The organism is Actinospongiicola halichondriae, from assembly GCF_049103745.1.
In the GTDB taxonomy this organism is placed as follows: Bacteria; Actinomycetota; Acidimicrobiia; order Acidimicrobiales; family Salinilacustritrichaceae; genus Salinilacustrithrix; species Salinilacustrithrix halichondriae.
Genome location: NZ_CP171622.1, coordinates 3,108,864 through 3,560,526 on the forward strand (window position 1 = coordinate 3,108,864; position 451,663 = coordinate 3,560,526).

General features: G+C 69.0%; 462 protein-coding genes, 8 tRNA genes and 8 pseudogenes (2 of these 478 only partly in view). 162 read left to right on the forward strand and 316 right to left on the reverse strand.

What is annotated here, in order from left to right; all coding sequences use genetic code 11:
* From AB8619_RS15310 to AB8619_RS15330, 5 genes are all read right to left on the reverse strand, one after another.
* Nucleotides 1-2,631, reverse strand: the 5' portion of a protein-coding gene (locus AB8619_RS15310; RefSeq protein WP_436793500.1) for a UPF0182 family membrane protein. The gene continues 387 nt to the left of window position 1, outside the view; the window shows 2,631 of its 3,018 coding nt (coding positions 1-2,631); its start codon is at nt 2,629-2,631; its stop codon lies off the left edge, out of view.
* 83 nt (nt 2,632-2,714) lie between these two features.
* Complete coding sequence (locus tag AB8619_RS15315; RefSeq protein ID WP_436793501.1) at nt 2,715-4,805, reverse strand: hypothetical protein; 2,091 nt, start codon at nt 4,803-4,805, stop codon at nt 2,715-2,717.
* 79 nt (nt 4,806-4,884) lie between these two features.
* Nucleotides 4,885-5,988 carry a hypothetical protein gene (locus tag AB8619_RS15320; RefSeq protein WP_436793502.1) on the reverse strand — a complete coding sequence of 368 codons (1,104 nt, stop codon included), beginning with the start codon at nt 5,986-5,988 and terminating at the stop codon, nt 4,885-4,887.
* A complete protein-coding gene (locus AB8619_RS15325; protein ID WP_436793503.1) occupies nt 5,985-8,615 on the reverse strand; it encodes an ATP-binding protein in 2,631 nt (876 codons plus the stop codon). Before AB8619_RS15325 ends, AB8619_RS15320 begins: the two co-directional genes overlap by 4 nt.
* A 28-nt stretch (nt 8,616-8,643) precedes the next feature.
* Nucleotides 8,644-9,750, reverse strand: a complete 1,107-nt coding sequence (locus AB8619_RS15330; protein ID WP_436793504.1) for a PDZ domain-containing protein — start codon at nt 9,748-9,750, stop codon at nt 8,644-8,646.
* On the opposite strand from AB8619_RS15330, the gene AB8619_RS15335 reads away from it, so the two are divergent.
* Nucleotides 9,743-10,159 (forward strand): hypothetical protein, encoded by a 417-nt coding sequence (locus AB8619_RS15335; RefSeq protein ID WP_436793505.1) that lies wholly within the window; start codon nt 9,743-9,745, stop codon nt 10,157-10,159. The two genes, AB8619_RS15330 and AB8619_RS15335, sit on opposite strands and share 8 nt — an antisense overlap.
* On the forward strand, nt 10,156-10,755 hold the full coding sequence (locus tag AB8619_RS15340) for a HEAT repeat domain-containing protein (RefSeq protein WP_436793506.1): 600 nt from the start codon (nt 10,156-10,158) through the stop codon (nt 10,753-10,755). Before AB8619_RS15335 ends, AB8619_RS15340 begins: the two co-directional genes overlap by 4 nt.
* An 83-nt stretch (nt 10,756-10,838) precedes the next feature.
* Here AB8619_RS15340 and AB8619_RS15345 read toward each other — a convergent pair whose 3' ends face one another.
* The 10 genes and pseudogenes from AB8619_RS15345 to AB8619_RS15390 form a co-directional block, all read right to left on the reverse strand.
* Nucleotides 10,839-12,119 (reverse strand): ABC transporter substrate-binding protein, encoded by a 1,281-nt coding sequence (locus tag AB8619_RS15345; protein ID WP_436793507.1) that lies wholly within the window; start codon nt 12,117-12,119, stop codon nt 10,839-10,841.
* Nucleotides 12,120-12,181: 62 nt separating this feature from the next.
* Entirely contained in the window at nt 12,182-13,351 is a 1,170-nt protein-coding gene (locus AB8619_RS15350; protein ID WP_436793508.1) for a branched-chain amino acid ABC transporter permease, read from the reverse strand.
* The gene (locus AB8619_RS15355) at nt 13,348-14,247 is read right to left on the reverse strand and encodes a branched-chain amino acid ABC transporter permease (RefSeq protein ID WP_436793509.1); all 900 of its coding nucleotides are present in this window, start codon (nt 14,245-14,247) and stop codon (nt 13,348-13,350) included. Before AB8619_RS15355 ends, AB8619_RS15350 begins: the two co-directional genes overlap by 4 nt.
* Nucleotides 14,247-16,085 (reverse strand): AMP-dependent synthetase/ligase, encoded by a 1,839-nt coding sequence (locus tag AB8619_RS15360; protein ID WP_436793510.1) that lies wholly within the window; start codon nt 16,083-16,085, stop codon nt 14,247-14,249. Before AB8619_RS15360 ends, AB8619_RS15355 begins: the two co-directional genes overlap by 1 nt.
* Nucleotides 16,082-16,879, reverse strand: a complete 798-nt coding sequence (locus tag AB8619_RS15365) for an ABC transporter ATP-binding protein (protein ID WP_436793511.1) — start codon at nt 16,877-16,879, stop codon at nt 16,082-16,084. Before AB8619_RS15365 ends, AB8619_RS15360 begins: the two co-directional genes overlap by 4 nt.
* The gene (locus AB8619_RS15370) at nt 16,879-17,661 is read right to left on the reverse strand and encodes an ABC transporter ATP-binding protein (protein WP_436793512.1); all 783 of its coding nucleotides are present in this window, start codon (nt 17,659-17,661) and stop codon (nt 16,879-16,881) included. The genes AB8619_RS15365 and AB8619_RS15370 overlap by 1 nt, the downstream gene beginning before the upstream one ends.
* Before the next feature lie 210 nt (nt 17,662-17,871).
* Nucleotides 17,872-18,877, reverse strand: a pseudogene (locus AB8619_RS15375) (rod shape-determining protein).
* A gap of 2 nt (nt 18,878-18,879) precedes the next feature.
* Complete coding sequence (locus tag AB8619_RS15380; RefSeq protein ID WP_436793513.1) at nt 18,880-19,011, reverse strand: hypothetical protein; 132 nt, start codon at nt 19,009-19,011, stop codon at nt 18,880-18,882.
* Nucleotides 19,008-19,205: a hypothetical protein gene (locus tag AB8619_RS15385; protein ID WP_436793514.1), complete on the reverse strand. Its 198-nt coding sequence runs from the start codon at nt 19,203-19,205 to the stop codon at nt 19,008-19,010. The genes AB8619_RS15380 and AB8619_RS15385 overlap by 4 nt, the downstream gene beginning before the upstream one ends.
* Complete coding sequence (locus AB8619_RS15390) at nt 19,205-19,702, reverse strand: molybdenum cofactor biosynthesis protein MoaE (protein ID WP_436793515.1); 498 nt, start codon at nt 19,700-19,702, stop codon at nt 19,205-19,207. The genes AB8619_RS15385 and AB8619_RS15390 overlap by 1 nt, the downstream gene beginning before the upstream one ends.
* A 122-nt stretch (nt 19,703-19,824) precedes the next feature.
* Between AB8619_RS15390 and AB8619_RS15395 the strand changes: the two genes are divergently transcribed.
* A complete protein-coding gene (locus AB8619_RS15395) occupies nt 19,825-21,048 on the forward strand; it encodes a S1C family serine protease (RefSeq protein WP_436793516.1) in 1,224 nt (407 codons plus the stop codon).
* Here AB8619_RS15395 and AB8619_RS15400 read toward each other — a convergent pair.
* Nucleotides 21,045-22,088, reverse strand: coding sequence for an NAD-dependent epimerase/dehydratase family protein (locus AB8619_RS15400; protein WP_436793517.1), 1,044 nt, complete (start codon nt 22,086-22,088; stop codon nt 21,045-21,047). The genes AB8619_RS15395 and AB8619_RS15400 overlap by 4 nt on opposite strands.
* Nucleotides 22,089-22,107: 19 nt before the next feature.
* Here AB8619_RS15400 and AB8619_RS15405 point away from each other — a divergent pair, with 19 nt between their 5' ends.
* Nucleotides 22,108-23,316 carry a zinc-dependent metalloprotease gene (locus AB8619_RS15405; RefSeq protein WP_436793518.1) on the forward strand — a complete coding sequence of 403 codons (1,209 nt, stop codon included), beginning with the start codon at nt 22,108-22,110 and terminating at the stop codon, nt 23,314-23,316.
* Here the strand turns inward: AB8619_RS15405 and AB8619_RS15410 are convergent, their stop codons facing one another.
* The 14 genes from AB8619_RS15410 to AB8619_RS15475 form a co-directional block, all read right to left on the reverse strand.
* Nucleotides 23,317-24,678, reverse strand: coding sequence for an MFS transporter (locus tag AB8619_RS15410; RefSeq protein ID WP_436793519.1), 1,362 nt, complete (start codon nt 24,676-24,678; stop codon nt 23,317-23,319).
* A 74-nt stretch (nt 24,679-24,752) separates the two neighbouring features.
* Nucleotides 24,753-25,472 carry a response regulator gene (locus AB8619_RS15415; protein WP_436793520.1) on the reverse strand — a complete coding sequence of 240 codons (720 nt, stop codon included), beginning with the start codon at nt 25,470-25,472 and terminating at the stop codon, nt 24,753-24,755.
* Between the two features lie 20 nt (nt 25,473-25,492).
* Nucleotides 25,493-26,749: a sensor histidine kinase gene (locus AB8619_RS15420; RefSeq protein WP_436793521.1), complete on the reverse strand. Its 1,257-nt coding sequence runs from the start codon at nt 26,747-26,749 to the stop codon at nt 25,493-25,495.
* Complete coding sequence (phoU, locus tag AB8619_RS15425; RefSeq protein ID WP_436793522.1) at nt 26,746-27,477, reverse strand: phosphate signaling complex protein PhoU; 732 nt, start codon at nt 27,475-27,477, stop codon at nt 26,746-26,748. The genes AB8619_RS15420 and phoU (AB8619_RS15425) overlap by 4 nt, the downstream gene beginning before the upstream one ends.
* Nucleotides 27,478-27,482: 5 nt before the next feature.
* The gene (phoU, locus tag AB8619_RS15430; protein ID WP_436793523.1) at nt 27,483-28,154 is read right to left on the reverse strand and encodes a phosphate signaling complex protein PhoU; all 672 of its coding nucleotides are present in this window, start codon (nt 28,152-28,154) and stop codon (nt 27,483-27,485) included.
* A gap of 16 nt (nt 28,155-28,170) precedes the next feature.
* Nucleotides 28,171-29,022 carry a phosphate ABC transporter ATP-binding protein PstB gene (pstB, locus tag AB8619_RS15435; protein ID WP_436793524.1) on the reverse strand — a complete coding sequence of 284 codons (852 nt, stop codon included), beginning with the start codon at nt 29,020-29,022 and terminating at the stop codon, nt 28,171-28,173.
* Between the two features lie 32 nt (nt 29,023-29,054).
* Complete coding sequence (gene pstA, locus AB8619_RS15440) at nt 29,055-30,110, reverse strand: phosphate ABC transporter permease PstA (RefSeq protein ID WP_436793525.1); 1,056 nt, start codon at nt 30,108-30,110, stop codon at nt 29,055-29,057.
* Nucleotides 30,107-31,099 carry a phosphate ABC transporter permease subunit PstC gene (pstC, locus tag AB8619_RS15445; RefSeq protein WP_436793526.1) on the reverse strand — a complete coding sequence of 331 codons (993 nt, stop codon included), beginning with the start codon at nt 31,097-31,099 and terminating at the stop codon, nt 30,107-30,109. Before pstC ends, pstA begins: the two co-directional genes overlap by 4 nt.
* 126 nt (nt 31,100-31,225) lie before the next feature.
* Nucleotides 31,226-32,332, reverse strand: a complete 1,107-nt coding sequence (locus AB8619_RS15450; protein WP_436793527.1) for a phosphate ABC transporter substrate-binding protein PstS — start codon at nt 32,330-32,332, stop codon at nt 31,226-31,228.
* Between the two features lie 157 nt (nt 32,333-32,489).
* The gene (locus tag AB8619_RS15455; RefSeq protein WP_436793528.1) at nt 32,490-32,894 is read right to left on the reverse strand and encodes an NUDIX hydrolase; all 405 of its coding nucleotides are present in this window, start codon (nt 32,892-32,894) and stop codon (nt 32,490-32,492) included.
* Nucleotides 32,887-35,244 (reverse strand): polyphosphate kinase 1, encoded by a 2,358-nt coding sequence (gene ppk1, locus AB8619_RS15460; RefSeq protein WP_436793529.1) that lies wholly within the window; start codon nt 35,242-35,244, stop codon nt 32,887-32,889. Before ppk1 ends, AB8619_RS15455 begins: the two co-directional genes overlap by 8 nt.
* Complete coding sequence (locus tag AB8619_RS15465; protein ID WP_436793530.1) at nt 35,241-36,194, reverse strand: ROK family protein; 954 nt, start codon at nt 36,192-36,194, stop codon at nt 35,241-35,243. The genes ppk1 and AB8619_RS15465 overlap by 4 nt, the downstream gene beginning before the upstream one ends.
* A 19-nt stretch (nt 36,195-36,213) precedes the next feature.
* Nucleotides 36,214-36,498, reverse strand: a complete 285-nt coding sequence (locus AB8619_RS15470; protein WP_436793531.1) for a hypothetical protein — start codon at nt 36,496-36,498, stop codon at nt 36,214-36,216.
* A gap of 81 nt (nt 36,499-36,579) precedes the next feature.
* Nucleotides 36,580-37,821, reverse strand: coding sequence for a S1C family serine protease (locus AB8619_RS15475; RefSeq protein ID WP_436793532.1), 1,242 nt, complete (start codon nt 37,819-37,821; stop codon nt 36,580-36,582).
* Between the two features lie 146 nt (nt 37,822-37,967).
* On the opposite strand from AB8619_RS15475, the gene AB8619_RS15480 reads away from it, so the two are divergent.
* Nucleotides 37,968-38,222 carry a WhiB family transcriptional regulator gene (locus AB8619_RS15480; RefSeq protein ID WP_436793533.1) on the forward strand — a complete coding sequence of 85 codons (255 nt, stop codon included), beginning with the start codon at nt 37,968-37,970 and terminating at the stop codon, nt 38,220-38,222.
* Nucleotides 38,223-38,233: 11 nt separating this feature from the next.
* Here AB8619_RS15480 and AB8619_RS15485 read toward each other — a convergent pair whose 3' ends face one another.
* The 5 genes from AB8619_RS15485 to AB8619_RS15505 form a co-directional block, all read right to left on the reverse strand.
* Nucleotides 38,234-39,034, reverse strand: a complete 801-nt coding sequence (locus AB8619_RS15485) for a zf-HC2 domain-containing protein (RefSeq protein ID WP_436793534.1) — start codon at nt 39,032-39,034, stop codon at nt 38,234-38,236.
* The gene (locus AB8619_RS15490; protein ID WP_436793535.1) at nt 39,031-39,567 is read right to left on the reverse strand and encodes a sigma-70 family RNA polymerase sigma factor; all 537 of its coding nucleotides are present in this window, start codon (nt 39,565-39,567) and stop codon (nt 39,031-39,033) included. The genes AB8619_RS15485 and AB8619_RS15490 overlap by 4 nt, the downstream gene beginning before the upstream one ends.
* A gap of 86 nt (nt 39,568-39,653) precedes the next feature.
* Nucleotides 39,654-39,938, reverse strand: coding sequence for a WhiB family transcriptional regulator (locus tag AB8619_RS15495; RefSeq protein ID WP_436793536.1), 285 nt, complete (start codon nt 39,936-39,938; stop codon nt 39,654-39,656).
* A 214-nt stretch (nt 39,939-40,152) separates the two neighbouring features.
* Nucleotides 40,153-42,180: a VWA domain-containing protein gene (locus AB8619_RS15500; protein WP_436793537.1), complete on the reverse strand. Its 2,028-nt coding sequence runs from the start codon at nt 42,178-42,180 to the stop codon at nt 40,153-40,155.
* Between the two features lie 98 nt (nt 42,181-42,278).
* The gene (locus AB8619_RS15505; protein ID WP_436793538.1) at nt 42,279-42,497 is read right to left on the reverse strand and encodes a DUF6458 family protein; all 219 of its coding nucleotides are present in this window, start codon (nt 42,495-42,497) and stop codon (nt 42,279-42,281) included.
* Between the two features lie 191 nt (nt 42,498-42,688).
* Between AB8619_RS15505 and AB8619_RS15510 the strand changes: the two genes are divergently transcribed.
* Entirely contained in the window at nt 42,689-42,871 is a 183-nt protein-coding gene (locus AB8619_RS15510) for a CsbD family protein (protein ID WP_436793539.1), read from the forward strand.
* Nucleotides 42,872-42,991: 120 nt separating this feature from the next.
* A complete protein-coding gene (locus tag AB8619_RS15515; protein ID WP_436793540.1) occupies nt 42,992-43,330 on the forward strand; it encodes an STAS domain-containing protein in 339 nt (112 codons plus the stop codon).
* Here the strand turns inward: AB8619_RS15515 and AB8619_RS15520 are convergent.
* Nucleotides 43,306-43,746, reverse strand: coding sequence for an ATP-binding protein (locus AB8619_RS15520; RefSeq protein WP_436793541.1), 441 nt, complete (start codon nt 43,744-43,746; stop codon nt 43,306-43,308). The two genes, AB8619_RS15515 and AB8619_RS15520, sit on opposite strands and share 25 nt — an antisense overlap.
* Here AB8619_RS15520 and AB8619_RS15525 point away from each other — a divergent pair.
* The gene (locus AB8619_RS15525) at nt 43,745-44,218 is read left to right on the forward strand and encodes a hypothetical protein (protein ID WP_436793542.1); all 474 of its coding nucleotides are present in this window, start codon (nt 43,745-43,747) and stop codon (nt 44,216-44,218) included. The two genes, AB8619_RS15520 and AB8619_RS15525, sit on opposite strands and share 2 nt — an antisense overlap.
* Nucleotides 44,208-44,951 (forward strand): sigma-70 family RNA polymerase sigma factor, encoded by a 744-nt coding sequence (locus AB8619_RS15530; RefSeq protein ID WP_436793543.1) that lies wholly within the window; start codon nt 44,208-44,210, stop codon nt 44,949-44,951. Before AB8619_RS15525 ends, AB8619_RS15530 begins: the two co-directional genes overlap by 11 nt.
* Nucleotides 44,952-45,002: 51 nt before the next feature.
* Here AB8619_RS15530 and AB8619_RS15535 read toward each other — a convergent pair whose 3' ends face one another.
* Nucleotides 45,003-45,284 carry an HU family DNA-binding protein gene (locus AB8619_RS15535; RefSeq protein WP_436793544.1) on the reverse strand — a complete coding sequence of 94 codons (282 nt, stop codon included), beginning with the start codon at nt 45,282-45,284 and terminating at the stop codon, nt 45,003-45,005.
* 89 nt (nt 45,285-45,373) lie between these two features.
* The gene (locus AB8619_RS15540) at nt 45,374-46,816 is read right to left on the reverse strand and encodes a sigma 54-interacting transcriptional regulator (RefSeq protein ID WP_436793545.1); all 1,443 of its coding nucleotides are present in this window, start codon (nt 46,814-46,816) and stop codon (nt 45,374-45,376) included.
* A 74-nt stretch (nt 46,817-46,890) separates the two neighbouring features.
* Between AB8619_RS15540 and AB8619_RS15545 the strand changes: the two genes are divergently transcribed.
* The 7 genes from AB8619_RS15545 (at nt 46,891) to AB8619_RS15575 (ending at nt 55,099) form a co-directional block, all read left to right on the forward strand.
* Nucleotides 46,891-47,649, forward strand: a complete 759-nt coding sequence (locus AB8619_RS15545) for a hypothetical protein (RefSeq protein WP_436793546.1) — start codon at nt 46,891-46,893, stop codon at nt 47,647-47,649.
* Between the two features lie 40 nt (nt 47,650-47,689).
* Complete coding sequence (locus AB8619_RS15550) at nt 47,690-49,840, forward strand: glycoside hydrolase family 2 protein (protein WP_436793547.1); 2,151 nt, start codon at nt 47,690-47,692, stop codon at nt 49,838-49,840.
* Nucleotides 49,841-49,951: 111 nt separating this feature from the next.
* Nucleotides 49,952-50,881: a succinate dehydrogenase cytochrome b subunit gene (locus tag AB8619_RS15555; RefSeq protein ID WP_436793548.1), complete on the forward strand. Its 930-nt coding sequence runs from the start codon at nt 49,952-49,954 to the stop codon at nt 50,879-50,881.
* A complete protein-coding gene (locus AB8619_RS15560) occupies nt 50,878-52,800 on the forward strand; it encodes a fumarate reductase/succinate dehydrogenase flavoprotein subunit (RefSeq protein WP_436793549.1) in 1,923 nt (640 codons plus the stop codon). Before AB8619_RS15555 ends, AB8619_RS15560 begins: the two co-directional genes overlap by 4 nt.
* Nucleotides 52,801-52,812: 12 nt before the next feature.
* The gene (locus tag AB8619_RS15565) at nt 52,813-53,574 is read left to right on the forward strand and encodes a succinate dehydrogenase/fumarate reductase iron-sulfur subunit (protein WP_436793550.1); all 762 of its coding nucleotides are present in this window, start codon (nt 52,813-52,815) and stop codon (nt 53,572-53,574) included.
* Between the two features lie 4 nt (nt 53,575-53,578).
* A complete protein-coding gene (locus AB8619_RS15570; RefSeq protein ID WP_436793551.1) occupies nt 53,579-54,421 on the forward strand; it encodes an SGNH/GDSL hydrolase family protein in 843 nt (280 codons plus the stop codon).
* Nucleotides 54,422-54,526: 105 nt separating this feature from the next.
* The gene (locus tag AB8619_RS15575) at nt 54,527-55,099 is read left to right on the forward strand and encodes a CHRD domain-containing protein (protein ID WP_436793552.1); all 573 of its coding nucleotides are present in this window, start codon (nt 54,527-54,529) and stop codon (nt 55,097-55,099) included.
* A gap of 73 nt (nt 55,100-55,172) precedes the next feature.
* On the opposite strand, the gene AB8619_RS15580 is transcribed toward AB8619_RS15575, so the two are convergent.
* Nucleotides 55,173-55,667 (reverse strand): PPOX class F420-dependent oxidoreductase, encoded by a 495-nt coding sequence (locus AB8619_RS15580; RefSeq protein WP_436793553.1) that lies wholly within the window; start codon nt 55,665-55,667, stop codon nt 55,173-55,175.
* 75 nt (nt 55,668-55,742) lie between these two features.
* On the opposite strand from AB8619_RS15580, the gene AB8619_RS15585 reads away from it, so the two are divergent.
* Genes AB8619_RS15585 through AB8619_RS15600 form a run of 4 tightly spaced genes read left to right on the forward strand, consistent with a single transcriptional unit; the run spans nt 55,743 to nt 58,882 of the window.
* A complete protein-coding gene (locus AB8619_RS15585) occupies nt 55,743-56,120 on the forward strand; it encodes a MerR family transcriptional regulator (protein WP_436796394.1) in 378 nt (125 codons plus the stop codon).
* Between the two features lie 10 nt (nt 56,121-56,130).
* The gene (locus tag AB8619_RS15590) at nt 56,131-57,237 is read left to right on the forward strand and encodes an ATP-binding cassette domain-containing protein (protein ID WP_436793554.1); all 1,107 of its coding nucleotides are present in this window, start codon (nt 56,131-56,133) and stop codon (nt 57,235-57,237) included.
* Nucleotides 57,234-58,052, forward strand: coding sequence for an ABC transporter permease (locus tag AB8619_RS15595; RefSeq protein ID WP_436793555.1), 819 nt, complete (start codon nt 57,234-57,236; stop codon nt 58,050-58,052). The genes AB8619_RS15590 and AB8619_RS15595 overlap by 4 nt, the downstream gene beginning before the upstream one ends.
* Nucleotides 58,049-58,882, forward strand: coding sequence for an ABC transporter permease (locus tag AB8619_RS15600; protein WP_436793556.1), 834 nt, complete (start codon nt 58,049-58,051; stop codon nt 58,880-58,882). Before AB8619_RS15595 ends, AB8619_RS15600 begins: the two co-directional genes overlap by 4 nt.
* A gap of 1 nt (nt 58,883) precedes the next feature.
* Here AB8619_RS15600 and AB8619_RS15605 read toward each other — a convergent pair whose 3' ends face one another.
* A complete protein-coding gene (locus AB8619_RS15605; protein WP_436793557.1) occupies nt 58,884-60,596 on the reverse strand; it encodes a class I adenylate-forming enzyme family protein in 1,713 nt (570 codons plus the stop codon).
* Nucleotides 60,597-60,687: 91 nt separating this feature from the next.
* Here AB8619_RS15605 and AB8619_RS15610 point away from each other — a divergent pair, with 91 nt between their 5' ends.
* Nucleotides 60,688-61,620, forward strand: coding sequence for a DUF368 domain-containing protein (locus AB8619_RS15610; protein ID WP_436793558.1), 933 nt, complete (start codon nt 60,688-60,690; stop codon nt 61,618-61,620).
* Between the two features lie 20 nt (nt 61,621-61,640).
* Here the strand turns inward: AB8619_RS15610 and AB8619_RS15615 are convergent, their stop codons facing one another.
* Nucleotides 61,641-62,519, reverse strand: a complete 879-nt coding sequence (locus tag AB8619_RS15615) for a DUF7064 domain-containing protein (RefSeq protein ID WP_436793559.1) — start codon at nt 62,517-62,519, stop codon at nt 61,641-61,643.
* Entirely contained in the window at nt 62,516-63,010 is a 495-nt protein-coding gene (locus tag AB8619_RS15620; protein WP_436793560.1) for an RDD family protein, read from the reverse strand. Before AB8619_RS15620 ends, AB8619_RS15615 begins: the two co-directional genes overlap by 4 nt.
* An 88-nt stretch (nt 63,011-63,098) precedes the next feature.
* On the opposite strand from AB8619_RS15620, the gene AB8619_RS15625 reads away from it, so the two are divergent.
* The 3 genes from AB8619_RS15625 to AB8619_RS15635 all read left to right on the forward strand — a co-directional run bounded on the left by AB8619_RS15625 (nt 63,099) and on the right by AB8619_RS15635 (nt 66,743).
* Nucleotides 63,099-63,488 carry an SCP2 sterol-binding domain-containing protein gene (locus tag AB8619_RS15625; RefSeq protein WP_436793561.1) on the forward strand — a complete coding sequence of 130 codons (390 nt, stop codon included), beginning with the start codon at nt 63,099-63,101 and terminating at the stop codon, nt 63,486-63,488.
* Between the two features lie 599 nt (nt 63,489-64,087).
* On the forward strand, nt 64,088-64,915 hold the full coding sequence (locus AB8619_RS15630; RefSeq protein ID WP_436796395.1) for a DNA-formamidopyrimidine glycosylase family protein: 828 nt from the start codon (nt 64,088-64,090) through the stop codon (nt 64,913-64,915).
* A 73-nt stretch (nt 64,916-64,988) separates the two neighbouring features.
* Nucleotides 64,989-66,743, forward strand: a complete 1,755-nt coding sequence (locus AB8619_RS15635; protein ID WP_436793562.1) for a putative bifunctional diguanylate cyclase/phosphodiesterase — start codon at nt 64,989-64,991, stop codon at nt 66,741-66,743.
* A 3-nt stretch (nt 66,744-66,746) separates the two neighbouring features.
* Here the strand turns inward: AB8619_RS15635 and AB8619_RS15640 are convergent, their stop codons facing one another.
* The 6 genes from AB8619_RS15640 to AB8619_RS15665 form a co-directional block, all read right to left on the reverse strand.
* Entirely contained in the window at nt 66,747-67,376 is a 630-nt protein-coding gene (locus AB8619_RS15640; RefSeq protein WP_436793563.1) for a PAS domain-containing protein, read from the reverse strand.
* Nucleotides 67,369-67,866, reverse strand: coding sequence for a hypothetical protein (locus AB8619_RS15645; RefSeq protein ID WP_436793564.1), 498 nt, complete (start codon nt 67,864-67,866; stop codon nt 67,369-67,371). Before AB8619_RS15645 ends, AB8619_RS15640 begins: the two co-directional genes overlap by 8 nt.
* Nucleotides 67,867-67,975: 109 nt before the next feature.
* Complete coding sequence (locus AB8619_RS15650) at nt 67,976-68,968, reverse strand: malate dehydrogenase (protein WP_436793565.1); 993 nt, start codon at nt 68,966-68,968, stop codon at nt 67,976-67,978.
* Complete coding sequence (locus AB8619_RS15655; protein ID WP_436796396.1) at nt 68,965-70,197, reverse strand: RNA polymerase sigma factor; 1,233 nt, start codon at nt 70,195-70,197, stop codon at nt 68,965-68,967. The genes AB8619_RS15650 and AB8619_RS15655 overlap by 4 nt, the downstream gene beginning before the upstream one ends.
* Nucleotide 70,198: 1 nt before the next feature.
* The gene (locus AB8619_RS15660) at nt 70,199-70,573 is read right to left on the reverse strand and encodes a YciI family protein (protein WP_436793566.1); all 375 of its coding nucleotides are present in this window, start codon (nt 70,571-70,573) and stop codon (nt 70,199-70,201) included.
* A gap of 229 nt (nt 70,574-70,802) precedes the next feature.
* A complete protein-coding gene (locus AB8619_RS15665) occupies nt 70,803-72,236 on the reverse strand; it encodes an aldehyde dehydrogenase family protein (protein WP_436793567.1) in 1,434 nt (477 codons plus the stop codon).
* Nucleotides 72,237-72,367: 131 nt separating this feature from the next.
* On the opposite strand from AB8619_RS15665, the gene AB8619_RS15670 reads away from it, so the two are divergent.
* From AB8619_RS15670 to AB8619_RS15685, 4 genes are all read left to right on the forward strand, one after another.
* Nucleotides 72,368-72,724, forward strand: coding sequence for a hypothetical protein (locus AB8619_RS15670; RefSeq protein ID WP_436793568.1), 357 nt, complete (start codon nt 72,368-72,370; stop codon nt 72,722-72,724).
* On the forward strand, nt 72,721-73,578 hold the full coding sequence (locus AB8619_RS15675) for an SMP-30/gluconolactonase/LRE family protein (RefSeq protein ID WP_436793569.1): 858 nt from the start codon (nt 72,721-72,723) through the stop codon (nt 73,576-73,578). Before AB8619_RS15670 ends, AB8619_RS15675 begins: the two co-directional genes overlap by 4 nt.
* A gap of 54 nt (nt 73,579-73,632) precedes the next feature.
* Nucleotides 73,633-75,861: an NADP-dependent isocitrate dehydrogenase gene (locus tag AB8619_RS15680; RefSeq protein ID WP_436793570.1), complete on the forward strand. Its 2,229-nt coding sequence runs from the start codon at nt 73,633-73,635 to the stop codon at nt 75,859-75,861.
* 168 nt (nt 75,862-76,029) lie between these two features.
* A complete protein-coding gene (locus tag AB8619_RS15685) occupies nt 76,030-77,196 on the forward strand; it encodes a hypothetical protein (protein WP_436793571.1) in 1,167 nt (388 codons plus the stop codon).
* Nucleotides 77,197-77,271: 75 nt separating this feature from the next.
* Here the strand turns inward: AB8619_RS15685 and AB8619_RS15690 are convergent, their stop codons facing one another.
* The 12 genes from AB8619_RS15690 to sucC all read right to left on the reverse strand — a co-directional run bounded on the left by AB8619_RS15690 (nt 77,272) and on the right by sucC (nt 90,102).
* Nucleotides 77,272-78,279, reverse strand: coding sequence for a hypothetical protein (locus tag AB8619_RS15690; RefSeq protein ID WP_436793572.1), 1,008 nt, complete (start codon nt 78,277-78,279; stop codon nt 77,272-77,274).
* 10 nt (nt 78,280-78,289) lie between these two features.
* Nucleotides 78,290-79,702 (reverse strand): DNA-methyltransferase, encoded by a 1,413-nt coding sequence (locus tag AB8619_RS15695; RefSeq protein WP_436793573.1) that lies wholly within the window; start codon nt 79,700-79,702, stop codon nt 78,290-78,292.
* A gap of 154 nt (nt 79,703-79,856) precedes the next feature.
* Entirely contained in the window at nt 79,857-80,717 is an 861-nt protein-coding gene (locus AB8619_RS15700; RefSeq protein WP_436793574.1) for a methylenetetrahydrofolate reductase, read from the reverse strand.
* On the reverse strand, nt 80,714-81,580 hold the full coding sequence (locus AB8619_RS15705) for a bifunctional 5,10-methylenetetrahydrofolate dehydrogenase/5,10-methenyltetrahydrofolate cyclohydrolase (RefSeq protein WP_436793575.1): 867 nt from the start codon (nt 81,578-81,580) through the stop codon (nt 80,714-80,716). The genes AB8619_RS15700 and AB8619_RS15705 overlap by 4 nt, the downstream gene beginning before the upstream one ends.
* Before the next feature lie 48 nt (nt 81,581-81,628).
* Entirely contained in the window at nt 81,629-82,864 is a 1,236-nt protein-coding gene (locus AB8619_RS15710) for a GNAT family N-acetyltransferase (protein WP_436793576.1), read from the reverse strand.
* A gap of 79 nt (nt 82,865-82,943) precedes the next feature.
* The gene (gene purH, locus AB8619_RS15715) at nt 82,944-84,500 is read right to left on the reverse strand and encodes a bifunctional phosphoribosylaminoimidazolecarboxamide formyltransferase/IMP cyclohydrolase (RefSeq protein WP_436793577.1); all 1,557 of its coding nucleotides are present in this window, start codon (nt 84,498-84,500) and stop codon (nt 82,944-82,946) included.
* A complete protein-coding gene (gene purN, locus AB8619_RS15720) occupies nt 84,497-85,138 on the reverse strand; it encodes a phosphoribosylglycinamide formyltransferase (RefSeq protein ID WP_436793578.1) in 642 nt (213 codons plus the stop codon). Before purN ends, purH begins: the two co-directional genes overlap by 4 nt.
* A gap of 46 nt (nt 85,139-85,184) precedes the next feature.
* Nucleotides 85,185-85,913, reverse strand: coding sequence for a hypothetical protein (locus AB8619_RS15725; protein ID WP_436793579.1), 729 nt, complete (start codon nt 85,911-85,913; stop codon nt 85,185-85,187).
* Between the two features lie 25 nt (nt 85,914-85,938).
* Nucleotides 85,939-86,970, reverse strand: coding sequence for an N-acetylmuramoyl-L-alanine amidase family protein (locus tag AB8619_RS15730; RefSeq protein ID WP_436793580.1), 1,032 nt, complete (start codon nt 86,968-86,970; stop codon nt 85,939-85,941).
* A gap of 17 nt (nt 86,971-86,987) precedes the next feature.
* Nucleotides 86,988-87,866 (reverse strand): N-acetylmuramoyl-L-alanine amidase family protein, encoded by an 879-nt coding sequence (locus AB8619_RS15735; protein WP_436793581.1) that lies wholly within the window; start codon nt 87,864-87,866, stop codon nt 86,988-86,990.
* A 110-nt stretch (nt 87,867-87,976) separates the two neighbouring features.
* A complete protein-coding gene (gene sucD / locus AB8619_RS15740) occupies nt 87,977-88,873 on the reverse strand; it encodes a succinate--CoA ligase subunit alpha (protein ID WP_436793582.1) in 897 nt (298 codons plus the stop codon).
* Nucleotides 88,874-88,947: 74 nt separating this feature from the next.
* Nucleotides 88,948-90,102 (reverse strand): ADP-forming succinate--CoA ligase subunit beta, encoded by a 1,155-nt coding sequence (gene sucC / locus AB8619_RS15745; RefSeq protein WP_436793583.1) that lies wholly within the window; start codon nt 90,100-90,102, stop codon nt 88,948-88,950.
* 117 nt (nt 90,103-90,219) lie between these two features.
* Here sucC and AB8619_RS15750 point away from each other — a divergent pair, with 117 nt between their 5' ends.
* The gene (locus AB8619_RS15750; protein WP_436793584.1) at nt 90,220-90,708 is read left to right on the forward strand and encodes a hypothetical protein; all 489 of its coding nucleotides are present in this window, start codon (nt 90,220-90,222) and stop codon (nt 90,706-90,708) included.
* Here AB8619_RS15750 and AB8619_RS15755 read toward each other — a convergent pair.
* Nucleotides 90,705-92,372 (reverse strand): sensor histidine kinase, encoded by a 1,668-nt coding sequence (locus AB8619_RS15755; protein ID WP_436793585.1) that lies wholly within the window; start codon nt 92,370-92,372, stop codon nt 90,705-90,707. The genes AB8619_RS15750 and AB8619_RS15755 overlap by 4 nt on opposite strands.
* Nucleotides 92,369-94,321 carry an ATP-binding protein gene (locus AB8619_RS15760; protein WP_436793586.1) on the reverse strand — a complete coding sequence of 651 codons (1,953 nt, stop codon included), beginning with the start codon at nt 94,319-94,321 and terminating at the stop codon, nt 92,369-92,371. The genes AB8619_RS15755 and AB8619_RS15760 overlap by 4 nt, the downstream gene beginning before the upstream one ends.
* Nucleotides 94,322-94,468: 147 nt before the next feature.
* On the opposite strand from AB8619_RS15760, the gene AB8619_RS15765 reads away from it, so the two are divergent.
* Nucleotides 94,469-94,840: a response regulator transcription factor gene (locus tag AB8619_RS15765; protein WP_436793587.1), complete on the forward strand. Its 372-nt coding sequence runs from the start codon at nt 94,469-94,471 to the stop codon at nt 94,838-94,840.
* A gap of 13 nt (nt 94,841-94,853) precedes the next feature.
* Here the strand turns inward: AB8619_RS15765 and AB8619_RS15770 are convergent, their stop codons facing one another.
* From AB8619_RS15770 to pcrA, 4 genes are all read right to left on the reverse strand, one after another.
* Nucleotides 94,854-95,228 carry a response regulator gene (locus tag AB8619_RS15770; protein WP_436793588.1) on the reverse strand — a complete coding sequence of 125 codons (375 nt, stop codon included), beginning with the start codon at nt 95,226-95,228 and terminating at the stop codon, nt 94,854-94,856.
* Nucleotides 95,228-96,727, reverse strand: coding sequence for a class I adenylate-forming enzyme family protein (locus AB8619_RS15775; RefSeq protein WP_436793589.1), 1,500 nt, complete (start codon nt 96,725-96,727; stop codon nt 95,228-95,230). Before AB8619_RS15775 ends, AB8619_RS15770 begins: the two co-directional genes overlap by 1 nt.
* Nucleotides 96,728-96,803: 76 nt before the next feature.
* Nucleotides 96,804-97,952, reverse strand: coding sequence for an adenylate/guanylate cyclase domain-containing protein (locus AB8619_RS15780; RefSeq protein ID WP_436793590.1), 1,149 nt, complete (start codon nt 97,950-97,952; stop codon nt 96,804-96,806).
* 52 nt (nt 97,953-98,004) lie between these two features.
* Nucleotides 98,005-100,338: a DNA helicase PcrA gene (gene pcrA, locus AB8619_RS15785; protein WP_436793591.1), complete on the reverse strand. Its 2,334-nt coding sequence runs from the start codon at nt 100,336-100,338 to the stop codon at nt 98,005-98,007.
* A gap of 67 nt (nt 100,339-100,405) precedes the next feature.
* Here pcrA and AB8619_RS15790 point away from each other — a divergent pair, with 67 nt between their 5' ends.
* The gene (locus tag AB8619_RS15790; protein WP_436793592.1) at nt 100,406-101,290 is read left to right on the forward strand and encodes a hypothetical protein; all 885 of its coding nucleotides are present in this window, start codon (nt 100,406-100,408) and stop codon (nt 101,288-101,290) included.
* A gap of 8 nt (nt 101,291-101,298) precedes the next feature.
* Here the strand turns inward: AB8619_RS15790 and AB8619_RS15795 are convergent, their stop codons facing one another.
* Nucleotides 101,299-101,925 carry a hypothetical protein gene (locus tag AB8619_RS15795; protein ID WP_436793593.1) on the reverse strand — a complete coding sequence of 209 codons (627 nt, stop codon included), beginning with the start codon at nt 101,923-101,925 and terminating at the stop codon, nt 101,299-101,301.
* Nucleotides 101,926-101,948: 23 nt separating this feature from the next.
* Here AB8619_RS15795 and AB8619_RS15800 point away from each other — a divergent pair, with 23 nt between their 5' ends.
* Nucleotides 101,949-102,500 (forward strand): PadR family transcriptional regulator, encoded by a 552-nt coding sequence (locus AB8619_RS15800; RefSeq protein ID WP_436793594.1) that lies wholly within the window; start codon nt 101,949-101,951, stop codon nt 102,498-102,500.
* On the opposite strand, the gene AB8619_RS15805 is transcribed toward AB8619_RS15800, so the two are convergent.
* The gene (locus AB8619_RS15805) at nt 102,497-102,910 is read right to left on the reverse strand and encodes a limonene-1,2-epoxide hydrolase family protein (protein WP_436793595.1); all 414 of its coding nucleotides are present in this window, start codon (nt 102,908-102,910) and stop codon (nt 102,497-102,499) included. The genes AB8619_RS15800 and AB8619_RS15805 overlap by 4 nt on opposite strands.
* A 29-nt stretch (nt 102,911-102,939) precedes the next feature.
* Between AB8619_RS15805 and AB8619_RS15810 the strand changes: the two genes are divergently transcribed.
* The 3 genes and pseudogenes from AB8619_RS15810 to AB8619_RS15820 all read left to right on the forward strand — a co-directional run.
* The gene (locus tag AB8619_RS15810; RefSeq protein WP_436793596.1) at nt 102,940-103,830 is read left to right on the forward strand and encodes an aldo/keto reductase; all 891 of its coding nucleotides are present in this window, start codon (nt 102,940-102,942) and stop codon (nt 103,828-103,830) included.
* 2 nt (nt 103,831-103,832) lie between these two features.
* Entirely contained in the window at nt 103,833-104,681 is an 849-nt protein-coding gene (locus tag AB8619_RS15815) for an ACT domain-containing protein (protein ID WP_436793597.1), read from the forward strand.
* A gap of 454 nt (nt 104,682-105,135) precedes the next feature.
* A pseudogene (locus AB8619_RS15820) lies at nt 105,136-105,520 on the forward strand (transposase); the annotation flags it as partial.
* Between the two features lie 96 nt (nt 105,521-105,616).
* On the opposite strand, the gene AB8619_RS15825 reads toward AB8619_RS15820, so the two are convergent.
* Entirely contained in the window at nt 105,617-106,387 is a 771-nt protein-coding gene (locus AB8619_RS15825) for a thrombospondin type 3 repeat-containing protein (protein ID WP_436793598.1), read from the reverse strand.
* A gap of 285 nt (nt 106,388-106,672) precedes the next feature.
* Between AB8619_RS15825 and AB8619_RS15830 the strand changes: the two genes are divergently transcribed.
* Entirely contained in the window at nt 106,673-108,040 is a 1,368-nt protein-coding gene (locus AB8619_RS15830) for an HNH endonuclease signature motif containing protein (RefSeq protein ID WP_436793599.1), read from the forward strand.
* Between the two features lie 69 nt (nt 108,041-108,109).
* Here the strand turns inward: AB8619_RS15830 and AB8619_RS15835 are convergent, their stop codons facing one another.
* The 4 genes from AB8619_RS15835 to AB8619_RS15850 all read right to left on the reverse strand — a co-directional run bounded on the left by AB8619_RS15835 (nt 108,110) and on the right by AB8619_RS15850 (nt 112,795).
* A complete protein-coding gene (locus tag AB8619_RS15835) occupies nt 108,110-108,565 on the reverse strand; it encodes an ABA4-like family protein (protein WP_436793600.1) in 456 nt (151 codons plus the stop codon).
* Between the two features lie 10 nt (nt 108,566-108,575).
* The gene (gene guaA / locus AB8619_RS15840; protein WP_436796397.1) at nt 108,576-110,120 is read right to left on the reverse strand and encodes a glutamine-hydrolyzing GMP synthase; all 1,545 of its coding nucleotides are present in this window, start codon (nt 110,118-110,120) and stop codon (nt 108,576-108,578) included.
* Between the two features lie 32 nt (nt 110,121-110,152).
* Nucleotides 110,153-111,310: a GuaB3 family IMP dehydrogenase-related protein gene (locus AB8619_RS15845; protein ID WP_436793601.1), complete on the reverse strand. Its 1,158-nt coding sequence runs from the start codon at nt 111,308-111,310 to the stop codon at nt 110,153-110,155.
* A gap of 69 nt (nt 111,311-111,379) precedes the next feature.
* Nucleotides 111,380-112,795 carry a pyridoxal-dependent decarboxylase gene (locus AB8619_RS15850; RefSeq protein WP_436793602.1) on the reverse strand — a complete coding sequence of 472 codons (1,416 nt, stop codon included), beginning with the start codon at nt 112,793-112,795 and terminating at the stop codon, nt 111,380-111,382.
* 24 nt (nt 112,796-112,819) lie between these two features.
* On the opposite strand from AB8619_RS15850, the gene guaB reads away from it, so the two are divergent.
* Nucleotides 112,820-114,352: an IMP dehydrogenase gene (gene guaB / locus AB8619_RS15855; RefSeq protein ID WP_436793603.1), complete on the forward strand. Its 1,533-nt coding sequence runs from the start codon at nt 112,820-112,822 to the stop codon at nt 114,350-114,352.
* A gap of 15 nt (nt 114,353-114,367) precedes the next feature.
* On the opposite strand, the gene AB8619_RS15860 is transcribed toward guaB, so the two are convergent.
* From AB8619_RS15860 to AB8619_RS15890, 7 genes are all read right to left on the reverse strand, one after another.
* Nucleotides 114,368-114,649, reverse strand: a complete 282-nt coding sequence (locus AB8619_RS15860; protein ID WP_436793604.1) for an Lrp/AsnC family transcriptional regulator — start codon at nt 114,647-114,649, stop codon at nt 114,368-114,370.
* A complete protein-coding gene (locus tag AB8619_RS15865) occupies nt 114,646-115,329 on the reverse strand; it encodes an NUDIX hydrolase (protein WP_436793605.1) in 684 nt (227 codons plus the stop codon). The genes AB8619_RS15860 and AB8619_RS15865 overlap by 4 nt, the downstream gene beginning before the upstream one ends.
* Nucleotides 115,326-115,514 carry a hypothetical protein gene (locus AB8619_RS15870; RefSeq protein WP_436793606.1) on the reverse strand — a complete coding sequence of 63 codons (189 nt, stop codon included), beginning with the start codon at nt 115,512-115,514 and terminating at the stop codon, nt 115,326-115,328. Before AB8619_RS15870 ends, AB8619_RS15865 begins: the two co-directional genes overlap by 4 nt.
* 138 nt (nt 115,515-115,652) lie before the next feature.
* A complete protein-coding gene (groL, locus tag AB8619_RS15875) occupies nt 115,653-117,311 on the reverse strand; it encodes a chaperonin GroEL (protein ID WP_436793607.1) in 1,659 nt (552 codons plus the stop codon).
* A 14-nt stretch (nt 117,312-117,325) separates the two neighbouring features.
* Nucleotides 117,326-117,616: a co-chaperone GroES gene (gene groES / locus AB8619_RS15880; RefSeq protein ID WP_436793608.1), complete on the reverse strand. Its 291-nt coding sequence runs from the start codon at nt 117,614-117,616 to the stop codon at nt 117,326-117,328.
* 134 nt (nt 117,617-117,750) lie between these two features.
* Complete coding sequence (locus AB8619_RS15885; protein WP_436793609.1) at nt 117,751-118,146, reverse strand: FHA domain-containing protein; 396 nt, start codon at nt 118,144-118,146, stop codon at nt 117,751-117,753.
* Nucleotides 118,143-118,598 (reverse strand): hypothetical protein, encoded by a 456-nt coding sequence (locus AB8619_RS15890; RefSeq protein ID WP_436793610.1) that lies wholly within the window; start codon nt 118,596-118,598, stop codon nt 118,143-118,145. The genes AB8619_RS15885 and AB8619_RS15890 overlap by 4 nt, the downstream gene beginning before the upstream one ends.
* A gap of 79 nt (nt 118,599-118,677) precedes the next feature.
* On the opposite strand from AB8619_RS15890, the gene AB8619_RS15895 reads away from it, so the two are divergent.
* Nucleotides 118,678-118,896, forward strand: coding sequence for an antitoxin (locus AB8619_RS15895; RefSeq protein ID WP_436793611.1), 219 nt, complete (start codon nt 118,678-118,680; stop codon nt 118,894-118,896).
* Between the two features lie 3 nt (nt 118,897-118,899).
* Here AB8619_RS15895 and tsaD read toward each other — a convergent pair whose 3' ends face one another.
* From tsaD to AB8619_RS15940, 9 genes are read right to left on the reverse strand one after another with little or no spacing between them, the layout of a single operon-like run.
* Nucleotides 118,900-119,910, reverse strand: a complete 1,011-nt coding sequence (tsaD, locus tag AB8619_RS15900) for a tRNA (adenosine(37)-N6)-threonylcarbamoyltransferase complex transferase subunit TsaD (protein ID WP_436793612.1) — start codon at nt 119,908-119,910, stop codon at nt 118,900-118,902.
* Nucleotides 119,910-120,512 carry a ribosomal protein S18-alanine N-acetyltransferase gene (gene rimI, locus AB8619_RS15905; RefSeq protein WP_436793613.1) on the reverse strand — a complete coding sequence of 201 codons (603 nt, stop codon included), beginning with the start codon at nt 120,510-120,512 and terminating at the stop codon, nt 119,910-119,912. Before rimI ends, tsaD begins: the two co-directional genes overlap by 1 nt.
* Nucleotides 120,513-120,517: 5 nt before the next feature.
* Nucleotides 120,518-121,219 carry a tRNA (adenosine(37)-N6)-threonylcarbamoyltransferase complex dimerization subunit type 1 TsaB gene (gene tsaB / locus AB8619_RS15910; protein WP_436793614.1) on the reverse strand — a complete coding sequence of 234 codons (702 nt, stop codon included), beginning with the start codon at nt 121,217-121,219 and terminating at the stop codon, nt 120,518-120,520.
* Complete coding sequence (tsaE, locus tag AB8619_RS15915; RefSeq protein ID WP_436793615.1) at nt 121,220-121,705, reverse strand: tRNA (adenosine(37)-N6)-threonylcarbamoyltransferase complex ATPase subunit type 1 TsaE; 486 nt, start codon at nt 121,703-121,705, stop codon at nt 121,220-121,222.
* 11 nt (nt 121,706-121,716) lie between these two features.
* Nucleotides 121,717-122,577 (reverse strand): P1 family peptidase, encoded by an 861-nt coding sequence (locus AB8619_RS15920; RefSeq protein ID WP_436793616.1) that lies wholly within the window; start codon nt 122,575-122,577, stop codon nt 121,717-121,719.
* Complete coding sequence (gene alr / locus AB8619_RS15925; protein WP_436793617.1) at nt 122,574-123,686, reverse strand: alanine racemase; 1,113 nt, start codon at nt 123,684-123,686, stop codon at nt 122,574-122,576. The genes AB8619_RS15920 and alr overlap by 4 nt, the downstream gene beginning before the upstream one ends.
* On the reverse strand, nt 123,683-125,041 hold the full coding sequence (locus AB8619_RS15930; protein ID WP_436793618.1) for an NAD(P)H-hydrate dehydratase: 1,359 nt from the start codon (nt 125,039-125,041) through the stop codon (nt 123,683-123,685). Before AB8619_RS15930 ends, alr begins: the two co-directional genes overlap by 4 nt.
* A complete protein-coding gene (locus AB8619_RS15935; protein WP_436793619.1) occupies nt 125,038-125,433 on the reverse strand; it encodes a holo-ACP synthase in 396 nt (131 codons plus the stop codon). The genes AB8619_RS15930 and AB8619_RS15935 overlap by 4 nt, the downstream gene beginning before the upstream one ends.
* Nucleotides 125,430-128,867 carry an SIS domain-containing protein gene (locus tag AB8619_RS15940; protein ID WP_436793620.1) on the reverse strand — a complete coding sequence of 1,146 codons (3,438 nt, stop codon included), beginning with the start codon at nt 128,865-128,867 and terminating at the stop codon, nt 125,430-125,432. The genes AB8619_RS15935 and AB8619_RS15940 overlap by 4 nt, the downstream gene beginning before the upstream one ends.
* A 133-nt stretch (nt 128,868-129,000) precedes the next feature.
* On the opposite strand from AB8619_RS15940, the gene AB8619_RS15945 reads away from it, so the two are divergent.
* On the forward strand, nt 129,001-131,445 hold the full coding sequence (locus AB8619_RS15945; RefSeq protein WP_436793621.1) for a penicillin acylase family protein: 2,445 nt from the start codon (nt 129,001-129,003) through the stop codon (nt 131,443-131,445).
* Nucleotides 131,446-131,448: 3 nt separating this feature from the next.
* Here the strand turns inward: AB8619_RS15945 and glmM are convergent, their stop codons facing one another.
* The 3 genes from glmM to rplM are packed head-to-tail and all read right to left on the reverse strand — an operon-like array spanning nt 131,449 to nt 133,677.
* A complete protein-coding gene (gene glmM / locus AB8619_RS15950) occupies nt 131,449-132,801 on the reverse strand; it encodes a phosphoglucosamine mutase (protein WP_436793622.1) in 1,353 nt (450 codons plus the stop codon).
* 13 nt (nt 132,802-132,814) lie between these two features.
* Nucleotides 132,815-133,210 carry a 30S ribosomal protein S9 gene (rpsI, locus tag AB8619_RS15955; RefSeq protein ID WP_436793623.1) on the reverse strand — a complete coding sequence of 132 codons (396 nt, stop codon included), beginning with the start codon at nt 133,208-133,210 and terminating at the stop codon, nt 132,815-132,817.
* A gap of 11 nt (nt 133,211-133,221) precedes the next feature.
* Complete coding sequence (rplM, locus tag AB8619_RS15960) at nt 133,222-133,677, reverse strand: 50S ribosomal protein L13 (RefSeq protein ID WP_436793624.1); 456 nt, start codon at nt 133,675-133,677, stop codon at nt 133,222-133,224.
* Nucleotides 133,678-133,813: 136 nt separating this feature from the next.
* On the opposite strand from rplM, the gene selD reads away from it, so the two are divergent.
* Nucleotides 133,814-134,866, forward strand: coding sequence for a selenide, water dikinase SelD (selD, locus tag AB8619_RS15965; RefSeq protein WP_436793625.1), 1,053 nt, complete (start codon nt 133,814-133,816; stop codon nt 134,864-134,866).
* A 105-nt stretch (nt 134,867-134,971) separates the two neighbouring features.
* Here the strand turns inward: selD and truA are convergent, their stop codons facing one another.
* The 11 genes from truA to AB8619_RS16020 form a co-directional block, all read right to left on the reverse strand.
* The gene (truA, locus tag AB8619_RS15970) at nt 134,972-135,712 is read right to left on the reverse strand and encodes a tRNA pseudouridine(38-40) synthase TruA (protein ID WP_436793626.1); all 741 of its coding nucleotides are present in this window, start codon (nt 135,710-135,712) and stop codon (nt 134,972-134,974) included.
* Nucleotides 135,713-135,858: 146 nt separating this feature from the next.
* A complete protein-coding gene (rplQ, locus tag AB8619_RS15975) occupies nt 135,859-136,212 on the reverse strand; it encodes a 50S ribosomal protein L17 (RefSeq protein WP_436793627.1) in 354 nt (117 codons plus the stop codon).
* 24 nt (nt 136,213-136,236) lie between these two features.
* Complete coding sequence (locus tag AB8619_RS15980) at nt 136,237-137,175, reverse strand: DNA-directed RNA polymerase subunit alpha (protein ID WP_436793628.1); 939 nt, start codon at nt 137,173-137,175, stop codon at nt 136,237-136,239.
* 51 nt (nt 137,176-137,226) lie between these two features.
* Nucleotides 137,227-137,844, reverse strand: a complete 618-nt coding sequence (rpsD, locus tag AB8619_RS15985) for a 30S ribosomal protein S4 (RefSeq protein WP_436793629.1) — start codon at nt 137,842-137,844, stop codon at nt 137,227-137,229.
* A gap of 10 nt (nt 137,845-137,854) precedes the next feature.
* Entirely contained in the window at nt 137,855-138,247 is a 393-nt protein-coding gene (gene rpsK, locus AB8619_RS15990) for a 30S ribosomal protein S11 (RefSeq protein ID WP_436793630.1), read from the reverse strand.
* Complete coding sequence (rpsM, locus tag AB8619_RS15995) at nt 138,247-138,624, reverse strand: 30S ribosomal protein S13 (protein ID WP_436793631.1); 378 nt, start codon at nt 138,622-138,624, stop codon at nt 138,247-138,249. Before rpsM ends, rpsK begins: the two co-directional genes overlap by 1 nt.
* Before the next feature lie 17 nt (nt 138,625-138,641).
* Entirely contained in the window at nt 138,642-138,755 is a 114-nt protein-coding gene (rpmJ, locus tag AB8619_RS16000; RefSeq protein ID WP_436793632.1) for a 50S ribosomal protein L36, read from the reverse strand.
* 49 nt (nt 138,756-138,804) lie between these two features.
* Nucleotides 138,805-139,029 carry a translation initiation factor IF-1 gene (infA, locus tag AB8619_RS16005; RefSeq protein WP_436796398.1) on the reverse strand — a complete coding sequence of 75 codons (225 nt, stop codon included), beginning with the start codon at nt 139,027-139,029 and terminating at the stop codon, nt 138,805-138,807.
* A 222-nt stretch (nt 139,030-139,251) separates the two neighbouring features.
* Complete coding sequence (locus AB8619_RS16010; RefSeq protein ID WP_436793633.1) at nt 139,252-139,590, reverse strand: DUF952 domain-containing protein; 339 nt, start codon at nt 139,588-139,590, stop codon at nt 139,252-139,254.
* On the reverse strand, nt 139,587-140,333 hold the full coding sequence (gene map, locus AB8619_RS16015) for a type I methionyl aminopeptidase (RefSeq protein WP_436793634.1): 747 nt from the start codon (nt 140,331-140,333) through the stop codon (nt 139,587-139,589). Before map ends, AB8619_RS16010 begins: the two co-directional genes overlap by 4 nt.
* Nucleotides 140,334-140,347: 14 nt before the next feature.
* On the reverse strand, nt 140,348-141,007 hold the full coding sequence (locus tag AB8619_RS16020) for an adenylate kinase (RefSeq protein ID WP_436793635.1): 660 nt from the start codon (nt 141,005-141,007) through the stop codon (nt 140,348-140,350).
* 175 nt (nt 141,008-141,182) lie between these two features.
* On the opposite strand from AB8619_RS16020, the gene AB8619_RS16025 reads away from it, so the two are divergent.
* Nucleotides 141,183-142,103 (forward strand): type IV toxin-antitoxin system AbiEi family antitoxin domain-containing protein, encoded by a 921-nt coding sequence (locus AB8619_RS16025; protein ID WP_436793636.1) that lies wholly within the window; start codon nt 141,183-141,185, stop codon nt 142,101-142,103.
* An 18-nt stretch (nt 142,104-142,121) separates the two neighbouring features.
* Here the strand turns inward: AB8619_RS16025 and secY are convergent, their stop codons facing one another.
* Genes secY through rplC form a run of 21 tightly spaced genes read right to left on the reverse strand, consistent with a single transcriptional unit; the run spans nt 142,122 to nt 152,842 of the window.
* On the reverse strand, nt 142,122-143,465 hold the full coding sequence (gene secY, locus AB8619_RS16030; protein ID WP_436793637.1) for a preprotein translocase subunit SecY: 1,344 nt from the start codon (nt 143,463-143,465) through the stop codon (nt 142,122-142,124).
* 22 nt (nt 143,466-143,487) lie between these two features.
* On the reverse strand, nt 143,488-143,979 hold the full coding sequence (gene rplO, locus AB8619_RS16035) for a 50S ribosomal protein L15 (protein ID WP_436793638.1): 492 nt from the start codon (nt 143,977-143,979) through the stop codon (nt 143,488-143,490).
* Nucleotides 143,979-144,173: a 50S ribosomal protein L30 gene (rpmD, locus tag AB8619_RS16040; RefSeq protein WP_436793639.1), complete on the reverse strand. Its 195-nt coding sequence runs from the start codon at nt 144,171-144,173 to the stop codon at nt 143,979-143,981. Before rpmD ends, rplO begins: the two co-directional genes overlap by 1 nt.
* Complete coding sequence (gene rpsE, locus AB8619_RS16045) at nt 144,170-144,796, reverse strand: 30S ribosomal protein S5 (RefSeq protein WP_436793640.1); 627 nt, start codon at nt 144,794-144,796, stop codon at nt 144,170-144,172. Before rpsE ends, rpmD begins: the two co-directional genes overlap by 4 nt.
* Nucleotides 144,797-144,808: 12 nt before the next feature.
* Nucleotides 144,809-145,168 carry a 50S ribosomal protein L18 gene (gene rplR, locus AB8619_RS16050; RefSeq protein WP_436793641.1) on the reverse strand — a complete coding sequence of 120 codons (360 nt, stop codon included), beginning with the start codon at nt 145,166-145,168 and terminating at the stop codon, nt 144,809-144,811.
* 5 nt (nt 145,169-145,173) lie between these two features.
* Complete coding sequence (rplF, locus tag AB8619_RS16055; protein ID WP_436793642.1) at nt 145,174-145,713, reverse strand: 50S ribosomal protein L6; 540 nt, start codon at nt 145,711-145,713, stop codon at nt 145,174-145,176.
* Between the two features lie 9 nt (nt 145,714-145,722).
* Nucleotides 145,723-146,127: a 30S ribosomal protein S8 gene (gene rpsH / locus AB8619_RS16060; RefSeq protein WP_436793643.1), complete on the reverse strand. Its 405-nt coding sequence runs from the start codon at nt 146,125-146,127 to the stop codon at nt 145,723-145,725.
* A 12-nt stretch (nt 146,128-146,139) separates the two neighbouring features.
* Nucleotides 146,140-146,325, reverse strand: coding sequence for a type Z 30S ribosomal protein S14 (locus AB8619_RS16065; protein WP_436793644.1), 186 nt, complete (start codon nt 146,323-146,325; stop codon nt 146,140-146,142).
* A gap of 4 nt (nt 146,326-146,329) precedes the next feature.
* On the reverse strand, nt 146,330-146,902 hold the full coding sequence (gene rplE, locus AB8619_RS16070) for a 50S ribosomal protein L5 (protein WP_436793645.1): 573 nt from the start codon (nt 146,900-146,902) through the stop codon (nt 146,330-146,332).
* Nucleotides 146,902-147,225, reverse strand: coding sequence for a 50S ribosomal protein L24 (rplX, locus tag AB8619_RS16075; RefSeq protein ID WP_436793646.1), 324 nt, complete (start codon nt 147,223-147,225; stop codon nt 146,902-146,904). The genes rplE and rplX overlap by 1 nt, the downstream gene beginning before the upstream one ends.
* A gap of 1 nt (nt 147,226) precedes the next feature.
* Nucleotides 147,227-147,595, reverse strand: a complete 369-nt coding sequence (rplN, locus tag AB8619_RS16080) for a 50S ribosomal protein L14 (RefSeq protein WP_436793647.1) — start codon at nt 147,593-147,595, stop codon at nt 147,227-147,229.
* An 8-nt stretch (nt 147,596-147,603) separates the two neighbouring features.
* Entirely contained in the window at nt 147,604-147,882 is a 279-nt protein-coding gene (rpsQ, locus tag AB8619_RS16085; protein WP_436793648.1) for a 30S ribosomal protein S17, read from the reverse strand.
* Nucleotides 147,879-148,097 (reverse strand): 50S ribosomal protein L29, encoded by a 219-nt coding sequence (gene rpmC, locus AB8619_RS16090; protein WP_436793649.1) that lies wholly within the window; start codon nt 148,095-148,097, stop codon nt 147,879-147,881. The genes rpsQ and rpmC overlap by 4 nt, the downstream gene beginning before the upstream one ends.
* Nucleotides 148,097-148,513: a 50S ribosomal protein L16 gene (gene rplP / locus AB8619_RS16095; RefSeq protein ID WP_436793650.1), complete on the reverse strand. Its 417-nt coding sequence runs from the start codon at nt 148,511-148,513 to the stop codon at nt 148,097-148,099. The genes rpmC and rplP overlap by 1 nt, the downstream gene beginning before the upstream one ends.
* 11 nt (nt 148,514-148,524) lie before the next feature.
* The gene (rpsC, locus tag AB8619_RS16100; RefSeq protein WP_436793651.1) at nt 148,525-149,460 is read right to left on the reverse strand and encodes a 30S ribosomal protein S3; all 936 of its coding nucleotides are present in this window, start codon (nt 149,458-149,460) and stop codon (nt 148,525-148,527) included.
* Nucleotides 149,460-150,122, reverse strand: a complete 663-nt coding sequence (gene rplV, locus AB8619_RS16105) for a 50S ribosomal protein L22 (RefSeq protein WP_436793652.1) — start codon at nt 150,120-150,122, stop codon at nt 149,460-149,462. Before rplV ends, rpsC begins: the two co-directional genes overlap by 1 nt.
* A 2-nt stretch (nt 150,123-150,124) precedes the next feature.
* The gene (rpsS, locus tag AB8619_RS16110; protein WP_436793653.1) at nt 150,125-150,403 is read right to left on the reverse strand and encodes a 30S ribosomal protein S19; all 279 of its coding nucleotides are present in this window, start codon (nt 150,401-150,403) and stop codon (nt 150,125-150,127) included.
* Between the two features lie 9 nt (nt 150,404-150,412).
* The gene (gene rplB / locus AB8619_RS16115; RefSeq protein WP_436793654.1) at nt 150,413-151,249 is read right to left on the reverse strand and encodes a 50S ribosomal protein L2; all 837 of its coding nucleotides are present in this window, start codon (nt 151,247-151,249) and stop codon (nt 150,413-150,415) included.
* Between the two features lie 2 nt (nt 151,250-151,251).
* On the reverse strand, nt 151,252-151,542 hold the full coding sequence (rplW, locus tag AB8619_RS16120; RefSeq protein WP_436793655.1) for a 50S ribosomal protein L23: 291 nt from the start codon (nt 151,540-151,542) through the stop codon (nt 151,252-151,254).
* Nucleotides 151,542-152,183, reverse strand: a complete 642-nt coding sequence (gene rplD, locus AB8619_RS16125; protein WP_436793656.1) for a 50S ribosomal protein L4 — start codon at nt 152,181-152,183, stop codon at nt 151,542-151,544. Before rplD ends, rplW begins: the two co-directional genes overlap by 1 nt.
* Complete coding sequence (rplC, locus tag AB8619_RS16130; protein WP_436793657.1) at nt 152,180-152,842, reverse strand: 50S ribosomal protein L3; 663 nt, start codon at nt 152,840-152,842, stop codon at nt 152,180-152,182. The genes rplD and rplC overlap by 4 nt, the downstream gene beginning before the upstream one ends.
* Nucleotides 152,843-153,145: 303 nt before the next feature.
* On the opposite strand from rplC, the gene AB8619_RS16135 reads away from it, so the two are divergent.
* The gene (locus AB8619_RS16135; protein ID WP_436793658.1) at nt 153,146-153,307 is read left to right on the forward strand and encodes a hypothetical protein; all 162 of its coding nucleotides are present in this window, start codon (nt 153,146-153,148) and stop codon (nt 153,305-153,307) included.
* A 100-nt stretch (nt 153,308-153,407) separates the two neighbouring features.
* Nucleotides 153,408-154,136, forward strand: a complete 729-nt coding sequence (locus tag AB8619_RS16140; RefSeq protein WP_436793659.1) for a 50S ribosomal protein L11 methyltransferase — start codon at nt 153,408-153,410, stop codon at nt 154,134-154,136.
* Here the strand turns inward: AB8619_RS16140 and AB8619_RS16145 are convergent.
* The 8 genes from AB8619_RS16145 to AB8619_RS16180 all read right to left on the reverse strand — a co-directional run bounded on the left by AB8619_RS16145 (nt 154,130) and on the right by AB8619_RS16180 (nt 161,839).
* Entirely contained in the window at nt 154,130-155,269 is a 1,140-nt protein-coding gene (locus AB8619_RS16145; protein ID WP_436793660.1) for an MFS transporter, read from the reverse strand. The two genes, AB8619_RS16140 and AB8619_RS16145, sit on opposite strands and share 7 nt — an antisense overlap.
* Before the next feature lie 100 nt (nt 155,270-155,369).
* Complete coding sequence (gene rpsJ / locus AB8619_RS16150) at nt 155,370-155,690, reverse strand: 30S ribosomal protein S10 (protein ID WP_436793661.1); 321 nt, start codon at nt 155,688-155,690, stop codon at nt 155,370-155,372.
* A 168-nt stretch (nt 155,691-155,858) separates the two neighbouring features.
* On the reverse strand, nt 155,859-157,046 hold the full coding sequence (tuf, locus tag AB8619_RS16155; RefSeq protein ID WP_436793662.1) for an elongation factor Tu: 1,188 nt from the start codon (nt 157,044-157,046) through the stop codon (nt 155,859-155,861).
* 79 nt (nt 157,047-157,125) lie between these two features.
* Nucleotides 157,126-159,216 (reverse strand): elongation factor G, encoded by a 2,091-nt coding sequence (fusA, locus tag AB8619_RS16160; protein WP_436793663.1) that lies wholly within the window; start codon nt 159,214-159,216, stop codon nt 157,126-157,128.
* A 111-nt stretch (nt 159,217-159,327) separates the two neighbouring features.
* Nucleotides 159,328-159,798 carry a 30S ribosomal protein S7 gene (rpsG, locus tag AB8619_RS16165; RefSeq protein WP_436793664.1) on the reverse strand — a complete coding sequence of 157 codons (471 nt, stop codon included), beginning with the start codon at nt 159,796-159,798 and terminating at the stop codon, nt 159,328-159,330.
* Complete coding sequence (gene rpsL, locus AB8619_RS16170; protein ID WP_436793665.1) at nt 159,798-160,169, reverse strand: 30S ribosomal protein S12; 372 nt, start codon at nt 160,167-160,169, stop codon at nt 159,798-159,800. Before rpsL ends, rpsG begins: the two co-directional genes overlap by 1 nt.
* Nucleotides 160,170-160,301: 132 nt before the next feature.
* Nucleotides 160,302-160,754, reverse strand: a complete 453-nt coding sequence (locus AB8619_RS16175; RefSeq protein ID WP_436793666.1) for a hypothetical protein — start codon at nt 160,752-160,754, stop codon at nt 160,302-160,304.
* 92 nt (nt 160,755-160,846) lie between these two features.
* On the reverse strand, nt 160,847-161,839 hold the full coding sequence (locus AB8619_RS16180) for an alpha/beta hydrolase (RefSeq protein WP_436793667.1): 993 nt from the start codon (nt 161,837-161,839) through the stop codon (nt 160,847-160,849).
* A 71-nt stretch (nt 161,840-161,910) separates the two neighbouring features.
* Here AB8619_RS16180 and AB8619_RS16185 point away from each other — a divergent pair, with 71 nt between their 5' ends.
* Together AB8619_RS16185 and AB8619_RS16190 are read left to right on the forward strand one after the other, a co-directional pair.
* Entirely contained in the window at nt 161,911-162,660 is a 750-nt protein-coding gene (locus AB8619_RS16185; RefSeq protein ID WP_436793668.1) for an enoyl-CoA hydratase/isomerase family protein, read from the forward strand.
* A gap of 44 nt (nt 162,661-162,704) precedes the next feature.
* Entirely contained in the window at nt 162,705-165,305 is a 2,601-nt protein-coding gene (locus AB8619_RS16190) for a LuxR C-terminal-related transcriptional regulator (protein WP_436793669.1), read from the forward strand.
* Nucleotides 165,306-165,316: 11 nt separating this feature from the next.
* On the opposite strand, the gene AB8619_RS16195 is transcribed toward AB8619_RS16190, so the two are convergent.
* The 19 genes and pseudogenes from AB8619_RS16195 to AB8619_RS16285 form a co-directional block, all read right to left on the reverse strand.
* Nucleotides 165,317-165,814, reverse strand: coding sequence for a hypothetical protein (locus tag AB8619_RS16195; RefSeq protein WP_436793670.1), 498 nt, complete (start codon nt 165,812-165,814; stop codon nt 165,317-165,319).
* A gap of 28 nt (nt 165,815-165,842) precedes the next feature.
* Nucleotides 165,843-166,415: a hypothetical protein gene (locus AB8619_RS16200; protein WP_436793671.1), complete on the reverse strand. Its 573-nt coding sequence runs from the start codon at nt 166,413-166,415 to the stop codon at nt 165,843-165,845.
* 138 nt (nt 166,416-166,553) lie between these two features.
* A complete protein-coding gene (rpoC, locus tag AB8619_RS16205) occupies nt 166,554-170,480 on the reverse strand; it encodes a DNA-directed RNA polymerase subunit beta' (protein WP_436793672.1) in 3,927 nt (1,308 codons plus the stop codon).
* A gap of 2 nt (nt 170,481-170,482) precedes the next feature.
* Nucleotides 170,483-174,058 (reverse strand): DNA-directed RNA polymerase subunit beta, encoded by a 3,576-nt coding sequence (gene rpoB, locus AB8619_RS16210; RefSeq protein ID WP_436793673.1) that lies wholly within the window; start codon nt 174,056-174,058, stop codon nt 170,483-170,485.
* Between the two features lie 295 nt (nt 174,059-174,353).
* On the reverse strand, nt 174,354-175,172 hold the full coding sequence (locus AB8619_RS16215) for a DUF6159 family protein (protein WP_436793674.1): 819 nt from the start codon (nt 175,170-175,172) through the stop codon (nt 174,354-174,356).
* Nucleotides 175,173-175,261: 89 nt separating this feature from the next.
* Complete coding sequence (gene rplL / locus AB8619_RS16220) at nt 175,262-175,639, reverse strand: 50S ribosomal protein L7/L12 (protein ID WP_436793675.1); 378 nt, start codon at nt 175,637-175,639, stop codon at nt 175,262-175,264.
* Between the two features lie 189 nt (nt 175,640-175,828).
* Nucleotides 175,829-176,455 (reverse strand): annotated as a pseudogene (gene rplJ / locus AB8619_RS16225) (50S ribosomal protein L10); the annotation flags it as partial.
* Nucleotides 176,456-176,678: 223 nt separating this feature from the next.
* Nucleotides 176,679-177,974, reverse strand: a complete 1,296-nt coding sequence (locus tag AB8619_RS16230; protein ID WP_436793676.1) for a M15 family metallopeptidase — start codon at nt 177,972-177,974, stop codon at nt 176,679-176,681.
* Between the two features lie 28 nt (nt 177,975-178,002).
* Nucleotides 178,003-178,707, reverse strand: coding sequence for a 50S ribosomal protein L1 (gene rplA, locus AB8619_RS16235; protein WP_436793677.1), 705 nt, complete (start codon nt 178,705-178,707; stop codon nt 178,003-178,005).
* Between the two features lie 130 nt (nt 178,708-178,837).
* Complete coding sequence (rplK, locus tag AB8619_RS16240) at nt 178,838-179,266, reverse strand: 50S ribosomal protein L11 (RefSeq protein ID WP_436793678.1); 429 nt, start codon at nt 179,264-179,266, stop codon at nt 178,838-178,840.
* A gap of 45 nt (nt 179,267-179,311) precedes the next feature.
* A complete protein-coding gene (nusG, locus tag AB8619_RS16245; protein ID WP_436793679.1) occupies nt 179,312-180,070 on the reverse strand; it encodes a transcription termination/antitermination protein NusG in 759 nt (252 codons plus the stop codon).
* Entirely contained in the window at nt 180,067-180,369 is a 303-nt protein-coding gene (gene secE / locus AB8619_RS16250; protein WP_436793680.1) for a preprotein translocase subunit SecE, read from the reverse strand. Before secE ends, nusG begins: the two co-directional genes overlap by 4 nt.
* 32 nt (nt 180,370-180,401) lie before the next feature.
* Nucleotides 180,402-180,474, reverse strand: a tRNA-Trp gene (locus AB8619_RS16255).
* 84 nt (nt 180,475-180,558) lie between these two features.
* Nucleotides 180,559-180,936, reverse strand: a complete 378-nt coding sequence (locus AB8619_RS16260; RefSeq protein ID WP_436793681.1) for a hypothetical protein — start codon at nt 180,934-180,936, stop codon at nt 180,559-180,561.
* On the reverse strand, nt 180,926-181,489 hold the full coding sequence (locus AB8619_RS16265; RefSeq protein ID WP_436793682.1) for an RNA polymerase sigma factor: 564 nt from the start codon (nt 181,487-181,489) through the stop codon (nt 180,926-180,928). The genes AB8619_RS16260 and AB8619_RS16265 overlap by 11 nt, the downstream gene beginning before the upstream one ends.
* A 143-nt stretch (nt 181,490-181,632) precedes the next feature.
* Nucleotides 181,633-182,820 (reverse strand): elongation factor Tu, encoded by a 1,188-nt coding sequence (tuf, locus tag AB8619_RS16270; protein WP_436793662.1) that lies wholly within the window; start codon nt 182,818-182,820, stop codon nt 181,633-181,635.
* 50 nt (nt 182,821-182,870) lie between these two features.
* A tRNA-Met gene (locus AB8619_RS16275) sits at nt 182,871-182,944 on the reverse strand.
* A gap of 62 nt (nt 182,945-183,006) precedes the next feature.
* Nucleotides 183,007-183,079, reverse strand: a tRNA-Thr gene (locus AB8619_RS16280).
* Nucleotides 183,070-183,711 (reverse strand): hypothetical protein, encoded by a 642-nt coding sequence (locus tag AB8619_RS16285; RefSeq protein ID WP_436793683.1) that lies wholly within the window; start codon nt 183,709-183,711, stop codon nt 183,070-183,072. Before AB8619_RS16285 ends, AB8619_RS16280 begins: the two co-directional genes overlap by 10 nt.
* Nucleotides 183,712-183,751: 40 nt before the next feature.
* Here AB8619_RS16285 and AB8619_RS16290 point away from each other — a divergent pair, with 40 nt between their 5' ends.
* Both AB8619_RS16290 and AB8619_RS16295 read left to right on the forward strand, forming a co-directional pair.
* Nucleotides 183,752-184,555: a hypothetical protein gene (locus AB8619_RS16290; RefSeq protein WP_436793684.1), complete on the forward strand. Its 804-nt coding sequence runs from the start codon at nt 183,752-183,754 to the stop codon at nt 184,553-184,555.
* An 80-nt stretch (nt 184,556-184,635) separates the two neighbouring features.
* A complete protein-coding gene (locus tag AB8619_RS16295; RefSeq protein WP_436793685.1) occupies nt 184,636-185,148 on the forward strand; it encodes an N-acetyltransferase family protein in 513 nt (170 codons plus the stop codon).
* A gap of 88 nt (nt 185,149-185,236) precedes the next feature.
* Here AB8619_RS16295 and AB8619_RS16300 read toward each other — a convergent pair.
* Nucleotides 185,237-185,319: transfer RNA gene (locus AB8619_RS16300), tRNA-Tyr, on the reverse strand.
* A 66-nt stretch (nt 185,320-185,385) separates the two neighbouring features.
* Here AB8619_RS16300 and AB8619_RS16305 point away from each other — a divergent pair.
* Entirely contained in the window at nt 185,386-185,877 is a 492-nt protein-coding gene (locus tag AB8619_RS16305) for a YajQ family cyclic di-GMP-binding protein (RefSeq protein WP_436793686.1), read from the forward strand.
* A gap of 34 nt (nt 185,878-185,911) precedes the next feature.
* Here the strand turns inward: AB8619_RS16305 and AB8619_RS16310 are convergent, their stop codons facing one another.
* On the reverse strand, nt 185,912-187,141 hold the full coding sequence (locus tag AB8619_RS16310; protein WP_436793687.1) for a M23 family metallopeptidase: 1,230 nt from the start codon (nt 187,139-187,141) through the stop codon (nt 185,912-185,914).
* A 60-nt stretch (nt 187,142-187,201) separates the two neighbouring features.
* The gene (locus AB8619_RS16315) at nt 187,202-188,050 is read right to left on the reverse strand and encodes a zinc metalloprotease HtpX (RefSeq protein WP_436793688.1); all 849 of its coding nucleotides are present in this window, start codon (nt 188,048-188,050) and stop codon (nt 187,202-187,204) included.
* A 112-nt stretch (nt 188,051-188,162) separates the two neighbouring features.
* Here AB8619_RS16315 and AB8619_RS16320 point away from each other — a divergent pair, with 112 nt between their 5' ends.
* On the forward strand, nt 188,163-188,552 hold the full coding sequence (locus AB8619_RS16320; protein ID WP_436793689.1) for a response regulator: 390 nt from the start codon (nt 188,163-188,165) through the stop codon (nt 188,550-188,552).
* Nucleotides 188,553-188,562: 10 nt separating this feature from the next.
* On the opposite strand, the gene AB8619_RS16325 is transcribed toward AB8619_RS16320, so the two are convergent.
* Genes AB8619_RS16325 through acs form a run of 3 tightly spaced genes read right to left on the reverse strand, consistent with a single transcriptional unit; the run spans nt 188,563 to nt 191,685 of the window.
* Nucleotides 188,563-189,063 carry a hypothetical protein gene (locus AB8619_RS16325; protein WP_436793690.1) on the reverse strand — a complete coding sequence of 167 codons (501 nt, stop codon included), beginning with the start codon at nt 189,061-189,063 and terminating at the stop codon, nt 188,563-188,565.
* On the reverse strand, nt 189,060-189,707 hold the full coding sequence (locus AB8619_RS16330) for a CHRD domain-containing protein (protein WP_436793691.1): 648 nt from the start codon (nt 189,705-189,707) through the stop codon (nt 189,060-189,062). Before AB8619_RS16330 ends, AB8619_RS16325 begins: the two co-directional genes overlap by 4 nt.
* Before the next feature lies 1 nt (nt 189,708).
* Nucleotides 189,709-191,685 (reverse strand): acetate--CoA ligase, encoded by a 1,977-nt coding sequence (gene acs / locus AB8619_RS16335; protein WP_436793692.1) that lies wholly within the window; start codon nt 191,683-191,685, stop codon nt 189,709-189,711.
* 108 nt (nt 191,686-191,793) lie between these two features.
* Here acs and AB8619_RS16340 point away from each other — a divergent pair, with 108 nt between their 5' ends.
* From AB8619_RS16340 to AB8619_RS16350, 3 genes are read left to right on the forward strand one after another with little or no spacing between them, the layout of a single operon-like run.
* Nucleotides 191,794-192,591 (forward strand): TetR/AcrR family transcriptional regulator, encoded by a 798-nt coding sequence (locus AB8619_RS16340; protein ID WP_436793693.1) that lies wholly within the window; start codon nt 191,794-191,796, stop codon nt 192,589-192,591.
* A complete protein-coding gene (locus tag AB8619_RS16345) occupies nt 192,588-193,247 on the forward strand; it encodes a sterol desaturase family protein (protein WP_436793694.1) in 660 nt (219 codons plus the stop codon). The genes AB8619_RS16340 and AB8619_RS16345 overlap by 4 nt, the downstream gene beginning before the upstream one ends.
* A 13-nt stretch (nt 193,248-193,260) precedes the next feature.
* The gene (locus tag AB8619_RS16350) at nt 193,261-193,893 is read left to right on the forward strand and encodes a sulfotransferase family protein (protein ID WP_436793695.1); all 633 of its coding nucleotides are present in this window, start codon (nt 193,261-193,263) and stop codon (nt 193,891-193,893) included.
* A gap of 95 nt (nt 193,894-193,988) precedes the next feature.
* Here the strand turns inward: AB8619_RS16350 and AB8619_RS16355 are convergent, their stop codons facing one another.
* The 15 genes from AB8619_RS16355 to AB8619_RS16425 are packed head-to-tail and all read right to left on the reverse strand — an operon-like array spanning nt 193,989 to nt 209,127.
* Nucleotides 193,989-195,212, reverse strand: coding sequence for an acyl-CoA dehydrogenase family protein (locus AB8619_RS16355; RefSeq protein WP_436793696.1), 1,224 nt, complete (start codon nt 195,210-195,212; stop codon nt 193,989-193,991).
* A complete protein-coding gene (locus AB8619_RS16360; RefSeq protein WP_436793697.1) occupies nt 195,212-196,342 on the reverse strand; it encodes a nitronate monooxygenase in 1,131 nt (376 codons plus the stop codon). Before AB8619_RS16360 ends, AB8619_RS16355 begins: the two co-directional genes overlap by 1 nt.
* A gap of 17 nt (nt 196,343-196,359) precedes the next feature.
* The gene (locus AB8619_RS16365) at nt 196,360-197,388 is read right to left on the reverse strand and encodes a hypothetical protein (RefSeq protein ID WP_436793698.1); all 1,029 of its coding nucleotides are present in this window, start codon (nt 197,386-197,388) and stop codon (nt 196,360-196,362) included.
* A gap of 55 nt (nt 197,389-197,443) precedes the next feature.
* On the reverse strand, nt 197,444-198,364 hold the full coding sequence (locus tag AB8619_RS16370) for an SAM-dependent methyltransferase (protein WP_436793699.1): 921 nt from the start codon (nt 198,362-198,364) through the stop codon (nt 197,444-197,446).
* Nucleotides 198,365-198,411: 47 nt separating this feature from the next.
* On the reverse strand, nt 198,412-199,908 hold the full coding sequence (locus AB8619_RS16375; protein WP_436793700.1) for an NADH-quinone oxidoreductase subunit N: 1,497 nt from the start codon (nt 199,906-199,908) through the stop codon (nt 198,412-198,414).
* A 4-nt stretch (nt 199,909-199,912) separates the two neighbouring features.
* On the reverse strand, nt 199,913-201,454 hold the full coding sequence (locus tag AB8619_RS16380) for a complex I subunit 4 family protein (protein ID WP_436793701.1): 1,542 nt from the start codon (nt 201,452-201,454) through the stop codon (nt 199,913-199,915).
* A gap of 18 nt (nt 201,455-201,472) precedes the next feature.
* Complete coding sequence (locus tag AB8619_RS16385) at nt 201,473-203,896, reverse strand: NADH-quinone oxidoreductase subunit 5 family protein (protein ID WP_436793702.1); 2,424 nt, start codon at nt 203,894-203,896, stop codon at nt 201,473-201,475.
* Between the two features lie 19 nt (nt 203,897-203,915).
* The gene (gene nuoK, locus AB8619_RS16390) at nt 203,916-204,224 is read right to left on the reverse strand and encodes an NADH-quinone oxidoreductase subunit NuoK (RefSeq protein ID WP_436793703.1); all 309 of its coding nucleotides are present in this window, start codon (nt 204,222-204,224) and stop codon (nt 203,916-203,918) included.
* A gap of 10 nt (nt 204,225-204,234) precedes the next feature.
* Entirely contained in the window at nt 204,235-204,759 is a 525-nt protein-coding gene (locus AB8619_RS16395; protein ID WP_436793704.1) for an NADH-quinone oxidoreductase subunit J family protein, read from the reverse strand.
* Nucleotides 204,759-205,253: a NuoI/complex I 23 kDa subunit family protein gene (locus AB8619_RS16400; protein WP_436793705.1), complete on the reverse strand. Its 495-nt coding sequence runs from the start codon at nt 205,251-205,253 to the stop codon at nt 204,759-204,761. The genes AB8619_RS16395 and AB8619_RS16400 overlap by 1 nt, the downstream gene beginning before the upstream one ends.
* Nucleotides 205,253-206,305, reverse strand: coding sequence for a complex I subunit 1/NuoH family protein (locus AB8619_RS16405; RefSeq protein WP_436793706.1), 1,053 nt, complete (start codon nt 206,303-206,305; stop codon nt 205,253-205,255). Before AB8619_RS16405 ends, AB8619_RS16400 begins: the two co-directional genes overlap by 1 nt.
* Nucleotides 206,302-207,498 (reverse strand): NADH-quinone oxidoreductase subunit D, encoded by a 1,197-nt coding sequence (locus AB8619_RS16410; protein WP_436793707.1) that lies wholly within the window; start codon nt 207,496-207,498, stop codon nt 206,302-206,304. Before AB8619_RS16410 ends, AB8619_RS16405 begins: the two co-directional genes overlap by 4 nt.
* On the reverse strand, nt 207,495-208,247 hold the full coding sequence (locus tag AB8619_RS16415; protein WP_436793708.1) for an NADH-quinone oxidoreductase subunit C: 753 nt from the start codon (nt 208,245-208,247) through the stop codon (nt 207,495-207,497). Before AB8619_RS16415 ends, AB8619_RS16410 begins: the two co-directional genes overlap by 4 nt.
* On the reverse strand, nt 208,234-208,734 hold the full coding sequence (locus AB8619_RS16420; RefSeq protein ID WP_436793709.1) for an NADH-quinone oxidoreductase subunit B: 501 nt from the start codon (nt 208,732-208,734) through the stop codon (nt 208,234-208,236). The genes AB8619_RS16415 and AB8619_RS16420 overlap by 14 nt, the downstream gene beginning before the upstream one ends.
* A 27-nt stretch (nt 208,735-208,761) precedes the next feature.
* Entirely contained in the window at nt 208,762-209,127 is a 366-nt protein-coding gene (locus AB8619_RS16425) for an NADH-quinone oxidoreductase subunit A (RefSeq protein ID WP_436793710.1), read from the reverse strand.
* 264 nt (nt 209,128-209,391) lie between these two features.
* Here AB8619_RS16425 and AB8619_RS16430 point away from each other — a divergent pair, with 264 nt between their 5' ends.
* From AB8619_RS16430 to AB8619_RS16450, 5 genes are read left to right on the forward strand one after another with little or no spacing between them, the layout of a single operon-like run.
* The gene (locus AB8619_RS16430) at nt 209,392-211,164 is read left to right on the forward strand and encodes a hypothetical protein (protein ID WP_436793711.1); all 1,773 of its coding nucleotides are present in this window, start codon (nt 209,392-209,394) and stop codon (nt 211,162-211,164) included.
* 7 nt (nt 211,165-211,171) lie between these two features.
* Nucleotides 211,172-213,322 carry a branched-chain amino acid ABC transporter permease gene (locus AB8619_RS16435; protein WP_436793712.1) on the forward strand — a complete coding sequence of 717 codons (2,151 nt, stop codon included), beginning with the start codon at nt 211,172-211,174 and terminating at the stop codon, nt 213,320-213,322.
* 47 nt (nt 213,323-213,369) lie between these two features.
* A complete protein-coding gene (locus AB8619_RS16440; protein WP_436793713.1) occupies nt 213,370-216,273 on the forward strand; it encodes an MFS transporter in 2,904 nt (967 codons plus the stop codon).
* Nucleotides 216,270-217,313, forward strand: coding sequence for a hypothetical protein (locus AB8619_RS16445; protein ID WP_436793714.1), 1,044 nt, complete (start codon nt 216,270-216,272; stop codon nt 217,311-217,313). Before AB8619_RS16440 ends, AB8619_RS16445 begins: the two co-directional genes overlap by 4 nt.
* Nucleotides 217,310-218,077: a hypothetical protein gene (locus AB8619_RS16450; protein ID WP_436793715.1), complete on the forward strand. Its 768-nt coding sequence runs from the start codon at nt 217,310-217,312 to the stop codon at nt 218,075-218,077. Before AB8619_RS16445 ends, AB8619_RS16450 begins: the two co-directional genes overlap by 4 nt.
* 18 nt (nt 218,078-218,095) lie before the next feature.
* Here the strand turns inward: AB8619_RS16450 and AB8619_RS16455 are convergent, their stop codons facing one another.
* Entirely contained in the window at nt 218,096-218,926 is an 831-nt protein-coding gene (locus AB8619_RS16455; RefSeq protein ID WP_436793716.1) for a L,D-transpeptidase family protein, read from the reverse strand.
* Nucleotides 218,927-219,053: 127 nt separating this feature from the next.
* On the opposite strand from AB8619_RS16455, the gene AB8619_RS16460 reads away from it, so the two are divergent.
* The gene (locus tag AB8619_RS16460; RefSeq protein ID WP_436793717.1) at nt 219,054-219,806 is read left to right on the forward strand and encodes a sulfite exporter TauE/SafE family protein; all 753 of its coding nucleotides are present in this window, start codon (nt 219,054-219,056) and stop codon (nt 219,804-219,806) included.
* Nucleotides 219,807-219,868: 62 nt separating this feature from the next.
* Here the strand turns inward: AB8619_RS16460 and AB8619_RS16465 are convergent, their stop codons facing one another.
* From AB8619_RS16465 to AB8619_RS16530, 14 genes are all read right to left on the reverse strand, one after another.
* On the reverse strand, nt 219,869-220,972 hold the full coding sequence (locus tag AB8619_RS16465) for a S1C family serine protease (protein WP_436793718.1): 1,104 nt from the start codon (nt 220,970-220,972) through the stop codon (nt 219,869-219,871).
* 102 nt (nt 220,973-221,074) lie between these two features.
* Nucleotides 221,075-221,743 (reverse strand): hypothetical protein, encoded by a 669-nt coding sequence (locus AB8619_RS16470; protein ID WP_436793719.1) that lies wholly within the window; start codon nt 221,741-221,743, stop codon nt 221,075-221,077.
* A gap of 215 nt (nt 221,744-221,958) precedes the next feature.
* Nucleotides 221,959-223,506: an NADH-quinone oxidoreductase subunit N gene (locus AB8619_RS16475; protein ID WP_436793720.1), complete on the reverse strand. Its 1,548-nt coding sequence runs from the start codon at nt 223,504-223,506 to the stop codon at nt 221,959-221,961.
* Entirely contained in the window at nt 223,506-225,383 is a 1,878-nt protein-coding gene (locus AB8619_RS16480) for a complex I subunit 4 family protein (protein ID WP_436793721.1), read from the reverse strand. The genes AB8619_RS16475 and AB8619_RS16480 overlap by 1 nt, the downstream gene beginning before the upstream one ends.
* Complete coding sequence (nuoL, locus tag AB8619_RS16485; protein WP_436793722.1) at nt 225,383-227,344, reverse strand: NADH-quinone oxidoreductase subunit L; 1,962 nt, start codon at nt 227,342-227,344, stop codon at nt 225,383-225,385. The genes AB8619_RS16480 and nuoL overlap by 1 nt, the downstream gene beginning before the upstream one ends.
* A gap of 6 nt (nt 227,345-227,350) precedes the next feature.
* Complete coding sequence (nuoK, locus tag AB8619_RS16490) at nt 227,351-227,662, reverse strand: NADH-quinone oxidoreductase subunit NuoK (protein ID WP_436793723.1); 312 nt, start codon at nt 227,660-227,662, stop codon at nt 227,351-227,353.
* Nucleotides 227,659-228,252: an NADH-quinone oxidoreductase subunit J family protein gene (locus AB8619_RS16495; RefSeq protein WP_436793724.1), complete on the reverse strand. Its 594-nt coding sequence runs from the start codon at nt 228,250-228,252 to the stop codon at nt 227,659-227,661. The genes nuoK (AB8619_RS16490) and AB8619_RS16495 overlap by 4 nt, the downstream gene beginning before the upstream one ends.
* Entirely contained in the window at nt 228,252-228,935 is a 684-nt protein-coding gene (locus AB8619_RS16500) for a NuoI/complex I 23 kDa subunit family protein (protein ID WP_436793725.1), read from the reverse strand. The genes AB8619_RS16495 and AB8619_RS16500 overlap by 1 nt, the downstream gene beginning before the upstream one ends.
* Nucleotides 228,935-230,152, reverse strand: a complete 1,218-nt coding sequence (nuoH, locus tag AB8619_RS16505) for an NADH-quinone oxidoreductase subunit NuoH (protein ID WP_436793726.1) — start codon at nt 230,150-230,152, stop codon at nt 228,935-228,937. Before nuoH ends, AB8619_RS16500 begins: the two co-directional genes overlap by 1 nt.
* Nucleotides 230,149-232,857 carry an NADH-quinone oxidoreductase subunit NuoG gene (gene nuoG / locus AB8619_RS16510; RefSeq protein WP_436793727.1) on the reverse strand — a complete coding sequence of 903 codons (2,709 nt, stop codon included), beginning with the start codon at nt 232,855-232,857 and terminating at the stop codon, nt 230,149-230,151. Before nuoG ends, nuoH begins: the two co-directional genes overlap by 4 nt.
* Complete coding sequence (gene nuoF / locus AB8619_RS16515) at nt 232,850-234,241, reverse strand: NADH-quinone oxidoreductase subunit NuoF (protein ID WP_436793728.1); 1,392 nt, start codon at nt 234,239-234,241, stop codon at nt 232,850-232,852. Before nuoF ends, nuoG begins: the two co-directional genes overlap by 8 nt.
* Nucleotides 234,238-234,861, reverse strand: coding sequence for an NADH-quinone oxidoreductase subunit NuoE family protein (locus AB8619_RS16520; RefSeq protein WP_436793729.1), 624 nt, complete (start codon nt 234,859-234,861; stop codon nt 234,238-234,240). The genes nuoF and AB8619_RS16520 overlap by 4 nt, the downstream gene beginning before the upstream one ends.
* Nucleotides 234,862-235,142: 281 nt before the next feature.
* The gene (locus tag AB8619_RS16525; RefSeq protein ID WP_436793730.1) at nt 235,143-237,005 is read right to left on the reverse strand and encodes an ABC transporter ATP-binding protein; all 1,863 of its coding nucleotides are present in this window, start codon (nt 237,003-237,005) and stop codon (nt 235,143-235,145) included.
* On the reverse strand, nt 237,002-238,858 hold the full coding sequence (locus AB8619_RS16530) for an ABC transporter ATP-binding protein (RefSeq protein ID WP_436793731.1): 1,857 nt from the start codon (nt 238,856-238,858) through the stop codon (nt 237,002-237,004). The genes AB8619_RS16525 and AB8619_RS16530 overlap by 4 nt, the downstream gene beginning before the upstream one ends.
* Nucleotides 238,859-238,976: 118 nt before the next feature.
* Between AB8619_RS16530 and AB8619_RS16535 the strand changes: the two genes are divergently transcribed.
* A complete protein-coding gene (locus tag AB8619_RS16535; RefSeq protein WP_436793732.1) occupies nt 238,977-239,366 on the forward strand; it encodes a hypothetical protein in 390 nt (129 codons plus the stop codon).
* Nucleotides 239,367-239,378: 12 nt separating this feature from the next.
* Here AB8619_RS16535 and AB8619_RS16540 read toward each other — a convergent pair whose 3' ends face one another.
* From AB8619_RS16540 to AB8619_RS16590, 11 genes and pseudogenes are all read right to left on the reverse strand, one after another.
* The gene (locus AB8619_RS16540; RefSeq protein WP_436796399.1) at nt 239,379-240,662 is read right to left on the reverse strand and encodes an NADH-quinone oxidoreductase subunit D; all 1,284 of its coding nucleotides are present in this window, start codon (nt 240,660-240,662) and stop codon (nt 239,379-239,381) included.
* A gap of 121 nt (nt 240,663-240,783) precedes the next feature.
* A complete protein-coding gene (locus AB8619_RS16545) occupies nt 240,784-241,326 on the reverse strand; it encodes an NADH-quinone oxidoreductase subunit C (protein WP_436793733.1) in 543 nt (180 codons plus the stop codon).
* 62 nt (nt 241,327-241,388) lie between these two features.
* Nucleotides 241,389-241,901: pseudogene (locus AB8619_RS16550) on the reverse strand (NADH-quinone oxidoreductase subunit B); the annotation flags it as partial.
* A gap of 8 nt (nt 241,902-241,909) precedes the next feature.
* The gene (locus tag AB8619_RS16555; protein ID WP_436793734.1) at nt 241,910-242,392 is read right to left on the reverse strand and encodes an NADH-quinone oxidoreductase subunit A; all 483 of its coding nucleotides are present in this window, start codon (nt 242,390-242,392) and stop codon (nt 241,910-241,912) included.
* Nucleotides 242,393-242,394: 2 nt separating this feature from the next.
* Nucleotides 242,395-243,303 carry a hypothetical protein gene (locus tag AB8619_RS16560; protein ID WP_436793735.1) on the reverse strand — a complete coding sequence of 303 codons (909 nt, stop codon included), beginning with the start codon at nt 243,301-243,303 and terminating at the stop codon, nt 242,395-242,397.
* A 2-nt stretch (nt 243,304-243,305) separates the two neighbouring features.
* Nucleotides 243,306-244,481: a c-type cytochrome gene (locus tag AB8619_RS16565; RefSeq protein WP_436793736.1), complete on the reverse strand. Its 1,176-nt coding sequence runs from the start codon at nt 244,479-244,481 to the stop codon at nt 243,306-243,308.
* A gap of 30 nt (nt 244,482-244,511) precedes the next feature.
* Nucleotides 244,512-245,387, reverse strand: a complete 876-nt coding sequence (locus tag AB8619_RS16570) for a ubiquinol-cytochrome c reductase iron-sulfur subunit (protein ID WP_436793737.1) — start codon at nt 245,385-245,387, stop codon at nt 244,512-244,514.
* 30 nt (nt 245,388-245,417) lie between these two features.
* Complete coding sequence (locus tag AB8619_RS16575) at nt 245,418-246,218, reverse strand: menaquinol-cytochrome c reductase cytochrome b subunit (RefSeq protein WP_436793738.1); 801 nt, start codon at nt 246,216-246,218, stop codon at nt 245,418-245,420.
* A 20-nt stretch (nt 246,219-246,238) separates the two neighbouring features.
* A complete protein-coding gene (extP, locus tag AB8619_RS16580) occupies nt 246,239-247,000 on the reverse strand; it encodes a selenite/tellurite reduction operon b-type cytochrome ExtP (protein WP_436796400.1) in 762 nt (253 codons plus the stop codon).
* A 54-nt stretch (nt 247,001-247,054) separates the two neighbouring features.
* Nucleotides 247,055-247,471: a 4Fe-4S binding protein gene (locus AB8619_RS16585; protein ID WP_436793739.1), complete on the reverse strand. Its 417-nt coding sequence runs from the start codon at nt 247,469-247,471 to the stop codon at nt 247,055-247,057.
* Nucleotide 247,472: 1 nt separating this feature from the next.
* On the reverse strand, nt 247,473-247,922 hold the full coding sequence (locus AB8619_RS16590; RefSeq protein WP_436793740.1) for a hypothetical protein: 450 nt from the start codon (nt 247,920-247,922) through the stop codon (nt 247,473-247,475).
* A gap of 211 nt (nt 247,923-248,133) precedes the next feature.
* On the opposite strand from AB8619_RS16590, the gene AB8619_RS16595 reads away from it, so the two are divergent.
* Nucleotides 248,134-248,913 carry a c-type cytochrome gene (locus AB8619_RS16595; RefSeq protein WP_436793741.1) on the forward strand — a complete coding sequence of 260 codons (780 nt, stop codon included), beginning with the start codon at nt 248,134-248,136 and terminating at the stop codon, nt 248,911-248,913.
* Between the two features lie 83 nt (nt 248,914-248,996).
* Here the strand turns inward: AB8619_RS16595 and AB8619_RS16600 are convergent, their stop codons facing one another.
* The 4 genes from AB8619_RS16600 to gnd are packed head-to-tail and all read right to left on the reverse strand — an operon-like array spanning nt 248,997 to nt 253,059.
* On the reverse strand, nt 248,997-249,968 hold the full coding sequence (locus AB8619_RS16600; protein WP_436793742.1) for a prolipoprotein diacylglyceryl transferase: 972 nt from the start codon (nt 249,966-249,968) through the stop codon (nt 248,997-248,999).
* Between the two features lie 48 nt (nt 249,969-250,016).
* Nucleotides 250,017-250,706 carry a phosphotransferase gene (locus AB8619_RS16605; RefSeq protein ID WP_436793743.1) on the reverse strand — a complete coding sequence of 230 codons (690 nt, stop codon included), beginning with the start codon at nt 250,704-250,706 and terminating at the stop codon, nt 250,017-250,019.
* A gap of 38 nt (nt 250,707-250,744) precedes the next feature.
* Nucleotides 250,745-252,130, reverse strand: coding sequence for a glucose-6-phosphate dehydrogenase (zwf, locus tag AB8619_RS16610; protein ID WP_436793744.1), 1,386 nt, complete (start codon nt 252,128-252,130; stop codon nt 250,745-250,747).
* Nucleotides 252,127-253,059: a phosphogluconate dehydrogenase (NAD(+)-dependent, decarboxylating) gene (gnd, locus tag AB8619_RS16615; RefSeq protein ID WP_436793745.1), complete on the reverse strand. Its 933-nt coding sequence runs from the start codon at nt 253,057-253,059 to the stop codon at nt 252,127-252,129. Before gnd ends, zwf begins: the two co-directional genes overlap by 4 nt.
* An 85-nt stretch (nt 253,060-253,144) precedes the next feature.
* Between gnd and AB8619_RS16620 the strand changes: the two genes are divergently transcribed.
* On the forward strand, nt 253,145-253,663 hold the full coding sequence (locus AB8619_RS16620) for a CarD family transcriptional regulator (protein ID WP_436793746.1): 519 nt from the start codon (nt 253,145-253,147) through the stop codon (nt 253,661-253,663).
* 31 nt (nt 253,664-253,694) lie between these two features.
* On the opposite strand, the gene AB8619_RS16625 is transcribed toward AB8619_RS16620, so the two are convergent.
* The 7 genes and pseudogenes from AB8619_RS16625 to AB8619_RS16655 all read right to left on the reverse strand — a co-directional run.
* Nucleotides 253,695-255,221: a lysyl oxidase family protein gene (locus AB8619_RS16625; protein ID WP_436793747.1), complete on the reverse strand. Its 1,527-nt coding sequence runs from the start codon at nt 255,219-255,221 to the stop codon at nt 253,695-253,697.
* Between the two features lie 218 nt (nt 255,222-255,439).
* The gene (locus AB8619_RS16630) at nt 255,440-256,702 is read right to left on the reverse strand and encodes a Calx-beta domain-containing protein (RefSeq protein ID WP_436793748.1); all 1,263 of its coding nucleotides are present in this window, start codon (nt 256,700-256,702) and stop codon (nt 255,440-255,442) included.
* A gap of 65 nt (nt 256,703-256,767) precedes the next feature.
* Entirely contained in the window at nt 256,768-258,027 is a 1,260-nt protein-coding gene (locus AB8619_RS16635) for a glutamate-1-semialdehyde 2,1-aminomutase (protein ID WP_436793749.1), read from the reverse strand.
* A gap of 12 nt (nt 258,028-258,039) precedes the next feature.
* Nucleotides 258,040-259,020, reverse strand: coding sequence for a porphobilinogen synthase (hemB, locus tag AB8619_RS16640; protein ID WP_436793750.1), 981 nt, complete (start codon nt 259,018-259,020; stop codon nt 258,040-258,042).
* A gap of 11 nt (nt 259,021-259,031) precedes the next feature.
* On the reverse strand, nt 259,032-259,703 hold the full coding sequence (locus AB8619_RS16645) for an HAD family hydrolase (RefSeq protein ID WP_436793751.1): 672 nt from the start codon (nt 259,701-259,703) through the stop codon (nt 259,032-259,034).
* Nucleotides 259,704-259,777: 74 nt separating this feature from the next.
* On the reverse strand, nt 259,778-260,758 hold the full coding sequence (locus AB8619_RS16650) for a uroporphyrinogen-III synthase (protein ID WP_436793752.1): 981 nt from the start codon (nt 260,756-260,758) through the stop codon (nt 259,778-259,780).
* Nucleotides 260,733-261,179: pseudogene (locus AB8619_RS16655) on the reverse strand (uroporphyrinogen-III C-methyltransferase); the annotation flags it as partial. The pseudogene AB8619_RS16655 and the gene AB8619_RS16650, both read right to left, overlap by 26 nt.
* Nucleotides 261,180-261,291: 112 nt before the next feature.
* Between AB8619_RS16655 and AB8619_RS16660 the strand changes: the two are divergent.
* From AB8619_RS16660 to AB8619_RS16675, 4 genes are all read left to right on the forward strand, one after another.
* Entirely contained in the window at nt 261,292-262,494 is a 1,203-nt protein-coding gene (locus tag AB8619_RS16660; protein WP_436793753.1) for a CaiB/BaiF CoA transferase family protein, read from the forward strand.
* A 44-nt stretch (nt 262,495-262,538) separates the two neighbouring features.
* Nucleotides 262,539-263,939: an OB-fold domain-containing protein gene (locus tag AB8619_RS16665; protein WP_436793754.1), complete on the forward strand. Its 1,401-nt coding sequence runs from the start codon at nt 262,539-262,541 to the stop codon at nt 263,937-263,939.
* Nucleotides 263,932-265,122, forward strand: coding sequence for an acetyl-CoA acetyltransferase (locus tag AB8619_RS16670; RefSeq protein WP_436793755.1), 1,191 nt, complete (start codon nt 263,932-263,934; stop codon nt 265,120-265,122). Before AB8619_RS16665 ends, AB8619_RS16670 begins: the two co-directional genes overlap by 8 nt.
* A 62-nt stretch (nt 265,123-265,184) precedes the next feature.
* Nucleotides 265,185-265,847: a hypothetical protein gene (locus AB8619_RS16675; RefSeq protein WP_436793756.1), complete on the forward strand. Its 663-nt coding sequence runs from the start codon at nt 265,185-265,187 to the stop codon at nt 265,845-265,847.
* 99 nt (nt 265,848-265,946) lie between these two features.
* Here the strand turns inward: AB8619_RS16675 and hemC are convergent, their stop codons facing one another.
* The 3 genes from hemC to AB8619_RS16690 are packed head-to-tail and all read right to left on the reverse strand — an operon-like array spanning nt 265,947 to nt 268,728.
* Entirely contained in the window at nt 265,947-266,843 is an 897-nt protein-coding gene (hemC, locus tag AB8619_RS16680) for a hydroxymethylbilane synthase (RefSeq protein ID WP_436793757.1), read from the reverse strand.
* Nucleotides 266,840-268,117: a glutamyl-tRNA reductase gene (gene hemA / locus AB8619_RS16685; RefSeq protein ID WP_436793758.1), complete on the reverse strand. Its 1,278-nt coding sequence runs from the start codon at nt 268,115-268,117 to the stop codon at nt 266,840-266,842. The genes hemC and hemA overlap by 4 nt, the downstream gene beginning before the upstream one ends.
* Complete coding sequence (locus AB8619_RS16690; RefSeq protein ID WP_436793759.1) at nt 268,093-268,728, reverse strand: precorrin-2 dehydrogenase/sirohydrochlorin ferrochelatase family protein; 636 nt, start codon at nt 268,726-268,728, stop codon at nt 268,093-268,095. The genes hemA and AB8619_RS16690 overlap by 25 nt, the downstream gene beginning before the upstream one ends.
* Nucleotides 268,729-268,784: 56 nt before the next feature.
* Here AB8619_RS16690 and AB8619_RS16695 point away from each other — a divergent pair, with 56 nt between their 5' ends.
* On the forward strand, nt 268,785-269,798 hold the full coding sequence (locus AB8619_RS16695; protein WP_436793760.1) for an alpha/beta fold hydrolase: 1,014 nt from the start codon (nt 268,785-268,787) through the stop codon (nt 269,796-269,798).
* Nucleotides 269,799-269,805: 7 nt separating this feature from the next.
* On the opposite strand, the pseudogene AB8619_RS16700 reads toward AB8619_RS16695, so the two are convergent.
* Together AB8619_RS16700 and AB8619_RS16705 are read right to left on the reverse strand one after the other, a co-directional pair.
* Nucleotides 269,806-270,453: pseudogene (locus tag AB8619_RS16700) on the reverse strand (redox-sensing transcriptional repressor Rex); the annotation flags it as partial.
* 68 nt (nt 270,454-270,521) lie between these two features.
* The gene (locus tag AB8619_RS16705) at nt 270,522-272,030 is read right to left on the reverse strand and encodes a long-chain-fatty-acid--CoA ligase (protein ID WP_436793761.1); all 1,509 of its coding nucleotides are present in this window, start codon (nt 272,028-272,030) and stop codon (nt 270,522-270,524) included.
* A gap of 163 nt (nt 272,031-272,193) precedes the next feature.
* On the opposite strand from AB8619_RS16705, the pseudogene AB8619_RS16710 reads away from it, so the two are divergent.
* Both AB8619_RS16710 and AB8619_RS16715 read left to right on the forward strand, forming a co-directional pair.
* Nucleotides 272,194-273,093, forward strand: a pseudogene (locus AB8619_RS16710) (ABC transporter ATP-binding protein); the annotation flags it as partial.
* Nucleotides 273,090-273,899 carry an ABC transporter permease subunit gene (locus tag AB8619_RS16715; RefSeq protein WP_436793762.1) on the forward strand — a complete coding sequence of 270 codons (810 nt, stop codon included), beginning with the start codon at nt 273,090-273,092 and terminating at the stop codon, nt 273,897-273,899. The pseudogene AB8619_RS16710 and the gene AB8619_RS16715, both read left to right, overlap by 4 nt.
* A 113-nt stretch (nt 273,900-274,012) precedes the next feature.
* Here the strand turns inward: AB8619_RS16715 and AB8619_RS16720 are convergent, their stop codons facing one another.
* The 11 genes from AB8619_RS16720 to AB8619_RS16770 all read right to left on the reverse strand — a co-directional run bounded on the left by AB8619_RS16720 (nt 274,013) and on the right by AB8619_RS16770 (nt 281,591).
* Complete coding sequence (locus AB8619_RS16720; RefSeq protein WP_436793763.1) at nt 274,013-274,906, reverse strand: SAM hydrolase/SAM-dependent halogenase family protein; 894 nt, start codon at nt 274,904-274,906, stop codon at nt 274,013-274,015.
* A gap of 20 nt (nt 274,907-274,926) precedes the next feature.
* A complete protein-coding gene (locus AB8619_RS16725) occupies nt 274,927-275,106 on the reverse strand; it encodes a helix-turn-helix domain-containing protein (protein ID WP_436793764.1) in 180 nt (59 codons plus the stop codon).
* 99 nt (nt 275,107-275,205) lie between these two features.
* Nucleotides 275,206-276,009 carry a pyrroline-5-carboxylate reductase gene (gene proC / locus AB8619_RS16730; RefSeq protein ID WP_436793765.1) on the reverse strand — a complete coding sequence of 268 codons (804 nt, stop codon included), beginning with the start codon at nt 276,007-276,009 and terminating at the stop codon, nt 275,206-275,208.
* A gap of 10 nt (nt 276,010-276,019) precedes the next feature.
* On the reverse strand, nt 276,020-277,198 hold the full coding sequence (locus AB8619_RS16735; RefSeq protein WP_436793766.1) for an MFS transporter: 1,179 nt from the start codon (nt 277,196-277,198) through the stop codon (nt 276,020-276,022).
* A 107-nt stretch (nt 277,199-277,305) separates the two neighbouring features.
* The gene (locus tag AB8619_RS16740; protein WP_436793767.1) at nt 277,306-277,773 is read right to left on the reverse strand and encodes a YbjN domain-containing protein; all 468 of its coding nucleotides are present in this window, start codon (nt 277,771-277,773) and stop codon (nt 277,306-277,308) included.
* A 21-nt stretch (nt 277,774-277,794) separates the two neighbouring features.
* The gene (locus AB8619_RS16745) at nt 277,795-279,015 is read right to left on the reverse strand and encodes a glycosyltransferase (protein WP_436793768.1); all 1,221 of its coding nucleotides are present in this window, start codon (nt 279,013-279,015) and stop codon (nt 277,795-277,797) included.
* A gap of 7 nt (nt 279,016-279,022) precedes the next feature.
* Complete coding sequence (locus AB8619_RS16750; protein WP_436793769.1) at nt 279,023-279,451, reverse strand: helix-turn-helix domain-containing protein; 429 nt, start codon at nt 279,449-279,451, stop codon at nt 279,023-279,025.
* Nucleotides 279,452-279,457: 6 nt separating this feature from the next.
* Complete coding sequence (locus tag AB8619_RS16755; protein WP_436793770.1) at nt 279,458-279,841, reverse strand: response regulator transcription factor; 384 nt, start codon at nt 279,839-279,841, stop codon at nt 279,458-279,460.
* Nucleotides 279,842-279,899: 58 nt separating this feature from the next.
* On the reverse strand, nt 279,900-280,433 hold the full coding sequence (locus tag AB8619_RS16760) for an RsiG family protein (RefSeq protein ID WP_436793771.1): 534 nt from the start codon (nt 280,431-280,433) through the stop codon (nt 279,900-279,902).
* A gap of 85 nt (nt 280,434-280,518) precedes the next feature.
* Nucleotides 280,519-281,349 carry a hypothetical protein gene (locus AB8619_RS16765; protein ID WP_436793772.1) on the reverse strand — a complete coding sequence of 277 codons (831 nt, stop codon included), beginning with the start codon at nt 281,347-281,349 and terminating at the stop codon, nt 280,519-280,521.
* Between the two features lie 2 nt (nt 281,350-281,351).
* The gene (locus tag AB8619_RS16770) at nt 281,352-281,591 is read right to left on the reverse strand and encodes a MoaD/ThiS family protein (protein ID WP_436793773.1); all 240 of its coding nucleotides are present in this window, start codon (nt 281,589-281,591) and stop codon (nt 281,352-281,354) included.
* Between the two features lie 72 nt (nt 281,592-281,663).
* Between AB8619_RS16770 and AB8619_RS16775 the strand changes: the two genes are divergently transcribed.
* Together AB8619_RS16775 and AB8619_RS16780 are read left to right on the forward strand one after the other, a co-directional pair.
* Nucleotides 281,664-282,263, forward strand: coding sequence for a histidine phosphatase family protein (locus AB8619_RS16775; RefSeq protein WP_436793774.1), 600 nt, complete (start codon nt 281,664-281,666; stop codon nt 282,261-282,263).
* A 38-nt stretch (nt 282,264-282,301) separates the two neighbouring features.
* Nucleotides 282,302-282,374: transfer RNA gene (locus tag AB8619_RS16780), tRNA-Lys, on the forward strand.
* Nucleotides 282,375-282,393: 19 nt separating this feature from the next.
* On the opposite strand, the gene AB8619_RS16785 is transcribed toward AB8619_RS16780, so the two are convergent.
* Complete coding sequence (locus tag AB8619_RS16785; RefSeq protein WP_436793775.1) at nt 282,394-282,933, reverse strand: acyltransferase; 540 nt, start codon at nt 282,931-282,933, stop codon at nt 282,394-282,396.
* Between the two features lie 100 nt (nt 282,934-283,033).
* Between AB8619_RS16785 and AB8619_RS16790 the strand changes: the two genes are divergently transcribed.
* A complete protein-coding gene (locus tag AB8619_RS16790; protein ID WP_436793776.1) occupies nt 283,034-285,973 on the forward strand; it encodes an AMP-binding protein in 2,940 nt (979 codons plus the stop codon).
* An 84-nt stretch (nt 285,974-286,057) separates the two neighbouring features.
* Here the strand turns inward: AB8619_RS16790 and AB8619_RS16795 are convergent, their stop codons facing one another.
* Together AB8619_RS16795 and AB8619_RS16800 are read right to left on the reverse strand one after the other, a co-directional pair.
* Nucleotides 286,058-288,376 (reverse strand): arylsulfatase, encoded by a 2,319-nt coding sequence (locus tag AB8619_RS16795; protein WP_436793777.1) that lies wholly within the window; start codon nt 288,374-288,376, stop codon nt 286,058-286,060.
* Nucleotides 288,377-288,536: 160 nt separating this feature from the next.
* Nucleotides 288,537-289,628, reverse strand: coding sequence for a class I SAM-dependent methyltransferase (locus AB8619_RS16800; protein ID WP_436793778.1), 1,092 nt, complete (start codon nt 289,626-289,628; stop codon nt 288,537-288,539).
* 114 nt (nt 289,629-289,742) lie between these two features.
* On the opposite strand from AB8619_RS16800, the gene AB8619_RS16805 reads away from it, so the two are divergent.
* On the forward strand, nt 289,743-290,792 hold the full coding sequence (locus tag AB8619_RS16805) for a Calx-beta domain-containing protein (RefSeq protein WP_436793779.1): 1,050 nt from the start codon (nt 289,743-289,745) through the stop codon (nt 290,790-290,792).
* 32 nt (nt 290,793-290,824) lie between these two features.
* Nucleotides 290,825-291,490 carry a DUF429 domain-containing protein gene (locus AB8619_RS16810; protein ID WP_436793780.1) on the forward strand — a complete coding sequence of 222 codons (666 nt, stop codon included), beginning with the start codon at nt 290,825-290,827 and terminating at the stop codon, nt 291,488-291,490.
* Here AB8619_RS16810 and AB8619_RS16815 read toward each other — a convergent pair.
* On the reverse strand, nt 291,459-292,109 hold the full coding sequence (locus AB8619_RS16815; protein WP_436793781.1) for an alpha/beta fold hydrolase: 651 nt from the start codon (nt 292,107-292,109) through the stop codon (nt 291,459-291,461). The two genes, AB8619_RS16810 and AB8619_RS16815, sit on opposite strands and share 32 nt — an antisense overlap.
* Nucleotides 292,106-293,032: an alpha/beta fold hydrolase gene (locus tag AB8619_RS16820; protein ID WP_436793782.1), complete on the reverse strand. Its 927-nt coding sequence runs from the start codon at nt 293,030-293,032 to the stop codon at nt 292,106-292,108. Before AB8619_RS16820 ends, AB8619_RS16815 begins: the two co-directional genes overlap by 4 nt.
* Nucleotides 293,033-293,085: 53 nt before the next feature.
* Between AB8619_RS16820 and AB8619_RS16825 the strand changes: the two genes are divergently transcribed.
* Nucleotides 293,086-293,976: an LLM class F420-dependent oxidoreductase gene (locus tag AB8619_RS16825; protein ID WP_436793783.1), complete on the forward strand. Its 891-nt coding sequence runs from the start codon at nt 293,086-293,088 to the stop codon at nt 293,974-293,976.
* A 44-nt stretch (nt 293,977-294,020) separates the two neighbouring features.
* On the opposite strand, the gene AB8619_RS16830 is transcribed toward AB8619_RS16825, so the two are convergent.
* Nucleotides 294,021-294,434, reverse strand: a complete 414-nt coding sequence (locus tag AB8619_RS16830; protein WP_436793784.1) for an Hsp20/alpha crystallin family protein — start codon at nt 294,432-294,434, stop codon at nt 294,021-294,023.
* A 103-nt stretch (nt 294,435-294,537) separates the two neighbouring features.
* Nucleotides 294,538-295,377, reverse strand: a complete 840-nt coding sequence (locus AB8619_RS16835; RefSeq protein ID WP_436793785.1) for an SDR family oxidoreductase — start codon at nt 295,375-295,377, stop codon at nt 294,538-294,540.
* Between the two features lie 23 nt (nt 295,378-295,400).
* Here AB8619_RS16835 and AB8619_RS16840 point away from each other — a divergent pair, with 23 nt between their 5' ends.
* Genes AB8619_RS16840 through AB8619_RS16850 form a run of 3 tightly spaced genes read left to right on the forward strand, consistent with a single transcriptional unit; the run spans nt 295,401 to nt 298,021 of the window.
* Nucleotides 295,401-296,648 carry a CaiB/BaiF CoA transferase family protein gene (locus AB8619_RS16840; protein ID WP_436793786.1) on the forward strand — a complete coding sequence of 416 codons (1,248 nt, stop codon included), beginning with the start codon at nt 295,401-295,403 and terminating at the stop codon, nt 296,646-296,648.
* 10 nt (nt 296,649-296,658) lie between these two features.
* Entirely contained in the window at nt 296,659-297,606 is a 948-nt protein-coding gene (gene ligD / locus AB8619_RS16845) for a non-homologous end-joining DNA ligase (protein WP_436793787.1), read from the forward strand.
* A 58-nt stretch (nt 297,607-297,664) separates the two neighbouring features.
* Nucleotides 297,665-298,021: a hypothetical protein gene (locus AB8619_RS16850; protein ID WP_436793788.1), complete on the forward strand. Its 357-nt coding sequence runs from the start codon at nt 297,665-297,667 to the stop codon at nt 298,019-298,021.
* A 1-nt stretch (nt 298,022) separates the two neighbouring features.
* On the opposite strand, the gene AB8619_RS16855 is transcribed toward AB8619_RS16850, so the two are convergent.
* Nucleotides 298,023-298,529: a PaaI family thioesterase gene (locus tag AB8619_RS16855; protein WP_436793789.1), complete on the reverse strand. Its 507-nt coding sequence runs from the start codon at nt 298,527-298,529 to the stop codon at nt 298,023-298,025.
* Entirely contained in the window at nt 298,519-298,974 is a 456-nt protein-coding gene (gene dut, locus AB8619_RS16860) for a dUTP diphosphatase (protein ID WP_436793790.1), read from the reverse strand. The genes AB8619_RS16855 and dut overlap by 11 nt, the downstream gene beginning before the upstream one ends.
* 36 nt (nt 298,975-299,010) lie before the next feature.
* Here dut and orn point away from each other — a divergent pair, with 36 nt between their 5' ends.
* Nucleotides 299,011-299,583, forward strand: coding sequence for an oligoribonuclease (orn, locus tag AB8619_RS16865; protein WP_436793791.1), 573 nt, complete (start codon nt 299,011-299,013; stop codon nt 299,581-299,583).
* Here the strand turns inward: orn and AB8619_RS16870 are convergent.
* A complete protein-coding gene (locus AB8619_RS16870; protein ID WP_436793792.1) occupies nt 299,534-300,637 on the reverse strand; it encodes a glycosyltransferase in 1,104 nt (367 codons plus the stop codon). The two genes, orn and AB8619_RS16870, sit on opposite strands and share 50 nt — an antisense overlap.
* Before the next feature lie 62 nt (nt 300,638-300,699).
* Here AB8619_RS16870 and AB8619_RS16875 point away from each other — a divergent pair, with 62 nt between their 5' ends.
* Nucleotides 300,700-301,827, forward strand: coding sequence for an MBL fold metallo-hydrolase (locus AB8619_RS16875; protein ID WP_436793793.1), 1,128 nt, complete (start codon nt 300,700-300,702; stop codon nt 301,825-301,827).
* Here AB8619_RS16875 and AB8619_RS16880 read toward each other — a convergent pair.
* On the reverse strand, nt 301,767-302,570 hold the full coding sequence (locus AB8619_RS16880) for an acyl-[acyl-carrier-protein] thioesterase (protein ID WP_436793794.1): 804 nt from the start codon (nt 302,568-302,570) through the stop codon (nt 301,767-301,769). The two genes, AB8619_RS16875 and AB8619_RS16880, sit on opposite strands and share 61 nt — an antisense overlap.
* A 141-nt stretch (nt 302,571-302,711) precedes the next feature.
* On the opposite strand from AB8619_RS16880, the gene AB8619_RS16885 reads away from it, so the two are divergent.
* The 6 genes from AB8619_RS16885 to AB8619_RS16910 all read left to right on the forward strand — a co-directional run bounded on the left by AB8619_RS16885 (nt 302,712) and on the right by AB8619_RS16910 (nt 306,596).
* Nucleotides 302,712-302,954, forward strand: coding sequence for a hypothetical protein (locus AB8619_RS16885; protein ID WP_436793795.1), 243 nt, complete (start codon nt 302,712-302,714; stop codon nt 302,952-302,954).
* Nucleotides 302,955-303,103: 149 nt separating this feature from the next.
* Entirely contained in the window at nt 303,104-303,520 is a 417-nt protein-coding gene (locus AB8619_RS16890) for a WhiB family transcriptional regulator (protein ID WP_436793796.1), read from the forward strand.
* A gap of 176 nt (nt 303,521-303,696) precedes the next feature.
* Nucleotides 303,697-304,290: a TlpA family protein disulfide reductase gene (locus AB8619_RS16895; RefSeq protein WP_436793797.1), complete on the forward strand. Its 594-nt coding sequence runs from the start codon at nt 303,697-303,699 to the stop codon at nt 304,288-304,290.
* The gene (locus AB8619_RS16900; RefSeq protein ID WP_436793798.1) at nt 304,287-305,171 is read left to right on the forward strand and encodes a cytochrome c biogenesis CcdA family protein; all 885 of its coding nucleotides are present in this window, start codon (nt 304,287-304,289) and stop codon (nt 305,169-305,171) included. Before AB8619_RS16895 ends, AB8619_RS16900 begins: the two co-directional genes overlap by 4 nt.
* A gap of 5 nt (nt 305,172-305,176) precedes the next feature.
* The gene (locus AB8619_RS16905; RefSeq protein ID WP_436796401.1) at nt 305,177-305,761 is read left to right on the forward strand and encodes a poly-gamma-glutamate hydrolase family protein; all 585 of its coding nucleotides are present in this window, start codon (nt 305,177-305,179) and stop codon (nt 305,759-305,761) included.
* Between the two features lie 10 nt (nt 305,762-305,771).
* The gene (locus AB8619_RS16910) at nt 305,772-306,596 is read left to right on the forward strand and encodes an enoyl-CoA hydratase/isomerase family protein (RefSeq protein WP_436793799.1); all 825 of its coding nucleotides are present in this window, start codon (nt 305,772-305,774) and stop codon (nt 306,594-306,596) included.
* An 18-nt stretch (nt 306,597-306,614) separates the two neighbouring features.
* Here AB8619_RS16910 and pdxH read toward each other — a convergent pair whose 3' ends face one another.
* The 3 genes from pdxH to serS form a co-directional block, all read right to left on the reverse strand.
* Nucleotides 306,615-307,256 (reverse strand): pyridoxamine 5'-phosphate oxidase, encoded by a 642-nt coding sequence (gene pdxH / locus AB8619_RS16915; RefSeq protein ID WP_436793800.1) that lies wholly within the window; start codon nt 307,254-307,256, stop codon nt 306,615-306,617.
* A gap of 143 nt (nt 307,257-307,399) precedes the next feature.
* On the reverse strand, nt 307,400-309,319 hold the full coding sequence (locus AB8619_RS16920; RefSeq protein WP_436793801.1) for an acetoacetate--CoA ligase: 1,920 nt from the start codon (nt 309,317-309,319) through the stop codon (nt 307,400-307,402).
* Nucleotides 309,316-310,620, reverse strand: coding sequence for a serine--tRNA ligase (serS, locus tag AB8619_RS16925; RefSeq protein ID WP_436793802.1), 1,305 nt, complete (start codon nt 310,618-310,620; stop codon nt 309,316-309,318). The genes AB8619_RS16920 and serS overlap by 4 nt, the downstream gene beginning before the upstream one ends.
* 178 nt (nt 310,621-310,798) lie before the next feature.
* On the opposite strand from serS, the gene AB8619_RS16930 reads away from it, so the two are divergent.
* Together AB8619_RS16930 and AB8619_RS16935 are read left to right on the forward strand one after the other, a co-directional pair.
* On the forward strand, nt 310,799-311,149 hold the full coding sequence (locus AB8619_RS16930) for a hypothetical protein (protein ID WP_436793803.1): 351 nt from the start codon (nt 310,799-310,801) through the stop codon (nt 311,147-311,149).
* A gap of 128 nt (nt 311,150-311,277) precedes the next feature.
* Entirely contained in the window at nt 311,278-311,649 is a 372-nt protein-coding gene (locus tag AB8619_RS16935) for a hypothetical protein (protein WP_436793804.1), read from the forward strand.
* On the opposite strand, the gene AB8619_RS16940 is transcribed toward AB8619_RS16935, so the two are convergent.
* From AB8619_RS16940 to AB8619_RS16955, 4 genes are read right to left on the reverse strand one after another with little or no spacing between them, the layout of a single operon-like run.
* Entirely contained in the window at nt 311,633-314,203 is a 2,571-nt protein-coding gene (locus tag AB8619_RS16940) for a LuxR C-terminal-related transcriptional regulator (RefSeq protein WP_436793805.1), read from the reverse strand. The two genes, AB8619_RS16935 and AB8619_RS16940, sit on opposite strands and share 17 nt — an antisense overlap.
* Nucleotides 314,204-314,225: 22 nt before the next feature.
* On the reverse strand, nt 314,226-315,803 hold the full coding sequence (locus AB8619_RS16945; RefSeq protein WP_436793806.1) for a long-chain-fatty-acid--CoA ligase: 1,578 nt from the start codon (nt 315,801-315,803) through the stop codon (nt 314,226-314,228).
* A 51-nt stretch (nt 315,804-315,854) separates the two neighbouring features.
* Nucleotides 315,855-318,143 (reverse strand): glycosyltransferase, encoded by a 2,289-nt coding sequence (locus tag AB8619_RS16950; protein WP_436793807.1) that lies wholly within the window; start codon nt 318,141-318,143, stop codon nt 315,855-315,857.
* Nucleotides 318,140-319,678, reverse strand: a complete 1,539-nt coding sequence (locus AB8619_RS16955) for a hypothetical protein (protein ID WP_436793808.1) — start codon at nt 319,676-319,678, stop codon at nt 318,140-318,142. Before AB8619_RS16955 ends, AB8619_RS16950 begins: the two co-directional genes overlap by 4 nt.
* Before the next feature lie 31 nt (nt 319,679-319,709).
* Between AB8619_RS16955 and AB8619_RS16960 the strand changes: the two genes are divergently transcribed.
* From AB8619_RS16960 to AB8619_RS16970, 3 genes are all read left to right on the forward strand, one after another.
* On the forward strand, nt 319,710-320,267 hold the full coding sequence (locus AB8619_RS16960) for a DinB family protein (RefSeq protein WP_436793809.1): 558 nt from the start codon (nt 319,710-319,712) through the stop codon (nt 320,265-320,267).
* Nucleotides 320,268-320,315: 48 nt separating this feature from the next.
* Nucleotides 320,316-320,696 (forward strand): Hsp20/alpha crystallin family protein, encoded by a 381-nt coding sequence (locus AB8619_RS16965; RefSeq protein WP_436793810.1) that lies wholly within the window; start codon nt 320,316-320,318, stop codon nt 320,694-320,696.
* Between the two features lie 107 nt (nt 320,697-320,803).
* Nucleotides 320,804-322,771: a TIGR03767 family metallophosphoesterase gene (locus tag AB8619_RS16970; protein ID WP_436793811.1), complete on the forward strand. Its 1,968-nt coding sequence runs from the start codon at nt 320,804-320,806 to the stop codon at nt 322,769-322,771.
* 6 nt (nt 322,772-322,777) lie between these two features.
* Here AB8619_RS16970 and AB8619_RS16975 read toward each other — a convergent pair whose 3' ends face one another.
* Nucleotides 322,778-324,385: an acyl-CoA synthetase gene (locus tag AB8619_RS16975; RefSeq protein WP_436793812.1), complete on the reverse strand. Its 1,608-nt coding sequence runs from the start codon at nt 324,383-324,385 to the stop codon at nt 322,778-322,780.
* A gap of 27 nt (nt 324,386-324,412) precedes the next feature.
* Here AB8619_RS16975 and AB8619_RS16980 point away from each other — a divergent pair, with 27 nt between their 5' ends.
* Nucleotides 324,413-324,946, forward strand: a complete 534-nt coding sequence (locus AB8619_RS16980; protein ID WP_436793813.1) for a hypothetical protein — start codon at nt 324,413-324,415, stop codon at nt 324,944-324,946.
* 76 nt (nt 324,947-325,022) lie between these two features.
* Nucleotides 325,023-325,823, forward strand: a complete 801-nt coding sequence (locus AB8619_RS16985; RefSeq protein WP_436793814.1) for a hypothetical protein — start codon at nt 325,023-325,025, stop codon at nt 325,821-325,823.
* 13 nt (nt 325,824-325,836) lie between these two features.
* Here AB8619_RS16985 and AB8619_RS16990 read toward each other — a convergent pair whose 3' ends face one another.
* Nucleotides 325,837-326,973 (reverse strand): phosphatidylinositol-specific phospholipase C1-like protein, encoded by a 1,137-nt coding sequence (locus AB8619_RS16990; protein WP_436793815.1) that lies wholly within the window; start codon nt 326,971-326,973, stop codon nt 325,837-325,839.
* Between the two features lie 131 nt (nt 326,974-327,104).
* Here AB8619_RS16990 and AB8619_RS16995 point away from each other — a divergent pair, with 131 nt between their 5' ends.
* From AB8619_RS16995 to AB8619_RS17010, 4 genes are read left to right on the forward strand one after another with little or no spacing between them, the layout of a single operon-like run.
* Nucleotides 327,105-327,392: a hypothetical protein gene (locus AB8619_RS16995; protein ID WP_436793816.1), complete on the forward strand. Its 288-nt coding sequence runs from the start codon at nt 327,105-327,107 to the stop codon at nt 327,390-327,392.
* A 19-nt stretch (nt 327,393-327,411) separates the two neighbouring features.
* Nucleotides 327,412-327,945, forward strand: a complete 534-nt coding sequence (locus AB8619_RS17000; protein ID WP_436793817.1) for a DinB family protein — start codon at nt 327,412-327,414, stop codon at nt 327,943-327,945.
* Between the two features lie 15 nt (nt 327,946-327,960).
* Nucleotides 327,961-328,620, forward strand: coding sequence for a class I SAM-dependent methyltransferase (locus AB8619_RS17005; protein ID WP_436793818.1), 660 nt, complete (start codon nt 327,961-327,963; stop codon nt 328,618-328,620).
* Nucleotides 328,621-328,649: 29 nt separating this feature from the next.
* The gene (locus tag AB8619_RS17010) at nt 328,650-329,039 is read left to right on the forward strand and encodes a hypothetical protein (RefSeq protein ID WP_436793819.1); all 390 of its coding nucleotides are present in this window, start codon (nt 328,650-328,652) and stop codon (nt 329,037-329,039) included.
* Here AB8619_RS17010 and AB8619_RS17015 read toward each other — a convergent pair.
* Nucleotides 329,014-329,349: a hypothetical protein gene (locus AB8619_RS17015; protein ID WP_436793820.1), complete on the reverse strand. Its 336-nt coding sequence runs from the start codon at nt 329,347-329,349 to the stop codon at nt 329,014-329,016. The genes AB8619_RS17010 and AB8619_RS17015 overlap by 26 nt on opposite strands.
* Before the next feature lie 63 nt (nt 329,350-329,412).
* On the opposite strand from AB8619_RS17015, the gene AB8619_RS17020 reads away from it, so the two are divergent.
* Entirely contained in the window at nt 329,413-329,844 is a 432-nt protein-coding gene (locus tag AB8619_RS17020; RefSeq protein ID WP_436793821.1) for an ester cyclase, read from the forward strand.
* 63 nt (nt 329,845-329,907) lie between these two features.
* Nucleotides 329,908-330,159: a hypothetical protein gene (locus AB8619_RS17025; RefSeq protein ID WP_436793822.1), complete on the forward strand. Its 252-nt coding sequence runs from the start codon at nt 329,908-329,910 to the stop codon at nt 330,157-330,159.
* 3 nt (nt 330,160-330,162) lie between these two features.
* Here the strand turns inward: AB8619_RS17025 and AB8619_RS17030 are convergent, their stop codons facing one another.
* From AB8619_RS17030 to AB8619_RS17040, 3 genes are all read right to left on the reverse strand, one after another.
* A complete protein-coding gene (locus tag AB8619_RS17030; RefSeq protein WP_436793823.1) occupies nt 330,163-330,738 on the reverse strand; it encodes a hypothetical protein in 576 nt (191 codons plus the stop codon).
* A gap of 19 nt (nt 330,739-330,757) precedes the next feature.
* Nucleotides 330,758-331,828, reverse strand: a complete 1,071-nt coding sequence (locus AB8619_RS17035; protein ID WP_436793824.1) for an HNH endonuclease family protein — start codon at nt 331,826-331,828, stop codon at nt 330,758-330,760.
* Nucleotides 331,829-331,906: 78 nt separating this feature from the next.
* Nucleotides 331,907-332,752, reverse strand: a complete 846-nt coding sequence (locus AB8619_RS17040) for an alpha/beta fold hydrolase (RefSeq protein WP_436793825.1) — start codon at nt 332,750-332,752, stop codon at nt 331,907-331,909.
* Between the two features lie 50 nt (nt 332,753-332,802).
* Here AB8619_RS17040 and AB8619_RS17045 point away from each other — a divergent pair, with 50 nt between their 5' ends.
* The gene (locus AB8619_RS17045) at nt 332,803-333,183 is read left to right on the forward strand and encodes a limonene-1,2-epoxide hydrolase family protein (protein ID WP_436793826.1); all 381 of its coding nucleotides are present in this window, start codon (nt 332,803-332,805) and stop codon (nt 333,181-333,183) included.
* Between the two features lie 13 nt (nt 333,184-333,196).
* The gene (locus AB8619_RS17050) at nt 333,197-334,261 is read left to right on the forward strand and encodes a serine hydrolase domain-containing protein (protein ID WP_436793827.1); all 1,065 of its coding nucleotides are present in this window, start codon (nt 333,197-333,199) and stop codon (nt 334,259-334,261) included.
* A gap of 54 nt (nt 334,262-334,315) precedes the next feature.
* Here the strand turns inward: AB8619_RS17050 and AB8619_RS17055 are convergent, their stop codons facing one another.
* A complete protein-coding gene (locus tag AB8619_RS17055) occupies nt 334,316-335,500 on the reverse strand; it encodes an Ig-like domain-containing protein (RefSeq protein WP_436793828.1) in 1,185 nt (394 codons plus the stop codon).
* A gap of 139 nt (nt 335,501-335,639) precedes the next feature.
* Between AB8619_RS17055 and AB8619_RS17060 the strand changes: the two genes are divergently transcribed.
* A complete protein-coding gene (locus AB8619_RS17060; protein WP_436793829.1) occupies nt 335,640-336,083 on the forward strand; it encodes an MOSC domain-containing protein in 444 nt (147 codons plus the stop codon).
* Nucleotides 336,084-336,090: 7 nt separating this feature from the next.
* Here the strand turns inward: AB8619_RS17060 and AB8619_RS17065 are convergent, their stop codons facing one another.
* The 4 genes from AB8619_RS17065 to AB8619_RS17080 form a co-directional block, all read right to left on the reverse strand.
* Entirely contained in the window at nt 336,091-336,429 is a 339-nt protein-coding gene (locus tag AB8619_RS17065; protein WP_436793830.1) for a toxin-antitoxin system YwqK family antitoxin, read from the reverse strand.
* 337 nt (nt 336,430-336,766) lie between these two features.
* On the reverse strand, nt 336,767-338,026 hold the full coding sequence (locus AB8619_RS17070; protein WP_436793831.1) for an RNA polymerase sigma factor: 1,260 nt from the start codon (nt 338,024-338,026) through the stop codon (nt 336,767-336,769).
* A 5-nt stretch (nt 338,027-338,031) separates the two neighbouring features.
* Nucleotides 338,032-338,385 carry a YciI family protein gene (locus tag AB8619_RS17075; protein ID WP_436793832.1) on the reverse strand — a complete coding sequence of 118 codons (354 nt, stop codon included), beginning with the start codon at nt 338,383-338,385 and terminating at the stop codon, nt 338,032-338,034.
* 32 nt (nt 338,386-338,417) lie between these two features.
* A complete protein-coding gene (locus tag AB8619_RS17080; protein ID WP_436793833.1) occupies nt 338,418-338,852 on the reverse strand; it encodes a DUF6069 family protein in 435 nt (144 codons plus the stop codon).
* A 174-nt stretch (nt 338,853-339,026) separates the two neighbouring features.
* Here AB8619_RS17080 and AB8619_RS17085 point away from each other — a divergent pair, with 174 nt between their 5' ends.
* Nucleotides 339,027-339,551: a hypothetical protein gene (locus AB8619_RS17085; protein WP_436793834.1), complete on the forward strand. Its 525-nt coding sequence runs from the start codon at nt 339,027-339,029 to the stop codon at nt 339,549-339,551.
* Between the two features lie 58 nt (nt 339,552-339,609).
* On the forward strand, nt 339,610-339,834 hold the full coding sequence (locus AB8619_RS17090) for an FmdB family zinc ribbon protein (protein WP_436793835.1): 225 nt from the start codon (nt 339,610-339,612) through the stop codon (nt 339,832-339,834).
* A 6-nt stretch (nt 339,835-339,840) separates the two neighbouring features.
* On the opposite strand, the gene AB8619_RS17095 is transcribed toward AB8619_RS17090, so the two are convergent.
* Both AB8619_RS17095 and AB8619_RS17100 read right to left on the reverse strand, forming a co-directional pair.
* Nucleotides 339,841-340,521 (reverse strand): EcsC family protein, encoded by a 681-nt coding sequence (locus AB8619_RS17095; protein WP_436793836.1) that lies wholly within the window; start codon nt 340,519-340,521, stop codon nt 339,841-339,843.
* Nucleotides 340,522-340,615: 94 nt separating this feature from the next.
* Nucleotides 340,616-341,866: a DUF222 domain-containing protein gene (locus AB8619_RS17100; protein WP_436793837.1), complete on the reverse strand. Its 1,251-nt coding sequence runs from the start codon at nt 341,864-341,866 to the stop codon at nt 340,616-340,618.
* A 54-nt stretch (nt 341,867-341,920) separates the two neighbouring features.
* Here AB8619_RS17100 and AB8619_RS17105 point away from each other — a divergent pair, with 54 nt between their 5' ends.
* Entirely contained in the window at nt 341,921-342,343 is a 423-nt protein-coding gene (locus AB8619_RS17105; protein WP_436793838.1) for a hypothetical protein, read from the forward strand.
* A 34-nt stretch (nt 342,344-342,377) separates the two neighbouring features.
* On the opposite strand, the gene AB8619_RS17110 is transcribed toward AB8619_RS17105, so the two are convergent.
* A complete protein-coding gene (locus AB8619_RS17110; RefSeq protein WP_436793839.1) occupies nt 342,378-342,917 on the reverse strand; it encodes a hypothetical protein in 540 nt (179 codons plus the stop codon).
* 160 nt (nt 342,918-343,077) lie between these two features.
* Between AB8619_RS17110 and AB8619_RS17115 the strand changes: the two genes are divergently transcribed.
* The gene (locus AB8619_RS17115) at nt 343,078-343,524 is read left to right on the forward strand and encodes an NYN domain-containing protein (protein WP_436793840.1); all 447 of its coding nucleotides are present in this window, start codon (nt 343,078-343,080) and stop codon (nt 343,522-343,524) included.
* Between the two features lie 147 nt (nt 343,525-343,671).
* Here the strand turns inward: AB8619_RS17115 and AB8619_RS17120 are convergent, their stop codons facing one another.
* Entirely contained in the window at nt 343,672-343,878 is a 207-nt protein-coding gene (locus AB8619_RS17120; protein ID WP_436793841.1) for a hypothetical protein, read from the reverse strand.
* A 254-nt stretch (nt 343,879-344,132) separates the two neighbouring features.
* Between AB8619_RS17120 and AB8619_RS17125 the strand changes: the two genes are divergently transcribed.
* Nucleotides 344,133-344,960: a nuclease-related domain-containing protein gene (locus AB8619_RS17125; RefSeq protein ID WP_436793842.1), complete on the forward strand. Its 828-nt coding sequence runs from the start codon at nt 344,133-344,135 to the stop codon at nt 344,958-344,960.
* Nucleotides 344,961-345,091: 131 nt separating this feature from the next.
* Entirely contained in the window at nt 345,092-345,457 is a 366-nt protein-coding gene (locus AB8619_RS17130) for a VOC family protein (RefSeq protein WP_436793843.1), read from the forward strand.
* Nucleotides 345,458-345,478: 21 nt separating this feature from the next.
* Here AB8619_RS17130 and AB8619_RS17135 read toward each other — a convergent pair whose 3' ends face one another.
* Entirely contained in the window at nt 345,479-345,754 is a 276-nt protein-coding gene (locus AB8619_RS17135) for a hypothetical protein (RefSeq protein WP_436793844.1), read from the reverse strand.
* Nucleotides 345,755-346,241: 487 nt separating this feature from the next.
* On the opposite strand from AB8619_RS17135, the gene AB8619_RS17140 reads away from it, so the two are divergent.
* The 6 genes from AB8619_RS17140 to AB8619_RS17165 all read left to right on the forward strand — a co-directional run bounded on the left by AB8619_RS17140 (nt 346,242) and on the right by AB8619_RS17165 (nt 355,086).
* The gene (locus tag AB8619_RS17140) at nt 346,242-349,823 is read left to right on the forward strand and encodes a DEAD/DEAH box helicase family protein (RefSeq protein ID WP_436793845.1); all 3,582 of its coding nucleotides are present in this window, start codon (nt 346,242-346,244) and stop codon (nt 349,821-349,823) included.
* An 87-nt stretch (nt 349,824-349,910) separates the two neighbouring features.
* Nucleotides 349,911-350,237, forward strand: coding sequence for a nucleotide pyrophosphohydrolase (locus AB8619_RS17145; RefSeq protein WP_436796402.1), 327 nt, complete (start codon nt 349,911-349,913; stop codon nt 350,235-350,237).
* Complete coding sequence (locus AB8619_RS17150; protein ID WP_436793846.1) at nt 350,218-351,948, forward strand: DNA/RNA helicase domain-containing protein; 1,731 nt, start codon at nt 350,218-350,220, stop codon at nt 351,946-351,948. Before AB8619_RS17145 ends, AB8619_RS17150 begins: the two co-directional genes overlap by 20 nt.
* 305 nt (nt 351,949-352,253) lie before the next feature.
* The gene (locus tag AB8619_RS17155; RefSeq protein WP_436793847.1) at nt 352,254-353,384 is read left to right on the forward strand and encodes a DNA cytosine methyltransferase; all 1,131 of its coding nucleotides are present in this window, start codon (nt 352,254-352,256) and stop codon (nt 353,382-353,384) included.
* On the forward strand, nt 353,385-354,275 hold the full coding sequence (locus AB8619_RS17160; RefSeq protein ID WP_436793848.1) for a NaeI family type II restriction endonuclease: 891 nt from the start codon (nt 353,385-353,387) through the stop codon (nt 354,273-354,275).
* A gap of 22 nt (nt 354,276-354,297) precedes the next feature.
* Nucleotides 354,298-355,086, forward strand: a complete 789-nt coding sequence (locus AB8619_RS17165) for a site-specific integrase (protein ID WP_436793849.1) — start codon at nt 354,298-354,300, stop codon at nt 355,084-355,086.
* Between the two features lie 76 nt (nt 355,087-355,162).
* Here AB8619_RS17165 and AB8619_RS17170 read toward each other — a convergent pair whose 3' ends face one another.
* The 4 genes from AB8619_RS17170 to AB8619_RS17185 form a co-directional block, all read right to left on the reverse strand.
* Nucleotides 355,163-355,993, reverse strand: a complete 831-nt coding sequence (locus AB8619_RS17170; protein ID WP_436793850.1) for a GGDEF domain-containing protein — start codon at nt 355,991-355,993, stop codon at nt 355,163-355,165.
* Nucleotides 355,994-356,009: 16 nt separating this feature from the next.
* On the reverse strand, nt 356,010-357,686 hold the full coding sequence (locus AB8619_RS17175; RefSeq protein ID WP_436793851.1) for a GmrSD restriction endonuclease domain-containing protein: 1,677 nt from the start codon (nt 357,684-357,686) through the stop codon (nt 356,010-356,012).
* A 340-nt stretch (nt 357,687-358,026) separates the two neighbouring features.
* A protein-coding gene (locus tag AB8619_RS17180; protein ID WP_436793852.1) for an IS3 family transposase occupies nt 358,027-359,192 on the reverse strand; the annotation gives its coding sequence in 2 pieces (ribosomal slippage) (nt 358,027-358,922 and nt 358,922-359,192; 1,167 coding nt in all).
* A gap of 156 nt (nt 359,193-359,348) precedes the next feature.
* Nucleotides 359,349-359,624 carry a hypothetical protein gene (locus AB8619_RS17185; protein ID WP_436793853.1) on the reverse strand — a complete coding sequence of 92 codons (276 nt, stop codon included), beginning with the start codon at nt 359,622-359,624 and terminating at the stop codon, nt 359,349-359,351.
* Nucleotides 359,625-359,632: 8 nt separating this feature from the next.
* On the opposite strand from AB8619_RS17185, the gene AB8619_RS17190 reads away from it, so the two are divergent.
* The 6 genes and pseudogenes from AB8619_RS17190 to AB8619_RS17215 all read left to right on the forward strand — a co-directional run bounded on the left by AB8619_RS17190 (nt 359,633) and on the right by AB8619_RS17215 (nt 362,269).
* The gene (locus tag AB8619_RS17190) at nt 359,633-359,899 is read left to right on the forward strand and encodes a hypothetical protein (protein ID WP_436793854.1); all 267 of its coding nucleotides are present in this window, start codon (nt 359,633-359,635) and stop codon (nt 359,897-359,899) included.
* A gap of 53 nt (nt 359,900-359,952) precedes the next feature.
* Nucleotides 359,953-360,003: pseudogene (locus AB8619_RS17195) on the forward strand (hypothetical protein); the annotation flags it as partial.
* 85 nt (nt 360,004-360,088) lie between these two features.
* Nucleotides 360,089-360,310, forward strand: a complete 222-nt coding sequence (locus AB8619_RS17200; protein WP_436793855.1) for a DUF1905 domain-containing protein — start codon at nt 360,089-360,091, stop codon at nt 360,308-360,310.
* A complete protein-coding gene (locus AB8619_RS17205; RefSeq protein ID WP_436793856.1) occupies nt 360,303-360,851 on the forward strand; it encodes a hypothetical protein in 549 nt (182 codons plus the stop codon). The genes AB8619_RS17200 and AB8619_RS17205 overlap by 8 nt, the downstream gene beginning before the upstream one ends.
* A 136-nt stretch (nt 360,852-360,987) precedes the next feature.
* Complete coding sequence (locus AB8619_RS17210) at nt 360,988-361,851, forward strand: hypothetical protein (protein WP_436793857.1); 864 nt, start codon at nt 360,988-360,990, stop codon at nt 361,849-361,851.
* Between the two features lie 40 nt (nt 361,852-361,891).
* Nucleotides 361,892-362,269 carry a hypothetical protein gene (locus AB8619_RS17215; RefSeq protein WP_436793858.1) on the forward strand — a complete coding sequence of 126 codons (378 nt, stop codon included), beginning with the start codon at nt 361,892-361,894 and terminating at the stop codon, nt 362,267-362,269.
* On the opposite strand, the gene AB8619_RS17220 is transcribed toward AB8619_RS17215, so the two are convergent.
* A complete protein-coding gene (locus AB8619_RS17220; protein ID WP_436793859.1) occupies nt 362,259-362,786 on the reverse strand; it encodes a hypothetical protein in 528 nt (175 codons plus the stop codon). The genes AB8619_RS17215 and AB8619_RS17220 overlap by 11 nt on opposite strands.
* 74 nt (nt 362,787-362,860) lie before the next feature.
* Between AB8619_RS17220 and AB8619_RS17225 the strand changes: the two genes are divergently transcribed.
* The 4 genes from AB8619_RS17225 (at nt 362,861) to AB8619_RS17240 (ending at nt 365,497) form a co-directional block, all read left to right on the forward strand.
* Complete coding sequence (locus AB8619_RS17225) at nt 362,861-363,343, forward strand: hypothetical protein (RefSeq protein ID WP_436793860.1); 483 nt, start codon at nt 362,861-362,863, stop codon at nt 363,341-363,343.
* A gap of 141 nt (nt 363,344-363,484) precedes the next feature.
* Nucleotides 363,485-364,819: an HNH endonuclease gene (locus tag AB8619_RS17230; protein ID WP_436793861.1), complete on the forward strand. Its 1,335-nt coding sequence runs from the start codon at nt 363,485-363,487 to the stop codon at nt 364,817-364,819.
* 90 nt (nt 364,820-364,909) lie between these two features.
* Nucleotides 364,910-365,203 (forward strand): DUF1905 domain-containing protein, encoded by a 294-nt coding sequence (locus AB8619_RS17235; RefSeq protein WP_436793862.1) that lies wholly within the window; start codon nt 364,910-364,912, stop codon nt 365,201-365,203.
* Between the two features lie 24 nt (nt 365,204-365,227).
* Nucleotides 365,228-365,497, forward strand: coding sequence for a hypothetical protein (locus tag AB8619_RS17240; RefSeq protein WP_436793863.1), 270 nt, complete (start codon nt 365,228-365,230; stop codon nt 365,495-365,497).
* A gap of 4 nt (nt 365,498-365,501) precedes the next feature.
* On the opposite strand, the gene AB8619_RS17245 is transcribed toward AB8619_RS17240, so the two are convergent.
* Nucleotides 365,502-366,800: a hypothetical protein gene (locus AB8619_RS17245; RefSeq protein ID WP_436793864.1), complete on the reverse strand. Its 1,299-nt coding sequence runs from the start codon at nt 366,798-366,800 to the stop codon at nt 365,502-365,504.
* The gene (locus AB8619_RS17250) at nt 366,793-367,464 is read right to left on the reverse strand and encodes a sigma factor (RefSeq protein ID WP_436796403.1); all 672 of its coding nucleotides are present in this window, start codon (nt 367,462-367,464) and stop codon (nt 366,793-366,795) included. Before AB8619_RS17250 ends, AB8619_RS17245 begins: the two co-directional genes overlap by 8 nt.
* An 86-nt stretch (nt 367,465-367,550) precedes the next feature.
* Here AB8619_RS17250 and AB8619_RS17255 point away from each other — a divergent pair, with 86 nt between their 5' ends.
* Nucleotides 367,551-368,255 (forward strand): vWA domain-containing protein, encoded by a 705-nt coding sequence (locus AB8619_RS17255; RefSeq protein ID WP_436793865.1) that lies wholly within the window; start codon nt 367,551-367,553, stop codon nt 368,253-368,255.
* Nucleotides 368,256-368,261: 6 nt separating this feature from the next.
* Here AB8619_RS17255 and AB8619_RS17260 read toward each other — a convergent pair whose 3' ends face one another.
* Complete coding sequence (locus tag AB8619_RS17260) at nt 368,262-369,173, reverse strand: ADP-ribosylglycohydrolase family protein (protein ID WP_436793866.1); 912 nt, start codon at nt 369,171-369,173, stop codon at nt 368,262-368,264.
* 136 nt (nt 369,174-369,309) lie between these two features.
* Between AB8619_RS17260 and AB8619_RS17265 the strand changes: the two genes are divergently transcribed.
* Nucleotides 369,310-369,768 (forward strand): hypothetical protein, encoded by a 459-nt coding sequence (locus AB8619_RS17265; RefSeq protein WP_436793867.1) that lies wholly within the window; start codon nt 369,310-369,312, stop codon nt 369,766-369,768.
* Nucleotides 369,769-370,065 carry a DUF1971 domain-containing protein gene (locus tag AB8619_RS17270; protein WP_436793868.1) on the forward strand — a complete coding sequence of 99 codons (297 nt, stop codon included), beginning with the start codon at nt 369,769-369,771 and terminating at the stop codon, nt 370,063-370,065.
* Between the two features lie 8 nt (nt 370,066-370,073).
* Here the strand turns inward: AB8619_RS17270 and AB8619_RS17275 are convergent, their stop codons facing one another.
* The 13 genes from AB8619_RS17275 to AB8619_RS17335 are packed head-to-tail and all read right to left on the reverse strand — an operon-like array spanning nt 370,074 to nt 385,535.
* Nucleotides 370,074-370,793, reverse strand: coding sequence for an MBL fold metallo-hydrolase (locus tag AB8619_RS17275; RefSeq protein WP_436796404.1), 720 nt, complete (start codon nt 370,791-370,793; stop codon nt 370,074-370,076).
* Nucleotides 370,794-370,816: 23 nt separating this feature from the next.
* The gene (locus AB8619_RS17280) at nt 370,817-371,686 is read right to left on the reverse strand and encodes a hypothetical protein (protein ID WP_436793869.1); all 870 of its coding nucleotides are present in this window, start codon (nt 371,684-371,686) and stop codon (nt 370,817-370,819) included.
* Nucleotides 371,649-372,767, reverse strand: coding sequence for a hypothetical protein (locus AB8619_RS17285; RefSeq protein WP_436793870.1), 1,119 nt, complete (start codon nt 372,765-372,767; stop codon nt 371,649-371,651). Before AB8619_RS17285 ends, AB8619_RS17280 begins: the two co-directional genes overlap by 38 nt.
* A gap of 40 nt (nt 372,768-372,807) precedes the next feature.
* Nucleotides 372,808-373,734 (reverse strand): aldo/keto reductase, encoded by a 927-nt coding sequence (locus AB8619_RS17290; RefSeq protein ID WP_436793871.1) that lies wholly within the window; start codon nt 373,732-373,734, stop codon nt 372,808-372,810.
* Nucleotides 373,731-374,591: a fumarylacetoacetate hydrolase family protein gene (locus AB8619_RS17295; RefSeq protein WP_436793872.1), complete on the reverse strand. Its 861-nt coding sequence runs from the start codon at nt 374,589-374,591 to the stop codon at nt 373,731-373,733. The genes AB8619_RS17290 and AB8619_RS17295 overlap by 4 nt, the downstream gene beginning before the upstream one ends.
* A complete protein-coding gene (locus AB8619_RS17300; protein ID WP_436793873.1) occupies nt 374,588-375,310 on the reverse strand; it encodes an SDR family NAD(P)-dependent oxidoreductase in 723 nt (240 codons plus the stop codon). The genes AB8619_RS17295 and AB8619_RS17300 overlap by 4 nt, the downstream gene beginning before the upstream one ends.
* Nucleotides 375,307-376,404: an extracellular solute-binding protein gene (locus AB8619_RS17305; protein ID WP_436793874.1), complete on the reverse strand. Its 1,098-nt coding sequence runs from the start codon at nt 376,402-376,404 to the stop codon at nt 375,307-375,309. The genes AB8619_RS17300 and AB8619_RS17305 overlap by 4 nt, the downstream gene beginning before the upstream one ends.
* Entirely contained in the window at nt 376,401-377,729 is a 1,329-nt protein-coding gene (locus AB8619_RS17310; RefSeq protein ID WP_436793875.1) for an enolase C-terminal domain-like protein, read from the reverse strand. The genes AB8619_RS17305 and AB8619_RS17310 overlap by 4 nt, the downstream gene beginning before the upstream one ends.
* Entirely contained in the window at nt 377,729-379,270 is a 1,542-nt protein-coding gene (locus AB8619_RS17315) for an ABC transporter substrate-binding protein (protein ID WP_436793876.1), read from the reverse strand. The genes AB8619_RS17310 and AB8619_RS17315 overlap by 1 nt, the downstream gene beginning before the upstream one ends.
* A 10-nt stretch (nt 379,271-379,280) precedes the next feature.
* The gene (locus AB8619_RS17320; protein ID WP_436793877.1) at nt 379,281-380,549 is read right to left on the reverse strand and encodes a hypothetical protein; all 1,269 of its coding nucleotides are present in this window, start codon (nt 380,547-380,549) and stop codon (nt 379,281-379,283) included.
* Complete coding sequence (locus AB8619_RS17325; RefSeq protein ID WP_436793878.1) at nt 380,546-383,377, reverse strand: ABC transporter permease subunit; 2,832 nt, start codon at nt 383,375-383,377, stop codon at nt 380,546-380,548. Before AB8619_RS17325 ends, AB8619_RS17320 begins: the two co-directional genes overlap by 4 nt.
* Entirely contained in the window at nt 383,374-384,099 is a 726-nt protein-coding gene (locus AB8619_RS17330) for an ABC transporter ATP-binding protein (RefSeq protein ID WP_436796405.1), read from the reverse strand. The genes AB8619_RS17325 and AB8619_RS17330 overlap by 4 nt, the downstream gene beginning before the upstream one ends.
* A 5-nt stretch (nt 384,100-384,104) precedes the next feature.
* Complete coding sequence (locus AB8619_RS17335) at nt 384,105-385,535, reverse strand: alpha-L-fucosidase (RefSeq protein WP_436793879.1); 1,431 nt, start codon at nt 385,533-385,535, stop codon at nt 384,105-384,107.
* A 29-nt stretch (nt 385,536-385,564) separates the two neighbouring features.
* Here AB8619_RS17335 and AB8619_RS17340 point away from each other — a divergent pair, with 29 nt between their 5' ends.
* A complete protein-coding gene (locus tag AB8619_RS17340; protein WP_436793880.1) occupies nt 385,565-386,263 on the forward strand; it encodes a GntR family transcriptional regulator in 699 nt (232 codons plus the stop codon).
* On the opposite strand, the gene AB8619_RS17345 is transcribed toward AB8619_RS17340, so the two are convergent.
* Nucleotides 386,250-386,813, reverse strand: coding sequence for a hypothetical protein (locus tag AB8619_RS17345; protein ID WP_436793881.1), 564 nt, complete (start codon nt 386,811-386,813; stop codon nt 386,250-386,252). The genes AB8619_RS17340 and AB8619_RS17345 overlap by 14 nt on opposite strands.
* A 58-nt stretch (nt 386,814-386,871) precedes the next feature.
* Here AB8619_RS17345 and AB8619_RS17350 point away from each other — a divergent pair, with 58 nt between their 5' ends.
* From AB8619_RS17350 to AB8619_RS17360, 3 genes are all read left to right on the forward strand, one after another.
* The gene (locus AB8619_RS17350; RefSeq protein WP_436793882.1) at nt 386,872-387,519 is read left to right on the forward strand and encodes a DUF2461 domain-containing protein; all 648 of its coding nucleotides are present in this window, start codon (nt 386,872-386,874) and stop codon (nt 387,517-387,519) included.
* 69 nt (nt 387,520-387,588) lie between these two features.
* On the forward strand, nt 387,589-388,167 hold the full coding sequence (locus tag AB8619_RS17355) for a hypothetical protein (protein WP_436793883.1): 579 nt from the start codon (nt 387,589-387,591) through the stop codon (nt 388,165-388,167).
* A 20-nt stretch (nt 388,168-388,187) separates the two neighbouring features.
* Nucleotides 388,188-388,958 (forward strand): hypothetical protein, encoded by a 771-nt coding sequence (locus AB8619_RS17360; RefSeq protein ID WP_436793884.1) that lies wholly within the window; start codon nt 388,188-388,190, stop codon nt 388,956-388,958.
* Between the two features lie 9 nt (nt 388,959-388,967).
* On the opposite strand, the gene AB8619_RS17365 is transcribed toward AB8619_RS17360, so the two are convergent.
* Both AB8619_RS17365 and AB8619_RS17370 read right to left on the reverse strand, forming a co-directional pair.
* Nucleotides 388,968-390,227, reverse strand: coding sequence for a cytochrome P450 (locus AB8619_RS17365; RefSeq protein ID WP_436793885.1), 1,260 nt, complete (start codon nt 390,225-390,227; stop codon nt 388,968-388,970).
* Nucleotides 390,228-390,274: 47 nt separating this feature from the next.
* The gene (locus AB8619_RS17370) at nt 390,275-391,882 is read right to left on the reverse strand and encodes an MFS transporter (protein WP_436793886.1); all 1,608 of its coding nucleotides are present in this window, start codon (nt 391,880-391,882) and stop codon (nt 390,275-390,277) included.
* A 143-nt stretch (nt 391,883-392,025) separates the two neighbouring features.
* Between AB8619_RS17370 and AB8619_RS17375 the strand changes: the two genes are divergently transcribed.
* Nucleotides 392,026-392,592: a TetR/AcrR family transcriptional regulator gene (locus AB8619_RS17375; RefSeq protein WP_436793887.1), complete on the forward strand. Its 567-nt coding sequence runs from the start codon at nt 392,026-392,028 to the stop codon at nt 392,590-392,592.
* On the opposite strand, the gene AB8619_RS17380 is transcribed toward AB8619_RS17375, so the two are convergent.
* Entirely contained in the window at nt 392,539-393,192 is a 654-nt protein-coding gene (locus AB8619_RS17380; RefSeq protein WP_436793888.1) for an HD domain-containing protein, read from the reverse strand. The genes AB8619_RS17375 and AB8619_RS17380 overlap by 54 nt on opposite strands.
* Nucleotides 393,193-393,401: 209 nt before the next feature.
* Between AB8619_RS17380 and AB8619_RS17385 the strand changes: the two genes are divergently transcribed.
* Together AB8619_RS17385 and AB8619_RS17390 are read left to right on the forward strand one after the other, a co-directional pair.
* Nucleotides 393,402-393,662 carry a CD225/dispanin family protein gene (locus tag AB8619_RS17385; RefSeq protein ID WP_436796406.1) on the forward strand — a complete coding sequence of 87 codons (261 nt, stop codon included), beginning with the start codon at nt 393,402-393,404 and terminating at the stop codon, nt 393,660-393,662.
* A complete protein-coding gene (locus tag AB8619_RS17390) occupies nt 393,662-394,066 on the forward strand; it encodes a DUF2752 domain-containing protein (RefSeq protein ID WP_436793889.1) in 405 nt (134 codons plus the stop codon). The genes AB8619_RS17385 and AB8619_RS17390 overlap by 1 nt, the downstream gene beginning before the upstream one ends.
* On the opposite strand, the gene AB8619_RS17395 is transcribed toward AB8619_RS17390, so the two are convergent.
* Nucleotides 394,063-395,028: an SDR family NAD(P)-dependent oxidoreductase gene (locus AB8619_RS17395; protein WP_436793890.1), complete on the reverse strand. Its 966-nt coding sequence runs from the start codon at nt 395,026-395,028 to the stop codon at nt 394,063-394,065. The genes AB8619_RS17390 and AB8619_RS17395 overlap by 4 nt on opposite strands.
* An 89-nt stretch (nt 395,029-395,117) precedes the next feature.
* On the opposite strand from AB8619_RS17395, the gene AB8619_RS17400 reads away from it, so the two are divergent.
* From AB8619_RS17400 to AB8619_RS17415, 4 genes are all read left to right on the forward strand, one after another.
* Nucleotides 395,118-396,392 carry a hypothetical protein gene (locus AB8619_RS17400; RefSeq protein WP_436793891.1) on the forward strand — a complete coding sequence of 425 codons (1,275 nt, stop codon included), beginning with the start codon at nt 395,118-395,120 and terminating at the stop codon, nt 396,390-396,392.
* 63 nt (nt 396,393-396,455) lie between these two features.
* The gene (locus AB8619_RS17405) at nt 396,456-397,802 is read left to right on the forward strand and encodes a glucosaminidase domain-containing protein (RefSeq protein WP_436793892.1); all 1,347 of its coding nucleotides are present in this window, start codon (nt 396,456-396,458) and stop codon (nt 397,800-397,802) included.
* A 14-nt stretch (nt 397,803-397,816) separates the two neighbouring features.
* Complete coding sequence (locus tag AB8619_RS17410; protein WP_436793893.1) at nt 397,817-398,731, forward strand: ABC transporter ATP-binding protein; 915 nt, start codon at nt 397,817-397,819, stop codon at nt 398,729-398,731.
* Nucleotides 398,728-399,471 carry an ABC transporter permease gene (locus AB8619_RS17415; protein WP_436793894.1) on the forward strand — a complete coding sequence of 248 codons (744 nt, stop codon included), beginning with the start codon at nt 398,728-398,730 and terminating at the stop codon, nt 399,469-399,471. Before AB8619_RS17410 ends, AB8619_RS17415 begins: the two co-directional genes overlap by 4 nt.
* A 7-nt stretch (nt 399,472-399,478) precedes the next feature.
* On the opposite strand, the gene AB8619_RS17420 is transcribed toward AB8619_RS17415, so the two are convergent.
* On the reverse strand, nt 399,479-400,576 hold the full coding sequence (locus tag AB8619_RS17420) for a cysteine--tRNA ligase (RefSeq protein ID WP_436793895.1): 1,098 nt from the start codon (nt 400,574-400,576) through the stop codon (nt 399,479-399,481).
* Nucleotides 400,577-400,599: 23 nt separating this feature from the next.
* On the reverse strand, nt 400,600-401,181 hold the full coding sequence (locus tag AB8619_RS17425) for a hypothetical protein (protein WP_436793896.1): 582 nt from the start codon (nt 401,179-401,181) through the stop codon (nt 400,600-400,602).
* Between the two features lie 109 nt (nt 401,182-401,290).
* On the opposite strand from AB8619_RS17425, the gene AB8619_RS17430 reads away from it, so the two are divergent.
* On the forward strand, nt 401,291-401,956 hold the full coding sequence (locus AB8619_RS17430; RefSeq protein WP_436793897.1) for a hypothetical protein: 666 nt from the start codon (nt 401,291-401,293) through the stop codon (nt 401,954-401,956).
* Here AB8619_RS17430 and AB8619_RS17435 read toward each other — a convergent pair.
* Nucleotides 401,949-402,833, reverse strand: a complete 885-nt coding sequence (locus tag AB8619_RS17435) for a cytochrome c oxidase assembly protein (protein WP_436793898.1) — start codon at nt 402,831-402,833, stop codon at nt 401,949-401,951. The two genes, AB8619_RS17430 and AB8619_RS17435, sit on opposite strands and share 8 nt — an antisense overlap.
* A gap of 74 nt (nt 402,834-402,907) precedes the next feature.
* Between AB8619_RS17435 and AB8619_RS17440 the strand changes: the two genes are divergently transcribed.
* From AB8619_RS17440 to AB8619_RS17450, 3 genes are all read left to right on the forward strand, one after another.
* Nucleotides 402,908-403,819, forward strand: coding sequence for a sulfotransferase domain-containing protein (locus AB8619_RS17440; RefSeq protein WP_436793899.1), 912 nt, complete (start codon nt 402,908-402,910; stop codon nt 403,817-403,819).
* The gene (locus tag AB8619_RS17445; RefSeq protein ID WP_436793900.1) at nt 403,816-404,634 is read left to right on the forward strand and encodes an MOSC domain-containing protein; all 819 of its coding nucleotides are present in this window, start codon (nt 403,816-403,818) and stop codon (nt 404,632-404,634) included. The genes AB8619_RS17440 and AB8619_RS17445 overlap by 4 nt, the downstream gene beginning before the upstream one ends.
* Nucleotides 404,635-404,848: 214 nt before the next feature.
* Nucleotides 404,849-405,859, forward strand: coding sequence for a hypothetical protein (locus tag AB8619_RS17450; RefSeq protein WP_436793901.1), 1,011 nt, complete (start codon nt 404,849-404,851; stop codon nt 405,857-405,859).
* A gap of 103 nt (nt 405,860-405,962) precedes the next feature.
* On the opposite strand, the gene AB8619_RS17455 is transcribed toward AB8619_RS17450, so the two are convergent.
* The 8 genes from AB8619_RS17455 to AB8619_RS17490 all read right to left on the reverse strand — a co-directional run bounded on the left by AB8619_RS17455 (nt 405,963) and on the right by AB8619_RS17490 (nt 414,333).
* Complete coding sequence (locus AB8619_RS17455) at nt 405,963-406,328, reverse strand: cytochrome C oxidase subunit IV family protein (protein WP_436793902.1); 366 nt, start codon at nt 406,326-406,328, stop codon at nt 405,963-405,965.
* Nucleotides 406,329-406,338: 10 nt separating this feature from the next.
* The gene (locus AB8619_RS17460) at nt 406,339-406,992 is read right to left on the reverse strand and encodes a cytochrome c oxidase subunit 3 (protein ID WP_436793903.1); all 654 of its coding nucleotides are present in this window, start codon (nt 406,990-406,992) and stop codon (nt 406,339-406,341) included.
* A complete protein-coding gene (gene ctaD, locus AB8619_RS17465; RefSeq protein ID WP_436793904.1) occupies nt 406,985-409,012 on the reverse strand; it encodes a cytochrome c oxidase subunit I in 2,028 nt (675 codons plus the stop codon). Before ctaD ends, AB8619_RS17460 begins: the two co-directional genes overlap by 8 nt.
* Before the next feature lie 6 nt (nt 409,013-409,018).
* Nucleotides 409,019-410,194 carry a cytochrome c oxidase subunit II gene (gene coxB, locus AB8619_RS17470; protein ID WP_436793905.1) on the reverse strand — a complete coding sequence of 392 codons (1,176 nt, stop codon included), beginning with the start codon at nt 410,192-410,194 and terminating at the stop codon, nt 409,019-409,021.
* Complete coding sequence (locus AB8619_RS17475; protein ID WP_436793906.1) at nt 410,194-411,030, reverse strand: hypothetical protein; 837 nt, start codon at nt 411,028-411,030, stop codon at nt 410,194-410,196. Before AB8619_RS17475 ends, coxB begins: the two co-directional genes overlap by 1 nt.
* Before the next feature lie 7 nt (nt 411,031-411,037).
* On the reverse strand, nt 411,038-411,673 hold the full coding sequence (locus tag AB8619_RS17480) for a hypothetical protein (RefSeq protein ID WP_436793907.1): 636 nt from the start codon (nt 411,671-411,673) through the stop codon (nt 411,038-411,040).
* Nucleotides 411,673-413,283: a cbb3-type cytochrome c oxidase subunit I gene (locus tag AB8619_RS17485; protein WP_436793908.1), complete on the reverse strand. Its 1,611-nt coding sequence runs from the start codon at nt 413,281-413,283 to the stop codon at nt 411,673-411,675. The genes AB8619_RS17480 and AB8619_RS17485 overlap by 1 nt, the downstream gene beginning before the upstream one ends.
* Before the next feature lie 147 nt (nt 413,284-413,430).
* Nucleotides 413,431-414,333, reverse strand: coding sequence for a heme o synthase (locus tag AB8619_RS17490; RefSeq protein ID WP_436793909.1), 903 nt, complete (start codon nt 414,331-414,333; stop codon nt 413,431-413,433).
* 97 nt (nt 414,334-414,430) lie between these two features.
* Here AB8619_RS17490 and AB8619_RS17495 point away from each other — a divergent pair, with 97 nt between their 5' ends.
* From AB8619_RS17495 to AB8619_RS17505, 3 genes are read left to right on the forward strand one after another with little or no spacing between them, the layout of a single operon-like run.
* Nucleotides 414,431-415,357, forward strand: a complete 927-nt coding sequence (locus AB8619_RS17495) for a COX15/CtaA family protein (protein WP_436793910.1) — start codon at nt 414,431-414,433, stop codon at nt 415,355-415,357.
* A complete protein-coding gene (gene clpS, locus AB8619_RS17500; RefSeq protein WP_436793911.1) occupies nt 415,354-415,647 on the forward strand; it encodes an ATP-dependent Clp protease adapter ClpS in 294 nt (97 codons plus the stop codon). The genes AB8619_RS17495 and clpS overlap by 4 nt, the downstream gene beginning before the upstream one ends.
* Nucleotides 415,648-416,142, forward strand: a complete 495-nt coding sequence (locus AB8619_RS17505; RefSeq protein WP_436793912.1) for a DUF2017 family protein — start codon at nt 415,648-415,650, stop codon at nt 416,140-416,142.
* A 10-nt stretch (nt 416,143-416,152) separates the two neighbouring features.
* Here AB8619_RS17505 and AB8619_RS17510 read toward each other — a convergent pair whose 3' ends face one another.
* Both AB8619_RS17510 and AB8619_RS17515 read right to left on the reverse strand, forming a co-directional pair.
* Nucleotides 416,153-416,995, reverse strand: coding sequence for a DegV family protein (locus AB8619_RS17510; protein ID WP_436793913.1), 843 nt, complete (start codon nt 416,993-416,995; stop codon nt 416,153-416,155).
* Complete coding sequence (locus AB8619_RS17515) at nt 416,992-417,633, reverse strand: glycerol-3-phosphate acyltransferase (protein ID WP_436793914.1); 642 nt, start codon at nt 417,631-417,633, stop codon at nt 416,992-416,994. Before AB8619_RS17515 ends, AB8619_RS17510 begins: the two co-directional genes overlap by 4 nt.
* A 37-nt stretch (nt 417,634-417,670) precedes the next feature.
* On the opposite strand from AB8619_RS17515, the gene AB8619_RS17520 reads away from it, so the two are divergent.
* The 5 genes from AB8619_RS17520 (at nt 417,671) to AB8619_RS17540 (ending at nt 420,163) form a co-directional block, all read left to right on the forward strand.
* Entirely contained in the window at nt 417,671-418,498 is an 828-nt protein-coding gene (locus tag AB8619_RS17520; RefSeq protein ID WP_436793915.1) for an alpha/beta fold hydrolase, read from the forward strand.
* Complete coding sequence (locus AB8619_RS17525) at nt 418,499-419,803, forward strand: CysS/YqeB C-terminal domain-containing protein (protein WP_436793916.1); 1,305 nt, start codon at nt 418,499-418,501, stop codon at nt 419,801-419,803.
* 78 nt (nt 419,804-419,881) lie between these two features.
* Nucleotides 419,882-419,957: transfer RNA gene (locus tag AB8619_RS17530), tRNA-Glu, on the forward strand.
* Nucleotides 419,958-419,970: 13 nt separating this feature from the next.
* A tRNA-Asp gene (locus tag AB8619_RS17535) sits at nt 419,971-420,048 on the forward strand.
* A 39-nt stretch (nt 420,049-420,087) separates the two neighbouring features.
* Nucleotides 420,088-420,163 (forward strand) — tRNA-Phe (locus tag AB8619_RS17540).
* A gap of 54 nt (nt 420,164-420,217) precedes the next feature.
* On the opposite strand, the gene AB8619_RS17545 is transcribed toward AB8619_RS17540, so the two are convergent.
* Nucleotides 420,218-421,261: a response regulator transcription factor gene (locus AB8619_RS17545; protein WP_436793917.1), complete on the reverse strand. Its 1,044-nt coding sequence runs from the start codon at nt 421,259-421,261 to the stop codon at nt 420,218-420,220.
* Nucleotides 421,262-421,332: 71 nt separating this feature from the next.
* Between AB8619_RS17545 and AB8619_RS17550 the strand changes: the two genes are divergently transcribed.
* Nucleotides 421,333-421,881 carry a hypothetical protein gene (locus AB8619_RS17550; protein ID WP_436793918.1) on the forward strand — a complete coding sequence of 183 codons (549 nt, stop codon included), beginning with the start codon at nt 421,333-421,335 and terminating at the stop codon, nt 421,879-421,881.
* Between the two features lie 16 nt (nt 421,882-421,897).
* On the opposite strand, the gene AB8619_RS17555 is transcribed toward AB8619_RS17550, so the two are convergent.
* On the reverse strand, nt 421,898-423,139 hold the full coding sequence (locus AB8619_RS17555) for a cytochrome P450 (protein WP_436793919.1): 1,242 nt from the start codon (nt 423,137-423,139) through the stop codon (nt 421,898-421,900).
* Between the two features lie 126 nt (nt 423,140-423,265).
* Between AB8619_RS17555 and AB8619_RS17560 the strand changes: the two genes are divergently transcribed.
* Both AB8619_RS17560 and AB8619_RS17565 read left to right on the forward strand, forming a co-directional pair.
* Entirely contained in the window at nt 423,266-423,673 is a 408-nt protein-coding gene (locus tag AB8619_RS17560; protein ID WP_436793920.1) for a hypothetical protein, read from the forward strand.
* A gap of 77 nt (nt 423,674-423,750) precedes the next feature.
* The gene (locus AB8619_RS17565; protein WP_436793921.1) at nt 423,751-424,524 is read left to right on the forward strand and encodes a CAP domain-containing protein; all 774 of its coding nucleotides are present in this window, start codon (nt 423,751-423,753) and stop codon (nt 424,522-424,524) included.
* On the opposite strand, the gene AB8619_RS17570 is transcribed toward AB8619_RS17565, so the two are convergent.
* From AB8619_RS17570 to AB8619_RS17580, 3 genes are all read right to left on the reverse strand, one after another.
* Entirely contained in the window at nt 424,502-425,599 is a 1,098-nt protein-coding gene (locus tag AB8619_RS17570; RefSeq protein ID WP_436793922.1) for a glycosyltransferase family 4 protein, read from the reverse strand. The genes AB8619_RS17565 and AB8619_RS17570 overlap by 23 nt on opposite strands.
* A 2-nt stretch (nt 425,600-425,601) precedes the next feature.
* Entirely contained in the window at nt 425,602-426,432 is an 831-nt protein-coding gene (locus tag AB8619_RS17575; RefSeq protein ID WP_436793923.1) for a sulfotransferase, read from the reverse strand.
* Between the two features lie 84 nt (nt 426,433-426,516).
* Nucleotides 426,517-427,443, reverse strand: coding sequence for an FkbM family methyltransferase (locus AB8619_RS17580; RefSeq protein ID WP_436793924.1), 927 nt, complete (start codon nt 427,441-427,443; stop codon nt 426,517-426,519).
* 141 nt (nt 427,444-427,584) lie between these two features.
* On the opposite strand from AB8619_RS17580, the gene AB8619_RS17585 reads away from it, so the two are divergent.
* Entirely contained in the window at nt 427,585-428,385 is an 801-nt protein-coding gene (locus AB8619_RS17585; RefSeq protein WP_436793925.1) for a glycosyltransferase family 2 protein, read from the forward strand.
* A 9-nt stretch (nt 428,386-428,394) separates the two neighbouring features.
* Here the strand turns inward: AB8619_RS17585 and AB8619_RS17590 are convergent, their stop codons facing one another.
* The 3 genes from AB8619_RS17590 to AB8619_RS17600 all read right to left on the reverse strand — a co-directional run bounded on the left by AB8619_RS17590 (nt 428,395) and on the right by AB8619_RS17600 (nt 432,431).
* Nucleotides 428,395-428,991, reverse strand: a complete 597-nt coding sequence (locus AB8619_RS17590) for a hypothetical protein (protein ID WP_436793926.1) — start codon at nt 428,989-428,991, stop codon at nt 428,395-428,397.
* Between the two features lie 71 nt (nt 428,992-429,062).
* Nucleotides 429,063-430,901, reverse strand: a complete 1,839-nt coding sequence (locus AB8619_RS17595; protein ID WP_436793927.1) for a DUF4012 domain-containing protein — start codon at nt 430,899-430,901, stop codon at nt 429,063-429,065.
* Nucleotides 430,902-430,955: 54 nt separating this feature from the next.
* A complete protein-coding gene (locus tag AB8619_RS17600; protein WP_436793928.1) occupies nt 430,956-432,431 on the reverse strand; it encodes a polysaccharide biosynthesis tyrosine autokinase in 1,476 nt (491 codons plus the stop codon).
* A 254-nt stretch (nt 432,432-432,685) separates the two neighbouring features.
* On the opposite strand from AB8619_RS17600, the gene AB8619_RS17605 reads away from it, so the two are divergent.
* Nucleotides 432,686-433,336, forward strand: a complete 651-nt coding sequence (locus AB8619_RS17605; RefSeq protein ID WP_436793929.1) for an acyltransferase — start codon at nt 432,686-432,688, stop codon at nt 433,334-433,336.
* The gene (locus AB8619_RS17610) at nt 433,333-434,289 is read left to right on the forward strand and encodes a glycosyltransferase family 2 protein (RefSeq protein WP_436793930.1); all 957 of its coding nucleotides are present in this window, start codon (nt 433,333-433,335) and stop codon (nt 434,287-434,289) included. The genes AB8619_RS17605 and AB8619_RS17610 overlap by 4 nt, the downstream gene beginning before the upstream one ends.
* Before the next feature lie 3 nt (nt 434,290-434,292).
* Here AB8619_RS17610 and AB8619_RS17615 read toward each other — a convergent pair whose 3' ends face one another.
* On the reverse strand, nt 434,293-436,083 hold the full coding sequence (locus AB8619_RS17615) for an ABC transporter ATP-binding protein (RefSeq protein ID WP_436793931.1): 1,791 nt from the start codon (nt 436,081-436,083) through the stop codon (nt 434,293-434,295).
* Between the two features lie 86 nt (nt 436,084-436,169).
* Between AB8619_RS17615 and AB8619_RS17620 the strand changes: the two genes are divergently transcribed.
* Together AB8619_RS17620 and AB8619_RS17625 are read left to right on the forward strand one after the other, a co-directional pair.
* On the forward strand, nt 436,170-436,877 hold the full coding sequence (locus AB8619_RS17620; protein ID WP_436793932.1) for a sugar phosphate nucleotidyltransferase: 708 nt from the start codon (nt 436,170-436,172) through the stop codon (nt 436,875-436,877).
* Nucleotides 436,847-437,821 carry an NAD-dependent epimerase/dehydratase family protein gene (locus tag AB8619_RS17625; RefSeq protein ID WP_436793933.1) on the forward strand — a complete coding sequence of 325 codons (975 nt, stop codon included), beginning with the start codon at nt 436,847-436,849 and terminating at the stop codon, nt 437,819-437,821. Before AB8619_RS17620 ends, AB8619_RS17625 begins: the two co-directional genes overlap by 31 nt.
* A gap of 7 nt (nt 437,822-437,828) precedes the next feature.
* Here AB8619_RS17625 and rfbG read toward each other — a convergent pair whose 3' ends face one another.
* The gene (gene rfbG, locus AB8619_RS17630; RefSeq protein ID WP_436793934.1) at nt 437,829-438,908 is read right to left on the reverse strand and encodes a CDP-glucose 4,6-dehydratase; all 1,080 of its coding nucleotides are present in this window, start codon (nt 438,906-438,908) and stop codon (nt 437,829-437,831) included.
* Between the two features lie 51 nt (nt 438,909-438,959).
* Nucleotides 438,960-439,913, reverse strand: coding sequence for a glycosyltransferase family 2 protein (locus AB8619_RS17635; RefSeq protein WP_436793935.1), 954 nt, complete (start codon nt 439,911-439,913; stop codon nt 438,960-438,962).
* A gap of 108 nt (nt 439,914-440,021) precedes the next feature.
* On the opposite strand from AB8619_RS17635, the gene AB8619_RS17640 reads away from it, so the two are divergent.
* Entirely contained in the window at nt 440,022-441,272 is a 1,251-nt protein-coding gene (locus tag AB8619_RS17640) for a sulfotransferase family protein (RefSeq protein WP_436793936.1), read from the forward strand.
* Here the strand turns inward: AB8619_RS17640 and AB8619_RS17645 are convergent.
* The 5 genes from AB8619_RS17645 to AB8619_RS17665 form a co-directional block, all read right to left on the reverse strand.
* Nucleotides 441,265-442,374 carry a glycosyltransferase family 4 protein gene (locus AB8619_RS17645; protein ID WP_436793937.1) on the reverse strand — a complete coding sequence of 370 codons (1,110 nt, stop codon included), beginning with the start codon at nt 442,372-442,374 and terminating at the stop codon, nt 441,265-441,267. The two genes, AB8619_RS17640 and AB8619_RS17645, sit on opposite strands and share 8 nt — an antisense overlap.
* A 3-nt stretch (nt 442,375-442,377) precedes the next feature.
* On the reverse strand, nt 442,378-443,193 hold the full coding sequence (locus AB8619_RS17650; RefSeq protein ID WP_436793938.1) for a class I SAM-dependent methyltransferase: 816 nt from the start codon (nt 443,191-443,193) through the stop codon (nt 442,378-442,380).
* The gene (locus AB8619_RS17655; protein ID WP_436793939.1) at nt 443,186-443,575 is read right to left on the reverse strand and encodes an adenylyltransferase/cytidyltransferase family protein; all 390 of its coding nucleotides are present in this window, start codon (nt 443,573-443,575) and stop codon (nt 443,186-443,188) included. Before AB8619_RS17655 ends, AB8619_RS17650 begins: the two co-directional genes overlap by 8 nt.
* A 28-nt stretch (nt 443,576-443,603) precedes the next feature.
* Nucleotides 443,604-444,818, reverse strand: a complete 1,215-nt coding sequence (locus tag AB8619_RS17660; RefSeq protein ID WP_436793940.1) for a CDP-glycerol glycerophosphotransferase family protein — start codon at nt 444,816-444,818, stop codon at nt 443,604-443,606.
* Nucleotides 444,819-444,924: 106 nt separating this feature from the next.
* Nucleotides 444,925-446,118, reverse strand: coding sequence for a glycosyltransferase family 4 protein (locus AB8619_RS17665; RefSeq protein WP_436793941.1), 1,194 nt, complete (start codon nt 446,116-446,118; stop codon nt 444,925-444,927).
* Between the two features lie 62 nt (nt 446,119-446,180).
* Here AB8619_RS17665 and AB8619_RS17670 point away from each other — a divergent pair, with 62 nt between their 5' ends.
* From AB8619_RS17670 to AB8619_RS17685, 4 genes are all read left to right on the forward strand, one after another.
* The gene (locus AB8619_RS17670; protein ID WP_436793942.1) at nt 446,181-447,341 is read left to right on the forward strand and encodes a glycosyltransferase; all 1,161 of its coding nucleotides are present in this window, start codon (nt 446,181-446,183) and stop codon (nt 447,339-447,341) included.
* 60 nt (nt 447,342-447,401) lie between these two features.
* Nucleotides 447,402-448,868, forward strand: a complete 1,467-nt coding sequence (locus AB8619_RS17675) for an O-antigen ligase family protein (protein ID WP_436793943.1) — start codon at nt 447,402-447,404, stop codon at nt 448,866-448,868.
* A 134-nt stretch (nt 448,869-449,002) separates the two neighbouring features.
* Nucleotides 449,003-449,662 (forward strand): sugar transferase, encoded by a 660-nt coding sequence (locus tag AB8619_RS17680; protein ID WP_436793944.1) that lies wholly within the window; start codon nt 449,003-449,005, stop codon nt 449,660-449,662.
* A 30-nt stretch (nt 449,663-449,692) separates the two neighbouring features.
* A complete protein-coding gene (locus tag AB8619_RS17685; RefSeq protein WP_436793945.1) occupies nt 449,693-450,661 on the forward strand; it encodes a sulfotransferase in 969 nt (322 codons plus the stop codon).
* Here the strand turns inward: AB8619_RS17685 and AB8619_RS17690 are convergent, their stop codons facing one another.
* Both AB8619_RS17690 and AB8619_RS17695 read right to left on the reverse strand, forming a co-directional pair.
* A complete protein-coding gene (locus AB8619_RS17690) occupies nt 450,662-451,024 on the reverse strand; it encodes a hypothetical protein (RefSeq protein WP_436793946.1) in 363 nt (120 codons plus the stop codon). It abuts the gene before it with no gap.
* Nucleotides 451,025-451,029: 5 nt separating this feature from the next.
* Nucleotides 451,030-451,663 carry the end of an NAD-dependent malic enzyme gene (locus AB8619_RS17695; protein WP_436793947.1) on the reverse strand. 773 nt of this gene lie beyond the right edge of the window, so the window shows 634 of its 1,407 coding nt (coding positions 774-1,407); its start codon lies beyond the right edge, outside the window — the gene reads right to left on this strand; it ends in the stop codon at nt 451,030-451,032.

Here is a 451,663-nt window from a genome sequence, read left to right on the forward strand (position 1 = left end):
GGAGATGGCGACCTTCGACTCGTAGAACGCCACCACCTTCTTCAGCTCGGGGATCCGCACCTGGTCGGACTCGACGTAGAACGGCCGCACGTACACGAGCGCGTTGTCGACCGGCACCAGGATCAGGTTGCCGAACTTGACCTCGGAACCGCTTCCACCGAGCAGCGTCTGCTGCTCGGAGACGGTCGGGTCGGACTGGATGGCGTCGGCGACGATGGCCGGACCGTCCGGTCGGTTCTGACGCGGCATCTCGTAGCTCACGAGTTCGCCGTAGTGGCCGGGGTCCGAACGAGCGACCATGAAGGCCGTCAACAACTGGTTCTGGTCGTTGCCCACGGGGACGAACGTGCGGAGCATGACGAACTCCGCCCGATCCTCACCCGGCAACTGCGTCAGCAGGTAGTACGGGTCGATGCGGGCACCGACCGACGGACCGACCGGCTGTCCGGCGGCGTTCGTCGTCTGCGTCGCCGGGCCGGCACCAGCGGTGCCGGGGTCGAGCGCCACGTTCCAGGCATCGTTGTTGTTGTAGAAGGTGCTGGCGTTGGTGACGTGGTAGTCGCCCCACATGTTCGTCTGGACCCGGAAGAGGTCTTCGGGGTATCGGAGGTTGTCGACGAGGTCCTCGGGCATCTCGTCGAAGTCGGTGAACAGTTCGGGGAAGGCGCTGCGCCATGCCTCGATGACCGGGTCCTCTTCGTCGATCACGTAGAAGTCGACGGTGCCGTCGTAGGCGTCGACCACGGCCTTGACCGAGTTGCGGACGTAGTTGAACCGCCCGTCGAGCCCGGTGGCGCCGGTGAGGCCGCTGTTGTCGGCACGTTGCGCGTACGGATACCGATCGCTCGTCGTGTAGGCGTCGAGGATCCACACGATCTCGCCGGCGTCGTTGATCACCGGGTAGGGGTCGGCGTCGAAGTCGAGGAACGGCGCCAGCGTCTCGGCGCGCTCACGCACGTCGCGGATGTAGTGGATCTTCGAGTCGCCGTCGATCAGGTTGGAGATCAGCGGGTTGTAGTCGCCGAAGCGCAACGAGAAGGCGACCTTGTCGAGGAATCCACCGATGTCGACCCCGTCGGGACCGTCGTAGACGGTGTTGGTCGTGTCGGCGCCGTCCTGGTAGTCGAGTTCCTCACGCGTGCCACCGGTGATCACGTAGCCGTCGAGGTTCTCGCCGAAGTAGATCTGGGGACGGTTCAGTTCGAGGTCGGTGTTCTCCTTCACCGGGACCTGCTGGAGCGCGAAGTCGGGGCGCCCCTGGGCGGTCTTCGTCGTCCCGGACGCGAGCACCATGCCGTAGCCGTGCGTGTAGATGATGTGCTCGGCCTCCCACGACGACTGCGGCAGTCCCGTGGTGTCGAGGTCACGAGCCGACAGCACGACCTGTCGCAGGGCGCCGTCGATCTCGTAGCGATCGACGTCGACGTCGTTGAGCGTGTAGTAGGGCAGCAGTTCCTCGAGGCGAGGGAACGTCTGACCGAGGACGACCGACGACGGATCCCACAGACGGATGTTCTGGACCGTCTCGATGTTGTCCGAGAGGTTCACGTCGGCTTCGTCGCGTGTCAGGTCGTAGCTGGTCGTGTCGACCTCGGCGAGGCCGAGGGCATCGCGGGTGGCCGCGATGTTGCGGTCGATGTACTCGGTCTCCTTCGACAGTTCGTTCGGCGAGACCTGGAACCGCTGGATCACCTCGGGGTAGATGCCGCCGGCGACCACGGCCACGAGCCCCCACAGCCCGACACCGAGGATCGGCAGCACCCAGCCACGACGCCAGATGTTGACGATGAAGAGTGCGAACGACGCAACCGAGATCAGGATCAGGAGGTTGAGCACCGGCAGCTGTGCGTTGACGTCGGTGAACCCGGCGCCGTCGACCACACCGCGGGTCGAGGTGGTGAGCTCGTAGCGCTCGAGCATGTAGCCCGCGGCCCGGATCAGCGCGAGCACGCCGAGGAGCACCGACACGTGGGCCTTCACCTGCGAGGTGACCTTGGGGCTGATCGTCCCCGGACCCGTCGGCTGGACGCGGATGCCGCCGTTCGCGAAGTGCGCAGCGATGGTCACCACGAGGATGATCAGCACCGAGGCGAACGCCCAGTCGGTGACCGACTTCAGGAACGGCAACTTGAACACGTAGAAGCCGATGTCGGTGGAGAACTGCGCATCCGACATGCCCCAGTCACCGCCGTTGGTGAAGAGCAGCCACTCACGCCATTCCTGGCTCATGCCGGTACCGATGAGCACGGCCAGGACGAAGGCGACCGCCAGGCGGAACAACCCGGTCCGGTTGCCGATGGCCTCGCGGAAGCGATCGAGCGCCTCCTGCTCGGGGCCGGCCGGCGGGAACTTCGGGGCCAGTCGATCGGCGATGTAGAGGTTCACCCAGCACACCGCGAAGAACGCCGCGACGAAGATCACCGCGAGCGAGATCTTGGCGCCGAGCACCCCGGACCACACGCCGTCGTAGCCGAGCGAGTCGAACCACAGGAAGTCGGTGTAGAAGCCGGCGATGCCGCGCAGCGACGTGATCAGGAAGAACAGCGCGATCGCGACGACGATCAGGATCGTGCGGCCGCGGTTCGAACCATCGCCGCTGGGGCGGGGCGCACGACGACGGGGCTGGGGCATGTCAGAAGGGGGACGCATGTGGCGTCTGAGCCTACCGAGGGGTGGTCAAGACCCTTGCGCGAGGCATCCCGGCCCCGCGGAGATCAGGTCTCGACGGCGAGCATGCACCGGCAGCCCGGATGGGCCTGCGGGCAGGCGTCACCGGTCGGGAAGGTCTCGCCCTTGACCACCGTTCCCGCCAGCGCGTTGTCCTGGGCATCGGGGCAGGGACCCTGTTCCGGGTCGATGAGCCAGCGGAGACGGGCGTCGTCGGCCGCTGCTGCCAGCTGACCGGCGGCATACGCCGACAGCAGGGCGTCGGACACCGCGGGGGCGATCCGTTCGACCTTCCACTCGCGATAGAGGGCCCGGAGCCGCTCGTCGAGGGCATCGGCGTCTCCGTCGACATCGGCGGCGCTGTCCTCGATACGACGGCGGAAGGGGTCGACCAGCGACTCGGACAAGGCGACGGCAAGGGCCCCGACGTCGGCTTCGGACTCCGTGTCGTCCCCGGTCGAGGCACCGGCCTGCGCCGCTGCGGCGAGTCCGTCGATCGCCACGTCGGCGTAGCCGTCGACCTGTGCCTCGCGAGCCGGCAGGAGTTCGTCGGCATCGGTCGACTCACTCTGGCGGAGCGCGTCGAGCACGGCGTTCTGCTCGTCGGCCAGATGACGCTTGAGCGCACGGGACAACGACTTCTCGAGTTTGGCGACGACCTCGCCTCGGTGCTCGTGGACCGGTCCGTCCGCGAGGAGTTCGGCGGGGACCTGGTCGGCTCCACCGGTCGGGGCGGCCACGACCGCCGGCTCGGGCTCGGGCTCGGGTTCCGGCTCGGGCTCGGGTTCCGGCTCGGGCTCGGGCTCCTCGACCGCGGCGTTCTCACCAGCCGAGAGGACCTGCTGGGCGCGTGCCACCGACTCGGCTCGCTCGGAGCGGATCCGCTCGAACAACGCGCCGACGTCGTCCGAGGGCGCATCGTCGGCCGCGGGCTCGGGCTCGGGCTCCGGCTCCGGTTCGGGCTCTGGCTCGGGCTCTGGCTCCGGTTCTGGCTCCGGTTCTGGCTCCGGTTCTGGCTCCGGCTCCGGCTCCGGCTCCGGCTCGGGCTCGGGCTCCGGTTCCGGCTCGGGCTCCGGTTCCGGCTCGGGCTCCGGTTCCGGCTCCGGTTCCGGCTCGGGATCGGGTTCCGGCGCCGGTTCCGCGACGGCCTCTGCTGCAGCTCGATCGGCCTCGGCTGCGGCGACGTGAGCCGCCGCGGCGTCGATCTCCTGCTCGAGTTCGTCGCTCTCGGAGACCGACTCGTCGACCAGTGCGCCGTCGAGCTGCGAGGTGATCTCGTCGACGTTCTCGCGCACGGTCGCATAGGCATCGAGCAGCCGCTGACGACCGGCAGCGAGACGCTCGACCTGGCCACGGCCAGCGTCGCGACGTCGCTGGAGATCGGCCAGGATGCGCGCGCGGACCTCCTTGGCCTCGCCGACCATCGTCCGGCCCTCTTCTCGGGCCTCCTCGATCGCGCGCGCCGCTTCCTGTTCGGCTTCAGCCCGGATGCGATCCGCCTCTGCGGTCGCCGCCGCGGCATCGGTCTCGGCCTTGGCCCGGATCTGCGCGGCCGATGCCTCGGCCTCGGTGGTGAGCCGCTGACCTTCCGCGGCCGCGGCCGCCACTGCGGTGTCGCGTGCGGCCAGCGCCTCGGCCGTCAGGTCCGCCGCCTGCTGTTCGGCATCGTCGACCAGACGCTTTGCCTCGGCGGTCGCCTCCCGGATCACCCGGGCAGCCGACTCTTCGGCCTTCGAGCGGATGTCGTCTGCGGCGTGACGCGCCGTGGAGAGCACGTGCGCGGTCTCTGCCCCGACCAGACCGACCAGTTCGTCGTCGCTGAGCGTGCCGAGGACCGGTGTCTCGGCGGCGACGGCGACCTCGGGCTCTGGCTCGGGTTCGGGTTCGGGCTCCGGTGGAGCGTCGAAGACCACTTCTTCGCGGGGCAACAGCGTGAAGGCCGAGGACCCGGTCGACGGCGGTGCGGTCGGGTCGTCGAGACGGCGGCGGAGATCGTCGACGAGGGCGTTCGTCGCCTCGACCCGCTGGGCGACCGACTCGAGGAACTCGTCGACGGCACGTGCCTCGTAGCGCCGGAACGACCCGGGAAATCGGACCGTTCGCAGGTCTGCGGGGTCGATGCGCGGGTCGTCATCCATCGGCACAACCCTATGCCCGGATCGGGTTCGGTCCGGCGACCCTCTGACCCTCCATGGGCGCGGTCGACGAGCAGGCCGGTCAGAGACCGATGATGCCGAGCAGGTCCTCGAGAATCGCTGCCACGGGGTCGGCGATCGGGTCGAGCAGGCCAGTCGTCGGTGGTGTCGGATCGGGGTCGGGCGGCGTCGACGTCGTGGGTCCGGGATCCGAGCCATCGGTCGTGGGGACCGGTGGACGCGAGGTCGACGTCGGGGTCGACGGCACCGTCGAGGTGGACGGCGGCTGCGGTGCGGCGACGGCGAGTTCGACGGTGTCGAGCACGGGAGCGGAGCTCACACCCTGGTCGAGCGCGACGAGTCCCCACGCAGCACCCTCGTCGCGGAACTCGAACACCTCGTTCCACCGTGTGCGGAAGGTGTCATCGCGCCCCTGCACGACGATCGAGGCGCCGATGATCGTCTCGCCGGCGCGGCGATCGCCCAGGAGGTCAGCGCTGAACTCCCGGTCGTCCCCCAGCGCGGGGATCACGGCCTCATAGAAGCTCGCCGAACGGACACTGTCGGCGCCCAGATCGGCGGTGTAGCCCCGGCCCAGCGCCTCGAGTCGATCGCCGAAGGCCATCGCCTCGGCGAGATACCGACGGTCCCACTCGTCGGCGCCGTCGTACACCAGCGGCTCGGCGATCGCCGAGGAGGTCAGCACGACCTGCCGGAGCGCCACCACCTCGTCGAGACGACCGGCCCCGTCGATCCGCGCACGGCCGGCATAGCTGACGACCGACGGCACCGCGGAGACGACCTTCATCGCTCCCATCGCCGACACCGTGGTCGTGCCGAGACGGACCTGGGCCGGGAATCCTGCGACCACCAACACGTCGCCGCTGGCCAGTACGGGCGGCGAGGCGATCTCGAGCACCGACGGCGTCGGACCGGAACGGAGTTCGTACTGCTGGCCGCCGGCGAGTTCGACCATGGCGGAGCCGGCGTCGACGGTCACGCGGTCACCGAAGTCCAACGTCGCGTCGTTCGTGAGCGTCCCGGTCGAGCCATCGGCCGCGACGACCGTGACCGATCCATCGACCTCGATGCGCGCTTCGTCGGCCGCCGGCCCACCGTCGTCGCTGCACGACGCCAACACCAGTGCTCCCACCACGAACGCAGCCAGCCTGCGACGGACGGTCACGTCACGCCCTCGCTGGTCACGTCGAACGCCGCCGCGGGGTCGAGGGGCAGGAGCATCTGCACCGTCGTGCCCTTGCCCGGCGAGCTCGTGCAGGTCAGCTCGCCACCGTGGGCCCGCACGATGCGGTTCACCAGCGCGAGGCCGAGGCCCAGCCCACCGAAACGCCGTGTGGCCGAGCCGTCAGCCTGGGCGAAGTCGTCGAAGATGGCGTGGCGCTGCTCGGGGTCGATCCCGACCCCTCGGTCGTCGACCGACAGCAGGAGCCGTGGTCCGTTGCCGTTCTCGTACGCCGTGGCGCTCACCCGCACCCGACCGCCCTCGGGCGAGTACTTGATCGCGTTGTCGATCAGCTCGTCGAGGGCCACGTCGACGTAGCGGCGGTCGACCACGGCCACGGGGGTGCCCCGAGCCACCCGGCGGGTCAACGAGTGCGTCCCGGGGAGCCGGCCGTTCCATCGGTCGACGACCCCGTCGAGCAGGTCGCGCGGGCGGACCGACTCGGTCTGCAACTGGAGCCGGCCGGCAGCGAGGGTGGCGAACTGCACCAACTGGTCGGTGACCCGCTCGAGCTGGGAGGCACCGTTGAGGATCTCGCGAGCGAACTCCTGCACCCGCTCGGTGGGCAACTCGCGGTTGGCCAGGATGTCGGAGTAGCCCTTGACCGGCGTCAGTGGTGTCCGCAGCTCGTGGCTGACGTTGGCGATGAACTCGGTCTTCATCCGCTCGACCTCGCGCTCGCGCCGCACGTCGCGGATCACGAACACGGCACCCGAGAGGACGCCAGCGGTCCCACGGAGCGGACCCGCCGACACCGCGACCGGCACCGGCTCGCCCGCGGTCCCCACGAGATCGGCCTGGGCGTTCCACGACTCGAGCACCGGGCGCACGAACCGCTCGGTGATGTCGGTGTCGTCCTCGGTGGTCACCGTGCAGACGGCGTCGATCTTCTTGCCGATCGCGTCGCGTGCCGGAACCCCCGTGAGCTCCTCGGCAGCAGCGTTGAAGTCGGTGATCCGGCCACGCTCGTCGACAGCGACCAGGGCCTCCCCCATGCCCGCGACGACGCCCTCGAGCCGGGCCCGCAACGCAGCCTCCTCGTCGGCAGCCGAGCGCAGGTCGTCCGTCATCGTCTGGATCGACCCGGCCATCTGGTTGAACGTCGTCGCCAACACCCCGAGCTCGTCGGGCGTGTCGAGCTTCGCCCTGGCCGCGAGCCGGCCCTTCTGGAGCTCGCCGGTGGCGGCGGTGAGGACCCCGAGACCCGCCCCGATCCGGTTGCCGGCGTACCCGGCGAGGATCATGGCGACCAGCGCCGCACCGAGTGCGACGACGAACAGGATCCGGAACAGGTCCTGACGGGTGGCGTCGATGCGCGCCTGAGGCACCGACACCGTCACCGCGAGGAACGGAGCGCCGTCCTCGTCGAGCACGGGGACCGAGACCACGAAACGGTCGCCGTCGAGGGCCGTCTGCGTCTCGTCGAACAGGACGGCATCAGCAGCGAGACCCAGGCTGGTCGCGAGCGACGGCTGCTCGCCGGCGGCCGCATAGCTTCGCTGCCGGTCGACCAACGCGAGCCCGACCTCTTGCTCGGCCGAGGCAGCATCGGCGATGCGATCAGCCAGGAACTCCCCGTCGAGGCGGGCAGTCACGACCGCAACGCCCAGGAAGTCGGCGCCCGACGTGATCGGTGCGGCGCCGATCGAGAACGTCTGGTCACCCACGATCGAGACGTCGTCGACGGGTTGCCGGGTGGCGATCACCTGCTGCACGGCGTCGGAGCCGAGGAGTTCGAAACGCACGATCTCCGTGGCGTCGATGGTGGCCACCGGATTGCCGGTGGCACCAACCACCACGAGGGGTCCGGCGAACGGCTCCCGGAGTAGCGTGTCCCGGAAGACGACGAGGGCGTCGGCGACCGACTGGCGCTCGGCATCGGCACCGTTCCCGTCGACGGCGTCGACGGCGGCGATCTCGGCCGAACGACTGAGGAGCGTGCGGGCGAGCAGCGTGGCGTCGCCCACAGCCGAGGTGCTGGTGTCTGCGAAGACGTTCGCCTCGGTCTCGGCACGGGCCTCGTAGCGGCGGGCGACCTCGTCCTCGACGTTGTCGGCGATGACGACCGAGAGGGCGATCGCGACCGACGTGATGACCAGGAGGACCACCGCTGCCGCCGACGTGGCGACGCGTGCGGCGATCGCTCGGCGTGAAGCCACCGCCAGCGCCACGGCGAAGACGAGCGCGCCCGCGCCGCGCACACCGTCGGCGAGCGAAGCGGAGTCGCCGGCGGCTATGGCCTCGGCGACCGCGAGGGCGACGACACCGGTCAACGCGAGCAGGCGACCGTCGGAGGCGCCGTGCCACCGGAGCAGCGATGCGCCGACGGCCACGATGCCCACGGCCCGGGTGAGCACCAGTACCGGGTCGGTGCCGTCGTCGACCAGCAACGATCCGTGGAGGAATGCCGCCACGGCCAGCGCTCCGGCGCCGACGACGAAGCTCGTGCGCGCCGCCGCCTGGCGGAAGAGGAGGTCGGGCTTGAGGGCCGTGACCGCGATCGCTGCCACTGCAGCGAGGAACAGCGTGAACTCGGCTGCGAACTGCAGCTGCGCTGCTTCAGTGGTCATGGTGGCGTCTACTGCATCGCGAAAGGGATCATCCGGGCGCAGCCGCTGTCTCGAAGCCGCTCCCACCCAGCGACGCGAGTGCGTCGAGGGCCTCGGCAAGAGTACCGACTGGGATGACCTGCAGGTTGTCCCCTGCCCGGGCACGCACCTCGTCGACCTCGTCCCTGGGCACCAGGAAGACGTCGTACCCGGCTCCGGTGACCACCGCCGTCTTCTGCACGACGCCCCCGACGTTGCCGACGTTGCCGTTGCGGTCGATGGTGCCCGTCACTGCGACGCGCAGTCCGCCCGTGAGTTCGCCCGGAGTCAGGACGTCGATCACGCCGAGCGAGAACGCGAGGCCGGCCGACGGCCCGCCGACATTGCCCGAGTCGATGTCGATGTCGAACGGATACTCGTAGTTCGGGTCGCGGGGCTGGAGTTGGATGCCGATGATCCCGCGCTCGGGCTCGTCGCCTGCCGCGACGAGCGTCACCTCGACCGATCGGGTCGCCGCACGGTCCGGCGGCTCGACCTCCAGCGTGACGACGTCGCCCGGCTTCTTCGGATCCATGATCCGGGCCACGTCGGAGGCGACGCCGAGCGTCTCGCCGTCGATCGACAGGATCGTGTCCCCCACCTCCAACACCCCGTCGGCAGCGGAGTCCTCCACGACCCCCACGACCACGATCCCGCTGATGGTGATCGGGACGTCGTAGCCGAGAGCGACGAGCGCGACCCGGATGGCGTCCTGTTTCGACGTGTCCATCAACTGGAGGTTGAACTGCCGGTTCTCCGACTCGGATCGGTCGCCCAGCACCACGTCGTCCTCGACGATCTCGATGTCGTCGTCGATCATGGCCTGCAGGTACGAAGCGATGGTGCTGTGCCGCAGGCTCACGGTCGTGTAGGCGATGTCGCTCTCGGGCGGATAGACGTCGACGTCGGACGACGTGACGAGACCGGCCACCGGTCGCGCCGAGCCGGGACGGAACTCGTAGTACGGCACGTGGACCGTGAGCGCAGCGAGCACCGCAGCGGCCAGCGCCACCAGTGCGCCACCGGCGAGCCACCACGGCCACAGACGGCGCCGCTGGATGGTCGGTGTCCCGGCGTCACCGGCGTCCGCCGGTACCATCGCTTCTTCTGTGCTCACGTTGATCCTGCTCGTGGTACTCGGCGGCGTCGTCGGCATCATGGCCGTGTCCATGGCCGAACGAAAGCCTGCCACGAACGGCGGCCCGTCCCGCCGCGCCGGTGGCGCGAAGAAGACGGCATCACCAGCGCCCGCGCCGCAGGTCCATCACGAGCCAGAACCCGAATCCACGCGCACGATCGCCGTGGGGTCACCGGCGTCCCCGCCGCCCCACACCGGCACGGTCCCTGCCTCGCAGACCGCGGTCGAGGGACGCTTCGCCGACCTGGTCCGCCCGTCGCTCCCGCGTCGTGTGACCAGCCTCGTCGGTCTCGCCGTGATCGTCGTCGTCGTCGGTGTCGGCATCGCAGCGATCATCGGCGCAGTCGTCGGCGGAGCCGCAGAGATCCTCGGCAACGCGATCGGATGAGCGCGGACGCCGCCGCTCGACGGCGGGTCGCCGCGGTCGCCGGCCACTCGGGCGACGTCGACACCGCCAGATCGATGCTCGACGACGAGTCGAGCGTCGTGCGGTCGACCGCGCTCGGAGCGCTCGCGCGCCTCGATGCCGTCGAGGACACCGAACTCGAGACGGCGTTGTCCGACCCCGATTCCGGAGTTCGGCGCCGAGCGGTCACGATCGTCGCCCCTCGGCGAGGCGACCGTCCCCCGTCGATCGTGCATCTGCTCGACGATCCGGATCCGGTCGTGGCCGAGACCGCGGCATGGGCGTGCGGCGAGCGGGACCCGGCCGAGGAACACGCCGCCCGGGAACTCGCTCGGGTGGCGACGGGGCACCCCGAGCACCTGGTCCGCGAGGCCGCCGTCGCCGCGCTCGGCGCCATCGGCGACCCGATCGGGTTGCCCGCAGTCCTCGCGGCGCTCGACGAACGAGCGACACTGCGACGACGCGCCGTCGTCGCGCTGGCAGCGTTCGACGGACCCGAGGTCGACGCCGCGCTGCATCGAGCACTCGAGGACCGCGATCGGCAGGTCCGTCAGATCGCCGAGGACCTGCTCGCCTGACGGGCTGCGCAACACGGGTCCACACGCGTCGGGACCCCGTCCACACGAAGGTGAACGGGGTCCCGGCGGTGTTGCTCGTGCTGCTACGAACCGAAGTCGAATCCTTCGGCCGCCGGCGACGTCACCGTCTCCAGCTTCTCGAGGCCGGCGGGGCCCTCGGGGTTGAACTTGAAGATGGTGGTCTCCTTCGGAGCGACACGGTCGGCGGGTGCGCCGTACATGTAGTCACCGAAGAGGCCCCCGAAGGAGACCTCACCGACGCTGTCCAGGGCAGCCTTGAGGCCGTCGCGGCTCATGTCGCCGTCGGCGAACGCCTTCTCGAGGATGGCGTGCACCGCCTTGGCCTGGGCGTAGCCGAAGATGAAGAACGTGTCGGGCTCCTGGTCCGGCGCGTACTCCTTCTGATCGGCGATCATCTCGACCATGCCGGGCGTGTCGGCGTCACCCCACTCGGTGCCTTCTGCGAGCAGGTAGAAGGTGGCCTCGAGGTACGGCGCCAGCGGGCTGCCGGCGAGTGCGCCGATGTAGCTGGGCGACTGGCCCAGCCAGGTCGGCGTGTACTCGGCGCCGGCTGCAGCACCGAAGACGGTGCCGGTGTCCGACGGGGTCGAGACGATCAGGTTGACGGTGCAACCGGCACCGCTGAGCTGTCCGACCTGGGCCGTCACGTCCTCGGCACCGCCTGCGTAGCGGGCGACCTCGGCGATCTCGACGTCCAGCTCGGTCGCTGCGGCTTCGAAGCCGGCAAGGCCGGCCTCGCCGTAGGGATCGTCCTGGATGATGGCGCAGTAGGTGTCATCACCCTCGGACTGCGTGTCGTGCCACCAGGTGAGGCCGTTGGCCGCCTGGATCTGGTACGGCGCGCCGACCGGGATGAGGTTCTCCTCCGCGACCCACTCGGCGTCGAGGGACGCCGGCGCGGCCAGGATGTTGTCCGTCTTCAGCTGGGGCAGGACCGCCTGGGTCGGCGGCGTGCCGAGGATCTGTCCGAACATGGCGACTTCGCCCTTGATCCGGTTGTAGACGTCGACGGTGGTCTGCGGGTTGTACTCGTTGTCCTCGGTGACGAGCTCGACCTGCAGCTCGCCGCCGATTCCGCCGTCGGCGTTGACGGCGTCCCAGTACACCTGGGCGCCCTTGGACAGCGGCAGCCCGATGATCGAGACCGGGCCGGTGAGCGGGGTGATCACGCCGAGGCTGATCGTCCCTGCGTCGCGGTCGACGCCGACTTCCTCGCCACCGCCGCTGGGTTCTTCACTACCGCCGCCGCCCGCATCATCGTCGTCATCACCGCACGCCGCGGCGACGAGCGCCAGGGCCAGCAGTGCGGCGAGGAGACGAAGCACTTTGCTCGTGGGTTTCATGGTCTCTCTCTCTGTCATTTGGATGGGTTCCTCCTTCCGACCAACGTCAGCTGCGCAACGCGTCAGTAGCTGAACGGCCAGGTCAGGAAGTAGGTCTTCACGCGCCGCCAGATGGCGGCGAGTCCTCGGGGTTCGAACATCAGGAAGAGCACGATCACGAGACCGCGCACCATCTGTTCGAGGTTGTCGACGGTGATGACACCCTTCGTCGCCAGCGGGTCGTTGGGGTCCTTGACGAAGGGCGGGACGTAGAACTCGAGCCCCTTGTCGACCACCTCGGGCAGGAACTCGAAGAACACCGCGCCGAGCACCGTCCCGAAGACGGTGCCGAGTCCGCCGATGATGATGATCGCCACGTACTCGATCGACAAGAAGATGCTGAACTGCGTCGGTTCGACGAACTGCGCGTGGGCGCCGAAGAGCCCACCGGCGACGGCCGCGAGCGCGGACGAGATCGCGAAGGCTCCGACCTTGTAGCGGAACAACGAGACGCCGATCACCTCGGCGGCGAGGTCGCGGTCGCGGACGGCCTGGAACGCTCGGCCGGGACGGGTCCGGACCAGGTTCTTGACCAACACGATGCTGAGCAGCGCGACAAGCCACACCAGGTAGATGAAGCCCTCATCGCGTGAGAACTCGTGCCCGAACACGCTCAGGTCGGCGAAGTCGAGACCGGGCACGAGGGTCGTGGGCGCCTGGAAGTTCACGCCGCTGCCGCCACCGGTGACCGAGTCCCAGTTGCTGAACAGGTGCTGGCCGATGATCACGAGCCCGAACGTGATGATCACCAGGTAGTCGCCACGGAGCCGGAGGGCAAAGGGCCCGATGATCGTGCCGACGATCGCACCCACGGCGGCGCACAGGAGCAGCCATCCCGCCAGCGGGATGCCCCACTCGGCACCGAACTGCGCGGACGCGTACGAGCCGGCGCCGATGAAGAACGCGTGCCCCAGCGACACCTGACCGGTGAATCCGGTGAGGAGGTTGAGGCCGAGGGCGCCGATCGTGAAGATCCCGACGGTGACCCAGAGGCGATTCCAGACGCTCTCGTTGACGAAGAACTCCGGCGTCCAGAACGGCAACGACAGGATGAAGAGCACCCCGAGGGCGACGCCGACACGGAGCCAGCGCGACGGCAGGAGACGCAGGTCGTCGGCGTAGGTGGTCGGCATGCGCAGGTTGCGCAGCCGGAGGCGTGTGCGGAGACCCGACTCGGGCGCGGAGACGCTCATATCCGTTGCACCTCCTTCGTCCCGAACAGCCCATAGGGCCGGACGAGGAGGATCACGATCATGACCACGTAGGGCATCACCCGGTCGAAGGTCGTACCCACGAACTCCTCGAAGTTGGTGTTGATGTAGCCACCCGTCAGGTTCTGGGTGATTCCGATGATGATCCCGCCGACGACCGCACCGATCGGTGAGTCGAGGCCACCGAGGATGATCGCAGGGAACGCCACCAGGGCGATGAGCCCGATGGCCGGCTCAGCGGCGCGGCTCCCGGTGCTGAGGAAGATGCCGGCGACGGCACCGACCCCGCCGGCGATGCCCCACGAGAGCGCGAAGATCATGCGCGGGCTGATGCCCTGTGCGGTCGCGGCTTCCTGGTCGACCGCCGTCGCCCGCATCGCGACGCCGAGCGGACTGAAGCGGAAGAAGGCGAAGAACGCCGCGAGGATCACCAGCGCGGTTCCCATCGCCCACAGCTCGCGGTGCTCGAGGGCGACATCGCCGATCCGCACGGTCTTGAGACCCCACGGGTCTTCCTGGTTGAGTCGCTCGGCGCCCCAGACCGCCTCGATGAACGCGTTCATCATGAACAGCAGGCCGATGGTCACCATGATCACAGCGAAGACGGGCTGGCCGACCATGCGACGCAGCACGAGGCGTTCGACGACGACGCCGACGGCGGCGGTCATCAACACGCCGAGCACGCAGGCGATCGGGAAGGGCAGACCCCAGGTGACCGAGGCGTTGTAGGTGAAGTAGGCGCCGAGCGCCACGAGCCCACCCTGGGCGAAGTTCAGGACGTGCGTCGCCTTGTAGATGATGACGAAGCCGAGCGCGATCAGCGCGTAGATCATCCCGGTCGCGACGCCGTTGGCCGTGAGGTCGAGGAACTTCGCCATCAGTACATCGCCTCGATCACGTCGGCGTAGTCGCGGGCGATGGCCGCACGTTTGACCTTCTGGGTCGCCGTGACCTCGCCGTCCTCGTGGTCGAGTTCCTTGGAGAGCAGCGTGAACCGCTTGATCGTCTCGACCTGGGCCAGCTCCGTGTTGACCTCGTCGACCACGGACTGCACGAGCTCGACCACCTGCGGTTTGCGCGTGAGGTCGTCGAACGTGGTGAACGACAGCCCCTCGCGGGTGCACCAGTTGCCGACCATCTCGGGGTCGATCGCGACGAGCGCGGTCAGGTACTTGCGTCGGTCTCCGATGACGATGGCCTCCTGGACGAACGGCGACACCTTCAGCCGGTTCTCGATCTCCGACGGGCTGATGTTCTTCCCGCCGGCGGTGATGATGATGTCCTTCTTGCGGTCGGTGATGGTCACGAACCCGTCGTCGTCGAGCGTGCCCACGTCACCGGTGTGGAGCCACCCGTCGGTGTCGACGGTCTCGGCCGTGGCCTCGGGGTTCTTCAGGTACCCCACGAAGACGCCGTCGCTGCGGGTGAGGATCTCGCCGTCGTCGGCGATCTTGATCTCGACACCGGGGATGGCACGACCGACGGTGCCGAGCCGCACGTCGTCGGCCGGCATGCCGGTGGCCTGCGCGGTGTTCTCGGTCTGTCCGTAGCCCTCGCGGACGGGCACGCCGATCGACCAGAAGTACTCGAGGACCTGCGGCGCGATCGGCGCTGCTCCCGAGAGCGCGACCCGGATGCGGCCGAGGCCGAGCTTGGCCCGCAGCGAGCGGTAGAGGACGAGCCAGCCGATCGTGTAGCGCACACGGTCGAACGCACCGAAGCGGCCCTCCCAGCGGTTCTGTGCGACCTTTCGACCCTGGGCCAGCCAGAAGCGGTAGACGGCCCGTTTGAGGCGCGAGGCGTCCTCGACCCGGAGCGTGACTCCGGCGAGCATCTTCTCCCAGACACGAGGGACACCCAACAAGAAGGTGGGTTGCACCTCCTGCAGGTCGGTGTTGAACGACTCGCCACCCTCGCCGAAGTTGACGACGTAGCCGGCCCCGAGGGCGTTGACGACCGACACCAACCGCTCGGCGATGTGACACAGCGGCAGGTACGACAGCACCTCGTCGTGACGGCTGACGCCGTAGAGCTGTCGGTAGGTCGCGATCGCCGACAGCAGGTTGCGCTGACACAGCTGCGCGCCCTTGGGAGGCCCGGTCGTGCCCGACGTGTAGACGATGATCGAGATGTCGTCGGGACCGACCTCGGCCACGCGCTCGCTCCACGCGTCGACGCCGCCGTGCTCGCGGCCCATCGCCAACAGGTCCTCGTAGCGCAGGAGCATCGGGTCGGCGTCGATGTCGCGCACGCCGCGGGTGTCGATGATCACGATGTGGCGCAACCGGGGTAGCGATGCCCGCACGGCGAGCGCCTTGTCGACCTGCTCCTCGTCCTCGGCGAAGAGCACGACCGACTCGGAGTGACCGAGGAGGTACTCGCACTCGGCCGATGGGCTCGTCGGATAGATGCCGACCGCCACCGCACCGATCCCCTGGATGGCCAGGTCGGCTTCGACCCACTCCGGCCGGTTCTCGGCGTGGATGGCCACGGCGTCGCCGGCCGACACACCCAACGCCGTCAGGCCCATGCCGATCGCGCCGGAGCGCTCGGCGAGGCTCGTGTAGTCGACCTCGCGCCAGCGTCCGAGTTCCTTGGAACGCAACGCGACCCGATCGGGCGTCTGCGCGGCCCGGGCCAAGAGGATCCCGGGCAGGCTGCGAGCAGCGTCAGGATCGGCGGCGACGTGCGCGCCGCGCTCGACGACCGAGGTCACGATGCCTCCCCTTCGATCGGCTGACCGAGGTAGGCCTCGATCACCCTCGGGTCACCTTGGATCTCCGACGGCGTCCCAGTGGCGATCGGTGTCCCGAAGTCGAGGGCCATCACCCGGTCGGCCAGGTCCATGACCAACGGCATGTCGTGTTCGACGAGGATCATGGCCAGCCCGAGTTCCTCCTGGATCTCGATGATGTACCGGGCCATGTCCTGGGTCTCCTCCAGGTTCATGCCGGCGACCGGTTCGTCGAGCAGCAGCAGACGCGGGTCCATGGCGAGCGCACGTCCGAGCTCGATGCGCTTCTGGACGCCGTACGGGAGGAGGCCGACCGGCTGCTTGCGCACCGCCTGGAGGTCGAGCAGCTCGATGATCTCCTCGACGCGCAGCCGATGCTGGATCTCGTCGCGGCGGGCCTTGCCGAGCCACACGGCACCGGCGAAGAACCCCGTCTTCATCAGGTTGTGACGGCCGAGCATCAGGTTGTCGATCACGTCGAGGTTGGCGAACAACCCCAGGTTCTGGAAGGTCCGGGCGATGCCCATCCGCGCCGTCTGCGCCGGCTTCTTGCCGGTGACGTCCTCGCCGTCGAGCACGATCTTGCCCTGCTGCGGGACGTAGACCGCGTTGAGACAGTTGAACATCGAGGTCTTGCCCGCGCCGTTGGGGCCGATGATGGCGAAGAGCTCACCCGGGTACACCTCGAAGCTCACGTCGTTCAGCGCCGTGACCCCACCGAACCGGAGCACGATGTCGGTGACCGTGAGCAGCGGGGTCGTCGTGTCCGTCGCCATCACGCCCACCGCCGCTTCTTGCGGTAGGTCTTCACGTCGCGGAACGAGACCCGACTGTCGCCGGTGCCCAGGTAGGCCTCCTGGACCTCGGAGTCGGCGAGCAGGTCGCGGCCCGGGCCGTCGCGGACCACCTTGCCGGTCTCGATCACGTAGCCGTGATGGGCGATCGACAGCGCCATGACAGCGTTCTGCTCGACCAGCAGCACGCTCGTGCCCTGTTCGTTGAGCGCCACGATGATGCCCTTGATCTGTTCGACGATGAGCGGCGCGAGCCCGAGCGACGGCTCGTCGAGCAACAGGAGCTGCGGCGACGACATGAGCGCCCGACCGATGGCGAGCATCTGTTGCTCGCCGCCGGACAGGTAGCCGGCGATCGACTTGCGGCGCTCGGCGAGCACCGGGAACAGGTCCATGACCCGCTGATGGTTGGCGGCGATCGTGCCCCGGTCTCGCACCGTGAACGCTCCGGCACGCAGGTTCTCGTCGATGGTCAACTCCGCGAAGATCCTGCGGCCCTCCATGACCTGGGCGACACCGGACCGCACGATCTCGGATGCAGAGGCATGGGTGATGTCGGTCCCGCGGAACGACACCGTTCCCTTGGTGATCTCGGCTTCGTGGTGCTCGAGCAGACCGGTGACCGAACGCAGCAGCGTGGTCTTGCCTGCACCGTTGCTCCCGAGCAGCGCGACGATCTGGCCCTCGGGCACGTCGAGCGACAGCCCGCGGAGTCCGAGGATCACGTCGTGGTAGAAGACCTCGAGGTTGGTGACGGTGAGCACCGACGGCGCAGCCGTCGATGCTTCAGCACTGGTGATGGCGCAACTCCCCCTGGCGTCGCACGTCCGGTCCCCGTTGATCGGGACGTGCCCTAGTGACGGTTTGTCAAGACGCTGGGGACAGTAGCCCGCACCGATGAGACGTGCGTCACATAGACGGTCCGCTACGGGCGGTTTCGTCGTCGATGACCGGAGGATCCCCCGGGTCTCGCGTCAGTGACGCCCGCCCATGAACATGACCTTGAGGTCGTCGTAGCGCTCGATGCAGCGACCGGCACCGAACACGACCGCCTCGAGCGGCTGTTCGACGAGCGTCACCGGGATGTCGGTCTCGACCGAGATCCGTACGTCGAGCCCCTTGAGCATTCCGCCGCCACCGACGAGGTACATGCCCTGGCCGATCAGGTCGTGCGCGAGCTCGGGCGGCGCATTGCCGAGACACGAGATCACCGACTCGATGATCGCGGTCACCGGTTCGGCGATCGCCTCGCGCACCTCGGGGGTGGTGAGGATGACCGTCTTGGGCAGACCGCTCATGAGGTCGCGTCCGCGCACCTCGGCCCGCACGTCGTCGTCGACCGGCCACGCCGACCCGATGGCGATCTTGATCTCCTCCGCGGTGCGCTCACCGATGGCGATGCCGTACTCGCGGCGGATGTAGTGCTGGATCGCCGCGTCGATGTCGAAGCTGCCGACCCGCACCGCCTGCAACGCGACGATGCCGCCCAGACTGATCAGCGCTGTCTCGCTCGTACCACCGCCGACGTCGATGACCATGTTGGCGACGGGCTCGTGGATCGGCAGCTCGGCCCCGATGGCCGCGGCCATGGGCTGTTCGAGCAGCTGGGCGTCTGCCGCGCCCGCTCGCCGCCGCGGCCTCGGTGACCGCTCGCCGCTCGACCTCGGTGATGGCGGACGGTACGCAGATGACCACGCGCGGTCGGTTGAACCGGTTGACGCCGGCCCGCTGGAGGATCAGTCGGATCATCCGCTGCGTGATGTCGAAGTCGGTGATCGCACCCTGGCGGAGCGGACGGACCGCGACGATGTAGCTGGGCGTCCGGCCGATCATCTGCCATGCCTCGGCGCCCATCGCCAGCACGTCGCCGTTGCGCTTGTTGAGCGCGATGACGGTCGGCTCGTTCATGACGATGCCGTGGCCCTTGGCGTAGACGAGGGTGTTCGCCGTTCCGAGGTCGATGGCCAGGTCGCGCGCCATGCTCAGGCGTCCGGTCGTTCGTCGGACTCGGCCGACGGCTCGGTTTCGGGCGCGGGATCGACATCGGACGCGGTCTCCGGGTCTCCGGTCTCCGGGTCTTCGGGCTCACCGGTCTCCGAGGGCATGATCGTCATGCCACGGGCCTGATCCGGCCCTCGCTCAGGGCCCGAGGAACGATGCTCGAGGTCCGGGCGCGGGCGAGCGCGTGCAGTTCACGCCGGAACGAACTGATGCCCGACTCGATCCCCTTCTCGGTCCGTGATCGGTAGGCGAGGATCCCGACGCCGATGCCGATGATCCCGACGATCACCATGATGGTCACGACCATCAGGACGCGTCCCCGACGTGCTCGGGTTCGAGCAGGTGCTGCGCCTCGAGCCCCCAGCTCGACCCGCCGTCCCATCGTTCCTTCTTCCAGATGGGCACGGTCGCCTTCAGCGTGTCGATGCAGAAGCGTGCAGCGGCGAACGCCTCGTCGCGGTGCGGGGCACTGACGACGACCACCACCGCTGCTTCACCCACGGCGAGCGGTCCGGTGCGGTGCAACATCACGATCCGGCCGACGTCGTCCCAGCGTGTGCGCGCTTCGGCTGCGATCCGTTCCAGCCGGGGTACGACCTGGGTCTCGTAGGCCTCGTACTCGAGCGCGTCGACGCCCGGCCGCCCCGTGCTGTGGTCACGAGCGTTGCCCGTGAACGTCACGACGCCTCCGCAATCGGCGCGTTCCGCCCAGCTCGACGCATCGTGCACGGGCAATGACGTCGACGACAGGCCGAGCCAGTCATCACCATGGGCGGGGGGCGCCAGCATGTCCGGGGAAGTCATCGCAGCCTGTAGTTCCTCGAGTGGGCCGGTTTCCGGCGTCGCCCATCGCAGCGGAATCGATCGGACCCCACGGTACCCGTCGCGACCTCCGCAGGAAGGAAGGGCTCAGTAGGGTCGATCAGGTGCCACTGCCGCCATCGGGCGATACCGGCGAGGAGCACGGCGACCACGACCCGACGGGCGATCCGATCGAGTTCCGTCCGCCGCTGCCACCCGAAGACCGGATCTGGCGCCATCCCTCCGAGGTGGCGGCCACCGCTGCGCGTCCCACGGTGGCCGAACCGCCCCGATCAGGGGGCCACACCGCAGCGTTGGTCACTGCTGCGGCGCTGATCGGAGCCACCTTGTCGATCGGTCTCGTCGCCGTGCTGGGCGGCTTCGACACCCGCACTCGAATCGTGGAACGTCAGGTCGCGATCCAGCCAGTGACCAACAGTGAGGCCACGGAGGCCATCCGGGCGATCACCGAGCGCACGTCCCCCGCCGTCGCCGGCGTCTACGTCACCCGAGGTGGCGACACCGCGACGGGGACGGCGATCGTCATCCGCAGCGACGGCCATCTCCTCACGACCGCAGCGTTGGTCACCGACGCAGACTCCGTCGTGGTCCGACTCGAGGGGTGGCCGATGACGCCAGCCGAGATCGTCGGCGTGGACGAGGCGACCGACCTCGCCGTCCTGCACATCGATGCCGACGGACTCGAGACCGTGCCGCTGGGCACGGCCGACGGCGTGCGGGTCGGTCACGCCGCGATCGTCATGGGCCATGCCGATGGCGGGAGCGCCAGCGCGTCGGTCGACCGAACCGTCATCTCGGCACTCGATCGTCGACTCCGCACGGCCGGCGGGACCGTGCTCCACGGCATGATCCTGCTCGACGATCCTCCCGCTGCCGACGCGCACGGCGGACCACTGCTCGATGCCGGCGGCGCGGTGATCGGGATCGCCAGCGGTGTCCCCGCCGCCGACGACCAAGACCGCGCCTATGGCGTCGCCACGCCGATCGACGTCGCCGTCCACGCGGCCGACCAGCTCATCGAGTACGGCCACGTCCGCCACGTCTGGCTCGGCATCGAGGGCACCGACCTCGACGCCGCCACCGCATCCGACATGGGTCTCTCGGGCGGAGCGAAGGTCGAGGCCGTCCTCGACGGGAGCCCGGCTGCAGCCGCCGGACTCGCCGAGGGCGACGTCGTGGTCGGCATCGACGATGCCCGGATCCTGACGATGAGCCAGTTGATCGCCCACCTCCGGGGCCGGGCCCCGGGCGACGAGATCGTCCTCCGTGTCCACCGCGGCGACGAAGCAGTCGAGATCACGGCCGCGCTGGCCGAGCGGGACGACTAGTCCGACGACGACCGGAGTCGGCGGCGCACCAGGGCCACGGCCCCAGCGACCGCGCCGGCGATGGTCACACCGGCGACGCCGAGCGCGAGCTCCTGCCGACGCTGTGGTGACACCTGCGCCCAGGGCGCCGCCGCATGGCCGGCCACGAAGGCTTCTTCGTTCGTGTGCGTCGGCTCCCACCCGAGCCCACGCAGACGGTCGTTGCCGACGACCCACGGTTGTCGAACGAACGGGACGAAGCCTGGCGGCGTCGGCGCGAGCTGGTAGCGCCAGCCGAAGGTCGTGAGGCGACGAGCGAGTGCCTCTGGCACCTTGAGTCGCGGCACGCCGCCGACGAGCGCCCGGATCAGCTGCGCATCGAGCGCTCCGTCGGGAGCGACGTTGAACACCCCGTCGACGCGAGCGCGCCGGAGGACGTCGATCGCCGCGGCGACATCATCGGCATGCACGAACTGCGCCGGGGGTGCGTCGTCGGCCTCTCCCACCAGGCGTGCGGCGGCGAGGACTCGACCGAGCTCGTCGGGGCCTGCCTCGGAGACCGTCACGCACGGACGGGCGATGGCGACGACGACCCCGGGCGACGACTCGGCGAACGCCCGCACCTGCTCCTCGATCTCGAGGCGATGCCGGACCCAGGTCGACTCGGCGTTCGGACGCGGGGTGGTGGTCTCGGGGAGGGGAACGGGATTGTCGGCCCATGCTCCGTAGACCGTCGCCGACGTGCGGACGATGACCTGACCGACCCCGGCGCGACGAGCGGCGTCGAGCACCCGGGTGGTGGTGTGCAGATCGTGGTCGGGTGCCCGGTCCTCGAGCGGGTCGGAGCCGGCGAGGTGACACACCACGTCGACGCCGGCGAACACCGGATCGAGGTCGGCGCCCTTGAGTTGTAGCTGGTGCGGGACGACCCGATCGTCGGCGACGTCCAAGCCCATCTGGTCGATGGCGACGACCGCTTCGACAGCTGGATCGTCGAGCAGTCTGAGGACCAGGCGGCGACCCACCGGACCGGCGGCACCGGTGACCGCAACACGGGACATGCCCCCTACGATGCAACCCGTGAGCGGTCCCGGTCCAGCTGATGGTGACAATCCCTTCGAGGGTCTCCCCTTCTTCGGCGATCTGGGCAAGATCCTGGGCGGGGCCAGCGGCCAACGTGGCATCCAGTGGGACACGACGCGACAGGTCGCGATGCAGCTGGCTGCCAACGGCGAGGCCGAAGCGAACATCGACCCGATCGAACGCATGGACATCGAGGAGCTGGCTCGCGTGGCCGACCTCCACGTGGCGCAGCTCACCGGACTGTCGACCAACCTGACCGGCCGCGGCGTGACCGTGGTTCCCGTCACCCGCACCCAATGGGTCCAGCGGAGCGTCGACGCATTCCGCCCGTTGTTCGAGTCGCTCGCCGATGCCCTCGACCCCGGGGCGGCCGCCCCCGCCATCGATCCCGACGCCCCCGGCGATCCGCTGTCGGCGATGCTCGGCCAGCTCATGGGCTCGATGGCACCGATGATGCTCAGCGTCACCGCCGGCGGGATGCTCGGTCACCTGGCGCAACGGAGCTTCGGTCAGTACGACCTCCCGGTTCCGCGTCAGCCGTCCGACGAACTGCTCCTCGTCCTCCCCAACGTCGACGAGTTCGGCGCCGACTGGTCGATCGAGGCCCGAGACCTCCGCCTGTGGCTGTGCATCCACGAGATCACCCACCACGCGGTGCTCGGTGTCCCCCACGTCCGAGCACGACTCGAAGCGCTCATCGCCGACTACGCCTCGGGGTTCCGACCCGACTCGAACCAACTGATCGAGCGACTCGGCTCCGTCGACATCACGGATGCCGACGCCATGGGCGAACTGCAGCGGGTGCTGGGCGATCCCGAGGTGGTCCTCGGCGCGATGCAGACCGACGCGCAACGCGAGCTCCTCCCCCGCCTCGAATCACTCATCGCGCTCGTCGTCGGATACGTCGACCACGTCATGGACCAACTGGGCGATCGGCTGCTCGGGAACTACGGCATGATCACCGAGGCGCTGCGTCGTCGGCGCGTCGAGTCGGTCGAGTCCGATCGCTTCGTCGCCCGGCTCTTCGGCCTCGAGATCGGACAGGCCACCTACGACGCCGGTGCGGCATTCGTCGACGGGGTCGTCGAGCGCAGCGGGTTCGACGCTCTCGAACCCTTGTGGAGCGACGAACGTTTCCTCCCGACGCCCGCCGAGATTGAGGCACCCGGCCTCTGGCTCGCCCGCATCGAGCTCCCCGACGCCTGATCAGTCGTCGCGTTCCACGACCGTGGGGTCGACGCCGACGTCGTAGACCTCGGTGTGATCGCGGTCAGGCGCAGCGATCGACGGCGGCAGGACCGGCGCATCCTGGAAACCCAGTTCGTGCGGTGTGGTCTCGGAGCGACGGGCCCGACGGTCGGTGGCGCGACGCGTGCCTCGTGACCCGGCCACGAACGACACAGCACCGAAGACCATCACGCCGGCGATGCCGAGGAACCCGATCCACAGCGGCATGGGGATGATGCCGATGACGGCGCCGGCGACCCACACCAACTGGAACCGCGTCTCGAAGCGGGCGAAGGACCGACCCCGGTTCGCGTCCGGGGCGTCGCGCTGCACGATCGCGTCGAACGCCTGCTTGGCGGCAGCGGCGGACACCCCGACGACCGCAGCGAGCAGCGCCGGCCCCGCCAGACCGCCGAGCCACGCGGCCACGAGGCCGCCTGCGGCGACGACACCGAGCAGCACGGTGATGATGCGTTCTTCATCGGCTCGCTGACGCAGCATCGGGGCGATCCCCGCGCCGGCGACTGCGCCGACCGCCGACAGCGCGAGCACGAGACCGAAGTGCCAGGTGGGCGAGTCGTTCGTCCGGAGCGCGAACGCGAGCAGGAAGGTCAGGCAGCCGACGACGCCGCGGAACAGCGCCATGGCCGATGCCGCCAGCAGCACGCCGGCGCTGCGCAACTCCTCGCGGGCTTCCTCGGTCTCGGGTTCGTCGGCGACCTGGGTCTTCGGCACCTGCCAGGCCACGACGGTTCCCACCCCGAACACGATCGTCGCCAGGCCGAGCACCCACTCCGAGCCGCCGACGGTGACGAGAATGCCGCCGGGGACGGCAGCGACGAACCCCACCAGACCCGAGATCAGCGACAGCTTCGAGTTGGCCTCGACGAGCTCTTCGTCCGACCGCACGGTCGAGGGCACCAGCGCGGACTTCGCGACGTGATAGCTCTTGGCCAGCACCAGCAACGCGAACGCCTCGGGGAACAGGAACAGCGAGTCGACGTCGCGGATCATCAACAGGCAGACGCCCGCTCGCAGGGCCGACGAACCGACCACCATCCACCGACGACCGCCGGCGGAGCGATCGAGCGCGGGGCCGACCAACGGCGCCACCACGGCGAACGGCGCCATCGTCAACGCCAGGTAGAGGAAGACCTTTCCGCGTGCCTGCCCGGGATCGATCGAGAAGAACAGCGTCCCGGCGAGCGCGATCGTGACCAGGGTGTCGCCCGCCACGGCGACGGCATGTGCCCTGGCCAGACGTGCGAACGCCGAGACCGTGAACGCCTCAGCGCCGGCACGGGGGCTCGAGATCGAGCGCCAACCGCCGGAGTCCGTCATCACCCCGCATCGTAGGACCCGGATCGGCCGACCCCGTTGGCACGAGGGCAGGTGTCAGCGAGAAAATCTGCGGGTCACCGCGCCGGTGCGGACGGCGCCGGCGTGAACGACTCGAACTTGTACCCGAGACCACGGATCGTGATGATCCGCTCAGGGATCGACGGATCGGTCTCGACCTTGGCGCGCAGACGCTTGACGTGTACGTCGAGGGTCTTGGTGTCGCCCACGTAGTCGGAGCCCCACACCCGGTCGATGAGCTGGTCACGGGTCATCACCCGGCCGGCGTTGGCGAGCAGCACGTGCAGGAGTTCGAACTCCTTCAGCGGGAGCGCCGTGACGTCGCCGCGGATCCGGACCTCGTGCTTCTCGGGGTCGAGGGTCACGTCGCCGACGACCATCGCGTCCTGGGTCAGGTCGTCCTCCCGGTGGTCGGAGCGACGCATGACCGCTCGCATCCTCGCCACGAGCTCGCGCACCCGGTACGGCTTGGTCACGTAGTCGTCGGCACCGACCTCGAGCCCGACCACGGTGTCGATCTCCGACCCCTTCGCCGTGACCATGATGATCGGCACCGCCGACTTCTTCCGCAGCTCGCGGCAGACATCGATGCCCGAGATCTTGGGCAACATGACGTCGAGGAGCACCAGGTCGGGTCGGACCGCGTCGAACATGTCGAGCGCCTCGACTCCGTCCCGTGCCACCTGGACACGGAAGCCTTCACGGACGAGTCCGATGTTGAGCGCTTCGACGAACGACTCCTCGTCCTCGACGACCAGCACCGTTGCCTCGGGCATGTCAGCTCCTCTCCGGCCCTTCAGCCGGCTTGCGACGTGGTGACGGCGACGGGTCCGGCGCCGGCGGGCATGACGAGGGTGAAGGTCGTGCCCTCGCCCTCGCGGGAGTCGACCGTGACCTCACCTCCGTGGTTGAACGCGACGTGTCGGACGATGGCCAGACCGAGGCCTGTTCCGCCGGTGTCACGGCTTCGGGCCCGGTCGACCCGGTAGAAGCGCTCGAAGATGCGTTCGAGGTCGCGACGCGGGATGCCGATGCCACGGTCGGCGACCGACATGCGGACCGAGGGCCCGTCGGTCGCCGCGCTGACCACGACGGACGACCCGGCGGCGCTGTACTTGATGGCGTTGTCGAGCAGGTTGAACAGCGCCGAGACCAACTGCCGCCGGTCGCCGAGCACCTCGAGCCGATGCGACGGCTCGACGAGGTCGAGCGTGATCCCCGCCTGCTCGGCTGCGGTCGATGCCCGCTCGACGGCCTCGGCGAGCACGAGGTGGACGGCGACCGGATCGCGCAGCGACGCCTCGCCGGCCTCGATCCTGCTCAACTCGAGCAGGTCGTCGATGGTCCGGCTCGCACGCATCGCCTCGTGGTGCATGCGGTTGGCGAGCCGACCGATGATGTCGAGGTCGTCTTCGCCGAGCAGCGTCTCGGCGAGCACGCCGATGCCGCCGACCGGGGTCTTGAGTTCGTGGCTGATGTTGGCGACGAAGTCACGACGGACTGCGTCGATCCGCTGGCGCTCGGTGACGTCGTCGATGACGACGAGCGCACCGATGCTGCGGTGGCCGTCGTCGAGCGGCTCGGCGGTGATCACGAGCGTGCGACGCGGCGGCCCGAACAATTCGAGGGTCTGGGTGTTGCGCTGCCCGTCGAGGGCGATGGTCGCCAGTTCCTCGATGGCCGACTCGACGATGGCCTCGCCGTGGCGGGCGTCGAGGAAGTGCGCGGCCGGTTGGTTGCGGAAGACGATCGTGCCGGCATCGTCGAAGAGGACGACGCCGTCGTTGATCGCCGAGATCGCGTGCGCCAGGCGGGTCTCGGAGTCCGAGGCCTCGCTCTCCTTGGTCACGGCCTCGTCCACGGCACGTTCCAGTTGGCCGATGGTCGCCTCGAGACCCTGTGCCTCGGAGATCGGCGTCGTGGCCAGACGTGCCGCGGCCGCGTGCGCCTGGACGCCGATGCGCCGGCGACTCCGCCACCACAGCAACAGGGTGACGATCCAGACTGCCGTCGGGATGGCCGCGGCCAGGGCGATGGCGTTCTGCCGACTCACGACGCGCCACCCGCGGGGTCGCCCGTGTCGTCGGACCAGACCGGCTTGGTGGCGTGGACACGCGCCGCCCCGGCGTGCTCGGGGAGCCACCCGTCGACCATGTAGCGCACCCGCTCGCCGATGTTGACGGCGTGATCGCCGATGCGCTCGTAGTACCGGCCGATCAGGGCCAGTTGGACTGCGGGCTGGATGTCGCCGGCGTCTCTGCCCCACTCGAGGACCGCTTGGATGTAGTCGGCGTGGAGGTCGTCGAGTCGGTCGTCGATGTCGTCCAGCGCCGCGGCCAGCGCAGCGTCGCCCTCGTTGTAGGCGTCCATGCACATCTTGAACAGCTTCGCCGCTTGTTCGCTCATCTGCTGGAGGAGGCCACGGACTGACGGGGGCATCTCGGTCGGGTAGATCCGACGCGCACCCTTGCACACGTTGACCATGAGGTCGGCGGATCGTTCGATCTCGGCGACGAGGCGGATGGCCGCGATGATGGCGCGGAGGTCGCTGGCCACGGGCGCCTGGAGGACCAGGAGGCCGTAGCAACGCTCCTCGATCTCGATGGAGAGATCGTCGATCACGTCGTCGTGGTCGATCATCGCCTGTGCGGCTTGCAGGTCGCCGTCGAGCAGCGCCTGGGTGCCGCGCGGGATCGCCTCGGTGACGTGGGCAGCGAGGCGCGTGATGTCACGCATCACGGCATCGAGCTCGCCGTGGAAACCGGGTCGCAGTTCATTCATGTTCATCATCGAACCTCAGCCGAGAGATGTTCTGGGTCACCCGTGAGCAGGTACTGGAGCCGTGCACCCACGATCGCCGCGTGGTCGGCGATCCGTTCGAGCGATCGACCGGCGATCAGGGTGGTGGTGGCGGTGCGGACTGCGTCGGGCCCTTGGAGACGGAGGAGCTCCGCCATGAGTCGTTCGTAGTGCACGTCCATCGTATGGACACGGTTGGCGATCTCGGTGGCGAGGCCGAGGTCCTGGGACGACCATGCCCGTAGCGCCGTCCGGTAGGCGTCGAGTGCCGTGTCCGCCATCGACAACAAGATGTCGAACGTGACCTCGTTCGCGGTCCAGAGGCGGCGGTCGGGATTGAGCTTGACGACGCGCAGCGCCAGGTCGCCCACCCGCTCCAACTCGGAGAGGATCCGCAACACCGACACGACGAACCGGAGTTCGTCGGCCACCGGCGTCTCGCGTGCGAGCAGGTCGTAGCACCGCTCGGTCAGCGAGAGGTTCATGTCGTCGATGTCGTCGTCGGCCTGGATGGCGGTCGTGGCGATCGAGGTGTTGCCCGAACCGAGCACCTCGCGCATCCGCTCGAGGTTCTGGTCGACACGGACACCCATCAGCTCGACCTGAAGTCGGAGCTGTTCGAGCTCGTCGTGGTACGCCTTGCGCGGCTCCCGGGTCACGAGAACTCCCGGGGGGTCATCCGAACCGACCGGTGACGTAGTCGGCCGTCGCCTGCTCGGACGGGTTCGAGAAGATCGTCGGCGTGTCGTCCATCTCGACGAGCTTGCCGGGCCTGCCGGTGCCCTCGATGTTGAAGAAGCCGGTCCGTTCGCTGACCCGGGCGGCCTGCTGCATGTTGTGGGTCACGATGACGATCGTGTAGCGCTCCTTGAGCTCGGCCATCAGCGCCTCGATCGCGAACGTCGAGATGGGGTCGAGCGCCGAACACGGCTCGTCCATGAGCAACACGTCGGGCTCGACCGCGATCGAGCGAGCGATGCACAGACGCTGCTGCTGGCCACCGGAGAGCCCCGAGCCCGGACGGTCGAGACGGTCCTTGACCTCGTCCCACAGGTTCGCCGAGCGCAGCGACCGCTCGACGATCTCCTCGCCGTCCGACTTGCTGATCCGCTTCGAGTTGAGCTTGATGCCCGCGAGGACGTTCTCGGCGATCGACATCGTCGGGAACGGGTTGGGGCGCTGGAAGACCATGCCGATGCGCGTCCGAACCGACACGGGGTCGGTCTTCGGGCCGTAGAGGTCGACGCCGTTGAGGGCCACGCGACCGGTGCAGTAGGCACCGGAGATGACCTCGTGCATGCGGTTGATCGACCGCAGGAAGGTCGACTTCCCGCAGCCCGAGGGGCCGATGAGCGCGGTGACCGACCGCGGCTCGATGCGCATGCTCACGCCCTCGACCGCCTTGAACGAGCCGTAGTAGATGTCGAGGTCCTCGATGTCGATCCGCGAATCGAGGGAACCGTCGGCCGCCCGGTCGGCGACCTCCGGCGCAATGCCCGCGTCGATGGGGGTCCGTTCGGGGGTCATGACTGCGTTCTCCGTGGAGTCGGACGTTGGGGTCATCGGAGTCCCTTCGGCTGGAGCACCTTGGACAGGATTCGGGAGAGGAAGAAGAGGCCGGCGACGATGAGGACGAGGGTCAACGACGCCGCCCAGCACCGCTCGTACGACAGTTCGGCGTTCCGGCCACCGCGGGCGAAGCTGTAGTAGGCGTACACGGGCAACGCCGTCATGCGCCCCTCGAAGGGGTTCGCATTGGTCGAGTCGGTGAGGCCCGCCACGATGAGCAGCGGCGCCGTCTCGCCAATGACCCGGGCGATGGCCAGGGTCACGCTGGTCAAGATCCCGGCGACGGCTGTCGGCAGGACGATCTTGAGGATGATCCGCCACTTCGGGACGCCGAGTCCGTAGGCGGCCTCGCGCAGTTCGTTGGGGACGAGTCGGATCATCTCTTCGCACGCCCGGATCACGACCGGCGTCATCAGCACCGACAGGGCCAGGCCACCGCCGAAGCCCGAGAGGGCGCCGGGTCCCTGGAACGTGATCAGCACGCCCGCAGCGAACAGGCCGGCGACGATCGACGGGATGCCCGTCATGACGTCGACCATGGTGGTCACCGACCGTGCCAGCCGACCGCGGCCGTACTCGACCAGGTAGACCGCGACCAGGAGTCCGATCGGAACAGAGATCACCGCAGCGAGGCCGGTGATGACGAGCGTGCCGACGATCGCGTGCTCGGCGCCTCCGCCCTCGCCGATCACGTTGAACATGTCCGAGGTGAAGAACTCGGCGTCGAACCGGGCCCAGCCCCGTTCGATGACCGTCCACAGCACGGACACCAGCGGGGCGAGGACCGCGATGAACGCGCCGGTGATCAGGCTGCCGACGATCCGGTCGGTGGCCCGACGCCGTCCCTCGGTGAGGATCGACGCCACACCGGTCGCGGTGACGAAGACGACGGCAGCGAGGAGCGCTCCCCCGACGAAGTTGGGTCCGCCCAGCGCGATCGCGGCGCCGGCGCCGGCGGCCACCGACACGATGCCGATGCCGGTCGTGGCCGAACCAGAGAGCCCGACCGACTCGAGCGAGGGCCGCGACATCGTGGCAGCAGTCATCCGTTGGCTCCCGAGAAGTCGGCACGGCTGTTCGTGATCCGCCGAGCGACGACGTTGACGAACAGCGTGATGGCGAAGAGGACCAGGCCCGCGGCGAAGAGGCGGTTGACCTCGAGCCCGGTGGACTCGGGATACGCGAGCGCGATGTGGGCGGCGATCGTCTGTGAGTTCTGGGTGGAGATGGTGTTCAGCGACACCAGGCCGTCGGTCGGCGACAGGATGATCGCGATCGCCATCGTCTCGCCCAGCGCCCGACCGAGACCGAGCATCGAGCCCGAGATGATCGCCGAACGGCTGTAGGGCAGGACCGCCAACTTGATGACCTCCCACCGAGTGGCGCCGAGCGCCAGCGCGGCTTCCTCGTGGAGCCTCGGGACCTGGAGGAAGACCTCACGGGAGATGGCGGTGATGATCGGCAGGATCATCACCGCGAGCACCACGGCGGCGGTGAGCATGGTGCGCCCCGACGACGCCGTGGGGCCGCCGAAGAACGGGAGGAAGCCGAAGTGGTCCTCGAGGAACGGGAAGACCGACCGAGCCAGCAGCGGCGCAAGGACGAAGATGCCCCAGAGGCCGTAGACGACGCTGGGGATCGCGGCCAGGAGGTCGATCACCGTGCCCAGCGTCCGGGCGATCGCCTTCGGTGCGTAGTGGCTGATGAACAAGGCGACCGCGATCGCGGGGATCACGGCGAAGAGCAGAGCGAGCGAGGCGGCGTAGACGGTGCCGAAGACCAGCGGCCACACGTACTCGGTGAACGGGACCTCGCGCTCGATCGCCGTGTTGTCCGTGAAGTACGGCAGCGCCTCCCGGAAGAGGAAGGCGGCGACGAGGACCAGGACGACGAGGATCAGGACCCCCGAGCCGATGCTCATCGTCGAGAAGATCCGATCGCCGAGGCGCACCGGTGGCTTCCGGCGGTCGGCCTCGACCGTCGCTTCGGTGGGAACGCCCGGGTCGTCGGTGCGCTCCTCGGTGCCCATGCTCATCGGCGGGCCCTCCGGTCGGTCGGATGCATGTGGTGTGGAGTCAATCAGGTGGTGCGGGTGATGCAGATGTGGCAGAGGGGGTGGGCCGTCGCGGCCCACCCCCTCGTCACGTCAGATGTGTGGCGTTCAGACGACGCCGATGGCGTCGATGGCGGCTTCGAGCTGACCGGCGAGGTCCTCGGAGATGGGAGCGTTGCCCGCCTCGGCCGCAGCGGCGGCCTGACCGTCGGCCGACCCGACGTAGGTCATGAAGGCCTTCACGAGGTCGGCCGTCGCCTGGTCGGCGTAGTCGAGGCAGACGATGTGGTAGCTCACGAGGACGATCGGGTAGACGCCCGACTCGGTGGTGTCGCGCTCGAGCTCGAACTGGAAGTCGAACTCGCTGTAGCCGTCGAGCCGCTCGGAGACGTCGACGATCTTGGCGGCAGCCTCGGGGCTGAAGGGGACGAACTCGTCACCCACGCCGACGGCGACTGCGCCGAGCGAGGTGACCTGCGAGGCGTCGGCGTAGCCGATCGAACCCTCGCCGGCCTCGATGGCGGCCACGACACCGGAGGTGCCCTGGGCACCCTCGCCGCCGTACGGCCACACCTCGACGGGACCGTCGGTCCACACGTCACCAGCGGCAGCTCCGAGGTACTCGGTGAAGTTCTCGGTGGTGCCGGACTCGTCCGAGCGGTGCACCGGGTTGATCGCCATGTCGGGGAGGTCGACGTCGGGGTTGTCCGCGGCGATCGCCTTGTCGTTCCAGTTGGTGATCTCGTCGGTGAAGATCCCCGCGATGGTGTCCGGGCTCATGTTGAGCTCGTCGACGCCGTCGAGGTTGAACGCCACGGCGATCGGCGAGATGTAGTGAGGAAGGTGGATGGCGCCACGGTCGGAGGCGCAACGCTCCTGCGACTGTGCGAACTCGTCCTCGTCCATGAGGCCGTCCGAACCGGCGAACACGGTGGCGCCGGTGAGGAACTGCTCACGACCGCCGCCAGAGCCGATGGGGTCGTAGTTGACGGTGACGCCGTCGTTGGCGGTCTGGAAGCCGGCACGCCAGCCGTCCATGGCCGCGCCCTGCGACGAGGCGCCTGCGCCGTCGAGGGTGCCCGAGATGCCCGAGCCGTTGTCGCCCTGGGAGTCGGTGTCGCCGCTGGCCGTGTCGTCGTCGCCGCAAGCGGCGGCCACGAGAGCCAGGGGCAGGAACAGGGCGATCAGCGATGCCCAACGTCGATTGCGGAACAATGGTTTTCCTCCGTGCAGGGGGATTCGGAAGTGTCTTGGTGGTTACGGAGGGAACGGTAGGAAACCAAGGTGGATCGCCAGTCCCACCTGGGTGAACGGCAGGTGAACGAGTGGGGCTGATCGCGCGAACTGGCCCCGGATCCGGGGCCTGCGGGGCTCAGGAACGGTGTTCGCGGAACGAATGGAGCACGGGGACGTCGCGCGGATACGTGAGCCGCCCGGCCGCTGCGTCGGTGCTGACCCACGCCAGGTGGTCGACCTCGTCGTCGGGTTCGAACGGCGTCTCGACCGCGACTGCCATCGCCCAGTACCGCACCTGCTTCGGGCGACCCTTGTGATCGTCGTAGGACGCTCCCGCCAGCTCGGCTCCGAGCACCGCGACCACGCCGGTCTCCTCGAAGACCTCGCGGATCGCCGCCTGTTCCCACGTCTCGCCGGGATCGAGCTTGCCCTTCGGGAACGACCAGTCGTCGTAGCGGGCTCGATGCACCAACAACACCTCGTCGCCCGCGGGACCGGATCGCCACACCACTCCTCCGGCGGCGCGAACCAGGTCAGTCATCGAAGTCGAGGACACGCGCCCGCCCGAGCGCCGCCTGCTGCAGTGCCAGGTGTGCGTTCACCCCGTCGCCTCCCTCGGCGCGACTCCACCGTCCATCGCCGTCGAGTTCCCAGGCGAGCTGGTCGTCGGCGAGCGAGATGTCGATGATCTCCTGCAGACGGTCGCGCAGCGGCTGGTCGTCGATGGGCACCAGGGCCTCGACCCGACGGTTGATGTTGCGGGTCATGAGGTCGGCCGACCCGATGAGGTACGAGGGTTCGCCCGGACCGAGTGCATTGCCGAAGTAGTAGATGCGCGAGTGCTCGAGGTAACGCCCGACGATCGAACGGACCCGGATGTTGTCCGACAGTCCGGGGACGCCGGGCCGGAGACAACAGATACCGCGGATGATGAGATCGATCTGGACACCGGCACGTGACGCGTCGTAGAGCGCGTCGATCATCTGCGGGTCGGACAGGCTGTTCATCTTGGCGATGATCCGGCCCTCGCTCCCCCGCGCTGCTTCGTCGGCGATCATCCGCTCGAAGGTGTCGCGCAGGTGATCGGGAGCGACCACCAGTCGCTCGTAGTCGACGGCCCGTCCGAATCCGGTGAGGTGGTTGAACAGCTGGCTCAACTCGGTCCCGATGGCGGGGTCGCAGGTGAAGAGCCCCAGGTCCTCGTAGATCGTGGCCGTCTTGGGGTTGTAGTTGCCGGTACCGATGTGGCAGTACCGCCGCAGGCCGTCGCGTTCCTCGCGGACCACCAACAAGGTCTTGGTGTGGGTCTTGAGGCCGACCAGTCCGTACACGACGTGGACGCCGACCTCCTCGAGCGCCTTCGCCCACTCGATGTTCGCGGCCTCGTCGAAGCGCGCCTTCAACTCGACGAGGACGGCGACCTGCTTGCCCTGTTCGGCGGCACGGATGAGCGACCGGATGATCGACGAGTCACCCGAGGTCCGGTACAGCGTCATCTTGATGGCCACGACACGGCGATCGTTGACGGCCTGGCGCAGGAAGGCCTCGACGGTGTTGCGGAAGCTGGCGTAGGGGTGGTGCACCAGCACGTCGTTGCGCCGCATCTCGGCGAAGAAGTCGGCGGGCGACTCGTCGTCGTTGACCAGACGCGCCGGGGCGATGCCGTGCCAGTGCGGGTCCTTGAGGTCGCTGCGGTCGAGGGCCAGGATCGTGCGGAGCCCGGTCAGGTCGAGGGGCGCAGCGATCGGGTAGACGTCGTCGTCAGTGATGTCGAGCTCGCGGATCAGCAGCTCGCGCAGCTCGGCCGACATCGTGTGCCCGATCTCGAGCCGCACAGCCCGCCCGAACCGGCGGCGACGCAGCTCGACCTCGACGGCGGCGAGGAGGTCGTCGGCCTCGTTCTCCTCGAGTGTGAGGTCGGCGTTGCGGGTCACGCGGAAGGCCGCGACCTCGCCGATCTCCATGCCCGGGAACAACTCGTCGAGATGGGCCGCGATGACCTGTTCGAGCGGGACGAACGTGTGCTCGTCGGGGAGCTGCACGAACCGGGCCAGGTTCGACGGGATCTTGACCCGAGCGAAGCGGTCTTCGCCGGACTCGGGATCGGCCACGCGGATCGCGAGGCTCAGCGAGAGGTTCGAGATGTAGGGGAACGGGTGTCCTGGGTCGACGGCGAGTGGCGTGAGCACGGGGAAGATGTGCTCGTGGAAGATCGCGGTCAAGGACGTCCGGGCGTCGGTGTCGAGCTGCTCCCACGACCGGAACGTGACGCCCTCCGACGCCAACGCCGGCACGATCTCCTCGAGGAGGAGACGCTCCTGTTCGTGGACCAGATCGACCACGTCGACCCGGATCTCGCGCAACTGTTCGACGGCCGTCCGGCCGTCGGACGCCGTGGTCTCGACCCCCGCGTACACCTGGTCCTTCAGGCCTGCCACCCGGACCTGGAAGAACTCGTCGAGGTTCGAGGAGAAGATCGAGAGGAATTTCGCCCGTTCGAGGAGGGGCATCGACTCGGACCCGGCGAGGGCCAGCACCCGAGCGTTGAAGTCGAGCCACGAGAGCTCGCGGTTGAAGTACCGATCGGGATGGTCCCGGAGGTCGTCGGTCGCTGCCGGGTCCACGTGGGCACGGTAACGGCGCGGCGGGAGGTGCTCGGCGTCGCTCGCCCGATGTTCACCCAACGTTGTGTGATCGCTCCCCGGCCGTTCGCTCGCAGTGGCCGCCGTCACCAGGGAATCCGCCCTCAGGGCCTCGGCGGCCGGCGCGTCGGCGGGCACGCCGGTGTCGGCCACCGGACCGGGGCCGGGCACGTCCACCACGAGTGCCGGCCCACCGAATACCCGGCGGAACCAACGGCGGAATCGGTCGAGGGGTCCGTCAGCGCTCACGGACGGGCTCCGAGTGACTCGAAGGCATGGAAGGCCGCTCCCAGCGCGCCGGCGTGGTCGCCGAGCGATGCCTCGACGATGGTCGGGAGGGCACCGGCGTAGTGCAGCGACGCCAGCCCGTCGCCGATGCGTTCGACGGCGAGGTCGCCCAGCCGTTCGCCGAGACCGCCACCGATCACGACGGTGGTCACGTCGACGATCACCAACACGTTGGCGATGGCCAGCGTCAACATCTCGAGCCCTTCGTCGATCAACTCGACGGCGACCGCGTCCCCCTCCTCGTACGCGGTGCTGAAGACCTTGGACTTCATCCGCTTCGTGCCCGCCAGCTCGACAAGACGGGTGGCGCGACCCTCGGCGTGCAGCTCGCGCGCTCGGGCCTCGAGCGCTCGTCGACCGATGTAGGCCTCGACATGGCCTCGACCGCCGCACGGACACGGGCGCCCGTCGGGGACGACCGTCGAGTGGCCGAGTTCGCCGGCGAGCCCGTTGGGACCGACGCGCAACGAGCCGTCGAGCACCAGACCGGCGCCGAGGCCAGTCCCCATCCACACCGCCAGCACGTCGTCGCTGCCGACGGCGGTTCCGGCACGCACCTCGCCGAGCGCCGCCATGTTCACGTCGTTCCCGATGACGACCGGCGCGCCGACCGCGTCGGCGACCAGCGAGGCGAGCGGGACCGGCTCGTCGAAGCCGGCGAGGTTGGGGGCGTACTCGACGACCCCGTCATCGGGAGCGATCACCCCCGGCGTTCCGATGCCCACGAGGTCGGGCGTGGGGCCCAGTTCGGCGATGGCGTCGGCGATCGCTGCGACGATGCCGTCCACGGACGTGGTCGGCGTCGCTCGCTTCGTGTCGTCGCCGACGAGGAACGAGCCGTCGTCGGCCCGGCTGACCCGGGCACCGAAGATCTTGGTGCCGCCGAGGTCGATTCCCGCGATCGTCGTCACGCCGGGAAACGTAGGACCACTAGTTGTCTTCGGGGTAACCGAGGTCCCACTCGAGGAGGAAATTCTCACGCTCGGCGTCGCGGTTCACGCGCTCGCGGTTGCGGCGGAACTGCGGATCGTGCGGCGGCAACAGCACCAGGCGGGCCCGGACGCGGGCTCGGAAGGCCTCGACCAGGGCTTCGTCGCCCCAGTCCGACTGGATCTCCCAGTGGGGGCTGGTCGGTCCGAGGTACACGAGACGTGCGTGCGCGATCGGCGGCGGCCGTTCTTCGAGCTCGACGTCGGAAAGTGGTGCGTCGGACATGGGGACCTTCTGCGATGGGTGCGGAACTGACGAACGACCGAGGCTAGCGCAGGGGTCCCGCCGATCTCCCCCCGGGCGTGCTCAGCCGCGGCGGCGAAGCGTGGCCTCGAGCTCGAGGGTCTCTCCTCCACGCCGCACGGTGATCGTCACGACGTCGTCGACCTCGGCCGCTCGCACGATGTCGCCGATCGCCGCGGAGTCCGGCGTCGGAGTCCCGTCGATCGCGACGATGACGTCGCCGATACGGATCCCGGCGTCGTCGGCGCCGCTGTCCGGGACGACGCTGCGGACGTAGGCGCCCTCGTCGACCGTGATGTCGTAGGTGTCGAGGATCGCCGGCGTCTCCGTGGCCACGTCGGTCGTGGTGACCCCCAGGAACGGTTGATCGCCACGGACCGCGCCGCCGCCCGCACGGATCTCCTCGATCAACGGCTTGACCTGATCGATGGCGATGGCGAAGCCGATGCTCTGGGCGTCGCCGATGATGGCGGTGTTGACGCCGACGACCTGACCTGCGGCGTTGACCAGCGGACCGCCGGAGTTGCCCGGGTTGATGGCGGCGTCGGTCTGGATCAGCCCGTCGAGCGAGATGCCCTCGGCCTCGAGGCGTCGGTTGAGGGCGGAGACGATGCCGAGCGTCACCGTCGGGCGGCCGCCGAGGTTCAAGGCGTTGCCGATGGCGATCACCTCGGCCCCGACCTGGAGCGCGTCGGACGAACCCAACTCGGCAGGGAAGAGATCGTCACGCCCCTCGATCTGGATGAGCGCGATGTCCTCCTCCGGGAACGAGCCCACCAGCGATGCCTGCGCGGTGGTGCCGTCGAACATGCTCACGCTGATGTCGGGCAGACCCGCGACGACGTGGGCATTGGTGAGCGCGAGGCCGTCGGAGGTCAGCACGATGCCGGTCCCGGCACCCGCCTGCCCATCGACGATCTCGCTGGTCGTGAGGACCGACACCACCGACGGCTCGACACGTCCGAGCACGGCGAGGACGTCGATGCGCGGCGCCGGACCTTCGGGGCTGGTGACCGGGGCCCCAGCCGCGGCATCGTCCGTCTCGCCGCCACTGGTCGGCCACAGCGCGACGACGCCGAGGATCAGGGCGGCCACCAGCGCGCCGACAACTCCTCCGACGAGCGCCGAGCGCCCGACGGCCCGGTCGCGGTCCCCGGGATGAGGCGGCGGGTCGAGACGCGGCCACGCGCTCGGTGCGTGCAGTTCGCGGCCTCGCGCCGGTGGCGGTGAGGTCGGCATCGGCGACGACACGTCGACATCGAGGTCGACGGGGCCGCGGTCCCATCGGTCGTCTGCGGGAGGCATCGCCCACCAGTCTCGCCCGTGGGGACGGCGATCGGCAGTCGCGACCCGAAATCCTGCCGAGCCGCGCCGACGGCGCCGACGACGAAATCCGAGAAATCGGGAACCAAATCCCCGACGGCTACGTAGAAGTGGTTGGAGGTCAACCGATGGACACGCCATGGATGCAGGACGGCAACTGCCGAGATCACCCGCCCGAGGTCTTCTTCCCCAGTGATGGGGTCGGCGTCCTGGTGGCCCAACGCATCTGCGGCACGTGCCCGGTGCGGGAACGCTGCCTCGAGTACGCCCTCGACGAGCGGATCGACCACGGAGTCTGGGGCGGCGCTTCCGAGCGCGAGCGACGCCGGTTGCTGAAACGCCGCCGGACCGAACGTCAGGTCCCGGTCACCGTCGAGGCCTGAGCGCCCGGCGTTCAGCCGCCGAGGGCGAAGATCTCCATCAGCCGCTGGCACGAGTCGTGCACGCGGTCGCTGGTCGAACTCCGTCGCGGGGCACCCAACGAGGCGATGACGTGCTCCACCCGGAGTCGGTCGTCCGAGATCGCGGTCACCGTGAGGTCGCCGACCTCGGTGACCACGACGACGGGGCTGCCAGGGCGGACCCACGCTCGGCGTTCGCCGAGACGGACGATGTCCCCGTCGGGCAACCGGTCCCAGTCGAGCCGTCCTGGCTGTTCATAGACGGTGACCTCGCCTGCCCCGACGTAGAGCACCGTCGTGAGGTCGGCACCGTCGTACACCGCGCTCCGGAGCAGCGGCTCGTCGACGGGACCCACCGTCTCCGGCGTGGCATACCTGGCCCCGGCGTGCTCGACCGGGCGCATGCCGTCCATCGATCCGTGCGTGGCGTCCTCGTGCGCCGCGACGAGCGTGTCGAGGTCGGGCACGACGTCGGGATGGGTGACCGATGCCGTCACCGCGAGCAGTCCGAGCACGACGAGCGCAGCGCCGACGAAGGCGAGTCCGGTGCCGATCATGCGGTGTCGACGAGCGATCACGCTGTCGACCAGCGGTGCACTGTCGACGGTCGGTGACGTCCGCATCCAGGTCCGGGCGGCCTCGACGGCACCGGCCACGTCCTGGCAGGCGACGCACCCGTCGAGATGGTCGTCGACCCATGCGGCGGTGGCCGGGTCGAGTTCGCCGTCGAGTCGGGCCGAGACCAGGTCGCCGGCGTGTCCGTCGGCGGGGATCGACGGTGGGTGGTCAGTCACGCACTGCCTCCCTGGTCGAGCGCGGCTCGCAGGGCCAGGCGTCCGCGGTGGATACGGCTGCGCACCGTCCCGACCGGGATGTCGAGTTGCTCGGCGATGTCGGTGTAGGGGAGGCCGGCGACGTCGGAGAGGACCACGGCGACCCGGTAGTCCTCGGCGAGCGACGCCAATGCGGCCTGGACCTCGTCCGAGAGGCCGGCTGCGGCCGACGCCTCGTCGGCCGCCGGTGACGCGGGGAGCACGAGTTCGGGATCGTCGGGCAGTGCCACCTGCGGACGCCGCTGCCGTCGTCGAGCATCGTCGAGGAAGGCGTTGGTCGTGATCCGACCGAGCCAACCCCGGAGCGAGCCGGGGCGGTAGGTGCGCAGTCCGCGCTGGACCCGCACGAGCACCTCTTGCACCAGATCCTGCGCATCGTCACGGTTCCCGGTCAGTCGATAGGCGACGGTGTAGATGAAGTCGCCTTCGTCCCGGGCGATCTCCTCCCACGTGGGGACAACGGCGCGCGACCGGCGCGAGTTCCCAGAAGTCATGTGTGGGGGACGCTAAACGACGGCACCCCGCCCAGGGGCGGGGTGTCGATGCGATCTCGGTGTCCCGTCCGGGACGCGGACGTTGCCTAGGCGGTCTCGACGATGCCGCGGCGCGCCAGCGCACGGGCACGGCGGATGCGGCGACGCTCACGCTCGCTCATCCCGCCCCAGATGCCGAACTTCTCGCCGTTCTGGAGGGCGTACTCGAGGCAGTCCTCCCGCACGACACAGCCGCGGCACACGGCCTTGGCCTCCTTGGTCGACGCTCCCCGCTCGGGGAAGAACAGGTCTGGATCGACACCGAGGCAGTTCGAGAACTCCTGCCAGGTCTGGGTCTCGGACTGGCCACCGATGTCCACATGGACGCTCATCGCCAAGTCTCCTTTGATCGGTCGGGTCACATCGGACACGGCGGACGAACTCCGGCTCGCCCCCATACCAGATGTGTAATTACAACGGTGTGATCATCCCCCACCCAGGCCATGGAACGCAAGGGAGACTTGGATTTCTTGCCGCTCGCGGTCAGGCCGCACCTTCGAGGTCCAGATGCGCCGACTCGGCGCCCACCTCGTCGGGCGGTGACTCTCAGGAGACCCGGCGACCGCCCGATGACCGCATCGCACGCTTGTGCTCGACGAAGTCCACGAGCACGTAGTCGCCCAGCGTCTCCGGTGTGGTGAAGAACGCCCGACCGCCGTTCATCTTCGTGATGCGCTCGATGAAGTGCTTGAGGTAGCTCGTGGCGTCGAGCATGAAGGTGTTGATGCGGATGTTGTCCTTGGTGCAGCGGATGACCTCGCGCACCGTGGCGTCGATGGTCTCCTGCACCGGTGGGTAGTTGAAGTACGGCTGGCTCATGCCCGGTTCGTAGTGCGCCGTCGGCTCGCCGTCGGTGATCATGATGATCTGCTTCGTGCCCGACTGCTTGGCCAGCAGCTGCCGGGCCAACTGGAAGCCGTGCTGCATGTTGGTGCCGTAGTCGTAGTCCCAGCTCACCTCGGGGAGCTGTTCCGGTGTGAGGACGTGGGCGACCTTCGAGAAGCCGACGAGACCCAGGTAGTCCTGGGGGAACTGGCCGGAGATGAGCGCATGGAGCGCCATCGCGACCTTCTTGGCCGGCAGGAAGTTCTCGCGCATCGGCATCGACAACGAGAGGTCGAGCATCAGCACCGTGGACGACCGGACCACCGTCTCGGTCCGCTCCACCTCGAAGTCGTCCGGTGTCAGCCGGACCGGCGTCCCTCCCCCGTTGCGCCGCACCGCGTTGCGGACGGTCTTCTCGATGTGGAGGTTGAACGGGTCGCCCCACTCGTAGGGCTTGGTGTCGTAGGTCCGCTCGTGGCCGATGCCGGTCGACGACATGTCGTGACGGCCGAGCTTGTCCTTGGCGAGCTTGGAGAACAGGTCGTCGAGCGCGTTGTTGCCGATCTTGCGGAGCCCACGCGGCGTGAGCTCGAGCCGACCTTCCTTGTTCTGGATCAGTCCGGCGTCCTCGAGCTGTTTGGCGAGCTTCGACATCTGCTCGAGCGACCGAGCGGCGTCGTCGCCCAGCAGGTCGCGGGCCCGGTCCAGGTCGGCCTCGGCCAGCGCGCCGGGCTGCGTGGCGTTCTGGAGCAGGTTCTCGAGCTGGTCGAGGTCGCCCAGCTCGGCCATCATCTGCGCGGCCTCGGCGAACCCCATTGGATTGTCGCCGTCGAAGTCGTACTGCTTGCCCCAGTCGAGCTGCGGGAACATCTGTTGGAGGTTCTCGCCCAGCTGGCTCGAGAGGAATGCCAGGTCCATGTCCTCGAGCAGCTGCTGCGCCAGGCCCTGGAGCTGCGCTCGCTGCTCCGGGCTCATGGAGTTGAGCATCGCCTGCATGTTGGCCATGCGTTCGGCCATCGCCCGCAGGAGTTCCTCGACGTCGGCGGGGTCCTCGGGGAAGAAGTCGCCGTACTCGGCCATGAACTGCTCGAAGTCCTCGGGCGTGTCCTCGCCGCGCTGGTGCTTCTCGAGGAGTTCGTTGAGCGCAGCCATCATGTCCTTGGTGCGCTGCATCGCCTCGGGGTCGGGGTTCGACATGGCCCCGGCCATCTGGTCGAAGTACTGCTGGGCGAGCTGCTCGCGCAGCTGCTCCATCAGTTCGTCGAAGCGTTCCTGTGCCTCGGCCGAGGTGAAGTCGTAGTTGCTCAGGCTCTGGACCTGGCCGGCGAGGTCGGACGGGAGCATGTCGAGATGCATGTGCTTCTCGGTGTTGGTCGACTCGGCCAACTCCTGTCGACGCTCGTCGCCTGACGACCGAGCTTCCTCGAGCCGCTCGTCGAGCGCTCGGCGCTCCTGGTCGACGACCTCTCGCAGCGCATCGGCGATCTCGTCGTACACGCCGCCGAGGTTCGAGTTCTCCAGCCGCTCCTGCCGGGCGTCGCGCAGCCGTTGCATGAGCTCGCGCATCCCCTCGACCCGGTTGCCCTCGTCGTCCTCGAAGCCCTGCTGCATCAGCCGCCGGAGCGCCGCGTTGAGGTCACCGTGATAGAGCAGGTCGTCGGTGATCTCCCCGAAGATCGAGTCGGCGTCGAGGTCGAAACCGACCTGTGTGCCGTCCCACCGCGAGTACCGGAAGTTGGGACGAGTCATCGGACGTCACGGTAGCGGCCCCTGTCCGAGCCCGGACGCGGGACTGCGCCCGGCGGGCGGACCGGGCGCAGTCGAGATGGCAGGCGGTGTCGGAGGCGCTACACCTCGCGGGTGCGACGCTCCTCGACGACCCGGGTCTCGCCGCGAGGCGCGGTGGCCCGGTCGATCCAGAGGAGGGAGACGAGGACGCCGAGGACACCGGCGACCATGAGGATGACGCCGACGGTCGAGATGTCGAGGCCGTTGACGTCGGCGTCGACCGCGAAGGTCAGGATTGCGCCGAGTGCGATGAGGAAGATTGATGAGCCGGTGGCCATGGTGATCACTCCTTGTGCCCGTTGTCGGAGGACCCGGGCGTCGTGGACGTTGTCGACCTCTCTTCCCTGACACCCCCTGTGTCAGAACCCACGAGCCAGAACCACGGCCGCCGTGCATGAACCCGGGGCGAGCGGGGAAGGGATGCGTCTCCGGCACACCCCGCCCGGAGCACCCCCACGAGAGGATCCCCATGAGCGAAGACAGCATCAACAAGGACGAGATCAAGGGCCGAGCCAAGGAAGCGGCCGGTGTGGTCACCGGCAACGACGACCTCGAGAACGAGGGCAAGCTCGACCAGGTGGTCGGCGACGTCAAGGACGCCGTCGACGGAGTCGCCGACAAGGTCAAGGGGCTCCTCAAGCGCGACAAGTGAGATTCCTGGAATTTTGACTAGCGTCTGCGCTGGCTGCGATGGCAGCCAGCGCTTTCGCGCGTCGCACGAGTCCCCGCCACACTCCCCGCCACACCACCCCGGCCCCTGTCAGAGGAACCGATGACCGACGTGACCCCCAGTCCCGAAGACCGCCTCGCCGTCAGCATCGACGAGGGACCCCCGGCGACGTTCGTCCTCGCCGGCGACCTCGATCCCCACACGTCGCCGATGCTGCAGACGAAGATCGACGAGACCCTGGCCGACGGCGCCGACACCGCCGTGCTCGACGTCGCCGGGGTCGGCTTCACCGACTCGGCCGGTCTGCGGGTCATCGCCGACACCCATCGCCGCCTCAGCGAGGCCGGTGGCGCGCTCGTGATCCGTCGCCCGTCAGCAGCGCTCGAGAAACTCCTCGCCGTGACCGGGCTCGCCGATCACGTGACGGTCGAGCCCCGCTGATCGCCCGCGATCGCCATCCTGCACCGGACACAGAGCCGTTGGCCCTGGACTTCGACGTCGACCTCGTCCACGAGCGCCGAGACGACGAGCAGGCCTCGGCCGCCCGCACGCAGGGGATCGTCGAGATCCCAGCCGCCTTTTGGCTCGCGGTGACCGTCGACGTCGACCGCGTTGGCCACGGCCAGTTCGACCTCTCGGGTGTCGAACGATGCCTCGACCGTCGGCGGGTCGGCGTCCGCCGCCGACTCCCGCACGGCATTCGCGGCCAACTCGCTGATCACGACGAGGAGATCATCGATCTTCTCGTCGTCGACGCCGAGCTTTTCCAGCCACTGGCCGAACTCCGAGCGCAGCACCGCGAGGTCTGCGAGACCGTCGATCGGCCGAGCCGAGAAGCGGTCAGGAGTGAGCGGCATGGTCATCATCAACGATCACACGACCCCGTACCCACAGTGTCGACCCCGTAGAACGGATCCAATGCACCAGTTGCCCTCTCGCTCCTCCGTCGTGGTCTCGGTACCCGCGACGTCTGCCCATCTGCGACATCTTCGCGTCCTGGCGGCCACGGTCGCGGCCGACGCAGGATTCGGCATCGATGCCATCGAGTCCATGCGCGTCGCCATCGACGAGCTCTGCGCGCTGGCCATGGCCGATGCGACGGACGACGCCGTGCTGACCCTGACGATCCAACCCGATGTCGACGGCATCACCATGGAGGGCAGCTGCGGACCCGTGACCGACGATCCCGTCGTCGATCCCATCGCTGCGCAGCTGCTTGCGGCCGGGTCGGCGTCCCATTCGCTGTCGCGCGACGGCGACGACTGCCACTTCGAACTGCGGATCGACCGTCCGACCTCGGCGAACGACGACGACGTCGATGGCCGGTGAACCACGTCGGCGATCTTCGGCGACCTTCGAGGAGTATCGGCGCACCGGTTCACGCCGGACCCGCAATGCGCTCGTCGAAGCCAACCTGGAGCTCGTCGACTACTACGTGACCCGGTTCGGGCGCGGCCAACTCGACGAGGACGACGTCCGCCAACAGGCGTTCATGGCCCTGATCAAGGCGGTCGAACGGTTCGATCCCGACGTCGGCGTCACCTTCAAGACCTTCGCCAACCGGACGATCGAAGGCGAGCTGAAGCGCCTCTTGCGCGACAAGAGCTGGTCGGTCCGTCCACCGCGCAGCCTGCAGGAACTCGCCGTGCGTACCCGGCGCCTCGAACCCGAACTGACCCAGGAACTCGGCCGGACGCCGCTGGTCGAGGAACTCGCCGAGCGCATGGACGAATCGGTCGATCGGGTGCTGGAGGCGTTGTCGACCGGCGGGGCGTTCCGCGCCGACAGTCTCGACATGCCCGTGGGCGACGGTGGCCTCACGAAGGGATCGACGCTCAGCGGCGATCACGGTGACATGGCCGATGTCGAACGTCAGATCGACGTCGAACGGCTCCTCGACGGCCTCGACGAGCGGGACCGGGACATCGTGCGTCTCCGGTTCGTCGAACGTCGCTCACAGCAGGAGATCGCCGACGAACTCGGCGTCTCGCAGTCGTACCTGTCCCGTCTTCTCCGACAGACCCTCGAGCAACTACGCGAGGACCTGGAGACCCAGGACTGAACGTGTCGGCCCGGATCCTCGCTGGACCCGGGCCGGCATCGAACACTCAGATCAGGTGGTCGCTGCCACCTTCTCCTTGAACTTCGAGCCCACCTTGACCTTGGCGACATTGGCCGCCTTGATCTGCAGCGGCTCGCCCGTCTGCGGGTTCTTGCCGGTTCGAGCGGCACGATGGCCCCGCTCGAACGTGAGGAAGCCGGGGAGCGACACCTTGTCGCCACCAGCAACCGCATCCGTGATCGTTGCCTCGAAGGCGTCGAGCACCGCACCGACGGCGGCCTTCGACTCACCGCTTGCTTCTGCGATTGCCCCGACCAGATCGGACTTGTTCATGGGAATCCCCTTTCAATTCGACGGTCCCACTAGCTGCACAACAGCGTGATGCAATTCCCGGCCGAATGGGTGGATACCCCAGAGATTTCCTACCCGCGGGCTCGATAGCTCGCGCGGGCTCCGACATGATCCTTGTTGAGGCGCTTGCCCAGATGGAGCCCTTCGAGCAGGAACTCGACCGCCGCAGCGATCGCTCCGGACGACTCGTCGCCCGCAGTGAGCGACGCGACCGGGCCGCGCAGGCCTGGCAACTCGTCGACCAGCGCAGCCAGATCGGCGGACGTGACGTCCTCACCGGTGTCGACGATGCGTCCGCCCTCGAACGCCTCGAGGACGTCGCGGAGCACCGCCGGATCGGTGCGCTCGCGGAAGACGCTCAGCACGGAGGCCATCACCAGGTGGCCGGCGATTGCTTCGTCCCGGCCGTCGTCGAGCGACTCGATCTCGATCTTGCCCATCGTCGATGCGGCCAGGGCGTCGAGGTCGGAGACGCGCGGGACCACGACCTCTTCTCCGTGGCGCAGCGCACGGCGGGCGGCGTTGGCGACCAACACCTCGTGGTTCGAGACCGTGAGGCGGACCGAGACGCCGGAGCGCTGGTTGACGTGCGGCGACTCCCGAGCGAGGTGCGACAGCGTGGTCACGATCTGGCTCATGTACTCGGGCATGCGCACCTGCACACCGTCGGCGTCGAGCGGCGTGACCTCTTGGGCGGCGATCGCCATCTCGGTCTCGATCTCGAGCGGGTAGTGCGTGCGGATCTGGCTGCCGAAGCGATCCTTCAACGGCGTGATGATCCGGCCTCGGTTCGTGTAGTCCTCGGGGTTGGCCGACGCGAGCAACATGACGTCGATCGGGAGGCGGACCTTGTAGCCGCGGATCTGCACGTCGCGCTCCTCGAGCACGTTGAGCAGGCCGACCTGGATGCGCTCGGACAGATCCGGGAGTTCGTTGATGGCGAAGATCCCGCGGTTGGTGCGGGGCACGAGGCCGTAGTGGAGCGTGAGCTCGTCGGACAGATAGCGACCCTCGGCGACCTTGATGGGGTCGACCTCGCCGACGAGGTCGGCGATCGCCGTGTCGGGCGTCGCGAGCTTCTCGCCGAATCGGGAGTCGCGGTGGACCCAGTCGATCTCGGTCTCGTCGCCGTCGGCCTCGACGAGGTCCTTCGCATACCGGGAGACGGGGGCATAGGGGTCGTCGTTGATCTCCGATCCCTTGACGATCGGCATCCACTCGTCGAGGAGACCGGTGAGGGACCGGATCATGCGGGTCTTGGCCTGGCCACGCTCGCCCAGGAAGATCACGTCGTGACCGGCCAACAGCGCGTTCTCGAGTTGCGGCATGACCGTTTCCTCGTAGCCCATCACCCCGGCGAAAAGCGGTTCACCGGCGCGGATCTTCGCGACCGCATTGCGACGTACCTCCTCCTTCACGGGCCGGGACACCCATCCCGACTCACGAAGTGCGCCGATCGTGGCGATGCTCGGTGCGTCCGTCGTTGCTGGTGAGGTCTCGTCTGCCGCGCTCATGGGTGCAACCTATCGGCACGCCTCGCGACCTTCTCCTGCACACTCCGACGCCGGGGACGGGCACACTCGCGGTCGTGAGAAGACGCTGGGTGCTCGTCCTCGGATCGCTGCTGCTGGCGGCTGCGTGCACGCCGAGCGCGACCAGTTCCGACGACGGCACCGTCGACCCGACAGCGGCGACGCCGTCGACCGCTGCCGGTGGCGACCCGGCACTCGGCGATCTCACGCATGTGGTGGGCACCGTCACCACCGGCGACCTCGTCGGAGCGCTCGACGGCACGGCCGCGCTGCCGATCGTGTTGACCGTCGCCGAACGGGGCGGGGGCAACGGGGCGATCATCACCGGTGTCGACGCTGCCGATGGCGACACCGTCGTCTGGGACGGCGGGCGCCCGATCACACTGGACGGCGACGGCACCATCGCCGTCCAACCCGGCGGGTTCCGGGTGGGCGACGGCGGGTTCTTCGCCGACCTGAGCGGTGCAGCACATCCGCTCTCGCCCGGCCGGTACACGGTCGCCGGGCCCGTCGCCGTCGGCGCGGGTGGCGGCCTCGCCGCACCGAGCACCCAGACAGGGTTCTCGGCGACCGAAGGGGCCGTGTTGTCGGGAACCGGCCGGGTCGAGGGACGCCTCCCACCCGGCACCTGGTTGCTCCTCGGTCCCGGTCGTGTCTCGCTGACCGGCGATCTCCGCGTCCAGACCAGCGAGGGGTCGGACGCGGCCACCACCGTCACCATGGAGCAGGGATCCTTCGAGGTGACCTTCACCGTCGCCGACGACGGCACCGTCACCGTCGACGCCCTGCTCGACGGCGACGTCGGCGGCGGATGAGCGACGGCACGTCGGCCGGTAGGTTGCGCCGATCATGGGGATGAGCCAGCGCCCGATCTCGGACCAGTGGGTCGCCATCCCGGCCGACGACGACCTCCGGCGGACGTTCGCCGAGACCGACCTCGACGAATCGGCCTGGGAACCGATCGACGTCCCGGGGCACTGGCGCTCGAACCCGGCGTTCGCCGACCACGACGGCCCGGTGCTGCACCGGACGCGGTTCTCGCAGGAGGCGGGCCCTCCCGACCGCCGCTGGTGGGTGCGGTTCGACGGCCTCTTCTACCAGGGCGACATCTGGCTCGACGGCGCCTACCTGGGCGACACCGAGGGCTACTTCCTCCCCCACACCTTCGAGGTGACCGACCAGGTCCGCGATCGCTCCGAGCACGTGCTCGCGGTCGAGGCGGCCTGCGCACCCCAGACCGATCGCGCCAACAAGCGCAACATCACCGGCGTGTTCCAACACTGGGACGCCATCGATCCCGCGTGGAACCCCGGTGGCATCTGGCGACCCGTCCACCTCGAACACACGGGCCCGGTGCGCATCGCACGACTCACCACGCGGTGCGTCGAGGCCGACGACGAGCGAGCCGTGCTCGCGTTCGTCGCCGAACTCGACGCGGCCGAGGGGGTCGACGCGCACGTCCGGACGACGGTGGGCTCGATCGACCACGGCCTCGACCACACGCTCGCGACCGGCGCCAACACCGTGGAGTGGAGCGTCACCGTCGACCGGCCACGCCTGTGGTGGCCGCACGCGCTGGGTGACGCGTCGCTCGAGAACGTGGTCGTCGAGGTCCGACTCCGCGACGCCGCCGGTTCGTCGGTCTCCGACTCGCGGCGGTTCCGGACCGGTCTGCGCCACATCGAGATGAAGAAGTGGACGATGAGCGTCAACGGGGAGCGCCTGTTCCTCAAGGGCACGAACATGGGTCCGACCCGGATGGCGCTCGCCGAGGCAACGGCTGCCGAGTGCCGCCAGGACATCGACCTGGCGAAGGACGCCGGCCTCGACCTCGTTCGCATCCACGGCCACGTCGCACGCCCCGAGACCTACGACGCCGCCGACGAGGCCGGCATGTTGGTGTGGCAGGACTTCCCGCTGCAGTGGGGCTACGCCCGCTCGATCAAGAAGGAGGCCATCCGCCAGTCGAGCGGGATGGTCTCGATGCTGGGGCACCACCCCTCGATCGCCGTCTGGTGCGCACACAACGAACCGATGCGACTCGACCTCGACGCCGACGCGTTCGCCGATCCGAGGAAGACCGCGCAGATGGGCGTCAAGGCGCTGGCGTCGATGCAGTTGCCCACCTGGAACAAGTCGGTGCTCGACCGGGCCGTGAAGCGGTCGATCGACCGCACCGACGGCACACGCCCCACGATCGCCCACTCCGGCGTGATGCCACATCTCCCCCGACTCCAGGGGACCGACAGCCACCTCTACTTCGGGTGGTACTTCGGCAACGAACGCGACTTCCCCGCCTTCGCCCGTGCGGTCCCCAGCCAGGTCCGCTTCCCGACCGAGTTCGGGGCCCAGTCGATCCCCGACAGCGACGACTTCGTCGATCCGTCGGCGTGGCCGGACCTCGACTGGGAGCGCCTCACGACCACGCACAACCTCCAGCAGTCGATCCTCGACAAGTTCGTGCCACGCGACGGGCACACCTACGAGTCGTGGAAGCGGGCCACGCAGGAGTACCAGGCGACGGTGATCCGCCATCACGTCGAGACGCTCCGGCGCCTGAAGTACCGGCCGACCGGCGGGTTCGCCCAGTTCTCGTTCGCCGACTCGCATCCCGCCATCACCTGGTCCGTGCTCGACCACCGGCGGATGCCCAAGCTCGCCTACGACGCCCTCGCCGCGGCGTGCCGACCGGTCATCGTCGTGGCCGACCGCCTCCCGGCCACCGTCGATCCCGGCGATGCGCTCGCGCTCGACGTGCACGTCGTGTCGGACCGTCGCGTCGACCTCTCGGGTCGCATCGACGCCCGTCTGGACTGGTCGGGTGGCGGCCACCGGTGGTCGTTCGAGGGCCACGTCCCCGCCGACGAATGCGTCCGCGTCGGAACGGTCCAGTTCGAGGTGCCCTACGCCCCGGGCGACCTCACCCTCACGCTCAGCGGCCGCGTCGGTGACCACGACGTCACCAACGACGACGCCACCACCATCACCTCGAACTCGACGTCGTAGACGTCGGGGGCCGACGCCCTGAGCGTCGAGTTCGAGGGGGATGCGGGACGCCGCGGAGCGCGACGGCCGAGTGAGTTCGGCACCCGCGGGATCGCGGGGTACGTTCACGGCATGCAAACCATGGACAACGCGGCTGCTGGCGGGCAGGTCGCGCCAGTGCATCCGACGCGCCGCCCGGCGCCGTGGCCGATCGAGTTCTATCGATCCGCCGTGGGCAAGAAGTGGGTCATGGCGCTGACCGGGATCATGCTGATGGGCTTCGTCGCCTATCACATGATCGGAAACCTGCACCTCTACGAAGGTGCCGAGGAGATGAACCACTACGGCGAGTTCCTCCGCGAGATCGCCGTGCCGATCCTCCCTCGTACCGTCTTCTTGTGGATCGCCCGCAGTGGCCTGATCGTGGCCTTCGTGCTCCACATCCACTCGGCGTACAGCCTCACCCGGATGAACCGGCGAGCGCAGGCCGGTGGCTACACCACCAGCCGTGACTACATCGCGGCCAGCGCCGCCAGCCGCTCGATGCGCTGGACCGGCGTCATCATCCTCCTCTACCTGGGCTTCCACCTGGCCGACCTGACCTGGGGCTTCGTGAACCCGGACTTCGTCCGCGGCGACGTCTACCGCAACATGCAGGCGAGCCTCTCCAACGCCCCCGTGGCGGCGATCTACATCATCGCCAACGTGGCGCTGGGCATCCATCTGTGGCACGGCGCCTGGAGCATGTTCCAGAGCCTCGGCCTCAACAACCCCAAGTACAACGACTGGCGACGCAACTTCGCGATGGGCTTCGCCGTCCTCGTCACCCTCGGCAACCTGAGCTTCCCGCTCACGGTCGTGTCCGGCGTCGCCGAGGACGAGGCCTGTTTCGAGCAGGGCGACCGTGTCGTCACCTGCGAGGCGGTGTTCGCCGATGCACTCCGCAACGGCACCTTCACCGTCGAGGAGTACGACGACCTGTCCGAAGAGGAACGCAACACCATCCTCGAGGTGTACAAGTCGGACGAAGCGCGTCGCGAGCTGCAGGAGGCAGGCGAATGATCGGCAACCTCGACAACGCGGTTCCCGCCGGAGACATCGGCGACAAGTGGACTCAGCACAAGTTCGACATGAAGCTGGTGGCGCCCAACAACCGCCGCAAGTTCGACGTCATCGTCGTCGGCTCCGGCCTCGCCGGCGCCTCGGCCGCCGCCACGCTCGGTGAGCAGGGCTACAACGTCAAGGTCATCACGTACCACGACTCGCCCCGCCGAGCGCACAGCATCGCGGCCCAGGGCGGCATCAACGCCGCCAAGAACTACAAGAACGACGGCGACTCGGTCTACCGCCTCTTCTACGACACGGTGAAGGGCGGCGACTACCGCTCACGCGAGGCCAACGTGCACCGCCTGGCCGAGGTCTCGGTCGACATCATCGACCAGTGCGTCGCCCAGGGCGTCCCGTTCGCCCGCGAGTACGGCGGCATGCTCGACAACCGCTCCTTCGGTGGCGCGCAGGTGTCCCGCACCTTCTACGCCCGAGGCCAGACCGGCCAGCAGCTCCTCCTCGGCGCCTACCAGGCGATGATGAAGGAGGTGGCCGCCGGCACCGTCGAGCTGGTCACCAAGACCGAGATGCTCGACCTGGTCGTGAAGGACGGTGTCGCGTGCGGCGTCGTCACCCGCGACCTGCGGACCGGCGCCGTCGAGCGTCACTCGGCTCACGCCGTGCTCCTCACCACCGGCGGCTACGGCAACGTCTTCTACCTGTCGACGAACGCCATGCACTCCAACGCCACTGCGGCGTGGCGTGCCCATCGGCGTGGCGCGCTGTTCGCCAACCCGTGCTTCACCCAGATCCACCCGACCTGCATCCCGCCGGCCGAGGACTTCCAGTCGAAGCTCACCCTCATGTCGGAGTCACTGCGCAACGACGGCCGGGTCTGGGTCCCCAAGGACCCCGACGAGACCCGTCCCGCAGCCCAGATCCCCGAAGAGGACCGCGACTACTACCTCGAGCGGAAGTACCCGAGCTTCGGCAACCTGGTCCCCCGCGACGTCGCGTCGCGCAACGCCAAGACCGTGGTCGACGAAGGCCGCGGTGTCGGACCGCTGAAGAACGGCGTGTACCTCGACTTCAGCCAGGCCATCGAGCGGCTGGGCAAGGACGCCATCGCCGAGCGTTACGGGAACCTGTTCGACATGTACGAGCGGATCACCGACGAGAACCCGTACGAGACGCCGATGCGCATCTACCCCGCCGTGCACTACACGATGGGCGGGCTGTGGGTGGACTACCACCTCCAGTCGAACGTGCCCGGCCTGTTCGTGCTCGGTGAGGCCAACTTCTCCGACCACGGCGCCAACCGCCTCGGCGCCTCGGCGCTGATGCAGGGTCTCGCCGACGGCTATTTCGTCATCAGCTACACGATGGCGAACTACCTCGCCGGCATCCTCGGCCAGCCCGCGGTGTCGACCGACGACTCGGCGTTCACGACGACCGAAGCCGACGTGAAGAACCGGATCAACCAGTTCCTCACCATCGGCGGCACCCGCTCCCCCGACCACTTCCACAAGGAACTGGGCAAGATCATGTGGGAGCACTGCGGCATGGCCCGCAACGAGGCCGGCCTCACCAAGGCCCTCTCGGAGATCCCCGCACTGCGCGAGGAGTTCTACAAGGACCTCCGGGTGCTCGGCTCCGGCGACAGCATCAACCAGAGCCTCGAGAAGGCCGGCCGTATCGCCGACTTCCTCGAACTCGGCGAGCTCATGTGCCGCGACGCGTTGGAACGCAACGAGTCCTGTGGTGGCCACTTCCGCGAGGAGAGCCAGACCGAGGAAGGCGAGGCGCTCCGTCGCGACGACGAGTTCAGCCACGCCGCAGCCTGGGAGTGGACGGGCGACCCGTCGAGCCCGCAGCTGCACAAGGAAGAGCTGGTGTTCGACAACGTGGCGCTGACCCAGCGCAGCTACAAGTAGAGGATCCGGACGATGAAGCTCAAGCTCAACATCTGGCGCCAAGCCGACCGTGACGCCGACGGCGCCATGCAGACCTACGACCTCGACGACGTCTCCCCGGAGATGTCGTTCCTCGAGATGCTCGACGTCCTCAACGAACGGCTGATCGCCGAGGGCTCCGAGCCGGTCGAGTTCGAACACGACTGCCGCGAGGGCATCTGTGGTTCGTGTGGCGTGATGATCAACGGCCAGGCACACGGTCCGCAGAAGGGCACGGCGACGTGCCAGCTCCACATGCGCAAGTTCTCCGACGGCGACACCATCAACATCGAGCCGTGGCGCGCCGCGGCCTTCCCGGTGCTGAAGGACCTCGTCGTCGACCGCTCGCCGTTCGACCGCATCGTCGAGAGCGGTGGCTACATCACCGCTCCCACCGGTGCGGGCCCCGACGCCAACCTGATCCCGGTCCCGAAGGACGCTGCCGACGCGGCGTTCGACGCGGCCGCCTGCATCGGCTGCGGCGCCTGCGTGGCAGCGTGCCCCAACTCGGCGGCACAGCTGTTCACCTCGGCCAAGATCGAGCATCTCAACCTGCTCCCGCAGGGCCAGGCCGAACGGCACCAGCGTGTGCTCGGGATGGTCGGGACCATGGAGCAGTACTTCGGTTCGTGCACCAACCACGGTGAGTGCACCGAGGCGTGCCCCAAGGAGATCCCGCTCGACTACATCGCGTTCATGAACCGCGACTACGTCAAGGCGCAGCTCAAGAACCGCAAGCTGCTCGGCCAGCGGTAGACCCGTGCGGTGGCTGCCGCGCCTACCTGCCAGGCACCTGCCGCCGCCACCCCCGCCCGCGCGCGCCCTGCGCAACGGCATCATCGCCGGAGGAATCGCCGCCGGCGCGGTCAGCTCCGTCAGCGCCATCGCCTACCTGCAGGCGCGGTTGGCGGTCTCCAACGAGCCCTACGTCACCACGCCGCTCGACGGCCACGTCGATGGCGAGAACGGCGTGCTATGTCGGATCGTGTGGCTGGGTGACAGCCTCGCCGCCGGGATGGGCGCCATCTCCCCCGAGCTGTCGATCCCCAGACTGGTCGCCACCGGCCGCAACCAGGACACCCGGCTCCACGTGTTCGCCGTTCCGGGCGCCACCAGCGAGGACGTGATCCGAACCCAACTCCCGGCGCTGCACCAACTCCGCCACGGACTGGGACAGATCGGCCAGCGCATCGACGCCATCGGCATCACCGTCGGCGCCAACGACATCTCGTCCTTCACCCCCCGCCACCGGTTCCGCGCCAACGTCCGCAAGATCGTGCTCGCCGCCGACGGCGCTCCGGTGGTGTTGGTGTCGATCCCCCAACTCAGCGACGCCATACGCCTGCCGCGGCCGCTCCGGACGATCGCGTCGGTCCGCGCCCTGTGGCTCGACCTCGTCCTACGGAAGTTCGGCCGCGAGCGCGACGACGTGCACTACGCGTCGGTCCGCCGCCGCCCGGACTGGATCCGGCGGCGCGACCTGCGGAACTTCCTCGCCGCCGACCGGTTCCACCCCTCCGGCGCCGGGTACGCGCTGTGGGCAGACCACATCATCGAGGCGTTCGACACGGCGCTGGCCCCCGCCGCCACGACGACCATCTGAGATCGACGTCATCCGGACAAACGGTCTGATCCGGAGAGTTGGTGCAGCGCGGACCTGGCGGTCGCGCCGCCAGCTCCGACCATCGATCCACAGAGGAACAACACCATGAAGCGTCTCTCCACCCGTCTCGCCACCGCAGGCATCGCCGCCGGCCTCGTCATCGGCGGAGCGTCGATCGCGTCGGCCGGCCACCTCAACCCGCTGCTCGAGGCAGACCTCTCGGGCCGCAACGAGGTGGCGAGCAACGCCAAGTCGAACAAGATCGTCGGCGACCCGAACGGGCGCGGCGAGGGCTACGTGTTCGGCATCGACAACGACGACCTCGGCGCTGACGGCACCGTCGACAACACCGACACCCTCTGCTACATCGTCATCGTCGACGGGATCAGCGAGCTCGGGTCGAACCCGGGCAACGGCCGCGCCGCGCACATCCACCGTGGCGCCAAGGGCGAGAACGGGCCGGTCGTGGCGAACCTCGCGTTCCCCACCGACGGCCAGGCCGCGGACTGCCTCTCCGAGAACGAGGTCGGCAAGTTCACCGCCGACGCCGGTCCCGGGATCGTCCAGGACATCCTCGCCAACCCCGAGGGCTACTACTTCAACGTCCACAACAACGAGTACCCGGGCGGCGCCGTTCGAGGCCAGCTCGAGGAGCAGGGTCACCACCACGACCACTGACCCGTCGCGGGAACCGCACCACGCCGCCGCATCCACGAACGGGTGCGGCGGCGTCTCGCGTCAGCGCACCGCGTCAGGACACCGGGTCGACGCGCACGATGGTGCTCGTCGGCCACAGCGAGCGATGACGCATCATGCGCACCCGATCCCACACCGACAATCCGTGGGGAGCCGATCGGACGCCGGGCACGGGCACCATGGGGACCACGTTCCACCTCCAGCCGTAGCGACGGTGGAGCGCGGCGTTGGCGGCTTCGGCGGCGACGCCGTCGAGTTCGACCGCCCGACCACGGACCACGGGCGTGCCCTCGGGGACGCGGCCCTTCCAGTCATACCGACGGATCTCCACCCGTGCGTCGGCGCGCATCCGCCGAGCCTTCATCGAGTCGGTCGGCGTGCGGAGCACCAACGAACCATCCGTCGGGCCATCCGTCGGACCATCCGTCGGGGCGAACCACATCGGCGTGTCGACCGGTGAGCCGTCGCGCCGGAAGGTGCGCAACGACAGGTAGTCGCTGCCGGCGAGCGAGGCGATCGTGGCGGTGGGGAGATCGGATTCCGTTTCCATGCCCCCATCCAAGAACTTCGACCTGACTCCAAGTCAAGGACTAATCTCGGCCCGATGTCCGGCCGGCCCGACGCCCTGCTCACCATCGGCGCGCTCGCCGAACGGTCCGGGGTGCCCGCGACCACGTTGCGCTACTACGACAAGATCGGTCTTCTCCCGCCCACCGCGCTCCAGGGCGGCCAGCGTCGCTACGACGAACGGGCGGAGGCGAAGTTGACCGTCATCGCCACCTGCCGGGCGGCCGGCTTCACGCTCGAGGAGATCGGGCTCCTCTACGACGATCGGTCGCCGGGGCGAGAGCCGTCCAAGGCGATGGCGCGACACAAGGTCGCCGACATCGACCGCCAGATCGACCAGTTGCATCGCGCCCGAGCGATCATCGAGTGGGGTCTGCGTTGTACGTGTCCCGCCCTCGACGACTGCACGTGCGGCGTCCACCCGGACGAGCCGTAGGCTCCGCCGCATGGGACGGAAGCACGAACCGGCGGACGACGGCGCGATCATCTCCGCACGAGGTCTCGTTCGTCGTTTCGGTGACGTCGTCGCCGTCGACGGCGTCGACCTGGCGGTCCAGCAGGGCGAGGTGTTCGGCTTCCTCGGCCCCAACGGCGCCGGGAAGTCGACCACCGTCCGGATGCTGACCACGCTGCTCCAGCCTTCCGACGGGACCGCCAGCGTCGCAGGCTTCGACGTGGTCCGGGAGGCCGGCGAGGTGCGCAAGCGGATCGGCGTCGCGCTCCAGGACGCAGCGATCGACCCGCTGATGACCGGCACCGAACTCGTCCACCTCCAAGCGGTCCTGTTCGGCATCCCCGGGTCCATCGCCGAGCGCCGCGGAGGCGAACTCCTCGAACGGGTCGGCCTCACCGCAGCCGCCGACCGACGCGTTGGCACGTACTCCGGCGGCATGCGACGACGGCTCGATCTCGCGCTGTCGCTGGTGCACGAGCCCGAGGTCCTCTTCCTCGACGAGCCGACCACCGGACTCGACCCCATGAGCCGCATGGCGTTGTGGGAGGAGGTCCGGTACCTCAACCGTGAGCGCGGCACGACCGTCCTGTTGACCACGCAATACCTCGAGGAAGCCGACCAACTCGCCGGCCGGGTCGCGATCATCGATCACGGTCGGATCGTCAAGAAGGGCGCACCTCGGGCATTGAAGGACGAGGTCGGGTCACCGACGCTGATGGTGGCCGTCGACTCGGATCAACGCGTCGCCGCCGAGGTCCTCGCCCGCTTCGGGAGCGAGCGCACGGTCGAGCCGGGCATGCTCGGCATCGGGCTCGACGGCGGGGCGCAGGATCTCACGAGGGTCGTGCGAGCGCTCGACGAGGCCGGCATCTCGGTCGTTCACATGGAGCTCAACGCCCCGACCCTCGACGACGTCTTCGCCGAGGCGACCGGCCGCAGGCTCGAGGGCGCAGACAATGGCGACGCCGAGAACGCGGGCGCCGACACGGGCGGCGAGTCGGGTGACGGTGACGCCGCCGAGCCGACACCGTCAGCCTCGGCCGCCACCGCCACGCCCACGCCACGCCGACGGCGGTCGACGCCCCTGCGCGCCTCGTGACCACTCGCACGGCACCGGCGGCCGAGAACCGGCCACACGCGATCCGCCAGTCGCTGCAGCTCTCGCGCCGCGCCGTCTTCTCGATGCTGCGCCAACCCCAGGTCCTGGTGCCGTCGCTGTTCTTCCCGCTGTTCTTCTGCGCGCTCAACGCCGCGGCCTTCGACCGGATCACCAGCGCCCAGCCGGCCTTCGCCGCCCAGTTCGACTCGTTCCTCGATTTCCTCCTTCCCGCCACCGTCCTCCAGGGAGTGCTCTTCGGGTCGACGCAGGCCGGGACCGAGATGGCCAACGACATCGAGATCGGGTTCTTCGACCGTCTGCTGGCCTCGCCGGTGTCGCGGACGTCGATCCTCGTGGGCCGGCTCGCCGGCGGCGCCCTCCTCGGCGCAGCGCAGGCGGTGTTCTTCACCGTCATCCTCACCCTCTTCGGCGCGAACGTGAAGGGCGGGATCGCCGCGATCGCTGTCCTGGTCGTCGTGTCGTCGCTCCTCGCCATGGGCATCGGCGGATTCGGTGTGACGCTCGGGATCCGGACGGGCTCGGCCGAAGCGGTGCAGGGCTCGTTCCCGCTCATCTTCGTGCTGATGTTCACATCGTCGGCGTTCTTCCCCCGCGACCTGATGTCGGGCTGGTACCGCTCGGTCGCCACCTACAACCCGATCTCGTGGATCCTCGACGCGCTGCGCGACCTGCAGACGCTCGGCTGGTCGACCGAGCGAGCCGCCGTGGCCATCGGCACGGCCACGGCGTTGGCCGCGCTGTCGATCGTGATCGCGCAGCGGGCACTGCGCCATCGGCTGAGGACCACGACATGACGACCGTCGAACCCACCACGCGAGTCGATCTCGGCCAGGCGCGCACGGGTTCGTGGGCGATCGTCAAGATGATGGTCGTGCGCAACCTGCGCGGCATCCGACGTCAGCCAGCGACGTTCATCCCGACGCTGGTCATGCCCATCTTCTTCGTCATCACGTTCTCCGGCGCCTTCGGCTTCGCCGGGGCCGTGTTCGGCAACGGCAACGCGCTGTCTTGGTACGCCCCGATGGCGATCATCCAGGGCGCGGCCTTCGCCGGGGTGACCATCGGGTTCTCGGCCGCCCGCGACTTCGAGACCGGCTTCTTCGACCGGTTCCTCCTCGCCCCGATGAGCAGGCTGACACTGCTCGGCGGCGCCCTCGTCGCCGCACTGCTCCGGTCCGCGTTCACGACGACGGCTGTGCTCGCCGTGGCGGCGATCGGCGGCGTGGCCATACCGGGCGGGCTGCTCGGCCTGATGGCGCTGTACCTGTCCTCACTCGGCGTGTCGGTCGTGGCCGCGCTGTGGGGACTCGGCCTCGTCTACCGGGTGCAGAGCACCAATGTGGGTCCGGTCATCCAGGTCGGCATCTTCGTCACCATCTTCCTGTCGACCGCGCAGGTCCCCATCGCGGCGATGAGCGGCTGGCTGGCGTCCGTCGCCCGGGTCAACCCGATGACCAACATCTTGCGCATGGCACGAGCAGGATTCGTCCCCGACCAGATCGCTCCGCCCGCAGGGTTCGGTGTCGGTTGGGCCGAGATGTGGCCCGGACTCGTGGCCCTCGCCGGGATGACCGTCGTGCTCGGAGCGTTCGCACTGCGCGGCATGCGCCGCCTGTCGCCCTGACTCAGGGACGTTCCGCGACCAACTCGTCCCGGAGATCGCGCTTGAGGATCTTCCCGCTCGCGTTCCGCGGCAGCTGCGCCGTGGGGAAGGTCACGAGCGTCGGGATCTTGAACCCCGCGAGGTGCTCGGCGAGGAACGCACGGAGTCCGTCGGCATCGAGGTCGGCACCGTCGCGGAGATGGATCGCGGCGGCGACCTCCTCGCCCAGACGGTCGTGGGGCACGCCGAACACCGCGGCCTCGTACACCGCGGGGTGTTCGTAGATCACGGCCTCGACCTCGGCGCAGTAGATGTTCTCGCCACCCCGGAGGATCATGTCCTTGGCTCGGTCCTCGACGTAGACGAAGCCCTCGTCGTCGATCCGACCGAGGTCGCCCGACCGGAGCCAACCGTCGACGATGGTCTCCGCCGTGGCATCCGGCCGGTTCCAATAGCCACGGATGAGGTGCGGACCCTTGAAGCAGATCTCGCCCAACTGCCCCGGTCCGAGTGTGGCGCCGTCGGCGTCGATCACCTTGATCTCGAGGATCGGCGTCCCTCGCCCGGTCGACCGCGGATGGCTGACGTAGTCGTCGCCGGTGTTCTGCGGCCCGTAGGCATTGGTCTCGGTCATGCCGTACCCGATCGAAGGCCGCCCCTTGGCGAACGCCGACTCGACCCGCTTGACCAACTCGGGCGGCGCAGGAGCACCGCCACCACCGACGCTGCGCAGCGACGACGTGTCGCGGCGCTCGAAGTCGGGTGACTCGAGCAGATCCCACGACATCGTGGGCACACCGACGAGGTTCGTGACCCGTTCCCGCTCGATCAGCTCGAGCGCTCGCTCCGGATCCCACTTGTACATGATCACGAGCTTCACCCCACCGGCGAACGTGCTCATCATCACGGGGACGCAGCCGGTCACGTGGAACAGCGGTACGACGAGGATGAAACACAGCGGCTCGTCGGGCTCGGCGGCCGAGCGCTCGGGGGCCACGGACCGCAGCTTCTCGACCGCTCCCCGACAGGCGAACCCGAACAGGGCCTGCACGATCGAGCGGTGGGTCGACACGGCGCCCTTGGGTCGGCCGGTCGTCCCCGACGTGTAGAGGATCGTCGCATCGTCTTCGGGAGCAACGTCGACGTCGGGCATCGGACGGGTGCGATCGACGACGTCGTCGAAGTGCTGCGCTCCCGCCGGCAGCGTCGCACCCTCGGCTCGGACCACCAGCGCGTGCATCCCGGTGTCGGCCATCGTCGCCGCCGCTCGACCCACCCGCTCGAGGTCGGCGAGCAACACCGTGGTCCCCGAGTCGCGCAGTGCGAAGTCCATCTCATCCTCGGTCCACCACGAGTTGAGCGAGACCGAGATCGCACCGATGCTCGTGATGGCCGCGATCCCGCAGATCCACTCCGGGTAGTTGCGCATGCCGATGGCCACCCGGTCGCCCTTGGCGACCCCGAGGTCGTGGACCAACGCGTGTGCGAGGCCGTCGACGCACGCCATGACGTCGCCGAAGGACCAGCGCTCGTCCTCGTAGACCAGGTACGTCTCGTCGGGCCGTTGCCGCGCCGACGCCCACCACTGGCGGAGTGTTGCCGGAGCATTGGCGAACGCCGTCACCGGACGACCGTCGACCTCGATCGTCGTCGTCTCGAAGCGCTGGCCCGGCGCGGTGACGGCAGCGGTGGCCTCGTCGAAGGTGAGCGGTGCGGCAGGTGTGTCAGAGGTCACGGCCGCCGACACTGCCCGATCCTGACCGGGCGGTCAAGGCGGAGCCACACCATGTTGGGGGCGACGACGAGACCGCCAGTACCGTCGTGCCGTGACCGATCCCGCCAAGGCGCCCAGCCGCCTCGCTCCACTCCAAGTCGTCCGAGGTTTCTGCATGGGTGCGGCCGACGTCGTCCCCGGCGTGTCCGGTGGGACGGTGGCCCTCGTCTTCGGGATCTACACCACCCTCGTCGAGCAGATCCGCCAGGGTGCGCGTGCGCTCGGCCAACTCGCACGCCTCCGCCCCTCGGCCTTCGTGGCCGAGCTCAAGCGGGTCGACTGGTGGTTCCTCGTGCCGCTGTTGGCCGGGATCGGCCTCGCGCTCGTGAGCCTCGCCGGCGTCATCAGCCACTTCCTCGAGGAGGAGCCGATCCGCACCGCCGGCGTGTTCTTCGGACTGGTGGTCGGTTCCCTGGTCACCACCGTCTCGCTGGTCAAGAAGTGGGACGCCAAGCACCTCGGCGTGGCTGCCGTCGTCGCGGTCGTGGCCTTCGTCGGACTCGGGCTGGGCTCGGGCCAGGTCGCCGACCCCAACCTGGGCTTCGTCTTCGTCGGCGGCATGATCGCGATCTGCGCCATGATCCTCCCCGGCATCTCCGGGTCGTTCCTGCTCCTGATGCTCGGCCTCTACCACGCCGTCCTCGACGCCGTGCACGACCGTGACCTGCTGTTCGTGGGCGTCTTCGGTCTCGGAGCGGTCCTCGGGCTGGCCGGGTTCTCGTCGTTCCTGTCGTGGGCCCTCGACCGGTGGGAACAGCTCATGCTCGCAGGCCTCATCGGCCTCATGGCGGGTTCGCTGCGCGTGCTGTGGCCGTGGCCGAACGGTACGGGCAGCGAGGAGAGCACCAACGGCGCCGAGATGGCCCTGCCGGCGGGAGACGTGGTGTGGCCGATCGTGCTGGCCGTCGTCGCCGCGGTGGCCATCATCGTCGTCGCCCGCCTCGCCGGCGTGCGCGACGAGACCCAAGAACCCGTCGCCGCCTGACTCCCGAGCGCCTGATCCCGTCAGGCCCGCGGTTCGTTCCATTCCACCCAGGCGTTCCCGGTCCGGCCGTCGCCGGACGTGACCCGGCACAGGGCGCGCGGTGATCGAGCGGCGCGGCGCTCGACGTCGACGACCTCGACCGGGGTCACCGCGACCGCCTCCAGGCCGAAGTCGAGCCCCCCGAGGCGAACGCGAGCCCGTGCGAGTACGCCGGGTTCGTGCGTGGTCTGACCAGCCTCGGTGACGGCGATCGCACTCCCGTCGAGGAATCCGATCGCAGACGAGAGGTCGCCACCGACGACGTGTGCGCTGAACCAGACACCGTCGTCGAGTCGGCCGCGCACGTCGAGCCACCGTCGGTCCCAGGTCTCCAGCACGCCCCACCGGTGGTCTCGCCAGCCGGTCCCGAGGAAGTCGACCTCGTCGTCGCCCACGAGGATCTCCCCCGACACGACGCACGGCTGCTGGTAGCCGTCGACCGCCGGATGGGCGGTGCGATCGACGGACTCCCACTCGAGGTCGAAACCGAGCGGGACGCGATCACCGAACTGCCGACCGTACATCTCCCGGACGTCGTCCACCCCGAGGCCGAACGCCTCCAGGCCGATCGTCCAGTGGTCGAATGCCGTCTCGCAGATGTGCGTCGCCCACAGGCCCGTGGTCCGGATCTCGAGATCGTCGGCCGGCACCGGGACCTCGTGGTCGAGCACGGCCACGAGCTGCCGGTCGGGTCCGGCGAGGAACGCGTGGTACCAGGCCGTCGAGGCATGCGGGAGCAGCGTCAGCCGCGCCCATCCGCCGAGGGCGCCGTCGTCGGACACGAAGTCGAACGACCACGACTCCGCCCACCGGAGTTCCGGGCCGGGTTCGTGACGTCGCTCGTCTGCAGGGCGCATCATCGATCGAGACCTGTGGGCGACGCATCGACGACGAGCGTCCCGGCGAGTCGGTCGTGGACCCCGCGTCCCGACGGGGCGAACACCGTGCTCGCCGTGATGGCCGCCGGGAGCACCCAGCCGACCAGTGGGATCGCGACCCATGCGTGCAAGAGCAGGCCTCGGAAGACCGAGCGCACGACCCCCGGCGGCCGTCCCGTGTCGACGTCGACACACTGGAGTCCGAGCACGACCTTGCCCGGCGTCCGCCCCCACCATGCTGTCGGGGCGACTTCGATGGCGACGAGCACGAGCGCCGTGATCACCGCGAGTCGGGTGCCGTCGGGGGTGACGGCCGAGAGCGGCTTCTGGGCGAACACGTCGCCGCCGAGCAACCGGCCGTCGATCTCGATGGCCGCCACTGCGAGGACCCAGCCGGCGACGACCAGGTCGACGACACGGGCCCCGACACGACGGCCACGCGGCGCGGGCGTGTGCGGGACCGAAGGCGTCATCGGACAAGGCTGGACCGCTCGACCCGGCCACGTCCAGCCGCGACCCGTCGCGGACACCGATCGAGATGGGGCGTTTCGTCGTGCCACCATGACCGCGGTGAAGTTCCTCTCGTCCGACTGGATCGATGCGCTCGACGCTGCCGCCCGCCGTCGGCAGGCACCCGACGACGATCCGTTGGCGACCGTGCAACTCTCGATCGATCAGGTGGTCGTCGACGGACCGACCTGGCGCTTGTCGGTCGACTGCGGCTCACTTCGGGTCGAGTCGTCGCCCGACGGTGAACCCGATGTCCGTCTGACCTCGGACCGCGAGACCGCGGCCTCCATCGCCTCAGGACAGCGGCCGGCCCTCGACGCCTTCATCGCCGGCGACCTCCGACTGGGAGGCGACGTTCGCGTCCTGCTCGAACATCGCGCCGCGCTCGAGACGCTCGGCGACCTCTTCGCGGGGATCCGACCCGAGACCGAATTCGACTGACCCACCGCGGCGGGCCAGGTACGCCCGGGCCTCGACCTCGGTGCACCGGTGGTGAGCGACAAGCCCCGAGACGATGGTGTCGACGTAGTCGCCTGACGGGAGCGTGGCGGGAGGTCGCGGTGTCTCGCTCGACGTGAAGGTGAAGGCACGACGCCGGTCGGGCGACTCGACGCCGATGACGAGGCCATAGCGGCCCGGGAACACGGCGGTCGAGGCGCCCACCTCCGACGGGAGGTCGGCGTCCGAGGCAGCGTCGACCGACCGACCGTTCTCGCTCGCAAGCACGTGGAGGAACTGGTCTTCGCTGATCCGCCACGCGACCGCGAGCGTCTCCGCCCCGCCGGCGGTGGGATCGACGAACGCGGTGCCACCGCCACTCCAGATCGACGACTCGTGCGCGAAGAAGAGTTCGTGCGGGATCGTCAGGGGACGGGCTTCGACGGGTCGGGTCGGGTCGACACAACGGTCGAGGTACCGCTGGAACCTGGTCGCCGACAGGTTCGACCCGTACGCCACGTACCAGACACTGCGGTCGGCCATGCCCCATCATGTCTGCTGCGTGGCACAGCCGGGGCGCCTAGCGTTGCCGTGTGCCCGAGATGCCCGAGGTCCAGGCCCACGCCGAGCGACTCGACGACGCGTTCGCCGGCGCCCGACTCGAACGCTTCACGCCCCTCGCGTTCACGGCGCTCAAGACCTTCGACCCCGACCCCGCGGTGACGCACGGCGAGATCCTGCAATCGGTGCGACGTCGCGGCAAGGCGCTGCTGTTGCACTTCCCCTCGGCCACCCACGTCGTGCACCTCATGCAGGGTGGGCGTCTCAAACCGGACGAGAAGCAGTCGGCGAAGCCCCGGAACGGCCAGGCGCGCTGGCGCTTCGACGACGGGCGAGCCCTCCTGCTCACCGAGGCCGGCAGTGAGCGGAAGGCGGGCGTGTGGGTCGTGTCGGGCGACCCGGACCATCACCCACCACTGTCGCAGCTCGGTCCGGACGCCACCGAGGTCGACGTCGACCAGATGGCGGGTCTCGCTGCAGCGGAGAACACCCGGGTCCACGGATTCCTGCGGGACCAGCGGCGGATCGCCGGACTCGGCCGTCGACTCGCCAACGAGGTCTGCCACCGCGCCCGGCTGTCACCCTTCGCCATGACCGGTTCGCTCGATCGAGACGAGATCGAGCGACTGGTCGACGCCATCGCTGCCTGCGCCGAAGAGGGCCTGGCATTCGAACGCGGCCGCGACGACATGTCCTCGTCCAAGGACCGACCCGGCGCCGTACACCATCAGACAGGACAGCCCTGCCCAGTCTGCGGCGACGGCGTCCGAGAAGTCGCCTACAACCACTACACCGTCCACTACTGCGCCCACTGCCAGACCGGCGACAAGGTCCTCGCCGACAACACCACCTCGAAGTTCTTGAAATGATCCTCCGGGCCCGCCGATTCGTCCGATATCCAGTACTCTGCGCACCGGGCAGCCCCGCCACAGATCGCCACCGATGCACGATCACCAACACGACCCGCCGAGAGGCGCGACGCCCGATGTCGACGGGGCTGAGGACCGCTACGAGCTGATCGCACGTGGATCCCATGACGGCATCTGGGACCTCGACCTGCGCAGCGGCGAGATGTACGTCTCGGACCGCTGGCTCGAACTGGCAGGCGACGGGGTGGTGCCGCCCACGGTCGAGGGCTGGCTCGACCGGATCCACCCCGACGACCGCTCGCTGGCCGAGGAGGCCACCGCAGCGCACCTGGCCCGCGCCACCGACCACCTCGAGATCGAGGTCCGACTCATCGTCGGCGACGCCGACAGCGACACCGACGGCCACTCCCTGCGATGGGTACTGATCCGTGGACTCGCCGACGACAACGAACCGCCACAGCGGATCGCAGGATCGATCACCGACACGTCCGATGCACACAAGGCCGAGGTCACCCTCCGACAACAGGCTCTCCACGATCCGCTGACCGGTCTCCCCAACCGCACCTTCCTGCGCGAAGAACTCAACCGCCACCTCGCACTCGGCCGACGGCACCCCGACTCCCGAGTCGCGCTCCTCTTCCTCGACCTCGTGGGGTTCAAGGCAGTGAACGACCACTTCGGCCACGATGCCGGGGACGAGATCCTGCGTGTGATCGGCCGACGACTCCGCTTCGCGACCCGCCCGGAGGACCTCCCGGCACGTCTCGGCGGCGACGAGTTCGTGGTCGCGATGGCTGGCCTGGACGACACGGAGTCGGCGCTCCAGGTGGCGGAGCGACTGGTCGAACTCCTCCAGAAGCCGATCACCGTGCACGATCACGACCACGTGATCCGACCGAGCGCCGGTCTGGTCGTGACCGCGGACCAGCGGTGGACGCCCGAGTCGCTGATCCGCGAGGCCGACACGGCCATGTACCGAGCCAAACGGCGTGGCTCTGAACGCGTCGAGGTCCATGTCCTCGCGCAGCCCGACCGTTCCGGGAACGAGCGCAACGCTGCGTCGCTCGAAGCCGCGGCGCGAGAAGGTCGGCTGTTGATGCACTACCAGCCGATCGTGATGCCCGAGAGCGGGCTCATCACCGGGTACGAGGCCCTGCTCCGTTGGCGTCGGCCGGGCCGCGGTGTCGTGTCGATCTACGACAACGATGTCGACATCGTTCCGCAACTCGACCGCTTCCTGAGCCGGTGGGCACTGGAGCACGCCATCGACGACGCCGCTGCGGCCATCACGCGAGGCTGCGATGTCCCGACGCTCGCGGTCAACATCAGCCGGACGCATCTCGTCGACCCCGACCTCGCACCCACGATTCGGACGAAGCTGGCGAGCCACTCGCTCGATCCCGAGTGGCTCCGCTTGGAGATCGGCGCGACCGCGACCGACGGTCTCGACATGACCGTGCTCGAGCCGATCCGTCGACTCGGGGTCCGCCTCCATCTCGACGGCTTCGGCAACGAGGGGGCATCGCTCCGTCGCCTGCACGCTGTCGACCCCGTCGCGGTCAAGATCGACCGACGCATCATCAGCGCGATGCTCGACGACGTGGCGGCGCTGCGGCTCGTCCGTGCGATCTGCGCCGCCGCCATCGCCTCCGACATCCTGGTCGTCGCCAGCGGGGTGGAGCTGCAAGCCACCGCGAACATCCTCGGCGACGTGGGCTGCACGCTTGCGCAGGGTTCGCTCTACGGCGCTCCCGACTCGCCCAACGCCGCGTTCCGGAAGTCGACCGAGTTCGGCCGCTCGACGTCGGTCTCTGCTGCTCTGCTCTGACGGTCAGGCCTCGTCGGGCGCGCTCGGCGCTCCGAGCTCCTTCAAGAGCGCTTCGAGCCGCGCCGTCGTGGACTCGGTCAGTGCGATCAGGCGAGCCCGGACCGAGGCTGCGTCGTCGTGCGAAGTGCGCTCGAGGAGATGTGTGTAGCCGCGGATGCTCGCGAGCGAGTTCACGAGATCGTGGATGCGCGCCTCGGTCTCGTCGATGGTGGAGTGGCCGTAGCGCCGACGCACGCCCACCTCGTGTTGCACGCTGACCCAGAAGGTCCCGGTGGCGTCGTCGAAACGACGGACCCAGGCGTCGCAGTCGACGAAGCGCCCGTCACTTCGCCTGAGCTGCGCCCGTCCCGTCCACTCCGGCTCACGATCGAGGATCGCGGCGATCTCCGCGACCGGATCGTCGGAGTTGCCGACGAGCATCGCGATGGATGCACCCTCGAGCTCCCACACCTCCCGTTGACACATCCGAGCGAACGCCGAGTTCGCCTGGAGGATGATGCCACTGTCGTCGGTGATCAGGACGCCATCGGAGACAACGCCGAGGACCGCCGATGACACGGCGCTCGGCACCCAGGAGAACATGGCCGACGGCGCCTCGTCTTCCGTTGGATTCAGCGTGCCCGGCTCAGCCACCGAACGTGTCCGGATCGGTGATCCCGACACGTGAGTTCGTGATGGAGTCGTCGCCGAACATCGACGCCACCTCGTCGAGCTCGTGAGTCGGGACGTGCGAAGGCGTACCAGCGAGGATCCCGACGACGTTGCGGTATGGCGCCCGGAGGTGCAGACCCTCCCCGTCGATCGAGTACTCGTGGATACGGGTGTCATGGGGCGATCCCCGCATCTTGAGGACGGCAAGTCCGCGACGGATCTCGCCGAACATCTCCACGTAGCGGAGCACCAGATCGAGGAGCACGACGTCGAAGACGCGATCCTCGGCCAACTCGAGCGCCTCGGCCATCGACATGGCCTTGGTCACGACGTAGGTCTGGTCTGGCTCGTCGGGGTGCCCGGCAACGAGCATCGCCTCGATCATCGAACCGATGTCGGCGTCGTCGTCGACCACGAGGATCTCGGTGTCGCCGCCGGCACCACGCCATCGGCCTCGTCGGGGGGAGTTCACTCTTCGATTGTGAAGCCTGTGCGGTTTGCGCACATGACGTGATCAGGTGTTGACGATGACCATTCGTGTCAACACCCGATTTGCTCCGAATGGACCTCAGAGCGGAGGGTCAGATCAGGCCGAGGCCCTTGACCGTCTCCATCTCGTCGACCAGTTCCTGGGCTGACCCATCGATGCGGGCCCGGGAGAACTCGTCGATCTCGAGGCCCTGGACGACGGAGTACTCGCCGCCGGAGGTGGTGCACGGGAAGCTCGAGATGATGCCCTCGGGGACCCCGTAGGAGCCGTCGGAGGGAATGCCCATTGACACCCAGTCACCCTGGGGGGTGCCTGCAAACCAGTCGTGGACATGGTCGATCGCCGCGTTCGCCGCCGATGCTGCCGAGGAGGAGCCGCGGGCGTCGATGATCGCAGCGCCGCGCTTCTGCACGGTGGGGATGAAGTCGTTCTCGAGCCAGTTCTGGTCACCGCCGGCGGCGTCGAAGCCGACCTGGCTGCCGACCTGGGCGTGGAAGATGTCGGGGTACTGCGTCGCCGAGTGGTTGCCCCAGATGGTCATCTTCGTGATGTCGTTGACGCTGGCATCGGCCTTGGCTGCCAACTGGGCGATGGCACGGTTGTGGTCGAGGCGGGTCATCGCGGTGAACCGCTCGTTGGGCACGTCGGGCGCCGAGTGCATGGCGATGAGCGCATTCGTGTTCGCGGGGTTGCCCACGACGAGGACCTTGAGGTCGTCGGCGGCGTGGTCGTTCAGCGCCTTGCCCTGGACCGTGAAGATGCCGCCGTTGGCCTGGAGGAGGTCGGCGCGCTCCATGCCCGCCTTGCGGGGCATCGAGCCGACGAGGAGGGCGACCTGCGCCCCCTCGAACGCCACGTTGGCGTCGTCGGAGGTCGAGTACCCGCTGAGCAGGGGGAACGCGCAGTCGTCGAGCTCCATGCAGACACCCTCGAGGGCACCCATGGCCGGCGTGATCTCGAGCAGGCTGAGGTGCACCGGCTGGTCGGGGCCGAGCAGCGCACCACTGGCGATGCGGAAGAGGAGCGAGTAGCCGATCTGGCCGGCGGCACCGGTCACAGCGACCTTTACGGGAGCAGCAGTCATGCCGTTGACCCTAGGTCTTCGATGCGTGCCATGAGGAACCGCCGGTCGGCCCCGTTGGGGCCGCAAGCCAGCGCCTGCCGGTACGCCGCGAGCGCATCGCCCCGGCGCTCGAGCCGACGCAGGAGATCGGCACGCGCGGCGTGGAACAGGTGCCATTGGTCGACGCCCTCGACGGTGTCGAGCACGGCGAGTCCAGCCTCGGGACCGACGGCCTCGGCCACCGCTGCGGCCCGATTCACCCGGACGACCGGGGTCGGCTGGAGCTGCTCGAGGATCCCGTACAGCTCGGCGATCTGGGGCCAGTCGGTCGCCTCGTTCGACGCCGCCAGCCCATGCAGGCAGGCGATGGCCGCCTGCACCTGGTAGGGCCCGACCTCCCGACGGCGGAGCGTCCCCTCGACGATCGCTGCGGCCTCGGCGATCGCGTCGTGATCCCATCGGCGCCGGTCCTGGTCGCCCAGGAGCACGATGTCGCCGGCGTCGTCCAGCCTGGCGGCGCGACGAGCATGGGTCGCCAGCATCAGCGCCAGCAGCCCCTGACACTCGGGGACGTCGGGCATGAGGTCGACGAGGAGACGACCCAGTCGGATCGCCTCGTCGCCGAGGTCGACGCGGACCGGGCTCGCCGCCGTCGACGAATGGTGCGCCTCGGTGAAGACGACGTAGACGACGGCGAGGACCGCCGGCAGCCGGTCAGGGAGTTCGTGGTCTGCAGGAACGCGGTACGGGATGTTGGCTGCCGCGATCTTGCGCTTCGCCCGCACGATCCGTTGGGCCATCGTCGGTTCTGCCACCAGGAACGCGGCGGCGACCTCGGCCGTGGTGAGCCCGCACAGCGTGCGCAACGCCAGCGCCACCCGTGCTTCGGGATGGAGGGCGGGATGGCAACAGGTGAAGACCAGTCGCAGGAGGTCGTCGCTCACCACCGAGGCGTGGGGCGGTTCGGGGTCATCGTCCGCGAGCAGGACCATGGCTGCCTCCTCCTTCGGACCGCGCCGTCCCTCACGCCGGAGACGGTCGAGCGCGGCGTTGTGCGCGGTGGTGGTCAGCCAGGCACCCGGTCGATCGGGGACACCGGCGGCCGGCCACCGTTCGATGGCCTTGACCATGGCGTCCTGGACGGCGTCCTCGGCCAGATCGAGACTGCCGAGTCGCCGAGCGAGGGTCGCGAGAACCGCTCGACCCTCGACTCGGACGATCTCAGCGAGCTCGGTGGGGCTCCGATCCAGCTCAGCTCTCCTCGGAGAAGTCGATGCAGGGACGGACCTCGACCCGTCCGTGCCATGCGCCGGGGATCTGGCGGGCCCACTCCAGCGCCTCGTCGAGGTCGTCGCACTGCAGGAGGTAGAAGCCGCCGAGCGCCTCCTTGGTCTCGGCGAAGGGGCCGTCGGTGGCGACCATGTCGCCACCCTTGCCACCCTCGACCTTGATGGTCGTGGCCGTTGCCGTGGGCTGGAGCGCCTCGCCCCCCATCATCACGCCGGCCGCGCCGGCCTTCTCGCCGAACTCGCCGTAGTCGGCCATGATCTCCGCCCACTCCTCGGTGCCGGGCTGCTCGTACTGCTTGGAGGCGTCGTCGTAGATGAGGGCTGCGTAGAGGGGCATGGTGATTCTCCCGTGTTCGGTGGACACGGCCACTGGTCGGGCCGTCACAGGAACGACGAACCAGCTCCCCCCGGATCGACACCCCCACCCGAAAAACCTACCCACCCCCGAAAATTTCGTCAGCGGCTCAGGACGTTGCTGAGCAAATGACGCAATTTCGGGGGTGTGGGCGCGGAAGAGGCGGGGGACCCGCTCGTCCCCCGCCTCTTCCGATACTTCCTCTATCGGCTCAGAGCTGCATCGACTTGATCTCGAGGAACTCCTCGAAGCCGTGCTCGCCGTACTCACGGCCGTAGCCGGACTGCTTGTAGCCACCGAAGGGGGCGTTGGCGTTGAACGCTCCCTGGTTGACCTCGATCTGGCCGGTCCGGATCTGGCGAGCGACCGCGATCGCACGGTCCTTGTCGGCACCCTGGACGCCACCGGAGAGGCCGTACGGCGAGTCGTTGGCGATCTGGATCGCCTCTTCCTCGGTGTCGTACGGGAGGATCGACAGCACCGGGCCGAAGATCTCCTCCTGGGCGATGGTCATGTCGTTGGTGACCTCGGAGAACACCGTGGGCCGCACGTAGTAGCCGTCGGGGTTGACACCCTCAGGCTTCTCGGGACCACCGGTGACGAGCTTGGCGCCCTCCTCGATGCCCTTGCGGACGTACTCGTTGACCCGGTCGACCTGGGCACGGCTGGCGAGCGGGCCGAGCATGGCGCCCTCGGCGAAGGGGTCGGTCGGCTGGAACATCGTCTCGACGACGCCGGCGGCGATCTCCTCGGCCTGGCCCATGCGGTCGCGGGGGACGAGCATGCGGGTGAGCGCGATGCAGGTCTGACCGGAGTTGATGTAGCACTTCTGGATGCCGTCGGCGACGGCGGCCTGGAAGCCGGCATCGTCGAGGTCGTCGAGGAGGATGTTGGCCGACTTGCCACCGAGCTCGAGGGCGACACGCTTGACGCCGGCGGCGGCGGCTGCGGCCACCTTCTTGCCGGCGTTGGTCGATCCGGTGAAGCTCACCATGTCGATCTCGGGGTGGGCCGACATGGCCTCGCCGACGATCTGACCGACACCGGGCACGAGGTTGAAGACACCCGCGGGGACGCCGACGTCGTGCATGACCTCGGCGAGGATGAACGCATCGAGCGGGGCGACCTCGCTCGGCTTGAGGACCACGGTGCAGCCCGCGGCCATCGCGAACGCCACCTTGGCGGCGATCTGGTGGAGCGGGTAGTTCCACGGCGTGATACAGCCGACGACGCCGACCGGCTCCTTGATCACGAGGCTGTTGCCGAGCTCGGACTCGTACTGGTAGCTCTCGGCCAGCTTGCCCGCCTCGGTGAACGAGTTGATCGGGAGCCCGGCCTGGACGATCTGGCTCAGCCACTTCGGCATGCCGGCTTCCCGGGTCACCACGGTGGCGATCTCGTCCATGCGAGCCGCGAGGCCCTCACCGATCTGCGTGCAGACCTTGCCGCGCTCCTCGGGCGACTTGGCGGCCCAGCCGTCGAACGCCGCGCGGGCGGCCTTGGCCGCCTTGTCGAGGTCGTCGGCGGTGCCGGAGGGAATCGTGCCGATGACCGACCCGTCGGTCGAGTCGAACACCTCGATGGTGTCGGTGCCGGTCGATGCGATCCAGGCACCGTCCACGTAGATCTTGTCGTGAGCAGTCACGTCTCGTTCCCCCTGTGGGCGAGTCTTGTCGGTGGGCTTCCGGCAACACTCGTTGCCGCGATAACGGACGCTATCGGGGCCGGGACGACGACGCCACCGCGTCCGCCCGGACGGACCCGTATGGTCCCCCCATGGCTCCGCGCCGAGGCCCGCTCCGCCTGGTTGTCCCCTCGCCCGATGGCACGCGGGTCCTCGCACGCCCCAACGGTCTCGCGGGGTGGGCCCTCCCCCAGATCGCCGTCGACCTGCCCTTCGGCGGATGGGACGACGCCGGACGTGCGGCAGCCGCGGCCGCGATCGGCACGACGATCGAGCCCGTGGAGTCGATCGGCGACGGTGCGTGGGTCGTGCAGGCCGAGCGCGTCGGCGCCGCCGGCACCACCTGGATCTCGTCTGCCGAGGTCGAGCGCCTCGGCACCGACGCGACCCTGGCCCGGGAGTGGTTCACCCGCCAGGAATCCGATGGAGGGTTAGGTTCCGATCGATGACCTCGTCGCTCGTCCCCATCCTCGACGGACTCGCCTTCGCCGAGGGGCCGCGCTGGCACGAGGGGCGGCTGTGGTTCTCGGACATGCACGCCCGGTCGGTCCAGGCGCTCGAACCCGCGACCGGCGACGTCGAGATCATCGTCGAGGTCGACGGCCAACCGTCCGGGCTGGGCTGGCGGCCCGACGGGACGTTGCTGATCGTCTCGATGCTCGACCGGCAACTCCTCGCCCTGGTCGACGGCGACCTGCGCGAGGTCGCCGACCTGTCGGCGGTGACCACGAGCCACTGCAACGACATGGTCGTCGACGGTGGCGGCAACGCCTACATCGGGAACTTCGGCTTCGACCTCCACGATCCCGAGGCCGACCAGTGCACGACCACGCTCGCGCTGGTGACCGTCGATGGCGAGGTCCGCGTCGTCGCCGACGACCTCTTCTTCCCCAACGGAGCCGTCATCACGCCCGACGGGTCGACGCTGGTCGTGGGCGAGTCGTTCGGCGGCGGTCTGACCGCGTTCGACGTCGAGCCCGACGGGTCGCTCTCGGGGCGACGCGAGTGGGCACGTGTCCGCGGCGCGGTGCCCGACGGGATCTGCCTCGACCGCGACGGGGCGATCTGGATGGCATCGCCGATCAGCCACCAGGTCCTGCGCGTGGCCGAGGGCGGCGAGGTGTTGGACGAGATCCGCACCAGCGACGAGCGCCAGCCGTTCGCCTGCATGCTCGGAGGAGCCGACGGAACGACGTTGTTCGTCTGCACCGCCATCGACAGCGATCCCGAGTCCTGCCGACGACAGATGGCCGGACGCATCGAATCGGTCGAGGTCGACGTCCCCGGAGCGGGCCGCCCCTGAGATCGACGCCCCGGTCCGGGGCGTCGAGACACTGGGATACGCTCCGCTGCCGATATGGCTTCCTCACCAAAGATCATCTACACGCTCACCGACGAGGCGCCTGCGCTGGCGACCCGGTCGTTGCTGCCCATCATCGAGACGTTCGCAGGGGCCGCCGGCGTTGCCGTCGAGACCCGCGACATCTCCCTCGCGGGGCGGATCATCGCCGCCTTCAGCGATCTGCTGCCGCCCGCCCAGCAGACCGACGACGCGCTCGCAGAACTCGGCGCGCTGACCCAGTCGCCGGACGCCAACATCATCAAGCTCCCCAACATCAGCGCCTCGGTCCCCCAGATCAAGGCCGCCGTGGCCGAGCTCCAGGCAGCGGGCTACGCCATCCCCGACTACCCCGAAGACCCCCAGAGCGACGACGAGCGCGACGCCCGCGCCCGCTTCGATTCGGTCAAGGGCAGCGCGGTCAACCCGGTGCTCCGTGAGGGCAACTCCGACCGGCGCGCACCCGCCGCGGTGAAGGCCTACGCCCGCAAGTACCCCCACTCGATGGGCGCGTGGTCATCCGATTCGAAGACCCACGTCGCGACGATGGGCGAGGGCGACTTCCAGGCGACCGAGACCTCGGTGACCGTCGACGCGGCCGACGACGTCCGCATCGAGCACGTCGCGTCCGACGGCACGGTGACGGTCCTGAAGGCGTCGACTCCGCTCGAGGCCGGCGAGATCATCGACGCGTCCGTGATGCGTCGGGCTGCGCTGGTCGAGTTCCTCGAGGAACAGGTCGCCGACGCACGCGAGACCGGCGTGCTCTTCTCACTCCACCTCAAGGCCACGATGATGAAGGTCTCGGACCCCATCATCTTCGGCCACGCCGTCCGGGTCTTCTTCTCCGACCTCTTCGCTCAGAACGCCGAGTTGTTCGCCGAGTTGGGCATCAGCCCCAACGACGGGATGGCCAGCCTCGAGACCGCCATCGCGTCGCTCTCCGACGACCAGCAGGCCGCCATCAAGGAACAGATCACCGCGGCCTACGAGACCGGCCCGGCCCTCGCCATGGTCGACTCGGACCGGGGCATCACCAACCTGCACGTGCCGTCCGACGTCATCATCGACGCGTCGATGCCGGCGATGATCCGCACGTCGGGCCAGATGTGGAACGCAGCTGGTGAGCAGCAGGACGCGAAGACGGTGATCCCCGACTCGAGCTACGCGCCGCTCTACGACGAGACGATCCGCTTCTGCCAGGAGCACGGGGCGTTCGACCCCACCACGATGGGCACCACGCCGAACGTCGGGCTCATGGCGAAGAAGGCCGAGGAGTACGGCAGCCACGACAAGACGTTCGAGATCGCCGGCGCCGGCGCCGTGCGGGTCGTCGATCAGTCGGGAACGACGCTGCTCGAGCACTCGGTCGAGGCCGGCGACATCTGGCGCATGTGCCAGACCAAGGATGCCCCGGTCCGCGACTGGGTGAAGCTCGCCGTGACCCGGGCCCGTGCCACGGGCTGGCCGGCGATCTTCTGGCTCGACGAGAACCGCGCCCACGACGCGCAGGTCATCGCCAAGGTCCGCGATGAACTCCCGAACCAGGACACCGACGGCCTCACCATCGAGATCATGGACGTCGCGGCCGCCACCCGCTACACGCTCGGCCGCGCCAAGGCAGGCGAGAACACGATCTCGGTGACCGGCAACGTCCTGCGCGACTACCTGACCGACCTCTTCCCGATCCTCGAGCTCGGGACCAGCGCCAAGATGCTGTCGATCGTCCCGCTCATGAAGGGCGGCGGGCTGTTCGAGACCGGCGCCGGCGGATCGGCCCCGAAGCACGTCCAGCAGTTCGAGAAGGAGAACCATCTCCGGTGGGACTCACTGGGTGAGTTCCTGGCCCTCGCCGTCTCGCTCGAGCACCTCGCCACCGTGACCGGCAACAAGCGGGCCCAGGTCCTGGCCGACACCCTCGACGCCGCCACCGAGCGCTTCCTCGACGAAGGCCGCTCGCCGTCGCGGAAGGTCAACGAACTCGACAACCGTGGCAGCCACTACTACCTCGCCCGCTACTGGGCCGAGGCGTGCGCAGCCCAGAGCGACGACGCCGCGCTGGCGGCGTCGATGGCGCCACTGGCCCAGGCGTTGGTCGACGGCGAAGAGGCCATCGTGGCCGAGTTGATCGAGGTGCAGGGCCAGCCGATGGACATCGGCGGGTACTACTACCCCGACCCCGCGCTCGCCGATGCTGCGATGCGCCCGAGCGCCACCCTCGCAGCGGCGCTCGGCACCGTCGGCTGACCGGCCCCAGCGGGCTCCGGAAGCGACGACCGACGTCGCAATCGGAAAAACGAGTACAAACCAGAAAATAATGACAATCGGTGGTTGTGAGGCTACATTGCGTGACTGGCACGTCCGTGTGGACGCGCCCGTTCATCACAGCCCTCATCGTCACCAAGGCGGATTCTCATGCGACGTTCATCGACGTTGAACCCCGGACACCCGGGATCCATCCGATTGCGAGCACTGGCGGCACTCGCCGTCCTCGCAGCCACGCTCGTCGTGCTCCCGGCCACTGCCGGCGCCGACACGTCCCAGGGCGGCGACGCCTCGGCCTACGGGCTCGAAGTCGCTCCCGTGATCCCCCCGACGCCGGCGCAGTCAGCCTCCTTGGGCGACGAAGACGCCGACGCCACCGAGACTCTCGTCGAGGTTCCCGCCGCTCCCCTCGCCCTCAGCGGCACCGCCACGGCCACCGCCGCCGTCCACAAGGAGAGCGACCTCGCCTCCAACCTCCTCGTGAACTCGCAGGGTGTCGACGGCCCGTACAACGCCGTCGCCTTCGGTGAGATCGAGGGCGCCGACGTGCTCGTCGACGTCATCGACGTGGGCGTCAGCCTCGTCAGCGCCGACGCCGTCCGCGCTGAAGCGGTTGCCGTGTGCACCGGCGACGTCGTCACCTACTCGGCCAACTCCGAGATCGTGAACCTCGACATCGCTGGTACGGACCTCCCGCTCGACAGCCCGCTCAGCGACATCCTCGACGCGGTCACCGACCTTCTCGAGACGACCACGCTCAACCAGATCGTCTCGGTCGAGCGCAACGTCGTCACCGAGAGCGAGAACGGCATCGCCGTCGACGCCCTCCGGGTCAACGTCCTCGACGTCGCCGACACGCCGATCTCGGTCGTCCTCGGTCACGCCGAGCTCAGCGACGTCACCTGCGGCCCGGACGCCGCCACCCCGCAGTGCAGCGACGGTGCCGACAACGACGACGACGGTTTCACCGACGCCGAAGACCCCAACTGTCACACCGACGGCAACCCGTACAACCCGGACAGCTACGACCCCGAGGACGACGACGAGTCCGGCCCCATCCCCGAGTGCGTGGATGGCGTGGACAACGACGACGACCAGGTCAGCGACATGGACGACCCGGGCTGCCACACCGACGGTGACCCGAAGAACCCCGCTTCGTTCGACCCGAGCGACGACAGCGAGGCCGAGACCGCTCAGCCCCGCACCGACGCACCGCTCCCCCGCACCGGTGGCGACGTGCCGCTGGCCGGCGCAATGCTGGTCGGGCTGGCCGGCGTCGGCGCCCTGCATCTGATGCGGCGCCGCAGCATCGTCTGAACGACGTGAACTGAGTACGAGGAGGGCCGGGGCGAATCGCCCCGGCCCTCTTCGCGTCCGGGCTCGCCTCGTGGCTCAGCGCAGCGGCGTGTAGCCCGGCACCTCGCTGTGGGGCGTGTCGAGGTAGACCTTCGCCTCCGGCGGCGCACCGAAGCGGCCGTGGCTCCACCGGACCTCGACGTGGCCCTCGACGGCCTGCTCCGTGTCCGATGCCCGGTTCCGGACGTGGGCGCACCAACGGACCTGCGGCTGGCCGACGTTGTCGGCCTCGATGTCGAACGACCGCAGCTCGTGATCCTGCCGCCAGTCCCACGGCGTGTCGATCCGCAGGCGCATGCGGTCGTCACGATTGACCCCGACGACGAAGTACGGCGCCGCAGCGAGCCGGAGGAGGCGCCACAGCAACTGCTCCTGCACCGGACGGGTCCGTGCCGCCGCTCGCCACCGGTCGGCGGAACGAACGCTCACGGCACGACACAGATCGCGGTAGGGCTCGTCGACGCCGTCGGGCCAGCGGCGTCCGACCGCGCGGAGCGCGTCTCGGAGGCGACGGCGGTCGTCCCGGTCGGCGCACGCTGGGTCCGCAGGGAACCGGCAACCGACCGCGTCCGCCGCCGCGGCCGCGAGGCGACGATGCTCGTCGGGTGCGACGACGTCGTACCAGTCGACGCGTTCGTGCCCGTCCGAGTGCGACAGCAGCCGATCGAACACCCGCGAGGGCGCGGCGTTGTGGAGGACCTTGGACGAGTACTTGCACGACACCAGGTAGACCCGGTCGATACGCAGGTCGGCGGGGATCACCTGGTCACCCGGCGGGCGGCGGCCACCGGTCCACTCGATTCGTCGCGGTCGACGGCCGTCGAGCGCCTCGGGGTGGGCGGCGAACGCGACACCGTTGGCGAACGCATCGGCGGCGAGCTTCGCCAGCGCAGGATCGTGCAGACCACGGGTCAGTTGGTCCCATGCCGCGTCGTCGACCACCAACTCCTCCGGACGCTGGAGGACGGCCCAGTCGACCGTGCCGTGCCCCAGGCAACCCAGGGCGGTGGCGAGTTCGGTGATGGCGGTCTTGTCGTCGGCCATTCGCCGGGGGTCAGCGGACGTGCAGGTCGCGCAGGATCTCGACCGACGCCGGGTCGGTCAGCTCGACCGCTGCTGCGATGGTCGACGAGGGCACCGCAGCCAGGGCCTTGGCCTGGACGGAGTTGCGGACCGGGAGCTCGGTGGTGAGGACCACGACCGACTCGTCGGTGTCGGCCACGACCGACGCCTGACCGATCGTTCGCCAGAGCACGTCGGAACGACGGAGCCCCGACGGCGACGGCGTGAAGGCGCCGGCCACGGCGACCAGCCAACGTGACCCGTCGGAACCGGTGGCTCGGAAGTCGAAGGCCACGCCCCGGTCGCGCACGGCGGTCTTGGCGTCGTCGATGTCGGTGAACCCGGCCAACTCCAGGACGCGGCGAGCGACGTCGGTGGCCTTGCGGCCGGCCGAGACCAAGGCATCGATCGGCGCGTCCGGCGGCGTCGTGACCTTCGTGGGCGGCACGACGACCGGGGTCGCTGCGCCGTTGGCCATCTCGGCAGCGATGCGGGCCTCGGCGCCGGCGATGTAGTCGGGATCGGTGTCGAAGCCGACGTAGTGCCGACCCGAGCGGACAGCGGCGACGGCGGTGGTCCCGGCGCCCATGAACGGATCGAGCACCAGGTCGTCGGCGTAGGTGTAGAGATCGATGAGCCGGGCGGGGAGTTCGACCGGGAACGGCGCCGGGTGGTTGACGCGCTTGGCGCTCTCGGGAGCGAACTCCCAGACATCGAGGGTCGCGTCGAGGAAGTCGTCGACCGTCATCGACCCCTGGCTCGGCATGCCGGCCTTGGCGCGGGTCCTGGCGTCGACGGCGCGGTCGAAACGGCCCTTCGATGCGACGATCACCCGCTCGGTGACATCACGCAACACCGGGTTGCCGGGGCGCTGGAAGCTCCCCCAGGCGCACGAGCCGCCGGCACCCTTGCCCTTCTGCCAGATGATCTCGCCTCGCAGCAGCAGGCCGAGGTCCTCGAGGATGGCGATGACGTCGGACGACAGCGACCGGTAGGGCTTGCGGCCGAGGTTGGCGACGTTGACCGCGATCCGACCGCCGGGTTCGAGCTTGCGGACGCACTCGGCGAAGACGTTGCGCAGCATCTCGATGTACTCGAGGTAGTCGGCGGGGATGCCGCCCTCGCCCAGGGCTTCTTCATACGCCTTCCCGGCGAAGTAGGGCGGCGAGGTCACCACCAGCGCGACCGACCCGTCGGCGATGTCGCCGTGGGTGTCCATGTCGCGGGCGTCGCCGAGCCAGATCTGATCGAGCGCCTTGGGCGGATGGACCTCGTCGTCGGTCGAGATGACCGGCGGCACGAATCGGTCGTAGAAGCCGCTCGCATCGTGGCTCTCGCGCTTGCCGACCCCGAAGTTCGACGTCGCGGTCCCGCGACTCTCGCTCCGGGGATCGGTGGATTCCATGGACGAATCCTACGCGGCCCCCTCTGACAGGAATCCCAATCCACCGGTTCTGGTGAACAGATGCGACCACCAGGTGACGTGAGCGTTCACCAGAACGGTGGGTGGGAGCGGTCGGGTCCGGAGTCAGCGGCGGGTCAGCGGGGGTCAGTGGGGGTCAGCGGGCGAGGCCGAGGCGGCGGACGAGATCGAGGGCCGCCACCGAGCGGTTCATCGTGTAGAGGTGCAGGCCCGGGGCGCCCCCGGCGAGCAGGTCGGCCGAGAGGTCGGTGCAGACGTCGGTCCCGAGGAGCCGGACGGCCTTGGGGTCACCGTCGACGGCCAGACAACGCTCCCACAGCGAGTCGGGGATGGTGGTGTCGTTGAGCTCGGACATCCGGCGCATCGAGTGGACGTTGATGAACAGCATGATGCCGGGGATCACGGGGGTGTCGCAGCCGAGCGCCGCGAGTTCGTCGACCATCCGCAGGTACGGGTCCGCCGTCCACACGAACTGTGTGACCCCGAAATCGGCCATGGCCAGCTTCTCGGCGAGGTACCGCCGGTCGGTCTCGATCGACGGCGAACGCGGGTGCTTCTCGGGGTGCGCGGCCACACCGACGGAGAAGTTGCCCGGATGGTCACGCACGACCTGGATCAGCTCTGCTGCGTGGGCGAAGTCGCCACCGGGGTCGGTGCCGTCCTGGGGCGGATCGCCCCCGAGCGCCAGGATGTTGTGGACGCCGCCGGCGGCATAGGCATCGAGCAGGTCGTTGATCTCGGCCTTGGAATGCCCCACGCACGTGAGGTGGGCCATGGTCGGGAACTCGTGATCGCGGTTGAACTGGATGACGACGTCGCGGGTGCGCTCTCGGGTCGACCCCAGCGCGCCGTAGGTCACCGAGGTGAACGACGGATGCACGACAGCGAGCTCGTCGAGCACGCCGATGAGCTGCTTCTCGGCGTCGTCGTCCTTGGGGGGCGAGAACTCGAACGAGACGGTCGGAGCGCCGCCGAGGAGTTCGACGATGCGGGTCATGCGCCTGCCGCCAGGTTCGCTTCGGCAGCGGCAACGGTGTTGCGGAGCAACATGGCCACGGTCGTCGGTCCCACGCCACCGAGGCGGGGCGTGACCCACGACGCCACGTCGGCGACACCCTCGTCGACGTCGGGCAGGAGTCGACGGCCTTCCCACGACAGTCCGCCGGAGACGACCACGGCCCCGGGCTTGACCATGTCGGGAGTGACGATGGAGGGCGAGCCCACGGCGGCGATGACGACATCGGCCCGGCGGGTGTGTGCCGCCAGGTCGGGCACCGCCGAGTGCACCACGGTGACCGCGGCGTTCGCGCCCGGTCCCTTCAGCGTGAGGAGCAACGACAGCGGGCGTCCGAGCGTGGGCCCCCGACCGACGATGACCACGTCCTTGCCCTGCAGGTCGATCCCGTAGTGGACGAACATCGCCCGGATGCCCGCCGGCGTGCACGGCACGGGGCCGTCCTGCTGGAGCACCAGGCGCCCGAGGTTCTCCGGGTGGAGGCCGTCGGCGTCCTTGGCGGGGTCCATGCGGTTGATGGCGGCGTCGAAGTCGAATCCGTCGGCGACCGGGTACTGCACGATGTAGGCGTCGACCGCCGGGTCGGCGTTGAGTCGGTCGACGGCGTCGAGCAGCGCCCGTGGGTCCTCGTCGGCGCCGATGTGCACGTCGGTGCTGACGATGCCAAGGTCAGCGCAGGTCTCGTGCTTCTTGCGGACGTAGCCGGCGCTCGCCTCGTCGTCACCGACGAGGATCGTGCCGAGCCCCACCGACTTGCCCTGTCGACCGAGTGTCTCGACACGCGTGCGCACGTCGTCGAGGACCGCTTCCGCCACGGGGCCACCAGCGAGGAGTTGCGCGCTCATGACCCGCATTCTCGCGGATCGGACACTCCGGACCCGACTGCGTTGGCCTCAGAAGACCCAGCCGGCGAAGGGCGTCGGGAGCCGGAGCGCGGTGTCGAGCGCGTCGAGCAACGACGCCGGCCCGGAGAGCGTGTCGGTCAGTGCCAGACCCGAAGCCGGGCGCACACCCATCCAGAGGCGCGTGAAGGCATTGACCGAGGCGTCGAGGACCGGGAGCGCCGGGTCGAGTCCCTCCGCCAGCGTGGACGACTCGCCCAACTGCAGGGTGTAGTCGCCCCCGATCCCCGGCCACGGCGCACCGTCGAGCGACGCCAACGGATCGGTCAGTCGCAGACCGAGCGAAACCGGAGGCGCCACGAGGTGCGTCGCCTCGACGCAGGCGCGCAGGTCGAGGATGCGGAACTGCTGCTCGGCCACGGCGTCATGGGTGACGATCGAGCCGCCGGCGAGACCGACGGCTCGGCGCTGTCGCATCGGGGTCCGCAACAGGTCCTGGAGTTGGAGCTCGGGCGGCTCGGCGAAGACGGTCACGAGGTTCACCTGGTCGCCGAGGCCGCGGATGAGGCCGAGCAGTGCGAGCAGGTCCTGCGGCGTCTCGTAGACCAGCCACTCGATCTCGTAGGGCCCGTACTCGCCCTTGGCGGCGCCGAGCAGGTAGCTGGTGAGGCGACCGTCGGCGTTCCGGTAGCCCAGTGCGACCGGCTTGTCGGTCCAGCGGAACTCGGACGCCACGGTCAGGGGCTGATCGAGGACCACCGAACCGTGACCACGGTGCCGGCGCACCAACAGCGCATGCATCTCGTCCGCGTCGTCGGCGGTGAGCCGCACCGGCGGTTGCGACGGAACGGGCACCGTCATGGTCGTCGGGTCGAAGACCATCCGGTGCTCGTAGACGCCGGTGCCGAACCCGAACCGGTCGTAGAAGCCCTGGTCGAACATACCCAGCGCGGCGACCGCGGCGCCGTCGGCCGCACCCGCTGCCAGCGACTCGGCCATCAACGCCGACGCCAGACCCTGTCGCCGACCGACGTGGCTCGTGGTGACGGCGGCGATCACGCACAGCGGGACGTCGTCGGCCAGGTGTCGGATGACGCCCGAGCTGCGGGTGACCGCACATTCCGCCTCGCCGGCGATGTCGGCGACCAGGGTCGTCTCGACGTCGAGGAAGTCGCGCAACCCGCGGGCCTCGTCGGCTTCGTCCGGGTCGATCCACCCGACCTCGCGCCAGATGCGGGTGACCGCGTCGAGATCGCGGTCACGTTCATAGGGACGGCCCACGGGCATCACCCGAGTCTGCCCAACCCCAGCCTGTTCTCGTAGACGATTACCGACACCGGTGTCGTGATCGGTCTACAAGAACGCCTCAATGAAGGAAGTGGCGTTCTCCGGTGAAGACCATGGCGACGCCGAGCTCGTCGGCGGTGGCGATGCAGGCGTCGTCGCGGACCGAGCCGCCCGGCTGGATGATGACCGCCACGCCAGCGGCCGCAGCGGCCTCGATGCCGTCGGGGAAGGGGTAGAAGGCATCGGAGGCACAGGCGCCACCCTCGGCCCGTCCTGCGGCCTTCTCGGCGGCGATCTGACCGGCCTCGACACGGTTCTGCTGACCCGCCCCGATGCCCCAGGCCGTCCCGTCCTTGGCGAGCACGATCGAGTTCGACTTCACCCATCCACAGACCCGCCACGCGAACGCGGCGTCGGCCAACTCGGCCTCGGTCGGCTGACGCTTCGTGACCACCTGCCAGTCGGCGGGCGCCGAGGCGAAGTGGTGCGGGCTCTGCACGAGCCAGGTGTCGTTGAGTTGGCGAATCGCCCGCGGGCCGGCACCGGGAGCCGGCAGCGTGAGCAGGCGGGTGTTCTTGCGCTTGGCGATCAGGGCGTCGATGACGCCGTCGTCGTAGCCGGGTGCGATGACCACGTCGGCCTGGGCGGCCTCGACCATCTCGTCGACGGTGGCGGTGTCGATCGGCTGCGACGTGGCGACGATGCCACCGAAGGCCGAGCGGGGATCGCAGGCGAACGCGTTGCGGTAGGCCTCGGCGAGGGTGTCACCCACCGCGGCGCCGCACGGGTTGGCGTGCTTGATGATGGCGACGGCGGGCTTGCCCGACTGCGCAGCGAGGTCGTGGGCCAGGTTCCAGGCCGCGTCGGAGTCGAAGATGTTGAGGTAGCTGAGCGCCAGACCCGAGTGCTGATCGATCTGGTCCCACACGCTGGTGACGCCCCGCTGGCGATAGCGGGCACCCTCCTGGTGCGGGTTCTCGCCGTAGCGCAGGACCTGCTCGTCGCGCTCGAGCGCGAGGTGGATCGTGGGCGGGAGCTCGGTGGCTTCCGGATCGGTCTCGTCGAACCACGACACCACGGCGGCGTCGTAGCCGGCGGTGTGCGCGAAGGCCTTGCGGGCCAACCGGCGGCGGGTGGCAGCGCCGATGGCACCGTCGGCGACGATCTCGGCGAGCACGGGTTCGTAGTCGACAGGGTCGACGACGATGCCCACGTGGGCGTGGTTCTTGGCCGCAGCCCGTACCATGGCCGGTCCGCCGATGTCGATCAGGTCGATCCCGGCGTCGAGCTTTCGGCCGCCGGCATCGCCCGCAGCCTCCGCGTCACCGAAGGGGTACAGGTTCGACACCACGAGGGCAAAGGGCTCGATCTCGTACTTCTCGAGGTCGACCTGGTGCTCGGGGTCGGTCGGGTCGGCCAGGATCCCGCCGTGGATCTTCGGGTGGAGGGTGGCGACCCGGTGTCCGAGGATGGCGGGGTAGCCGGTGACCGACTCGGTGTCCTCCACCGCGATGCCGGCATCACGGATGGTGGCGGCCGTCCCGCCGCTCGACACCAGGCTCCAGCCGGCGTCGGCGAGCCCCTTCGCGAGATCGACCACACCGGTCTTGTCGTACACGGACAGGAATGCCCTCATCGGGTCTCCTCAGCAACTTGGCGGTCGAGCGGTCGGACGGGGTCGAGCAGCTCGGGATGGGCGAGCACGGCGCGGATGGTGTCGGGGTAGAGGCGTCGTTCGACGACCTTGATGCGTTCCTGCAGCGTCTCGGCGGTGTCGCCGTCGAGGATCGGGACGGCCTCCTGGGCGAGGATCGGTCCGGCGTCCATCTCCAACGTCGCCACGTGGATCGTGCAACCGGTGACCTTGACGCCGTACTCGAGGGCGGCCTCGACGGCGTGCCAACCCTTGAACGCCGGGAGCAACGCCGGGTGGGTGTTGAGGATCCGGAAGGGATAGGCGTCGTGGATCGCCTGCCCGAAGACGGTGCCGTAGCCCGCCATCACGACGAGATCGACGCCTGCGTCCTGGAGGATCGCGGCGGCCTCGGCCGTGTAGCCCTCGCGATCGAACGACGCTCCGAACGACGTCCGCTCGTGGACGACGTGGGCCACGCCGTGGCGTTCCGCGACCTCGGTGGCCCGGCACGGCCGGTCGACCATCACCACGTCGACCGGGATCCCGTCGCTGAGGATCGCGTCGAGCAATGTGCCGCTGCCGGAGGCGAGGACGCCGACACGCGAAGGTCCTGTCTCGGACGGTTCGGGCTCCTGCATCGGGGTCGGAAGCTAGCAGTCCCCCATCAGCCCGGAAACCGGGCGACTACCCGCAGTCGCCGGCTGCCGACCCGGACTCGTCGCGCCAGCAGACACGCTCGGTGGCGTCGCTCTCGGCGAGGTGGCGGGCGAAGCAGTTGTCCCGTCCCTCCAGGCCCCAGCCGTCGCAGGCGGCCAGCGCGTCGGCGGCGTTGTCGTATCCCGGTCGGAGGATCACCCAGAACCCGTCGCGGAGCGATGCCCACTCGCTGCCGCGCACGATGACCGCGTCGGGGACGGTGGATCGAACGGTCTCGAACGATCGGGCGAGCGCAACCCCGCCAGCCGACGAGGGCACCGACGACACCTGTGCGACCCACCCCTCGGCCAGGTCGTCGGGCGTCCGGATGGGGAGGTCGTCGGGCTCCGGGGCCGGCGGTGCGACCACCGTGGGGGCCGGGGACGGCTGCTCGACGACCGTTGCCGGCGTCGTCGACGACGTGCTCGCAGCGGTCACCCCTGGTGCGACCGGGAGCAGCGAGGTGTCCTCCGCCACGGTCGTCGTGGTCACGGTGGTCATCGTCTGCTCGCTCCCGAGCACCTCGGGGCCCGACACGGCGGGCGATTCGTCGAGGACCAGGACGGCGGCCACCACGACCACGAACAACGCGACAGCGGACACCGCCATCGGCACGACCGGCAGTCGGTCGATCCACGTCGCTTCGCGTCGGGGGATCTCGGGCCCGGCCTCACGGATCGGGATGGACCACGGCGGATCGTCGTGCGGATGTTCCATGACTCCCCCATGGTGACAGCACGGGTCAGGAAAGTGGTGGGTCCTCACACCCGGCAGTACCTCCACCGGACCCCGCCGGCGAGTCCGACACCTTGGTCGCGACGTAGCCCGCTCCCGGGTCGTCGGTGGAGACGAGCCGGACCACGGCCCGAGCGATCGCATCGGCCTCGGCGTCGCGGAACGCATCGGTGGCCAGGAGCGCATCCTCCTCGGGATCCGACAGGAACGCCGCCTCGGTCAGCACCGCCGGGACCGTCTCGGTCCGCCGGAGGACCCCGTAGAAGTCGTCGCCGGTCCGCAGGGACTGGCGGGCGCGGGCGCCGGGGTCGTCCCCCACGGCCCAGTCGTTCCCGAAAGGCGTGAAGGCCGCTTGGAGCTCCTCCCACAACAGCCCGGCCAGGCGCTTCGACTCCGGGGCATCGAGTTGGTGATAGAGCTCGCTCCCGGGGTTCGGCCCCGATCCGAGCGGGGCCGCGTTGTGGTGGATCGACACGAACGCGATCGGCTGCAACGCCAGTGCGATCGCCGCTCGGGTCTGCAGCGTGACGCGCTGGTCCCCGGGGCGGGTCATGACCACGGTGGCGCCGAGTGCGCGGAGGCGACTGGCCGTCCGGTTGGCGATGTCGAGGTTGACGTCGCGCTCGGTCTGCCCGGACGGCCCCACCGCCCCGGGCTCCGAACCGCCGTGGCCGGGGTCGAGCACCACATGCGCGCCACGCACCGGCACGCCGTCGACCACCGCTGTGACCGCGCAGGGGGTCAGGACCTCCCACGCACCCGGGGAGCCGCCGACCACCGGGAGCACCAGACCGGTTGCGGTCTCGACGGCAGGCACGTCGGTTCGGTCGGGAAGCGGTGGGAAGACCGACGGGACGGTCGTGGTCGTCGTCGCCGGCGGAGCCACGTCGCCAGCGTCGTCGTCACCCCGGTCCGGATCGCCGATCGGCGGACGACGTGCGGCAGCGTCGGCGGACGAGTCGGTGTCCACCGACAGCGCGGCCAGCACGCCGACTGCGCACAGGACCACGGCGTACCAGAAGATCCAGCGTTCCCTCACTCCCCCCAGCATGGCGCTCATCCCAACGGTGGGTCCTGGCACCCGCCGGAGCCTCCGCCGCCGCCGGGGTCCGACGACGACTCGAGCGCAGGGATGAAGCCCGACCCGGGGTCGTCGGTGCTCACGAAGCGGATGATCGCAGTCGCGATCGCCGTTGCTTCGCTCTCGCGGAATCCCTCGGTGTCCAACAAGGCCTCCTCGGCCGGGTTGGACAGGTACGCCGACTCGCTGAGCACCGCCGGCACTCCTTGCGATCGGCGCAGGATCCCGTAGAAGTCGTCGCCGTCGTTCATCGAACGCCGGGCATGCGCTCCCGAGTCGCCGCCGACGACCCAGTCGGTCCCGTAGGGCGACAACTTCGCCAGCAACTCCTCGTAGACGAGACCCGCCAAACGCTTCGAGTCGTCCGACGCGAGGTGGTGGTAGGTCTCGGTGCCCGGGGTGGTCGACTTCCGCGACGCACCCGAGTTGTGGTGGATCGAGACGAACACCGACGGTTGGAGGGCGACCGCCAGCGAGGCCCGGGTGTCGATCGTGACCCGCACGTCGGTCGAGCGGGTGAGGACCACCACCGCGCCACGCTGTTCGAGCAGGCGCTTGGCCCGCAGCGCGACGTCGAGGTTGACGTCCTCCTCACGGACACCTCCGGGCCCGATGGCTCCGGTCTCGCTCCCGCCGTGCCCCGGATCGAGCACGACGTGGGCGCCGGCGATCGGTTGCCCGTCGACCTCGACTTCGTTGGCGCACGGTGTCTGGACCAGCCAGGCACCGTCCGACCCGCCGACGACGGGGAGAACGAAGCCGTTGCCGGTCACCACGGCCGGTGTTCCGTCGACCTCCGGGACCGGCCCGAAGACGTCGGGACCGGTGGACTCTGCCGTGGTCGAGGTCGCCACCGGGGTCGGGTCTGGATCACCTCCTCGCGAAACGAGGAGGACGATCGACCCGACCAGCCCGATCGCGAGTCCGAGGCGGAGCAGCCGCTGGTTCAGGGCACCCGCTCTGCTTACAGGCCCTTCACGACGTCGACCATGAGCTCGCCGGCTTCGGTCGGGTTGTTGCCGACCTTGACGCCGGCGTCCTCGAGGGCCTCACGCTTGGCGGCTGCGGTGCCCTTGCCACCGGAGACGATGGCACCGGCGTGGCCCATCTTCTTGCCGGCCGGGGCGGTGACGCCGGCGACGTAGCTCACGACCGGCTTCGAGACGTTGGCCTTGATGAACTCGGCCGCCTCTTCCTCGGCGCTGCCGCCGATCTCGCCGATCATCATGATCGCCTGGGTCTCGTCGTCGGCCTCGAAGCGCTCGAGGCAGTCGATGAAGCTGGTCCCGGGGACGGGGTCGCCGCCGATGCCGACACAGGTCGACACGCCGATGTCCTTGAGCTTGAGCTCGTAGAGCGCCTGGTAGGTCAGCGTGCCCGAACGGGAGACGATGCCGACATTCGGTCCGCCTTGCACCGGCTCCTTGGCGATCTCGCCGGCGGTGATGCCGATGTTGCACTTGCCGGGGCTGATGATGCCGGGGCAGTTGGGGCCGAGCAGCTGCACGTTCGGGAAGTCGCGCTTGAGCTTGTTGAAGAACCAGGCCTCGTCGTGCGCAGGCACACCCTCGGTGATGCAGACGATGAATTCGACGCCGCCCTCGGCGGCCTCCATCACGGCCGAGCGGACGCCGGCAGCGGGGATGAAGATGCAGCTGGCGGTGGCACCCGTGGCCTCGACGGCCTCGGCGACGCTGGCGTAGATCGGGACGCCGTTGACGTCGGTACCGGCCTTCTTGGGGTGGGTACCGGCGACGACCTTGGTGCCGTACTCGGCGTTGCGAGCGCCGTAGAAGGAGCCCTGCGAGCCGGTGAGGCCCTGGTAGATGACCTTGGTGTTCTCATCGACGAAGATCGCCATGACTCAGGCCTCCCGCCCGTTCGAAAATTCCGTTCCTGAGTCACACGAGGTGTGACGGGGTGACGAGATTTTCCTCATTGGGCGCCCCTTTCCTTGGCGAGGGCGACAACCGTCTCGGCCGCCTCGACCATCGTGGCCTTGCTCTGGAGCATGTCGCTCTCGTGTTCCTTGAGGATCGCCCGGCCTTCGGCGGCGTTCGTGCCGTCGAGGCGGATGACGATGGGGGCGTCGATCTTCACGCGGCCCAGGGCGGTGACGATGCCGTTGGCCACCTCGTCGCCCTTGGTGATGCCACCGAAGATGTTGATGAAGATGCTCTTGACCTTGGGGTCGTTGTTGATCGTCTCGAGTGCCCCGGCCATGACGTCGGCGTTGGCGCCGCCGCCGATGTCGAGGAAGTTGGCCGGCGAACCGCCGACCTGGTTGACGATGTCGACCGTGCTCATGGCCAGCCCGGCGCCGTTGGCGATCACGCCGACGTAGCCGTCGAGACCCACGTACTGGAGGCCCTTGGCGTGGGCGTCCTCCTCACGCTCGTCGCGCACCTGGGTGGCGTCGTAGGCGGCGTAGTCCTCGTGGCGGTAGGTCGAGTTGCCGTCGAGCGTGACCTTGGCGTCGAGGGCGTGCACCTCGCCGGTGGGCTTGAGGATCAGCGGGTTGATCTCGCAGAGATCGGCGTCGCCCTCGGAGTAGGCGGTGTAGAGCTTGGTCAGGATGTCGACCGCGCCCTCGGTGGCTGCGGGGTTCAGCTTCGCTGCTTCGACCCAGGCACGGGCGTCCGCTTCGCTGAGGCCGTCGACCGGGTCGATCCAGATCTTGGCGATGGCGTCGGGGTTCTCCTCGGCCACGGTCTCGATCTCGACGCCACCTTCGGCGCTGAGCATGCCGAGGTGCTTCTTGGCGCTGCGGTCGAGCGTGAACGAGGCGTAGTACTCCTCGGCGATGTCGGAGGCGACCTCGACCCAGATGGTCTTGACGATGTGGCCCTTGATGTCGAGGCCGAGGATGTTCCCGGCGTGCTCGCGGACCTCGTCGACGTTCGCGGCGAGCTTGACGCCACCGGCCTTGCCACGTCCTCCGACGTGGACCTGGGCCTTGACGACGACGGGGTAGCCGACACGTTCGGCGATGGCCACGGCCTCGTCGACGGTGGTGCATGCCTCGCCGTCGGAGACGGGGATGCCGTACTGGGCGAAGAACTGCTTGCCCTGGTATTCGAGGAGATCCATGGGTTCCCTTTGTGCGGTGGTATCCGGCGCTTGGGTCGCGAGCGGGTCGGTGTCGGATACTAGGAGGATGCATACGGTGACCGGCCAATCAGCGCCCGGCCAATCAGGGAGCAACGGATGAGCCCGGTCGCTCGACGACAGGGCGGGGCCCACACCGGACGGGCCGTCCTGGTCGCTGTGCTCGGCGTCGCCATCGCCCTCGGGGTCGCCTTCGGCGTCGCGACGCTCGCCGGCCGCGGCGACGTCGAGGTGCGCCTCGGCGACGACCGCTTCGACGCCGGTGGCGCCGAGAGCCGAGCCGACAGCGTCGACTCCGGGGGCCCGGTGCTCTTCCCCGACGTCGCCAACTTCCAACGGGCGATCTATGTCGACCACAGCGGCGACGACCCGCAGACCGGTTGGATCGCGGTCGGGGCCTTCGTGCCCGACGATCCGACGTGCGTCGTGACGTTCGACGTCGATGCCGACCGCTACGTCTCCGGGTGCGACGAGTCGGTCACGTTCCCTCGCTCGGGGGCCGGACTGCGTCAGTTCCCCACCGAGGTGGTCGACGGCCGCCTCTTCGTGAACCTGCAGGACACCACCGGCAACGACTCCGAGGACTAGCCCAGCTCCGAGGGCACGGAGTCCGAGAGCGGAAGGGACGGGAGCGAGAGGGACGGGAGCGTGACGATGAACGTCGCGCCGGCACCGACGGCCGACCGCACCGTGATGGTGCCCTCGTGCGCCTCGACGATCTGGCGGGCGATGTAGAGGCCCAACCCGGTACCCGAGACGGCGCCGGTCTCTCCCCGGTTGAAGCGATCGAAGATCCGCTCCGCACCTTCCGGGGCCAAGCCGGGACCGTGGTCGCGAACCGACACCACGGTCGTCTCGGCCGTCCGCTCGATGGAGACCTCGAGTGGCTCGGACGACGGCGACAGGCGGGCGGCGTTGTCGAGCAGGTTGCCGAGCACCTGCTGGATCCGGTCGACATCCATCACCACGGGTGCGGCGTCGACGGCGGTGTCGAGGACGACTCGGTGCTCGGGGTACGCATCACGGGCCGCGTCGATCGCGACCCGCACCTCGTGGACCAGGTCGCCGTTCGCCATCGAGAAGGTCATCCGACCGGACTCGACGGCTTCGGAATCGAGGACGTCGCGAGCCAGCGACTGGAGTCGTCGGGCGTTGCTGGCCGAGCGTTCCACGGCACTCCGCCGGGCGGAGTCCGACATCGTGTCCCAGTGGTCGAGGGTGGTCTGGAGGAACCCGAGGACCCCCGACACGGGCGTCCGGAGCTCATGCGAGACGATGCTGATGAACTCCTCCTGCGATGCCGCCAACTGCTGGAGCCGGGCCTGCTCGTCGCGCGCCACCCGGAGTCGATGGGCGAACAGGAGGAACAGACCGAAGCCCAACGCGACGAAGGCGAGCGCCAGCAGCTCGCCGACCGACTGGAGCGGGCCGACGAGCCCGGACTGGAACTCGTCGAGATCTTGACGGAACGCGACTCTCCACCCGGCCGAGGGGACATCCTGGATCACGACGACCTTTCCGTCGTGACTCCTCAGGCCGGGAGCGTCGGTGAGGAGCATCGGATCGGGGACCGTTGCTGCGATGAGGCTCGGGTCGCTCGCGGCGATGACGCTGCCCAGCGAGTCGTAGAAGAGGAACTCCCCGGTCTCACCTCGACCGAGTTCGCCGATCTCCTCGTTGAAGTCGCTGTCGACCGCCACCTCGCTCTCGAAGACGAAGGTCCCTCGCAGTTCGAACGTGACCGGATCGAGGATCGGGATCACGGCGGCGATGGTGGGAAGGTCCGCGGTGACGCCGGGGCTCATCGGGAGATACAGACCCGCACCGCCGCGGAACGACTCGGACCGAAGCACGTCGTCCGTGCCAGGACGTTCGTAGACCTCACCGATGATCGACGGGTCCTCGAGGTTCACGCCCTGGGTGATGCGGAGCGACGGATCGGTGACGATGAAGCCGGTGCGCAGGTCCGGGACGAACTGCAACAGGTCGGTGAGCAACTCCTCGTCGGTGGTGCTGCCGACCTCGAAGTCCCAGGGCTGCCCGGCCAAGCTCGTGCCGCCGGCGAGGCCACTACGGACGCGTTGGTCCTGGCTCCGGGCTGTGGCCGACACCTCCGCCAGCAGCGACCCACGCAATGACTCGACGCCACCCTGGCGTGCGTCCTGCAGCAGGAAGAAGACCAAGGCCCCGACCGCGAGCGTCGAGAACGCAACGACGAACGGAATCCACCGCTGGCGCAGCCACTTGGTCATGACCCCTCGTTCCCTTCCGCCAGCGATGATCGCACACTCCCGGCGACGACGTGCGGGAACCGGCACCGCAGCCGCGCCCCACCGGCAGGGCTGTCCTCGACGTCGATGGTCCCACCCAACTTCCGCACGAACTCCCGGACGACCGAGAGACCGATGCCGACGCCGCGGGTTCGAACCACCTCGTCGCTGCTTCCCCGGTAGAACCGCTCGAACACCCGGTCGCGCTCGCTGACCTCGATCCCCGGTCCCTCGTCATCGACGATCAGTTCGCCGGCACGGCCCACGTGCTGGACGCTCACCACGACTGTCGAGCCCTCGGGCGAGTACTTCACCGCGTTGGCCACCAGGTTGGTCAGCACGCGCTCCACGGCGAGCGAATCCGCGACCACCGGCGGGCCGTCCTCCACGTCGAGGACGATCTCGTTCGAATCCCACGCCGCCCGTTGTCGATCGACGACGGTCGTCACCTCGGCGCCGAGATCGATCGGCCGGGGATCGACGGCCAGGTCGCCGGTCTCGAGCTTGGAGAAGTCGAGGAGGTCGCGCACCAACAGGTCGAGTGCGTGGGCGTTCGCCGCCACCCGCTGCGACATCGAGCGTCGTTCATCCTCGGTCAGCGAATGCCAGTGGGTGTCGAGGATCTGCGCCAGGCCGAGCATCGCCGCCAGCGGCGTCTTGAGCTCGTGAGCCGCGGTCGTGAGGAACACGGTCTTGAGCGAGTCGAGCTCCGACAGCTGGTCCATGGCCACCTGCTGTCGCTCCATCGCCTTGGCCATGACCAGAGCGGAGGTGACCAACTCGGCCGACTCGTGGATCGCGTGCATCTCCGACTCGGTGAGGTCGCGCCCGGTGACGAACCGCAGCTCGGCGACCATGCGCCCACCGCGACTCAACGCGAGCAGCGCGGTGGTCCCCTCATCCAGGGGTCGCGCCAGCCCTGCGTGGACGGCCGCGACGGTCGACGGGCGTTGCCCGAGGCAGAACAGCTCCTGGAATCCTCCGCCGGGTTCTCCCGAGGAGATGGAGACGCCGGCGAGCCCGAACCGGTCTCGGAGCTGGACCGCCAGCGTCGGGAGGACGTCGGACAGGTGCATGCTCCGCTGCAGGATCGGCATGAGGTCGTCGATGACCGAACTCCGCTGGCGCTCCTTGGCGAGGGCGTTCTCGGCCGCCATCCGACCCCGCACCTCGAGGGCGAAGACGGTGAGCACCAGGATGGTCCCCACCACGACGACGGCCAGGATTGCGACGGTCCAGTCGGTCAACCCACCGACCGGCGAGGCCTCGGCGGCGACGACCCAGGTACGGGCGCCCAACTCCACCTCGAGCGAACTCGCCGTGTCGCTCCCGAACTCGCGCGAGCCCCCGAGGCGCGTCGTCCCGTCGAAGACCGCGACCCTTCCGTCCCCCGCGTCGGCCAACGCTGCGTCGACGTCGACTACGCCGGCGAGGAATCCCACGATCGTCTCGCGTCTCGCCTGCGTGGACCGCGGTGCCGGAACCAGTGGAGCCCCGTCGCTGGTCCGGAACATCGGGGCGACGAGGACCGGCACCGCATCTCGCCCGACCGGAGGCGACAACTGCAGCGCACCGGTGTCACGTGCACGCGCGAGCGCCGCCCGAAGCGCCTCGTCGGCGACGATGTCGTCGGCGAGATCGCCGACCGCCACCCGAGGACGATCCGGCTCGGCGATGGCGCTGACCGCCCGGAGTCCCTCGACGGGCGAGACACGGAACGAGGTCGGCGACGTGACCGACGCCTCGAGGTTCTCGAGACCGCGATCGGACGAGGCGAACCATCCTGCGAGTTGCACCGCCACGTCGCCGGCGACCGACGCTGCCTCGGTCTCCGCGCTGGCCTCCCGCCAACCATCGTCAGCTCGCAGCACCGTGCCGAGCAGCGCGAGGAAACCGACCGTCGTGATGGCCGCCATCAGCGCTGGGAGCACGAAGGTTCGTCGGACGATGGTCGTGATGGACTCCTGGGTCGAACCGATGGCCCTCCGACAGGCCTGGTCGGTGAACCCTCGGCGTACCATAGGGCCCCGGTCCGACGTGGCGTCGGCCCTGTGCGGACGAAACCATCGAGGAACGACATGACGAGCCTGCTGATCGCGGACGACGAGGAAGACATGCGTCTGCTCCTCCGAATGGTCATCCGGGTCGCCAACGACGGCCTCGAGGTCACCGGCGAGGCCACCACCGGTAGCGAAGCCGTGCAGCAGGCCTTGGAGGCGACCGCGCCGCACGACGTGATCGTGCTCGACAACCGGATGCCGGTGATGTCCGGGCTCGAAGCCGCCGTCGCGATCCTCGAACGCCGGCCCGACCAGCCGATCATCCTCTACTCGGCCCACCTCGACGACGCCGTCCGAGCCGATGCCGAGGCGGTGGGGATCCGTGCGTGTCTCCGCAAGAGCGAGATCGAACAACTCCCCGAACTGGTCCGCTCGCTCGCTGCCGCCTGAAGGTGTTCAGCGCTCAGCGCTCGCCGACGACGGCGTCCCGCAGCGTCCGCAGGTTCCCCTTCGGCACATAACTCGCACCGGAACGCTCGACCGCGTCGACGATCGCGTGGTCCTGATAGTTCGTGTAGACGATCACCCGCACCGTCGGCTGGTCCCGCGCCACCGATGCCGCGACCTCGGCGCCGGTGAGCCCCGGCGGCATGCGGTGGTCGACCACCAACACATCGGGGACCAGTTCGCGCGTGAGGCGTTGCGCGTCGGCGCCGGTCCGCCCCTGCCCCACCACGTCGTGCCCCTCGAGTCCGAGATCGAGGACGACGAGTTCGAGCGCCGACGGATCGTTGTCGACCACGACGATCCGCAGCGGGGCCGTGACCGAGGTCGACATCACGTGAAGAGCGCGGCGACCTCGCGGCGCTGGATCTTGTTGGTCCCCGTGCGCGGGAAGTCGTCGACCGCGAGGTAGTGGACCGGGATCTTGTAGTGGCTGAGGTGGTTGCGGATCCACGCGTCGAGGTCGGCCGTCACCAGATCATGGCCATCGGCCAGTCGGATCGCGGCGACGGGGACCTCGCCCAGTCGTTCGTCGGGTCGACCCACGACAGCGGCCTCGGCCACGGCCGGATGCTCCTCGAGCACCGCCTCGACCTCGACCGCGTAGACCGAGAAGCCGCCGCGCTTGATGACGTCCTTCTTGCGACCGGCGAAGAGCACCGAGTTGAAGGGGCCCTTCCTCGCGAGGTCTCCCGTGCGGAGCCAACCGTCCCCGTCGAGCACGGCTGCCGTCGCCTCGTCGTCACCCCAGTAGCCCCGGAGGACACCCGGCCCCTTGACCAGCAACTCTCCCGTCTCGCCGGCGCCGGCGTCGTCACCGTTCTCGTCGACGACCTTCATCCGGTAGCCCGGGATCGCGAATCCCACCGAGTCCCCGAGTCCGACGGGCAGGTACGGCGGACTGATCTTGGCAGCCACCCCGCCGCCGGTCTCGACCATGCCGTAGCCCTCGGCGAACACCGCCTGCCCCACGTCACCCAGGCCGGGAACGTGCACCGATGCTCCGAAGCGCTTGAACTCACGAGCCAGTTCCGGCGGCATCACGTCGGCGCCCGAGGCCCACACACGGATGCTGCCGAGGTCTCGTTCGGCCGCGCCCGCCTCGAGCAGGAGGCGGTACATCGTCGGCACGCCGATGAACAGCGAGGCCCGACGATCCTCGATCGCGTCGAGGACCGCTGCCGCGTCGAACCGGCGCAGGAAGTACGCCTCGATCCCGGCGCCCGCCAGACCGAGCAGGGTGGCGAACCCCATGATGTGCGCGACCGGCAGGCTCACGACTGCTTCGTCGTGGCGGAGCGCGCTGGGATAAGCAGCGCTGGCCCGCAGCGCACCCACCAGCGCGTCGTGGGTGAGCGCGACGCCCTTGGGCTTGCCGGTCGTGCCCGAGGTGTAGAAGAGCGCGGCGACGTCGTGACCGGCCGCGCTGACGGATCGCATCACCGGCTCGTGGCCGTCGACCTCGTGCGCCGACCGGATGACGAACGTCGCCCCGGAGTCGGTGACGACGTGATCGATCTCCTCCGGCCGCATGGCGTCGTTGACCGGTGCCGGGATCGCCCCGGCCCTCGACACTGCGAGGCACAGCAGCAGCTGCTCGTAACCGTTGGGCGTCGCCACCACGACGACGTCGCCGGGCGCGGTCCGGGCCGCGACGCCGCCGGCCCAGCGAGCGATGCGCTTGGCGGCCTGGCGGTGGGTGAGCGACAAGCCTCCGCCGGCTTCGGTCACCAGCCGGCGGTTGCCGTGGATCGCAGCGAGACGTTCGACGAGGTTGCCCAGCGTGTGATCGCGCCGGACGAAGAAGAGCAGGCGTTGGGTGGCGCTCCTCATGACGGCGTGCTCCGCATCGCCTCCGGTGTAGTGCACCCGCGGTCACGGGGGCCAACCACGGTCCGGAGTTCCGTCGCTACTCCCAGCGCACGGTGAGGAGATGCCGGGGTCGCGACACGCCCTTGAGACTGTGGATCCCGCGGTCCTCGGTCACGAACGACTGCTCGAGATGGTCGGCCACGTGTTCAGTGACCATGATCTGTTCCGGCTCGGCGGCCGCGGTCACCCGCGAGGCCAGGTTGATCACACTGCCGATGAGGTCGGCCCCGTCGTCGACGACATCACCGCTGTGGACCCCGATCCGGACCGAGGGCGCGAAGCCGGTCTCGTCGCGTTGGCGAGCGAGGCGCCGGTTGATCTCGATGGCGGCCCGGACCGCTCGACTGGGGGCGTCGAACTGGGCGAGCACGCCGTCGCCCGCGGTGTTGACCTCCCAGCCGCCTTCTCGCTCGAAGCACTCACCGAGGACCGTGCGCACCCGGTCACGCACGCGGACCCAGCCGTCGTCGCCGATCGCCTCGTTCAGCCCGGTCGAGCCGACCACGTCCACGAACATCGCCACGACGAATCGCGTCCGCCTCGCGCGGTCGCCGTCGGCGACGTCTGCGGTCCCCGGGCCGCTGGAGCGACCCGACGTCGCCGGCGTGGGCGGAACCGGTGGGACCGGCGGCGCCGGGGGGACGCCGTGACGGGCAGCACGGCGCAGCGCGTGCTCGGCGTGCCGCTCGGCCCGACGGAGCTCCTGCGACCGACGTCGGTCGAGGCGGTCGCGTGACTCCGCCCGCTCCGACGGTTGCCGATTGGCGGCCATGAAGTGCGGTGCGAGGCCGGTGCCCCACGCAGCGCCGACGATCGCGGGCCAGAAGAAGCCGCCGAAGTCCGTCAGCGCCCAGATGACGACCAGGAGCGCCATCGTCGACACGTACACACTCAGGTGGGCCTGGAACCCGCTGTCGCGGAGGGCGGGGAACGGTTGCCGGTCCGGCGACGACGCCGCCGACGGCGGGACCGCCGTGGGTGCCGGGAGGTCGACCGTCAGGTCGGCGAGCTCGGGAAGTGTCCTCGCCTGGTAGACCGCGCCGACGCGCTCCTCGAGTTCGTCGAGGTCGATGATGCCTTCGCCTGCGGCATCGCGCAGTCGGGTGACGACGCGTTGCCGGTCGTCGTCCGACGCGCGTCGCGCCGGGATGTCGGGGAGCGACCCCGGCCCCTCGTTCTCGCTCACGCCGTGGAGTCTGGCATTCCGGACGCGTGCGGTGTGTGGCCTGCGCCGGGCGTCACACCTTCTGGAGCGGGGCCCACGACAGGAGGAGACGCTTCTCGCCGGCGCCGGCGAAGCGGATCGTCGCCTCGGCCTTGTCGCCCTGACCTTCGATGTCGATGATCACGCCGTCACCGAAGGTGGCGTGGGTGACGTCGTCGCCGACCTTGAGCCCGGCCGACTCCGCACCCGTCGTGGGCACCGGCCGGTCACGCGAGGCGAGGGCGTTCTCGACGATCCGGTCGCGGCCGGCGCTCACGTCGGCGCCGATGTCTCGATCGCCACGGCCGAACGTCCGTCCCTCGGTGTCGCCGCCGCCGGCTCGGCGGCCGCGCTGGCTGGAGCGGCCGCTCGCGCCGTAGGTCGACCCGCCCCTGCTCGCTCGCCGACGACCGTTGATCTCGTGCACCAGTTCGACCGGGATCTCGTCGAGGAACCGGCTGGGCGGGTTGTACTGCGTGCCGCCGAAGAGCGTCCGGCTCCAGGCGTGGGTGAGGTGGAGGCGGTGCATCGCCCGCGTGATCCCGACGTAGGCGAGGCGCCGTTCCTCCTCGAGTTCGTCCGGCTCGGTGAGCGTGCGCATGTGCGGGAAGATGCCGTCCTCGAGACCGATGAGGAACACAATCGGGTACTCGAGGCCCTTGGCCGAGTGGAGGGTCATGAGCGTGACCTCGGACTCGTCGTCGTCGAGGTCGTCGGTGTCGGCCACGAGGCTCACCGACTCGAGGAACTCGGCCACGCTCTCGTACTCCTGCGCATTGCCGATCAGCTCCGCCAGGTTCTCCAGCCGCCCCTCGGCCTCGATCGTCCGATCGTTGCGCAGTTCGTCGAGGTAGCCGCTCGTCTCCAGCAGGTGCTCGAGCAGTGGTCCAGGACCGTCGTCGACTCGCGCCGTCGCATCGTCGAGCAGGTCGAGGAACCGAGCGATCCCCTTGACCGCCGTGCCGCTCACGCCGGCGTCGTCCGAGTGTCGGAGCCCGTCGAGGAACGTCATGCCCCGGCCGGTGATCCACTGGTCGATCTTGGCGATGCTGGTGTCGCCGACGCCGCGTTTGGGCTCGTTGACGACGCGCTTGATGCTGACCTCGTCCGACGGGTTGACGACCGCCTTCACGTAGGCCAGCGCGTCCTTCACCTCCCGACGGTCGAAGAACCGGGTCCCGCCGATCACCCGGTAGGGGATGCCGCCACGGGCCAGGTACTCCTCGATGACCCGGGCCTGGGCGTTGGTCCGGTAGAAGACCGCCATGTCGCCCCAGCGATGCTCACCCGAGTCATGGAAGCTGGCGACCTGACGCGAGACCCACTGCGCCTCGTCGTGTTCGTCCTCGGCGTGGAACCGGACGATCGGCTCGCCGGCGCCCTGCTCGGTCCACAGGTCCTTGGGCTTGCGTCCGAGGTTGTTGGCGATGACCGCATTGGCCGCGTCGAGCACGTTCTGGGTCGAGCGGTAGTTCTGCACCAACGGGATGGTCGTGACGTCGGGGAACGCCTTCTCGAAGTCGAGGATGTTGGTGATGTCGGCGCCGCGGAAGCCGTAGACCGACTGGTCACCGTCGCCGACCACCGTGACGTTGCGATGCTCGGACGACAACTGGATGACCAGCTCGTTCTGGACCTTGTTGGTGTCCTGGTACTCGTCGACGAGCACGTGCTGGAACCGCTGGCGGTAGTGGTCGAGCACGGCAGGATGGCGACGGAACAGTTCGGCTGCCTGGAGCAGGATGTCGTCGAAGTCCATCGCGCCGGCCTTCAACAGGCGGGCCTGGTACTCGCGATAGACCTCGGCGAGCTTCTGCTCGGTGAAGCCACGGGCACGATCGGCGTAGTCGTCGACGAGGACGTAGTCGTTCTTGGCGGCGGAGATCTGGGCGTGGACCGACCGGGGCGGCATCTTCTTCGTGTCGAGGTTCATGTCGCGCAGCACGTACCCGGTGAGGCGGCGAGCGTCGGCCTGGTCGTAGATCGTGAACGACGACGGGTAGCCCAGCGCCTCGCCGTCGCGTCGCAGGATGCGCACGCAGGCGGAGTGGAACGTCGACACCCACATCTTGCGGGCCACCGGCCCGACGAGGTCGGCCACGCGACCCTTCATCTCGTCGGCGGCCTTGTTGGTGAACGTGATGGCCAGGATCTCGAACGGGCTGACGTTCCGTTCGCGGATCAGCCAGCCGATCCGGCGGGTCAGGACCCGCGTCTTGCCCGATCCGGCACCGGCCAGCACGAGCAACGGGCCGCCCTCGTGGGTGACCGCTTCCTCCTGCGCCTGGTTCAACCCGTCGAGCAGCGCCTCACCGAAGGGGCCGGGGGTCGCAGGCGCGTCGGCGTCGGGGAACAGCTCATCAGGCACCACGTCGACACTATCGGCGTGGTCCGACACCACTGCTGGCCGACGTTCTTTGCCAGACTCCCCGACCGTGAAGATCCACAAACTCGAGTCCACGGACGCCTTCATCTCCTTCGACCTCGACGATGCGCCGTCGGTGGGGATCACCCGCCTGGCCCGCAAGGTCCTCCAGGACGGCGCGACCCTCCTCGCCCGCTCGACGACGTATTCGTTCGCGAGCTTCGAGATCCAGATGGGCGGCGCATCGGCAGGCATCAACGCCGAGGGCGACGACGTCGACCCGGCCGTCGCGAGCTTCGTCGACGAGGCCAAGGAACTGGTGTCGTCCGGCCGCTGGGCCACCGACCCCGGCCTCGGACTCACCGAGGCCGACCTCGGCGAGCTACGCATCGCCGACCCCCGGCCGGCCGAACTGTGGACCGACGACCATGCAGTGACCCTCGCCGCCGAAGGCGCGGTCGCCGCTGCGGGTGCCCTGCTCGACACCGGCCTGAACGGTGCGACCTGGGCCGTCGAGGGCAAGGGTCCGGTCGTCGAGGCGGCCAAGGTCGCGATGACCCGCGAGGGAGCGGTCGCCGCGCCCGGTGCCGGCGGCGCCGACACCGAGTGCGACGTGCTGTTCCTCGCCGGCAAGACCGGCATGCTCGATCACGACGGCGCTGCCGTGGTGAAGGCGAAGATCGTCGTCCCCCTCACGCCGGTGCCCGTCACCGCTCGTGCCCACGCCGAGCTCTCCAAGGCCGGGCGCATCCACGTCCCCGACTTCCTGGCGATCGCCGCTCCGCTCCTCTTCGCCCACGACGCGTCCGGTGGAGATCCGGTCGAACGAGTCGGCGCCGCGGTCGCCGCCCTCGCCGGCGAGGGCACGGGGCTGTGGATGGCCGCGGTCCAGAAGGCCGAGGCGTACCTGTCGACCTGGCAGGACGAGCTCCCCTTCGGTCGCCCGCTGGCCTGATCCCGGGTTCAGGGGCAGGTGGCTCTGGCCACGCCCTCGACCAGCTCGGGTGCGTCGACGCCGCCACCTGGCGGCCCGAACAGCCCGCGACCCTCGAACCCGCCCGGTCCGACCACGAGGAGCGGATCGTCAGCGGTCGGGTCGCGGAGATCGCTGACCAGGCCGTCCACCTCGAAGCGTTGCGCGACGAGGACCCGATCGGGTGCCTCCGGATCGCCGAAGACGATGGTGATCGTGTCGGTGATCGTGGGCGACGCGCCCTGGCTGCGGAACCGTCGGACGTCGAGGCCGACCTCGGTGCCGTCGGCGTCGATCCCCGTCGCCGTCACGCCCAACAGCTCGGCGGGCACCTCGCCGTCCGCATCGGCATCCGGGGTGTTCGCACACGAGACCACGTCGAGACCGATCTGGTCGACGCCGCCGGATGCATCCGGCAGGAACACCAGCGCAGCGCCCTCGGCGGCACCGATGTCGGGCACGCCGCCGAGGGTGGATGGCGGGGTCGGTGTGACATCGCCCGTGCCGGTCACGACCGGCCCGGCGGACGACGTGTCGACGCCATCGCCGCTGTCGGCTCCTCCACAGGCGGTCAGCGCGAGCGCGATGGCCAGCCCGGCCGCAAACCTCGTCCGCATCGAGCGAACCGTACAGTGGGGCGATGGCCGACGATGCGGGGACCCGGGCGCTGACGCCGACGTCGTACGTCGTCCTCGGGTTGGTCCACACGCTGCAGCCGTGCACCTCCTACGACATGAAGCAGCTGGTGAAGATCTCGATCGGCAACTTCTGGTCGTTCCCGCACAGCCAGCTCTACGCCGAGCCTGCCCGGCTGGTCAGTGACGGGCTGCTGGTCGAGGAGCAGGAGGAGGTCGGCCGCCGCCGTCGCCTCTACCGGCTGACCGATGCCGGCGAATCGGCCTTCCGGGACTGGGCCCGCCTTCCCGCCCAGGAGATCGGCGAACTGCGCGACGAGGGACTGTTGAAGCTGTTCTTCTCCGACACCTCCGATCGAGACGCGGTCGTCGAACTCGCCCACGCGCAGGTCGAGGTGCACGAGGAACGCATCCGAACGCTCACCCGGTTGCGCGACGAGGTCCGCGACGAGGCGGCCCCCGCGCAGCTGGCGACGCTCGAGCTCGGACTGCGGTGGGACAGGACGGCAGCGGACTTCTGGGCCGAGGTGGCCGAGGACCCGCCGGGCATCGACTAGCTCGTCAGCCGCCGGAGGCCCATCGTCATCGCGCTGCGCACACACGCCAGCGTGACGTTGACGAAGTCGAAGTGATCCCGCCAGAGCACGATCCTGCCCTCTCGCACCTCGAAGGTCCCGCAGACCCAGAACTCGGGCCGGAAGCCGCCCCGGCCGATCAGGTCGACCCGCTCGGTCAGGACGATGTCGCCCTCGACCGCGAGGTGGTTGATCCGGCCCTCGAAGTCGTCGCAGTACTTGCCGAGGAACCCCATGGCACGCTCGAACTGGGCACGCCCGCGCACCGCGGGAAGTCCCTTGTTGACATAGAGGATGTCGTCGCTCACCAGGTCGCACGCCGCGACGGTGTCGAGACGCTCGAGCGCCTCGAGGAACGCTCGGACGACGGTCTCGGGACTCTGGTCGGCCATGGCGCGATCGTAGGTCGTACGGTGGACCCATGATCCCGACCCGCCCGTTCGGTGCCACCGGCCACGCGAGCACGAGGGTGGTCTTCGGGGCCGCGGCGCTCGGTGCGATGTCGCAGTCACGTGCCGATGCGACGCTGGCGCTCGTCGCCGATGCCGGCGTCAACCACATCGACACCGCGGCCAGCTACGGCGAGTCCGAGCTCCGACTCGCACCCTGGTTGGCCGACCGTCGATCGTCGGTCTTCCTCGCGACCAAGACGGGCGAACGCTCGGGTGCCGCCGCACGGGCGGAGTTGGAAGCGTCGCTGGCCCGACTGGAGGTCGATCACGTCGACCTGATCCAGTTGCACAACCTGGTCGAGGAGGACGAGTGGCAGACCGCGTTCTCGTCCGGCGGCGTGGTCGAGGCGATGGCCGCCGCCCGGGACGAAGGGCTCGTCCGTCACATCGGCGTCACCGGCCACGGGCTCCGCATCGCAGCGATGCATGCGCGGTCACTCGCCGAGTTCGACTTCGCCTCGGTGCTTCTCCCCTACAGCCCCGTCCTGTTGCGCGACGCCGGGTATGCCGAGGACGTGGCCCGCCTGCGGTCGCTGTGCCGCGAGCGTGCCGTCGCCGTCCAGACGATCAAGGCCATCGCCCGGCGACGGTGGCGGGACGACGACGAAGCGAAGAAGTTCTCGTGGTACGAACCCGTCCGTGACACCGGAGTGATCGAGCGAGCGATGCGCTTCGTCCTCGCCGAGGACGACCTGTTCCTCAACACCTCGAGCGACGCGACCCTCCTGCCGACGGTGCTCGACATCGCCGCTGGACTCGGTGACCCCGTGGCCGCTCCCGACTCGGCTGCGCTCGACGCGGACATCGAGCGCGAGTACATCGAGCCCATCTTCGACGGCGGGGCGCTCGAACGCATCTGACCATGCCCGGCGAACGCGACCTCGACGCCATGTTGCGGGGCCTCTCCCCCGACCTCGACGACACCGAGTACGTCTACGCGGTGGTGCCTGCCGGGTCTCCGATTCCGCCGGTGGAGGCCGTGGTCCGGGTCGAGGAGCCGGAGGGCACGACGCTGGTCGTCCGCGCCGACGACGCGTCGGCGCGCGGCATTCGCCAGGAGTTCGCCTGCCGACGGATCACGCTGCGCATCCACTCCGACCTCGAGGCTGTCGGACTGACCGCTGCGATCTCCCGGGCGCTGGCGACGGAAGGGCTCCCCGCCAACGTCGTCGCCGGCTTTCACCACGACCATGTGTTCGTCCCCGCCGATCGGGCCGACCTCGCCCGCGCCGTGCTCGTCGACCTGACGGCGTCGCCGACGATCCGTCCCGCGTCGTCTTCCGACGAGGAGGACCTGTGGCACCTGCTGCGGTACGCCTCGTGGGCCGACGAGGGCGAGGAGATCCGACAGGCTCCCTACCTCCAGCCCTACGTCGAGGACTGGGGTCGCGCCAGCGACGTCGGAGTGCTCGCTGTCGGCCCGTCGGGGCGGATCGTGGGCGCCGCTTGGGCCCGGCCGCTCACCGACGCCGTGCCCGAGTTGGCCGTCGCCACCGTGCCCTCCCAGCGCGGGTCCGGTCTCGGCACTCGACTGATCGAATCGCTGGTGGCCGAGATGTCCGAACGGTCCCTGCCCGTGCTGCGGCTCGACGTGCGCACCGCCAACCCCGCCATCCGCCTGTACGAACGCCTCGGCTTCGAACGGGTCGGCACGACGACCAACCGGGTGGGCGGTACCTCCATCGTCATGGAGCGATCGATCGCGCCGTAGCGATCGGCGAACGCAACAGGATGTGTCCATGAGCGACCTCGACGCCGTCCTCGCCGCCACCCGCGATATCGGCAGTGAGGTGATGCGGGTGCTGCGACGCAGTGGAGAGGGTCTCCCTCACCCGGTCTGACTCGAAGTATCGGCTGACCGCTTCGGCGTGTCCTCACGTGGCTGCAGTCCCACGGCGACCTGGTCGTGGTCGGAGTGGAGGGCTGCGGGTCGTAGGGCGCGAGCCTCGCCCGTCACCTCACCGCCAAGGGCGTCGAAGTAGTCGAGTTGACCCGGCCTCAGGGACCGGTCCGGTCGAGGCGATCCGCCAACTCCGAGTCGCACGAGCTGGGGCAATGAAGGCCCGCACGGCCGCGCCAGATCCACAGCCTCTGCGACACCGCCCCCGAGAGCATCCGGGCACAGCTGCGCGGCCTGTCGATCACCAAGCGAGTCGCGGTCACTGCACGCCGTCGGCTACGACACCGCGTCCCAGCTACTCATCACCGCCGGCGACAACGCCAACCGACTCGGGCAGCGAACGCAGCTTCGCGTCGCTCTGCGGCGTCTCACCCGTGCCCGCGTCAACCGGACGAACCACCGGCCGCTATCGCCTCAACCGCGGCGGCGACCGACAAGCGAACTCCGCGTTGTGGCGCATCGTGATCGTCCGCATGGGCACCCACCAACCGACCAAGGACTACGTCGCTCGACGCACGGCCGAAGGCATGCCCCGCCTCGAGATCATCCGCTGTCTCAAGCGTTACGTCGCCCGCCAGCTCTACCCGCTCATCACCGCTGTCGCCGAGGAACACCTGGCCCCACCGGACGAGCTCCAGGACGCTGCTTGACACAAGAGGCGCATCACTTCTCCTACGTGTCCCGGAAGAGAAGAGCGCCCGGCCATGTGGCCGGGCGCTCGGTTCATGACCGGATGGGTTCGGCGGTCAGCCGGTGAAGGTCGGCTGCGCACTGACGGGGGCTGCAGCGGTCGCTTGGCTGACGTCTCCAGTCGGCGGTGCGGTCGTGCTCGTTGTCGTCGTTGTCGTCGTGGTCGTCGTGGTGCCGTCGGGGGTGTCGTCACACACATCGCCGATACCGTCTTCGTCGGCGTCCGCCTGGTCTTGGTTGGCAACGGCGGGACAGTTGTCTTCCTCATCGGGCACCCCGTCTTCGTCCACGTCGGAAACCAACGTGTAGGAGAACACGGACTGCGAGCCTTCGACGTCGTAGTCGGGGCAGGTGTCGGTCGGGCCGTGCAGCCACGAAAGCGTGACCACTCCACCGGAAACGCCCGTCGTCAGCGCAATGTCCTGGCCACTCTCGTAGATGGCATCGGAAACCGTCGTCACCGAACCGATCTCGTCGGCGGTGATCAGCACAAGAGTGCTTCCGTAACAGTTCTGATCCTCGACCTCGACGGTGATCGTCTGGGCAGTCGGGTCGATGTCGACCAGCACGTTCCCGCCCCAGCCCGACGGGTTCTCGATCTCGTCGGCGATCGTGATCTCTGGTCCGGGACCGGCGGTGACGCCCGTGACTTCGAGTACTCGCGGACCGTCTGACTCCTCGCTGGGGGCGGGAAGGTCGTGTTCGACACGGATGTCGACCGGATCCGAGATGGCACCCGCATCGGGCATCCCGATCAGCAGCCCGGCGGCCAGTGCGAGCGCCACAACGGATACGAACGTCTTTCTCAAGTCTTGCCCCTTCAGCAACCAGAATCCCGATTGATCCCGCGAGTCGACGCACCTTAGCGGCCGGCCGGCAAGCGCTGCCGTGACCCATTCTGAGCGATCGGGCGCTTGTCTCACAGAGCCGCACGTACTGGCACCCCTCTGTCAATCGGCCTTCCAGCAACTGCGGTCGAGCGCTGAGCGCGCGACCTATCGCTCATCACTGGCGTCCAACACCCAGCCGGCTGGATCCGCGGCCGAACTCGAGCCGGGCTGAGGTCCCGGGGCCGGGAGTTCCTGTCAGACCCTCTTGGGAGAATGGGATGCATGACCGGTCCTTCCACCTACTCCCGTGACGCACATGCCGCGCAGCGGGCGCGTGCGGATCTGGATCGGGCGGCGGAGCTCGTTTCGTCCATGGAGTCGACTCGACGAGCGCTCATCGGGTCGCTCGCGGAGATGTGGCCCGACGCGGCGTGGATCGCCGCCGGCGTACGGTCCGCGAGGCAGTGGCTGACGACCTACACCGGCTTGTCGGCTCGGGAGGCGAAGCGTCTCGAACAGATCGCCGAACTCTGCTCGCGCCATTCGGGGCTGTGTGCTGCAGTCGTGGCCGGTGAGCTGTCCTTGGGTCGGGCCGAGACTCTCGCCCGAGCCGTCACCCCCGAACGTGCTCCGTGGATCGCCGGGATCGCCGACACGTTCATCCGCTTCGACGGCAGCGACGACGACTTCGACGCGGCGGTCCGCTACTGGCGTGAGCGTGTCGACGAACAGTTGGCGCCACGGCGCGTGCAACGCCAGACCGTCGTGTTCTCCAACCGGTTGTTCGGGGGCGGCGACATCCACTGCTCCCTGTTGCCGGTGACGTTCGAGAACGTGTGCGCCGCGATCGACGCGTTCACCCAGGACCCCGACCCCGCCGACGCCCCGTACCAGCGCACCCAGTCCGAACGCCGGGCCGACGGTCTCGACGACCTCTCCGTGTTCGGGCTCACCCACGACACCGACTCGTCAGAGGACGACCTCGAGGACGAACAGCTTCGGGCCGAGGACACCTTCGACGGCGGTTACCCCGGCGACACCCTCGACGAAGCGCTCGACCCCGCCAACGAAGACCTCGACGAGCTGGAACTGCTTCGAGCCAAGGCCCGCAAAGCCGACCAGCACCAACGCCGCCGGACCAGCCGGCTCGTCCGGCCTCGTTCTGGGGTGACCGTGAACGCGCACATCGACCTGCGCACCCTCGCCGGGACCCGCGACATCGACGATCTCGACGGCTTGGTGCTGCGGGGCGAGGGATGGAACCTCGCACGCTCCGCCGCCGAACAACTGCTCTGCGACTCGTCGCTCGTCGTCACCCTCTTCGACGGGAAGACCAAGATCCTCGACGCCAACGACGCCGCCGAACAATTCAACAAACGACAACGACGAGCCATCGCCGCCCGCGACCACCACTGCGTGTTCCCCGGCTGCACCCGAGTGCCGAAGCACTGCGACGTCCACCACCTCGAAGAACGCCACAACGGCGGGCCCACCGTCGTCTCCAACGGTTGTCTGTTGTGCCGCTTCCACCATCGCCTGTTGCACCAACACCATTGGACACTCCGCCAAGACGACGATGGGCGCTGGGTCGCCACCGACCCCCACGGCACCGAATGGAAAGGCAGACCCACGAACGTCGCGGCGGCCTGACCGCCCGACGACCCGATCAGACCTCTGATCGGGTCGCTGCCGCGCGCGGACCCGGGTTGAGCCTGGTGCTCACGACCCCGCGGGGCGTGACGCTGGCGACAACGATCGGCGCTGCAGACCGAACCAGCCGAGTCCTGCCGGACCTGCGATAAGCGTCAGGAACAGTGCGATCCGCGAGTTCCTACCCTCGTCGAGCGCGGTCCTCCAGATCCATCGTCCGACGAACAGGTCGAAGGCGAGGAAGTGCGTCCATCCGGTGAGGAAGCCGCTCGGCGAGCCGAGCGCCTCGCGGAGCGCCGCGACGTCCCCGAAGTCCATCTTCGCGTCCGAGGTCGCCACCGACATCCCGAGCTGCGCTGCGTACACGGCCGCCAATCCGGCGAGTAGACCGTCGGACCACCGCACGATCCGCGCCGTCACGCCGGAACGAGGCGCCACGATCATCGCCAGCCACACCGGCATCACGACCAGGTTGAGGCCCCGGAACAGCGACGCCTCGTTGAACTCGTCGACGACCGAGTTCACGAGGTGGTGCTCACTCCCACTCGATGGTGCCGGGCGGCTTCGACGTGATGTCGTAGGCCACCCGGTTGATGCCCGGTACCTCGTTGATGATTCGGGACGACATCTTCTCGAGCAGGTCGTAGGGCAGGCGGGCCCAGTCGGCGGTCATGGCGTCGTCGGAGGTGACGGCGCGGATGATGCACGGATAGCCGTAGGTCCGCTCGTCGCCCATCACGCCGACGGCGCGGATGTCGGGCAGCACGGCGAAGGCCTGCCAGATCTCGCGATCGAGACCGGCCTTGTGCAGTTCGGCCCGCACGATCGCGTCGGCTTCCTGGAGCAGCGCCACCTTGTCGGGGGTCACCTCGCCGATGATGCGCACGCCGAGGCCGGGGCCGGGGAACGGCTGACGCCAGACGATCTCCTCGGGCAGCCCGAGCTCCTCGCCGACGCGCCGGACCTCGTCCTTGAACAGGTCACGGAGCGGCTCGATGAGCTCGAAGTCCATGTCGTCGGGCAGACCGCCGACGTTGTGGTGCGACTTGATGGTGGCAGCCTTCGCGCCACCGCCCGATTCGACGATGTCGGGGTACAACGTCCCCTGGACGAGGAAGTCGGCGTCGGTCAGTCCGCCCTTGGCGTCCTCGAAGATGCGGATGAACAGCTCGCCGATGACCTTGCGCTTGGCCTCGGGTTCGGTGACCCCGGCGAGGGCCTCGAAGAACCGGTCGCCGGCACGGACGTGGATCAACTCGATGCCGAAGTTCCGCTTGAACGTCTCGACGACCTGGTCGCCTTCGTCCTTGCGCATGAGCCCGGTGTCGACGAACACGCAGGTCAGCTGTGAGCCGATCGCCTTGTGCACGAGCGCCGCGGCGACGGCGGAGTCGACGCCGCCGGAGAGACCGCAGATCGCTCGACCCGAGCCGACCTGGGCCTTGACGGCGGCCACCTCGGTCTCGATGACCGACGACATCGTCCAGTTGGGCCGGCATCCGCAGCCGTCGTAGAGGAAGCGCTTCAACAGTTCCTGGCCGTAGGGCGTGTGCACGACCTCGGGGTGGAACTGGACGCCGTAGATCCCGGCCTCGGGCTTCTCGAACACCGCGGCCGGGGTGTCGGGGGTGGCGCCGAGCACGCTGAAACCGTCGGGCGCCTTCGTGATGGTGTCGAAGTGGCTCATCCACACGACCTGTTCCTCGGGCGCATCGGCCCCGAAGAGGATGCCGTCGGCGGTCCGCTGCAGGTCGGCGCGGCCGTACTCGCCCCGGCCGGTCTTGGCGACCTCGCCGCCGAGGTCACGGGCGATCAGCTGGCCGCCGTAACAGATGCCCAGGATGGGCACGCCGGCGTCGTAGATGTCGGGGTCGACGTCGGGCGCTCCGTCGGCGTGGACCGAGGCCGGCCCACCCGAGAAGATCACGCCCTTGGGCTTGCGACGAGCGATCTCGGCCGCCGAGATGTCGTGCGGGACGATCTCGGAGTGCACGTGCGCCTCGCGGACACGCCGCGCGATCAGCTGTGCGTACTGGGCGCCGAAGTCGACGACGAGGACGGTGTCGAACTCGCTGCTCATGTCGGGTGCGTGGCGGGCGGCGGTCGAGTTGCTCACAGACCCGACTCCCCGGATCCCCTCGGGCCGGCAGGCGCAGGGACGATCATCATCTCGGCCTTCTGGAAGTCCTTGAGCGACTCGAAACCGCTGCTGGCCATCGCGGCCCGGAGCGAGCCCATGAGGTCGAGGCGGCCGTCGGACGAGTCGGACGGGCCGAGGAGCACCTCGCGCTGTGTCCCGCGCTGGGGCACACGCACACGAGCGGAGTGCGGGACGTCGGCCCGGGCGGCGACGGGCGCCCAGTGGGCGCCGTGACCGGGGGCGTCGGTGGCGCCGGCCAGCGGCGATCCCAACATGACGGCGTCCGCACCACAGGCGAGCGCCTTGGCGACGTCACCGCCGGTGTCCATGCCGCCGTCGGCGATCAGGTGCACGTAGACGCCGGTCTCGTCGAGGTGGCGCATCCGAGCGGCACGAGCATCGGCGATGGCGGTCGCCAGCGGGACGCCAACGCCGAAGGTGTCGGCTGTGGTCGCTCCGGTCGTGGTGCCCACGCCGACCAGGATCCCCGCCGCGCCGGTGCGCATCAGATGCAGGGCTGCCTGGTAGCTGGTGCACGAGCCGACGAGCACGGGGATGTCGAGCTGGCGGATGAAGGTCTTGAGGTTGAGCGGTTCGACCTGGTCGTCACCGACCTTGGTCACGTGTTCGGCCGACACGACTGTCGACCGGATCACCAGCAGGTCGAGCTCGGACTCGAGGACCTTCGGGAGCAGCTCCTCGATGCGGTGCGGGGTGACCGAACCGGCGGCGACGGCGCCGGACTCGCGGATGGCGTGGACCCGGGACACGATGAGGTCGGGGTCGACGGGCTGCTTGTAGATCTCCTGGAGACGGGCTGCCGCCACGTCGTCGTCGAGTTCGGCGATCTCGGCCAGCACCGGGGTGGGGTCGTCGTAGCGCGTCCAGAGGCCCTCGAGGTCGAGGACGGCGACGCCGCCCATCGCGTCGATCGCTCCGGCGTTGGCCGGGCTGACGACCGAGTCGCACGGGGCGGCCAGGACCGGCAGTTCGAAGCGGAAGCCCTGGAGCTCCCAGGACAGGTCGACGAGTTCGGGGTCGCGGGTCCGTCGGCTCGGGACGATGGTCAACTCGTCCAGCCCGAAGCCCCGGCGAGCCGTCTTTCCGAGTCCGATCTCGATCTCAGCCACGGTGTGCACCCTTCTTGGGGAAAGATGCGAGTGTAGTGAGGCCGGTCGTGGCCACCCGGAATCCGAGCGTCAGCCGGCGGTCTCGTCGAGGAGCGCCCACAACGCGTCGACCTCGTCCTCGGTCGTCCAGGTCTGCCCGACGCACACGCGGATCGCCGGACGACCGTCGAGAACGGTCGGGGTGACCAGCGCCCGACCCGACCTGTTGACCGCGTCGGCGAGGCCAGAGGTCCGGGCATCGGCATCGTCGCCGGTGAGACGGAAGCACACCAGGTTGAGTGCCGGCGGCGCGGCGAACTCGAAGCGGGGGTCGCCGAGGACCAGGTCGGCGACCTTTCGTCCGAGACGGACGTGTTCACGGATGTGCCGGGCCAATCCATCTGCGCCGTAGTGGCGCATGACGAGCCACGGCTTCAACGCCCGGAAGCGGCGCCCGAGCGGGATCTGCCAGTCGCGGAAGTCGACCACGGCCCCGGCGTCGCTCGCCTCGTTGCGCAGGTAGGCCGGGCTGATCGAGAGCGCATCGACGAGCGGACGGGCGTCGGCCAGCCACAGACAGGAACAGTCGAACGTGGTGAAGAGCCACTTGTGGGGGTTGAACGACCACGAGTCGACGACGTCGGCCCCGTCGGTGACCCACCGCAGTTCCTCGCACACGGCAGCCGAGCCGGCCATCGCCGCGTCGACGTGACACCAGACGTCCGCCTGACCGCAGATCCGAGCGATCTCGACGACCGGATCGATGCCCATCGACGACGTCGAACCGACGGTGGCGCAACACCAGAACGGGATCAGCCCGGCACGGCGGTCCGCGTCGATCGCCTCGGCGAGCGCGGCTGCGTCCATGCCGAACGCGGCATCGGTGGGGATCGACCGCACCTGCTCGTCCCCCAGGCCGGCCACCCGGGCACCCTTCACGATCGACGAGTGGGCCTGGTCTGACGCGTAGGCCCGCAGCTTCGACAGGTCACCACCCGGGGTCACCCGGTTGCGGGCGGCCAGGATCGTGCACAACGTCGACGACGACGCCGAGTCCTGGAGCACGCCACCGCCGGGCCCGTCGACGCCGTGGCGGAAGTGGTCGGGCAGCCCGAGCAACTGCACGAACCAGTCGAGCATCACCATCTCGACCTCGGTGCACGCCGGACTCGTCGACCAGTTCATCCCGTTGACACCGATGCCCGACGAGATGATGTCAGCCAGCACCCCGGGACCCGACGTGTTCGCCGGGAAGAACGCGAAGAACGACGGGTGCTGCCAGTTGGTGAGGCCTGGCACCACCACCTCTTCGAGGTCGGCCAACACCGCCTCGATGTCCTCGCCGACGGCGGGTGGCGCCGTCGGCAGGGCACCGATGGTGTCCCCCGGCCCCAGCGGCGACTGGACGGGGAGCGTTCCCACCCGTTCCCAGTACGACGCGACCCAGTCGACGTAGGCGTGGCCGAGGCGGCGGAACTCGTCTGGACTCATGTGGTCGCCGTTCATGGGATCGGACACTAGGCTTCCCACATGGAAGAGCCTTTTGCAGAGCACACGGCCGTCCATCCCCGATTCGCCAAGCTGGGCCTGACGTTCGATGACGTCCTGCTGGTCCCTGGTGAGTCGGACGTCCTGCCGCACGAGGTCGACACGTCGACGCAGCTGACGCCCAAGATCCGTCTCGCGATCCCGATCCTCTCCGCGGCGATGGACACGGTCACCGAGGCCAAGTTGGCCATCGCGCTCGCCCGCCACGGCGGCATGGGCATCATCCACCGGAACCTCTCGATCGAGGACCAGGCCGTCGAGGTCGACCGGGTGAAGCGATCGCAGTCCGGGATGATCGAAGATCCCGTCACCCTCACCGCCGACGCTCACGTGTACGACGCGCTCGACCTCATGGCCAAGTACAAGGTCTCGGGTGTCCCGATCGTCGACAACGCAGGGCACCTCGTCGGGTTGTTGACCAACCGCGACCTCCGCTTCGTCGACGACCATGACCAGCCGATCAGCGCCGTCATGCGCCAGCCGCCGCTCATCACCGGCAAGGTCGGCACCACGCTCGACGAGGCCAAGCAGATCCTGTGGCAGGGCCGCATCGAGAAGCTGCCCATCGTCGACGACGACAACAAGCTCTGTGGCCTGATCACGATCAAGGACATCACCAAGCGCGACGACTTCCCGTCAGCCACGCAGGACGAACGGGGCCGCCTCCGGGTCGGCGCCGCCGTCGGCGTCGGCCCCGACGTGCTCGACCGCTGTGACGCTCTCGTCGCTGCCGGCGTCGACGTCCTGGTCGTCGACACCGCCCACGGGCACAGCCGAGGTGTGCTCGACACGGTCAAGGAGGTCAAGTCCCGCTGGGACGTCGAGGTCGTGGCCGGGAACATCGCCACCGCCGACGCCGTCCGGGCGCTCGTGGCCAACGGGGCCGACGCGGTCAAGGCCGGGATCGGACCGGGCTCCATCTGCACCACCCGGGTCGTGGCCGGTGTGGGCGTTCCCCAGATCACCGCCATCGTCGACTGCGTCGAGGCGGCCTCCGAACTCGGCGTGACGGTCATCGCCGACGGCGGTGTCCAGCACACCGGCGACATCGCCAAGGCGCTGGCCGCCGGCGCCAACACCGTGATGCTCGGCTCGATGTTCGCCGGCGTCGACGAAGCTCCCGGCGAGGTCATCGTCCACCAGGGCGAGCGCTACAAGGAATATCGAGGCATGGGCTCGATGGGCGCCATGGGCGACCGCTCCTCCGCCGGCGACGAGTCCAAGAAGGCGCGGAGCTTCTCCAAGGACCGCTACTTCCAGGGCGAGGTCGACGACGTCGAGAAGCTCGTGCCCGAAGGCATCGAAGGCCGGGTTGCCTACAAGGGCTCCATCGCTCCCCTGCTCCACCAGTTCACCGGCGGACTCCGGGCGGCCATGGGTTACTGCGGCACACCGACCATCGACGATCTCCGGACCAAGGCGCAGTTCGTGCGCATCTCCGGCGCCGGGCTGCGCGAGTCGCACCCGCACGACATCACGATCACCAAGGAAGCGCCGAACTACCGGTCGAGCTGAACGCTCGGCCGTCGATCAGGTGGCGAAGTCGCCGTACGCGGCGTCGAGTTCGGCGCTCGAGTAGCGCCGGAAGGCGATCATCGTGGTGGTGTTGACCACACCGTCGAGCACGGCGATGCGCTCGGTGACCGTGGTGGCGATGGCTTCGTGGTCGGGCACGGAGATCGTGGCCACGAGGTCGACGTCGGAACCGGCGACCGAGTGTGCTTCGCGGACGCCCTCGATGTCGGCCAGTGCCGCTCCGAGGGTCGCGATCGCGTCCGAGCGAGCTTCGATCATGACGAAGGCGGTGATCATCGCGCCGACTCTAGGTCCGGATCGACGGCCGTGACCCGGGTCAACAGGTCGACGAGCATCGTGCCCGTCGCACCCCAGATCGTGTCGCCCACGAGCTCGAAGAAGTGGATCGTGCGCTCGAATCCCTCCCACGACCAACGTTCGGAGCGGTGGACCTCCGGGTCGAGCAGTTCGGCCAGGCGCACGTGGAGGATCGCATCGACCTCGTCGTCGTTGGCGGTGAGGTCCGGACGTCCGGGGAGGGCGCCCACGTAGGGAACGATGAAGCTCTGGCTGGTGACCGTGGACAGGTGGTCGAGCTCCCCGATCCGCTCGGGCACGTCGGGATCGAGGTCGATCTCCTCCATGGCCTCGCGCGTCGCCGTGTCCCAGAGGTCGACGTCGCCGGCGTCCCTGCGCCCCCCGGGGAAGCTCACCTCACCCGTGTGGGACCGGAGCTGCCACGAACGGCGGGTCAGCACGACCCAGACGTCGCCCGCCTCCTCGTACAGCGGCACGAGCACCGCTGATGCGGAGTGCGACGACGACTCGGCCGGTGAGGGCAGGGGCGCGGCGCTCTCGGCGAGCGCGGCACGGATCTCGGCCAGGGTCGGAGCCTTCGCTCCGGACCAGGGGGCCGGCGGTCCCGCGGTCGCGCCCGGCGGGCGCGGGATGTGTTGCGGACCGCCGCGGACGGTCAAGAGTCCAGCAGGTCGCCCACGGTCTGACCGGTGGCCACGTCGCCACCTTCGACCAGCGTCTCGAGGATCTGGCGCATGCCGCCGATCTTGAGTTGCTTCATCAGATCGCCGGGGCCGGTCTCACCGCGCTCCCACTCCATCCAGTGTTCGAGCAGCTTTTCGGGGTTGGGCGGGGGAAGCTCCATACGACCTGCAGGTTACCGGCGCGTCGGATCTACCCGCGATCCCGGTCGGAGAGAGTCGGTGTCCCCGTCCGAAAACGAGGAACGCCGGGCCTCTCGGCCCGGCGTTCGCTCAGATGTCTCGGGAAGAGACGGTTGGGCTCAGAAGCCCATACCGCCCATGCCGCCCATGCCACCCATGCCACCGCTGGGGTCACCCATCGGCATCGCAGGCTCGGCTTCGGGCTTGTCGGCCACGAGGCACTCGGTGGTGAGGACCATCGCCGCGATCGACGCTGCGTTCTGCAGCGCTGCACGGGTCACCTTGGCGGGGTCGATGACGCCGGCCTTGACCAGGTCCTCGAACTCGCCGGTGGCCGCGTTGAGGCCGATCGAGCCGGTCTCACGCTCGACCGCCTCCACCACGACGGCCCCTTCGAGGCCGGCGTTCTGGGCGATCTGGCGAGCCGGAGCGGCGAGTGCGTTGTAGACCGCACGGGCGCCGGTGGCCTCGTCGTCCGACTGCTTGCGACGGTTGATGACCTTCTCGACTGCGGGACGGGCCCGGAGCAGGGCGGTGCCGCCACCGGCGACCACGCCTTCCTCGATGGCCGCGCGGGTCGCCGAGAGAGCGTCCTCGATGCGGTGCTTCTTCTCCTTGAGCTCGACCTCGGTCGCAGCACCGACACGGACGACGGCGACGCCACCGCTGAGCTTGGCGAGGCGCTCCTGGAGCTTCTCGCGATCCCAGTCGGAGTCGGTCTCGTCGATCTCGCGCTTGATCTGCTCGACGCGACCGTCGACGTCCTCGGCCGAACCGCCACCCTCGACGACAGTGGTGTCGTCCTTGGTGATGATCACCTTGCGGGCGGTGCCCAGCAGGTCGAGGGTCGTGTTCTCGAGCTTGAGCCCGATCTCCTCGGCGATGACCTGGCCACCGGTGAGGACGGCCATGTCCTGGAGCATCGCCTTGCGGCGCTCACCGAAGCCGGGAGCCTTCACCGCAGCAGCGTTGAAGGTGCCGCGGATCTTGTTCACGACCAGGGTGGCGAGGGCTTCGCCCTCGACGTCCTCGGCGATGATGACGAGCGGCTTGCCCGACTGCATGACCTTCTCGAGGACCGGGAGCACGTCCTGGATCGTCGAGATCTTCGAACCGAAGAGCAGGATGTACGGATCCTCGAGGACCGCTTCCTGACGCTCGGGGTCGGTGACGAAGTAGGGCGAGAGGTAGCCCTTGTCGAACTGCATGCCCTCGGTGAACTCGAGGTCCATGCCGAAGGTGTTCGACTCCTCGACGGTGACGACACCGTCCTTGCCGACCTTGTCGATGGCGTCGGCGAGGACCTTGCCGATGCTCTCGTCGGCAGCCGAGATGGCGGCGACCTGAGCGATCTCGCTCTTGTCGTCGATCTCGTTGGACTGCTCGGCGATGGACTCGACCGCTGCGGCGACCGCAGCCTCGATGCCCTTCTTGAGGCCCATGGGCGACACGCCGGCGGCGACGTTGCGGAGGCCTTCCTTCACGAGCGCCTGGGCGAGCACGGTGGCGGTGGTGGTGCCGTCGCCAGCGATGTCGTTGGTCTTGGTCGCCACCTCCTTCACGAGCTGAGCGCCCATGTTCTCGAAGGGGTCTTCGAGCTCGACCTCACGGGCGATGGACACGCCATCGTTCGTGATGGTCGGCGCGCCGAACTTCTTCTCGAGGACGACGTTGCGACCCTTGGGGCCGATCGTCACCTTCACGGAGTCGGCCAGACGGTTCACGCCGGCCTCGAGTGCGCGGCGAGCCTCGTCGCCGAACTTGAGTTGCTTTGCCATTGGTGAATCAGTCCTTACTTGACGATGGCGAGTACGTCGCGGGCGTTGAGGATCAGGAGGTCCTCGCCTCCGGAAGCGATCTCGGTGCCGCCGTACTTGCTGTAGACGACCGTGTCGCCGACGGCGACGTCGACGGGAATGATCTCGCCGGTGGTGTCGGAGCGCTTGCCCGGGCCAACGGCCAGGACTTCACCCTGCTGGGGCTTTTCCTTCGCGGTGTCAGGAATGACCAGGCCGCTGGCCGTGGTCTCCTCGGACTCGCTCGGACGGACGACGAGGCGATCCTCGAGGGGCTGGAGATTCATCGCTGGCGCCTCCATGTATGACGCAATTAGCACTCGGATTGGACGAGTGCCAACGGTAGACAATGCCGCTGGCACTCGCAACCTCAGACTGCTAACTCTTCTCGCGGGAGTTTGCTCGCTGCGCTGCGCGCTCCCTAGGAGATCCGTTTCACGAGGACGGTTGCGCTCCCGAGACCGACGAGATCGCCGTCGTGGAGGGTGATCGCGCCGGCGATGGCGTTGCCGTTGAGCGTCGTCCCGTTGGACGATCCCTCGTCCTCGATCTCGAGATGCTCGCGGTCGCCGGCGAGTGTGGCGTGCCGACGAGAGACGGTCTCGTCCTCGATCGTCAGGTCGGCGTCGCGTGAGCGCCCGATGACGGCGGGCAGCGTCTCCACGGCCACGATCGCCCCACGGTCGGCTCCTCCGACCACGAGGAGCAGGGCGATCGGCAGCGCCGGGTCCCCGCCCAGGAACTCGTCGAGCCGGGTCTCGACCCGCGGGACCATGCCCGTCGGTTGCGATGGTGGTCCGGGATCGCTGGTGGTCATCGGTGCTCCTCGGGTGGCGACGCATCCACGATGCCGCGGGATCGCAGCCACGCCACCGCTCGTCGGGTCTCACGCTCCACGGTGAAGGCCGTCCAGGCGCCGGCGGCACGGCTCGTGGCCACGCGATCGCGAAAGCGTCGCAGGCCACCCTTCCCCCGGTAGGCGGCGTAGAGCTCGGCGATCGTGTCGTCGTCGACACCCAGGGCCTCGGCCACGGCGAAGAAGTCGTCGACGTCGCTGCGCGGCTGCGGTTCGCCCGGGATGAGGACGTGCACACCCTCGACCAGCGCCGGGAGGTCGGCGTCGTCGTCGACGCCGTAGTAGAGCGACGTGCCCGAGCGCGGGTCGAACCACCAGTCGCCGTCCGGATGCACGTCGTTGCGGGCCAGGATCAACGACTCGAGGTCGACGTCGTCGATGGCGAGGTTCCACGACACGGACGGAGTCTGCACGAACCCAACGGTAGGGCGTCGCACACAGCGAATCCGTCCACTACACAGGAGTCACAACACCTGCGACAGAAGGAGTCCCATGGGACTGTTCGACAAGCTGAAGAAGAACGCTGACAAGGCCAAGGGCCTCGCGGAGAAGAACGCCGACAAGATCGCCGACGGCGTCGACAAGGCCACCGACATGGTCGACAAGAAGACCAAGGGCAAGTTCAGCGGCCATCTCGACAAGGTCGACGACGCTGCGGAGAAGTTCGCGAAGAAGGCCGGCGACGGCGACACGCCGACCGAGGCCCAGTAGGGCTCAGACGGGAAGCGAGAGGTTGGGGTCGGCCCCGGTGTCGAGCGGCGAATCGCCGTCGCGCTGGAGCGACCACCAACCCGACGCCGCGACCATCGCGGCGTTGTCGGTGCAGTTCGCCCGTTCGGGCAGGTAGGCGGCGAGGCCGTCTGCCTCGCACACGTCGAGGATCACCTCGCGCAGGCGCGAGTTGGCCGCCACGCCGCCACCGATCGCGATGCCCTTGGCCCCGGTGTCGGCGGCAGCACGACGGGTCTTGGTGACCAGGACGTCGACCACGGCCTCCTGGAACGACGCCGCGACGTCTTCGGTGGTCGCGTCGGGGTTCTTCCGGGCGTGGTTGACCACGGCGGTCTTCAGCCCGGAGAACGAGAAGTCATAGGGCCGATCCGCCACCGCACGAGGGAACCGGATGGCCGTGCCGTCGCCGTCCATCGCGAGGCGGTCGATGACCGGGCCGCCGGGATACCCGAGTCCGAGATAGCGGGCGACCTTGTCGTACGCCTCGCCCGCGGCGTCGTCGATGGTGCCACCGAGCACCTGGTAACGGCCGTGGTCCTCCCAGTGGACGATCATCGTGTGGCCACCGGAGACCAGCAGCACGACGACGGGGAGTTCGAAGCTGGGATCCTCGAGCATGGCCGCGTACAGGTGGGCCTCGAGGTGGTTGACGGCGACGAACGGAACGTCCCAGACGAGCGCAAGCGCCTTGGCCGCCGAGACCCCGACCAGTAACGACCCGACGAGGCCGGGACCCGACGTGCAGGCGACCGCGTCGATGTCGTCGGCCGACACGCCGGCCTGGACCATGGCTTCGGCCAGCACCGGGTTGAGCATCTCGACGTGGGCACGCGAGGCGATCTCGGGCACCACACCGCCATAGCGAGCGTGGAGGTCGATCTGCGACGAGATCACCGAGGACAGCACGGTGCGCCCGTCGCGGACCACGGCGGCGGCGGTCTCGTCGCACGAGCTCTCGATCCCGAGGACGGTGTGGGCGTCGGGGAAGCGCATCAGTCGTGGTCTCCGGTCTCGGCCGAGGGAAGGGCAGCTTCGATCTCGAAGAGCCGGGCTCGGTACTCGGGTGTGTCGATGTCGTTGGCCCACATGATGAGAGCGTCCTCGTGCGCGCCCTCCGGCAGCGGGGTCCCGCCGGCATCGGCACGCGATCGCGGGTCGGCCGGCGGGTAGTACGCCTTGCGCACGCCAGCCGGGACGAACCCGAACCGGCGATAGAGGCCCTGGGCGGCCTCGTTCGACACGCGGACCTCGAGGGTCAGCGCCTCGGCGCCCTCGGCCAGCGCCCGGCGGGCGAGCTCGAGCACCAACCGTGTGGCGATCGCCTTGCGGCGATGCGACCGGTCGACGCCGACGTTGGTGATGTGCCCGTCGCCGGCGACGAGCATCAGCCCGGCGAACCCGACGAGGTCGGTACCGGATCGGGCAACCAGGTACACCCGCGACTCGCGGTAGCGCAGCTCGGAGGCGAACAGGTTCAACGACCAGGGCCGCGGGTTCACCGCCTGCTCGATGCGCACGACACCACGGAGGTGGCGACGCCGCATCGGCTCGATCTCGATCGGCAGGTGCTCGGTGCGGGGCGCTGGGCGTTCCATCACCATCATCCCGATCCGTCCCGCGTGGCCCAGTTGATCTCGGCGTCGGGTGGCCGGAGGTACAGGGGTTCGAGCTCCCACGGCTGCACGAAGTCCTCGCGGAGCGCCCGGGCGTGGGCCAACTGCACCAGGGATGCCGCATTGGGATGCGCCAGGTACTGCTCGGCGACCTCGACACGGACCATGTCGGCCCACTCGTCGGCATAGCGCAACGCTCCGTCGCCGACCACGAGGTACTCGTTGTCGCTGGCCTGCAGCTCTGCCCGCAACTCCTGCGGCGACGACACCTCGGGCCCGGCGATGCGCTGGACGCCTCCCGGGGTCGGGCGGTACCGGGCGTGGAAGACCTCGCCCCGACGGGCATCGACCACGGCCACGATCTCGCGGGTCGTGTGCCGGACCGGCCAGGCCAACAGGTCGAGGCTCGAGATCCCCACCATCGGGACCCGCAACGCGTGGGCCATGGCCTTGGCCGCGGCGATCCCGACCCGTAGGCCGGTGAAGAGTCCGGGCCCGATGTCGACCGCGATCACCGAGAGCTCGCTGAGCTCGATCCGGGCCTGCTTGCGCACGAAGTCGATCGACGGCACCAGGTTCTCTGCGTGGCGCTTGCCGCGGGCCGAGTGCGCCGACGCGAGCACGCCTTCGTGCCCGCCGATGGCGCAGCCGACCTGTTGGGTCGCCGTGGTCACACCGAGGATGAGCACCTAGGCCACCGCCCACTTCTCGAGGGCCTCGGCCAACGACCGCTCACGCGCTGACCACCGGCTCCCGACGCAGCGGAAGTCGAGCTCGCGGTCGTCGTCGCCCTCGCCGTAGGTGAAGCGGACCTCGAGGTAGTCGGCCGGCATCGCGGTCGCGATCGCGTCGCCCCACTCGATGACGAGGACGCCACCGCTGTCGAGCAGTTCGGCCACGCCGACGTCCTGCATCTCGGACAGCCGTTCGAGGCGGTACACGTCGAGGTGGTGGAGGGCCACTCGCCCCTCGTAGTGCCGAGCGAGCGTGAACGTCGGGCTGGTGATCTGTTCGTCGATCCCGAGCGCGACGCCGAGCCCCTGAGTGAACGCGGTCTTGCCCGCACCCAGCTCGCCGGCGAGCAACAAGACGTCGCCCGGGCCGACGAGGTCGGCGACACCCGCAGCGAGGGCGCGCGTGGCGTCGACACCGTCGGTACGCGCGCGAAGACCCATGGGTCCGGAGACTACTGCCGGCCCTCGTCCACGACGATGGACGGCAGCGACGCGATCGCCTCCTCGACCGCAGCGATCGCCATGGTGCGCACGAGGCCGACCTCGCAGTCGACCTGCCCCGTGGCGGCGACCACGAAGGCGTCGCCGTCGGCTGAGGTGTGGCTCGGGGCAACGGCCCGTGCGAGCCCGTCGTGCGCCGACTGTGCGGCGAGGTGACACCCGACCTTGTCGAGCGCGGCATTGGTGGCCACGACCCCGATGGTCGTGTTCTGGAAGGCGTCACCGGTCGTGCCGTCGAGGACCTCGGCAGGGGTCGCCCCCGGCTCGCCGAAGGCGTTCACGGCGACGAGTGCCGACACGACGACGTCGCCGGCTCGCACCGTCGCCGACACGAGCGCGCCCGGCCGACGGTGGTCCGGCCCGCGCCACTTCGCGACGGTCGCGCCTGTTCCGGCCCCCACGGCGCCCAGCAACGGCGGGACGGTCGTCGCCGACTCGGTCGCGGATCTCCCTGCTGCTGCAGTGGGCCGCACCGACCCGTCTCCCACGGCAAGGTCGAACAGTCCCATCGCGACCACGATCGGCACGGGTCCACCCACCGTCTCGAATCCCTGGCCCCGCTCGGCCAGCACGGCCATCACGCCATCGGCTGCCGCGAGGCCGAAGGCCGATCCGCCCGTCAGCACGACGGCGTCGAGACGCTGGACCATCTTCGTGGGATCGAGGAGGGCGAACTCGCGGGTCGCTGGCGCACCACCACGGACCTCCCCCGACGCCACGGTTCCTTCGGGGAACAGGACCACGGTGCAGCCGGTCATGGCATCGGCATCGGTCCAGTGTCCGACCCGGATGCCCTCGATCTCGGTGATCATCGGTGGCGCCGTTCGACCCGGGCCGAGATGTCGCAGACGACCTCGTACCCGATGGTGTCGAGCAGCGCTGCCATCTCGTCGGCCGTGATCGCCTCGTCGCCCTGGCCGCCGATGAGCACGACCTCGTCGCCCACGGCCACGTCGGCGTGCGGACCGCAGTCGACCACCAGTTGGTCCATGGTGACGACACCGACGATCGGGCACCGCCGTCCGCCGATCAACACGGGACCGCCGACCAGGCCGAGACGGCGGCGGACGCCGTCGGCGTACCCGACCGGGATCGTCGCGACCACGGTGTCGGCCTCGAACGTGTGGCGATGCCCGTACGACACCGACTCGCCCGCCGACACCCGCTTCACGTGACGGACCGTCGTGGACCAGCGGAGCGCGGGGACCAGGTCGACCGCCCCGGCCAGCGCCGGGGCCGGAGCGATCCCGTAGAGCGCGATGCCGACCCGCACCAGGTCGTGGCGGGACCGCGGGTGGGCGATGGTCGCTGCCGAGTTGGCGGCGTGGCGGATCCCCGGATCGATACCCGCCGCCTCGAGCGCCCCCACGGCGTCGTCGAAGCGATCCAGTTGTTGCTCGGTCGTGGTCCGGTCGGGCTCGTCCGCGCACGCCAGGTGCGTCATCGTCCCGGCCAGGTCGACGCCCGGGGCACCGACGATCCGGCGGGCGAGGTCGAGCGCTTCGGCGGGTTCGCACCCGACCCTACGCATGCCCGTGTCGATCTTGAGGTGGAGCGCCACCATGGGTGCCCCGATCGCCATTGCTCTCTCGGAGATGGCGTCGACCAGCGCCGCTCGGTAGACGACGAGGTGTAGGCGCATGGCCACGGCTGCATCGATCTCGTCGGTCGCCAACTCGCTCAACACGAGGATCGGCGCGTCGATGCCCTCGGATCGGAGCACTCGGGCCTCGTCGACCTGCGCGACGCCGAGCCACGTCGCCCCGGCGTCGAGCGCCGCGCGGGCCACCTGCACACTGCCGTGCCCGTATCCGTCGGCCTTCACGACCGCGCACAGCGACGCGCCGTCGGCCACCGAGTCGAGCCTCCGGACGTTGGCCATGATCGCGGCGAGGTCGACGGTCGCGACCGAGGCGCTCACGAGCGGCCCCCGATCGCGGCCAGGGCCTCGGGGAGGTGGTCGATCACATCGGACGCGATCGCGCCCACCACAGGAGCGAACGTTCCCGCAGTGGCGTGGACATGGGCCCCGACCGCGGCGGCATCGAAACCGTCGAGTCCGGCGGCGAGCATCGCAGCCACGACGCCGGTGAGGACGTCGCCGGTCCCGGCCGTCGCGAGGCGCGCGTCGCCCCGGTCGACGAGGCGCAGCGCTCCGTTCGGCGCGGCGATGACGGTCGTCGGTCCCTTGAGCAGCACCGTGACGCCTGCGCGGACGGCGAGCTCCTGTGCGGGGCTCATGCGATCGTCGCCGGGACGGGCGCCGGTGAGACGTTCGAACTCGCCGTCGTGGGGCGTCAACACGGTCGGGGCCGCTCGGCCGGCCAACACGTCGGCGACGTCGGTGCCGAGCGCCGTGAGCCCGTCGCCGTCGATCACCACCGGCTTCCGCGTCCGGCCGACGAAGAGCCGGACCTGGTGTCGGGTCACCATGGAGTGGCCCAGTCCCGGCCCGATCGCCACAGCGTGGAATCGCTCGTGGTCGTCGAGGAGGGTCTCGGCCCATGCCCGCTCGTCGACCGCGGTGCTCACGGCCTCGACCGGGCCGACCGACTCGTCCACCCCGGGAGCGGCCACCCGGACCATGCCGGCTCCCGCGCGTTGTGCGGCGGCGGCGGCCATCGATGCCGCACCGGTCATCCCCGGACTCCCGGCGACGACCAGGACGGCCTGTCGCCACTTGTGGGCGGACACGTCCCGCGCCGGAAGGAGGGCTCGGCTGCCGGCGTCGTCCACGAGATCGATCGTCGACCGCTGCACGTCGAGACCGATGTCGGCGACGCGGACGATGCCGGCGTAGCGGGGCCCGTCGCCCATGACCAGGCCCGGCTTGTACGCCCCGAACGTGATCGTCTCGTCGGCCCGCATCGGCTGCCCCATCGCTCGGCCGGTGTCGCCGTGCACGCCGGACGGGATGTCGACGGCGAGCACCGCGGCGTCACCGGGGTCGGGGGCGAAGAAGTCGCGTGTGCATCCGGTCCCGACGGCGGCGTCGATCACCAGGTCGCAGTCGGGCAGCACCGCTGGTGCGGTCGCCAGATCGATCTCGGTGACGCGCACGCCACGGCGCGCCAGCACGCGGCCGGCGACACGACCATCGGCCCCGTTGTTTCCCGTGCCGTGCAGGACCACGACTCGACGGCCGTACGATCCGCCCATCATCGATCGTGCCGCGTGGGCGGTGGCCCGGCCCGCTCGATCGATGAGCACGTCGACCGAGTCGTCTGCCTCGGCGTCGATCGCCGCCATCTCGGCGACGCGCACGACCGGCTTCATCGATCGACACCGACGGTCGATGCGCTGGCGACGACGAACGCTCCGGCCGATGTGGCCGTGTGCGTGAGGCTGATCTGCCACGCCCCGATCCGCCGCTCCCCCGCCAACGCGAGCGCGCTGCCGTAGACGCCCAGGTCGGGGCGGCCGCTCTCGTCGCGCAGCACCTCCACGTCGTGGAAGCCGAAGGCCCCGAGGCCGACGCCCATGGCCTTCATCACCGCTTCCTTCGCCGCGAACCGGACCGCGAAGCGCTCCGTCGGATCGCTGGCCGACAGCGCATAGGCCCGTTCGCCCTCGGTGAACATCCGGTCGATCATCGACGGTGTCCGCTGGAGCGAGACCCGGAACCTCTCGACGTCGACGAGGTCGATCCCGACCCCGATGACGGTCATGCCCGCCAGCGGTCGGCCAACGTGCCCACGGGGAGCGTGAGCAGGTCGACGACCGGGATCTCCGCCAACAAGTCGTCGCGGAAGCTCGGCTCGGTCTCGGTCACGGCATCGCGGATGGCGGCCAGTCGGCGGCGGTACCCGGCCAACACACCGCGTGCGGTCGATGCCGGGAGCGACTCGACGAACTGCACGTGGAGCAGCGTGATGCCGGTGGTCTCGTTGTCCTTGACCTCGGGAACGATGACGATCGAGCGACCGTCGCTGCGGCCCCGCCCGACCAGGACCAACTGCTCGGTCGCGACCTGGTGCTTCGTACCCCGGAGCACGGGGTTCGCCTCGGTCCGCAGCGGCAGGTCGAGGGCGATGCCCGATCGGTCGACGACCGTGATCGTGGCGCCGCCGTCGATGTCGAGGTTCCCCTCGATGCGATAGCGGGTGTGCCCGACCACCGAGTCGATCGCGGGTGAGACGTCGGCGAGCGTCCGGAGCGTGGCGTAGGTGAGCCGGTCGCGTGCGGCGCCGGCGTCGAGCACGGACCGGACGAGCGGCACCTCGAGCAGCGACTCGTCGGTTCGCGAGATGCCGACGGTGACGGTCTTGGCCTGGTGCTTGATGGCGTCGATCGGGCGGGTCAGCTCGTCGATGCCGCGCGTGAGCGCCGCCGTGAGGTCCTCGACGAGGACCGACGGCGTGCCGACCTTCCCGTGATCGAGTTGGTAGGCGCCGAGGGGGACCGCGCCCGAGGCGTAGCGCAGGAGGTTCGCGATCCGAACGGCGGTCGAGGCCTCGAGGTGACCGTCGTACTGCTGCGCCCGGAGCCCGTCGAAGAAGCGCTGGACCGGTTCGGTGCTCGCCCGTCGCAGGGATGCGAGCACGTGCTCACCCTCTCGGGGTCCGTCCTCGAGCGCCTCCTCGATGGCGGCACGGACCTGCTTGAGCGGGAGCGCCTGTGCGTCGATGGCGAGCGCGGCCTCGTAGCCGAAGAGGTGCCCCACCATCGTCGCCAGGACGAACGCCAGCATCGGGTGGGTCTCGGGGACGTGGAGCACGGCGAGCACGCTCGCGAACCGACCCTCGCCTTCGGTGGCGATCACGATCGGCGCAGCCTTGTGCGCCCGGTAGATCGCGACCTCCTTGGCGACGTCGTCGACGTTGGACCCGGTGAGCCCGGCGGCGCAGACGAGGATCAGCGGCTCGGACGAGAGGTCGATGTGCTTCTTGTCCTCGGTCGCGTCGCAGGCGATCGACTTGTAACAGAGCTCGGAGAGCTTGATGCGCAGTTCCTCGGCGGCGATGCGGTTCGTGCCGTTGCCGACGATGGCCCAGTAGCGACGCGACGGGCACCACTCGTGCGCCGCCTCGGCGATGGCGGGCCGGGTCGTCAGGGTCTCGACCATCGCCTCGGGGAGGTCACGGATCGCCCGCAGCAAAGCCTGGTCGGGCGACTCGCCCCACTGCTCGGCGATGGCGAGGGCGAGCAGGTAGCCCGCGGCGATCTGGGCGTAGAACGCCTTGGTCGAGGGAACGGCCATCTCCACGTCGCGCCCGTCCGACGTGTAGAGCACCCCGTCGGCCCGATCGGTGAGGTCGGAGCCGCGGCGGTTCACGATGGCGATGACCGATGCACCGCGCGACCGCACGAGGTCGACGGTGCGGTTGGTGTCGGTGGTCGTCCCCGACTGGCTGATCGCGACGATCAGCGTGTCGGACATGTCCTGACGGAGCCGGAACCCGGACAGCTCGGTCGCGGGGATGGCCTCGACCTGGACCTCGTGGCGGTCGGCCGCATCCTCGACCAACGCCACGAACCCGCGGCTGGCGATGTGTGCCGTTCCCTGCCCGATGGCCAGGATCCGCCGGATCGACCCGGAGGTGAGGGCCTCGCGGATGGCGCTCGGGAGCGAGTCGTCGGGCAGGACGACTCGGAGATCGTCGCCGTCGTCGCCACCCACGAGGCGACCACGCAACGTCTTGCGGAAGCTGACGGGCGACTCCGTCACCTCCTTGAGCAGGAAGTGCGGGAAGTCGCCGCGGTCGATGTCCCGGGTGGTGATCTCGGCCGTCACGACGTCGTCGTCCGACACCGGGATCGGCGTGCCGTCGTAGGCGATGCGCTCGATGCCCTCGAGCGTCCCGGCGCGATCGCCGTCGAGCAGCAGGATCTGCCCGCGACTGGCGTTCGGGTTGTCGGGGTTGGCCGGGGTCTCGCCGTCCATCCGCAGGTAGCGCGAGGTCTCCTCGACCAGCCCGTACGGCTCGGACGCGACGACGAATGCGTCGCCGGCGAGTCCCACGTACAGGGCCTGGCCCGAACCACGCAGGGCGAGCATCAGCGCATTCGGTCGGTCGGCTGCGGTGGCCGCGATGGCGACCGAGCCCTCGAACGAGGCCACCGACGCGCGGAACGCCTCGAGATGGTCGTCGCCGGCCACGAGGCGGCGTGACACCAACGTCGGGATGACCTTGGCATCGGTCGTGATCTCGGGCCAGATGCTCAGCCCGTTGCCGGCCTTGAGGTCGGCGAAGTTGTCGACGTCACCGTTGAGCGCCGCCGCGACGAACGGGCCGTCCTGGCGTGTGCTCTCCCACGAATCGAGCGGGTGTGCGTTGGCCTCGGAGATGATGCCGACGCTGGCCCAACGGGTGTGGCCGAGCACGACGGCCTGGGCGCGCTCGCCACTGAGCGCGAGCCGCAGGAGGCCGTCGGCGCCGATGGCGGCGCGGAGTGCCGCGGTGTTGTCGCCCAACTCGCCGATCTCAGCCGCCGCCTTGTAGGCGAACGCGAGCGCCGGCGAACCGTCGGCGTCGACGACCCGGACCGCGCCCGAGCGCAGCAGTTCGTCATCGGCGCGACCGCGCAGGAGACCGGTCACGGCGGCATCGCCGGCGTCGAGGTCGTGATCGCGCACCAGCACGAGCAACCCGGCCGAGTCGCGGCCGCGTACCTCGAGACGGTCGATGGCCCGCAGCGCCTGTTCGATCTGCGTGCAGGCCTCGACGGCCGACCAGCCGACGTCGCGTCCGACCAGGGTGGCCACACCGTCGGCGGTGCCGATCCGATCCCGGTCGATCGCCCACACCGCGTCCTTGCACCGGACGGCGGCGGCGTTGCGGGCCTCGGTCCCGTCGTCGACGACGAGCGCGTCCAACGCACCATCGAGGTCGTCGATCAGGCCGGCGAGCGTCGCGACGAGCCCGCGGACGCGGGCCGCACCCACCTGGTCGGTCAACAGGAACCGCACGCCCCGAGGGCCGTGCAGCGCGTCGGCCACGGCTTCGAGCGACTCGGCGGCGTCGGCCATCGGCCCCGGCGCGGGTTCGGCGACCGCGTCGCGCAGCGCATCGACGGCGCGATCCAGGTGATCGGCGAGCGGCCCGGAGTCCAGGTCGACGCGATCGACGGGGCGACGCAGGACGGCGATGATTCCGCACATAGCCCTCCAGTCTGGCCCGTGGGTCGTCACACGCGTCGCTGCCCGGCGCGGTCCGATCGGATCGTCCGCCACCCGATGTCCGTTTCGCGCCACCCGATGCGCACCAGCGTCCCGCTGGTTACGGTCCGCCACCATGCGGATCCGCTCCAGGTCTCTCGTCGCAGTCGTCTGCGTGGCGCTCGTCGCCGCCTCGTGTTCATCGGGGGACGACTCGACCGACGGCACCATCCCCGACGACGGGGTATCGACCGGCGACGGCACCTACGAGGCCGAGATCGTCCGCACGACCGACGGCGTGCCCCACATCACCGGGGCAACGCTCGACGACGTCACCTTCGGACAGGGGTGGGCGTCGGCCGAGGACCGCTCGTGCGACCTCGTCGACCAGATCCTGCGGATCCGGGGCGATCGGGCGAGCATCTTCGGGGCCGGGGACGACGACGAGCACCTGACCTCCGACCTGCAGTGGCGGACCATCGGCATCTTCGAGCGGGCAGCGAAGGACTTCACCCAGGAGTCGCCCGATGTCCAGGCCCTGATGACGTCGTTCACCGCCGGCTGGAACGGCTACCTCGACGACGTCGGCGTGGACGGAATCGCTGGTTGGTGTTCGGGCGAGGACTGGGTCCGGCCGGTCGAGGCCGCCGAGGTCTACGCCTACGCACGAGCGATCGCCCTCCAGGCGTCGAGTGGTGCCGTGGCCGGGTTCCTCGTGGGCGCCGAGCCCCCGGGGGCGGAGTCTGCGGACGACGGGTCCGACGAAGGTGCGCTGCCGGCGTTCGACCTGCCGACCGAGACCGCGAGCAACGGCTGGGCGATCGGCGCCGACCGGAGTGCGGACGGCGGTGGGCTCCTCCTCGGCAACCCCCACTTCCCCTGGGAGGGCGCGCTGCGGTTCTGGGAGGTCCACCTGACCATCCCCGGCGAACTCAACATCTACGGCTCGCAGCTCTCGGGCCTGCCGGGCATCGGGATCGGGTTCACCGAGCGGTTCGCCTGGACCCACACCGTGTCGGCCGGCAACCGCTTCACCGGCTACACCCTCGACCTCGTGCCCGGTTCGCCGACGACCTACGTCTACGGCGACGAGGAGCGCGAGATGGAGACCGACGCGATCGACGTCGAGGTGTTGGGCGACGACGGCGAGATGACGACCGAGACCCGGACCGTCTACCGGACCCACTACGGACCGGTGCTCGACATCCCGGGCCTCGGCTGGTCCGAGACCAGAGCCGTCACCTACCGCGACGCCAACCTCGACAACGACGAGTTCCTCGATCAGTACCTGGCGATGAACCGAGCCGACGACCTCGACGAGTTCATCGCCGCCCACGAGGAGAACAGCGGCGTGCCGCTGTTCAACACCATCGCGGTCAGCGACGACGGACGCGCCTGGTACGCCGACACGTCGGCCACGCCGAACCTGTCGGACGAGACGATCGCCGGCTGGCTCGATGCCAGGGAGAACGACCTGATCGTGGGCATCGCCGACGACCAGGGCTTCGTCCTGCTCGACGGCTCCGACCCCGCCAACGAGTGGGTCGAGGCCGAGGGCGCTCGCGATCCGGGACTGGTCCCGTTCGCCGACATGCCCATGACCGAGCGGGCCGACGTGGTCTTCAACGCCAACGACAGCTTCTGGGTCTCGCACCCGAGTGACTTCCTCCGTGGCGGCTACAGCCCGCTGCACGGAGAGCAGGACACCGAGCAGTCGCCCCGCACCCGGCAGAACGCGACCGCACTCGGAGGAGAGACCACCTTCGACATCGACTCGCTCCGCGACCTGGCGCTCGAGAACGTCGGGGCCACCCAACGATTCCTGCGCGACGACCTCGTGACCCGTTGTCGGACCAACCCGACGGTCGAGGTCGCCGACGACCCGAGCGACGAACGACGACCCGTCGCCGACGGTCCGGTCGACCTCACCGAGGCCTGCGACGTGCTCGAGGCGTGGGACGGCACCTACGACCTCGACGCGGTCGGCCCGCACGTCTGGCGCGAGTGGGTGGGCGGTGTCGACCGCAGCGCCGTGTACGACACGCCCTTCGACGCCACCGACCCGATCGGGACTCCGACCGGGCTCGCCCTCGCCGCCGAGTCCGGTGGGGCCGATCCCGCGCTCGAACAACTCGGCGTTGCGGTGCTGACGCTGGAACGGGCAGGCATCCCGCTCGACCGTCCGTGGGGCGAGATCCAGTACGCCGACCGAGGCGGGAAGCGGGTCCCGATCCACGGTGGCGACGACCGCGACGGGACGACCAACATCGTCCGAGACGGTGGCACCGACACCCTCGAGGTCCTCCCTGACCAGGGAGAACGTGTCTCACCGTCGTCCGGCCTCCGACCGGGCGGCTACCACGTGGCCGGCGGGTCGAGCTTCGTCCTCGCCGTCGGCTACTCCCCCGACGGACCGCCCGAGGCCTACGCGTTCCTCACCTACTCGAACTCGCAGGATCGCGACAGCGACGTCTTCGCCGCCGCCACCGAACGCTTCTCGGCCAAGGACTGGCGCAAGGTCGCGTTCTCCACCGACGACATCGAGGCGACCGAGCTCAGCCGGCGCACGGTGCGAGGCTGAGCCTCAGCTGGCGCCCCACACGGCATCGGCCAACGCCTCGGCCTCGGCCTGGGCCTGTTCCTCGGTGGGGGCTTCGACCATCACCCGGATGAGCGGCTCGGTTCCCGATGCCCGCACCAGCACCCGGCCGTGCGACCCGAGACGGTGCTCGGCGGCGGCGATGTCCTCGGCCAGGGCATCGAGCAGCCCGTCGCGACGCTCGTCGAGGCGGACGTTGAGGAGCACCTGGGGCAACGAGGTCATCGCATCGTCGGCCAGGTCGGCCAGCGAACGGCCGCTGCGCGACATCACGTCGAGAACCGACAGTGCGCTGCGCAGGCCGTCTCCGGTCGTCGAGACATCGGTCTGGATGATGTGGCCAGACTGCTCGCCACCGAGGACGGCGCCCGTCTCGGCGAGACGCTCGAGCACGTAGCGATCGCCCACCTGCGTCGTCTCGACGTGGATGCCGTGGCGCTCCATCCCCTGCCGGAACCCGAGGTTCGACATGACGGTGGCCACGACCGCGTCGTGGGGCAACAGACCCCGCTCCTTGCGGTCGATCGCCAGGATCGCCAGGAGGTGGTCGCCGTCGACCACGTGGCCCTTGGCGTCGACGGCCACGAGGCGATCGGCGTCGCCGTCGAGGGCCAGTCCCACGTCGGCGCCGGCATCGCGCACGATGCGCGCCATCACGTGCGGCGCCGTCGATCCCGCGTCGGTGTTGATGTTGACGCCGTCGGGCTCCGCATGGGCGACCACGACGCGGGCACCAGTGGCGCGCACCACGTCCGGAGCGAGCATCGATGCCGCGCCGTGGGCGCAGTCGAGCACCACCGAGATCCCTGCGAACGACTCGCTGAGGATCGACGCAGCGAGCGAGTCGACGTAGGACGTCGCCAGCTCATCGCTGGCGACTTCGATCACGCCGACGTCGTCACCGTCGGGGCGACCACGCTCCACGTCGGTGAGCACGTCGTGGAGTTCTCGCTCGAGGCGCTGCTCGACCTCGTCGCGCAGCTTGCGCCCACCGGCGGCGAACAGCTTGATCCCGTTGTCGGGGTACGGGTTGTGCGACGCCGAGATCATGGCGCCGGGGATCGACGCCACCACCGACCCGTGGGCCACGAGCGGCGTGGGCACCACACCGAGCAACGTCACGTCGACGCCCTGGGACGCGAAACCAGCGGCCAGCGCGGCCTCGAGCAGCGTCCCCGAGACCCGGGTGTCACGACCGATCAGGACCCGTCGATCGTCGAGCGACTCGCCGTCGTCGACCAGTACACGCGCCGAAGCTCGCCCCAATGCCAGGGCGAGCTCCGGAGTCAGTTCTGTGTTGGCGACGCCTCGGACGCCGTCGGTGCCGAACTTCAGCACGCTGGGGAAGCCCCTAGCGCTTGGAGTACTGCGGAGCCTTGCGGGCCTTCTTGAGGCCGTACTTCTTGGACTCCTTCTTGCGGGGATCGCGGCGCAGGAGACCTTCGTGCTTGAGTTCGCCACGGCGCTCGGGGTCGAGCTCGACGAGCGCACGGGCGAGACCGAGGCTCATGGCGCCGGCCTGACCGGTCACGCCGCCACCCTCGATGCCGGCGTCGACGTCGTAGTGCTCGGTCGCCTCGGCGACCACGAGCGGGGCCAAGGCCAGCGAACGCTGCGCCTCGGTCGGGAAGTACTCGGTCACGTCCTTGCCGTTGATGGTGACCTTGCCAGTGCCGGGGCGGAGCCGGATACGAGCAACGGCCCGCTTGCGACGACCGGTGGACTGGATGAGGGGCTTGGTGCTCACGGGTGCTTCCTTCAGCTCACCCGCGCCTTGGCGCGGGCGTCGATCTCGAGTTGCTTGGGCTTCTGGGCCTGATGCGGATGCGTGGGGCTGGCGTAGACCTGCAGCTTCGTCAGCATCTGGGCGCCCAGACGGTTCTTGGGCAGCATGCCCTTGATGGTGCGGCGCACGGCCTCGGCCGGCTTGCGCTGCATGGCCTCGGCGTAGCTCTGGCTCTTGATGCCACCGGGGAAGCCCGAGTGGCGCCAGACCTGCTTGCGCTCGGCCTTGTTGGAGGTCAGCACGACCTTGTCGGCGTTGATCACGATGACGTGGTCGCCGCAGTCCATGTTCGGCGTGAACATGGCCTTGTGCTTGCCGCGCAGGACCCGGGCGACCTCGGTTGCGAGACGGCCGAGGACCATGCCCTCGGCGTCGATGACCCACCACTCACGGGTGATCTCGCTGGCTTTCGGTGTGTACGTGCGCACGGATGCGACCTGACTTTCGAGACGGTGTGCGGAAGTGTTCCGTGGGCGCGGACGCCCACAAGCACGATCGACAACTCTACGTCGGTTCTGTGGTAGGCGCCAACCTGAGCTGCTCGGGTCGATAGCGTCGGGGCGAATGAGCAAGCCACCGCGCCTCACGGCGTTCTCTCACGGCGCCGGCTGAGCGTGCAAGCTCGCCCCTGGCGAGTTGGCGCACGTCGTGCGTCGTTTAGCACCTCCTGGTGATCCGAACCTCCTGGTCGGGGCCCAGACCGGCGACGATGCCGCCGTCTGGCGCCTCTCGGACGAACGCGCCCTGGTGGTCACCGCCGACTTCATCACGCCGGTCGTCGACGACGCCCGGTCGTGGGGACGCGTCGCCGCGGCCAACGCCGTGTCCGACGTCTACGCCATGGGCGGGACGCCGCTCCTCGCGCTCAACCTGGTCGGCTGGAACGTCGACGAGTTGCCGATCGACCTGCTCGGCGATGTGCTCGAGGGCGGAGCGTCGATCGCGGCCGAGGGCGGGTTCGTCGTCGCCGGCGGCCACACCGTCGACGACCCCGAACCCAAGTACGGCATGGCGGTCGTCGGCGAGGTGCACCCCGACGAGGTGATGACCAACGCCGGGCTCCGGCCGGGCGACGTCCTCGTCCTCACCAAGCCGCTCGGCGCCGGCATCGCCACGACGGCGATCAAGCGGGACCTCGCCTCGGACCAACTGCTGTCCGACGTCGTCGCGTCGATGACCCGCCTCAACGCCGAGGCGGCCACGGCGGCACGGGCCGCCGGGGCGACGGGCTGCACCGACGTGACCGGCTTCGGCCTGCTCGGCCACCTCTCGCGCATGTGTCGCGAGTCCGGCGTCGACGTGGATCTCGACGTCGGCGCGATCCCGATCCTCGACGGTGTCCGCGATCTCCTGGCCGACGGGGTCGTGCCGGGCGGGTCGCAGCGCAACCTCACCGACGTTTCCGACCACCTCGACCGAGGCGCACACCGCGACGACGTCGCGCTGCTCCTCGCTGACGCCCAGACCAGTGGCGGCCTGATCTTCGGCGCCACCGACGACGCCGCCGCCGATGCGGCCGTGGCCACCCTCACCGCGAGCGGACACACCGCCGCCGTCGTCGGCCGGGTCACGACGACCGGCGAGCGCGACGCCGAAGGCCGCATCACCCTCCGCTGACCCCCCACTCCCCCTCCGTTCTGGTGACCAGACGAGACCACCAGGTGACGCCGTTGTTCACCAGAACGAGGACTGGGCGTGGTCGTGGTGCGGTTCTGGCGACCCTCAGTCCGGGTAGCCGACTTCCCAGAGGCTGAGACCGTGGGGCGGGGCGACGGGGCCGGCAGCGGCGCGGTCTCGGGCGTCGATGATGCCCATGATGTCGCCGGGCGTCTTCCTGCCCTGGCCGGCCTCGACGAGGGTGCCGACGATCGATCGCACCATCTGGTGACAGAACGAGGTCGCCTTGATCCAGAACCGGAGCGTGCCGTCGGCCTCGACCTCCCACCGGGCGTCGAGGACGTCGCGCGTCGTCGGTGCGTCGGTCCCGTCGGCGCGGGTGTTGCGTCGACAGAAGGAGGCGAAGTCGTGGGTCCCGAGCAGCGGGTCGCACGCCAGACGGAGTCGGTCGAGCGACAACGGTTCGCGCACCTGCCAGGCCGTCGTCGTCGAGAACGGGTCGGGTACCGGCGAGTTGTGGATCGTGTAGCGGTAGCGGCGGAACGTCGCGTCGAAGCGCGCCGAGAAGTCGTTGTCGACGACGCGCGCGTCACGTACGGCGATCGACGGCCCACACAGGCCGTTCAACGAGCGGACCAACGCATCGAGGTCGACGCCCTCGGTCGTGGCGAAGTCGACCACCTGGCCGTGAGCGTGGACGCCCTTGTCGGTCCGGCCGGCGCAGGTGAGGTCGACCGGATGACGAAGGACCCGTTCGAGGCCCTCGAGCAACGATCCGCCGACGGTCGAGACCCCGGGGTTCACGGCGAACCCGTGGAACTTGGTGCCGTCGTACGCGACGGTCATGCGTACCCGTGTCAACGGGGGGCGCGGCGCGTCGATCATGTCATCGGGATCGAAGAGTGTCAGCGACGTCGGCACAGACCGGTGAGCCTGCCAGAACGCGAAACGACCCGGGCGAACCCGGGCCGTTCCGTCAGAACTGGATCGATCTAGACGAGCTCGATGCGAGCCATCGGCGCGTTGTCGCCGTGGCGGGGACCGAGCTTGAGGATGCGGGTGTAGCCACCCGGACGGTCCACGTAGCGCGGGCCGACGTCGGTCATCAGCTTGTGGGTCATCTCCTCGTCGCGGAGGAAGGCCACGATCTGGCGGTGGTTGTGCAGTCCGCCCTTCTTGGCCTTGGTGATGATCTTCTCGGCCACCGGACGGATCGCCTTGGCCTTGGCCTCGGTGGTCACGATGGACTCCGCGGCGACGAGGCTGGCGACCAGGTTGCCGAACATGGCCTTCTGGTGGCTGGCGCTACCGCCGAATCGCTTGCCCTTGCGGGGACGTGCTGGCATCAGTTTCTCCGTGTGTTCTCAGGCTCAGCCGCGGATACGCAGCGTGAGGCCGCGCTCATCAAGCTTCTCGACGACCTCGTCGAGAGACTTCTGACCGAAGTTGGTGATGGCGAGCAGGTCGTCCTCGGACTTGTCGAGGAGTTCTCCGATGGAGTTGACCTGCGCACGCTTGAGGCAGTTGCGGGGACGCTCGGACAGTTCGAGGTCCTCGATGGGCTGGTCGAGATCGGACGGGCCGGAGCCCACCGTGGCGACCTCGCCGAGCTCGAGGCCCTGGGGCTCCTCGCTCATGTCGGCGATGAGGCCGACGAGGCTCCGCAGGGTGTCGCCGGCCGAGGCCAGGGCGTCTGCGGGGCTGATCGAACCGTCGGTCTGGATGTCGATGACCAGACGGTCGTAGTTGGTGTCCTGCTCGACGCGGGTCGGCTCGACGCTGAACGTCGCCTTGCGCACCGGCGAGAAGATGGAGTCGACCGGGATGACCCCGATGGTGTCGCTCGACTTGTTGCGCTCGGCCGAGACGTAGCCACGACCCTGCGCGACGGTGACGTCGATCGCCAGGCGGCCGCTGCCGTTCATCGTCGCGATCTGGAGATCCGGGTTGAGGATCTCGACGTCGGCGTTCTCGGACAGGTCCGAGCCCTTGACGATCGCCGGGCCGCTGATGTCGAGGCGGAGCGTGACCGGATCGTCGCTGTGGCAGACCACGACGAGATCCTTGAGGTTCAAGATGATGTCGGTGACGTCTTCGACGACGCCGCCGATGGTGTCGAACTCGTGGAGCGCCTCGTCGAAGCGGACCTGGGTGACGGCCGCGCCAGGGATCGACGACAGCAGCACACGCCGGAGCGAGTTGCCGATGGTGTGGCCGAAGCCAGGCTCGAGCGGAGTGATGGCGAACCGCTGACGGTTGCCCTCTTCGTCACCGATGGGCTCGACGGTGGGGCGTTGGATGACCAGCATGGAGAGGAGTACCTCGGTCGGTCGGATGTGGAGCGGAAGGAGAGAGAGGGATTACTTGGAGTACAGCTCGACGATGAGCTGCTCGCGCACGGGCACGTCGATCTGCTCGCGCTCGGGGAAGGCACGAACGGTGACGGCGTTGCCTTCGTCACCGGTCTCGAGCCAACCGGGTGCCTGGCGATCGAGGACGTCCTTGTTCCAGACGACGGTGACCATGTCGCGGCTCTTGGCCTTGAGGGACACCTTGTCGCTGACACGGACGCGGTAGCTGGGGATGTTGACCCGCTTGCCGTTGACCTCGATGTGGCCATGGTTCACGAACTGGCGAGCCTGGGCCCGCGTGGCGGCGAGGCCGGCGCGGTACACGACGTTGTCGAGACGGCGCTCGAGCAGCTGGAGCATGAGCTCGCCGGTGACGCCCTTGCGGCGGTTCGCCTCCTCGTAGAGGTTGCGGAACTGCTTCTCGGAGAGGCCGTAGCTGAAACGAGCCTTCTGCTTCTCCTGGAGCTGCATGAGGTACTCGGAGGGCTGTCCGCGACGCCGGCCGCGGCCGTGCTCGCCGGGCGGGTACGGACGCTTGTCCAGCGCCTTGGTCTCGGCCATGGTGCCGAAGATGTTGATGCCCAGGCGTCGGGAGACGCGAGCGCGGGGTCCGGTGTATCGAGCCATAGCAGCTACCTCAGGTCCGGCGCCGCTTGGGCGGGCGGCAGCCGTTGTGCGGGACAGGAGTGACGTCCTTGATGCCGGACACTTCGATGCCGGCGTTCTGGATGGAGCGGATCGCGGTCTCACGTCCGGAGCCGGGGCCCTTGACCTGGACCTCGACGCGGCGGACGCCATGCTCCATGGCGCCGCGGGCGGCCTTCTCAGCCGCCATCTGTGCGGCGTACGGGGTCGACTTGCGCGAGCCCTTGAAGCCGACGTTGCCAGCCGATGCCCACGACAGGACGTTGCCGCCGGGATCGGTGATGGCGATGATCGTGTTGTTGAAGGACGACTTGATGTGGGCGATGCCCACGGAGACGTTCTTGCGTTCCTTCTTGCGAGGCCGACGGCCAGCGGGAGTTGCCATTACTTCTTGACCTTCTTCTTGCCGGCGACGGTCTTCTTCGGGCCCTTGCGGGTCCGGGCGTTGGTGTGGGTGCGCTGACCACGGACGGGGAGGCCCTTGCGGTGCCGGACGCCCTGGTAGCAACCGATCTCGATCTTGCGCTTGATGTTCTGCTGGACCTCGCGGCGGAGGTCGCCCTCGACCTCGATGTTCTCGTCGATCCAGTCGCGGATCTTGGCGACCTCGGAGTCGGTGAGATCACGAACTCGGGTGGACGGGTCGATGCCGACCTCGTCACAGATGCGGGCTGCTGTGGTGTTGCCGATCCCGAAGAGATAGGTCAAGGAGATGACCAGTCGCTTCTCTCGGGGAATGTCGACGCCTTGGATACGTGCCATCGTCTGTTTTCGGCTCCTCAGCCCTGGCGCTGCTTGTGACGGGGGTTCGTGCACAGGACCATGACGCGGCCGTGCCGGCGGATGACCTGGCACTTCTCGCACATGGCCTTGACACTCGGTCGGACCTTCATGGGTGGATCTCTTCTGTCGTGTTTCTGGAAGCGGAGTTCTTGCGACTGCTCAGCGGTACCGGAACGTGATCCGGCCTCGGCTGAGGTCGTAGGGGGTGAGTTCGACCTGGACCCGGTCGCCGGGGAGGATGCGGATGTAGTGCATGCGCATCTTTCCGGAGATGTGGGCGAGGACCTCGTGACCGTTCTCGAGTTCGACCTTGAACATGGCGTTCGGAAGGCTCTCGAGGACCGTGCCTTCGAGGACGATCGCATCTTCCTTGGGCTTTGCCAGCGTGCTACTCCCCCGGGCGTGGGCGATTGGATGGACACGGCGATTCAGAGACAGGCGCGCCTGCCTCTGAGCCGAAGGAACATCCTATGACAGCGCGCGTGCGGCTGCCAACCCGAGTCCGCGCCGCGCACGGTCTCGGACGCGCCGGGCGCCGTCGTTGCCCGACATGATGGCGCATCCGCGGGCGTCGTGGGCGGATATCGGCCATCCGACCCGGAAAAGTCATCTCCGCGCCGCGGCCGCCTCGATCGACACCACGTCGACGACGGCATCGACCGGGATCGGCCCGTAGACGTGGGGGAACTCGACCCCCGTACCGGAGAGGTCCTCGACCCGCACTTCGGCGTCGACGCGGCCGGGGTCGACGACGAGGACCACCACGTCGTCACGGCCGGCGTAGTAGCGCTCGGCGGTCGCCACGACCTGGTCGGGGAAGGAACAGTGGATGAAGCCCTCCTCGGCCAGTGAGACCCCGATGGTCGAACGGTCGTAGGCCTCGCCGGACGCCACCGCGGCATCCCACTCGGATCGGAGGGCCAGGTGGAGGATCGGCCCGCTCACGGGAGGGTCAGGATCTGGGGGCCGTCGTCGGTGATGGCGATCGAGTGCTCCCAGTGGACCGCCCGAGCGCCGTCGGCGGTCACGACCGTCCAGCCGTCGTCGAGCTCGACCACGGTGGGATCGCCGGCGACGACCATCGGTTCGACCGCGAGGACCATGCCCGACTTGAGGGTGCGGCCCTTGCCCGGCCGGCCGTGATTGGGGACGTCGGGCGCTTCGTGCATCGCCCGTCCGATCCCGTGCCCCGTGTACTCGCGCAACACGTTGCAGCCGCCGGCGACGGCGACGGACTCGGTCGCGTGGCCGATGTCGCCGATGGTGTTGCCGACGACCATGACCTCGATCGCGGCCTCGAGCGAGCGCCGGCCGGTCTCGATCAGCGTCGCGTCGGCCTCGCTGATCTCGCCGACGCCCATGGTGAACGCGGCGTCGCCGTGCCAGCCGTCGACGACGGCCCCACAGTCGATCGAGATGACGTCGCCCTCCTCGAGCGTCCGACCACCGGGGATCCCGTGCACCACCTCGTCGTTGACACTGGCGCAGATCACGGCCGGGAACCCGTGATACCCGAGGAAGTTCGACGTCGCGCCACGGCGATCGAGCACGTCCCGGGCCAGGCGGTCGAGCTGCGCGGTCGTCACGCCGGGGCGGATGGCCTCGCGGCACACCGAGTGCATCTCGGCCACGACGCTGCCGGCGCGGCGCATCACGGCCACCTCTTCGGGTGCGCGCCGGAACACCATGTCAGATCATCCGATCAGGTACGAGCGCTCTCGATGGCGCGCACGAGACGAGCGGTGACCTCGTCGGCATCGCCATCGCCGTCGACCACCATCAGGAGGTCTCGCTTGCGGTACCAGTCGACGAGAGGCGCCGTCTCCTCCTCGTAGAGGTCGAGCCGACGCTGGATCGCGTCCTCGGTGTCGTCGTCGCGCTGGATGACCTCGCCACCGCAGTGGTCGCAGGTCCAGTTGTGCTTGGGCGGCGTGTCGACCGAGTAGTTCGCTCCGCAGTCGACGCACACACGACGGCTGGCGAGGCGGCGCAGGACGACGTCGGTGGGGACGTCGAGGTCGACCACCATGTCGAGGGGCTGGTGCGCGGTGATCTCGGCGAGCGTCTCGGCCTGCTCCTCGGTCCGGGGGAACCCGTCGAGGATGTATCCACGCTGGCGGGTGTCGTCCTTGAGGAGCCGTTCCTCGACGATGCCGATGATCACGTCGTCGGGGAGCAGCTCGCCGGCCGACATGTACTCCTGCGCCTTGCGACCGAACTCGGTGCCTTCCTTGACCGCGGCACGCAGCATGTCGCCGGTGCTGATGTGCGGAACCACGAAATGGCGCGACAAGCGGGTGCACTGGGTGCCCTTGCCGGCACCCTGCCGGCCGAGCATCACGAGTCGAGCGCCGGGAATCATGGTCCGCAGACACTATCCGCCACAGTTTCGCCCCGTCGAAAAGCCACCACTCACCCCGAAAATCCCGGGGCTGACGCACACCAGGTGTGAGCGAGGGACGGGAGAAGCGACTGTCGGTGGGGTGAGCGTACGATCGAGACCGCGGCTTCCCCCACTGCTCCACCGGGGAGACGTCATGTCCGAGGTCCTGGCCCGAACCGCGCCGTGGCTGGCCCGCCAACACGCCTTGATCACGGCGGCGCAGCTGCGAGTGCTCGGCGTCCATCCACAACAGGTGCAGCGACTCGTGAAGCGGGGGATCTGGGAACGGATCGACGTCGGCCTCTATGGCCCCGTCGGTGTGCCCATGACGTGGCGACGACGCCTCATGGCCGCGACGCTGCTGGGCCCGGACGGCACCCTGGTTTCCCATCGTGCCGCCGCCCACCTCGATGGGCTCGGAGGGTTCTACGATCCCCGCCCGGAGGTGTCGATCCCGGTCGGGACCTCCCTCCGCCGACCCGACGTGATCGTGCACGAGTCACACGACCTCCATTTGGCAACGCCGCGGTGCATCGACGGCATACCGACGACGGGACGTCTCCGGCTCGCCGTCGACCTCGGATCGGTCGTCTCCTTCGGCCGCTTCACCCACACGATCCGAGAGTTGCGCCACGGCCACGGCGTGTCGACGGAGGACCTGATCCGGACCTACGCAGCCCACTCGGAGCGAGGACGGAACGGATGCGGGGCGCTGCGCGACTGGATCGACCGCTACGCCGGCATCAGCGGCCTTTCGGAGTCCGGCATCGAACTCCTGGTTCTCGACGCGATCATCGACGCGCAGCTCCCGACACCGGTGCGCCAGCACTGGGTGGAAGCGCAGGGGTCGCGCTACCGCCTCGACCTCGCCTACCCGGGAGTTCGTCTGGCGATCGAGGTCGACGGCGGCCAACACCGGGACCCCGACGTCGCCCGGTCTGACGCGGCACGTACCGCGCGGCTCGAGGCATCCGGGTGGACCGTGGTTCGCATCCGGTCGTGGGAGCTGACGACGGATCTGCCGAAGGCCCTGGCCACGATCGCTTCTGCCGTTCGTGGCTCACACCTGGTGTGAGCCAGCAACGAGATTTTCCTAGTTGAGGAAGCCTTCGTAGTTGCGCATCATCAGCTGCGAGTCGATCTGCTTCATCATCTCGAGCATGACGCCCACGGCGATGAGGACCGAGATGCCGCCGAAGGGGAAGTTGTTGATGTCGGCGGTCGCCAGCAAGATCGACGGCAACAGCGCGATCATCGCCACGAACAGGGCGCCGGGCAGCGTGATCCGGTTGAGGATCCTGCCCAGGTAGCGCTCGGTCTGCGGGCCGGGACGGATGCCGGGGATGTAGCCACCCTGCTTGCGGATGGTGTCGGCCTGCTGCGCGGGGTCGAACTGGATCGCCGTGTAGAAGTAGGCGAAGCCGACGATGAGCAGGCCGTAGACGAGGATGTAGACGATCGAGTCGGGCTGGACCAGGTTGTTGTTGACCCACTCCTGGACGCTGACCGCCCATCCCTGGTCGGCGGGGAGGATGTTGGTCAGCAACAGCGGCAGGTAGAGCACCGAGCTGGCGAAGATGACCGGGATCACGCCGGACTGGTTGACCTTGAGCGGGATGTACGTCGACTGGCCACCGGTCATCCGGTTGCCGACGACTCGCTTGGAGAACTGGACCGGGATCCGACGCTGGCCGAGCTCGACGAAGACGATGGCGACCATGATCGCCACGGCGAGGGCGAGGAGCGGGACCAGCAGTCCGAGGCCACGCTCGGCGTTGATCTGCGCACCGGCGACCGGGAAGCTCGAGACGACCGAGGCGAAGATGAGCAACGACATGCCGTTGCCGATGCCGCGCTGGGTGATGAGCTCGCCCATCCACATCAGCAAGGCGGTGCCGGCGGTGAGCGTGAGCACCACGATCAGGATGCGGCCGGTGTTGAAGTTCTCGTCACCACCGAAGAGGTCGATGCCGAGGTCGACACCCTGGCCGCCGCCGAGGAGACCGCCGCCACCGTTGTGGAACAAGAAGGCGAGACCGGTCGACTGCAGCAGTGCGATGGCGACCGTGAGGTAGCGCGTCCACTGCGTGATCTTGCGCTGGCCGACGGCGCCCTGCTGTTGCCACTGCTCGAGGCGAGGGATCACCACGGTCAGGATCTGCATGATGATCGAGCTCGTGATGTACGGCATGATCCCCAGCGCGAACAGCGCGAACTGGGTGAGCGCTCCGCCGGAGAACAGCGTGAGGAAGCCGAGGACGCCAGCGCCCTCTTCCGCCTGTTCCTTGAGGTTCTGCACGGCGTCGAGGTCGATCCCCGGTGCGGGGATCGCCGATCCCGCCCGGTACAGGGCGATGATGAAGACGACGAAGAGCAGCTTCTTGCGGAGGTCCGGGATCGACGCGACCCGAGACAGTGACTTCAGGCTCTGGAACACGGGTTCCTCGACAGGGGGTCGGTCAGCGGTTCGTGAACTGGTTGCCCTTGGCCGGCGGACGCCGGTCTCCCCACGGGAGGGGCAGGGTCTCGACAGTACCGCCGGCGGCGGTGATGGCCGCTTCGGCCGACTTCGAGAACTTGTGTGCCTTCACGTTCATGGCCGAGGTGATCTCGCCCCGACCCAGGATCTTGACGAGCGCCTTCTTGCGCACGAGACCGAGGTCGTGGAGCGCTTCGGGAGACACGTCGGAGAGACCGGCCTCCTGGAGCGTGTCGAGGTTGATCGCCTGGTACTCGATCCGGAACGGGTTGTTGAAGCCACGGCGCTTGGGCACGCGCATGTAGAGGGGCATCTGGCCACCCTCGAAACCGAGACGGACCGTGTTGCGGGCCTTCTGGCCCTTGGTGCCGCGGCCTGCGGTCTTGCCGCCCTTGCCACCGGTGCCACGGCCGACGCGCTTGCGCGCACGGTTGGCGCCGTCGTTGGGCTTGAGGTCGTGGAGCTTGTACATCAGGCTTCTCCGGAGACGGATTCTTCGACCGTGATCAGGTGCGGGACCCGGGCGATCATGCCGCGGATCTCGGGACGGTCGGGAAGGGTGTTCGACTGGCCGATGCCGCGGAGTCCGAGGGCACGCAGGGTGCCACGAGTCTTGGGCTTGGTGCCGATGGCCGACTTGATCTGAGTGACGATGAGCTCGCTCATGACCCTGCTCCAGAAGACACGGCCCCGGCACGGCCACGAGCCTTCTCGGACTCGTTGTAGGCGTTGAGCAGGCCCTTGGGCACGAACGTGTCGGCCGGGATGCCGCGGAGGCGGGCGATCTCGTCCGGACGGCGCTGCGACTTGAGGCCGTTGATGGTGGCTCGAGCCACGTTGATGTGGTTGGCCGACCCGAGCGACTTGCAGAGCACGTCGTGGACACCGGCCTCTTCGAGGATGATGCGGGCGGCGCCGCCGGCGATGACGCCGGTACCGGGCGCTGCCGGCTTGAGCATGACGCGACCGGCGCCGAGCTCGCCCACGACCGGGTGCACGATGGTGTCACCGGCGAGGGGGACCTCGAACAGGTTGCGGCGAGCCTCTTCGGTGCCCTTCTGGATGGCGAGGGGCACCTCCTTGGCCTTGCCGTAGCCGAGCCCGACACGGCCGTTGCCGTCGCCGATCACCACGAGAGCGGTGAAGCTGAAGCGACGGCCGCCCTTGACGACCTTCGCCACGCGGTTGATGTTGATGACCCGCGACTCCCGGAGGGTCGCGTCGCCCGACTGGCGGGGGTTCGCCTGGGGCTCGTCGCGGCGGCCGCGACCTCGTTGTTCATTTGCCATGCGTATCAGTCCTCAGAATTCCAGTCCGGCTTCGCGTGCAGCGTCGGCGAGGGCCTTGACCCGACCGTGGTAGCGGTTGCCACCTCGGTCGAAGACGACCTTCTCGATGCCGGCGGCCTTGGCGCGCTCGGCGGCGAGCGCACCGATCTTGGCGGCGGCCTCGGCGTTGCCGCCGTAGCCGTCGAAGGAGGCCTCGTGCGTCGAGGCAGCGGCGAGGGTGACGCCGGTGATGTCGTCGATGACCTGGGCCACGATGTGCTTGGACGACCGGAAGACCGCGAGGCGCGGGCGCTGTGGCGTGCCCTCGACCTTCTTGCGGACCCGGCGATGACGACGGTCGCGCCCGAGCTTCTTCTTGGCGGTGGTGCTCATGGTTCCTACTTGCCTGCCTTGCCGGCCTTGCGGACGACGTGTTCGCCCTTGTAGCGGACACCCTTGCCCTTGTACGGCTCGGGCTTGCGGAAGTCGCGGATCTCGGCGGCGACCTGGCCGACCTGCTGCTTGTCGACACCGCGGACGATGATCTGCGTGGGTGCCGGCACCTCGAACGTCACACCCGAAGGAGCGGCGTAGTCGATGCTGTGGCTGTAGCCGAGGGCGAGTTCGAGCTTGTCGTTGCCCTTGGCCGTGGCCCGGTAACCGACGCCGATGATCTCGAGTTCCTTCGTGAACTCGTTGGTCACGCCTTCGACCATGTTGGCGACCAGCGCACGGACGAGTCCGTGGAGGGCGCGGTTCTGGCGGGTGTCGTCGGGACGTTCGACCAGGATGGTGTCGCCGTCCTGACGGACGGTGATGTCACCCGGGACGGTCTGGGTCAGGGTGCCCTTCGGGCCCTTGACGGAGACCTCGTCGGGGGCGAGCGTGAACTCGACGCCGGAGGGGATGGTGATCGGAGCCTTGCCGATGCGGGACATCGTCGCCTCCTACCAGACGAAACAGAGGACTTCGCCACCGACGTGTCGCCGGCGAGCCTCTCGGTCGGTCATGAGTCCCTGCGAGGTCGACAGCACGGCAACGCCGAGGCCACCGAGGACGCGAGGGATCTCGTCGGACTTCTTGTACACGCGCAGGCCCGGCTTCGAGATGCGCTTGATGCCGGAGATCGTGCGTTCACGCTCGGGCGAGTACTTCATGTCGATCGACAAGAACTTGCCCGGGCGATCCGGACGGTCGGTCGTCTTGAAGTCCTCGATGTAGCCCTCTTCCTTGAGGAGTACGGCGAGCGCTTCCTTGATCTTCGACGACGGCATGGTGACGTCGTCGTGCTTTGCGATGTTTGCGTTGCGGACACGCGTGAGCATGTCGGCGATGGGGTCGGTCATCGTCATGAGTCGGTCACCTCACCAGCTCGCCTTGGTCACACCGGGGATTTCCCCGTTGTGCGCCATCTGACGGAAGCAGACTCGGCAGAGGCCGAACTTGCGCAGCACCGAGCGCGGACGACCGCAGCGGCGGCAGCGTGTGTAACCGCGCACCTTGAACTTGGGCTTCTTGTTCGCCTTGTTGATCAGCGCTGTTTTCGCCACTGTCTCAACTGTCCTTTCGGAAGGGGAAGCCGAAGGCGGCGAGCAGGGCTCGACCTTCGGCGTCGGTGCGTGCGGTGGTGACGATCGTGATGTCCATCCCTCGGACGGTGTCCACGGCGTCGTAGTCGATCTCGGGGAAGATGAGCTGTTCGGTGACACCGAACGTGTAGTTCCCGTTGCCGTCGAAGCTGCGGGGGTTGAGTCCCCGGAAGTCGCGGATACGGGGGATCGCCACCGAGACCAGGCGATCGAAGAACTCGTACATGCGGTCGCCCCGGAGGGTGACCTTGCATCCGATGGCGTTGCCCTCACGGAGCTTGAAGCCGGCGATCGACTTCTTGGCCTTCGTCGTCAGCGGCTTCTGGCCGGTGATGATGGTGAGGTCGTTGATCGCGCCGTCGAGGAGCGAGGCCTGGCCGACGGCATCGCCGACGCCCATGTTGACCGAGATCTTCTCGAGCTTGGGCACCATCATGACGTTCGGGAGCTCGAGGGTCTCCTTCAGCTGGTCACGGATGGTGTCCTTGTAGCGGGCCCGCAGCCGCGGGACCGTGGGGGCTTCTGTCTGTGCCGACATCAGTCGAGGTCCTTTCTGCACTTCTTGCAGACCCGGGTCTTCGTGCCGTCGGGGTCGACGCGGTAGCCGACGCGGGTGGGGCCGCAGCTGTCGCACAGGAGGGCGACGTTGGCCACGGGAAGCGGCATGTCCTTGTCGATGATGCCGCCCTGCATCGTGGCCGAACGCGGCTTCTGATGCTTCTTGGCGACGTTCACGCCGTCGACGATGACCTTGCGCACGTCGGGCAGAGCGGTGATCACTTCACCCTCCTTGCCACGGTCCTTGCCGGTGAGGACACGAACGGTGTCGCCCTTGCGGATTCGCATGGAGTTCTTCGACATCTCAGAGCACCTCCGGTGCGAGCGAGACGATGCGCATGAACTTGGCGTCACGCAGCTCACGGCCCACCGGGCCGAAGATGCGGGTGCCACGAGGCTGGCGCTGGTCGTTGATGAGCACGGCGGCGTTCTCGTCGAAGCGGATGTAGCTGCCGTCGGGACGGCGCCGTTCCTTCTTCGTCCGGACGACGACGCACTTGACGACCTCGCCCTTCTTGACCGCTGCGCCGGGGATCGCGTCCTTGACGGTGGCGACGAAGATGTCACCGATACCGGCGTAGCGACGCTTGGAGCCGCCGAGCACCTTGATGCACAGCACCTCCTTGGCACCGCTGTTGTCCGCGACGCGAAGTCGTGATTCCTGCTGGATCATCGGTTCACCTACTTCGCTCGCTCGAGGATCTCGACGAGACGCCAGCGCTTGGACTTGCTGATCGGCCGGGTCTCCATGATCCGGACACGATCGCCCTCGTTGGCGTCGTTGGACTCGTCGTGGGCATAGAAGTTCGTGTTCCGCGCCATCGTCTTGCCGTACCGGGGGTGCGGCTTGCGAGACTCGACCGTGACCACGATGGTCTTCTCCATCGAGGTCGACGTGACGACGCCCTCGCGGAGCTTTCGGGTCGAACGCTCGGGGGCGTCGGTGTCGGTGGTGCTCATTCGGAAGCCTCCAGGGCTTCGGCGGCCGCGATCTCGCGGGACCGGGTCTCGGTGAGGCAGCGGGCGATCTCTCGCTTGACCTCGCTGATGCGTGCGGTGTTGGTCAGCTGACCGGTGGCGTTCTGGAACCGGAGGTTGAACAGTTCCTCACGGGCCTCGGCCAAGCGGGCGACGAGTGTCTCGTCGTCGAGGTCGAGCAGGATGTTGGTGGCCACTAGAGCGCCTCCTCACGGGTCACGAAGCGAGCACGGATCGGCAGCTTCTGGATGGCCCGGTCGATGGCCTCGCGGGCCACGACGTCATCGGGGTAGGACAGTTCGAACAGGATGCGGCCGGGACGGACCACGGCGACCCACGATTCGACATTGCCCTTGCCGGAACCCATGCGGGTCTCGGCCGGCTTCTGGGTGACCGGCTTGTCGGGGAAGATGTTGATCCACACCTTGCCGCCACGGCGCGTGCGACGCGTCATGGCGATACGTGCGGCCTCGATCTGACGAGCGGTGATCCATCCGGGCTCGAGCGCCTGGATGCCGTACTCGCCGAACGACACCTCGGTGCCGCCCTTCGCCTTGCCTTTGGTGCGACCACGATGGGTCTTGCGGTGCTTGACCTTCTTGGGCATCAACATGACGGTGCTCCTCAGTCCTGCCCGTCGCGGAAGTGCGGCGTCTCGTGCCGCTCCTTCGTCTGGCGCTCGATCTCTTCTTCCTCGGCGAGCAGTCGCTCGAGTTCGGGATCGGCTTCCTTGATGAGCGGCTCGACGGCCCCCTCGACGGGAGCGGTGGCCGCAGTGGTCTCGTCGCCCTCGGCCGGTGCGGAGGCCTCGGCCTCGGCAGCGGCGCGGCGAGCGGCCGACGACACGACGGGAGCAGCCGGCTGACCGGACGTCTCACCGACGGCCATGGCGGCCTCGCGGTTGATCTTGTCGTCGAAGGCGGCCTTGTAGGGCAGGATCTCGCCCTTGTAGATCCAGACCTTGACGCCGATGCGGCCGGCGCTGGTCTTGGCCTCACGGAAGCCGTAGTCGATGTCGGCACGCAGGGTGTGCAGCGGCACACGACCTTCGCGGTACCACTCGGTGCGGGACATCTCGGCGCCGCCGAGGCGACCCGAGCACTGCACCCGGATGCCGAGGGCACCGGCCTTCTGGGCCGACTGGACGGCACGCTTCATGGCACGACGGAAGGCGACGCGGCCGGCGAGCTGGTCGGCGACGCCCTGGGCGATCAGCGCAGCGTCGAGCTCGGGCTGCTTGATCTCGACGACGTTGAGCTGGACCTTCGGGTTGCCGGAGATCTTGGTGAGGCCGGCGCGGAGGCGGTCGGCTTCGGAGCCCTTGCGGCCGATCACGATGCCGGGGCGTGCGGTGTGCACGTCGACACGCAGCTTCTCGCGGGTCCGCTCGATCTCGACCCGGCTGATCGCGGCGTGCGGCAGCTCGGTCATGAGGAAGTCGCGGATCTTCCAGTCCTCGATGACGAAGTCGCGGTACTCGGCACGATCGGCGAACCAGCGGCTCTTCCACTCGGTGGTGATGCCGAGGCGGAAGCCGTACGGGTGGATCTTCTGTCCCATTACTTCTCTTCCGTTTCGTCGGCGTCGTCGGTGGTTTCCTCGTCGACGACGACGTCGTCGGTTTCACTCACGGGCTCGTCGGTGCCGGCGTCGGCAGTCTCGACGGCCTCGTCGACGATGGCGTCGACGTCGGTCTCGTCCTCGTGGTCATGATCGTGTTCGTGATCATGATCGTGGTCGTGCTCTTCCTGCGAGGCAGCGACACGAGCGGCGCGGTCGGCGGCCTGCTGGCCACGGCGACGTGACGCCCGGCTGCCCGGGACGGCTTCACGCTTGGCCTGCTCGATGCGCAGCATCTCGCCGGTCATCGGGCTCACGATGAGCGTGATGTGGCAGGTGCGCTTGCGGATGCGAGTGGCACGACCACGGGCACGGGGGCGCCAGCGGTACATCGTGCGGCCCTCGTCGGCGTAGCACGCCGAGACGAAGAGGCTCTCGGGGTCGATCTGGTCGTTGTGCTCGGCGTTGGCCACGGCCGAGTCGAGCAGCTTGCCGATGACCTCGGCGGCGCTGCGCTCGGTGTAGGTCAGCACGTCGCCGGCCTCGTCGATCGACTTGTTCCGGATGAGGTCGAGGACGACGCGGGCCTTGGTGGCCGACATGCGCACGTTCTTGACCTGGGCACGGGTGCCCGGGCGCTCGTTGGTCTTTGCTGCGGTCATGGCTAGCGCCTCGCCGCCCGTTCCATGCCTGCATGGAACTTGAAGACCTTGGTCGGGGCGAACTCGCCCAGCTTGTGTCCGACCATCGCCTCGGTGACGTAGACGGGCACGTGCTTGCGACCGTCGTGGACGGCCATGGTGTGACCGACCATGTCGGGGATGATGGTGGACCGACGAGACCAGGTCTTGATGACCTTCTTCTCGTTCTTCTCGTTCAGCTCGTCGACCTTCTTGAGCAGGTGGTCGTCGACGAACGGGCCCTTCTTGAGTGAACGGGGCATCGATGGCTCCTATCGCCGCGAGCCGCGGGTACGGCGGCGACGCACGATCTGATCGTTGGACTTCTTCTTCTTGTCGCGGGTGCGGCCCTCGGGCTTGCCCCACGGAGAGACCGGGTGGCGACCACCGGAGGTCTTGCCCTCGCCACCACCGTGCGGGTGGTCGACGGGGTTCATGACGACACCGCGGGACTGCGGGCGAACGCCCTTCCAGCGGTTGCGGCCAGCCTTGCCGATCTTGATGAGGTCGGCTTCGGCGAAGCCGACTTCACCGATGCTCGCACGGCAGTCGATCGGGACCCGACGCATCTCCGAGGAGGGCAGACGCAGCGTGGCGTAGGCGCCTTCCTTGGCGACGAGCTGGATGGCGGTGCCGGCGGACCGGCCCATCTTGCCGCCGCCGCCGGGCTTGAGCTCGACGTTGTGCACGACGGTACCGACGGGGATGTACCGCAGCTCCATGGCGTTGCCGGGGCGGATGTCCGAGCCCTGGCCCGACTGGAGGCGGTCACCGACCTGCGCACCCTTGGGGGCGATGATGTAGCTCTTGGTGCCGTCCACGTAGTGGAGCAGGAGGATCCGGCAGTTGCGGTTCGGGTCGTACTCGACCGCGACGACCTTGGCCTCGACGCCGTCCTTGATGCGACGGAAGTCGACCTGGCGGTAGCGCTGCTTGTGGCCACCACCACGGTGACGAGAGGTCATGCGGCCGTTGTTGTTGCGGCCACCGGTGCTGGACTTCTTGGCCAGCAGCGTCTTCTCCGGCGTGTCCTTCGTGATCTCCGAGAAGTCGGAGACCGTCTGGAAACGGCGGGCAGGACTGGACGGCTTGCGCTTGCGAACCGGCATGATCAGACCCCCTCGAACAGATCGATGGAGTCATCGGCGTGCAGGGTCACGATGGCTCGCTTGATGGTTGACCGCGTCGAGAACGCACCGGTACGCCGGTTGCGCATGCGCTTGCCCTTGCGGTTGAGCGTGTTGACCTTGCGGACCCGCACGTCGAAGATCTCTTCGATCGCCTTGCGGATCTGGGTCTTGTTCGCGTCGGGGTGGACCACGAACGTGTAGACGTTCGTCTCGATGAGGTCGTAGCTCTTCTCGGAGACGACCGGTTCGATGATGACGGAGCGGGCGTCCATCAGGCGGACTCCTTCGCAGCAGGCTCGTTGGCCGAAGATCGGGGGAGCGTGTCGGTCGTGAAGACCATCCAGTCGCTCACGATGATGTCGTGGGCGTTGAGCTCACCGGGCTGGCAGACATGGACGTTCGCCAGGTTGGCCAGGCTCTTCGTGGTGTTGACGTCGTCCCGGGACACGATGGCCAGGATGCGACCCTCGGTGCCGAGCGTCTCGAGCGCCACGCGAGCGGACTTGGTCGACGGGGCGTCGAGCGCCCACGAGTCGAGCACGATGATCCGCTCGGACTGGGCCCGATCGGAGAGCGCGGAACGCAGGGCCAGACGCACCATCTTCTTGGGGGTGCGCTGGTCGTACTTGCGGGGCTTGGGGCCCAGGGCGATACCGCCACCACGCCACTGCGGGGCGCGGATGGAACCCTGACGGGCTCGGCCGGTGCCCTTCTGCTTCCACGGCTTGGCGCCACCACCACGCACCTCGGCGCGGGTCTTGGTCGACTGCGTGCCGGCGCGCTTGGCGGCCAGCTGTGCGGTGACGACCTGGTGGAGGACCGACAGGTTCGGCTCGATGCCGAAGAGCTCGTCGTCGAGCTCGACCGAACCGACCTTGTCGCCGGCGGTGTTCTTGACGTCGACGGAGGTCATGCCCCAGCTCCTTGGGTCACGGCGCCCTGCTTGACGGCGTCGCGGATCAGGATCGTGGACTTCTTCGGACCGGGCACGGAGCCACGGATCAGCACGATCTCGCGCTCGGGATCGGTCTCGACCACGGTGAGGTTCATCGTGGTGACCTTCTCGTTGCCCATGCGACCCGCCATCTTCTGTCCCTTGAAGACTCGAGCGGGGGTGGCACAGGCGCCGATGGCACCCGGCTTGCGGTGGTTACGGTGCGCGCCGTGGCTGGCGGGAGCACCGCCGAAGCCGTGACGCTTCATCACGCCGGCGAAGCCCTTGCCCTTGGACACGCCCGTCACGTCGACGAGGTCGCCGGCGGCGAACAGGTCGGCAGCGATGGACTGGCCCACTTCGTAGTCGGACACGTCGTCGATGCGGAGCTCGACCACGGTCTGACCCGGGTCGACGCCAGCAGCGGCGAAATGGCCGGCCTCGGGCATGGTGAGCTTGCGCGGATCGCGCTGGCCGAAGGTGACCTGCAGCGCGCTGTATCCGTCGTGCTCGGGAGTCTTGATCTGGACGACACGGCAAGGCTGTACGCGCAACACGGTGACGGGAACGACGTTGTTGTCGTCATCCCAGACCTGTGTCATGCCCACCTTGGTGGCGACGATCGATTTCGTGGCCATGTCGGCGTGTCCTTCTTCACGCAAACGCTCCGGAGGGCACATGGCCCAACGGAGCGCTGGTATCAGTTGTGCCGCACGGTTCCCGACCGGAGTTGGGTCGAGCCTGCGCGGGCCTCGGTTGGAGAGATGGAGCGCCCTGGGCCGTGAGGCCTTGGGGCACGAAGAAGAAACGATAGCGGTCCGGCGGGGCGACGTCCAATGCGAGCGCCACGATGACGGACGGGACGTCGTCCGTCACGACACCGACACCTTTCGTCATCCGGCCGAAATGGGACTGTTGTCTGGATCCGCTGTGATGGGCCCATGGCGATGGAACACCTGCACCTGGACGGCTCGACCGCAGATCATGCGGAATGGACGGTGGACCTGCGTGACGACGACTTCGACGCATCGGCGCTCGAGCGGGCGATGGTCGAGGCTCGGGAATCCGCATATTCGGAGCTGGCAGCGCTCGACGCCGCCTGACGCATTCGGGGGGGGGAATCCCGGGCACGCATCGATGCACGACCTCCTGGGGGGTCGTGCATCGTCGCGTCGGGGCACCGGCGGCGACCAGACTGATGCCATGCGGCTGCTCGCCATCGACACGGCCGGCCACGACGTCGAGCTGGTCGCCGACCGTTGTTGGCAGGCGGGGGCCGCCGGCCTCTGGGAGGTCGATGCCACGACGTTGCGCGCCGGCGTCGAGGAATCCGAGGTCGCCGGGTTCCTGACGGCGCTCCAGGATCTCGGACCCGTCGACGTCACCGAGGTCGAGGCCGTCGAACTGGCCGGCCGACTCGTCGTCGTCGAGATGGCGGGCCACGACGTCGAACTGTGGGTACCGGCGACCGTCTTCGGCGATGCCGCCCACCCGACCACGTCGACGTGCCTCCGACTCCTCGACGGACTCGTCCGGCCAGGCACCACCGTCCTCGACGTCGGCAGCGGCACCGGCGCCCTCTCGATCGCCGCCGCGGTGCGCGGCGGGCGGGTGACGGCCATCGACATCGACGCCGAGGCGGTGTCCGCCACCATCGACAACGCGGCGCGCAACGGCGTCAGCGTCTCGGCCACCGCCACTCCCCTGGCCGACGTCGTCGGGACCTTCGACGTGGTGATCGCCAACATGACGATCGGGTCACTGGCGCCGCTCGTGCCTGACCTGGTCGCACACGTGGTCGCCGGCGGGACGATCGTCGTGTCGGGGTTGTTGGCCGACCAGTGGCCCGCGGTGCGCGATCGCCTCGGTGGGTCGGTGGCCGACGTGCGTGCGGTCGACGGCTGGGTGTCGGCGGTGGTCGTCGCTCACTGAGCGGGTTCGCGCACGCGGAGGAGCACGACACCGAAGGCCACGACCAGGGCCGGGACGCTGACCAACACGACGGCATCGATCCCGTGCTCGGCGAAGAGCCGGGTGCCGACCACCGCCGCCAGGGTCCGAGCGCCGGTGAGGCCGGCGACGGCGAGACCCATGGCGGCGGCGCGATGGGACTCGTCCACCTCGACCACGAGCGGGAGTGCCGACACGAAGGCGAGCTCGAACCCGAGGCCGACCGCGAGTGCGGCGGCGATGCCGACCGCGTCGAGCGATCCGGCGAGCGAGAAGCCGAGTGCCGCCGGGACGAGGACGACGATGCCCGCCATCACCGCGACCCGCTTGCCCACGCGGTCGGCGAGGAACGCCGAGAGCAGCGAGCCGATGACCTCGCCCACGCCGAGGAGGATGACCACGGCGCTGATCGTCCGATCGCTCATCCCCAGGTCGGTCTCGAAGAACGCCCCCTCGGTCACGAAGAACAAGGCGGCGCCGAGCGACAACGCGAAGACCGCGGCGTGGAGCCAGGTGGGCCGGGCGTGGCCTGCCGCCGGCTTGGTGTTCTTGGCACCGGCGACCTTGGTCTCGAGCGTCGCCCGCACGACGGGGATCGAGGCCAGCAGGATCACGGCGGACAGGGCGTAGGGCACCCGCCAGGTGGTCACGGATGCCAGGAGCCCTGCGACGGGGACGCCCAGGAGGAACGCTCCCGACCAGGTCAACTCGCCCAGGCCCAGGGCGCGCCCGCGCCGCTCGAAGGGCACCTCGTCGCCGATCCACGCTCCGAAGGAGACGTCGAAGAGGTAGCGACCGATGGCGACGAAGAACAGGGCGACGCCGAACACGGCGACGTGGGGTGCTAGGGCGACGCCGACGCAACCGGCGGCCGACACGACGAGACCGTCGGTCATGCCGCGGCGGCGACCGATGCGGTCGAGGCGCCGGCCGATCAGCGGCGCCAGGAGGCCGGCGATCTCACCACCCGCGACGCCGACGCCGATGGTCGCGAGGTCGGTGCCGAGCCCGTCCGCGATCGTCGGGAGGAACGGATACGCGAATCGCAGCGACACCGTCCCCAGCAGACGGGCAGCGAAGAGCCGCCGAAACGCCACCCGAAAGGCAACATTCATCGGCGGCTCCTGGCCTTTTCGACGATTGGGATGGGAGTTGCCAGCCCCAGCGCGCGCCTCCAGAAGTGAGGAGGTCCCGCCAGCGACCGACGAACGGCGGCTACGCCTGCTGGATCTTGATCTCGATGTCGACGCCGGCGGGGAGCTCGATGCGCTGCAGCGAGTCGACCGTCTTGGGCGAGGGCTCGAGGATGTCGATGAGGCGCTTGTGGATCCGCATCTCGAAATGCTCGCGGGAGTCCTTGTCCTTGTGCGGCGAGCGGATGACGGTGAAGCGGTGCTTCTCGGTGGGAAGCGGAATCGGACCCCGGACCACGGCCTGCGTGCGGGTCACGGTCTCGACGATCTTCTTCGTCGACTGATCGATGACCTCGTGGTCGTATGCCTTGAGACGGATGCGGATCTTCTGCTTGTCAGCCATGGCTGTACGACCTGGACGCTTTCTGAGCTGGGCTCTACGGGGCTCGATTGTCAATGTTCTTGCGATGGGGGTGTGACGCGGAAGAGCGCCGGCACCGAGTGGGAAACCCTACCCGGCGCCAGCGCTCTGTCCAAAGGCTGAGGACCAGTGCGGAGCACTGGCCCGCCACTACTTGAGGATCTTGGTGACCCGGCCGGCGCCGACGGTGCGGCCACCCTCACGGATGGCGAAGCGAAGACCTTCGTCCATGGCGATCGGGTTGATCAGCTCGACCGTCATGTCGGTGTTGTCACCAGGCATGCACATCTCGGTGCCCTCGGGCAGCTCGACCGAACCAGTGATGTCGGTCGTCCGGAAGAAGAACTGCGGGCGGTAGTTGGAGAAGAACGGCTTGTGACGGCCACCCTCGTCCTTGGTCAGCACGTACACCGTCGCCTCGAACGAGGTGTGCGGCGTGATCGAACCGGGCTTGCACAGCACCTGGCCACGCTCGACACCGTCCTTCTCGATACCGCGGAGCAGAGCGCCGATGTTGTCGCCGGCCTGACCCTGATCGAGCAACTTGCGGAACATCTCCACACCCGTGCACGTCGTCTTCGTCGTGTCACGAATACCGACGATCTCCAGATCGTCACCCACATGCACGATGCCCTGCTCGACCTTGCCGGTCACGACCGTGCCACGACCCTGAATCGAGAACACGTCCTCGATCGGCATCAGGAACGGCTTGTCCAGATCACGCTCGGGCTCGGGGACGAACTCGTCCACCGCAGCCATCAACGCCATGACCTGATCGCCAGCAGCCTCGTCACCCTCGAGCGCCTTCAACGCCGACACCGGCATCACCGGAGCGTTGTCGCCGTCGAAGTCCTGGTCGGCCAGCAGCTCGCGGACCTCCATCTCGACCAACTCGAGGAGCTCCTCGTCATCGACCATGTCGACCTTGTTCAACGCGACCACGATCGCCGGAACACCGACCTGGCGAGCCAACAGCACGTGCTCACGCGTCTGGGGCATCGGACCATCGGTCGCCGCGACCACCAGGATCGCACCATCGACCTGGGCAGCGCCCGTGATCATGTTCTTGATGTAATCCGCGTGACCCGGCATGTCGACGTGCGCGTAATGCCGATTGTCGGTCTCGTACTCGATGTGCGCAACGTTGATCGTGATCCCACGCTCACGCTCTTCCGGCGCCTTGTCGATCATGTCGAAGTTGGTGACGTTGTTGCCCTCGACCCGCTCCGACAACACCCGCGAGATCGCCGCGGTCAACGTCGTCTTCCCATGATCGATGTGACCCATCGTCCCGATGTTCACATGCGGCTTGGTCCGGTCGAACTTCTCCTTGGCCATGGTGGCGCCTCTTTCTTTCTCGGTGTCTCAGACTGATTGGAATCGATTTCGGGGTGGGGAGACGGAAGACGGAGTCTTCCTATTCCCCACGGACTCGCTTGACGATCTCTTCCTGCACGTTGGCAGGGCACTGCTGGTACGAGTCGAAGTGCATGGTGTAGTTGGCACGACCCTGGGTCTTCGACCGCAGGTCGCCGACGTAGCCGAACATCTCCGAGAGCGGGACCTGGGCGTTGATGACCTGTGCGAGACCGCGCTGGGTCATGCCGCCGACCTGGCCACGACGGGAGTTGAGGTCGCCGATGACGTCGCCCATGTAGTCCTCGGGGGTGACGACTTCGACCTTCATGATCGGCTCGAGGATGACGGGCTTCGCCTTGCGAGCCGCCTCCTTGTACGCCATCGTGCCGGCGATCTTGAACGCCATCTCGGAGGAGTCCACGTCGTGGAACTTGCCGTCGGTGAGGATGGCCCGGACGTCGACGGTGGGGAAGCCGGCGAGCACGCCGGACGAGAGGCTGGCCTGGATGCCGGCGTCGACCGAAGGGATGTACTCCTTCGGGATGCGTCCACCGGTGATCTGATCGACGAACTCGTAGCCGCCACCGGGGCCGGTGGGCTCGAGCGTGATCTGGACCTCGGCGAACTGACCCGAGCCACCCGTCTGCTTCTTGTGGGTGTACTTGTACTTCTCGATCGTCGTGGTGATGGTCTCGCGGTAGGCGACCTGGGGCTTGCCCACGGTGGCGTCGACGCGGAACTCACGGAGCATGCGGTCGACGAGGACCTCGAGGTGCAGCTCGCCCATGCCGGAGATGACGGTCTGGCCGGTCTCCTCGTCGGACTTCACCTGGAAGGTGGGGTCTTCCTCGGCCAGCGACTGGAGGGCCTTGCCCATCTTCTCCTGGTCGGCCTTGGTCTTGGGCTCCACGGCAACGGTGATGACCGGCTCCGGGAACTCGAGCGACTCGAGCACGATGGGGTGGTTCGGATCGCAGATCGTGTCACCGGTCTTGGTGTTCTTCATGCCGATGCCGGCGACGATCTCGCCGGAGTAGATCTGCTCGCGGTCCTCACGGGTGTTGGCGTGCATCTGCAGCAGGCGACCGAGGCGCTCCTTCGAACCGGACCGCACGTTGAGCACGGTGTCGCCCTTGCCGAGCGAGCCGGAGTAGACGCGAAGGAAGGTGAGCTTGCCGACGTGGGGGTCGGTCATGATCTTGAAGGCGAGGGCGGCGAAGGGCTCTTCGTCGGTGAGCTCACGGGTGAGCTTCTCGTCTTCCTTGATGTTCATGCCGTTGACCGGCGGGAGGTCGGCCGGGCTCGGGAGGTACTTGACGACGGCGTCGAGCAGGGGCTGGACGCCCTTGTTCTTGAACGCCGTGCCGAGGAGCACGGGCACGATCTCGTTGGCGATGGTCGCCCGGCGGATGCCGGCGTGGAGTTCTTCCTCGGAGATCTCTTCCTCGTTGAGGAACTTGTCCATGAGGGCGTCGTCGGCGGTCGCGACGGTCTCGACGAGCTCGGCACGCCACTCGACGGCCTTCTCCTGGAGATCGGCGGGGATCTCCTCGACGTTCCACTTGGCGCCGAGTTCCTCGTTCGGCCAGACGAGCGCCTTCATCGTGATGAGGTCGACGACACCAGCGAAGTCACCCTCGTAACCGATGGGGAGCTGCAGCACGGCGGTGTTGGCGCCGAGGCGGTCCTTGATCGAGTCGAGTGCGTCGTAGAAGTTGGCGCCGAGGCGGTCCATCTTGTTGACGAAGCACATGCGGGGGACGCCGTACTTGTTGGCCTGGCCCCACACGGTCTCGGTCTGGGGCTCGACGCCGGCGACACCGTCGAACACGGCGACCGCGCCGTCGAGCACGCGGAGCGAACGCTCGACCTCGACGGTGAAGTCGACGTGGCCCGGGGTGTCGATGATGTTGATGGTGTGGCCGTCCCACATGCAGGTCGTGGCGGCGGAGGTGATGGTGATCCCCCGCTCCTGCTCCTGCTCCATCCAGTCCATGGTGGCGCCGCCCTCGTGGACTTCGCCGATCTTGTAGTTGCGACCGGTGTAGTAGAGGATCCGCTCGGTGGTCGTGGTCTTGCCCGCGTCGATGTGGGCCATGATCCCGATGTTGCGGAACTTGTCGATCGAGTTGCTGCGCTTTTCAGCCATGAAGATGTCTCTCAGATGGAAACGACCGGGCCATCCTCGTGGAGGACCCGGTCGGTCGGGGCCGGGCTCCTGGTCGAAGGGACGGCCCGCTGGGGTGGTTACGGGCGGGCGCTACCAGCGGTAGTGAGCGAAGGCCTTGTTGGAGTCGGCCATCTTGTGCATGTCTTCGCGACGCTTCACCGAGGCACCGAGGCCGTTGGAGGCGTCGAGGATCTCGTTGGCGAGGCGGTCGGCCATCGTGCGCTCACGACGGGCACGGGAGTAGGTCACGATCCAGCGGATCGCCAGCGTGTTGGCGCGGCGGGGGCGGACCTCGATGGGCACCTGGTAGGTGGCGCCACCGACGCGACGGCTCTTGACCTCGAGCTGGGGCTTGACGTTCTCGATCGCTCGCTTGAGCGTCGACAGCGGCTCGGCACCGGTCTTGGACTCGACGGTCGCCATGGCGTCGTTGATGATCTTCTCGGCGGTCGAGCGCTTGCCCGACTGGAGGATCTTGTTGGTGATCTGGGTGACGAGCGTCGACTGGTAGACGGCGTCGGGCTTGACTTCGCGCCGCGGCGCGGGTCCCTTACGAGGCATTACGCGTCCTTCTTGGCGCCGTAGCGACTACGGGCCTGCTTGCGGTCACGGACGCCCGAGGTGTCGAGCGAACCACGGATGATCTTGTAGCGGACGCCCGGAACGTCCTTCACACGGCCACCACGCACGAGCACGATGGAGTGCTCCTGGAGGTTGTGGCCCTCGCCGGGGATGTACGCCGTGACCTCGATGCCCGAGGTGAGCCGGACACGGGCGACCTTGCGGAGCGCCGAGTTGGGCTTCTTGGGCGTGACGGTGAAGACACGAGTGCACACGCCGCGGCGCTGCGGTGCGCCCTTCAGTGCGGGCGTCTTGGCCTTGGCCGTCTTGGACTGCCGACCCTTGCGGACCAGCTGTTGAATCGTGGGCACGTGTGTCCTCTAAACCTGGTGTCTGGAACGAGTTTGGCGAATGCGAACTTCGATGGCCACGGGCACGCAGAAAGGGCGCGCATGGCCGACGGGACATGCTACGGGTCACGTTCCTGGCGACACAACCCGAGGTCAGCCCGCGACGGTCTCTTCGGTCCGCTGTCGCGTGAGGACGAGCAGTGCGCCGAGCGTCGCGAGGCAGACGAGCGCACCGATCTCGACGGCGCGCGAGGTGTTCGCTGCATCATTCCACGTCGGCTCGGTCCAGCCGAGGACCGTCCCGGTACGGCTCAGGATCAACACCGCGAGTGCGCCCGCCTGGAACATCGCCGTGGCTGCGACGACGACCCAGAGCAACCGCTGCGCCCGCCACGCCGTGGCGGCGAGGGCGACCACGGCGACGACCGACATCGCCACGTGGACCGGGAACCCGATCGTGACCACCTCGGCACCGGGCACGCTCGAGGGGACGTCGCGGTAGACGTCGAGCCACTCGGTCAGGTGGACGTAGCCGCCGGCGGCGACGAAGGCGACGGACGCCACGACGAGCGGGGTGGTCAGTCGGGTGGTCAGTCGGTTCTGCACACCCCTTCTCCGGACCCGGTGGCCAGGCGGGATGACCCACGCGAACTCGACGTCGCAGCCGTCGGCCCCCGACGCTGACGACGTCGAGTTCGTCAGATGGTGGTGGTGGTGGCGGCGGCCAGGCCCCGGCGGAGGGCGTCGACCCGGTAGGCGGCGATCCGGGTGGAGGAGCCGGCGGCCGGGTTGTACACCTCGGACGCGTGGAACGCCCCGGGCGTGACGTGCAGTTCGGTCGGGACGCCGGCCTGGAGGAGCGCCGCCGCATAGGCGATGTCCTCGTCACGGAAGGCGTCGACCTCACCCACGTCGATGTACGCCGGAGGCAGGTCACGCAGGTCGTCCACGCCGGCGCGCGCCGGGGCGGCGGTGATCGGAACGGCGCTCCGGTCGATGTCGCCGAGATAGGCGTCCCATGCGATCACGTTGTTGGAGCGGTTCCAGACCCGCGGTTCGGTGATCTCGTGGCTCGAAGGCGTCTCGTTGCGATCGTCGAGCATGGGGTACAGCAACCACTGGAAGCACAGCGGGAACTCGGCGCGGTCGCGTGCCTCGATCGCCAGCCCGGCCGACAGTCCACCCCCGGCGCTCGAGCCGCCCACCCCGATCCGGCTGGGGTCGAGACCGAGCGACGAGGCCTCGCCGTGGATCCAACGCAGCGCCGCGTAGCAGTCGCGCATCGGCGCAGGGTGCGGATGTTCGGGCGCCAGGCGGTACTCGACCGAGACGACCATGCATCCGACGTCGGCGACGATCTGCTCGCAGTGGAAGTCGGTGTCGGTCACCCGCATCACGACCATGCCGCCGCCGTGGATGTAGAGGAGTGCCGAGCCGTCGTGACCGCCGACGGGCTCGTACACCCGCACCATCACCTCGGGATCGGTCCCCTCGCCCGCGATCATCACGTCGCGTGAGGTCACACCGGGCACGACGGGCAGGATCGACCGGAGACCGTCGAGGGCCTCGATCGACCGAGCACGCGCCTCGGGGATCCCGATGCCGAGATCGGTGCCGGGCACGAAGTCGAGGACCGGGACGATCTCCGGATCGGCCCGGTCGACGAACGCCGGATGCTGTTTCGATGTCATGATCGCCCCTGGGTCGTCTGCCGGCCGCAGACTCTGCCACGGGGCCGGGCCTGTCCGATGTGAGGAGTTCCATGACCGCCACCACGCTCACCGCCACCGACGGCGTCGCGACCATCACGCTCGACCGACCGGACAACCGCAACGCGTTGTCCACGGCCCTCGTCGACTCCCTCGGCGACCATCTCACCGCTGCCGTCGCCGACACCGCAGTCCGCGTCATCGTGCTGACCAACACCAGCCACGTCTTCTGTGCGGGCGCCGACCTGTCGGGCGCCGACGACGCCCCGCCGCGGTACTCGCTCGTCGACATCTTCGAGCTGCTCCTCGGATCGCCCAAGCCCGTCGTCGGTCGCATCGCCGGTCACTGCATGGGCGGCGGCGTCGGCCTCGCCGCCGCCTGCGACATCTCGGTGATCACCGAGGACGCCAAGGTGGGGTTCACCGAAGTGCGCATCGGCGTCGCTCCGGCGATGATCTCGGTCGTCTGCCTGCCCAAGATGCGGCGGGCCGATGCGATGGAGCTGTTCCTGTCGGGCGAGCGGATCGCCGCGGCCCGAGCCGTCGAGGTCGGCCTGCTCAACCGAGTGGTTGCTGCCGACGATCTCGACGACGCCGTCGACGGCGTCGTCGGCAACCTGCTCGCCGGCGGGCCGAGCGCCTTGACCGCCGCGAAACGCCTGGTCAACGAGGTACCCGCCATGGACCGCACCGACGCCTTCGTCGCCACCGAGCGACTGTCGGCCGAACTCTTCGCGTCCGACGAGGCAGCCGAGGGCATGGCCGCCTTCCGCGAGAAGCGCACGGCTCGCTGGGTCCCCTGAGCAGCCGGTCGGGGCACGCCGTCCCACGCGGTACGTTCGCGACGATGGTGGGCGACCTGGCCGGACGAACGCGTGAACTCACCGCGGTCGAGCGCGGGATCGCTCGTCACGGTGGCGTGGCGCTCGCGGGTGAGGCCGGTGTCGGGAAATCGGCCATCCTCCACGAGGTCGAGCGCCGACGACGTGCGGACGGCACGGTCGTGTCGATCGCCGGGTCCTACGCCGGACGCTCGATCCCCTTCGGTGCCGTCGCCGCGTGGTTGCCCGAAGACCCGCCGCCGACCCAGGCACTGCTGGTCGTCCACCTGCTCGAGACGATGCTCGCCGGCGACGGAGACGGCGACGAGCCGGTGATCCTCTGCGTCGACGACGCGCACCTCCTCGACGACGCCAGCCTGCTCGTGGTCAGCGAGACCATCCGGGTCCAGGACAACCCCGTCGTCCTCACCGTCCGGACCGGCGAGGAGTTCCCCGAGGCCCTCCGACATCTGATCGACAGCGGAGCGGTCCACCGCATCGAGGTCGAGCCACTCGACCGGGAAGCCGTCGCATCCATCGCCCACGACCAACTCGGCGACCGACTGTCCGAGGATGCGCTCGATCCGGTCGTCGACGCGACGAGGGGGAACGCACTGGTGCTCCGCGAACTCCTCGTCGATGCCGTCGACACCGGCCGCCTCGTCCTCGACGGCGACCAGTGGGTGCTGCGCGGCCAACTCGCCGCCGGGACACGCGTCACCGAACTCATCCGGGCCCGAGCACAACGCCTCGACCCGGACGAGCGAGCGCTGCTCGACAAGGTCGCGGTCGCCGAGCCGGTGCCGCTCGCGCTCCTCGGGTCGCCGGTCGAGGATCTGGCCACCCTCGAGCGGCGCAACCTGGTCTCGGTCACCAACGACGGTGGCCCGGTCGTCGTCGAGACCAGCCATCCGATGGTCGGCGAGGCACTCCGCCAGTCGATGACCGTCGCCGAGCGCATGGGCGTGCTCCAAGCGCTGTGCCGGGCAACGGGCGAGGTCGAGGCGTTCCCCCCTGGAGCAGCGGTCCGTGCGGTCGCCTGGTACGTCGAGACCGGTGACGCAGTGCTGCCGGCGGCCGCGACCGGCGCGGCATGGGAATCACTCCTCTCGCTCGACCTCGAGGCGGCCGAGCGCTACGCGACCATGGCGGCGAACGACCACTGGCGTGCGGCATTCGTCCTGGCGGAAGTCGCCCGCGTCCGAGGCGACGGCGAGACCGCCGTCCACTGGCACGACCGGGCGGCAACGCTCGCCGACGACGACGCCGCGATCCGCAAGGTCGCCATGGCCCAGGCCGGCGTCCACGCGTTCCAGCTCACCGATCCCAAGGCCGCGATCGCGTCGTTGCGACGGGCTGCCGGGGCCGTGGCCGAGCCCCGGAACTCGGTCGAGCTCCTGTGCGAGGCCGCGTTCCACGCCACGCTGCTCGGCGAGTTCGACGAGGTCGTCACCACCTGCCGGGAGGTGCTGCGTCGGCCGGACCTCGACCTGATGACGATCTGGACCGCAGCGATCAACCTCGGGTACGCCCAGGTGATCCTGGCCGACGTCACCGACCTCGAGGCATCGCTCTCGCGAGCGCGCGAAGCGGTGAAGGTCGTCCGAGCCGATCATCCGGCGGGGTCCGACCTGACCGCAGCGATGTCGGTCGCGTCCGCCGTCCTGCGAGGGCGACTCGTCGAAGCCGTGGACCTGGCCGACCGGTCGGTCGACGCGCTCCGAACCAACGGCGCACACCGTGGCCTCGCCGCTGCGGTGGCCAGCGAGGCGCTGATGATCGCCGGCGACGCCAGGGCGTTCGACTACGCGCTCCAGTCGGTCGAGCAACTCCGTGCCTTCGACCCGTACAACTCGCTCCCCTACGGCTCCGGCTTCGCGGCGCTGCTCGCCGCCACGTCCGACGAGGCCGAGTTGGCCTCCTCGATCCTGGCGGAGGTCGACGAGGAGGCCGTCGACATCCGGAGTCGGGCCGTCCTCGGCCGGGCCCACGCCGTGTTGGCATGCGCAAACGATCCCGACGAAGCCGCGCGGATCGCCAACGAAGCCGGCGTCATCGCGTTGGAGTCGTCGCACATCGCCATGGGTGCGACCGCGCTGGTCGAGGCGCTGGCGTATCGCCCCGGTGCCGAGGTCGCCGCGATCCTCCACGAGGTCGGCGGATCGTCGACCTCGCCGTTCGTGCGGTCGATCGCCGACTACGCGGGCGCCGTCGCCAACGGCGACGTCGAGGACGTGATCGAAGCGGCCGGTCGACTCAAGGCGATCGGCGCCCATGGTGTGGCTGCGTCGGCACTGGTCGTCGCCGCAGGACTCGACGACGACGAGGCCCGTGCCCGCCGCTCGCTGGCCCGGGCCGATGCCACGGCGCTGCGAGCCGGTGTCGTGGTGCCTCCGTGGAGCGTGCCCGACGTCGCCGACGCACTCTCGGCCCGGGAGATCGAGATCGCCCTCCTGGCCGCCGAGGACCGCTCCGACCAGGAGATCGCCGACGAGCTCTACCTGGCGCGCCGCACCGTGGGGAACCACCTCCACCGCGCGTACGCGAAGCTCGACGTCTCGGGACGGGGCGAGCTGCGTGATGTCTTCGCTCGCCCGCCCGGCGAGGACGACGACGCTCATCGCTGATCGCTCGTGTCTCAGGAGACCTGGACCGACACGGTGAGGACGGTGTCGCCGTCGGCGTTCGCCTGGAGTGTGAACGAGAGGTCGTGACCGTCGCGGCCCGTCCACTCGAGGATGGTCGAGTCACTCGGGTCCTCGCGCGAGTCAGGCTCGCCGTAGTGGTCGATCAGGTCGGACGCGACATCGTCTGGTGGTCCCGCCACCGATCCCAACAGGATCCACGCCACGCTGCCGCCGTCGTCCTGCTCCTGGGCGCTGAGCACCTCGTAGTCCTCGGGGAGCCAGACCGAGTCCGGGAACCCGTCGGGGATTCCCAACCCGCTCACCGTCACCGAGTTGTCACCCTGCTCGATGGTCACGCCGTCCGAGCCGAGATCGAGGTCGGGGGCGTCGGCGCCGTCGTCGGGTTCCGCCGCCGGCACGTCATCGCTTGCCGCGTCGTCGTCGCCACCGCATGCGCCGACCATGAGTCCGGCCGACACCAGTGCCGCAATCCACCAGGTCTTGGTCATCTCCTGCTCCTGTCTCGTTGCTCGTCGGCTACTTGTCGGCGCACGTGACGTCGAATGAGCCGGTCACGGTCACTGCCTCGGCCGGGAGCGAGAACACGTCGACGAAGTCACCCTCACCCGTGGCGTGATTGCCGTCGATCGAGTACGAGGCAACCGAGGTCTCGGGCATGCCGACGATCACGTCGGTGCGTCCGGACTCGAACTGCGATTCGTCGACCACGTCGACCCGTACCGACGGCGGGTCCCAGTCCTCGTCCGTGTCGGTCTCCCAGTCCTCCGGGGGCAGGTCGACGTCGATGTCGATCCCCGTGTCCCGGTCGATGAACTGCGCGCTGAGCCCGCCGCCGAGGGTCACGCAGACCAACTCTTCGGATGCCGTGTAGGTCGTCCCGTCGATCGTCACCGATGCGCCGACCGGGCCGCTGGCCCCGCCGTCATCGTCTCCGCCGACCGGCTCCGCCCCGCTGTCGTCGTCGACCGCCGCGTCGTCCTCCGTTGCGGCCGCTCCGGTGTCTGCATCATCATCGCCGCCGCAGGCCGCGAACCCGAACAGGAACGCGGAAGACAGCAGCACAGCCAGGATCGTGTGGAATCGCTTCATGAAGCGACGGTAAGGCGCCACGGCGATCTCGTCGCTACTCATCGACCACGCGGGACTACTCAACGCACCCCCGAAAACGACAAGACCCCCTCGACCGTGCGACCAGGGGCCGACGATCGAGGGGGTCTTCCGTGCGGGTCAGCCTGCGGCTTCGCCCGACTTGATGTCGATGACCTCGGCACCCGACTGGGAGTCGAACGCACCGGCGAGCATCGCTGCCGGGTCGTCGTCGTCCTGGTCGGACGACCAGCCCTCCATCTGCTTGTACTCGGGCGCCTCGGTGTCGACCTCGCGGTAGTCACCGTGCCCGGTACCGGCCGGGATGAGCTTGCCGATGATGATGTTCTCCTTGAGGCCGACGAGACCGTCGGACTTGGACTCGATCGCCGCTTCGGTGAGGACCCGGGTCGTCTCCTGGAAGGAGGCGGCCGAGAGCCACGAGTCGGTCGAGAGCGAGGCCTTGGTGATGCCCATGATCTCGTCACGAGCCTCGGCCGGCGTCTTGCCCTCGAGGATCAGCTGCTTGTTGACCTCGGTGTAGCGACGGCGGTCGATGCGCTCACCGGGGAGGAACGGCGAGTCGCCCGACTCGTTGATGTGGACCCGGCGGGTCATCTGTCGCACGATCAGTTCGATGTGCTTGTCGTGGATCGACACACCCTGATCCCGGTAGACCTTCTGGATCTCGTCGACCAGGTAGGTCTGCGTGTGACGCAGACCCTTGATCTCGAGGAGTTCCTTCGGATCGCGGGGACCTTCGACGATGGCGTCGCCGGCACGGATCTCCGCACCTTCGGCCACCTCGATGCGAGCACCGACGGGGATCGGGAAGCTGGCTTCCTCGCCGTCGTCGGTGACCACCAGGACCGTCTTGCCACGGCCTTCGTCCTCGAGGATCCGCACCACGCCGGACACGGTCGACATGGTCGCCTTGCCCTTCGGGGAGCGAGCCTCGAACAACTCGACGACGCGGGGCAGACCGCCGGCGATGTCGCCGCCGCTGCCGGTGACGCCACCGGTGTGGAAGGTACGCATGGTGAGCTGGGTACCCGGCTCACCGATCGACTGGGCAGCGATGACGCCCACGGCCTCGCCGCGTTCGATGGCGATACCGGTGGCCAACGACATGCCGTAGGCCAGGCCGGAGATTCCCTGCTCCGAGTCGTCGGTCAGGGGCGAGAGGACCCGCGCCCGGTCGACGTTCTCGTCGGCGATCATCTCCTGCATCATCTCCTGCGTGACCATGGTCCCGCGCTCGATGGTGCCGCTGGCCAAGGTGACGTCCTCCGCCAACACGCGACCGAGGATCTTGGTCTCCATGTAGAAGCGGCGGTTGGGCAGGTCGGGCTTGATGTTCTCGATCCAGATGGAGCGGATCGGGGTCCCGGTGCGCTCTGCACGGTCGAACGGGTCGTCGTCGTTGACGATCAGTTCCTGGGCGACGTCGACGAGACGGCGCGTCAGGTACCCCGAGTCGGCGGTACGGAGGGCGGTGTCGACCAGACCCTTCCGGGCGCCCGGCGTGGCGATGTAGTACTCGAGCATGTCGAGTCCCTCGCGGAAGTTCGACTTGATCGGGCGGGGGATCATGTCGCCACGAGGGTTGGCCACGAGGCCACGCATGCCCGCGATCTGGCGGACCTGCATCATGTTTCCTCGAGCGCCCGAGCCGACCATCATGTCGATCGGGTTGAACCGCTCCGCCTTGAGGCCGATCTCCATCTTGGCGCGTACCTCTTCGGTGGCGTTCGTCCAGATCTCGACCTCCTTCTGGCGGCGCTCACCGTCGGTGATGATGCCCCGACGGAACTGGGTCTCGACCTTGTCGGCCTCGGCCTCGTACTGGTCGAGGATGTCGCGCTTCTCCGGCGGCGTCTTGACGTCGTCGATGGAGATGGTGACGCCCGAGCGCATCGCGAACTTGAAGCAGAGGTCCTTGATGTTGTCGAGCGCCTCGGCCACCTCGGCCTTGGAGTAGTTCTTGGCCAGCTCGTCGACGATCGCCGAGAGCTCCTTCTTCGAGACACGCTCGTTGAGGAACTCGTAGCGCTCGGGGAGCGTCTCGTTGAACATGACGCGGCCGGGCGTCGTGGTGATCCACTCGGCCTTGCCCTCGTCGTCGCGTCCCACGCGGTACTGGATCTTGGTGTGCAACGTGATCTCGTCGGACTCGTAGGCCCGGTTGATCGTGTCGATGTCACCGAAGACCTGGCCTTCGCCCTTCTCGCCGTCCATGAGCGAGGTCAGGTAGAAGGCGCCGATCACCATGTCCTGGGTCGGCGTGACGAGCGGACGCCCGTTGGCCGGCGACAGGATGTTGTTGGCGCTGAGCATCAGCACGCGGGCCTCGGCCTGAGCCTCGGCCGACAGCGGCAGGTGCACGGCCATCTGATCGCCGTCGAAGTCGGCGTTGAACGCGGTGCAGACCAGCGGGTGGATCTGGATGGCCTTGCCCTCGACCAGCACCGGCTCGAAGGCCTGGATGCCCAGGCGGTGGAGCGTCGGGGCACGGTTGAGCATGACCGGGTGCTCCTTGATGACCTCTTCGAGGACATCCCACACCTGGGCACGACGGCGCTCGACCATGCGCTTGGCCGACTTGATGTTCTGCGCCAGCTCACGGTCGACGAGCGCCTTCATGACGAAGGGCTTGAACAGCTCGAGCGCCATCAGCTTGGGGAGGCCGCACTGGTGGAGACGCAGCGTCGGGCCGACCACGATGACCGAACGGCCCGAGTAGTCGACGCGCTTGCCGAGCAGGTTCTGACGGAACCGGCCCTGCTTGCCCTTCAACATGTCGGACAGCGACTTGAGGGCGCGGTTGCCGGGGCCCGTGACCGGGCGGCCACGACGACCGTTGTCGAACAGCGCGTCGACGGCCTCCTGGAGCATGCGCTTCTCGTTGTTCACGATGATCTCGGGCGCACCGAGATCGAGCAGACGCTTCAGGCGGTTGTTGCGGTTGATGACCCGGCGGTAGAGGTCGTTGAGGTCGGAGGTCGCGAAGCGGCCACCGTCGAGCTGGACCATCGGTCGCAGCTCGGGCGGGATCACCGGGACGACCTCGAGGATCATGGCGCCCGGGTCGTTGACCCGCTTGCCGTGCTCGTCGCGACGGTTGAAGGCCGCGACGATCTTGAGCCGCTTGATGGCCTTCTGCTTGCGCTGCTGGCTGAGCGGCTTCTGACCCTCGGGCGGGTTGATGTTGGTGGTGAGCTCGACCTCTTCGACGTCGAAGTCGATGCGGTCGATGAGACGACGCAGTGCGTCGGCGCCCATGCCACCTTCGAAGTAGTCGCCGTAGCGGTCGGTCAGCTCACGCCAGAGCATCTCGTCTTCGATGATCTTGCGGGAGTGCAGTTCCTTGAGCTCGTCGAAGGAACGCTGGAGCAGGTCCAGCTCGCCGTCGAACTGCTCGCGGATGATCGCGATGTCCTTCTCGGCGGCCTTGCGGCGGGCGTTGATGTCCTTGTCGGGAGCGCCGTCGTTCTCGAGGCCCTTGATCTCGCCCTCGAGCTCCTCGTAGCGGTCCGCGATCTCGACCTCGCGCTCCTTCTCGATGGCCTCTCGCTCACCGGCGAGCTCGGCCTCGATGTTGGGGAGGTCTTCGTGGAGCTTGTCGTGGTCGACCCAGGTGACCAGGTTCGCCGCGAAGTAGATGACCTTCTCGAGCTGCTTGGCCTTCAGCTCCTCGCGGGCTTCGGTGCCCGACAGGAGGTAGGCGAGCCACGAGCGGGTACCGCGCAGGTACCAGATGTGGACGACCGGGGCGGCCAGCTCGATGTGGCCCATGCGCTCGCGCCGGACCTTCGAACGGGTGACCTCGACGCCACAGCGCTCACAGATGATGCCCTTGAAACGGACACGCTTGTACTTGCCGCACGCGCACTCGAAGTCCTTGGTCGGACCGAAGATCTTCTCGCAGAAGAGTCCGTCCTTCTCGGGCTTGAGCGTCCGGTAGTTGATGGTCTCCGGCTTCTTGACCTCACCGTTGGACCACATGCGGATGGACTCCGCGGTGGCCAGCCCGATGCGGAGCTGATCGAAGTTGTTGACGTCAAGCATGTTCAGATCCTCTGCCGGCGGCGTTCGTCTTCTTCATCGGTGCCCTTTTCGGGGCGTGACAGGTCGATGCCGAGTTCCTCGGTCGTCCTGTAGAGGTCTTCGTCGAGCTCTCGCATCTCGATCTCCTCACCCGACTTGGCCAGTACCTCGACGTTGAGGCACAGCGCCTGCATCTCCTTGATGAGCACCTTGAAGGACTCGGGGATGCCGGGCTCGGGGATGTTCTCGCCCTTGACGATGGCTTCGTAGACCTTGACGCGACCCAGCACGTCGTCGGACTTGATGGTCAGCAGTTCCTGGAGGCAGTAGGCGGAGCCGTAGGCCTCGAGAGCCCACACCTCCATCTCGCCGAAGCGCTGGCCACCGAACTGGGCCTTACCGCCGAGAGGCTGCTGGGTGATCATCGAGTACGGGCCGGTGGACCGGGCGTGGATCTTGTCGTCCACCAGGTGGTGGAGCTTCAGGATGTACACGTAGCCGGTCGTGATCGGGTTGTCGTAGGGCTCGCCGGTGCGACCGTTGTAGAGGGTCTGCTTGCCGTCGCGGCCGATCAGACGAGTTCCCTCGGGAGTCTCCGGGTGGATGTTCTCGAGGATCTTCTGGATCGTGGCGTGCTTGCCCGCGTCCTCGACCTCGTCCCACTTCGCACCGTCGAACACCGGCGTGGCCACGTGGACCGACGGCTGGGTGTTGGTCCGGGTCGTGGTCTCGAAGTTGTAGGACGGCTGGTCGCCGACGTTGTTGCCGTCGGTCTCCCAACCCCACCGAGCGGCGTAGCCGAGGTGGGCCTCGAGGACCTGTCCCACGTTCATGCGGGACGGGACGCCGAGCGGGTTGAGGATGATGTCGACCTGCGTGCCGTCGGCCATGAAGGGCATGTCCTCGACCGGGAGGATCCGGCTGATGACGCCCTTGTTGCCGTGGCGGCCGGCGAGCTTGTCGCCCACGCTGATCTTGCGCTTCTGGCCGACGTAGACCCGGACGATCTGGTTGACGCCCGGCGGCAGCTCGTGGCCGTCGTCGCGGGACACGACCTTGATGTCGATGACCTTGCCCTCTTCGCCGTGCGGGACCTTGAGGCTGGTGTCGCGCACCTCACGGGCCTTCTCGCCGAAGATGGCGCGGAGCAGGCGCTCTTCCGGGGTCAGCTCCGTCTCGCCCTTGGGCGTGACCTTGCCGACGAGCACGTCGCCCGGGCCGACCTCGGCGCCGATGCGGATGATGCCGCGCTCGTCGAGGTCGCGGAGGATGTCCTCGGACAGGTTCGGGATGTCCCGGGTGATCTCTTCCGGGCCGAGCTTGGTGTCGCGGGCGTCGATCTCGTGCTCGTGGATGTGGATCGAGGTGAGCACGTCGTCGCGCACGAGGCGCTCGGAGAGGATGATGGCGTCCTCGAAGTTGTAGCCCTCCCACGGCATGAAGGCGACGAGCAGGTTCTTGCCCAGCGCCAGCTCACCGAGGTCGGTCGAGGGGCCGTCGGCGATCAGGTCGCCCTTCTTGAACTTGTCGCCGGGCGACACGCGGGCACGCTGGTTGATGCAGGTGTCCTGGTTCGAGCGCTCGAACTTGAGCAGCTTGAAGACCTTGCGACCCTCGTTCTTGTACTCGACGGTGATGTGGTCGCCGTCGGACTCGATGCACTCACCGTCGTCGGTGGCGATGATCGTGTCGGCGGCGTCGATCGCGCAGCGCTTCTCGATGCCGGTGCCGATGTAGGGGGCCTCGGCCCGCACCAACGGCACGGCCTGGCGCTGCATGTTGGCGCCCATGAGGGCACGGTTGGCGTCGTCGTGCTCGAGGAAGGGGATCAGCGCGGTGGCGACCGAGATGATCTGCTTCGGCGAGACGTCCATCATCTGGACCTCTTCGCCGGGCACGGTCGCGATCTCGGTGGTCGCACCGAAGAACACGTCACGCTCGAGCATGAGCTTGAGCTCGCCCAGCGTCGCGGCCTGCGGCGACTTCCGCACCAGGACCTTCTCGTTGACGAACGTCCTGTCGGGGTTCATCTTCGCGTTGGCCTGGGCGACGACGTAGTCCTCTTCCTCGTCAGCGGTGAGGTAGACGATGTCGTCGGTGACCTTGCCGTCGATGACCTTGCGGTACGGCGACTGGATGAAGCCGAACTCGTTGACCTTGGCGAAGGTGGCCAGGCCACCGATCAGGCCGATGTTCGGGCCCTCCGGCGTCTCGATCGGACACATGCGGCCGTAGTGGGAGAAGTGCACGTCTCGCACTTCGAAGCCGGCACGTTCGCGGGACAGACCGCCGGGGCCGAGCGCGGACAGGCGACGACGGTGCGTCAGGCCCGACAGCGGGTTGACCTGGTCCATGAACTGCGACAGCTGCGAAGTCCCGAAGAACTCCTTGATGGCCGCGACCACGGGGCGGATGTTGATGAGCGTCTGGGGCGTGATCGCCTCGACGTCCTGCGTCGTCATGCGCTCGCGCACGACCCGCTCCATCCGGGACAGGCCGATGCGGACCTGGTTCTGGATGAGCTCGCCGACGCTGCGGATGCGGCGGTTGGCGAAGTGGTCCTGGTCGTCGAGGCGGTACCCGGGCTCGGCCTGCACGAGGTTGAGCAGGTAGGTCATCGAGGCGAGGACCTCGCAACGCGACAGCACGGGCTGGTCGATCTCGGGGAGATCGAGCTCGATCATCGGGAACTTCTCGGCCAGCTTGCCGAGTTCCGGGCCGAGCTTGCGGTTGAGCTTGTAGCGACCGACGCGGCTCAGGTCGTAGCGCCGGTTCTCGAAGAACGCGGTGCGGAAGTAGTTGCGGGCCGAGTCGACCGACGGCGGCTCGCCGGGGCGAGCGCGCTTGTAGATCTCGACGAGGGCCTCGTCCTGGGTGGGCGCGACCTCGCGCTCCTTCTCCCACTGGTCCTCGAGGAAGTCGAACTCGCGGACGAAGGCCTCCATGAACCCGGGGGCGTTCTCCTCGTCGTAGCCGAGGGCCCGGAGGAGCACGAACAGCGAGAGGCGGCGCTTGCGAGCGACGCGGCAACCGGCGGTGACCGGCTTGCCGGGCTTCTGCTCGACGTCGAACTCGATCCACTCACCGCGGTACGGATGGATGGTGCCCGTGACCAGCTGGTGCTTGGAGAGGTTACGGAGACGGAACCGCTCACCGGGCTGGAAGATGACGCCCGGGCTGCGGACGAGCTGGGAGACGACGACACGCTCGGTGCCGTTGATGATGAACGTCCCACGGTCCGTCATCATCGGGAAGTCGCCCATGAAGACGGTCTGCTCTTTGATCTCACCGGTGCCGGCGTTCATGAACCGAGCGCGCACGAAGATCGGCGCCGCGTAGGTCATGTCCTTTTCCTTGCACTCCTCGACGGAGAACTTCGGATAGGGCTTGAGATCCTCGTCGAAGGGGTCGAACTCGAGCTCGAGCTGCAGCTGTTCGCTGTAGTCCTTGATCGGGCTCATGTCCCGGAACGTGTTCGCGAGACCCTCCTCCAGGAACCACTTGAAGGACTCACGCTGGATGGCGATGAGATCCGGGATCGGAAGGATTTCGTCGAGATTCGCGAACGAGTAGCGATCGCGGGACGCAGCGGACGTCACGGGTGGCCTCCTCAGAGGGCAGTGATGGTGTCGAGATCTGTGACCGGGAGTGCGAGCGCGCCGAAAACCGGGGGAAAACCGTCAGTCAGAAGATGGCAAGGACCCGGAGCGCACAAGACCCGTCCACCTTAGGGCGTCGCGGAAGTGAGAGCAACCCGACGTCGCGAACCAGAAAAGCCCGGTTTCGCGGGGGTTGCTCTCGATTTCCCCTCGCTCGTATCTGGCCCACCTGCGTGGACATCCGAGTGAGATCGCTCAGAGGGTAAGCGGAACCGAGGAATCCGTCAAGGATCGGTCAGCTGAACGAGGCGCGGAGACGAGTGGCGTCGAACTCGGCCGGGATGCTGCGGCCGGTGGCCTGGCGGTAGAGCGCGGTCTGGAAGATGCCGGTGAGGGTGGCGACGACCGCCGACACGGCGATGAACCAGACGACGGCCACCGCGACGGTGGCGACGGCCACGACGGTGCCGAGCGACGCGCCGATGAAGACCAGGGCGACGGCGGGGAGCACCAGGGCGATGTTGAGGAGGCCGAACCCGACGTTGGCGGTGACCTGTTCACCCCACGTGCGCTTCACGAGCGCCGACGAGCCCTTGATGCCGTCGACGGTGCCCACGCCCTCGATGACGATGACCGGCAGCACCAGGTAGGTCAGCACGCCCCAGGCGACGTCGCCGATCCAGGAGACGATGGCCCCGACGATGCCGCCGTTCTCGCGGATCGCCTGGAGGATCAGACCGATGGTGACCGAGATGGCGGCGAACCCGGCGACGGCGGGCCAGTGGCCCATCGATCCCCGGAGCGAGCCGCTGATGGTGGGGTCCCCGCCCTCCATGCGCATGTTGGCGCCGTGGATGACGGCGGCGCGCGAGAGGGTGAACACGGTGGCAACGGCGACGTAGCCCAGGAAGCCCAGGATGTAGCCCGCGGTGGGGACGGCGTTGTCCTCTCCCCCGCCGCCCAACATGGCGAGCACGGGACCGAAGAACAGCGCGCCCACGAGCAACGCGCTCAGGCCGCCGATGACCGGCAACCAGGCCAGCTCACGGTCCTTCTGCAGGACCGCCCACGACGACTTGGCGAGCGACCAGGCGTTGGAGATGCGCGAGAACATCCCGCGAGTGTACGGGCGCGAAACGGGTGCCGGCCCCACAGGACCGGCACCCGGATCAGTTCATGCGTTGCGGGCAGGCCCGCACGCCACTACTTGAGCTCGACGGAACCGCCGGCGCCTTCGATGGCTTCCTTGGCCTTCTCGGCGTCTTCCTTGCTGGCGTTCTCGAGCACGGTGCTGGGCGCGCCGTCGACGAGCTCCTTGGCCTCCTTGAGACCGAGGCTCGTGAGGGCACGCACCTCCTTGATGACGCCGATCTTCTTCTCGCCGGCGCTGGTGAGAACGACCTCGAACTCGGTCTTCTCTTCCTCGGCCTCGCCACCACCGGCGGCGGGGGCGGCACCGGCGACGGCCACGGGGGCCGCAGCGGTGACGCCGAACTTCTCTTCGAAGTCCGAGAGGAGCTCGCTGAGCTCCAGCACGGTCATGTTGGCGATGGCGTCGAGGATTTCGTCCTTGGTGGGCATGATTCAGCTCTCCTGGTCTTCGGTCGAGTCGGCAGCGTCATCGGCCGCAGGCTCTTCGGTCTTGTCGGTGGTCTCTTCGGTCGCTTCGGCTGTCTCGCCGGCGCCGTCTTCGTCGCTGCGCTCCTCGACAGCGCCCGTTGGCACGGAGCTGTCGTCAGCGTTCTGGTTGTCCGCCTCGCTGGCGCTCGGCTCGGACGTATCCTCAGAATCCTGAGAATCGGCTGCCGGGGTCTCGGCTGGCGTTTCCTCGGCCACGGGGGCACCGGGGGCGCCGCCTTGGTCGATGAGGGCCTTGAGTCCGTAGGCCATGTTGCGCGGAAGGGCCTGGAGCAGTCCGGCCATCTTCTGCATCGGGGCAGCCATGCCACCGGCGAGCCGAGCGAGGAGGACCTCACGCGGTTCGACGTCGGCGAGGGCGCGGGTGTCGTCGGCCGAGAGAAGATTCTCACCCAGGACACCGCCCTTGAGCACGAGCGCTGGGTTGTCCTTGCCGAAGTCCTTGAGGACCTTGGCGACGTCCACGGCGTCGCCGGGACTCCCATCGGGCTTGTCGGTCACGAATGCGAGCGCCGTCGGGCCGGTGAGCAGATCCTCGATCTCGAGGTTCAGTTCACGGGCCGCGAAGCGCACCAAGGTGTTCTTGTACACCTTGAAGTCGCCACCGATGTTGCGCAGCGACGAACGCAGTTCTGCGAGCTGGTCGACACTGAGACCGCGGTACTCGGTCAGGATCGTTGCGCTTGTTCCGTCGAGCCGCTCGCGGACTTCGTCGACCACGGCGACCTTCTCGGGTCGTGGGGTCTTGTCGTTGATCATCCTTGGGGACACCTCCTTCATCAGATCTCTTGGCTCGCACACATGCAGAGCCGGCAGAGCCGGACACAGAAGGTGTCGCCTCGTCGGGCGGAGTCACCCCGGTTCCCTCTCGGGCGGGTTCGTCCTTTCAGCGATCAGATCGCACCGGATGTCTGCGGCGAGCAGTTCGGTTGTTGAACGGGCCATGGTAGCGACGGGCCGCCGGGGCGCGTCAATCCGGCGGTCACGCCGGCCGGGCGACGAACTCGTAGTGACCGGGGTCCGGGTACTCCCACTCGCCGCCCCACGAGAACCCGCGCGAGGTCATGGCTTCGACCAGCGCCGGGTCCTGCGACGCGAAGGTGCCACGAGGATCGGCGCCGATGTTGAGGTCGAGGGCGAGCCCCCACGAGTGCCGCGAGAGACCCGAACCGGGAGCGATCCGGCGGGCGTACTGGCATCCGGCGTAGTTCTCGGCCTGGACGGTGTCGCCGCGGCCCGAGCGCTCGAGGTCCTCCATCGCCGCACGGACCATCGGGATGATCGTCCGGTGACACCGGATCCGACCCAGGAGCGGGACGGTCGTGGTCACGATGTTGGCCGACACCCACGCCGGGTCGATCTGGACGTCGCGGCCGCTCGTGTCGCGGAAGGTGAACTCGCCGAAGACCCGCTTGACCAGGGCTTGGGGCTCCACCCGATCGCCGTGGCGCAGCCAACGGGTCTGGTCGGAGCCCCGCAGACTCAGGAACTCGCCCGACGGGGTGCGGGCACGGATCGCGTCGAGCGTCGCCGACCGGTCGGAGTCGGCCACGAGCAGGAACCGCGCGTCGTCGATCCCGAGACGGCCGGCGTCGTCGCGGTGGACGATCGCCTCGGCTCCGCCACCGGACTCGTCGGCCACGATTCCGGTCACCGTCACGTCGCCGCCGGCGAAGCGGAGCACGCCACCGACGCCGATCCGACGGATGATCGCCGACGACTCGGTGAGCACCGCCCCTCCCGGCGTGAGACGGCGGAGTGTCGCTGCGTCGCCCGACGGCTGGAACGCTGCGTAGGTCCCGGGGTCGACGGCGAACGCGTCGATCGGGAACGCCCAGCCGTCCCGGGTCCGGTCGACGGGCGATCCGTCGGCGGCATCCGTCCCCACCAGGCGGAGGAGATCACCGAGCACGACCGTGCTCGCCGTGACCTGCGGGATCGCCTGCACGTCGGTGGCGAAGCCCGGTGGGAGCCCGCCGGAGGTCCACACCAGCAACGTCGTGCCGTCGGCGCTGACCGCCGGGGCGGGCGACGAGGTCGGCAGCGGCGGAGCGGTCGTGGTGACCGTCGGCGCCGGTTCGGCCACCGAGGTCGTGGTCGTCGACGACGTGGTGGTGGTGGTGGTGGTCGGCTCGGGACGGACCGTGGTGGTCACGTCGGGAGATCGCTCGGCGACGAGGCCGGCGTCGTCGGGGAGCGAACGGACCGCGACGATGCCGCAGGCCACCGCGACGATGCACGCCACGGCCAGAACTGCGCTGGTGCGTCGACCCCCCATCGGGGCCGACGCTACCCAGCGGAACGGATCAGTCGTCCTCGGTTCGCTTCAGGCGGGCCGGGTCGATGCGGATGCCGGGGCCCATGGTGGAGCTGACGCCGACACGGCGGAAGTAGCGACCCTTGGCCGAGGCCGGGCGCACCCGCTGGAGCTCCTCGACGATGGCCCAGAAGTTCACCTTCAGCGCAGCAGGCTCGAAGCTCGTCTTGCCGATGGGCACGTGGATGTTGCCGTAGCGGTCGGTGCGGTACTCGACCTTGCCGCCCTTGAACTCCTCGACGGCCTTGGCGACGTCGGTGGTCACGGTGCCGGTCTTCGGGTTCGGCATGAGGCCACGGGGGCCGAGCACTCGGCCGAGCTTGCCCACGGTCGGCATCATGTCGGGGCTGGCGATGGCGACGTCGAAGTCGGTCATGCCACCTTCGACGAGTTCGGCGAGGTCGTCGCCACCGACGTGATCGGCACCGGCGGCGCGAGCAGCCTCGGCCAGTTCACCCTGGGCGAACACGGCGACCTTGACGTCCTTGCCCGTGCCCGAGGGCAGGGCAACGGTGCCACGGACGATCTGGTCGGCCTTGCGGGGATCGACGCCGAGGCGGGCCACGAAGTCGACGGTCTCGTCGAACTTGGCGCCGGCGATCGCCTTGCAGAGTTCGAGCGCCTCGTCGGGGCCGTGATCGGCTTCCTCGTCGTAGCGCTTCAGGGCGTCGGTGTATCGCTTTCCTTGAGCCATGGCTCCGTCCTTTCGGGACTACCTCACAAGTGATGGCGTCATCTCCGGCGAGGTGCTCCGGAGCGAGTGGCAGTGTCTAGACCAAAATCCCGTTGGTGGCTCACACCTGGTGTGAGCGGGCAACGGGATTTCAGCCGCGGATCTTGATGCCCATCGAGCGGGCGGTGCCGGCGACCTGGAGCTTGGCGGCCTCGAGGTCGTAGGCGTTGAGGTCGGGCATCTTGGTCTGGGCGATCTCGGTGACCTGCGCGTCGGTGACCGTGCCGGCCTCTTCGGTGCCCGGGTTGTTGGCAGCCTTGTCGATGCCCGCAGCGGCGCGGAGCAGGACGGGCGTGGGCGGCGTCTTGGTGACGAACGAGAACGTGCGGTCCTCGAAGATCGTGATGTCGACCGGGATGATCGTGCCGCGTTGGGCTTCGGTCTGTGCGTTGTAGGCCTTGCAGAAATCCATGATCGCCACGCCGTGCGGACCGAGCGCGGTACCGACGGGCGGGGCAGGACTGGCCTGACCGGCGGGGATCTGGATCTTGACGACAGCCGCGACCTTTTTCTTGGCCATGGGACTTCTACTCCTGATGCGTTCTGGGCGACTGAACAGTCTGCCCTAAAGCTTCGCGACCTGCGAAAACTCGAGTTCGACCGGGGTTTCCCGGCCGAAGATGTTGACGAGGACCTTGACCTTGAGCTGCTCGGCGTTGAGCTCGATGACCTCGCCGGAGAAGTCGGCGAAGGGTCCGTCCTTGACGCGCACCGTCTCGCCCATCTCGTACTGCATGCGCGGCTTGATCTTGGCGGCGGCGACCTCGCGGTCCTCGTCCTTGATGCCGAGGAAGTTCTCGACGTCCTTGCGACGCAGCGGCGACGGCTTGGCGCCGGCCCCCACGAAGCCGGTGACACCGGGAGTGTTGCGGATGACGTACCAGGAGTCGTCGTCGAGGCGGCACCGCACGAGCAGGTAGCCGGGGAACATCTTCTTCTGGACGACGACGCGCTTGCCGTTCTTGACCTCGACGGTGTCCTCGAGGGGGATGGCGACCTCGAAGATGCTGCCTTCCATGTTCATGGAAGCGGTGCGGGCCTCGAGGTTCGACTTGACCTTCTTCTCGTAGCCCGACTGGGTGTGGACGACGTACCACTTGCCGGGACGGTCGTACGGGCTGATCACCGGTTCGGGCTCGGGCTCGACGAGGTCCTCGGCGTCGACGACGCCGGGCTCGGGGTCCTTCTCGTACTGGAGGCCGGCGACGGGCGCCGCGGGAGCGGGCTCGTCGATCGGCGTCGCTTCGTCGGTGGTGTCGGTGGCGGCAGCGGTGTCGGACACGGCTGGCTCCTCTGCGTCGGGGGCGGGCGTGGTGTCGCTCATCGTTCGAACAGCTTCAGCACTGCTTCGCCGAGGACATAGTCGAGACCGGCGATGATGGCCGTGAGGAGCACGATGCCCAACAGGACGACGACGGAGTAGTTGGCGACCTCGGTACGGGAGGGCCAGGCGACCTTGCGGAGCTCGCCCCGGACCTCACGCACGAACTGGACCGGACCGGTGCGGTCGGCCTTGGGTACCGGTCCTTTCGGCTGCTGACGCGCGCCACGGACGGGTTCTCCCGCCTCGTTGAGCTGGCCCTGCTTCTTGAGCAGGCGCTTCTGTTCTCGGTTCATTGCCATGTGGGTGTGAACCCCGTGTCGCGTTTCAGGAGCAGGGCAGGAGGGAGTCGAACCCCCAACCGCCGGTTTTGGAGACCGGTGCTCTGCCAGTTGAGCTACTGCCCTCGGCGGTTGCCGGAACCGTAGACGCTAGCGGCGTCGTCGTACACCCGGCGATTCGCGACCCTGGGGATCCCGGATCGTCCAGACTCAGCCGACGAGCTTGAGTCGCTTGCTCCGGCTGGCGAGGACGATGGCGCCGGCGGCGCCGGCGGCGGTCGCGGCGGCGATCCCGCCGATGTAGGCGGCTCGGCGGCCGTGCAGCGCCGCCCGGATGGCGTGACGCTCCCCGGCGTGTTCGAGGCCGGCCAGGATCTCGGGCAGGAGCCCGGGCGCCGGCTGGAGGACCTCGGTCCGGAGGCTGCGCAAGGAACGCAGCAGCTTGCGGTACTGCACGAGGTCGGCCTGACAGCGCAGGCACGCCTCGACATGGGCCCGGGTCGCGTTCGACAGCGGGGCGTGGCCCTCGGCGGCGTCGCTGAGTTCCGCGGCGACGTCGTGGCAGTGGATGCCGGAGTCAGCTTGCACGGTCGACCTCCCCTCGGCGGGGGAACAGGCGTTCCTTGAGCTGGAGGCGGGCCCGGTGCAGGCGCACCTTCGCGGCGGTCTCGCTGATGCCCAGTTCGGCGGCGATGTCCTCGTGCGGGAGCTCGTAGACGTCGCGCAGCAGGACCACGGCCCGCAGCTTCGGCGACAGCTCGTCGAGTGCCTCCGACAGATCGTGTCGCAGCGCCATGGCATCGGCCTGGGCGGCCGGATCACGTGCGAGATCGGTGTCCTCGACCGTCTCGGGGAGTTCGTCGTGACGGTGCTTCTGGCGCTTGCCCATGAGCGTGTTCGCGCAGTTCGCGGTGATGCGGTACATCCAGGTGGTGAACTGAGCGTCACCCCGGAACCGCTTCAGGCCCTTGAAGGCCCGCAGGTAGGCGTCCTGCACCACGTCTCGCGCATCCTCCTCGTTGCCGCAGAGGCGATACGCCAAGGTGTACGTGTCGGCATGTGTTCGGCGAACCAGCTCGTCGAACGCCGCTCGATCACCCTCCTGGGCTCGAGCGACCAGCTCGTGCATCTCGGTCGTCATCGCAGGCATTCCGACCCCCCGAGGGTTCCATGGGTTACTTCACAGAGTACGCCGGGAACGCGGAAGAGCCGCCCCATCGGGGCGGCCCTTCTCGTGCGAGTCGACGATCCCGGACCGCCGCAGGGCGGCTGACCGGTTCGCCACTACTTGAGGATCTTGGTGACCCGGCCGGCGCCGACGGTGCGGCCACCCTCACGGATGGCGAAGCGAAGACCTTCGTCCATGGCGATCGGGTTGATCAGCTCGACCGTCATGTCGGTGTTGTCACCAGGCATGCACATCTCGGTGCCCTCGGGCAGCTCGACCGAACCAGTGATGTCGGTCGTCCGGAAGAAGAACTGCGGGCGGTAGTTGGAGAAGAACGGCTTGTGACGGCCACCCTCGTCCTTGGTCAGCACGTACACCGTCGCCTCGAACGAGGTGTGCGGCGTGATCGAACCGGGCTTGCACAGCACCTGGCCACGCTCGACACCGTCCTTCTCGATACCGCGGAGCAGAGCGCCGATGTTGTCGCCGGCCTGACCCTGATCGAGCAACTTGCGGAACATCTCCACACCCGTGCACGTCGTCTTCGTCGTGTCACGAATACCGACGATCTCCAGATCGTCACCCACATGCACGATGCCCTGCTCGACCTTGCCGGTCACGACCGTGCCACGACCCTGAATCGAGAACACGTCCTCGATCGGCATCAGGAACGGCTTGTCCAGATCACGCTCGGGCTCGGGGACGAACTCGTCCACCGCAGCCATCAACGCCATGACCTGATCGCCAGCAGCCTCGTCACCCTCGAGCGCCTTCAACGCCGACACCGGCATCACCGGAGCGTTGTCGCCGTCGAAGTCCTGGTCGGCCAGCAGCTCGCGGACCTCCATCTCGACCAACTCGAGGAGCTCCTCGTCATCGACCATGTCGACCTTGTTCAACGCGACCACGATCGCCGGAACACCGACCTGGCGAGCCAACAGCACGTGCTCACGCGTCTGGGGCATCGGACCATCGGTCGCCGCGACCACCAGGATCGCACCATCGACCTGGGCCGCGCCCGTGATCATGTTCTTGATGTAATCCGCGTGACCCGGCATGTCGACGTGCGCGTAATGCCGATTGTCGGTCTCGTACTCGATGTGCGCAACGTTGATCGTGATCCCACGCTCACGCTCTTCCGGCGCCTTGTCGATCATGTCGAAGTTGGTGACGTTGTTGCCCTCGACCCGCTCCGACAACACCCGCGAGATCGCCGCGGTCAACGTCGTCTTCCCATGATCGATGTGACCCATCGTCCCGATGTTCACATGCGGCTTGGTCCGGTCGAACTTCTCCTTGGCCATGGGAATTGCGTCCTTCTCGAGATCTCTGGTGATTGGGTGGGAATGCTGTGTGGCGACGGGCGGAATCGAACCGCCGACACCGCGATTATGAGCCGCGTGCTCTAACCATCTGAGCTACGTCGCCGGGTTGCACTTGTCTGGCCATTGGTGTCTCCACCCCGCCGGAACGGCCGGGTGGAGATGCCGAGCCCCGTGTCGGAATCGAACCGACGACACCAGCCTTACCATGGCTGTGCTCTGCCGACTGAGCTAACGGGGCAACTCGCCACAGCTCCATCCCGCGCGACTGCACGGTCCAGTTCTGGTGCGGCGAGGGAGTCTACGCAGCCGTCCCGGTGGCGCAAAGATCGATGCGATGTCTTCGGCGGGCCGATGTGCACGAGACCGCTCAAGCAGAGGCCCGAACGCGCCGATACCTGCGGCGTGCAACTGGAACGACTGGTCATCGACTCGGGTGGGCACACGTTCACCGCCGACTTCCATCCACGCTTCACCGTGATCGGTGGGCTGGAACACGCAGCGCGCGCCGCGCTCGCCGGCGAGGTCATCGACTCCCTCGGCGGAGCGAAGCCAGGCGTCCACCTCGAACTGCAGACCGGCGACCGGTCGCTCACGGTCTTCCGGCCGGCGGGCGGACGCCACCGGGTGATCGACACCGGGTCCGTCGACGACGTGACCACCGAGTTCCTGGGCAGCGACGGGTCGATCGACCTCTTCGCCTCGCTCGGCGTCGACCGACCGCTGGCCCAACGGGCGATCCGCCTCAACAGCGACGATCTGGTCCTGCGCGGCGCCACCGACGAGTACGTGAGCCGGCTCGCGGCCGCCGACCAGGAGGCGCTGTGGGAGACCGCGATGCGTCTCAAGTCGGCGAACCAGCTGTTGGAGCACGTGTCGGCTTCGTCGGGGGCGTCCGCGACCGACGTTCGAGTTGCTCGATGCCGTCGAGCAGAAGCACGCCGACCTGGTCAAGGCCACCGAGAACTACGACAAGATCCGCCTCGTGAGCCTGACCGTGGCGGACATCGGCGCCATCGTCGGTCTGGCCCTCGCGTTCTCCGACAAGACCGCATCGGCTCTGCCCTTCCTCCTCATGGCGGTCGCCGGCGTCGTGCTCGCCCTGTACTTCCGTCGCAACGTCTCCCGCGCCGAGGACGCCGAACGCAACGCCCTGTCGTTCGCCGGAGCCGAGGACTACACGTCGTTCCACGTCGAGCGGGTGAGTGCCCTGCTCGACAGCGATGCGGAACGGCGCCGGTTCATGGAAGCCGTGTCGGGCCACCGCAAGGCCAGCGAGGACTGGAAGGCCATCGCCGGCGACATCTCGCTGACGTTCGCGCTGGAACACACCGACCAGATCCGTCTGTCGGCCGAGGTCCAACACGGGGTGCGCTCGCTCCAGCACCTTTCGGAGACCGCTCCCGTCGTGTCGGCCGACACCACCGCCGAACTCGCGCAGGCGCTGCTGAACCGGATCGAGGCCGTCCGAGCGTTGACGCCGGGAGCCGAGGTGCTCCCGATGGTCGTCGACGACGCGTTCGTCGATCTCGAGCCCACCGTGAAGCCGATGCTCCTCGACATGTTGTCGGCGTCGGCCGGTGCACCGCAGGTGATCCTGCTGACCGCCGACGAGGACGTGATCTCGTGGGCCCGCATGGAGGCGATGACCGGCCAGGTCGCCGTCGTCGAGCCCACGGTGACCGCCAACGCCACGCCGTCGACCGCCACGGCCTGAGTTCCCGAGCGGGGCGCCGGGCCCGATCGCCGACGACAACGGTCTGGCGGTCGGGTCTCCGGTGACGCCACCATGAGGCCGTGCCCAGCGATCCGGAGTCCGAGGTGGTGACGATCCGGCCGGCGACGATCGACGATGCGGAGGCGACCGCGGCGATCTACAACGTCGAGGTCACCGGCTCCGATGTCACCTTCGACCTGGTCCCACGATCGGTCGAGGACCAGCGGGCGTGGTTGGGCGAACGTTCCGGCGCGCTCGAGGTGATCGTGGCCGAGGTCGAGGGTCGCATCGCCGGGTTCGCATCGCTCTCGACGTACCGCGAGCGGGCCGCCTACCGGGGCACGGTCGAGGACTCGGTCTACGTCGCGACCGACGCCCGTGGGCGTGGGGTCGGTCGGGTACTGCTCCACGGGATCGTCGACGTGGCGACCGCCCGCGGGTTCCACACCGTCATGGCCCGGATCGTCGGCGGCCACGACGCGTCGATCGCCCTGCACCGTGGGGCCGGGTTCGACCACGTCGGCGTCGAACGCGAGGTCGGCCGCAAGTTCGGCCGCTGGCTCGACGTCGTCGTCATGCAGAAACTGCTCTGAGCACGACGCCGCCGGCGTGCGGGCGCGGACCAATGCGAAGCATTGGTCAACGAATCCGCAAGGCCCCTCGGGGCCTGGAGGATTCGCGTGGGCCGGGTTGGATTTGAACCAACGTAGGCAGATGCCGACAGGTTTACAGCCTGTTCCCTTTGGCCACTCGGGCACCGACCCGGGAGGTCGACAATGTAGCGGGCGTCCCGGACCCCGACCCAGCCCGATCACCTAGATTGCCGGGCCATGCCCAGCTTCGACGTCGTCTCCGAGTTCGATCTCCAGGAGGTCCGCAACGCCGTGGACCAGGCCGCCCGTGAGGCCGCCACCCGCTACGACTTCAAGGGAACGGGCTCGTCGGTCGAGCTCCAGGGCGACTCGGCGATCACGATCGAGTCCGAGAGCGAGGACCGCCTCCACGCTCTCCGCCAGGTCCTCGAGGAGAAGCTCGTGAAGCGCAGCGTCAGCTTGAAGGTGCTCGATCCCGGCGACGTCGAGGAGGCCTCGGGTGCACGAGCCCGTCAGCAGATCGCCCTCCGGGCCGGGATCTCGTCGGACAAGGCCCGCGAACTCAACAAGGCGATCAAGGAACTGGGCATCAAGGGCATCCAGTCGCAGACCCAGGGGGAACAGCTCCGGGTCATCGGCAAGAAGCGCGATGCACTCCAGGACGTGATCTCCGCGCTGCGTGAGGGCGACTTCGGCATCCCCCTGCAGTTCGAGAACTTCCGCGACTGAGCCGCCCGTCGGTCCCGCCCGGGACCGCATCGCTTCAGCGGGAAGCGGTCTCGGACATCTGGTGCGACGCCGCGAACGGGCCGAGTGCGAGGTGCACCAGCTTCATCGTGCGCTCACGGACCAGGCGTTCGGCCGTGGCGCGTGATGCGGCGGCCTGCCAGTCGATGCTGGCGGCGAGGTGTTGCGCCTCGGTCTCGGCGACCGACACGCCACCGCCCGACGGGTTGCCGGAGGCCTGGTAGAGCACCTCGGTCGACACCGCGCCCGGCGCGGTCCGGTCGGTCAGCGGGCGGAGCAACGACGTGGCGAGCATCGATCGGGGGGTGCGCGGGGCCGTCGTCGGGGCGTCGCCGCGCTCGGCGGCCTGTTCGGCCCGGACCGACTCGATGATCCCCGGCAGTGCGTCGAGGGCATCGGCGATGAATCCGTCGAGGATCGGCTTGGGGTCGGTGGGTCCGCCGCCCTGGGGGTAGATGCCGATGTGCAGGTGCGGTGACCCGCCCTTGGCGTTGCCCGAGTCACCCACGAAGCCGACGATGTCGCCGGTCGCCACCGTCATCCCGTTGGTGAAGTCGTCGGGCAGGGCCGAGAGGTGCGCGTAGTAGAAGTACGTGCCGTCGGGCATGGTGATCTTGACGCTGAGTCCGCCGAGCTCGCTGCTCTTGGAGGTGGCGATGCCGTCGACGGTTGCTCGCAGGGGCGTCCCGAACGGGGCGAACACGTCGGTGCCGTGGTGGAAGCGGAAACCCGGGCCGTAGCGGGGGAAGAGCCAGTCGTGGGAGTAGTTGGCGACGCCGGCGATCGGGAAGCGACCGAAGCCGATGCGGATCGCCTCCTCGTTGGTCAGACCGAGCTCGACGAGCTCCTGGACGCCGTCGTAGAGCGCCTGCGTGTTGTTGGGGGCCGTCCGCGGCACGGCGTCGATGATCCGCTGTGCGTCGGACGGCACGACACGGGGGATGGGGCCGTCGGCCTCGGCTCCTTCGCCGTCGCCGCCCTCACCGTGCTCGGGCGGGGTGGCGGTCGTCGTCGGCGGGGCCGTGGTCGAGGGCGGCGCCGTGGTCGACGTGGTCGACGGCGGCTGCGTGGTGGAGGTCGTCGGCAACAGCGTGGTCGGTGCCGCGGTGGTCGACGAGGTGGACGTCGACGAGGTCGAACCAGCCCCTTCGAAGATCTGGGCACGGGACGGCGCGGCGAACACCAGGAGGCCGATGCACGCGGCCGCGACGACGAGCGTCAGGTGGGTTCGGCGGACGAGATGCATCCGTGGTGAGTTCGGCACGGAGGGTGAGGATCCCTGCCCAGGATCCGGGACGGAACACGATCACCGCCAGGCGTCGGAGCGGAGACGGGTGATCCGGTCGGCGGTCGAGGGGTGCGTGCGGAAGAGGTTGGCGAACTGGGCCCGGTTCCCGGTGAGCGGATTGACGATGTAGGCGCTGGCCTGGGCCGGGTTCACGTCCATCGGCACCCGTTGCGAGTAGGACTCGAGCTTCTCGAGCGCACGAGCGAGCGGTTCGCCCGATCCGATCAGCTGCGCGGCGCTGCGATCGGCACCGAACTCGCGGCTCCGACTGATGGCCATCTGGAGGAGGCCGGCGGCGACGGGGGCGAGCAGTGCCGTCGCGATGAGCGCGATCGGGTTGTTGTCGTCGTCGTTGCGGGCGCCCCCGAACATCGCCCCCCACATCGCCATGCGGGCGATGAACGTGATCCCCATCGCGATCGCCGCGGCGACCGACCCGATCAGGATGTCGCGGTTGCGGACGTGGGAGAGTTCGTGGGCGAGGACTCCGCGGATCTCGTCCCAGCTGAGCGTCTGCACGAGCCCGTGGGTGATCGCGACCGCAGCGTTGGCCGGACCCCGTCCGGTGGCGAAGGCGTTCGGTTGCTGGTCCGGGGTGATGTAGAGCGCCGGCATGGGCATCCCGGCCAACTGCGTGAGCTCCCGCATGGTGGCGTGGTACTCGGGGAACTGCGCTTCGGAGGCCGGCACGGCTCGCGCCGCCTTGATGGCCAGCTTGTCGGAGAACCAGTACGAGCTCCCGACGAACACCAGCCCGATGACGAGGCCGATGAGTGCTCCGCTTCCCCCGGCGATGCCGCCGCCGATGAGGACGAGGAGACCACCGAGTCCTGCGAGCAGGACTGCGGTCTTGGCCGTGTTGTGCATGTTCCCTTCCCTGGAGTCCGACGGTGCACGAAGCGCAGCGTTCGTTGGTTGCAACGTCTCGGCGGCGCCGGCAGTTCCCACAGGCGAGAACACAGGGACACGTGAGCGAGGCATGCTGATCGCCGTGTCTCCGCTTCCCCGGGTCCTCTACGTCGAGGACGAGCGACCGTTGCACGGCCTCATCGAGTTCTGGCTCACCGAGGCCGGCTTCACGGTCGAACTCGCCCTCGACGGTGCCGAGGCGCTCGCGATGATCCGCGACGATCCGCCCGACCTGGTCATCACCGACGCGATGATGCCCAACCTGAGCGGCGACGAACTGGTCGAGATCCTCAAGTCGGATCCCGACCTCGCGCAGATCCCCGTGGTCATGGCCACCGCCGCCGCCAGCCCGTTCCGCGTTCAGAAGATGCTCGAGCGCGGCTGCACCGCGGTCCTCCGCAAGCCCCTCGACGAGCAGTCGTTCGTCCGAGCCGCCCTGGACGCGCTGGGGCTGGACTGAGCAAGCAAGATCACGTGTGGTAGCCGCTGTGGATGTAGACGCAGGGCACGCCTTCGCTGTGGAACATGTCGACGTTGCGCTGGTCGTCCTCGAACGCGAGGCGCAGATCGAACCCGAAGGCTCGTAGCTCCTGGGTGGTCAGGCGCTTGAAGTGTGGGGCGGCCATGTAGTCGCCCCAGTCGCGCATGATCAGCAGGTCCCACCGGAGCCCGTAGCGATCGAGCCAACGCAGTGTCTGGGGCTGGACTCGGATCGGGCGGGCCGTGAGCAACACGATGCGCAGCTCGGGGTCGAGGCAGTCGAGCAGCCGGGCGACCTCGTCGATGAGCGCATCGTCGCCACACTCCTCGAAGAACGACTCCCAGTCGCGGCGCGGCCATTCGAGGTAGTGCTGACGACGGGTCGCATCGGACAGCACGCCGTCCATGTCGAAGACGACGGTCTCGCCCGGGTCGACCGGCCCGTCACGCCAGCACCAGTTGTCGGGATCGACCCAGCGGCGTTCGCTCACGACAGGGTGAGGTCGAAGATGCTCGACAGTTCGAGTTGGCCGCGGATGGCGCCGCCGCCGAAGTCGGCGGTGTGGATGTTGGCGTAGAACGCGTCGGGGGCGTCGATGACCTCGGCCACCAGGTCGTCGGCCACGGTGACGCAGACGTCGGTCCAGGTGTCGGTGTCGCCGTCGGTCGAGGTGGGCTTCCCGATGGGGATCACCACGTCGCCGCTGCTGCCCGCCGGACCGAAGTGGATGTGCGAGTCGGTGACCGCGGCGCTCAGGCCGGTGGCCTCCATGTCGAGACACCACTCTCCGGCGACTGCGGACTCGATCTCGACGCGCCCGGATGCGCCGTCGTCGCCGGGTCCTGGTACCTCGGTGTCGCCGGCGAGGTCGGCGACGAAGACCAGTGGGTCTCCCCGACCGTCGTCATCGCCGGGATCGTCGGGCAACTCGTCGTCGGCCGGGACGTCGGCGGGTGTGGTGGTCGTCGTCTCGTCGGGTGGAGCAGTCGTCGTCGTGTCGTCGACGGCGACCGGGGTGTCCTCGGTCGTCGAGGTCGGCGCCGCGTCGTCCGCGGCATCGTCGCCGCACGCGGCGGTGCCCGCGGCGAGGACCGCCGCGATGGCAACGGCACGGAGGGCGTTCTGCCGGCGCACGTCAGTCCTCGTCGCTGCCGGCGGCGCGGCTGGTGATCTCGTCGACGACGCTCGCGTCGGCGAGCGTCGTGGTGTCGCCCAGGTCGCGTCCCTCGGCCACGTCGCGCAGAAGCCGTCGCATGATCTTCCCCGAACGGGTCTTGGGGAGCTCGGGGACGAGGATGACCGTGCGGGGCTTGGCGATCGGACCGATCTCCTTCGACACGTGCTCGCGCAGGGTCTCGCCGAGGCCCTCCTCGTCCATGTCGCCGCGGAGGATCACGTAGGCGATGGGGATCTGGCCTGTCGTCGCATCGGTGGCGCCGACGACCGCGGCCTCGGCCACGGACGGATGGCTCACGAGCGCGGATTCGATCTCGGTGGTCGACAAGCGGTGGCCGGAGACGTTCATCACGTCGTCGACGCGGCCGAGGACCCACAGGTAGCCGTCGGGGTCGATCTTGGCGCCGTCGCCGGCGAAGTAGCGGCCCTCGAAGCGCGACCAGTAGGTCTCGCGGTAGCGCTCGTCGTCGCCCCAGATGCCGCGGAGCATCGACGGCCAGGGCTTGGTGATCGTCAGGTAGCCGCCGCCCTCGGCGACCGGGTTGCCTTCGTCGTCGACCAGTTCGGCCGAGATGCCCGGCAGCGGGTGGGTCGCCGTGCCCGGACGGGTCGTCGTGACGCCGGGCAGCGGGCTGATCATGATGCCGCCCGTCTCGGTCTGCCACCAGGTGTCGACGATCGGGCAACGCTCGCCGCCGATGACCTCGTGGTACCACATCCACGCTTCGGGATTGATCGGCTCGCCGACCGTGCCGAGCTGCTTCAGGCTGGACAGATCGTGGCCGTCGGGCTCCTGGCGACCCCACTTCATGAACGTCCGGATGGCCGTGGGCGCCGTGTAGAACTTGGTCACGCCGTAGCGCTCGATGATGTCCCAGAGTCGGTCGTTGCCCGGATGGTTGGGCACGCCCTCGTACATCACGCTCGTGCACCCGTTGGTCAGCGGGCCGTAGACGATGTAGCTGTGTCCGGTGACCCAACCGATGTCGGCCGCGCACCAGTAGACGTCGGTCTCGGGGTGGATGTCGAAGACGTACTTGTGGGTGAAGGCGACCTGCGTGAGGTAGCCGCCCGTCGTGTGCATGATGCCCTTGGGCTTGCCGGTCGTGCCCGACGTGTAGAGCAGGTAGAGCAGGTCCTCGCTGTCCATCTCCTCGGCCGGGCAGTCGGCGCTGGCCGACTGCATGAGGTCGTGCCACCAGTGGTCACGACCCTCGACCATCGCCGGAGCGGTGTCGCATCGGTTGACCACGACGACGGCTTCGATGGAGGTGGTGTCGGCGACGGCGACGTCTGCGGCCGGCTTGAGCGTGGCGGGGACGCCGCGTCGGTAGCCGGCGTCCGCGGTGATGAGGACCTTGGCCTCGGCGTCGTTGATCCGGTCGGCGAGGGCGTTGGACGAGAACCCGCCGAAGACCACCGAGTGCGGGGCCCCGATGCGGGCGCAGGCCAACATCGCGATCGGCAGTTCGGGGATCATCGGCATGTAGAGACACACCCGGTCGCCCTTGCCCACGCCGAGGTCCTTCAACACGTTGGCGAACCGGCACACGTCGTCGAGCAACTGTGCGTAGGTGAACGTGCGGGTGTCGCCGGGTTCGCCCTCCCAGTGGTACGCCACCTTGTCGCCACGGCCGGCCTCGACGTGACGGTCGAGGCAGTTCTCGGCGATGTTGAGCGATCCACCCACGAACCACTTGGCGTACGGGAGGTCCCACTCGAGACCCGTGTCCCAGTCCTTGCGCCACGTGACGAGTTCACGTGCCTGGCGCTCCCAGAAGGCCACCGGGTCGGCGTCGGCCTCGTCGTAGAGCGACCGGTCGTTGGTGAGCGCCTGCGCCGCAAAGTCGGCAGGTGGAGCGAAGGTCCTGGTCTCGGCCCCGAGGGCCTCGATGGCTGGGTTGCCAGCGTGATCCGGATTGGTGGTCTCGCTCATGGGTGACTCCCCCGTCAGGTCTGGGTTCGTGGGCTGCGACGGCGACCATAACGCGGGCGCCGACGACGGCGACTTGACACAAACCTGAACCTCGTTCATTCTTTGAACATGGTTCAACTGGCCAGCGTCCCCGCCGGCGATCCGCACGACGACCCGGACAGCGACTCCGGCCCGGTCGGCGCTCGTGAGCGCAACCGGCTGGCGCGCCACCGCGAGTACCTGCGGGCCGCGCTCCACCTGGTGTTCGAGGAGGGCCTCGACGCACTGACCATGCAGCGGCTGGCCACCGAGGTCGGCGCATCGGTCGGCAGCGTCTACACGTACTTCCCGTCGAAGGGCGCGCTCCTCGCCGAGGTCCAACGTGAGGCCATCGAGCGTCTCGCCGCGTCGGCGCTGGTGCTCTCCGGCGACGTCGACCGTGTGGTCGCCGGCCGCTCCGCCGACGTCGCTCACCTGGCACCGATCGTCGCCTTCGGCCGGTTCTGGCTCACGGCATCAGCCACCTACCCCGAAGAGATGCAGTTGCTGATGCTGCTGTTGTCCGACGTCAGCGAGACCGTCCCCGCCGAGGAGGGCGGCCGCGTCGTCCCTGCGGCCCTTCGCCTGTTGGGCCTGGCCGAGGCACGGCTCTCGGCGGCCACCCACGCCCACCACCTCGACGACGGCGACGCATGGTCCCGCACCATCGCCCTCGCTGCGTCGCTCACCGGCTGCGTGCAGTTGGCGGTGGTGGAGCGCTGGGACCCCGATCTGCTCAGCCCCGGTGCTGCCGGCCGCACCGTCCTCGACGCACTCCTGCTCGGTTGGGGCGCCGACCCCGCAGCGCTCGGCGATGCCCACCTCGTGGTCGACGAGCTCGCCACCACTCCCCTCGCCCGACCCCTTCCCGACGGAGGCACCGCATGATCCCCCTCACCACTCCCGACCTCGGCGTCGCGCTGTTCGCCGCGATGCCCGTCGGCGTCGCCCTGTGGTCGTTCATGGAGTACGCGCTCCACCGCTTCGCCTTCCACGAGGCCAAGGGCGCCAACTACGGCTCGCGCGAGCACCTCCGCCACCACGGCTCCGAGGACACGGTGCTCGAGTCGTGGTACCTCTCCTGGGCCGGTGTCCTCGCCTTGTCGTTGCTGGGACTGCCCGGCCTCGGCGACCTCGTGGGCCTCCGCTCCGCTGGCTGGGGCGTCGGTCTCGGGTACCTCGTCGGCTATGCGTTCTACGACCTGGTCCACTGGCGGGCCCATCGCCGGGCGATCCCTGCCGGCTGGTTCGGCCGCTACGAGGCATCGGTCCGTCGTCACCACTTCATCCACCACTTCCAGGCACCGATGCAGAACCACGGCGTGACGTCACCGTTCTGGGACCACGTCTTCGGCACTCACGTCGAGGTCGACAAGGTCCTGGTCCCCCGGCGGTTGGCGATGCGCTGGCTGGTCGACGACGACGGCGAGATCCGTCCCGAGTACGCAGCGACCTACGAGATCCGGGGCGCGCTGAAGCTCGACGAGGATCAACGCACGATCGATCGCAAGCGCGCATTCCAGAACCTGGCGCCGATCAGCTGACAGACTCCCGCGCATGACGATGCAGGTCGTGGGCAGCGGGTTGGGGCGGACGGGGACCAAGTCGTTGAAGGCGGCGCTCGAGATCCTCCTCGGGGCGCCCTGCTATCACATGACCGAGTGCTTCGAGCACCCCGAACACCCCGCGCAGTGGCACAACGCGATCACCGGCGGGACCACCGACTGGCCTGCGTTCCTCGACGGCTACGCCGCTGCCGTCGACTGGCCTGCGGCCGCGTGCTGGAAGGACATGGCCGAGGCGTTTCCGGACGCGGTCATCTTGCACTCCGAGCGCCCGGCCGACGCCTGGTTCCGCTCGGCCGACAGCACCATCCTCGAGGGATTCAAGAAGCCACGGGACGAGTGGGACGAGCCCGGCACCAACCCCTGGTGGGACATGGCGATCGCCATGTTCGAGGAACGGTTCACGCCCGACTTCCTCGATCGTGACGCGGCCATGGCCGCCGTCGACGCCTGGAATGCCGACGTGCGCGCCACGGCACCACCGGACCGGCTCGTGATCTGGCAGACAGGCGACGGCTGGGAGCCGATCTGCGACGCCCTCGGCGTACCCGTGCCGGACGAACCGTTCCCCCACACCAACTCGACGGCCGAGTTCCGCGAGAACATGGGCCTCGACCCGGCCTGACCCACCTCGACCGACAACCCGACCCCGTTCTGGTGAACGATCACGTCATCTGGTGGTTGCAGGTGTTCACCAGAACGGGTTTTTCTTGGGGGGGGTCAGGCGTCGCGCTGGGTGCCGACCTTGAGGTCCTTGAACGGCAGGTTCTTGTCGACGCTGAGGTCGCGGGGCAGGCCGAGGACGCGGTCACCGATGATGTTCTTCTGGATCTCGTTGGTCCCGCCGGCGATGCCACTCCCCATCACGCGGATGGCCTGGGTCGCCCAGCGCTGACCCTTCTCATCGGCCCATGCCACGCCGTCGGCGCCCACGATCCGCATCGACAGGTCGCGCAGCAGGTAGCTGACCAGCGTGCCCTGCAACTTGCCGAGCGATCCGGCCGGGCCCGGCGTCTTGCCGGCCTTGAGCTCGGCGCGGGTGCGCAGCGAGTTCATCGACTTCACCGACTCCTGCACGTACAGGTTCATCAGGTCGTCGCGCAGCTGCTCGTCGTCGAGGAGACCGCGGGTCTCGGCCTCGGCGATCAGTGCGTCGGCCCCCGCATGGGTGACGCCGTCGGTGCCGCCGCCGCCGATGGCCACGCGCTCGTACATGAGCATCGCGGTGGCGAGCCGCCAGCCGTTGTTGAGGTCGCCGACGAGGTTGGCGGCCGGGATCCGCACGTCGGTGAAGAAGATCTCGTTGAAGTGCAGGCCGCCGTCGACCTGGTGGATGGGCCGGATCTCGACGCCCGGGGCCTTCATGTCGACGATGAACATCGAGATGCCGGCGTGCTTGGGCTGTTCGGGATCGGTCCGGGCGATCACGATGCCGTAGTCGCAGAGGTGAGCGAGCGTCGTCCAGACCTTCTGGCCGTTGAGGATCCACTCGTCGCCGTCGCGCTCGGCGCGCGACTGGAGGCTGGCGACATCGGAGCCGGCGCCGGGCTCGGAGAACATCTGGCACCACACGGTCCGGGCCGCGATGTTGTCGGCGAGGTACTCGGCCTTCTGCTCGTCGTTGCCGTACTCGGCGAGCATCGGGAGACACATCCCGTGGCTGATCGTCAGCTCGGCGGTCATGAACGGGTACTGGCTGTAGCACTCACGCCAGATCTTGTCGTGCGCCTTCGACAGCCCCTGCCCCCCGAACTCGGTCGGGTAGGTGAGCCCGGCGAGGCCGGCGTCGGCCAGCGCCTGCTGGAACTGCTGGGCGGCACGGAGGCGCTTCTCGGCGCGGGGATCGGGGTCGCCGTCGAGGTGGATGCCGGTGGCGTGCTCGTCGAGGAACGCGATGCAGCGAGCGCGGAACGCTTCTGCCTCGGCTGGGGTGAGTTCGGACATCAGGACTCCATGAGGGTGTCGAGACGCTGCACGGCGTCGATGAATTCGTCGATCATGTCGAGCACCACGCGAGCGGTGGGCTGCACCGAGTTCATGGATCCGACGATCTGGCCCACGAAGTAGGTCGAGAGGCGGCGAGCGCCTTCGTCCTTGGCGGCGACGCGGGCGATGCGTCGCTGCGCCTCGGAGACGAGGAACGACTGGAGGGGCATGCCCAGCGTGCCCGGCGACTCGGCCGACTCCCAGGCGTCGGTCCAGTCGGTGCGGATCATGCGGGCCGGCTTGCCGGTGAGCGAGCGGGAGCGCACGGTGCCGGACGAAGGAGCTTCGACGAACTTCTGGCGGATGACGTCGGAGGTCTCGGACTCCTGCGTCGTCAGCCACACCGAGCCGCACCAGACGCCCTCGGCACCCAACGCGAGGCTGGCCGCGATCTGGCGTCCACGGCCGATGCCGCCGGCGGCGAGCACCGGGGCCTTCACGGCGTCGACGACCTCGGGCACGAGCACCATGGTCGCCACCTCGCCGGTGTGACCGCCGGCCTCGGTGCCCTGGGCGATGATGATGTCGGCGCCGGCCTGGTCGTGACGGACGGCGTGCTCGAGCGATCCGGCGAGGGCGGCGACCGGGATGTCACCTTCGGCCTTGGCACGCTCGACGAGCCAGGGCGGGGGCGGGCCGAGCGCGCTGGCCATGAGCGAGATCCCGTGCGAGAAGGCCACGTCGACCAGGGGCGCCATCGACTTGGGGTCGACGCGCATCCCACCGAACATGGTCGACGACTTCGACTCGTCGTCGGGCAACGGGGGGATGCCGTTCTGGGCCAGCAGGCCGTCGAGCCACTCGCGGTGCTCGGCGGGGATCAGGTCCCGGAGGCTCCCGCTGTCGAGACCACCGTCGTCGGCACCCACGTACTTCTGCGGGATCAGCAGGTCGACGCCGTAGGGCTTGCCCTTGGTCTCCTCGGCGATCCAGTCGAGGTCGATGGCGAGTTGCTCAGGGCTGTGGGCCACGGCCCCGAGGACCCCGAACCCGCCGGCGTTGGTGACTGCGGCGACGACGTCGCGGCAGTGACTGAAGGCGAGGATCGGGAACTCGATGTCGAGGCGTTCGGTGACGGCAGTGCGCATTGCGCCACCGTAGATGGTCAGCCGCGGTGGGTCGGAGGGAAGGCGATGTGGGTCGCGATGAGGAGGCGGGCGAAGTCGTGCTCCTCGGGGCGGTCGCCGACGAGGGCGCCCCGATCGCGGAGGTCGTCCTCGAGGGTCGTGAGGATGTCGTCGAGCGAGAGGTCGTCACCGTGGACCCGCCAGGCGTCCCGCTCGGCCTCGTCGGCGAAGCAGTACGCCTTCCACGACACCGAGAACCGGATGTCGCGGTCGCGGTAGCGGACGACCTCGTCGGTGTCGTCCGACCGCACCACCCAGTCGTCACCGTCGGCCACCAGGCGCATGCCGGGGGCGAGCCGAGCGACCTCGTCCTCGCCAGGTCCGGTCACCAACTCGACGGCGTGGAACACCGAGTCCGTGTCGAGGAGGATCGCCGTGTCGTGGCCCGTGGGGAAGTGCGCCGGAGGCTGGTCGTGGCCGTCGGGGTAGTAGCGGAGCATCCCGCCTTCGTCCTGCCCGAAGTAGGCGATGGCCGTGGCGATCGGCATGCGCCACGACTCGAAGAGACCCGAGTGGTGCATCACCACGAGCAACCACTGTGGTGTGGTCTTGCGGCTCGCTCCCCGGAACTCGGGGACGTCGGTGTGGACGGTGAGCACCTGTCCCGGGACGAGGATGTTGGCGTAGACGATCGCCGGCTCGACGATCGGCCGACCGTCGAAGAGCTCGGACGCTGCAGCGACGAGACCGTCGTGGCGGTAGAACGCCTCGACGCCGGGAGCGGCGATCTCCTCGCCGTAGGCATAGGTCTCGCGGAAGTAGTTGGTCCGGGCCGCGAGGGTCCGGGTGTCGAGACCCGAGTCGGCGTGATCGGCCAGGTAGTTCAGGATCGTGTCGATCCGCTGGGCGAGCTTCGGGGCGTAGCCGGTGTCGAACCCCTCGTTGGAGTACATCCCGTAGCCGGCTCGTTGCGACGCGCCGTCACCGAAGGTCCGGCACAACTCGAGCATGGCGTCGGCGTCCGCGCCTCCGAGCAGCGGGTCGAACGTCGAGATCCTCGCAGTCATGGCTTGCAGCTTCGCACGACACCGGCGATGCCTGCCCGGGTGACCGGGCCAATGCTCAGGCCAGCCACTCCCCGACCCAGAACGCCCCGAGACCTGCGGGGTCGATCAGGGCGTCCGCCTCGTTGATCCGGCTGCGCATGCGCATCGCTCGCACGTCGGGGGCTGCGGCATGCGCGTCCCAGTGGCGCCGGCCTTCCTCGACCAGCTCGTCGATGCCGTGGGCGCGGAGCCAGTCGGCCTGGGTCGTCGACGACGTGGGCGTCGGGAGCTGGTCGTGGGGGACGACGACGGTGACGTCGCGCGTGCCGGGTTCGACGAGCGGGTCGGCGAGCTGTTCGTGACCGGCGAAGGCTCGGACCCACTCGGTCCACGGCCGTTCCTGCAGGTCAGCGGTGGTGTCCGCGTAGTCGAAGCAGACCAGCCGCCCGCCGGGTCGGAGTCGTGCGCGGGCGTCGTCGACCCACGCGCTGGCCATCGGGACCACGGGACGACGACGCCCACCGGCATCGGGGGACGTCGAGCCGTCGTCGTCGACGTGGACGGCGACCCAGCCGTCGTCGGTCTCCTCCTCGATCCCGAAGGGCAGGTTGTCGAGCAACTCGTTGGCGACGATGACGTCGGCCTGCGGGGGGAGTTCCGTCGACGATTCGTCGGCCGCGTCGTGGAGGTCGCGCTGGGCGGCCGATCGTTCGACGCAGACCAGACGGAGTGCGCCGGCGCAGCGAGGCTCGGCGGTTCGGATGGTGCGGGTGAGCGTCCCGGGTCCGGCGCCGGCGTCGACCACGATCCATTCCTCGGGTTCGCCGGCGGCGCTCCACCACGCGTCGAGCGCGCGGGCGATCACGGCCCCGAACAGCGGCCCGGACTCGACGCTGGTGACGAAGCTCGCGCCCCGCCGGCCGGCACGGCCGCCCGTCTCGTAGAACCCCGCGGGGCCGTACAGCGCCCGCTCCACGAACTCCTCGACCCGCTGCATGGGCTAGCCCTTCCGGGTGAGGAGGCCCGCCAGGGCCGACGAACGACTCAGCCCATCCCCGCCAAGAGGAAGGTCGCCTGGTCGCCGAGGCGGGTGGCGATGTCGGACACGCCGAAGGCGAAGGTGGCCACGATCGTGAGCCCGATGGCCGCCTGGATCGAGAACGGCACCACGATGGGCGTGCGGTCGTCGTCGGGCGGCGGGTTCATCCACATCTGACGGGCGATGTTGGCGTAGTAGTACAGCGCGATGACCGAGTTCACGGCCACGATCGCACCGAGCACGTAACCCGAGGCCGTGTTGGCGTCGGCCAGCGCGCGGAACACGACGAACTTGGCCAGCCAGCCACCGAGGGGCGGGATGCCGGCGAGGCTGAACAGGAACAGCGTCAGCACGACGGTGAGGCCCGGGGCGTACTCGAAGAGGCCGCCGTAGCTGTCGATCTCGGCCGAGCGGGTCTTGCGGGCGATGCCGATCACGCAGGCGAACGCGCCGAGGTTCGTGGCGGCGTAGATCAACAGGTAGGTGACCACGGCCCGGGCCGACAGCTCGGAGCCGACCGCGAGCGGCGCAAGCATGAACCCGGCCTGGGCGACACCCGAGTAGGCCAGCATGCGGATGACGTTGGTCTGGCGCAGGGCGATCATGTTGCCGACGGTCATCGTGGCGGCGGCGAGCACCCACATGAGGGGCTCGATCACGTCGGAGCGACCGGGGAAGGCGATGAAGATGACGAGGAGCAGCGCCACGAAGCCGGCGGCCTTGGAGGCGACGGCGAGGAACGCCGTGATCGGGGTCGGCGCGCCTTCGTAGGTGTCGGGCGCCCACGTGTGGAACGGCACGGCCGAGACCTTGAACGCGAACCCGATGACGGTGAACACGATGGCCAGCGTGACCATCGGTGCGTTGCCGGCGGTGCCGCTGATGGCGGTTCCGATCTCGGTGAGGCGGGTGTCGCCGGCGATGCCGAAGAGCAGCGACATGCCGTAGAGCAGGATCGCCGAGGCGAACACACCCATCAGGTAGTACTTCACGCCCGCCTCGTTGCCCATGAGGTCGCGCTTGCGCCAGCCGGCGAGCATGTAGGCGGGGATCGACAGCAGCTCGAGCGCGACGAAGATCGTGATCAGGTCCCGGGCGCTGGTCATCACCGTCATGCCGAGCACGGAGCACAGCACGAGGAAGTAGTACTCGCCCTCGGCGTAGTCGCCCTCGGCGATGTAGTTGGTCGACAACAGGACGACCACGTACGCCGTGAGCAGGAAGAACGCCTTGAGGACCAGGGAGAAGTTGTCGACGACGTAGGCCCCACCGAACATCGACCGGTCGGCGCCGTCGGTTGCGAGGGTGATCACCGGGATCACGGCGCCGAGCAGGCCGAGACCGGCCAGCGACGCCACGAAGGGGTTGTTGCCCTCGGGCTTGATCAGATCGACGAGGAGGACGACCACGAGCGTGCCGACGAGGACGAACTCGGGCGCGAACGCGTGGTAGTCGATCTCGGGTCGGACGAAGTCCCCGACCTGTGCGAGTAGGGCCAGCATCGGGTCAGTTCCCCGTCGCTGCGGCGATCGAGTTGGCCACGTTGATGATCGATCCGTCGGTGATCTTGAAGATCAGGTTGGGGTAGACGCCGAGGACGAGGATGAGGATGAGCAACGGCGTCCACGCGAGCCATTCGGTCGGCTGGACGTCGGTGATGTTCTCGTCGTTCTCGAACTCCTCGGAGACCGTGCCGAACGCCGTGCGCTGGTACAGCCACAGGAGGTAGCCGGCGGCGAGGACCGTGCCGATGGCGGCGACGACCATGTAGCCGCGGAACAACTCGACCGGCAGGCCTTCCTTGGGCTGGTAGGCCGCGAGGATGGCGGGGAACTCACCCCAGAAGCCGGCGAGGCCGGGCAGACCGAGCGATGCCATGGTGCAGAGGCCGAGGATCCAGCCCATGCGGGGGGCCGACAGGAGCAGGCCGCCGAGACGCTTGATCTCGAGCGTGTGGTACCGCTCCTTGAGCGAGCCGGCGACGAAGAAGAGCATGCCGGTGATGAGGCCGTGGGCGACCATGCCGAAGACCGCGGCGTTGAGGCCGAAGTCGGTGAGGGTGGCGATGCCGAGCATCACGTAGCCCATGTGGGCGACCGACGAGAAGGCGATCAGGCGCTTCATGTCGGTCTGGGCGAGACAGCCGAGTGCGCCGTAGATGATGCCGATGACGGCGAGCAGGCCGATCCAGGGGGCCCAGGCCTCGGCACCCTCGGGGAGGATGGGCAGGGCGACGCGGATGAAGCCGTACGTACCGAGCTTCAGGAGCACGGCCGCCAGGATGACGGAGCCCTGTGTGGGCGCCTGGGTGTGGGCGTCGGGCAGCCAGGTGTGGAACGGGAACATCGGCACCTTGATGCCGAAGCCCATGAACATGCCGCCGAACACCAGGATCTGCGTGCCCCGGGCGATGTCCATCGACTGAACGAGATCGGCGAGCTTTGCCATCTCGAAGGTCGTCCCACCGGTGAGGAAGAACAGCGCGAGGAAACTCAGGATCATGAGCGCCGAGCCGAACAGCGTGTAGAGGAAGAACTTGATCGACGCGTACTGCCGCTCGGGGCCACCCCAGACACCGATCATGAAGTACATCGGGAGCAGGACGACCTCGAAGAAGACGAAGAAGAGGATGAGGTCCTGGGCGACGAAGGTGCCGAGCATGCCGGTGTGGAGCACCAGGATCAGCGACAGGAACGCCTTGGGGTTGTGGGGCTCGGGGAAGTGGTTCCACGAGTAGATGATCACCAACGGCGTGATGAGCAGCGTCAGCGCGATCAGCGGGACCGAGATCCCGTCGATGCCGATCGAATAGCGGGCGTTGATCACGTCGATCCACTTGTCGGATCGAGCGAACTGCATGACGCCCGTGTTGTCGAAGTCGAAGTCGGCGAAGACCGCGATGCCGAGGGCGGCGCTGACCAGCGAGGCGCCCATGGCGACGATCTTGTGCGTCTCCTCGGCGTCCTTGGGGAACAGCATCATGAGGGCCACGCCGGCGAGCGGCGCGAACACCATCGCGGTGAGTCCCCAGTCCTGGATGAAATCCATGTACGTGTTCCTGATCCTCTAGATGACGATGATGAATGCGCCGGCGAGCACGACGCTGGCGACGAACAAGATGGCGGCGTACTGCTGGACCTTGCCGGTCTGCATCTGCCGGAAGACCTGGCCGCCACCTTCTGCGGTGGCACCCGACCCGTCGACGATGCCGTCGACGAACTTCTGGTCGATGGTGTTGTAGACGAACTTGCCGCCGACGACGGCACTCTTGCCTGCGCCGTCGACGATGCCGTCGAGCCCGTGTTTGTTGAACCAGTTGACGCCCTTGGCGATCGGGCCCTTCACGCCGCCGGCGATGATCCCGGTGTACAGGTGGTCGAGGTAGTACTTCTCGACGAGGAACGTGTGGCCGGCCTTGGCGAGCTTGGACCGCTCGGTGATGCCGTGCGGGCCCATGCCCTTGAAGTACCAGGCGTAGGCGAGGCCGATGCCGAGGAAGCCGACGAGGCTCGAGCCGACGGCGATCTGCCAGCTGAACTCGGGGTGGGCGAACGCGGCCTCGACCGAACCGAAGCTCGGGAAGTAGGCCCCGACCGGCTCGTAGAGGTGCTCGAACCGCAGCGCGAGGCCCTCGGGGATGAACGAGAGAGCGCCGGTGTCGGGCAGGTTCGTGAAGCCGGCGACGACGGCGAGCGTGGCGAGGATGTAGAGCGGCACGAGAATGCGGGGGCCGGACTCGTGCGGGTCGCCGTGGGCCTCGGCGTGGTCGTCGTCGTGATCAGCAGCGTGATCGCCGTCATGAGCATCGGCGTGGTCGTCGTCGTGATGACCGCCGCGGTACTCGCCGAAGAAGGTGAGGTAGATGAGGCGGGTCATGTACGCCGCGGTCATGAAGGCGCCGATGCTGCCGACGACCATGAACGCCGTGTAGCCGCTGCCGAGCTGGTCGGCGCCGGCGAGGATCTCGTCCTTCGACCAGAAGCCGGCCAGCGGGAAGATGCCGATCAGCGCGCCGGTGCAGATCATGAAGGTGACGAAGGTCTTGGGCATGAACTGCTTCATGCCGCCCATGTCCTTCTTCATGTCGAAGCTGTGGACCGCGTGGGCCACCGAACCGGCGCCGAGGAACAGTCCGGCCTTGAAGAACGCGTGGGTGAAGAGGTGGAACATCCCGGCGGTCCAGGCGCCGACGCCGAGGGCCATGACCATGTAGCCGAGCTGGCTGATGGTCGAGTAGGCGAGGACCTTCTTGATGTCGGACTGGACGAAGGCCAGTCCTGCGCCGCCGATCACGGTGACGCCGCCGACGACAGCCAGGGCGTTGATCGACGATCCGCCGATGACCAGGCCGTTCCAGAAGACGCCGTACATGCGGGCGACCATGAACACGCCGGCCACGACCATGGTGGCGGCGTGGATGAGCGCCGAGACGGGCGTGGGGCCGGCCATGGCGTCGGGGAGCCAGGTGTGGAGGATGAACTGGCCCGACTTCGACATGACCGCCGCGAGCAGGCAGAGGCTCGACACCAGCAGTGCGGTGTGGGTGATCGCACCCTCGTTGGCCAGCGTGTTGATCTCGACGATGTCGAAGGTCTGGTTGGCGGCGAAGAACAGCGTGATCATGCCGACCAGGAGGCCGACGTCGCCGACGCGGTTGGTGAGGAACGCCTTGAGGGCGGCGTCGGAGTTGGGCTTCTCCTCCCACCAGTGACCGATGAGGGCGAACGAACACACGCCGACGAGCTCCCACATGGTGATGAGCTGCAGGGTGTTCTGCGCCATCACGAAGCCGAGCATGGCGGCGGAGAAGAGGCTGAGGAAGGCGAAGTAGTGGGTGTAGCGACGGTCGCCGGCGACGTAGTCGGTGCTGAAGACGTGCACGAGCAGCGAGATCAGGGTGACGACGAAGAGCATCATCACGGCCATGCCGTCGAGGAGCATGCCGGCCTGGAACTCGATGGTTCCACTGGTCCACCAGGTCCAGGTCTGGGTGACGGGGACGACCTCGTACTCGGGGGCGTGGTGCTCGTCCTCGCCCGCTTCTTCGGCCACGACGGGCGGGGCACGGGCGGCGGCGCTCTCGCCGTCGACCAGCGGGCCGACGACGTCGGTCGCACCGGCGGAGTGCTCTTCTTCGGCGGCGGGGTCGTCGGCGTGGTCGTCGGCCGGAGCTTCGTCGCCGGAGTGATCGTCGGCCGCGGGGTCTTCCTCGCCGTGCGAGTCGGTCTCGTCGGCGTGGGGGTCCTCGTCACCGTGCGTTCCGGCTTCACCGGCGTGCTCGGAGTCGTGGACGTAGGAGTTCCACTGGACGTTGGCGGCGATGGCGAACAGGAAGCACGTGCCGATGGCGACGATGCCGATCCACGACGCGTTCTTGCCCAGGCGCTTGCCGATGGCGAGGGTCAGCCCGAACGAGGCCGCCATGATCAGCGGCACCAGGTAGGCGTGCTCGAGGAACCAACCGGCCTCGACCGTTTCTGCAGCGATCACTGCGTTTGCGAACACTGGGTCAGCCCTTCATCTGCGCGACGTCGTCGAGGTCGACGCTCTTGCGGTTGCGGTAGATGAGCAGGACGATCGCGAGGCCGACGCCGACCTCGGCCGCGGCCACGGCGATCACGAAGAGCGCGAACACCGACCCGACGATGGTGCCGTTGTGGGCACCGAAGGCGACGAGGTTGATGTTGACCGCGTTGAGGATCAACTCGATCGACATGAGCACGAGGATCGCGTTCTTCTTGGCCAGGACGCCGTAGACGCCGGTCGAGAACAAGATGGCGGCGAGCAGCAGGAACTGGTTGAGCATGACGTCGTCCATGGGTCCTCCTTCAGTCCTTGCGGGCCAACACGATGGCCCCCACGAGTGCGCCGAGGAGCAGGACGGAGATGATCTCGAACGGCACCAGGTACTGGCCGAAGATCGCGTCGGAGACCTGCTCGGTGTTGCCGACCAACTGGCTGTTGGTGCCGGCCTGATCGAGCGGTTCGTCGCCGAAGTAGTCGAGCAACGAGTACGCCATGATCCCGAAGACCATGACCGACGAGATCGCGCCGAGCCACCAGTAGTCGTTGGTGAGGTTGACGTCTTCGCCGAGCTTGGCCCGGGTGAGCATGACGCCGAAGAGCACCAGCACGATGACCGCACCGATGTAGACCAGCACCTGCGTGGCGGCCACGAACTCGGACGCCAGCAGGATGAACTGGGCGCCCACGCCGGCGAGCACGAGGACCAGGTACATGGCGGCATGCACCACGTTCTTGACCGTGACCACGCGGATCGCGGAGAACGCCATGCCGGCGGCGATCACGTAGAAGAAGAGGTTCTGGGCGAACCCGTCAGCAGCGAGGACCATCAGCGGGGCACCTTCCGGACCTTCTGCTCCGAGCCGGCCTCGTAGGCCTCGAAGTCGGGGACGGTCTCCATCCACTCACCGAGGCGCTCCTTGTCGTGGAGCAGGTCGGCGATGCGGGGCTCGGAGTACTCGAACTCCGGGCTCCAGAACAGGGCGTCGAAGGGACAGACCTCGACGCAGATGCCGCAGTACATGCACAGCGCGTAGTCGATGTCGAAGCGGTCGAGCGCCGAGACGGTGCGGGGCTTGCCCCCGGCACGACGCGGCGGCGCCTTCTCCTTGTGGCCCTCGATGTAGATGCACCAGTCGGGGCAGCTGCGCGAGCACAGCATGCAGACGGTGCAGTTCTCTTCCTTGAGGGCGATGACACCGCGGGCCCGCGTGGGCGGCGGCTCCTTCTCGTGCGGGTACTGCACCGTGACCTTCGGGGAGAGCATCTCCTTGAAGGTGACGGTCAGACCCTTGATGACGCCGGGAAGCTGCGGTTTCGGCATCAGAAGACCACCTTGAGAACGCCGGTGACGAAGATGTTGACGAGCGCCAGCGGGATGAGGACCTTCCAGGCGAAGCGCTGGAGCTGGTCCTCTCGGAATCGGGGGTAGGTGAAGCGGACGAAGAAGATGATGCCGCCGAAGATCATCGTCTTGCCCAGGAGCACGAGCGGCCCCACCACGTTCATGTAGTCGGCGGTCATGTCGAGACCGGGGACGTACCAGCCACCGAGCCACAGCGTGGCGGCGATGGCCGAGAAGGCGCCGGCGGAGGCGAACTCGCCGATGAAGAAGAGGAGGAAGCGCAGGCCCGTGTACTCGGTCATGTAGCCGGTGACCAGCTCCGACTCGGCGACGGGCATGTCGAAGGGCGTCTGGCCGAGCTCGGCCTGCATGGCGATCATGAAGATGATCAGCGCCACACCCTGGGTGAGGATGTAGGGGTTGCCGAGGGCGCCCCAGCCGAAGATCTCCCCGTTGGCCTGCGCCGCAACGATGCGCTGGAGGTCGAGGGTGCCGGCCTGGATGACCACGCCGACAACCGAGAGCACCAGCGGGAGCTCGTAGGCGATGAGCTGCCCGGCGGCACGGAGCCCTCCGAGGAGTGAGTACTTCGACGCCGACGCCCAGCCGGCGAGGATGATGCCGATCACCGAGATCGACGACACGGCCATCACGAAGAAGATGCCGGTGCCGAAGGTGCGGTTGTCGATGAACACCATGTCGGGGCCGAAGGGGACCGCGATGTAGGTGAGCAACACGGTGCCGACCACGAGGTACGGCGCCAGCTTGAAGAGGGTCTTGTCGGCCCGGTCGGGGACGATGTCCTCCTTCTGGAGCGACTTGCCGACCTCGGCGAGGAGCTGCATCGAGCCGTAGGGGCCGGCTTCCATCGGGCCGAGACGGTTCTGCATGAAGCTGACCATCTTGAACAGGAAGACGTAGACGAACGTGCCGGCCGGCAACAGCACGGCGGCGAGCACGCCGACCGAGCGGAGGATCGACTGCGTCCAGTAGGCGTCGAACGCGCCGGCGAAGATGGGAAGCGTGCTCAACGGTCGATGTCCCCGAGGATGAAGTAGAGCGAGCCGAGGATCGTGATGATGTCGGGCACGTAGACGCCCCGGAGGAGCCACGGCACGATCGACACGTTCGAGAAGCTGGCGGTACGGATCTTGACCCGGAACGGTCCGAGGTCGCCCTTGGAGATGACGTAGTAGCCCATCTCGCCGAGCGGGTTCTCCGTGGCCACGTAGGCCTCGCCCGCGGGCACCTTGATGATGCGGGGCACCTTGGCCATGATCGGCCCGGCCGGGAGGTCGTCGAGGAGTTGGGTGACGATCTTGGCCGACTCGCGGATCTCCTGGAGCCGGCACCACGTGCGGGCGTAGGAGTCACCGTCGGTGTGGGTGATCACCTTGAAGTCGGCGTGCTTCCAGGCCATGGGCGACTCGGTGTCGCGGCGCAGGTCCCAGTCGACGCCCGACGCACGCAGGTTGGCGCCGGAGAGGCCGTAGAGCTGGGCGAGTTCGGGTGGAATGACGCCGATGCCACGGGTACGGGCCTCGAAGATCTCGTTGCCCATGAGGAGATCGTCCATCTCGTCACAGAACGCCGTCATCTTCTTCATGATCCGCTGCGTCTCGGCGATCCACCCTGCCGGGAAGTCGTCCTTGACGCCGCCGATGCGGTCGAAGTTGGGGTGGAAGCGGCCGCCGGTGGCGCCCTCGATCTGGTTGAGCAGGTACTCACGATCGCGGAACGCGTAGAACATCGGCGTCAGTGCGCCGATCTGCACGCCCATGTCGCCGACACCCATGATGAGGTGGCCGATGCGGCCCATCTCGTGGAGGATCGTGCGGATGTACTGGGCCCGAGGCGGTGCCTCGACCTCCATCAGCTCCTCGCAGGCGAGGATGAAGGGGACCTCGTTGGCGAAGCTGCCGAGCCAGTCGATGCGGTTGACCAGCGTCGTGACCTGCGGGTAGGTCCGCACCTCGACGAGCTTCTCGTAGCCGCGGTGCATGTAGCCCATGATCGGCTCGGCCCACAGGACCTGTTCGCCGTCGAGCTTGGCGACGATGCGGAGCGTGCCGTGCGTCGCCGGGTGCTGTGGCCCGATGTTCAGCGTCATGCCGTCGTCGGTCTCGAGCTCGATGTTCACGCGCGAATCGGCGGCCTTGGCCGCGATGTAGGCGATCTGGTCGGCCTCGGGGATCTCGGTCGTCTGCGGTGGGGTCACGGTCACGAGTCGTCTCCTTCCGCATCGGCTTCTTCGGCGTCGTCACCGGCGTCGGGCATGGGCTCGACGTCGACGATGCCCGGCCACGGCTTGACGTGGCGGGCCAGCAGCGGGAAGTCCTTGCGCAGGGGGTTCCCCTCGAATCCCGTGGGCAGGTACAGCTTCTCGAGGTACGGGTGACCGGCGAAGCGGATGCCGAACATCTCGTGGATCTCCCGCTCGTGCCAGTTGGCACCGGGGAAGATCGAGATCAGCGTCTCGAGGTCCGCACCCTCGAACTCGTTGGGATCCTGGACGTCGACCTTGATGATCACGCCGAGGCTCTGGCGCGTGATGTCGACCAGGCGGGTGAAGACCTGGAATCGGGTCTCACCGCCGCCGTGGCCCTGTTCGATCTCGCCCGGTTCGGCGATCGTGGTGACCGACACACCGGCGTCGGCGGTGGCGTCCTCGGACTTGCCGTAGGGCGAGGGAAGCCAGTCGATGGCCGAGAGGAACTCGAAGAACTTGAAGCCGAACTGATCGCGGAGCTGCAGGTGGACCTGCTTCCACGACTCGGGAGCGACCCGCAGGTAGAGCTGGCGGCCCGGATCGATGTGCGACTCGACGAGCGCATCGCCGAGTGCCTCGGTGAGCTGGGCCAGGAGCCCTTCACGGAGTTCGTCGGACGGTGCGGCCGGTTCGTCGGTGCCGGTGTCCTCGGTGCCTGTGTCTTCGGTGCCGGGGTCTTCGGTCGTGGTGTCAGCTGACGACAATCGGATCACCTCGCCACTTGTCGGCCATGTCCTCGTTGGCGATCTTCTCCTGCAACAGGACCACGCCTTCGAGCAGAGCCTCGGGCCGGGGCGGGCAACCGGGGACGTAGACGTCGACGGGGATGACCTGGTCGACACCCTTGGTCACCGAGTAGCTGTCCCAGTAGGGGCCGCCACAGTTGGCGCACGAGCCCATCGAGATCACGTACTTGGGATCGGGCATCTGCTCCCAGAGGCGACGCACCGACGGGACCATCTTGTCGGTGACGGTGCCGGAGACGCAGAGCAGGTCGGCCTGGCGGGGTGACGCCGGCAACGGGATGACGCCCAGGCGCATGATGTCGAAGCGGGGCGCGGCCATGGCGCCGGCCATCTCGATCGCGCAGCAGGCAAGGCCCCACTGGTACATCCAGAGGGAGTACTTGCGCGAGATGTTGAGCAACTTCGTGAGCGGTTTCGGCAGCTTGCCGCTCTCCACGAGACCCATCGGACGACTCCTCGAAGACCCTGAGGCCTAGATCCAGCGAAGCACGCCCTTGCGCCACGCATACACGAGGCCCAGGGCGAGAATGGCGATGAAGATGATCATCTCGACGAGGCCGAACACCTGGTACGCCTCGAGCCTGGTGGCCCACGGGAAGATGAACACCGCCTCGACGTCGAACATGACGAACATCAGGGCAAAGATGTAATACCGGACCTGGCTCTGAGACCAGCCGTCACCCACGGGGTCGACGCCGGATTCGTAGTTGAGATGCTTGCCAGGCTGACGGCGACTGGGGCGAACCAGGGCGCCGAGGCCCAACACGCCGGCGAGCAGCGCGATGGCGACGCCGCCGAAGATGGCAACGGTGAGATAATTCCGGAGGAACTCCGACACGGCCGGAGACCCTACCGATCGGCAGAGAAGGCGGCCAAGATGGGCCGTCCTGGGGCCCGCGGAGCCCCAGCGCGGCGTCGGACCCGCCGCCACGGCCGCATTCGTCACGACGACGACGATTCTCGGACCGGGGGAGGAAGTCGGTCGGACTGCGTCGAATCGCTCACCATCGGATCTTGACCCTCGGGTCAAGATCCGGGGGTCGGATGCACGTCCAAGGGAACCGCTCACGTCCGTGAGCGGTGGAACGCATTCGGGGGACAGATGACAGATCCGGTCGATCCGGTGGCCAACGAAGCGCCGGTGCGCGTCCACCTACGCCGCTTCGGCATCGCCTATGGCGTGCTCGCGGCCTGGGTGGTGGCGGCGGCCGTGTTCCCCAGCCGACCGGTCGAGGAGGTCGCCCTCGCCGGCGACGGAGCGCCGAACGCAGTCGAACTGGCCGGCCCGGAGGCCGACGGCTCGTCGACCACCGTGGACCAGACCGTCGTCGGCCCGGACGGGTCGACCGCGACCATCGCCGAGAGCGGTGGTGGCCCCGCCCCCGTCGACGGGTCGGGTGGACCCGACACGACTGCCGCCGGACCGGCGGGCGTGTCCCGCGCCGGTGTCCAGTGCGGGCCCGGCGTCCACCAGGTCCCGGGCAACAGCTACTCGGCACCTTGCACTCCGGCCTTCTCGGGCGACAACGGCGGCGCCACCGCCAAGGGCGTGAGCGGTGACACCATCCGCATCGTCCGCCGCCGGTACCCGGACTCGGCCAACTCGCAGGCGGTCGACGCCGTCGTCGCCCAGGCCGGCGGCGCCGACCACTCGGTGGTGCGGCAGGTCCGCCAGACCTTCATCGACCACTTCGACGAGACGTACGAGCTGTACGGACGTCGGATCGAGTGGATCGAGTACGAGTCGGAGTTCGGCGACTCGACGCTCGAGACCCAGGGTCGGGGCCGCGAAGGCGCCTGCCTCGACGCCGAGGTGGTCGCCGAGGAGCTGAACGCCTTCGCCGTGGTCGGTGAGAAGTCGGCGCTGTCGAAGCCGTTCACCGAGTGCGCCGCCCAGCGCGGGGTCATGGTGCTCGACGGGGCGAGCTACGCATCCGAGACCTTCAACCGGAAGTACGACCCGTACGTCTGGGCGATCATCATGGAGTGCGAGCGGATCAACTACCAGGTGTACGAGTACTTCGAGAAGCGTCTGGCCTTCAAGCCGGCGAAGTACGCCGGGTCGGACGAACTGCGAGCCAAGGACCGCAAGTTCGGCACCTACACGCCGGTCGGTGACGGGGGCGACACCGCCTGCGCCGACATCGGCAAGGCGGAGGCGAAGCGCACCGGAGTCGACGCCGGCTCGACCTACAACTACACGCTCGACGTCTCGCGGTTCCCCGACGAGGCCGCACGAGGGATCATCCAGTTCAAGCGGGACGGCGTCACCTCGGTCGTACTGGCCTGCGATGCCATCTCGGCCATCTTCCTGACCCAGTCGGCGACGTCGCAGAACTATCACCCGGAGTGGCTGGTCATCGGCATCGCGCTGACCGACATCGACAACGCCGCTCGCCTCTACGACCAGGACCAGGTCGACGGACACCTCTTCGGCATGAGCCAGCTCGGCGCGACGCCCAAGCTCCTCGGGCCGACGGGCGAGCCGGGCAAGCTCTACCAGGCCATCACCGGCCGACAGATCCCCGCCGGGACCAGCGGGCAGTTCCACAACGTGTCGTTCGTCTACAACTTCATCCAGGCGGCCGGACCGAACCTCACTCCCGCCACGGTCGCGGCCGGGGCCCGGGCACTCCCACCGCTCGGAGCGCCGGACTTCTCGCTCGGCTACTGGTCGTTCCAGGACGCTCCCGACGGCACCCCCGGTGGCGGCGACCACGCCGCGATCGACGACAGCCGAGAGATCTACTGGATCGCCAACGGGCGTTCACCCGCCGACGGCGAGGCCGGGACGTACGTGGAGACGTACGGGGGCCGACGGTTCCGCAACGGCGAGTGGCCGGCGGAGGACCCGCCGGTCTACCCGGGGAGATGAGGCAGCGATGACGGCGACACTCCAACGTCTCGGCGACGCTCGCCGCGGCCTCCCCGCCCCGGTTCGCGCCGTGCTGGCCACGGTCGGCCTCCTGGCCGGATGGGCCGTGCTCGACGCGCTCCTCGACCGTGGCGCACCGCCGGGGATCCTCCTGCGCGGGGCGGTCATCGGATCGCTCTACGCGCTCGGCGCGATCGGCATCGTGCTCGTCTACCGCGGCAACGGCATCGTGAACTTCGCCCAGGCCGAACTCGGATCGGTTGCGGCCGTCCTCGCGATCGAGTTCGTCATCCAGTGGGACGTCAACTACTTCGTGGCCATCGCCGCGGGACTGGTCATCGCCGCGGCGATGGGCTGGACGATCGACGCCCTGGTGATCCGTCGCTTCCGCAAGGCGCCCCGGCTGATCCTCACGGTGGCGACCATCGGCATCGCGCAGATCCTCGCCGGGCTGGCCATCCTCATCCCCCTGCTGTTCACGGGCATCGCGGCCGGGCGGTTCGCCACCCCGTTCTCGTTCACGTTCGCCGTCGACCCGATCACCTTCGACGGCAACTACCTGCTGGTGCTGGTGATCGTGCCGCTGGCCCTGTTCCTGCTCGGCACCTTCCTCTTCCGCACCGACTACGGGATCGCCGTGCGCGCCGCGGCCGAGAACGACGACCGCGCCAACCTGCTCGGCGTCCCGGTCAAGCGCCTGTCCGGCCTCGTCTGGGCCATCGCCGCGCTGTTGTCGGCCACCGCCGTGATGCTGCGGGTGCCACTGCTCGGCTTCGCCTCGTTCTCGGGCGTCTCCGGCGGCGGCAACGCCTTGCTCCTGCGGATCCTCGCCGCCGCGGTGATCGGACGCATGGAGAAGCTGCCGACCACGGTCGTCGCCGCCGTCGGCATCGGGGTCTTCGAGGAACTCGCCAGCTCGGAGTTCTCGAACACGAGCATCGTCGACGCCCTCCTCGTCGGGGTGATCCTCGTGGCGCTCCTCGTGCAGCGCGACGCATTCGCCCGGTCGGTCGAGACCGGGATCTCGTCGTGGAAGGCCGTGCGCGAGGTGCGGCCGATCCCCGCCGAACTGCGCCGTCTCCCCGAGGTGCTGTGGGGAACCCGCCTGATCGGTGGTCTGGTGTTCGTCGCCGCAGTCACCGTGCCGGTGTGGGCACGTCCGAGCCAGGAACAGGCGATGTCGCTGCTGCTCATCTACGGCATCGTGGCCGTGTCGCTGCTGGTCCTCACCGGGTGGGCCGGCCAGATCAGCCTCGGCCAGTTCGCCTTCGTCGGGATCGGCGGGGCCGCCACCGGGACGCTCTACGGGACCCATGGATGGGACTACCTGCTGGCCGTCCCCGTGGGGATCGCGGTCGCCGCCGCGGTGGCCGTCGTCGTGGGCCTCCCCGCACTCCGGGTGCGCGGGCCGTTCCTCGCGGTCACCACCCTCGCGTTCGCGGTCACGACTGCGACCGTGTTCCTCAGCGACACGTACTTCGGGTGGTTCGTGCCCAAGGGCGTCGAGGCCCCGGTGCTGTGGAAGCGCATCGACCTCCGCGTCGACTGGGTCCAGTACGAGGTGTGCCTCGTCGGGCTGCTCCTCGCCATCGCCGTGGCCCGCAACCTCCGACGGTCACGCATCGGTCGGATGCTGATCGCGGTCCGCGACAACGAACCCGCAGCGTCGACGCTCACCATCGCGCCGACGGTCGCCAAGCTCACCGGCTTCGCCATCTCCGGTGCCCTGGCCGGATTCGCCGGAAGCCTCTACGTCGTCAACCAGCGCGGGATCTTCGCCGACGCGTTCGGTGCCGACGTCTCGATCCGGCTGTTCTCGATGGTGGTGATCGGCGGACTCGGCACCATCAGCGGAGCGCTCATGGGCGCGGGCTACGTCCGAGGTGCCGAGTTCTTCCTTCCCGCCCAGTGGTCGCTGATCGCCAGCGGCGTGGGGATCCTGCTGCTGCTCGTCGTGCTCCCCGAGGGACTCGGCGGCGGCATGTTCCGCCTGCGTGACGGGGTCCTGCGACGCATCGCCCGCCGACGTGGCATCCACGTCCCGAGCCTGCTCGAGGACCGTCGCATCGACGACGAGGCTCCCGACCCCACGCCTCCGTCGGATGACGGGCCCGAACCCGAGCGAGCGCTCGTGGCCGCCGGGGAGGTGGCCCGATGAGCACCGTCGTCGAGCCTCCCGTCGCTGGGCCCCCCGTCGCGTCCCCGGTGGACGATCCCTCCGTCGACGACGGCGAGACCCCTCGCAGCCGGTTCGACCCGCGCCACATCGTCGGACGACACCCGTTCCTGCCGCTGCTGGTCCTCTTCGGCCTCAATGCGGTCGACGAGCTCGACCGGTCGGCGTTCGCGGTGCTCGCACCGAACATCCGCGATGCCTTCGGCCTGTCGATCGCCGGGGTCACGTCGCTGATCGTCGTCATCATCCCGGTGGCGCTCCTCATCGAGCTCCCGATCGCCTGGCTCGCCGACCGCAAGCGCCGCACCCGCCTCGCGGCGGGCGGCGGGTTCATCTGGGCCGGCTTCGCCGCGCTCACGGGCCTCGCCCCCACGCTCGCCGTCCTGGTCATCGCCCGCATGGGCTCGGCCAGCGGCAAGACGCTCAACTCGACCCACAACAGCCTGATCTCCGACTACTACCCCCAGGAGCACCGGGCGCGGGCGTTCTACTTCCACCGCCTGGCCGACCCGATCGGCAAGTTCGTCGCACCGCTCGCCGCCGGCCTGCTCGCCGCGTTCCTGGGATGGCGGGCGCCGTTCCTCCTGCTCGCGATCCCGAGCGTGGTGGTCGCGTTCTTCGCCCTCCGCCTCGTCGAACCCGCGCGGGGGCGGTTCGAGCGTCTCGCTGCCGGCGCCGACGAGGCCACGGCCGACATCGACGAGGAGCCGGCGACGTTCCGGGAGGCGTGGCGGACGGTGATGCGTCAACGGACGGCCCGGCGCATCTACCTGTCGATGCCGTTCCTGTCGGCCTCGGTCGTCGGCATCGCGATCATCCTGAGCCTCTTCTACGAGGAGGTCTACGGCGTGAAGGAGGCGGGGCGCGGCATCATCTTCGCCATCGCCGAGCCCTTCGGTGTGGCCGGGCTCGTCCTCGGGGCCATCTACCTCCAGGGCGCCATCACCCGGAAGCCTGCGCGGGCGTTCCAGATGATCGGACTGGCGGGCGTCTTGTCGGCGGGCTGTCTGGCCGGGGTCGCGCTCTCGCCGAACGTCGTCGTGGCCGTCGCGTTCCAGATCGTCCTCGCCATGGTGGTCGGCGCCCTCACACCGGGGATCTACGCCGTGATCTCGCTCGTCCTCCCGCCCAACATGCGGACCCAGGGCTTCGCGATGACCAACGTCTTCATCCTGCTCGGGCTCCCCGTGGTCCCGATCATCGGTGGGATCGGCGACAACCTCGGACTGCGCACCGCGCTGTTGTTCCTCCTCCCCGTCCTGGTGCTCGGCGGCCTGATCCTCGGCTCCGCCGGCCGGTTCGTCGAGGGCGACATCGCTCGCGTGAACGAGACGGCACGCGCCAACGCCGAACGACGCGCTGGCGGCGACGGTGACGCTCCCCTGCTACGCCTCAGCGGCGTCGACCTCGCCTACGGCCAGACCCAGGTGCTCTTCGGCGTCGACCTCGAGGTCCGCTCGGGCGAGATGCTCGCGTTGTTGGGAACCAATGGAGCCGGGAAGTCGACCGTGCTCAAGGCGATCTCGGGCCTCGCTCCGACCTCGGGCGGGTCGGTGTTCTTCGACGGTCGCGACATCACCGGACTCGATGCCAACGACACCTTCGCGATGGGCATCGCCCAGGTCCCCGGTGGTCGCGGTGTCTTCCCGAGCCTGTCGGTCGCCGAGAACCTGCGCATCGCCGGGTGGTCGCGACGCGGCGACAAGGCGGGGCTCGAGGCGGCGACGAAACGGGTGCTGGGTTGGTTCCCGGTGCTCGAGGAACGGTGGGACACGCCGGCGGGGAACCTCTCGGGCGGCGAGCAGCAGATGCTCAGCATCGGGCAGGCGTTCCTGTCGGAGCCGACGTTGCTCATGATCGACGAGCTCTCACTCGGCCTCGCTCCGGCGATCGTCGAACGGTTGCTCGAGATCGTCCGCGAGGTCCACGCCAACGGGACGACGGTGATCCTCGTCGAGCAGTCGGTGCACGTCGCCCTCCGACTCGCGGAACGCGCCGTGTTCATGGAGAAGGGCGAGATCCGGTTCGAGGGTCCGACCGCCGACCTGCTCGAGCGCGACGACATCCTCCGCTCGGTGTATCTCAAGGGCACCCGCACCAACGCCGACCTCGACCGGCCACGTGCGACCGACCGGGTCGTCGGGACCGACGTCGTGTTGTCGTGCCGCGGTCTCTCCAAGGGGTACGGCGGCGTCCAGGCCGTGAGCGACGTGGCGCTCGAGGTGTACGAGGGCGAGGTGCTCGGGATCGTCGGACCCAACGGCGCCGGCAAGACGACGTTGTTCGACCTGCTCACCGGCTTCACGATCGCCGACGAGGGCGAGGTCCACCTCGGTTCCGTCGACGTCACGACCTGGCCGGCGCACCGTCGCGCCGTCGCCGGGCTCGGGCGGACGTTCCAGGACGCCCGCCTCTGGCCGTCGCTCACCGTCCGCGAGTCGTTGGTGCTGTCGTGCGAGCGCTCGCTGGGTTCACGCGACATCGTGTCTGCGGTCCTCGCCACACCGAGCCAGCGGGCGAGCGAAGCCGTGGCCGAGCGGCGCGCCGACGAACTGATCGAGTTGGTGGGCCTCGGCTCGTTCGCCGGGAAGTTCGTGTCCGAACTGTCGACGGGGTCACGCCGCATGGTCGAGGTCGCATCGCTGCTCGCCAACGAACCGCGGGTCATCCTCCTCGACGAGCCCTCGTCGGGCATCGCCCAGCGCGAAGCCGAGGCCCTCGGCCCCGTCCTGCTCGACGTGCGCGACGCCCTCGGCGCGACCCTCGTGGTGATCGAGCACGACATGGCGCTCCTGTCGTCGATCGCCGACCGCTTCCTCGCACTCGACACCGGCCGCTACGTGACCGACGGGCCGCCCGAGACGGTGCTCGAGCACCCGCTGGTCGTGGCGTCGTACCTCGGCGACGATCCGACCACCCGGAGCGACGCATGAGACGAGTGGCCGCGGCCGGCGCGGCGATCGCGGTGGCGGGGACGGGTGTCTTCGCCGCGCTCGCTGCCCGCGATGCCGACGCGGTCGCGCTGCCGGCTCCCTCGGGAGACGGGCCGGCGTCGTCGTACCGGGTCGTCTACGAGGTGGTCGGCGACGGGGCGACCACCACGGAGGAGCGCGTCGTGTCCCGGCCCTTCGACTCCGACATCACCGTGCGCGACGCCGACGGCGCGGTGACCAGCGAACGAGCATCACGAGCCGGGCTGCTCGCCACCCGGTCGTCCGGAGGCGACTGGGTCCTGATCGATGTCCCCTTCTCCCCAGCGACCGGCGACACGCGCCTCGACCGCTTCGGCGCGACGGTGGCGACCGACCGCGGCTCCGACGAGGTCGGTGGGCGGCCGTGCGCCGTGACCCGGGCGGCGTTCGCCGGCGAGGCCGTGGTCGCCGTCGAGCGCTGCACCGACGACGCCGGCGTGGTCCTGCGCGAGGTCTGGCTCGACGCCGACGAGTCGGTGCTCCAGACCATGACCGCCGTAGAGCTCACGCTCGGCGTCGACGTCGGACCCGAGCCGGAGGGCACACGACTGACCGCGACCGGCGGCAACGGGGCCGTGCACGCCGTCGAAGCCGACGAACCCATCCCCTTCGCCCGGGCGTTCACGCTCGATCCGGGCGACGGCTGGGACTTCGTCGGCCGCTATCTCGTGGTCCCCCCGACGCTCGACGCGACCGCTCGCGACCTCGGGTCGTCGGCCGACACGGCGCTCGTGTCCGACGTGTGGCGGCGAGGTCCCGACCTCCTGGTCCTCGACCAGGGGGCCACGAAGGACGGCCCGACGCCGTTCGGGGCCATGACCGAGATCGACACGTTCGACCTCGTCGACATCGGCGAGGCGACGATCGGCGTCGACGACCGACTCGCCGCCGTCAACGTGCCCCTGGCCGACGGCGGCTTTCTCCGTCTGTCGGCCACGCTCGACCCCACCGAACTCCGCACCCTGGCCCAGACGATCTCTCCCAACGGAGGTGAGCGATGAACCCGGAGGGGATCATCCGACACGTTCGCAACTACCCGCGCTGGTACGCCGCCGCCATCATCTGGCTGGTGATGATGGTGTTCCTGCCCGTGGTCGGGGTCGACATCATCCCGGCCTTCGCCGCGCCCGCTTCGCAACAACAGCCGTCGACGACCGAGGCCGGTACGCCGCCGACGGCGGCCGAGATCGCCGCGCCCGCTCCGGCGCTCCCGTCGGACGGCGGGTCCTCACCGACCACGACGCCCGTCGCGCCGACGCCGACCGATCCGCCGGGAGCGACCGAGTCGACGCCGCCCGAGATCATCCCGCCGGAAGAGCTCCCGCCCGACTTCTTCGATCCGGTCTTCGACGCGATCCCGGGGCTCCCCGCGGTCGACACCCCCGAGGAGCTGCTGCCGGTGCTCCGCGCCGTCGCGCCGATCGCCAACTACGGCTGCTCGGCCACCGGGCTCGCCGCGCTGGTGCTGGCCGTGGTGGCGCCGTCGGTCGACGGCGTGCCGCTCGAGCGGGTGATCCCCTACCTCGGTCCGGTGACGACCGCCTGCGCCAACTTCCCGATCCCGGCGACCCACACCGAGTGCGAACTCGACAAGCCGTTCATCATCGACCTCGGCGGTCTGGCCAAGACCCCGCCGGTGATCGGCGTGGGCATCGACGTGATCGAGGCCATGGAGGCCGAGATGATCGCGGCGTTCGGCGCGGACATCCCCCGCTTCTCGGCCTCGCTGCGCGACACCTTGGACTGCGAGGTCGTCACGACCTGAGTCGGGGCCGGGTGTGGCTCAGTAGACCCAGACGGGCGTGCCGATGGGAGCGAGGTCGGCCGACCAGATGTGGTCGACCACCGCGTTGTGCAGTCGGGTGCAGCCATGCGATGCCGGCTGGCCGGGGATGCTGGGCGAACCGTGGAGGGCGATGCCGCCGTTGAAGTACTTGGGTCGGTAGAGATCGCCCAGCGGAGCGTGGCGAACGCCGTCGATCTCACGGGTGATCGTGAACCGGCCCGGCGGGGTCCGCCAGCCCGATCGACCCGACGACGTGTTGAACACGTAGGTCGCCTCGCCTCGGACCAGGATCATGATCTGTCGCTCGAGGTCGACCTCGATGTGGTCTCCCCCCTCGCGGGCCCGGACGGGCTCGGCGGTCTCGAGTGCACCGAGCGTCGCCGGCCCGGCGACGCCGTCGCGACCGATCCCGACGGACTTCTGGAACGCCATGACCGCCTGCTGGGTGAGGGCCCCGTAGTGGCCGTCGACGACCGGGACGTAGAAGCCGAGCGCCACCAGACGGTGCTGGAGCGCTTCGACCTCGGACCCTTCGGATCCTCGGTTCAGCGACGGCGGCCGGGGCGGGGCGGTCGTCGTCGTGGTGACCGGGACGGTGGTCGTGGGGGTCGTCGTCGTGGTGGTCGTCGTCGTGGTGGGTGCGCTGGTCGTGGTGGGGATGGTGGTGCTGGGCAGCGTCGTCGACGGCGTGGCCGAGGCGTCGGCGGTGTCGAGCGTGCGCACCGCGAGCGTCGCCGTCACCACGACCGCGATCGCCGCGCCCGCGACGAGGACGGTCCCCACCAGGGATGTCCGTCCCCGGTCGTCGGTGCGGTCGCGCGTCTCCATCCCTTGTCAGACGATCGAACGGACGGTTTCGTTCACGCGTCGTCTATGACATCCGTCACAGACGTCGGTTCCGGGCTCTGGTACTCGACCGGTACGGTGCCGTCGTGGCGACCGTGGACCTCTGGGGATGAGCGTCGCCGATGCGATCCTCATCGCGGTCGCCGGCTTCCTCGCCGGTGGCGTGAACGCCGTGGCCGGCGGCGGATCGTTGATCTCGTTCCCCGCGCTCGTGGCCATCGGGCTCCCCACCCTCGACGCCAACGTCACCAACACCACGGCCGTCTGGCCTGGCTACCTCGGCAGCGCCGCCGCCTACCGCGAGGAGCTGTCGAGTCAGCGAGAACGTCTCCGTGGCCTCGTCGTGACGTCGCTGCTCGGCGGGGTGATCGGCTCGGTGATCCTGCTCGCGGCCGACGACGCCGTGTTCGACGCCGTCGTCCCGTTCCTCGTGCTCGCCGGGTCGCTGCTGCTGGCCCTCCAACCGCGGATCGGTGCGTTCGTCACCTCGCGTCGGCCGTCGTCCCGCAACGCCGGGATGCAGTTGCACATCGCCGTGTTCCTCGCCGCGGTGTACGGCGCATATTTCGGTGGCGGGTTGGGCGTGATCCTGCTCGCCGTCCTCGGCATCTACGTCGCCGACAACCTCCAACGACTCAACGCCCTCAAGTCGGCGCTGTCGCTGCTGGTGAACACGGTCGCCCTCGTGGCCTTCGCCCTCTTCGGCCCGGTCGACTGGCTGGCCGTCGCGATCGTCGCCCCGGCCAGCCTCGCCGGCGGGTACGTCGGCGCCCGCATGGCCCGTCGTCTGTCGCCCGAGGCGTTGCGGTCGACCGTCGTGGTCTTCGGCGTGGTCGTGGCCGTCTGGCTCTTCCTCCGCTGACCGCACCCCATTCTCGACGTCACAGCCGTCGGGGGCCGACGCTCACGACGTCGAGAACGGGATCAACCGGTGGATCCGAGGGTGACGACGACGTCTTGAGGATCGCCGTCGCGCTCGAGGCCGAGGGTGATCTCGGAGCCGGGGGCCCGCTTGGTGACCTGGGCGCGCAGTTGGCTGCTGTCGGCGACGGGGACGCCGTCGATGCTGACCAGCAGGTCGCCCTCGGCGATCCCAGCGGCGGCTGCAGCAGACCCGGGCACGACCTCGGCGACCTGTGCGCCGCGTGCTCCGTCGGCGCTGGCGGTGGTCGACACACCGAGGAGCGCGAGCTGCGGGGAGTCGCCGGCCACGATCTGGTCGGCGATGAGCTTCGCCACGTCGATCGTGATGGCGAAGCCGACACCCTCGTTGCCGCCGGACTCGGTGAAGATCACGTCGGACAGTCCGACCACGCGACCCGAGGCGTCGACCAGGGGGCCGCCGGAGTTGCCGGGGTTGATGGCGGCGTCGGTCTGGACCATGGCCACGTCGTTGACGATGCGGTCGATGGCCGACACCACGCCGGAGGTGACGGTCTGGTCGAACCCGAAGGGGCTGCCGACGGCGACGGTCAGCTGGCCGACGACGGGCTCGACGCCGGTGGCGAGTTCGGCCACCTGGATGACGTCGTCGGCATCGATCTGCACGACGGCGATGTCGGTGTCGGCGTGGGTGCCGAGCACCCGGCCGGACACGGTCGATCCGTCGGCGAGGCGCACGTCGACCGTTCGGCTCGAGCCGACGACATGAGCGACGGTCAGGATCAGGCCGCTGTCGTCGTACGTGACGCCCGAACCCACGCCGGTCGAGGTCTCGATCTGGACGACGGCGGGGGCGATGGCGGCAGCGGCGACGGCCACCGGCTCGGAGCCGTCGACGACTGGCGTCGGCGCCACCGAACCGTCGCTCGACGTCGCCGAGGCGGCGCTGGGCGTCGGGCCATCGTCGACGAGGGCGACCGTGACACCCGAGGCGATGACCGCGCTCAGGACCGACGCTGCGAGGAGTGGGAGTGGTCGCCAACCGCCACGATGGCCGTCACGTCCGGTGGCTGCCGGAGGTGACGGCGGGGCTGGCGGTGGCGGCGCTTCAGGGGGAGTGGCGGGCGGGGCGAGATCGGTGAGCATCGTGGACTCCGGGGCGGCGCGGTCGTCGTGGTCGTGAGGGGATGCCCTCGGACCGGCGGGCAGGGCGGCTGCCCGCCGGTCCGGAGCGGTGGTGGGGAATGGTCAGGAACCGGTCGTGTCGTCGGCCGTGTCGTCCGTGGCGTCGTCGGCCGGGCCGCCGGGGCCGCGGCGACCCTCACCGGGGCCGCCCATGCGTGCGCCCTCGGGGCGCTCGGGACGCTCGCCGTTGACGGTGGCGGTGGCCCGATCGGTGGCGTCGGCGAGCTTCTCGTCGGCCTCCTCCTGGGTCAGCTTGCCGTCCTCGACAGCACCTGCGATGCGCTCCTCCATCTCGGAGACGAGGGCGGCGGCGAGGTCGTCGACCGACACACCGTTGGCCTCACCGACCTCGGCCAGCGTCTGTCCGTCGGCGAGGAGCTCACGCAACTCGGCGGCGTCCATCCCGAGCAGGTCGGTGACGGCTTCGCTGGCCACATGGCGGCCGTGGTGTCGGCCGTGTCCGCCGAAGCCCTCGGGTCGGGCCTCCTCGATGGCGGCGATGACGGCGTCGGCCTGGCCCTGGTCGATGGTGCCGGCGTCGACGAGCGGTGCGAGGGCTTCCTCGAGGAAGGCACCCTGTTCGGGGCGGTCGGCCTCGTCGGTGGCGCCTTCGTCGGTGGTCGTGTCGTCGGTCTGGGCGCCGACCAGGTTGGGGGCGAACAGGACCGCTCCGGCCCCTCCCCCGATGGTCAGTGATGCGGCCATGGCGGCGGCTGCAGCGGTCTTGCGCATGTCGTGTGCTCCCTTTGATGGTGGGTCTCTCGTGGTGTGAGACCCACTATCGGGAACGCACTTCAGAACCAGGCCGGAGGAACCTGGGAATCACCTCACAGTCGTGGTGGCTCCGCCTCTCTCCGACCGTCGCCCAACGCCGTTCTGGTGACCATTCGAGACCACCAGATGACGCAACCGTTCACCAGAACGGGGTGTTGGGACCGACCGGTGGGCTACCCGGAGAACTGGACGAGGACTGCGGTGGCGTCCGACGCGAGGCCGGCGAGGGTGTGGGGGAACAGGCCCACGCCCAGGGTCACCAGCAGGCACAGCGTGAGGGCGATGCGCACGCCCTCGGGGACGGGCAGGTCCTCGGCCGGGGTGACGGCTTCGTCGTCGTCGCCCATCCACATCGCCACGGTGATCCGCAGGTACAGGAACGCAGCGATGACGGCGGCGAACATGGCGACCATGGCGAGCGGGAACGAGCGGGCGTCGACCGCAGCCGAGATCGCGTAGAACTTGGCGAAGAAGCCGCTGGTGAAGGGCACGCCGGCCTGGCTGAAGAGCAGGATCGAGAACGCCAGCGCAAGACCGGGGCGGCTCTTGGCCAGACCCTTGTAGTCGTCGAGGCTGTGCTTGCCGTCGCCCTCACGTCCGACCACGGCGACGACGGCGAACGAGCCGGCGACGAGGAACGTGTACGAGCCCAGGTAGAACAGCGACGCCTCGACGCCCCGCTCGCTGGCGGCCTGCACGGCCATGAGGATGAAGCCGGCGTGGCTGATCGACGAGTAGGCGAGCATGCGCTTCACGTCGGTCTGGACCACGGCCATGATCGAACCGACCACGAGCGTGAGCAGCGCCAGCGCATAGACGATGGGCTGCCAGTCGGCTGCGTAGGTGCCGAAGCCGAGGTAGAAGACCCGGATCAGCCCGGCGAAGCCCGCAGCCTTGACGCCCGACGCCATGTAGGCGACGACGGGTGTCGGCGAACCCTGGTACACGTCCGGGGTCCAGGCGTGGAACGGGGCGGCGGCGACCTTGAAGCCCAGACCCACGAGCAGCATCGCCATGCCGGCGAGCAGCAGGCCGTTGTCGAAGAGCACGGTGGACGACAGGAAGTCGAGGATCTCGACGAGGTTCGTCGACCCGGTGGCGCCGTAGGTGAGCGCGATGCCGTAGAGCATGAACGCCGAGGCGAACGACCCGAGGACGAAGTACTTGATGCCCGCTTCCTGCGACGTGACCCGGCGCAGGTGCATGGCCGCCAGCACGTAGACGGCGAGCGACAGGATCTCGAGGCCGAGGAACAGGACGATCAGGTCGTTGGCGCCGGCCATGAGCGTGCCGCCCGAAGCCGACAGCAGGACCAGGACGTAGAGGTCGGGGCCGTCCATGCCCTCACGACGGAGGTAGCCGTCGGCGAGGAGCGAGGTCAGCACGACCGACGAGCAGATGACCGCAGTGACGAACAGCGAGAAGCCGTCGATGCCGATCGCGCCCGACAGGACCGAGTACGGGCCCCGTTCGACGTCCTGGACACGCTCCCAGAGCGGCCACGTCGTGAACCCGGCGGCGATGGCCGCACACGACGTCACCAGCGGGTAGAAGCCGTTGAAGGGCTTCCAACGGGTGAGCGCCGTCACCAGCATGAGGCCCATGGCCGCACCGGCGAGGATGAGCAGCGGCAGGATCGCCGACCACTCGACGGCAGGCGTCGCGATCGGCTCGAAGACCTCGTCGGCGGCCTGGAGCGGGAACGTCAGTGCAGCGAACATCACTCCCCCTCTCCGTGGTCGTCACCAGAGTCGTCATGGGACTCGTCACCGGACTCGTCGTGCTCTTCGTCGTGCGAGTCGTCGGACTCCTCACCGTGCGAGTCGACGATGGTTCCGCTGAAGCCCGAGGTCGCAGCATCGGGTTCGGTGAAGTCGGTGGTGTCCTCGATGTGTTGGACCAGCGCCGACACTGCGGGCTCGATGCGCTCGAGCACCGGCTTCGGGTAGACGCCGAGGAACACGATCAGGCCCATGAGCGGGACCATCACGGCGAACTCGCCGAGCTTGATCTCGGGCGTGCCGGGATCGTCGTCCGCCGGCGTGCCGTGGAAGACCCGCTGGTAGGCCCAGAGGAGATAGAGCGCCGCGAGGATCACGCCACCGGCGGCCACGACGGCCCACCACTTGGCGGTGAGGTACGCACCGGCGAGGATCAGGAACTCGCCGACGAAGCCGTTGAGACCCGGCAGGCCGATCGAACTGAGCATGACCAGGGTGAAGACGCCGGCCAGGATCGGGGCTGTCTTCTGCATGCCCGACATCGTGGCGATCTCGTAGGTGTGGCGACGCTCGTAGATCATGCCGAGCAGGAGGAACAGCGCACCGGTCGAGATGCCGTGGTTGACCATCTGGAGGATGCCGCCCTCGATGCCCTGGGTCGTGAGGGCGAAGGTGCCGAGGGCGATGAAACCGAGGTGGGCGACCGACGAGTAGGCGACGAGACGCTTGAGGTCCTTCTGCATGGTCGCCACGACGGCGCCGTAGAGGATGCCCACCACACCGAGGGTGAGGAACACCGGGGCGAAGAACTGCGACGAGTCGGGGAACAGGTAGAGGCCGAAGCGCAGGAACCCGTACGTGCCGAGCTTGAGCATGACGCCGGCGAGGATCACCGAGCCGGCGGTCGGCGCCTGGGTGTGGGCATCAGGGAGCCAGGTGTGCAACGGCACCAGCGGCACCTTGACCGCGAAGGCCAGGGCGAGCGCCAGGAAGATCCACTTGGCGGCGTCCCAGTGCAGCGGGTTCCACGAGTTGGCGTCGGGATCGGTGGGGAGGTCGCCGTTCTGCTGCGCCTCGAGGATCTCGCCCCGGTTCTCGGCCAGCTCGACGAGGTCGAAGGTGAGACGGTCGGCCGACTCGACCTCGGCGGCCAGGGTCTCGACCTGGTCGAGGAGCTCGGGGTCGGGCTGGATACCGGCGCCGAGCTGGCTCTGGATCGTCTGGTCGAGCTGCGCCAACTGCTGGGCGGCGATGCTGCTCTGGTCGACCCGGGTGTCGCGGTCGACGAAAGCCAACGCCAGGATGCCGACGAGCATCAGCGCCGAACCGAACATCGTGTAGAGGAAGAACTTCAGCGCGGCGTAGACCCGCTGTCCGTAGCCCCAGCCACCGATGAGGAAGTACATCGGGACGAGGACGATCTCGAAGAAGATGAAGAACAGGAACAGGTCGAGCGACGTGAACGCACCGATGCAGCCGGCCTCGAGCAGGAGCAGCCAGGCGTAGTACGCCTTCGGGTCCTTCTTCGGGGTCACCGCGACGAACGTCAGCGGGAAGAGCACGCCGGTGAGCACGACGAGGAACAGCGAGATGCCGTCGACGCCGAGGTGCCACTGGATCCCGAACTCCTCGATCCAGGTGTGGACCGACTCGAACTGCATGCCGGCGTCGTGGCGATCGAAGGCCGCGAGCATCCACAGGGTGAAGGCGCCGGCGGTGCCGGAGAACAACAGTGCGACGAGTCGGAGGATCTCGGTCCGCCGCTTGGGGATGGAGGCGACGACGATCGCCCCGATGAGGGGGACGAGGATCGCGGCGGTGAGGAGCGGGAAGCTGACCTCGGGGCCCGCGCTCGCGAAGACGGTGACAGCGTGCATCAGAACGTGACCTGCGCGAGGAAGTAGGCGAGGAGGACGACTGCGCCGCCGGCGATGCCGAGGGCGTAGCTGCGGACGTAGCCCGACTGTGCGCCCCGGAGGCCTTCACCGGTGCGTTTGACCAGACCGGCGACTCCGTTGACGGCACCGTCGATGACGACCTTGTCGAAGGTGGCGACGGCATCGAAGCCCTTGCGGCCCGGGCCGCCCATGAATGCCGAGATGGAGCTGTCGTACTTCCAGCCCTCGGCGAGGATCTCGGGCTCGACCGGTTCGCGCTGCTTGCGGATGTAGATGGCGTAGGCGACGCCGATCCCGATGAGCCCCGAGAGGACCGCGACGCCGGCGAGGGCGACCTTGACGCCCGTGGCGACGTCGATGTGGGCCTCGTTGGCACCGATGACCGGGTGCAGCCACTCCTCGAGGAACTTGGTCCCGTCGGTGAAGGGCAACTGCATCGCACCGCCGATGGCGGCGGCCACGGCCAGGACGACCAGCGGCAGCGTCATCGTCGCAGGCGACTCGTGCGGCGGATCGTGGAGCACGAGCACGTCGGACTCGACGGCAGCATCCTCGGCATCGGCATCCTCGGACTCGGCGGCTGCGGCCTCGTCGTGGGACTCGACCTCGAAGCGCTCCTTACCGAAGAAGACCATGAAGACCTGGCGGCTCATGTAGAACGCGGTGAGCAGAGCGGTGACGAGACCGACCAACCACAGCGCCGGGTTCTCGGCCCAGGCGTAGAGCAGGATCTCGTCCTTCGACCAGAAGCCGGAGAAGGGCGGCACGCCGGCGATGGCCAGCCAGCCGACGATGAACGTCGCGGCGGTGATCGGCATGTACTTGCGCAGGTTGCCCATGCGGTTCATGTCCTGCTCTTCGTGCATCCCGTGGATGACCGAGCCGGAACCGAGGAACAGCAGCGCCTTGAAGAAGGCGTGGGTGATCATGTGGAACACCGCAGCCACGTAGGCGCCGGAACCGATGGCCAGGAACATGTAGCCGAGCTGGCTGACGGTCGAGTACGCCAGGACCTTCTTGATGTCGCGCTGGCTGACAGCGATCGTCGCGGCGAACAGCGCGGTGAAGGCACCGACCCAGGCGATCGTCGTCGGGAGCCAGTCGGCCGAGACGGCGATGATCGGGTTCACCCGGGTGAGGAGGTAGACGCCCGAGGTCACCATCGTGGCTGCGTGGATGAGCGCCGAGACCGGGGTCGGGCCGGCCATGGCGTCGGGCAGCCACACGAAGAGCGGGAACTGGGCCGACTTGCCGATGGCGCCGATGAAGAGGCATCCGGCGATGAGCGTGGCCGTGGTCTCCGGCAGGCCACCGGCGCCGCCGAGGACCTCGGTGTAGGTGATCGAGCCGAGGGCGGCGAACGTGGCGAAGATCGCCACCATGAAGCCCCAGTCACCGATGCGGTTGGTGACGAAGGCCTTCTTGCCGGCCGACGCCTTCTCCGGATCGGTGAACCAGAAGCTGATGAGGAAGTACGAGCACGCACCGACGCCTTCCCAGCCGAGGAAGGTGAGCAGCATGTTGTTGCCGAGCACCAGCATCAGCATCGAGAAGGCGAACAGGTTCAGGTAGACGAAGAACTTCGAGAAGTTCTCGTCACCGTGCATGTAGCCGATCGAGTAGAGGTGGATCAGCGTGCCGACGCCAGTGATGAACAGGCACATGGTGATCGACAGCGGGTCGACCAGGAAGCCGACGTCGACCTGCCAGCCGCCCACGGGGATCCACTCGAAGAGGACCTGCGTGAAGCTGCGGGCCTCTTCCTCCTGGCCGATCAGGCCGGTGAAGACCGCCAGCGTGGCGAGGAACGAGCCCCCGACCATGGCCGTGGCCAGCATCCCGGCCTGCGGTTCGCCGAGCTTCCGGCCGAACACCAGCAGGGTCACGAAACCGAGCAGTGGCAGGGCAGGGATGAGCCAGACGAGTTCGAGAGTCTCCATGCTCGGCTATCCCTTGAGGAGTGACAGGTCGTCCGCCGTGGCGGCGGGGCGTTTGCGGAGGATGGCCACGATGATCCCGAGGCCGACGACGACCTCGGCTGCGGCCACCACGAGCACGAACACGACGACGGCCTGACCGCCGACGTCGTTGAGCATGCGGGAGAAGGTGACGAAGGTCAGCGTCACGGCGTTGAGCATCAGCTCGACGCACATGAACATCACCAGCGGATTGCGGCGGACCAGGAGTCCGGTCGCGCCGATGGCGAAGATCAGCGACGCCAGGACCAGGTACCAGGCCGGTTCGACAGCGGCGATCACGAGGTCGCCTCCTCGGGGGCAGCGTCGGATGCAGGCTCGGGCTCGTAGAGGCCCTCGATCTCGAGTTCGTCGCGCACCGGCGACTTCTTGGAGAGCAGGACTGCGCCGACGACGGCGATGACCAGCAGCACCGACGTGACCTCGAAGGCCAGCAGGTAGCGGGTGAACACGATCTCGCCCAGGGCCTCGATGTCGGGGCCGCCGTCGCTGAGGCGGCCCAGGTTCGAGAGGGCACCGGTCGCTTCCCAGCTGGTGGAGGCGAGGGCGGCCACCGGCAGGGCGAACACGGCCACGCCGACGATGAGCGCGGCGACGCGCTGACCGACGATGGGTTCGACCTCGAGCGACTCGGCCCGGTCGACGCCCAACAGCATGATCACGAACAGGAACAGCACGACGATGGCGCCGGCATAGACGATGACCTGCACCGCAGCCAGGAAGTTGGCCTCCTGGGCGACGAAGAGCACGGCGACGCCGAAGAGCGTGGCGACCAGCGAGAGGGCAGAGTGCACGGGGTTGGACGAGATGACCACGCCGAGCGCACCGATGATGCAGATGGCACCGGCCACGAGGAAGATGAACGTCTCCACTAGTGCACACCGCCTTCGGGCGTCGCCGGCTTCATGGTGATGTCGTCACCGGGCTCGTGGCCGTCTGCGGTCTGACCGAGCTCCGGGGCCCGCTCGCCGTAACCGAGCTCGCCGGCCCAGGCCACGATGCCTTCGAAGGCGGCGTCGCCGGAGGGGGCCGTGGCCCGCATCCATGCCGAGGTGTTGCCCTCGATCAGGTCGGCGTCGGACCAGTCCTCCCATGGCAGCTTCTGGGGGCGACCGTCGTCGTCGACCACCAGTTCGTCCTTGGTGTAGATCGCGTCCTGGCGGTTGGTGAAGCTGAACTCGAACAACTTGGTCTCGGTGATCGCCTCGGTCGGGCATGCCTCGACGCACAGGTCGCAGTGGATGCACCGCAGGTAGTTGATCTCGTAGACGAAGCCGTAGCGCTCGCCCGGGCTGACGGGGTCGGCCGGGTCGTTGTCCTTGCCGCGCACGTAGATGCAACGGGCGGGGCAGACACCGGCGCAGAGCTCGCAGCCGATGCACTTCTCCATGCCGTCCTCGTACCGGTTGAGCACGTGGCGGCCGTGGAGGCGCAGCGGCTTGACCCGCTTGCCACCCTCGTCCTTGACGTAGGGCGACGTCAGGTTCTTGCCCGAGACGCTGCCCTTGTTGAACGTCTTGTTGATGGTGATCTTGAAACCGTCGAGATAACCCATCAGACCTCGACCTCCCCCAGCTCACGACGCTGTCGTGAGATGTCCATGGCCCGGGTGAGGATCGCGAAGCAGGTGCCACCGATCACGACGAACCCGATGAAGATCGTGAGCCCCAGGTTCCACCCGGCGTCGCGGCCGACGTTGATGGCGGCGAGCAGGAGCAGCCAGGCCAACGACAGCGGGATGAGGATCTTCCATCCCAGGTCCATGAGCTGGTCGTACCGGAAGCGAGGCAGCGTGCCGCGGATCAGCACGAAGATGTAGAGGAAGACGAAGATCTTGGCCAGCAGCCAGATGATGCCGGAGACCGGGCCGAACCACTGCGGGCCGGACGGGCCACCGAACCACAGGGTGACGATGACGCCCGACATGGTGATCGGGTGCATGAACTCGGCGACGAAGAACATGCCGAAACGGATCGAGCTGTACTCGGTGTGGTAGCCGCCGACGATCTCCTGCTCGGCCTCGACGAGGTCGAAGGGCGGGCGGTTCATCTCGGCGAGCGCGGCGATGAAGAAGATCACGAACGGCACGAAGCCGGTGACGATGACGTTCCAGTTGGGGATGATCCCGCTGAAGCCCTCGCTCGCCTGGACCTCGACCATGGTGCGGGTGCTGAGGCTGCCCGAGGTCAGGACCAAGGCCACGACGGACAGGCCCATCGCTGCCTCGTACGAGACCATCTGGGCGGTGGCGCGGACTGAGCCGAGCAGCGGGTACTTCGAGCCGGATGCCCAGCCGGCGAGCATGACGCCGTAGACCGCGATCGAGCTGACCGCGAGCACGAACAGGATGCCGATGGGCGGGTCGGCCAGCTGCGTGTAGGTCTGGTGGCCGGCGATGGTCACGATGCCGGGATCGTCGGCGTGGATCGTGCCGCCGAGCGGCACGATGGCGAAGATCAAGAACGCGGGGATGACCGACAGGTACGGCGCCAGCAGGAAGACGAATCGCTGGGCCCGGTTGGGGATCAGGTCTTCCTTGAAGATCAGCTTCATGCCGTCGGCGAGGGTCTGCAGGAGTCCGAACGGACCGGCCCGGTTGGGGCCGATGCGGTTCTGCATGTCGGAGATGACCTTGCGCTCGAACCAGACCATGAAGATCACGGAGACGAGCAGGATCACGAAGGTGATCAGCACCTTGCCGATGGTGATGAGGACCTCGGCCAGGCCGACGCCGTCGAGGTAGAGCGGATCGAGCGCCAGGATGCCGTTCACGGTGCGAGCTCCACCCGGACGTCGGTCACGGCACGCGACACGTCGATGAGACCGGCGGTCGCGCCACCAGGCTGGGCGTAGGCCACGAGGGCCGCACCACGAGGCACGGCAGCCGAGGACTCGACCGGGACGGTGATGGCGCCACGGCCGCTCTCGGTGTTCGACACCTTGACGCTGCTGCCGGCGGTGACGCCGAGGCGGTCGAAGTCGTGCGGGTGCAGCCGCAGCGTCGCGCCGTGCGGCAGCTTGGCCAGCGACGGCGAGGCCTGCGTGGCGGTGCCCATGTCGTAGAGCGCCCGGGTGGTGACCAGCCGGAGCCGGTAACCGTCGGGCTGGGGGACGTCGACGCGTGGCGCCGAGAACGTGATGCCGGCACCGACGGCGGGGCCGCTGGCGAGGGCAGGCTCGGTGTCGGCGGGTGCGTCGGCATCGGCGTCGGCCGTGTCCGGCGCGTCGGCGGCGTCGGCCTGCGCTTCGACGGCTTCGGCCTCGGCGGCCTGCGCGGCTTCGTCGGAGTCGGCTGCTTCGGCGGCGACCGCGGCGTCGGCGGCATCGGGATCGACGTCGGAGTCGGGCGTCGCCCCTTCGGCGGTCGGGGTGTCGACGTGGACCGGGACGACGGTGCCGTCGACGCCGATCGCTTCGATCGTCAGACCGCGGTGCACGGCCGAGACGGCAGTGAGTTCGTCGAAGACGGCCTCGGTCGACTCGAGGCCGAGGTCGTCGCCCAGGCGGATGGCGAGTTCGGCGGCGATGATCCAGTCGGCACGAGCGGTGCCGGGAGGCGTGACCTTCGGTGCGAGGCGGCTGACGCGGCCCTCGAGGTTGGTCGTCGTGCCGTCGACCTCGACGTAACCGGCCGCCGGCAGGACGATGTCGGCCTGGCGGACCGACGACGTCGGCAGCGTGTCGACGGCGATGACCGTGCGGGCACCGGCGAGCGCCCGGGTGGCGAGGTCGGTGTCGGGGAAGTCGGTGAGCGGATCGGCGCCGAGCAGCACGAGGACGTCGAGCTTGCCGTCGGCGGCGGCCTGGAGGATGCCGGTCGTGTCGAGTCCGGCGGTCGCCGGGACGGTCGACCAGGTCTCGTGGAAGTGCGAGCGACCCTCGTCGAGGCTCACCCGGCCGGGCAGGAGGCCCGGGGAGAGACCGGCGTCGATGGCACCGTGGACGTTGCCGCGGCGCAGGGCCGACAGGAAGCGGACGTCGTCGAGGCCGTCGAGGAGGGCGCCGGCGGCAGCGGTGATGATGTCGGCCGAGTCGGCGAGGTTGCCGCGTCCGACGACGACGGTCACCGGACCGTCGCCCAGCGCCTTCGCGGCAGCGGCGATGTCGGCGCCGTCGATGCCACCGGCAGCGGCGGGCGACGACGACACCAGCGCGCTGGCGACGTCGGCCGCAGCGCCGGGTGCGTAGGTCAGCGTGTGCGCCGCGAGCTTCGACAGGCCGGTGGCGTGGGGCACGATCTCGATGAGCGTGGCGCCGTCCTCGACGATGGCGTGCCGCAGGCGCAGGTAGAGAACCGGCAACTCTTCCTTGGGGTCGACCCCGAGGAGGATGACGGTGCCCTTGGGCGTGCAGGCCTCGTCGATGGTCGCCCGCGGCAGCCCGAGCACGGCTTCGGCGGGGAGGCCGTCGCCCATCTGGCAGTCGACGTTGTCGGTGCCGATGACACCCTTGGTGAGCTTGGCCCAGGCGTAGGCCGCCTCGTTCGAGAGGCGAGCGCCGCCGACCACACCGATACCGGTGGGCCCGGCCGAGTCGAGCGCAGCCTTGACCACGCCGGCCGAACGACCGAGGGCATCGGCCCACGAGGTGCGCTGGTGCGCGTCGCCGTCGCGGACGAGGGGCTCGGTGAGGCGGTCTTCGGCGTGGATCGACTGGAAGTCGAAGCGACCCTTGTCGCAGAGCCAGCCCCAGTTGACGCCGTCGATGTCGACGCCCTGGGTGCGCAGGACCTCGTTGCGGCTGGCCTGGACGACCACGCGGCAACCGACGGAGCACGACGTGCAGGTCGACTCGACCTGGTCGAGGTCCCACGGTCGGGCCTTGAAGCGGTACGGCTCGGCGGTCAGCGCGCCGACCGGGCAGATCTGCACGGTGTTGCCCGAGAAGTAGCTGGCGAAGGGCTCGTTGGGGAAGGTGTTGACCTGGGTCTGGTTCCCACGGTCGATGAAGTGGATGAGGGCGTCGCCGGCGACCTCGTCGGCGAAGCGGGTGCAGCGATCGCACAGGATGCAGCGCTCACGGTCGAGGTTGACCAGGTCGCTGATCGGGATCGGCTTCTCGAAGTGACGCTTCTCCTCGATGAAGCGCGACTCGCCGGGACCGTGCGAATAGGCCTGGTCCTGGAGAGGGCACTCGCCGCCCTTGTCGCAGACCGGGCAGTCGAGCGGGTGGTTGGCGAGGAGGAACTCGAGGACGCCGTCCTGGGCCTTCTTCGTGACGTCGCTGTCGGTCACGACCGTCATGCCCTCGGACACGGGGATCATGCAGCTCGGCTGGAGCGCAGGGCCACGGCCGGTGTCGATCTCGACGATGCACATCCGGCACATGCCCACCGGGTTCATGCGCGGGTGGTGGCAGAAGCGGGGGATGTAGGTCCCGGCCCGTTCGGCGGCTTCGATGACCAACTCGTCGGGACGAGCGTCGATCTCCTTGCCGTCGACGGTGATCTTCACGGTGGTTTCGGTTGCGTCAGACACCGGCCGGGGTCCCTTCCGGAGGGATGTAGGCGCCACCGTTGATGGTCACCGAGGTGGGGATGTCGCCGCCGCCGCAGTACGCCTGGAACTCGTCCTTGAAGCGGACGACCGCGCTGGCGATGGGCGAGACCGCCGACGGGCCGAGCGGGCAGATGGTGGTCTGCTTGGGCGGCCAGGCGATCGACGGGCTGATGTTGTCGCACAGGTCGAGCAGCAGGGCGATGTCCTCGGGACGACCGTGGCCGTCGAGCATGCGCCGCATGATCTTCTCGAGCCACGACGTGCCCTCGCGACACGGGGTGCACTTGCCACACGACTCGCGAGCGAAGAACCGGACCACACGCCAGGCGGCCTTGACCGCGTCGGTGGTGTCGTCCATGACGACGACGGCGCCGGAGCCGAGCATCGAGCCGGCCTTGTCGACCGCGGCCTTCTCGAGGGGGATGTCGAGGTGCTCTTCGTAGAACCACGGAGCCGATGCGCCGCCGGGGATGAAGGCCTTGAGCTTGTTGGTGCCGCGGATCCCGCCACAGTGGCCGTAGATCAGGTCGCGGAACGTGGTGGTGCCGAACTCGACCTCGTACACGCCGGGCTTCTTGACGTGACCCGACACCGCGAACATGCGGGTGCCGCGGGAGTTCTCGGCCCCGAAGACGGTGTAGGCGTCGGCGCCGTTGCGCAGGATCCAGGGAAGGTTGGCCATCGTCTCGACGTTGTTGACGATGGTCGGCTGCATGTAGAGGCCCTTGGCGGCCGGGAAGTACGGCGGCTTGAGGCGGGGCATGCCCCGGTTGCCCTCGAGCGACTCGATGAGCGCCGTCTCCTCACCCACGATGTAGGCGCCCGCACCCCAGTGCAGGATGACATCGCACGAGAAGTCGGAACCGAGGATGTTCTTGCCGACGAGGTTGGCGGCGTAGGCCTCGTTGAGGGCCTGGGCGATGCGCTCGTGTGCGTGGGCCATCTCGCCCCGCACGTAGAGGAACACCTGGGCGCAGCCCACGGCGTAGGCGCAGATCAGCGCGCCCTCGATCAGCTGGTGCGGATCGCGCTCCATGAGGAGGCGGTCCTTGTAGGTGCCGGGCTCGGACTCGTCGCCGTTGATGACGAGGTACCGCGGCCACACGTCGGGCGGGCAGAAGCCCCACTTGACGCCGGCCGGGAAGCCTGCGCCACCGCGTCCGAGGAGGCTCGCGGCCTTGACCTCGTTGCTGACGGCTTCTGGCCCCATCTGGAGTGCCTTGCGGAGCCCGTCGTAGCCCTCCGTCGCCTGGTAGCGCTCGATGGTGTGGGCGTCCTCGTAACCGAAGCGCCCCGTGATCATCATCGGGAGCTCGGGCTTGGGTGTGGCCGGCGCGGCGGTATCGGTCTGGGGATCGCTCACGCGTCCGCCCCTTCCGCCGACGCGGACGACAGCCACACGGGTGTCTCGCATTCACCGGGGACGGCGACGCCGGCGCGCTTGTCGGCGGGGATCTGCTGGCGGACACGGCCGAGCGTGCCGTGCTTGGGCACCTCGTGGGCCCGGCGACCGGCCTTCAGGTCGTCGAGCAACGTGTCGGCCTCGTCGTGGCTGATCTTGTGGAAGTAGCGGTAGTTGACCGTGAGGCACGGAGCCTCGGTGCAGGCCGCGATGCACTCGACGTCTTCGAGCGTGAACATTCCGTCGGACGTGGTGCTGCCCGGGCGGATGCCGAGGCGCTCCTCGAGGTGGTGGAGCAGTTCCTCGCCGCCGAGGAGCATGCACGAGATGTTGGTGCAGACGTTGACGAGGTACTCGCCCACCGGCTCACGCTTGAACATCTCGTAGAAGGTGCAGGTGCCGATGACCTCGGCCGGGGTGACGCCGACCAACTCGGCGATGTGTTCCATCGCGTCGTCGGCGACCCAGCCGTCCTGTTCCTGCGCGAGGTGCAGCAGCGGGATCAGCGCGGACTTGGGTAGGGGATACCGACCGATGATCTCCTTGGCCAGGATCGTGTTCTCGGCGCTGAACCGGGGCATCGTCGTGAATCCTTGCACAAGCTCACAGGGGCGCCCCAACGAGCGGGGACGGGCTACCGGCGGACAGTATCGCCGCGGGTGCCGGTCGGTCAGATCCTGACCACTTCTCGTCGTACAGATCGCCCCGCTTGCGCTCTACTCGGGTGTGGTGGATTCGTTCGAAGCGGTCATCGGGGAACTGCGGCGGGTCTACCTCGCCCTCGTCGTCAAGGAGCGGACGCATCAGGAGGTGGCCGTCGCCAGCGGGATACGAGAGTGAGTGCGGGTCGGCCCATCACCGGCTAGATGAGTGAGTCGGCCCAGGCAGCGTGGAGGTCGGCGTACTCGCCGCCGCTCCCCCGCAGAGCCTCGGGCGAGCCGTCCTCGACGACCCGGCCGGCGTCGACGACCAGGACGCGGTCGGCGATCTCGACCGTGGTGAGCCGGTGGGCGATGATCACCGCCGTCCGGTCGGCGAGCAGCGTGCGCAGGGCCCGCTGGACCAACCGCTCGGACGGGATGTCGAGCGAGCTGGTGGCCTCGTCGAGGATCAGCACCGCGGGGTCGGCGAGGAACGCTCGGGCGAAGGCGAGCAGCTGGCGCTGGCCGGCGGAGAGGCGCGCCCCCTTCGCCTGGATGTCGGTGTCGAACCCTTGCGGGAGCATCTCGATGAAGGTGTCGGCGCCGATCGCCCGCGCTGCGGCCTCGATCTGGACGCGGGACGCGTCCGGGCGCCCGAAGGCGATGTTGTCGGCGACGGTGCCGCTGAAGAGGAAGTTGTCCTGGGTGACCATCACGACCGCCCGGCGGAGGTCGTCGTCGTCCACCCGGTGGAGATCGATGCCGTCGAGTCGGACGACGCCCTCGGTCGGATCCCAGAACCGGGCGACGAGGCGAGCGATGGTCGACTTGCCGGCACCGGTCTCGCCGACGATCGCCACGGTCTGGCCGGCGGGGATCGCGAGGTCGAGGTGGTGCAGGACGGTGTGCGCCCCGTAGGAGAACGACACGCCGTCGAACTCGAGTGCCCCCTCGGCGAGCGGGAGGGAGATCGGATCGACGGCGCGGGCGACCGTCGGCTGCTCGTCGAGCACGCCCGACAGCTTCTCGGTGGCGGCCGCTGCGGCCTGGAACAGGTTGTAGAACTGCGAGAGCTCCTGCATCGGCTCGAAGAACTGGCGCAGGTAGAGGATGAACGCAGCGAGCACGCCGATCTCGATGTGGCCGTCGATCACCCGGGTGCCGCCGTAGAACAGCACGGCCGCCGTGGTCAGCCGACCGGCGAACTGCACACCCGGTCCGTAGGTCGCGGCCAGGCGCGCCGACCAGACGTTGGCGTCGCGGTAGCGGCCGTCGAGGTCGTCGAAGATCTCCTGGTTGCGGGGCTCGCGTCGGAACGCCTGCACCGCCTGGATCCCGCCGAGCGACTCGACGAAGTGCACGATGACCAGGGCCACGGCCTCGCGGGTGGCGCGGTACGCCTTCTCGGAGTGATGCCGGAACCAGCGGGTGAGCACGAAGAGCGCCGGCATCACCGCGAGCGAGGCGACGGCGAGGACGGGATCGAGCACGACGAGGATCACCGCGATGCCGACCAGGGTGAGGACCGAGGTCGTCAGCTGGAGGAGGCCGTGGCCGAGCAGTTCGGAGATGGCGTCGACGTCGCTGGTCTGGCGGGAGATGACCCGACCCGACGTGTATCGCTGGTGGAACCCGATGCTGAGGTCGGTGAAGTGGCGCGAAAGCCGGTGACGGATGTCGACGATGACGTCCTGGCCGACACGCCCCGACACGAGGAGGAAGGCGTTGAAGGTGACGGCCCCGATGACCGTGGCCGCGAGGAACCCGGCGACGACGAGCAGGAGCGGGCGGATCGAGCCGTCGCCGCCGTCGAGCAGCGGTGGGATGCCGTCGTCGATCGCCTTGCCGACGAACCACGGGCCCGACAGATGGGCGAACATGTTCACGCCGATGAGGGCGGTGGCCCACAGCATCGTCTTCTTGTGGGGGCGGAGCAGCGAGGCGAGCAGCTCACGGCTGCGCGAGCGCAGGAGCGTCGCCAGGCTTCCCTGGACGTTGTCGATGTCCTCGGGCGCGACGCCACGCCACGAGTCGATCGACTCGTCGCCGGTCACGTCGACGGTCGCGGGGTCGTAGGTGGTCACGCCGTCACCTCCGTGTCCTCGGTCTCCTGCGCCAGGATCGCCCGGTAGCGGGGCTCGGTGGCGAGGAGTTCGGTGTGGGTACCGGTGGCGACGATCCGGCCACCGTCGAGCAACGCCGCGCGGTCGGCCAGTGCGATGGTCGATGGACGATGGACCACCACGAGCGCGGTGCGGGTGGCGAGGAGCGGACGCAGGGCCTGCTCGACGAGCGACTCGGTGTGGACGTCGAGCGCGCTGAGGGGGTCGTCGAGGATCAGGATCGTGGGCATGGCGATCACCGCGCGGGCGAGCGCGAGCCGCTGGCGCTGACCGCCGGAGAGATTCATGCCCTGCTCGCCGATGCGAGTGTCGAGGCCCCACGGGAGCTGGTCGACGAAGTCGGCGTGGGCGATCCGCAGCGCCTCGGCGATCTCGTCGTCGGTGCAGTCGGGTTTGCCGATGCGCAGGTTCTCGCGGACGCTGGCCGAGAACAGCGTCGCCTCCTCGAACGCGAACCCGACATGGCGACGGAGGCTGGTGACCGCGAGGTCGCGCAGGTCGTGGCCGTCGAGGGTGATCCGCCCGGCCGTGGGGTCGTACAACCGCGCCAGCAACGTGGCCACGGTCGTCTTTCCCGACCCGGTCGCGCCGACGAGCGCCAGCGTCTCCCCCGGCTCGATCACCAGATCCACCCCACCAAGAACCGTTCTGGGTGCGCGATCTGCCATCTCACGTCCCGATCGCGCACCCAGAACCGGGTTTGCGGTGGGGGTGATGGGGGTGGGTGGGTAGGCGAAGTGGACGTTCTCGAAGCGGAGATGGCCCTCGACGCCACCGGTGACCTCGTCGATGTCGATCGCGTCCGGCGCGTCGTCGATCACCGGTGGCGTGTCGAGGACGTCGTAGACCCGGTCGGCCGCGGTCATCGCCTCCTGCGCCATCGCCAGGATCCACCCCAGCGCCTCGAGCGGGAACACGAGGATCAAGACGTAGGACACGAACGCGAACAGCCCGCCGAGCGTGATGTCGCCCGACCCGACGGCGAGGACGCCGGCGAGGAGCGTGGCGGTCAGGATCAGGTTGGGGACGATGGCCAGCAGCCAGACGAACTTGGTGTGGATGGCGATGCGTTCCATCTGCGACGCGTGCACGCGCTGGACGTGGCGGTCGTAGCGCCGGAAGGCGTAGCGGGCTCGCCCGAACGACTTGATGACGCCGATGCCCTTGGCCGCCTCCTCGATCTCGGTCGTCATGTCGCCGAGTTCGTCCTGGATCCGGCGGACGACGGCGGTGTACTGGCGCTCGAACCGCGTGCACAGCACGAGGACGGGGACGGAGAAGGCCGCCGCCACGAGGGCGAGCGGCCAGTACAGGTTCACCAGCAGGGCGAAGATCCCGACGACCTCGAGGCTGATGATCAGGAGGAACACGGCCCCGAAGGCGCTGAACCGCCGGATGGTCGCGATGTCGCTGGTGGAGCGTGAGAGGAGTTGGCCCGATTGCCATCGATCGTGGAAGCCCACGTCGAGGCGCTGCAGGTGACGGTAGAGATCGTTGCGGAGGTGGGTCTCGACATCCATCGCCGTGGTGGCGAGGAAGATCCTCCGCACGCGGGCCAACCCGGTCTCGACCAGCGCCAGGGCCACGGACAACACGACCCAGGGGACGATCGCTCCCTTGTCGCGGTCGGCGATCGGTCCGTCGATGACGGCCTTGGCGATCAACGGCGTCGACAGTCCCGCGGCGATCGACACGATCGCCGACAGCCCGATGAACCACATCTTCGCCTTGTGCGGCCTGAAGTAGGGCGCGACCCGGCGGAGGTTCACGCTGGCCGGATGCAACACCCGCGCCGGAGACGTCGAATTCTTCATTGCGTGCTCCCCGAGCCGTTCCGCAACGGCTGGAGCGAGGCTACGACCCGCCTCGGACCGGCACGAGAGAGTTTCGGGGTCCCACGGTGCGAGCTTCCGGTTTCGTACCGTTCTGCCGATGACGGGCTCCATCGTCGACGACGTGCTCGCCGGCCGCCGCTTCCCCTACTCACGCGCGTTCGCGCGTGCGGGGTTCTCGGCCGCCGACGCCGAGCAGTGGCGTCGCGCCGGGTGGCACGACCCCGACGAGGCGGCCCCGTGGCACGCCATCGACACGGCAGCAGGCCCCGAGACGTTGCTCTCGCTCGCCAACGACGGCTTCGATCCCGAGACCGTGGATCGCGTGAGTCGCTTCGTCCCGACGCTCACCGCCGCCTGGACACGAGCGCTGTTGCCGGTGGCGACGATGGACGTCGAACTCGACCTACGCGACCGCGTGCTCGCCAATCTCCACCGCGATGCGCGTCTGCGGCATCCGGCGAGCTGGTCCGAGGAACAGCTCACCTGACCGACGGGATCGCTAGCGGTCGACCTCGCCCATGATGGGATCGACGCTCGAGATGTTGACGACGGCGTCGGCGATCAGGCCGTCGCGCATCATGTGCGGGAGCGTCTGGAGGTTGACGAAGCTCGGGCCGCGGATGTGCATGCGGTAGGGCTTCGCGCCACCGTCGGAGACGATGTAGCAGCCCAGTTCGCCACGGGGGCTCTCGACCGCTCGGTAGACCTCGCCGGCCGGGACCTTGAAGCCCTCGGTGAAGATCTTGAAATGGTGGATCAGCGCTTCCATCGACTCGTCGATGCGAGCTCGCGGCGGGGGCGTGACCTTCTTGTCCTGGATCCGGTAGTCACCCTGGGGCATCTTCTCGAGGATCTGGCGGACGATCTTCATCGATTCGCGGATCTCGTTGAGCCGGATCGCGTAGCGGTCGAAGCTGTCGCCGTAGGTGCCGACGAGGACGTCGAAGTCGACCTGGTCGTAGAACAGGTACGGGTCGTCGCGTCGCAGGTCCCACGGCACACCGGTGGCCCGCAGGATCGGGCCGGTCGCGCCGAGCGCAAGGGCCTCGGTGTCGGTGATGACGCCGACGCCCTGAAGACGCTCGCGGTAGATCGGCTGTCCGGTGAGCAACACGTCGAACTCGTCGAGCTGCGCGGGCAGGTAGTCCATCAGCGTGAGGACGTCGTCACGCCAGCCATCCGGGAGGTCGGCGGCGACGCCACCGGGCCGGATGTAGTTGTGGTTCATCCGCAGGCCGGTGATCTTCTCGAGCAGGCGGAGCGTCTCTTCACGCTCACGCCAGCCGTAGATCATCATGCCGACGGCGCCGACGTCCATGCCGTTGGTGGCCATGAACAATAGGTTCGAGCTGATGCGGTTGAGCTCGGTGAGCAGCATCCGGATCCACTGCGCTCGCGGCGGGATGTCCTCGTCGATGCCGAGCAGCGTCTCGGTCGCGAGGCTGAACGCCAACTCGCTGAAGAGCGGCGCCGCGTAGTCCATGCGGGTCACGTTGGTCGGACCCTGGAGGAACGTGAGCTCCTCGCCGGTCTTCTCCATGCCGGTGTGGAGGTAACCCACGATCGACTTGGTGCGCAGGACGCGCTCGCCCTCGAGCTCGAGCATGAGGCGGAGCACGCCGTGCGTCGACGGGTGCTGCGGCCCCATGTTGATGATCATGGTGCTGTCGTCGCCGTCGTCGGAGTCGCCGGCGAGGGCGGCGGCGTCGGCTTCGGACATGCGCAGGGTGGCGCCCAGTTCGCGCAGGAGTTCGGCGGCGCCGCTCTCGCCGCGGCGCTCCATCTCCTGGTCACCCTCGTTGGTGAACGAGGTGTCCTGGCCGGCGTAGGTGTCGCTCATTCCGCTTCTCCCGTTCCTGGCGCACAGGTGGTGTGAGCGACCGACGGGATTTTGGGGTGGGGGGTCATCGTTCGGTGACACTTCCCTTGAACTGCACGGGGATGCGGCCGACGGCGTAGTCCTTGCGGAGGGGGTGACCGTCCCAGTCCTCGGGCATCAGGATGCGGGTCAGGTCGGGGTGGCCCTCGAAGCGGATGCCGAACATGTCGTACACCTCGCGCTCGGACGCCTCGGTTCCGGGATGGATGTCGAAGAGCGTGGGCACCGACGGGTCGTCGGCCGGGACCTGCATCCGCAGGCGGAGGCGACTCCGGTGCTCGTGGCTCAGGAGCGACACCACGACCTCGAAGCGCTCGGCCTCGATGCCGTCGGGGAGCGCTCGGGGCGACTCGTAGGTGAGGTAGTCGACGGCGGTGACGTCGATGCAGACGTTGTAACCCTCGTCGTCACGCAGCTTCTTGACCAGCGTCTGGACGTCGGCGCGGTCGATGTGGAGGACGGCCTGGCCACGCGAGTAGGTGACGAGCTGGTCGAAGAGACGCTCGGGTTCGGGCGTCGTGTCGTCGACGACGGCCTCGGCCTCGTCTTCGGTGGTCGTGTCGCTCACTTGCCGATCTCCACCTTCTGATCGGCGGCGGTCTGGCCGTCGAGCTGGGGAAGGATCAGGCCGGCGCCGGCGCCGGTCTCTTCACGACGCCGCAGGATCTCGCCCGACTGCACCTTCTCGTGGATGGTGTTGATGGCATGGATCAGCGTCTCGGGTCCGGGAGGGCACCCGGGGGCGTAGGCATCGACGGGCACGATCTGGTCGACGCCCTGCACGATGGCGTAGTTGTTGAACATGCCGCCGCTGCTGGCGCAGACGCCCATCGACAGGACCCACTTGGGCTCCATCATCTGGTCGTAGATCTGACGCAGCACCGGGGCCATCTTGTGGCTCACCCGACCGGCGACGATCATCAGGTCGGCCTGTCGGGGCGAGGCCCGGAAGACCTCCATGCCGAAGCGCGACAGGTCGTAGTGGGCGCCGCCAGCCGCCATCATCTCGATGGCGCAGCACGCGAGACCGAACGTCGCCGGCCACATGGACGACTTGCGCGCCCACTGGACCAGGTCTTCGATGCGGCCCGTGAGGACGTTGTGGTCGAGGCCTTCGAGGCCCTCGTTCAGATCCCAACCCATGCGATCTCCTACGCGGCTTCGGTCGCGCCGGGGGTCGACCCGGCGGCCAGGCGGCCGTCGAGACCGACACGGCGGACGGTCGACGTCGAGGTGCGGTCGGGCGACTGCATCGTCGAGCGCTCGTCCGACTTGGCGGGGCCCCAGTCGAGGGCACCCTTGCTGAACTCATAGGCCAGCGAGACGATGATCGGCGCCGAGAACAGCGCCACGGCGAACAGCCCGTACGGGCCGAGGCGGCGATAGATCGTGGCCCACGGGTACAGGAAGATGATCTCGATGTCGAAGACGATGAAGCTCATGGCGACCAGGTAGAACTTGACCGGGAAGCGTTCCGGTGGCTCCTTGGTCGGCACGATGCCGCACTCGTACGGGGCCAGCTTGGCCTCGGTCATCTTGTTGGTGGCCAGCAGCTTCCGGGTGGCGAAGCTGCCCGCGACGAACACGCCCGCCAGGATCAGCAGGACCGCCAGCGGGAGGTACTGACCGAGCACGGTCAGACGCCTGCCTTCTGGGCGTTCTCGAGGTTCTCCTCGAGGATCCGCTCACGCTGGTGCAACACCCAGCACAGGAGCAGGAAGATCAGCGTCGACGAGATGGTGATCACGGCCGACGGGAAACGCCGGTCGCCGATGTCACGCAGCATCACGACCGACACCACAGGCTCGGACTCGTCGACCTTGGGCGACGGCGGGGCCTGACCGGGTTCGGTCTCCTGCTCGATGACCTTCTGGACCTCGAGCACCGCGTAGCGAGGCGGATGCTGGAGCTGGACCGAGGTCTTGAACGTGTTCGTGATCCGGTCCCAGCGGCTGGGGTTCTCGGGCAGCCGTTCCTTGCCGCCACGCTGGTAGGCGTTGATCGACAGGTAGTCGGCCGCGCTCGAGATCCCGAAGTCGCACTCGGCGCACTCGGGCAACTCGGCCGAGACGGTGGCCTCGATCTCGTTGCGGACCGCATCGGTCGGCGACATCAGGATCCAGCCGTTGCTGTCCTCGTGGACCTGGTCCTGGAGGGCGGCGAAGGCCTCGGGGTCTTCCTCGCTGAGCGTGGCGATGGCGCCGGGCTCGGCCGGGACGACGCTCTTGTCGAGCTCCTGGACGTCCTCGGTCACCGCGAGCGCGGTGTCGGTCGTGTTGTACTCGACGATGTGCCATGCCGGCGCGTCGCCGAGCATGCCGATGCCGTAGATCCACCAGATGAGGCCCATGATCGCCATCCACCCGAAGAACCCGGTGGCGGCGAGCAGGAAGCCGAGACGGTTGCCCGTGTTCGTGCCCAACAGCAGGTACACGGAACCCATGAGGACGACGACGCCGACACCGACCGCGAGGATGCCGCGGATGGTGGGGTCGTAGGCGATGCCGGCGAGCACCGTGCCGGTGACGGTTGCGAGGGTGTCCATGATCAGCTGTCTTCCTCGTTCGCGCCGTCAGTGTCCGAGTAGTCCAACGACTCGACGTATCGGGCGATCGACTGGATCATCTCTTCGGACAGCATGCCGCCGGCCGTGGGGTAGATGCCGTCGTCGACCTCGTCGGTGTTCGGGTTCACGCCGAAGCCCGGCATCATGCCGTCGCCGGAGAGTCCGTTGTTGCCGTAGGCGACGCCGCGCTCGGCCCCGTTGGTCAGGAACTCGACCAGGCTCTCGACCGCTGCGAACTGGCGGGGGATGATGCCCTCGAGGCGGGGGCCGTAGCCGCCGGCGCCGTCGGGGTAGTCGATGTAGTCGGCCACGTCGGCGCCCTCGGGCAGGATCTTGCCCTCGGCCCGGCTGATCGACCAGCCACGGGTGTGGCAGCGGCCGCAGGCATAGGCGCCACCGGCGAAGCCGCTGTCGCGGCCGAGGTTGAAGAGCGCCTCACCGGTCTCGAGCGACGAGTAGTCGATCTCGCCGGGGCTCGAGAGGTCGAGCGCTGCGACGAGTTCGCCCTCGACGCTGGTGATCGACTCCTCGGAGGTGATCTGGATCGACTCGAGGTAGTCGATGATGTTCTCGATCTCCTGCTCGGTCCGGGGACCGCCACCGGCCGCGCCCCATGCGGGCATCGGCGAGTAGGCACGGCCGTAGTCGAGGATGAACTTCACCTCTTCACGGTCGTACCGGAGCATGACGTTGTTGAGTGCGGGGGCCTTCCACTCGACCTGGGCGACGAACTCGCTGTTGTCGTCGAGGATGGTGAACGGGGCGACGCCACCGACACCCTCGGGGCCGTGGCAGGCGTTGCAGGCGGAGCCGGCGACGTACTGCTCTTCGCCTCGGGTGATGAACACCCGGTCGTACTCCTCGATCGCGCCTTCTTGGCGGCCGGGCTCGGCCAGCCAGTAAGCGGGGAGGCCGATGCCGACGATGGCCAGCGTGAGCAGGCCGAACGTGAGCGTGCGGTCGAGCTTGGTGGTCTCGAGCTCGTCGTCGTCGAGATAGGGCTTGAGGTTGGCGGCGAGTTCGATCTCGGAGCCGACCTCTTCGCGTCCGGCGCGGACGTTGAACGCCGCGTAGACGACGAAGCCAGCGACGAGCGTCAGCGCGATCACGAGGCCGACCGCTTGCACGGTGCTCGCGGCGATGAGGAGGGAGGACATCTCAGTCATGGTGTTGGTCTTCTGCTCCGGTCAGTGCGAGCTCTGGCCACCGCAGTGGGGGCCTTCGGCCTCTTGGCCGGTCGTGTTGGTGCCGATCGGCGGGCCGAGGATGACGGTTCCGGTGTCGACGGTGAGGACGCCACCGGAGACCTCCATGGCGAAGCGGTCGAGGCCACGAGGGGCGGGGCCGCCCTTCTTCTCGCCGACCTGGTTGTACTGCGATCCGTGGCACTGGCACTCGAACCACTGCGAGGTGGCGCACTCGGGGACACGGCAGCCCAGGTGCACGCACTTCTGGTAGAGCGCGATGACGCCGGCTTCCATGCCCGCCAGTTCGGCCGGGGAGTACACGGCGCGAGCCTTCTCGAGCGCTGCGCTCGGGTACTCGGTGATCCACATACGGCCCTCGGGCTTGTAGAGGAAGCCATTGTTGCCGCGGATCTCCGTGAGGATCTCGTCGACGTTGCCGACACGGATGGCGGAGCCGAAGCCCTCGCCGCCCTTGGGCCACAGGAAGGCGATGCAGGCGGCACCGAATCCGGAGAGTCCGACGATGAAGAAGCCGGTGATCGAGCGGTTGAGGAACTGACGACGGGTGGCGCCGAGCGTGTCGGGGTCCGGCGGGACCCATGCGGTCGGCGCAGCAGAACCGGCGGTGACCAGTTCCTTGCCGGCCTCGCGTCGGTCGAGCTTGGCGGCGAGTTCGAGTTCCTTGCCGGTGGCCGACGCCTTGCCTTCTTCTCGCGCCGAGAGGGTCGTCGTGCCCGCGTCGCGACTACGCGTCTCGCGGGACAGTGCGCCGATGGCCTTGGTCGTCTCGTTGCGGCGGGCTGCAGCGAGCAGCACCACGGCACCGAGGACGACGAAACCGACGACGGCGAGGGCGATGATGGTGGAGGTATCCATGGGCCTATCGAACCTTTCGATTCTTGTCGCTCACAGTTCGAAGAAGAGGCCGACGTTCCAGGGGAACACGAAGTTGAAGCCGGGGCCTCGGAAGAACGAGCCGATGATCACGAGAACCGCCCAGAACATCAAGAAGATGGTGAAGAGCGAGATCACGAACTTGCGATCGTTGGGCTTGTTGGAGGGATTGCGGTCGATGTAGGGCGCCAGGATCAGGGCGAACATGCCCATACCCGGGATGGTCACACCGGCGACCATGGGGTGGAACATCGTGAGGAGTTCCTGGAGACCCAGGAAGTACCACGGAGCCTTGGAGGGGTTCGGGGTGGCGTTGAAGTTGGCCAGCTCGAGGAGCGGCGCGTTCACGAAGATCGAGAAGATCAGCGTGAAGGCCGTGACGATGAGGGCCGCCACGAACTCGACGACCAGCAGGTGCGGCCAGACGTGCACCTTGTCGAGCGGGGTGGCTCGCACGTCCTGGATCGAGCCGGACTTGACGACGGTCAGGAGTCGCTGGGTGTGACCACCGGGCCCGGTCGGGACCGGGCCACCCGTGTCGGCCACGGCAGCAGCCGCAGCAGGTGCCGTCGCGACGGCCGTGCCGCCGCCACCGGACGGGGCGTCGCCACCGTCGGAGCCGCCACTCGCCGCGGCCTTGGCCGCCTTCGAGCGCTCGAGGAGGTGGGCGGGGATCTTCGAGGCCGCAGCTGCCTGTTCCGGCGTCTGCTCGTCGCCGCCACCGGCGTCGGACGCGCCGCCACCGGCTTCGGCTTCGGCCTTCTTGCGGGCCTCTTCGGCTCGCTTGCGAAGGTGTTCGGGGATCTCAGTCATGCGTCTTCGTCTCCCTCAGCCTACAGAGGCCCTGAGATGCCGCCGTCCTTGCGCACCCGCCAGAAGTGGATCGCCATGAAGATGACGATCACGAACGGGAGCATCAAGACGTGGAGCACGTACCAGCGCAACAACGTGTCGGAACCGATCTCGACGCCGCCCAGGAGGACGAAGCGGACCTGGTCACCGAACACCGGGGTGTAACCCATCATGTTCGTTCCCACGGTCACGGCCCAGAGTGCCAACTGGTCCCAGGGCAGCAGATAACCGGTGAACGACAGGAGGAGGGTGAGCGTCAGCAGGATCACGCCGATCACCCAGTTGAACTCACGGGGCGGCTTGTAGGCCCCGTGGTAGAAGACGCGGGCCATGTGCAGGAAGACCGACAGCACCATGAGGTGGGCCGCCCATCGGTGCATGTTGCGGACCAGGAGTCCGAACGTCACGCCGGTCTGGAGGTTGTAGATGTCGTCCCAGGCCTGCGCGGCGGTGGGACGGTAGAAGAACATCAAGAAGATGCCCGTCACCGTGAGCAGGATGAAGAGGAAGAAGGACAGTCCGCCGAGGCAGAGCGTGTAGCTCACCTTGACGGCGTGACGCTTCACCTTCACCGGATGCAGGTGGTAGAGCACCGAGTTCATCACCACGTAGGAACGGTTACGCGGCGAGTCGGTGTAGCCCTTGCGGAAGATGGACCCGGGCCGGAAGATCGAGTTCCACGCCTGGGAGGACTGCACGTTGTCGGGCAGGTCCTTCATCGTCTTGCCGATGCGTTCGCCCATCGACGGCTTGTCTTCAGTGGTGCTGGCCACGCAGGTACTCCTTGACCGTTCTTCTCAGCCCAACCGCATCCCATAGCCGTAGCCATGGGTCGGTGTGCGTTGATGGGGATCGCCGGCGGCGCCCGGGTCACCGAGCTTGCCGAGGATGATGACGCCCGTCGGGCACCGGTCGACGCACAGGGCGCACCGGGTGCAGACGTCGTCATCGATGGTGAAGATCACATGGTCGCTGGGATCGAGTCCCGGCTGTTCGGTCCCGATCGCCGACTCGATGGCGCCGGGCTGCACCATGTGGATGCACTTCCAGGGGCAGATGTCGACACAGCCCTCGCACATGATGCACTCGGACTGATCGATGTGGATGAACTGCTTCGGCTTGACCGCAGCAGCCAGCCACGACGCGTCGACCTCTTGGAGGACGTAGTCGCCGCGGAACTCGGGGAGCGGCGGATTGGCGTCGGTCTTGCCCATCTCAGCCCTTCCTCACGAGCGGACGGCCGTAGCTCGACGTCGGGACGACGGCGGCAGCGGCGTCGGCCTTCTTGGCCCGGTCGTTCCACCAGGCCCAGATCGCGATCAGACCGGCGAGGCCGACGACGTAGATCAGGACGGCGACGATGTCCTTGAGGTGCAGGTAGTTGATGGTGAGGGGCAGCCAGCCACCCTCGGCCTCGGGGCGCAGGATCTTGCCCGGGCCCCAGACGGTCTTCGACGAGCTCCAGTCCCAACCGGCCTCGGCGAGCGTCAGCCACTGGTGAGGGATGACCCCGTACCACCAGAAGAACATGAAGAACGCGAAGGCGGCGGCGGCCATGGCCTCGCCCCAGGTGAGGCGGGCATCGGGCGCACGGCGCTTGCCCACGGCCACGACCACGGCAATGCCGGCAATGCCGACGATCAGTGAGCTGAGAAGGGCAACCACGGCGATTCAGGACCTCGTGAAATCGATCACAATGTGCTGGGATGCGGATTCGGAGAGGACCGTATCCACGCCCGATGGTCTACCACCTGCCCCCGAGGCCGCACACATCGGCCGCCGGCGTCCCGCCGCGCGGACTCGACCGGTCCGTCGCTTGGCTGCGAGGGCGCCCCATTGCCTATTCTCTCGCCGTTCACCCCCGTGCCTGGGAGGCATGTTGACCGAGATCCCCGATCACCTCCTCGAGCGCTCCCGCGCGCGCCGTGCCGCCATGGGCGGCGGCGATGGCGGCGACGCTGTCGGCAGCGGTGGTGGCGACAGCGCCTCGTCGGCCGCGCCGGCCAAGGCCGCCGCGTCCGCCCCCGTGGCTGCCTCGATGCCCAGCCATCCGGCCCCGGTCGAGGAAGCACCTGCTCCCCCGCCCTCGCCGATGGTGCAGGCCTACAACAACCGCCGCAAGATCCCGTTCTGGGCGATGCCGGTCCTGGCCATCATCCCCGTGTGGGCCTACCTCTTCGTCGGCACGCTCGATCCGCCGCCCGAGGGCGACGGTCCCCTGGTCCTCGGCACGGAGCTCTACGGCGCCGGCTGCGCGAGCTGCCACGGTGGCGCCGGTGGCGGCGGCGTCGGCCCGGCGTTCACCAACGGTGCGATCTACGAGACCTGGCCCAGCTTCGAGGACCACTTCGAGTGGGTCCGTCTCGGCTCGAACGGCTGGCTCGCCGAGAAGGGCGACACCTACGGCGCCAACGCCAAGCCCGTGAACACCGGCATGCCCGGCTTCACGGCCGAGGCGCTCTCCGACGCCGACCTGATCTACATCATCCTCCACGAGCGCGAGGACCTGGGCGGGGAGAACCCCGATCCCGAGGACAAGGTCCGACTCGAGGTCGTGGCCGAGATGCTGTTCGAGAACCCGGACATGACCCTCGACGAGGCCATCGCCACCGCCGAGGAAGAGGGCCTGTTCGAGGTGGCCGCCGAGGCCAGCTGAACCGAACCGGTTCCCCGATCTGCGACGGCCCCGCTTCGGCGGGGCCGTTTCGCGTCCCGGCGCCGGTCACGGCGCCGCACGGTTCAGTCGTCGCTGCCCGTGTCGCTGCTGGCCGTGTCGCTGCTGGCTGTGTCGCTGCTGGCTGTGTCGCTGCTGGCGGGTTCGACCCCGGCCCGGGCCTGCACCGCAGCCTGCATCGCAGCGATCTCGGCCGGATACTCCGGTGCCGCGGCAGCGTCGTGGCGGACCTTGAGCAGGATCCAGAGGCCGACGGGGATCAGGGCCAGTCCCATGAACTGCGCCCCGGTCATCCCGAGGACGCGCTCGTCGTTGGTGCGCACGACGTCGGTTGCGAAGCGGCCGATGCCGTACCAGACGCAGAAGATCCCGATGAGGGTCCCGGGAGGGAGCACGCGACCGGCGCGGCGGGCCATGGCCAGGACCAGGGACAGGAGTCCGAACAGCACCACGAGGTGCAGGAACTCGTAGAGCGCGGTGTTGTGGAAGGTCATCCCCTCGACGAGGGGGACGTCGCCGATGAAGTCCTCCTGGGTGCTGCCACCTCGGTAGGTGGTGCCCAGGAAGAACTCGGTGCTGCGACCGAAGTGCTCGCCGACCGAGTAGCAGCCGATCCGGCCGATGGCCAGGCCGATCGTGAGGCCGTAGGCGTAGCCGTCGAGGATGCGCCAGCGCAGCTTCGGGCTCCAGGTCCGGAACGTCGGGAAGCCGAAGAGGATCGCGGCGATGAACCCGCCGGAGAACTGGATCCCGCCCTCCCACACGGCGATCACGTCGATGGGCGAGTCGATCTGGTCCAGGTGCGAGAACACCCACGTGACCCGCGAACCGATGAGGCCGGCCACGACCATCCGGGTCGCCAACCGGTAGGTCTCGTCGCGGGGGACGCCCCACTGCTCGACCTGGCGGGCGGCGATCCAGGCGCCGAGCAGCACCCCGACGGCAACCATCGTCCCGAACGTTCGAATCGTGAGGAACCCGACCGAGAAGTCGGGAAAGGTCTCATACGGGATGCCAGCGAACACGAGAGTCGACACGGCGTCATTCTGCTTGCTGCCCGAGGGGCCGGTGGTATCAGCGACGTGTCAGGTGGCGTCCCACAGCCGTCGGTGGAACGCGATGCGTTCGACGTCCGGTTCGATGCCGTAGGCGTCGAAGAACGGAACCCCCCAGCCCTCGCCGAAGTTCCAGTCGAGGCTCCAGGAGGCCACGGCGAGGTCGGCCCAGCGGTCGGCGACGCCCGCACTGCCGACGTCGACATGGCCCAGGTAGTGCCCGTCGTCGTCGACGAGCGTGTTGGGAGCGCAGGCGTCGCCGTGGCAGACCACCAGGCGGTCGACCGGGGGCACCGGCCCGAGGTCCGGGCTCCCGTGGCCGGCCAGCCGAGCCTCGACCGACCAGTCGAACGGGCACCCGGCGACGGGCACCTGGTCGTGGAAGTGGCGGAGCCCCGCTCCGATGGAGCGGACGACCCGCTCGGGGTCGTCGTGCCAACGGGCGTCGACGGCCGACATCGCCGGCAACGCTGCGGTGACGAGCCACTCGCCGTCGGCGTCGCTCCCCCGGTCGACGACCGCCGGCACCGGCGTGTGGGGTCCGAGCCAGCGCAGCCGATCGGCCTCGGCGTCCAGGTCGGTCGCTCCGGGCGGCTGCCACTTGACGTAGACCTCGGCCGGCTCGCCGATGCGGAACGTGATGCCACCGAGTTGGTTCTCCCACACGGCGTCGACCGGGCGCCCAGAGGCGATGACCTGCACCGCGGTCGGAACCGGCACCGACCCCTCGGGTGGGCCGGCCAGCCGCGGCCGGGAACTCACGACGGGTCGTGCCACCCGCCGACGTCGGACGCCAGGCGGTCGGCCGACGACGGACCCCACGTACCGGAGTGGTAGAGCTCGACCGGCGGGTGATCGGTCAACACGTCGTCGACGATGCGCCACTGCTGGTCGATCCCGTCCTCACGGGCGAAGCGCCGGGCGTCGCCGACCATGGCGTCCTCGAGGAGTCGCTGGTACGCCTCCCGCCGCTTGCCGCCGTCGTCGCTGAACGACATGTCGAGGTCGGCGCTCTCGGCCACGAGGTCGTCGCCCGCCTTCTTGACCTGGAGACCGAACGTCACCCCGGCGTCGCGGTTCAGTCGGAACAGGACGTGGTTGGGGTGCGGCGCCTGTGTCCCCTCGGGAGCGAACAGCAGTCGGGGCGGGGCGTTGAACTCGACGACCGCTTCGGTCTGGGTGACGGGGAGCCCCTTGCCGGTCCGGATGAGCCAGGGCACACCCGCCCACCGCCACGAGTCGATCTCGAACCGGGTGGCGACGAACGTCTCGGTGTCGCTGCCGGCCTGCACGCCGGGCTCGTCGACGTAGTCGCGGTACTGCCCCCGCACGATCTGGTCGCTGCCGAGGGTCTCGATCTGGCGGAACAGCTTCACCTTCTCGTCGCGCAGCGAACGGGCGTCGGCGCCGGCGGGAGGCTCCATGGCGAGGAACGAGACGATCTGGAGCAGGTGGTTCTGGACCACGTCCTTGAGCGCACCCACCGAGTCGTAGAACTTGCCGCGGCCCTCGACACCGAAGTCCTCGGCCATCGTGATCTGCACCGACTGGATGAAGTTGCGGTTCCAGACCGGCTCGAGGAGCGAGTTGGCGAACCGGAAGACGAGCAGGTTCTCGATCGCCTCCTTGCCGAGGAAGTGATCGATGCGGAACACCCGCTCTTCGGGGAACGCCTGATGGATCACGTCGTCGAGTTCGGTGGCCGACGCCCGGTCACGGCCGAAGGGCTTCTCGACCACGACCCGTCCGTTGTCGTGGAGGCCGACGCGCGCCAGGCCCTGGACCACGTCGTCGAAGAGCGACGGCGGGATCGCCAGGTAGAAGATCGGCGCGTCGACGCCGTCGAGGACCTCGGAGAGACGGTCGAAGGTGTCGGCCTCGCGGTAGTCGCCGGCGACGTAGCGCGAGCGGTCGCACAGCGAGGTGAGCGCCGCGTCGTCGACCTCGTCGACCCGCTCGGCCACTGACTCGCGGATGCGCTCGCGGAGTTCGTCGTCCGACCAGTCGGACGACGAGACGCCGACGACCGGGACGGCGTCGTCGAGCGAGCCGTCGACCACCATCTGGTAGAGCGCCGGGAACAGCTTCTTGCGGGCCAGGTCGCCGGTGGCGCCGAAGAGGACCACGGCGTCGTTGGCGGTCACGCCCGGTCCTCACCGTCGCGGTGGATCGTCTTCTTGGTCGGGTCGCCGTCGGCCAACACGACGGCATGGCCACCGAACTGCTCGCGCAGCGCGGCAACCGCCTTCATCGTGAGCGACTCGTCGTGCTGCGACTCGAACCGGGCGAAGAGCGCCGAGGCGATCGCGGGGACCGGCACCCCGGCATCGATCGCGGCCTCGACCGTCCAGCGCCCCTCGCCGGAGTCCTTGGCGACGTCGTCGAGGTCGGCGAACCCGGGGTGCGCGTCGAGCGCGCGGACGAAGAGATCGAGCAGCCACGACCGGATGACCGAACCCTCCTGCCACGAGCGCATGGTCGCCGGCAGGTCGATGTCGAGTTCGGTCCGGGCCATCAGCTCGTAGCCCTCGGCGAAGGCCTGCATCACCGCGTACTCGATGCCGTTGTGGACCATCTTCGTGAAGTGACCCGAGCCGACCGGGCCGACGTGGGCCAGGCCCTTGCCGTCGGGGTCGTCGGGCGAGAGCGTCTGCAGCGCCGGACGGATGCGAGCGACGTCGTCGTCGGTGCCCCCGACCATCAACGCGTAACCGTTCTCCAGGCCCCAGACGCCACCCGAGACGCCGGCGTCGACGAAACCGATGCCGGCTTCGGCGAACGCCGCACCGTGGCCGATCGACTCGGTCCAGCGGGTGTTGCCCCCGTTCACGACCAGGTCGCCGGCGGCGAGCACCGCGGTGAGCTGCACCATCGTCTCGTCCGTCGGCGCTCCCGCCGGGACCATGACCCAGACCGTGCGCGGAGGTTCGAGCCGATCGCACAGGGCTTCGAGGGTGGCGACGTCGGTGGCGTCGCTGAACGGGTCGTAGCCGACCACCTCGTGCCCACCGCCACGCAGCCGTTCGGCCATGTTGGCGCCCATCCGTCCGAGTCCGATCATTCCGAGCTGCACGGGACCACCCTACGGAGCCACGTTGGGAATCGGGATCGGGCCCGGCATGGTGGAAGGCGCACCAGTCTCGGGACAGGAGTCGCTCATGCCCACCGTCACCACGCCTTTCACCAAGGGCGATCCGGTCATCTACCCCCAGCACGGGGCCGGCACGATCGTCGACGTGGTCACCAAGACGGTCGGTGACGTCGAGCGCGACTACTTCGTGGTCGACCTCGAACTCCAGGACCTGCGGGTCTGGGTGCCCGTCGACGAGGCCGAGGAGATCGGCGTCCGCGAGCCCACGGCCAAGGACGAACTCGACGACCTCTTCGAGCTGCTGGCCGACCACGACGTGCGCATCCCGTCGAACTTCTCACGCCGCATGAAGAACAACCAGCGGCGCATGAACGACGGCGACGTCTGGCAGCTGGCCGAGGTCGTGCGCAACCTCGCCGTGCGACGCGATCGCAAACACCTGTCTCCGTCGGAGAAGACGCTCTATCTCCACGCTCGGGGGCTGCTCGTCGCCGAGCTCGCCCTGTCGATGGGTGTGTCGACCGAGAAGGCCGAGGCCGCCCTCGACGAGCGCCTGCCCGAGGTCATCGACGACGAGGACGAGTAGTCCCCGCCGCCGATGCCATGGTGTCCCCGGGTCAGCGCACCGACGCCGGCCCGTCACCGTCGTAGACGACCTTCTCCGGATCCCACGGGTCCATGCCGCGGCCACGCTCGATGATGTCGACCTTCCGACCCACGATCTTGATCAGCGCGTAGCTGGTGTTGTCGGTCTCGTCGGTCTCGAGGATCGCATCGGCCGCGTCGACGGTCGATCGGATCACGTAGAGGCCGTCGCCCTTCCCGTCGAACTCGACGTACTGCCCGGGACGCTGCCAGCGGTAGACGTCGCCCCAACCGCTGGTCAGGCCGAGGAGGCCGTCCTTCGGATCGAAGCAGTTGCCGGTGGGCGTGTCGCCTTCGCCGAAGTCACCGCGGATCGCCTGGTCGAAGGCGAACCAGTCACCGAAGAGCTGGTCGGCGGGGCAGAACCCCGACTTGGTGCCCGAGCCGAACTTCTCGAGTTCACCGGTCGTCGCGTCGACCACGTCGTAACCCTCGTAGGTGAGGATGTTCTCGTCGTGGAAGTGCGCGTGCGTGGTGTGGAAGATGTAGTTGCCCGCCTCCCGCAGCTCCTCGAAGTCGTCGGAGTAGTGGACCGTCTGGAAGATCGGTCCGCGTAGGTACGCGGGTTCGGCCGTGCCGTCGACCATGTCCTCGATGAACGTGAACCGCATGTCGAAGGGGCCGGGGCCGACGTTCATCGGGCCGCTGGTGAGCCGGAGACAGTCGACCGCTCCTGAGCCTCCGAGGGCGACGGGTGCGGCCTCGTCCTGCGTGCAGGAGTAGAGGTCGTGGCCGCCGACCGAGGCTGCGGGGTTCGCGACGTCGGGTGGGTACGACCCGTTCGGCGTGACCGGGGCGGCGAAGCCGAACTCATACGGCGGCACCACCTGCAGGTTCGGGAGCATCGCCACGCGACCTTCCGGCACCGGTGCCAGCTCGCGCTCGAGCTTGGCCCGCATCCGGAACGCCGCATCCTCGACCGTCTGGGGGATGACCCGGACCGAGTACGCCCCGGCCTCGGGCTCGTCGAGGAAGGCCTCGGCGTTGAACTGGCCCGCGTTCGAGGTCGAGGCGACGACGTCGCCGGCCGGGTCGAGGATCTCCACCACGAAGGTGTCCTCCCGACTCGGCGTGTCGATGGCGACTCGCAGGCGCGCACCGGCTTCGGAGACCTCGAGCGGGTACTCGAAGCACGGACCGGCGATGTCACAGAGGCTGGCGTCGACCACGGCCCCGCGCTCGACGAACGAGCCGTTCCAGAAGACGCCGTCCTCCGGATGGAGTCCGACCGGCGTCGGGTCGTCGGCCGACGAGCCGTCGGGCGCACCGGTGTCGTCGCTGACGCTTGGCCCGGTGACGACGGAGAGCGTCGGCAGGCCGGGACGCGACTCCTCGGTCGGCCCGGGCGGGATGTCGTCGGGTCCCAGTGGTGCGCCCTCGTCGGCGACACGCGCCGCGACCGCCTGCGTCGGCGTGGCTGCGGGATCGGCCGATGACCCCTCCCCGCCCGTGACTCGGAAGAAGAGCGCAGCCCCCAGCAGTGCCGGGAGTATCGCCAAGGCGATCAGACGATGTCGTCGCCGTCGGTGGTCAGGGGCCCCGGATGATTCGTTGTGTTCCATGGTGGACGGAGTTCTCCGCCCTGCGCCGCATGGCCTTGCACCGCAGCGTTGCCATCAGAACAACGTCAGATCACCGATGGCTGACCGAAAGATGAGTGACGACGGTCATGCCCTTCTGGCCACCCCCAATGTGGCCAGAAGGGCAGGAGACCGGATCAGCCGGTGAAGGTGGGGTTCGCCACCGTCGGCGTCGCCGCCGGGGTCTGACCGCTCGAGTCGACCGCACCGGAGTCGACCGGCGCCGCATCGCTCGCGGCGATGGTCGCCGTGCCGGGACCGGCGACGATGCCCCAGAGGGAGGTGTCGCCGGTGAGGGTGAACGTCTCGGCGGCTTCTTCGGCGTCGTCGTCGACCGTCGGGACCGTGAAGGTCGCGCTGGTCGCGCCCGGCTCGATGGTGACCGAGGCAGCGTTCGGCTCGAAGTCGTCGGGACCGGTGGCCGATCCGTCGCTCGTCGCCAGCGCGACGAACACCGGCTGGCTCGACGGACCGTCGATCGAGACGGTGAAGACCGCGTCGCCACCCTCGTCGACGGAGACGTCGCTGATCGTCACGATCGGCTGCGAGACCACCGCATCGAGCACGGCTTCCCAGTCGTCGTACTGGGGGTCGTCGCCCTCGGCGAACGCCGAGACCCGGCCGGCGTCGCTCTGGTCGCCAGCGTCGTCGGGGCGGACATCCTCGACCTCGCCGTCTTCTTCCTCGTCGAAGTCGGGGAACCAGTCGTAGCCGAGGAAGACGACCATGCCGTCACCGAAGGGCATCAGCGCGACGGCAGCGCCGTCGGCGTTGTTGTTGTCGACGTACGGGACCGTCGAGCCTTCGGGCAGGCTGGCGATCGACAGCGTCGTGGTGTCGTTGACGTAGAGCAGCGTCGCCGGGCCGTCGTGCAACTCGGTGTCGGTGTCGACCCGGTTGCAGCCCGCAGTCGCCGCCGCAGTCACGTCCACGTCGTCGTCCTCAGGCTCGTCGCACGCATCCCCGTCATCGCTCGTCGACACGGAGAAGCCGAAGAGGCCGTTGATCTCGGCGTCGGGCTCGCTGGAGCCGAAGAACACGATCCGGCCGCCACCGTCCACGAAGTCGGCGATGACCGCCTCGGCGTCGTCATCGAGATCGGCGATCAAGGCGCCGTCGTCACCGCCCTCGAGCTCGGGGATGACCAGGACGTTCTGGCCGTCGAGTGCTGCGGTGATCTCGGCGGCCGTGATGCCGTCGAAGGTCGTGACGTTGTGGCCGCCGGCCTCGAGGTCGGCGATGACGAGCGCCGTCTCCTGGTCGGAGTCCCCGTAGTCGTCGTTGTCGAACACCGCGATGTTCGAGTCACCGCCCGGGGCACTGCCTGCCGGACCTGCCAACGCCAGTGGCGCCAGCAACACCGCCATCGCTGCCAGTGCGCGCATCATCTTCTTGTTCATCTTCGACTCCCGCCGGGTCTCGCCATTGTTCGGACAGGAGACCGTACCCCGCCGACGGGGCGGTGTCAGCCCCTGCTGACGAGCGCGGCCTCGACGGCCGCCGCGCCGATGGCGTCGACGACGTCGTCGGTGTGGGCGAGGCCGGGGAACAACACCTCGTAGGCGCCTGGTGCCATGGCGACGCCACGGTCGAGCATGGCGTGGAAGAAGCGCCCGAAGAACGCCTCGTCGGTCGACTTCGCCTCGTCGTAGGTGTGCGCTTCCTCGGCGCCGAGGTGGACACCGACGAGGCTCGACACCTGCGGGATCACGGCCGCGACGCCGGCGTCGGCGAAGGCCTTCTCGAGATGACCCGCGAGCCGAGCGGCGCTCGCTCGGAGCTGCACGTAGGCAGCGTCGTCGAGGAGGTCGAGGGCGGCGAGACCGGCAGCGGTGGCGAGCGGGTTGCCCGAGAGGGTGCCGGCCTGGAACACCGGGCCGTCGGGCGCCATCGAGTCCATGATCTCGGTCCGGCCGCCGTAGGCGCCGATGTTCAGCCCGCCACCGATGACCTTGCCGAAGCACGTGATGTCGGCGTCGATCCCGAACAACTCCTGGGCGCCGCCCTTCGCCACGCGGAAACCGGTGATGACCTCGTCGAAGATCAAGAGCGCGCCGACGCGGTCACACTCGTCGCGCAGTCCCTGGAGGAAGCCGTCGACCGGGGCGACCAGGCCCATGTTGGCGGCGACCGGCTCGACGATCACCGCGGCCACCGTGTCGTCGAGCGTCGGGACCTGGTTGTAGGGAACGACTCGGGTGTCGGCCACGGTCGCCGCCGTGACGCCGACCGAGTCGGGGAGGCCGAACACCGCGAGGGCGGACCCCGACTGGGCGAGCAGTGCATCGCCGTGGCCGTGATAGTTGCCGGCGAACTTCACCAGGGTCGTGCGCCCGGTGTGGCCGCGGGCCAGTCGGATGGCCGACATCGTCGCCTCGGTGCCCGACGACACCAGACGGACCTTCTCGACCGACGCGACCCGACGGCAGATCTCCTCGGCGATGCGGACCTCGCCCTCGGTGGTCGCGCCGTAGCTGGTGCCACGGGTGGCGGCATCTTGCACGGCAGCGACGATTGCCGGGTGGGCGTGGCCGGCGATGACGGCGCCGTAGCTCTGCACCAGGTCGAGGTACTCGTTGCCCTCGACGTCCCAGAGACGTGCGCCCTCGGCGCGCTGCACGAAGTACGGGGTCCCTCCGACGGCGTTCCACGCCCGGATGGGTGAGTTGACCCCGCCCGGGATGTGGGCGATGGCGCGCTGGTGGAGTTGCTCGTTCGTGGTCACTGCGTTCCTTCTCTACTGCGCGGCTTCGGCGATGGATCGGGCGGCGTAGGTGAGGATGAGGTCGGCGCCGGCCCGCTTGATCGACAGCAGGTGTTCCGCCATCACGGCGTCACCGTCGATCCACCCACGCTCGGCGGCCGCGTGGACCATCGCGTACTCACCGGACACGTGATAGGCGGCGATCGGGACGTCGACGGTGGCCCGGGCCTCGGCGATGACGTCCAGATACGCGAGCGCCGGCTTGACCATCACGATGTCGGCGCCCTCGTCGAGGTCGGCCTGGATCTCGGCCATGGCCTCGCGCGCGTTGGCCGGGTCCTGCTGGTAGCCCTTGCGGTCGCCCCCGTCGGCGATCGTGACGTCGACCGCGTCGCGGAACGGGCCGTAGAGGGCGCTCGCGAACTTGGCCGCGTAGGCGAGGATCGGGATCTCGACGTGTCCGTCGGCGTCGAGGGCGTCGCGGATCGCGGCGACCTGGCCGTCCATCATCCCGCTGGGCGCGGTGATGTCGGCGCCGGCACGAGCCTGCGCGACGGCGGCCGCGGCGTAGAGGTCGAGGGTGGCGTCGTTGTCGACCGTGCCGTCGTCGCGGACGATGCCGCAGTGACCGTGGTCGGTGTACTCGTCGACGCACAGATCGGCGATCAGGACCACGTCGTCGCCGACGTCGTCTCGCAGTTCGCGCAGCGCGACCTGGACGATGCCGTCGGGGTCGCTGGCGCCGCTGCCGATGGCGTCCTTGGTCTCGGGCACGCCGAAGAGGATCACGCTCGGCACGCCGAGGTCTCGGAGCTCGCGGACTTCCTGCTTGAGGCTGTCGATCGTGTGCTGGACGACGCCAGGGAGGCTGTCGATCGGCTGCGGCGTGTCGATGCCCTCCCGCACGAACAGCGGGGCGATCAGGTCGTCGACCCCGAGTCGGGTCTCGGACACCATCCGGCGCAGGGCCGGGGTGCGGCGGAGTCGTCGGAGTCGTCTCGCGGGGAAGCTCACGACCGGCCAGCCTACGAGGGGAGCAACGCGACGAGGTCGGCGAGGGTGACCTCGGCCAGCGAGGGCACGACGAGGTCGGCATGGCCGAAGGGCAGGTGGGCGGTCATGCCCGCAGGCACCCCCACGGTCGTGCAGCCGGCGGCGTTGGCTGCCGTGACCCCGGGCTCGGAGTCCTCGAGGACCACACAGTCACGGGGGTCGACCTCGAGTCGCTCTGCCGCGAGCAGGAAGAGGTCGGGGTGTGGCTTGGTGCGCGCGTGCCCGACGTCGTCTCGGGTGGCTCGCACAGGGAACAGGTGGTCGATGCCGAGGCGGGTGAGGTGGCCGAGCACCCAGTCCAACGGGCTCGACGAGGCGACAGCGACCCCGACGCCGGAGTCGCGGGCCTCGGTCGCCAACTCGACCACGCCCGGCCGGATCGCTTCCTTCGAGATCCGCGCATGGTGGCGGGCCCGACGGGTCTCCAGCACCTCCTCCGGGTTCGTCAGCGGTCGACCGAGCGCGGTCTCGAGCATCTGGGTCCAGTGCGGGTGGTCCGCGGTCCCGATGATCGACACCCACTCGTCACGCGACAGTTCGAGGCCGTGATCGGCGAACGACTCGGCGACGGTCAGGTACTCCGACGTCTCGGTGTCGAGGACGAGTCCGTCGAAGTCGAACAACAGGCCGGCGAGTCTTCCCACCGCGACAGTCTCCCCGACCCGTCCCCCACGACCCGAACCCCGTTCTCGACGTCACAGCCGTCGGGGGCCGACGGTCAGGACGTCGAGATCGAGGTGGTGAGGGCGGTGAGCAGGCCGTCGATGGTGTGGACGTCGGCCTCGACGTCGACGGTGAGGCCGTGCTCGCGTGCCGTCGCCGCCGTGATCGGACCGATGCAGGCCACGACGGGCGGCACGGTGTCGCACACGGCGAGGAAGTTCCGCACGGTCGACGACGACGTGAAGGTGACGATGTCGGCTGCGGCAGCGCGGGCGAGGTCGTCGTCGGACGGCCGGCCCTGGACGGTGCGGTACGCCTCGACGACGTCGACGTCCCATCCCCGATCGCGCAGGCCTTCGGGGAGCACGTCGCGTGCCTCGGCGGCACGAGGGAGCAGCACTCGTCCGGGTCCGTCGGCGAACACCTCGAGCAGGCCCTCGGCCACGAAGCGCTCGGGAACGAGATCGGCGACGACGTTGCCCTCGGCGAGCGCCTCGGCCGTCCCCGGCCCGATGGCAGCGACCTTCGCCGCGCCGAAGGCCCGAGCGTCTCGGCACTCGGCGAGGAGGCGGCGGGCGCCGTTGGGCGACGTGACGACGACCCAGTCGTAGGTCGCGAGATCGGCGACTGCAGCACGCAATGCTGCGCCCCCGTCCGCCGGCTCGTCGATCCGGATGGCCGGGATCTCGACCGTGTCGGCGCCGAGCTCGCGCAGGCTGGCCAACAGCGACGACGACTGCGCCCGTGCCCTGGTCACGACCACGGTCTTGCCGAACAACGGACGATTCTCGAACCACGACAGGTCGAGTCCGGCGACTGCGCCGACGACGATCGTGGCCGGCGGCTCGAGGTCCTGGTCCGGGAGCGTCGCCAGTGTGGCGCGCACGGTGCGCTGTTCGGGGCGGGTGCCCCAGATGACGGCGGCGGCGGGCGTCTCGGGGTCGCGGCCGGCGGCGATGAGGCGCGGCGCAGATCCTGTCGATGCGGCCGACGCCCATGAGGATGATGATCGTGCCGCCGACGCGGGCCACCGCATCCCAGTCGACCGAACCCTCGACACCGATCGACGGGTCCTCGTGGCCGGTGACGACGGTGAAGCTCGTCGATGAGAAGCGCTGCGTGACCGGGATACCGGCATAGGCCGGGACGGCGATGGCCGAGGTCACGCCGGGCACGAACTCGAAGGCGATGCCGGCGTCGCGCAGCGCCATCGCCTCCTCGCCGCCACGTGCGAACACGGTGGGGTCGCCGCCCTTGAGCCGCACGACGGTCTCGCCCGTCGCACCCCGCTCGACCAGCAGCGCGGTGATCTCGTCCTGCGTGTACCGCGCCTGGCCCGGCGCCTTGCCCACGTCGATCCGCTCCGCCGTCGCGGGAGCGAGGTCCAGGAGTTCCGCTGCGGACAACCGGTCGTGGACGACCACGTCGGCCCGGCCGAGCACCTCGGCACCGCGCATGGTCAACAGCCCGGGGTCGCCGGGGCCCGCGCCCACGAGGAAGACAGTCACACGGGCGACTTTACGGCGGCGCACCGCAGCCCGAGACCTGACGGTGTGTCAGATTGGCTCCATGCAGGCACCCCTCGACGGCATCCGGATCCTCGCGGTCGAACAGATGCAGGCGCTCCCGTACGCGACACAGCTCCTCGCTCGCCTCGGTGCCGACGTCGTGAAGGTCGAGCACCCGACCCGGGGCGACCTCGGCCGTGGTTCGCAGCCGTCGATGACCGACGAGTCCGGCGCATCGGTCGGCGCCACCTACCTGCGCAACAACCTGGCCAAGCGGTCGATCGGCCTCGACCTCGGGCACCCCGACGCCAAGCAGGTCTTCCTCGACCTCGTCCCCCACTTCGACGTCGTGGCCGAGAACTTCAAGCCCGGTGGGATGGCCAAGTTCGGCCTGTCGTACGACGACATCGTCGACGTCCACCCGGGTGTCGTCTACGTGTCGGTGTCCGGGTTCGGGAACACGGTCGAGTCGCCGTACGGACACTGGCCCGCGTTCGCCCCCATCGCCGAGGCGATGTCGGGGATGTACGCGTTCAACCGCCCCGCCGACGAACCGGTCAAGGTCTCCCCGGTCGGGGCGTTGGGCGACACCGGGAGCGGGCTCTTCGCCGCCATCGGGCTGTTGTCGGCGCTCCGCAAGAAGGACCGGACCGGCGAGGGGTCCTACGTCGACATCTCGATGTTCGACTGCATGGTGGCCTTCGCCGACATCGTCCCCAACTACTTCTCGATGGGCCGCGATCCGCGGGACGTGCCGCCGCTGATCAACCACGGCTTCGCCATCGCCTCGGGCGAGGTCGTCATCCAGGTCGGGCGGCCGCACCAGTTCGCCAAGCTCGTCGAGACCATCGGCCACCCCGAGTGGGCCGACGACGATCGCTTCGCGACCGCACAGGGCTGGGTCGACAACCTCGACGTCTTACGGGAGGCGCTTGGCACCTGGGCCGGCGACCGGTCGACCATCGCCGTGGCCGAGGTGCTCGCCGCCGCAGGCATCGCCGCGGCGCCGATCTTCGAGGCCGCCGACCTCGTCGACGACCCCCACGTCCGCGCCCGCCACATGCTGACCGAGATCCCCCGCACCGACGGCGTCGACCGACCGGTCCTGACGCCGGGCAACCCCGTCAAGATCTCGGACCACGACGACGCGACCGCTTCGCCGCCGCCGATGCTGGGCCAGCACACCGACGAGATCCTCGGCGGCGAACTCGGCCTGTCAGCCGAACGGCTGGCCGAACTCCGCGCCGCCGACGCCATCGGCTGAGAAGCGTTTCTGACACCGCGTCAGAGATCTGAGACAATCGGACCATGACACGCGGCATCCGCTCGATCGGCGCGCACATCCCGCACCGACGCCTCGACCGTGGCGAGATCACGGCCACGTTCGGCAAGGGCGGGGGCAAGGGCACCCGGGCCGTGGCGTCGTTCGACGAGGACACGACGACCATGGCCGTCGAGGCCTGTCGCGCCGGTGGCGTGGCCGACGGCGGCCCGTCGCTGATGGCGCTGTGGTTCGCCACGACCGACCCGGCCTACGTCGACAAGACCAACGCCAGCGCCATCCACGCCGCCCTCGGCATCCGCCGTCCGTGCCCGGCGCTCGACTTCGGCGGTGGACTCCGCTCGGGGATCGGTGCGTTGAACGCCGCGCTGCGGGCCACCGGCGACATCGTGGTCGCCGCCGCCGACCGGCGCAGCGGCCTGCCCACCAGCGCCGACGAATCGACCGGGGGCGACGCTGGCGGCGCGGTCCGTGTCGGCGAGTCCGACGACGGTCCGCTGCTCGCCAGGTTCGTGGTCGACGCCTCGGCCACCGACGAGATCCTCGACCGCTGGCGCACCCCCGGCGACGACCGCTCCCGAGCCTGGGAAGAGCGCTTCGCCGAGTCGACCTACGTCGACCTCGCCGTCGGCACCTTCGGTCGGGCGCTCGAACGAGCCGACCTCAGCGTCGACGACATCGACGTCCTCATCGTCACCGGGATGCACACCAGGGCGATCGGACGTGCGACCAAGAAGCTGGGCGTCGAGACGGTGGCCGACAACCTCGACGCAACCGTCGGCAACGCTGGCGTCGCCCAACCGTTCGTCACGCTGGCGTCGGTGCTCGAGACGGCCACACCCGGCCAGACCATCGCCATGGTCCATCTGGCCGACGGCTGCGACGTCGTGATCCTCGAGACCACCGAACACGTCGCCACCTGGTCGCCCCGCCGATCGGTCGCCACGCAGATCGATGCCGGCGCCCCCATCAGCTACGGCCAGTTCCTCGCCTGGCGTGGTCAGGTCGAGGTCGAGCCGCCCAACCGTCCCGGACCCGCTCGGGTCTCGGCGTCGGCCGCCCAACGTCGCCAGGACTGGAAATTTCGCTTCACCGGCAGCCGCGACCGCAGCACCGGCATGCTCCACCTCCCGCCTGCCCGGGTCTCCGAGAAGGGCGGCAGCGTCGACGACATGGACGACGTCGTCATGGCCGACGTGCCCGGGACCATCGCGGCCATCACCGTCGATCGCCTCGCCTACTCACCCAGCCCGCCTGTGGTCTTCGCCGTCATCGACTTCGACGGTGGCGGTCGAGCCCCACTCGAAATGACCGACGTCGACGCCGGTTCGGTCGACGTGGGCGACCGGGTGGAACCCACGTTCCGTCGGCTCTCGACCGCCGACGGCATCCACAACTACTTCTGGAAGGTCCGGCCCCATGGGTAGTCACGGCATCACCGATCAGGTCGCCATCATCGGCGCCGGGTGCATCCCCTTCGGCGAACGATGGGACGACAGCCTCGACGACATGATCGTCGACGCCGCCCAGCAGACCTACGCGTCGGCTGGCGTGGCCCAGGACGACGTCGACGCGTTCTGGTTCGGCACCGCGCAGTCGGGCATGTCGGGCATCACGATGGCAGGACCGCTCAAGATCCACGGCAAGCCCGTGACCCGGGTCGAGAACTTCTGCGCCACCGGCTCCGAGGCGATGCGCCAGGCGGCGTATGCCGTGGCGTCGGGTGCCTACGACGTGGTGATGGCCCTCGGCGCCGAGAAGGTGAAGGACTCCGGTTACGCCGGCCTCAACGCCTACCCGATCCCCACCGACGGCACGAACCGCACGCTCACCGCCGCTGCCATGTTCTCGATGCTGATGCCCGCCTACGCCGAGCGCTACGGGATCAGCAAGGACGACGTCCGGTATGCGTGTGCGCAGATCGCGTCGAAGAACCACGCCAACGGGGTCAAGAATCCCCTGGCCCAATTCCGCCGCGAGATGTCGGCCGACAAGATCTGCGGCATGCCCGCAGTGGCGGGCGGGCTGAGCGTGTTCGACTGCGCCGGCGTCGCCGACGGTGCCGCCGCCGTGATCCTGTGCCGGGCCGAGGACGCGCACCGCTACACCGACAAGCCGCTGTTCATCAAGGCGCTGTCGTTCGTCGCCGGCACCGGTGCCGGCTCGCTCGACCCTGACTACGACTACACGACGTTGCCCGAGTGCCAGTGGGCCGCCGATGACGCCTACGCCCAGGCCGGGGTCACCGACCCGATGTCGCAGCTCGCTCTGGCCTCGGTCCACGACTGCTTCACACCAACCGAGCTCGTCCTCATGGAGGACCTCCGGTTCGTCGAGCGCGGCACGGCGTGGAAGGCGGTCATGGACGGCACGTTCGACCTCGACGGGGCGCTGCCGGTGAACACCGACGGCGGACTCAAGGCCTTCGGCCACCCGGTCGGCGCCTCCGGGCTGCGCATGGTCTACGAACAGTGGCTCCAGCTGCGGGGCGAGGCCGGCGACCGCCAGATCGACCTCCAGGGACGCACCCTGGGCCTGACCCACAACCTCGGTGGCTACCCCGGCGAGATGGTCAGCTTCGTCGGCATCTACGGCAACGAACCCACCTGACCCCGAAAATCTCGTCGCTCGCTCACACGTGCTGTGAGCCAGCAACGGTATTTTCATCTGCTGTGGAGGAGATCACCGACCCGGTCGACGGGACCCGCTGGACCATCGACGTCGACTTCCTCGCGTCCAACTGGCGCTGCAAGTGGGGCGACGGCTGTCTCGGCATCCTCGACGAACCGGCCGAGGAGCTGATGCAGGGGTGCTGCTCCGTGGGCGCCGAGATGCTCGACGAGGACGAGGCCATGCTCACCGCAGCGCTCGCCCCGACCCTCGACCCCGCCAGGTTCCAGTTCCACGCCGAGGCCGCCGACGGCGGCGTGTTCTCCGACGGCACCCGGACCAACACCCGCGTGGTGGCCGATGCCGAGGGTCACGGCGCCTGCATCTTCCTCAACCGGCCCGGGTTCTCCGGCGGCGCCGGATGCGCACTCCACCTCGCGGCCGTCGAGGCCGACGAGGCCCCGATGGACTGGAAGCCCGAGGTCTGCTGGCAGCTCCCGCTCCGCATCGACCGTTCGACCGACGAGGACGGCGACACGGCCTCACTGCGTCGTTGGTCCCGGGCCGACTGGGGTTCCGACGGGGCGACCATGCACTGGTGCTGCACCGAAGGCGAGGTGGCCTACGACGGCGACCAGCGCGTCATCGACTCCCTCTCCGACGAGATCGAAGCGCTCGTCGGCCCCGACGTCGCCGTCGAGATCCGCCGCCGCCTCACCCCCTGACCCGCAACCCCAGAACCCACTTCTCGTTCTGGGTGCGCGATCGGGATCCGTGGAGTACCGATCGCGCACCCAGAAGCGAAGGGTTCTGTCTCTGGGGGGTCAGTGGAGGAGGTCGGTGACGGGGAGTTTGTCGATCGCCAGGGGGCCGACGGCCGACGGGTCGGTCGAGCGGACGACGCAGCGGGCGACGCGGCTGGCGTCCATCGACGCGACCACGGCGCGCAGGGCGATCATCCCGTCGTCTTCGAGGGTGGCGTGCGCACCCGCCGGTAGGTCGCAGTCGCCGCCGAGGGCCACGAGGAACGAGCGTTCGGCGTCGACCTCGCGCCGGCTCGGGGCGTGTTCGATCGCGGCCACGACCTCGGCCGTGTCGGCGTCGTCGGCGCGGCACTCGATGGCCAGTGCGCCCTGGCCGACCTGCGGGGTCATCACGTAGGTCGGGAGCCAGTCGCTGATGCGGCGCTCCATGTCCTGGCGGAGGAGGCCGGCGCCGGCGGCGATGATCGCGGTGATCTGTCCCCCGACGGCCGGCATGCCGACCTGCGCGACCCGGCGCTGCACGTTGCCGCGCAACTCGACGAACCGCAGGTCGGGCCGCAGGTCCTGGAGCTGGGTACGACGGCGGTTCGAACCGGTGGCGACGATCGACCCCACCGGCAGGTCGACGAGCGCACACCCGACGAGGACGTCGCGTGCATCGCCCCGTTCGGGGATCGCGCCGAGCGTGAGACCGGGCACGGTCGTCGACGGCAGGTCCTTGGCCGAGTGCACGGCGAAGTCGGCGCGCCCGTCGAGCACGGCCTGCTGCACCTCCTTGGCGAAGGCGCCCTTGCCGCCGATGTCGGAGATCGGCTTGGTGAGGTCGGTGTCGGGCGCCGACGTCATCGGCACCAGCTCGACCTCGAGGCCCGGGTGTGCGGCCTCGAGCAGCGCCTTGACGTGCTCGGTCTGCCACAAGGCCAGCGGCGACTGCCGCGTGGCCGCTCGCAACTTCATCCGGCGTCGATGTCGAACAGTTCGCGCAGGGCCTGGATGAGTCGATCGCCCTTCGCCGTTCCGGCGGCGTCGCGGAGGGCGACGGTCGGCTGGTGGAGCATCTTGGCGACGAGGCTCTTGCTGTGGGCGTCGAATGCCGCCAGCTGTGCTTCGTCCATCCCCGACTGACCGGCCTTGTCGAGCTCGGCGAGACGGGCCTTCTCGGCGGCGTTGCGCAACGCGACGATGACCGGCGCGACGGTGCGGGCCGAGGTCGCCGACCGGAAGCGGTCGAGTTCTTCGTCGAGGAGCGCACGGACCGCTTCGACCTCGCGGCGCCGATCGGCGAGGCCGGCGTCGGCGAACGCCGTGAGATCGTCCATGTCGAGCACGGTCACGCCGGGCAGGTCGGCCACCGACGGATCGATGTCGCGGGGCACGGCGATGTCGACGAGCAGGAGCGGTCGGCCGTCGCGGCGTTCGACCACCGACGCGACCTCGGCGCGGGTGAGCAGGACCGAGGCGGCGCCGGTCGAGGTCAGCAACACATCGGCGTCGACGAGTTCGTCGGGGACGGCGGCGAAGCGGGCCGAGCGGGCGTCGAGCTGCTTGGCCACCATCTTGGCCCGGTCGAACGTCCGGTTGGCGATGACGAGATCGGCGACGTCGGCGTCGGCGAGCGAGGCCGCCATCGACGAGCCCATGTCGCCGACACCCAGCACCATGGCCCGAGCACCACGCAGGCCTTCGCGGCCGTGAGCGGTGAGGTGTTCGGCGGCGAGCGCGACGGCGGCGTAGGAGACCGAGGCGGTGCCCTGGCCGATGCCGGTCTCGTTGCGGACCCGCTTGCCGGCCTCGAGGGCGTGGCGGAAGAGCAGGTTGAGCGTCGGCCCGACGGCATCGGCTTCGCGGCAGGTCTCCCAGGCCGTCTTCACCTGGCCCTGGATCTCGTGTTCGCCGAGAACCGCGGAGTCGAGTCCGGAGACGACCTCGAAGAGGTGGGCGGCGGCGGCCGAGTCGTGATGGACGTAGAGGTGGTCGCTGAAGTCCTCGGGGTCGAGGAAGGCGACCTCACCCAGCACGGCGCGGATGTCGGCGTAGCCACCGTGGAACTTCTCGGCGACGGCGTAGACCTCGGTCCGGTTGCAGGTCGACAGGACGACCGCCTCGGACAGGTGCTCCCGCGTCATCAGCCCGTGCAACGTCTTGGCCACGGCATCGGGGCCGACGGTCATCGCCTCGCGGACCGCGAGCGGTGCGGTCCGGTGGTTCAGGCCGATGACGACGACAGGCATGTTCTCAGCAGATCCAGTGCTTCAGCGGTGCGGTTGCTTCGCAGCAGGTCGAGCATCCCGGAATCGAGTGCTTCCTGCCATGGCAGTCCTTCTGTGGAACGCCCATCGGCCTTGATTCGTTCCCTCTCAGCCGAGAGGATCTCCAACAGCGCATCGTATTCGGGTCCGAACTCGGCTTCGAATCGACGACGCAGCCAGGTTGCCAGAGCGGGGCTGTGACCGCCGGTCGCGATGGTCAACAGGATCGGTCCGCGCCGCACCCGGGCCGGCAACGTGAACGTGCAGTTGGCGGGGTCATCGGCCGAGTTGACCCACACACCGGCGGCGTCGGCGTCGACGAAGACCTGGTGGTTCACCGCACGATCGTCGGTCGCGGTCACCACCAGTCGGTGCTCGGCCGCCTCCGGAGATGCGTAGGGGCGCTCCTCGATGGTGACCGGCATGTCCCGGATCTCGGGCGCGATCCGTGGCGCCACGACCGTCACCGTGTCGGCGCCACCGACGAGGAGACCCCCGATCTTGTTGGCGGCCACCGCACCTGCGCCCACGACCAGGACCGACCGGCCACGCAACACCAGGTTCACCGGGTACTGCGGACCATCGACGGGCATGGCGGCCAGGCTAGGGCGGGGAGGAGCGCCGGGCCCCGGCGTCGAACCTCGAGGGCATGCTCCGCCGTTCCGTCGTCGCCGCCGTCGTCCTCTCACTGCTGACCGTCGGCGTCGGCATCGCCCGGGCCGACAGCGCTCCGGACTACGCACCGGTCGACGCCCCCGGCCCCGAACTCGCCGTCCCGCGAGCCGACCTGGACGCATCGCTGCGGTGCCCCGCCGCACTGGCCGACGTCGACCGCGAGGTCGTGTTGATGATCCCCGGCACCACCGTCGACCCCGACGAGTCGTTCTCGTGGAACTACGCGAAGGCACTCACCGCCGAGGGCATCCCCCACTGCACCGTCCAGTTGCCGAACCACACCGACGGCGACATCCAGGTGGCGGCCGAGTACGTGGTCGACGCGGTCCGCACCATCCATGCGGCCACCGGCCGCGAGGTCATCCTGTTCGGGTGGAGCCAGGGCGCCTCGACCCTCCCCCGCTGGGCGCTGCGCTTCTGGCCCGACATCCGGCCGATGGTCGCGTCGCTCGTCGGACTGGCCCCGCTGAACAACAAGGGCACGCTGGTGTCGAACGGCCCGTGCCTCGTCGGCTCGTGCGTTCCCGCCGCCTGGCAGCAGTCGGTCGGGTCGGACTTCATGGCCGCCCTCAACTCCGGCCAGCAGACCTTCGACGACATCGCCTACACCGTCATCTACTCGCGATTCGACGAGGTCGTCACGCCCAACCTCGACGGCTCGCGCTCGGTGCTCCCCGAGGGGCCGAACGTCACCAACGTCGCGATCCAGGACCTGTGCGCCGCCGACCTGTCGGAACACCTGACGATCATCGCCTCACCGACCGCCTACGCCGTCGCGCTCGACGCGTTCACCCATCCCGGCGAGGCCGCCGATCTCGACCGGGTCGTGGTGCCCGAGCCCTGTCTCCCGGGCACGATGCCCGGTGTCACGCCGGCCGACTTCGCCACCCAGGAACTCCGGATCGGCCTCAACGTCGGGCCGCACCTGCTGACCGGTCGGGTGCCGGCAGAACCACCGCTCGCCTGTTACGTGACCGCGAGCTGCTGAGCGATCAGCCCTCGCGGCGCTGTTGGTAGAAGCTGAGGATCTGCATCTCGACCGCGAGGTCGACCTTGCGGAGCGACACGCCCTCGGGCACGTTCACGACCGTCGGGGCGAAGTTGAGGATCGACGTCACGCCGGCCTCGATCAGGTCGTCGGCGACGGGCTGCGCAGCGGCGGCCGGCGTCGTGATGACCCCGATGCCGATCTGGTGCTCGCGGACCACGTCGCCGAGCGAGGACGCCGGCTGGACGATCAGCCCGCCGTACTCGGTCCCGACGACCGCAGGGTCGGCGTCGACGAGGGCCGCCACCGGGTAGCCACGGTCGCCGAAGCCGCCGTAGTTGGCGAGCGCCGCGCCCAGGTTGCCGATCCCGACGATGACGACCGGCCAGTCGTGGGTGAGCCCCAGCGCCCGGCGCATCTGGTTCTGGAGGTACTCGACGTCGTAGCCCACGCCGCGGGTTCCGTAGCTGCCCAGGTACGAGAGGTCCTTGCGCACCTTGGCCGCGTTGACGCCGGCCGAATCGGCGAGCTGCTCAGAGCTGACCGTGAGCGTGTCGGCCCCGAGTTCGAGCAGGCTGCGCAGGTAGATCGGCAGACGGGCGACCGTGGCGTCGGGGATTCGCTTCCCCGGGTCCTTGTCCGCACCATCGGTCATCGCCGATGAGGGTACCGGCGCTCGCGCGATCGATCACAAAGTGCGCGCCGCGGGCAACGCGCGCGGGGTCAGCGGGTGGTACGGAGCTCCCGCTTGAGCACCTTGCCGCCCAGACCCTGGGGGATCTCGTCGACGAAGATGATCTTCTGCGGGCACTTGTACCGGGCGAGTCGCTGTTCGCAGAAGGCGATGACGTCGTCCTCCTCGACCGCCGCGCCGTCCTCGACCACGACGAAGGCCTTGACGGCCTCTCCGGAGTGGGGATGCTGCACGCCGACCACGGCCGCCTGGGCGATCCCGGGGTGATCGGACAGCACGGACTCGACCTCGCCCGGATACACGTTGAACCCCGAGACGATGATCAGGTCCTTCATCCGGTCGACGAGGAAGAGGAACCCCGAGTCGTCGACGACCGCCAGGTCACCGGTCTTGAGCCAGCCGTCGGCGGTCAATGCGTTGGCGGTGGCGTCGGGGTCCTGCCAGTACCCCTTGAAGACGTTGGGCCCCTGGACGCGGATCTCGCCGGCGTCGCCCACGAGCACGTCCTGGCCGTCGGCATCGATCAGACGGATGCGGACGCCGGGCAGCGGAGCGCCGATGCTCCCGGGCGGGGCCGGGATGCCGGTCGAGTTGGTGACGACCGGCGAGGCCTCCGTGAGTCCGTAGCCCTCGGAGATCTCGATGCCGAAGCGTTCGCGCACGGTGGTGCGGACCGAGTCGTCGAGGCGGGCGGCACCCGACCCGGCGATGCGGATGGTCGAGAACGCGTCGGCGTCGGCGCCCGGGAGGTGTGCCCATCCCGACCACATGGCCGGGGCCCCGGCGATGAGCGTCACGCGGTGCTTGGCGATCGCCTCGAGGGCCGACTCGGGGTCGAAACGCTCGATCGTGAGGATCGACCCACCGGAGTGGAGCGCGAGGCCGAGCACGACGTTGAGGCCGAAGATGTGGAAGAACGGGAGCACGCCGAGCGCCACGTCGTCCGCGGTCTGCGAACGGTGCGGCTGCGCCTGCATCTGCTCGAGGTTGGCGAGCAGGTTGCCGTGGCTGAGCATGGCGGCCTTCGGGAATCCCGCCGTACCGCTGGTGAACATGAGGACGGCGAGGTCGTCCGGGTCGCGATCGACGATCGGCGCCGGCTCGGACTCGAGGAGCTCGTCGAGATCGACCGATCCGGCGACATCGGTGTCCTCGCCCGACGCGCGGACGACCAGGCGCAGCGACGGGACCTGGACCCGGTCGATGTCGGAGAACGACCGACGACCGGTCGGGCCGACGATGACGGCCGAGGCCTCGATGCTCGCCAGCTCGTGGACCAGCTCGGGTCCGGGGCTCGACGGGTTGAGCGGCACCGCCACGGCACCGACGCCGAGCACGGCCAGGTAGCTGGCCACGAAGTACCAGTTGTTCGCCGCGATGATCGCCACGTGGTCGCCAGGCTCCACGCCATGGGCCACCAGACCACCGCGCAGGCGGCCCACCTGGTCGCGCAACTCGCCGTAGGTGGTCGAACGACCCCGGGAGATCAGGGCGACGGCGTCAGCGGGATGGTCGGCGCAGATGGCGGCGAGGTTCAAACGGGCTCTCCAGTGGGTTCCCCGGGCACGGACGCGCACAGTTGAGCACGAACCCGCCGTCGGGCGCAGATGCTGGACACGGCACACTGGTGCGGTGCACGAGTCCACCCGCGAGCGCGGGATCATCACCGACGGCTTGAGCCGGCGGTTCCCCGGCGGCGTCGGCCTCGACTCCTTGACCATCGACGTGGCCCCCGGTGAGGTGCTCGCCCTGCTCGGTCCCAACGGCGCCGGCAAGACCACCACCGTGCGGCTGCTCAACGGCGTCCTCACCCCCGATGCGGGCTCGGCCACGGTCCTCGGCCTCGACCCGAGGACCCAGGGTGACGAGCTGCGCTCGCGGACCGGGGTCTTGACCGAGCACGCCGGCCTCGACGATCGCCTGTCCGCCCGCGAGAACCTCCGCTACGCCGCGATGGTGCGCCGGCTGGTCGGGCCGGCGACCGAGAAGCGGATCGACGAACTGCTCGAACGGTTCGGCATGGCCGACCGGGCCGATCAACTGGTCCGGGGCGCCTCGACCGGGCAGCGCAAGCGACTCGGACTGGCGCGGGCGCTCCTGCACGACCCCGAGGTGCTGTTCCTCGACGAGCCGACCTCGGGCCTCGACCCGTCGGCGACCCGCGACGTCGTCGACCTCATCGGCTCCCTCGCCTCGGAGCACGGCCGGACCATCGTGTTGGCCACCCACTTCCTCGGTGAGGCCGGTCGACTCGCCGATCGCATGGCCGTGCTCGACCGCGGGACGTTGGTGGCGTTCGGTCGACCGAGCGACCTGGCCGCCGAGCTCTGGGACGGCCTGGACTGCGAGCTCGACCTCGGCGGGACGGCGCCGGCGGCTGCGCTGGCCGCGGCGAACGGCGTCGTCGGAGTACGGAGCTCCCATGCGAACGCCCGCGGCGCGGTCGTGCGGGTGTCGGACCGCGACGTCGTCCCCGCAGTGGTCCGAGCACTCGTCGCCGTGGGCATCGACGTGTACGCGGCCGTCCCCCGACCACCGACGCTCGAGGACGTGTACTTCGAGATCGAAGCCCGTCGAGCAACCGAGAAGGCAGGCGCATGAGCACCGACTGGATCGCCGTCCGCAGCGTCGTGGCCAAGGACCTGCGTGCCGTCCGACGGTCGAAGTCGGTGGTCATCCCGATGCTCGCCGTCCCCGTGCTGCTCATGATCATCCTGCCTGCGGCCATCGGCCTCTCGGCACGGGCGACCGAAGGGGTGGGCGTCGACCGACTGCTGTCGTCGGTTCCCGGTGACCTGGCGCGACCCATCCTCGAACTGCCCGAACGCGAGCAGCTGATCGTGCTCGTCAACGGCTATCTGCTCGCTCCGTTGTTCTTGATCGTGCCGCTGATGGTCTCGGCAGTGCTCGCTGCCGACGCCTTCGCCGGCGAGAAGGAGCGCAAGACGCTCGAGTCGCTGCTCCACTCGCCGATCCGCGACCGCGACCTCTTCATCGCCAAGTTCCTCACCGCGTTCCTCCCGGCCGTCGCCGTGTCGTGGATCGGGTTCGTCGCGTTCGCGATCGTGACCAACACGATCGCGTGGCCGGTGATGCACCGGGTGTTCGTGCCCACCCGACTGTGGATGGTGATGATCCTGTGGGTCGCCCCTGCCGTCGCGACCCTCGGCCTGTCGGTCATGGTCCGGGTCTCGGCCCGCACCGGTACGTCACAGGAGGCCAACCAGCTCGGTGGCGCCGTGATCCTCCCGCTGATCTTCCTGGCCGTCGGCCAGTCGACCGGACTGCTGCTGGTCGACGTACCGATCGCGCTGGCGATCGGCGCGGTGATCTGGATCGTGGCGCTGTTCCTGCTGCGCGGCGGCGTCAAGCGGTTCACCCGCGACGCCCTCGTCGCCCAGATCTGACGGGCCGGTCTGACGGGGCGGTCTGACCGGTCAGGTCATCAAGACCAGCTGGACGAAGGCGGCGCCGATGATCATCAGCAACAAGATGCCGAGGAGGATGGTGGTTCCGGGCCTCATGAATCGTCTCCTCGTCGGGCGCCGAGTTCGACGCTGGTCGTGACACCCGGGGTCGGCTGGTCGTCCTGGTCGAGACGGCGGAGACGGATCTCCGTGCCGGTCCGGGCACCGAGCTCGACCTCGGCCGACCGACGGTCGAGCGCGATGGCGAGCACGCCGTAGCTGTCGATCAGCAGACCGATCTGACCGTCGGCGATGCCGGCGAAGTTGTCGGCCCGGCGGAGCAGACGCCATTCGTCATCGCTCTGGTCGGCACCGATCTGCGCCTGGAGCGTGTCGCCCCAGCCGTCGAGGTCGTCGGGGTCGAGGTTGAGCTGGCAGTTGCCGAAGTGATCGACCCACATGACCTCGGCCACGAGATCGCCGTCGTCCTCGCGGGCGACCGGCAGGATCCCCGGCGTCAGCGAGTTGGGATCGACGATCTCGCCCATGTCGCCCAGGTCGGCACCCATGCACAGTGCGCCGGCGACCGGTGCGAACACGTCGCGCCCGTCGAACGTCGGGCCGGGAGCGGGGAGGTGGTACTCGGTGTTGGTGAGGCTCACGGCACGGGTCGCGCCGCCGACCATCGCCACCGCGGGGGCCAGCAGTCCGTTGTCCGGTCCGAGCAGGACCGACTGGCCGTCGCCGACCTCGATGGCCAGCGCCCGACGAGCCGTTCCGACACCAGGGTCGACGACGGCGAGCACGACGCCAGGGCACAGGTACTGGGCACTGCGGGCGAGCGTCAGTCCACCGGCCCGCACGTCGTGGCGGGGGACGTCGTGGCTGATGTCGACGATGCCGACGCCCGGAGCCGTCGAACGGATGAGCGAGTGCACCACGCCCACGAACTCATCGGTCCGCCCGTAGTCGGACAGGAACGAGACGGTGTCGTAACGCAGGTTCACGCCCCCGACGCTACGCCGTCCTAACCCGCTTCCGTGAAGCGGTCGGCCACGTAGCCGTCGAAGTCCTCGGCGCTGATCCGGTACGACTTGCCGATGCGCAGTGCGCGCAGCTCGCCCGACTTGATGAGTCGGTAGACGGTCATGTCGGACACACGCAGTGATTCCGCGACCTCACGAGGCGTGAGGAACGTATGAGCCATGGAACACCCCTTCTCTCTCCGGGGCGGACTGTACGACACCGTGGCCGCTGAGGCCACTAGCACCTCGAGTGGCTGATGTGGTGGATGGTGCAGGAGTGACTAGCTCAACTCGATGGAGCGGTCGCGTGCGGCGATGACGGCATCGATCAGCGCCGACCGCACCGCCCGCTGCTCGAGCACCCGCAGTCCCGCGGCCGTGGTGCCGCCGGGGCTGGTGACCTGGGCCCGGAGTTCTCCCGGCGACTTGTCGCCGGCCAGGTAGAGGCTGGCGGCCCCGAGCAGCGTCTGTCCGGCGAGCGACTCGGCCGTCTCCCGAGGGAGACCCGCGGCCACACCGCCTTCGATCAGCGCGTCGAGCACCACGAACACGTAGGCCGGCCCCGACCCCGACAGCCCGGTGACCGCGTCGAGCAGGTGCTCGGGGACGCGTGCGACCGACCCGACGGCGCCGAGGATCGCCTCGGCCCAGTCGACGTCGGCCTCGGAGGCGTTCGCCCCGGGCGCGATCGCCGCGGCGCCCTGCCCGACCAGGGCGGGCGTGTTGGGCATGGCCCGCACCACCGGCGTGCCCGCGGGGAGGGCGTCCTCGATCGTCGCGATGGTCACGCCGGCGGCGATCGAGAGCACGCGTCCCCCGTCGGCAGCGGCGACCGCCCCACACACGTCGACGATCTGGTGGGGTTTGACGGCCAGCACCGTTCCCGCGGCGGGACCCGGCGCGTCGGCGACCTCGATCGACGGATGCGCAGACCGCAGTTCATCGGCGCGGGCGGCCAGCGCCTCGACGACCCGGATCCGCCGCGAGGGATCGGCGGCCAGCAACCCCGACAACAGGGCCTCGCCCATGCGCCCGCCCCCCACGATCTGGACGTCGACGGGTGTGCTTGCGGACGCTTCGCTCATCGCGGGGACGTTACCGACCGCCGATCGCCGCCGGATCGGCGGTTCGTCCGATCGGACCGAAGACCTGCGCGAGCAACAGCACCACGGCCAGCGCCGAGGCCAGCACGAACACCCCCGTCGTCGTGGTGAACGTCAAGACGCCGGCCACCAGGAGCGGGCCGAGGGTCTGGCCGAGACGGGCCGCGCCGACCCAGACGGCGAACACCGCTCCGCGCTGCTCCGGCGGCGCCGCTTCGGCCACAGCGTCCTGGAGCGACGGGATGAACACGCCCTCGCCGATCCCGTAGATGACGCCCGCGAGGACGATGCCTGACAGGACGCCCGAGGCGGCGATGCCGGCGAAGGCCACGACGTAGGTGCACCCGGCGATCACCAGGAGCACCTTGAGCGGGTAGCGCTCGCGGATGCGTCCGAGGTTGAAGGCGATGAGGCACGACGACAACGCGGGCACGGCGATCATCGCCCCACGGGCTGCGGCTCCCAGACCGAACTCCTGCTCGAGGTGCACGGGGAAGGCGGTGAGGAAGCCACCGAAGATCATCACGAACACCAGGACGCCGGATCCCAACGTGGCGAGCACCACCGGGTTCCGCAGCGCCACCCGAGCGCCGCGCAGCTGGTCGCCCATCGACGACGCGGCGTCCGGACGGTCCTCGGGCAGCAGTCGCCAGACCGAGGCCGCCGCCGGGAGTCCGACCGCATAGAGCAGCAACGACGCCCGCCACCCGGCCAGGTCGGCGATCACGCCGCCGACCGGAGGCGCCACGGCGAGGCCGAGGGTCAGGACGGCAGCGTTGCGCCCGATGAGCGCTGTTCGTTCGACGCCGTCCCAGTGGTCGCTGATGAGGACGACGGCCAGGTTGATCAGCCCTGCGGTGCCGAACCCCTGGAGGAGCCGGGCCACCACCAGCAACTCGAACGTGGGCGCCGCGGCCGCACAGAGGCCGAAGACCGAGAACGCGAGGAGGCACGGCGTCAGCACGTTGCGCCGTCCGAAGCGGTCGGCGGCGAGGCCGATCGCCGGTGCCACCACGATCCCGGGCAGCGACCCGGCGGCGACGATCAGTCCGGCGCTCGAGTCCGACCGGCCGAAGTCGGCGACGATGTCGGGGAGCGACGGCCCGATCAGGGTGTTGTTGAGGATGCCGGTGATGGTGATGCCGAAGATCAGCAGCTTCGGCGGCCTCATGGCGCGAAGGCGGGCCGGCGCCCGTCCGGCTTCCCCGACCAGATCATGCGCCGACCCGCATCGTCAGAATGACATGAAAGGACATGAAACGTCAACGGTCGATGGCGTCAGTCGCCGGCGAATCGACTGGCGAAGCCGATGCGCAGCGCCGGCCGGAAGAACTGCTCGACCCACACGTAGAGCGAGCCCAGGATCCGGTCGAGTTCGCCCTCGTCGACGGCGTCGTTGGGGAGCGACCCGGAGAGGAAGATCGCCTCCTCGTCCCCGATCCCGAACGCCGCACCCATCAACTGCGTGTTGCGCCGCAGGAGGTGGGCGTAGAACGCCTCGTGGTTCTCCTCCGGCGCCGGCATCACATAGGTCTCGTAGTGGAGCGTCCGTTGGCGCAGGTGCAGCCAGATCGAGAAGACGTCCTTCTCCTCGCCGGTGACGCGCACGAACCAGCGCAGCACGTCGGGGTCGGCGTCACGTTCGGTGGCGACGACGACCGGGTTCTCGGCCAACTGCTCGGCGAGCCAGTCCTCGATGGTGGCGACGAGGGCTTCGAGTTCTTCCGGGCTGGACGTGTGTTGCACGGGTCCAGTCTGGACGAGCGGTCAGGCCGCGCGGCAGAGGACGAGCGAGCGAGCGGCGACGTCGTCGTAGACCCGCCGCAGCCGGGCCGCCGTGGTCGACCACGTGTAGTCGCGTGCGACGCGCACGCCGCCGGCGGCGAGGTGCGCCGCCAGATCGGCGTCGGCGAGGATGGCGTCGGCCCGGGTGGCGAAGCAGTCGGCGTCGCGGCCGTCGACCAGGAAGCCCGACGACCCGTGGCGCACCAGCGTGCGGAGGCCGCCCACTTCGGTCGCCACCACCGGGGTGCCGCACGCCGCGGCCTCGAGGGCGACGAGGCCGAAGCTCTCCGACCGGCTGGGGACCAGCACGAGGTCGGCGGCCCGGTAGAAGGTCGACAGCAGATGATGGGGCTGCGCGGCGACGAAGCGGATCCGGTCGAGCACCCCGAGTTCGCGGGCGAGTGCGGTGACCTCGGCGAGGTGTGCATCTCCCGCAGGTCCGCTGGTGCCGCCGACGGCGACGAGCACGGCGTCGGAGCGCTCCATGGCGGCGAGTGCCCGGACGGCGACGTCGAGGCCCTTCAGGGGCTGGATCCGGCCGACGAAGAGGAGGACCGGATGGTCACCGAGGTCGAGGTCGAGCGCGAAGCGTGCGCCGGCTCGGTCGCCAGGACTGAAGAAGGCGTGGTCGACACCGGGAGGCACGATCTCGATCCGGGTGGCGTCGGCGTCGTAGTGCTCGACCAACTCCTGTGCCTCGGCCGGGGCGTTGGCGAGGATCGCGTCGGAACAGCCGATGATCTCGCGCTCGGCGCGGATCCGGTGTCCGGGCTCGACGTCGCCGGCGAGGGACTTCACGGCTCCCAGAGTGTGGAACGTCGAGACCAGCGGGAGATCGAGCTGGTGCTTGATCGTGTGGCCCGAGACGCCCGAGAGCCAGTAGTTGGCGTGGACCGCGTCGACCGGGTGGTCCTCGAGGTGACGGAGCACGCCGGTGGTGAAGTCGTCGACGACGTCGACCATGGACTCCTTGGGGAGGTCGGGCTCGCCGGCGTCGATGTGCACCACCCGGAACCCGGGTTCGATGTCCACGACGTCGGGGAGGTCGGCATGGTGCCGGCGTGTGTACACCTGACAGTCGACTCCGGCCTGGGCCAGGGCGCCCACGAGCTCGCGGACGTAGACGTTCATGCCGCCGCCGTCGCCGGAACCCGGCTGGACGAGCGGAGAGGTGTGGAGCGAGAGCACTCCGAGACGTTGCACGGCTCGGTCAACGCTCCGGATCGTCGGAAGATTCCGGATCTGGCGAATCCACCTCGTCGAGCGGTGCGCCGGCCTCGGCGCGGAACGACTGGTAGATGCGGATCAGGGCCTGCCGCTGATCGGCCGAGAGCGCGCTGTCGCGCCGGATCTCGCCCACCACGTCGACCATTCCCTCGCGCTCCTCGAGGATCCCGGCCCGCACGTACAGCGACTCGGCCGAGATCGACAGGGCACGAGCGATCTGTTGCAGGATCTCGGCCGACGGCTTCCGCAGGCCGCGCTCGATCTGGCTCAGGTAGGGGTTCGACACACCCGCGAGCTCGGCGAGCTTGCGCAGCGACAGGTGGGTCGTCCGCCGCTGATCGCGGATGAACGACCCCAGCTCACCCCAGCGGTCCGTGGCTCCGTCGTCGTCCGACGGATCGAGATCGGCCACCCCGGATCAGGACGCGGGTGCGAGCAGTTCCCGGGTCGCGTCGAGCAGGTCGACGGCCGAGAAGGGCTTGGTCATGAAGCGGTCGGCTCCCGCGTCCATGGCGGCGTCGCGGGTCTCGGCGTCGTCACGAGCGGTCAGCATCAACACCTTGGTCCGCCCGTGCGGGATCTGGCGGCAGACCTCGATGCCGTCGATCCCCGGCATCATCACGTCGAGCACCACGAGCTGGGGACCGCGTGGACCGCCGACCGAGCGGAGCAGGGTCAGCGCTGCCGGCCCGTCGGACGCTTCGACCACCTGGTAGCCGTCGGCTTCGAGCACCGACCGGATCACCGAACGGACGTCGGGTTCGTCGTCGACGACGAGGATCGCTGGCGGCATCTCTTCCATGGCGCCCAAGTCAACCACCTGGCTTCCGGTTTTGCCTCGCCCGAACTGCGGAGCCGTCTCAGGTGAGCAGGCTGTCGACCGACGCCTCGCCGGACTTGTACCGACGGGTGAGCTCTTCCTCGAGCGCATCGATGCGATCGAAGAGCGTGCGTCGTAGGCCCGAGACCTTCTGCTCGAACTGCACGAGGGCGTGGCTCGCCGTCTCGAGTTCGGTGTCGGTGAGGCTGCCGGGCTCGCCGAGGCGAGAGTCCGAGATCACACCGTCGAGTTCGTACTGCAGTTCGTGGTCGACGACACCGGTTCCGAGGCTGGACGGGAGTCGCCCCATCCCCTCGCTCCGCGTGCTGCCGGCGAGCAGTTGGGGGAGGCGGGCGATCAGGTCTTCGAGGTCGTCACCGTCGCCGCCCTCGGTGCGTCGGGCCCGCTCGGCGGCCACCACGTCGAGGCGTCCCTGGACGAGGCGCCGCAGGAAGGACAGACCGGTCTCGATCTCCTTGCAGGTCGCACGCCGGGCACGCACCTGCTCCATCGGCAGTGCTGCCACGTCGCCGAGGTAGTCGTCGGCGAGGATGTCTTCGAGGGTCTCGGTCACGGTCACTCCTGCGGGACGCGGCGCGTCAGGCGCAGTTCGAACGGTATCGCATCGCCGGGACGGGCGGACACCGAACGGGCTCGGGTCAGCTGACGAACGCGTCGATCGCGAAGTACCAGACCGGCGCGGCGAGGAGCAGCGAATCGACCCGACGCAGCGCGGGAGCGAAGGCACGGGAGTGCGGGAGCATCGCCGTCGCGAGGTACTGGCCGGCCAGCGCGAGCGGCGCGACCAGCAGCCCGAAGATCATCGCCTCGCCGACGTCGAAGGGCGGGAAGCCACCGGCAGCGATCGCCATCGACATGACGAGGACGGCCGCTGCGCCGGCGAGTGGACCCTCGACGTTGTTGGCCGCGCCCGAGCCGACGAGGAAGTCGCCGGACTCGTAGGCCGAGACGAGGAACACGATGGCCACGGCAGCCCAGATCTCGCGCTCGGCCAACAGGACCAACGATCCACCGGCCACCGCCGTGGGCAGCGCGCACTGCAGCACCAGCCCCACGTTGCCCATCGAGATGCTCGGGCTGGCATCGTCGCCCTCACCCTGCCGGAGCGAGACGGCCACGGCGAGCGCCGCGAGCGCGAGCACGCCGAGACCCATCAGGCGGGGGCCGAAGCCGGCGAGCGCGACGACGACCGCCGTGCCACCCAGGGCCCAGGTGGGGTCGACCTCGCGTCCACGGGCACGCCAGGTGCGCAGCGCCTGCGCCGAAGCGGCCGCGAACGCGATCCCGAAGTAGGCGACGACGCCGATGAACCCGACCATGAACGCGACGACCGCTCCGGCGAACCACAGGATCCCGAGCCGGACCCGCGGACCGTCGATGTCGTAGTGGACGCGCCACCGGCTCCCGGAGCGCTCGCGCAGCTTCGCCTGCCGGGCCGCGGCCTTCTTGGACTTCGCCGTGGTGGCCATGGTCAGGCGCCGCCCGAGACGGGAGGGAGGACCGCGACCTCGTCGTCGGGTCCGACCACGTCGGCGCGCTCGGCCGGCTCCCCGTTGACCCACACCTTGCAGGTCGGGAGCAGGTCGGAGAACGCCGGACCGAACCGAGCGACGGCGGCGTCGAGGACCGCGCCCACCGTCGATTCGTCGATGATGTCGCGGTCGGTCCCAGCGGCCTCGCGCGCACCGGCGAAGAGTCGGAGGCTCGGCATCGGCCGAAATCGTACCGAGGCGGGAGGAAGGGCCCCCACCCGCGGCCACCGACGGCGATACCGTCGTCGGCCGTGACCGCTCGCATCCTCGTCATCCGCCACGGCCAGTCGACGTGGAACGCCGACGGCCGGTGGCAGGGAACCGAGGATCCGCCGCTGTCGACACTCGGGGTCCGCCAGGCCCACATGGCCGCCGCAGCGCTGGGGACCTTCGACCTCGTGGCCGCCTCGAACCTCGAGCGAGCCTCGGTCACCGCGACGATCATCGCCAACGAGTCGGGCATCGGCCCGGTCGTGACCGACCCCGACCTCGCCGAGCGGTTCGCCGGCGACTTTCAGGGCCTGACCCGCGTCGAGATCGAAGAACGGTTCCCCGGGTTCCTCGCCGACGGGCGGCGACCGGCCAACTACGAGACCAACGAGTCGGTCGCCGAGCGAGCGGTGGGCGCGCTCGCCCGCATCGCCGCCGAGATCGGCGAGGACGGCACGGCCCTCGTCGTGTCACACGGCGGCGTGATCCACACCCTCGAGGAGATCGCCGGCGTCTCGCGCGAGAGTCGCCTCGCCAACCTGGGCGGACGCTGGTTCGAGGTCGGCCCGTCGGTGTTCCGCGCCGGCGAGGACGTGCTCCTCGTCGATGCCGACGCGGTGACCGTGCCCGGTCAGATCTGACGGCGAGCGTTCACTCGATAGCGTGACCGATCGCCCGAGGGGGTGTAGCTCAGTTGGCAGAGCAGCGGCCTTTTAAGCCGAAGCGCGCGGGTTCGAGCCCCGCCGCCCCCACGTGTCGGCCTCGCCGACGTCAGGCCGGGCCGCGCGGCTGGCTCCAATGCCACTGCTCGCCGTCGTGTTGGCGCACGACCTGGGCCGGGTTGCCTGCCACCACCGTCCGGTCGGGGACGTCTTCGCGGACCACGGCGTTGGCGCCGACCACGGCGTTCTCCCCGATGCGGACGTTGCCGACGATGACGGCCCCGATGCCGATCCACGCACCCCGGCAGATCTCCACCCGACGGCCGTCGCGCAGGCCCTGCCGCTTGATGGGCACGGTGACGTCGTCGTAGACGTGGTTCGTGTCGGAGATGTAGACGCGGTCGGCGATCATCGCCTCCTCGCCGATCACGACCTCGCCCACCGCAGTGATGCGCGTGAAGTGTCCGATGTAGGCCCCGTCCTCGATCCGGACGGTGACGCCGCGCTCGGGCACCAGCGCCTCGATCACTGCGTAGGCGCCGATCTTGACGAACACCCCGACGTGGATGCCCTGGGGGTTGACGATCGAGGTCGTCGGTGTGCCGATCTCGCTGTACGGGCCGAACGACGCCCAGTCGGGTGCTTCCACCCCGGCATTGTCCCTGATCGACGGGTCCCCGGTCGGGGACCGCCGCGACGGCGACGGGTAGCCTCGCTCCCGCTGAGGGAAACAACATGAGGACGCCGCCGTGGATCTCGCCCCGCGAGGACTGACCCGATCGATCGTACGACTCGGTCAGGCCGCGCAGAACGCGCTCGAAGTCGCTCGCTTCGGCGGTCTCGAGACCGGCGAGCAGTCGACGCCCTACGAGGTCGTCTCGTCGCACCGCGTCTACCGACTCCGACGCTATGGCGACCCGGACGCCCACGCCGGCGGCGAGCGCCGTCCCCCCATCATCCTCGTCCCCCCGATGATGCTCTCGGCCGACGTGTACGACGTGTCGCCCCAGTCGAGCGCGGTCGGCCAACTCGCCGACGGCGGCCTCGACCCGTGGGTCGTCGACTTCGGCGCTCCCGAGAAGGAGGAAGGCGGACTCGAGCGGACGCTCACCGACCACGTCATCGCGCTCAGCGCCGCCATCGACGAGGTGATCGAGATCACCGGCGGCGACGTCCACCTGTCGGGCTACAGCCAGGGCGGCATGTTCTGTTACCAGGCCGCCGCCTACCGCCGAGGCAAGGGCCTCGCCAGCATCGTCACCTACGGCAGCCCGGTCGACACGCACAGCCAGGTCCCCTTCGGCCTCGACGACGAACTGCTCGTCAACGCCATCGACTTCGTGGCCGATCACATCCTCCCCAACGTGTCGGTGCCGGCGTGGGCCAGCAAGGCCGGCTTCCGGATGCTCGACCCCATCGGCACGGTGCGGAACCAGATCCAGTTCGCCGCCCAACTCCACGATCGCGACTCGCTGCTCCCCCGCGAGGGCCAACGGCGCTTCCTCATGGACGAGGGGTGGGTGGCATGGCCGGGTCCGGCACTGGCCGAGCTGGTCAAGCAGTTCATCGTGTCCAACCGCATGATCTCCGGCGGCTTCGTGATCGACGGCCGTCCGGTGACGCTCGCCGACATCGACTGTCCGATCCTGTGTTTCGTCGGGAGCAAGGACGAGATCGCACCCGAGGAGTCGGTCCTGGCCGTGGCCGGCGCCGCACCCGCCGCCGACGTGTACGAGACCCCGCTCGAGGCCGGGCACTTCGGTCTCGTCGTGGGGTCGCAGTCGGTCGAGGTCACGTGGCCGACCGTCATCGACTGGGCGTTCTGGCAGAGCAACGGCGGCACGCCCCCGGCCGGGGTCGAACGTCTCGATGCCGATCGGCCGTCCACGAACAGACCGAAGAGCGACCTGGAGCGATCCGTGAACCTCGCCGCCAACATCACCGCAGGCCTGGGTCGCGCGGTGACCACCGGCACCCGAGTCGGCCTGCGGGCCGCCCGGAACCTCGCCGTCGACAGCGTGGGCTCGCTCATGCGGCTGAACCGCATCGACCAGGTCAAGCCCACGTCTCGCATCTCCATCGCGTCGGTGATCGACGAGCAGGCACACGCCGCTCCCGACGACACCGTCTTCCTGTTCGAGGGCCGGGGGCACACCTACCGTGCGGCGAACGAACGCATCGACAACGTGGTCCGCGGCCTCATCAAGATCGGCGTGCGGCGGGGCTCGCACATCGGGGTGCTCATGGACACCCGTCCGAGCGCCCTCGGCGTGGTCGCGGCGCTCAACCGGATCGGCGCAGTCGCCGTGCTCCTGCGTCCCGACGGCTGGCTCGAGCGCGAGGTCGAGTTGGGGCGGGTCACCAGGATCGTCGCCGACCCCGAACACGGCAAGCAGGCGGCGGCCATCCAGAACATCCCGGTCCACATCCTCGGTGGCGGTGGCGGTCCCCGCGATCTCGGGTCCGCCGTGGACGACATGGAGGCCATCGATCCCGACGCCGTGCCGCTGCCGGGCTGGTACGAGCCCAACCCCGGCCGAGCGCAGGACCTGGCGTTCGTCCTCTTCACCGGCAACGCGAACAGCACCAGGGTCAACCGCATCTCGAACGGTCGGTGGGCATTGTCGGCCTTCGGCACCGCGGCGTCGGCGTCGCTGACGCGCTCCGACACCGTGTTGAGCCTCACGCCGATCCATCATCCGTCCGCGCTCCTGACCGGCATCGGGGCCGCGCTCGCCAGCCGAGCCCGGTTGGCGATGACCACGGGGTTCGAGGCCGAGACCTTCTGGTCCGAGGTCCGTCGCTACGGCGCGACCGCCGTCACCTACACGTGGACCATGGCCGCCGACATGCTCGAGGCGCCGGCGTCGGGCCGCGACATCCATCACCCCATCCGACTCTTCATCGGCTCCGGCATGCCGAAGAGCCTGTGGCAGCGGGTCGAGGACCGCTTCGCCCCGGCGAAGGTGCTCGAGTTCTACGCCTCCACCGAGGGCGACGCGGTCCTCGTCAACGTCCGGGGCGACAAGGTCGGCTCGATGGGCCGCCAACTGCCGGGCAGCGCCAAGTTGAAGATCGCCCGCTACGACATCGAGGCCGGCCGCCTCGTCGAGGGTCCCGACGGGTTCGCCGTCGAGTGCAACCCGGGCGAGGTCGGCATGCTGCTCGCCAAGCTGAGCGTCCGCGACGGCGCGTACCCCGACCGATCGCTCCGCGCGCTCTTCGAGGGCGGCGACGCCTGGCTCGCCACCGGCGACCTGTTCACGGTCGACGCCGACGGCGACCACTGGCTCGTCGGGGGTGTCCAGTCGCTGATCCGCACGCCACTCGGCGCCACACCACCGATCCCGGTGCAGGACGCCGTCGGCGCGCTCGACGCCGTGCACCTGAGCGTCGCGTACGGCGTCGAGGACAAGGACGGGATCGCGGTCATGGTCGCGGTCGAACTGCGCGACGGGGCGACGCTCACACCCGCCGCCCTGCGCGACGCCGTCGCCGGTCTCCCCCGACCCGACCGACCCAAGTACGTCCGGGTCGTCGACACCATCCCGCGCACCACCTGGTACCGGGTCAAGACCAGCGAACTGCGCGGCGAGGGCATCCCCACCGACGAGGACGTGTTCATCCTCAAGGACGACCGGGCGACCTACCGCAAGCGCAAGGCCCGCGCCCCCAGATCCCGCGCGTGAGCCCCTCCCCCTCCCCCTCCCCCAGAGCCGTTCTGGTGAACCATTGAGACCACCAGATGGCGCGATCGTTCACCAGAATGGGGGTCACTCGTAGGCGGCGCCCATCTCCCGGAGCATCTCGACGAGGTTGGCCGGCGCATCGGGAGCCGACTCGCCCGGCCGGTAGGTCGCCGACTCGATCGTCCCGGTGTAGGCGTACGAGCCGTGGGCCTCGAAGAGACGCCACGACACCGGCGAGCGTCGGTCGCTCCCGACGTCGATCCCCTCGAACGGCGCCATCGGGAACAGGACGCTCCAACCCGTCGCGGTGATGCCTTCGATCCTCGACCCGTCGATCGACAGCGCCACGTCCCAGACGTTGCCGCCCGGCGCCGTGAAGTGCGCGGTGACGCAGTGATCGCCCGGCGTCAACGCGAACGGGGGCGTCTCCGAGAACCGTCCACGACCGTCGTTGTGTCCGATGCGCACGGCGCCGCCCTCGATCCACACGAGATACCCGCCGCCCTGGTCGCCGTGCGCCACGAGGATCCCCTCGTCGCCCGGAGCGAACGAGCACCGGATCTCGAGGTCGAACGAGCGGATGAGCACGAGGCGCTGCGATCGCCAGCGTTCGAGGGTCGGTGAGCCCGGTCGGATCACCACGTCGCCGTCGAACGCCGCCTCGATCCATTCGGGACGATCGAGGAACTTGAGGCCGCTCCCCTCGTCGAGCGGGAAGACCTGGTTGTCCCACGCGGCCTGACGCCACGCCGCGCTCAGCTCGGCCACGAGGTCGGGCTCGTCCGCTGCCAGGTCGTGCAGTTCGGTCGGGTCGGAACGGAGGTCGTAGAGCTCGAACTCGTGGTCCCCGAACTCGGTGAGCGGCCGATGCAGCGACACGATCTCCATGCCGTCGCGGTAGAAGCCGCGGTGGCCGAGCATCTCGTAGTACTGCTCGGTGTGGTCGGAAGGAACGTCGGCGTCGTCGATGGTCGCGGCGAACGAACTTCCGGCCGGCGCCAGGAGCTCGGCGTCACCGCGATGGGTGGGCTGCTCGAGACCACACAGGTCGAGGAGCGTGGGCATCACGTCGGTCACGTGCAGGTACTGATCGCGGAGTTCGCCATCGCCTGCGAAACGGGACGGCCACGACAACATCGTCGAGACCTGATGGCCGCCGGCGTGGGTGTTGATCTTGTAGAGCCGGAACGGCGTGTTGCACGCCATCGCCCACCCACGCGGGTAGTGCGGGATCGTCGTGGGTCCGCCGATCTCGTCGACCCGTGCGAGGTCGGCGGCGGTGTCGGTCTCGCCCAGCAGGTGCACGTAGTACCCGGTGGTCCCCTCGACCTCGCCCTCACGGGACGCGCCGTTGTCCGAGGTGAAGAAGATGATCGTGTTGTCGAGTTGGTCGAGCGCCCGGAGCTCGTCGACGAGACGCCCGAAGTTCTGGTCGACGTTGTCGACCATCGCTGCGTACACCGCCATGTAGCGAGCGTTGATCAGCCGCTCCTCGTCGCTGAGGTCTTCCCATGCGACGACATCGGACCCCAGCTCGGTGTTGCGGGGCGCGCACTCGACGTCGGCGCCGACGATGCCCAACGCCTGCATCCGCTCGAAGCGCTCCTGTCGCAGGAGGTCCCACCCGCCGTGGTAGCGGTCGGCGTACCGGGCGATGTCTTCCGCCTTGGCCTGCAGGGGCGCGTGCACCGCGCCGTGGCTGAAGTACAGGAAGAACGGCTTGGCCGGGTTCGACGCCTTGGTCGATCGGATCATGTCGATGGCCCGGTCGGTGAGGTCGTCGGTGAAGTAGTAGCCCTCGGGATAGGTGTCGACCTCGACCGGGCTGTTGTCCTGGACCAGCCGGTGCGGATGGTGGAAGTTCGTGAACCCGTCGAGGATCCCGTAGAAGCGATCGAACCCCTTCTGGCACGGCCACGAGTTCCGGGGACCGGCGTCGGAGCAGTTCGAATCCTTCGTGAGATGCCACTTCCCGACCATCAGGGTGTCCCAGCCGTTGTCGCGGAACACCTCGGCGGCCGTGGCCGCTCGGTCGGTCAGCTCCATGGCGTAGCCGGGATACCCGGGGTCGGAGTGGGCGACGTGGCCCACCCCGGCCAGGTGCGAGTTGAGGCCGGTCAACAGCGCGGCGCGTGTGGGCGAGCACATCGGCGTGACGTGGAAGTTGGTGTAGCGAAGACCCCGCTCGGCGAGCGCGTCGAGGTTCGGTGTGGCGATCTCCGACCCGAAGCAGCCGAGGTCGGAGTAGCCCAGGTCGTCGACGAGCATCACGATGACGTTGGGGGCGCCGGCGGGCGCGATCGGCGGCGACTGGTGGTCGGGCTCCGAGCCGGCGACGGTCCGCCCGACCCGCCCTCCGAACCCCTCGTACGCCCGACTCCCCGGACTCACCTGCCCCTCCACCGGCGTCACCCTTCCACCGCCCCACGATTCGTTCTGGTGACCACACGACACCACGAGGTGTCACGAGCGTTCACCAGAACCAAGCCGGTCTCGTTCTGGTGACCAGATGACACCACCAGATGACGTGAGCGTTCACCAGAACGGGGGGTGGTGGGGTGTGTCATGGGCGGACCTCGTAGTAGACGTTGGCCGACTCGCCGGGGTCGTGACGGGTGAGCGACGTGAAGCCGGCGGCCTCCGACAGCTCCCGGAGCTTCGACTCGGGCAGGCCGACCGTGCCGAGACCCATGCCGCCGGGCTCGCTCGTGGCCGACGACATGCACGACGTGATCGAGAACCCGAACATCATCGCCAGCATCGGGTTCCGCATGTTCTCTCCGAGGGTGTCGGCGCAGCGGATCTCCTTGACCAGCAACGTGCCGTCGTCGCGCAACGCGGTCCGCACGGCGGCGAGCGCGTCGTCGGGACGGGTCATGTCGTGGAGACAGTCGAAGGTGAGGGCCAGGTCGAACGACGCTGCGCCCGGGAGGTCCTCGGCCCGACCGTGCACCAACTGCACGTTGTCGAGGTGGGCGAGCTTGGCGGTGGCTCGCTCGATCGCGTGGCGTGACGGGTCGTAGCCCACGAACCGCGACGCGGGATACGCCGACGCCAGCGCCTCGAGCGCGACGCCGGCACCGCAACCCACGTCGACGACGTCGATGCCCGACTGCAGCCGGGCCTCCACCCCGTCGAGCATCGGGATGATCACCGGCACGAGCGCAAGGCGTGCCCACGGCCCCAGCGTGCGCTCGGTCTGGTGGGCTCCGCTCGGACCCAGCCGGTCGTACGGGAGGCCGATGCCGGTACGGAAACACTCCGTGAGGTCGTCGACGAGATCGGGATCCATGGGACCGCTGAACGCGCCGACCGCCGTGAACAGCGACGCCTCCTCGTCGACGAGCACGGCCCGTCCCGCCGGCGACAACTCGAACCGGTTCCCGTCTCCTTCGGCCCCGGGCCGATGGTCGATCAGCTTCGCCGCCACCATCGACGACGCCCACTCGCGCACCCACCGCTCGGACAGGCCACCCGCACGCTCGGCCAACTCGGCGGCAGACAGCGGGCCGGCCCCGGCCATCGCCTCGTAGAGACCGAGCCGATCGCCGATGTGGATCAACAGCGAGACCAGCTCGCCCTGTTTGTAGCTCCAGACCTGGAACGCCATGAGCCCCACGGCCTCGTCGTCGAGCTGGTCCTGTACGTCGGTCATCGCTCCCCCTCGGTCGGGGAAGTCCTAGCGCATCGGTAAGCGGATCGTCGGCCAACGGTCAGGACCACCAACGGACTCCGCACCACCGATGCGGGGCCGACGAAAGGACCCACCATGCGCACGACCCGTCTCCTCACCGCCGCGGCGACCGCCGCGGCCTCCATGGCCCTCCTCGCGACGCCGGCGTCGGCCGGCGGCCCCGTGCTCCAGGACCCGTCCGAGCTGCCGCCTCCCCCGCCGCCGCCGACCATCACCGTCTCCGACGCCACCGCCTACGAAGCCGACGGCTCGATGGCGTTCCGCATGGTCCTGTCGGAGCCCGCTCCCGTCGGCATGCACATCACCACCTCGATCGTCCACGAGGACACCGATGGCGCCGACTTCGTACCCGTGCTGTTCGACGACATCGCTCCCGGCATGACCGAGTACATGGTCCCCGTCGGACTCGCCGCCGACGACGGTGTCGAGGACGTCGAGAACTTCGTGCTCGAGGTCGACAACGACGCCGGCTACGAGGTCCACAACTCGTCCGCCGACGGGTTCATCCTCGACGGCGACGGGCCGCAGCTCGAGATCGTCGATGCCGAGACCCCCGAGGGCGATCCGGGCGACGACAACCACATCGAGGTCGTGGTCCAGGCGTCGTACGCACCGCTCGAGGACGTGACCTTCCGGCTGTACTCCGGCGTGTTCGGCTCCGAGGCCGAACCGGGCATCGACTTCGAACCGATCGACGAGGTCGTGACGCTCCCCGCGGGCGAGACCTCGGTGTCGACCATGATCCCGATCGTCGAAGACCTGCTCGACGAGGACGACGAACTCCTGCCCGTCTACGGCGAGGACCAGAGCGCCGGCGACTTCGGCCTCGACGGCGGCAGCGCCGTGCTGCGGATCCTCGACGACGACGAACCCGGCGACGACCACGGCGGGGCGGTCCCCGGCAACGGGAGCCCCACCACCACCTCGACCACCTCGACCACGCCGAACGACGACACCGAGGTGCTCGACCAGTCGACGACGCGGACGGCTGGCCGACTCGCCGAATCGGGCGACCAGATCAGCATGCTCTGGCTCCTCGGGGCGCTCCTGCTCACGGGTGGCGCCTTCCTGGTCGTCCTCGCCGCCGCACGACGGTCCCGCCGACCCGCACACCTCCGTCGCTGAACGGCGGACGTCGTGCCGGTACGGTCCGCTCGGTGCCAATCGTTCTGGGTGTCGACGGCGCCCGTGGTGGATGGGTCGGGGTGCGTTGGGACGGCACGACGACGACGCCGCTGTTCGACCTGACCCTCGGCGGCCTCTGCGCCCAGGCCGGGTCGGTGGCCGTCGTCGCCGTCGACATGCCGATCGTCCTCACGAGCGATGGGCGGCGGGCCTGCGACGACGAGGTCCGCCCGCTGCTGGGGCCACGCCGGTCGTCGCTGTTCTCGCCGCCGGCGGTCGGCGCCATCGCCGTGGACGACTACGCCGAGGCCAACGCCTGGTCGAAGGAGCACCTCGGGAACGGCATCTCGAAGCAGGCGTGGATGCTGGTGCCCAAGATCCGCGAGGTCCAGGCGTTTGCCGCCTCGACCGATCTCCCGATCCACGAGACGTTCCCCGAGCTCTCGTTCCTGGCCATGAACGGCGACCGGCCGATGAGCCATGCGAAACGGACGTGGACGGGGCTGGCGAGCCGCCTCCGCCTGCTCGACGACCACGGTCTCTCCGTCGATGCCGAGGCCGGCGTGGCCGGTGCCGTCGCCGCTGACGACATGATCGACGCCGCAGCGCTGGCGTGGTCGGCGATGCGAATCGCGACCGGCACCGCCCGTCACGCCCCGGAACAGGTCAGCCCGGAGCGTCCGTCGATCTGGTGGTGACCCACCACTCGGTGACCGCTGCGGCGACGGTCGCCGCCGCCGAGTCGGCCACCCGCACCAGCGTGTGATCCGGGATCACGGCGGCGTCGGCATCGGCGTCCGGCGTCGACGACGACGGTGTCTCGACGACGAGGGTCGGCACGGGGATCGACCCCAGCATCCGCAGTTCGTGGTCACGGTCCATCGGCCCCGCGACGAGGGTTGCTCGCACGTCGGTCGTCCCCGGCCGATGCGGAGCCAGCGCCTCCGGAGTGGCGAGGATCGCCCGGCGCGCATCGCGCAGCGCCGCGTTGCGTTCCAGGACGTCGAGCCACGGCCCGCCGAGCCCGTCCACCAGCACGAGGGCGCGAGCGCGGCCACCGAGCGCGAACGTCCGGGCGACGAAACCGTGCGTACCGACGCCGACCACGATCGGCGCTCCGCCGTCGGGGGGTGACAGGTGGTCGACCAGTGCGAACACCGCATCGCCGGCTTCGTGGTGGCCGCCGGCCGGGGGCGGCGCGGCACCGTGACCGGGGAGGTCCGGTGCGGCGACCGCCCCGTCCCACCCGGCGAAGGCTTCGGCCCACGGTCGACCGCCTTCGGCACCCAGGTCGTGGACGACGAGGAGATCGGTCATCGGACCACCCCGAGGTCGGCCAGGAACGCCTCGACCTCGGCGAGCACGAAGTCGGGGTTCTCGACGTGGACGTAGTGCCCGGCGTCGGGAACCGCCCGCCATCGCGCATCGGGCAACGCGGCGATGCGGCGCTCGACCTCGGCGTCGGACAGCTCGGTCCAGGCGTCGTCCTCGGACGACATCAGCGCCAGCACCGGCACCGTGACGTCCTGGTATCCCGCCAGGATCATCTCGATCGAGAACCCGTCGGGCACACCGAGGTTGAAGCGCGGGTCGGCCTTCCACACGAACCCGCCCTCGGCCTCGATGGTGCCGTGTTCGACGAGATGGTCGAGGAATCGCTGGGGAAGACGCACGTTGATGCCACCGCGACGCGCCGCCATCTCGGCACGCGACGTCCACAGTCTCGGCGGTCGGCCGAGCACCTTGGCGATCTGGTCGAGCGACGCCGTCGTCCCCTCGACCGGATCGAACTCGGGGAACGCCTCCGCGGGCGGACCGAGTCCGTCGAGGTTCACCACCCATGCGAACCGATCCGGGGCCGTGCCGGCCGCGCTGAGCGCCTGACCGCCACCCATCGAGTGCCCGATCATGCCGATGGGCGTGCCCGGCGTCCCGGCCTCGTCGGCCAACACCCGGGCCACCTCGCACAGGTCGAGCGTCGCCGCCGTCCACATCATCCCCGAGCTCAGACGACCGCTGTCGCCGTGCCCGCGGATGTCGATGGCGACGGCATGGAAGCCGAGCGAGGCGAAACGCGGTGCGAAGTCGTCCCACATGCGTCCGTGGTCGTGCGCGCCGTGGACGAGCAACACCGGTGGCGCCGTCGGATCACCCCAGCACCAGGCGCGCAGACGTGTCCGGTTCACCTCGATGAACCTGGCCCGATCCGGTTCTGCGAACGTCTGCCCCACGGAGGTCATGTTCGCAGTGGGTGGTGGGCCCATGGCAATCGAGAATCGGTCAGGATGGCGACATGTTGCACCCTGACCTCGAGATCGGCGTCGTGTTCCCCCAGATCGAGCGGGCGGGCGACGCGGACGCGGTCCGTCGCATCGGCGCCGCCGCGGAAGACCTCGGCTTCGACCACCTGCACGCGTACGACCACGTGCTCGGCGTCGAGCACGCCGACCGGGATCCCGAACTGTGGGGTGCCTACGACGAGGACGACCCCTTCCACGATCCCTTCATGCTCTTCTCGTACCTCGCCGGCCGAACAGAGCGCCTCCGCTTCTGCACCGCGGTCCTCATCCTCCCCCAACGTCAGACCGCGCTCGTGGCCCGTCAGGCCGCCGACCTCGCGATCCTCTCCGACGACCGCTTCCGGATGGGCGTCGGCGTGGGTTGGAACTGGGTCGAGTACGAGGCGCTCGGCCAGGACTTCCACACGCGGGGCAAGCGCCTCGACGAACAGATCGACACGCTCCGACGGCTCTGGCGCGACAAGACCATCGACCAGGACGGCCGGTTCGACACCGTGCGTCGTGCCGGCATCCCGCCTCGACCGGCGCGGCTGCCCGAGATCTGGATCGGTGGGTTCGGCGACGCGGCCTTCGGTCGTTGCGCTCGCACCGGCGACGGGTTCCTCTTCGGTGGGTCGACGACGGCAGTCCTCGACGGCCTGACGCAGCTCCGCTCACTCGCCGCCGATCACGGTCGCCGGGTGGGCAACGGGGCCGACGAGATCGGGGCCGAGTCGATGATGCTGTCGAAGAAGGGGCCCGCCGACCTCGTCGCCAAGATGCAGGCCTGGGCCGACGCCGGAGGCACCCACACCTCGGTCGTGACGATGGGCCTCGGCCTCGACTCGACCGACGCCCACGTCGACTACATCAGCCGCGTCGCCGAGGCCCTCCAGCAGGGTTGACCCTGCGCGGAGGACCGCGACGAGCGCGGCTGCTGCGACGTGGTCTACGAGGCCAACGCGGCCTGGCCGGTCCCGACGGTGATCTTGCGGGGCTTGGCCACCTCGGCGACCGGGATCGTGAGCACGAGCACGCCGTCGACGTAGTCGGCATCGATGCGCTCGGTGTCGAGGTTCTCGCCGAGGAACAGCGAGCGGGTGAACGTCCCGTGCGGACGCTCCGAAGCGAGCACGTCGACGTCGTCGGATCCGTTCCAGCGACGCTCGGCGCGCACGACCAGTTGGTTCTTCTCGACCGTGACCTCGATCGTGTCCCGATCGACACCGGGGAGGTCGAAGTGCACCGTGACCTCGTCGCCGGACCGGACGGCATCCATCGCCATCACGGAGCGCCGAGCGGTGCCGGTCGTCTGCTCGGCCAGGCGGTCGAGCTCACGGAAGGGGTCGAATCGCAGCAACATGGGTTCCTCCTCGCAGGTGCGGGAAACAGGTACAGGACCTGTTCTATCAACCACCAGAAAAGTTGACAACCCTGTACTCAAGTCTTGTCGCGACGTTCGAGGGTCAGACGCGGCCGTCGGTGGCATCGTCGCCGTAGAGCGCCCGGCTCCAGTGCTCGACGTCGGGGCCACGGCGCAGGTGGTGACCACCGTCGACGCCGATGGCCTCGCCGGTGATCCACGACGACTCGGGACCGAGGAGGAACCGCACGATGTTGGCGACGTCGGCAGGTTCGCCCACCCGGCCCAACGGCATCTGCGCCAGGTAGTCGGCCTTGACGTCGGGGTCGGCTTCGAGAGAGGCCGCCAGCTCGGTCGGCACCAGACCGGGACGGACCGCGTTGACCCGCACACCGGCGTGGCCGAGTTCGTCGGCGGCGGTCTTGATCAACGTCTCGAGGCCGGCCTTCGACACGCAGTACACCGACATGAACCGGTGGGTGAGCGGGGCGGCGATCGACGAGATGCCGACGAAGCTGCCGCCCCCGGCGCGCACCATCGCGGCCGCCGAGTGCTTGAGGGTGAAGAACGCGCCGGTCAGGTTGATGCCGATGATGTCGTCCCACTGCTCGGCCGGCATGGCCACCACCGGGGCCAGGGTGCCGTTGCCGGCGGCAGCCACACAGAGCTGGAGCGCGCCGGTCGCCTCGGTCGCGGTCGCCACCGCAGCGGCGACGTCGTCCTCGGACTTCACGTCGCACACGGCGTGGCGGACGTCGACCCCGTCGGGAGCGATCGACCGGAGATGCTCGACGGCACCGAGCAACCGATCCTCGGTCCGGCCGGCGATGGTCACCGAGGCGCCGTCGCGCACCACGGACTCGGCACACGCGAGACCGATCCCACTCCCGCCGCCCGTGATGAGCGCCGCCTGCCCGTCCAATGCCTTCGAAGCTGTCGTCATGGCCGGAAACCTAGAGTCCCGACGTGACCAACGGGGACGATCGCCGCAGCCCACTCGAGGGCATCACCGTCCTCGACCTCACCCGGGTGCTCTCCGGGCCGATCTGTGGCCGTGCCCTCTCCGACCTCGGCGCTCGGGTGGTCAAGGTCGAACCGCCGGCGGGCGATCTCACCCGGTTCTCGATCCCACGCCACGGTTCGATCAGCGGCTACTACGCCCAACAGAACAGCGGGAAGGAGAACGTGTCGATCGATCTCGACACCGCGGAGGGCCGTGCGCTGCTCCGACGCCTCGCCTCCAGCGTCGACATCGTCCTCGAGAACTTCCGGCCCGGCGTGTGCGCGAAGTGGGGCATCGGATACGACGACGTCGCAGCCCAGAACCCCGGGGTCATCTACGCCTCGATCACCGGGTTCGGCCAGACCGGCCCCTGGGCCGACCGCCGGGCCTATGCCGTCGTCTCCCACGCCGTCGGCGGGTTGACCCACCACCAACTCGAGCATCAGGAGACGGTCGCCGGCGAGGCCGTGCTCGCCAACGACGCCTTCTCGCACGGCGACGTCTACACCGGCCTGCTGGCGCTCTCGGGCGTCCTCGCCGCCCTGCACCAACGCCACGCCACCGGCCGCGGCCAACAGGTCGACGTCTGCATGATCGACGCGATGTTGTTCATCAACGAGCACGCCCAGGAGCGACTGGCCGGCGAGACCGAGGCCGGCGACCCAGCGATCCTCGGCAGCGGTTGGTCGCCCGTCGTCGAGGTCGCGAACGGCCAGCGGGTCAGCGTCGCCGGCGATCCCGGCGGCGTGGCCTACGAGTCGTTCCTCCGCCTGCTCGGACGCGACGACCTGCTGGCCGACCCGGCGATGCGCACCTGGGACGGCCGCACCACGCACGGGCCTCGACTGCGCGACGACTTCCGGGCCTTCGCCGCGCTCGTCCCCGATGCCGACAGCCTCATGGCCTTGCTCGACGACGTGGGCCTGGCCGCCGGTCTGGTGCAGTCGGTCGAGGACCTCGCTGCATCCGAGTTCGTCACGCACCGCGGATCGATCGTCGAGGTCGACGATCGCTCCGGAGGGTCGTTCGCCATCCCGCAGGCACCGTGGCGATTCTCCGACGCGCGCGCCGAGGTGGTCGGACCGCCGGCGTGGCGTGGCGAACACAACCGCGCCGTGTGCCGTGATCTGCTGGGAGCGACCGACCAGGAGATCGACGACCTCGAGACCGCCGGCGCTCTGGTGGCGCGCCCACCCAAGCCCCGCCCATGACCCCAGCCCCATGACCCCGCTGCCCATGAAGGCCACGTCGGGCCCGCTGCCCGTCAGCGACGAGTGGCTCTACGAGATCAAGTGGGACGGCATGCGTCTGGTCGTCACCATCGACGACGGTGGGGTGCGTCTGACCTCGGCGACGGGCAACGACGCCACCGCCTCGTACCCCGAACTCGTCGGCCTGACCGACGCGCTCGGCGTCGAGTCGGCCGTGCTCGACGGCGAGGTCGTCGCCTTCGACGACCGCGGACGGCCCGACTTCGGTCGCCTCCAGCAACGGATGCACGTGTCGAACCCGCGCCAGGCAGCCGAGCGTGCCGCTGCCGTGCCGGCGGTGCTGTGTCTGTTCGACCTGCTGGCCCTCGACGGACGAGACGTGACCGGGTTGCCGCTCGTCGACCGACGCCGTCTGCTCGAACACCTCGTCGAGCCAGGTGCGCACTGGCAGGTACCCGACGCCCACGACGACGGCCGGGCGCTGCTCGACGCCGCCGATGCGGCCGGGCTCGAAGGCGTCGTCGCCAAACGTCGCGACTCCACGTATCGACCGGGGAGCCGGACCAAGGACTGGGTGAAGGTCAAGATCCGCCGTCGGCAGGAGTTCGTCGTCGGCGGGTGGGGCGCCGGCGACGGTGGCCGGGCGGGGAGGATCGGCGGCCTGCTCGTCGGGTACCACGAACCCGCCGGCGGACCGCTCCGCTTCGCCGGCCGGGTCGGGAGCGGCCTGTCGGACCGCGAGATCGACGTCCTCACCGACCTCTTCGTCGAGCGCGAAGCCTCCCCCTTCGACCCGCTGCCGCCCGCGAACCAACTCCGTGGAGTGACCTGGGTCGAGCCCGAGGTCGTGGTCGAGGTCGAGTACGCCGAGTGGACCTCGGAGGGACGCCTCCGTCATCCGACGTATGCAGGACGGCGTATCGACGTCGATCCGAGCGAGGTGACCGCGACGCCGTAATGTCGGACGCGATCGACGGGACGAGGAGGTGGACGAGGTGAGCAGCGACGTCATCCGCATGACAATCCCTGCAGTGCTCGCCTACGCCCGCCTGCCCCGCGTCGCCATCGCCGGTCTCGCCACCCGCTCCGGCTTCAGCTACGACGAGGTCGAGGATCTCCGTCTGGCCATCGGCGAGGTCTGCCAGGTCCTGCTCGACGGCGCCGACCGCGACGGGACCCTCACCATCGCCTTCACCATCGAGCGCGGGAAGATGGGAGTCGAGGTCGTCGTCGACGGACCGGCCGGCCGCAACGACGGCGCGGGCGAGAAGCTGTCGGGGCAACTCATCGAGGCGACCGTCGGTGCGGTCGAGGTCGGCGACGACGGCCGGCGGATCACCTTCACCAAGACGGCCGTCGACGACATCGACTGACTCAGTCGCGCAGGAACGCGGTGTCGTCGCCCGAGACCTCACCGATCGCGTCGGCGGCGATGGCGGCCGACAGCACCAGGAAGGTCGCCTCGCTCTGCACCCGGACCTCGCCGCGAGGGTCGAGGATGCGACCGACCGTGGCGATGGTGTCGCCGTCGACCGACACCACCTCACCTTCGAGCGTGTAGGTCTTCCCGACCCGCACCGGCCGGAGGAACTCGGCGGAGGTCCTCGTGGTGACCGCGAACTTGCCGGCGACGGCGATCGTCGCCCATGCCTGCACCTCGTCGAGCACTGCGAGGCTCACGCCGCCGTGCACGTAGCTGGGGGCGCCGGAGAAGGCATCGGTGAGTTCGAACTCCGCCGTGACGATGTCTCGCTCGTGGTCGTGGAAGAACGGGATGCGCAGTCCCGCCCCGTTCGCAGGCTCGCAGACGAAGCAGTTCGAGGAGAACCCCCACTGCTCGTTCGTCAGGCGGGTCTTGGTGCGGTTGCGTTCATCGGCCACTCGAACCGAACCCCCCGAGGTCTCGATCGCTTCCCGGGAGTTCGTCGACGGGCTCGAACGCCACCTCGGCGACGGCCCGGATCACGAGCTGCGCGATCCGGTCACCGCGGTGCACCTCGTAGTCGGTCGTGGGGTCGGTGTTGACGAGGATCACCTTCAACTCGTCGCGGTAACCCGAGTCGATGAGGCCGGGGCTGTTGAGCACCGTGACGCCGTGGCGCAACGCCAGACCCGAACGCGGCTGGACGAAGCCGGCCCACCCCGTGGGGAGCGCGATCGCCACCCCGGTCGCGATCAACACCCGGCCGCCGCCGGCGGCGATGGTGGCGTCCTCACGAGCGTGGAGGTCGGCGCCGGCGTCGCCGGCGTGGGCATACGAAGGCAACGGCAAGTCGGCGTCGAGGCGCCGGATGGGGATCTGGAGAGCGGACGGAGGGGTCGACACGGCAGGGAGGCTACGAGGGCGGTACGGTCGCCGCCGATGCTGGCGTGGATGGACCTGGAGATGACCGGACTCGATCCGGCCCGACACGTGATCGTCGAGATCGCGACGATCATCACCGACGACGACCTCGCCATCGTGGCCGAGGGGCCCGACCTGGTGGTGCACGCCACCGAGGCCGAGCTCGCCGAGATGGACGACTTCGTCCTGGCCATGCACACCGACTCCGGCCTGCTCGAGCGGATCCGGTCGTCGCCGCTGTCGCTGGCCGAGGCGGGCGAAGCCACGCTCGCCTTCCTGCGCGAGCACATCCCGGAGGAGCGTTCGGTCCCGCTGTGCGGGAACTCGATCGGCACCGATCGCCGGTTCCTCGCGACCTATCTCGCCGACATCGAGGAGTACCTCCACTACCGCAGCGTCGACGTGTCGACGCTCAAGGAGCTCGGCCGACGCTGGGCTCCGAAGGTCGTCAAGGGCGCGCCGGACAAGGCCGGGTCGCATCGGGCGCTCGACGACATCCGGGAGTCGATCGAGGAGCTCCGGTACTACCGCGAGACGATGTTCAGCGACGAGGCCCGCGGCGTGTCGACACCCGACGTCCCCGCCAGCTGACCGACCCGCCGACCGTGGCCACGGTGCTGCGGACGAACACGGCGAGGAACAGCACGACCGACAGCGGAAACGCCGCGGCCACCCACGTCCGGAAGCTCCCCACCCGTCGCGCCATCCACCAGACCTGTGCGGCGACCAGGGCGTAGAGACCGAGCGGCCATGCCATCTCGCCGCCTCCGAACGCGGCACGCACCGGCGCCACCGATGCCTGCACCGCCAACGTCAGCCATGCGAGGACGAGCAGCGCGGTCAGCGGCCGGACGCTCCGGGCCCCCGAGGCGAGGTTCTTGGTGAAGCCCTCGACCATCTGCCCGAACCCGCGTGGGTACATCCGGAACCAGACGGCCCCGGCCCCGGCCCGGATCGTCACCGGCAACGCGAGGTCTCGATACCGCCTCGCCAGATCGACGTCGTCGACGACCGACGAGCGAACCGACTCGTGCCGACCCACGGCGTCGTGATCGGCGCGGCTCGTCGCCAGCACCGGACCGAACGCGCCACGGACTCCCGCACGCCGGCCCAGCGGCGACGCCGCGTCGGTTCCGGCGAACGCGACGACGTTGAAGATCGCGGCCAGGTGCTCGGCCGGACGGTCGGGGCGATGGAACGGCTGCACGCTCAGCAGTCCGCCCTGACGCCCGTGCGCGTCGAGCACCGCGTCGAAGCCCCCTTCACCGAAGCGCACGTCGGCGTCGACGAAGACGAGTGTCGTCCCGGTGGCGGCTGCTGCCCCCTGCTCGCACGCCCAAGCCTTCCCGGTCCAACCATCGGGGAGCGGATCGGACACGATGGTGCGAGCGCCACCGGCCACGGCCACGGCCGCGGTGCCGTCGGTCGAGTGGTCGTCGACGACGATCACCTCGACGTCGGTCGGGATCGTCGCCAGGAGACCGGGCAGGGTGTCGGCCTCGTCCCGAGCCGGGATCACGACGGACACGTCGCGGCGGGCCGTGGACAGTGCTCCCGGCCGGACGGTGAGGCGTGGCACCGACCACAGCAGCCACACGCCGGCGAGCAGCCGGACGACCACGAAGCCGAGGTCGACGGAACTCATCCCGGAGGACTTGACCGGACGGTCAAGTAGGGTCGACCGGAGGGACGACAAGGAGCCAGGACATGGTCACGCGCCAGGAACAGCAGGACGCTTCCACCGAGGTGGTCGAGGTCGCGCCGGACATCCTCCGCATGCAACTCCCGATCTCGCTGCCCGGTCTGGGCCACGTGAACACTTACGCATTGTGCGACGACCGGGGTCTCGCCGTCGTCGATCCGGGACTCCCGGGCAAGGCATCGTGGAACGCGTTGGTCGACCGCCTGGGCAAGGCCGGCTACGGCGTGAAGGACGTCCACACCGTCATCGTGACCCACAGCCACCCGGACCACTTCGGCGGAGCCGGGATCCTGCGTCACGAGGCGGGTGCCGACGTACTGACACACGCCGCGTTCCGTACCTGGCTCGACCCCGACGAGGGCGACGACGCCGGCCCCGACGAACTGCCCGACAGCGTGCTCGACGCGCCCGTCGACGGCGACGACACCGCGGCGATGCGCAGCGGCGCGAAGCCGTGGGAGATCGAGCAGCCGTGGGGTGGTGGCACGTTCAAGCCCCCGCTCGACCGTCGCCTCAAGATGGGGATGATGAAGACCATCGGCCGCCGCTGGATGAAGGCGCCCGAACCCAACCGTCGGGTCAACCAGGACGACGTCGTCACCTTCGCCGGCCGCGAGTGGGTGGCGGTCCACACGCCCGGCCACACCAACGACCACCTCTGCCTCTACTCCCCGACCGACGGCATCGTGTTGTCGGGCGACCACGTGCTGCCCACGATCACACCCCACATCAGCGGCCTGGTCGCCGGCGCCGATCCCCTCGCGCAGTTCTTCGCCAGCCTCGACCGCGTCGCCGACCTCGGCGACCTGTCGTTGGCGCTCCCCGCACACGGCCTCGAGTTCACCGATGTCGCCGGCCGCTGCCAGGAGATCAAGGACCACCACGACGAGCGCCTCCAGAAGCTGCGTGACGCATCGACCGCCGTCGGCGAGACCAGCGTGGTCGAGCTCTCGCACCACCTCTTCCGGCAACGTTCGTGGGGTCGCATGGCCGAGTCCGAGACCTACGCCCACCTCGAGCACCTCCGCCACGCCGGCGAGATGACCTCGCGACGCGTCGGCGACGATCTGCACTACGCGATGGTCCCCGAACCGGTGTCCTCGCCCGCTGCGCCCCCGACCGCCGGGCGCTGAACCCGACGCACCCGGGCGCTCGAGCGCGCCTCGCCGTCGACCCCGAGCCACAGATCGAATCCACCGTCGACGTCGACCACGGCGATCTCCGGTGCGTCGCCCGGGTCGATCGGCCCCGGGTGCTCGAGCGTGACCCGCAGCGGCGCCTGGAGCTCGCGACGAGCGGCGAACGCCTCCTCGACCGGGATCCACGAGACCGCGTTGTTGACGTGTCCCATCAGGTCGAAGTCGGTCAGCCGCAGCGGGAACGCCACCGTGGCGGCGTCGCCGGGCATCGCGTCGTGGTGCAGGCGTGCTCGCACCTTGCGACCGCCGGACGCCTCGGCGTAGAGGTCGCCGAAGCGGTCGGGCAGACGAGCGGGACGTCCCTGGGCGTCGAGGTGCACCCACAACACGGCGGCATCGACGCGACCGCGGTTGTCGCCCTCGATGCGGACCCGGCGCTCGGCCCACCGGCCGCCGATGCCCGAACACCATGTCGACACCGTGACCATGTCGCGGAAGGCCGGGAACGACTCGATACCCATGTCGACCCGTCGGACCACCCAGGGCTCGTCGGGCGGGAAGCCGGCGGCGGTGGTGTCCTCGTCGCTCACGTCCTGCAACATCCGTGCCAGGGCGTCGAGTCGAGCCCGGCCCTTCGGCGACGCATCGGCGAGGTGCACCCGACGGCGATGCGAGTGGATCCGGCCGGCAGACGGAAGGTCGATGTCGAGCGGATCGTCGGGCGAGTTGTCGGTCACCACGCCATGGTGCCGGAAAGATTGCGGATTCTTTTCGTTATTCCGTTGACGAATGTGTCACCGACGTGGTGCCATGACGGACATCAACCGCAGGGGCGCATCCCACGCGGCTCGACTCGACACCGAAAAGAGGTGACACCGATGCTCACGACCACCACCCGCTTCATCCAGGCGATCGACCCGAACGCCGGTGTCACGCGCGCTCGCACCTGTGCCCAGACCTCCGCGGTCACGGCTCCGGCATATCTCGCGAACGCCAACCCGGCCACCGCCGCCAACCCGACCACCGCCGCCATCACGGCCATCGTGTGGTCCGAGTTCGGTCGCAAGGCGATGACCAAGGTCGACTTCCACGATCGATGGCCTCTGCACTCCACATCCTGACCAACCGTCAGGACGCAAGGACCGCAGAGGCCGTCGGATGAGAATCCGGCGGCCTTTCTGGTTCTCGGGCCACTGATCGATCAGATCTCCATCCAGCAGTCCCATTCACCGATTCCCAGCCAGCACACGAGCACAGAAGGGAGCGAGCCATGCTCGCTCGACTCGAGACAGAAGACATCGAACAGACCGGCTACACGGGCGCCGGCTTCGAGCGCCCGGTGCTCGACCTCGCCCTCGAGGTCGACACGTCCTTCTGGGCCGACGCCGCCTGCGCCGAGGCCGACGGAACCCTTGCGCACCTGTTCTTCTCCGAAGAACTGCTCGACATCGCCGCCGCGAAGCGCATCTGCGCCTCGTGCCCGGTGATGGAGCAGTGCCTCGAAGGAGCACTCGCCCGCAAGGAGCCGCTCGGCGTCTGGGGTGGCCAGCTGTTCCAGAGCGGCAAGATCCTGCTGGCCAAGCGCCGGCGGGGCCGGCCGCCCAAGAACCCTCGCCCCGAGGACGAGTTCGTCCACGTCGAGGTCCCCCAGGCCCTCCGCCTCCAGGTGGAGCGCCGTATCGCCTAGTCCGGGTCGCGACCCGGACCTGACGCGAGATCCCCAATCGCCGCTTGGGTCAGTGGCGGGTCGGAGTGACGACGACCGTCTCCGGACGGTCAGGTCGAGCTCCGACCCGTCGCGGCACGATCTCCTGCTGTGAGGTGGGAATCCGACGGCAGTACCGTCGGGTTCCCACCTTCGTCATGTCTGCACCCTCCCGCCTCCGCTCCGCTCTGCCCTGGCAGGCCGTCGTCGCCGCCACCGTGCTCGCGTTGACCGCCGCCGCCCTGGTCCTCGTGATCGCCGGTGGCAACGACGACGAGGCGTCGGTCGAATCCGGTGGGACGACGGTCGAGCTCCGGCCCGACGACGGAGAGGAGCGCGACGTGCTCGACGTCGAGTTCACCGACGTCGACGGCACGACCGGCACCATCCGCGACCTGTTCGACGGCACGCCGATGGTCGTCAACTTCTTCGCGTCCTGGTGTCCGCCCTGCATCGGCGAACTCCCCGACTTCGAGGCCGTGTCGCAACAGATGGCCGGACGGGTCGAGTTCTTCGGTCTCGCAGTGCAGGACCGCCCCGAGGACGCCTCCGGCATCATCGACGACACCGGCGTCACCTACGACTGGTCCCGCGACATCCGCGGCGACATCGTCGGCGCCGCCGAGATCGTGCAGATGCCCTCGACCATGTTCATCTCCGCCGACGGCGAGGTGGTCGAGATCCAGGGCGGCGCCCTCGACGCCGATCGACTCCGCTCGCTGATCGAAGAGCACCTGGGCGTGTCGACGTGATCGACGCCCCGCTGGCACTGGCGTTCGCCTCGGGCATCGTCGCTGCGGTCAACCCGTGTGGCTTCGCCATGTTGCCGGCCTACGTCGGATTCTTCCTCGGCAAGGAGGGCGACCGCGTCCCCTCGAAGGGCGAGTCGGTCCTGCGTGCGATCCCGGTGGCCCTCGCCGTCTCGCTCGGCTTCGTCGTCGTGTTCGGCGTGGTCGGGATCGCCCTGCGGCCGATCTCGTCGACGGTGCAGGAGTACGCCCCGTGGGCGACGATCGTGATCGGCATCGGCCTCGTCGTCTTCGGGATCGTCACCGTCGCCGGCTTCGAGATGACGGCCCGGCTCCCCAAGCTGAACAAGGGCGGCAAGAACCAGGGCCTGTTCTCGATGTTCCTCTACGGCGTCTCGTATGCCGTGGCGTCGCTCACCTGCACGATCGGCATCTTCATCGCCACCATCGTCAACGTGTTCTCCCGGACGAACTTCGTGTCCGGCGTGTCGGTGCTGTTGATGTACGCCGCCGGTATGAGCCTGGTGATCACCGCCCTCACCGTGGCCATCGCCCTGGCGCGTGACTCGGTGGTGAAGTTCATGCGGACCGGCATGCAGTACGCCAACAAGGTCGCCGGTGTGCTCATGGTGATCATGGGCGCCTACGTCGCCTGGTACGGCGTGTTCTCGCTCCGGGTCCGCAACGACCCCACGACCGCCGGCGGACCCGTCGACCTCGTCGAGCGGTGGTCGGCCGACGTGTCGACCCTCGTGCAGGACGTGGGGGCCACGCGGTTCGGGCTCATCCTGCTGGGCTCGATCGTGGCCATGGTCTGCATCAGCGTCCTGGTGTCGAGCCTGCGTTCGGACGACCGGGACGACGAGCCGGAGCCCGTCTCCTGAGCGGTCTGCTCACCGAGCTCCTCGCCCATCCGGGCGTCGAGGAGACGTCGACGCTGCGGTCGACCACGGGCGTGATGGCGTACCACGGAGGCAATCTCGAGGTCGGCACCGACCACATCGCCGCCGCAGTGGCCGATCGGATCGGCGGCTCGAGCTACCTGGTCACGCAGCCCGAGACGTTGCGCTGGCACATCCCCTCGCAGGCCTTCCGACCCGAGGAGTCGCCGACGCTCGCTCGGTTCGTCGACCACGTCGACCGCGTCGTCACCATCCACGGGTACGGCCGTCGGTCGATGTTCACGACCGTGCTCCTCGGCGGCCGCAACCGCGATCTGGCTGCCCACATCGCCACCCACCTGCGCGCGGCCCTGCCCTGCTACGAGGTGATCGACGACCTCGACGACATCCCCGCCCCGTTGCGCGGGGTGCACGCCGACAACCCGGTCAACCTGCCCACGAACGACGGCGTGCAGATCGAACTCCCACCCCGAGTCCGGGGCAACGGGCCGTTCTGGAACGGGTGGGACGGCACCTGGCCCGCTCCGCACACCGAAGACCTGATCGAAGGGCTCGTCGCGGCGCTGACCTAGGGTCCGCGCCATGTACGACGACCTGGCCGGCCTGCGCGTCGACGTCGACGGGGGTGTCGCCCGCGTCGTGATCGACCACCCGCCCATCAACCTCTTCGACGTCGAGCTGATGTTCGCGTTCGACGCCCTCGGCCAACGCGTGGCGAGCGACGACGACGTCCGGGTGGTGGTCGTGTCGTCGGCCGATCCCGACTTCTGGATCGCGCACGCCGACGTGGGCATGATCCTCCAGCTCCCGCGCGATCAGGGTGACGTCGAGCCGACCGAGCTCAACTTCTTCCACGCGATGGTCGACCGCTTCCGCACCATGTCGAAGGTCACGATCGCCCAGATCGCCGGCATCGCCCGCGGAGGCGGGGCGGAGTTCGCCGCGTCGTTCGACATGCGCATCGTCGCCGACACCGCGGTCCTCGGCCAGCCCGAGGTCGCACTCGGCATCCTCCCCGGCGGCAGTGGCACCCAACGCCTGGCCCACCTCGTCGGCCGGAGTCGGGCGATGCAGATCATCCTCGGCTGTGGCGACGTCGATGCGGCAACGGCAGCGGCATGGGGCTGGGTGAACGAGGTCGTCCCCGCCGACGGCCTCGACGCCCACGTCGACGAACTCGCTCGACGCATCGCATCGTTCCCGGCGGGCGCGCTCGCCGAGGCGAAGGCCTCGGTGCTCGCAGCCGACCCCGACCCCACGCCCGGGATGTTGCAGGAGGGTCAGCGGTTCAACCGACTGCTGGCCGACCCCGAGGCGCTCGCCCGCATGGAGCGGTTCCTCGAACTCGGTGGGCAGACCCGCGAGGTCGAGCTCGATCTCGCGGCGATGTACGACGACCTGGCCTGACCCGACCGGAGCGGTCCGTCAGGGGGCCAGGCGCTCGAGCGTCCATCCGACGTCGTGACGCCGATACCGCACACGGTCGTGGAGACGGTCGGGGCGTCCCTGCCAGAACTCCCACTGTTCGGGGACGACCCGATAGCCGACCCAGTTGGGCGGGCGCGGGATCTCGCCATCGCCGAACCGCGCGGCGACCGACGCCACGTCGGCCTCCAGCGTCGCCCGGTCGGCGACCACCGACGACTGGGCCGACGCCCACGCGCCCAGCTGTGCGCCGCGTGGACGCGACGCGAAGTACTCGTCGGCCTCCTCGTCGCTCACCAACTCGACCCGGCCGGCGACGCGGACCTGGCGGTGGACCTCGATCCAGACGAAGAGCAGCTCGGCCCGGGGGTTGGCGGCGATCGCTCGACCCTTGGTGGAGTTCGCATTCGAGTACACGACCATGCCCCGCTCGTCGGCCCCCTTGAGGAGCACGGTCCGGACCGACGGGATGCCGCCGCCGTCAGCCGTCGCGAGGACGACGGCGTTCGGCTGCACCAGCTGGTCGGCCACCTGCCCGTACCAGTCGTCGAACTGGTCGAGGGGCTCGTCGGCCGCCTGGCCCACGGAGAAGCCCTCGGTCTCGTACTGGATCCGTCGCTGCGACAGCTCGGTGTTGTCCATGGCTCCGGTCTACCCGAGGACTTCGGTCTCCTGGTTCTAGGTCCCATTCGTCCCGGTTAAGTACCTGGGCCGGAGCCGCAGGCTGCCCGTACCTGGGGCTCCTCGCCCCCCACCGTCCTGGGCGGTGGGGGGCACAGTCGCGTCTAGAGCTCGAGCCCCGGGTGGTCGCGGATCGCCCACAGCGCCTCGGGGTTCGCGAGCGCCTCGGTGTTGCGCACCGTCCGCCCGTTGACCACGTCGCCGACGGCGATCTCGACCAGCTTCCCCGAACGAGTGCGTGGGAGTTCGTCGACCGCGACGATGAGGCGGGGTACGTGACGCGGGGAGCATCCGGAGCGGACAGCCGAGGCGATCGCCGACCGCAGGTCGTCGTCGAGCGTCACGCCGGCGTCGAGCACGACCAGCAACACGATGCGGACGTCGTCGGCGCCACCGCCGGCGTCGGGGACCTCCTGGCCGAACACCAGTGCCTCGGCGATGCCGTCGAGTTGTTCGACCACCCGGTAGATCTCCGCCGTCCCGATGCGGATGCCGCCGGGATTGAGCGTCGTGTCGCTGCGGCCGTGGATCAGCATCCCTCCACGCTCGGTCCAGGACGCGAAGTCGCCGTGATGCCAGACCCCCGGGAACCGCTCGTAGTAGGCGGCCCGGTAACGAGCGCCGCCGGGATCGTCCCAGAACTCGATCGGCTGGCTGGGGAACGGCTGCGTGCAGACCAGTTCGCCCCGTACGCCCGGTGGCTGCGCCTCGCCCCCGTCGGACCAGACGTTGACGGCCATGCCCAGGCCGGGCCGCTGGATCTCGCCGGCGTGCACCGACGAGGTCGGATCACCGAGCACGAAACAGCCGCACAGGTCGGTGCCTCCGCTGATCGACGCCAGATGCACGTCGGCCTTCACCTCGTCGTACACCCAGGCGAATCGCTCGGGGCTCAGCGGCGAACCGGTCGACGCCAGTGTCTTCAACGACGTCAGGTCGTGGTTCGCCATCGGCGAGTAGCCCTGGTTGGCCAGCGCGTCGAGGTACTTCGCGCCGACACCGAGGAAGTCGACACCGTGCTCGTCGACCAGATCCCAGAGCCGCGCCGGGCTCGGGTGCACGACGTTGCCGTCGACGCACACGATCGTCACGCCCGACGCCAGCGCCGAGACGAGCCAGTTCCACATCATCCACCCGCAGGTCGTGACGTAGAGCAGGCGGTCGCCCGCAGCGAGGTCGCAGTGGAACTGGTGCTCCTTGGCGTGTTGGAGCAGGACCCGGCCGGTGGCGTGCACGATGCACTTGGGCTTGCCCGTGGTGCCGCTCGAGAACAGCACGTACCAGGGATGGTCGAAGGGGCGACGTTCGATGGGCACCGGGGTCCCGCGGTGGGGACGCAGGTAGGCGTCGTAGTCGTCGCCGATCGTGACGGTACGAGCGAGCGTCGGCAGCCCGGCGACGATCTCGGCCTTCACGTCGCGGCGATCGAAGTGCTTGCCGCCGTAGTCGTAGCCGTCGACGGCGAACAGCACGGTGGGCTCGATCTGGCCGAAGCGGTCGAGCACGCCGGCCGCGCCGAAGTCGGGACTGGTCGAGGAGAAGACCGCCCCCAGCGCCGCGGCGCCGAGCATGGCGACGACGGCCTCGATCCCGTTGGGCAGCCAGATCGCGACCCGGTCGCCCTCCGACACCCCGTCGGCGGCGAGTGCCGCAGCCATCGCCCCGACCTCGATCGCGAGGTCGTCCCACGAGATGGTGGTCGTGCCCTGCTCGTCGACGGCCACGATCGCCGGTTCGGCACCGGTGTGGCGCACGACGTGTTCGACGATGCTCAGCCGGGCGTCGGGGAAGAACCGGGCCTCGGGCATCGACGCCCCCGGGTCGAGGACCCGCTCACCCCGGTCGCCGACGAGGCCGCACTCGTCCCACAACGCTCCCCAGAACCGCTCGGGCTCGTCGACCGACGCCCGGTGCAGCGCCGGGTAGTCGTCGACGCCGAAGCGCGCCATCAGCCCCGCCATCCGGGTCAGCTCGGCCCGCTCCGGCGACGGCGTCCACAGCGGGGTCTCCCTCTCGCCGGTCACGGCGCAGGGATGTGGGTGGCGCCGCCAAGCCTCGGTTGGAGGACCTCGGGGATGGCGACCGAGCCGTCGGGCTGACGGTGGGTCTCGAGCACGGCCGCAACGGTGCGGGGCCACCCCATCGCCGACCCGTTGACCGTGTGGCAGATGTTCGTGCCCTTCTCTCCGGCCTGCTTCCACCGGACGCCGGCACGACGAGCCTGGTAGTCGCTGAACCAGCTGACCGAGCTGACCTCGAGCCACTCGCCGACACCGGGCGCATAGGCCTCGATGTCCCACGTCCGGGCGGCCGAGCCGCCGAGGTCGCCGGCACAGAGGTCGAGGATCCGATAGCTGAGCCCGAACTCCTGGAGCAGTCGCTCGCTGCGGGCCAGGACCTCCTCCTGGAGTTCGATGGCCATCTCCTCACCGTCGGCGTAGGCCATGAGCTCGACCTTGTCGAACTCGTGCGACCGCAACAGCCCACGGGTGTCGCGGCCGGCGGCGCCCGCCTCCCGACGGAAGCACGACGTGTAGGCGGTGAAACGCATCGGCAGGTCGGCGTGGTCGAGGACCTCGCCCGCGGCCATCGACGTGAGCGGGACCTCGGCGGTCGGGATCGTCCAGAGGTCGTCGCGCTCGACGTGATACGCCTCCTCCTCGAACTTGGGGAGGTGGCCGGTCCCGATCATGGTCTCGGTCTTGACCAGGGTCGGGGGACGGATCTCCTCCCACACGGCGCCCAACGACTCGTCGGCGCTGCTGTCGAGGCTGTGGCCGATCATCGCCCGCAGCAGGCGTGCGCCCCAGCCGCGGTACATCGTGAACATCGACCCGCTGATCTTCACCGCCCGTTCGCCGTCGATGATCCCGAGCTCGGTGCCGATGTCCCAGTGGGGCACGCGCTGGTGCTCGGCGAACGTCTCGGGCCCCGGGCCATGCGTACGGAGGACGACGTTGTCGTCCTCGCTCGCTCCGTCGGGTGCATCGGCGGACGGGAGGTTCGGGATCCGCAGGAGCGTGTCGCGGATGGCCCCGTCGATCTCGTCGGCAGCGGCAGCCAACTCCTTCTCCTCGTCGCCGAGGGCCTTCGACTCGCCCTTCAGTTCCTCGGCCTGCTCGCGCTCGCCAGCCTTGAACAGCTCCCCGATCTGCTTCGACATGGCATTGACCCGGGCGCGCCGATCGTCGCGTTCGGTGGTGACGGTCCGGAGACGCTCGTCGAGGTCGAGGACGGTGTCGAGCGCGGCCAGGTCGGCCCCTCTGCGGGCCAGCCCCGCGCGCACGACATCGGGTTCGGAACGGATTCGGCGCAGGTCGAGCACCGCGCTGACGGTAGTGGAGGCGGGCTTTTGACGAGCACAGCGTTGCTCCGGAGCACCCGCCCAGCACGGAGAGCGTTCACGTCATATGATCGGCTCGTGGCCGGACCGGGTCATCCGGGACGGTCGACCACAACGGGCGCCGGGTCGCTCCGGCGTCCCTCATACGACGAGGAGCGCCATGTCAAACCGCCATCGTTCGTCCAAGCAAGCCGCACCCAGCGCGGCCCACCCGGCACCCAACAAGGAACAACGCCGGGCAGAGAATCGGAGGGCCCGACACCGGACCCACGAGTTGCTTGCCCACGCCGACACCGAACTCGGCGAAGAACTGGTGCCGCCCAGGCCGCACCACACTCGGGTCGACATCGACCCGAAGGAGACGACGATCGCGGCGGCGAGCGCCCCGACCAGCAGCCCTGGTCGCGAGTATCGACACTGGAAGCAGAAGTTCTGGAAGCGGCGCACGAACATCCGTGCCGCGAAGGCACGCCTGGCGGCGCAGGAGCCGCCGTTGCCCGAACTCGGGTAGCACCGTCCTGTCCACGGTGGGGACCACGCCGGCGGCGCACGCCGCCGGCGTTTTCCATCCGTCGGCAACCCCATCTAGGTAGCAATTGCTCAGGGCCCGGTGTCGCTGCCGTTCGTAGCGTCAGATGCATGAGCATTCGACGCACCACGGTCGCCGCGGCGGCATCACTCCTGCTCGTCTTCGCTGCGTGCGGTGACGACGACGACACCACGACGGTCGAGACGCCCGTCGGCGACATCGACACCGATGCACTCGCCGACGCGGAGAACATCGGCGACGTGCTCGACGCCACCGGTCTCGAGACCAAGGCATCGGCCATGAAGACCGCCATGGGATTCGACGAATACGAGATGGTCGACGACAAGACCGTCAAGATCTTCGTCGAGGGCTCGGCCGACGACGGCGGGATCATGGACTGCATGATCGCCAACGGCGTGGTCGACGACGACGAGACCGTGATCGCCGTCTACCCCGACGGCGAGGTCAACTGTCGGGACTGAGCCCCACATCGCGCAGGGCGTCGTCCAGTTCGTCGCGGCCGCCGATCCCCAGCTTCCGGTAGACGGAGCGGAGGTGGTTGTCGACGGTGCGGACCGACAGCCCGAGATCGGCGGCGATCTCTCGGCTGCGTCGGCGACCGGCGGCGGCACGGGCGACCTCCAGCTCGCGTTGCGTGAGCGTGACCACATCGGTGGCGGGAACCATCGAGCGGAGCATGATCGCTCGGCGTTCGGCTTCGGCCGCGCCGGGTGATCGTGCCCCTCGCAGCACCCGTGCCAGATCGTCACTCGCCTCGGCAGCGATGCCCACCAGGTGCAACTCGGCGAAATGACGGGCCGCGACGTCGATCGCGGCGGCATCGGCTTCGGCCACGCCACGGGCATGCGAGGCCAGCAGCGCGAAGAACTCCCCGTCGGCGGTCGTCGCGACCTCGTCGAGCAGGTCGACGACCTCGCTCGCACCTCCGAGGCGTACCGCGTCATGGGCCGTGACGGCAGCCATGGCGCCGAAGCCTCCGGCGATCGCGGTACGCGCCGCCACGACAAGCGTGTCGACGGCCTCGGCCGAACGGCCGTCGGCGTGGGCCAACGCGGCTTCGGCTCGGGCGACGAGGAGCGCCGCTCGCTGGTCGTCCCGAGCCGATGCGGGGAGTGCGGCCATCTCGGTCTCCGCATCGGCGCTGCGTCCCGACCGGGCGAGGGTCCCGGCCAACACGCCACGCGCCGCCGGTTCGAGGCCGATGAAGTCGCGTTCGACCAGCCCGTGGATGGCGGCGATCGCCGCGGTCTCGGCCGCTTCGAACGCTCCGGCCGAGTAGTGGGCCGACGCCTCGAGGAACGCCCACAGACCCTCGGCATCGCGGCCCCGACCACTCACCTGGGAACCTTCCCGGGCCTCGTCGACGGCACGGAGCATCGCCTGGGCGTCACCCCGGAAGCCGATGGCCAGGATCCGGCTGAGCTGCAACAGCTCCTCGCCGTAGGTGAGGACGTCGCGGAGCTGGCGGGCGAGCGGGATGCCCTCGGCCGACAGCCGATCGGCGTCGTCGAGCTGGCCCGACATGGCGGCGACGACGGCACCGACGGCGCACTCGTTGAGTCGCGCTGCGGGATCGGTCGACGGTGCGGTCCCCGCGACCGCCTCGCCGCTGAGCAGCTCCCATTTGCGGACCTCGGCATGCAGGAACTGCCGGGGCGCTTCGTCGTCGACCAGATGAAACGCCTTGCGTGCGGCCTCAGCGGCAGCCACGGCGTCGTTCTGGCGAGTCCCCAGTTCGAGCGCGAGCCGCTGCGCTGCCCGGGCCAGCGCGGCGTCGTCGGGCGCGGTGTCGACAGCCACCCGGAGGTCGCCGGCCGCAGCGTCGTCGCCGATGGCCGAGCGTGCGGTGCCCCGGAGCACCAGCGCCTCGTGGTGACGGTCGTCGGCCAGCGGCGTCAACAGCTCGATGACCAGGCGGTGATCGAGCAGGTCGAGACCGCGTTGAGCGGCAATCAGCAGATCAGCCTCGTCCACCGTCTCGCCGGCGGCACGTCGCATGACCACGGTCCGCAGGACGGTGTCGGGCGTGGCCGGCAGCGCCGCCCAGATCGCCGCCGCCTCCCCCATGCGTCGCGCCCAACGAGTCGTCGGCGTCGTCTCCCGCACCGCCTCACCGATGAGCGGATGGGCCAACTCGACCGTGCCGTCGGCCACGTCGACGACCGCAGCCTCCTCGAGGCGCTCGAGCACCACCGGGTCGACCGCCGAGATCGGGAGCGGACGCCCCGCCGACACCAACTCGGTGGCCGCGCGCATCGCGTCGTCGAGGTGTTCGATGCGGACCGAGACCAGGTCGCGGAGTCGCGCCGAGAGCGGGAGGTCGCCCAACACCACCGCGCCCGGATCGCTGGGGCTGGGTTCGACCGTCCCCACCCGCGTGGCCTCGGCAACCAACTCGATCGCCACCAGCGGGATGCCGAGAGCGGCGCGGCACAGCCGCTCGACCGAGCCGGGCACGAGCCGGGAGCCGAGCAGCCCGACGGCGATCTCCTCGATGGCCGCGTCGTCGAGCGGCGCCACCGACCACGTCCGCCCGGTGGCCCCCGAGGCCGCAGAGGAGAACGACTCGGGGACGCCGTGTTCGTCCCGTGCGGTGGCCACGACCTGGACGCCGGCGTGCTCGCCGAGTTGGAGCACCGCGGTGAGTGAGCCGGCGTCGAGCAACGGCAGGTCGTCGACGAAGAGCACCAGTTGATCACCGAACCGGCCACGCACCGACTCGATCAGCGCGGTCAGCACTGCTGCCGGGTGCCCCCATCCACTGGACGGCTCCGGCCCGCCGGCGAGCAGCGGTGCCAGCGCCCCGAACGGCACCATCCGCGACGACTCGGTCGCACGGACCCGATGGGTGGGCACCCCCTCGACGTCCAGACGCTCCTGCACCACGGCCGCGAGCGAGGTCTTGCCGACCCCCGCGGGCCCGCGCAGGAGCGCGAAGGCACGACGATCTCGCGTGATCCAGCCGACGATCTCGTCGATCAGCGCATCACGACCCACGAGCGCAGGTGCCGCCATGAGCGGCAGAAGCTAGCCGGGGTCAGTTGACCTGACGGTCGCGCCCTTCCCAGAACGGCGCACGCAGGTCCTTCTTGAGCATCTTGCCCGTCGGGTTGCGGGGGATCTCGTCGATGAAGTCGACCGACTTGGGGATCTTGAACCCCGCGAGCTCACCGCGGGCGTACGTGAGGATCTCCTCCTCCGTGGGGTCCTGACCGTCGGCCTTGACGACCATCGCCTTGCCGACCTCGCCCCACTTGTCGTCCGGCACGCCGATCACCGCGACGTCGCCGATTCCCGGGTGCTTCATCAGCGCGTTCTCGACCTCGGCCGGATACACGTTCTCGCCGCCGGACACGATCATGTCCTTCATGCGGTCGTGGATGTAGAGGTAGCCGTCCTCGTCGAGGTAGCCGGCGTCGCCGCTGCGGAAGAAGTTGTCGTCGGTGAACGCGTCCTTCGTGCCCTGCTCGTTCCGCCAGTACCCGACCATGTTCTGGTTGGTGCGGACGATGATCTCGCCGACCTCGCCGACGGGAACCTCTTCGCCGCTGTCGGGGTCCACGATCTTGAGCTCGACGTTGGAGTTGGCCTTGCCGCACGAGCGGAGACGGTGCTTGTTGGGACCGTTCGGATCGTGGTCCTCGGGCGGGAGGGTCACGATCGCACCGGTCGTCTCGGTGAGTCCGTACGCCTGGGCGAACTTGCAGCCGAACTTCGTGACCGATGCCGCCAGCACCTCCTCGGTGATGGGCGAGGCGCCGTAGACCAGCATCTCGAGGCTCGAGTAGTCGCCGTCGTCGACGTTGGGCATCATCAACATGAACTGGAACACCGCGGGGACGAGGAACGCATGGGTGATGCGTTCCTTGCCGATGAGGTCGATCAGCGCGGCCGGGTCGAGCTCGCGGACGATCACCGTCGTTCCACCGTTGAACATGCCGGCCATCGCCCAGCCCGAGCCGCCGATGTGGAACAGCGGCATCGCGGCCATCGAGACCATCTCCGGGGTGAAGCCCCAGGTCTCGCTGGCGTCGGGCAGCAGCGCGAACAGGTTGTCGTTGCTGAGCATGACGCCCTTGGGGAGACCCGTGGTGCCGGAGCTGTACAGCTGGAACGCGACGTCGTCACCCTTGGGCTCGACGCCCGGGTCGGTCTCGTCGTCGCTCATCCACGACTCGTAGTCCGCAGCGTTGTCGTCGGGTTCGAGGCAGACGTAGGTGTCGCACGTCGGGATGTCGCCGCGGATGCTGTCGATCGTGGCGGCGAACTCCTTGCCGTACAGGAACACCTTCGCCTGGGCGTTGTCGGCGATCCAGGCCACCTCGGGTGGGGCGAGACGCCAGTTGATGTTGACGGTGACCGCGTTGAGCTTGGCGCAGCCGTAGAGCACCTCGAAGTACTCGAAGCCGTTCTTGTCGAGGAAGGCGACCCGGTCGCCGGCGCCGACACCGGCGGCGGCGAGCGCATTGGCGACGCGGTTCGACCGGACGTCGAGCTCGGCCCAGGTCTGACGGAAGTCTGCGCCGTCGGGGCCGGGCTGGACCACCGCGACGCCGTCACCTCGCTCCTTGGCGTGGGTACGGATGACGTCTGCGGTGCTGGAGATCGGTGCCATGGGTCACATGATGGACCACGGAACCCCCAGCCCGCACTCGCCTCGCCCCGGTCAGTGACTCCCGAGAACCGGAACCCCGGCGCCGGTCAGCGCATCGCGCAGCCACTCCGTCGCCCGCTCGTCGACCACCCGCAACAGCTCCGGGCGGAGCTGGTCGGCCACGGCATCCCATCGCGCTCGGAGACCGGCCAGGTCGGTGGGCGGGGTTGCATCGTCGAGACTCGAGCCCACCCCGGTGAGGGCACGCATCCCCGCCGACTTGGACTCGTAGTACGCGCCGCCTGTCGGGAACAGCACGGGCGCTCCGCCCTCGAGCGCGAACCAGGCAGCGTGGTACGAGACGACCACGCCGGCTCGAGCGAGGCCGTAGACGGTGCGCGCCGTGTCGGGTTCGTCGGTGCAGTCGACGACCGTCCACGCGGCGCGCTTGCCGGGGAGGATCTCGTCGAGCGCTTCGAACTCCGAGTCGGGCTGGCCGTTCTGCACCACGGCGACGACCGGCAGGTCATCGGCGATGGCCGCTTCGTCGACCAGGCGGGACCAGGCGTGGAGCGCGTCCCGGTCGTACGCGCTGTAGCCGGCGAACCGCGCATGGAAGACCAACCAACCTCGGGTGTCGAGGCCCCGCAGCCGTGATGGGAGGTCCTCGATCGACGGACCATGCGAGTGCGAAGCATCGTCACCGATCATCGACACGTTCTGCGCCCCCAGCGCGCGAGCGCGGGTGGCCGAGAGCTCGTCGCGACAGCTCACGGCCGCACTCCGGGTCATGATCTGACGTACGGAGTCCTCGATGGCGTCGATGCCGCCCAACCCCTGCCCGGTGAGCAGCAGCGGGATGCCCACCCGCTCGGCTTCGATGGCGATGTCGGCTCGCAACCGGCTCTGGCTCTCGAACGGGTCGGCAAGCGTTCCCCCGCCACCGAACATCACGGCCTGATGGTCACGCAGCGGACGCTCGACATGCTCCTCGAGCGTGCCGATCCACGTCGCACCGTCGAGCTGGAGCAGCGGGCGAGCACCGTCGGTGACCACCTCGATCGCCACCGACGGCGGGAGGACCGAGCGGAGCCGCCGGATCGACTCCGTCGTCACGACGTCGTCGCCGAGGTTCCGGACCCCGCCGGACCCGACGACGAGCACGCTCGTGGGCAATGGCTTCGGCGTCGCGGGGACGGGCAGACGAGCGTCGTGGTGGACCTCGCCGAGGTCGTCCGCCAACGACGGATGCCGTTTCACTGCCGCTGCGGATGCCCAGAGCGGTCCGATCGACGGATGGATCACTGCCGAGGCGACCGATCGGTCGTCGAGGCGTCCGCCGTAGCGGTACTGCCGGTCGAGCCGAGCGAACTTCTGGTCGCCGTCCTGGGGCTCGATGCTGTTGTAGCCCTGCGGTACGACCAACTTGTGTCCCGCGACGATCGGGACGTGGAGGAGCAACGCGCCCGTGCTGGCGAGGCGATGCCACATGTCCCAGTCCTCGGCGGTGTCCAGCACCGGATCGAGCGTGTAGCCGCCGGCCGCTCGGACCCGGTCGACGTCGACCACGGACAACGTGTCGACCTCGTTGTGTCGGATCGTGAAGAACTCCCCGTCGAGCGGCCGTGCGCTGAGGAGCCCGGACGGTGTCCCCTCGCCGTCGACCTCCACCAGGACACCGTGGGCGACGGCGGCATCCCACTCGACCGCCATGGAGTACAGCGTCCGAATCGCCTCGGGGTCGACCGAGTTGTCGGCGTCGAGGACCAGCGCGTGCCGAGTGGGGCACACGTGGATCAAGACGTTGCGTGCCCGGGTGAGCCGGAGGTTGCCGACCGCCCGGATCACCTGGATCGGCTCGCTCCGTGCTGCGAGCAGCTCGGCCGTCTCGTCGTCGCTCGCGTCGTCGAGCACCACGACGTGTTCCGGATCCGTCACCTGACACGCCACGTCGATCGCTGCGTCGAGGTGCACCGCGTGGTTCCACGTCGGGATGAGCACGGAGCACCCCTCGACCCGCTCGTCCGGGGCGGGATGGAGCGCGATGGTCGCGGCGAACGCGGCATCTCGGGCAGGCGCGGAGATCATCGACGCCAGGTCCACCAGCCGGCCGGTCAGATGACGGATCCGTGCATCGAGGTGGTCCCGCGTGTCGCCGGCGATGCGCTCCGGCTCGTCCCGCTGCGTGACGATCTCGTGGTTCAGCTGCGAGAGGATCGACGCGCTGGCGGTGGCCACCGAGTCGATGTGCCGGGCTTCGTGCAGGACCTCGAGCACCCGTTCGAGGGTCTCGCGTTCTGCCTCGGTGACCGGTTGCAGCACGCGGTCCCGCGCCCGGCGCCACTGGTCCATGCCGCTCATCGACCGTCACCCACGAGTTCGTCGAGCCAGCCCAACCCGCCGCTGCGCACGGCACGGGCGAGCGCCGGCCAGTCGCTCTCTGCCGTCGCCACGATCGCCGCGACCTCGTGCGGCGCGGCGATCAACGTTCGGAGCGCTCGTGGCAGCGTCCCGCTGATCGCACGAGCCCGGGCGGCATCGGTGACGACGACCGGCCGGCTACCCCGCCGGAGCGCATCGACGACGAGCAACGCATCCGTGCCATCGGAACGGAGCTGCCACAGCGTCGCCGACGCCGAACGCATGGTGGTCGATCGGACATGGGTCGTGAACGCGGACGAGTAGCCGAGCACGCACCCCGCTCCGACTCCGCCGGCAGCGTTTACGGCGGACCCCACGACCTCCGAGTCGTCGTCCGGTCCGGTGACGAACACCCAGGGGACATCCGATCGGACGGCCGCCTCGGGATCGATGTCGTGGATCGCCTGCGGCGACGGCCGACCGACGGGCGCATCGCGGTGTTCGGCGACGGCAGCGGCGACGTCGTGGGCGCCGGCCGCGTCGGCGGCGGCGATGAAGTCGTCCCGCAACGTGGGCCCGGGCGGCAACAGCCGAAGGTCCTCGGCACTCGGCACCGGCGTCTCGAAACGCCGCGTCGTGTCTCCCCCGAACGCCTGGATCAGCGCCGTGGTCTGCAGACACTTCTGGCAGCGCCCACAGTTCATGCGGCCCGTGTCCCAACACACCTGGAGGAACTCGAGGCCCCGTCCGTCCTCGACGACGAGTCGGACGCGCTCGCTGCGTTCGAGATGGCGGGGCAGATGGTGGAACCGCACCAAGCCGTTGCCCCACAACGGGTCGAGGTCCGGGTGCGCCCCGGTGAACCGGCGGGCATCCGCCACCGCCGACGAGACGATCACGTCGCTGAAGTCCGCCGACAGGGAGAGCCCGACGCCCGCGAGCGCGGGCCCGATCCCGATGACCCACGGCGTGTGCTGGTCGAACAGCGACCGGACGTTGGTGCGGACGAGCACCGCTTCGAGCCCGAAACTCCGAGCCGCCTCCATGTGCGCCTCGCACATCTCGGCATCGACGACGTCGTCGTTGGCGGTGTCGATCCCGGTGATCACGAGCCCGACGTCCGGACGAGGTTCCAGTTCGCCTCGGTCCGCCAGGACGAGGTTGCAGGTGGAGTCGATCCCGCGAGAGACGAACAGGCCGACTCGCCGGCCCACGGGACGAGCACGCTGGGCCGGGACCTCGTCGGCGACGATGTCGACCGGCGGGCGTCCGAGATGGTGGGCATAGCGCTGGCCGGCGATGCGCGCTCCTGCGAGCAAGGGCGACGAGATCGGTCCGTCGACGACGAGCGACTCGGCGCCGGCTGCCGTGGCGACGAACACCGCGGTGGGGAGGAACGGGTCGGTCCCGGGATGCAGGCTCCACTCGGCCGGGACCTCGAAGACCAGCTCGTGATCGACGCCGTCGCCCGTCAGCTGCGCGTTCGTCGCGGCCCGGCCGCCGCGGCGATCGATCTCGGGGAGGGACAGACGCATGGGCGGGCGATTGTACGGACAAGATGGGGGCATGTCCGACGACCGCCCGATCCCGCCGAGTACCCCCGTCGCACCGACGCCCGACGACAAGGACTGGACGTGGGTCCTCGATCAGCCATGCCCCGAATGCGGGTTCGACACCTCGACCGTCGATCTCGCCGCGGTGGGCGGCATGGTCCGCGCCAACGCCACCGAGTGGCAGCGGGTGCTGGGACGGCCCGACGTCCGCGACCGCCCCGAGCCCGAGACCTGGTCGGCGCTGGAGTACGGCTGCCACGTCCGCGACGTGCTGCGCCTGTACCTGTTCCGCCTCGAGCTGATGCTGGACGAGGACGGGCCGCACTACCCGAACTGGGATCAGGACGAGACGGCGATCGCCGAGCGCTACGACCTGGCAGCACCGGCGGCCGTCGCCGCCGAGATCACGACCGCCGCCGCGGCCCTGGCCGACCGGTTCGACTCGGTCACCGCCGACCAGGCCGGTCGCACCGGGTTCCGCTCCGACGGCGCGTCGTTCACGGTCGAGTCGTTCGCCCGCTACTTCATCCACGATCCGATCCATCACCTGTGGGACGTGCGGCCCCGCTGACCGCCGTTGTCGCCAGCGGGCGATCCAGAACGGCGATACGGTCGGCACATGACACGTCCCGGACATGCCGACGTGGTCGACGCCACGGTCACCGTCGAGGACACCATGCGACCCCAGCGGGTCCCGGTGCGGGCCTACGAGGCCCCGGAAGCGCTGGTCGTGATCGCGCCGATGCCGTGCGTGCAGCCGGGCGACGTCCACATCGAACTGCGCGAGGACACGCTGCGCTTCTGGTCGCACCTGCGGTCGGCCGCGCCCCGCGACTACCTCATCGACGAATGGGACTTCGGCGGTTACGAGCGCGAGATCGACCTCCCCGACGGCTATGGCGCCGACGTCGAGGCCAGCCTCGCCAACGGCCAGTTGGTGATCCGCGTCCTGCGGGGCGAGTTCATCGGAGGCAGGAACATCAAGCCCGAGGGGCTCTGACTCCGCGAGCCCGTCGACGTCGGCGGGATCATGGTCACCCAAGCTGCAGCAACCAGCAGGGGATCACACGCTGTCGGGCAGGTAGGTCGCCCTAGGGTCGTCCCCGCATGGGGAACAGATCGGGCACGCATTCGTCATTCACCCGCCGGCGCTTCATCGCCGGCCTGGGGGTCGTGGCGGCCACGCCCGTGGTGTGGGACCCGGTGCGGGCGGCCGCCCAACAGCGCGCACAGATCGCCGCGGTCACCGACCCGACGGGCACCACGCTCGAGTTCTCGATCGCCCGGCCGTCGGGTGCCGGCTACGTGAAGCTCGTCGAGGCCGAGCCGTACCCGCAGATCGTCCGCGAGGAACTCGCCGCTGCCAAGTCGGACCGTGAAGCGCGTCGCGTCGGCCTGGCCACCATCGTCCACCTCACCGACGTCCACATCGTCGACGCCCAGAGCCCCAGTCGGGTCGAGTTCGTCGACCGTCTCGCCTCGCCCGTCGGCGGCGGCTTCCGGCCACAGGAGACGATGAGCACGCAGGTCGGCTCGGCCATGGTCCAGCGCATCAACACCGTCGCGGCCGGCCCGGTCACCGGACGCGCCTTCGACGTGGCGGTGTCGACCGGCGACAACATCGACAACCAACAGCGCAACGAACTCGACTGGTTCGTCACCCTGCTCGACGGCGGCACGGTCGTGCCCGACAGCGGCGCGGCCGGGACGTACGAAGGCGTCCAGGACGACGACGTCGGCCTCGGCTACTACAACAACTACTGGCACCCCGACGCCCCGCCCGGCTCGAACCCGCCCGACAGCTACAAGGCCGCGTTCGGGTTCCCCGAGCTCCCCGGTCTGTTGAGCGCGGCCGTCGCAGCGCACGACTCCCCCGGTCTCGGCATCCCGTGGTACTCGACCTACGGCAACCACGACGGTCTGCTCCAGGGCAACGTGCCCGGCGAACTCCCCGGTGCCGCCCCGTTCGACCCGATCGCGACCGGGCCGATCAAGGTCACGGGCGTCGGCACCTCGTTCGACCCGAGCGACCTCCAGTCGACCATCGCCTCGGCCCTCGATCCGGCGGCCATCTCGTCGGGCGGCGCGCTGTTCCGCGTCGTGACCGCCGACCCCTCCCGCGCCTCCGCCACGCTCGAGGACTGGATCCGCCGCCATCTCGCCAGCACCGGCCCCGGTCCGGTCGGCCATGGCTACGACGAGGACATGATCGCCTCGCGCCGGCTCTACTACACCTTCCCGGTCGGCGACTCGGTGCTCGGCATCAGCCTCGACACCGTCAACCACGGCGGCTACGCCGAGGGCTCACTCGGCGACGCACAGCTCGCGTGGCTCGAGATGCAGTTGGCCTCGGCCCACAGCAGCTACGTCGACAGCGGTGGCACGACCGTGACCACGGGCAACGCCGACCGCCTCGTGGTGCTGTTCAGCCACCACAACCTGTTCACCCTGTCGAACCCGTTCCCCGACCCGTTCGACCCCACCGAGGGGCGTCAGGGTTTCGACGTGCTGCGGGCGATGCTCAGCCGGTTCCCCAACGTCGTCGCCTGGGTCAACGGACACAGCCACGTGAACCGCATCACGCCCGTCGCAGACCCCTCGGGGCGCACCGGCGGGTTCTGGGAGATCTCGACCGCCGCGCACATCGACTGGCCCGAACAAGCGCGTCTGATCGAGATCGCCGACAACCGCGACGGCACCCTGTCGATCTTCGGCACGCTCATCGAGCACGCCTCACCGGCCTCGGTCGACCTCACCGACCCGTCGACCGCCACCGCGACGCAGCTCGCATCGCTGAGCCGCGAACTGTCGGCCAACGAACCCCAGGCCGATGCCAACGCCCTCGGTGAACCGGGCGCTCGCAACGTCGAGTTGCTGATCGGCGCACCGTTCGAGGTGACACCCGGGCCGAGCCCGGCGCCGACCACGACGACCCTGTCACCGGCAGAGCCTGGTGGGCCCAGCCTGCCCGCCACCGGCGGATCGACATCTGGCCTGGTCGCCGGCACCGTCCTCGGGGCGGCAGCCGCCGGCGCCCTCGCGTGGCGCCGGCGGACCGAACCGCCGATCAGCTGAGTCCCGTCAGCTCACACCCAGCACGTCGGCGGCGTGGGCCTTGAGCCGCTTGTAGTCGACCTTGCCGTTGGCGGCCCGTCCGATCGTGTCGACGACCACGATGCGCTTCGGTGCCTTGTACGCCGCGAGCGACGTCTTCACGTGGGCGATCACCGCGGCTTCGTCGACGATCTCGCCCTCGCGTGCCTGCACGACCGCGGTCACGGCCTCGCCGAACTTCTCGTCGGGCAGACCGACGGCGACGGCATCGAGGACCGTGGGGTGCGTCTTGACCGCTTCCTCGACCTCCTCGGGGAAGACCTTCTCGCCACCGGTGTTGATGCACACCGAGCCGCGACCCAGGAGCGAGATCCGACCGTCGGCATCGACCGTCGCGAAGTCGCCGGGGCACGAGTAGCGCTTGCCGTCGATGGTCAGGAACGTCTTCGCCGTCTTCTCGGGGTCCTTGTAGTAGCCGAGCGGCTGGCGGCCGCCGACGGCCAGGCGACCGATCTCGTCGGAGCCCGGCGCGATCGGCCGGTCGCTCTCGTCGATGACGATGGTGTCGGGGCTGAGTTCGAACTTCGCGGTCTCGACCGCGGCGCCGGCGCCGGAGACCGACTGGCCCATGCCGAGCGCCTCGGACGACGAGAACGCGTCCATCAGCATCATCCCCGCATGGTGCTCGAGCAGGCGCTGCTTCGACTCCTGGCTCCACATGACGCCGGAGCTCACGATGGCCAGCAGGCTCGAGAGGTCCCACTTGCCGGGATCGGCGTCGAGGACCCGCAGGATCGGCTTGGCGAACGCATCGCCGACGATCGCCGTCATGTTCACGCCCTCGCGTTCGATGGTCGAGAGCATCTGCGTCGCATCGAAGCTGCGGTCGGTGAGCGTCACCACGCAGCCACCCGACGACAGCGTCGACAGGCACGGGAAGTTGCCGGTGCCGTGCATCTGCGGGCACGACGGGAGGAACTTGGGACCGGGCTCGGTGTAGGTGCCACGGATGTCGTCGATGGTCCCGTCCTCGGGGAACTCCTTGCCGAGGGTGGCGAGCTTCACGACCAGGTCGTCCTGGCGCCACATCACGCCCTTGGGCATGCCGGTGGTGCCGCCGGTGTAGAGCATGTCGAGGTCGTCGCCGGTGCGTCCCCACGCCGGGGCGACACGATCGGCGCCGCTCGTCGCGGGCGTCTCGTAGGGCGTCGCCCACTCGGGGCAGGCGCCACTGCCGTCGTCGACCCACAGCCATGCCTTGACCTTCGGGAGCTTCTCCCGGATCGGCTCGATGGTGTCGGCGAACGTGCCGTGGAACACGACACAGCCGGCGTCGGCGTTGTCCCACAGGTAGAGGAGTTCGTCGGCGGTGTAGCGGTAGTTGGTGTTGACGGGGACGAACGATCCCTTGAACGCGGCGAACGTCGACTCGAGGTACTCGGGGCCGTTGTGGAGGTACTGGGCGACGGCCTGCTGGCGTTCGAGCCCGATGTCGAGCAGATGCTGTGCGACGCCGTCGGCTCGTTGGTCGACCTCACGCCAGGTGCGGCGATCGTCTCCGTGGACGAGGCAGGGGGCGTCGGGGAGTTCGTCAGCGACGACCTCCCAGATGTCGGCGAAGTTCCAGGATCCCATGCGCACGGTGTAGCAGGCTCCGGACTCGTGGAACTGATCCGGATCATGCTCGCTGGTCGACCGCTGCAGATGCAGACGAGTCCGGGCGACGCGGCGTTCGAGGGCGGCCTCCTCGGCGTCGCCGTGAGCCCCAAGACGATCGACGGCACCGAGCACTCGGTCGTCCAGGCGATGTTCGACGACGACCGGCCCGGCTTCGACCAGACGCTGCTCGACTGCCCGATGGTCGCCGAGATCCGTACGCCCGCCGGCGACGTCGTCACCCGCGAACTGTTCGACCACGACGTGTTCCGCCAGGCGCTCCACGCCGAGCGCGCCGTCGGTGGCGACGACCTGCGCGGTGTCCTGTTGTTGACCGGCGGGGCGCTCCCGCCCGCCTACCTCCGGCTGGCGTTCCTCACCCTGCCCGTCGCCGACGCAACCGACTGCGCACTCGTGATCTCACGCTTCGACCGCGACGAACTCGTCGCGGCCATCGACGGCGGCCAGGCCGATGGGTCCCTCAGCGCCACCGACCACCGGAGCCTGTCGACCATGATCGACCAACGCCACCCCGCCTGACCGTCGGCCCCTCGCCTCCCCGTCTGGCAAGATCGTCCGGGAACCGAACACGGGCACGTCTTCGCTGGGGGGACACATGGCATCGCGACCGCAATGGCAACGACTGATGGCTGGCGGTGCGGCGGTGCTGCTCGCCCTCGGGGCGTGCTCCGACGGCGGGAGCGAGTCGACCGACGCCACCACGACGACCGCCGCGTCGTCCGACGGTGACACGACGTCGACCACCGCGAGCGACGACACGCCCGACGAGACCGACTCACCCACCGATCTGGCCAACGCCCTGTTCATGGCACCGCCGCACGAGGGAGCCACGCTCACCGTCGAGGAGACCGGGACGCTCCCGAGCACGACCGAGATCACCGTGGTCTCCGTCGAGGAGTCCGCCGCCGGCGTCACCGTGAAGACCTCGGAGGTCGTCTCGGGGGGCAGCGGATCGGTGACCGTCGAGCGCAGCTACACGACCGGGCCCGACGGGAGCCTGTCGATCAGCGCCGCCGGCTTCTTCGCATCCGCCCCGGGCTTCGAGGTCACGGCGACCGGTGACGACGTCCGGATCCCCGCGGCCGCCGAACTCGCCAGCGGCGCATCAGCGAGCGGCAACACCTTCGTCGAGTTCCAGTCCGCGGGCATCGACGCCCGGAGCGACGTCACCTACATGATCACCGGCGGCGGCGTCGAGGAGGTCACGACCCCGCTCGGCACCTTCCAGGCGCAGATCGTGACCCTCGACCTCACGATCAGCAACTCGCTCGCCGGCGAGCAGACCGGCACCGTCCGCTACGAGTTCCTGCCCCACTTCGGCGTGCTCCGGACCCAGCTCGATCTCGCCGGCATCGCCATCACCTCGACCGTCACGTCGTCGAGCGTCAGCCCCTGACCGACGCCTCCGATCAGACCTCGCAGTCGTCCGGGGCGTTGACCGGGTTGCAGCGCACGACGCCACCGCCGGGCAGTTCGACCAGGTAGCCGGAGTCGAGCATCGGTTCGACGACGTAGTAATCGGTCGACAGGTACTGGGCGCCGCTCGCGAACGCCGCGTCGCGGCGGGTCGTGTCGCCCGCCGGCGCATCGACCCCGGACGTGTCGGTACGGGTGCGGACCAGGTACCCGGCGGCGACCAGCGATCGGATGCGATCGCCTTCGGCAACGGGGTCGTCGACGCGGATGAACGCGGCGTCGGGACGCCCCTCCTCCGACGACGTGAACAGCAGCCGGCCCTCGAGGCTCGTCGCGTCGCCGACGTAGACGTCGCGGGTGGTGCCGGTGTCGACGAGCGAGAACAGGACCTTGCCCGCCGCCTCGTCCATCGTCGGCCAGGCGTCGCCCTCGAGCACCGCCTCCTCGAGCGTGGCGGCGTCGCCGCGGATGTCGTCGGGCGTGATGATGGAGTCCTGGTCGAACACCGACAGGATCTCGGCTTCGAGCGCATCGAAGGTGGCCCGGTCGAAGGTCACCGTCTCGGTGAGCTCGACGCCGAGGGACTCCGACGTGATCGCTCCGTCGGTCGCCTCTTCGATCGAGTCCTGCTTGGCCTCGATCATGATCATGATCGGTTCGTGGTCGGGATGGTCGACCGACCAGGCGTCGATCTCGGTGAGGCAGTCGACGAACGTGAGGCACGTCGTGCCGAAGTCGACGTCGACCTGGTGGATGACCTTGAACCCCGGTTCGTCGAGTGCCGGCTCGCCGCTGTCCACGGGAAGACCGACCAACTCGGCGGCGGGACGCTGCGAGAAGCGGCCGCCATCGGGGTCGGCGTAGACGTCGATCTCGAACTGCCGGATGCCGAACTCCTCGAGCTGCTCGGTGAGCGGCCGGTGCTCGTAGTCGAGCGCGTCGGCCTCCTCCTGCGACACGAGTGCCGCGATGCCGTCGAGGACCTCGGGCGCCGGTCGCAGGTGGTAGCTGTTGTGCGAACCCAGGACCTGCACCTGGTTCATGCCGGGCGACGCGTCGTCGTCGCTGCCACACGCCACGACGCCGAACAGCAGCGTGACCGAACACAGGACGGGGAGGAGGCGGCGCATGCTCTCGGTGTACCAGGCGCCGCCCGACGTGACCCGCGATTGGGCCGAATGACCTGGGGACAAGACGCCCGAAATGGGGAACAGTGCAGAGAACGCTCTCGTAGGAGTCGAGCACCGTGTCAACCGGGGTCATGAAGAACGAAAACCGACAACGTCCGTGGGAGGCCACGTCGGCCGCCCCCGGCGACATCCACCTCGGCATCCGTGTCCTGTGGGCCGTGATCGCCGGCTACGCCGCCGTGGTCCTGCCGATCGCGCTGCTCAGCGCTGCGCTCCCGACCGTCCTCACCGACGAGATGCACATCCTCGGCGTCGGCGGCACCATCGTCGCCGTCCTGGTGACGCTGCGACGGCACCGCGCAGACGACCGGCGTTCGGTGCCGGCCAAGGACCGGCCCCACGACGGCTGGATCGCCTGACGTCGTAGCGTCTCGATCCGTGAACCGCATCGAGATCGAGATCAAGCTCAACCGCGACCGGGCCTGGCTGCTCGAACACCTGTCGCAGATGGACGACGACGAGCTCTACGCGCCGCGCACGTTCAGCGAACACGACGACCAGTCGACGTGGTCGCATGCCGACCATTTCGTCCACACCACGCTGATCGAGAAGAACTGGAACGAGATGTTCCGTCGCCATCTCGGCGGCGACCACGGCATGGAGCGCCGGGTCAACGACGACGGCACGCCGCAGACCATGGAACAGATCATGGCGGGCATCCACTCGTGGACCGAGGAGTGGAAGGCTGAACACGAGGGCAAGTCGCTCGACGAGCTGGCCCGCATCGGCCTCGCCGTGCGGGCCGAGACGCTCGCCTACCTGGCAGAGCTGTCCGACGAGGACCTGGCGTCGAAGATCCCCGGGGCGCCCTGGGCCGACGGCACCGTCGGGGCGATCATGGCCGCCAACGCCGACCACGGTCGCATGCACTGGCACTGGGCCACCGAGGATCCGGTCCACGCCCACGACTGACGTAGCGTCGCCGCCATGGCTCGATCCCCGCGCACCACTCCCGAGCAACTCAGCAAGGCGCGACTCCGGTCGTGGGTCGAGGGCAAGATCCTCGACCTCGGCGCCCCACAGATCCACGCGCAACACGGCGCCCGCAAGGCCGAGGTGCTCGGAGCGATGACCGGCACGGTCGTCGAGATCGGCCCCGGCACCGGGCCCAACATGCGCTACTACGCGCCGGGCGTGAAGGTCATCGCCATCGAGCCCAACCCCAACATGCACGACGCCCTCCGAGCGTCCGCCGCCCAGCACGACGTCGATCTCGAGATCCGCACCGTCCAGGGCGAGCGGATCGACGTCGACGACGACACTGCCGACGGCGTCGTCGGGACGCTGGTCCTCTGCGGCGTCGACGACCCCGAAGCCGTCGTCGCCGAGATCCGCCGGGTCCTCAAGCCCGGCGGGACGTACTTCTTCCTCGAACACGTGGCCGCCGAGCCCGGGAGCGGGATCCGCCGCGTGCAGGACCTCGTCCACCGGCCTCACCGCTGGATGGCCAACGGCTGCGAGACCAACCGCGACACCGCCGCCGTGATCGACGCTGCCGGCTTCTCGGCCGTCGACCACGAAACCATCGACGTGGGCCGCAACGCCGCCTACACGCGGATCCAACTGGTCGGGACGGCCACCGAGTAGGCGGCGCACGCTGCTCGTAGCGTGGGTGAATGGCCGACCGCTTCTTCCCCTACGACTGCGACAAGCGATTCGCACCCATCTGGGGCGCGGCCGGCGTGCGACCCGGCAAGCACGGCGTGACGATCACCGACACCACGTTCCGGGCGACGTACGGGCTGTTGAAGCTCGAGACACCGATCGACAACGTCATCGGCGGCCACCTCACCGAGGACTACCGATGGTGGACGGCCGTCGGGCCGCGGCTGTCGTTCGTCGACGACGGACTGACCTTCGGAACCAACGCACGACGTGGCGTGTGCGTCCACTTCCGTGATCGGGCCCGCAAGGTGATCGGCCCGCGCGACCACTCCGCCCTCACCGTCACCGTCGACGACTGCGAGGGGTTGCTCGCCGTCATCGGCGACGACGCTCCCCGCTGACCGGGTTCTCGTCGGGCGGCAGCGGCGTGTTCGACTCCCGCACCCGTTCGAACTTCTCGGCATCGCAGTCGGGGCAGAGGTAGACGGTCGACACCGACACGATGGACATCTGCGATCCCCGCGACTTCTCCCACACCGCCTGCGCCGCCGCCCGCACGTCGTCGCTCCCGCACGTCGGGCACCGGGGCGTGAGGTCGCGGTCCCATGCCAGGTCGCACGCCGTGCACGTGATGTGGATCACCTCGCCGTCGCGCTCACCGCGCAGATCGTCGTCCGTGCCACACGAGGGGCACAGCAGGTCGTCGCTCACGACAGCGTCCTAGCAGAGCCACCCCACGAGCGGCTCCCCGATGGTCGCCGTACCCTCGCCTGGATGGACACGCTCACGGAACGGCGGCTCGACGTGGTGCGGCGGCACATGGCGTCGGAGAACGAGCACGACTTCGACACGACGATGGCGACGTTCGCGCATCCTCGCTACGAGCTGATCCCCACCGGGCTGGTCTTCGACGGCGAGGACGAGGTGCGGGCCTACTTCGCCGGCAGCCGGGCGATCTTCGCCGACCAGCGCAACGAGCCCATCGCCCTGCACCCCACCGACGCCGGCGTCTTCGCCGAGTTCTGGTTGCTCGGCACCCACGTCGGCGAGTTCATGGGCCACGCCCCCACCGGCCGCGACATCCGGGTGCGCATGGTCGCCTTCTTCGAGTTCGCGCCGGCCGACGGGGACCACCCCGACGGCATCGTGTGCGAGCGCGTCTACTACGACCTCCACACGATGCTCACCCAACTCGGCCTGGCATAGCCGCCGAAGACAGAACTCCGGCCAGAATGCTCGAGTTCGAGTCCACACCCGAGAAGAGGAACCATGTCGATCGCCACCATCGCCGGAGTCGGACTCGCCGCCACCGGCGCCGCCCACTTCGTCGCCCCCGATGCCTTCCGCGCCATGACCGAGGGGCCCTTCCCCGACGACACCGACGCCTGGATCAAGCGCAACGGCGCCACCGAACTGGTCGTCGGCCTGCTGATCGCCAAGCAGTCGACCCGCAAGATCGGGCTCGTGGGCCTCGCCGCCTACGCCGGTTTCCTGGGTTCGAGAGCGGCGAAGGCCCGCTGACCCTCAGGGCAACAGCTGCTCGATCACCCGAACGACGACGCCGTCGCGCACCTCGATCCAGATGCTCCGGAAGCCCTCGTTGACCTGGTCGACGTCGCACCCGCCGAGCACGCCGTCGATCGACAGGCACTGCGCCGTCGCCGTCGGTGACACCGGCACGGTGCGGACCTGCGGGTTGTCGTTGACGATGTAGAACCCGCCCACCGCGACGTCATCGCGTGCTGCGGCCTCGGCGTCGGCCGCCGCGTCGGCGTAGTAACAGGCGAGGTCGAAACCGACATCGCTCCCGATGGGCGTCGTCCGCTCGCCGAACCACCAGCCGTCGGGCAGCGTGTCGCCACCTGGAGTGCACCCCGATCCCGACGGGCCGGTCGCGCGGAACGTCGGGCTCTCGTCCTCCTGGACGGATGACGATGTCGTCGTCGACACGATGGTGGTCGTCGTGGTGGTGGTGCTGATGCTGGTCACGCTCGTCGAGGGCGCAGCGACGTCGGCCGGAGCGTCATCCGACGCGCATCCCAGCACTGCCATCGCCGCGACCGCGACACCGACCATCCACTTCCCACCAGCTGTCCGCACGTCGGGGATCTTGTCACGCTCAGTCGCAGCCGACGCCGTCGCCGTCCCGGTCGAGGTCGTAGGGATCGCCGTACGAGTGATCGACGTTCACCCGGCCGGTGTACGCCGGCCCGTTGCCCGACCCACCTGCGCAGTCGTAGTCCTCGGCCGGCGGCAGGCAGGGTGAGTAGCCGGGCGTGCAGTTGTTCGCCGGCGGCTGCGTCGTCTGCGGGACGATGGGTCGGGGTGCGACGTAGGTCGTCGTCGGCGGGGGCGGCGGTGCGGTCGTGGTGGTCGTCGGTGGGACGGCGCCACAGGACCGGAGCAGGTTGGCGAGCGCGTCCTTCTCGGCGGCGTCGACCGACAGCTCCCACTTGTCCTTGACCACCACCGTCGTGCGCGCCCACAGGCAGTTGGCCTCGGCCCGACTCGGGAACCAACTGGCCGCGTCCTTGTCGCTCTTGCGGAGGTTCGACGCCTCGGTCACGGCCAGGAGGTTCGTCCGATCGTCGGCGAACTCGTCGCGTTGCGACGCCGTCCAGCCGTGCGCCCCCGACCGCCACGCCTCGGCCAGCGCGACGACGTGGTCGATGTGGACCAGCGACGTGTCCGACTCGGTCGCACCGTCCCACTCCGAGAACCACGATCCGTCGGCCTGCATCTGCGACGTCAACACCTCACACCGGGTGTCGCAGCCGTCGTGGTCCTCGTCGTCCCAGTGCGGGAAGAGACCACGGTCGTACGTGCTGGCGTGTGACTCGTCGGCCACCGTCAGCGAGTCGAGCAGCGCCAGGTCCTCGAACACCACGACGGCCCGATCGACCCGATCGACGATCGTGGTGGCGGTCGTGGCCGATGCCAACTCGAACTCGCCCGACCGGTAGCCGCCCTCGAGGGCCGGTGGTCGGGTCGTGGTCGTCGTCTGCCGCTCGGTCGTCGTCGACTGCCGCTCGGTCGTGGTCGTGACGTCGATGGTGGTCGCCGACGACTCGAGCTCCACCGACGACTCGTCCATCGTCCCGATCGCGCCGACCAGGCCGACACCGACGATGCCCGCCATCACCAGGGATCGGCGACGCCAGACCCCTCGACCGCCTCGTGCGTTCTCCACCCACGCCCCTGACTGCGATGACCCCGCGCCATCGTACGAGGGATGCCGCCGCTGCGCCTGCGACTCAGGAGATCGAGGTCAGCCGGGAGCGAGGAAGTCGCGGAGGACGGTCTCGGTCGCGTCCGGCTGGTCGCGGAAGCTGCCGTGGCCGCAGTCGTCGAAGACCTCGAGCCGACCGAGCCCGTCGCCCAGCAACGACACGATCTCCTCGCTCGCGCTCACCGGCGTCATCGGGTCGTCGGCGCCGGCGAGGACGAGCGTGGGAACGGTGATGGCCGGCACGTCGTCGCGCAGGTCGAAGACGTTGGCGAACGTGGCGTTGAAGTGCTGCTGGACCCGCAGGTTGGCCCACTCCCGCCGTGGCCCGAACGGGTGCGGTGTCCGGTTGTAGAGCGGCAGGTTCACCGTGACGTAGTCGGCGTCGAACGGTTCGCCCCGTACGAAGATCGCCTCGAACAACTCTCTCGCCCTCGGGCCGCCCAGCTCCTCGAACCGGCGGGCCGTCTCCTCGGTGTGGCGACGTGCCGCCGTGCTCGACAGGACGAGCTTCGACGCATGGCCGGGATGTCGGCTGGCGTAGCGCATGGCGACGAAGCCACCGAAGCTGTTCCCGAAGACGACGGGGTCCGTGATCTCGAGGGCGTCGCAGAACCGCACGATGTCGTCGGCCCAGGTGTCGAGGTCCCAACCCGCCGGGTCGTGGCGCTGGTCGCTGCGACCGTTGCCCCGGTGGTCGAGATAGACGACCTGATGGGTGTCGGCGAACCGGTCGAAGTAGGGCCGGAACCCCGAGTGGTCGCCGCCGGGCCCGCCGTGCAGGAGGATCAGCGTCGGCTTGTCGACCATCGCCTCGTCGGTCGGTGCCAGTGCCGACCCCACCACGTCGAAGAACAGCCGGACCCCATCACCGATGTCGACTCGCATGGAGCGAGGGTACGACGCCGACCGCCGGGACATCGGCGAGACTCACCGCCATGTCTGATCCCCGCGACGTCGTCGCTCGCTTCATCGCCACCGTCGAGGCCAAGGACGTCGACGCCGCGGTCGCCATGCTCACCGAGGACGTCTCGTACGAGAACATGCCGATGGATCCGATCGTCGGCCGCGACGCGGTGCGAGCGACGCTGCACGGGTTCCTGGGCGCGGCGTCGGAGGTCGACTGGCCGGTGCATCGCGAGCTGGTGGCCGGCAACGTCGTCTTCAACGAGCGACTCGACCGGTTCAAGATCGGCGAGGGCTGGCTCGAGATCCCCGTCGCCGGCGTGTTCGAGGTGACCGACGACGGCCTCATCAGCCTGTGGCGCGACTACTTCGACATGACCACCTACACGACGCAGCTCGCCGCGCTCTCCTGAGAGACTGCCCGTCATGAGCGAGCTCCTCCCCCTCCCGTCGCAGCCGGCCGGCGTGCCCTTCCCCACCTCCGAGTGGCCGACCGCCGACCTCGACCCACGCGTCGACGCCGACGCGCTGCACGCCCTCCTCGACCACGCGTTCCAGCAACCCGAACCCGACGACCTCGAACGCACCCACGCGGTCGTCATCGCCCAGTGCGGCGCCATCGTCGCCGAGCGCTACGCCCCCGACGCCGCACCGGACGACGCCTTCGCCTCGTGGTCGATGGCCAAGAGCATCACGCAGGCGCTGGTCGGCATCCTCGTGCGCCAGGGGCGACTCAACATCTCGCAGCCGATCGACGTGCCCGAGTGGAGCGCCGACGATCCTCGCCGCCAGATCACGATCGACCAGATGCTGCGGATGGTCGACGGCCTGCGCTTCCGGGAGGCCGAGCACATCGGCGGCGGCTCGGTCCGCTACTGGCCGCCGGACGAGTCCGACGTGATCCCGATGCTCTTCGGCGAGGGCCGTGACGACGTCGCCGGGTTCGCTGCCACGCTCCCGAAGGTGGCCGAACCCGAGGAGCAGTGGAACTACAACAGCGGCGCCTCGAACCTGCTCTCCCGCCTGGTGAGCCGGACGATCGGTGGCGGCGCCGACGAGATGCGGGCGTTCATGCAGGCCGAACTGTTCGGACCGCTCGGTATGACGACGCCGCGCCCGACCTTCGACGCCGCCGGCACCTTCGTCGGCTCGGCCTACTGCGCGTCGAGCGCCCGCGACTTCGCCCGCTTCGCGTCCCTCTACCTGCGCGACGGCGTGTGGGACGGCCAGCGGATCCTCCCTGAAGGATGGGTCGACTACACCCGCACCGGCAGCCCCCAGTCGTCGGGCACCTACGGCGCCCACTTCTGGGTCATCCCCGGCAGCCTCGGGCTGTTCAGCTGCCAGGGTGCGTTCGGTCAGCGGATCCTCATCAGCCCCGCGCTCGACCTCGTCGTCGTCCGCCTCGGCAACACCGCCGCCGAGAAGGTCGGCAGCGTCGTCACCCACTGCCGCGACCTGGTCGACGCGTTCCGACCGACCCTCGGCTGAGGCCGGACAGTCACCCGGCCCGACCTGCCGGCCCCTCTCGGGGCCGGCCGTCGATCAGCCGGTGAAGGTCGGCGTGGCCCGCACGGGCTGTGCTGCCGCCGACTTGGTCACCGTCTTCGTCGGCGTGGTCACCGGGGTCGTGTCCGGTGTCGTGTCCGGCGTGGTGTCCGTGGGGGCGGCGGCCCACGTGGCCGTCACCTCGTTGCTCTCCAACGCTCCGGCTTCGCGGTCCCACGTCGCCAGGATCGTGTCCGTTCCGATGCTCGTGCCCGTGTAGGTGAACGAGGCGGTGCCCGCAGCGTCGGTCACGGCACTTCCCGTCGACCCGGCGTGAGGACCGGTGAGGACCTCGAAGTCGATGGTCGCGTCGGCCACCGGCGAGTCGTCCAGCAGGACCGTCGCGGTCACCGTGTGCTCGTCGCCGACGGTGAGGTCAGCGGTCTCCGGAGCGAGGCTGACGGCACGGTCGACCTGCAGCGACTCCCCTCGGGCGATGACGTACTGATGTCCCGGCGTGCCGTCCGGTGCGCTGTAGGTGGCGCCTTCGTCGTAGCCGATCGCCAAGACCTCGAACGTGTCGGGGTATGCGTCGAATGCGTTGTGGACGGAGTTGCTCCAGTTCGAGAGATCGGCGCCGGTCAGCGTGCCCATCGCGGGATGGGTGGCCACGATCCGCACGTCGTTCAAGGAGGGAAGCTCGTTGCCGGCGACTGCGTTGAAGCCGCCGCCGTCGATCCCGTCGAACGCCGGCACCGGGCCGGTGTCGAAGTGGTAGTAGCAACTGGTCGTGGCGTAGAGGCCGGTCGAGCCAGCGACGTCGGCGGCGAACGCAACGCCCTGCTCGACGAGCGCCCGGGCCCCGGCGGTGGAGTGGTACACCGGGTCGGAGCCGATCATGATGATGTTGCCGTCGACCTCGGGGCCCCACACCCCGGAGTTCGCGGCGACCGGAGCGAGGACCGACACGTCGGTCGAGCAGCTGGGATCGCCGAGGATGATCACCTGGTACGCCGCGAAGTCGGCAGCGGTCAACGCCGCCCACTCTGCGGCGTCGACGAGATCGACAGCGAGCCCGAGCGCTTCGGCAGCGTCGGCTTCGAGGCTGTCGACACCGCCGGTGACGGTGGTCGAGAGGATCAGCGCACGGCCGGGACCGGCGCCGGCGTCGTTGCCGACCACCAACATCCCCCACGCCATCATGGCGAGGAAGAGGAACATCGCACCGGTACGCCGGCTCATTCGTGTCGTCGCGAAACCCATCGGTCCGCCCTTCGTTCAGGTGCCAGGGACCACCCCCGGACGGGGGAAAGCTACTGCGTCGAACGGCCGGTGAGTGGGAGAAGAACGGACGGCGAGATCGAACATCTACGGTCCGTCCATGGACCCGACCGTCGTCGCCATCCACATCGCCCCGGCGAGTCGGCTCCCGATGAAGTCGGTCGACGTCGTCGAGGCCGAAGCAGGCGTCGGGCTCGTCGGCGACCGCTACCACGGCACCCGCCACCGCCACGTCACCGTGCAGTCGGCGGCGGCGCTCGACGAAGCTGCGGCGTCGCTCGGCTCGCCGATCGACCCCGGCCACACCCGCCGCAACATCACCGTCTCCGGCGGCGACATCCCGACCAGACCCGGGAGCCGACTCCGCATCGGCGACGTCGACCTCGAGGTCGTCCGGGTCGCCGCCCCGTGCAAGCTCCTCGACGACGTCATCGGTACCGGCGCCCGCAAGGCCCTCCATGCGCGTGCTGGCTCGGTGTTCCGCCTGCTGACGTCGGGAACGATCCAGATCGGCGACGTCGTGTCGTTCGAGTCGGCCGACTGACTCGCCGCTACTCCGCCGTCGTCGAGACCACGTGCCCGGCCCGGTCGTAGGTGGTCCACGTCCCGGTCTTGTCGCCCTTCACGAAACTGCCCGTTCGCAGCAGCGAGCCGTCGGCTCGATACCAGTTCCAGCGGCCGTGCAGCCGCCCGTCCTTCATCTTCCCTTCGGCCTCGAGCGCGCCGTCACGCCGGTACACGCGCCGGGCACCATTCCGGACGTCGGCGAGTTCGGCGAGCCGTGCCGCCACGAGCTCGCGCACCAAACCGACCGGCAACCGCTCGCCCAACCCGAACTTGAGCCCGCCCTTCGATGTCTCGTAGTGGTCGGGGGCGACCCGATCGACCACCGAGCCGCTGGCCCCGAAGTAGGTGCAGTGGTTCGACGAACGCCTCGTAGTGCGCGACGTTCTTGCCGCCCAGCATGACCGTGGGCATGCCGTACTTGATGCCCTCGTCGGCGTGGGGCAGCACCTTTCGCAACGTGGCCCGCAACGGCGTCAGCGTGTCGCGTCGGACCGGATCGAGGGCTTCCAGGTGCGCGTCGACCGCAGCTGCTCCCTCGGCCGATGGTTCGTGTCGAAACGTGAGGCCGACGTCGGCCAACGCCCGCGTCGCCGGCGCACCGATCGCTCGCGGCAGGGTCACGTCCACGTCCGCGCACTGTACGGGTGGTCGCACGTCGGTTCAGGCAATCGAGCGCTGGCGCTCGAGGAAGGCGCGCTCGGTCGGGTTGCTGCACAACTCGATGGCCCGGTCGTACGCGACCTGCGCCTCGACGCGCCGTCCCGCACGGGCCAACAGATCCGCACGTGCCGCGTGGAACGGCTGATACTCCACCAGGGCGTCGACGTCGATTGCCTCCAGCGCATCGAGTCCGGCGGCGGCCCCGTCCACCTCACCGACGGCGACGGCGCGGTTGAGCGCCACGACCGGCGTCGCACGTCGAGCGAGGAGTTGGTCGTAGAGCGCCACGATCTGACCCCAGTCCGTGGCGGCGGCCGAGTCGGCGTCGGCGTGCACGGCGGCGATGGCGGCTTGGATCTGGAACGGGCCGGGTGCGTTGCGTCGCAGACACGCCCGGACCAAGGCGTGGCCTTCGGCGATGAGTCCCGCGTCCCACAGCGAGCGGTCCTGATCGGCCAGGCGGACCATCGACCCGTCGGCCGCGGTGCGGGCGGGGCGACGCGCCTCGGTCAACAGCATCAGCGCCATCAGCCCGGTTGCCTCGGGCTCGTCGGGCAGGAGTTCGGTGAGCATCCGTCCCAGGCGGATCGCCTCCGCGGACAGGTCGGTCCGCGTCAGCGTGGAACCGGACGTCGCGGTGTGGCCCTCGGTGAAGATCAGGTAGACGGCGGCGAGCACGGCGTGGAGCCGATCGGGCAGCTCGGCATCGCGGGGCACTCGGTAGGCGGCGTGGTTGTCGCGCAGTTTGCGCTTGGCCCGGACCATCCGCTGGGCCATGGTCGCCTCGGGAACGACGAAGGCCCGGGCGATCTCGGGCGTCTCGAGTCCGCCGAGCAGCCGCAACGTCAGGGCCACCTGGGCGTCGGCGGCGAGCGCCGGGTGACAGCACAGGAACATCAGTCGGAGTTGGTCGTCGGGGACGACGTCGACGAACGCGTCGAGTTCGTCGAAGACGGGATCGGGGTCCGGGTCGGGGTGCATGGTGTCGTGCTGCAGTCGGTGGGCGGCGAGGTGGCGTCGGTCGCGGGTCGATTCGCGTCGCAACCGGTCGATGGCCCGGTTGCGGGCGGTGGTCGTGATCCACCCGCCGGGGTTCGGCGGCACGCCCTTCGTGGGCCACTGCTCGGACGCGACGACGAACGCCTCCGCGACCGAGTCCTCGGCGAGGTCGATGTCGCCGAGGACACGGATCAGGGTGGCGGTGCAGCGGCCGACCTCCCGGCGGAAGATCGTCGCCAGCTCGTCGGCCGGTTCGCGCAAGCCGGTTACTCCGTCTGCATCGGCCGGAGCTCGACGGGGGCTTCGCAGGCGGCGGCGCACTTGGCGGTCCACTCGAGGGCGGTGTCGAGGTCGGGGACCTCGATGACCCAGAAGCCGCCCATCTGTTCCTTGGTCTCGGCGAAGGGGCCGTCGGTCATCGACACGTCGCCGTCGGTGACCCGCACCACGGTGGCGGTCGACTGCGGCTGGAGGCCGGCGCCGAACACCCACACGCCGGTGGACTCCATCTCCTCGTTGACGGCACCGACCTGGCCGCCGATGCGTTGCATCTCGGGGTCGGACCAGTCGGCGTCGGCGTAGTCGTCGTCGTGGCAGACGGAAAGCATGAACTGGGGCATGGTGATCATTCTCCTTCGTGGGATCGGGTGGTTCAGCTGTGGGAGTGGCGGGCGAGGACGGGAAGGATGATCGCCGCGGCCAGCACGTGCAGGGCCACGAGGGCGACCTGGGAGCCGACGGAGTCGGGCAGGGCGATCGACGGCACGCACGACAGGGCGGTGAGCACCACCGACACCTGCACGAACCGCTGACGGGACCGGTCGCTCCAGCGGTTCAGGCCGGCGAGGATCAGGCCGCCGAGGACCGCGCCGACGAAGGTCATCTGGGCGAACCCCAGGATCGGGATCATCTCGCCCTCGATCTCGAACGAGACGCCGACGGCGTGGATCGCGGCCGCCGCTGCGGTGGTGACGGCAGCGCCGATCAGGCCGGACGTCACGGTGGCCCGGCGCAACGACGTGGACGTGGTCGTGGACGGCGCGGTGGTGGCCGGCGATTCGACGACGTCGGCAAGGGTGACGGACATGGGATCTCCTCGGTCTTCCTGCGACCCCGGGTGGGCCGCTCTCACCCTCTCCACGAACGGGACTGCCCGAATCGACAGGCAACCGAGAACATTCTCGATTCCTTCTCGATGTTGAGTAGTCGTCCGACGCGGATGAGTAGTCCGGATCAGTGCCACGCACCCGACAATTGCCCCATGCGATTCTCCCGACGGACCTTGGTGGCGACGATCAGCGGGCTGTTGCTCGGCGGGCTGCTGCTCGCCGGCTGCGGCGGCGACGACTCGGACGAGACGTCGGCCGACGACGCGATCGAGTCGGTGACGGACGACGGCGCGTCGGACGACGGCGCGTCGGACTCGGGCGACGGCGACACCGGCGACGACTCGGTCTCCCAGGACATCAGCGCCGAGCTGCCCGACGACTTCCCCGACGCCGTCTATCTCCCCGACGGATACCGACTCCTCGACGTCACCGAACAGAGCGCCGGCGACCGGACGGCGTACATCGTGAACATCGGTGCCGGCAACGACTTCGACAGTCTGGAGGCGGAGCTCCGCGACGCCTACGACGTCGAGCCCGAAGTGAACGAGCAGGAAGCCTTCTCGGCGTTCAGCTTCCAAGGAGTCGATGGACTCGACATCCGGTACACCTTCGGGCCCGAGCAGTCCCCCGACGGTGACCTCTCGGTCCTGATGCACGTGACCCCGGCCGCCGGCTGAGCGCGACCGAGGCCGGCCGGCCTCCATCATCGGCCGACTCCGTCGTACGATCTGCGCCGTGCCCCGCTACGACTACCGCTGCGCCACCTGCGACGACACCTTCGAGGTCCGCCGGTCGATGACCGACGACTCGCCGGTCCGTTGCCCCGACGGCCACGCCGACGTGAAGCGACTGCTGTCGGTGTTCGCGTCGGTCGGTGCCAGCAGCGGGAGTGACGCGGCCCCGATGTCCGCCCCGTCGATGGGTGGCGGTTGTTGCGGCGGCGCCTGCGGTTGCGGCTGACGCCGATCACTCGTCGAGCGTGAACCGCAGTCGCCCGTTGGCTTCGTCGCCGTCGCGGAAGAAGCGTTCGGCCTGGCGGGCGATGGCCCGGATCAAGACGTAGTTGCCACCGCCGCCGATCGCTGCGCCGAACCCGAACGGCAACGCCCGACCCAGCGCGACCGCGCCGCGGCTCGTGCCGTAGCGGGCGATCAACCGGCGGGCGATCGACCGGTTGATCCGACGCAAGATCTCGCTCGGGATGGCCTGTCCCGCCAGGCCGCCGATGCCCGCTTCCTTCGCCAGCATCGACACGTTCTTGTCGGCGGATCGGCCGAAGGCGAGCACGGCGAGGAGCCACAGCCGACGTTCCTCGACCCGCGCTTCGGTGTGCCCGTAGGCGGCGGCGATCGACAGGATCAGGTCGCCGGCGCGCGCCGTGAACCAGCCGAGGTCGGCCGCGGTCGTGCTCAGCGACGCCACCGTCCCGACGCCCGGCACGGCCGACGTCCCGCCGGTGACCGCGCCAACGGCCGCCACCTCGCGGGCGAATCGTCGGGTCAGTACCTCCACACGCTCCGAAGGTGATCCCTCCAGGCCGGCCGTCCGGCGCTTGGCGGCGTCCCACCGATGCTCGACCGCTCGGTCGACGGCGTCGAGCACCGTCCCCACCGGGCCGCTGGACGTCAGCTCGGCGTCGTCACTCACCGGCGACGCACCGGAACGATGATCGCTGTCGCAGACGCCTCCACGACGGCCGACCCTACGTCGGGGCGCGACGTGTTCCCGGGCCACGCCGAGTTCAGTTGTCCGCCGCGCTGGCGTCCGTCGACGGCGCGAAGGGTGCGTACCAGACCCACTGGGCATGCTCGCCCGTCGGCCCGCGGTACCGCACGTCGGTCGGCGGCGACTTCGACGGAGGCCGAGCAACCGATGACCCGTCGAGCATCCGCCCGCTCGCATCGGTGACCCTCACCGCATCGCCCGGTCCACGGATCGTGATCAGGCCCCGGTGGTGGAGTCGATGGTGGTGTGCACAGACCAGCGCGAGATTCCAGAGCTCGGTCGGCCCACCGTCTTCCCAGTGCACGAGATGGTGCGCGTGCAACCCACGACTCGAACCACAGCCCGCCACCACGCAGGTCCGGTCCCGGTGTTCCAAGGCCCGGCGCAGCCGCCGCGAGATCTCCCGCGTGTCGCGACCGCAGCCGATGGGCTTGCCGTCGCGCTCGAACCACACCTCGTACTTCGCGTCACACGACAGGTAGCGCCGTTCGGCCTCGGACAACATCGGCCCGAGATGCAGCGAGCCGGCCGGCGAGTCGACGTCGACGTGCAGCACCACCGTCGTGCGATGCCCGTGTGGGCGAGCGGCGACGTCGGCATCCCAGCCGAGCGAGACCAGTCGCACGAACGCGTCGGCCGCGGTCGGGAACGGCGGGGCCGACTCCGACGCCGAGCCGTCGCGAGACTCGTGGTCGCGCCGCCATTCGGCCACCAGCGCGTCGAGGTGTGACTGCAGCGCTGCGTCGAACACGGCCGCCTCGACGTGCGGCAACTGGATCCGCCACGTCGCGAACTCGTCGTCGGTGATCTTGGTGACCGACCGCTCGGGCGAGGGGCGCGGATCGGGCGCCGGACGAGGGGCGAACCGCAATGCGGTCCGCAGCTGCGCCACCGTGGCCGACTGCGCCAGCTCGGCGTAGTGGGCGTCGGAACCGTCGACGGCACGTTCGGCCACGGTCGCCACCTGGTCGAGCGACAACTCGCCCCGTCGCAACCCGTCGACGCACTGCGGGAACTCGGACGCCCGCCGAGCCACCGCTGCGACACCACGGGCATGGACCGGCGACGAACCCGTCTTCCACGCCACGCACGACTCGAGCGAGCGGGCACCCGTCACCGCCCACAATTCGTCGCGATCGAGCTCGGCCACCACGTCGACGATCTGCGCGTCGATCGCATTGCGCTGCCCCTGCAGCTCGGCCAGCCGGTCGAACAACACGTCGACGCGCGCCTCCCGGGTGGGCTCGATGGTGGGGGCTGCGGACATGGATCGATCATCGCACGACCCCTCTGACAAGAACTCCGGTCTACGGTCCGGCCGATGGGATTTCTCGACCGCTTCAAGAAGGGCGACGGCGAGGCGAACGAGCCGGCCGCCGTGGTCCCGGACCGCTGGGACGGCAGTGCGATCGACTGGTCGGCCGCCGGCGTTCCCGACGACGCCGTCGACCTCGCCACCGAGATTGCCGCCACGCCCGACTTCGGCGTCGACCCGAGCGACGAGGACGGGTTCCGCTGGCTGGTGGCGTTGTTCGACGATGTCCGTGGCCTGGTCGGCGACCCTGCGATCGAGGCGCTCCCGGCGTGGCTCGAGTCGTCGCCCGATGTCGATCGCGCCGAGTCGTTCGACCGAGAGCTCGTCCACGTCAGCGGCACGGTCGAGCGCCACGAACTCGCCGTGCGCGTCGTGAGCCGCCTCGCGGCCACCGCCGATCCGACCTATTGGGACGACGCCACACCCTGACGGTCGCCGCGATCGACTTCCTCGGCGGGGCCCGTCAGATGGTCGACGTCAGCGTGCCCAGCACCGCCGTCGCTGCGGCGATGGCACCGAGCGTCCACGCCTGTTGGCGACGGAACCCTTCGGCCATCTCGACGCGCACCGCAGCGAGTCCACCCACGAGGTCGGTGCGTAGCTCGCCCATGTCCCCACGCAACTCCCCCATCTCCCCACGCAACTCGCCCATGTCCCCACGCAACTTCCCCATCTCCCCGCGAAACTCCCCCATCTCCCCACGCAACTCGGCCCGCAGCTCGCCCATCTCCCCGCGGAGCTCCGCCCCCAGCTCGCCCATCTCCCCGCGGAGCTCCGCCCGCAGCTCGCCCACCTCCTGCCGGAACTCGGCCCGTAGCTCGCCCATCTCCTCCCGGAACGCGCTGCGGGTGAGCGCGAGTTCGGCGCGCAGGTGGTCCTTGGTGACCAACTCGTCAGCTTCGACGGACGGGAACTCGGACATGAGGGCGTTGGCGTCGTCCTCGCCGAGGAGCGGGACGAACTTGTCGTAGATCGACGAACGATGGCGAGCGTCGAGGGCCATGGAGGTTCCTTCGGGACAGATCTCGAAGGGGAAGTGCATTCCAGAGTATCCCTGCCCTCCGACAGGAGCCGGGCCGCCGCTCCCGGAGCGCATGTCACATCCTTCCGGTACCCAATGGTGAGGCCCGACGTGGGATCGGACCCGGGCGAGAGGGCACATCATGGAGTCGAGGACGCTTCACCTGCTCGACGTCGAGTACCTGGGCTGCGGGCCGACGCTGTCGGCCGGCGACCTCAGCCGAGTGCTCGACCGCTACCGGCCTCGGGTCGACTGGCACGTCGGCGACATCCTGATCGGCGCCGCCTCGACGTGGACGTACACCCGGATCGCCTTCGATTGCCCGCGCGGGCTGCGACTGCTCCCCGCCGGTGGCGGACCCGACGCCGCCGACCTCCGGCTCATCGACGAAGCCCACGTGATCGACCTCACCCGCTACGACCGGGTCGTCATCGCCAGCGGCGACCACGCCTTCGCCGACCTGGCCGGCGAGATCCACCAACTCGAGCTCGAGGTCTGGGCCGCCGGCTACTCGTTCAACACCAGCCGGCAACTGCGAGCCGCTGTCGACCGTGTCGTCGAACTCGACGACTACGGGCTGGCGGCATGACCACGACGACTCAGAAGATCGCCGTCAGCGTCCCCAACGCCGCCGTCGACGCGGCGATCATCCCGACGAGCCACGCCTGCAGGCGACGAAAGCCGTCGGCCATGTTCACGCGCCGTAGGCCTGCCCGTCGGAGCGCGACGGCGGGAGTCAGCCGAGGCGGACGGCGGCGAAGACAAGCCCCACAAGGGTGGCGTTGCTGGCCACCATCTCGAAGAACAGCTTCGTGAGGAGTTCGCCCTCGAGTCTCGCCAACTCACTGCGAAGCTCAGCCTTCGTGACGATGTCGCCCCATCCGACTGGGAGCAGTAGGTCCATCATGATCGCGGCCTTCGCCGGAAGTTCGGTCACGTTCATGGTCGCACCTCCGACGAGAGAACGGAAGGGCCTCGCCGGCACCGAGTCGAGTCATGGACCCGACGGTCACGCGTTCAAGCAGATCGACGAATTGCCGATACTTGTCGGGGTACGGGCGCCAGCGAATGGTGGAGAGATCGGTGGAAGAGAAGACGCTGCGGCTGCGGTGGCCAGCGACATGCGCAGCATGTGGCGCGGATCTCCCGGCCGGGACCCAGGCACGATGGAGCGGAGTAGCCAAGGTCGCTCGTTGCATGACGTGCGCCGACAGCGACGACGCGTCGGTGACTGCAGGCAACACCGAGGTGCCACCCATGGTGGAGGCCCCGCCAACCCCACCACCTTTACCTCCGCCACCCCCACCGCCCCTCGACTCCGGAGCCGCAGGCGCATCGGCCCGACGGGAACACCACAAGCGCGCCGAGCGCGAGCGGGCCCGAAAGCAGGCGAAGATCGACGAGGACCGCGAGTGGCGTGAGCGTGTGAAGGCGAAACGACCGGTTCTCGGCCGAGTCGCCGCCGCGTTCACCGAGAAGCCGCAGATGACACCCGAGTCGACGTCGACCAAGGTCTGGGCCACCGGAGCGGACGGCGAGAAGCGGGTGGCCGAGGTGCTTGGCCAGGCGAATGTCGTCGCACTCCACGACCGCGGCATCCCGGGGTCGAGAGCCAACATCGACCACATCGCCGTCGGGCCGTCAGGCGTCTTCGTGATCGATGCCAAGAAGTACACGGGCAAGGTCGAGCGGCGAGACGTCGGCAGCTTCTTCAAGGTCGACGAACGGCTCTACGTCCGCGGCCGCGACAGAACCAAGCTGGTGGAAGGCGTGAAGCGCCAGTGCAGCGTCGTGCGGGACGCGCTGGGCGATACCGGATCGGACATCACCGTTCACGGCGTGCTGTGCTTCGTCGGGGCGGAGTGGCCGGGCGGCATCCTGCGGACGAAGCCGATCACCATCGGCCACGTTCGCTGCACATGGCCACGGGGTCTGACCAAGCTCGTGTCGATCGACGGCCCGCACGATCACGCATGGATGTCCGAGATCGGGCGACGGCTCGCCGAAGCGCTTCCGCCGGCGTAGCGCTTCGTGTCACGGGTCTTCACCGATCCGTTTCGTATTGCGGTCAGGTTCTGTCCGCACCACTTGCGATGGTGACTTCACGTCCCACCACCGGGACGCCCACCACAGACACCGAGGCAGGAGCGATTCCAATGGACATGAGACTCGAGCTCGTCAGGATCCCCGTCACCGACGTCGACCGCGCCAAGGCCTTCTACGTCGACGCCGGTTTCGTGTGCGACCACGACGAGACCGTCCACGAAGGCCTTCGCTTCGTGCAGCTGACGCCGCCCGGCTCGGCATGTTCGATCGCGTTCGGCGTCGGTATCAGCGACTCCGAGCCGGGCTCGGTCAAAGGTCTGTTGATGGTCATCGACGATGCGGTGAAGGCACACGAGGTCCTCTCCGCGCGCGGCATCGATGTCAGCGACGTCGACCACCAGGAGTGGGGCGAGTTCCTCTACTTCGCCGATCCCGACGGCAACACCTGGGCGCTGCAAGAACTGCCCGCGCGCTAGGGCCCGGGCTCCGCCTCGGGCCTACAAGTACTGCCCCACCGACACCGCCACTTCGTCGTCGGCCGGCTCGACCTCCGGCTCGGCCCTCTGAGCGAACGACGCCCGCATCCCGGCCGTGACCAGGCCGGACATGAGCTCGACGGTCTCCTCCATCTCGGTCATGGCGCTGGCGGCGCCGGGCCAGTCGCTGCTGTGGGATCGACGGCGGATGCGGTCGGCTTGACGGGCGACCTCGAGTGAGAGCCCGTTGACGAGGGCGGGGATGTGGGCGGGATCGACGACGGTCGACGGTGACAAGGGCGGTGCTCCGATCGAACGGGATGGGGATCCGGGTATCCGGACGCCGTGACAACGCGTCGGACGCCTGCCTTGTTCCCGATCCGACGATCAACCCAGCGGTCTACAACCAGCGCCCGCTCCGACCTGTCTCACCGGAGTCGCCACCGATGCGCACAGCTAGATCATGTTCTGGCGATGGTCCGAAGAGCCGGTGCAGGTCCGAGTCCCTCGGCCCGAAGGTGTTTCGCGTGCCGTGGGTCGACTTTCGACGAAGGAAGGGCGGCCTGGAGCGCATCGAGCGCGGCTTCGACGAGCGACGTCCCCGCTGCAGTGCCCGTTCTGGGACAACGCCTACCGTGAATCTCTCCATTCTCGTCGATCTTCGGGGGGGGGAAGGGACGGGACGGTACCTGCCAGGTTCACGGGTGGCTGAGGAGCCAGCGCAAGCAAGACCCGGCTCGTCTGGGGCTAGCTTTCGTTCACACATGGCGGATCGGCGACGGCAGTGACTTCACCATTCTTCGAAATTCCTCAGACCAAGTGGATCGCCCAGAACCGGTCCGGCTTCGCGATCCTCGACAAGTTCCCTGTCTCCAAGGGGCATGCGCTGGTGATCCCACGCCGGCTCATCGCCACTTGGTGGGAGGCCGGAGCCGAGGAACGAGCGGACCTGCTCGCACTCGTGGACGACGTCCGCTCCATTCTCGACGAGCGCCACGAGCCTGACGGCTACAACATCGGGATCAATAGCGGAGCTGCCGCCGGGCAAACCGTCGACCACCTCCACGTGCACGTCATCCCTCGGTACACCGGTGACGTCGACGATCCTCGAGGCGGCGTTCGCCATGTCATCCCCGCTCTCGGCAACTACCTCGAAGCGAACGCGCCGGCCGAGTCGCCGCTGCTTGATGGCGTCGATAGAACACTCAAACTCGAATTGCTCCGCGCCATCATCAACCCGTCGCACGACCAGATCGATCTGATCGTCAGCTTCATCATGAAGTCCGGGTTGGGGATCATCGACCGTCATCTCGACGAAGCCATCGAACGCGGCACGCAACTACGGGTACTGACAACCGACTATCTCGACGTCACCGACCCTGACGCGCTGGCCCGTCTGCTCGACCTACACGAGATCCACGGCAACAAGGTGCAGGTGCGGATCTTCTCGGAGCCGGGGCGTTCGTTCCATCCCAAGGCGTATCTGTTCCACTCGAGCGAAGGGCTGTCTTCCAAGGGGTTCCTCGGCTCCAGCAACCTCAGCAGGTCAGGTATCGACGGCGGCGTCGAATGGAACCTCGTCGTCAACGAGACCACTCCACTGCGCGAATCGTTTGAACAGATCTGGTCGCACCCCCACACCAGCGCGCTCGACCACGGCTGGCTGGCTGACTACCGGCAACGGCGTCAAACGTTGCCAGCGGGAGCGACCGAGCTTCCCACGATCGGCGTGACGCCCGAGCCAGTACAACAACCCGTCGAACCACGAGAGCTACAGAAGCAGGCACTTGCCGCTCTCGAGGCGACTCGCCTCGCCGGCCACGCCGCCGGTCTCGTGGTCATGGCCACCGGTCTTGGCAAGACGTGGGTGGCTGCGTTCGACACGGCCCGCCCGGAGTTCCGTCGGGTGCTGTTCATCGCTCACCGGGAGGAGATCCTGAACCAGAGCCTTATGGCGTTCCGCCAGGTGCGGCCCGACGCTCAGCTCGGCAAGTTCACGGGATCCGAGAAGCGGCCCGATGCCGACGTGGTGTTCGCCAGCGTGCAGACGCTCACCAACCGTCTTCACGAGTTCGACCCGGAGGAGTTCGACTACGTCGTGGTCGATGAGTTCCACCACGCCGCGGCCCACACCTATCGACGAGTGATCGACCACTTCGACCCGTCATTCCTCCTCGGCCTGACTGCGACGCCCGAACGGATGGACGGTGCCGATCTGCTCGCCCTGTGCGGCGACAACCTCGTCTTCGAGTGCGACCTGGTCGAGGGCATCCGCCGCAAGGAACTCGTCCCCTTCCACTACGCAGGCATCGCGGACACCGTCGACTTCGATCCGATCCCGTGGCGCAACGGGAAGTTCGACACGGCGACACTGTCCCAAGCTGTGCAGACGAACGAGCGCGCACAACGGGCGTTCGACGAATGGGAGCAGCGCGGCGGTGAGCGAACGCTCGCCTTCTGTTGTACGACCGACCATGCCGACTTCATGGCCGCGTTCTTCCGAGACCAGGGTGTGCCGAGCGCGTCGGTCCACTCCGGGGCATCGTCCGACCCGCGCACCCGGTCGGTCGAAGACCTCACCGACGGGACCGTCCGAGTGCTGTTCGCCGTGGACATCTTCAACGAAGGCTTCGACCTCCCCGAGCTCGACACCGTCCTCATGCTTCGTCCCACGGAATCTCCGGTGATCTTCCTTCAACAGCTGGGCCGAGGACTCCGCCTCTCAGAGAGCAAGGCCCATCTCGAGGTCATTGACTTCATCGGCAACCACCGCTCGTTCCTCATGAAGCCGAGGGCGTTGCTGTCGCTCGGTCAGGCGTCGGAGCCCAGTCGTCGCGAGCTGGAGACCGCTATCCATGACCCGGAGTCGATCGAGCTCCCCGAGGGGTGCTCGGTCACATGGGACCTGGGCGCCGTCGACTTCTTTGCACAGCTACTCACGGTGCAGGGGAAGGCGGCCAACGCGCTCACCGAGTTCGTCCTCGACCACTTCGGCGAGACTGGTGTACGCCCGACAGCAGCGCAGGCGTTCCACTCGCGACTCAACGTCAACAGCGCGGCGAGCAGCGGTGGGTGGTTCGCGCTCCTTCGAGATCTCGAAGTGCTGACAGACGGTGAGCGCGCTGCCGTCGACGTTCTGGGTGCAATCCTCCGACAGATCGAGAAGGAACCACTGTCTCGCTCCTACAAGCTCGTGACACTCCGAGCGCTCCTCCACGACGACGCCCTCAGGACCGGTGCACCGGTCGAGCGGGTCGCCGAGGTTGCCCATCGGCTCGTCACCAGCGACCCGAGGCTCGTCACCGACGCCACCTCTGGATCGATGGACCCGACGTCAACCACACCGACGGCGTGGCTGGACTTCTGGCAGCGGAATCCGATCACCGCCTTGACGACCGAAGGGAAACGAACCGGCGACGCGCTCTTCCGCGTCGTCGGCGGCCGCTTCGAACCGACCTTCTCCGTTCCAGCGAACGTCGGCGCTGCGTTCGACGAACTGGTGGCGGAGCTCGTCGAGTATCGGATGGCGAAGTATCTCCAGGATGCGACCGCAGCGGCCAACACCATCCGACTTCGGGTCAGCCACACCCGCGGCAAGCCGATCCTGTTTCTCGATCGCAGGAAGCATCCGTCCACCCCGGAAGGGTCGACCCCCGTGATCGCCGACGGCCGGCGGCATGAACTGGACTTCGTGAAGATCGCCGTGAACGTCGCTCGTCGAGACCGGTCAGACGAGAACGTTCTGCCAGAGCTGTTGCGCGGATGGTTCGGAGAGAACGCCGGTCATCCCGGCACTGATCACACGGTCGTTCTACGAAACGAGTCGGGGCGATGGACGCTGAGCCCCACCGCGCCGCCGTCATCAGCACCTTCACCCCTCGTCGTTGACGGCGTCGAAATCGACGCCGTCGTGTCGATCACTGTGACGGACAAAAAGTCCGTGTCCGTCACCTTCGAGTCCGCCGGCGGCAAGAAGGGAACGCCGTCGGACCGGAACCCCGACTACGTCGTAGCCATCGAGGCGGTGCTAGAGCGGACCCGAGCTCTCGGCCTTTCCCTGTCGGACGCGTTCGTAGACTCTCAGCGGACCCGTGCACTGACGATAGATGAGCGCAGGCTCCAGCCGGAGGGCCAGAGCTTCCCGATCGAGCCGACGCACTACGGCGAGATCGTCGATCTTCGCAAGCGACTACTCAGACCGATGTCCCAGGTCGGACAAACTGGAGCCAAGAAGTCCAGTGGGAGTCAGCGCAAGAGAATGACGCTGCAATTCGTCAACTCATCTGTCCTCGACCATGACGAACTAATGCGCTCACTCCGGTTCGGCCCGGAGGAGGACCCGACTCAGGCAGTCTCACCGGCATAGTTCGTCTGGCCGGTGCTTGGCCTTCCTCTGTGTGTGGCCGACCTGCGCTCCAATGGCGAAGTTCCGGGCCACTGCTACGTTGCGGGCATGTCTGGGCGGTCGGTAGGGGAAGAGATCCAGGCGTTCGTCGCTGCGCGCGAGTGGGCACAGTTCCACTCGCCCGAGAACCTGGCGAAGAGCATCGCCATCGAAGCCGGAGAACTCCTTGAGTGCTTCCAATGGAACGCTGATGCACCCCGCGAGCGAGTTCTCGACGAACTGGCCGACGTCTTGACCTATTGCCACCTGCTGGCCGCCAGCCTCGACGCCGACCCGGACCAGATCGTGCTCGACAAGCTCGAGGTCAGTCGTTCGAAGTACCCGGTGGACAAGGCTCGCGGCCGATCCGAAAAGTATGACCAGCTTCCGGATTGAGCGGTTCGACTTCACAGGAAGCGAGCTGCGTCAGTGGGCCGACACCGATCCTCGACATCACAACTGGCCCGTCGTCTACGCGCTGAACGCTGACGGGACGTCCTCCGAAGCACGCGAGATCTACGTGGGCGAGTCCCTGAACGCGATGAGCCGACTCGCGCAGCATCTGACCACCGAGAAGCGGAGGCTCACCTCCGCGTCGGTGATCGTCGACGATGAGTTCAACAAGTCGGCGTGTCTCGATCTCGAGTCGCGCTTGATCCGTCTCTTCGCTGGCGACGGGAAGTATCAGGTCCTCAACCGCAACGACGGCATCACCGAGGCGGACTACTACGACCGTCAGCGCTACCAAGCCAAGTTCGACGAGATCTTCCGTGAGCTGCTCGACAGCGGGCTGTTCACACAGGACCGCACTTCCATCGAGAACTCCGACCTCTTCAAACTCTCTCCTTTCAAAGCGCTCACGGACGAGCAGGCCGGCGCCGTCGCCAACGTGCTCGACGGGTTGTTCGATGATCTCGAGCAAGACCGGACCAGCACCACGGTGCTCCAGGGCGAGCCCGGCACCGGCAAGACCGTGATCGCCATCTACCTGATGAAGCTGTTGGAGGACATCCGAACCACGGATCCAGCCGAGGCAATGGAATTCGAGACACAGTTCGACGACTACTTCATGCACGGATTCGCGGAGCTCTTGGATGGCTTCCGGGTCGGCATCGTCGTGCCACAACAATCCCTGCGAAAGTCCGTCGAGCGGGTGTTCCAGAAGACTCCTGGGCTCGCCCCGGCGATGGTCCTCACTCCGTTCCAAGTGGGTGAGTCGGAGGGCTCATATGACCTTCTCATTGTGGACGAGGCCCATCGCCTGAACCAACGCTCGAACCAGCCGTCGGGAGTGCAGAACAAGCGCTTCCGGGACATCACGACGCGGATCTTCGGAGTCGACGACAGGTCGAAGACCCAGCTCGACTGGATCATCGCCAAGAGCCGACGGCAGATCCTTCTCATAGACCCCGAGCAGTCGGTGCGTCCCGGCGACCTGCCGCGAGCCACGCTCGACAGCCTCGTCGGCGTCGCCAAGTCGAGCGGTCGCTACCACCAGCTCTGGTCACAGCTGCGCGTGCGCGGCGGCGACGACTACGTGAAGTGGGCGAAGTCCCTGCTCTCTGGCCGACCCGAAGAGGCCCGCTCCTTTCCGGACTACGACCTGCGCTTCTTCACGGATCTGGGAGAGATGCGCACCGCGATCCTGGAGCGGGAGCGAGAGACAGGCCTCGCTCGTCTCGTCGCCGGCTACGCCTGGGAGTGGAAGAGCAAGAACGACAAGCATGCGGTCGACATCGAGATCGATGGCATCGAACTCCAGTGGAACCGAACGGCCACGGACTGGGTGAATAGCAACGGGTCGATCAACGAAGTCGGCTCGATCCACACGATTCAGGGATACGACCTCAACTACGCCGGCGTCATCATTGGCAAGGACGTGCGGTACGACCCAGTCGAACGTCGCGTGCACTTCGACCGCGCCAACTACTTCGACAAGAAGGGCGTCGAGAACAACAAGCAGCTCGGCATCACCTACTCCGACGAGGACGTCCTTCGGTATGTGCGCAACGTGTACTCGGTGCTGCTGACGCGGGGGATCCGCGGGACCTACGTGTACATCTGCGATCCGGCGCTGAGAGAGCATCTGCGCTCAGCGTTCCCGTAGCCGACTTGGGCTTTCAACCCGGCTACTCCTTCGTCGCGAACGGCACGATCACGTGTGGTGCGCCGTGGTCGGTCGCCGAGAACGTCGTAGGCGGCACCTAGGGTTGGGGGCGTGGATGGTCACCCCAAGCACTCGCCAGCTAGCACACCACCGGTCCGTTCGAGTCGCCGTCTCTATGCTGCCTCGGATCAGCTCCGTACCTGTCGGACCCCCTGCGTATGGTGGTCTCAGCTTCCCCCGCTGAGAGAACTGAGCAACCGCGTGGGGGACCTGTCGTGCGCAGAGGGACAAGTAGACAGTTGACGATGTTCAAGGAGGTTGCGACCGTCGAGATGCAGAGTGATTCCCCGTGCGACCGTGCCACTGCGACCACCAGAACCATTGACCTCTTTGCTGGCGCTGGCGGGCTGAGCCTCGGCTTCCACCTGGCCGATTTGGGCTACCTGCCCGTCTTCGCCGTGGAGCACGAGCTGGCAGCAGCCAAGACGTTCGAGCGGAACTTCGGCTGTAAGGTCTTTGCCGGTGACATCGAGGAGGGGCCGCGATACCCCGAGGCGGACCTGATCATCGGAGGGCCGCCGTGTCAGGGCTTTAGTCCTCTGGGTCGAGACCGCGATGATGCGAGTCGTGCCCAGATGAACGGGCTCTGGAAGCACTTCCTCGACGCGGTGCGAACGATTCGACCGAAGGCCTTCGTGATCGAGAATGTTCGCGAATTCCAGCGTTCTGCCCAGTTCGCCGAGTTACTGCATCTCCTCGACACCGATTCGGAGCTCTCTGCGTACACGCCGGCCTACGGAGTGCTCAATGCAGCCGACTACGGCGTCCCACAGACGCGGTTGCGGGGAATACTGGTGGCGGTTCGAGATCACGACGGTGAGCTCCCGTGGCCGCCACCACCCTTGCGAGGCCCGGACTCGCCCGACGATTACCCATATCGGACGGTACGGGAAGCGATCGGAGATCTTCCTCCAATGACCTCGGGCTTCGACCCGTACTTCGATGATGAGAGTCGCCAGCACCTGCACTTCGGGCGGCGCCCGACGCAGAAGTCGCTCGAGCGGTACCGAGCGATTCCACCCGGCGGAAACCGGTTCGATCTAATGGAGCGCCGCCCCGACATCACGCCTGCGTGCTGGGCAAACAAGCCGACAGGGACGACAGACGTGATGGGACGACTCTGGTGGGACCGGCCGTCGGCGACGATCCGTACCGAATTCTTCAAACCGGAGAAGGGCCGATACCTGCATCCCGTGGAGGATCGAGTTATCTCGCATCGCGAGGGCGCTCGGCTTCAGTCGTTCCCCGACTGGTACCTGTTCGAGGGCACCAAGATCGAGATTGCCCGCCAGATCGGCAACGCCGTACCGCCGCTCCTCGGGGCCGCGATCGCCCGCTACGTCTACAAGCATGCCTTCGGTCCAGAGCCTCGGTAAGTGCTCGACGACGCTGCACTCGGTCGGGCGGTCGACTGGTTCCTGACGCAGCCCGACATGGCGCAGCGCTTCGCAGGCGCGATCCGTCAGAGCTTCGACGAGGTGTTCGACGGCCAGCGCACCGGCCGCTACTCGCTCGATCAGCTGTCGAAGGTCGAGAAGACCTACATCGGGACCAAAGTGGAGATCGTCGTTCAGGCCGAGTTCGGCCTTCAACGCGGCCAGCGGATGGACTACCTCGTTGCCGGCGAGGAGGTCGACGCCAAGTGGTCGATGAGGTCGGGGGGCTGGATGATTCCGACGGAAGCTGTCGGTGAGCTCTGCCTGTGCATGACAGCCGACGACAGCCGGTCGGTCTTCTCCGTCGGCCTGGTCCGGGCCAACGAGGATCGACTTCGTACGAGCAAGAATCAGGACAAGAAGCGGCGCCTCAACGACAACGGCGTCACGGCTCTGCGCTGGCTCGAGGAGAACGGGAAGCTCGACGAGAATCTCCTGTTGCACCTCGACAATGCGACTCGATCGGCAATTCTCGACTATGGGCTGAGCGGCCAGCGGCGCGTGAATCAGCTGTTCCGCCTCGTTCAGAGACGAGCGGTCCGGCGCGAGGTAGTCCTTACCGTGGCGCAGCAGGACGACGGGCCGAAGAGGGTGAGAGATGCTCGGAAGCACCTTCAGCCCGAGGGAATCGTTCTGCTCGGCCACCAGGGCAGCCACCCTCGATTGGCTGACGCTTGGGGTCTCACGACGCCACCAAAGGGATCCTGGATCGCGGTTCGAGTAGCGCCGTCACCTGGGCCTGGACCTGGTGTCGCCGAGATCGCCGACAGCTTCTGGCGAGTCGCAACCAACGCCGACCCGATTCGACCGGGGCCGCGTCGTTATCAGTAACAGCGCGCGAAGTTGGTGTGTAGTGAGACGCCCGCTCCCTTCGAGCCGATCTGTCACCAGGCGACTGACCAAGCAGGCGACTCGCGAAACGGCGCCTGAGTTTGGCGCTACCTCGGCACTAGAACCGGATCCCTCGCAACATCGCCGCCGGTACGATCGACGAAGAGGGCTAGAAGACCACCTGGACGCCGAGCAGCTCAGCGCCTTCCTCCAGCACGTCGCCGAGAACCGCTACCTGACCCCGTGGCTGTTCCTCGCCACCACCGGCTGCCGCCGAGGCGAGTGCCTCGGGCTCAAATGGTCGGACCTCGACCTCGACGAGGTCACAGCGGTGATCTCTCGCCAGGTGACGGCGGTCGATCACGAGGTCATCGTCAAGGACCTGCCGAAGACGAAGCAGGGCCACATGATCGTCCTCGACTCGGAGACGGTGGCCATGCTCCGACGCTGGCGGGCGACTCAGAACGAAGAGAAGCTCCTCGTCGGGCCCGGCTACGTCGAGGAGGGCTACGTGTTCTGCAAGCCCGACGGCACGGTCTACGACCCCGATCGGTTCAGTCGGGAGTTCATCCGGAAGCAGGAGCGCTACAACCGGGACCAGGTCGGCCAGCCGCTAGCGCGGCTGACCCTCCACGGGCTCCGCCGCACCTGGGCGACGCTGGCTCTACACGAGGGTATCGACATCAAGATCGTGAGCGACCGCCTCCACCACTCGAGCACCTTCATCACGCTGGAGATCTACACGCACGTCACGCCGCCGATGCAGAGCGACGCCGCGGAGCGAGTTGCAAGCAGGATCTTCAGTCGATGATTGCGACCCTGCGCCAGGCCGTCTACTTCCGACGCTCCGTTATAGGTGTTTGCATCCGCATCCATTGGCTACACCGTTAGCAGCGCTTTCGATCCTGCTTTCGTTCATACATCCGGGCATCGGCCAGGTCCGTCAACTCCTCCGGCGATTGCGCGTCACTGGGACAGCTGGCGACACCCCAGCTAAAGGGTGTGGTCTCCGTAGAGAGGCCCTCTAGAACTTCATCGAGCTCGTCACTGGAACGCACGGTCGAGAGGAACGCGTACTCATCTCCAGCCCATCGGTAGGCGTAGTCGCCGGCGACACATGCCTCCGCGAGTGCAGCAGCAACGCGTCTCAGGAGGTCGTCGCCTGCTGCGTGACCGTCGTTGTCGTTGATCTGCTTCAGGCCATCTACATCGATCATCGCGACTACCAGCTGCCCACCTCGGTCGACGAGCCCATCGAGATCCTCCGCAAACGCCACCTTGTTTCGCAGTCCCGTCAAGGCGTCCCGTCGGGTCTGGTAGTCCAATGCCTTGAGCGCCGCAACGTTGACGTAGAGAAGGGCACGACCGAGGACGATTCGCAGGCGCCTATCGAACTCAATCCGAACCTCTCTCGTGGACGTGACGCGTATAGAGATGGCTTCGCAAAGCGCCATCAGCTCACGACTTGCGAGGCCTGCAGCACCCGCCCTCGAAAGGATCTCATCCGCAGCAACTGCCAACTCCCGGATCTCCTCCTCGAAACCGAAAGGCTCGTAACACGCGTCAAGAACCGAGTCGACAGTGGTCAGATCGGAATTCAACTCCTCTACGGCTGCTAACACAGCGTCCTCACGACAAAGCGCGGTCCACGCGTCCAGGACCGCGGTGCGATCAATCGAGTCAAGGAGCTCGCGGAGTTCCGACTCAACCTCTGCCACGACACAACCTGCGGTTCTAGCGGGGCCAGGTAGAAGGTGCAGCGTCGGCAAGGATGTCTTGCATCGACGAGATCGCGTCCGGCGTCCACTCCGAAAGCGCGCATGCGGCCTCGGCGAGCGGGCGATGAACCTCCTGAAGCGCTTCACGCTTGGCTGGCCAGCCGATCGGCAGGTTCTGCGCCAGCTCGTCGGGCAGAATGAGAACGTTTCCAAGCCGGTGCGCCCAGCTCCCGACGGTCTCCGCGTCAAAGGCGGGCCATTCGTCAGGAACAGCCTTCCGGGGCAGCACGTTGACGGCCGAGTGCACAGCGTCCTGCTCCATCGTCACGATTCCCGGCTTCTTCACTCCCATCAAGCTCAGTTCGCAGGCTTGGACGAGGTACTGCGAAAGCCTCAGCTTGTTCATGCGGCGGTTGCGCATTGCGCTGTGAAACTCGTCATCACTCGGTACAACGGTGTCCAGGATCGAGCGAATCTCGTCAACATCGCGAGCCTTTCCGACGCGGAGCGCGACTGCGACCTCCGCGTAGTACCGCTCAAGGGTGCCTCCACCGATGCCGCCGACGATGAGGCCGCGCGTCAGCCAGGAGACCAGATGCTCAAGGACGTCCGTCAAAACCGGCCCATCGAGTACGTCAAGAGCCGCAAGCGCCAGCGGCCGGTACTGCTCCAAGCCCAGCCGATTCAAGGTGTACGGCAGGTCGTGACCGACGCCCTTCTCAACCCATCGCTTGCTCAGCGGGTCAAGAAGTGCCGTGTAGTTCGGCGCAGACGCAGCCAAGGCCGCAGCAACTTCGCTAGCTGCCGCAGGCGACTTCACGCGGCGCTTTATGTGACGGTAGAGATCTCGCTCCCGCACGGCCCCATGGGACGACATCCAGCTGTGCCGAATGAAGGTCTTGATGGCCTCTTCATCTGCAGCCGATTGGATCACTGTGTCCATCTCGGCCCACGCCTCCTGCACTTCGTCTGAACGCGCCTGGGAAATACCGAACAGATAGTTCTTCAGTAGGTCAGCGATGTTCAGCGGAAGGCCGCGGTCATTGAGCGTCTCAAAAATCAGGTACGCATCCGCGTCCGAAGCAACTTGGACAATGATCAGCCGAACGCTCGATTCCAGCGCACTCACAATGGAGAGAAGCTGCTCGGCCCAGTTTCGTCCTGCGCGTCGAACCTCGCGGTCGACGTGCTCCTCAAGCGCCTCCATGGCCTCGCTTAGCCGCCTGTGGGATGCAGGCGACTCCACGGTGATGGTCGAGTCCCTCTCGAAGATGATTCTCCGGAAGTGAGGATCGTCCGTGGCATTCAGTCGTAGTCGAGGGAGCACCTCAGCCGTCCGCAAGTCACGAGCGATTAGGTATTCGCTCTCGATGACACTTGCTCGATCCTTGTCTTCGTGGTCGAGAAAGGCGTTCCGCACGGCAGCAAGCAGAAGCGAGGCTGTGGCAAGGCGCTGTTGACCATCGATCACGCTCCGCTCGTCGCCCGACTGAGCCAGAACGATCGTTCCCAAGAAGTACTCGGGGTCGTCCAGGACGAGTGCAGATCGGAGGTCGTCCCACAGCGCGTTGACCTCGTCGACTCGCCATGCGTAGGAGCGCTGAAATGACGGAACTGTGAGCCGGCGGCCACCGAGTAGCTCGGCCAGCCCCCCTTGCTCAAGACCGATCGACCTGTTCATCTCATTCAGCAAGTCAGCATTCCAATTCTGGGCGACCGGACTCCGCTTCGGGCGTTCTCCTCACGTTGATGAAGCGAACGCACTGTCACATCCAACGATAGGCGGGCGAGTACGAGCCTTGCTGACCAGCTGCCCATCGGACCCTGCGTACGAGCGCTCGGACTGCCTGGTCTCACGGTCAGGTCACGCAAGTTTGATGACAAATTGCCGACAAGCGGCCTTCTGGTCGGTCGTCCAGAGGGTGTGAGCTGGGGTTTTGTGGTGTCGGAGGGGGACTTGAACACCTGGTCGCACCACCCTTGAACGCTCGAACGGGTCTGCCCTGAGTTTGGTTGACGGTGGTTGTGACTGATCATGCCGCGTCGGCGGCGGAGTTGGTTGGGGTTGTGAAGGCGAGTTCGAACTCGACTGGGGTGAGCTTGCCGAGACCGCGTTGACGGCGGCGACGGTTGTACGTGTGTTCGATCCAGCGGATGATCTCGTAGCGAAGCTCGCTGCGAGTCCGCCATCGCTGCCGATCGAGGACGTTCTTCTGCCGCAGCGAGAAGAACGACTCCATCGCCGCGTTGTCACCGGCGGAGGCGGCTCGGCCCATCGACCCGGACATCCCAGCGGCAGCGAGGACGCTGCGAAATGCTCGAGCGCGAAATTGACTGCCGCGGTCGCTGTGAACCACCACGGTCCCGGCTGGTTGCCGCCGGGCGATCGCCGCTCGGAGCGCTGCGACGGCGAGCTGGGCGGTCATGCGTTTGTCGATCGAGTAGCCGACGATCCGGTTGGAGAACACGTCTTTGATCGCACACACGTAGAGCTTCCCCTCAGCCGTGGGGTGCTCGGTGATGTCGGTCAGCCACACCTCGTCGGGGCGTGACGCAGTGAAGTTCCGTTGCACGAGATCGTCGTGGACGGCGGGGCCAGGTCGGCCTTTGCCGATCCGGCCCTTCTTCGTGGTCGTCGACCAGACCTTGTGCTGGCGACACAGCCGATGCACCCGACCCTCGCCCACGACATGGCCGGCTCGTTCGAGCTCGTCGGCGATGAACCGATACCCGAACTCTGGGTCGTCGGCGTGCACGTCGACGATGGCGTTCACCAGGTGCGCGTCGTCCCAGTCGCGGTCACAGACCGGGTTCGCTTGCCACTTGTAGAACGCCTGGCGGCTGAAGCCGAGGACCCCGCAGGTCGACCGCACCGGGATGCCCTCGGCGGCCAGTTCTTGGACCAGCGGGAACATCATTTTGGGAGCTGATCCGCGGCGAAGTAGGCGGCGGCGCGACGGAGGATCTCGTTCTCCATCTCAAGGCGGCGCTTCTCGCGGCGCAACTGGACGAGCTCGTTCTGTTCCGCGGTCGTGAGGCCGTCGCGGATGCCGTCATCGACATCGGCCTGTTGGCACCAGCGGCGCACCGACTCGACCGAGATCCCGAAGTCGGCAGCGACCTCGGCCTGGGTCAGATCACCACGGCGAGCAACGGTGACGACGTCACGCTTGAACTCCGGAGGGAACTTCTTGGGCATGGGAACATCCTTCCCGCCCGGACACACCGGGCGTAAGAGATGTCAACCAAACCCGGGGCAGACCCAACGCCTCGGCGAGAACTGGTCGCTGTGACTTCCAAGTCAGCACCAGCATGGAAGGCCGATACGTCCGAGACGTGACTCCCCGGTTCCGTCTCAGCGCACCCGGGAACAGGTCGGGACCCAGTAAGACGGCGGGTACCCGGCCATCGCAAGCATGTCGTCGGCAAGGTCGTGGTCGACACTGTCAGCGACGGCGTCGTGCAGGTCGGCGATGAGGCTGATCGTCGCGAGAGGATTCTTCGTCATGTCGAGCGAGCGCGGGCGCGAGCCGAGTAGCTGCAACAGCGTCGACGCGTTCGTCGAACCGAGCCAGTTCGTCAGGCCTTCCTCGAGCGAATCGATCTGCTCAGGTGTCGCCATCGCAAACAACGGTACCCGTGGATCTGGACCTCTCGCTGGTGTTCGCCGACAGGACCGACCTCGTCATCGAGATGCTCCGCACCGACCACGACCGCCTCGCCACCAAGCACGACCTTGCGCTTGTCAGGGACGACCTTGCGTTGATGGAGGCCCGCCTCACCGCGACGTTCGAACGTCAGGTGCACGAGGCGTTCGGTGCGCAGACGCGCACGATGCTCATCAGCCTCATCAGCGCGCTGGTGTTGATCGTCGCCACCAACGCCCTGGCCGTCTTCGCCGGCTGACCGCCGGATACGGCGGACGGATCGTCAGGCGTCGTCCCCCTACCGTGACGTCGATGTACCGCTTCGACGCCGAACTCTGGCTGCACACCGGCCAGGCGGCCTGGTACTTCGTCACGCTGCCCGAGGACGTGTCCGACGACATCGAGGCATGGACGGTCGACGAGTCCCGGGGGGTTCGGATCGGTGCGGGTGCGGGTCACGGTCGGCGCGACCACCTGGGCGACGTCGGTCTTCCCCGACTCGAAGCGGAGCGCCTACATCCTCCCGATGAAGAAGGCCGTGCGGAAGGCGGAGGGCATCGACGACGGCGACACGGTGTCGATCGGCCTGGAGCTCGTCGACGTCTGCCCCCCGGCGGATATCTCGTGTGCGCACGACCGGCGCCTGCGGGACACTGACGTCGATGCGTGACACCCCGCCGGCGATCGGACACCGCATCGTCGTCACCGGGCTGGCGGGGTCCGGCAAGAGCACGCTCGGGCTGGCGCTCGCGGCCGAGACCGGCCTGCCGCTCATCCACCTCGACCTCGAGTTCTGGAACCCGGGCTGGACGGAACCGTCGGAGACCGAGCGGCGCGACCGACAACGCGCCGTGCTCGACGGCGACTCGTGGATCGCCGAGGGCAACTACCACGAGACGCTCGACGTCCGGCTCGAACGCGCCGACACCGTGGTGGTGCTCGACATGGCCTGGTGGCTCTGCTCCGCTCGGGCGTTGCGGCGCGGCTTCCGGATGCCGGCGGAGTTGCCCGAGGGATGTACGTACACGCGCTGGCAGCGGTGGCGCGACGAATGGCGACTCGCCGTGCGCATCTGGCGTCAGCGCCGCTCGGAGCCTGAGCGAGAACGCGAGATCATCTCGCACCACGGGACGCATGCCGCGGTCCACGTACTGCAGTCCCGACGAGCGGTCGACGAGTTCCTCGACCGGTGCCGCGGTCCGGTGGACTGACGGGGCGTCGCCGGCGCCGGTGGTGGTCATCGTCGGATCTGCGACGCCGGCCACGCCGTCACGACCGACCCATACGTATACATGGAGGTGGTCGATGGACGACGTGAGGAACAGGGCGGAGACGTACGAGGCGACGATGCCGGGCGATCGCGACAAGCGACGTGCGGTGGTCGAGGTCCTCGAGGCCCATGACGCCGACGACGAGATGATCGCCGCCGGCCTGTTGCACGACGCAACGCTGCTCGGGCCGGGGCGGGTGCCCGACATCAAGGGACACGTGGGCATCAACGTCGCCGCGATGGTCCGCGGGGTCGGGCGCAGCGAACCGCCGTCGGCCGACCCCGACACGTGGAACGCCCAGGAAGACGTCCACCACGACCAGGTGTGTCGTCTCCCCGCTCGGCCGTTGTACGTCGCCGCCGCCGTCACCCTCGTCGAATGTCAGCAGTTGACAGTCGACCTGTTCCTGAACGTCGTGACCGTGGACGACGTCCCCGACATCGTCGACCGGGTGCGGACCGTTCGACGCAAGGTCGAACACATGGAGCGGGCCCTCGACGGCGACGACATCGTCGACGAGCTCGGCTGGGCGATGGCCGGCGCCACCGTCCTCGCCACCGAGAAGGTGCCCGACCTCGAGGAGCAGATCGTCCGACGAGAGCAGTCGCGTAGCTGGCCCAGCGGCATCGGCATGAGACCGGGCACCTCGCCCCAGTGCTTCCTCCTGTTGGCCGAGCGGGGCAAGACATCGACGGCGGGCCGCGGCATGCGGATCCGCAGGACCCACTGCCAGTACTGGGACGGGACCGAGCAACGCTGGGTCACCGACGACTCGTGCTGGACCTACGTCATCGGCGACGACCGGCGCGAGGCGATCGAGGTGACGGCGTTCGAGATGGACGAGTTCCTCGCCGGCAACTGGGTTCCGCTCGAGGACCAGGGCTACTTCGTGCCGCCACAGATGCGGCCGTCGCACCTACGGCCATCGGTCCGGCCGTGACCGGCCGCACCTTCGGGCGTCGGCGTGATTGGATCACCCCATGGGCAATGAGCAGCGATTCGACCTCCGCTACAGCTGGACGAAGTGGCCGTTGACGATCCTGGGCATGGGACCGAAGCGATCGTGGATCGAGGTCGACGACTCCGAGGTCCGCGTGCGGATGGGTTGGGCGTTCTCGGCCACGATCCCGCGTGACGCCGTCACCGACGCGTCGGAAGAGCCGATGAAGGGGTGGCTGGGGATCGGCGTCCATGGCTTCGGCAGCCGGTGGCAGGTGAACGGCGCCCTCGGACCCGGCGTGGAGTTCACCATCGATCCCGCCGTCCGCTCGCGCGTGGCGTTCTTCTTCGTCCGTCTGCGGATGCTGCGCGTCGGCGCCGCCGATCCTGCCGCCGTGATCGCAGCGCTCAGTCGCTGAGACGCTGGAGGAGCTTTCGGGCGTTGGAAGCGACGGACTTCCGAGGGTCCTCGGCGAGCCGCTGCGCATGAGGTTCGAGCCAGCGCCGGAGTTCCTCGTCGTCGTCGGACCATGCCCCGAGGACCTTCATCGAGTTGTTCAGCACGATCCAGTCGTCGTGCGCGGCCAGGTTGCGCTGCATGATCCGGATCGCGCCGGACCGCTGCTCGTCGCTGAGGAGGCCACGGGTGAGATCGAAGAGCAGTGCCAGCGTCCACTGCGTCGATGCCTGGTCGATCGCCGCGACGTCACCCTGCAGTCGGTCCATGAAGTCCATGGTCCAGTCGGGATGGGCGATGGTGATCCGCTTCATGGCACTGGACACCCGGAGCCGCACGACCTCGTCCTCGCTGAAGTAGCACGAGTACAGCTCGCTCATCCGCTCGCGGTCGGCCAGCACCAGGTCGACGACTTCCTCGGTGCGCCCGATCGAGTTCGGGTGGCCGCCGGTGAGCATGGATTCGAACGCTTCGCCCATCTCGTCACCTCACCCTCATCACGGCCACACCTTCATCGAACCACGCGCACACCTCGATCCGTCATGATCGTGCGGTGCGAGTCGACACTCCTGGGGGCACGTGGCACGTGCGGCGACGTTGGGCGCCCCGGCACCTGGGCGCCGACACGATCTTCGGTCGGTTCTGGAAGCGCACGCGCACGGTGCGTCGGCGAACGACCGAGCTGGGTGACATCCCCGATCCCGGATGCGCGCCCGACATCGGCGAGGCCATCGTCGTCTTCATCGTGGTCGTCCTCGTCGTGCTGTTCCTGATCTTCATCGGTATCCCGTTCCTGATCGCGCTGGGCGAGCTGCTCCTGATCCTCGTGTTCGCGCTGGCGGGGCTGATCGGGCGTGTGCTGTTCCGCCGGCCCTGGACGGTCGACGCCGTGAGCCCCGACGGCGAGCACACCACGTGGTCGATCGTCGGCTGGCGGACCAGCGCCACGGCCCGGCAGTTCATCGCCGACCGTCTCGCTGCCGGCGGCGGCGTTCCCACCACGACCGAGGTCGACGCCGCCGTCCTCGCGTCGTAGCGCCCCTCGGTGTCCGGGGGTTCTTGTCAGACCCCGTGCGTATCGTTGTCCGTACTTCCCCCTTCCAGTTGCAGAATCCTGAGGAGCGACCATGCGCACAACGCGCTGTTGGTCGGGGGACGTCGTACGCCCGTGGCGACCATGAGTCCCCCGACGGCCAGTCCGCCGACGATGGACGAGGCGTTGGCCGTGTTGGAGGCGGCTGTCGGCCTGGTCCAGACCGCCCAGCTCGACGCGGCCCCGGCCACCGAACTGTCGTCCGTGCGACGGTTGGAGAAGGTGCGGCGACGTCTCGACCACGGCACCGACCGTGCCGCCGGCCATCTCGACACGAGCGCGGCGTTCAGTCTCGACGGTCATCGCCACGCCCGATCAGCGTTGAAACATCTGGGCCGTCTGCCGGGTTCGGCTGCGCTGGGTCGGGTGACGACAGCACGGGCCCTGCGCGATCTTCCGGCGGTCGAGGCCGCGTACGCCCGGGGCGACATCCCGACCGGGCATGTCCGGGCGATCGCCCGGGCGGTCTCGAACCCACGGGTCAGCGACTTCGTGGCGGTGGCCGATCCGATCTTTGCCGGGCAGGCGAGCGAGTTGCCCTATGACGAGTTCTGTTCGTGGCTGCGGGAGTGGGAGTCGTTGGCTGATGTCGACGGTTCGGCCGAGGCCGCGGAACGCGTCCATGAACGGCGCTGCTTCTCGTTGTTGGAGAACGAGATCGACGGATCGTTCACCTCCGCCGGTCACCATGGCGCGTTGCAGGGGTCGGCGATGAGCGAACTGCTCGACGTCTACGAACGAGCCGAGTTCGAAGCCGACTGGGCCGACGCCCGAGCCGTCCACGGTGCCGACGCACGAGCCGAGCACCTCGCCCGCACCCCAGCGCAACGCCGCGCCGACGCCCTGTTCGAGATCTTCCGACGCGCCGGCGCCGTCAGTGGTGATGCACGTTCGCCGGAGCCGCTGGTCAACATCGTCGTCGACCAGGACACGTTCGAGAACGAACTACGACGAGCAGCGGGCGAGCCGGTCGAGACCGATCCGAACGAGACCGAGGGGCGTCGATGCCACACCGTCGGCGGTGCCACGCTGCACCCCGCCGACGCGGTCGCGGCGGCGATGATCGGTCACGTACGACGGATCGTGGTCGACGCCGCCGGCAACGTGATCGACGTGGGCCGCAAGCGACGGTTGTTCACCGGATCGGCTCGAGACGCCGCCCTGTTGCAGTCGCTGCTGCGAGGTCCGGGCGGTCTCCGCTGCCTGTGGCCCGGCTGCGACGGACGGGGCGGTTGTCTCCAGGTCGACCACCGAGAACCCGCCGCCCGGGGCGGACCCACCGACATCGCCAACAGCGAAACGCTGTGCGGAACACACAACCGGATCAAGGAACGAGGGTTCCGACCCGTCCGCGACCCCGACGGCTCGTGGACGATCCATCGACCCGGCACGGGCGGGCCCATCACCCCGGCGATCTGACCTCCGATCGACTGACGCCGAACCAGCGGCACCGACGACCGGCCGGCGACGGCCGGGGTTCGGTCGCGCCCACGCTCCTAACCTCACGGTGTGTATCGCTTCGAGGCCGAACTGTGGCTGCACGCCGGTGACGCGGCCTGGTACTTCGTGACCCTGCCCGACGACGTGTCGGACGACATCGAGGCCCGCAGCGACGGCAGCACCCGCGGGTTCGGGTCGGTGCGGGTGGAGGTGACGGTCGGGGCCACGACGTGGGCGACGTCGGTCTTCCCCGACACCAAGCGCGGCGCCTACATCCTCCCGGTGAAGAAGCCGGTGCGGAAGTCCGAAGGCCTCGACGACGGCGACGTGGTCACGGTCGAGCTCCGTCTGATCGACAGCTGACACTTCTGGCACATTTTGTGCCGAATGGTGTTCTACGTCGTCGAGCAGCGGGTAGGTGCTCTCCCGTCACGCTTGTCGCACCAGGAGAAGAAGCACACCATGTCGGGCCGAGCCATCGTCTTCGCCGGAGTCGCATCCATCGCCGTCGTCCTCATCGGGGCGGTCTTCGCGGCCGCCACCCTCGTGGTCGTCGGGATGCTCAGTTCCCTGGTCGCCGGCATGCTCCTGGTCATCAAGACCGACGACACCTCGCAGCCGATGGGCCAGTTGCTCTTCGACGACTCGCGCGTCTGAACCGTCAGCCGCCGGCCTCGACCACGGGGTCGGCGAGCAGCGCCGGCGGGATGCGCCCGCCGCGGTCGCCGTCCGTCGCGTAGCGGCGGGCCGTCTGCGCTCGATCGTCGTCGCCGGCGACACCCCACGACTCGGCCGAGCGACCCCACCGGGCGTAGGTCTCCTTGCGGTCACGTAGCCGCTCGGCGCGGGCCGCACTCCGCCCGTGGGCGATGGCGTCGACGGTCGCCCGAAGTCCCCGCGAGGGTCTCGCTTCGTCGGGCCGGTCGGTGACGTCGAACGACGCTCCGGCCAACAACGACGGCGGGACGAGCAGTCGGGCCACGGCATCGCCGCCGTCGTCCAGCAGTGGCGCGGCGGCCACGATCACACCGTCGGCGTCGAAGGTCCGCGCCCACACACGGTCGACGAGGTCGGGACGCCCGGGGATCCGCACCTCGGCCTCGGCGTCGCGGGTGTTGCGGGCCGCGGCCTCGAGCACGTCGAGCGACTCGGGCAGCGTCGACACGTCGACGGGGCGCAGGCGCGACACGGGGGCCGAGCGCCGCATCTCGGTCGCCTGCAGTGGAGCCGATGCCGGCATCGCGGCGTCCGCCACCCGGCCGGAGCCCGCCGGATGTCGCTGGTCGCGACCGTCGACGATGGCTCGCATGGCTCGCCGATGGTCGTCGGTGAACAGCGGATCGAGTTCGCGGACGACAGCGCGCAAGGACCGCAGGTCGATCGAGACGTCGGGCGACCAGACGTCGGCGAGCAGGTCGGCGCCGCGGCGGGCCATGTCCTGCGCCCGCCGTTCGAGGTCGAGGCCGTCGATCCCCAGACCCGCCGCCGCGGCATCGAGCAACGACAACGCCACGACCAGGTCCGAGGCCGAGTGGTCGACGGCGTCGCCGGCCGCGAGGGCGTGGCGAGCGAGTGCGGGGGCGAGGCCCGGTTCGGTCGGGTCGGTCCCCCGGTCGAGCTGAAGGACGCGGTCCTCGTCGAAGCGGTCGTACCGGGTCGACGGCAGCGGTCGTACCCCGCCTCGTCGGAGCGAGAGCAGTGCGGTCGCCCGCTCCTCCCCGACCAGCGCGGCGAGCGTCGCCAGCGCTTCGAGGCTCGGTTGGCGGGCCCGGGCGGCATCGACCCAGAGTCCGACGAAGGTTCCGGGCGCGGCCACGTCGACCTCGAGCTCGACCCCTCCGGGCAACGAGAGTCCGACCGTTCCGGCGGGGCCGGGCACCCAGTCGCGGGCGGTCCACCCACGGCCTTCGCCGTCCCACTCACCGACCATGGCCCGACTCTCGATCAACGGTTCAGGCATGGGCACCTCCCGGGCCGAGGCCTTCGTCGAGGGCGACGGACTGGAGCACCTCGGTCTGTGCTCGCGCCCATCGACTTCGGCGCTGACGGATGGCGGGCGTGTCGTCGTCGGCCCACCACCCGCGACGTCCTGCGTAGAAGAGGCCGACCCAGGCGGCGGCCTCGGACGCGGTCGCGCCGCCGAGCGGTTGGGGGCAGTCGGCGGCCGGTGCGGCCGGATCGAGTGGATCGACGTGGGCCAGGACGGCGAGCGCACCGGCCGCCGGGAGGAGCGACGCTCCGCCGAGACGTCGGCCCAGTTCGGCCCGCAGCGAGGCCGTCTGTTCGAGGGCCACCAGGTCGAGCTCCGGATCGGCGGCAGGGTCGGCGGGATCAGCGAGGTCGACCGCCTGCACGTAACCGTCGTCGTCGGTCCGCTCGAACGGGACCTCGGCGCGACGGATCGTGCCCCGCAGGACGTCGGTCACGCGACGTCGGAGCACGGAGGTGACGAAGGCCTCGACGTTGTCGACCTCGGTGCCGGCGGCGACCGCTCGGTGGACGGCGATGAGCGCCTCCTGCACCACGTCGTCGACGTACGCGGCGGGCAGCCGCCGACGGGCGACGAGTCGCTCGGCGTAGCCGCGCCCGCGGCCGGAAAGGAACGCCTGCGCGTCTTCGATCATCCCCACGCTGCAACGGTACGGGGGTTCTGTGACAGGTGCCTGCGACGGGTGCTGTCACACCGTCGCGTCGTCGACGACGGAGAGGTATGGAACACAACGACAACCTCATCCCCCGCCCCCACTTCTTCGTGCTGCTCGACCGCTCGGGTTCGATGGAGACGATGCGTGCCGACGTGATCGGCGGGTTCAACAACCTGCTCGCCGAACAGCGTGACGCCGACAAGGGAGGCGGCCCCGACGCACGGCTCACGCTCGTGCAGTTCGACAGCCAGGATCCGCACGACGTGCTCGTCGACGGCGCCCGCATCACCAAGGTGCGGCCGCTGAGCAACCGGACCTTCGTCCCTCGGGGCGGCACGCCGTTGCTCGACGCCACCGGCCGGGTCATCACCATGGCCTCGGTGCGTGAACAGCAGCGGGCGACGCTCGGCAAGCGGCCGGAGGTGACGACGATCATCACCATCACTGACGGCCACGAGAACCAGAGCCGTGAGTTCCGCCGCCGAGACATCCTGCGTCTGGTGAAGGAGAAGGAGGCCCACGGCTGGACGTTCGCCTACCTCGGTGCGGGCATGGACGCCTACGGAGAGGCCGGCGGGATCGGCTACGACCACCGTTCGACCATGTCGTTCGCACCCGACGGGACCGGCGCGGTCGAGGCCTTCGCCAATGTCAGTCGGGCCATGACCGCCCGCCGCGAGAAGCTCCGCAAGCGGGAGTCGTACGACGTCGCCGACTTCTACGAGGGCGACAAGGGCGCCGAGGCCGACCGCGACCGGCGTGGCCGGTGACCCATCTCAGCCGGCGGCCTCCCAGAGGCCGTCGGCGAGGCCGCTGATGGTGTCGGGGAGGGCGAGCTTCGAGCGCCAGTCGGCGGGGATGCCCGACTCGCCCCAGAAGGCGCCGGCGAGCTGGCCGCAGATGGCGGCGGTGGTGTCGGCGTCGTCGCCGAGGTTGGCGGCGGCGAGGACGGCGTCGCGATAGGTGTCGGATCGGGCGAAGGCCCAGAGGCTGGCTTCGAGCGCGGCGACGCAGTAGCCCGTGCCCTTGATCTCGGGCGGCTCCTTGGTTCGGTACGAGCCGTCGACGATGGCGCGGACCTCGGGATGGAGGTCGAGGTCGGCGAACCGTGCGGGGTCGAGGATCTCGTCCTCGCTCCCGCCGCCGATGGCCACGGCGATCATGGTCCCGTAGACCTGGCAGCACTGGACGGGGCGGTCAGCGGGATGGGTCGTGCGCGACGACTCGGCCGAACGCTCGCCGGCCAGCGCGGGGTCGGCCGCCCACCGCATCGGGACGGGCGCGAGGCGCATGAGCGAACCGTTGGCCGCGGCCTCCTGGTCGACGACGGGAGCCGTGACCGTCTGTTCGTTCTTCCAGCGCAGGATGGCCTTGGTGGTGGTGAGGCCGATGTCGAAGCACACGCCGGTCGAGCTCAGGTGCCCGTCCTTCCACCACCGGTGGTAGCGGGTGAGCTGGTCGGCGGGGTCGAGGTCGCCGCCGGACTCGACGATCGACTCGGCCAGGCACAGCGCCATCGACGTGTCGTCGGTCCACTGGCCGGCGGTCAGGCCGAACGGGCCGCCACCGACCATGTCGTCGATGGGCTGGAAGGTCCCGGGGCGCTTGAACTCGAGGGTCGTGCCGACGGCGTCGCCGGCGGCGAGGCCGACGAGGGCACCGCGGAATCGGTCACGGTCCAGCTGCATGTGCAGACGGTACGGGTCAGGCGTGACCCGTCGCCGGGGACGCGGCCGGGTTCTTGTCGGTACCCCCGTCGTACGGTTGGGGCACTTCCCCCAAGTGCTGGCCCGGCGATCCGGGCGCGCCCCTCCGGAGGAAGTCATGGAATCCACCCCCGAGCTCGATGGAGCTCTCGACGTGTCGACGCTCGCCGACGCGTTCTGCATCGGCCTCGACCTCGTCGACCTGTTCGGGAGGACGGGCGACTTCTGCGCCGTCTGGCTCGGCACGGCCGACGGGACGATGCACGACTTCGTGGTCTGCACCGAGGACCGCGGTTGCGACGTCGACCACCTCGTCCGCTACGCCGCGGTCAGCGCCCGGCTGCTCCAGGTCGAGCGCGCGGTGCTGTGGCGCACCGACGACGACCTGTGCGACGGACCCGGCCTCTCGCTCGAGTTCTTCGACCACCAGGAGGTGCTGTCGGACGCCGGGGCCGAACTGGTCGACGAGATCGTGCTCGGCGGCGACGAGCTCCGGTCGATGGCGATCTCGACGTTCAGCGACGCTCCCGGATGGGACGACGTGTCGGACCGGATCGCAGTGGGCCACGATGGGTAGATGGAGCGCACACTGCCGCCGGGGTCGGAGTACGTACGGACGACGCCGACGTTCGACAACGAGTCGGTCCCCGCCGGGCTGTTGCGCGACCACCGGGTGGCCGCCGGCGTGTGGGGGCGACTCGTCGTCCACGACGGCACGCTGCGTCTGGTGTTCGCCGCCGTCGACGACCAACCCGCCGAGGAACAGGTGGTCGACGTCGACCATCCGGGCATCATCCCGCCCGAGCGTCCGCACCAGGTGATGTTCGACGGGCCGGTGACGTTCGCGGTGGAGTTCCACCGCGAAGCCCACTGACCGCGGGATCAACCCGCGACCGACGCCAGGTCCAGACCGGCCGCCAGGTCGGTGAAGGCTTGCTTGCCGTCGCCCTGGAAGGTCGAGCCGTGCATGATGGCGAGCGTCGTCGGTCCGAGGTCGCCGAGCGTGCGCAGCACCTCACCGGTGCCGGGCCCGAGCGACATCGACCCGAACATCTGCTCGGCGGCCAGTGCCTGGCCGACCACGTCGCCAGCCGTGACCGCAGGGGGTGCTCCGACCTGGGAGAAGAGATCGCCACACAGCAGTGTGCCGGTCGTCTCCTCGAAGAGGACCTGCGCCTCCCATCCGTGGGGGACGTGGGGCGTCGAGATCTGGCGGAGACGCTTGCCGCCGATGTCCAGTACCTCGCCCTCGGCGAGTGCGCGGGGTGGACGGTCGCACAGGTCGTCGAGCGAGATGTCGCAGCCCAACGCCCCGTGCGCGACCTGGGCATCGGGCGCGGCCGCGAGCCACATGTTCATCGAGCCGCACTCGTCGGCCTCGACGTGACCGAACGTGATCCATCGGAGCGACTCCACCGGTGTGACCGTCGCGACGGCTTCGGCGACGAGTGGGAACATCCCCCGCGGCCCCGTGTGGAAGAGGAGCGGCTCGTCGCCCATCACGAGGAACTGGTTGAACGTGAAGCCCTCGGGGCTCACGTCGGGGATCCACGTGGAGATCCGGTAGGTGTCGTCGGCGATCTCGGTGATGTCTGGGTGCATGGGTTCCATGCCCCCTCCGGCGTTCATCCGACGCCGGTCTCGTTCACTCCCGACTGAACAACCCAACGGATCTGCGCCGTACCGGGGTCGTGGACGCAATAGCGACCGGTGCGGATCGTGCGATCGAGGGAGGCGCCGGCAGCGGGGTGGGCCTCGCAGATGGTGCTGATGGCCGAGCGGATCGCGCGGGTCACGTTCAGCCTGGCGCGTTCTGCAGCCGACGACGCACGCCGACTGCGGCCCCCGAGGCCGAACGCCTGGGCCAACTGCTGGACCAGCGCGTCATGCTCGTCCTGGAGCTGTTCGGCCTCGTCGAGCATGCCGCTGGCGAGGGCATCGTCGATCTCCGCGCGCAGCGCCTCGATCCGATGGCGGTACGCACTGCGTGCGGTGGTGTCGAGGACCGCACCGGCGTCGCCGATCGCTCGTCGATCGACGTCGCCGACGCCCTCGATCCGGTCGACGAGGTCGAGGGCGTGGCGCTCGGCCCCCGGCGAGGCGACCAGCTCGGCGAGGTAGCGCAGACCCTTGGTGTCGCGGAGTCGTACCTCGGTGCCGTCGAGCGAGAGGGTCCACCACTTGTCGGTGCGGTGGAGCGACGCGGCCCTGGTCGTGGCTCGGCCAGAGGCCGGGGACAGGCGATCGAGCAATTCTCGGTCGGCCGGGTCGAGGACCACGTCGAGGTCGGCGAGGGCTGCGACCGCGGTCTCGGCGTCCACCTCCGCCTCTCGGAGGTCGCCGCGCCGCTCTCGGAGTCGGGACGACTCGATGAGCAGAACGATCCGTTGGAATGGCGCTCGGCTCGACCCGAGGGCGGCCAAGGCGCGCTCTACCAGTTCGACTGCGGCGTCGAGGTCACCGTTGGCGACCAGGACGCGGGCCTGCGACGGCACGCTGCCGCGCCAACAAGATCGGGTTGGCGACGTCGTCGACGCGTCGTGAGAGACGCGCTCGCGCCTCGGTCGCCGCGCCGAGATCGCCGCGAGCGATCTCGGCGTCGGCCAGGACGCTGAGCAACTCGACCGCGCGCAGGTGATCGGCACCCATGGCGCGCAACCCACGACGAGCCGCCAACGCTGCCAGCTCGGCGTCGCCACGGCGGAGGTGGAGCCGCGCTGCGGGCAGGAACCCCTCGAAGGTCTGCTCTCGGCCAACCAACAGCATCTCGGCTTCGGCGAGACGGCCCTGGCGGATGCGGAGTTCGGCCAGGAGGATCGCAGAGTGGAAGGCGGGCTGGCCGGTCACCTGCTCGAACTCGTCCGAGGCACGCTCGAGCAGCGCCTCGGCCTCGGTCCACCGACCCAACTCACACAGGAGGCAGGCCTGCACGGTGTCGCAGTGGTTGCTGAGGAACGCGGGAGCGGGACCGTCGGGGCCGATCAGTCCTCGGCCGCGCAGGAGGTCGCCCCAGGACGACGCCCGGTCGAAGTCGGCGCTGTAGTAGCAGGCGGTGAAGAACGAACACGCCGACTTGCCGGCGACGTCGAGATCATCGACCGGACCGCACACCAGCGCCATCGCCTCGTCGAGCATGGCCATGCCCTCGGCCACTCGTCCCGCTTGCACGTGCGCGAGGCCGCCATCGGCCAGCGCCTTGGTCTCGAGGTTCACGTCGCCGAACTGTCGTGCTCGATCGAGGGCGAGATGAGCCCGTGCCAACAGGTCGTCGGGATCGCCGGTGTCGCAGCCCATGGCGGCGACGGCCACCCACCCCTGTTCGACACACGGAGCCTCGTCTCGGAGCATGGCCTCAGCGCGGACGAACCACGCCCTCGCCGCGGTCAGGTTGCCGAGCCCGTTGGCATAGACGTCGCCGAGATGGACACACGCCATGGCCCCTGCTCGCTGCTCGCCAAGCGACGTGAAGGTGCGGATCGCCGCCGACAGATGGGTGATCGCCCCCTCGAGATCCAATGACTCGCGGGCCTGCATCGCCGACTCCATCGAGTCGCGTGCTTCCTCCACCGACGGCATCGCCCACAGCTTCGCAGACGATCAGTCCTCGTTGCCCGGGTCAGGCGAGCAGTTCGTCCCAGAGGGCGTCGGGGATCTCGAGGTCGAAGAGGTCGACGTCGGTGTCGATCTCGGCGGCGGAACGCGCGCCGGGCAACACCAGCGTCACCGCCGGATGGCGGAGCGGGAACTGGAGCGCGGCCGCGGCGAGGGGCACCTCGTGTCGGGCGCAGATCTCGGCGAGGCGGCGAGCCTCGGCGATCACCTCGGGCGGCGCCGGCGCGTAGTGGAAGTGCGCGTCGTCGGTGGGGTTCGCGAGCAGTCCGCTGTTGAAGACGCCGGCGGCCATGACCTGGACGCCGAGGTCGGCGCAGCGGTCGAGGACGTCGGCGCCGGAGCGGTCGAGGAGCGTGTAGCGGCCGGCGAGGAGGAGCCAGTCGAGCTGAGTGTGATCGAGCACGTGGTCGGCGACGGAGGCCAGGTTGGTTCCGAGGCCGATGGCGCCGATGACGGCTTCGTCGCGCCATCGGGCGAGGGCGGGGTAGGTCTCGGCGATGGCCGCTTCGAGATGATCGTCGGGGTCGTGGACGTGGACGATGTCGAGGCGGTCGGTGCCGAGGCGTTCGAGGCTGGCGGTGAGCGAGGCCTCGACGCCGGCTTCGCTGAAGTCGAACTCGGGGCGGACCGGGGGCACGTCGGCGAAGATCGTGTCGGGGTCACCGTCCCCACCGGAAGCGTCGTCGGGGACGAGGACGCGGCCGACCTTGGTGGAGAGGATCGTCTCGTCGCGTGGGAACGGGGCCAGGCCCCGGCCGACGCGCGTCTCGCTCAGTCCGTGGCCGTAGAGGGGGGCGGTGTCGAAGAGCCGGATGCCGCGGGCCCACGCGGCGGCGATGGTCTCGTCGGAATCCTGTTCGGTGACCGCGTCGTAGAGGTTGCCGAGGGCGGCGCCGCCGAGGCCCAGACGTCCGGAACCCAGCTTGTTCACGAGTACGCGACGGCCTGCTGGCGCGAGGTGCCGAGGCCGTCGATGCCGAGCTCGACGACGTCGCCGGGCTTCAGGTAGATCGGCGGGTCGAACGACAGGCCGACGCCGCCGGGGGTGCCGGTGGAGATGACGTCGCCGGGCAGCAGGGTCATGAAGTCACTGATGTGCGAGACGAGTTCGGCGATGCCGAAGATCAGCTGGTTGGTCGAGCTCTGCTGGCGGGTCTCGCCGTTGACGGTCAGCCACATGGCGAGGTCACCGGCGTCGCCGCCGACCTCGTCGGGCGTGGCGAGGAACGGGCCGAGCGGGGCGTAGGTGTCGTGGCTCTTGCCCTTGATCCACTGGCCGCCGCGTTCCATCTGGTGGACGCGCTCGGAGTAGTCGTTGTGGAGGGCGTAGCCGGCGACGTGGCCGAGAGCGTCGTCGACGCTGACGTAGCGAGCGGCGCGTCCGATGACCACGGCGAGCTCGACCTCCCAGTCAGTGGCGGTGCTGCCGCGCGGGATGACGAGGTCGTCGTCGGGGCCGCAGAGGGCGGTGGTCGCCTTGCCGAAGAGGATCGGCTCGTCGGGTTCGGGCTGGCCGGTCTCGGCCGCGTGGTCACGGAAGTTGAGGCCGACGCAGATGATCTTGCTGGGCCGGGCGACGGGCGAGCCGAGGCGATCGCCGTCCTCGAGGGTGGGACCGTCGGGTTCCCAGGCGGCGAGCCGGTCGATGGCGTCGCCGGCGAAGAAGCGCTCGTCGTAGTCGCGGTGACCGATCGACGAGAGGAACGCCGAGGCGTCGACGCGGCGACCCTCATTGGTCAGGACGCCAGGGATCTCGGCGCCGGGAGCGCCGACTCGGATGAGCTTCACTTCCGCACCCCCGTGAACCCGCCGTCGATGAGGTGGTTGCTGCCGGTGACGAAGCTGGCCTCGTCGGAGCAGAGCCACAGCGCGAGGCCGGCGATCTCTGCCGGTTCGCCCATCCGGCCGATGGGCTGGGTGGCGGCGAGTGAGTCGAACATCTCGGATTCTCTCCCGGGATAGTTGTCGGCGATGAAGCGGTCGACGAAGGGCGTGTGCACCCGCGCCGGCGAGATGGCGTTGACCCGGATGCCGCGGTCGACGAGGTCGGTGGCGGCCGACAGGGTCATGGTGAGGACCGCGCCCTTGCTCATGCTGTAGGCGAAGCGGTCGGGGATGCCCATGACCGAGGCGATCGACGCCAGGTTACAGATGGCCGAACCCGGGCCCATGTGGGCGACGGCGGCCTGCATCGTGAGATAGACGCCGCGGACGTTGACGGCGAAGACCTTGTCGAAGTCCTCGGGCGAGGTCGACTCGAGGGTGCCGACGTTGGCGATGCCCGCGCTGGTCACGAGGACGTCGATGCGCCCGTGCTCGGCAGCGATGGCGCCGAAGGTCGATGCCACGGCGGTGGGGTCGGTCACGTCGCAGGGGTGGTCGGCGGTGGCGGCGAGGTCGACCACGGCGACGGTCGCACCCTCGGCCCGGAACCGTTCGACGACGGCTTCGCCGATACCGGATGCGCCGCCGGTGACGACGCAGATCTTGCCGGCGAGACGATTCATGACGCCTCGAGGGCGCGCTCGGCGGCGGCCTGCATGCGGTCGACGGCGGTGGCCGGCGAGATGGTCTCGACCAAGGCGTCGTGGATGGCGCCCCAGGCAGCGTCCTCGATCTCGGGGAAGCGTTCGAGCGGTGGGTAGGTGAGCATGGCGTCCTCGATGGTGGCTCGGGTCACGGCGAGGCGTTCGGCATCGACGTCGTCGAGGGGAACGTAGGCGTCGAGCGCGCCACGATGGGCGGGAATCGTCCCGGCGCCGGCGTCGAGGCACTGCGCGTTCTCGCCGGCGAGCTCGGTGATCAACGCCACGGCAGCGTCGACGTCACCACAACTGCGGGGGATGGCCCAGGCGTGGCAGCCGCTGTACGACTTGCCCCCGGGGTAGGCCGCGGGGCGCAGCGACGCGTAGCGACCGGAGGTCCGGATGCGCTCGTAGCCGCCGGGCCAGGCCGCGGCCATGGCCACACGGCCATCGAGCAGTGCGTTGTCGACGTCGTCGTAGTGCCAGCTCGGCAGGTCGCGCGGCGCCTGCGCGGCGAGGCGGCACAGGCGCTCGACGGCAGCGACGGCGACGGGGCCGGTGAGGGTCGGACGACCGTCGGCATCGAAGGGCGTGGCCCCGGCGGCGACCATGAGTTCGTAGAAGAGTCCGAACAGGCCCGACTCGCGACCGGTGAAGCCGAACGAGCCACCGCGCTCGCCCAAGCCTGCGTCGACGACGTCGTCCCACGTGACCGGGGCGGCATCGAGAAGGTCGGTGCGCCACCACAGGATCCGGACGTCGATGTTGCGGGGCACGCAGAGCAGTTGGCCGCGGAAGCGGCACAGGTCGACGGCGCGCGGTGCGAGCGGCGCGAGGGCCGACTCGGGGACCAGGTCGTCGAGCGGGTGGAGCCACCGCGCCTGCGACGGCGCGTACTTGCCGTGGGTCGAGATCAGGTCGAGACGTTCGCCCCGGTCGAGCAGGTCGGCCACCGAGCGGTTGAGCGTGGGGTGATCGGCGTGGACCACGATCTCGACATCGTGATCCGAGTCCCGGAACAGTTCGTAGAGATCGTCGTACATGGGGCCACCGACGAGGGCCACGCGCAGGGTCATCGTCCGCGCTCCTCGCGTTCGACCCAGTAGCTGCCGCCGGGGTACTCGTAGGTGGCGAGCGAGTCGGGCTCGAGTTCGACGCCGAGTCCCCAACCCGTCGGCGCCCAGTACCGACCGTCGTGCACGTCGAGGCGTTGGACCATGTGCTCGTGCAGGTGGTCGGCGTACTCGATCATCCGCTCGTCGAGCGATCCGCTCACGGCGACGTAGTCGAACATCGAGAAGTGCTGCACGTGCTCGCACAGGCCGATTCCGCCGGCGTGGGGGCAGACCGGGATGTCGAACGTGGCGGCCAGCAACAGGACGGCGATGACCTCGTTGACGCCGCCGAGGCGGCACCCGTCGATCTGGGCGACGTCGATGGCGCCGGCCTGCATCAGCTGCTTGAACATCACCCGGTTGTGGGCGTGCTCGCCGGTGACGACCTTGATCGGTCGCACGGCCTCGCGGATGCGGGCGTGGCCGAGGATGTCGTCGGGGCTGGTCGGCTCCTCGATCCACCACGGGTCGACCTCGGCCAGGGCCTTGACGTGATCGATGGCGTCAGCGATGTCCCACACCTGGTTGGCGTCGACCATGAGGCGGCGGTCGGGGCCGATCTCGGAACGGACGATGGCGGCGCGGCGGACGTCGTCGTCGCGATCACGACCGACCTTCATCTTGAACGAGTCCCAGCCGGCGTCGATGCCCGCCTGGCACTGCGATCGGATCTTGTCGTCGGGGTAACCGAGCCAGCCAGCCGACGTGATGTAGGCGGGGTAGCCCTCGGCGAGGAGGTGGGCACGGCGCTCGGCCCGACCGGGCTCGGCCCGCTCGAGGAGGGCGAGGGCCTCGGCCGGCGACACGGCGTCGGAGATGTGGCGGAAGTCGACGGCCGAGACGAGTTCGGCGGGTGACAGGTCGGCGAGGAACGCCCACAGCGGCTTGTCGGCCTGGCGAGAGAGCAGGTCCCACTGGGCGTTGACGACGGCCGCGGTCGCGAGATGGACCACGCCTTTCTCCGGGCCGAGCCAGCGGTACTGGCTGTCGGACGTGAGCCGGGTGGCGATGGCGCCGAGGTCGTCGCGGAGGTCGTCGAGCGTCAGGCCCACGACCATCTCGGCCAACGAGGCGATGGCGGTGCAACAGATGTCGTTGCCGCGGCCGATGGTGAACGTCATCCCGTACCCGGACAGGGCGGGGTCGTCGGTGTGGAGCGCGACGTAGGCGGCCGAGTAGTCGGGGTCGGGGTTCATGGCGTCGGAGCCGTCGAGCAGCTCGGACGTGGGGAACCGGACGTCGTGGACGGTGAACCCGGTGATCGTGGGGGACGGGGTCGTGGTCATCAGCGCTTGCCTCGGGAGAATTCAGGCAGGAGGGGCTGCCAACACTTGCACCCCTTCTTCCAGACCTGCGGACGATAGAAGTCGGCGCCGTCGAGCTTGTCGGGGCGGTAGGTGCCGGGGCCTCCGGCGAAGGGGATCTCGACGGTGCCGAGGTTGCCGATCGCCTGGACGAGACCGGCTCGGGTCAGGTTCGGGCCGGCGGCGAGCGCGGCGGCTTCGAAGCGTTGGACCACACCGCACGCGAGCAGCGTGCCGACGTAGAGCGCGTCGGGGTCGTTGGCTCGGTCGATCTGGATGCCGGTCTCTTCCTCGAAGTCCGCCGCGCACTGGGCGTCGATGGCGGGTTCGGGGACGCCGGCGCGGTGGTCGTAGGTGCGCCACGCGGTCGTGGTGATCGACCCGTCGAAGCTGGGCGGCATGTTCGCCACCACGTAGTCGGTCGAGTACGACCACGGATCGGCCGCGCCGTAGAAGGGGGTGTAGCCCTGGCTGGCCCCGGTCTGGGCGAAGCTCTGGGCCGAGATGAAGTCGGCGCCGAGCATCACGGCGGTGACGCCGTTCGAGCGCATCTGCTGCACGGCGATGGGCACCTGGGTCTGCGACGACACCGGGTCACCGGAGAGCCAGTAGACGAACGGGTCGTAGCCGAGCGCCTGGAGGGTGTGGACGATGCCCTCCTCCTGTTCACGGCGGAGGCCGATCCACTCGGTGCCGAGCACGCCGACCTTCTTGCCCTTCAGCGCACCGAGGTCGTGGAGGATCTGCACCATGTTGCGGAAGTTGCGGGTCTGGTTGTCGAACGTCGACGAGTAGAGACCGTTGGCCTGGCCGTAGATCTCCTCCGGATAGGCGGAGCCCTGCAGGAACGGGACGCCCTTCTCGCGCGTCAGGCACAGACCGCCGGGAGGGCCGTAGCCGGTGGTGTTGAACGCCGCGAAGACCTTGTGGTCGTCGGCCAACTTCAGGCAGCCGGCGCGGGTTCCCGAGTCCTGGTCGAGGACGTCGTAGGTGGCGTCGACCAACTCGATCGTGCGGCCGTGGATACCACCGCGGTCGTTGATGGCGCTGGTGGCGGCGCGGAACTCGGCGACCTGGATGTCACGCTGCTCCGAGGTGTTGCCGATCTCGGCCGAGTTCGGGATGAGCAGGCCGATCTTGATCGTCTCGGCCGTGACGCCCACGTCGCTGGCGGTGTTGGCGACGGTCGTGGCCGGACCCTGGGTGGCCGGGCCTTCGCCGGGACCATTGCCGCCGTCGACGGGGCCGGTCGAGGGGTCGGTGCCGCCGCTGCCGTCGACGACGGTCGCGGCGGTCGTGGTCGTGACGTCGAGTCCGTCGGTGCCGTCCGACGACGATCCGCCGCCGAGGGCGTCGAGATCGAGGTCGTTCTCGGTGGTGAGTGCCTGTTCGGGCGGACGCTCACCGACGAGGGCGGGCAGCGCGAGGCCCAGGGCCAACATCGCGGTGACCACGCCGATCAGTTGGACGTAGGTCCGTGATCGGCTGGTGACGGGGATGTCGATGGGAGGCGTGTCGGTCATGTGGGTTCCCTCAGCTGACGGGGCGGTCGAGGACGGCCAGGTCGAAGACTCGGTTGACGTGGTCGGTGAGCAGGAGGGAGCCGTTGCGGAGCGCGGCTCCCATCGGTGTGCGGAACGTGGGCTCGCTGGCCGACACGTCGGTGTCGATCCGGTCGCCCTGGTCGAGGCCGATGTCGGCGACGATGCCGAGCGACGGGATCGTGACGTAGAGGCGGCTGGCGTCGCTGGCCACGATGTCGCCGGGGATCTCGCCGACGCCGAGGTCGACGACGTGCTCGGGCTCGCTCTCGTCGGGGCGCAGGCGGAAGATGGCCGGCAGACCGGGAGGCAGGGTGGCGAGTCGGCCGCTGACGACCATGACCAGTCCGCCGTCGTAGAGATACGACAGACCGACGGGGCCTTCACCGGCCAAGCGGTCGACGAACGACGTCAGGACCTCGAGACGCTTGCCGTTCAGCTTCCACACCGTGCCCTGACCGCGGTCTGCCACGACGATCGATCCGTCGGGGCCGGCGGCGACGCCGGACAGGCTGGGCGGGCTGTCGAGCAGTCCGGGCTCGCACGGCTTGGTGAGCTCGAGGACCCCGCACGGCGGGATGTTCGCCGCGGTGGCGACGGTGACGAGCGCATCGGACGACGTGTCGAGCCGCAGGAGCCGCGAGGTGCTGGCGTCGACGGCCCAGACGGTGCCGTCGGGATCGACGGCGACGCCGGTGAGACCGCGGGTCCGCGCCGCGGGCTGATCGGGCGCCGGCCAGGAACCGATGGCATCGCCGGTGGCCGAGAAGGCCCACAGCATCGACGGCTCGGTACCGACGTCGTCGCCGGCCACGTAGATGGTTCCGTCCGGGCCGACGGCGACGCCGTCGGGCTGCGCGGTGGTCGGGAGTTCGGCGAGCAGTGCGAGTTCACCGACGGGGCGCGACGGGCCGACCGGCGGTGGCGGCGCCGTGGTCGTCGGCGGCGTCTCGTTCGTGGAGTCGGTACCCGACGGCGGGTTGGACGATCCACCCGGCTGCGGGGAGAACGCGGGGAGCGACGGGGTCGTGATGTCGTCGGTCGACGGGGGCGACTCGTCGCCGACCGCAGTCGTCGACGGCGATGACGGTGCCGAGGCTGCTGCTTGGCCGAGCGCGGCCGGCCCGTAGCCCTCGAACACGCCGGGCAGGCCGACGATGGCGAGGAACAACGCCACGACGAGGCCGCACACGACGGTGTACGCCTGGCCGTCGCGCATCCCGAGCCGGGTGGCGAGGCGGTGCATCTGGGTCTCGATCATGCGGTGACCTCCGGGCGGGGCGCGGCGTCGGACCGGTCGATGGCCCGGTCGTCGGTGCCGAGGTAGGCGGCCACGACCTCGGGGTCGTGGCGAACGTCTTCGGGAGAGCCGCTGGCGATCTCGGCGCCGGCGGCCAGGCAGTACACCCGGTCGCTGAGGCCCATGATCATCGGCATGTCGTGTTCGATCACGAGGACCGACGCGCCCAGCTCCTGTTGGACTCGACGGATCATCGGGGCCATGGCCTCGGACTCACGCTGGGCGACGCCGGCGGTGGGTTCGTCGAGGAGCAGGAGCTGCGAACCCTGGGCCGACAGACACGCCATCTCGACGATGCGTCGGGTGCCGGTCGACAGATCGGCGATGTGCACGTCGGCGTAGCGGGAGAGACCGAAGAGCGACAGGTACCCCTTGGCGCTGGCCGCCTTGCGCGCCTCGGCGGCACGAGCGGGCTTGAACGACGCCAGCACCGGGACGAGGTCGCTGGGGTCGTCGGACTCGAGCGCGGTCTGCAGCGCTTCGCGGACGGTGAGGCCGGGGAAGAGCCGGGCGTCCTGGAAGACGCGGCCCATGCCCAGACGGGCCCGGACGTGGGGGCGCAGCTCGGTGACGTCGCGGCCGGCCAGGAGCACGGTCCCCGTGTCGGCGGGCGTGAAGCCCGAGACCACGTCCATGAGCGTCGACTTGCCGGCGCCGTTGGTGCCGATGAGTCCGACGATCTCTCCCTCGTCGACGTGCAGCGAGACGCCGGCCAGGGCGACGAGGCCACCGAAGCGCACGGTGACGCGGTCGACGGCGAGCACCGGACCGAGTGCGGCGGGGCGTGGTGCTCGCTCGGGTCGGGCCGGAACGCTCTCTGCGGCGTCGCTCTCGTCGAGCACGACGGTCTCGTCGTTCTCGCCGGTCGTGCCGTTCGCGGCGTCGGGGACGAGGCGTTCGATGAGGAGGTCGCGGGTCCGGAAGACGATCTGGGCGAAGCCACCGGGCTTGAAGAGCAGGAGGACGAGGAGTCCGATGCCCGACGTCGCCAGGCTCACGGCCGGGGTCGGACCGAGCAGGGCGGGCAGCCCCACGACGTAGACGGCTCCGAGCACGGCGCCGGTGATCGACCCGAGGCCGCCGATGACGGCCATGCCGACGATGGCCAGCGAGTCGGCCGGCGAGAAGACGTCGGGGCCGAACTGGACGGTGAGCCCGGCGAGCAGCGAGCCGGCGAAGGCCGCCATCGCGCCGGGGACGGCGAAGGCCAACAGCTTCGTGGCGGCGGGCGAGATGCCGAACGAGGCGGCCGCGCGTTCGTTGTCGCGCACCGCGATGATCGAGCGACCGACGCCACTCGACCGCAGTCGGCTGGTGACCACGACGGCCACGACGAGGCCGGCGAGGCACAACAGATAGAAGGTCTTCTGCGCGTTGTAGTCGACGCCGAGCGTCGTGCCCGGCTGGACGAACACGACGGATCCGTCGCCCAGGAACCAGGGCTGGGTGAAGAACCACTCGCGCGCGGCCACGGCGAACGACAACGTGGTCACCGCGAGATAGAGGCCTCGCAGTCGCAGTGCCGGGAACCCGACCAGGAGGGCGACGAGGGCACCGGCGACGACCGAGTAGGCGAGCGCCGCCCCGTAGGGCATCCCGCGATCGTGCAGGAACACGGTGGTCATCGCGCCGACGCCAACCATGGCGAACTGGCCGAGCGAGAGCTGACCCGACCAGCCGGTGAGCATCGTGACCGAGAGGCCGACGATGGCGAACACGAGCATGCGGCCGAAGAGGAAGGTCTGCGAGGCCGAGCCGAACATGACCGGGAGGAGCGCCGCGATCACGATTCCGGTGAGACCGGCGATGTGTCCACCGCGGCGGATCCACCAGATCTGGCGGAGCCGTTCGGGCACGGGTCGGACCAGGGTGCCGAGCGACTCGAGGCCGGTCTCCTGGTCTTCGTCGCCGCCACGGACGAGCACGAGCGTGAGGACGAGGAGGAAGAGCAACAGCTCGGACCACGACGGGTCGGCGACGTTGGCGAAGACCAGCGCCTCGACGATGCCGATGCCGATGCCGCCCACGAGGGCGAGCGGGAGGGAGACCAGGCGGCCGACGAGGGCGGCGGCGAGGGCTCGGAGCAACAGGCCGGGGCCGAGGGCTTCGGAGATGGCCAGCCCGCCGACGTTCACGTTGCGCAACGGGTTGACGAGGATCACCGTGAGCGTCGACAGCACGCCGGCGAGGACCCAGACCATCGTCGACACCTGGCGGGTGCTGATGGCTGCGAGCTCGGCGGCGTCGCGGTTGTCGGCTGCCGCGCGGATGGCGAGGCCCCACGGGGTGCGCTGGAGGAGCATCCCGAGTCCGACGACCACGGCGGGCACGAAGGCGATGATCATGAAGTGCGGGCTGTTCAGCACCAGGTTGCCGATGGTGAACGACTTGCCCAGTGGCGAGGGGAAGGGGCCGGCGTTCTCGAGCCGCACGCGCGGGAGGAGGAGCTGCGCGACCAGGAGGAGCTGGGCGATGCCGATGGTGGCCACCAGCATCGCGAGCTTGGGGCCGCGCGCGAGGCGGCGGATCACGGTCGTCTCGATCAGTGCACCGAGCGCGCCACCGCCCACCAGGACGACGACGAGGGCGAACCAGAAGTTCCAGTCGAAGTCGAGCACCAGCTTGGCGAGCACGGCGGCACCGAACGCACCGATCTCACCATGGGCGAAGTTGATGACGCCGGTGGCGCGGTAGACGAGGACCAGTCCGGCGGCGAGCACGGCGTAGGCCATGCCGGCGAGGGCACCGACGACGATGATCTCGGGCGAGAACGTGAGTGCGAACATCATCCGCCGTCACTCCCCAGGAACACGGCGCGAGCGAGATCGTCACGCTCGGCCAGCTCTTGCGCCGGTCCTTCGAACCGGACGGCGCCCTTCTCCATGAAGACGGCGCGGTCGGCGAGCGCGAGCGCAACGTTCAACGACTGCTCGACGATGACCATGGTCAGTCCCCCATCTCGGAGCTCTTCGACGATCTCCATCAGCTGCTGGACCACGACGGGTGCGAGGCCGAGCGAGAGCTCGTCGATGCAGAGCACGTCGGGATCGATGAGCAATGACTTGGCGAGTGCGAGCATCTGCTGCTCGCCACCCGACAGCGTCCCGGCCGGCTGACCGAGGCGGTCGCGCAGGACGGGAAAGCGTTCGAGCGCCGAACCGATGCGGGTCTCGAGGGTGGCCTTGTCCCAGATGTGGGTGAAGGCACCGGCGAGCAGGTTGTCCATCACCGTGAGCGACGGGAAAACCGCCTTGCCACCGGGGAGCTGCACGATGCCTCGCCGGACCCGGTCGACGGCGCTGGTGCCGGTGATGTCGTCGCCGCGGTGGCTGACGGTCCCGGCGCTGGGTTGTTCGAGACCGGACACGACACGGAGCAGCGTCGACTTGCCGGCTCCGTTGGTGCCGAGCAGCGCCAACACCTCGCCTCGGTCGACGTGGAGGTCGACGTCGAAGAGGACCTGGACGTGACCGTAGGAGAAGTCGACGCCGCGGACGTCGATGGCGGTCACGTCGCTCAACGGGCCAGCCGGAGGGTGGTCATGACCGGGTCGCGGGGGATACGTCCGAGGTCGACGACGAGGGCGGAGCCGTCGGTCTCGACGGTGACGTCGGCGTCGGCGGCGAGGGCCCGAGCGGTGGTGGCCGACGTGTGCTCGGCGAGTCCGTCGATGCGGATGCGACCGGGAGCCGAGGGCACGACGTGGACATAGATGTTGTCGGCGTCGGCGGTGGTGCGCACGTCGTCGTGACCCTGGATCGGTCCGTACGTGGTGCCGTGGATCGCCTCGCCGTTGACGTCGAGCCAGCGGCCGACGTCGCGGAGGGCGTCCTGGAACTCGGGCTGGATCGCCCCGTCGCCCTGGGGGCCGACGTTCATCAACAGGTTGCCGCCGCGGGAGGCGACCTCGACCAGGTCGCCGATGATGTCGGCGCCGGTCTTGCAGCGGTCGAGGTCGGGGTTCCACGCCCACTGCCCGCCGAAGGTCATGCACGCCTCCCACGGAAGGAAGTCGTCGGCGTCGGGGACGCTCGAGTCCGGCGGGGCATCGAGGTGCATGCGGATCATGGGCGCGACCTGCTCGACGAGCTCTTCCCAGTTGTCCTGCTGGATGAGGCCGAAGACCATCGTCGGATCCATCGGGGCGTAGGTCGACCGGCGCGGGATCGACTTCGGCACCGACTGCTCGGGCGTCAGGAAGTCGGCCCGCAACTGCACGGGGACGTCGGCGGCGAGACCACCGAGGCGGTCGTTCACCAGGACGTCGGGCTGGTGCTTGCGCACGAGGCCGTGGAAGCGCTCGATGTCCCACTGGGGGCCGAAGCCGATGTCCCACCACCACGAGTAGAGGTCGCCGTAGTCGGTGCAGAGTTCTTCGACCTGGCGCTCCATGCGGGCGAGGAAGTCGGCCCACTCGGGACGCTCGGGTTCGCCGAGGAAGTTCTCCGGCAGGGGCCGGCTGCGGTCGAGGTAGCCGGCGTCGTGGAAGTCGGGGGCCGAGAAGTAGGCGCCGAAGCCGACGCCGCCGTCGCGGCACGCACCGGCGACCTCGCGGACCACGTCGCGACCGAAGGGGGTGTTGGTCGTCTTGTAGTCGGTGGTGTCGGTGTCGAAGAGCGCGAAGCCGTCGTGGTGCTTGGTGGTGAGGACCAGGTAGCGCTGGCCGGCGTCGCGGACCAGGTCGACCCACTCGGCGGCGTCGAATCGTTCGGCAGTGAACTGCTGGGGGAACGCCTCGTAGTCCTCGAGCGTGATCGGCTTGACCGGCATCTCGACCTCTTCGACGCCGAAGCGATGCAGTGTCTCGATGAAGCGACGCTGCAACTCGGGGCCGAGCATGACCGGCCACGACGCCTCGATCCCGCCGACGGAATAGGCGCCCCAGTGGACGAACATGCCGAATTTGGCGTCGTCGAATCGCGAACGTGCGGTTCCCCCGTTTTCCATGGCGGCAGATCCTATAGGATCTAGGATCGATGTCCAGTTCGACCGAATTCCGCGCCGCTCCCCCGCCGGCGCTTCCCGTTCGCAGCGTCCTGGTCGACGACGTCTACGAGGCCATCAAGACGTGGATCATGGACTCGGTGCGCGAGCCCGGGATCAAGGCCAACATCGACGCCCTGTCCCGCTCGCTCGAGGTGTCGCACACGCCCGTGCGCGAGGCGCTCGCCCGCCTCGCCGCCGAGGGATTCGTGGTCAAGGAACCGTCGCGGGGCTACACGGTCACCGCGCCGCTCACCGCCGAACAGGTCGCCGATCTGTACGAGTTCCGCCTGCTGCTCGAACCGTGGGCCGCCGGGCGAGCGGCGCTGCGAGGCGACGACCGGGCCGAGCGACTGCTGCTCGCCGAACTCGCCACCTGCCCCGAGGCGCCCGATGCCGACAACTACGAGGCCTACCGCGCCATCGCTGCCCACGACGAGCGATTCCACGACCTGGTCCTCGACCTGGCGGGCAACGAGCCAGCACGGCGGGCGTTCGCCGGGACCAACTGCCACCTCCACATCTTTCGCCTCAGCTACGGCCGCGGCATGGGCATGCGAGCGCTGCACGAGCATCAGGTGGTGGCCGACGCCATCATCGCCGGCGACGACGTGGCGGCGTCCGCCGCGATGAACATGCACCTGACCCGGTCGCGTGACCGCATCGCCGAGGTCTTCGTCAGCGACCGGTGATGCCGAGCGCCGCTCGGTCGGTGGGGTCGAGATCGCCGAGCGTCTGCTCGCACTGCCCCACCGGGACCTCGACCACCTCGACCGCAACGCTGGCCTTGTCGAGCCCCGCCGACCGCCAGCCGCGGAGTTGCACCCCGCCGTTGCGGCGGACGTGGGCACTGCCGGCGTCGTAGAGGGGGCGGACACGGAGCACCGACGGATCGGTCGAGCGCAGGACCACACATGGCCGATGCTTGCCGGGGGCGTCGTCGCCGTCGCGGGTGAAGGGCAGCCAGGCGATCAGCACGGTGCCGGGCGGCCGGGCCGGATGGGCGTGCGGCCGCGGCGTCTTCGTCGCCCGACGACGGGCGGGTATGTGGTCGACCAACTCGAGCACGACCCAACGGAAGCCGTGGCGTTCGACGGCGAGCACCACGACGTCGTCGGCGCGCATGTCGGCCGGGGCAGGGTCGAGGTCGCCGGCGACGTCGGGATCGTCGGTCGACTTCCAGACCGCCGTGCCCGGTACGGGGACGCCGACGATCCGGGCCGTGATCACGGTTCGGGCCACAGCCCTGATCCTGCCAGGCCATCGCCCGCACTACGGTCCGCCCCGGAAGGGGTGTGCGATGACGTTCACAGGATTCCCGGTCGAGGCGATCGAGTTCTTCGAGGGGCTCGAGGCCGACAACACCAAGGCCTATTGGACCGAGCACAAGGCGACCTACCTCGAGTGCGTGCGCGCCCCGATGGAGGCCCTGCTCGATGACCTGTCGGGGAGCTTCGGCGAGGGGAAGATCTTCCGCCCCAACCGCGACATCCGCTTCAGCAAGGACAAGTCGCCCTACAAGACGAACATCGCCGCGACCATGGCCAAGGGTGGCTACGTCAGCCTCGACGCCGACGGGTTCGGCACGGGCACCGGCTACTACATGATGGCCAAGGACCAGCTCGCGAAGTTCCGGGCGACGATCGACGACGACGTCGCCGGCCCGGAGTTCGAGAAGCTGGTGGAGCGGCTCCGGGCCGCGGACGTCGAGGTGAACGCGCACGACTCGCTCAAGACCGCGCCGCGCGGGTACCCGAAGGACCACCCCCGGATCGAGCTGCTGCGGATGAAGGGATGTATCGCGTGGCGCAGCTGGGAGATCGGCGCCTGGCTCGACTCCCCCGAGCCGGTCGAGCGCGTACGCCAGTTCCTGGAGACGGCCGAACCGCTGGTCACCTGGCTCGACACCAACGTGGGTCCCAGCGAGCTCGAGAACGCCTGGGGCTGAAGACCCGTTGACGAGGCGGATTGGAACCTCCTAACCTTTCGTGGTCTTTCCGTCTGCTGGGGACTGCACGTGAACACGACACGGATCCGCGCTTGCCTGCTCGCCGTCGCGCTGGCCGCCGGCGCCTGCGCGGGTGACGACGACGCCAGCCCCGACGTCACCGTCGACCCGACCGAGTCGTCGACCACGACGACGTCGATGGCGGAGTCGACGACCACGACCGAGGATCCGCGTGTCGCCGTCGAGCAGGCGTTCTTCGACCAGTGGGACGCCTTCGTCGAGATCCTCGAGGACCCCGACCCGGCCAACCCGCTCATCGATCAGTTCTTCACCGGCGCCGCCCGTGACTCGATCCTCGACACGATCTCTGAGTTCATCCGTGACGGGAAACGAGCCCGTCTTCCCGACGACCCGAAGGACTTCAGTCCAAAGGTTGTCGAGGTAAGTGTCGATTCGACAACCTCAGCAACCTTGTTTGAATGCACTGTCGACGGCATTGTCATCGTTGACGTCGCAACAGGTGCACCAACGAATGACTCGGTGAGCACCTACGAGGCTCGAAATACCTTCGAGCTCGTCGACGGAGAATGGAAGCTCGCTGGTTCAGGCGACGTGAGGGATGGGGACCCGGCATGCGCAGACCTCTAGTTGCACTACTAGCGCTGCTGTTGCTGCTCCTCCCGGCCAACGCAGCGGCGGATATCGGTGGGGAGAAGAACACCGAGCAGGACGATCGGGGGAACGTCGTGTTGACGGTGGGGGTGGATGGGTCGGTGTCGCAGCCGGCGGCGAAGGGTGGGACGCTCGATTGTCTGCTGTACGCGTTCGCTCCTTCGTTCGAGTCGCCGGCGGAGAACCCGCCGTTGTCGGGGGAGCAGTTGGTCGAGGAGCAGTACTACTGGCTCACGTGCACGGACGCGGCGGGGGCGACGGTGGTGGCGCGGTTGTTCCAGTACCTGCCGGGCGAGACGGCGATCACGCCGGACGAGTTGGCGCGGCGGGCTCGGGACCAGTTGGCGATCCGGTACCCGGAGCCGCGGACGAGCCCGGGGTTCGGGGTCGACCAGATCGTGGGGATCGAGACGTGGATGTGGATCGACGCGGCGGCGTGGCAGCCGGTGTCGGCGACGGCGTCGATCCCGGGGTTGTCGGTTTCGGCGACGGCCACACCTCGCCAGGTCACGTGGGACATGGGTGACGGCACGACGGTGGTCTGCGACGGGCCGGGGATGCCCTACGACGCCGGTCGTCCGATCGCCGACCAGTCGTCGGACTGCACGCACGTGTACCAGCGGCTCGGGGCGCGCACGGCCAGCGCGACCGTCGTGTGGTCGGTCGAGTGGGAGTCGAGCGACGGGGGCGGCGGGACGCTGGCCGACGCGTCGCGGACGACGCAGTTCCCGATGACGGTGGTCGAACGGCAGGCCGTCGGCCGCTGACGTCGCCCGTCAGGCGGGGGTCAACCGCACGGGGAGGTGCTTGATCCCGCCGATGAAGTTCGAGCGCAGGAGGTCGGCGTCGCCGGTGCGGGCGAGCACGGGCACGCGGCGGGCCAGCTCCTCGAACAGGACCCGGATCTCCAACCGGGCCAGCTGCGCGCCCAGACAGAAATGGGGCCCGCCGCCGCCGAACGCGATGTGCGGGTTCGGGTCGCGTGTGATGTCGAACGTGTAGGGGTCGTCGAACACGGTCTCGTCGCGGTTGGCCGAGATGTACCAGAGGCTGAGCTTGTCGCCCTCGCGGATCTGGGTGCCGTCGAGCTCCATGTCGCGCATCGCGGTGCGACGGAAGTAGAGGACGGGCGAGGCCCAGCGGAGGATCTCCTCGGTGGCGGTCTCGATACGGCCGGCGGGGTCCTCGACGAGGAGAGCCCACTGGTCGGGGTTGTCGAGAAAGGCGTTCATGCCGTGCGAGATCGCGTTGCGGGTGGTCTCGTTGCCCGCGACCGCCAACAACAGGAAGAAGAGGTTGAAGTCCATGTCGGAGAGCTGCTCGCCGTCGACTTCGGCGGCCAGGAGGGTGGTGACGATGTCGTCGTGGGGATCGTCGCGGCGGGCCTCGGCCAGGGCCTGCGCATAGAGGAACATCTCGACCTGGGCTTCCTGGATCTTCTCCTCGCCAACGAAGTACTCGGGGTCATCCGAGCCGACGAAGCGGTTGGACCATTCGAAGATCTTGTGGCGGTCCTGGTGCGGGACGCCGATGAGCTCGGCGATGACCTCGAGGGGGAGCTCGGCGGCGATGTCGACCACGAAGTCGCACTCGCGCCGGACGATGGCCTCGTCGAGGATCCGCTTCGTCAACTCACGGATGTGCGGTTCGAGGAGGCCGATCATCCTCGGCGTGAACCCGCGGTTCACGAGCTTGCGGTGCCGCGTGTGCTCCGGCGGGTCCATCATCAACATCAACTTGGCGTCACCCTGGTTCTTCTCGAACTCGGAGAGCTCTCGCTCTTCGAGGTCCAGGACTCCCCCGTTGTCGGAGTCGGACGAGAAGGTCTTCGCGTCGCGATTGCAGGTGACGATGTCGGCGTGGCGACTGATCACCCAGAAGCCGGGCCCCTCGGGCTCGGCATGGTGGAAGACGGGCTCGTTGGCGCGGATCCAGGCGAACCACTCGTGCGGGATCCCCTCGGTGAAGCGATCACGGTCGAGCAGGTCGATGTCGTCTCGCGTGATGCCCCCGATTTCCATGTCCCCGATGCTCATGGACGAGATTCTGACGTACCGTCAGATCGCGTGCATCGAGAAGCGGCTCAGTCGACGAAGACGGGTTCGGCGTCTGCTTCGCCGATGACCGACGGGAGGTCGCGGGCCAGGGTCGAGGGGTCGTGCGGCAGCAGGAACCGGGCAGCCGCGGCGGCGACGAACACGACGATCGATCCGAGCACGGCCGCGAGGCCGAGGCCGTCGACGAACGCCTGCTGTGCGGCCAAGGCCAGCGAGTCGCCCTGGGCGCCACCCATCTGGGCGGCGACGGCGAGGGCACCGGTGAGCCCGGACTCGGCGACCGACGTCGCCTGGTCGGGCAGGCCGACGATCGACGACGCGATGCCCGACGAGTACTGCGACGTCACGACCGAACCGAGCACGGCGACGCCGAGGGCGCCACCGAGTTCGCGGGTGGTGTCGTTCATGGCCGAACCGACGCCCGCCCGGTTGAGGGGCACCGACGACATGATGAGCGTGGTGAGCGGGGTCATGGTCATGGCCATGCCGAACGCCAGGGGCACCATCGCCAGGTAGACGTTCCCGAGGCTCGAGTCGACGCCGACGAACGAGAACAGGAACAGACCGATGGCCGTCGACGAGAGACCGAACGGGACCACGCGGGCGGCACCGAATCGCTCGACGAGCTTGGGGACCCGGGGCGCCGTCATCATCATGATGAAGGCGAACGGAAGCTGCAGCAGACCCGACTCGAACGGCGAGTAGTCGAGGACGAGCTGGAGGTACTGGGCCATGAGGAAGAACGTGCCGAACATGGCGAAGAACGTGAGCGACATGCCGGCCGAGGCGACGCTGAAGCGGCGGTCGGTGAACAGCTTGAGGTCGAGCATCGGGTAGCGGGTCCGGAGCTCACGCACGGCGAAGAGGCCGAGAGCGAGGGCTGAACCGGCGAAGGTGAGCAGCGACTCGGTCGACAGCCAGCCGTGGTGCGGTCCCTCGATGATGGCGTAGACGAGCGACGACAGGCCGACGATCGACAGCAGTGCGCCGGGCACGTCGAGTGGCTGGTTCTCGGGATCCTTCGACTTCGGGAGCAGGATGGCGCCGGCGACGAGCGCGACGGCGATGACGGGCACGTTGATGAGGAAGACGGAGCCCCAGTAGAAGTGCTCGAGCAACCAGCCGGACGCGATCGGGCCGATGGCTGCACCGCCGCCGGAGATGCCGGCCCAGACCGCGATGGCCTTGGGCCGCTCGTGGGCGGGGAACACGTTGGTCAGGATCGACAACGTCGACGGCATGACGAACGCTGCAGCCACGCCCATGACGGCGCGGGCGCCGATGACCATGCCGGAGGTGTCGGCGAACGAGGCGATGACCGCGCCGGCCAGGAACAGCAGGAGGCCGGCCTGGAGCGCACCCTTGCGACCGAAGCGATCGCCGATCGTGCCGGCGGTGAAGAGCAGGCCGGCGAAGATCAGGGAGTACGAGTCGACCATCCACTGCAGTGCGCTGGTCGAGGCGTCGAGTTCACGGGCCAGCGTCGGCAGGGCGACGTTGAGCGAGGTGTTGCCGATGATGACGATCATCAGGCTGGTGCAGAGCACGGCCAGGATCAGCCAGCGGCGTTCGTACACGGCCGGTTCGATCTCGGGGCCGGCGTCCGGCGAGGGGTGAGGATTGGGGGCGTCCACGGGGTCTCCAGTTTCGCTACGCATTCGTCTCGGAACGATACGGGATCAAACCGGCCGAACCACAGGGAATTCCGCCATCAGGCTGTGAAACTGGTCACGCGACCATCGTCGCCTCTTCTCCGTTTCGATACGCTGACGACGTCATGGCCCGCCCTCGCAGTGAAGATGCACGCCGACGGGTGGTCGAGGCCGCCGTCGAGGCACTGCTCGCGCTGGGCGTGGAGGGCGTGACCATCGAGGATCTCGCCGCCCGGTCCGGCGTCGCGAAGTCGACGATCTACCGGCACTTCGGCAACCTCGACTGCGTCGTGACCGAGGCGTTCCGGTCTCGGATCGTCGAGTACCCGACGCCGGACACCGGATCGCTCGAGGCCGACGTGCAGGAGCTGTTCGCCCGCTACGACCTCGACGATCACCGCCAACTCAACGAGTTGATGCCGCTGCTGCTCGAGGCGGCGCGACGCGATCCGGCACTGTGCGAGGTCCGCGACCGGATCCTCGGCGAACGGCAGCGGCCGCTGCGCACCATCGTCAAGCTGGCGCAGGCGCGGGGCGAGATCGACCCCGACCTCGACCTCGACATCGCGATGGCCATGCTGACGGGACCACTCACCTACCGGAAGATGGTCCAGGACCTCGAGGTCGACGACGCCTTCCTACGCGTGGTCCTGCCCGGCGCCGTCGCCGCCCTCCGCTCGACCGCCGGCTGAATCGACTGCTGCTTCGAGTTCCGTGACCTTGGCCTCCAACGCCAGCGCGGTCGGATGGTCGGGCAGGCGGGCGATGATGGCGTCGGCGAGCGACCGGTAGTACCAGCAGTGCTCGGCCGGGTCGCTGGTGCTGAACCGTTTCCAGAACGCATCGTGATCCTCGGTCGCCAGGTCGCGGACGATCGACGTCGCGTTGTGGAGTTTGTCGGCGGCCGCCACCTCGAGTGAGGCGATCGCCTTGTGGGCGAGCGACGCGACGTACCCCTCCTTGCGTGTGCGCCAGTCGGCCTTCACCTCGCCGGCCTCGGTGTCGACGAGGCTGTCGGACAGATCGCGCACGATGTCGGCGACGGCATCGCCGAACTCGTCACGCACGTCGGCGAGGCGGGCCGTCCCGCCGTGGTCCTCGGCGACGTCGTGCAGGAAGGCGGCGGCGATCTGCTCGTCGGTCCCGCCGTTGCTCCGGACGATCTCGGCCACCTCGGCGAGGTGCGCATCGAAGTACGACCGGCCAGTCCCCTTCCGCACGTCGCCCGCGTGCGCGCCACGGGCGTACGCCCTCGCCCGTCCAACCATTGCACCCAGGTCATCCGCCATCATTGGGATGCTACGGATCCACTTCGATCGGAGGAGCCATGTCGTCCACGCCCCCAGGCCAGCAGCCGGCGGGACAGACCCCGGCGGGTTGGTACCCCGACACGAACCAGCCCGGCACCATGCGGTACTGGGACGGCACCGCCTGGACCCAACACACCCACGTCGGTCAGGCCGCCAGCCAGCCCACCGGCTACCAGACGTACCAGCCGGGCATGACGGCAGCGCCGAACAACCATCTCGTGATGGCGATCCTCACCACCATCTTCTGCTGCCTGCCGTTCGGCATCGTGTCGATCGTCAAGGCCGCGCAGGTCAACAACCTGTGGGCCAGCGGCCAGTACGACGCCGCCCGCAAGTCCGCCGACGACGCCAAGAAGTGGTGGATCGTCTCCGCCTGCGTGAGCGTGGGACTCCTCGCCGTGTACTTCGTGATGATCGCCGCCGTGGGCTTCGGGTCGACCACCACCTACTGATGCTGGTCACGCCGACCACGACTGCGGTCGCGGCCACCGGCTACTTCGGCGCGGTCGCCGTGTTCGATCCGTTCCAGGCCACGATCGTCGGCTGCCCGATCAACCGGTTGACCGGGGGCTTCTGTCCCGGCTGCGGCTCGACGCGTGCCGTGCACGAACTCCTGCACGGCGACGTCGTGGGCAGCCTGATCTGTCACCCGATGGTGATTCCCCTGCTCGCGTTCGGGGCGTACCTGTGGGTGTCGTGGGTCGTCCGGCGTCGCGGTGGTCGGCCGTGGGCGCTGTCGCCCACGCAGCTCCCGGCCGCAGTCCCGATGCTGCTCGCCGTCACGTTCGTCACCCTGACGGTCGTCCGCAACGTGCCCGGCCTCGAGTGGCTCACGCCACCCGACGTCGCTCCCTAGAGTTCGATGCCGACGCCGCCGGCAGCGCGCTGGCGGTCGGAGAACGAGGCCTCGTAGGCGTCTTCGGGGGCTTCGCGGACCAGTTGGTCGAGGATCACGGCGTCGTCGCCGACGAGGATGCGCCAGCGGCCGTCGCGGACGCCGTCGAGGATGATCCCGGCGGCTTGTTCGGCCGACGTCGGGGCGTTGTCGCGGAACATCTCGCCCATCGAGGTGATGAGGCCGCGGATCTGGTCGTCGGTGAACGCCGATGCGTCGAGGCCACGGCCTTCCATCATCTTGCGGGTCTCCGCCAGGTCGTCGGCGGTCATGTCCTCGGGGCGATGACCGAGGATCTGGGCGGAGTTGATGACGATCGAGGTCCCGATGTGACCGGGCATCACGACCGACACGCCGACGTGCGGTGCGTTGAGGCGGAAGTCGTTGACCAACGCCTCGGTGAACCCCTTCACGGCGAACTTGGCGGCCGAGTAGGCGGTGTGGGCGCGGTCGGGGCCGAGCGAGGCCCAGAACCCGTTGACGCTGCTCACGTTGACGAGGTGACCGGCGTCGGAGGCGACGAGCAGCGGCACGAAGGCACGGCAGCCGTTGTAGACGCCCTTCCAGCAGACGTCGAACGTGCGGTCCCATTCCTCGCGCGGGCCGGTGACGAAGCTGGCGCCTCCACCGATGCCGGCGTTGTTGAAGACCAGGTTGACGTGATCGGTCTGCTGTTCGGCCAGGACGTGGTCCCGGAACGCCAGCATCGCCGCCTCGTCGGAGACGTCGGCGACGAACGTGGTGATGCGGGTCCCGGCCGGCGCTTCCTTCTCGGCCAACGCCTTCGACTCGGCCATGTTCTCGGCCGACACGTCGCACATCGAGACATGGGCACCGGCAGCGGAGAGCTGACGGACGAGCTCGCGCCCGATTCCCGTGCCCCCGCCGGTGACCACGGCGATTCGTCCCTCGAACTGATCCATCGTGCTGTCCCCCGTCGTCGATCTTGACCGTGCGGTCAAGACCGTAGCAGCACCGATTCGGGCCCGGCACCCCGGTACGGTGCGGCGTGATGTCCGGGGTCGAGCACCGCGAAGAACAGCGGTCGCAGCGCGTGCCGTCGCCGTCGCTGCTGGCGGCGCTGGCGGGCCTCCTGTACCTCCCCTTCATCGGGTTCGGCTACGGCACCGACATCGACATCACCAACATCCGACGCAGTGGACGCTCGATCTTCGAGGGCGAGTACCGCTACTCGCGCCCGCCCGGCGCGTTCGCCCATGAACTGACGACCGGCGTGCTCGACCGGATCGGCGGATCGGCGTTGGTGGCGCTCGGGTCCGTGGCCGCCGCAGTGGTCGCCCTCGTGGCGCTCGCCCGGATCATCGAACGCAACCACGGACAGCGGGCGGCACGGATCGCCGTCGTCGTGGTGGCGACCCAACCGTGGTTCTGGGTGACCGCGACGTCGCTGGGCGACTACGTCTACGCCCTCGCGTTCCTGCTGCTCGGCATCGAGTCGGCCCAGCGCGACGCCAGGGTGATGGCCGGCCTGGCCTTCGCACTGGCGATCGGGTTCCGGTCGGGCACCGGACTGTTGATCGCCGCCTACCTGCTCGCCGAGGTGACGGGATCGGATGCTGCGGGGCGGCCGGCGAGCGAGCGCTGGCGGCCGGCGTTGACCACGGCCGTCGTGGCCGGCACGGTCGGCCTCGCGTTCTCGATCCCGCCGTGGTTGTCGGTCGGGCGGACCACCCGATTCCTCCAGAACCAGTTCCAGACCGGCGACCTCGGGGTGATGATCGCTCGGTGGGGCGTCAAGAACGTGGCGTTCTTCGGCCTCATCACGATCGTGGTCGTCGTCGCGCGGGCGCCGGTGTTCGTGGCGTCGCTGCGGCGGTTCTCCAGCCTCGTCATGGTGCGTTTCGCCGTCTACGCCGCCGTGGCCACCGAACTCGTCTACCTGCGGTTCCCGTGGAAGCCGGTGCACCTGCTGCCCATGGTGCTGTGTCTGGCCGTCCTCCTGGCCGTCAGCCCGACCGCCACCAACCGACTGGTCGGGGCCGTGGTCGCCTCCCAACTCCTCCTCGCCGTGGTGTCGGTGAGCCTCGCCGAACCCGACGTCGCCGATGCCGCCACGACGGGTCGGTTCGCACCGGGGCTCACCCGAGGTGTGGTGGTCAACGAACTCGACTGTCGGCTCGACCCCGACCACGACGGTGTGTGGCCCGACCTCGAGTCGGTCGACGCCGACTACGCCGCGGTCGCCGTGTTCGCCTGTCAGGCCCGGTCGTGGCGGGCCGGCGAGGGGCCGAGCGAACCCCGACTCCCCGGAGAGCCGGAGGTCTGAAAACACGGGCGACGGTGGGGCCCACTGTCGAGTTTTCGGTGCTCGCGCCGTAGCGTTCTCCGAATGGGATCGGACCGCCACCCCGCGCAACGCGCCCGACGCACCCTCGCGGGTGCGCTCGCCGTCGTGCTCGGTGTGTCGCTCCTGGCCTCGGGGACCGCCGCCGGCCAGGAGAGCCCCGCACCCACCACGACTGCAGCGCCGGGTCCGACGACCACCACCGCCCCGCCGGTCACGGTCGTGCTCGATGAGGGCGACATCGGGGTCGTCCCGCCCGGCTCCGACGGCGACGTCGACGCCCCGCCGCCCGACGACGGCGAACCGGCCCCGCCGGCAGACGGCGAACTCGAGGTCCCCGACGAGCTCCCCGTCGTCATCCTCCCGGACCCCACGCCAGGGCTCAACGCCGCCCTCGCCGCCATCGACGTACGCCGAGCGACCGACGCCCTCGCCGAAGGTCGGACGGTGCGCCAGATGATCGACGCCGAACTCGACCGCGCCTACACCGCGCGGGCCGAGGCGGTCACGGCTCGCCGACGCGCCGGAGTCGAACTCCTCGCCGCCAAGTCGGTGATCGACCAACTCGTCGTCCAGGTCGTCGTCCACGGGGACACCGACAGCCTCCAGCCGCTGTTCGGGCAGGCGAGCCTGGAGGACCTCCGCGACCTCGAACTGCACGGCGTGGCCGCCGACAAGGTCCATGCCGACTTCGAACTCGCTCGCGCGGCCTACCGCTCGTCCATCGAGGCCGAGAACGCGGCCACGGCGGCGCTCGACGACACCGCCGTCCGCGCCCGGTTCGTCCACGCCATCGAGGTCGGCCTCCGCAACGCGCTCGACGAGGCCATCCGCAAGGCCGAGGAGGCGCGCCAGCAGGTGGGCCCGACGATCCTCGGTCCGGCCGTCCTCGACCAGGCCGACCTCGTCGCCTGGTACCGCACCTACTACCGCGCCGATCCGCCGGTCGGGCCGATCGACGCCATCATCGAGTCGTACCTCCGGGTCGGCGAAGAAGAAGGGGTCGCCGGCGACATCGCGTTCGCGCAGGCCATCCTCGAGACCGGCGGGTTCCGGTCGGGGCACGCCGGCAAGTGGAACTTCGCCGGCATCGGCGCCTACGACTCGTGTTCACCCACCTGCTCGTTCAGCTTCCCGAGCCTCGACGAGGGCGTGCGAGCCCACATCCACCTGTTGCGGGCGTACGCCGACCCCGGCCTCACCACCGCGCAGTTGGCCGCCACTCCCAACCGCCAGGTCGCTCCCGAACGCGTCGGTGTCCGGGGCTGTTGCCAACGGTGGACCCAGCTGACCGGCGTGTGGGCCACCGACCCGAACTACGACCGCAAGGTGCTCGGGATCTACCGGCTCATGGTCGAGACCGCCCGGGCGCTCGACGCCCGCACGCAGTAGGACCGGAGCCCGAGATGCCCGCAGTGACCGTCGATGGACTCGTCGTGCGCCATGGCGACCTCACCGCCGTCGACGGCGTGAGCTTCACCGCCGCGGCGGGAGAAGTGCTCGCGCTGCTCGGCCCCAACGGGGCGGGCAAGACGTCGACGATCGAGGTCCTCGAGGGGTACGGCACGGCCGCCGCCGGACGGGTGTCGGTGCTCGGTCACGACCCAGCCACCGAACACGCCGCCGTCGTCGGTCGGGTCGGGGTGATGCTCCAGGAAGGCGGCGTGTACCCCGGCATCCACCCGCCCGAGATGTTGCGCCTGCTCGCGGCGATGTACGACGACCCGGCCGACCCGGCCGCGCTGCTCACCCGCGTCGGACTCGACGACCGGGCCGACGCGACCTGGCGCCAGCTGAGCGGTGGCGAACAGCAACGGCTGAGCCTGGCCATGGCGCTCATCGGCAAGCCGTCGGTGGTCTTCCTGGACGAGCCGACGGCGGGCGTCGACGTCCGCGGCCGGCAGGTGATCCGCGAGATCATCCGCGAGCTCGCCGCCGACGGTGTCGCCGTGGTGCTGTGCACCCACGAGCTCGACGAGGCCGAGAAGGTCGCCGACCGGGTCGTCATCATCGACCGCGGCCGGGTGGTGGGCGAGGGCACTCTCGCCGAGCTCCGGGCCGGCACGTCGGGTGAGGTGCGGTTCTCGTCCGAGGCCGAGATCGACGTCGAGCGCCTCGGCGCCCACCTCGACGCCACCGTGGTCGAGGAGTCTCCCGGTGAGTACGTGGTCTCCGACAGCGACAACCCCAAGCTGGCGGCGGAGCTGACCGGCTGGCTCGCCAACCACGACCTGGCGCTGGGCGACCTGCGCGCCGGACGTCAGCGTCTGGAAGACGTGTTCCTCCAGTTGACCGGCCTGGACCAGGAGCACGACCGATGAGCGCACTGCTGGCCCAGTTCCGCGTCGAGTGCACCCTGACGCTGCGCAACAAGGAGTCGCTGCTCCTGACCATGGGCATCCCCGTCGGGTTGCTCGTGTTCTTCTCGCTGGTCGACGTCCTGCCCGTCGACTCGGTCCTGCCCGCAGGCGGCGAGGCGGTCGACGCGCTCGCACCGCGCATCCTCGCCCTCGCCATCATGTCGATGGCGATGACCGGCCTCGCGATCGCCACCGGGTTCGAGCGCAGCTACGGCGTGCTCAAGCGGCTGGGGACCACACCGCTGGGTCGACCACGTCTGCTGACCGCGAAGATCGCCGGCGTCGTCGCCATCGAGGTCGTGCAGGCGGCGATCCTCGTCCCGGTCGGGCTGGCGCTCGGATGGCGTCCGTCGTTCTCGGCCCTGCCGCTGATCGGTGCCATCGTCCTGGGCACGACGGCGTTCGCCGGCCTCGGGCTGTGGATGGCGGGCACGCTGCGAGCCGAGATCACCCTCGCCCTGGCCAACGGCCTCTACCTGGTGTTCCTCCTGCTCGGCGGATTCCTGATCCCGCTCGAAGAATTCCCCGGCCCCCTGCGGGCCGTGGCCCGGCTGCTGCCCGGCTCGGCCCTCACCGACCTGGTCACCGCGGCATTCGCCGGCGGCACGGCGCCCGGTCGGGCGTGGCTGGTGCTGGCCGCATGGGCCGTGGCCATGCCGCTGGTGGCGGCCAAGACCTTCCGCTGGGCGCCGAACCGCTAGCGACGCCTCAGAGGAGTGCGAGGATCTTGGCGACGGTTCGTGCCGCCTCGCCGCCCTCGTCGAGAGCGATGCCGAGGGCGGTCGGGACGTCGAGGTCGTCGAGCAGCGCTTCGACCGCAGCCGTGACCGAGGCATCGGAACCGCCGGGTTGGCTGGTCGCATTCCACAGCAACTCGAGCTTTGCCTCGGACTCGGCCAGGCCGGCCTCGTCGAAGTCCCACGTCTGGTTCCAGGGCCGATCGAGGATGTGGAGGCGCAGCGCCTGCGGGGCGTGGTCACGCAGCAGGTCCATCACGAAGACCAGGTTCCCGGTCGACTTGGCGACCTTCTCCCCGCCCTTGGTCACGGTGCCGACGTGCATCCATGACCGACTGAACGGCGCGACGCCGGTGGCGGCCTCGACGATGGCGTTCTCGTAGACGTGGTGTGGGTAGGCGAGGTCGGCGCCACCGGCGTGCACGTCGATCGACATGCCCAGCAGCGTCGTGGCCATGGCCGCACACTCGGCGTGCCAGCCCGGGCGACCCGGACCCCACGGCGACTCCCATGCCGGTTCACCTTCGGCCGACGCCTGCCAGATCGCCGCGTCGAACGGATCGTCCTTGGCGGGATCGTCGGCCCGTCCGCCGCGTTGGTCGTAGATCCGCAGCGCATCGTCGCGCGAGAGCCCCGACATCGAGGCCAGGTCGCCGGCCCGGAAGAACACCGACCCGTCACGCTCGTAGGCCGCCCCCCGGTCGAGGAGCGCACGGGCGAGGAAGATGACGTCGGTGACGTAGTCGCGCGACGCCGGCTCGAAGGTCGGACGCTGCACACGCAGCTTGCGCATGTCGTCCTCGAACTGGAACGTCTGCTGCGTCGACAACGCCTGCCACGTCGTGCCCTGCTCGGCGGCCGCCCGGAGCAGTTCGTCGTCGATGTCGGTGATGTTGCGGACGACCTGGACCTCGATCCCCACGTGCTCGAGCACCCGGGACAACGCGTCGACCCAGACGAAGGTCGTCGCGTGCCCGATGTGCGTCGTGTCGTACGGCGTGATCCCGCACACGTAGATGCGGGCGCGCCGCAGTGCGGGGAGCGGAGAAGAGCCGAGTCGGAGCAGCACGCCGTCAGGTTACGGCGCGGCGATCACTCCTCCGCGGGGAGGACGGTGATGCTGACGGTGGTCTCGCCGTCGGAGCCGAACACCGAGACGCTGACCTGGTGGTCCGAGCCGACGAACTGGGCGCCGCCGGTGAAGTCGTCGCCGCTCGTGTTCTCGTAGCGACCGTCGGTGTCGTAACCGTCGGACTCGTAGTCGTCGATGAGGCTCTCGAACACGTCGGCAGCGTCGCCGTCGGCCGTGCCGACTGCCGAGTAGATGGTCGCTTCGCCGTCGCTCTGCTTGGAGTTGGACTGCGGCGTGAACCCGTCGGGGAGGGGGACATCGGGGAAGTCGTCGGGGAGTTCACCGTCGGAGTTGCCTTCGATGCTGAACTCGCCGTCCTCGCCCTCGATCTTGACGTTGCCGTCCTCGTCGATCGAGAAGGAGCCCTCGTCGTTCTCGAAGGAGAAGGAGCCGTCGTCGTTGATGTCGACGTCGCCGCCGCCGGCGGACTCCTCGATCAGCTTCTCGGTGCCCTTCTCCGCGATCTTCTCGGCGGCCTTGCCGCACGATGCCACGGCGAGCACCGCCGCGATCGCCAGGAAAATGGATGAGATTCGCCGCATGATGTCCTCCTCGGACAGGGGTTGATACCGCGCCAGTGTCGCCCCGATGCGCACCGCCCGCGCTGAGTAGACGTTACTCAGGTCTGGTCGAGGCGGCAGACTCCACGGTGTGGAGGGGCACAACATCGGCACACAGTCGGAGGGCTCGCTCCACGCAGCACTGAAGATGCACGTCAGCCAACCGGGCGATCGTTTCGAGGTCCCGCTCGGTGGCTTCGTCGTCGACGTCGTGCGGGGCGACACCCTCATCGAGGTCCAGACCGGTGGGTTCGCGTCGATGGGGCGCAAGCTCGACCACCTGCTCGCCGACTACCACGTCCACATCGTCCACCCCATCGCGGTCGACTCGTGGATCGAGCGTCGCGAGAAGCCGACCCGCAAGTCGCCCAAGCACGGGTGCCTGCACGACATCTTCGCCGAGTTGGTCTCGGTCCCGACCCTGCTCGACCATCCCAACCTGACGATCGAGGTCTTCCTGGTGCAGGTCGACGTGATCAAGGTCGAGGACCCGGCGATGCGACGGCGCAGGGGCGGCTGGCGAACAGTCGACCGGCGCCTACGCGAGATCGTGGCGACGCACGGACTCCGCACGACCGACGATCTGGTCGCGCTGCTCCCCGACGAGTTGCCCGACGAGTGGACAACGAAGGACGTGGCGACGCTCGGGCGGATCCCCCGCCGCACCGCGCAGCAGATGGCTTACGTCCTCAAGGCGAACGAGCGGGCGATCGAAGTACGCCGCGATCGAGCCGGCGCCCACTACGTGCTCAGTTGACGCCGGAACCCACGCGGTCCTCGACACCGACCACGTTGCCGTCGTCGTCGACGATGGCGCGACGCGCGGTGGTCCCGTGGTCCTGCTTGGCCGACCACCGGAAGAAGATGAACACGATGACGATCCACAAGAAGACGCCACCGCCGAGCTTCATGATGAGTCCCGCTGCCTGCTGGTCGGACGTGACGCCGATGCCCCAGAGGCGGGCGGGCTTGTCGTAGGCGTCGTAGAGCACGCCGTCGGCGAGGGCGAGCCAGGCCGCCGGGATCGTGGGGACGATCGAGGTGAGGAACAGGTGGATGCACTGCGCCGGCGGCTCGATCCGCAGCTCGCGCAGCGGCGACACGACCGGCATCCAGACCGCGAGGGCGGTGACGACCACCACGGTGTGCAGGCCGTAGTGCAGCAGGCCGTTCTCGACCGAGGTGTTGACGATGCCCGACCAGTGCGTACCGAGCTGGACGGCGTTGAACACCACGGCCGCAGGGATCGGACGAGCCAGCTTGAGGAACGCCCGACCGAGCTTGCCGTCGCCGATCACGATGCGGGCCAACCACTCGGGCGTGGCCAGGAGCATCACCGGCGGGATGATGAAGGTCAGCAGCATGTGCTGGACCATGTGCACCGAGTACAGGTACTCCTCGGAGATGTCGTGCATCGGCCAGTCGGCGGCGATCCACAACAGGGTGATGCCGAAGACGAACCAGCGCTTCTGCGCCGGCGTGACCACCGGCGTGCCCTCGGGGACGAGGCGGGGGCCGAGGGTCTTCAAGGCGTACACGTACAGGCCGATGAGCCCGAGGAGCAGCACCCACACCTCGGGGTGTGGCTGCCAACGGAAGTAGTCCGGTTCCGCGACCTGGCCGAGCACGAGCACGGTGCGAGCCTACGACTGGTGGTACCAGCACCCCCAGTCGCCCCGGAGTCGAGCCGCTGTGTGAAGCTCCCGACATGCGTCACTACCGGGGGTTCATCGCCGACAGCGCCAGGTGGGCTGGCTTCGAGCACCGCGACGACGACATCGTCATCGCCACGCCGGCGAAGTCCGGCACCACGTGGATGCAGAACATCGTCGGGATGTTGGTGTTGGGGACCCCGGACCTGGGTCGGCCGATCACCGAGATCTCGCCGTGGCTCGACATGCTCACGCGGCCACTCGACGAGGTGGTCGCCATGCTCGAGGCGCAGGAGCACCGGCGCTTCATCAAGACGCACACCCCGCTCGACGGACTGCCGTTCGACGAGCGGGTCACGTACATCTCCGTGCTGCGACATCCACTCCAGGTGGCGCTCTCCGACGTCGACCACGGACGCAACGCCGACCGCGACGTGATGATCCCGTTGCGGGGCGAGGTCGCCGGGTTCGACGACCTCGCCGACCTCCCACCGCCACCGGAACGCAGCGACGATCCGCGCGAGCGGATGCAGCAATGGCTCGACGACCCGACCGACTACGGGAGTCCGGGAGGCACGGTGTCGCTGGCCCAACTCCTGACCCATGCGCGGACGTACTGGGATGCTCGGGATCGACCGAACGTGCACCTGTTCCACTACTCCGACCTCCGCCGTGACCTGGCTGGTCAGATGCGACGAGTGGCCGAGGTGCTCGCCGTCCCGATTCCCGACGACTTCGAGACGTTCGTCGAGGCGGCGACGTTCGATCGCATGAAGGCGGCGGCTGACCGGACGGCCCCGGACGCGGAGTTCGGGACATGGAAGTCGAACTCCGACTTCTTCCGTTCTCCCGAGGACCGGACGTGGGACTTCCTCACCGAGGACGACCTCGCGCACTTCGAGTCGCGGCTCCTCGAACTCGCCGGGCCGGACCTGGCGGCGTTCATGTGCAACGGTGAGCGGTCATGACCACGATCGGCACCGTCGCCAGCGTCCACCGCTTCCCCGTGAAGTCGATGCAGGGCGACGCCCCGACATCGGTCGAGGTCGACGAGAACGGGATCGTCGGCGACCGAACGTGGGCACTCCGCGACGCCGAGACCGGCAAGCTGGTCTCCGCCAAACGCCCGCGTCTGTGGCGTGCGCTGCTCGACTGCACGGCCTCGGGAACCGGTGACGACGTCACCGTGACGCTGCCCGAAGGTGAGACCTACGGGATCCATGACGCCGGACTGCGGGTGTCGCTCAGCGCCCTCCTCGGACGTGAGATCGCGATCGAGGCCTCGTCGGGACCGATGCAGGGCACCTACGAGTCGGACTGGCCCGAGATCGAGGGCATCACGCTCGCCGGCGAGATGGAGTTCCCGACCAACCTGACGGGCGAGGGCACGAGCTTCGTCGACCTCGGGATCCTGCACCTGCTCACCACCGCGTCGATGGCGACGCTGGCTTCGGCGGCGCCCGACGTGGCCGTCGACGCCCGACGGTTCCGGCCGAGCATCCTGCTCGACACCCCCGACCTCGACGGCTTCCCGGAGAACGAGTGGGCGGGGCGCACGCTCACGATCGGCGACGTGGTCATCGCCCTCGGCGACCCGGCACCGCGCTGCATCATGACGACGGTCGCCCAGGGCGACCTGCCACGTGAACCCGCGGTGCTGCAGGCCATCGCCGCCGAGAATCGGCTGACCAATCCCCTCGGGACCTTCGCCTGCCTCGGTTGCTACGCCAACGTGGCCACGGGCGGGACGATCGGCGTCGGCGCTCCGATCACCCTCCGCTAGCACCCGTTCTGGGTTGCGGATACGCGCGTCGGCGCGCGTATCCGTAGCCCAGAACCGGATCTCGATCGTTCTGGGTTGCGATTCCGCGCACAGACGCGCGGATCCGTAGCCCAGAAGCGCTGGGTTCGATGGACGGCGAGATCGCAGGCGACGGGTTTGTGTCGGCACCGGTGTGGATGATGTCGAAATGCACTGGGAAGCACTGTTTCGGGATGTGGCGTCACGACAGGACGGGGTCATCGGCGTCGATCAGCTCGCGGACATCGGCTGTGGCCACCGCCAGTGGTACTGCGCGCAGCGCAGCGGGCGCTGGATCGCCGAGACCCGACGAGTGCTCCGACTCGACGGCACCGAGCACCGCCCGGGGCAACGGGTCCACGCCGCGCTGCTCGACGCCGGCGGCGGTGCCGTGCTCCACGGGCCATCGGCGTTGGCCTGGCTCGGCCTTCGAGGATTCGACCTGTCGAAGATCCACATCACCCGCCGACGCGGGACGAGAACCGTCGGTGCAGAACTGGCGGTCGTGCACCGTCTCCGGGACCTCCGTCCCCAGGACCTCTGCGTGGTCCGCGGAGTGCCGACCGTCACCGCGCTCCGAGCGATCTGGTCCGAGGCCAGTCGGTTCAGCAACGAGCGGTGGTACGAGCGGGGATTCGTCCGGATCGGTCGGCTGCTCGACGACGCCAACCGCGACGGTCTTGTGACCTGGGCGGGTCTCCGCGCATCTGTCGCAGCTCTCCAGCAGTCCGGCCGGTCCGGCACACGTCTCATGCGAGCGCTCTCCGCCGAACGGCCACCGGGCTCCATTCCGACGGAGAGCAGGAACGAAGATCGGTTCGAGTCGATTCTCGAGGCCTCGGGAGTCGAGCCGATGCTTCGTCAGTGCGTGGTCGGCGGCGACGCGCCCATCGGTCGTGCGGACTTCCGCGACCCGGATCTGCCGGTGGTGGCAGAGATCAACAGCATCTCGTTCCACTCACTGCCGAGCGACCAGCGGAACGACGAGGGCCGCTACGCCACGATGGTCGACGCAGGATTCGCGGTGGGCGTCATCTGGGAATCCGATGTCTGGTCCCGTCCCGCGATCGTCACTGCGGTGGTCGCCGAGGTCCGTCGCCGATCCCGCCGACAGGACCCCGCGGTCGTGCACAGCGCCGGGTGCCCGTGGCCGCACGACCCAGATCGGATCGTCATCGACGTCATCGAGCCGACGACGCGAGGCTGAGCCTCCGGCCGAACTCGACGACCACCGGATTCCGGGTTGCGAATTCGCGCGCTGACGCGCGGATTCGGAGCCCAGAAGCCCGATTAGTTGGGGTGGGAGTTCCTCAGCTGAGGAACTGGAGACCGGCCTCGTAGCCGTTGTCGAAGTAGGCGAACGTCGACAGGACGACCAGGTAGACGCAGACGGCCAGGATCAGGCCGCTGACGAACACGAACCGGAACAGTCGGTTGTCGAACTTCAGGTGCATGAAGAACGAGATGATGGTGATGAACTTGATCACCATCAGGGCCAGCAGGCCACCGATCAGCAGCGGCGCGAGGTCGTGGCTGTAGGGGTCGTCGGTGATGAAGTAGGTGCCGACCTCGAGCAGCGTGAGGACGCCGAGGATGCCGCCGATCTTCCAGTACATGGCATCGGACGGATGGTCATGATGCTCGTCGGCGTGCGTGTCGGCCGTTGCGGTGCTCATCGAACCACTCCTACGGGATCAGGTAGACGATGGTGAAGATCAGGACCCACACGACGTCGACGAAGTGCCAGTACAGGCCGACGATCTCGACCGTCTCGGCTCGCTCTTCCGACAGCCGCCCGGTGAGCGACATCACGAACAGCGACATCAACATGACGATGCCGACGGTGACGTGCACGCCGTGGAAGCCGGTGAGGCTGTAGAAGGCCGAGGAGAACAGGTTGGTCGTGTAGCCGAGGCCCTCGCGGTAGAACGAGGTGAACTCGTAGACCTGGCCGGCGATGAACGTTCCGCCGAGCATCGACGTCACGAGCAGCCACAGGCGCAGCTTCTCGTGGTCGCCCCGGCTGATCGAGCTGACGGCGAAGACCATCGAGACCGACGACATCAGCAGCACGAAGCTCGACACCGACGTGAACGGGATGTCGAACACGTCGGCCGGGCCGATGCCCACGCCACGGTGGCGCAGCAGCAGGTAGGTCGAGATCAGGCCACCGAAGAGCAGGCAGTCGGATCCGAGGAACAGCCACATCCCCATCTTGTTGTTGGAGATGCCGGTCGCATTGTTGGTGCCCAGACCCCAGTGTTCGAGATCGACGCCGTCGAGCTCGTCGGGGGCGGGACTGCTCGTCGTCGCGTCGGTGGCGGCAGCGGTGTCAGTCATCGGACGAGGCCTCCTCGTCGGAACCAGCACCCACGGCGACGGCATCGCCGTCCTCGTGGTCGCCGTGATCGTCGTGTCCGTGTCCGGCGTCGGGATCGTCCGCCGGCTCGAGCGCCAGGCCGTAGAGCGCCATCAGCGTGATGAACCCGCCGACGAAGGCGAAGCCCAGGTTGAAGATCAAGCCGTAGCCGATCAGCGGGAACGAGAAGCACAGGACGATGGGCCAGTACGACGGAGCCGGGAGGTGCACGTCGGTGCGGTGACCGGTCTGTGCGACCTCTTCGGCCGTGGCGATCGGGACCAACTTGTGGTCGTCGGTCTCGCCGTACTTGCGGAACCAGAACTCATCGCGATGGGTGACGACCGGCGTGTGGTCGAAGTTGTGCGTCGGCGTCGGCGAGGCCGTCATCCACTCGATGGAGCGGGCGTCCCACGGATCCGGGCCGGGGCTGACCCAGCCGGGCTTCTTCGAGTCGCGGTACGACACGAAGATGTTGACGAAGAAGACGAGGAACGACAGGGCGATCAGGAAGGCGCCGATGGTCGAGACCAGGTTCCAGAAGTTGAAGCCGTAGCCGTCGAAGTACGAGTGCGTGCGGCGGGGCATGCCCTGGAGACCGAGGATGTGCTGCGGGCCGAACGTGAGGTTGAAGCCGACCAGCATGATCCAGAAGTGGGCCTTGCCGAGCCCCTCACGGAGAAGGTGACCGAACGCCTTGGGCCACCAGAAGTAGAAGCCGCCGACGAAGCCGAACAGGGCGCCACCGAAGAGCACGTAGTGGAAGTGGGCGACGATGTAGTACGTGTCGGTCTGCTGGGTGTCGGCGGGGGCGATCGAGTGCGACACGCCCGACAAGCCACCGATGGTGAACATCGTGACCAGACCGATCGAGAACAGCATCGGTGTGGTGAACGACAACTTGCCGCCCCACATCGTGGCCATCCAGTTCAGGATCTTCACGCCCGTCGGCACGGCGATGAACATCGTCGAGACGGCGAAGGCGGCGACCGAGATCGGACCGAGACCCGAGGCGAACATGTGGTGGGCCCACACGCCCCAGCCCATGAAGCCGATGGCCACGCCGGAGAAGACGATGAACTCGTAGCCGAAGATCGGCTTGCGGGAGAACACGGGCAGCGTCTCGGAGACGATGCCGAACGCCGGCAGGATCATGATGTACACCTCGGGGTGTCCGAAGACCCAGAAGAGGTGTTCCCACAACAGTGGGTCGGCGCCGGCTGCGACGTTGAAGAAGTTGGCGTCGAAGATGCGGTCGAAGGTCAGCAGGAACAGGGCGACCGAGATGACCGGCATGGCGAAGAGCAGCAGGAACTGCGTGACCAGCGACATCCACGTGAACACCGGCATCTTCATCAGCGACATGCCGGGGGCACGCATGTTGATGGCCGTGGTGATCAGGTTGATCGCACCGACGAGCGAGGCGATACCGGTGATCTGCAGGCCGATGGCGTAGAAGTCCATGCCATGGCTCGGGCTGAAGATGACCGAGGTGTTGGGGGCGTAGGCGAACCAGCCGCCGTCGGCGCCGCCGCCGAGGAACCACGACGAGTTGAAGAAGACTCCACCGAAGAAGAAGCACCAGAACGAGAAGGCGTTGAGTCGCGGGAAGGCGACGTCACGCGCACCGATCTGGAGCGGCATCAGGTAGTTCATGAACGCCGCACCGATGGGCATGACGACGAGGAAGATCATCGTGACGCCGTGCATGGTGAAGACCTGGTTGTACAGGTCGGCGGAGATGATCTCCTGGTCGGGCGCCGCGAGCTGCGTCCGGATGATCAGGGCCTCGATGCCACCGATCACGAAGAAGAACAGCGCGGCAGCGCCGTACATGATGCCGATCCGCTTGTGATCGACGGTGAAGAGCCAGCTCTTCCAACCGGTGTCACCCTGCGGGCGGCGGAACACGCCGAGCGCGTCGGCGGGGGACGCCATGGCGTCACCCGTCGTGAGGGCGAGCTGGTCGGCGCTGGTCTCTGGTGCTTCGACGATTGCCATCGGTGTCTACTCCAGACCGATCAGGTAGGCGACGAGCGCATCGATCTGCGACTCGTTGAGCCCGAGGTCGGGCATGCCCCGTCTGCCGTCGGCATACAGGGGTTTTTCGGCGGACGGATTGCGCAACCAGGCTTCGAGCTGGTTGTCGTTGAACTCGACACCGATCTCTTCGGTCTCGACGATGCCGTCACCGTCGATGTCGTTCCACAGGTCGAAGATGCCGCCGGCGTAGGAGGCGCGGCTGGCGAAGTGGGTGAGGTTGGGCGCGGCACCCGACACCTGGTCGGCGCCGTTGTACTCGGCGTTGAAGCCCTCGACGAGGTGGCAGCTGGCGCACAGCGTGCCGAAGACCTCTTCACCCTGGGTGGCGAGATCGTTGGCCGGCTCGGCGGCCTCGGCGAGCTGGGCCTCGACCCAGGCGTCGAACTCGTCCTGGGGCAGAGCTCGGACGGTCATGCGCATGTAGGCGTGCGAGAGGCCGCAGTACTCGGTGCACTGGCCGACATAGGTGCCGGGCTCGTCGGCCTCGAGCGTGAGGTGGTGCGTACGACCGGGGACGGCGTCCTTCTTGCCGTTGAGCGCCGGGATCCAGAAGCTGTGGATCACGTCGCGGGACTCGATGTCGAGGTAGACGGGCGTCCCGACCGGGATCACCATCTCGTTGGCGACCTCGATGTCGGTGGCGTACTCGTCGGGGTTCTCGATGCCCGGCTGGTTGACGTCACCGTCGGGATGGAGGCCGTCGGCGTCGATGTCGTAGTCGTAGCTCCACCACCACTGCTGACCGACGACGCGGACCTGGAGGGCGTCCTCGGGTTCGTCGGCGAGGTCGAGGATGGTGCCGACCGTGGCCACGGCGAGGAACGCCAGGATGACGGCGGGGAGGACGGTCCAGCCGATCTCGGCCTTGGTGTGGCCGTGGATCTGGACGGGGACGCTGTCGTCGTCGTCCTTGCGCTTGCGGAACTTCCAGGCGACGAACAGGACACCGAACTCGACGAGGACGAAGACCACGCCGGCGATGAGGAACGTGATGTTCGACAGGTTGTTGATCTTGTCGGCCGCCGGGCCCTTCGGCTCGAGGGTGGTCTGCTGCGCGTTCGAGGCACAGGCCGAGGCGGCGAAGCCGACGACCGTGACCAGCGCGAGCAGGCGGGCCCGTGCAGACGTGAAGCGGGACATCAGTTGCTCTCCTCGACCGGTGCGTCTTCGGCGTCGCCCGAGTGCTCGGCGCCGTCGTCGGCGTGGTCGCCCTCCTCTTCGGAGTGCTCCTCGCCGTGGTGTTCGAAGTCGCGCTCACCCTGGACCGCCGAGGCGATGCCGATGCCGATGGTGGCGACGGCGGCGAGGACCAACAGGCCCGCCACGAGGTCGGTGCGCAGACTGGGGCGGGTCGACAACACGGTGCCGACCACGAAGACCAGGGCAGCGATGACGAGTGCCGCCCAGACGGCGTTCTCGGCGCTGAGCGTGAGGAAGAGGCGGGAGAAGCCGATCACGATCACGGCGATCACCAGGGCCCCGGCGACGGGGACCTCGATCGGGAGCATGAAGCGGTTGCGGATCTCGCGGTTGACGGCGGGGTCGCCGGTCGCCCGCTCGGCCCAGGCCTGCATCGTCCACTCGATGGCGACGGCGCCCAGGACCAGGAGGCCGGCCACGAAGAAGACGTTGTTCAGTGCGGCACCGACCACGACGAGGCCGGCACCGAAGGCGCCGACGAGCGGCCAGTACGAGGTACCGGGGACCGTGGGCGCCGGTGCACGGTCGACACCGAGGAGGGCAGCGCCCGCATCAGGATCGCCGTCGCGGAAGGCCGTGGTGGCGAATCCGGCGAAGGCTGCGACGAACGCCGCGCCCATCAGGATCGTGTAGCCCAGTTGGTCGCCGACGGCGCCCTTGTAGCCGAGGCTGATCGGTCCGACCTCGCCACCACCGGTGGTGTAGCCGTAGACGACTCCGGTGAGGAGCAGCAGGCCGGCGAGGGCGTAGAAGAACTTGGAGGCGGTGGTGATCATCAGCGCTTCACTTCACGATCAGGATCGCGTACCAGATCACCGAGTAGACGGCGACGGTGACGTACCAGTACAGAGCGGCGGCGGAGAGGCCTTCGGCGTCGGGCCCGGTGAACTGACCGCCGAGACTGCGCAGCGCCATCAGGGCGATGAAGATCAGTGCGCCAGCGGTCATGGCGATCTGGAGGCCGACGATCGTGAACAGCAGGACGGCCTGGACCGTGGCCCCACCGTTGAGCGGCAGGTTCCACTGCGTCCACAGGAAGCCGATCAGCGTGATGTGGGCGAGACCGAAGAGGACCGTGGTGCCGAGGGCGGTGTAGGCGTGGCCCCGGTCGCGGTGAGCGGCGGCGTGCACGGCCCACTGCATCGTGACCAGCGACATCACCAGGGTCGCCATGCTCATGTTGCCGGGGGACAGCGGGATGGTCGCACCGGTCGGGAGCCAGGCGGTGCCGTCGGCGACGACCTGGGACCGGACCGAGAAGTACACGGCGAGGAGACCGACGAAGACGGCGAGCGAGCCGGCGGCGGCGAAGGCGGTGCCGATGAGCACCAGGCGCGGGCGTCGTGTCGGGGCCTGGGCGACGGCGTCGAGGCGCAGTGGCACCTGGGCCGGTTCGAGGATGGTGCTGGTGCCGCTCATCAGGACGAGACCTCCGCGTGACGGGCGTCGTAGACCGGGGCCTCCGAGGTGATGGCCGGCGACTCGTCACCGGCCCACTCGAGGGTGTGCCCTTCCCACGGATCGCGTTGTTCGGGGTCGACCGCGTCGTTGTCGCGACCGGCACCGACCTTGAGGAGCAGACCGACGAAGCCGAGGGCGACGAGGATCAAGATGCCGCCGCCGACCAGGGAGACCAGGTTGAGGGCCTCGATCGCATCGACGTTGTCCTCGGCGCCGCCGAGGAGCGATGCCTGATCGAGGAAACCGCTGACGAGGTCGGGGAGGCAGAGGACGATCGTGCCGACGAGGCCGCCACCGGCGAGGGCCAGCGACGGGCCTTCGGGGAACGCACGACCCCAGACCAGGGGCGACCAGTAGACCAACCCGCCGAGCAGGCCGAGGGCCGACGCAGCGAGCACGTAGTGGATCTGCGAGGTCGTGCCGGTCGTGTTGAGCAGGTCGAGGGGATCGACGCTGACCAACGCACCGTTGGCCGCACCGGCGAGCAGCATGACCAGCGCCGACAGCGCCCAGACCAGCGGGCTCATGACCCGTGCGGTGCCGCGGCGCAGCGTGTCGGCCACGAGGCCGGTGAGTCCGAGCAGCGGCAGGAGGATGAGGAACGACCAGGCCACGAAGGGGACCTCGTCGGTGTAGGCCAACAGCAGGTCGCCACGAGTCGAGGGGGCGAAGCCGGGGAGGGCCCAGGCGCCGAAGGACAGGACGGCGAAACCGCCGATGCAGCCCATGGCGATGCGGTGCTGGGTGAGGCGGGTGCGTGCGGCCACGGGGACGATGTCGCCGACGATGCCGAGCACGGGGATGGCGTACATGTAGACGGTGGGCTGGTTCCACGCCCACGACATGCGCAGATAGAGCTGCTCGCCGCCACCGATGAACGTCGAGCCGTACTTCACGTCGACGTAGGCCAACAGCAAGATGCCGGCGAGGATCGGCAGCGTCAGGATCCAGATGCCGGCGGCAACGATGTTCGCCCAGGTGAAGAGCGGGGCTCGCGTCAGGCTCATGCCCTCGGCACGCAGGCCGAGCCCGGTGGTCGCGACGCACACGGCGGCGAGGCACAGGCTGGCGAGCACCAGGATCATGGCGGCGAGGAACAACGCCACGGCGTCGGGGTCGGACCCGCCGGGGCCTCCGTCAGCAGCGAAGGAGGTCAGGACGACCGCGCCACCGATGAGGTAGGTCCAGTAGGCGGCAGCTGCGGCCCGGGGGAACGCCACGGTGGGCGACCCGATCTGCTGCGGCACGATTGCGATGGCGAGGCCGAGCAGCAGCGGGACGAGGAAGAGGAACACGCCGGCGACAGCGTGGAGGCTGAAGATCTCGGCGACGGCGTCGACGTCGAGGACGTCGATGCTGCTGGTGTCGAGCTTCTCGGCGCCGAGCAGGGCGCCGGCGACGCCGGACGCGAGCAGGAAGAGGAACGAGGTCCCGATCCAGAGTCGTCCGATCTTGCGGTGGTCGCCGGTCCCGATGAGGGCGGCGAATCCGGGCGCGGGACGAGGCGGAGCCAGTGCGGTGGCGTCGCTCGTCACTGCGGGCGGCGCATCGGTGTCAGTGACGGTCATCGAATTCGGTCTCCTGCGGCCCGGGCGCCGCAGGTGCGGTCGGCGCTCCGCCGTGGGCTGGGTGGTCGAGGTCCAGTTGTCGTGCGGACATTACTCATCGTCCACAGACTGGTCAGAATCGGTCGGTCGGGCACGGAATCAGCGGGATCAGGTCGGCAGCAGCTGGTCGACGGCCATGGCCCCGAACAGCAGTGTCACGTAGGTGATCGACCAACCGAACACCCGCATGGCGCGGGCGGGAGAGGGGTCGATGAACAGGCGGACGGTCTGGAAGAGGAAGATCGCACCGAGTGCGATGGCCGACCCCAGATAGGTCAGGCCCATGTCGGCCACGGGGGCGAAGAGGAGGGTGGTCGCCCACAGCGCCAGCGTGTAGGCGATGATCCGGCGGCAGGTGACCTTGTCGTCGACCAAGACCGGCAGCATGGGGACATCGGCAGCGGCGTAGTCGTCGCGGTACCGGATCGCCAGCGGCCAGTAGTGGGGCGGGGTCCAGATGAAGATGACGGCGAAGAGGACGACGGGGGCCCAGTCGAGCGTGTTGGTGACGCTCGACCAGCCGATGAGCACCGGCACGGCGCCGGCGGCGCCGCCGATGACGATGTTGTGGGTCGACGTCCGCTTCAGCCACAGCGTGTAGATGAAGACGTAGAAGAGACAGGCCGACACGGCGAGGGCGGCCGAGAGCAGGTTGACCGTGGCCCAGAGGAAGGCGAAGGCGACGATCTCGAGGGCGATGGCGAAGATCAGCGCGTTGCGGGGCTCGATCGCGCCGGTCGCCAGCGGCCGGTTCTGCGTCCGCGACATGAGCTTGTCGATGTCGCGGTCGACGTACATGTTGATGGCGTTGGCGCCGCCGGCGGCGAGCGTTCCGCCGAAGACGGTGGCGACGATCAGCCACAGCGGCGGCATGCCCCGCTGAGCGACGATCTGCGTCGGCACCGTGGTCACCAACAGCAACTCGATGATGCGCGGCTTGGTCAGGGCGACGTACGCCCCGACGGTCGTGCGCACCTGCTGGGATCGGGAGGGGGTGGCGGCCGCGAGCATGACGAACGAAGACTAGGCCCCACCCCATGCGGGGGACCAAGAGGGGCCGCCGCGGAGGCGTTGGCATTCCGCCGGTTGAACCGGCCACGCTGGAGGGGTGCGGCGCTTTCGTCTCTCACCTCGTGCGTACCGTCGGATCACGCTCGTCGCCCTCCTGGCGCTCGGCGTCATCGTGGTGAGTGGGGCAGCGGTCCGCCTCACCGGCTCCGGCCTGGGTTGTTCGACGTGGCCGAACTGCGAGCCGGGGAGCCTTGTCCCCCACGAGGAGTCCGGCGTCCACGGGCTGATCGAGTACGCCAACCGCCTGTTCACGGGCGTCGTGTCGGTGTCGGTCGCGCTCGCCGTGGCCGGCTCGATCCGCCGCGAACCCCGCCGACGCGACCTCACCTGGTGGTCCTGGTCGCTCGTCGCCGGCGTCGTGGCCCAGATCGTGCTGGGCGGGCTGACCGTCCTCTTCGAGCTCGCACCCCCGTTCGTCATCGGCCACTACCTGCTCTCGGCCGTGCTCGTCGGATGCGCCACCGTGCTGCACCACCGGGCGGGCGAGGTCGACGCCGGCCATCGCCGACCCGTGGCCACCGACGAGATCCGCCTGCTCGCCAAGGTGCTGCTCGCCGCCTCGACGCTGGTCCTCGTGACCGGGACCGTCGTGACCGGCTCCGGTCCTCACGGCGGCGACGAGGACGTCGAGCGACTCCACTTCTTCGTCCCCGACGTCGCCCGCATCCACTCGATCGCGGTCTGGATCCTCCTGGCCGCAACGGTGTGGACCTATCTGCTGGCCCGTCGCGGTGGCGCCTCGCCGGTCGTCGACCGCGCGCTCCGGGTCCTGATCGTGGTCTCCGTCGCCCAGGGGGCCGTCGGCTACACCCAGTACTTCACCGGCGTCCCGGTCGGGCTCGTCGCGGTGCACGTCCTCGGGTCCATGCTGGTGTGGGTCGCGACGCTCCGGGTCCTGCTCACCACCACCGTGGTCGAGGCCTCGGAGCGGGTCACGAAGCGATCGGAGCCGGTCGCGACATGAGCAACCCCCAGATCGCGGATCCCGACGTCGTCCTCGACGAGGACGAACTCGTCGACGAGGACCGGCCGTGGGTCGTGCTCGTCTGGAACGACCCGATCAACCTGATGTCCTACGTCAGCTTCGTGTTCCGCAAGCTGTTCGGTTACAGCCAGGCCAAGGCCGACGAGTTGATGCTCGACGTGCACGAGAAGGGCCGGGCCGCGGTGTCGAACGGCCCACGCGAGAAGGCCGAGCTGGACGTCTTCCGCCTCCACGAACACGGCCTCTGGGCGACCATGGAGAAGCAGTAGATGGGCTTGTTCACCCGCCGGGTGAAGCGGCTCGGCACCGACCGCTACCGCATCACGCTCCCGGAGCACGAAGCCGACCTGTTGCGGAACCTGCTCCCCCAGCTCCGCGGGTTGCTGACCACCGGCATGGCCGAGAACGACCCGTCACTCACCCGGCTGTTCCCGACCGCGTACGCCAACGACCCCGAACTCGACGCCGGCTACCAGGCCCTCGTGCGCGACGAGCTGCTCGAGAAGCGGTTCGGCTCACTCGACGTGATCGAGGCGTTGCTGGCCGAGGCCGACGGCGGCGAGGTCGACGGCGACGAACTGTCGGCGTGGATGCGGGCGATCAACGATCTCCGCCTCGTCCTCGGCACGCGGCTCGACGTCGGCGAGGACGACGATCCGTCCGACATCGACCCCGACGACCCCGATGCCCCGGCCTGGGCGATCTACCACTACCTGGCGATGCTGGTGTCGGTGATCGTCGATGCGCTCACCGAGGACCTCTGACCGAGGACCTCTAGGCCCGGTCGTTGGCGGGCCACGAGAAGCAGCCTGCGGTCCCCGGTCCGGTGTGGGCGCCGACGCTCGGGCCGACCCGGTAGAGCACGACCTCGCGCACCTCCGGCGCCACCGACAGCTGCTGCACCAGTGCCGACGAGAGCGGTTCGGCTCCGGCGTCGGCGATACCGACCGCTACCCGCAGGTTCGTGCCGCTGGCGACGACATGGGCGACCATGGCCGCGGTCGCGTCGTCGACGTGACGGACCTCGCCGATGCGTCGGATCACTCCGTCGACCAGCGACAACACCGCCACGCCGGCGCCCGACTCGGTGTCGGCCGCGAGTCGTCCACCGGCTCGGACGATGTCGAGCGCCCCCACCACGAAGACGTTGTCGACCGTCGGGGCCGTGGCCTCGGCGACCGCCGCGGCCTCGTCGATCGTCGCTCCCGAGGCCAGCGCCTCGGCCGCCTCCCACACGCAGCACGAGATGCCGAAGCTCGCGGTGCCGGTGTCGACGAGGCGCACCGGGACCGGTGACTGCTCGGCCGCGAGACGGGCCGCGTCGAGCGTGGCCGAGACGTCGCCACCGATGTGGATCGACAGGATCGCATCGACGCCACGATCAGCCATCCGCTGGTACGCCTCGATGAAGAGCCCCGGTGCCGGCGCCGCCGTGGTCACCTCCGGCGATGCCCCACCGGCGTAGCGGGCGAAGAAGTCGTCGGCCGTGAGGTCGACGCCCTCGGCGTACGGGACCCCGTCGACGGTGACGGTGAGCGGGACGATCTCGATGTCGTATCGGTCGCGCAGGGCGTCGGGGAACTGGCTGTTCGAGTCGGTGACGATGCCGGTCTTCACGGGCGCTCCTCCCGGTCGAGGAACGCTCGTACGGCGCTCCGCTCGGCTTGGAACCTCTGGAGCATCATCGCACTCGTGGCCGCGGCGGCGACAGGGAGGGCGGCGGTCGGTGGCGGGCCCCACAGGTTCGACCAGCCGCGACGCCACCAGACCGTGGCGGCGCCGGTCCAGGCCAGGGCCGAGATCGTCGTGGCCATGTGCGCCCGCTGTTTCCACCACGGCAACGACCCGGTGACCGCGGTGAGGGCGAGATCGGGGAAGAAGTAGGCGGGGAAGGTGACGAGACACTGGCCGACGCTGGTGGCCACGCCCTTACCGCCCTTGAACCCCTGGGTCGCGGGATAACAGTGGCCGGCCACCGCCGTCGTCGCTGCGAGGTGCGCACCGGTGTCGCCGGCCACGGCACGTCCGGCCGTGGCCGCCACCGCGCTCTTGCCGATGTCGGCCGCGAGCACGGCGTAGCCCCACCCCTTGCCCAGCTGTCCGATGGCATTGGCGGCCCCGGGGTTGCCGGTTCCCAGCGAGCGGATGTCGCCCGCACCAGCGGCCTTCGCCGCGAGCTGCGCCGACGGGAACATGCCGGCGACGTAGCCGACCCCGGCAGCGGCAGCGAGCCGGAGGGCGGTGGGTCTCGACACGCGTCGGACCCTACCGAGCGCTCGTAGGCTCGCTTCGATGTCTGCACCCGACCGATCGCAGCGAGTGGCCGTCGCCCCTGGCGTCGAACTGGCCGTGTTCGAGTGGGACGGCGACGGGACGCCGTTCGTCCTCCTCCACGGCCTCGCCTCGAACGCCCGCCTCTGGGACGGGGTCGCGGCGACGCTGGCCGCTGCCGGGCACCGCGTGCTGGCCGTCGACCAACGTGGTCATGGCCAGGCGAGCAAGCCGGACGACGGCTATGACATGGCCACGGTCACCGACGACCTCCACCGGCTGGTCGGGGCGCTGGGCCTCGAGCGTCCGGTGGTCGCCGGTCAGTCGTGGGGCGCCAACGTCGTCGTCGAGTTCGCCGCCCGCTTCCCGGGCGTCGCCGCGGCCGTGGCCTGTGTCGACGGCGGCACGATCGAGCTCGCTGCACGGTTCCCCGACTGGGACGAGTGCGCCACGGTGCTGCGCCCGCCGCCCCTGGCCGGGACACCGCTCGTCGACATCGAACGCATGATCCGCCAAGGCCACGCCGACTGGCCGGAGTCAGGCATCGCCGGGACGTTGGCGTGCTTCGAGGTCCGCGACGACGGCACGGTCGCTCCGTGGCTCACCCTCGACCGCCACCTGCAGGTGCTGCGCGGGCTCTGGGAGCATCGACCGCACGATCGGTTCCCGCACATCGAGGAGCCGGTGCTGTTCATCCCGGCGACCGGGTCGTCGCCCAGCGAGGCACCCGCGGCGTTGGCCGATGCCCGCGTCGTACCCATCGACGGCGACCACGATCTGCACGCACAACATCCCGTCCGGGTGGCCGAGGTGCTCCGAACGCTGGTCGAGACCGAGGAGGCGCCCTAGATGGCACGGCTGTTGACGATCATGGGATCGGGCGAGACCGCGCCGACGATGATCAAGACCCATCGGCGGCTCATGGAGGCCGTCGGCGCCACGGGCGACGGCGACGCCGTCCTGCTCGACACCCCTTACGGGTTCCAGGAGAACGCCGACGACATCTCGACCAAGGCCCAGGAGTACTTCCGGGCGTCGGTCGGCCACCCCATCGACGTCGCCTCGTGGCGTCGCGGCGACTCGTCCGACACCGTCGCCCGAGAACGGTCGCTGGCCGCCGTGGCCGACGCGTCGTACGTCTTCACCGGCCCCGGGAGCCCGACCTACGCGCTCGACCAGTGGCGCGGGACCCCGTTGCCCGGATTGCTGGCCGACAAACTCCGCACCGGCGGGGCGGTCACGTTCGCGTCGGCCGCTGCGCTGACGCTCGGCGTCGCGACCGTGCCGGTCTACGAGATCTACAAGGCCGGGTTTGCGCCGTGGTGGGTCGAGGGTCTCGACCTGTTGTCAGAGGTCGGGCTGCACGTCGCACTGATCCCCCACTACGACAACGCCGAGGGCGGCCACCACGACACCCGGTTCTGTTATCTGGGCGAGCGGCGCCTGTCGGCCATCGAACCCGACCTGCCCGAGGGCGCGTGGGTGCTCGGCGTCGACGAACACACCGCGCTCGTCCTCGACCTCGACGCCGGCACCGCCACTGTCGAGGGCAACGGGACGGTCACACTGCGCGCCGCCGGCGTCTCGTCGATCCTCGAGACCGGCACCACCGTCCCCCTCGCCGACCTCCACCCCACCGCCACCGCCCCCTCCCCCGATGCCACCCCACAATCTGGTTCTGGGGGCAAGATCGGGACTCCAGATGGCAGATCGCGCACCCAGAACGATCGGGGGGAGGGGCGCGGCGCCGACGGGTTGGGGGTCGGGTTGGGGGCCGACACGGAGCGGTTGGTGGCGGCGTACGACGCTGCCATCGACGGGCGTGACGTGACCGGAGCGGTCGCCGCGGTGCTCGACCTCGAACAGGCGCTGGTCGACTGGTCGGCCGACACGCTGCAGTCCGACGAACGCGATCGAGCGCGCGCCGCGCTGCGCCGGATGATCGTGCGACTCGGCGAGGTGGCCGAGGTCGGGGCGCAGGATCCACGCGCCGTCGTCGGGCCCTACGTCGAGGCCGTGCTCGACGCTCGGGTCGCGGCCCGCAGCGCCGGTCAGTACGACCTGGCCGACGGGTTGCGCGACCGTCTGACGGCGGCCGGCATCGAGGTACGCGACACGCCCGACGGCGCCGAGTGGCTGCTCGGCGACAGCTGACCGCGACCCGGTCTCGCATCACGGTTTCTTCCTCGGGGTGGCGGTTGCTAGGTTTGCCGAACCCACAACGGGGAACGTGCCCCCATCGTCCAGCGGCCTAGGACGCCTGCCTTTCACGCAGGTAACACGGGTTCGAATCCCGTTGGGGGTGCCAACAAGTCATTTCTGGTCCCGTGGTGCAGCTTGGAGTGCACGCCGGCCTGTCACGCCGGAGGTCGCGGGTTCAAATCCCGTCGGGACCGCCAATCAAGACAACACCGGGCTCGCTCGGAGACACACAGCCTGGTCGGGTAGCTCAGTTGGCAGAGCGACCGCCTGAAAAGCGGTAGGTCACCGGATCGACGCCGGTCCCGACCACCACTCGAGAGTCCAGGCCAGACCGTTTCGGTCTGGCCTGGTCCGCGTCCGGGGTGCTCAGCGCGACGTGAGTTGCTGGAGCGCGGCGACCGCCGCTGCACGACTGTCCACTCCCAGCGCACGGAAGACGGCCTCGAGGTGTTTCTTCACCGTGCCTTCGGCGATGCGCAGGGAACGGGCCAACTGGGCGTTGGTCCCGCCCGTTCGCGCCAGGGCGAGGGCGGCCTCGGTCTGCCGCGGGGTGAGCCCGAGATCGATCAGCTGCGCCTCGTCGTCGATCTCCTCGCCGAGTCGCCGCACGAGGAGCACGCTCGGTCCGAGCGCGACGGAGTGCACGGCGCATCGCCACCGTTCGCCGCCGACAGTGACGTCGTGCGGCCCGGAGTCCTGGCGGGCGATGTCGCCGACGGTGGGCAGCAGCGCCTCCACACTTGCCGGCACCCGACCATCGGGAGCGAGCGCCGACAGGACTGCCGACGATGTGGCGTTCTCCACCGAGCCGTCGGATCGGACGGTGAGGACCGCCCACCCGTCGTCGCGGTCCGCCTCGGTGGCGATGGCGCGGGTTCGCTCGCGGTCGACCACCTGTCGGTGGTGCATGGCCAGATGTGCGGTCACGGCATCGAGCACCGCGACGTCGCGGTCGCTGAACTCCCCGGCGGAGGCGCTGCGGTTCAGTGCGTAGCCGACGACCACGTCGGGTGGCGCGGGGAGTTCCACCACCAGCTGGTACCGGACGCCGAACGGGTCGTAGAACTCCCGGTACAGGTCGGTCTCCGTGACCCGATCGCCGCCCGGCACGTCGCAGAACCGCAGGGCACCGGCGTGCGGCTGCTCCATCGAGGCGGCGATGAGTGGGTGCTGCGACGCCAATCGCGCGTACACCGGGGCGAGACGTGTCGCGAGCGGTTCGAGTGCCGGCGGGACGATGACATACCGGAAGTCGCCGGTGGCGAAGGTCATGTCGTTGAACGATGCGCTGTCGCACGAGATCAGCGACCGGAGGAGTTCCAACACCACGTCGAACCCGGGAACCGGGTCTCCGGCGAGGACCGCGGTGGCGTCGAACAGCGCTCGGAGATCGGAGTCGTCGAGCGTCACGGTGGCGGCGATCGTAGTTCTACGTCGATCGACGTATTGCGGTCGAGCAGGGGAACGGGGAGCGTGACGCCATGTCCTTGGCCCGCCATGCCCTCCTCGCCGCTGCCCTGCTCGCCGCGCTCGCCTCGTGCGGGTCCGACGACGATGCCGACACCGACGCTGCACCGGACGACGACACCGAGACGCCGGCCGACGCAGGGTCGAGCGACGACTCGGGGTCGGAGTCCGGCGACTCCGCGGCGGCCGGTGCGTCGACCATCACGGTCGAGGGGACCACGTACCAACTCGACGTCAGCGAGTGCGAGGGCTCGAACACCGACTCCTCCGGGTACCCGTTCCCGGACAACTTCGCCCTCTCGGGCACCGACGTCGACTCCGATCTGCAGTTCTACATCGCTCGGAACGGCCCGGCCGACGAGCTCTTCGTCCAGGTCGGGTCACTCCAGGGGGACTTCGACGAGAACGGCCAGAACGAGAAGCTCCTCTACAGCGCCCAGATGGACACGCTCGACTTCACGGTGAACGGTCCGGATGTGTCGGGCTCGGTCGACGTCCGAGCCATCGGTCCGACCCGCCCCTTCGGCGACGAGACCGTCGTCGAGTTCGACTTCGACTGCTGACCCCGAGCCATCCGCTCTAGCGGAAGCGGTACTCGATCGGCAGGTGCTTGGTGCCGCCCACGAAGTGCGCCCGGGCGTCGGTGGGCTCGCCGGCGAGGCCGATGAAGTCGAGCTGGTCGGCGAGCTTGCCGATCATGGTGCGGATCTCGCGTCGGGCGAAGTGGGCGCCGAGGCAGAAGTGCGGACCGAGACCGAACGACAGGAGCTTGTCGGCATCGGGGCGCCGGACGTCGAACTCCATCGATCGTTCGAAGACCGCTTCGTCGCGGTTCGCGCTCGGGTAGCTGAGGAGCACCCGGGAGCCGGCGGGCATGTCGACGTCGCCGACGCGGGTGTCCTCCTCGGCCGTGCGGAGCATGTGGCGCACCGGCGACGTCCAGCGGATGATCTCCTCGGTGGCGTTGACGATCAGACTCGGGTCGTCGCGTAGCGCGGCGAACTGGTCAGGCCGCTCGATCAACTCACGGAGACCCCCGGTGAGTCCGAACGACGTGGTGTCGTGGCCTGCAGTCGCCACGATGATGTAGTACCAGAGCCGGTGCTCGTCACTGATCGGGCAACCGTCGACCTCGCCGTTGGCGATGATCGAGCCGAGATCGTCCTGCGGACACGCCCGACGGTCCTCGGTCATCTCGTTGAAGTACTGGATGAAGGTCATGACCGAGGCGAGAGCCGACGCGATCGGGTCCTCCGCATCGCCCATGAACTCGGGGTCCGATCCACCGAACATGCCTTGCGTGAGCTCCAGCATCATCGGCTCGTCCTCGCGGGGCACGCCGTAGATCTCCATGATCACCCGCAGGGTGAACGGCTGGGCGACGTCGATGGCGAAGTCGCACCGTCCGTCGAGCTCGCGCATGGTCTCGATGTACTCGTCGGCGATCTGGTCGATCCGCTCCTGCCAGCGCGCCGTCGCCGACGGCTTGAACCAGTCGTTGGCCACCTTCCGATGCGCTCGATGCTCCTCCCCGTCGAGGTGGACCAGCGCCTTGGGCGTGATGCCCGTCGCCATCGCGTCGTTCCACTCCGACGATGACATCAACGCCGATTGTGCGGTGTTCCGCCACAGGTCGGGGTGGCGCTCGACGTCGAACACGTCGGCGTGGCGGGTCAGCACCCAATAGTGCTCGAAGTCGGGATGGTCGACGGAGACGATCGGGGTGTCTCGGCGGAGTTCGGCCACCTGTTCGTGCCAGGCCGCCATGTCCTCCCACGCCCGTGGATCCTGGAACAACGTCACGGTCGACTCGTCAGACATGCAGTCTCTCCTCGGGGCGCTCATCGGACTTACTGGACACTCATCCTATTCCTGTCGCGATTGGAATTGTCCACCCGGACAATTCGGAGGAGCCGGGCGCAGTCGCATGCGGGGTACGGTCGCTCCATGGGCACGACTGGGGAGTCGGGAACGCCAGCGCTGGCGTTCGTGTACAACGTCGACGCGACGCCGGTGGCGATGTTGCGCGACCTGTGGAGCGGACTCACCACGGGGGAGACCGACTGCCGGCTGTGCGATCTCACGTTCGGTCGACTGCTCAAGGACCGAGGATGGAAGGACTTCGTCGACGGCCTCCCGCTCGAGGTCGACTTCTCGCTGCGCTCGACGTTCGTGCGCCGCCATCCGTCCCTGGACGGACACCGGTTCCCTGCGGCCTTCCTGGTGGAGGGAACGACGGTGGGGCGCGAGGTGATCGATGCGGAAGCGATCGAAGCGTGCGGGGATCTCGACGCTCTGCGCGAACTCGTGGCCACGACCGTCGATTCCCTGGACATCGACGGGATTCCCTCCTGATCCGGCCCTCGGAGCGATGAGTCCCGACGGAGGCCGCCCATAGGCTCGGCATCTCGTCGACTTCGCGCTGAGGACCCATGAGAAGCTCCGACCGACTTCCCCTGCTGGCGGTGGCCTTGGCCACCGTCTTGACCATCGCTCTGGCAGCGACCACGGGCAACGGCACCACGACATCGATCCCCGGAAGCGACGTTGCCGCCGCCGGCGCCAGCGATGCCGTCGGATCGGCGACGGTCGGGCGGATCGACTCGCTGGTGTTCGTCGATCCTGGCGCGGTCACCGAACTCGCGGCAGCAGTCATCGCCACGACGACGACGACCACCACCACCACCACGACCACCACGACGACGACCACCACGACGACGACCGCTCCCCCGGCCCCAGCACCGAAGGCGGCGCAGACCACGTCAGCGAACACGTCGTCGTCGCCGGCACCCGCCCCGGCGCCGGCGCCGCCACCGCCGGCCGAGCCGACGACCAGCGGGTCGTGCGCGTCGAACTTCGCATCGTGGATGAACTCGTTCCGCTCGTCGAACGGGGTCGCCGCGCTGACGACCGACGGAGGCATCGCCCACATCCCCCTCGACTGGTCGAAGTCGATGGCACGCAGCCAGAACCTCGCGCACAACCCCAACTACGCCGGTCAGGTCCGGGCGGCGCGCCCGCAGGCCGGGTCGGTCGGCGAGAACGTCGGCTACAGCTCCCGTGGCGCCCGGGCCGTCTTCGATCGGATGGTCGCCTCCGGGTCACACCGTGCGGCGATGCTCAACGGCGCGTACACACACGCGGCCACGGGCTGCGCGGTCGACAGCCAGGGCAAGGTCTGGGTCACCGTCGACTTCTGGGGCTGACCACGCGGTCGTAGAGCGCCACCATCTGGGGACCGACGCTGTCCCAGTCGTAGAGCTGGGCATGGGATTGACAGCGCTGCGCCTGCTCCCGGGGATCCCCGGAGAGTTGTTCGTCGAGCAGTCGTGCACATTCGTCGACGTCGTCGACGTCGAAGAGGCCGCCGACACCGTCGACGATCAGTTCCGGGAGCGCTCCCGAGTGTGTCCCCACGACGGGCGTGCCGGCAGCCATCGACTCGATGACGACCATGCCGAACGCCTCCTCGATGCTGGTCAGCGCGCTCACCGATGCACGGGCGTACTCGCGCTTGACCTCGTCGCCGTCCACGTCGCCGAGGAACGTGATCCGCTCGGCGACCGCCGGATCGACCATCGCCCGGAGGCGGGTCCGGGTCTCCTCGCTCGCCCGACCGCCGAACACCAACGTGGCGTCCGGCCGGGATCGGGCGACGATCTCGAACGCGGCGACGAGGAAGTCGGCACGCTTGCGAGGCCCATCGGGGGTGGCGGCGCAGAAGATCCGCCCCGGTTGCCGCTCGACGTCGTCGAGGCGGAACGTGGCGGTCTCGAGGGCGTAGGGGACGACGGTGGTCTCGATGCCGTAGGTCTCGCGGAAGTGGTCACCGCACGCCCTGCTCGGGGTCGAGATCACCACATCGCCATGGGAGATCCGATCGAAGATGCGGCGGTTGATGCGCTGCCCTCGCCATGACCGCTCGAGGATGATGCCCGCATACGAGATCACGAGGGGCCGGCGGGCGAGCCGGGCGGCTGCGGCGTCGAGGTAGGTGAAGGCGTGCACCACGTCGGGCGACGACGACCGCAGTTGCCGCGCCATCGCCGGGATCATGGTGAGGTCCGGGCCCAGCTCGCGATAGACGCGCCGTAGGTCCGGAGCTCGGACGGTCCGGTAGTCGAGGCCGTCGATCTCGTAGGTCGACGAGCGGGAATGGCTCGCCAGCACGCTGGCCTCGTGGCCATTGGCGTTGAGCCATCGTCCGAGGCCGTGCATGACGGCTTCGGAGCCCCGGTGCACCTGGGGCCAGCAGTACGGGTTCGTGATCCGGATGTCCATGTTCACCAAGCCTCCGAGTAGATGCCGCCACCGGCGGTCGCGTAGCCCTGTCGGATCGAGCAGATCGTCGATGCCGAGAGCTCGTCACGCCACGCCTGACTGCGGCGGCGGGAGTCGCGCACGAGGTGCTGACGGCCATCGCTGCGCTCGAGCGTGCCGTCGGTCGCTGCGGCGACCTCCGCCTCCATCGCGTCGTTCCAGGCCAGGCCCAGATGCGCAGCACTCGCCTGGAACACACGCACCGGTCGACGGGCGAGTTCTTCGTACTCGATCACCTTGGCGCGGGGACCGACCGCCGCTGCGGCGGCGACCATCGACTGCTCGTGCCGCGCCAGGATCGCGCCGAGGCATGCCGCGGGGTCGTCGCGGATCCCGGCCTCGTCGAGGAAGGGGCCGAACGCGGACTCGTGCGGTGCGCGGATCCAGTTGCGTCGGTGCCACGACGAGACGATGGCGGCCGGGTGACGCAGGACGAAGAGTGCCGTGGCGGCGAAACGCTCGGTCAGCCAGAGGGCCGACATCGGCAGCACCTCCTTGATGACCAGCGTCTCTGCCGTGCGGGACCAGAACTGGCTCGGCCACGGGGTGACGGCTGTCGACACGGCCGGTCGGCCCGAGAAGGCCCGGTCGGCGAGCGCGGTGAGCGCATCCGACGGCGTCGGGTCGGCCAGTTGCGGGACCAGGTCGAGGCGCCGACGGAAGATCTCGTGGGTCAGCGGCTCACGTTGATACGCCGCGCGGGGCGCTGCACCGAGCGTCGCGCCGATGAAGCTGGTGCCGCTGCGGGCGCTTCCGATGATGAGCGCGGGCGCTCGCTCCGTCCTGACGCGCACGCCGACAGCACGTGTCGTGGCGCGCGCGAACCGACCCCAGTTCGACCCCATGGTCGAACCCTAGCCCCGCCGGGTTGTGCCTTGTCAGTTGGCGGTAGCCGCCTTCTCGCGGTCGAGCACGGCCGCGAGCCGGCGAGAGCCGGCACGACGGAGGCGTGCGACCCGCAACCGACGGAGCGTGCTGCGCAGTTCCTTGGTCCACTGCGCCATCTCGGACGGCGGCACCAGATCGGCTGGCACCCGTCCGCTGTCGGGATGGATCGCCAGCAGGTCGTAGAAGGGCCCGCCGTGATCGACCGAGCGCAGTTGCCCGATCCGGAAGTCGTCGTGGGCGCCGTTCCGCTCGGCGATGTTGCGGAACAGTCGGTAACCGAGCGGCTCGAGGATCCGACCGATGTCGGCAGGCTCGCGACCGCGCGACTCGAGTTCGTGTGCTGCCACCTCGATCGAGACCACGGGGAGCCAGCGGGCGATCAGGGAACGAGCGCTGCGCAACACGTCGACATCCATGCCCTCGACGTCGATCTTGACGACGTCGATGCGGGTGTCGGCACCGAGGGTCTCGACCGCCCATTCGTCGAGGTGCACGACGGCAGGCCCCTCGCCACCGGCGGCGCCGGCGCTCGGGACGAAGCGAGTGGCGGCGAGGTTGCCCTCGAACTCCTCGCGTTCGTAGGCAATGGCGCGATCGGAGACCACGCCCTCGACGACCACGACGCGGTCGATGAGATCGTTGCTGCGGACGTTGCGTCGAAGGACGTCGGCGTTGGTCGGCGACGCCTCGAACCCGAACACCCGACCGGAGGGTCCGACCGACGCTGCGAGCGGGATGGCGAAGGTCCCGATGTTGGCGCCGATGTCGAGCACGACGTCGCCCTCGCGGACCAGCGAGCGCATGGCCGCCAGGTCAGGACGCTGATGACCACCGAAGTCCCGGAGGTGCTCGGTCACCAGATCGTCCTCGTAGGCGTGGAACGCTCCGAACGGGGTTTCGACGACGACGAGATCCATGTGCGGAGAACGGACGAGCGGGTGGCATCGTGCGGTCGGGACCGGACAATTCACCCCGAGGTGCGGGCCCGATGGCGGACAACGGACCCCCTAGGGTGCCGGTGATGACGCCGCCACGACCGCTGCTCCCGGAGCTGACCCGTGCGGGGTGACGTCGCTGGCATCGTGATCGTCCACGAACGCACCGACGAACTCGACGCCTGCCTCCGCCGGGTCCACGAGGACGTCGGATCCCTGACGGTCGTGCAGAACCTCGTCGACGTCGACGTCGACGCGCCGGAGGGCGCCCGCACGATCGCCAACCCGGCGCCGCTCTCCTATGCCAAGAACGTGAACATGGCGGTCCGAGCGACCACGGAGCCCTACGTGGCCCTCGTCAATCCGGACTGCATCCCCGATTCCGGGACCATCGATCGCCTCGTCGACTTCGCAGCGTCGAACGACCGTGTCGGGCTCGTGGCCCCACAGCTGCGCTGGCCAGACGGGCGGCGCCAACCGACGGGGCGCTCGTTCCCCACGGTCGGCGGCAGCGTGATCCGTCGCACGCCGCTCCGAAAGCTCTTCCCGCCGATGAAGTGGCAGGCGGCGCACTACCGACTCGACGAGCAGGCCACCGAGCCGTGGCGAGCCGACTGGCTGCTCGGTGCGTTCTGGGTGTTCCGGCGCGAGGTCTTCGAAGCGTGCGACGGGCTCGACGAGCAGTACCCCATGTACGTCGAGGACATCGACATGTGCGTGCGCGTCGCGCAGCATGGCGGGGAGTGCTGGGTCGATCCCGGCGCGGGTGCGATGCACGCCTATCAGGCGGTGGTCGACGAACGACTCCTCAGCCAGCGGAACCTGTGGCATGCGCGCAGCATGGTGCGGTTCCTGCGACGCCACCGCTCACTGGTGTTCTCGAACGACCACCCGTTGCGCGTGCCCGCAGAACCCGGGCGCTGACCGGTCCGGTCAGGTACGGCTGAGGCTGCGCCGGCGGCTCGAGCGAACGGCGAACCAGCCGATGGCGACGAGCGCCAGGGCGACGAGGATCATCAACAGGATGCTGGCACCGGTGAAGGCGAGCGGCCCCTTGTTGCCGTCGCCGTCGCCGTCACCGCGGCTCAGCGACACACCGAGCACGCCGAAGCCGGCGACGCCGCCGAGCGTGCACTGCACGGTGAAGTCGTTGCCGACGGCGACCAGGTCGTAGTTGCCGGGATCCAACGGCGGCACGGCGAACGAGAGCGCGATCGACTGGGCCTGGGCCGGGATCCGGCGGACACCGGACACCTCGCCGCTGGCCGCGACCTCGTTGCCACCGAGGAGGAGTCGGACCGGGCCGTCGGCATTGTCGACCGTGGCCGTCACCGTCTCGCCCGGGCGTCCCTCGTTGACGTCGATGGTGCAGGAGACCTCGGCGTCGACGGGCGGAAGCGTCGGTTCGGTGCAGCCGTCGGGGTAGCAGTCGTCGGCCTGAGCCGCGCCGGCAGGCAAGGCGAACAGGAAGACCGCCAACACGACGCCAAGGGTCAGGGCGCCGAGCCTGTGGATCACGCGTGGGTTCATCAGAGTCCGCCTAGCAGATGCACTCGGTCGTCGGGAGGGGCAGGGGACGCAAAGAGTACAGAACCGCACGCTCAGTAGCCAGTCATCTCGGACGAACCGGACACGGAGAGCACCCACGTGCGGTCCAGTTCCACGTCGCCCTGCACCATGCCGGAACCGGTCGCGACCGACACGGACGCCATCGTCGGGCGCACACGCGGTGACGGGACGAGACGGATCTCGTAGTCGCCCTCTGCGGTCGGAGCGAGCCGGAGATCGAACTCCATCGTGCGACTTTCGCCCGCAGGCACGTCGATCCAGGCGCTGATCAGGGGTCGACCATCCTCCGTCTGCAGGCTGGGAGCCAGCCGGAACGGGCCGCCGGAACTCGAGGCGAGCGACGAACCGGTGGGCAGGTAGAGGGTCACGACGCCGCGGTAGAGACCGGCCTCCTGCTCGTCGCTGATCGGACCGAACACATAGCGCGGCTCGGTCACTCCGGGTGGCGCGGTGTTGGTGACCGTGACCGCTGCCGTGAGTTCGCCGACCTCGCCGGCCACGCGCTCGCCGCGGAGTTCGATCGACGTGTCGAGGTAGTAGTCGAGCTTGTTGCCGCTGACGTTCTGCACCGTCAGGTGGAAGCTGTCGAGCAGGTCGGCCGGTGGCAGCGACCCGTCGGCGCCGAACGACGCGATCGAGTTCTCGACGTCGGTCGACGAGCTGTGCACCAGCAGATGCCGGCCGTCGACCGCAGTGGAGACCGCCTCGGCGAGGTCGCGGACGCTCGGGAACTCGCCTTCCACCAGCCGGCGGAAGGCGGCTTCAGCGACGTTGCCGAGCACGTCCGAACGCTCCTCGACGCCGGGGAAGAGCGTGTATGCCTCGTTCAACACCAGTGCCTCGATGTTGCCGGCGTCGACCACACCCAACTCCTCGACCAGGACCGGGCCGACCACGTCGAGGATCCTCGCCAGGCCGGTCGGGTCGATCTGGATCACGCCGTCGGCCGGGAGACCGGTCGCTCGCTCGTACATCGCCTGGAGCGCAGGCGCCACCAGCGGGAGATCGGCGGAAACGGTCGTGTTGCGCCACTCGCGTGTCAGATCGAAGCCGTCCCACCGATCGAGCAGGTCCTCGGGCAGGCCCACCGAGTCCGGAGGTACCGGGACCGCGACGTCGAGTTCCTCGACGCGACCGAAATCGCGCAGTTCGATCGTGCCGCCGGAACCCTCGAGCACGCCGTAGTTCAGCATCATGCCGCCCGTGCCACGCATCTCGGCCGTGTTGGCGACCGCCACGAGATAGCGGCGGGGCCGGTCACCGCCGACGAGTTCGTCGAGGATCGCGAGGCCCCGGTCGAGTCGTTCGAGCTCGACACGCCGCGCACGTGCCTCGTCGCGCACGGCGTCGTGGAGCTCGCGGGTCGGCCCGAGCAGGAAGGTGCCGCCCGAGTCGTCGAGATTCCGAGGGATCTCGATCAGCAGCGCCTCGACCTCCTTGCGAGCGATGGCCAGTGCGTCGATGGGCACCGTGCCCTCCGCGAGCGACACCTGCAGCGTGCCGTCGGGGCCCTCGAGTTGATCGGCGGTCGACAGGATCCGCCCGCCACCGTGGACGACCACAGCAGCCAACTCGACGGACTCCCGCAGCGACGCCAGGTTCTGCTGGACCACCGGCACCATCCCGGCGAGCGCCAACGAGGGCGCGTGGAGCGACTCGTTCGCGTCGGCGATGCCGAGCTCGGCGGCGGCGAGTGACCGACGGGCGTCCTCGATCCGACCGTCGCGGATCGCGGCGGCGGCCTGGCCCACATGGCGCTCGGCGTCGCGGAGCGAGCGCGACGCACCGACGAGATTGAACGCGCCGAGCACGCCGGGGATCGCGACGACCAAGGCGACCACCAGGAGGATCCCCAGACGGCGGAGTGTCATGTCGCGACGCGATCCGGCTGCGCCGGCACGACGGGGCTGTGCAGCACGGTGGGGCTATTCGGCGACATCGGCCGCGTACTCCTGGTAGTCGTCGGAGGACTCGCCGTCGTTGGAGACGAAGCCCACGATGCTGATCTGGGCATCCTTGAACCGACGCACCAAGGCTCGGAGGTCGCGGCGACGGACGGCACCGATGCGGGACACGACGATCGCGCCGCCGACCGAACGGCCGACCACGAGCGGATCGGCCACCGGGAGGACGGGTGGCGTGTCGACCACGAGCAGGTCGCATTGGCGGGAGGCCGCGGCCACGAGATCCGAGAACGCCTGGCGGCCGAGCAGCTCGCTCGACGCCGACGACGGCGGCCCGGCGGTCAGGACCGCCAGGCTCGGGCCGACGTAGTTCACGGCGTCGCCGAAGCTGCTCCGACCGAGGAGCACGTCGGACAGGCCGGTGTCGTTGTCGAGACCGAGTTGACGGTGCACCGCGGGCTTGCGGAGGTCGGCATCGATGAGCACGACGCGCGAACCGCTGTCGGCGAACGCCGCGGCCAGGTTCACCGCCGTCGTGGTCTTGCCCTCGGAACTGGTGGCGCTGGTGACGAGCACCGAGCGGATGGGGTCGTCGAGGCTGCGGTACTTGAGCGATGTCCGCAGATAGCGGAAGGCCTCGCGCGCCGATGGTTCGAGATCGTCGCCGTGGGCGTTGGGCGCCTGCATGTGCGGGATCCCGGCGAGTACGGGGATCGACGGATCGACCACCGCGAGGTCGTCGGCATCGGTCAGCTTGTCCTGGGCGATCTCGAGGAGGACGGCGACGCCCACGCCCACGAGGAGCCCGAGGATCAGCGCGGTGAAGCCCGAGCGCAGCGGCTTCGGCGACACGGGCGAGAGGTTGAGCGACGCCTGGGTCACGATCTCGGTCCCGCCCTGGCGCAGTGCGGCCTCGACGTCGAGCTGATCGGCACGTGCGCCGTAGTCGAGCACCTGGGCCGACAGGCCGGTGCGCGTGACCCGGAGGTTCTCGGCGACGGCCGGATCGGTCAGCGGATCGGCGAGCTGGCGATCGACCTCGGCCAACTGCTGGGTGGCGTCGCTCGCCCGACGGCGCAGTTCGGCCGACTGCACGACGAGCGCCTCGACCGACTGCTTCTGTCGTTCCTCGACGAAGACCTCGGCGTAGGCGTTGGCCGCATCGGCGGCACCACCCGGCGTGGACGAGGTCACCTTGACCTGGATCACCTCACTGAACCCGACCACCTTGGCGACCACGCCGGAGAACGGGTCGGCGTCGTCGCCCAGTCGCTCCTCGACCAGGTTGCGCATGCGAGCCGAGCCCAGCACCTCGACGTCGGTCAACAGCTCACGGCTGCGCGTCTGGGCGTTCTGGGCGCCGTCTTCGTCGAACGGCGACTCCGAGTCGTCGGGACGCACGCGCATCGAGGCCGCCGACGAGTAGACGGAGTCCTGGAGCAACGAGGGGGTCACGCCGAGGATCACGACCATGACGGTGACCACGGCGATGGCCACGCGGTGTCGTAGCAGGATCTGCGCGTAGGCGCGGAGCCTGAGGTCAGTGCTCGGATTCACAACCGGCTCGATTCACATCGGTGCAGAAATGGAATCGCCACGCTAACCCGCCCACTCTGCGCGGATCGATCACGGGCCCGCACGTACCGTGACGGCGGGGCAACGCAACGGGTGCTCGACAAGCGTCGGGTACCCTCCGTCGCCGACCTGGAGCGCCCCGACGGGCGGGCGTTCGTGCGGAGGAGAGCACCGGATTGCGACGACTACTCGACGCGGCGTTCAACGTACGACGGCTGTTGCTGATCGCTCGGATCCGCATCCACGCCGCTCTGCAACGCGCGACGGTCGACGTTCAGATCGCTCCCGGGCTCCGCATGGAGGGCCGCATCACGTTGCGGATCCACCCCCACACGACCACGACGATCCGGATCGGCAAGGGCACGCGCCTGGGCGACAACCTCCGCCTCGTGCTCGACGGCGGCAACCTCGTGGTCGGCGAGCGGGTGTACATCCGCACGGGCGTCGTCCTCCACGTGCGCGGCGACCTGACCTTGGGCGACCAGTCGCTGATCTCGTACTACTCGGTCCTCCACTGCGACGAGGAGATCACCATCGGGTATCGATCGGCGCTGGGGGAGCACCTCACGATCATCGATTCGATCCACGTCACCCCGCCCGAAGGCGAGTGGTGGGTGAATCACATCGAGACCCGCCCGGTCCGCCTCGGCGAGGACATCTGGGGCGGTTCGAAGATCACCATCGGTCGTGGCGTGACGATCGACGATCGTTGTGTGATCGCCGCCAACTCGGTCGTGACCAGCGACGTCCCGCGTGGATCCTTCGCCGGTGGCGCTCCCGCCCGCGTCATCGGACCGGCATCGCTGTGGCCGGGAGAACAGGCATGAGCGTCGCCGTCTCCGTGGTCGTCTCGACCTACGACCGGCCCGAGATGATGGAGCGTCTGCTCGACTCGTTGCTCGCGCAGGACCACCCGGACCACGAGATCATCGTCGTCGACAACGGGTCCGACGCCCGGACCGGCGAGATGCTCGATCGAGTCGCCGAACACGACCACCGTTCGGTGCTCCGCCGACTCCGCGTCGACGTCAACCGCGGGCCGGCGCCGGCGCGAAATCTCGGATGGCGAGCGGCCGACGCACCGCTGATCGCCTTCATCGACGACGACTGCATCGCCGAGCCCACCTGGCTCTCCGGTCTGTGCGCCGAGGCGGCGCCGAAGGTCATCGTCCAGGGACGGACCACACCCGATGGCGACCTGCGCGCGTCGGGCGCATGGGCCAAGTCACAGAACATCAACCGCGTGACCATGCGCTTCGAGACCTGCAACCTGCTCATGCCGCGCGACGTGCTCGAGGCGACCGACGGGTTCGACGAACGGTTCCGCGTCGCCGCCGGCGAGGACACCGATCTGGGCTGGCGGGCCATGGACCTCGGAGTCCAGGTCGTGTTCGCTCCCGAGGCACGGGTGCGCCACGTGATCTGGGACCGCACGTTCCGCGATCACCTCCGCGAGCGCATCCGGTGGTCCGAGACGGCGTTGGTCGTCAAGAAGCACCCCGGCATCCGCACGCAACTGCCGCTGCGGTTCCTCTACCGCTGGGCTCACGGCATCGTGATGGTCGGCGTCCCCGTGGCCGCGATCCTGCTCCTCACCCCGCTGTGGTGGCTGGTGCCGGTCGGTCTCGCGGCGTGGGTCGCCGCCTACGTCGGTCTGCGCGGACGGCGCTTCGGCATCCTCGGTGCCGCCCGACGGTCGGTCGAGACCCTGATCTCGGCGGTCTGGGAGGTCGCGCTGTTCGCGCGCAGCAGCCTGCGGTTCCGCACGCTCCTGCTCTGAGCTTCAGCTGGTGCCGCTCGTGACCCGAGCGAGCAGGACGCCGGCGGCCGCCTCGTCGTCGGGACGGGGCGCCTCGCTGACCTGGCCGTGCTCCATCACCAGCAGTCGGTCGCACACCGTCAGCGTCGACGGGCGGTGGGCCACGAGCACCACGGTCACGTCGGTGGGCAGCGCGGCCAACGCGTGTTGGATCTGTCGTTCGCTCGTCACGTCGAGCGCCGAGGTGGGCTCGTCGAGCACGATCAGCTGCGGGTTGCCGGCGAACGCTCGGGCCAGGGCGATCCGCTGACGCTGCCCGCCGGAGAGCTCGCGCCCTGCCTCGCCGACGGCGCGTGACGAGTCCGCGGTCCACTTCTCGAGATCGCGTGAGAGCGCGGCTGCCTCGATCGCGCGGTCGATGTCGGCATCGGTCACCGACGGCCGGAAGAAACGGACGTTGTCACGCACGTCGCCGGAGATCAGCCGCGGCTGCTGGCCGACGTAGGCGATGAGCGAGTGCCAGTCGTCGGTCCTGGCTTCCGACAGGTCGATGCCCGACACGCGAACCGTGCCCGACGACGGGGCCCGCAGGCCCAACAGGACCTGGACGAGCGTCGTCTTGCCGCCGCCGGACGGACCGACGACGCCGATGACCTCACCAGCGGTGATCGAGAGGTCGACGCCGCGGAGCGCCTGCTCGCCACTCGGATACTGGTAGGTGACCCCGGAGAGCTCGATCCGGTCGATGGTGGTGAGCGGCGTCGATCCCCGGACCGGCGGCGAGGCCCGCAGGTAGCGATCGGTCGACTCGCGCAGCTCCTCGAGGAACGGCCACTGCTCGACGATGAACTGCGCTCCCGCCTGGGCGCCCTGTGCGTACCGCATGTTGCGGAGCAGGAACAGCACGGCGACGCCGAGACCGAGCGGCTCGACGACCGAGAGGGCGTTGATCACCGCGAGACCGCCGACGAGGGCGCCCATGGTCGCCGAGACCATGAGACCCGGCACGACCAGCGACAGGAACCGCGCCCGGCGATGGGGCTTGGCGACGTCGATGATCGCCCGACCGACCCTGGCCTGCATCGCGTCGATCACGCCGAAGACCCGGACCTCGGCCGTCACCTCGGTCGCCTCCTCGATGGCGGAGATCACCTGGTTGTGGCCGCTGAGGTGGGCGCGCGACGTCGTGCGGGTGAGCGAGACCAGTGGGCGCAGACCGACCACGAGGATCCCGGTCAGCCCGAGCATGGAGGCGGCGGCGATCGGCGCGGCGAGCGCTGCGGCTCCGGCGAGGACCACGAACCCGACGGCCGACATCAGCACCGACGACATCATGTGGAAGGTCTGCGAGACCCGCATGGCGTGCATCGACGCCAACTCGTGCACGTGCCCGGCCGACTCCTCCTCCTGGACCTCCCACGAGGTGCGCAGATAGGCGCCCAGCACCTTCTGGCGGGCTTGGACGACGCCGAGCGTCGACAGACGGGCGGCGATGAAGGAGCCGACGACTCGGGTCACCGTGACCACCAGGACGGCGGCGGCTCCCATCCACAAGGCCCCGGTCGTGCTCCCCGTCCCGAGATCGATCGTGCCGAAGTCCAGGGTGACGGTGTCGTCACCGGAGACGGCGAGGGCGATCGCCGCGACGAGCGCGATGGTCGCGGCCTCGGCCAGGCTCGAGATGGCGCTGACCGCCGCGAATGCCGCGAGGTGTCCGCGGGCGCCGCGGTACTCCGAGAGCAGGTCCCAGACGTCGCGCAGACGGACTCGGCCCGACGACGGCTCGGGTGAAGGCGCCGTGGTCGAGTCGGACATGGGTCGAGACGCTAAGCGACATGTCCCCCCACCGACGAGCCACGCCCGATCGGCACTCGTGATCGCGTGCGGTACGGTCCGCCGCCATGCAGACGGTCATCTTGTGCGGCGGCAAGGGAACGCGGGCATACCCGCACACGGAGGTGGTCCCGAAACCTCTCCTCGAGGTGGACGGCACGCCGATCCTCGGTCACCTGCTCGGGATCTACGCAGCCCAGGGGTTCACCGACTTCATCCTGTCGGCCGGCTACCTCGCCGATCGGGTCGAGGAGTTCGCCCGCACGCTCCCCAAGACCTGGCAGGTCGAGGTCGTCGACACCGGCGAGGAGTCGAACACGGCCGATCGCATCACCGGCGTTCGCCACCTCCTCGACGACGTGTTCATGGCCAACTACTCCGACGGACTCGGCAACGTCGACATCGAGACCCTGGTGGCCTTCCACAAGGGCCATCCCGGGGCGGCCACCCTCACGACCGTTCCGCTGCCCAGCCAGTACGGCACCATCGAGTCGGACCGCTACGACCGCGTCGTCGAGTTCCGCGAGAAGCCGAAGCTGCCCGATCACCGGATCAACGGCGGCTACTTCGTGATGGACCGCCGGGTGCTCGACCTCTTCGACGGGCCGGACCTCGAGCGCGACGTGCTCCCGACCGTGGGCGCAGCGGGCGAGCTGTACTCGTTCCGCCATCAGGGCTTCTGGAAGTCGATGGACACCTACAAGGACGCGCAGGAACTGACGGCGCTCGCCCACGACGGCGCGCCGTGGAACGACACGCCCGGCGCACCGCACTGACGACGCCCGTGGACCCTCGCACTGCGGCCCTCGGCGGCCAGCGGGTCCTCGTGACCGGCGGCACCGGGTTCCTGGGTGCCCACCTCACCCGGGCCCTCGTCGGCCTCGGTGCCGAGGTGCACGTGCTGACCTCGGGGACGCAGGACGCCGAGCTCGACGACGTACGCCACCACCTGGGGAGCATCGTCGACCCCGACTCGGTGCGCGCTGCCGTCGCCGCGGCCCAGCCCGACGTCGCGTTCCACCTCGCGGCGTTCACCCATGTCGGTCGGTCGTGGGACGCGGCAGACGCCTGCGTCCGCGTGAACGTCGAGGGCACCATGAACCTGCTGCTCGCACTCGCCGACAGCGGGTGTCGCCGAACCGTGACGGCGAGCACCTCCGACGTCTACGGCGCCGGCGTCGTGCCGTTCCGCGAGTCGGCGACTCCGCTCCCCACGTCGCCCTACGCGACCAGCAAGCGCGCCGCCGAGCTGCTGTGCACCATGGGGGCGGAGGCCAGCGGATGGCCCATCGTCCAGCTCCGCGTGTTCAACGTCTACGGCCCCGGCCAGACACCCGATCGGTTGATCCCCGAGATCATCGCCCGCGCCAACGACGGCGACGAGCTCCTCATGACCCGTGGCACACAGACCCGCGAGTTCAACTTCGTCGACGACATCGTCGAGGGATTCCTCGTCGCTGCGGTCGCAGAGGGAGCCGCGGGCGAGCTGGTGAACCTGTGCAGCGGCACCGAGGTGTCGGTGGCCGAGGTGGCCGAGACGGTGCTCGACCTCATGGGCAACCCGATCCGCGCCCAGCTCGGCGCGCTGCCGGAACGACCGATCGAGATCCCCCGTGTGGTCGGCGACCCCACGCGCGCCCGCGAGGTCCTGGGTTGGTCGGCACGGACGTCGCTCGCCGACGGCCTCTCGAAGACGATCGACTGGTACTCGCAGCGCTGACGGGCGGTCAGACGAGGCTGGCTGCGGTGTGCTCCTCGATCTGGCGCCGGCCGAGCGCCGCCATCTCGTCGGAGCGGTAGAACCGGATCGTCTCGTCGATCGCCTGGTCGACCGACCAGCGCGGGCCCCAGCCGAGGTCGTCCATGGCGAGGGTCGCGTCGAGCTGCAGCAGGGTCGCCTCGGCGGTGGAGTCGTCCCGATCGATCACGATCGCGTCGTCGGGGGCGCCCCAGCTGGCCGCCGCGCGGCGGGCCACGTCGAGCACCGACTTCTCACCGGCGGAGTGGGCGAAGTTGTACGAGTCGGCCACGGGCCGACCGTCGAGCATCGCGGCCGAGACCAACAGGTAGCCGCTGAGGCAGTCGAGCACGTGCTGCCACGGCCGTACCGCGTCGGGGCGGCGGAGCGTGACCTGTTCGCCGGCTGCGAGCGCCCGCACGATGTCGGGGACGAGGCGGTCGTCGGACCAGTCGCCACCGCCGATCACGTTGCCGGCGCGCACCGAGACCAGCGGGCGGGGGTCGAGGCCCATGTGGCTCGCGTCGCGGTACGGCGAGAGAACGATCTCTGCCGCGGCCTTCGACGCGCTGTACGGGTCGTGGCCGCCGAGGGGGTCGCCCTCGCGGAACGATCGCCCGAGGTTGTCGTTCTCGTAGACCTTGTCGGTGGTGATCACGACGATGGCCTGGACCGACGGACACGCCAGCGCGGTCTCGACCGCGTGGACCGTGCCCATGACATTGGTCGCGAACGTCGAGATCCGATCGCGCCAACTCGCTCGCACCAACGGCTGGGCCGCGAGGTGGAACACCACGTCGGGCTGGACAGCGTCGACCGTACGGCCGAGGGCCTCGACATCGCCGACGTCGCCGAAGTGGCTCTCGACGAACTCGTCGACCCCGAGGTCGTGGAACGCTCCCTGCTTGGGCACCTCGTCCGAGTAGCCGGCCACGTCGGCACCGAGCAGGTCGAGCCAGGTGGCGAGCCAACTCCCCTTGAAGCCGGTGTGGCCCGTGAGCAGGACTTTCCGGCCGGCGAACTGCGCGGCGGGGTCGATCCGTGGGGTGGGGGCGACGGGACCATCCATGAGACAACAGGATTCGCCGCGGAACCCCCGAATCCCTGTCCGGGCCGACAGTCAGAGCAGGAGCGTCCGCTCCCGAGCGCTCGACGCGGCCATCGCTGCGACCTCGACCACGCCCGCACCGGCCCGCAGTCCGGCGACCTGCAACCGGGTCAGGACGGTCCCCCGCTCGCGTCGGCTCTTGAGCGCGACCCACGCCCCGGCGGCGACTGCTCCGAGGCGGACGTCGACCACCCCAGCCACCGAGACGCCGACCACCGCGGCCAGCGTCGACCCGTGGCTCCGCTGCCAGAACACGCGCATCGGCAACAACGCGCGGAGCTCGGGATGCTCTTTCACCAGCCGCACGAGGTGGACCATGCGCAGTCGGTCGTCGAGGTGGGCGCGATAGCTCTGTCGCCAGATGACGTGATGGGCGACGGCGTCGGCGACGAAGGCCGTGGATGCACCGGCGGCGACGGCGCGCAGACCGAGGTCGGTGTCCTCGCCGGCCGGGATGGGGAACGACTCGTCGAACCCGCCCACCTGTTCGAGCACCGAACGGCGGTAGCCGATGTTGCAGGTCTCGAAGAGGCCGCTCCATCGCGTGATCCGCTGCGTCCGGTCCCACGGCCCGACCGGTTCGGGATCGTGGTCGTCGGGGTGGGTGGCGCCCTGCACGATGTCGTGCCCCTCGGCGAGCGCCTGCGACAACGCCGACGCCCACCCGGCCCCGACTCGACAGTCGTCGTCAGTGAACAGGACGTGGTCGCCGCGTGCGACCTGCCATCCCAGATTGCGGGCTCGGGCGGGACCGCGGTTGTCGTCGATCCGCTCGACCCGCAGGGCCGTGCCGCCGTCGGTGGCCGCCATCTCGGCGAGCATGCGGCCCGTCTCCGGGCGCGAACCGTTGTCGACCACGACGACCTCGAGGCCGGCCACGTCCTGCGCCAGGAGCGACGAGACGAGCTCGCGGGCCATGACGGGACGGTCGTAGGTCGACACCACGACGGAGACCGACGGGGTCATGAGCTGGGGCTCGAGTTGGGGCTCGCGGTCACCGGGCGAGCATAGGGAATCCGACGATGGGGCCGGTCGAGGGCGATAACGTCCGAGCTTCCCGGAACGACTGGAACGATGCAGAACTCCTCCCTGACCCCCGACCTGCGCACCATCTACGAGGTGGTGACGCGGCCGAGCCAACGGTCGACCACCTTCGCGCCGGAGCAGAGTCCCCTCCACGAGCGGATGGTCTTCGTGGTCGGCGCGCCCCGGAGCGGGACCACGTGGTTGCAGCAACTCCTGGCCGTCCACCCCGCGATCGCGACCTCGGGCGAGAGCCACGTCTTCTGTGAGGGCATCCAGGCGATCCTCGACAACTTCGCCGAACCGGACGAGACGATGATGCTCTCGACCTGGGTCGACGAGGGCGAGCTCACCTCGCTGTGCCGGACGTTCGCCGACGGCGTGTTCGCTGCCATGCGCGACGGCAGCCGACCCGACGCGACCCACATCCTCGACAAGACGCCGAACCACCGGCTCCAGAGTGCCGTGCAGGCCCGGCTGTACCCCGACGCCACCTACATCCACATCGTCCGTGACGGCAGGGACTCCGCAGGGTCATCGCACTCGATGTGGAAGCGCTTCTCGAACGAGTACGGCAGCGCGTCCCGCGCAGCAGCCGTCTGGGGCGACGCCGTGCGCGACGTCCGAACCCACCTCTCGGGACTCCGCTACGTCGAGGTCCGCTACGAAGAACTCCTCGACGATGTCGAGGGCGGGCTGGCGGCGCTGTACGACCACATCGGCCTGCCCCACGATCCCGCGCTGGTCGCCGCCGCCGCCGAGTTCGGCCGTGCGCCGATCAACGTCTCGCCGTCATCGGTCGCGATCGGTCAACGCAAGCGATCCGGCAATCCGGTCATCGACCGCGCGGTGGCTCGCGTCGCCGGCGACGTGCTCGTCGACCTGGGGTACTCGACGGCGGCCGACGTCGACCGGGACACCCGTATCCGCACACGCGACACGCTCACCGAGGACCTCACCGCGACCATGGCCAGCGCGTCGTCGGCGATCCCGGCAGCGACCCGCGACCTGGTGGCCCGCTACAAGCGACGCCGGTGGCGACGACAGACCGAGGGCGTGCAGAAGGCGAGTCGCGCCCTGGTCGCTGCGGTCGAGGACGGAGACGCCACCGCCGTTGCCCGAGTCCTGGCTGGCGTGAGCTCGCCGCCCGACCTGGTGTCGGCGCTCGGCCCGGCGAAGGGCGTGTCGACCAAGGTCGAGGAACACCGAGCCGCGATCACCTTCGTCAGCGAGAGCGGCGAACGTCACCTGGTCCGGATCGTCGAACGCGGCGGAGCGGTCGTCGAGGCCGAACTCATCTGACGCAGATCGCCTCGTAGAGGCGATCGTGGAGCGGGCCCACCGACTGCTCCCAGTCGAAGTCCATCGCACGTGCTCGGCAGGCGGAGCGCACCGACGGGTCGTCGGCTCGGCCGATCCATTTCACGATCGCCTGCGCAACCGCTTCGTCGTCGTCGACGGGCACGCACGAGCCGACGGGGGCGTCGCCCACGATCTCGCTCGGGCCACCGTGGTCGGCGACCACCACCGGACACCCCGTGGCGAGCGCCTCGACCACCGAGAGCCCGAACGCCTCGTCGCGCGAGGGCAGCACCATGACCGAGGCCTCGGCGTACAGCGAGTCCGCTTCGTCGAGCGTGCCGGTCCCCGCGACCCGCGTGTGCGCCCGTACGCGCTCGCGCAGATCGGGGGCGAGGGTCTCGAATGCCCACTCGGGGGAGCCGGCACCGGAGAGCACGAGTTCGGCATCGGGGATCTCGTCGAGCACACGGGCGAAGGCCGCCAGCACGACGTGCAAGCCCTTGTACCGGGTCGACAACGACGCCGAGAACAGCACCGTCGGCGGACCGGCGGGAACCGGGGCCACCGGGAACCGGTCGACCCGCACGCCGGGAGGGAGCACCGTCCACGCCGCCGGGATCAGTTCGTCGACGATCACCCGCACCGGCGTGCTGAGCGCCCCCGCAGCGTCGGCCGCCGCGGCTCCACGGCCCAGACTGCGCAGCAGCGCCGGCTCGGCTTCGCGGGTGGCGGGCGTCGGCATCCCGAGGAGCGTGTAGACGGTCGGGAAGCCGGCAGCGGCGGCGGCCACCGACGCCGTGGGCCACAGTGCGTGCACGACGTCCCACCCGGATCCGAGCGCTCTGCGGATCCGACGGGTCTCGACGACATCGACCAGTCGCTGCGGGAATCGGCGGGCGCGGGGCCCGGGCCGCTTCCAGCCGCGTCGGACCTCGATGCCCTCCACGGTGTCGACGCCGGGAGCGTCCGGCCCGCCGTGCGCGCTGATGATGACGACCTCGTGACCGGCCCGGTCGAGATACCAGGCGAGATCGTGGAGGTAGCGCTCACCACCGCGGCGGGTGTTCGGCCACGTGAAGGGATGGACGAGCGCGATGCGCACGGTTCAGACCCGGGGCGTCAAGAACAACAGGACGACGCGACCCAGTTGCCGACCGCCGGGCACCGACGTCACCGCCGAGGCGAGACGACGGGCGCGGGAGCCCGACCACGGGACGAATCCGCGCTCGCTCACCTGCATGTGCGGTTCGACCAGTTGCTCGAGGTCGCGCCACGTGTACTCACGCAGATGGCTGTCGGCGGCGTAGTACGCCTTCGCCGGCCGGCGGTTGCCGCGGACGCGGTCGCGCAGTTTCTTCACCACGACCGGCAAGCGGATGCGGTTGGGGGTCGCCAGTGCGACGATCCCGCCCGGAGCGGTCACCCGCGCGAGTTCGCGGGCACCGGCATCGTCGTCGGGGAGGTGCTCGATCGTGTCGTCGCACACCACCGACCCGAAGGCTCCGGGTGCGAACGGGAGCGCCTCGGCGTCGGTCACGACGCCACAGAAGGTCACTCCGGCCTCGGACGAGATCCGGCGAGCCAGCGTGATCATGCCGGTGCCGATGTCGGCGCCGATGATCGCCCGTCCCGAGCTCTTGGCGACCAGGATCGAGGCCACGGGGTTGGGACCGCAGCCGACGTCGAGATGCAACCCGGAGGTCGTCGCCAGCCCCGCGGCGACCGCAGCGGCCGTCTCGTGGAAGCTGAGTACCGGCACCGATCCGTCGGCGTCGGTCGCCTCGACCAGCGACGCGGCCAGATCGACGTAGATCTGCTTGATGCTCGCGCTGTCCCCCGACTCGAGGATCGCCTGTGACTCCTCGGAGTGGCGGTCGAGCGCCGACCTGGTCGCCTTGCCGACGGCGCGTGGCTCAGGCACGGATCTTCTCGATCACGGCGGTGGTGGACACGGCGGGCGTGCGGGGCAGGTAGCGGACCTCGCAGGTGTCGGCGAGGTCGTCGAACCGGCCCTCCCAGTCATCGCCCATCACCAAGATGTCGGCTCGGTGTTCGACGAGGTAGTCCCGCTTCTTCTCCAACGACTCCTCCGGGAAGATCTCGTCGACGATCCGCAGTCCGCGCAGGATCTCGCAACGCTCGGCGAACGAGTAGATCGGGCGGCGCCCCTTCTTCGACTCGTTCAACTCGTCGGTGCTGACGCCGACCGTGAGGTGATCGCCCATCGCCCGTGCCCGGTCGAGCAGCCGGAGGTGGCCGACGTGGAAGATGTCGTAGGTCCCGAAGGTGATGATCCTGGTCATGAGTGCCTCGCCGCTGGCCGGAGTCGTGTCACAGACCGACCGCATCGGCGATCGCGCTGGCCGATGCGGTGTCGCCGTCCTCGTTGAACACAACGGACAAGTCCGCGGATCCTGACGGTCGGACTGCCGAAGGATCGATTGCGTCGACGAAGCGTTTCACGTCGTCGGGCGTGTCGAGACGGTGCGCCGCGTCGCAACGGAGGAGGTGGCCATGGTCGAACAGGGTGTCACGGGTGTAGCTCGAAGGGTCGAATCCCATGACACCGATGGGGTTGCCGGTGTGGAGGTAGTCGATGAAGATCGACGACACGTCGGTGATGAGCGCGTCGGACGCCGCCACCAGGTCGTACAGCTGGATCCCCGTCGCCTGCCACTGCGGTGCGGTCAGCAGCGTGATCGACGGACCGAGGTCGACGGGCCGGTGATTGAGGACGTCCATCGGATGCAGCTTGACGATCACCTGTGCCTCGCCACCGGCCTCGGCGAGGGCCTCGAGCAGCGCCGGGTCGAGCGCGTCGAGGAACGAGGCGGCCCTCGGGTCACCCGGGGCGTCGGGCTCGGAGCGATGCGTCGGCATCCACAGGATCCAGCGTCGATCGGGGTCGAAACCCAACTGGGAGGCGATGGCCGCTCGGTCGTGGTTCGGGGTCGCGAAGCCCTTGAGGACATCGGTCCGGGGCAGGCCCGACACCAGGACGTCGCGTGGATGAGCGTCGAACACGCCGGCGATGATGTAGCGGAAGAAGCTCGACGTGGCGACGTGCACCGATCCGTAGACCGGGAACATCCCCTCGTCGCGACGTTCGAGACGGCGGATGGCCTTCACCGGCATGCCGTGCCACAGGCACACGGAGACACGTCTGCCTCGGGGCGTGGCGTAGCCGAACGCCCCGTGGGTGTGGAAGCACACCCGCGCGCTCATGAAGTCGAGGTAACTACGGGCCGACCACCGCTTGATGACCAGTCGGTGCCCGCGTGCTTCGGCGCCGGCGAACTCGTCTCGGACCCGCTGTGCCTGCGACATGTCGCTGAGGAGCCAGACGTGTTCGAGGTCGCGCCGCACCTCGAGCAGGTGGCGGTACATCCAGTAGGCGTTGTCGGTGTAGTCGGGGATGCTGACGTAACAGACCCGATCGTCGACGACGGGCACCATCGGCTGCACGACCCGGTCGAGCGCGCGGAGGAGCGGGAGCGCGATCCGCCGGCCTGAGCTGCCGATCCGAGTTTGCAGTGGGCGATGCATCGTGGGTCACCCGGGTGATCGGAGAGATGGAACCGATCGGCGGAGCCGTCGCCCACCTCCCGATGCCGCGAGGGACGCCCGGTCGTCCTCTCGGCGGTTGCGGACCCTAGCGACCAGCGGCCGTCTGCCCGATGACCCGCTCGTAGACCGCTGTCCGCGACGACGCCACGGTCTCCGGAGCACAGACCTCGGCCACGAGGCTGCGGCCGAGTGCCCCGACCCTGGCCGCATGGTCGGCGTCGACGAGATGCGGGCGGAGCGCCGCCGCCAGCGCGGCGACGTCGTCGGCGGGCACGACGAGGTCGGGCAGGCCCGGTCCGATCCACTCGGCCGCGCCGACCTGGTCGGTCATCACGGCGGGGCGGCCCGATGCCAGGGCCTCGAAGACCACCATCGACAAGGTCTCGAACCGACTCGGAACCGCCACGACGCGCGCCGCTCCGTAGACCTCGCGCATCCGCTCGGGGTCGGCGACCGATCCGAGGAGTTCGCACGGCAACCCCAGTTCGGCCGCCCGGTCGACGACACGCTCCGCATACGAGCCGCCGGCGAACTGCGTCGACGCCCCGGCGAACACCACTCGCAGCCCCGGGACCGCAGGCTGCAGCGTGGCCAGGGCCTCGACCAGGACCTCGGGCGCCTTGCGACGCTCCAGTCGCCCGACGAAGACGACGACGGGGTCGGACTCGGCCACCGGCGCGCAGTCGGCCCAGAGGCCGGCGTCCATGGGTGGGGCCACGAGATCGACCGCGTCGTCGGGGATCCAGCGCTCGCCGTCGGGGTAGCGCGTCGTCTGGCGCGAGGTCGCCGTGATCGCTGCCGCGCGGCGGGCACTCGCCTGCTCCGCACGCCCGGCGATCCGGGCACCCCGCGTGCCCTCGACCTCGTTCCACGCGTGCTGCAGGTCGAGGGCGAGGTGGGCGTGCACCACCACCGGCAACGCGGTCGCCGGGCCGACCAGGAGCCCCTGCGCCTTCCATTCCGGGCACTCGACCACGTCGAATTCACGCCGGAGACGCCGCATGACCAGCGCTGCGCTGACGGCTCCGTGGACCCGGGTGCGGAGCGCCTTGCCCGGCGCGCGCATCCATCGTCGGAGGCGGTCGGGGCCCATCGAGGGTGCGCGGAGAACCGTCACCCCGTCCTCGACCGCGGTCGACGCAGCGTCGGCGCCGTCGATGCACACGACGGTCACCTCATGACCGGCGTCGACCAGCACTCGGGCGACGACCTGCACGTAGGTGCCGATCCCACCGATGGTGCGCGGCGGATACTGCATGGTGACGAACGCGATCCGCATGAGCCGCCGGAGCGTATCTCGTCGCTCGCGGTCTGCAGATCGTGCGGGATAGCGTCCGCCGGATGCCGGGGACGACGCACGACCACCGTGACACCCGGACGCACCTGGTCCATCTCGCCGACCAGCGGCGGAGCCGGACCGACAGCCACGGGATCATCAACTTCTCCCTCGGGCTGACCCGTGCCTTGCCTGCGGCGCTGGGGTCCGACCGCCTGGTCGTCTCCGTGAACGACGAACTGATCGACGAACTCGGTCGCGACTTCCTCCGTCCCGACGATCGCATCGTGGTCGTGCCTGCGCCCGAGACGACGGCGCAGCGGCTGGCGCTCGACCACCATCGGGTCCTGCGCGCCGCCCACGACGCCGGCGCCGACACGGTCTTCTACCCGAAGGGGTTCCTGCCGATCCGAACAGGGCGCAGCCACCGCTCCTTCGCACAGGTCATCTGCCTCCACGACGACATCCCCATGCGCCTGGCGCAGGACCCACAGACACCGCGCTCGCGACGGCTGCGGCTCCAGTACTTCGCCGGGTTGACCCGGTGGTCGATGCGTGCAGCCGACCGTCGGCTGTTCGTGTCGGACTTCAGTCGGCGACAACTGCTCGCTCGAACGGGAAGCGAGCGAGACGACGACGTCGTCACCCACGAGGGCATCGCGCTGCCGACCGTTCCCTATGTCCGCCTCGCCGACCGCCGGCGTCAAGCGGTGGTGCTGGGCTCCGACCACGTCCACAAGCGAACGGCCGCCGGCCTCGACCTCATCCAGGCCGACGCGCGCTGCCGGCAGGAACTCGACCGCATCGTGGTGCTGGGGAGCCTCGGCGGCGCTTCGGCCGATGCCGGTCCGATCCCGATCGAGCACCGCCCGGCGCCACTTGCCGACCTCGATCTCTCCCAGCTGATCGCCGAGAGTCGCGCGCTCGTCTACCCGTCGAACTACGAAGGCTTCGGGCTGCCCCCGATCGAGGCACTGTCGCTGGGTACCCCGACGGTGTTCCGACGTACGGGAGCCTCGGCCGAGGTGCTGGGCGACGCTCCCGGCGCGTTCGCAGACGAGTCGTCTGGGGCCTTCGCCGCCGCCGTCGCCGAGGCACTGGCCCTCGACGACGACGCCCTCGAGCGCTGGCGGGAGGACATCGCCGCCGATTTCGACTGGTCGGTCGTGGCCGAGCGGGTCGCCCGGGCGCTGCACGGCGCCGAGCCTCGTCACCGTCGTGGTTGAGCGGGAGCGAGCAGCCGACACGGCTACCGTCGCCAGGATGATCGCTGGAGCGTGGGGCCCATGAGCCGGTTGCTCGTCGGCGCCACGATCGCGCTCTCGGTCCTCGTCGCCGCCGGCCTCGCGCAGTTCGGCGGTGGTCTCGCCATGATCGCCGCCGGCGGACTGCTCGTCGCCAACGTGATCCTGTTGCGCTGGTCGTCGCCGGGACGAGGGCGATCGAAGTCGGTCGACACGCGCATCGCTGCGCTGCTCGCGGCGTCCTGGCTGGTGATGGCGATCACGCCGATGCACAACTTCAGCTACCAGTCGACGGCGGCGGCGACGTCGTCGCTGTCGATCCAAACGGCAGGCGAACTGGTCGTCTTCACCGGTATCGGCGCGTTCTCCGCGTTCTTGTTGCGGACCTACCTGCCGCTCCGGTCGATCGGCGCATCGCTCACGTTGACCCCGGTCTGGGTGATCGCCTCGGCCAGTTGGGGAGGCACGCCTGCCTATGCCGTGGCTCGCGGGATCGAGTACGTCGCGATCGCGTTCCTCGCGCTGGCCACCGTCGGCCTGGGCGCCCGGAACCGCGAGGCGCTGGAGCTGATGGCCACCCGGGTGATCCGATGGCTCGCCGGCCTGACCGTCTTCTTGATCCCCGTCGGGTTCGCTCTCGGCCCGATGTACGTCGTGATGACCGCCGCCAACCGGGGGCGGTTCACCTGGGCAGGGGCGCATCCGACCGAATCGGGTTTCCTGCTCGGCGCCGCCGTGCTGGTGTTCGCGTCGACGCGCGCCGAGGTCCTGGGCATCCGTCCGTGGATGCGCGGCGCCGGCCTGCTGGTCACCGCCGCGGCGTTGTTCCAGAACCAGACCCGCACCGCGCTGGCCGGCGTGGCCGTCGGCATCGCCGTCATCGTGATCCTCGACGCCCGTGCCCACCCCGACCGGGCGGCATTCCAGGGATTCCTCGCCTTCGCCGGCGCGGTCGGCGCCGTGGCGGTCGCGGGTGGAGCGCTGGGCGGGTACGCCCTGCGCGGAGGTTCGACCGAGGACCTCACGTCGCTCAACGGCCGAAGCGACCTCTGGGCGGTCGGCTTCGACGCCCTCCACGGTCCGCTCGACTGGATTCTCGGCCTGGGCTTCGGTGCCACTCGACGGGTCTTCATCGACGATTTCGCGTTCGCCGGCACCGCCCACAACTCCCTGCTCGGCACCTTGGTCGGGCTCGGTCTCGTGGGCGTCGTCCTGCTCTTCGGGAGCGTCCTGCGAGCGTCCGTCGAGCTCTTCGGGCACCATCGCCGGTCGTCACCTGGCTACGGCGCGACCTACCTGTCGTTGCTCGCCTACACGCTCGTTGCCGCTGCGACCCGCGACAACCTCGCCGAACCGCAGTTCGGGATCGTGTTCGTGTACCTCTGCGCAGCGCTCGCGATCGGTGCATCCGGCCCCTCTGCCTCCGACGACGAGCCGTCGAGCGACGACGCGACACCGGCCGAGTCAACGGCGGTTGTCCCACCGATCGAGGTCTGGCCCGTGAACTGAGCATTTCCACCAGAAATGGGGGAGGAATGTTCACGTTGCGTGACGAAGTGTTCACTCGGCGTTCAGGGCAAGTCGACGAGTCGGCGATGTCCAGGACGATTTCGGGCCGGGGTCAGAGTGGATCGGGACACGCAATGCAACGACAACCAGTCCGCAAGCTCCTCGAAGCTGGCGTCGCACTCACCCTCTTCACGATCGCGCTGCCGGTCATCTGCCTCGGCGCGCTCGCCTCGTTCATCAGCTACCGGGCGTGGCCGTTCTTCGTCCAGGAGCGTGTCGGCTACGAGGGTCGCACGATCCGCATCCGCAAGATCCGTACGCTCCCTCCGGCGACCGCGCAATACGCCGACAAGTACTCGATCCGTGCCAACGAGATCCCCCGTGCGATGAAGCTGCTGCGGCGGCTGCACATCGACGAGCTCCCGCAGTTGCTCCACGTCTGCCGCGGCGACATGGCCTTCGTCGGCCCCCGACCCGAGATGGCCGTGCTCCACGATGCCCTCCCGGACAGCTTCGCCAGCGAACGGACGTCGGTCGCCCCCGGCCTCACCGGCCTGTGGCAGATCAGCCCGCACAACCAGCAGCTCATCGGCGAACGCCCCGAGTACGACCGGCTCTACGTGTCGTTCCGCTCGACCAAGCTCGACGCCTTCATCCTGCGCCGCACGATGCTCAAGATGACCCTGGGACGCCCCACGTACCTCCACGAGGTGCCGGTCCGAGTCGTGAACGACGAACGAGCGCGGCCGTTGGCCCACAGCTCCCAGGGACGCACCGTCAGTCTCGTCGACTGAGGCCGACGCGGCAGTGGCTAGCGTCGCTCCGTGACGAATCCCCCCGACAGACCCGAGGACGCGGCATCGAGCGTCCCGGTCGTCTTCATCGCCAGCTGTGGACGTTCGGGTTCGACGCTTCTCGATCTCGCGCTCGGCTCGGTACCGGGCATGGTCTCGACAGGCGAGCTGCGCCACCTCTGGACCCGCGGGCTCCAACAACGACGGCTCTGTGGGTGTGGGACCCCGGTCCCCGACTGCCCGCACTGGTCGGCCGTCATCGACGCGATCGGTGGCTACCCCCGCACCGAGGGAGCGCTCGATCATCACGCGGTCGAACACGACATGCAGGCGGTGGCCCGAACGCGTCACACCCGCCGCCTCCTCGCAGGGCGTGACGACGAGACCGTCGCCCGCCTCCACGATCTGTCGGCGCGCACCTACCGCGCCGTTCGCGAGGTGACCGGAGCATCCGTCGTGGTCGACTCGTCGAAGATGCCGGCCGATGCGGCACTGGCCGCGACCGCCCCGGGCGTCGACGTCCATCTCGTCCATCTGACCCGTGATCCACGCGCCGTGGCCTGGTCATGGCGCCGACCGAAGATGATGACCGATGTCGTACCGCCTCGACCGATCTCCACCATCTCGGCCAATCGCTCTGCGCGGCAGTGGCTGTCGTGGAACCCGCTGATCGAGCGAGTCGGCCAGCACGCGGCAAGCGTCACCCGCGTCCGCTACGAGGACCTCATCGCCGACCCGGCCGCCACCCTCGAGCGCATCGTCTCGGCCACCGGACTCGCGACCGCACCGATCGCAGACATGGTCGGCGACGGCTCCATCAGCATCCGAGGCAGCCACACCGTCGCTGGCAACCCGGCTCGGTTCGACACCGGCACCGTCTCACTGAAACTGGACGACCGCTGGCGCGACGACCAGCCGACGCTCGACCGGTGGCAGGCGACGGCCATCACCGCACCGTTGCTCCGGCGCTACGGCTACCGGGCCGCGCGTCGAGCCTGATCAGTCCGTCTGGCCAAGCCCGTCGATCGACCGGCGGAGTTCGGCGATCTCTGCTCGGGCGTCACGGAGTTCGTCGGCCAGTGCCTCGACCCGGGCAGCGAGCTCGCTCGGCGACGGAGCGGGGCGCGCCACGATCGGTCGGGTGCGGGCGCGCAGCCGCATCGTGGTGACTGGCCGATCGACCGGGGGTGCCGGCGCTGGCGCAGCGGCCGCGTCGGGAGCAACGGTGGGTTCAGCGGGCGCAGGCGCAGGCTCGGGCGTGGGCTCCCACGAGATCGTGGTCTCCTCGCTCCAGCGTCGGTCGGCCTCGTCGTCGCCCGCGTCGGGCCACTGGAGGTCCATCTCGGAATCGCTGGACGCCATCGCGGTCAGCTCCGGGCCCGCACGACACCGTCGGCCACGGCGGCCGCGGCCACGGCGGCGGCCACGCGGGGCGCCACCGAAGCATCGAAGACCGAGGGGATGATGAACTCGGGCTCGAGATCCGACAGCGGGATCGACTCGGCGATCGCCTCGGCGGCCGCGAGCTTCATGCCCTCGGTGATGTCGGTGGCGCCGGCGTCGAGCGCTCCACGGAAGATGCCGGGGAAGGCCAACACGTTGTTGATCTGGTTGGGGAAGTCGGAGCGACCGGTGGCGATGATGGCGGCGCGGCCCTTGGCTTCCTCGGGGCGGATCTCGGGGTCCGGGTTGGCGAGGGCGAACACGAACGGGTCCTTGTTCATGCGATCGAGGTCGGTGGCCTCGATGATGCCGGGACCCGACACGCCGATGAAGACGTCGCCACCGGCGAGGAGCTCGCCGACGGCGCCCTTGCGGCGGTCGCGGTTGGTGTTCTCGGCGAACCACTGCTTCGCGGGGTTCAGGTTCTCGCGGCCTTCCCAGATGGCGCCCTGGCGATCGGCGCCGATGACCTCGGCCACGCCCGCCTCGAGGAGGATCTTGCCGCAGGCGACGCCGGCTGCTCCGACGCCGGCGATGACGACGCGCAGGTCACTCATC

Bases quoted from the DNA above. Each gene is read 5' to 3' on its own strand.
- sucD (WP_436793582.1), bottom strand. From the start codon at position 88,873: ATGGCGATCTTCGTCGATGAGAACACCAAGGTCATCTACCAGGGCCTC.
- pstA (WP_436793525.1), bottom strand. From the start codon at position 30,110: ATGACTGCTGCCACGATGTCGCGGCCCTCGCTCGAGTCGGTCGGGCTC.
- AB8619_RS17460 (WP_436793903.1), bottom strand. From the start codon at position 406,992: ATGACTGACACCGCTGCCGCCACCGACGCGACGACGAGCAGTCCCGCC.
- AB8619_RS16535 (WP_436793732.1), top strand. From the start codon at position 238,977: ATGACGGGCTCCATCGTCGACGACGTGCTCGCCGGCCGCCGCTTCCCC.
- purN (WP_436793578.1), bottom strand. From the start codon at position 85,138: ATGCAGGAGCCCGAACCGTCCGAGACAGGACCTTCGCGTGTCGGCGTC.
- rplL (WP_436793675.1), bottom strand. From the start codon at position 175,639: ATGCCCACCAAGGACGAAATCCTCGACGCCATCGCCAACATGACCGTG.
- AB8619_RS16715 (WP_436793762.1), top strand. From the start codon at position 273,090: ATGAGCACCGACTGGATCGCCGTCCGCAGCGTCGTGGCCAAGGACCTG.
- AB8619_RS17620 (WP_436793932.1), top strand. From the start codon at position 436,170: ATGCAGACGGTCATCTTGTGCGGCGGCAAGGGAACGCGGGCATACCCG.
- AB8619_RS17480 (WP_436793907.1), bottom strand. From the start codon at position 411,673: ATGAGCGGCACCAGCACCATCCTCGAACCGGCCCAGGTGCCACTGCGC.
- tsaE (WP_436793615.1), bottom strand. From the start codon at position 121,705: ATGGGTCTTCGCGCGCGTACCGACGGTGTCGACGCCACGCGCGCCCTC.
- AB8619_RS15580 (WP_436793553.1), bottom strand. From the start codon at position 55,667: ATGGAAACGGAATCCGATCTCCCCACCGCCACGATCGCCTCGCTCGCC.
- AB8619_RS15660 (WP_436793566.1), bottom strand. From the start codon at position 70,573: ATGCCCCTCTACGCAGCCCTCATCTACGACGACGCCTCCAAGCAGTAC.
- AB8619_RS17125 (WP_436793842.1), top strand. From the start codon at position 344,133: ATGACGTGCGCCGACAGCGACGACGCGTCGGTGACTGCAGGCAACACC.
- AB8619_RS16465 (WP_436793718.1), bottom strand. From the start codon at position 220,972: ATGCTCACCGATCTCGCCCCGCCCGCCACTCCCCCTGAAGCGCCGCCA.
- rplE (WP_436793645.1), bottom strand. From the start codon at position 146,902: ATGTCGGCACAGACAGAAGCCCCCACGGTCCCGCGGCTGCGGGCCCGC.
- AB8619_RS17350 (WP_436793882.1), top strand. From the start codon at position 386,872: ATGACGTTCACAGGATTCCCGGTCGAGGCGATCGAGTTCTTCGAGGGG.
- AB8619_RS17340 (WP_436793880.1), top strand. From the start codon at position 385,565: ATGTCCAGTTCGACCGAATTCCGCGCCGCTCCCCCGCCGGCGCTTCCC.
- AB8619_RS17570 (WP_436793922.1), bottom strand. From the start codon at position 425,599: ATGGACATCCGGATCACGAACCCGTACTGCTGGCCCCAGGTGCACCGG.
- extP (WP_436796400.1), bottom strand. From the start codon at position 247,000: ATGGGCGAACGCATCGGCAAGACGATGAAGGACCTGCCCGACAACGTG.
- AB8619_RS16575 (WP_436793738.1), bottom strand. From the start codon at position 246,218: ATGACTGAGATCCCCGAACACCTTCGCAAGCGAGCCGAAGAGGCCCGC.
- AB8619_RS17010 (WP_436793819.1), top strand. From the start codon at position 328,650: ATGGCCGACCGCTTCTTCCCCTACGACTGCGACAAGCGATTCGCACCC.
- AB8619_RS16930 (WP_436793803.1), top strand. From the start codon at position 310,799: ATGTCAAACCGCCATCGTTCGTCCAAGCAAGCCGCACCCAGCGCGGCC.
- AB8619_RS16950 (WP_436793807.1), bottom strand. From the start codon at position 318,143: ATGAGCGGCATGGACCAGTGGCGCCGGGCGCGGGACCGCGTGCTGCAA.
- AB8619_RS15705 (WP_436793575.1), bottom strand. From the start codon at position 81,580: ATGAGCGCGCAACTCCTCGCTGGTGGCCCCGTGGCGGAAGCGGTCCTC.
- AB8619_RS15520 (WP_436793541.1), bottom strand. From the start codon at position 43,746: ATGCCGCTCACTCCTGACCGCTTCTCGGCTCGGCCGATCGACGGTCTC.
- AB8619_RS16305 (WP_436793686.1), top strand. From the start codon at position 185,386: ATGCCCAGCTTCGACGTCGTCTCCGAGTTCGATCTCCAGGAGGTCCGC.
- AB8619_RS17130 (WP_436793843.1), top strand. From the start codon at position 345,092: ATGGACATGAGACTCGAGCTCGTCAGGATCCCCGTCACCGACGTCGAC.
- AB8619_RS16910 (WP_436793799.1), top strand. From the start codon at position 305,772: ATGTACGACGACCTGGCCGGCCTGCGCGTCGACGTCGACGGGGGTGTC.
- AB8619_RS15415 (WP_436793520.1), bottom strand. From the start codon at position 25,472: ATGCCCGAGGCAACGGTGCTGGTCGTCGAGGACGAGGAGTCGTTCGTC.
- tsaD (WP_436793612.1), bottom strand. From the start codon at position 119,910: ATGCGCTTCCCCGACGCCCACACCGTCCTCGGGATCGAGAGCTCGTGC.
- AB8619_RS15635 (WP_436793562.1), top strand. From the start codon at position 64,989: ATGCACGATCACCAACACGACCCGCCGAGAGGCGCGACGCCCGATGTC.
- AB8619_RS16970 (WP_436793811.1), top strand. From the start codon at position 320,804: ATGGGGAACAGATCGGGCACGCATTCGTCATTCACCCGCCGGCGCTTC.
- AB8619_RS16890 (WP_436793796.1), top strand. From the start codon at position 303,104: ATGCTCGCTCGACTCGAGACAGAAGACATCGAACAGACCGGCTACACG.
- clpS (WP_436793911.1), top strand. From the start codon at position 415,354: ATGAGCAACCCCCAGATCGCGGATCCCGACGTCGTCCTCGACGAGGAC.
- fusA (WP_436793663.1), bottom strand. From the start codon at position 159,216: ATGGCTGAAAAGCGCAGCAACTCGATCGACAAGTTCCGCAACATCGGG.
- proC (WP_436793765.1), bottom strand. From the start codon at position 276,009: ATGAGCGAAGCGTCCGCAAGCACACCCGTCGACGTCCAGATCGTGGGG.
- AB8619_RS17490 (WP_436793909.1), bottom strand. From the start codon at position 414,333: ATGCTCGCGGCCGCCACCCCCTCCCGATCCCAGCAGGTGCGCACGACC.
- AB8619_RS17245 (WP_436793864.1), bottom strand. From the start codon at position 366,800: ATGCCTGAACCGTTGATCGAGAGTCGGGCCATGGTCGGTGAGTGGGAC.
- AB8619_RS15615 (WP_436793559.1), bottom strand. From the start codon at position 62,519: ATGATGCGCCCTGCAGACGAGCGACGTCACGAACCCGGCCCGGAACTC.
- AB8619_RS17320 (WP_436793877.1), bottom strand. From the start codon at position 380,549: ATGATCGAGACCCAGATGCACCGCCTCGCCACCCGGCTCGGGATGCGC.
- pstC (WP_436793526.1), bottom strand. From the start codon at position 31,099: ATGAGCATGGGCACCGAGGAGCGCACCGACGACCCGGGCGTTCCCACC.
- AB8619_RS17445 (WP_436793900.1), top strand. From the start codon at position 403,816: ATGACCACGATCGGCACCGTCGCCAGCGTCCACCGCTTCCCCGTGAAG.
- AB8619_RS16020 (WP_436793635.1), bottom strand. From the start codon at position 141,007: ATGATTCCCGGCGCTCGACTCGTGATGCTCGGCCGGCAGGGTGCCGGC.
- AB8619_RS17405 (WP_436793892.1), top strand. From the start codon at position 396,456: ATGGGATCGGACCGCCACCCCGCGCAACGCGCCCGACGCACCCTCGCG.
- pstB (WP_436793524.1), bottom strand. From the start codon at position 29,022: ATGACCCCCGAACGGACCCCCATCGACGCGGGCATTGCGCCGGAGGTC.
- AB8619_RS16560 (WP_436793735.1), bottom strand. From the start codon at position 243,303: ATGGACACCCTCGCAACCGTCACCGGCACGGTGCTCGCCGGCATCGCC.
- guaB (WP_436793603.1), top strand. From the start codon at position 112,820: ATGGAAGAGCCTTTTGCAGAGCACACGGCCGTCCATCCCCGATTCGCC.
- AB8619_RS15380 (WP_436793513.1), bottom strand. From the start codon at position 19,011: ATGACGATCATGCCCTCGGAGACCGGTGAGCCCGAAGACCCGGAGACC.
- map (WP_436793634.1), bottom strand. From the start codon at position 140,333: ATGGTGTTCCGGCGCGCACCCGAAGAGGTGGCCGTGATGCGCCGCGCC.
- AB8619_RS15895 (WP_436793611.1), top strand. From the start codon at position 118,678: ATGGGACTGTTCGACAAGCTGAAGAAGAACGCTGACAAGGCCAAGGGC.
- rplF (WP_436793642.1), bottom strand. From the start codon at position 145,713: ATGTCCCGCATCGGCAAGGCTCCGATCACCATCCCCTCCGGCGTCGAG.
- AB8619_RS16895 (WP_436793797.1), top strand. From the start codon at position 303,697: ATGTCTGCACCCTCCCGCCTCCGCTCCGCTCTGCCCTGGCAGGCCGTC.
- AB8619_RS17300 (WP_436793873.1), bottom strand. From the start codon at position 375,310: ATGAATCGTCTCGCCGGCAAGATCTGCGTCGTCACCGGCGGCGCATCC.
- AB8619_RS16460 (WP_436793717.1), top strand. From the start codon at position 219,054: ATGAGCGTCGCCGATGCGATCCTCATCGCGGTCGCCGGCTTCCTCGCC.
- AB8619_RS16830 (WP_436793784.1), bottom strand. From the start codon at position 294,434: ATGTTGCTGCGATTCGACCCCTTCCGTGAGCTCGACCGCCTGGCCGAG.
- AB8619_RS16850 (WP_436793788.1), top strand. From the start codon at position 297,665: ATGACAATCCCTGCAGTGCTCGCCTACGCCCGCCTGCCCCGCGTCGCC.
- AB8619_RS15470 (WP_436793531.1), bottom strand. From the start codon at position 36,498: ATGTCCGACGCACCACTTTCCGACGTCGAGCTCGAAGAACGGCCGCCG.
- AB8619_RS17315 (WP_436793876.1), bottom strand. From the start codon at position 379,270: ATGACCGACACGCCTCCCATCGACATCCCCGTCACCAGCCGATCACGG.
- AB8619_RS17080 (WP_436793833.1), bottom strand. From the start codon at position 338,852: ATGTCCGTCACCCTTGCCGACGTCGTCGAATCGCCGGCCACCACCGCG.
- AB8619_RS16800 (WP_436793778.1), bottom strand. From the start codon at position 289,628: ATGACCGACGTACAGGACCAGCTCGACGACGAGGCCGTGGGGCTCATG.
- AB8619_RS17525 (WP_436793916.1), top strand. From the start codon at position 418,499: ATGGCACGGCTGTTGACGATCATGGGATCGGGCGAGACCGCGCCGACG.
- AB8619_RS16725 (WP_436793764.1), bottom strand. From the start codon at position 275,106: ATGGCTCATACGTTCCTCACGCCTCGTGAGGTCGCGGAATCACTGCGT.
- AB8619_RS15945 (WP_436793621.1), top strand. From the start codon at position 129,001: ATGCGGATCCGCTCCAGGTCTCTCGTCGCAGTCGTCTGCGTGGCGCTC.
- AB8619_RS16650 (WP_436793752.1), bottom strand. From the start codon at position 260,758: ATGCGGTGGCCCGCGTCGGCGGCACGATCATCATCCTCATGGGCGTCG.
- AB8619_RS15390 (WP_436793515.1), bottom strand. From the start codon at position 19,702: ATGACTTCCCCGGACATGCTGGCGCCCCCCGCCCATGGTGATGACTGG.
- AB8619_RS16360 (WP_436793697.1), bottom strand. From the start codon at position 196,342: ATGCGCACTGCCGTCACCGAACGCCTCGACATCGAGTTCCCGATCCTC.
- AB8619_RS15385 (WP_436793514.1), bottom strand. From the start codon at position 19,205: ATGGTCGTGACCATCATGGTGATCGTCGGGATCATCGGCATCGGCGTC.
- AB8619_RS15755 (WP_436793585.1), bottom strand. From the start codon at position 92,372: ATGACCAAGTGGCTGCGCCAGCGGTGGATTCCGTTCGTCGTTGCGTTC.
- pdxH (WP_436793800.1), bottom strand. From the start codon at position 307,256: ATGGACAACACCGAGCTGTCGCAGCGACGGATCCAGTACGAGACCGAG.
- AB8619_RS17655 (WP_436793939.1), bottom strand. From the start codon at position 443,575: ATGACCAGGATCATCACCTTCGGGACCTACGACATCTTCCACGTCGGC.
- rpsC (WP_436793651.1), bottom strand. From the start codon at position 149,460: ATGGGACAGAAGATCCACCCGTACGGCTTCCGCCTCGGCATCACCACC.
- AB8619_RS15805 (WP_436793595.1), bottom strand. From the start codon at position 102,910: ATGGCCGACCAGAGTCCCGAGACCGTCGTCCGAGCGTTCCTCGAGGCG.
- AB8619_RS16265 (WP_436793682.1), bottom strand. From the start codon at position 181,489: ATGACGACCGAGATGCACGAGCTGGTCGCTCGAGCCCAGGAGGGTGAT.
- rplV (WP_436793652.1), bottom strand. From the start codon at position 150,122: ATGACCGCAGCAAAGACCAACGAGCGCCCGGGCACCCGTGCCCAGGTC.
- AB8619_RS15400 (WP_436793517.1), bottom strand. From the start codon at position 22,088: ATGTCCCGTGTTGCGGTCACCGGTGCCGCCGGTCCGGTGGGTCGCCGC.
- AB8619_RS16380 (WP_436793701.1), bottom strand. From the start codon at position 201,454: ATGGATTTCATCCAGGACTGGGGACTCACCGCGATGGTGTTCGCGCCG.
- AB8619_RS17400 (WP_436793891.1), top strand. From the start codon at position 395,118: ATGTCCGGGGTCGAGCACCGCGAAGAACAGCGGTCGCAGCGCGTGCCG.
- AB8619_RS16420 (WP_436793709.1), bottom strand. From the start codon at position 208,734: ATGGGTCTCGTGGAGAGCGGCAAGCTGCCGAAACCGCTCACGAAGTTG.
- AB8619_RS15630 (WP_436796395.1), top strand. From the start codon at position 64,088: ATGCCCGAGGTCCAGGCCCACGCCGAGCGACTCGACGACGCGTTCGCC.
- rfbG (WP_436793934.1), bottom strand. From the start codon at position 438,908: ATGGATGGTCCCGTCGCCCCCACCCCACGGATCGACCCCGCCGCGCAG.
- AB8619_RS15670 (WP_436793568.1), top strand. From the start codon at position 72,368: ATGGCTCCGCGCCGAGGCCCGCTCCGCCTGGTTGTCCCCTCGCCCGAT.
- AB8619_RS16565 (WP_436793736.1), bottom strand. From the start codon at position 244,481: ATGTCCTCCCTCCTCATCGCCGCGAGCACCGTGCAAGCGGTCGGCCTC.
- AB8619_RS16735 (WP_436793766.1), bottom strand. From the start codon at position 277,198: ATGAGGCCGCCGAAGCTGCTGATCTTCGGCATCACCATCACCGGCATC.
- AB8619_RS15560 (WP_436793549.1), top strand. From the start codon at position 50,878: ATGATCGGCAACCTCGACAACGCGGTTCCCGCCGGAGACATCGGCGAC.
- AB8619_RS15550 (WP_436793547.1), top strand. From the start codon at position 47,690: ATGAGCCAGCGCCCGATCTCGGACCAGTGGGTCGCCATCCCGGCCGAC.
- AB8619_RS16820 (WP_436793782.1), bottom strand. From the start codon at position 293,032: ATGACCTCCGTGGGGCAGACGTTCGCAGAACCGGATCGGGCCAGGTTC.
- AB8619_RS17385 (WP_436796406.1), top strand. From the start codon at position 393,402: ATGACGGCAGCGCCGAACAACCATCTCGTGATGGCGATCCTCACCACC.
- rpsS (WP_436793653.1), bottom strand. From the start codon at position 150,403: ATGCCCCGTTCACTCAAGAAGGGCCCGTTCGTCGACGACCACCTGCTC.
- AB8619_RS17440 (WP_436793899.1), top strand. From the start codon at position 402,908: ATGCGTCACTACCGGGGGTTCATCGCCGACAGCGCCAGGTGGGCTGGC.
- AB8619_RS17640 (WP_436793936.1), top strand. From the start codon at position 440,022: ATGCAGAACTCCTCCCTGACCCCCGACCTGCGCACCATCTACGAGGTG.
- AB8619_RS15555 (WP_436793548.1), top strand. From the start codon at position 49,952: ATGCAAACCATGGACAACGCGGCTGCTGGCGGGCAGGTCGCGCCAGTG.
- rplP (WP_436793650.1), bottom strand. From the start codon at position 148,513: ATGTTGATGCCCAAGAAGGTCAAGCACCGCAAGACCCATCGTGGTCGC.
- AB8619_RS15700 (WP_436793574.1), bottom strand. From the start codon at position 80,717: ATGACCCGCATCGTCGAACTCCTCGGCGGCGCTCCGACCGTCTCGTTC.
- AB8619_RS16870 (WP_436793792.1), bottom strand. From the start codon at position 300,637: ATGAGTTCCGTCGACCTCGGCTTCGTGGTCGTCCGGCTGCTCGCCGGC.
- AB8619_RS16340 (WP_436793693.1), top strand. From the start codon at position 191,794: ATGGTTCAACTGGCCAGCGTCCCCGCCGGCGATCCGCACGACGACCCG.
- AB8619_RS17100 (WP_436793837.1), bottom strand. From the start codon at position 341,866: ATGTCCGCAGCCCCCACCATCGAGCCCACCCGGGAGGCGCGCGTCGAC.
- rpmD (WP_436793639.1), bottom strand. From the start codon at position 144,173: ATGAGCGAGCTCATCGTCACTCAGATCAAGTCGGCCATCGGCACCAAG.
- AB8619_RS15830 (WP_436793599.1), top strand. From the start codon at position 106,673: ATGACCGGTCCTTCCACCTACTCCCGTGACGCACATGCCGCGCAGCGG.
- AB8619_RS17475 (WP_436793906.1), bottom strand. From the start codon at position 411,030: ATGATCACCACCGCCTCCAAGTTCTTCTACGCCCTCGCCGGCCTGCTG.
- rplB (WP_436793654.1), bottom strand. From the start codon at position 151,249: ATGCCGGTTCGCAAGCGCAAGCCGTCCAGTCCTGCCCGCCGTTTCCAG.
- AB8619_RS17690 (WP_436793946.1), bottom strand. From the start codon at position 451,024: ATGGCGTCCAGCGATTCCGAGATGGACCTCCAGTGGCCCGACGCGGGC.
- AB8619_RS16540 (WP_436796399.1), bottom strand. From the start codon at position 240,662: ATGGAGCGCCGCGGCGAGAGCGGCGCCGCCGAACTCCTGCGCGAACTG.
- AB8619_RS16195 (WP_436793670.1), bottom strand. From the start codon at position 165,814: ATGACCAAGACCTGGTGGATTGCGGCACTGGTGTCGGCCGGACTCATG.
- nuoK (WP_436793703.1), bottom strand. From the start codon at position 204,224: ATGGACGACGTCATGCTCAACCAGTTCCTGCTGCTCGCCGCCATCTTG.
- AB8619_RS16875 (WP_436793793.1), top strand. From the start codon at position 300,700: ATGGTCACGCGCCAGGAACAGCAGGACGCTTCCACCGAGGTGGTCGAG.
- AB8619_RS15940 (WP_436793620.1), bottom strand. From the start codon at position 128,867: ATGTGCGGAATCATCGCCGTCCTGCGTCGCCCCGTCGATCGCGTCGAC.
- AB8619_RS15565 (WP_436793550.1), top strand. From the start codon at position 52,813: ATGAAGCTCAAGCTCAACATCTGGCGCCAAGCCGACCGTGACGCCGAC.
- rpoC (WP_436793672.1), bottom strand. From the start codon at position 170,480: ATGCTTGACGTCAACAACTTCGATCAGCTCCGCATCGGGCTGGCCACC.
- AB8619_RS16480 (WP_436793721.1), bottom strand. From the start codon at position 225,383: ATGCACGCTGTCACCGTCTTCGCGAGCGCGGGCCCCGAGGTCAGCTTC.
- AB8619_RS15810 (WP_436793596.1), top strand. From the start codon at position 102,940: ATGATCCCGACCCGCCCGTTCGGTGCCACCGGCCACGCGAGCACGAGG.
- AB8619_RS17675 (WP_436793943.1), top strand. From the start codon at position 447,402: ATGAGCCGGTTGCTCGTCGGCGCCACGATCGCGCTCTCGGTCCTCGTC.
- AB8619_RS17005 (WP_436793818.1), top strand. From the start codon at position 327,961: ATGGCTCGATCCCCGCGCACCACTCCCGAGCAACTCAGCAAGGCGCGA.
- rplD (WP_436793656.1), bottom strand. From the start codon at position 152,183: ATGACCTCCGTCGACGTCAAGAACACCGCCGGCGACAAGGTCGGTTCG.
- AB8619_RS15410 (WP_436793519.1), bottom strand. From the start codon at position 24,678: ATGACGGACTCCGGCGGTTGGCGCTCGATCTCGAGCCCCCGTGCCGGC.
- rplX (WP_436793646.1), bottom strand. From the start codon at position 147,225: ATGTCGAAGAACTCCATGCGAATCCGCAAGGGCGACACCGTTCGTGTC.
- AB8619_RS16355 (WP_436793696.1), bottom strand. From the start codon at position 195,212: ATGTCCGAACTCACCCCAGCCGAGGCAGAAGCGTTCCGCGCTCGCTGC.
- AB8619_RS16985 (WP_436793814.1), top strand. From the start codon at position 325,023: ATGGCATCGCGACCGCAATGGCAACGACTGATGGCTGGCGGTGCGGCG.
- ctaD (WP_436793904.1), bottom strand. From the start codon at position 409,012: ATGGCAATCGTCGAAGCACCAGAGACCAGCGCCGACCAGCTCGCCCTC.
- AB8619_RS16960 (WP_436793809.1), top strand. From the start codon at position 319,710: ATGTCCGACGACCGCCCGATCCCGCCGAGTACCCCCGTCGCACCGACG.
- AB8619_RS15680 (WP_436793570.1), top strand. From the start codon at position 73,633: ATGGCTTCCTCACCAAAGATCATCTACACGCTCACCGACGAGGCGCCT.
- AB8619_RS17635 (WP_436793935.1), bottom strand. From the start codon at position 439,913: ATGACCCCGTCGGTCTCCGTCGTGGTGTCGACCTACGACCGTCCCGTC.
- nusG (WP_436793679.1), bottom strand. From the start codon at position 180,070: ATGAGCGACACCACGCCCGCCCCCGACGCAGAGGAGCCAGCCGTGTCC.
- AB8619_RS15530 (WP_436793543.1), top strand. From the start codon at position 44,208: ATGGCCGGTGAACCACGTCGGCGATCTTCGGCGACCTTCGAGGAGTAT.
- AB8619_RS17425 (WP_436793896.1), bottom strand. From the start codon at position 401,181: ATGCGGCGAATCTCATCCATTTTCCTGGCGATCGCGGCGGTGCTCGCC.
- AB8619_RS17260 (WP_436793866.1), bottom strand. From the start codon at position 369,173: ATGCAGCTGGACCGTGACCGATTCCGCGGTGCCCTCGTCGGCCTCGCC.
- AB8619_RS17590 (WP_436793926.1), bottom strand. From the start codon at position 428,991: ATGAACCCACGCGTGATCCACAGGCTCGGCGCCCTGACCCTTGGCGTC.
- tuf (WP_436793662.1), bottom strand. From the start codon at position 182,820: ATGGCCAAGGAGAAGTTCGACCGGACCAAGCCGCATGTGAACATCGGG.
- AB8619_RS17665 (WP_436793941.1), bottom strand. From the start codon at position 446,118: ATGCGGATCGCGTTCGTCACCATGCAGTATCCGCCGCGCACCATCGGT.
- AB8619_RS16630 (WP_436793748.1), bottom strand. From the start codon at position 256,702: ATGAACAAGAAGATGATGCGCGCACTGGCAGCGATGGCGGTGTTGCTG.
- AB8619_RS16315 (WP_436793688.1), bottom strand. From the start codon at position 188,050: ATGCACAACACGGCCAAGACCGCAGTCCTGCTCGCAGGACTCGGTGGT.
- AB8619_RS17610 (WP_436793930.1), top strand. From the start codon at position 433,333: ATGAGCGTCGCCGTCTCCGTGGTCGTCTCGACCTACGACCGGCCCGAG.
- AB8619_RS17230 (WP_436793861.1), top strand. From the start codon at position 363,485: ATGAGTCCCCCGACGGCCAGTCCGCCGACGATGGACGAGGCGTTGGCC.
- AB8619_RS17250 (WP_436796403.1), bottom strand. From the start codon at position 367,464: ATGATCGAAGACGCGCAGGCGTTCCTTTCCGGCCGCGGGCGCGGCTAC.
- AB8619_RS17670 (WP_436793942.1), top strand. From the start codon at position 446,181: ATGCCGGGGACGACGCACGACCACCGTGACACCCGGACGCACCTGGTC.
- rplA (WP_436793677.1), bottom strand. From the start codon at position 178,707: ATGGCTCAAGGAAAGCGATACACCGACGCCCTGAAGCGCTACGACGAG.
- AB8619_RS16215 (WP_436793674.1), bottom strand. From the start codon at position 175,172: ATGTTCTCGCGCATCTCCAACGCCTGGTCGCTCGCCAAGTCGTCGTGG.
- AB8619_RS16470 (WP_436793719.1), bottom strand. From the start codon at position 221,743: ATGCGCAAGACCGCTGCAGCCGCCGCCATGGCCGCATCACTGACCATC.
- AB8619_RS16230 (WP_436793676.1), bottom strand. From the start codon at position 177,974: ATGGGGGGTCGACGCACCAGCGCAGTTCTGGCCGTGGCGTGCATCGTC.
- rpsG (WP_436793664.1), bottom strand. From the start codon at position 159,798: ATGCCTCGTAAGGGACCCGCGCCGCGGCGCGAAGTCAAGCCCGACGCC.
- AB8619_RS17580 (WP_436793924.1), bottom strand. From the start codon at position 427,443: ATGGATCTCGTCGTCGTCGAAACCCCGTTCGGAGCGTTCCACGCCTAC.
- AB8619_RS16995 (WP_436793816.1), top strand. From the start codon at position 327,105: ATGAAGAACGAAAACCGACAACGTCCGTGGGAGGCCACGTCGGCCGCC.
- rplK (WP_436793678.1), bottom strand. From the start codon at position 179,266: ATGGCCAAGAAAAAGGTCGCGGCTGTCGTCAAGATCCAGATCCCCGCC.
- AB8619_RS16690 (WP_436793759.1), bottom strand. From the start codon at position 268,728: ATGCCCGTCGATGGTCCGCAGTACCCGGTGAACCTGGTGTTGCGTGGC.
- AB8619_RS17050 (WP_436793827.1), top strand. From the start codon at position 333,197: ATGAGCGAGCTCCTCCCCCTCCCGTCGCAGCCGGCCGGCGTGCCCTTC.
- AB8619_RS15575 (WP_436793552.1), top strand. From the start codon at position 54,527: ATGAAGCGTCTCTCCACCCGTCTCGCCACCGCAGGCATCGCCGCCGGC.
- AB8619_RS15770 (WP_436793588.1), bottom strand. From the start codon at position 95,228: ATGTCGACCTCGGTCACGGCCCCGCTGCGGATCGTCGTGGTCGACAAC.
- AB8619_RS16520 (WP_436793729.1), bottom strand. From the start codon at position 234,861: ATGCCCCGGTTCAGCGCCGAGAACACGATCCTGGCCAAGGAGATCATC.
- AB8619_RS15325 (WP_436793503.1), bottom strand. From the start codon at position 8,615: ATGACCACTGAAGCAGCGCAGCTGCAGTTCGCAGCCGAGTTCACGCTG.
- guaA (WP_436796397.1), bottom strand. From the start codon at position 110,120: ATGAGCAGCGAGTTCGACACCGTCCTCGTCGTCGACTTCGGCGCCCAG.
- rpsD (WP_436793629.1), bottom strand. From the start codon at position 137,844: ATGGCTCGATACACCGGACCCCGCGCTCGCGTCTCCCGACGCCTGGGC.
- AB8619_RS16815 (WP_436793781.1), bottom strand. From the start codon at position 292,109: ATGACCGATCTCCTCGTCGTCCACGACCTGGGTGCCGAAGGCGGTCGA.
- AB8619_RS17085 (WP_436793834.1), top strand. From the start codon at position 339,027: ATGCGATTCTCCCGACGGACCTTGGTGGCGACGATCAGCGGGCTGTTG.
- AB8619_RS16365 (WP_436793698.1), bottom strand. From the start codon at position 197,388: ATGACTGCGAGGATCTCGACGTTCGACCCGCTGCTCGGAGGCGCGGAC.
- AB8619_RS16435 (WP_436793712.1), top strand. From the start codon at position 211,172: ATGACGGCGACACTCCAACGTCTCGGCGACGCTCGCCGCGGCCTCCCC.
- AB8619_RS15535 (WP_436793544.1), bottom strand. From the start codon at position 45,284: ATGAACAAGTCCGATCTGGTCGGGGCAATCGCAGAAGCAAGCGGTGAG.
- AB8619_RS16370 (WP_436793699.1), bottom strand. From the start codon at position 198,364: ATGCAGCGGGTCGAGGAGTTCGTGGAGCGGGCGCTGTACGGCCCCGCG.
- AB8619_RS16965 (WP_436793810.1), top strand. From the start codon at position 320,316: ATGACACGTCCCGGACATGCCGACGTGGTCGACGCCACGGTCACCGTC.
- AB8619_RS16665 (WP_436793754.1), top strand. From the start codon at position 262,539: ATGACACGCGGCATCCGCTCGATCGGCGCGCACATCCCGCACCGACGC.
- AB8619_RS16660 (WP_436793753.1), top strand. From the start codon at position 261,292: ATGCAGGCACCCCTCGACGGCATCCGGATCCTCGCGGTCGAACAGATG.
- AB8619_RS15515 (WP_436793540.1), top strand. From the start codon at position 42,992: ATGACCGACGTGACCCCCAGTCCCGAAGACCGCCTCGCCGTCAGCATC.
- AB8619_RS15980 (WP_436793628.1), bottom strand. From the start codon at position 137,175: ATGCTGGTCATCCAACGCCCCACCGTCGAGCCCATCGGTGACGAAGAG.
- AB8619_RS17270 (WP_436793868.1), top strand. From the start codon at position 369,769: ATGGAGCGCACACTGCCGCCGGGGTCGGAGTACGTACGGACGACGCCG.
- AB8619_RS15455 (WP_436793528.1), bottom strand. From the start codon at position 32,894: ATGACTGACCTGGTTCGCGCCGCCGGAGGAGTGGTGTGGCGATCCGGT.
- AB8619_RS15510 (WP_436793539.1), top strand. From the start codon at position 42,689: ATGAGCGAAGACAGCATCAACAAGGACGAGATCAAGGGCCGAGCCAAG.
- AB8619_RS16765 (WP_436793772.1), bottom strand. From the start codon at position 281,349: ATGGCCACCACGGCGAAGTCCAAGAAGGCCGCGGCCCGGCAGGCGAAG.
- tuf (WP_436793662.1), bottom strand. From the start codon at position 157,046: ATGGCCAAGGAGAAGTTCGACCGGACCAAGCCGCATGTGAACATCGGG.
- AB8619_RS16400 (WP_436793705.1), bottom strand. From the start codon at position 205,253: ATGCCGAAACCGCAGCTTCCCGGCGTCATCAAGGGTCTGACCGTCACC.
- AB8619_RS17485 (WP_436793908.1), bottom strand. From the start codon at position 413,283: ATGACCGTCACTGACACCGATGCGCCGCCCGCAGTGACGAGCGACGCC.
- AB8619_RS16320 (WP_436793689.1), top strand. From the start codon at position 188,163: ATGCTGATCGCCGTGTCTCCGCTTCCCCGGGTCCTCTACGTCGAGGAC.
- sucC (WP_436793583.1), bottom strand. From the start codon at position 90,102: ATGGATCTCCTCGAATACCAGGGCAAGCAGTTCTTCGCCCAGTACGGC.
- rpsE (WP_436793640.1), bottom strand. From the start codon at position 144,796: ATGGCAAATGAACAACGAGGTCGCGGCCGCCGCGACGAGCCCCAGGCG.
- AB8619_RS15525 (WP_436793542.1), top strand. From the start codon at position 43,745: ATGGTCATCATCAACGATCACACGACCCCGTACCCACAGTGTCGACCC.
- AB8619_RS15885 (WP_436793609.1), bottom strand. From the start codon at position 118,146: ATGACCACCAGCGATCCCGGACCACCATCGCAACCGACGGGCATGGTC.
- AB8619_RS17520 (WP_436793915.1), top strand. From the start codon at position 417,671: ATGTCTGCACCCGACCGATCGCAGCGAGTGGCCGTCGCCCCTGGCGTC.
- AB8619_RS15315 (WP_436793501.1), bottom strand. From the start codon at position 4,805: ATGGATGACGACCCGCGCATCGACCCCGCAGACCTGCGAACGGTCCGA.
- AB8619_RS15365 (WP_436793511.1), bottom strand. From the start codon at position 16,879: ATGGCGACGGACACGACGACCCCGCTGCTCACGGTCACCGACATCGTG.
- AB8619_RS17105 (WP_436793838.1), top strand. From the start codon at position 341,921: ATGGGATTTCTCGACCGCTTCAAGAAGGGCGACGGCGAGGCGAACGAG.
- AB8619_RS15495 (WP_436793536.1), bottom strand. From the start codon at position 39,938: ATGAGCGTCCATGTGGACATCGGTGGCCAGTCCGAGACCCAGACCTGG.
- AB8619_RS15675 (WP_436793569.1), top strand. From the start codon at position 72,721: ATGACCTCGTCGCTCGTCCCCATCCTCGACGGACTCGCCTTCGCCGAG.
- rplC (WP_436793657.1), bottom strand. From the start codon at position 152,842: ATGGCCACGAAATCGATCGTCGCCACCAAGGTGGGCATGACACAGGTC.
- AB8619_RS17145 (WP_436796402.1), top strand. From the start codon at position 349,911: ATGTCTGGGCGGTCGGTAGGGGAAGAGATCCAGGCGTTCGTCGCTGCG.
- AB8619_RS15690 (WP_436793572.1), bottom strand. From the start codon at position 78,279: ATGGCCGACGACAAGACCGCCATCACCGAACTCGCCACCGCCCTGGGT.
- AB8619_RS16990 (WP_436793815.1), bottom strand. From the start codon at position 326,973: ATGCGCCGCCTCCTCCCCGTCCTGTGTTCGGTCACGCTGCTGTTCGGC.
- AB8619_RS15815 (WP_436793597.1), top strand. From the start codon at position 103,833: ATGCCCGGCGAACGCGACCTCGACGCCATGTTGCGGGGCCTCTCCCCC.
- AB8619_RS16455 (WP_436793716.1), bottom strand. From the start codon at position 218,926: ATGGAGACGCGCGACCGCACCGACGACCGGGGACGGACATCCCTGGTG.
- AB8619_RS17305 (WP_436793874.1), bottom strand. From the start codon at position 376,404: ATGACCCTGCGCGTGGCCCTCGTCGGTGGCCCCATGTACGACGATCTC.
- AB8619_RS17660 (WP_436793940.1), bottom strand. From the start codon at position 444,818: ATGCATCGCCCACTGCAAACTCGGATCGGCAGCTCAGGCCGGCGGATC.
- hemA (WP_436793758.1), bottom strand. From the start codon at position 268,117: ATGCCTGTCGTCGTCATCGGCCTGAACCACCGGACCGCACCGCTCGCG.
- AB8619_RS17040 (WP_436793825.1), bottom strand. From the start codon at position 332,752: ATGCGAGTCGACATCGGTGATGGGGTCCGGCTGTTCTTCGACGTGGTG.
- rplQ (WP_436793627.1), bottom strand. From the start codon at position 136,212: ATGCCAGCACGTCCCCGCAAGGGCAAGCGATTCGGCGGTAGCGCCAGC.
- AB8619_RS17020 (WP_436793821.1), top strand. From the start codon at position 329,413: ATGGACACGCTCACGGAACGGCGGCTCGACGTGGTGCGGCGGCACATG.
- AB8619_RS16530 (WP_436793731.1), bottom strand. From the start codon at position 238,858: ATGAAGAATTCGACGTCTCCGGCGCGGGTGTTGCATCCGGCCAGCGTG.
- AB8619_RS15935 (WP_436793619.1), bottom strand. From the start codon at position 125,433: ATGACCGTCATCGGGGTCGGGATCGACCTCGTCGACGTCGAGAGGTTC.
- AB8619_RS17155 (WP_436793847.1), top strand. From the start codon at position 352,254: ATGTTCAAGGAGGTTGCGACCGTCGAGATGCAGAGTGATTCCCCGTGC.
- AB8619_RS15590 (WP_436793554.1), top strand. From the start codon at position 56,131: ATGGGACGGAAGCACGAACCGGCGGACGACGGCGCGATCATCTCCGCA.
- AB8619_RS15795 (WP_436793593.1), bottom strand. From the start codon at position 101,925: ATGCGGACGAGGTTTGCGGCCGGGCTGGCCATCGCGCTCGCGCTGACC.
- AB8619_RS17240 (WP_436793863.1), top strand. From the start codon at position 365,228: ATGGTGTTCTACGTCGTCGAGCAGCGGGTAGGTGCTCTCCCGTCACGC.
- AB8619_RS17055 (WP_436793828.1), bottom strand. From the start codon at position 335,500: ATGAGCCGGCGTACCGGTGCGATGTTCCTCTTCCTCGCCATGATGGCG.
- AB8619_RS17255 (WP_436793865.1), top strand. From the start codon at position 367,551: ATGGAACACAACGACAACCTCATCCCCCGCCCCCACTTCTTCGTGCTG.
- AB8619_RS16445 (WP_436793714.1), top strand. From the start codon at position 216,270: ATGAGACGAGTGGCCGCGGCCGGCGCGGCGATCGCGGTGGCGGGGACG.
- AB8619_RS15650 (WP_436793565.1), bottom strand. From the start codon at position 68,968: ATGACTGCTGCTCCCGTAAAGGTCGCTGTGACCGGTGCCGCCGGCCAG.
- AB8619_RS17210 (WP_436793857.1), top strand. From the start codon at position 360,988: ATGCCGGGCGATCGCGACAAGCGACGTGCGGTGGTCGAGGTCCTCGAG.
- acs (WP_436793692.1), bottom strand. From the start codon at position 191,685: ATGAGCGAGACCACCAATCCGGATCACGCTGGCAACCCAGCCATCGAG.
- AB8619_RS17415 (WP_436793894.1), top strand. From the start codon at position 398,728: ATGAGCGCACTGCTGGCCCAGTTCCGCGTCGAGTGCACCCTGACGCTG.
- AB8619_RS17265 (WP_436793867.1), top strand. From the start codon at position 369,310: ATGGAATCCACCCCCGAGCTCGATGGAGCTCTCGACGTGTCGACGCTC.
- AB8619_RS17215 (WP_436793858.1), top strand. From the start codon at position 361,892: ATGGGCAATGAGCAGCGATTCGACCTCCGCTACAGCTGGACGAAGTGG.
- AB8619_RS15710 (WP_436793576.1), bottom strand. From the start codon at position 82,864: ATGCCCGTGGGCCGTCCCTATGAACGTGACCGCGATCTCGACGCGGTC.
- rpmJ (WP_436793632.1), bottom strand. From the start codon at position 138,755: ATGAAGGTCCGACCGAGTGTCAAGGCCATGTGCGAGAAGTGCCAGGTC.
- AB8619_RS16770 (WP_436793773.1), bottom strand. From the start codon at position 281,591: ATGCCGAGCCTCCGACTCTTCGCCGGTGCGCGCGAGGCCGCTGGGACC.
- AB8619_RS16500 (WP_436793725.1), bottom strand. From the start codon at position 228,935: ATGGGTTATCTCGACGGTTTCAAGATCACCATCAACAAGACGTTCAAC.
- AB8619_RS16190 (WP_436793669.1), top strand. From the start codon at position 162,705: ATGGTGGGCGACCTGGCCGGACGAACGCGTGAACTCACCGCGGTCGAG.
- AB8619_RS16975 (WP_436793812.1), bottom strand. From the start codon at position 324,385: ATGGGATCCTGGAACTTCGCCGACATCTGGGAGGTCGTCGCTGACGAA.
- groL (WP_436793607.1), bottom strand. From the start codon at position 117,311: ATGGCAAAGCAACTCAAGTTCGGCGACGAGGCTCGCCGCGCACTCGAG.
- AB8619_RS15750 (WP_436793584.1), top strand. From the start codon at position 90,220: ATGAGCCCGGTCGCTCGACGACAGGGCGGGGCCCACACCGGACGGGCC.
- AB8619_RS16395 (WP_436793704.1), bottom strand. From the start codon at position 204,759: ATGGTCCTCGCTGCTGACGGGTTCGCCCAGAACCTCTTCTTCTACGTG.
- AB8619_RS17285 (WP_436793870.1), bottom strand. From the start codon at position 372,767: ATGCCGTCGGTGGAGGAAGCACGCGACTCGATGGAGTCGGCGATGCAG.
- AB8619_RS15850 (WP_436793602.1), bottom strand. From the start codon at position 112,795: ATGAACGGCGACCACATGAGTCCAGACGAGTTCCGCCGCCTCGGCCAC.
- AB8619_RS15350 (WP_436793508.1), bottom strand. From the start codon at position 13,351: ATGAGCGTCTCCGCGCCCGAGTCGGGTCTCCGCACACGCCTCCGGCTG.
- AB8619_RS15490 (WP_436793535.1), bottom strand. From the start codon at position 39,567: ATGACTTCTGGGAACTCGCGCCGGTCGCGCGCCGTTGTCCCCACGTGG.
- AB8619_RS17615 (WP_436793931.1), bottom strand. From the start codon at position 436,083: ATGTCCGACTCGACCACGGCGCCTTCACCCGAGCCGTCGTCGGGCCGA.
- rpsJ (WP_436793661.1), bottom strand. From the start codon at position 155,690: ATGGCTGACAAGCAGAAGATCCGCATCCGTCTCAAGGCATACGACCAC.
- AB8619_RS16805 (WP_436793779.1), top strand. From the start codon at position 289,743: ATGCGCACGACCCGTCTCCTCACCGCCGCGGCGACCGCCGCGGCCTCC.
- rplN (WP_436793647.1), bottom strand. From the start codon at position 147,595: ATGATCCAGCAGGAATCACGACTTCGCGTCGCGGACAACAGCGGTGCC.
- AB8619_RS17560 (WP_436793920.1), top strand. From the start codon at position 423,266: ATGGGCACGACTGGGGAGTCGGGAACGCCAGCGCTGGCGTTCGTGTAC.
- AB8619_RS16310 (WP_436793687.1), bottom strand. From the start codon at position 187,141: ATGCATCTCGTCCGCCGAACCCACCTGACGCTCGTCGTCGCGGCCGCG.
- AB8619_RS16475 (WP_436793720.1), bottom strand. From the start codon at position 223,506: ATGTTCGCTGCACTGACGTTCCCGCTCCAGGCCGCCGACGAGGTCTTC.
- rpsH (WP_436793643.1), bottom strand. From the start codon at position 146,127: ATGACGATGACCGACCCCATCGCCGACATGCTCACGCGTGTCCGCAAC.
- AB8619_RS16835 (WP_436793785.1), bottom strand. From the start codon at position 295,377: ATGACGACAGCTTCGAAGGCATTGGACGGGCAGGCGGCGCTCATCACG.
- nuoL (WP_436793722.1), bottom strand. From the start codon at position 227,344: ATGGAGACTCTCGAACTCGTCTGGCTCATCCCTGCCCTGCCACTGCTC.
- coxB (WP_436793905.1), bottom strand. From the start codon at position 410,194: ATGTCCCGCTTCACGTCTGCACGGGCCCGCCTGCTCGCGCTGGTCACG.
- AB8619_RS16430 (WP_436793711.1), top strand. From the start codon at position 209,392: ATGACAGATCCGGTCGATCCGGTGGCCAACGAAGCGCCGGTGCGCGTC.
- AB8619_RS16185 (WP_436793668.1), top strand. From the start codon at position 161,911: ATGACCGCCACCACGCTCACCGCCACCGACGGCGTCGCGACCATCACG.
- AB8619_RS17310 (WP_436793875.1), bottom strand. From the start codon at position 377,729: ATGACCACGACCCCGTCCCCCACGATCACCGGGTTCACCGTCCACGAC.
- AB8619_RS16345 (WP_436793694.1), top strand. From the start codon at position 192,588: ATGATCCCCCTCACCACTCCCGACCTCGGCGTCGCGCTGTTCGCCGCG.
- AB8619_RS15540 (WP_436793545.1), bottom strand. From the start codon at position 46,816: ATGAGCGCGGCAGACGAGACCTCACCAGCAACGACGGACGCACCGAGC.
- AB8619_RS17395 (WP_436793890.1), bottom strand. From the start codon at position 395,028: ATGGATCAGTTCGAGGGACGAATCGCCGTGGTCACCGGCGGGGGCACG.
- phoU (WP_436793522.1), bottom strand. From the start codon at position 27,477: ATGAATGAACTGCGACCCGGTTTCCACGGCGAGCTCGATGCCGTGATG.
- secE (WP_436793680.1), bottom strand. From the start codon at position 180,369: ATGGCAATGAACCGAGAACAGAAGCGCCTGCTCAAGAAGCAGGGCCAG.
- AB8619_RS15500 (WP_436793537.1), bottom strand. From the start codon at position 42,180: ATGACTCGTCCCAACTTCCGGTACTCGCGGTGGGACGGCACACAGGTC.
- AB8619_RS16825 (WP_436793783.1), top strand. From the start codon at position 293,086: ATGTTGCACCCTGACCTCGAGATCGGCGTCGTGTTCCCCCAGATCGAG.
- AB8619_RS16620 (WP_436793746.1), top strand. From the start codon at position 253,145: ATGCCCACCGTCACCACGCCTTTCACCAAGGGCGATCCGGTCATCTAC.
- AB8619_RS17275 (WP_436796404.1), bottom strand. From the start codon at position 370,793: ATGCACCCAGACATCACCGAGATCGCCGACGACACCTACCGGATCTCC.
- AB8619_RS17455 (WP_436793902.1), bottom strand. From the start codon at position 406,328: ATGAGCACCGCAACGGCCGACACGCACGCCGACGAGCATCATGACCAT.
- AB8619_RS17025 (WP_436793822.1), top strand. From the start codon at position 329,908: ATGTCGATCGCCACCATCGCCGGAGTCGGACTCGCCGCCACCGGCGCC.
- AB8619_RS17045 (WP_436793826.1), top strand. From the start codon at position 332,803: ATGTCTGATCCCCGCGACGTCGTCGCTCGCTTCATCGCCACCGTCGAG.
- rplO (WP_436793638.1), bottom strand. From the start codon at position 143,979: ATGTACAAGCTCCACGACCTCAAGCCCAACGACGGCGCCAACCGTGCG.
- AB8619_RS15340 (WP_436793506.1), top strand. From the start codon at position 10,156: ATGAGCGCGGACGCCGCCGCTCGACGGCGGGTCGCCGCGGTCGCCGGC.
- AB8619_RS17220 (WP_436793859.1), bottom strand. From the start codon at position 362,786: ATGGGCGAAGCGTTCGAATCCATGCTCACCGGCGGCCACCCGAACTCG.
- AB8619_RS16755 (WP_436793770.1), bottom strand. From the start codon at position 279,841: ATGGAAGAGATGCCGCCAGCGATCCTCGTCGTCGACGACGAACCCGAC.
- rpsM (WP_436793631.1), bottom strand. From the start codon at position 138,624: ATGGCACGTATCCAAGGCGTCGACATTCCCCGAGAGAAGCGACTGGTC.
- AB8619_RS16180 (WP_436793667.1), bottom strand. From the start codon at position 161,839: ATGACATCGAAACAGCATCCGGCGTTCGTCGACCGGGCCGATCCGGAG.
- AB8619_RS16570 (WP_436793737.1), bottom strand. From the start codon at position 245,387: ATGGATACCTCCACCATCATCGCCCTCGCCGTCGTCGGTTTCGTCGTC.
- ligD (WP_436793787.1), top strand. From the start codon at position 296,659: ATGACCCCGCTGCCCATGAAGGCCACGTCGGGCCCGCTGCCCGTCAGC.
- AB8619_RS15505 (WP_436793538.1), bottom strand. From the start codon at position 42,497: ATGGCCACCGGCTCATCAATCTTCCTCATCGCACTCGGCGCAATCCTG.
- AB8619_RS15600 (WP_436793556.1), top strand. From the start codon at position 58,049: ATGACGACCGTCGAACCCACCACGCGAGTCGATCTCGGCCAGGCGCGC.
- AB8619_RS17110 (WP_436793839.1), bottom strand. From the start codon at position 342,917: ATGGCCCTCGACGCTCGCCATCGTTCGTCGATCTACGACAAGTTCGTC.
- orn (WP_436793791.1), top strand. From the start codon at position 299,011: ATGCTGGCGTGGATGGACCTGGAGATGACCGGACTCGATCCGGCCCGA.
- AB8619_RS17565 (WP_436793921.1), top strand. From the start codon at position 423,751: ATGAGAAGCTCCGACCGACTTCCCCTGCTGGCGGTGGCCTTGGCCACC.
- rplW (WP_436793655.1), bottom strand. From the start codon at position 151,542: ATGGACGCCCGCTCCGTCATCATCGAACCGGTCGTCTCCGAGAAGAGC.
- AB8619_RS15800 (WP_436793594.1), top strand. From the start codon at position 101,949: ATGGCCGACGATGCGGGGACCCGGGCGCTGACGCCGACGTCGTACGTC.
- AB8619_RS17335 (WP_436793879.1), bottom strand. From the start codon at position 385,535: ATGGAAAACGGGGGAACCGCACGTTCGCGATTCGACGACGCCAAATTC.
- AB8619_RS16935 (WP_436793804.1), top strand. From the start codon at position 311,278: ATGAGCATTCGACGCACCACGGTCGCCGCGGCGGCATCACTCCTGCTC.
- AB8619_RS16695 (WP_436793760.1), top strand. From the start codon at position 268,785: ATGCTCCGCCGTTCCGTCGTCGCCGCCGTCGTCCTCTCACTGCTGACC.
- AB8619_RS15920 (WP_436793616.1), bottom strand. From the start codon at position 122,577: ATGATCACCGAGATCGAGGGCATCCGGGTCGGACACTGGACCGATGCC.
- AB8619_RS17390 (WP_436793889.1), top strand. From the start codon at position 393,662: ATGCTGGTCACGCCGACCACGACTGCGGTCGCGGCCACCGGCTACTTC.
- AB8619_RS16670 (WP_436793755.1), top strand. From the start codon at position 263,932: ATGGGTAGTCACGGCATCACCGATCAGGTCGCCATCATCGGCGCCGGG.
- AB8619_RS15695 (WP_436793573.1), bottom strand. From the start codon at position 79,702: ATGGAATCCACCGATCCCCGGAGCGAGAGTCGCGGGACCGCGACGTCG.
- AB8619_RS16885 (WP_436793795.1), top strand. From the start codon at position 302,712: ATGCTCACGACCACCACCCGCTTCATCCAGGCGATCGACCCGAACGCC.
- AB8619_RS15620 (WP_436793560.1), bottom strand. From the start codon at position 63,010: ATGACGCCTTCGGTCCCGCACACGCCCGCGCCGCGTGGCCGTCGTGTC.
- AB8619_RS15625 (WP_436793561.1), top strand. From the start codon at position 63,099: ATGACCGCGGTGAAGTTCCTCTCGTCCGACTGGATCGATGCGCTCGAC.
- AB8619_RS15765 (WP_436793587.1), top strand. From the start codon at position 94,469: ATGACGAGCCTGCTGATCGCGGACGACGAGGAAGACATGCGTCTGCTC.
- purH (WP_436793577.1), bottom strand. From the start codon at position 84,500: ATGAGGGCATTCCTGTCCGTGTACGACAAGACCGGTGTGGTCGATCTC.
- AB8619_RS16945 (WP_436793806.1), bottom strand. From the start codon at position 315,803: ATGGCACCGATCTCCAGCACCGCAGACGTCATCCGTACCCACGCCAAG.
- AB8619_RS17115 (WP_436793840.1), top strand. From the start codon at position 343,078: ATGGAGTCGAGGACGCTTCACCTGCTCGACGTCGAGTACCTGGGCTGC.
- AB8619_RS17410 (WP_436793893.1), top strand. From the start codon at position 397,817: ATGCCCGCAGTGACCGTCGATGGACTCGTCGTGCGCCATGGCGACCTC.
- AB8619_RS17555 (WP_436793919.1), bottom strand. From the start codon at position 423,139: ATGTCTGACGAGTCGACCGTGACGTTGTTCCAGGATCCACGGGCGTGG.
- AB8619_RS17205 (WP_436793856.1), top strand. From the start codon at position 360,303: ATGCGTGACACCCCGCCGGCGATCGGACACCGCATCGTCGTCACCGGG.
- AB8619_RS15480 (WP_436793533.1), top strand. From the start codon at position 37,968: ATGGACACGCCATGGATGCAGGACGGCAACTGCCGAGATCACCCGCCC.
- AB8619_RS15870 (WP_436793606.1), bottom strand. From the start codon at position 115,514: ATGGAGCTTCCCCCGCCCAACCCCGAAAAGCTGCTCGAACACTGGATG.
- AB8619_RS16200 (WP_436793671.1), bottom strand. From the start codon at position 166,415: ATGAAGCGATTCCACACGATCCTGGCTGTGCTGCTGTCTTCCGCGTTC.
- AB8619_RS15685 (WP_436793571.1), top strand. From the start codon at position 76,030: ATGCGACGTTCATCGACGTTGAACCCCGGACACCCGGGATCCATCCGA.
- AB8619_RS16595 (WP_436793741.1), top strand. From the start codon at position 248,134: ATGTTGACCGAGATCCCCGATCACCTCCTCGAGCGCTCCCGCGCGCGC.
- AB8619_RS16135 (WP_436793658.1), top strand. From the start codon at position 153,146: ATGGCGATGGAACACCTGCACCTGGACGGCTCGACCGCAGATCATGCG.
- AB8619_RS17505 (WP_436793912.1), top strand. From the start codon at position 415,648: ATGGGCTTGTTCACCCGCCGGGTGAAGCGGCTCGGCACCGACCGCTAC.
- AB8619_RS17120 (WP_436793841.1), bottom strand. From the start codon at position 343,878: ATGAACGTGACCGAACTTCCGGCGAAGGCCGCGATCATGATGGACCTA.
- AB8619_RS15725 (WP_436793579.1), bottom strand. From the start codon at position 85,913: ATGGAACATCCGCACGACGATCCGCCGTGGTCCATCCCGATCCGTGAG.
- rpsQ (WP_436793648.1), bottom strand. From the start codon at position 147,882: ATGAGCACCACCGACACCGACGCCCCCGAGCGTTCGACCCGAAAGCTC.
- AB8619_RS16375 (WP_436793700.1), bottom strand. From the start codon at position 199,908: ATGCTGGCCCTACTCGCACAGGTCGGGGACTTCGTCCGACCCGAGATC.
- AB8619_RS17150 (WP_436793846.1), top strand. From the start codon at position 350,218: ATGACCAGCTTCCGGATTGAGCGGTTCGACTTCACAGGAAGCGAGCTG.
- AB8619_RS15475 (WP_436793532.1), bottom strand. From the start codon at position 37,821: ATGCCTCCCGCAGACGACCGATGGGACCGCGGCCCCGTCGACCTCGAT.
- AB8619_RS16025 (WP_436793636.1), top strand. From the start codon at position 141,183: ATGTCCGAGGTCCTGGCCCGAACCGCGCCGTGGCTGGCCCGCCAACAC.
- AB8619_RS16350 (WP_436793695.1), top strand. From the start codon at position 193,261: ATGACGATGCAGGTCGTGGGCAGCGGGTTGGGGCGGACGGGGACCAAG.
- AB8619_RS16955 (WP_436793808.1), bottom strand. From the start codon at position 319,678: ATGCGTCTGTCCCTCCCCGAGATCGATCGCCGCGGCGGCCGGGCCGCG.
- AB8619_RS15775 (WP_436793589.1), bottom strand. From the start codon at position 96,727: ATGAGGAGCGCCACCCAACGCCTGCTCTTCTTCGTCCGGCGCGATCAC.
- AB8619_RS17380 (WP_436793888.1), bottom strand. From the start codon at position 393,192: ATGATGGCGGATGACCTGGGTGCAATGGTTGGACGGGCGAGGGCGTAC.
- AB8619_RS15355 (WP_436793509.1), bottom strand. From the start codon at position 14,247: ATGGCGAAGTTCCTCGACCTCACGGCCAACGGCGTCGCGACCGGGATG.
- AB8619_RS16940 (WP_436793805.1), bottom strand. From the start codon at position 314,203: ATGGCGGCACCTGCGCTCGTGGGTCGTGATGCGCTGATCGACGAGATC.
- AB8619_RS17375 (WP_436793887.1), top strand. From the start codon at position 392,026: ATGGCCCGCCCTCGCAGTGAAGATGCACGCCGACGGGTGGTCGAGGCC.
- AB8619_RS15345 (WP_436793507.1), bottom strand. From the start codon at position 12,119: ATGAAACCCACGAGCAAAGTGCTTCGTCTCCTCGCCGCACTGCTGGCC.
- AB8619_RS17595 (WP_436793927.1), bottom strand. From the start codon at position 430,901: ATGACACTCCGCCGTCTGGGGATCCTCCTGGTGGTCGCCTTGGTCGTC.
- rpsK (WP_436793630.1), bottom strand. From the start codon at position 138,247: ATGGCAACTCCCGCTGGCCGTCGGCCTCGCAAGAAGGAACGCAAGAAC.
- AB8619_RS17365 (WP_436793885.1), bottom strand. From the start codon at position 390,227: ATGAGCATCGGGGACATGGAAATCGGGGGCATCACGCGAGACGACATC.
- AB8619_RS17325 (WP_436793878.1), bottom strand. From the start codon at position 383,377: ATGATGTTCGCACTCACGTTCTCGCCCGAGATCATCGTCGTCGGTGCC.
- AB8619_RS17060 (WP_436793829.1), top strand. From the start codon at position 335,640: ATGGACCCGACCGTCGTCGCCATCCACATCGCCCCGGCGAGTCGGCTC.
- AB8619_RS16145 (WP_436793660.1), bottom strand. From the start codon at position 155,269: ATGAATGTTGCCTTTCGGGTGGCGTTTCGGCGGCTCTTCGCTGCCCGT.
- AB8619_RS16140 (WP_436793659.1), top strand. From the start codon at position 153,408: ATGCGGCTGCTCGCCATCGACACGGCCGGCCACGACGTCGAGCTGGTC.
- AB8619_RS15860 (WP_436793604.1), bottom strand. From the start codon at position 114,649: ATGATCACCGCCTTCGTCATGATCGAAGCTCGCTCGGACGCGATCGCG.
- AB8619_RS17680 (WP_436793944.1), top strand. From the start codon at position 449,003: ATGCAACGACAACCAGTCCGCAAGCTCCTCGAAGCTGGCGTCGCACTC.
- AB8619_RS16585 (WP_436793739.1), bottom strand. From the start codon at position 247,471: ATGGGCAAGACCGACGCCAATCCGCCGCTCCCCGAGTTCCGCGGCGAC.
- hemC (WP_436793757.1), bottom strand. From the start codon at position 266,843: ATGAAGTTGCGAGCGGCCACGCGGCAGTCGCCGCTGGCCTTGTGGCAG.
- AB8619_RS17075 (WP_436793832.1), bottom strand. From the start codon at position 338,385: ATGCCCCAGTTCATGCTTTCCGTCTGCCACGACGACGACTACGCCGAC.
- rplR (WP_436793641.1), bottom strand. From the start codon at position 145,168: ATGAGCACCACCGCCAAGAAGAAGCTCGGGCGCGACCGTCGTCATCGC.
- AB8619_RS16450 (WP_436793715.1), top strand. From the start codon at position 217,310: ATGAACCCGGAGGGGATCATCCGACACGTTCGCAACTACCCGCGCTGG.
- AB8619_RS17550 (WP_436793918.1), top strand. From the start codon at position 421,333: ATGTCCTTGGCCCGCCATGCCCTCCTCGCCGCTGCCCTGCTCGCCGCG.
- rimI (WP_436793613.1), bottom strand. From the start codon at position 120,512: ATGGAACGCCCAGCGCCCCGCACCGAGCACCTGCCGATCGAGATCGAG.
- truA (WP_436793626.1), bottom strand. From the start codon at position 135,712: ATGACCGTCGCGTACGACGGCACCAAGTTCCACGGGTTCGCCGTGAAC.
- AB8619_RS15930 (WP_436793618.1), bottom strand. From the start codon at position 125,041: ATGAAGCCGGTCGTGCGCGTCGCCGAGATGGCGGCGATCGACGCCGAG.
- groES (WP_436793608.1), bottom strand. From the start codon at position 117,616: ATGAATCTCCAGCCCCTCGAGGATCGCCTCGTCGTCCGTCCGAGCGAG.